299 protein-coding genes, 3 tRNA genes and 2 pseudogenes are annotated in these 340,315 nt (G+C 71.7%); 133 read left to right on the top strand and 171 right to left on the bottom strand.

The window, feature by feature from the left end:
- Nucleotides 1-109 precede the first annotated feature (109 nt).
- The 4 genes from LL648_RS14775 to LL648_RS14790 all read left to right on the top strand — a co-directional run bounded on the left by LL648_RS14775 (nucleotide 110) and on the right by LL648_RS14790 (nucleotide 2,253).
- Entirely contained in the window at nucleotides 110-898 is a 789-nt protein-coding gene (locus LL648_RS14775; protein WP_232663391.1) for a transposase family protein, read from the top strand.
- A tRNA-Lys gene (locus LL648_RS14780) sits at nucleotides 851-943 on the top strand. Before LL648_RS14775 ends, LL648_RS14780 begins: the two co-directional genes overlap by 48 nt.
- 122 nt (nucleotides 944-1,065) lie before the next feature.
- Nucleotides 1,066-1,626 carry a hypothetical protein gene (locus tag LL648_RS14785; protein WP_232663117.1) on the top strand — a complete coding sequence of 187 codons (561 nt, stop codon included), beginning with the start codon at nucleotides 1,066-1,068 and terminating at the stop codon, nucleotides 1,624-1,626.
- Between the two features lie 234 nt (nucleotides 1,627-1,860).
- On the top strand, nucleotides 1,861-2,253 hold the full coding sequence (locus LL648_RS14790; protein ID WP_308190323.1) for an IS5 family transposase: 393 nt from the start codon (nucleotides 1,861-1,863) through the stop codon (nucleotides 2,251-2,253).
- A 484-nt stretch (nucleotides 2,254-2,737) separates the two neighbouring features.
- On the opposite strand, the gene LL648_RS14795 is transcribed toward LL648_RS14790, so the two are convergent.
- The 6 genes and pseudogenes from LL648_RS14795 to LL648_RS14815 all read right to left on the bottom strand — a co-directional run bounded on the left by LL648_RS14795 (nucleotide 2,738) and on the right by LL648_RS14815 (nucleotide 7,910).
- Nucleotides 2,738-3,580 carry an SAM-dependent methyltransferase gene (locus tag LL648_RS14795; RefSeq protein ID WP_232663118.1) on the bottom strand — a complete coding sequence of 281 codons (843 nt, stop codon included), beginning with the start codon at nucleotides 3,578-3,580 and terminating at the stop codon, nucleotides 2,738-2,740.
- A gap of 46 nt (nucleotides 3,581-3,626) precedes the next feature.
- Nucleotides 3,627-4,511 (bottom strand): helix-turn-helix domain-containing protein, encoded by an 885-nt coding sequence (locus LL648_RS14800; protein WP_232663119.1) that lies wholly within the window; start codon nucleotides 4,509-4,511, stop codon nucleotides 3,627-3,629.
- Between the two features lie 368 nt (nucleotides 4,512-4,879).
- Complete coding sequence (locus tag LL648_RS14805; protein WP_232663120.1) at nucleotides 4,880-5,131, bottom strand: DUF397 domain-containing protein; 252 nt, start codon at nucleotides 5,129-5,131, stop codon at nucleotides 4,880-4,882.
- A 393-nt stretch (nucleotides 5,132-5,524) separates the two neighbouring features.
- Nucleotides 5,525-6,025 (bottom strand): annotated as a pseudogene (locus LL648_RS45755) (hypothetical protein); the annotation flags it as partial.
- 663 nt (nucleotides 6,026-6,688) lie between these two features.
- On the bottom strand, nucleotides 6,689-6,985 hold the full coding sequence (locus tag LL648_RS14810) for a hypothetical protein (RefSeq protein WP_232663121.1): 297 nt from the start codon (nucleotides 6,983-6,985) through the stop codon (nucleotides 6,689-6,691).
- Nucleotides 6,986-7,211: 226 nt separating this feature from the next.
- Nucleotides 7,212-7,910, bottom strand: coding sequence for a flavin reductase family protein (locus LL648_RS14815; protein ID WP_232663122.1), 699 nt, complete (start codon nucleotides 7,908-7,910; stop codon nucleotides 7,212-7,214).
- Nucleotides 7,911-8,025: 115 nt separating this feature from the next.
- Between LL648_RS14815 and LL648_RS14820 the strand changes: the two genes are divergently transcribed.
- Nucleotides 8,026-8,670: an ArsR/SmtB family transcription factor gene (locus tag LL648_RS14820; RefSeq protein ID WP_232663392.1), complete on the top strand. Its 645-nt coding sequence runs from the start codon at nucleotides 8,026-8,028 to the stop codon at nucleotides 8,668-8,670.
- A gap of 338 nt (nucleotides 8,671-9,008) precedes the next feature.
- Here LL648_RS14820 and LL648_RS14825 read toward each other — a convergent pair whose 3' ends face one another.
- A complete protein-coding gene (locus LL648_RS14825) occupies nucleotides 9,009-9,599 on the bottom strand; it encodes a dihydrofolate reductase family protein (RefSeq protein ID WP_232663123.1) in 591 nt (196 codons plus the stop codon).
- A 259-nt stretch (nucleotides 9,600-9,858) separates the two neighbouring features.
- On the opposite strand from LL648_RS14825, the gene LL648_RS14830 reads away from it, so the two are divergent.
- From LL648_RS14830 to LL648_RS14850, 5 genes are all read left to right on the top strand, one after another.
- Complete coding sequence (locus LL648_RS14830) at nucleotides 9,859-10,818, top strand: hypothetical protein (protein ID WP_232663124.1); 960 nt, start codon at nucleotides 9,859-9,861, stop codon at nucleotides 10,816-10,818.
- On the top strand, nucleotides 10,815-11,945 hold the full coding sequence (locus LL648_RS14835; RefSeq protein ID WP_232663125.1) for a sensor histidine kinase: 1,131 nt from the start codon (nucleotides 10,815-10,817) through the stop codon (nucleotides 11,943-11,945). Before LL648_RS14830 ends, LL648_RS14835 begins: the two co-directional genes overlap by 4 nt.
- The gene (locus LL648_RS14840; protein WP_232663126.1) at nucleotides 11,942-12,547 is read left to right on the top strand and encodes a response regulator transcription factor; all 606 of its coding nucleotides are present in this window, start codon (nucleotides 11,942-11,944) and stop codon (nucleotides 12,545-12,547) included. Before LL648_RS14835 ends, LL648_RS14840 begins: the two co-directional genes overlap by 4 nt.
- 253 nt (nucleotides 12,548-12,800) lie before the next feature.
- Complete coding sequence (locus LL648_RS14845) at nucleotides 12,801-13,280, top strand: DUF3558 domain-containing protein (RefSeq protein WP_232663127.1); 480 nt, start codon at nucleotides 12,801-12,803, stop codon at nucleotides 13,278-13,280.
- A 345-nt stretch (nucleotides 13,281-13,625) separates the two neighbouring features.
- Entirely contained in the window at nucleotides 13,626-14,045 is a 420-nt protein-coding gene (locus LL648_RS14850; protein WP_232663128.1) for a PH domain-containing protein, read from the top strand.
- Between the two features lie 19 nt (nucleotides 14,046-14,064).
- Here the strand turns inward: LL648_RS14850 and LL648_RS14855 are convergent, their stop codons facing one another.
- Nucleotides 14,065-14,520, bottom strand: a complete 456-nt coding sequence (locus tag LL648_RS14855; RefSeq protein ID WP_232663129.1) for a hypothetical protein — start codon at nucleotides 14,518-14,520, stop codon at nucleotides 14,065-14,067.
- Nucleotides 14,521-15,078: 558 nt separating this feature from the next.
- On the opposite strand from LL648_RS14855, the gene LL648_RS14860 reads away from it, so the two are divergent.
- The 4 genes from LL648_RS14860 (at nucleotide 15,079) to LL648_RS14875 (ending at nucleotide 21,046) form a co-directional block, all read left to right on the top strand.
- Nucleotides 15,079-15,225, top strand: a complete 147-nt coding sequence (locus LL648_RS14860; protein ID WP_232663130.1) for a hypothetical protein — start codon at nucleotides 15,079-15,081, stop codon at nucleotides 15,223-15,225.
- Nucleotides 15,226-15,324: 99 nt separating this feature from the next.
- Complete coding sequence (locus tag LL648_RS14865) at nucleotides 15,325-17,022, top strand: hypothetical protein (RefSeq protein WP_232663131.1); 1,698 nt, start codon at nucleotides 15,325-15,327, stop codon at nucleotides 17,020-17,022.
- Nucleotides 17,019-19,148, top strand: coding sequence for a WD40 repeat domain-containing serine/threonine protein kinase (locus tag LL648_RS14870; protein ID WP_232663132.1), 2,130 nt, complete (start codon nucleotides 17,019-17,021; stop codon nucleotides 19,146-19,148). The genes LL648_RS14865 and LL648_RS14870 overlap by 4 nt, the downstream gene beginning before the upstream one ends.
- Nucleotides 19,145-21,046, top strand: coding sequence for a serine/threonine-protein kinase (locus tag LL648_RS14875; RefSeq protein WP_232663133.1), 1,902 nt, complete (start codon nucleotides 19,145-19,147; stop codon nucleotides 21,044-21,046). The genes LL648_RS14870 and LL648_RS14875 overlap by 4 nt, the downstream gene beginning before the upstream one ends.
- Before the next feature lie 699 nt (nucleotides 21,047-21,745).
- On the opposite strand, the gene LL648_RS14880 is transcribed toward LL648_RS14875, so the two are convergent.
- Nucleotides 21,746-22,090 (bottom strand): hypothetical protein, encoded by a 345-nt coding sequence (locus LL648_RS14880; protein ID WP_232663134.1) that lies wholly within the window; start codon nucleotides 22,088-22,090, stop codon nucleotides 21,746-21,748.
- A 2-nt stretch (nucleotides 22,091-22,092) separates the two neighbouring features.
- Between LL648_RS14880 and LL648_RS14885 the strand changes: the two genes are divergently transcribed.
- A complete protein-coding gene (locus tag LL648_RS14885; RefSeq protein ID WP_232663135.1) occupies nucleotides 22,093-22,272 on the top strand; it encodes a hypothetical protein in 180 nt (59 codons plus the stop codon).
- A 619-nt stretch (nucleotides 22,273-22,891) separates the two neighbouring features.
- Here the strand turns inward: LL648_RS14885 and LL648_RS14890 are convergent.
- The 3 genes from LL648_RS14890 to LL648_RS14900 all read right to left on the bottom strand — a co-directional run bounded on the left by LL648_RS14890 (nucleotide 22,892) and on the right by LL648_RS14900 (nucleotide 25,346).
- A complete protein-coding gene (locus LL648_RS14890; protein WP_232663136.1) occupies nucleotides 22,892-23,629 on the bottom strand; it encodes a DUF899 family protein in 738 nt (245 codons plus the stop codon).
- A gap of 281 nt (nucleotides 23,630-23,910) precedes the next feature.
- Nucleotides 23,911-24,771, bottom strand: coding sequence for an RNA polymerase sigma factor SigJ (gene sigJ / locus LL648_RS14895; protein WP_232663137.1), 861 nt, complete (start codon nucleotides 24,769-24,771; stop codon nucleotides 23,911-23,913).
- Nucleotides 24,768-25,346 carry a carboxymuconolactone decarboxylase family protein gene (locus tag LL648_RS14900; protein WP_232663138.1) on the bottom strand — a complete coding sequence of 193 codons (579 nt, stop codon included), beginning with the start codon at nucleotides 25,344-25,346 and terminating at the stop codon, nucleotides 24,768-24,770. Before LL648_RS14900 ends, sigJ begins: the two co-directional genes overlap by 4 nt.
- Nucleotides 25,347-26,065: 719 nt before the next feature.
- Between LL648_RS14900 and lanKC the strand changes: the two genes are divergently transcribed.
- The 14 genes from lanKC (at nucleotide 26,066) to LL648_RS14945 (ending at nucleotide 39,454) form a co-directional block, all read left to right on the top strand.
- Nucleotides 26,066-28,657 (top strand): class III lanthionine synthetase LanKC, encoded by a 2,592-nt coding sequence (gene lanKC / locus LL648_RS14905; protein WP_255685578.1) that lies wholly within the window; start codon nucleotides 26,066-26,068, stop codon nucleotides 28,655-28,657.
- Nucleotides 28,658-28,854: 197 nt separating this feature from the next.
- Nucleotides 28,855-28,989 (top strand): hypothetical protein, encoded by a 135-nt coding sequence (locus tag LL648_RS44040; protein WP_255685540.1) that lies wholly within the window; start codon nucleotides 28,855-28,857, stop codon nucleotides 28,987-28,989.
- Nucleotides 28,990-28,992: 3 nt separating this feature from the next.
- The gene (locus LL648_RS44045; protein WP_255685542.1) at nucleotides 28,993-29,118 is read left to right on the top strand and encodes a hypothetical protein; all 126 of its coding nucleotides are present in this window, start codon (nucleotides 28,993-28,995) and stop codon (nucleotides 29,116-29,118) included.
- A gap of 13 nt (nucleotides 29,119-29,131) precedes the next feature.
- Nucleotides 29,132-29,263 (top strand): hypothetical protein, encoded by a 132-nt coding sequence (locus LL648_RS44050; RefSeq protein WP_255685544.1) that lies wholly within the window; start codon nucleotides 29,132-29,134, stop codon nucleotides 29,261-29,263.
- Nucleotides 29,264-29,296: 33 nt separating this feature from the next.
- Nucleotides 29,297-29,428 carry a hypothetical protein gene (locus tag LL648_RS44055; RefSeq protein WP_255685546.1) on the top strand — a complete coding sequence of 44 codons (132 nt, stop codon included), beginning with the start codon at nucleotides 29,297-29,299 and terminating at the stop codon, nucleotides 29,426-29,428.
- 57 nt (nucleotides 29,429-29,485) lie between these two features.
- On the top strand, nucleotides 29,486-29,623 hold the full coding sequence (locus LL648_RS45760; RefSeq protein ID WP_374112044.1) for a SapB/AmfS family lanthipeptide: 138 nt from the start codon (nucleotides 29,486-29,488) through the stop codon (nucleotides 29,621-29,623).
- A 247-nt stretch (nucleotides 29,624-29,870) separates the two neighbouring features.
- Nucleotides 29,871-30,008, top strand: a complete 138-nt coding sequence (locus tag LL648_RS14910) for a SapB/AmfS family lanthipeptide (RefSeq protein ID WP_232663140.1) — start codon at nucleotides 29,871-29,873, stop codon at nucleotides 30,006-30,008.
- Nucleotides 30,009-30,086: 78 nt separating this feature from the next.
- Complete coding sequence (locus LL648_RS14915) at nucleotides 30,087-31,808, top strand: ABC transporter transmembrane domain-containing protein (protein WP_232663141.1); 1,722 nt, start codon at nucleotides 30,087-30,089, stop codon at nucleotides 31,806-31,808.
- Nucleotides 31,805-33,556 carry an ATP-binding cassette domain-containing protein gene (locus tag LL648_RS14920; protein WP_232663142.1) on the top strand — a complete coding sequence of 584 codons (1,752 nt, stop codon included), beginning with the start codon at nucleotides 31,805-31,807 and terminating at the stop codon, nucleotides 33,554-33,556. Before LL648_RS14915 ends, LL648_RS14920 begins: the two co-directional genes overlap by 4 nt.
- Nucleotides 33,543-34,181: a DUF1707 SHOCT-like domain-containing protein gene (locus tag LL648_RS14925; protein ID WP_232663143.1), complete on the top strand. Its 639-nt coding sequence runs from the start codon at nucleotides 33,543-33,545 to the stop codon at nucleotides 34,179-34,181. The genes LL648_RS14920 and LL648_RS14925 overlap by 14 nt, the downstream gene beginning before the upstream one ends.
- 6 nt (nucleotides 34,182-34,187) lie before the next feature.
- Nucleotides 34,188-35,495, top strand: a complete 1,308-nt coding sequence (locus tag LL648_RS14930; RefSeq protein WP_232663144.1) for a M16 family metallopeptidase — start codon at nucleotides 34,188-34,190, stop codon at nucleotides 35,493-35,495.
- Nucleotides 35,492-36,844: a M16 family metallopeptidase gene (locus tag LL648_RS14935; RefSeq protein WP_232663145.1), complete on the top strand. Its 1,353-nt coding sequence runs from the start codon at nucleotides 35,492-35,494 to the stop codon at nucleotides 36,842-36,844. The genes LL648_RS14930 and LL648_RS14935 overlap by 4 nt, the downstream gene beginning before the upstream one ends.
- Before the next feature lie 437 nt (nucleotides 36,845-37,281).
- The gene (locus LL648_RS14940; protein ID WP_232663146.1) at nucleotides 37,282-38,400 is read left to right on the top strand and encodes a BTAD domain-containing putative transcriptional regulator; all 1,119 of its coding nucleotides are present in this window, start codon (nucleotides 37,282-37,284) and stop codon (nucleotides 38,398-38,400) included.
- Between the two features lie 292 nt (nucleotides 38,401-38,692).
- Complete coding sequence (locus LL648_RS14945; RefSeq protein WP_232663147.1) at nucleotides 38,693-39,454, top strand: AfsR/SARP family transcriptional regulator; 762 nt, start codon at nucleotides 38,693-38,695, stop codon at nucleotides 39,452-39,454.
- A gap of 591 nt (nucleotides 39,455-40,045) precedes the next feature.
- On the opposite strand, the gene LL648_RS14950 is transcribed toward LL648_RS14945, so the two are convergent.
- Entirely contained in the window at nucleotides 40,046-41,200 is a 1,155-nt protein-coding gene (locus tag LL648_RS14950; protein ID WP_232663148.1) for an epoxide hydrolase family protein, read from the bottom strand.
- 89 nt (nucleotides 41,201-41,289) lie between these two features.
- On the opposite strand from LL648_RS14950, the gene LL648_RS14955 reads away from it, so the two are divergent.
- Complete coding sequence (locus LL648_RS14955; protein ID WP_232663149.1) at nucleotides 41,290-41,865, top strand: CGNR zinc finger domain-containing protein; 576 nt, start codon at nucleotides 41,290-41,292, stop codon at nucleotides 41,863-41,865.
- Between the two features lie 3 nt (nucleotides 41,866-41,868).
- Here the strand turns inward: LL648_RS14955 and LL648_RS45210 are convergent, their stop codons facing one another.
- From LL648_RS45210 to LL648_RS14980, 5 genes are all read right to left on the bottom strand, one after another.
- Complete coding sequence (locus LL648_RS45210) at nucleotides 41,869-43,563, bottom strand: acetylserotonin O-methyltransferase (protein WP_232663150.1); 1,695 nt, start codon at nucleotides 43,561-43,563, stop codon at nucleotides 41,869-41,871.
- A 182-nt stretch (nucleotides 43,564-43,745) separates the two neighbouring features.
- On the bottom strand, nucleotides 43,746-44,090 hold the full coding sequence (locus tag LL648_RS14965) for a VOC family protein (RefSeq protein ID WP_232663151.1): 345 nt from the start codon (nucleotides 44,088-44,090) through the stop codon (nucleotides 43,746-43,748).
- A 63-nt stretch (nucleotides 44,091-44,153) separates the two neighbouring features.
- The gene (locus LL648_RS14970; protein ID WP_232663152.1) at nucleotides 44,154-49,169 is read right to left on the bottom strand and encodes a DNA repair ATPase; all 5,016 of its coding nucleotides are present in this window, start codon (nucleotides 49,167-49,169) and stop codon (nucleotides 44,154-44,156) included.
- A gap of 8 nt (nucleotides 49,170-49,177) precedes the next feature.
- A complete protein-coding gene (locus LL648_RS14975; RefSeq protein ID WP_232663153.1) occupies nucleotides 49,178-51,199 on the bottom strand; it encodes a flotillin family protein in 2,022 nt (673 codons plus the stop codon).
- 31 nt (nucleotides 51,200-51,230) lie between these two features.
- Complete coding sequence (locus tag LL648_RS14980; protein WP_232663154.1) at nucleotides 51,231-51,875, bottom strand: hypothetical protein; 645 nt, start codon at nucleotides 51,873-51,875, stop codon at nucleotides 51,231-51,233.
- A 206-nt stretch (nucleotides 51,876-52,081) separates the two neighbouring features.
- On the opposite strand from LL648_RS14980, the gene LL648_RS14985 reads away from it, so the two are divergent.
- The gene (locus tag LL648_RS14985; RefSeq protein ID WP_232663155.1) at nucleotides 52,082-52,999 is read left to right on the top strand and encodes a hypothetical protein; all 918 of its coding nucleotides are present in this window, start codon (nucleotides 52,082-52,084) and stop codon (nucleotides 52,997-52,999) included.
- Here LL648_RS14985 and LL648_RS14990 read toward each other — a convergent pair.
- Nucleotides 52,957-53,436 carry a nuclear transport factor 2 family protein gene (locus tag LL648_RS14990; RefSeq protein WP_232663156.1) on the bottom strand — a complete coding sequence of 160 codons (480 nt, stop codon included), beginning with the start codon at nucleotides 53,434-53,436 and terminating at the stop codon, nucleotides 52,957-52,959. The two genes, LL648_RS14985 and LL648_RS14990, sit on opposite strands and share 43 nt — an antisense overlap.
- A 104-nt stretch (nucleotides 53,437-53,540) precedes the next feature.
- On the opposite strand from LL648_RS14990, the gene LL648_RS14995 reads away from it, so the two are divergent.
- Entirely contained in the window at nucleotides 53,541-54,017 is a 477-nt protein-coding gene (locus LL648_RS14995; RefSeq protein ID WP_232663157.1) for a MarR family winged helix-turn-helix transcriptional regulator, read from the top strand.
- Here the strand turns inward: LL648_RS14995 and LL648_RS15000 are convergent.
- Both LL648_RS15000 and LL648_RS15005 read right to left on the bottom strand, forming a co-directional pair.
- Complete coding sequence (locus LL648_RS15000) at nucleotides 54,014-54,355, bottom strand: hypothetical protein (protein WP_232663158.1); 342 nt, start codon at nucleotides 54,353-54,355, stop codon at nucleotides 54,014-54,016. The genes LL648_RS14995 and LL648_RS15000 overlap by 4 nt on opposite strands.
- Nucleotides 54,356-54,574: 219 nt before the next feature.
- Nucleotides 54,575-55,345, bottom strand: a complete 771-nt coding sequence (locus LL648_RS15005; RefSeq protein WP_232663159.1) for a TetR/AcrR family transcriptional regulator — start codon at nucleotides 55,343-55,345, stop codon at nucleotides 54,575-54,577.
- Nucleotides 55,346-55,408: 63 nt separating this feature from the next.
- Between LL648_RS15005 and LL648_RS15010 the strand changes: the two genes are divergently transcribed.
- From LL648_RS15010 to LL648_RS15020, 3 genes are read left to right on the top strand one after another with little or no spacing between them, the layout of a single operon-like run.
- On the top strand, nucleotides 55,409-56,842 hold the full coding sequence (locus LL648_RS15010; protein WP_232663160.1) for an MFS transporter: 1,434 nt from the start codon (nucleotides 55,409-55,411) through the stop codon (nucleotides 56,840-56,842).
- Entirely contained in the window at nucleotides 56,839-58,569 is a 1,731-nt protein-coding gene (locus LL648_RS15015) for an ABC transporter ATP-binding protein (protein ID WP_232663161.1), read from the top strand. The genes LL648_RS15010 and LL648_RS15015 overlap by 4 nt, the downstream gene beginning before the upstream one ends.
- On the top strand, nucleotides 58,566-60,281 hold the full coding sequence (locus tag LL648_RS15020; RefSeq protein WP_232663162.1) for an ABC transporter ATP-binding protein: 1,716 nt from the start codon (nucleotides 58,566-58,568) through the stop codon (nucleotides 60,279-60,281). The genes LL648_RS15015 and LL648_RS15020 overlap by 4 nt, the downstream gene beginning before the upstream one ends.
- Nucleotides 60,282-60,406: 125 nt before the next feature.
- On the opposite strand, the gene LL648_RS15025 is transcribed toward LL648_RS15020, so the two are convergent.
- Nucleotides 60,407-61,891, bottom strand: coding sequence for a S1 family peptidase (locus tag LL648_RS15025; protein WP_232663163.1), 1,485 nt, complete (start codon nucleotides 61,889-61,891; stop codon nucleotides 60,407-60,409).
- Nucleotides 61,892-61,970: 79 nt separating this feature from the next.
- Here LL648_RS15025 and LL648_RS15030 point away from each other — a divergent pair, with 79 nt between their 5' ends.
- Nucleotides 61,971-62,708, top strand: a complete 738-nt coding sequence (locus tag LL648_RS15030; protein ID WP_232663164.1) for an SDR family NAD(P)-dependent oxidoreductase — start codon at nucleotides 61,971-61,973, stop codon at nucleotides 62,706-62,708.
- 9 nt (nucleotides 62,709-62,717) lie between these two features.
- Here LL648_RS15030 and LL648_RS15035 read toward each other — a convergent pair whose 3' ends face one another.
- The gene (locus tag LL648_RS15035) at nucleotides 62,718-63,212 is read right to left on the bottom strand and encodes a DUF1059 domain-containing protein (RefSeq protein WP_232663165.1); all 495 of its coding nucleotides are present in this window, start codon (nucleotides 63,210-63,212) and stop codon (nucleotides 62,718-62,720) included.
- Between the two features lie 126 nt (nucleotides 63,213-63,338).
- Between LL648_RS15035 and LL648_RS15040 the strand changes: the two genes are divergently transcribed.
- Complete coding sequence (locus LL648_RS15040; RefSeq protein WP_232663166.1) at nucleotides 63,339-63,680, top strand: YybH family protein; 342 nt, start codon at nucleotides 63,339-63,341, stop codon at nucleotides 63,678-63,680.
- On the opposite strand, the gene LL648_RS15045 is transcribed toward LL648_RS15040, so the two are convergent.
- The 7 genes from LL648_RS15045 to LL648_RS15075 form a co-directional block, all read right to left on the bottom strand.
- Nucleotides 63,673-64,320: a TetR/AcrR family transcriptional regulator gene (locus LL648_RS15045; protein ID WP_232663167.1), complete on the bottom strand. Its 648-nt coding sequence runs from the start codon at nucleotides 64,318-64,320 to the stop codon at nucleotides 63,673-63,675. The genes LL648_RS15040 and LL648_RS15045 overlap by 8 nt on opposite strands.
- Nucleotides 64,321-64,460: 140 nt before the next feature.
- Nucleotides 64,461-65,216, bottom strand: a complete 756-nt coding sequence (locus LL648_RS15050; RefSeq protein WP_232663168.1) for an isocitrate lyase/PEP mutase family protein — start codon at nucleotides 65,214-65,216, stop codon at nucleotides 64,461-64,463.
- Nucleotides 65,209-66,651, bottom strand: coding sequence for an MFS transporter (locus LL648_RS15055; RefSeq protein WP_232663169.1), 1,443 nt, complete (start codon nucleotides 66,649-66,651; stop codon nucleotides 65,209-65,211). Before LL648_RS15055 ends, LL648_RS15050 begins: the two co-directional genes overlap by 8 nt.
- Before the next feature lie 41 nt (nucleotides 66,652-66,692).
- Nucleotides 66,693-67,709 carry a sigma-70 family RNA polymerase sigma factor gene (locus LL648_RS15060; protein ID WP_374112045.1) on the bottom strand — a complete coding sequence of 339 codons (1,017 nt, stop codon included), beginning with the start codon at nucleotides 67,707-67,709 and terminating at the stop codon, nucleotides 66,693-66,695.
- A gap of 82 nt (nucleotides 67,710-67,791) precedes the next feature.
- Entirely contained in the window at nucleotides 67,792-73,107 is a 5,316-nt protein-coding gene (locus tag LL648_RS15065; protein WP_232663170.1) for a non-ribosomal peptide synthetase/MFS transporter, read from the bottom strand.
- 98 nt (nucleotides 73,108-73,205) lie between these two features.
- Complete coding sequence (locus tag LL648_RS15070; protein ID WP_232663171.1) at nucleotides 73,206-76,310, bottom strand: non-ribosomal peptide synthetase; 3,105 nt, start codon at nucleotides 76,308-76,310, stop codon at nucleotides 73,206-73,208.
- A gap of 11 nt (nucleotides 76,311-76,321) precedes the next feature.
- The gene (locus LL648_RS15075) at nucleotides 76,322-79,288 is read right to left on the bottom strand and encodes a non-ribosomal peptide synthetase (protein WP_232663172.1); all 2,967 of its coding nucleotides are present in this window, start codon (nucleotides 79,286-79,288) and stop codon (nucleotides 76,322-76,324) included.
- A gap of 193 nt (nucleotides 79,289-79,481) precedes the next feature.
- On the opposite strand from LL648_RS15075, the gene LL648_RS15080 reads away from it, so the two are divergent.
- Nucleotides 79,482-82,526, top strand: a complete 3,045-nt coding sequence (locus LL648_RS15080; RefSeq protein WP_232663173.1) for a class I adenylate-forming enzyme family protein — start codon at nucleotides 79,482-79,484, stop codon at nucleotides 82,524-82,526.
- A 125-nt stretch (nucleotides 82,527-82,651) separates the two neighbouring features.
- Here LL648_RS15080 and LL648_RS15085 read toward each other — a convergent pair whose 3' ends face one another.
- Nucleotides 82,652-83,053: a nuclear transport factor 2 family protein gene (locus tag LL648_RS15085; RefSeq protein WP_232663174.1), complete on the bottom strand. Its 402-nt coding sequence runs from the start codon at nucleotides 83,051-83,053 to the stop codon at nucleotides 82,652-82,654.
- 119 nt (nucleotides 83,054-83,172) lie between these two features.
- A complete protein-coding gene (locus LL648_RS15090; RefSeq protein ID WP_232663175.1) occupies nucleotides 83,173-84,432 on the bottom strand; it encodes an HNH endonuclease signature motif containing protein in 1,260 nt (419 codons plus the stop codon).
- Nucleotides 84,433-85,021: 589 nt separating this feature from the next.
- Here LL648_RS15090 and LL648_RS15095 point away from each other — a divergent pair.
- Nucleotides 85,022-85,888 (top strand): alpha/beta fold hydrolase, encoded by an 867-nt coding sequence (locus LL648_RS15095; RefSeq protein ID WP_232663176.1) that lies wholly within the window; start codon nucleotides 85,022-85,024, stop codon nucleotides 85,886-85,888.
- A 69-nt stretch (nucleotides 85,889-85,957) separates the two neighbouring features.
- On the opposite strand, the gene LL648_RS45215 is transcribed toward LL648_RS15095, so the two are convergent.
- On the bottom strand, nucleotides 85,958-87,493 hold the full coding sequence (locus LL648_RS45215) for an OmpA family protein (RefSeq protein ID WP_232663177.1): 1,536 nt from the start codon (nucleotides 87,491-87,493) through the stop codon (nucleotides 85,958-85,960).
- Nucleotides 87,494-87,575: 82 nt separating this feature from the next.
- Entirely contained in the window at nucleotides 87,576-88,844 is a 1,269-nt protein-coding gene (locus LL648_RS15105; RefSeq protein WP_232663178.1) for an MFS transporter, read from the bottom strand.
- Between the two features lie 124 nt (nucleotides 88,845-88,968).
- On the opposite strand from LL648_RS15105, the gene LL648_RS15110 reads away from it, so the two are divergent.
- A complete protein-coding gene (locus tag LL648_RS15110) occupies nucleotides 88,969-90,096 on the top strand; it encodes a hypothetical protein (RefSeq protein ID WP_232663179.1) in 1,128 nt (375 codons plus the stop codon).
- 210 nt (nucleotides 90,097-90,306) lie between these two features.
- A complete protein-coding gene (locus tag LL648_RS15115; RefSeq protein ID WP_232663180.1) occupies nucleotides 90,307-90,453 on the top strand; it encodes a hypothetical protein in 147 nt (48 codons plus the stop codon).
- Nucleotides 90,454-90,459: 6 nt separating this feature from the next.
- Here LL648_RS15115 and LL648_RS15120 read toward each other — a convergent pair whose 3' ends face one another.
- From LL648_RS15120 to LL648_RS15130, 3 genes are all read right to left on the bottom strand, one after another.
- A complete protein-coding gene (locus LL648_RS15120; protein WP_232663181.1) occupies nucleotides 90,460-91,473 on the bottom strand; it encodes a TerC/Alx family metal homeostasis membrane protein in 1,014 nt (337 codons plus the stop codon).
- Between the two features lie 174 nt (nucleotides 91,474-91,647).
- The gene (locus LL648_RS15125; RefSeq protein WP_374112046.1) at nucleotides 91,648-92,505 is read right to left on the bottom strand and encodes an SCO6745 family protein; all 858 of its coding nucleotides are present in this window, start codon (nucleotides 92,503-92,505) and stop codon (nucleotides 91,648-91,650) included.
- A gap of 29 nt (nucleotides 92,506-92,534) precedes the next feature.
- Nucleotides 92,535-93,632 (bottom strand): App1 family protein, encoded by a 1,098-nt coding sequence (locus LL648_RS15130; RefSeq protein WP_232663182.1) that lies wholly within the window; start codon nucleotides 93,630-93,632, stop codon nucleotides 92,535-92,537.
- A gap of 82 nt (nucleotides 93,633-93,714) precedes the next feature.
- Between LL648_RS15130 and LL648_RS15135 the strand changes: the two genes are divergently transcribed.
- Together LL648_RS15135 and LL648_RS15140 are read left to right on the top strand one after the other, a co-directional pair.
- Nucleotides 93,715-94,380: an HAD hydrolase-like protein gene (locus LL648_RS15135; protein ID WP_232663183.1), complete on the top strand. Its 666-nt coding sequence runs from the start codon at nucleotides 93,715-93,717 to the stop codon at nucleotides 94,378-94,380.
- Between the two features lie 42 nt (nucleotides 94,381-94,422).
- Nucleotides 94,423-95,250, top strand: coding sequence for an alpha/beta fold hydrolase (locus LL648_RS15140; protein ID WP_232663184.1), 828 nt, complete (start codon nucleotides 94,423-94,425; stop codon nucleotides 95,248-95,250).
- 365 nt (nucleotides 95,251-95,615) lie between these two features.
- On the opposite strand, the gene LL648_RS15145 is transcribed toward LL648_RS15140, so the two are convergent.
- The 6 genes from LL648_RS15145 to LL648_RS15170 all read right to left on the bottom strand — a co-directional run bounded on the left by LL648_RS15145 (nucleotide 95,616) and on the right by LL648_RS15170 (nucleotide 101,509).
- Complete coding sequence (locus tag LL648_RS15145) at nucleotides 95,616-96,095, bottom strand: cupin domain-containing protein (RefSeq protein ID WP_232663185.1); 480 nt, start codon at nucleotides 96,093-96,095, stop codon at nucleotides 95,616-95,618.
- 129 nt (nucleotides 96,096-96,224) lie between these two features.
- The gene (locus tag LL648_RS15150; protein WP_232663186.1) at nucleotides 96,225-97,214 is read right to left on the bottom strand and encodes an ABC transporter substrate-binding protein; all 990 of its coding nucleotides are present in this window, start codon (nucleotides 97,212-97,214) and stop codon (nucleotides 96,225-96,227) included.
- A gap of 29 nt (nucleotides 97,215-97,243) precedes the next feature.
- Entirely contained in the window at nucleotides 97,244-98,245 is a 1,002-nt protein-coding gene (locus LL648_RS15155; RefSeq protein WP_232663187.1) for an ABC transporter permease, read from the bottom strand.
- The gene (locus tag LL648_RS15160; RefSeq protein ID WP_232663188.1) at nucleotides 98,242-99,018 is read right to left on the bottom strand and encodes an ATP-binding cassette domain-containing protein; all 777 of its coding nucleotides are present in this window, start codon (nucleotides 99,016-99,018) and stop codon (nucleotides 98,242-98,244) included. Before LL648_RS15160 ends, LL648_RS15155 begins: the two co-directional genes overlap by 4 nt.
- Nucleotides 99,019-99,202: 184 nt before the next feature.
- Entirely contained in the window at nucleotides 99,203-100,714 is a 1,512-nt protein-coding gene (glpK, locus tag LL648_RS15165; RefSeq protein ID WP_232663395.1) for a glycerol kinase GlpK, read from the bottom strand.
- A 30-nt stretch (nucleotides 100,715-100,744) separates the two neighbouring features.
- Complete coding sequence (locus LL648_RS15170; RefSeq protein ID WP_232663189.1) at nucleotides 100,745-101,509, bottom strand: IclR family transcriptional regulator; 765 nt, start codon at nucleotides 101,507-101,509, stop codon at nucleotides 100,745-100,747.
- Between the two features lie 143 nt (nucleotides 101,510-101,652).
- On the opposite strand from LL648_RS15170, the gene LL648_RS15175 reads away from it, so the two are divergent.
- From LL648_RS15175 to LL648_RS15190, 4 genes are read left to right on the top strand one after another with little or no spacing between them, the layout of a single operon-like run.
- Nucleotides 101,653-102,465, top strand: coding sequence for an MIP/aquaporin family protein (locus LL648_RS15175; protein ID WP_232663190.1), 813 nt, complete (start codon nucleotides 101,653-101,655; stop codon nucleotides 102,463-102,465).
- Nucleotides 102,466-102,487: 22 nt separating this feature from the next.
- Nucleotides 102,488-104,005, top strand: coding sequence for a glycerol kinase GlpK (gene glpK, locus LL648_RS15180; protein ID WP_232663191.1), 1,518 nt, complete (start codon nucleotides 102,488-102,490; stop codon nucleotides 104,003-104,005).
- A 37-nt stretch (nucleotides 104,006-104,042) separates the two neighbouring features.
- On the top strand, nucleotides 104,043-105,752 hold the full coding sequence (locus LL648_RS15185; protein WP_374112047.1) for a glycerol-3-phosphate dehydrogenase/oxidase: 1,710 nt from the start codon (nucleotides 104,043-104,045) through the stop codon (nucleotides 105,750-105,752).
- 24 nt (nucleotides 105,753-105,776) lie between these two features.
- Nucleotides 105,777-106,778, top strand: coding sequence for a threonine ammonia-lyase (locus LL648_RS15190; RefSeq protein ID WP_232663192.1), 1,002 nt, complete (start codon nucleotides 105,777-105,779; stop codon nucleotides 106,776-106,778).
- Here LL648_RS15190 and LL648_RS15195 read toward each other — a convergent pair.
- Complete coding sequence (locus tag LL648_RS15195) at nucleotides 106,762-107,931, bottom strand: hypothetical protein (protein WP_232663193.1); 1,170 nt, start codon at nucleotides 107,929-107,931, stop codon at nucleotides 106,762-106,764. The two genes, LL648_RS15190 and LL648_RS15195, sit on opposite strands and share 17 nt — an antisense overlap.
- A gap of 103 nt (nucleotides 107,932-108,034) precedes the next feature.
- Here LL648_RS15195 and LL648_RS15200 point away from each other — a divergent pair, with 103 nt between their 5' ends.
- From LL648_RS15200 to LL648_RS15210, 3 genes are read left to right on the top strand one after another with little or no spacing between them, the layout of a single operon-like run.
- Nucleotides 108,035-109,087: an FAD-dependent oxidoreductase gene (locus LL648_RS15200; RefSeq protein ID WP_232663194.1), complete on the top strand. Its 1,053-nt coding sequence runs from the start codon at nucleotides 108,035-108,037 to the stop codon at nucleotides 109,085-109,087.
- 33 nt (nucleotides 109,088-109,120) lie between these two features.
- Nucleotides 109,121-109,798 (top strand): hypothetical protein, encoded by a 678-nt coding sequence (locus LL648_RS15205; protein ID WP_232663195.1) that lies wholly within the window; start codon nucleotides 109,121-109,123, stop codon nucleotides 109,796-109,798.
- A 3-nt stretch (nucleotides 109,799-109,801) separates the two neighbouring features.
- Nucleotides 109,802-110,632 carry an alpha/beta fold hydrolase gene (locus tag LL648_RS15210; protein ID WP_232663196.1) on the top strand — a complete coding sequence of 277 codons (831 nt, stop codon included), beginning with the start codon at nucleotides 109,802-109,804 and terminating at the stop codon, nucleotides 110,630-110,632.
- Here LL648_RS15210 and LL648_RS15215 read toward each other — a convergent pair.
- Nucleotides 110,615-112,135, bottom strand: a complete 1,521-nt coding sequence (locus LL648_RS15215; RefSeq protein WP_232663197.1) for an AMP-binding protein — start codon at nucleotides 112,133-112,135, stop codon at nucleotides 110,615-110,617. The genes LL648_RS15210 and LL648_RS15215 overlap by 18 nt on opposite strands.
- A 262-nt stretch (nucleotides 112,136-112,397) precedes the next feature.
- On the opposite strand from LL648_RS15215, the gene LL648_RS15220 reads away from it, so the two are divergent.
- Entirely contained in the window at nucleotides 112,398-112,832 is a 435-nt protein-coding gene (locus LL648_RS15220) for a Uma2 family endonuclease (RefSeq protein WP_232663198.1), read from the top strand.
- Nucleotides 112,833-112,841: 9 nt separating this feature from the next.
- Nucleotides 112,842-114,299: a flavin-containing monooxygenase gene (locus LL648_RS15225; RefSeq protein WP_232663199.1), complete on the top strand. Its 1,458-nt coding sequence runs from the start codon at nucleotides 112,842-112,844 to the stop codon at nucleotides 114,297-114,299.
- Between the two features lie 41 nt (nucleotides 114,300-114,340).
- On the opposite strand, the gene LL648_RS15230 is transcribed toward LL648_RS15225, so the two are convergent.
- Entirely contained in the window at nucleotides 114,341-115,948 is a 1,608-nt protein-coding gene (locus tag LL648_RS15230; protein WP_232663200.1) for a carboxylesterase/lipase family protein, read from the bottom strand.
- 68 nt (nucleotides 115,949-116,016) lie between these two features.
- Here LL648_RS15230 and LL648_RS45220 point away from each other — a divergent pair, with 68 nt between their 5' ends.
- Nucleotides 116,017-116,610, top strand: coding sequence for a TetR/AcrR family transcriptional regulator (locus LL648_RS45220; RefSeq protein WP_232663201.1), 594 nt, complete (start codon nucleotides 116,017-116,019; stop codon nucleotides 116,608-116,610).
- 70 nt (nucleotides 116,611-116,680) lie between these two features.
- Here the strand turns inward: LL648_RS45220 and LL648_RS15240 are convergent, their stop codons facing one another.
- From LL648_RS15240 to LL648_RS15300, 13 genes are all read right to left on the bottom strand, one after another.
- On the bottom strand, nucleotides 116,681-117,055 hold the full coding sequence (locus tag LL648_RS15240) for a YccF domain-containing protein (RefSeq protein ID WP_232663202.1): 375 nt from the start codon (nucleotides 117,053-117,055) through the stop codon (nucleotides 116,681-116,683).
- Between the two features lie 66 nt (nucleotides 117,056-117,121).
- Nucleotides 117,122-119,071: a beta-mannosidase gene (locus LL648_RS15245; protein ID WP_232663203.1), complete on the bottom strand. Its 1,950-nt coding sequence runs from the start codon at nucleotides 119,069-119,071 to the stop codon at nucleotides 117,122-117,124.
- A 28-nt stretch (nucleotides 119,072-119,099) separates the two neighbouring features.
- A complete protein-coding gene (locus LL648_RS15250) occupies nucleotides 119,100-119,939 on the bottom strand; it encodes a carbohydrate ABC transporter permease (RefSeq protein ID WP_232663204.1) in 840 nt (279 codons plus the stop codon).
- Nucleotides 119,932-120,900: a carbohydrate ABC transporter permease gene (locus LL648_RS15255; RefSeq protein WP_232663205.1), complete on the bottom strand. Its 969-nt coding sequence runs from the start codon at nucleotides 120,898-120,900 to the stop codon at nucleotides 119,932-119,934. The genes LL648_RS15250 and LL648_RS15255 overlap by 8 nt, the downstream gene beginning before the upstream one ends.
- On the bottom strand, nucleotides 120,900-122,228 hold the full coding sequence (locus tag LL648_RS15260) for an ABC transporter substrate-binding protein (RefSeq protein ID WP_232663206.1): 1,329 nt from the start codon (nucleotides 122,226-122,228) through the stop codon (nucleotides 120,900-120,902). The genes LL648_RS15255 and LL648_RS15260 overlap by 1 nt, the downstream gene beginning before the upstream one ends.
- Before the next feature lie 104 nt (nucleotides 122,229-122,332).
- On the bottom strand, nucleotides 122,333-123,337 hold the full coding sequence (locus tag LL648_RS15265; protein ID WP_232663207.1) for a LacI family DNA-binding transcriptional regulator: 1,005 nt from the start codon (nucleotides 123,335-123,337) through the stop codon (nucleotides 122,333-122,335).
- A 55-nt stretch (nucleotides 123,338-123,392) separates the two neighbouring features.
- Entirely contained in the window at nucleotides 123,393-124,871 is a 1,479-nt protein-coding gene (gene gndA, locus LL648_RS15270; protein ID WP_232663208.1) for an NADP-dependent phosphogluconate dehydrogenase, read from the bottom strand.
- Between the two features lie 123 nt (nucleotides 124,872-124,994).
- A complete protein-coding gene (locus LL648_RS15275; protein WP_308190328.1) occupies nucleotides 124,995-125,822 on the bottom strand; it encodes a TIGR03560 family F420-dependent LLM class oxidoreductase in 828 nt (275 codons plus the stop codon).
- A gap of 97 nt (nucleotides 125,823-125,919) precedes the next feature.
- Complete coding sequence (locus LL648_RS15280) at nucleotides 125,920-126,294, bottom strand: DoxX family protein (protein WP_232663209.1); 375 nt, start codon at nucleotides 126,292-126,294, stop codon at nucleotides 125,920-125,922.
- Nucleotides 126,295-126,373: 79 nt separating this feature from the next.
- Entirely contained in the window at nucleotides 126,374-127,168 is a 795-nt protein-coding gene (locus LL648_RS15285; RefSeq protein ID WP_232663210.1) for an SCO1664 family protein, read from the bottom strand.
- Between the two features lie 12 nt (nucleotides 127,169-127,180).
- On the bottom strand, nucleotides 127,181-127,747 hold the full coding sequence (locus tag LL648_RS15290; protein ID WP_232663211.1) for a DUF3090 domain-containing protein: 567 nt from the start codon (nucleotides 127,745-127,747) through the stop codon (nucleotides 127,181-127,183).
- Between the two features lie 50 nt (nucleotides 127,748-127,797).
- Nucleotides 127,798-128,502: a histidine phosphatase family protein gene (locus LL648_RS15295; RefSeq protein WP_232663212.1), complete on the bottom strand. Its 705-nt coding sequence runs from the start codon at nucleotides 128,500-128,502 to the stop codon at nucleotides 127,798-127,800.
- An 11-nt stretch (nucleotides 128,503-128,513) separates the two neighbouring features.
- A complete protein-coding gene (locus tag LL648_RS15300; RefSeq protein ID WP_232663213.1) occupies nucleotides 128,514-129,068 on the bottom strand; it encodes a TetR/AcrR family transcriptional regulator in 555 nt (184 codons plus the stop codon).
- Nucleotides 129,069-129,141: 73 nt separating this feature from the next.
- Between LL648_RS15300 and LL648_RS15305 the strand changes: the two genes are divergently transcribed.
- Complete coding sequence (locus LL648_RS15305; RefSeq protein ID WP_232663214.1) at nucleotides 129,142-130,041, top strand: oxidoreductase; 900 nt, start codon at nucleotides 129,142-129,144, stop codon at nucleotides 130,039-130,041.
- Between the two features lies 1 nt (nucleotide 130,042).
- Here the strand turns inward: LL648_RS15305 and LL648_RS15310 are convergent, their stop codons facing one another.
- Nucleotides 130,043-130,864 carry an undecaprenyl-diphosphate phosphatase gene (locus LL648_RS15310; RefSeq protein ID WP_232663215.1) on the bottom strand — a complete coding sequence of 274 codons (822 nt, stop codon included), beginning with the start codon at nucleotides 130,862-130,864 and terminating at the stop codon, nucleotides 130,043-130,045.
- A gap of 52 nt (nucleotides 130,865-130,916) precedes the next feature.
- Between LL648_RS15310 and LL648_RS15315 the strand changes: the two genes are divergently transcribed.
- Both LL648_RS15315 and LL648_RS15320 read left to right on the top strand, forming a co-directional pair.
- Entirely contained in the window at nucleotides 130,917-131,861 is a 945-nt protein-coding gene (locus LL648_RS15315) for an aldo/keto reductase (protein ID WP_232663216.1), read from the top strand.
- Nucleotides 131,862-131,966: 105 nt separating this feature from the next.
- Nucleotides 131,967-132,215: a DUF5703 family protein gene (locus LL648_RS15320; protein ID WP_232663217.1), complete on the top strand. Its 249-nt coding sequence runs from the start codon at nucleotides 131,967-131,969 to the stop codon at nucleotides 132,213-132,215.
- An 80-nt stretch (nucleotides 132,216-132,295) separates the two neighbouring features.
- Here LL648_RS15320 and LL648_RS15325 read toward each other — a convergent pair whose 3' ends face one another.
- Nucleotides 132,296-133,066 carry an SDR family oxidoreductase gene (locus LL648_RS15325; RefSeq protein ID WP_232663218.1) on the bottom strand — a complete coding sequence of 257 codons (771 nt, stop codon included), beginning with the start codon at nucleotides 133,064-133,066 and terminating at the stop codon, nucleotides 132,296-132,298.
- Nucleotides 133,066-134,370 carry a M20/M25/M40 family metallo-hydrolase gene (locus LL648_RS15330; protein ID WP_232663397.1) on the bottom strand — a complete coding sequence of 435 codons (1,305 nt, stop codon included), beginning with the start codon at nucleotides 134,368-134,370 and terminating at the stop codon, nucleotides 133,066-133,068. Before LL648_RS15330 ends, LL648_RS15325 begins: the two co-directional genes overlap by 1 nt.
- Nucleotides 134,371-134,520: 150 nt before the next feature.
- On the opposite strand from LL648_RS15330, the gene LL648_RS15335 reads away from it, so the two are divergent.
- Nucleotides 134,521-134,605, top strand: a tRNA-Leu gene (locus LL648_RS15335).
- 429 nt (nucleotides 134,606-135,034) lie between these two features.
- Nucleotides 135,035-135,289, top strand: a complete 255-nt coding sequence (locus tag LL648_RS15340; protein ID WP_232663219.1) for a hypothetical protein — start codon at nucleotides 135,035-135,037, stop codon at nucleotides 135,287-135,289.
- 1 nt (nucleotide 135,290) lies between these two features.
- Here the strand turns inward: LL648_RS15340 and LL648_RS15345 are convergent, their stop codons facing one another.
- From LL648_RS15345 to LL648_RS15360, 4 genes are read right to left on the bottom strand one after another with little or no spacing between them, the layout of a single operon-like run.
- On the bottom strand, nucleotides 135,291-136,244 hold the full coding sequence (locus LL648_RS15345; protein WP_232663220.1) for a LysR family transcriptional regulator: 954 nt from the start codon (nucleotides 136,242-136,244) through the stop codon (nucleotides 135,291-135,293).
- A 21-nt stretch (nucleotides 136,245-136,265) separates the two neighbouring features.
- Nucleotides 136,266-138,749, bottom strand: coding sequence for an FtsX-like permease family protein (locus LL648_RS15350; RefSeq protein WP_232663221.1), 2,484 nt, complete (start codon nucleotides 138,747-138,749; stop codon nucleotides 136,266-136,268).
- Nucleotides 138,746-139,504 (bottom strand): ABC transporter ATP-binding protein, encoded by a 759-nt coding sequence (locus tag LL648_RS15355; RefSeq protein ID WP_232663222.1) that lies wholly within the window; start codon nucleotides 139,502-139,504, stop codon nucleotides 138,746-138,748. The genes LL648_RS15350 and LL648_RS15355 overlap by 4 nt, the downstream gene beginning before the upstream one ends.
- On the bottom strand, nucleotides 139,501-139,704 hold the full coding sequence (locus LL648_RS15360) for a hypothetical protein (RefSeq protein WP_232663223.1): 204 nt from the start codon (nucleotides 139,702-139,704) through the stop codon (nucleotides 139,501-139,503). Before LL648_RS15360 ends, LL648_RS15355 begins: the two co-directional genes overlap by 4 nt.
- Nucleotides 139,705-139,789: 85 nt before the next feature.
- Here LL648_RS15360 and LL648_RS15365 point away from each other — a divergent pair, with 85 nt between their 5' ends.
- Entirely contained in the window at nucleotides 139,790-140,557 is a 768-nt protein-coding gene (locus LL648_RS15365; protein WP_232663224.1) for a TetR/AcrR family transcriptional regulator, read from the top strand.
- A gap of 50 nt (nucleotides 140,558-140,607) precedes the next feature.
- On the opposite strand, the gene LL648_RS15370 is transcribed toward LL648_RS15365, so the two are convergent.
- Complete coding sequence (locus tag LL648_RS15370; RefSeq protein ID WP_232663225.1) at nucleotides 140,608-141,918, bottom strand: APC family permease; 1,311 nt, start codon at nucleotides 141,916-141,918, stop codon at nucleotides 140,608-140,610.
- A gap of 114 nt (nucleotides 141,919-142,032) precedes the next feature.
- On the opposite strand from LL648_RS15370, the gene LL648_RS15375 reads away from it, so the two are divergent.
- Nucleotides 142,033-142,560, top strand: coding sequence for an Lrp/AsnC family transcriptional regulator (locus LL648_RS15375; protein ID WP_255685562.1), 528 nt, complete (start codon nucleotides 142,033-142,035; stop codon nucleotides 142,558-142,560).
- A 32-nt stretch (nucleotides 142,561-142,592) separates the two neighbouring features.
- Here the strand turns inward: LL648_RS15375 and LL648_RS15380 are convergent, their stop codons facing one another.
- A complete protein-coding gene (locus LL648_RS15380) occupies nucleotides 142,593-143,420 on the bottom strand; it encodes an LLM class F420-dependent oxidoreductase (protein ID WP_232663398.1) in 828 nt (275 codons plus the stop codon).
- 421 nt (nucleotides 143,421-143,841) lie between these two features.
- On the opposite strand from LL648_RS15380, the gene LL648_RS15385 reads away from it, so the two are divergent.
- Entirely contained in the window at nucleotides 143,842-144,216 is a 375-nt protein-coding gene (locus LL648_RS15385) for a tautomerase family protein (RefSeq protein ID WP_232663227.1), read from the top strand.
- A gap of 63 nt (nucleotides 144,217-144,279) precedes the next feature.
- On the opposite strand, the gene LL648_RS15390 is transcribed toward LL648_RS15385, so the two are convergent.
- The 13 genes from LL648_RS15390 to LL648_RS15450 form a co-directional block, all read right to left on the bottom strand.
- A complete protein-coding gene (locus LL648_RS15390) occupies nucleotides 144,280-149,757 on the bottom strand; it encodes a non-ribosomal peptide synthetase/MFS transporter (RefSeq protein ID WP_232663228.1) in 5,478 nt (1,825 codons plus the stop codon).
- Nucleotides 149,754-150,821 carry a 2-oxo acid dehydrogenase subunit E2 gene (locus LL648_RS15395; protein WP_232663229.1) on the bottom strand — a complete coding sequence of 356 codons (1,068 nt, stop codon included), beginning with the start codon at nucleotides 150,819-150,821 and terminating at the stop codon, nucleotides 149,754-149,756. The genes LL648_RS15390 and LL648_RS15395 overlap by 4 nt, the downstream gene beginning before the upstream one ends.
- On the bottom strand, nucleotides 150,814-151,833 hold the full coding sequence (locus LL648_RS15400) for an alpha-ketoacid dehydrogenase subunit beta (protein WP_232663230.1): 1,020 nt from the start codon (nucleotides 151,831-151,833) through the stop codon (nucleotides 150,814-150,816). Before LL648_RS15400 ends, LL648_RS15395 begins: the two co-directional genes overlap by 8 nt.
- On the bottom strand, nucleotides 151,821-152,735 hold the full coding sequence (locus LL648_RS15405) for a thiamine pyrophosphate-dependent dehydrogenase E1 component subunit alpha (protein ID WP_232663231.1): 915 nt from the start codon (nucleotides 152,733-152,735) through the stop codon (nucleotides 151,821-151,823). Before LL648_RS15405 ends, LL648_RS15400 begins: the two co-directional genes overlap by 13 nt.
- A complete protein-coding gene (locus LL648_RS15410) occupies nucleotides 152,732-153,988 on the bottom strand; it encodes a glycosyltransferase (protein WP_232663232.1) in 1,257 nt (418 codons plus the stop codon). Before LL648_RS15410 ends, LL648_RS15405 begins: the two co-directional genes overlap by 4 nt.
- Nucleotides 153,985-155,229, bottom strand: a complete 1,245-nt coding sequence (locus LL648_RS15415; RefSeq protein ID WP_232663233.1) for a glycosyltransferase — start codon at nucleotides 155,227-155,229, stop codon at nucleotides 153,985-153,987. The genes LL648_RS15410 and LL648_RS15415 overlap by 4 nt, the downstream gene beginning before the upstream one ends.
- Before the next feature lie 2 nt (nucleotides 155,230-155,231).
- Nucleotides 155,232-155,573, bottom strand: coding sequence for a phosphopantetheine-binding protein (locus tag LL648_RS15420; protein WP_232663234.1), 342 nt, complete (start codon nucleotides 155,571-155,573; stop codon nucleotides 155,232-155,234).
- Nucleotides 155,574-155,908: 335 nt separating this feature from the next.
- Entirely contained in the window at nucleotides 155,909-157,360 is a 1,452-nt protein-coding gene (locus tag LL648_RS15425) for a GH1 family beta-glucosidase (RefSeq protein WP_232663235.1), read from the bottom strand.
- Between the two features lie 24 nt (nucleotides 157,361-157,384).
- Nucleotides 157,385-158,281, bottom strand: coding sequence for a carbohydrate ABC transporter permease (locus LL648_RS15430; protein WP_232663236.1), 897 nt, complete (start codon nucleotides 158,279-158,281; stop codon nucleotides 157,385-157,387).
- On the bottom strand, nucleotides 158,278-159,243 hold the full coding sequence (locus tag LL648_RS15435) for a carbohydrate ABC transporter permease (RefSeq protein ID WP_232663237.1): 966 nt from the start codon (nucleotides 159,241-159,243) through the stop codon (nucleotides 158,278-158,280). Before LL648_RS15435 ends, LL648_RS15430 begins: the two co-directional genes overlap by 4 nt.
- 2 nt (nucleotides 159,244-159,245) lie before the next feature.
- Entirely contained in the window at nucleotides 159,246-160,550 is a 1,305-nt protein-coding gene (locus tag LL648_RS15440; RefSeq protein ID WP_232663238.1) for an ABC transporter substrate-binding protein, read from the bottom strand.
- 188 nt (nucleotides 160,551-160,738) lie between these two features.
- The gene (locus LL648_RS15445; RefSeq protein WP_232663239.1) at nucleotides 160,739-161,761 is read right to left on the bottom strand and encodes a LacI family DNA-binding transcriptional regulator; all 1,023 of its coding nucleotides are present in this window, start codon (nucleotides 161,759-161,761) and stop codon (nucleotides 160,739-160,741) included.
- Nucleotides 161,762-162,036: 275 nt separating this feature from the next.
- Nucleotides 162,037-162,903, bottom strand: a complete 867-nt coding sequence (locus LL648_RS15450; protein WP_232663240.1) for an LLM class flavin-dependent oxidoreductase — start codon at nucleotides 162,901-162,903, stop codon at nucleotides 162,037-162,039.
- Between the two features lie 352 nt (nucleotides 162,904-163,255).
- On the opposite strand from LL648_RS15450, the gene LL648_RS15455 reads away from it, so the two are divergent.
- Nucleotides 163,256-164,155 (top strand): aminoglycoside phosphotransferase family protein, encoded by a 900-nt coding sequence (locus tag LL648_RS15455; RefSeq protein WP_232663241.1) that lies wholly within the window; start codon nucleotides 163,256-163,258, stop codon nucleotides 164,153-164,155.
- Nucleotides 164,156-164,169: 14 nt separating this feature from the next.
- Here the strand turns inward: LL648_RS15455 and LL648_RS15460 are convergent, their stop codons facing one another.
- A complete protein-coding gene (locus LL648_RS15460) occupies nucleotides 164,170-164,580 on the bottom strand; it encodes a histidinol dehydrogenase (protein ID WP_308190330.1) in 411 nt (136 codons plus the stop codon).
- A 34-nt stretch (nucleotides 164,581-164,614) separates the two neighbouring features.
- Between LL648_RS15460 and LL648_RS15465 the strand changes: the two genes are divergently transcribed.
- Nucleotides 164,615-165,340: an alpha/beta fold hydrolase gene (locus LL648_RS15465; RefSeq protein WP_232663243.1), complete on the top strand. Its 726-nt coding sequence runs from the start codon at nucleotides 164,615-164,617 to the stop codon at nucleotides 165,338-165,340.
- On the opposite strand, the gene LL648_RS15470 is transcribed toward LL648_RS15465, so the two are convergent.
- Nucleotides 165,305-168,019 (bottom strand): helix-turn-helix transcriptional regulator, encoded by a 2,715-nt coding sequence (locus LL648_RS15470; RefSeq protein ID WP_232663244.1) that lies wholly within the window; start codon nucleotides 168,017-168,019, stop codon nucleotides 165,305-165,307. The genes LL648_RS15465 and LL648_RS15470 overlap by 36 nt on opposite strands.
- A 132-nt stretch (nucleotides 168,020-168,151) precedes the next feature.
- Here LL648_RS15470 and LL648_RS15475 point away from each other — a divergent pair, with 132 nt between their 5' ends.
- The 5 genes from LL648_RS15475 (at nucleotide 168,152) to LL648_RS15495 (ending at nucleotide 172,645) form a co-directional block, all read left to right on the top strand.
- Complete coding sequence (locus tag LL648_RS15475) at nucleotides 168,152-168,661, top strand: VOC family protein (RefSeq protein WP_232663245.1); 510 nt, start codon at nucleotides 168,152-168,154, stop codon at nucleotides 168,659-168,661.
- A gap of 45 nt (nucleotides 168,662-168,706) precedes the next feature.
- The gene (locus LL648_RS15480; protein WP_232663246.1) at nucleotides 168,707-169,012 is read left to right on the top strand and encodes a hypothetical protein; all 306 of its coding nucleotides are present in this window, start codon (nucleotides 168,707-168,709) and stop codon (nucleotides 169,010-169,012) included.
- Between the two features lie 196 nt (nucleotides 169,013-169,208).
- Nucleotides 169,209-170,267: a winged helix DNA-binding domain-containing protein gene (locus tag LL648_RS15485; protein WP_232663247.1), complete on the top strand. Its 1,059-nt coding sequence runs from the start codon at nucleotides 169,209-169,211 to the stop codon at nucleotides 170,265-170,267.
- Nucleotides 170,268-170,561: 294 nt separating this feature from the next.
- A complete protein-coding gene (locus tag LL648_RS15490) occupies nucleotides 170,562-172,148 on the top strand; it encodes an aldehyde dehydrogenase family protein (protein WP_232663248.1) in 1,587 nt (528 codons plus the stop codon).
- Nucleotides 172,145-172,645 carry a type II toxin-antitoxin system RatA family toxin gene (locus LL648_RS15495; RefSeq protein WP_232663249.1) on the top strand — a complete coding sequence of 167 codons (501 nt, stop codon included), beginning with the start codon at nucleotides 172,145-172,147 and terminating at the stop codon, nucleotides 172,643-172,645. The genes LL648_RS15490 and LL648_RS15495 overlap by 4 nt, the downstream gene beginning before the upstream one ends.
- Before the next feature lie 5 nt (nucleotides 172,646-172,650).
- Here LL648_RS15495 and LL648_RS15500 read toward each other — a convergent pair whose 3' ends face one another.
- On the bottom strand, nucleotides 172,651-173,427 hold the full coding sequence (locus tag LL648_RS15500; protein ID WP_232663250.1) for an AfsR/SARP family transcriptional regulator: 777 nt from the start codon (nucleotides 173,425-173,427) through the stop codon (nucleotides 172,651-172,653).
- Between the two features lie 282 nt (nucleotides 173,428-173,709).
- On the opposite strand from LL648_RS15500, the gene LL648_RS15505 reads away from it, so the two are divergent.
- Nucleotides 173,710-174,315: a response regulator transcription factor gene (locus tag LL648_RS15505; RefSeq protein WP_232663251.1), complete on the top strand. Its 606-nt coding sequence runs from the start codon at nucleotides 173,710-173,712 to the stop codon at nucleotides 174,313-174,315.
- A 318-nt stretch (nucleotides 174,316-174,633) separates the two neighbouring features.
- Nucleotides 174,634-175,524 carry a helix-turn-helix transcriptional regulator gene (locus LL648_RS15510; protein WP_232663252.1) on the top strand — a complete coding sequence of 297 codons (891 nt, stop codon included), beginning with the start codon at nucleotides 174,634-174,636 and terminating at the stop codon, nucleotides 175,522-175,524.
- A 12-nt stretch (nucleotides 175,525-175,536) separates the two neighbouring features.
- On the opposite strand, the gene LL648_RS15515 is transcribed toward LL648_RS15510, so the two are convergent.
- Complete coding sequence (locus LL648_RS15515; protein WP_232663253.1) at nucleotides 175,537-176,136, bottom strand: DinB family protein; 600 nt, start codon at nucleotides 176,134-176,136, stop codon at nucleotides 175,537-175,539.
- Between the two features lie 167 nt (nucleotides 176,137-176,303).
- Here LL648_RS15515 and LL648_RS15520 point away from each other — a divergent pair, with 167 nt between their 5' ends.
- Genes LL648_RS15520 through LL648_RS15535 form a run of 4 tightly spaced genes read left to right on the top strand, consistent with a single transcriptional unit; the run spans nucleotide 176,304 to nucleotide 180,899 of the window.
- Complete coding sequence (locus LL648_RS15520) at nucleotides 176,304-177,626, top strand: phenylacetate--CoA ligase family protein (protein WP_232663254.1); 1,323 nt, start codon at nucleotides 176,304-176,306, stop codon at nucleotides 177,624-177,626.
- Nucleotides 177,626-177,826, top strand: a complete 201-nt coding sequence (locus LL648_RS15525) for a hypothetical protein (RefSeq protein WP_232663255.1) — start codon at nucleotides 177,626-177,628, stop codon at nucleotides 177,824-177,826. Before LL648_RS15520 ends, LL648_RS15525 begins: the two co-directional genes overlap by 1 nt.
- Before the next feature lies 1 nt (nucleotide 177,827).
- Nucleotides 177,828-180,113: a bifunctional salicylyl-CoA 5-hydroxylase/oxidoreductase gene (locus LL648_RS15530; RefSeq protein ID WP_232663256.1), complete on the top strand. Its 2,286-nt coding sequence runs from the start codon at nucleotides 177,828-177,830 to the stop codon at nucleotides 180,111-180,113.
- A 45-nt stretch (nucleotides 180,114-180,158) separates the two neighbouring features.
- Complete coding sequence (locus tag LL648_RS15535) at nucleotides 180,159-180,899, top strand: hypothetical protein (protein WP_232663257.1); 741 nt, start codon at nucleotides 180,159-180,161, stop codon at nucleotides 180,897-180,899.
- Between the two features lie 173 nt (nucleotides 180,900-181,072).
- Here LL648_RS15535 and LL648_RS15540 read toward each other — a convergent pair whose 3' ends face one another.
- From LL648_RS15540 to LL648_RS15560, 5 genes are all read right to left on the bottom strand, one after another.
- On the bottom strand, nucleotides 181,073-183,043 hold the full coding sequence (locus LL648_RS15540; protein ID WP_232663258.1) for a sensor histidine kinase: 1,971 nt from the start codon (nucleotides 183,041-183,043) through the stop codon (nucleotides 181,073-181,075).
- A gap of 106 nt (nucleotides 183,044-183,149) precedes the next feature.
- Nucleotides 183,150-183,371, bottom strand: coding sequence for a hypothetical protein (locus LL648_RS15545; protein WP_232663259.1), 222 nt, complete (start codon nucleotides 183,369-183,371; stop codon nucleotides 183,150-183,152).
- Nucleotides 183,365-183,781: a hypothetical protein gene (locus tag LL648_RS15550; RefSeq protein WP_232663260.1), complete on the bottom strand. Its 417-nt coding sequence runs from the start codon at nucleotides 183,779-183,781 to the stop codon at nucleotides 183,365-183,367. Before LL648_RS15550 ends, LL648_RS15545 begins: the two co-directional genes overlap by 7 nt.
- 25 nt (nucleotides 183,782-183,806) lie before the next feature.
- Entirely contained in the window at nucleotides 183,807-186,056 is a 2,250-nt protein-coding gene (locus LL648_RS15555) for a TOMM precursor leader peptide-binding protein (RefSeq protein ID WP_232663261.1), read from the bottom strand.
- Nucleotides 186,056-186,211, bottom strand: a complete 156-nt coding sequence (locus tag LL648_RS15560) for a hypothetical protein (RefSeq protein WP_232663262.1) — start codon at nucleotides 186,209-186,211, stop codon at nucleotides 186,056-186,058. The genes LL648_RS15555 and LL648_RS15560 overlap by 1 nt, the downstream gene beginning before the upstream one ends.
- Before the next feature lie 359 nt (nucleotides 186,212-186,570).
- Between LL648_RS15560 and LL648_RS15565 the strand changes: the two genes are divergently transcribed.
- Nucleotides 186,571-187,569: an ATP-binding cassette domain-containing protein gene (locus LL648_RS15565; protein WP_232663263.1), complete on the top strand. Its 999-nt coding sequence runs from the start codon at nucleotides 186,571-186,573 to the stop codon at nucleotides 187,567-187,569.
- Entirely contained in the window at nucleotides 187,566-188,375 is an 810-nt protein-coding gene (locus LL648_RS15570; protein WP_232663264.1) for an ABC transporter permease, read from the top strand. The genes LL648_RS15565 and LL648_RS15570 overlap by 4 nt, the downstream gene beginning before the upstream one ends.
- A gap of 295 nt (nucleotides 188,376-188,670) precedes the next feature.
- Here LL648_RS15570 and LL648_RS15575 read toward each other — a convergent pair whose 3' ends face one another.
- The 3 genes from LL648_RS15575 to LL648_RS15585 are packed head-to-tail and all read right to left on the bottom strand — an operon-like array spanning nucleotide 188,671 to nucleotide 190,332.
- Nucleotides 188,671-189,267, bottom strand: coding sequence for a DUF7711 family protein (locus tag LL648_RS15575; RefSeq protein ID WP_232663265.1), 597 nt, complete (start codon nucleotides 189,265-189,267; stop codon nucleotides 188,671-188,673).
- Nucleotides 189,268-189,290: 23 nt separating this feature from the next.
- Nucleotides 189,291-189,977 carry a DUF6882 domain-containing protein gene (locus LL648_RS15580; protein WP_232663266.1) on the bottom strand — a complete coding sequence of 229 codons (687 nt, stop codon included), beginning with the start codon at nucleotides 189,975-189,977 and terminating at the stop codon, nucleotides 189,291-189,293.
- Nucleotides 189,961-190,332: a winged helix-turn-helix transcriptional regulator gene (locus LL648_RS15585; protein WP_232663267.1), complete on the bottom strand. Its 372-nt coding sequence runs from the start codon at nucleotides 190,330-190,332 to the stop codon at nucleotides 189,961-189,963. Before LL648_RS15585 ends, LL648_RS15580 begins: the two co-directional genes overlap by 17 nt.
- A gap of 71 nt (nucleotides 190,333-190,403) precedes the next feature.
- On the opposite strand from LL648_RS15585, the gene LL648_RS15590 reads away from it, so the two are divergent.
- Nucleotides 190,404-191,054: an NAD(P)-dependent oxidoreductase gene (locus LL648_RS15590; RefSeq protein ID WP_232663268.1), complete on the top strand. Its 651-nt coding sequence runs from the start codon at nucleotides 190,404-190,406 to the stop codon at nucleotides 191,052-191,054.
- A 118-nt stretch (nucleotides 191,055-191,172) separates the two neighbouring features.
- Here LL648_RS15590 and dapA read toward each other — a convergent pair whose 3' ends face one another.
- The gene (gene dapA, locus LL648_RS15595; RefSeq protein WP_232663269.1) at nucleotides 191,173-192,042 is read right to left on the bottom strand and encodes a 4-hydroxy-tetrahydrodipicolinate synthase; all 870 of its coding nucleotides are present in this window, start codon (nucleotides 192,040-192,042) and stop codon (nucleotides 191,173-191,175) included.
- Between the two features lie 71 nt (nucleotides 192,043-192,113).
- Here dapA and LL648_RS15600 point away from each other — a divergent pair, with 71 nt between their 5' ends.
- The 6 genes from LL648_RS15600 (at nucleotide 192,114) to LL648_RS15625 (ending at nucleotide 198,466) form a co-directional block, all read left to right on the top strand.
- On the top strand, nucleotides 192,114-193,022 hold the full coding sequence (locus LL648_RS15600) for a LysR family transcriptional regulator (protein ID WP_232663270.1): 909 nt from the start codon (nucleotides 192,114-192,116) through the stop codon (nucleotides 193,020-193,022).
- 184 nt (nucleotides 193,023-193,206) lie between these two features.
- Nucleotides 193,207-194,451, top strand: a complete 1,245-nt coding sequence (locus tag LL648_RS15605) for an LCP family protein (RefSeq protein ID WP_232663271.1) — start codon at nucleotides 193,207-193,209, stop codon at nucleotides 194,449-194,451.
- A gap of 30 nt (nucleotides 194,452-194,481) precedes the next feature.
- Entirely contained in the window at nucleotides 194,482-196,575 is a 2,094-nt protein-coding gene (locus LL648_RS15610) for a S9 family peptidase (protein ID WP_232663272.1), read from the top strand.
- Between the two features lie 59 nt (nucleotides 196,576-196,634).
- Nucleotides 196,635-197,009 (top strand): FKBP-type peptidyl-prolyl cis-trans isomerase, encoded by a 375-nt coding sequence (locus LL648_RS15615; protein ID WP_232663273.1) that lies wholly within the window; start codon nucleotides 196,635-196,637, stop codon nucleotides 197,007-197,009.
- Nucleotides 197,006-197,497: a metallophosphoesterase family protein gene (locus LL648_RS15620; RefSeq protein WP_232663399.1), complete on the top strand. Its 492-nt coding sequence runs from the start codon at nucleotides 197,006-197,008 to the stop codon at nucleotides 197,495-197,497. Before LL648_RS15615 ends, LL648_RS15620 begins: the two co-directional genes overlap by 4 nt.
- Before the next feature lie 9 nt (nucleotides 197,498-197,506).
- Nucleotides 197,507-198,466: a DNA polymerase domain-containing protein gene (locus LL648_RS15625; protein ID WP_232663274.1), complete on the top strand. Its 960-nt coding sequence runs from the start codon at nucleotides 197,507-197,509 to the stop codon at nucleotides 198,464-198,466.
- 6 nt (nucleotides 198,467-198,472) lie between these two features.
- Here the strand turns inward: LL648_RS15625 and LL648_RS15630 are convergent, their stop codons facing one another.
- On the bottom strand, nucleotides 198,473-198,865 hold the full coding sequence (locus LL648_RS15630; protein ID WP_232663275.1) for a cupin domain-containing protein: 393 nt from the start codon (nucleotides 198,863-198,865) through the stop codon (nucleotides 198,473-198,475).
- A gap of 51 nt (nucleotides 198,866-198,916) precedes the next feature.
- On the opposite strand from LL648_RS15630, the gene LL648_RS15635 reads away from it, so the two are divergent.
- The 3 genes from LL648_RS15635 to LL648_RS15645 all read left to right on the top strand — a co-directional run bounded on the left by LL648_RS15635 (nucleotide 198,917) and on the right by LL648_RS15645 (nucleotide 203,014).
- Nucleotides 198,917-199,219 (top strand): antibiotic biosynthesis monooxygenase family protein, encoded by a 303-nt coding sequence (locus tag LL648_RS15635; RefSeq protein ID WP_232663276.1) that lies wholly within the window; start codon nucleotides 198,917-198,919, stop codon nucleotides 199,217-199,219.
- Between the two features lie 163 nt (nucleotides 199,220-199,382).
- Nucleotides 199,383-202,127 carry an alpha/beta fold hydrolase gene (locus LL648_RS15640; RefSeq protein WP_374112048.1) on the top strand — a complete coding sequence of 915 codons (2,745 nt, stop codon included), beginning with the start codon at nucleotides 199,383-199,385 and terminating at the stop codon, nucleotides 202,125-202,127.
- Entirely contained in the window at nucleotides 202,124-203,014 is an 891-nt protein-coding gene (locus LL648_RS15645) for an ABC transporter permease (protein WP_374112049.1), read from the top strand. The genes LL648_RS15640 and LL648_RS15645 overlap by 4 nt, the downstream gene beginning before the upstream one ends.
- Nucleotides 203,015-203,283: 269 nt before the next feature.
- Here LL648_RS15645 and LL648_RS15650 read toward each other — a convergent pair whose 3' ends face one another.
- On the bottom strand, nucleotides 203,284-203,844 hold the full coding sequence (locus tag LL648_RS15650) for an RNA 2'-phosphotransferase (RefSeq protein ID WP_232663277.1): 561 nt from the start codon (nucleotides 203,842-203,844) through the stop codon (nucleotides 203,284-203,286).
- 14 nt (nucleotides 203,845-203,858) lie between these two features.
- A complete protein-coding gene (locus tag LL648_RS15655) occupies nucleotides 203,859-204,776 on the bottom strand; it encodes an EamA family transporter (RefSeq protein WP_232663278.1) in 918 nt (305 codons plus the stop codon).
- A 71-nt stretch (nucleotides 204,777-204,847) separates the two neighbouring features.
- Here LL648_RS15655 and LL648_RS15660 point away from each other — a divergent pair, with 71 nt between their 5' ends.
- Nucleotides 204,848-205,753, top strand: coding sequence for a LysR family transcriptional regulator (locus LL648_RS15660; RefSeq protein ID WP_232663279.1), 906 nt, complete (start codon nucleotides 204,848-204,850; stop codon nucleotides 205,751-205,753).
- Between the two features lie 18 nt (nucleotides 205,754-205,771).
- On the opposite strand, the gene LL648_RS15665 is transcribed toward LL648_RS15660, so the two are convergent.
- The 3 genes from LL648_RS15665 to uvrB all read right to left on the bottom strand — a co-directional run bounded on the left by LL648_RS15665 (nucleotide 205,772) and on the right by uvrB (nucleotide 209,957).
- Entirely contained in the window at nucleotides 205,772-206,110 is a 339-nt protein-coding gene (locus LL648_RS15665) for an MmcQ/YjbR family DNA-binding protein (protein ID WP_232663280.1), read from the bottom strand.
- On the bottom strand, nucleotides 206,092-207,384 hold the full coding sequence (locus LL648_RS15670; RefSeq protein WP_232663281.1) for a glycosyltransferase 87 family protein: 1,293 nt from the start codon (nucleotides 207,382-207,384) through the stop codon (nucleotides 206,092-206,094). The genes LL648_RS15665 and LL648_RS15670 overlap by 19 nt, the downstream gene beginning before the upstream one ends.
- A 389-nt stretch (nucleotides 207,385-207,773) precedes the next feature.
- A complete protein-coding gene (gene uvrB, locus LL648_RS15675) occupies nucleotides 207,774-209,957 on the bottom strand; it encodes an excinuclease ABC subunit UvrB (protein ID WP_308190329.1) in 2,184 nt (727 codons plus the stop codon).
- A gap of 62 nt (nucleotides 209,958-210,019) precedes the next feature.
- Here uvrB and LL648_RS15680 point away from each other — a divergent pair, with 62 nt between their 5' ends.
- A complete protein-coding gene (locus tag LL648_RS15680; RefSeq protein ID WP_374112050.1) occupies nucleotides 210,020-210,529 on the top strand; it encodes a DUF402 domain-containing protein in 510 nt (169 codons plus the stop codon).
- 67 nt (nucleotides 210,530-210,596) lie between these two features.
- Here LL648_RS15680 and LL648_RS15685 read toward each other — a convergent pair whose 3' ends face one another.
- From LL648_RS15685 to rpsA, 5 genes are all read right to left on the bottom strand, one after another.
- Entirely contained in the window at nucleotides 210,597-211,229 is a 633-nt protein-coding gene (locus LL648_RS15685) for a hypothetical protein (RefSeq protein WP_232663282.1), read from the bottom strand.
- Nucleotides 211,230-211,246: 17 nt separating this feature from the next.
- Nucleotides 211,247-212,035, bottom strand: a complete 789-nt coding sequence (locus tag LL648_RS15690; RefSeq protein WP_232663283.1) for an RNA polymerase sigma factor — start codon at nucleotides 212,033-212,035, stop codon at nucleotides 211,247-211,249.
- Between the two features lie 130 nt (nucleotides 212,036-212,165).
- The gene (gene coaE, locus LL648_RS15695) at nucleotides 212,166-213,362 is read right to left on the bottom strand and encodes a dephospho-CoA kinase (protein WP_232663284.1); all 1,197 of its coding nucleotides are present in this window, start codon (nucleotides 213,360-213,362) and stop codon (nucleotides 212,166-212,168) included.
- Between the two features lie 130 nt (nucleotides 213,363-213,492).
- Complete coding sequence (locus tag LL648_RS15700) at nucleotides 213,493-214,170, bottom strand: hypothetical protein (RefSeq protein WP_232663285.1); 678 nt, start codon at nucleotides 214,168-214,170, stop codon at nucleotides 213,493-213,495.
- Between the two features lie 174 nt (nucleotides 214,171-214,344).
- A complete protein-coding gene (gene rpsA / locus LL648_RS15705; RefSeq protein ID WP_232663286.1) occupies nucleotides 214,345-215,823 on the bottom strand; it encodes a 30S ribosomal protein S1 in 1,479 nt (492 codons plus the stop codon).
- Between the two features lie 232 nt (nucleotides 215,824-216,055).
- Between rpsA and LL648_RS15710 the strand changes: the two genes are divergently transcribed.
- A complete protein-coding gene (locus LL648_RS15710) occupies nucleotides 216,056-216,874 on the top strand; it encodes a class I SAM-dependent methyltransferase (protein ID WP_232663287.1) in 819 nt (272 codons plus the stop codon).
- A gap of 171 nt (nucleotides 216,875-217,045) precedes the next feature.
- Nucleotides 217,046-217,462: a hotdog fold thioesterase gene (locus LL648_RS15715; RefSeq protein WP_232663288.1), complete on the top strand. Its 417-nt coding sequence runs from the start codon at nucleotides 217,046-217,048 to the stop codon at nucleotides 217,460-217,462.
- 12 nt (nucleotides 217,463-217,474) lie between these two features.
- Here LL648_RS15715 and LL648_RS15720 read toward each other — a convergent pair whose 3' ends face one another.
- The 9 genes from LL648_RS15720 to LL648_RS15760 all read right to left on the bottom strand — a co-directional run bounded on the left by LL648_RS15720 (nucleotide 217,475) and on the right by LL648_RS15760 (nucleotide 228,473).
- Nucleotides 217,475-219,637 (bottom strand): bifunctional serine/threonine-protein kinase/ABC transporter substrate-binding protein, encoded by a 2,163-nt coding sequence (locus LL648_RS15720; protein ID WP_232663289.1) that lies wholly within the window; start codon nucleotides 219,635-219,637, stop codon nucleotides 217,475-217,477.
- A gap of 56 nt (nucleotides 219,638-219,693) precedes the next feature.
- Nucleotides 219,694-220,935, bottom strand: a complete 1,242-nt coding sequence (locus LL648_RS15725; protein WP_232663290.1) for a branched-chain amino acid ABC transporter substrate-binding protein — start codon at nucleotides 220,933-220,935, stop codon at nucleotides 219,694-219,696.
- Entirely contained in the window at nucleotides 220,893-221,867 is a 975-nt protein-coding gene (locus tag LL648_RS15730) for a serine/threonine-protein kinase (RefSeq protein ID WP_232663404.1), read from the bottom strand. The genes LL648_RS15725 and LL648_RS15730 overlap by 43 nt, the downstream gene beginning before the upstream one ends.
- Nucleotides 221,868-221,967: 100 nt before the next feature.
- Complete coding sequence (locus LL648_RS15735; protein ID WP_232663291.1) at nucleotides 221,968-222,690, bottom strand: ABC transporter ATP-binding protein; 723 nt, start codon at nucleotides 222,688-222,690, stop codon at nucleotides 221,968-221,970.
- Entirely contained in the window at nucleotides 222,687-223,544 is an 858-nt protein-coding gene (locus tag LL648_RS15740; protein WP_232663292.1) for an ABC transporter ATP-binding protein, read from the bottom strand. The genes LL648_RS15735 and LL648_RS15740 overlap by 4 nt, the downstream gene beginning before the upstream one ends.
- 50 nt (nucleotides 223,545-223,594) lie before the next feature.
- On the bottom strand, nucleotides 223,595-225,364 hold the full coding sequence (locus LL648_RS15745) for a branched-chain amino acid ABC transporter permease (protein ID WP_232663293.1): 1,770 nt from the start codon (nucleotides 225,362-225,364) through the stop codon (nucleotides 223,595-223,597).
- Nucleotides 225,361-226,293, bottom strand: a complete 933-nt coding sequence (locus tag LL648_RS15750) for a branched-chain amino acid ABC transporter permease (RefSeq protein WP_232663294.1) — start codon at nucleotides 226,291-226,293, stop codon at nucleotides 225,361-225,363. Before LL648_RS15750 ends, LL648_RS15745 begins: the two co-directional genes overlap by 4 nt.
- 76 nt (nucleotides 226,294-226,369) lie before the next feature.
- Nucleotides 226,370-227,608: a branched-chain amino acid ABC transporter substrate-binding protein gene (locus tag LL648_RS15755; protein WP_232663295.1), complete on the bottom strand. Its 1,239-nt coding sequence runs from the start codon at nucleotides 227,606-227,608 to the stop codon at nucleotides 226,370-226,372.
- Nucleotides 227,609-227,837: 229 nt separating this feature from the next.
- Complete coding sequence (locus LL648_RS15760) at nucleotides 227,838-228,473, bottom strand: ANTAR domain-containing response regulator (protein ID WP_374112051.1); 636 nt, start codon at nucleotides 228,471-228,473, stop codon at nucleotides 227,838-227,840.
- Between the two features lie 232 nt (nucleotides 228,474-228,705).
- Between LL648_RS15760 and LL648_RS15765 the strand changes: the two genes are divergently transcribed.
- The 3 genes from LL648_RS15765 to LL648_RS15775 all read left to right on the top strand — a co-directional run bounded on the left by LL648_RS15765 (nucleotide 228,706) and on the right by LL648_RS15775 (nucleotide 233,705).
- Nucleotides 228,706-228,782 (top strand) — tRNA-Leu (locus LL648_RS15765).
- A 361-nt stretch (nucleotides 228,783-229,143) separates the two neighbouring features.
- Nucleotides 229,144-230,940 (top strand): HSP90 family protein, encoded by a 1,797-nt coding sequence (locus LL648_RS15770; RefSeq protein ID WP_232663296.1) that lies wholly within the window; start codon nucleotides 229,144-229,146, stop codon nucleotides 230,938-230,940.
- A complete protein-coding gene (locus LL648_RS15775) occupies nucleotides 230,937-233,705 on the top strand; it encodes a hypothetical protein (RefSeq protein WP_232663297.1) in 2,769 nt (922 codons plus the stop codon). The genes LL648_RS15770 and LL648_RS15775 overlap by 4 nt, the downstream gene beginning before the upstream one ends.
- A 63-nt stretch (nucleotides 233,706-233,768) precedes the next feature.
- Here LL648_RS15775 and LL648_RS15780 read toward each other — a convergent pair whose 3' ends face one another.
- The gene (locus LL648_RS15780; protein WP_232663298.1) at nucleotides 233,769-235,124 is read right to left on the bottom strand and encodes an aminotransferase-like domain-containing protein; all 1,356 of its coding nucleotides are present in this window, start codon (nucleotides 235,122-235,124) and stop codon (nucleotides 233,769-233,771) included.
- A 50-nt stretch (nucleotides 235,125-235,174) separates the two neighbouring features.
- On the opposite strand from LL648_RS15780, the gene LL648_RS15785 reads away from it, so the two are divergent.
- The 5 genes from LL648_RS15785 to LL648_RS15805 all read left to right on the top strand — a co-directional run bounded on the left by LL648_RS15785 (nucleotide 235,175) and on the right by LL648_RS15805 (nucleotide 242,336).
- A complete protein-coding gene (locus LL648_RS15785; RefSeq protein WP_232663299.1) occupies nucleotides 235,175-236,665 on the top strand; it encodes a CoA-acylating methylmalonate-semialdehyde dehydrogenase in 1,491 nt (496 codons plus the stop codon).
- Nucleotides 236,665-238,035: an aspartate aminotransferase family protein gene (locus tag LL648_RS15790; RefSeq protein ID WP_232663300.1), complete on the top strand. Its 1,371-nt coding sequence runs from the start codon at nucleotides 236,665-236,667 to the stop codon at nucleotides 238,033-238,035. The genes LL648_RS15785 and LL648_RS15790 overlap by 1 nt, the downstream gene beginning before the upstream one ends.
- A gap of 10 nt (nucleotides 238,036-238,045) precedes the next feature.
- Nucleotides 238,046-239,353 (top strand): MFS transporter, encoded by a 1,308-nt coding sequence (locus LL648_RS15795; RefSeq protein ID WP_232663301.1) that lies wholly within the window; start codon nucleotides 238,046-238,048, stop codon nucleotides 239,351-239,353.
- A 116-nt stretch (nucleotides 239,354-239,469) separates the two neighbouring features.
- A complete protein-coding gene (locus tag LL648_RS15800) occupies nucleotides 239,470-240,771 on the top strand; it encodes an MFS transporter (protein WP_308190333.1) in 1,302 nt (433 codons plus the stop codon).
- On the top strand, nucleotides 240,768-242,336 hold the full coding sequence (locus LL648_RS15805; RefSeq protein ID WP_232663303.1) for an amidohydrolase: 1,569 nt from the start codon (nucleotides 240,768-240,770) through the stop codon (nucleotides 242,334-242,336). The genes LL648_RS15800 and LL648_RS15805 overlap by 4 nt, the downstream gene beginning before the upstream one ends.
- A gap of 147 nt (nucleotides 242,337-242,483) precedes the next feature.
- Here LL648_RS15805 and LL648_RS15810 read toward each other — a convergent pair whose 3' ends face one another.
- Nucleotides 242,484-243,623 (bottom strand): dipeptidase, encoded by a 1,140-nt coding sequence (locus LL648_RS15810; protein WP_232663304.1) that lies wholly within the window; start codon nucleotides 243,621-243,623, stop codon nucleotides 242,484-242,486.
- 45 nt (nucleotides 243,624-243,668) lie between these two features.
- Here LL648_RS15810 and LL648_RS15815 point away from each other — a divergent pair, with 45 nt between their 5' ends.
- On the top strand, nucleotides 243,669-244,148 hold the full coding sequence (locus tag LL648_RS15815) for a DUF309 domain-containing protein (protein ID WP_232663305.1): 480 nt from the start codon (nucleotides 243,669-243,671) through the stop codon (nucleotides 244,146-244,148).
- 227 nt (nucleotides 244,149-244,375) lie between these two features.
- Here LL648_RS15815 and LL648_RS15820 read toward each other — a convergent pair whose 3' ends face one another.
- Nucleotides 244,376-245,923, bottom strand: coding sequence for a UDP-N-acetylglucosamine 1-carboxyvinyltransferase (locus LL648_RS15820; protein WP_232663306.1), 1,548 nt, complete (start codon nucleotides 245,921-245,923; stop codon nucleotides 244,376-244,378).
- Between the two features lie 96 nt (nucleotides 245,924-246,019).
- Here LL648_RS15820 and LL648_RS15825 point away from each other — a divergent pair, with 96 nt between their 5' ends.
- The gene (locus tag LL648_RS15825) at nucleotides 246,020-247,144 is read left to right on the top strand and encodes a GNAT family N-acetyltransferase (protein ID WP_232663307.1); all 1,125 of its coding nucleotides are present in this window, start codon (nucleotides 246,020-246,022) and stop codon (nucleotides 247,142-247,144) included.
- A gap of 18 nt (nucleotides 247,145-247,162) precedes the next feature.
- Here the strand turns inward: LL648_RS15825 and LL648_RS15830 are convergent, their stop codons facing one another.
- From LL648_RS15830 to LL648_RS15865, 8 genes are all read right to left on the bottom strand, one after another.
- Nucleotides 247,163-248,290, bottom strand: coding sequence for an ABC transporter substrate-binding protein (locus tag LL648_RS15830; RefSeq protein WP_232663308.1), 1,128 nt, complete (start codon nucleotides 248,288-248,290; stop codon nucleotides 247,163-247,165).
- Nucleotides 248,287-249,048, bottom strand: coding sequence for an ABC transporter permease (locus tag LL648_RS15835; protein ID WP_232663309.1), 762 nt, complete (start codon nucleotides 249,046-249,048; stop codon nucleotides 248,287-248,289). The genes LL648_RS15830 and LL648_RS15835 overlap by 4 nt, the downstream gene beginning before the upstream one ends.
- A 68-nt stretch (nucleotides 249,049-249,116) precedes the next feature.
- Nucleotides 249,117-249,911: an ABC transporter ATP-binding protein gene (locus LL648_RS15840; protein WP_232663310.1), complete on the bottom strand. Its 795-nt coding sequence runs from the start codon at nucleotides 249,909-249,911 to the stop codon at nucleotides 249,117-249,119.
- Nucleotides 249,908-250,777 carry an ABC transporter permease subunit gene (locus LL648_RS15845; protein WP_232663311.1) on the bottom strand — a complete coding sequence of 290 codons (870 nt, stop codon included), beginning with the start codon at nucleotides 250,775-250,777 and terminating at the stop codon, nucleotides 249,908-249,910. Before LL648_RS15845 ends, LL648_RS15840 begins: the two co-directional genes overlap by 4 nt.
- 110 nt (nucleotides 250,778-250,887) lie before the next feature.
- Nucleotides 250,888-251,625: an SDR family NAD(P)-dependent oxidoreductase gene (locus LL648_RS15850; RefSeq protein WP_232663312.1), complete on the bottom strand. Its 738-nt coding sequence runs from the start codon at nucleotides 251,623-251,625 to the stop codon at nucleotides 250,888-250,890.
- Between the two features lie 93 nt (nucleotides 251,626-251,718).
- Nucleotides 251,719-252,633 (bottom strand): hypothetical protein, encoded by a 915-nt coding sequence (locus tag LL648_RS15855; RefSeq protein WP_232663313.1) that lies wholly within the window; start codon nucleotides 252,631-252,633, stop codon nucleotides 251,719-251,721.
- Nucleotides 252,630-253,493: an ATP-binding cassette domain-containing protein gene (locus LL648_RS15860; protein WP_232663314.1), complete on the bottom strand. Its 864-nt coding sequence runs from the start codon at nucleotides 253,491-253,493 to the stop codon at nucleotides 252,630-252,632. The genes LL648_RS15855 and LL648_RS15860 overlap by 4 nt, the downstream gene beginning before the upstream one ends.
- Complete coding sequence (locus tag LL648_RS15865; RefSeq protein ID WP_232663315.1) at nucleotides 253,490-253,885, bottom strand: GntR family transcriptional regulator; 396 nt, start codon at nucleotides 253,883-253,885, stop codon at nucleotides 253,490-253,492. The genes LL648_RS15860 and LL648_RS15865 overlap by 4 nt, the downstream gene beginning before the upstream one ends.
- Nucleotides 253,886-253,962: 77 nt before the next feature.
- Here LL648_RS15865 and LL648_RS15870 point away from each other — a divergent pair, with 77 nt between their 5' ends.
- On the top strand, nucleotides 253,963-257,013 hold the full coding sequence (locus LL648_RS15870) for an ATP-binding protein (protein ID WP_232663316.1): 3,051 nt from the start codon (nucleotides 253,963-253,965) through the stop codon (nucleotides 257,011-257,013).
- A gap of 69 nt (nucleotides 257,014-257,082) precedes the next feature.
- On the opposite strand, the gene LL648_RS15875 is transcribed toward LL648_RS15870, so the two are convergent.
- On the bottom strand, nucleotides 257,083-257,895 hold the full coding sequence (locus LL648_RS15875; protein WP_232663317.1) for an NAD(P)H-binding protein: 813 nt from the start codon (nucleotides 257,893-257,895) through the stop codon (nucleotides 257,083-257,085).
- A gap of 149 nt (nucleotides 257,896-258,044) precedes the next feature.
- Here LL648_RS15875 and LL648_RS15880 point away from each other — a divergent pair, with 149 nt between their 5' ends.
- Nucleotides 258,045-259,274, top strand: coding sequence for a cytochrome P450 (locus LL648_RS15880; RefSeq protein WP_232663318.1), 1,230 nt, complete (start codon nucleotides 258,045-258,047; stop codon nucleotides 259,272-259,274).
- A 177-nt stretch (nucleotides 259,275-259,451) separates the two neighbouring features.
- On the opposite strand, the gene LL648_RS15885 is transcribed toward LL648_RS15880, so the two are convergent.
- The gene (locus LL648_RS15885; RefSeq protein WP_232663319.1) at nucleotides 259,452-260,327 is read right to left on the bottom strand and encodes a sigma-70 family RNA polymerase sigma factor; all 876 of its coding nucleotides are present in this window, start codon (nucleotides 260,325-260,327) and stop codon (nucleotides 259,452-259,454) included.
- A gap of 172 nt (nucleotides 260,328-260,499) precedes the next feature.
- Here LL648_RS15885 and LL648_RS15890 point away from each other — a divergent pair, with 172 nt between their 5' ends.
- The 5 genes from LL648_RS15890 (at nucleotide 260,500) to LL648_RS15910 (ending at nucleotide 265,044) form a co-directional block, all read left to right on the top strand.
- Nucleotides 260,500-261,591: an amidohydrolase family protein gene (locus tag LL648_RS15890; protein ID WP_232663320.1), complete on the top strand. Its 1,092-nt coding sequence runs from the start codon at nucleotides 260,500-260,502 to the stop codon at nucleotides 261,589-261,591.
- Between the two features lie 174 nt (nucleotides 261,592-261,765).
- Nucleotides 261,766-262,380, top strand: coding sequence for a TetR/AcrR family transcriptional regulator (locus tag LL648_RS15895; RefSeq protein ID WP_232663321.1), 615 nt, complete (start codon nucleotides 261,766-261,768; stop codon nucleotides 262,378-262,380).
- Between the two features lie 82 nt (nucleotides 262,381-262,462).
- On the top strand, nucleotides 262,463-262,978 hold the full coding sequence (locus tag LL648_RS15900) for a DUF1772 domain-containing protein (protein ID WP_232663322.1): 516 nt from the start codon (nucleotides 262,463-262,465) through the stop codon (nucleotides 262,976-262,978).
- Between the two features lie 43 nt (nucleotides 262,979-263,021).
- Nucleotides 263,022-263,843, top strand: coding sequence for a shikimate dehydrogenase (locus LL648_RS15905; protein ID WP_232663323.1), 822 nt, complete (start codon nucleotides 263,022-263,024; stop codon nucleotides 263,841-263,843).
- 73 nt (nucleotides 263,844-263,916) lie between these two features.
- Entirely contained in the window at nucleotides 263,917-265,044 is a 1,128-nt protein-coding gene (locus tag LL648_RS15910; protein WP_232663324.1) for a hypothetical protein, read from the top strand.
- On the opposite strand, the gene LL648_RS15915 is transcribed toward LL648_RS15910, so the two are convergent.
- A complete protein-coding gene (locus LL648_RS15915; protein WP_232663325.1) occupies nucleotides 265,000-265,581 on the bottom strand; it encodes a class I SAM-dependent methyltransferase in 582 nt (193 codons plus the stop codon). The two genes, LL648_RS15910 and LL648_RS15915, sit on opposite strands and share 45 nt — an antisense overlap.
- A gap of 52 nt (nucleotides 265,582-265,633) precedes the next feature.
- Here LL648_RS15915 and LL648_RS15920 point away from each other — a divergent pair, with 52 nt between their 5' ends.
- Complete coding sequence (locus LL648_RS15920) at nucleotides 265,634-266,356, top strand: DsbA family oxidoreductase (protein WP_232663326.1); 723 nt, start codon at nucleotides 265,634-265,636, stop codon at nucleotides 266,354-266,356.
- 97 nt (nucleotides 266,357-266,453) lie between these two features.
- Here the strand turns inward: LL648_RS15920 and LL648_RS15925 are convergent, their stop codons facing one another.
- From LL648_RS15925 to LL648_RS15935, 3 genes are read right to left on the bottom strand one after another with little or no spacing between them, the layout of a single operon-like run.
- Complete coding sequence (locus LL648_RS15925) at nucleotides 266,454-266,954, bottom strand: hypothetical protein (RefSeq protein ID WP_232663327.1); 501 nt, start codon at nucleotides 266,952-266,954, stop codon at nucleotides 266,454-266,456.
- 15 nt (nucleotides 266,955-266,969) lie between these two features.
- The gene (gene ilvD / locus LL648_RS15930; RefSeq protein WP_232663328.1) at nucleotides 266,970-268,658 is read right to left on the bottom strand and encodes a dihydroxy-acid dehydratase; all 1,689 of its coding nucleotides are present in this window, start codon (nucleotides 268,656-268,658) and stop codon (nucleotides 266,970-266,972) included.
- A complete protein-coding gene (locus LL648_RS15935; RefSeq protein ID WP_232663329.1) occupies nucleotides 268,655-269,989 on the bottom strand; it encodes an MFS transporter in 1,335 nt (444 codons plus the stop codon). Before LL648_RS15935 ends, ilvD begins: the two co-directional genes overlap by 4 nt.
- A gap of 204 nt (nucleotides 269,990-270,193) precedes the next feature.
- On the opposite strand from LL648_RS15935, the gene LL648_RS15940 reads away from it, so the two are divergent.
- From LL648_RS15940 to LL648_RS15960, 5 genes are all read left to right on the top strand, one after another.
- A complete protein-coding gene (locus LL648_RS15940; protein ID WP_232663330.1) occupies nucleotides 270,194-271,276 on the top strand; it encodes a M48 family metallopeptidase in 1,083 nt (360 codons plus the stop codon).
- 218 nt (nucleotides 271,277-271,494) lie between these two features.
- The gene (locus tag LL648_RS15945) at nucleotides 271,495-272,358 is read left to right on the top strand and encodes an amidohydrolase family protein (RefSeq protein ID WP_232663331.1); all 864 of its coding nucleotides are present in this window, start codon (nucleotides 271,495-271,497) and stop codon (nucleotides 272,356-272,358) included.
- A gap of 1 nt (nucleotide 272,359) precedes the next feature.
- Complete coding sequence (locus tag LL648_RS15950; RefSeq protein WP_232663332.1) at nucleotides 272,360-273,517, top strand: MSMEG_0568 family radical SAM protein; 1,158 nt, start codon at nucleotides 272,360-272,362, stop codon at nucleotides 273,515-273,517.
- A 92-nt stretch (nucleotides 273,518-273,609) separates the two neighbouring features.
- Nucleotides 273,610-275,025: a DUF1116 domain-containing protein gene (locus tag LL648_RS15955; RefSeq protein WP_232663333.1), complete on the top strand. Its 1,416-nt coding sequence runs from the start codon at nucleotides 273,610-273,612 to the stop codon at nucleotides 275,023-275,025.
- Between the two features lie 92 nt (nucleotides 275,026-275,117).
- On the top strand, nucleotides 275,118-278,312 hold the full coding sequence (locus LL648_RS15960) for an ATP-binding protein (protein WP_232663334.1): 3,195 nt from the start codon (nucleotides 275,118-275,120) through the stop codon (nucleotides 278,310-278,312).
- A gap of 82 nt (nucleotides 278,313-278,394) precedes the next feature.
- On the opposite strand, the gene LL648_RS15965 is transcribed toward LL648_RS15960, so the two are convergent.
- The 9 genes from LL648_RS15965 to LL648_RS16005 form a co-directional block, all read right to left on the bottom strand.
- Nucleotides 278,395-278,940 carry a hypothetical protein gene (locus LL648_RS15965; RefSeq protein ID WP_232663335.1) on the bottom strand — a complete coding sequence of 182 codons (546 nt, stop codon included), beginning with the start codon at nucleotides 278,938-278,940 and terminating at the stop codon, nucleotides 278,395-278,397.
- Between the two features lie 10 nt (nucleotides 278,941-278,950).
- Nucleotides 278,951-279,220 (bottom strand): hypothetical protein, encoded by a 270-nt coding sequence (locus LL648_RS15970; RefSeq protein WP_232663336.1) that lies wholly within the window; start codon nucleotides 279,218-279,220, stop codon nucleotides 278,951-278,953.
- Nucleotides 279,221-279,225: 5 nt separating this feature from the next.
- The gene (locus LL648_RS15975; RefSeq protein WP_232663337.1) at nucleotides 279,226-280,572 is read right to left on the bottom strand and encodes an FAD-dependent oxidoreductase; all 1,347 of its coding nucleotides are present in this window, start codon (nucleotides 280,570-280,572) and stop codon (nucleotides 279,226-279,228) included.
- A 66-nt stretch (nucleotides 280,573-280,638) separates the two neighbouring features.
- Nucleotides 280,639-282,132, bottom strand: a complete 1,494-nt coding sequence (locus LL648_RS15980) for an argininosuccinate lyase (protein ID WP_232663338.1) — start codon at nucleotides 282,130-282,132, stop codon at nucleotides 280,639-280,641.
- Nucleotides 282,129-283,181 carry a 1-aminocyclopropane-1-carboxylate deaminase/D-cysteine desulfhydrase gene (locus LL648_RS15985; protein WP_374112052.1) on the bottom strand — a complete coding sequence of 351 codons (1,053 nt, stop codon included), beginning with the start codon at nucleotides 283,179-283,181 and terminating at the stop codon, nucleotides 282,129-282,131. Before LL648_RS15985 ends, LL648_RS15980 begins: the two co-directional genes overlap by 4 nt.
- On the bottom strand, nucleotides 283,178-284,509 hold the full coding sequence (locus LL648_RS15990) for a class-II fumarase/aspartase family protein (RefSeq protein ID WP_232663340.1): 1,332 nt from the start codon (nucleotides 284,507-284,509) through the stop codon (nucleotides 283,178-283,180). The genes LL648_RS15985 and LL648_RS15990 overlap by 4 nt, the downstream gene beginning before the upstream one ends.
- The gene (locus LL648_RS15995; protein WP_232663341.1) at nucleotides 284,494-285,399 is read right to left on the bottom strand and encodes a DUF7714 family protein; all 906 of its coding nucleotides are present in this window, start codon (nucleotides 285,397-285,399) and stop codon (nucleotides 284,494-284,496) included. Before LL648_RS15995 ends, LL648_RS15990 begins: the two co-directional genes overlap by 16 nt.
- Nucleotides 285,396-286,172 (bottom strand): phosphosulfolactate synthase, encoded by a 777-nt coding sequence (locus LL648_RS16000; RefSeq protein ID WP_232663342.1) that lies wholly within the window; start codon nucleotides 286,170-286,172, stop codon nucleotides 285,396-285,398. The genes LL648_RS15995 and LL648_RS16000 overlap by 4 nt, the downstream gene beginning before the upstream one ends.
- A 25-nt stretch (nucleotides 286,173-286,197) precedes the next feature.
- The gene (locus tag LL648_RS16005) at nucleotides 286,198-286,413 is read right to left on the bottom strand and encodes a hypothetical protein (protein WP_232663343.1); all 216 of its coding nucleotides are present in this window, start codon (nucleotides 286,411-286,413) and stop codon (nucleotides 286,198-286,200) included.
- A 257-nt stretch (nucleotides 286,414-286,670) separates the two neighbouring features.
- On the opposite strand from LL648_RS16005, the gene LL648_RS16010 reads away from it, so the two are divergent.
- Complete coding sequence (locus LL648_RS16010) at nucleotides 286,671-287,072, top strand: OsmC family protein (protein WP_232663344.1); 402 nt, start codon at nucleotides 286,671-286,673, stop codon at nucleotides 287,070-287,072.
- Nucleotides 287,073-287,243: 171 nt separating this feature from the next.
- On the opposite strand, the gene LL648_RS16015 is transcribed toward LL648_RS16010, so the two are convergent.
- The 8 genes from LL648_RS16015 to LL648_RS16050 form a co-directional block, all read right to left on the bottom strand.
- Nucleotides 287,244-288,365 carry an MSMEG_0565 family glycosyltransferase gene (locus LL648_RS16015; protein ID WP_232663345.1) on the bottom strand — a complete coding sequence of 374 codons (1,122 nt, stop codon included), beginning with the start codon at nucleotides 288,363-288,365 and terminating at the stop codon, nucleotides 287,244-287,246.
- Nucleotides 288,366-288,387: 22 nt separating this feature from the next.
- A complete protein-coding gene (locus LL648_RS16020) occupies nucleotides 288,388-289,932 on the bottom strand; it encodes a protein FdrA (protein WP_232663346.1) in 1,545 nt (514 codons plus the stop codon).
- Between the two features lie 3 nt (nucleotides 289,933-289,935).
- Nucleotides 289,936-290,925: a carbamate kinase gene (locus LL648_RS16025; protein ID WP_232663347.1), complete on the bottom strand. Its 990-nt coding sequence runs from the start codon at nucleotides 290,923-290,925 to the stop codon at nucleotides 289,936-289,938.
- Nucleotides 290,922-291,362 (bottom strand): MSMEG_0567/Sll0786 family nitrogen starvation N-acetyltransferase, encoded by a 441-nt coding sequence (locus LL648_RS16030; protein WP_232663348.1) that lies wholly within the window; start codon nucleotides 291,360-291,362, stop codon nucleotides 290,922-290,924. The genes LL648_RS16025 and LL648_RS16030 overlap by 4 nt, the downstream gene beginning before the upstream one ends.
- Before the next feature lie 57 nt (nucleotides 291,363-291,419).
- Nucleotides 291,420-291,905: an MSMEG_0572/Sll0783 family nitrogen starvation response protein gene (locus LL648_RS16035; RefSeq protein ID WP_232663349.1), complete on the bottom strand. Its 486-nt coding sequence runs from the start codon at nucleotides 291,903-291,905 to the stop codon at nucleotides 291,420-291,422.
- Between the two features lie 69 nt (nucleotides 291,906-291,974).
- On the bottom strand, nucleotides 291,975-292,928 hold the full coding sequence (locus LL648_RS16040) for an AIR synthase related protein (protein ID WP_232663350.1): 954 nt from the start codon (nucleotides 292,926-292,928) through the stop codon (nucleotides 291,975-291,977).
- On the bottom strand, nucleotides 292,925-293,530 hold the full coding sequence (locus LL648_RS16045) for a helix-turn-helix domain-containing protein (protein ID WP_232663351.1): 606 nt from the start codon (nucleotides 293,528-293,530) through the stop codon (nucleotides 292,925-292,927). Before LL648_RS16045 ends, LL648_RS16040 begins: the two co-directional genes overlap by 4 nt.
- A 361-nt stretch (nucleotides 293,531-293,891) precedes the next feature.
- A complete protein-coding gene (locus LL648_RS16050) occupies nucleotides 293,892-295,613 on the bottom strand; it encodes a DEAD/DEAH box helicase (RefSeq protein WP_232663352.1) in 1,722 nt (573 codons plus the stop codon).
- Between the two features lie 187 nt (nucleotides 295,614-295,800).
- On the opposite strand from LL648_RS16050, the gene LL648_RS16055 reads away from it, so the two are divergent.
- Nucleotides 295,801-296,487, top strand: a complete 687-nt coding sequence (locus tag LL648_RS16055; RefSeq protein WP_232663353.1) for an HAD family hydrolase — start codon at nucleotides 295,801-295,803, stop codon at nucleotides 296,485-296,487.
- Between the two features lie 219 nt (nucleotides 296,488-296,706).
- On the opposite strand, the gene LL648_RS16060 is transcribed toward LL648_RS16055, so the two are convergent.
- Both LL648_RS16060 and LL648_RS16065 read right to left on the bottom strand, forming a co-directional pair.
- On the bottom strand, nucleotides 296,707-297,168 hold the full coding sequence (locus LL648_RS16060) for a YcxB family protein (RefSeq protein WP_232663354.1): 462 nt from the start codon (nucleotides 297,166-297,168) through the stop codon (nucleotides 296,707-296,709).
- 29 nt (nucleotides 297,169-297,197) lie between these two features.
- Entirely contained in the window at nucleotides 297,198-299,702 is a 2,505-nt protein-coding gene (locus LL648_RS16065; protein WP_232663355.1) for a Tex family protein, read from the bottom strand.
- A 108-nt stretch (nucleotides 299,703-299,810) separates the two neighbouring features.
- On the opposite strand from LL648_RS16065, the gene LL648_RS16070 reads away from it, so the two are divergent.
- Nucleotides 299,811-301,715, top strand: coding sequence for a primary-amine oxidase (locus LL648_RS16070; RefSeq protein WP_232663356.1), 1,905 nt, complete (start codon nucleotides 299,811-299,813; stop codon nucleotides 301,713-301,715).
- 148 nt (nucleotides 301,716-301,863) lie between these two features.
- Here LL648_RS16070 and LL648_RS16075 read toward each other — a convergent pair whose 3' ends face one another.
- From LL648_RS16075 to LL648_RS16095, 5 genes are all read right to left on the bottom strand, one after another.
- Nucleotides 301,864-302,724: an SDR family oxidoreductase gene (locus tag LL648_RS16075; RefSeq protein ID WP_232663357.1), complete on the bottom strand. Its 861-nt coding sequence runs from the start codon at nucleotides 302,722-302,724 to the stop codon at nucleotides 301,864-301,866.
- Nucleotides 302,721-303,125 (bottom strand): hypothetical protein, encoded by a 405-nt coding sequence (locus LL648_RS16080; protein WP_232663358.1) that lies wholly within the window; start codon nucleotides 303,123-303,125, stop codon nucleotides 302,721-302,723. Before LL648_RS16080 ends, LL648_RS16075 begins: the two co-directional genes overlap by 4 nt.
- On the bottom strand, nucleotides 303,122-303,550 hold the full coding sequence (locus LL648_RS16085; protein WP_232663359.1) for an SgcJ/EcaC family oxidoreductase: 429 nt from the start codon (nucleotides 303,548-303,550) through the stop codon (nucleotides 303,122-303,124). Before LL648_RS16085 ends, LL648_RS16080 begins: the two co-directional genes overlap by 4 nt.
- A gap of 135 nt (nucleotides 303,551-303,685) precedes the next feature.
- Nucleotides 303,686-304,297 (bottom strand): PadR family transcriptional regulator, encoded by a 612-nt coding sequence (locus LL648_RS16090; RefSeq protein ID WP_232663360.1) that lies wholly within the window; start codon nucleotides 304,295-304,297, stop codon nucleotides 303,686-303,688.
- A gap of 41 nt (nucleotides 304,298-304,338) precedes the next feature.
- Entirely contained in the window at nucleotides 304,339-305,217 is an 879-nt protein-coding gene (locus LL648_RS16095) for a LysR family transcriptional regulator (RefSeq protein ID WP_232663361.1), read from the bottom strand.
- Nucleotides 305,218-305,307: 90 nt separating this feature from the next.
- Here LL648_RS16095 and LL648_RS16100 point away from each other — a divergent pair, with 90 nt between their 5' ends.
- The gene (locus tag LL648_RS16100; protein ID WP_232663406.1) at nucleotides 305,308-305,991 is read left to right on the top strand and encodes a CTP synthase C-terminal region-related (seleno)protein; all 684 of its coding nucleotides are present in this window, start codon (nucleotides 305,308-305,310) and stop codon (nucleotides 305,989-305,991) included.
- Between the two features lie 444 nt (nucleotides 305,992-306,435).
- Here LL648_RS16100 and LL648_RS44080 read toward each other — a convergent pair.
- The 3 genes and pseudogenes from LL648_RS44080 to LL648_RS16115 form a co-directional block, all read right to left on the bottom strand.
- Nucleotides 306,436-306,600: pseudogene (locus LL648_RS44080) on the bottom strand (FAS1-like dehydratase domain-containing protein); the annotation flags it as partial.
- Nucleotides 306,601-306,966: 366 nt separating this feature from the next.
- On the bottom strand, nucleotides 306,967-308,163 hold the full coding sequence (locus tag LL648_RS16110; protein ID WP_232663407.1) for a class I SAM-dependent RNA methyltransferase: 1,197 nt from the start codon (nucleotides 308,161-308,163) through the stop codon (nucleotides 306,967-306,969).
- A gap of 14 nt (nucleotides 308,164-308,177) precedes the next feature.
- Entirely contained in the window at nucleotides 308,178-310,217 is a 2,040-nt protein-coding gene (locus LL648_RS16115; RefSeq protein WP_232663362.1) for an APC family permease, read from the bottom strand.
- A gap of 103 nt (nucleotides 310,218-310,320) precedes the next feature.
- Here LL648_RS16115 and LL648_RS16120 point away from each other — a divergent pair, with 103 nt between their 5' ends.
- The gene (locus LL648_RS16120) at nucleotides 310,321-310,983 is read left to right on the top strand and encodes a potassium channel family protein (RefSeq protein ID WP_232663363.1); all 663 of its coding nucleotides are present in this window, start codon (nucleotides 310,321-310,323) and stop codon (nucleotides 310,981-310,983) included.
- Between the two features lie 3 nt (nucleotides 310,984-310,986).
- The gene (locus LL648_RS16125) at nucleotides 310,987-311,643 is read left to right on the top strand and encodes a potassium channel family protein (protein WP_232663364.1); all 657 of its coding nucleotides are present in this window, start codon (nucleotides 310,987-310,989) and stop codon (nucleotides 311,641-311,643) included.
- An 88-nt stretch (nucleotides 311,644-311,731) separates the two neighbouring features.
- On the opposite strand, the gene LL648_RS16130 is transcribed toward LL648_RS16125, so the two are convergent.
- Nucleotides 311,732-312,379: a DUF3159 domain-containing protein gene (locus tag LL648_RS16130; protein WP_232663365.1), complete on the bottom strand. Its 648-nt coding sequence runs from the start codon at nucleotides 312,377-312,379 to the stop codon at nucleotides 311,732-311,734.
- Complete coding sequence (locus tag LL648_RS16135) at nucleotides 312,376-312,753, bottom strand: OB-fold nucleic acid binding domain-containing protein (protein ID WP_232663366.1); 378 nt, start codon at nucleotides 312,751-312,753, stop codon at nucleotides 312,376-312,378. Before LL648_RS16135 ends, LL648_RS16130 begins: the two co-directional genes overlap by 4 nt.
- A gap of 208 nt (nucleotides 312,754-312,961) precedes the next feature.
- Between LL648_RS16135 and LL648_RS16140 the strand changes: the two genes are divergently transcribed.
- Entirely contained in the window at nucleotides 312,962-313,618 is a 657-nt protein-coding gene (locus tag LL648_RS16140; RefSeq protein WP_232663367.1) for an alpha/beta hydrolase, read from the top strand.
- A 6-nt stretch (nucleotides 313,619-313,624) separates the two neighbouring features.
- Here the strand turns inward: LL648_RS16140 and LL648_RS16145 are convergent, their stop codons facing one another.
- Nucleotides 313,625-316,486 (bottom strand): DUF3710 domain-containing protein, encoded by a 2,862-nt coding sequence (locus LL648_RS16145; protein WP_232663368.1) that lies wholly within the window; start codon nucleotides 316,484-316,486, stop codon nucleotides 313,625-313,627.
- Complete coding sequence (gene dut / locus LL648_RS16150; RefSeq protein ID WP_232663408.1) at nucleotides 316,486-316,959, bottom strand: dUTP diphosphatase; 474 nt, start codon at nucleotides 316,957-316,959, stop codon at nucleotides 316,486-316,488. Before dut ends, LL648_RS16145 begins: the two co-directional genes overlap by 1 nt.
- Before the next feature lie 89 nt (nucleotides 316,960-317,048).
- On the opposite strand from dut, the gene LL648_RS16155 reads away from it, so the two are divergent.
- Entirely contained in the window at nucleotides 317,049-317,528 is a 480-nt protein-coding gene (locus LL648_RS16155) for a DUF3093 domain-containing protein (protein WP_232663369.1), read from the top strand.
- A 188-nt stretch (nucleotides 317,529-317,716) separates the two neighbouring features.
- Here LL648_RS16155 and LL648_RS16160 read toward each other — a convergent pair whose 3' ends face one another.
- Nucleotides 317,717-318,019 carry a DUF4193 domain-containing protein gene (locus LL648_RS16160; RefSeq protein WP_232663370.1) on the bottom strand — a complete coding sequence of 101 codons (303 nt, stop codon included), beginning with the start codon at nucleotides 318,017-318,019 and terminating at the stop codon, nucleotides 317,717-317,719.
- A gap of 242 nt (nucleotides 318,020-318,261) precedes the next feature.
- On the opposite strand from LL648_RS16160, the gene LL648_RS45225 reads away from it, so the two are divergent.
- Both LL648_RS45225 and cei read left to right on the top strand, forming a co-directional pair.
- Nucleotides 318,262-319,359: a phosphotransferase family protein gene (locus LL648_RS45225; protein ID WP_232663371.1), complete on the top strand. Its 1,098-nt coding sequence runs from the start codon at nucleotides 318,262-318,264 to the stop codon at nucleotides 319,357-319,359.
- Nucleotides 319,356-320,024: an envelope integrity protein Cei gene (gene cei / locus LL648_RS16170; RefSeq protein WP_232663372.1), complete on the top strand. Its 669-nt coding sequence runs from the start codon at nucleotides 319,356-319,358 to the stop codon at nucleotides 320,022-320,024. Before LL648_RS45225 ends, cei begins: the two co-directional genes overlap by 4 nt.
- Nucleotides 320,025-320,247: 223 nt before the next feature.
- Here cei and LL648_RS16175 read toward each other — a convergent pair whose 3' ends face one another.
- Entirely contained in the window at nucleotides 320,248-321,114 is an 867-nt protein-coding gene (locus tag LL648_RS16175) for an inositol monophosphatase family protein (RefSeq protein WP_232663373.1), read from the bottom strand.
- A 75-nt stretch (nucleotides 321,115-321,189) separates the two neighbouring features.
- Here LL648_RS16175 and LL648_RS16180 point away from each other — a divergent pair, with 75 nt between their 5' ends.
- The 4 genes from LL648_RS16180 (at nucleotide 321,190) to LL648_RS16195 (ending at nucleotide 324,362) form a co-directional block, all read left to right on the top strand.
- Nucleotides 321,190-321,348 carry a hypothetical protein gene (locus LL648_RS16180; protein WP_232663374.1) on the top strand — a complete coding sequence of 53 codons (159 nt, stop codon included), beginning with the start codon at nucleotides 321,190-321,192 and terminating at the stop codon, nucleotides 321,346-321,348.
- Between the two features lie 246 nt (nucleotides 321,349-321,594).
- Nucleotides 321,595-323,013: an RNA polymerase sigma factor gene (locus LL648_RS16185; RefSeq protein WP_232663375.1), complete on the top strand. Its 1,419-nt coding sequence runs from the start codon at nucleotides 321,595-321,597 to the stop codon at nucleotides 323,011-323,013.
- 129 nt (nucleotides 323,014-323,142) lie between these two features.
- The gene (locus LL648_RS16190) at nucleotides 323,143-323,862 is read left to right on the top strand and encodes a DUF1345 domain-containing protein (protein WP_232663376.1); all 720 of its coding nucleotides are present in this window, start codon (nucleotides 323,143-323,145) and stop codon (nucleotides 323,860-323,862) included.
- A 38-nt stretch (nucleotides 323,863-323,900) separates the two neighbouring features.
- Nucleotides 323,901-324,362, top strand: coding sequence for an SRPBCC family protein (locus LL648_RS16195; RefSeq protein WP_232663377.1), 462 nt, complete (start codon nucleotides 323,901-323,903; stop codon nucleotides 324,360-324,362).
- Between the two features lie 100 nt (nucleotides 324,363-324,462).
- On the opposite strand, the gene LL648_RS16200 is transcribed toward LL648_RS16195, so the two are convergent.
- Nucleotides 324,463-325,212, bottom strand: coding sequence for a sugar phosphate isomerase/epimerase family protein (locus LL648_RS16200; protein ID WP_232663378.1), 750 nt, complete (start codon nucleotides 325,210-325,212; stop codon nucleotides 324,463-324,465).
- Nucleotides 325,213-325,321: 109 nt separating this feature from the next.
- Between LL648_RS16200 and LL648_RS16205 the strand changes: the two genes are divergently transcribed.
- From LL648_RS16205 to LL648_RS16215, 3 genes are read left to right on the top strand one after another with little or no spacing between them, the layout of a single operon-like run.
- Nucleotides 325,322-325,903 (top strand): TetR/AcrR family transcriptional regulator, encoded by a 582-nt coding sequence (locus LL648_RS16205; RefSeq protein ID WP_232663379.1) that lies wholly within the window; start codon nucleotides 325,322-325,324, stop codon nucleotides 325,901-325,903.
- Nucleotides 325,900-327,075: an MFS transporter gene (locus LL648_RS16210; RefSeq protein WP_232663380.1), complete on the top strand. Its 1,176-nt coding sequence runs from the start codon at nucleotides 325,900-325,902 to the stop codon at nucleotides 327,073-327,075. The genes LL648_RS16205 and LL648_RS16210 overlap by 4 nt, the downstream gene beginning before the upstream one ends.
- A 57-nt stretch (nucleotides 327,076-327,132) precedes the next feature.
- Nucleotides 327,133-327,852 (top strand): SIMPL domain-containing protein, encoded by a 720-nt coding sequence (locus tag LL648_RS16215; RefSeq protein WP_232663381.1) that lies wholly within the window; start codon nucleotides 327,133-327,135, stop codon nucleotides 327,850-327,852.
- A gap of 132 nt (nucleotides 327,853-327,984) precedes the next feature.
- Here LL648_RS16215 and LL648_RS16220 read toward each other — a convergent pair whose 3' ends face one another.
- The 4 genes from LL648_RS16220 to mftD all read right to left on the bottom strand — a co-directional run bounded on the left by LL648_RS16220 (nucleotide 327,985) and on the right by mftD (nucleotide 334,301).
- Nucleotides 327,985-331,197 (bottom strand): bifunctional cytochrome P450/NADPH--P450 reductase, encoded by a 3,213-nt coding sequence (locus LL648_RS16220; protein ID WP_232663382.1) that lies wholly within the window; start codon nucleotides 331,195-331,197, stop codon nucleotides 327,985-327,987.
- Nucleotides 331,194-331,772 carry a TetR/AcrR family transcriptional regulator gene (locus LL648_RS16225; RefSeq protein WP_232663383.1) on the bottom strand — a complete coding sequence of 193 codons (579 nt, stop codon included), beginning with the start codon at nucleotides 331,770-331,772 and terminating at the stop codon, nucleotides 331,194-331,196. The genes LL648_RS16220 and LL648_RS16225 overlap by 4 nt, the downstream gene beginning before the upstream one ends.
- 67 nt (nucleotides 331,773-331,839) lie before the next feature.
- Nucleotides 331,840-332,484, bottom strand: a complete 645-nt coding sequence (locus LL648_RS16230) for a hypothetical protein (RefSeq protein ID WP_232663384.1) — start codon at nucleotides 332,482-332,484, stop codon at nucleotides 331,840-331,842.
- Nucleotides 332,485-333,128: 644 nt separating this feature from the next.
- Nucleotides 333,129-334,301 (bottom strand): pre-mycofactocin synthase MftD, encoded by a 1,173-nt coding sequence (gene mftD / locus LL648_RS16235; RefSeq protein ID WP_232663385.1) that lies wholly within the window; start codon nucleotides 334,299-334,301, stop codon nucleotides 333,129-333,131.
- 100 nt (nucleotides 334,302-334,401) lie between these two features.
- On the opposite strand from mftD, the gene LL648_RS45230 reads away from it, so the two are divergent.
- Entirely contained in the window at nucleotides 334,402-336,567 is a 2,166-nt protein-coding gene (locus tag LL648_RS45230; RefSeq protein ID WP_232663386.1) for an FUSC family protein, read from the top strand.
- A gap of 14 nt (nucleotides 336,568-336,581) precedes the next feature.
- Here LL648_RS45230 and LL648_RS16245 read toward each other — a convergent pair whose 3' ends face one another.
- Nucleotides 336,582-336,995: a RidA family protein gene (locus LL648_RS16245; RefSeq protein ID WP_232663387.1), complete on the bottom strand. Its 414-nt coding sequence runs from the start codon at nucleotides 336,993-336,995 to the stop codon at nucleotides 336,582-336,584.
- 56 nt (nucleotides 336,996-337,051) lie between these two features.
- Here LL648_RS16245 and LL648_RS16250 point away from each other — a divergent pair, with 56 nt between their 5' ends.
- Both LL648_RS16250 and LL648_RS16255 read left to right on the top strand, forming a co-directional pair.
- Nucleotides 337,052-337,963 (top strand): LysR family transcriptional regulator, encoded by a 912-nt coding sequence (locus LL648_RS16250; protein WP_232663388.1) that lies wholly within the window; start codon nucleotides 337,052-337,054, stop codon nucleotides 337,961-337,963.
- 43 nt (nucleotides 337,964-338,006) lie between these two features.
- A complete protein-coding gene (locus tag LL648_RS16255) occupies nucleotides 338,007-339,074 on the top strand; it encodes a tartrate dehydrogenase (RefSeq protein WP_232663389.1) in 1,068 nt (355 codons plus the stop codon).
- A 223-nt stretch (nucleotides 339,075-339,297) separates the two neighbouring features.
- On the opposite strand, the gene LL648_RS16260 is transcribed toward LL648_RS16255, so the two are convergent.
- Nucleotides 339,298-340,104, bottom strand: a complete 807-nt coding sequence (locus LL648_RS16260) for an SDR family NAD(P)-dependent oxidoreductase (protein ID WP_232663390.1) — start codon at nucleotides 340,102-340,104, stop codon at nucleotides 339,298-339,300.
- Nucleotides 340,105-340,315: the final 211 nt, after the last annotated feature.

Raw genomic sequence — 340,315 nt, forward strand, 5'->3', positions numbered from 1 at the left:
CACCACACTCAACCGGCCTCTACCACCACCGATCTCGCGCGTTCGTGGCACACAAGCTCCTGGTAGACGGGCGATTGTCTAGATCAACTCGCCGTACCAGGAGCTTCGGGTGTCTTCCTACCCTGCGGGGTTGTCGGTGTCCAACCGCGCCCTCATCATGTTGTCCGACGCGCTACGCCACCGCCGAGGGCAAGTGGGCACGAGATGGCGACGCCTCACTACTGGTGAGCAGGCCAGACTGGTCCTCGCGCACCTGCGCAAGGGTGAAACCTACGCCGATCTGGCCACCGGGTTCGCCATCGGCACCACGACGGCGTTCCGCTACATCCGCGAGGCGCTCGATGTCCTCGCCGCGCTGGCCCCGACCCTGAATCAGGCGATCGCAGTCGCCACGGCCAAAGCGTTCGTGATCCTCGACGGGACACTGCTGCGCATCGACCGAGTCGGGATAAGCTCAGGTCGGGACCGGCCCTACTACTCGGGCAAGCACAAGTGCCACGGCGTGAACGTGCAGGTTCTTGCCGATCCTGTCGGCCGGCTGATCTGGGCTTCGCCCGCGCTACCCAGTGCCCGCCATGACATGGGCGCCGCGCGCGAACACGGCCTGATCGACGCGCTGCACGCCGCCGGTGTTCGGGTTATCGCTGACAACGGCTACCGCGGGTCGGGGTCCACGGTCCCGCAGCGGCGCCGGCCTGCCGATCCCGAGACCGGTCAACGCCGGCGGCTCTCTCGCAACCAGAAAGCCGTGAACTCCGCGCACGCTCGTCAACGCGGTCCCGGCGAGCGCCCCAACGCCCAGCTCAAGAACTGGAAGATCCTCCGAAAGATCCGTTGCTGCCCACGGAAAGCGACCGTCCTGGTCAAGGCAGTCCTCGTCCTCATCCACGCCAGCTGACCCTTAACCAGCGGGTTCGGGGTTCGAGTCCCTGACGGCGCACCACCCACGTAGGCCCTGACCAGCGGAAACTGGTCGGGGCCTACGTGTTTTGGCGTCTACAGTGGTCTGTTGTGTGCTCCATGTGTGCTCCGGAGTGCAGAGCACTGATCAACTAGCGCCCGGGTGTGACGTTCACCGCGGGCGCATCGATCACATCCACCATCACCGACGCCGTCGATTCCAGACCCGGGAACACCCCCGATCCGCCGGCCCCCTGCCACGACACCGACCACAGCGCCGTCGCCGACACCCGGAACCCGCCCGGCGCCGAGACCGACCGGAACACATGCCCACAATCCGGCGACGCGGCCTCCGGCGGCGTCGCCGTCGAATACGGCGTCCCCGGCCCCGCACACAGCACCGACGCGCCGTCACCCAGCGATCACGTCACCGACACCGGCGTCGCGGTCGCGGTCACCGCAGCACCCGGGACGCTTACTGTCTTCGACACCGGCACCCAGCCCGTGTGGTCGATCCACAACCACGTCGGTAACCCGACCAACTGCCGCCCCACCGGCGACAAACCCACCGCCACCCGCGGCAGCATCAGCTGGTCCCGCGCCGCGGCGGCCAGCTCTTGCGGAGTCGGCGAAGCAACACCGCCACTCGCGGCAGCTACGGGATCCTGCGCCAGCCACTCCCGCCCGCCCGGCACACAGGTCCGCAGCACCAACCACCAACCCTGATTCGGATGCCACGGCCGCACCGCCGGTTTCGCCGGCGCCGATCGCGACGACGGCCTCTGCTCGAACCGATCAGGACTCGGGTCCGACGGCGGTATACCTGGCGGGTCGGTCAGCGGGTCGATCTCCTCCGCGCGGGCTCGTGCCCATCGCAGCCATACGTCATCCTCGGCCGTTCCAGACGCGACTAGGTGTGTCCTGTAAGGGTTCTGATCTGCGGTCGGTGATCATGACCGGGTGGTGGGACGCGGCGAGCTGACGGACAAGGCCTGTGCTCGGATCGAGCCGCTGCTGCCACCGGTCAAGAGCGGCGGGCGTCGCTGGCGTGATCACCGCCAGGTGATCAACGCAATCCTGTGGAAGCTACGCACCGGCGCGCCCTGGCGGGACCTGCCCGAGCGCTACGGACCCTGGAAGACCGCGCACGAACGGCTGCGGATCTGGACCGCCGACGGCACCTGGGAACGCATCCTTGACCAAGTGGTCGTCAAGGACGACTCCGTCGGAAACGTGGAGTGGACCTTCAGCATCGACTCCAGCAACGTCCGAGCCCACCAGCCAGACGAGACACCGGTTCGCGCAACAGCCGGCAGGACCTCCAGTAGGGCCGCCCGAGTCACGCTGCGCTGATCGAGCACGGCGTCGAACGGCATCAGCAGGTTGCGGTCCAGGTTGGCCAGGCTCGCGATCGACACGGACATCGGCGTGGACAGGAGTGAGCAGACCGTCGACCTCGTCCGCGCCGCCGGCGGGCGAATGACGAGCACCCACCCAGGTTCCGCGGCAAGATCACCTACTCCGCTGGGACATGGGAACAGGTCGATCGACCCTTCGAGATCGCCTGTGTCGACACCGACAGCGATACCAGCGACGCCTTCCGCCAGGGCGGGCCTGCAGGAATACCGCCGGCATGGCGCGCAGGCGGCGGTCCGGGTCGTCGGCCAGCGCGGCCAGCGCGTCGACGTAGCCGTCGCACAGTTGCCGCTGCAGCGGCTCGCCTCCTCGTGCCCCGAAGAGCGCAGCAGCGCGAGCAGTCGCTCCTCGCCGGCCGCAGGCCCTCCCTCGGTGACGCAGGCATCACCGAACGGCAGCAGCGCACCGGCTGAAGATCAGGCTAAGGCTTGCGTCCGATTCCTCCGGCGAGCATGGCGTGGGCCGGGTTGTCCGGGTCGGGGAAATCGAGGCCTGCCCGCCACGTGTTGGCGGGTACGAAGCCCGGCTCGACCAAGTCGAGACCCTCGAAGTAGCGGAGCTGCTCAGGATACGTGGGGAAGGTTCTGGAGCCCATGTGGAACTGCTCGAAGATGGCGTTGAGCTCAGGCGCGCGCGGGTCATCGCCGGGGTCGGAGCAGCCGCAATGCATGAGGTAGCCGCCCGAGGGAAGCTGAGCGCGGAGCCGGGCCGCTACTCCCACGGGGTCCTCGTGCGGTTCGAGATGCATCATGACCCCGCCCAGTAGGATCGCGAAGGGCTCGCTCGTGTCGATGAGCCGGTGCACCTCAGGCTGTTCGAAGATCGCATCGGGGTCGCGCAGGTCCGCAGTGATGACAGTTGTGTTGTCAGATTTACTGAGTAGCGCCCGCCCATACGCCAACACGATCGGGTCTTTGTCCACGTAAACCACACGGACGTTCGGGTTGAGCTGTTCAGCGACCTCGTGCACGTTGCCCGTGGCCGGCAGGCCGGACCCGATATCGATGAACTGCCTGATCCCGGCCTCGCCCACCAGGTACTGCACCGCTCGGCGCACGAAGGCTCGATTCGCCAGGGCGAGTAGCGGAGTCTCCGGAACTGCCTGGATCATGGCGTTGCAGGCGATGCGATCGACGTCGTAGTGGTGCTTGCCGCCGAGCAAGTAGTCGTACACCCGGGAAATCGCCGGCGTTTCCGTGTCGATGACTGCATCAGCTGGCGGCGCCGATGCCGTGCTGGCGAGCTGCTCCGCTGGTTCCGTCACTGCTTCTCCCCTTCGTGCACATGGTTGGTTGGATCGCCGGACCGTGTCAGAGCGAGTCACGAATGGACGCAATCCGTGCGGCGGACTGCTGAGGGGTCAAGGCCCCCGCGGCCAACCGGTCGATGATCTTGAGGTAAATATCCGCGTCGGCGCGTTTGTCGAGGTAGAGCGCACTGGTGAGTTGTTCGAGATAGACGATGTCGGGCAGGTCCTTCTCGGTGAAACGCAGCAAGGTGAAGGGGCCCCCGGTCGCTGCGGCGTCGCTCCGTTCGAACGGCACGACCTGCAACGTGACGTTAGGTCGCTGGGTGGCCTTGAGTAGGTAGTCGAGCTGGTCGCGCATGACCTGCTGACCGCCCAGCCTTCTGCGAAGTACCGCCTCATCGACCACTGCCCAGTAGTCGGGAGGTTCTGGGACATCGAGCAACTTCTGGCGCTGCATCCGCAGGGCAACGCGCCGCTCGACCTCGCTGGCGGTGGCTGCCTGACCGAGCTGGATCACGGCCCGGGCGTAAGCCTCGGATTGCAGCAAGCCAGGGACGAACTGCACCTCATAGCAACGGATGATTACAGCTGCCTGCTCCAACCCGACGTAGGTCACGAACCAGTCCGGCATGGCGTCGTTGTAGGGATGCCACCAGCCCGGACTGTTGGCGCGCTCAGCAAGGGTCAGAAGCGCTTGCCGGGCCGATTCCTCGGTAATTCCGTAGGCTGTGAGGAGGTCGCTGACATCGCGATGCCTGAACCCGGATCTACCTGCCTCGAGCCGACTCATCTTGGCTTCCGAGCCGCGGATGGCGTCGGCGGCGGCCGTACGGCTGAGCCCAACGGCTTCGCGCAGTCGACGCAGCTCGCTCCCGACCATGATGCGCAAGACCGTCGGACCTCGCTGGTCGGGCGGTTCGTTAGGGTGGCCCGCGTTCACGTTCACCCTCCTCCGCTCCTCACGCCACCCGCGACTTCATCGTCCGACGTGCAGCATAGAGCCCAGCCCTGCCTTCCGGGCAAGTCTATGATCTCCGGCTTGAGCACGCCTGAACCTGTGGTCGATCGGGCCTCCCGCAGCGATCGACCGAGGCTTTCCGCGGCCTGCCGCAGTGGGCCCTGCCTCTGCCTTTGCCGATCAGGACCACATTGAGGTAAGGACCTGACCCGGGTGGGCGGCCCCACATCTGATGGTCAAGCTGCAGATGCTCATCCCTTGCTGCAACACTGAATCCCCGACGTTCGACCACCGCGGATGACCCCAAGCCTGGCTGAGGGTGAGTCCGACCGGCATAGCTGGTCTCATCGTGGGCCTTAGTGGCTCCCCCCGGCCATGTCGTCGAACTCGCCGCCCTTCATGCCGAGCATGAACGCCACGAACTCCTGCCTGCTGTAGATCAGCACGGGCCCCTCCGGGTCTCGCGAGTGGCGCATCGCGACGCGCCCCCCGGACAGCGGCGCGAGCTCCACGCACGCAGCGTTGGGGTTGCTGTGCTGGCTCTTACGCCAACGAGGTGTTGTCGGGCCCGTCGACGGGCCCGAGGACGGGCCAGCGAGATCGCGCATGTCATCCGCCTTCCAGTGCACTGCGCGCGTCGGCCCATGACCTTCAGGGTCCACCCGCGTCGCAGTTGCATTTGCAATTGCATTTAACCTTGCATGTGCAAGGTGCACAGGGCAAGCTATGGGTGTGACCTCCCTCCCCGCGTCGGCAGCCGTGGAACGCGATACTCGCTGGCGGGCACAGAGGGTGCTCCCGGCGACGATGCCCAGCCGCTTCACCCGAGCGGTGCAGACCCCGCTCGCTCAAGCCCGCCTGTCGCCGAGGACCTGCCGCAAGACCCCAGACCCTGCGGTCTTGCCGCGGATGGCTCCCGAGCTCACCACTACGGCCGGACCGATGATCGCGGCGTTGCGCAACTGGCTCGGGAGGGGTTGCACCGGGCGCCATCGGAGGCGTCACGGCCACAGCGCGGCGATCCAGCTTCGGCCTGGGCGATGAACCGCACCGGGGATTCGGTCGTCGCGTTCATCGCCGACCAGCCCGGCGGGGCGGATCGGCTTCTGGCCCGCCACGTTCCTGACGATGCCGGCCGCTGCCGCGAGTGCATCGTGCCCCGTACAGGAACCCCCGGCGTACCGTGGCCCTGCCTGATCCATTGGTTCGCGTCCGCCGCAGCTGACGTTGTCGGACGTCGCCAGGCCAGCGCAGTGGCGCTGTCCACAACTGCCTGAGCTTTCCCGAAGCCGCCGGCGTCCGATTCGCCTTTCCGCGGCGAGCGCGCGAAGGTTCGGCCCGTACACCGCCGCCGCACCGACCCCGCCCGGAGCACCCGCGCGGGTGCGGTGCCCACACCGGCAGCGCAGACGCGCCAGCCGGTGCTCAACCACCCGCACGGTGACCGGCTCGATGTCGTAGACCTGCCGGCGGACCACACCGTCGCAGACGGCATCCGAGAGTCCAGCGCCACAACTGTCGACGGCGCGCTGAGACTTGCCCGGCCATCAGCGCCCGGCTGCCTACCGGGCTTGCGAGCACCGCGACGACGGGCGGCCCGGTTGGGCACCACCGGCCCATCGGTCGAGGCGGCTGCGAGGAGTTTCCGAGCTGCGGCCCAACTGTCGCTCCAACTCCGCGACCCGCACCGTCAACCTCTCGATCACCGGGGCCTGCAGGGCGACCAGCACGAGCAACTTCTCGCGTGACAGCTCCGGCCCGGACACCAGTACGGTCAGCGGATCGGGCTGACCTGCGGATATGGAGAATCCCCTGCTGAGCATGGTGCAGTACGACGCACCTCAGCGCCGTCCAGACCCGCTTGGCGCCATGCCATGCTCCATATTTGCTCCACCCGAGCCAGTCAATGCCCTCGCAGGACGGGAGCCCGCGACGCTAGCCGCACTTGAGTTGATCTGCAATTAAGGATGGTTACGGGGTCCGAGGTTCCTGCAGGTCGATCAGTGCTAACCGATTATTCGTCGGAGTCTCCTCAAGGCGGGATCGTACCCTGGGATGGTGATCCGTTCATCGCTCGCGTCTGCCATCGGCGGCTGGTCGGTGCCGCCCCCAAGCAGCCTGACGACGCACGCCTCACCCGTCGCATGAGGCAGTGGCCCTGCGGTTCAGCGCGGAGGCGGGGAGACGAGGTCGAGGAACTCGTCGAACTGGTTGACCTTCTCATCGAGCCTGCCGTCCAGGCGGATCGAGCTTCGTAGGGAGCGCGTGATGACCTCGCGTGGAATATCGAGTTCTCGTTCGGCGCGGCCGATGAGGGCGCCGAACAGGTTCGTGACCCGCGATGGCCGGTGCCCGATGAATCGGCCCAGCATCCCGCCGGTCTGGCGGTCGAAGTAGACCTGCCACGCCGAAAATGTGTGCTCGATGCGTGCTCGGCAGCACCGAACACCGACGACATTCACCGACACGAGACAACACCCGGCCCAGGCCGATCATGGACCTGACCAGCAGGAACGACACCAGACAGCATCCGCCGCCACCGGCCGACACAAGATCAAGCGGGCTCTTGACCAGCGGGTTCGGGGTTCGAGTCCCTGACGGCGCACCACCCACGAAGGCCCTGATCAGCCGAAGCTGATCAGGGCCTTCGTGTTGTGGCGTCCACAGTGGCCTGTTGTGGCCGCCGCACTAGCGCCCGGGCGTGACGTTCACCGCGGGCGCATCGATCACATCCACCACGCTCCGTCGTCCGACGACCACGTCACCGACATCGGCTGTCGCGGTCGCCGTCGCCGACCTCGGCGTCGTGGCGCGGAACGTGCGGCCCAATTCTTCGCCGGATCCAACGTAGTGCCGAAAAACATAAAAAAGTGGTGACCACTCGGCGACCCGAACGTGGCGCCGGTCGGGCGCGGCGAGTTCTGGATGCACATGTACCCGCAGCACCGCCGCCTCGACGAGGCTTGCGTCGCCCGTGTTGAGCGGCCGCGCGTCCAGCACGCGGGCTTCGACCTGAATCGGGCACTCGCTCACCCGGTCTGCTTTCACCAGCTCACTCGCAACAGGGGTGAGGCCGGCAGCGCCGAACTTGTCCGGTTCGAACCGAAACCGCGCGACCTTGGCTGCCGGCACGGGCGATCTGCCAGTCAACGGCGCTAGCCGCTCCACCTGCGGCCACAGCGAAGCGCTGGCGTAGTTGAGCACGCAGTCCGGACGTTGTGTCAGGTTCTGGAACGTCTGCCCCTCGGAGCCGAGTCCTAGAACCGCGGTACGACCGAGTACCCACGCTGACGACATCGGTGCCACGTTCGTGGATCCGTCGGGGTTCACACTGGAAAGAAGGACGACGGGAGTTCCGGGATAGAGCACGGGTGGATCGATCACCATAACGACAGATTGCCCGATCGAAACTTCGGTGGCCGCCGATAGGTCGTCGATCTAGGGTCGAGCGGTGAGGCTTGCCGAGGTCGCCGCCGTGCTGGCCGACAGGAGTCGGGCGACGATGTGCGTTGCGCTGCTCGACGGTAGAGCGTGGACCGTGTCCGAGCTGGCCGGCGTCGCTCAGGTGGCGCACTCCACGGCGAGTGAACACGTTCAGACTCTCGTCGCGGCGGGTTTCGTCCGCGCTCTCAAACAAGGCAGGCACCGCTATGTCCGCCTCGCCGACAGTGACATCGCCGAACTGATCGAACGGCTCGCGAGCCACGCGGGTCCAGAATCGCCACGGGGACTACGCGCGAGCGTCCGCGATCGTCGGTTGGCTCAAGCCCGGACGTGCTACGACCACCTGGCCGGTCGGTTGGGCGTCGCCTTGCGTGACGGCATGATCGCCCAGGGCCTGATCAGCGAACGCGACGGCCTGGTCGTCACCGCCCTCGGTCGCAACACGCTGGCCGATCTCGGCATTGAACCGGTCAACTCCCGCCGCACCCTGCTCCGCGACTGTCTCGACTGGACCGAACGACGCCAGCACCTGGCCGGTGCGCTTCCAGCCGCCATCCTCCACCGTGCACTGACGGCAGGATGGCTGACGCGCGGTGGAGACCGCGCGATCACTGTGCACGAAGAAGCCTGGCGCCCTCTGGAGCGGCTCGGCCTGCGAGCCGTTGATGCTGGCAGCCAGGCCTCGCACGGTGGAGTCCGCTGATGTGGTGTGTGACGGCTGGCGGGTGATCTTCTGCTGGGTCGGGCGCTGAGCGCCGGGCTGGTGTCGGTGGAGCTCAACTTCTCGGCTGCGCGACCAGCGGCCGCCCGAAGCACCGGGCGAGCAGCACCGCGGCGTCGCCGAACCCCGACGCCCGAACCCGACACACAGCCCCCGTCCACACCCGGCGCGGGGGCTGTGCGCCAGCGACGCCCGTCGTCGACGAAGTGATCAGCGACCTGCACCCGCACACACGGCAGGCGCAGCTCGAGCCGCGCACAGCTGGATCCGGCGCGAAAGGAGCGGGGGAATCCGCTCGCACGGATCCTCCGTCGGACAGGTCACGCGCGGTCGTAAAGCACGCAGAGTGCGCCGCTCTCCGTTGGGGTGACCGAGCTCATGCGCCAGGAGGTGGCGTCCGGGCCGTCCTGGAACAGGCTGCGGCCGCCGCCGATCAGCTCGGGGCACAACGTGACCGAGAGGCGGTCGAGCTCGCCTGCCTCGAGGAGGTTCTGGATGACGCTCGTGCTGGCGAGCACGATTATGTCGCCACCCTCCTGCTGGCGCAGCTCCTTCACCTCGGTTGCGGGGTCGGTCGCGGCGATGCGCGAGTTCGACCAGGTGGTCTCCTGCAACGTGGTCGAGAAGACGACCTTCTCGACCGCGGTGAGCCACCGGGAGAACTCGCGGTCCTTCGGGTCGGCGTCGGGGTTGTCGGCCACGGCCGGCCAGAAGCCGCCGAAGCCCTCGTAGTTGTTGCGGCCCAGCAGGACGGTGGTCGCCGGCCTGGTCACGCGCAGCATGTGGTCGCGGGCCCCGTCGGTGAGGTTGTGGGGCACGATCCAGCTCATGTCGTACGGGCCGCCACGGCCGGCGACGCGGCCGTCCAGCGACAGCGAGATGTTGCCGACGACTGTGCGAGTTGTGGTCACGGTGTCTCTCCTCGATCTTCGCCGGTCGTTCCGGCGCCCCACAAGACTCGCGGCGATGACCGATCACCCGACAGATCGGGAAGTGGGCAGTCGGGAAGGACAATTGTCCTGGGCAACTGAGGAGATCTGTGCCTACCGGTGGGCTCCCGCGACCGGGCACGCTCGCCGCATGACGGCAGTGCTCAGCGGACCGCGGGTGCGGCCGGGCGAGCTACCGTACGGCCCTCTGGAATGGAGTCGGAGGCCGAGATTGGTCGTTGTGTCGCGCTCGAGCCGCACGGCGCTGGTCGTCCCGTTCGCGCCGGTGGCGGCGACGCTCGCCATCGTCGCCGCGCAGTGGGCGTTCACGTTCATGACGGCCGTCGACCCCGTGGTCCCCGCGGTCCTGCTCGCGGGGTTCCTGCCGCCACACCTGCACCACCTCTGGGCTGCGGCGCACGGCCGGCGACCGGGGGCAGCCGGCTCGACGCTGGCCGTCATGGCGCTGATCTACATCGCGGGCGTGCTCGTGGCCGGTCCGGCGTGGTATCTCATGGGAGCCCAGCTCCTCGCGTCCGTGCTGATCGTGCTGCGGCCACCGTGGTCGGTCCTCGCCGGAACCGCGATCGTGGTGGGGGCGGTGTGGTTGTACGTCGTGTTCGACCCGGCTCCCACGCCCGGGTGGTTCACCATCGCGATCGTCGATCGCGCGGGAGTGACCCTCGTTCTGGCCTGGTTCGCCGGGGCGCTGCACCAGCTGCGCGCGGCGCGCGCGGAGCTGGCCGCACAGGCCGTGCTGCGCGAGCGGCTGCGCATCGACGACGATCTTGCCGGCACGGTCGGCGCAGAGCTGCGGGGCATCGCCGTAGGTGCCACGGCGTTGCGCGACGAGGATCCCGTCACGGTGGAGCGGGAGCTGCGTTCGCTCGTCGAGGGTTCGCGGCGCACGCTCGCGGCCGCACGCCGGATGATCCGCGCGTACCAGCGGGTTCCGCTGCGGGCCGAGCTGGACACGGCGGTCGCGCTGCTGGAGGCCGCCGGCATCCCGACCAGGTTGACGGTGCCACGCGGCGACCTGGTCTCCGACGAGCTGGCCCGCGCCCTGCGGTCCGCGGTCGACCGGTTGCTGCACGACGACACGGCGCGGTCGGCGGCGATCACCGTGACCATGGATGGCGGTCGCCTCCGGCTCACCGTTGCCGCGAACGGCACCCCGCTGCTCGCGACGGAGATCGCATGAACGCCGCACGCGTGACCCCGGACTACCCGCACTGGATCGTGCGCAGGGCGCCGTGGTTCCTGCTCGCGCTGCACCTGCCGGTCGTGGTGCTGGGGCCGGTCATGGTGATCACCGGTGACAACCGGCCGCCGTCGACGGGATCGGTCGTCTTCGCCGTGCTGGGCGGCGCGGCCCTGGCGGTCCTGCATCTGCGGCACGTGTTCGCCGCAGCCCGGGACACCCGGCCCGCCGGCTGGCCCGTGACACTGGCCGCGCAGGCCGTGCTCGCCATCGCGCCGCACTGGTGGCTGGGCGAGAACTGGACCGCCCCGTTGATCACCATCGGCACCGCGGCGATGTTGCTGCTGCCAGGACGGCGGGGCCGCGCTGCGGGCTTCGCCGTGCCGGTGGTGATCGGACTGGTGAACGAGTGGGCACTCGTCAAGCACAACAGCGCGGTCGACCAGATCGTCTACTACGCCTACATGCTGGTTGTTTCCTCGGTGTTCATCCTCGCCCTCTACGGCACGGTCCGGCTCATCCGGCTGCTCAACGAGCTGCACGAAACCAGGACGGAGCTGGCGCGGTCGGCCGTCGAGCGGGAACGGGTGCGTGTGTCGCGCGACCTGCACGACCTGCTCGGGCAGAGCCTGTCGGCGATCTCGCTCAAGGGCGACCTCGCCGTGCGGCTTCTGCCCATCGACACCGCCGCCGCCCACACCGAGATCGCCGCCGTGGCGCAGACGGCCCGGACCGCGCTGCACGACATGTACGCGATCACCCGCGACGAGCACGCCGTGACGCTGGGGGACGAGGTCTCCGCGGCAGCGGCGTTGCTGGCCGCGGCCGGCATCGAGACCGAGGTCGTCGGCACGGCGACTCCGCACCCGGTGCTGGCGTGGGCGGTCCGCGAGGGCACCACGAACCTGTTGCGGCACAGCGACGCCACCCGCTGCACGATCACGCTGGGGCCCGGCACGGTCGAGATGATCAACGACGGCGTGCGGTCACAGCAGCTCGGGAACGGCAGCGGCATAGCGGGATTGCGCGCCCGGGCAGCGGCTGCGGGCGGAACCGTCACCGTCGACGTCCACGACCACGAGTTCGCACTGCGGGTGTCCGTGCCCGCCCCCGAGGGAGAAAAATGATCCAGGTCCTGGTCGCCGAGGACATGCACCTGATCCGAGGCGCGCTGGTGGCGCTGCTGTCCCTGGAGGAGGACATGCAGGTGGTCGCCCAGCTCGACAGGGGCGACGAGATCGTGTCCACTGCCATCCGCACGAGGCCGGACGTCGCGGTCGTCGACATCGACCTGCCCGGCATGGACGGCCTCACCGCCTCGGCCGCCCTGCACGAGGCGGTGCCGGACTGCCGGACCCTCGTTCTGACGGGGCTGGGCCAACCCGGACTCCTGCTGCGTGCACTGCAGGCCCACGTGCGGGGATTCATCATCAAGGACGCACCTGCCGACGCCCTCGCCGCCGGGGTGCGGCGGGTGCACGCCGGTGAGCGGGTGATCGACCCAGACCTGATCGCGGCCGCGCTCGAAACCGGTACCTCACCGCTCACTGCGCGCGAGTCCGATGTGCTGCGGGAGGCGGAGAGCGGGCTGCCGACCGACCAGATCGCCGCCCGCCTCGCCCTGTCCGGCACCACCGTCCGCAACTACCTGTCCAACGCGATCAGCAAGGTGGGCGGGCACAACCGCATCGACGCGGCCCGGATCGCCCGCAACGCAGGCTGGCTGTGACACGTACCGCCGACCGGCTCGTCTCGGTCAGCGTGGACGTGCGGCGGAGCGGTGCGGACGCGTTGGCGATCCGATCACGGATCGCGTTCGGCCGCGGCGGATCGACCGGGGAACACTGCGGTCGCGGCGAAGATCGGGGGCGACCGGGCTGGGAGTTCGTCCAGTCACCGCCCGGCGCGGTCGATGGAGGATTCGCGCATCCACGCCGAGGTCTACCAGTATTCGCTCGCCGGGTAGTAGATAGGCTTCGACCGTGGCTCGATCTTGGTTGCGGAGCGGTGCCGCGTGGCGGTTGGCCGGAGCGGCAGCCCTCCTGGTGATGGTCGCGGGCTGCTCCTCCGGCCGTGCGGACAAGCTCCTCGTCCTCGACGGCTCGAAGGTCTGCGACGTGTTCACCCCAGCGCAGATCCTCGAGTACGGCGTGGGCAGCGTGTCCAACGAGGCCAACAACACCGGGCCGGAGAACGCGTACAGCAGCTGCGTGTGGCAGTCCATCTCGTCCGTCAATGGAACCCGCGGGCTGACCGTCTCCTTCGACAACATGCAGCTCAACGACTGGGTCGGCGACAAGAACGAGACCGAGCCCGTCTCCGGCTACCGGGCGAGCCTCGCCAGCGACATCATGTCGATCGCTTCCGGCCCGGACTTCGGCGTGCTGACCATCGACTCCCGCGGAGCCAAGAAGCCGATCCGGGAGATCGCCGAAGCCGCCGTCGCCCGGCTCGAGAAGTAGCCGCCGCACGACTGCGGCGTTGAGCTGCAGCGGTACAGCCATCAGCGCTGAGCCGTGAAGTGACTGGTGCCGCGTGGTCACGCCGAACGATCGCCGCAAGAGGTGCTGATGAGTGGTCTGCGTACCGCCATACGTACCTCCTCGGTAGCCGGCCGGCGGACTTCGGGTGGATATTGATGACCCTGATCTGCCCACCCGACCCAGCAAAGGTGTCATTACGTGAAAGCAGGTTCGCCGATGACAGCGTGGCGACCCATCCCAAAGCGGGACGAGTTTGGATCTGTAATGTCATGGGCTATGTGCGCCGCTGCCGCGTTATTCCCGACCGTGGCTGGCGTCCAATTCGTGCAGTCGTTGCTGACGGAGCCGGCCGGCGGCCGAGGCGGGACCATTCTGGCGTTCGTGGGAGTGTTGGCTTTTACCGGAACGTGGATGACGCTGGTCTGGCGAGTTGGCCATGTGGGCCTCGAAGTCTCTTCGATCGGACTGCGGGCACGTACCGTATTTCGGACACGAACCATCCCGTGGGCGGCAGTGGCCGATATCGAGAGCGCAGTGACCGCCTACCGCTCCGGACGTCAGGGTATATGGATCGTCCTGAAATCGTGGGATGCCGTTGCGACTCCGCTGGTACTTGCCAACGAGAAGTGGGTCCTACCGCGCTCGATCGACCCGGGTGAAAGATACCTTCAGTTCCTTCCACCGGATGCCTACGCAGGCGCACTGGCCGAGTTGAAGGACCTTCATCGCCGACATCTGACCTGATCCCTGCGCCGACGGACCGTCATCCGACGCCGTCTCCCCTCCCGTAGTCACCACCGCAGGCGATGGACTTCAGAGCATCGTCACCGAGGCAGATCCACACCAGGCCCGCGCCGCCGGGGCGATCGGCCGGAACGTCCAGCACGAACTTGTGCACACCCTCGGCGCACTTCAGGCTGGTACTCCTCTTGCCCAGGCCGTAGTCGTTGTCGTCGGTGTAGGTCGTTGCCGAGACCCGGCGACAACCGCTGCCGGGCGCGATGCGCAACTCACCCTCGAGATGCACACCCCGGCCGTACCACGTGATCGTCCCTCTCGCCCACGTCGCGCCGTGTACGGGACCGGCCTCACCGCCCGATTTCGGCTTGACGGTGGGGCCGAAGTAGCTCACCGGATAGTCGGCGGCGGACGCCGGCGCGGCAACCAGAACCAGACCGGTGAGGACGACGGCCAGGCACGCCGCAGCCTTCTTCAACATCGACAAGCGGATCCCTCCGGAGTTCACCCGCTCGGGTGCGGGCCGGCTGGATCATCGACGGATGATCACGCTCGGCACCAGGTCAGCGGAGAGGCAAGTCAACCGGCAACTACGACGCCGCGTGCCGAGCCTGCGGCATACCCGCTCCGCCGGCGACGTCCGCCGGGACCGTGAACTCAATGGAGGGTCCAGACCTTCGCCGGCTGCTCACGCTGGGAGCCACATTCGGTGATTCACCTCACTGAATGCAGCGTTGACCCGCCGATGCCTGGGGGAACTGAACCGGGAAACACGGTCGAGATCTCGGTGTGCACAGGGGAACTGTCGGGCCGAGCGAGTTGGCAGGGCCATGCGGCGGAACAGATGAGACTGTTCAGTGCCATGTAGCCGTGATAGCGTCCGCCCATTGCGACTCGGATGGACTAGTGGCATGGTGCGGCAGTCGCATCGCGGCCGAGCCAACAGATGGCCGTCATCGGTGGAATGCGGTAGTGGTCGGCGCGTGGTCCGACACTTCGGTCGGCGGTTTTTGACACGGTTTCGTGAGGGGATATGAGCATGAATGAGCGTGTGCGAAGCCTGGCTTCGGTGAATATTTTCGGAAAACTCGACGCGTCCAACAAGGGCGGCGCCCCATATGTCAAGGTGGAGCTGCTCAGCTATGAAGGCAAAACACTCGCAACGAAGAACGTGTACGGGCAATAGATGCAGGGTACGGCTCCCCCATCGCCGGAGTCCATGCACCCGCACAGCCGCCGCATAGCCTGCCCCGCCATGAGCACTTCGACGAACGCAGGCTGACCCGTGTCGCATCCACCCGATCTCGGCCCGTACCGGCTCCTCGGGCTGCTCTCTACGAGCGAGCGCGCGCAGGTCTTCCGCGCGACCGACCGGCGCCATGACGACCGGGTGGTCGCGCTCAAGGTCTTCTCGCCGGTGCTCAGCGCCGATGCGGAGTTCTGCGAGCGGTTCCGGCGCGACGCGGCGGCGTTGAGCGCGCTGCGCGAGCCGCATGTCGTGCCCGTGCACACCTACGGCGAGCTCGACGGTGCGTTGTTCCTGGACATGCGCCTGGTCAGCGGTGCAACGCTGGCCGAGCTGCGCGCGGCGGGCCGGCTGGCGCCGGCCCGTGCTGCCGCGGTCAGCGGGCAGATCTCCGGCGCGCTGGCCGCCATCGCCGCGGGCGGCCTCGGCCCGCGCGCCGTCGATCCCGCCGAGGTGCTGGTGTCGGGCGGGCCCGGGCGCGAGTTCGTGCAGCTCGTCGGGCTCGGGCTGGGCCGCGCGCCGGCAACGGCGCCGCTCACCGTCGCGGAGCTGGTCGGACCGGGCTCAGCCGGCCGATCGACGTGGCGGCGGCGGTGGCGGTGGATCGCCGCGGCCGCGGTCACGGCACTCGTGCTGGGGGTCGTGACGACCGTCGCGGTCCGGGCACAGGATCGGCCGATGCCACCGCCGGGGGCGCTCACCGCGCTGAGCGACTCCGCCGGACTCGCGGCGGCCGCCGGCGTGGTGGTCGACGGCCGCCCGCTCGCCGTGGGCGTCCTGGCGGACGGGCGGCTGCGCACCTGGGACCTGACGAGGGGCGACCTCGCCGGACCCGACATCGCAGGCTCCGGCGGTCAGGCCGAAGCCGCCGTCGTCGACGGCATGCCAGTGGTGGTGTCACGGGACGCCGACCAGACCGTCCGGGTCCACCGGATCCCGGACGGCCTTGCGATCGGCGACCCTGTCGGGGACCCGACGGCCGTCCAGACGGGCTCGCAGGCGCGCGCTGCCGTGCCTGCCGACCTCGACGGTCGCCCCGTCGCCGTGTTCGTAGAGCCGACCGACCCTGCGAACTACCGCAAGAAGAGCTTCGACCTCGGCCACCAGGTGCGGGCGCTCACCGATGGTGCGGCGATCGGGCCGCTGGTCAGCGTGCCCGGTGCGTCGCTGTCCGCCCGCCCGGTGACGGCCGTGCTCGATGGTCGACCGGTGGTCGTCACGACCTCCGACGAGAGCAACGGCGACCTCATCGGGGCCAACGAGTACCGCGTCCTGCGCGTCTACGACATGGCCACCGGGGCGCCCGTCGGCGCACCGCTGCTGCTGCCGGCCGGCATCGTCGAGCTGCGTGCAACGACGCGGTCCGGCCGCCCCGTTGCGGTGCTCGGCTGCACCGACAACTCCGTCCGCGTCGTGGACCTGTCGACCGCGACGGTGGCCGCCACGCTGACCGGGCACACGTCCGCCGTCCGGCAGGTGCTGGTCGTCGATCTCGGGGCGCGCACCGTCGTGATGGCCGAGGCAGGCGGGTCCACCACGTCGGAGCTTCGCTTTTGGGACCTGGAGAGCGGGCAGCCGATCGGGCCGGTGCTGCGCGACCACCCGCTGGCAGGGCTGCTCACCGCGCTCCGCCACGGGGACCGCACGCTGCTGCTCGGCACCACCGCACCGGGCGTCCAGCCGGGCACCGCGGCGGTGTGGAGCCTCGAAGACCTGCTGGGCGAGGGAGGATCATGATCGGCCGGTTCGGTCCGTACATGTTGGAGGCCGAGCTGGGCCGTGTCGGCATGGGAGAGGTGTTCCGGGCCCGCGACGAGGAGCACGATGGGCGGGTGGTGGCGGTGAAGCTGCTCCCGGCCGGGCTCTCCGCCGACGCGCAGTACCGGGCCCGGTTCCGCCGCGAGGCCGAGCAGGCCGCGCGGATGAGCGAACCGCACACCGCCGTGATCCACCGCTACGGCGAGATCGACGGACGGCTCTTCCTGGACATGGCGCTGGCTCCCGGGCGCGACCTCGCGTCGGTGCTGGAAGCGGGCCCGCTGGCGCCGGCGGTCGCGGTGGAGGTCGTCGAGCAGGCCGCCGCCGCTCTCGACGCTGCGCACGCGTTCGGCCTCGTGCACCGCGACGTCAAGCCGGCGAACCTCCTGCTGGACGAGCGGCCGGACCGGCCGCCGTTCGTGACACTGATCGACTTCGGCATCGCGGCCGCCGTCGACCCGGGCAGCCGTACCGCGCTCACCCGCACCGGGACGGTGATCGGCAGCCTCGCCTACATGGCCCCGGAGCGGTTCCACGCCGAACCGGCCGGTCCGCCGGCCGATGTCTACGCGCTGGCCTGTGTGCTGCACGAGCTGCTGACCGGCGAGCCTCCGTTCGGCTCCGGACCGCTCGAACTGGTCATGGCGGCCCATTTGCACCACTCCCCACCTGCTCCGAGCCGCACCCGTGGCGGGATCCCGATGGGTCTCGACGCCGTGGTCGCGCACGGGATGGCGAAGGTGGCGGGGCAGCGCTTCCCGAGCGCGGGGGAACTCGCCGCGGCCGCTAGAGCGGCGCTCGCCTCAGCACCGAGCCCAGGCCCGGCAGCCGGCTCGCCAGCTGCGCGCAACCGCCCGGCGCCGACGCTCGCCGACACCGCCGCGCCGGTCCCGGTGCCCACGCACGTCGACGCTCCGAGGGCTGATCCGCGTCCCGGCGCCGACCGGACCGCGACCCTGCGGCGCCTGCTGCCGGTGGGGGTCGGCCTGGCGGCGGGGGCGATCGCGCTGGTCGTGGCGCTGCTGCTCGGCCTGGTCCCGCCGATCGGGCGGCCGAGCGCACTGCCGGCGGCCGCGCCGCTGCCGGCCGAACCGGCGCAGGCACAACCGACCGGCGGCGCGCTCGCGGAGCGCACCTTCCCGGGCTTCGGGGATCAAGCCCCCGAGGTGTCGTGGCTCGATTCGGTGCCGGTGATGGTGACGCAACACCAGGGGATCGAGGTGCGGGATCTCGTGACGGGAGCGCGGATCGGCGCGGCGGTCGAGACGTACGCCAACGCCGCGGCCGCGATCCGCCACGGTGACAGGACGCTGCTGGTGACAGCGGACGGGAACGGCTCCGTCATGCGGGTGTGGGATCTCGCGACCGGTGCGGCGCAACCGACCGTCCTGTCCGGGCACGCCGCGGCGGTGTCTGCGATCGTCATCGCGCCCGCCGACGGCCGCGACGTCGTCGCATCGCTGTCCTACGACCACACCGTGCGCCGCTGGGACCTCGCGACCGGCGCGCCGATCGGTGAGCCGATGCAGATGGACGCGGCTGGCGTCGGGTGGCCCGACGAGCTGCAGGTCCTGGCCTCGGGTGGACGGCCGGTGGTTGTCGCGAGCGGGGGCCTCGGCGCGCGGCCCTATGCGTGGGACCTCGGGACGGGCGCTCGCGTGAACGTCCCGTTGCCGGCGGCGTTGCCGGCCGTCGGGGTGGAGGTCGGTTCCGTCGGCGGCCGCCCGGTTGAGCTCGTCGACGCGGACGCGCTCGACGGGGACTACCGCACGCCGAACAGCCAGCAACGGCTGCGGCTGCTCGACATGACCAGCGGCGCGACGATCGCCGGATCGACCAGGTCGCTCCCCTCGGAATTCCGGTACTCCACGCCGGTCGCCGTTGTCGAGGTCGGCGGGCGAACACTGGGCGTCATGACGGAGGGACCGACGATTCGCTTGTACGACCTGCAGACCGGAGCCGCGGTCGGGGACCCGCTCACCGGCCACGAGGAGAAGGCGCTGACGGTCAAGACGTTCACGGTCGACAACCGGGTCTTCCTCTTGTCCCGCAGCGTCGATCGCAGCGTCCGGCTATGGGACCTCACCGCGCGGGTGGGGCGATGACCGCCGAACCCGCCACGGCCCAGCGGATCGGGCCCTACCAGCTGATCGGCCGGATCGGGGCCGGTGCGATGGGCGAGGTCCACCGGGCCGTCGACACCGCCCACGGCGGCCGGCTGGTGGCGCTCAAGCTGCTTCCGCCGCAGGTGACCGACGACCCCGAGCGGCGCGCCCGGTTCGAGCGGGAGTCGCACATCGTCGCTTCACTCACCGAGCCCCACGTCATCGACGTGCACAGCTACGGAACCGTCGACGGCCGGCCCTATCTCGACATGCGCCTGGTCGACGGGCCCGACCTCGCCGCGCACCTCGCGACGACCGGTCCGTTGCCGCCCGAGCACGCCGTCGCCATCGTCGAGCAGGTGGCGGCGGCGCTCGACGCCGCGCATGCCGCAGGATTGGTGCACAACGACGTCAAGCCGTCGAACGTGCTGCTGCACCGGCCGGTGCCAGGGCAGATCCCGAGCGTCGTGCTGGCCGACTTCGGCATCGCCGGCGACGCCGGTGGCCTCGGCACCGTGGAGTACCTCGCCCCGGAGCGGTGGCAGGGCCGGGCCGGGGACCAGCGGGTCGACGTGTACGCGCTGGCCTGCTTGCTGCACGAGCTGCTCACCGGCTTCCGCGCGTTCCCAGGCGCGGAGTTCGCCGCGCAGCTGCACGGGCACCTGATGCTGTCCCCGCCGCGTCCCTCGGCAATGCGGCCGGGGGTGCCGGGGTCGCTCGACGCGGTTGTCGCGGCCGGGATGGCCAAGCATCCGGGGCAGCGCGTGCCATCGGCCGGGCAGCTCGCCGGGATGGCCCGCGCCGCGATCACCCCGGCCCGTGGCATCAGCCGCCGCGGTCTGCTGACCGGGATCGGCGCCGGGATCGTCGTGCTGGGCGGCGGGCTGGCCGTGGCAGCCTCCGCCCGCGCCGGCGGCAGCGCGTCCCCCGGAGGTGCGGCGCCGGCCCGGATCACCCCCGATCGGGCGCTCGGCATCCGCAGTTTCGAATACTCCCCGTTCAGCCTCGGCGTCGTCGGAGGCCGCCCGCTGGCTGTGATCGTCGAGAGCAACTCCGTCGACGACCCCACCTCGCGCGCGTGGGACCTGCTCGACGACCGCGAGGTCCGCCCGGGCGGGGTGCTCACCGGCACGTTCCTCGCCCACAACGTGGCGCTCGCCGAGGTCGATGGCCGGGGGCTGCTCTGCTGCTGCACCGGCACGGCGACGTCCGTCGACCGCAGCAAGGTTGATGTGCTCGATCTGCTCACCAGCAAGACGCTCGGCTCCATACCGGTGCCCGGCGCGTCGACGGTCGTGTTCTCCGTGGGCCTGGACCGGCCGGCGCTGTTCGTCCTGGATCGGGGCGACGTGGTGACGCGCCTGAACCTGTCGCCGCTGGAGGTGGTGGCGACGTCAGCGCCGATCGACGGGACCGGGATCCTCGCGGAAATGCAGGCGGTCGTTCTCGACGGAACGCCGGCGCTCCTGGTCCAGTCGCCGGCCGTCGGCATGGTGGCGCTCGACGCCGAGACGCTCACGCCCATGGCGACCTGGACGTGGCGCGCGACCACCGCCCTCACCGTGAACGGGCAGACCTGCGGCGTCGGGTTCACCACCCAACTCGCCGTGTCACCGGCTGGGGAGCAGCCACGCCTGTTCGATGCGCCGAACCCCAGCGGCGACATCGTCGCCGTCGAGGTCGGCGGCCGGGGGATCGCCGTGCTCGGCCAACGGTCCGGCGACATCCTGCTCTACGACATCGTCACCGGTGGCCGCCTCGACGTCGTGCTCAGCGGGCACCAGGCCCGGATCACCCAACTCGGCGTGATCGCCAGCGGCGACCGTCCACTGCTGGTGTCGGCCGCCGCAGACAACACGATCCGGGTCTGGGACCTCGCCGTTCACGTCCCGTCATGACGCCGGCGGTCGAGGACGAGCGGGCCGGGCGTTGGGTGTCGACAACGACGTTTTGGCTGTTGTTAGCGTTCACAAACCGCCAGAACGTCGTTGTCGACGATCGTCATGAACGGCGACGGCCAGCCATACGAGTTCACGCAAGGCTGATGGCGCAGGCGTCGGCACCGAACCCGAAGACCGCGGTTTTGCCAACACCGCCAAGGAACCGTCTCCGGCCACCGCGCCGGAAAAGCAGATCCGACCGGTCAACGACAATTGCATTCCGTACGCACCGGACGACAGAGGAAGTCGTAGTACACGCGACGAAATCTAGTGGGATCACTTTGACATTTCTGAGTGTAAAGACACTCGGAAGGCGGGTCACAGATTCTGGCCTGAGCTTCGACCTTCGGGACGAACACAACCAGCAATTGATCCGCCAGCAGCGTAGCGATGCGCATCATCACAACCTTCCGTGAGTCAGTAAGGCAAGAGGAAGTACCACTCTGAACCTACACACGGCACGACCAATCTCCCTTGATCCGCTGACCTGGGAAAAGGGCCTCTCTAGGCGGTATTCTCGGCCAGGCGCGCAGTGCCTTGTCGGCTTGCGGGCGAGCTCTGCCCGAAGCCGGCTGCGACCGCGTCGAGCGCATCGATTTCCCCGACGCCCCACCCACACCCGACTGGTGGGCTTCCGCTGACGCAGGCAGGCAGGCGTCAGCCGCCGGGGAGGGGACGATCGATCACGGTGAAGCCCGGCAGGACCAGGCCGCCGTGCTCACCACCCAGCAACAGGAGGATTTCCCCGTCGCGGTCCGCACCCCAGCCGTGGCCGATCGCGTACTCGACGACGAGCCGCACGTCGCGTGGAGCAACAACCTTCAGGCTGTACTGCTTCGGTGCCAGGTCGACCTGCAGCGTTCGGGCACGTGTCGCCGAGATACGCCACACGCGGAGTCGAATGCAACGCTGCCAGTCCTCGCCGGATCGGACGTGCCGGATCCGAGCCGTCCAGGCGAACTGTTCAGAGCCGAGCGTCAATCTGCGTAGGCGGTCCTTCACCAGTGACCACCGCCCGACAGCGCACCGTCACGCATGCCGTCGAGCACTCCGCTCCGCTGCGACTGCGCCGACCGCCTCAGCAGCTGGTCGACGGCGGGCGCGAACGGCTTGCCGCCGATCCGCTGGCGAACCACCCGAGCGAGACGACCACGCCGGTCGACGCCAGTGCCGCCGAGAACTGACGACTGCGCAGGATCGCCACAGCGTACCCGGACCGGATCCGCGGGCACCCGACCCGCGGTGGAGAAGGCCACCCCAAAACACCGTCCCAATTATCCCCAGGAAGGCAGCTGCGAGCCAGGGTCGATCGTGCACGTAGGCGAGACATTCCGCGGATGTCCCGTGGGATGTCCTGGCGCCAATGCAGCACCCCCGCGACGATCAGCAAGACACCGACAGGAATCGCGAGCACGCCGGCTACGAACATCCTCAGCGTTGATCCTCCGATCTCGCACTCGGTAGACACGGCCTTCCGGTGGCCAACGGCCTCCACGGTCGCCGTTCACGTGATCGATTCGACCGCAGCCGCCGACCCCATCGTGCGGCCATCAGGAAGCGCTGCGTAACGACTCGCTCCACGCTGCTCGATCTCCTCGCCGCACGGTCGGCCCATCCAGCCGACCCTCCAGCAACGAGAGGTCACCATGCGGATCCACGTCGCCGCCGCCACGCTCGCTGGCTCGCTCCTGTTCGCCGGATGCTCGGGCGGCCCCGCGCCGAGCGACAACGCGAGCAGTGCCCCGGTTGCCGCTCCGGCGACAGCAGTGCGGCGCACCGGGGTCCTTGCTGCGCTGCTGGTTCTCAGGTCAGCTCGTCGGAGCGGCCGGCCTCGATGCGCGACCACTGGGCAATGGGCCGCCCGTTCGCAGTCCAGACCCCGGGGCCGGCGTCGCCCCAGGGCCGGGGCCAGCCGTCGGGTGAGTCCTCCCAGGTTTCCTGGCGGCCGTGGACGGTCATGTCCAGCAGCCCGTGAGTTGGTGCCATGATCTCGACGCCGCGACCGCCGGTGTAGTACGTCTCGAACACCCGTGCGCCGTCGCGGACGTAGCAGACGAGGTGGTGGCTCTGCCAGTCACGACCTTCCAGCAGCTGCGCCACGGTCTTCTCGACGGAGTACCACGGCATCTCCAGGCCCATGAAGTCCCGGTAGCGGATGCTCGCCTCGAAAGGACCCTTGCACAGCACGGCGTAGGTGGCGTCGCGGGAATGGATGTAGGACAGCTCGCGGACCTGGCTGTTGAAGAACGTGCAACCCTCGCACTGCTCCGCGGCGGACAGGCCGGGCCACCAGGCGTGGTAGTACGCGATGAGCTGCGAGCGGCCCTCGAAGGCGTCGAGGATCGTGACCGGCCCCTCGGCGCCGATCAGCTCGATGGTGGCGTCGATCTCCACCATCGGCAGCCGCCGCCGCGCGGCCGCGATCGCATCGCCTTCGCGGGTGTGCGTCTTCTCCCGCACGAGCAACGCCTCCCGCGCCTGCTGCCAGGTCTTCCGGTCGACCACCGGCGGGAGCGCCGGACCGGGTGCTCGGTCGTTCATGATCTCCTCCACTTGTCTTGTTGCCTTGGCCCACCGACGAACGAGCCGTAAGAGATTCGACGTCGCGGGGATTGCGTTCGCGTGGCCGTGGCCGGTGCGGCCGTGAGCCGCAGCTGGTTTGACTTGTCGATGTCCGTGGTCGCGGTCGCCGCCGGACACCGATGCTGGTCACGATGGCCTCCTGCAAGTGTTCCTGCTGGTGTCGACGCTAGGGCCAGCGCGTCGCCGGCGAATCGGCGAAATCGCCGGTCGTCACCAGCGGCTGCGGCCGGCCTCGGGGATCACCTGGCGAGGTCGGCCTGCTGGTCCAGCCGTGTCAGCTTCAGCGGATTCCGGACCAAATAGATGTCGGTGATCCGGCCCTCCACCACCACGACGCTCACCGCAGCGGGCTCGCCGGCCACTTCGATCCGAGCCGCAACCGCACCGTTGAGCCACGTGACCGCCGACACGAGGGCGGATCGGCTCGCACGGGCCAGAACCGCCGTCACCGCTTCCGCCCCGTGCACGGGGGCCAGCACGGCGCCCGCGAGCCCGCCACCGTCGGCGATCATGACCACGTCCGGTGCCATGACCTCCATCAGGTCCTGCAGTCGACCTGTGCCCAGTGCGGCCAGGAAGCGATCCATCACGGCTCGCTGTTCCGACGCACTGACCTGCACCCGGGGTCGACGAGCCATGACGTGGCCGCGGGCCCGCCGCGCGATCTGGCGCACCGAAGCCGGAGACTTGCCCACGGCCTCGGCGATGTCACCGTGCGGCATGTCGAATACCTCGCGGAGCACGAACACCGCCCGTTCCACCGGCGCGAGCGTTTCCAGCACTGTCAGCACCGCCATCGAGACGCTTTCCGCGAGCTGCACGTCCTCCGCAACATCCGGGCTGGTCAGCAGCGGTTCCGGCAGCCACTCGCCGACATAGTCCTCCCGGATGCGGGACAGCGTTCGCCGGCGGTTGAGTGCCTGCCGGGTGACGATCCGCACGAGATACGCGCGCGGATCGTGTACCCGCGACCGATCGACGTCCGCCCACCGCAGCCACGAATCCTGCAGCACGTCGTCCGCGTCGGTCGCCGAGCCGAGCATCTCGTAGGCGACCGTGAACAGCAGGCTGCGATGGGCGACGAATGGATCGGGTGTCATGCCCCGGACGCCGCAACGGCGGTATCGGAACGCTCGGCCAGCGGAATCTCGCAGCTGGCGGAATAACCCTGCGAAGTGATTCCGTGCGCCGTATTGGCCCGGCTCGCCATGTTGGCGAAGGCGATGAACGTGGTCAGCTCGACCAACGCCGCCGCACCGAGCTGCTCCAGCAGGCTCGCCGACATCTCGTCGGCGACGGTCGTCGGAGTGTTGGTCATCGCCTCGGCGTACTCCAGGACCGCCCGCTCCAGCGGGTCGAACACGTCCGTATGACGCCAGTTCGGCACCTGGCTGGCCTTGGTCAGATCGAGGTTCTGGTTCAGTGCCAGGAAGTAGTTGATGTCCAGGCACCAGCTGCAGCCGATCTGCGCCGCGACGGCCATGTGCGCGAACGTCTTGAGGCCCGCGTCGCACGCGGCCCACGCGGCCACCTTCGTCGCGTACTCCGAGTTGGCATCCGCCACAGGTGGGCTGTTGTACGACACCGCGATCGGCTCGGGTACGGACCCGAGCTGGTTGATCAGAGCGTCCCTGAGCTCGGCGGGGAGCTCTGCCTTCGGGATGCGTACCGCCATGCTGTCCTCCTGCGCGCTTCATCCGGTCATCCATGAGACACCGCGGAGCCCACGAATGTGACACCCGAGGCCGACGGCCGACGGGCACCTCAGGGGTTGCACGCGGTGCGTGACCGAGGATGGACGGTCACCCGTGACATTCGTGGAGACCGGATCCAAGTAGGTTTCGTGACCTGGTTCTCCCAGGGCCAGGGTTCGGGGTTCGAGTCCCTGACAGCGCGCCACCCACGAAGGCCCTGGCCAGCGGAAGCTGGTCAGGGCCTTCGCGCTTCGCGTCCACAGTGGTCCGGTGCGTGCTCCGGGCTCGGCCTCATCAGGCTCGGCGGCCCGCGCACAGGTTCATGGCCCGTGCATGGGTTCGGCGTCTACCGTCATCCGACGCCGTGTCCCCTCCCGTAGTCACCCCCGCAGGCGATGGACTTCAGAGCATCGTCACCGAGGCAGATCCACACCAGGCCCGCGCCGCCGGGGCGATCGGCGCCGGCGTCGACGTGCTTCTTTTCTGCCGGCAAACTGCCGCTCATCCCGCCTCCCCCACCACCGCGGTATCCCTTTGCCCAGGTAGATGCAACACCGGCGCGGGCGCCGTTCAGTGACAGCGAACGCTGGCCACAGCCCGGCTAGATTCGTTCGTGTTCGGATTTTCAACTGCCGATTCCGGGGCTACTCGGCGCACTTCGAGGATCAGCCACGTTCAGTTGGAGGCAGCACTCATGGACATGCGCTATCAAGACTTCTGTATGGCGGATCCGCTGTTCTACGAGCCGATCCGGGAGAATCACGGCGGAGTGCAGAGCCTGCTCACCGGCCGCGAGATACCAGCGGGTTGGATGGTTGCCGAGCAATCCGATTGGACGATGCTCGCGCCGGCGCAGGCCGAGATTCCGGCCCAGGGTTGGAAGATCCACGTCAGCGCCAAGCCCGACAATGCGGACGCCGTGCTCGACGTCGTGTGGGAATACTGCGTCCTGCGCCACATCCCGTTCAAGTTCGTGCCGAGCAAGGCCAAGGTCGTCGCGCGGAACTCGAAGTACGCCGACCGCAGTGGCAGCGGCAAGTTCGTGACGATCTACCCGGCCGGCAACGGACAGCTGCAACAGATCGTCGCCGACCTGCAGGAATCGCTCAGCGACCAGGACGGTCCCTACATCCTCAGCGACCTCCGCATCGGCCGTGGGCCGGTGTTCGTTCGTTATGGCGCCTTCGTCCCCCGCTTTCTGCGGACCGCCAACGGCGAGCCGGTGCACGCCATCGAAGGTCCGGACGGCACGCTCGAGGAGGACCGTCGCGAGCCCGCGTTCGCTCCGCCGGCGTGGGTGCAGACGCCGGAGTTCCTGGCTCCCCATCTCGCCGCGCGGGACAGCGACGAGGGCATCGACTTCCCTTTCACGATCGTCGAACCGCTGCATTTCTCCAACGGCGGCGGCATTTACAAGGCCATCGACAACCGCACCGATCAGGAAGTCATCCTCCGCGAAGGTCGGCCGTTCGCCGGGCTCGACGCCGCATCGCGCGACGCGGTCGAACGCGTCGGTCGAGAAGGCGAGATACTGCAACTGCTGACCGGTCTTCCCTGCGTCCCCGCCTTGTACGACCAGTTCACGTGTTGGGAGCACGCCTTCCTCGTCGAGGAGTTCATCCCGGGCAAGACGTTCGGCAAGGAAACGGTGCAGCGTTATCCGCTGATCCACCCGGACGCCGGCGAAGAGGTCATCGCGGAGTACACGACCTGGGCGCTGGCGACGTTGGACAAGATCCGCGCCGGGCTCGACCTCATCCACGAACGCGGTGTCGTGTTCGGTGACCTGCACCCGCACAACGTGCTGGTCCGGCCGGACGGCGAGGTGTGCTTCGTCGACTTCGAGATCAGCACGACCGACGTGACCGAGATGGTCGGCATGGGCGCCGCGGGATACATGGCGCCCTTGGACGTGACGGGGTTCGCGCGCGACGAGTACGCCATGGCGTGCATGCGGATGACCGCGTTCTTCCCGCTCAACGCGATCCTCCCGCTGGATCCCGGCAAGATCACCGACGTCGTGCGGGCGATCGGGGAACGGTTCCCGGTGCCGGAGGAGTTCCTGGCCACGATCCTGCGCGAGCTCGACCTGCCGGTCACCGCCCCCGTGCAGCCGGCCGAGCGGAGGGAGGCCGCGGCGCTGGTCGAGGCGCTCGACGCCGGCGAGGACGTCGTGGACCGGCTTTGCGAGTCCATCGCGGCGGGGATACTCGCCAGCGCTTCACCCGAGCGCACCGACCGGCTGTACCCGGCTGACATCAACGTCTTCCTCGAAGACCCGCTCAGCCTGGCCTGGGGTGCGGCAGGGGTCATGCACGCGCTGCACACGAGCGGTTTCGACGTGCCGGAAGAACACGTCGACTGGCTGTTGCAGGCGGTGGGTCGCGCCGGGCCCGATCATCCGATCGGCCTCTACAACGGCCTGCACGGGGTTGCTTACGCGTTGGAGCAGCTGGGCAGGCGGGATGCGGCGCTCGACGTGCTGGACCGCGTCCTCGACAGGCCGCTCGACCACCTCCCGACGGGCCTGCAGGGCGGTCTGGCCGGCATCGGCATGAACCTGCTGCATTTCTCGACCGTGACCGGCCGGAGCGACCTGACCGACACCATGGACAAGGTCGTGGACCGGCTCGCCGACATCGTGGAACGGCCGAGCGCGGTCGCCAACACGAGCCGGCAGAACGGCCTGATGCGAGGTGCGTCCGGACGGGCGCTGCTGTTCACCCGGCTCTTCGAGCACAGCGGTGACCAGCGGTTCCTCGACCTGGCCCGGCGCGAAATCGATCGCGACCTCGACGAATGCGTCGACGTGGCGGACGGCACCCTGCAGATGGACGAGGGCTTCCGGGTGATGCCTTACTTGGCGACCGGCAGCGCGGGGGTCGCCGTGGCGGCGGCGGAGTTCCTGAAGCACGAGCACGTCGAGCGCTTCGACAGCGCGATCGACCGCATCGGCCTCGCCGCCCAACCCGAGTTCGTGATCTGCCCGGGGCTCTTCAACGGCCGCTCGGGGCTGATCGGGCTGCTGACCCAGCTGAGGAGCTCAGGCGCCCGCCCGGCCGAGCGGCTCGACCCGATCATCGCGCGACTCGTGCGCAGGCTGGCGTGGCACGCCGTCTCGTACAAGGGGCACGTGGCATTCCCCGGGGAGCCGCTGCTGCGGCTCTCGATGGACGTCGCGACCGGCTCCGCGGGGGTGCTGATGGCGCTTCGCGCCAGCCAGGGATCTGCGCTCGCCCTGCCGGGGCTCGCACCGGCCGTCCGGCCGGAGCGCGCCGTTCTCGCCGGGTGACCTGGGACCACCGCACGAATCGGAACCAACGAAGGAGGTGAACGAATGAAGCTCATCCTGGAAATGCAGGCGATGCGTGACACGCCGGCTGCGGCCGACCTGAAGATCAGTGTCTTCAGCGTGGCTTTCTGCCCGAGCTCGGCGAGCATCTTCGCTTGTTGAGCCTCCAGCCCCATCAACACGAAAGGATGAAAAGGATGCGGACCGTACTCGACCTGCAATCCGACACGCGTCTCGCGGCAAACGGAAGCGACATGCTCAGCGCGTTCAGTCTCAGCTTCTGCGGGAGCACCGCGAGCCTCGTGCTGTGCCACGCCGACGAGAAGGAGTGAGGAATGAACAGCATCCTCAAGCTGCAAGAGCTCGACAACCGGGCCTCGGAGCGGACCATCAGCACCGCGACGATCATCTTCTGCGCCAGCGGGGCCAGCTTGGTCCTGTGCGCCCGACCGGCCGAGTGAGCGGGGCGGCCAGATGAACAAGGTACTCGACCTGCAGTCCCTGCAGTCCGGGTCGGGCGCCCGGCCCGAGTGGAGCGCGATCAGCATCGTCGGCTGCATCAGCTCGATCTCGACGTCGCTCTGCCTGGTACCCGTCTTCGACTGACACATCCAGCTCGTCCCTAGATAGGAGAACTCCATGAAGCAGTTGCTCGATCTCCAGACGCGCCGGATGTCGGCCGTCGAGCCCATGATCAGCGCGTTCAGCGTGGCCCTGTGCGGAAGCACGCTCAGCCTGATCCCCACGCTCTGCGCCAAGGACGGCGACTGATCCGGTGTCGCCGGCTCCAGCGCCTGCCGCATCGATCTCGAAAGGAGGTGAATCGTTGTGAACCAGATCCTTCAGCTCCAGACCATGGACTCCGCGCCTCGCGCGGCCGGTGGTCCTGACAACCCTTTCAGCACCTTCAGCCTCACGGTTGTCTGCCTGACGAGCACGATCAGCATCGTGGCCTGCGTTCCGTAAGTAGGAAAGTACCGGATCGCTGTGCGATGACCCAGGCTCCCGTCATTACACAGCGGTCCGGTATCACGAGAACAAGGAAGGAACGTAGTGATGACCCGCATTCTGCGTCTGCAGGGGATGTCGAGCGAGACGTCGAGCACTCCGGCCGCAGCCGCGTCGCTGCACAGCCTCTTGTGCCTGCCGAGCGTTTTGAGCTTCGTGTTGTGCTGACCGATCCGACCCACTACGAGCTCGAGGAGGTGAACAAATGCGTCGGATCCTGATGCTGCAGGACATGGCACCGAGCGGGATGCACGTCAACGGCGGCGACCAGCCCGTCAGCACGGTGAGCCTCGGCCCGCCCTGCGTGCACAGCGCCCTCAGCCTGTCGTTCTGCCTGCCCTAGGCCAGGCCCGCACGTCGGTGTGGCGTGGCCTGTCGTTGCGGCCACGCCACACCGTTTCACCGGTTCAGGAAGTAGGTCGTGGTGCGCGAGAACAAGCAGGCCGGACGGCTGGTGCGCAGGTCCGTCGCCGCCGGGCGGTGGTACACCGTGGCGACGGCGGCGGCCAGCGTCATCGGCGGGCTGCTCGCCTTCGCACTGCCGGGTGCGCTGGCCGCGGCCGTGGACGGCGCCGTGCGTGGGAGCGTCGGGACGGCCGCCGTCGTCGGGCTGGCGCTGCTGCTCGTCGGGCTGGTCGTGACCGAGGTGGGCGGGCAGTACACCGCGACGCTCGGCGCCGCCGCGATCACGCTCTCGCTGCGCCGTCGCCTGCTCACCCACCTCGTGCGCGCAGGCGTCGCGGCGACAGCGCGGTTCCATACCGGCGACGCGGTCAGCCGCATCACCGCGAACGCGGGTGAGGTGGCGGGCGGGCTCGCTGCGATGACGGCCGTGCTCTCCATGACGATCGCGGCCGCGGGTGGGGTGGTGGGGCTGTTCCTGCTCAACCCGTGGACGGTGTTGGTGGTCGGGTGCGCGGTTGCGGCGGGCTGGGTGGTGGCGCGTCGTTTCGTCGCCGACACGACGTCGCTGATGACCGGCTACCTGACCGCGCACGGGACGATCGCAACGGGCGCGGTCGGTGCGCTGAGCGGCATCCGCACGATCCGCAGCGCGGGCGCCGTCGACCGCGAGGTCCGTCGGGTGCTCGCGCCCGTCACGATCCTGTCCACGAACGGAACCCGGTTCTGGATCGCGCAGGGCCGGGTGAGCTGGCAGCTGGCGCTGCTGATGCCAGCCGTCGAGTTCGGGGTGCTCGCGATCGTCGGCATGGACGTCGCGAGCGGCCGGCTCGGCCCGGGTGCGCTGCTCGCAGCCGCGGGTTACGCGGCGATGGCGCTCGGCGTGCTCGGCCAGGCGCAGGTCGCCGCCATGCTGGTGCGGGCGCGAGCGGGTGCGCACCGGATGCTCGACGTGCTCGACCTGCCCGCGATGGCAGCCGGTGAACAACAAGCCGGCGCGGGCCCAGGCACCGTGGTGGTCAGCGGGGTCACCGTGCTCGACGGCGGGCGGACCGTGCTCGACGGGGTCGACCTCATCGTTCCCGGTGGCAGCTCGTTGGCCGTCGTCGGCGCCGCGGACTCCGGCAAGTCGGCTCTCGCGGCGGTGGTCGGCCGCGTGGTGGACCCCGGAGCGGGGGTCGTCTCCATCGACGGGGCGGACCTGCGCGATGTCGCCGACGACGCGCTGGCGGACCTGGTGTGCACGGCGTTCGAACGCCCGAACCTGATCGGCGCCTCGATCGCCGACGCGCTGCGGTTCGGGTCCGGCACCGTCACCGACGCCGACATGTCACGCGGGGCGTGCGCCGCACGGGCCGACGAGTTCGTCCGCAGGCTGCCCAGCGGCTACGCGACGGCGCTGCTCGACGCACCGCTGTCCGGTGGGGAGCTGCAGCGCCTCGGCCTGGCGAGGGCGTTCGCCCGGCCGGCCAGGGTGCTGGTGCTCGACGACGCGATGTCGAGCCTCGACACGGTGACCGAGGTGCACGTCAGCCGCGCGGTGACCGAAGGCAGAGCGGGCCGGACCACGGTCGTCGTCGGGTACCGCGCGGGCACCGCCGCACGGTGCGACCGGGTGGCATGGCTGGAGCGCGGGCGGATCCGACGCGTTGCTCCCCACATCGAGCTGTGGTCGGACCCCGACTACCGGGCGCTGTTCACCGCATCGGCCTTCACCGCATCGGCAGGGCCGAGCGCATGACCGGCCCGGACGTGCTCCCGCGGGGTGCGACCCGCCGCGTTCTGACCGACCAGCTGCGTGGACGGCGCACGGTCTTCGTCCGGATCGCGGGGTGGTCGGTCCTGGAGGCGTTGCCCGCGCTGACCACCGGTGTTGCGCTGGCGAACGCGATCGACGAGGGCTTCGGCCGGAACCGGCCGCTCGTCGGGTTCGCCCACCTGGCGCTGCTCGCGGTCGCGTACGTGGTCTCCGGCCAGGCCACCCGGCGGATCTACCCGCTCATCGGCGCGGTGGTGGAACCCGTCCGCGACGGGTTGGTGGAGCGGGTCGTCACGGGGATGCTCGTCCGCGCGGGATCCGGACGCGCGGTTGTCGACGCGTCCGCGGTGAGCCGCATGACCCAGCAGGTCGAGACCGTCCGCGACGTGCTGGCGGGGCTCCTGCTCATCGCGCGCCGCACGGTCTTCGGCGTCGTCGCGGCCGTCATCGGGCTGGCCGCGCTGGGCAGCTCGCTGCTGGCCCCGGTGCTGCCGCCGCTCGGTGCGGCGCTGGTGATCTTCGCCATGCTCGTGCCTGCCCAGCTGCGCCGCCAGCGCGCGCAGGTGATGTGCGACGAGCAGGTCGCCGGCACGACCGGCCAGATGATCACCGGCCTGCGCGACGTCGTCGCGTTCCGCGCGCAGCACCACGTCATCGCACTCGGCGACCGCACGTTCGCCCAGCAGCTGTCGGCCGTGCGTGCGCTGGCGGGAACGACCGCGGCCCGCACGGCCACCGTCGCCGTCGGCGCCTACCTGCCGGTCGTGCTGCTCCTGCTCGCGACCCCGAGCCTGCTGCAGCAAGGGGTGACCGCGGGTGCGGTCGTCGGGGCGATCACCTACGTGATCAGGACGCTCGAACCCACGCTCAGATCGCTCACGCTCACCATCGGTGGCTCGGCGCTGCGGATGGCGGTCGCGCTGCGCCGGATCGCCGAGATGTCCGTCGTGTCCGGATCGCCGCCCGCACCACCCGTCGTGGCGCCGGCGCCGGCCGGCGTCGACATCCACCTGCGGGACGTGACGTTCCGGTACGGACCGGACGTCGAACCGGTCCTGCAGGGGTTGGACCTGCGGATCGGCGCAGGCAGCCACTGGGCGGTCGTCGGGCCGAGCGGCATCGGCAAGTCCACGCTGGCCGGGCTGCTCGGCGGGCTCGAGGAGCCCCAGCACGGCGAGGTGCTGCTCGGTGGTTCGCCGCTGGCCCGCCACCACCGCCTGGTCACGCTCGTGCCGCAGGAGTCCTACGTCTTCGCCGGATCCCTGCGGGACAACCTCTGCTACCTCCGCCCGGACGCCGCAGAGGCGGACCTGCATCGCGTGGTGCACGAGCTCGACGCGGGCCCGCTCGTCGCGCGCTGCGGGGGGTACGACGCCCAGCTGATGCCGGGCGCGCTCGACGCCGCCGAGCGGCAGCTGATCGCGCTCGTGCGGGCGCACCTCTCGACCGCGCCGGTGATCGTGCTCGACGAGGCGACCTGCCATCTCGACCCGACCGCGGAAGCCGCGGTCGAGCGGGTGTTCGCGGCGCGGGAGGGCACGCTCGTCGTGATCGCGCACCGGATGAGCTCCGCGCGGCGGGCGGACCACGTCCTGCTGATGGACGGTGATGTGGTCGCCGCCGGGACCCACCAGTCGCTGCTGGCGAGCTCGGTGACCTACGCCGAGCTCGTCGGCTGGTGGGAGAACCGGCCGTCGCAACGGGAGGATGTCGCCCGTGCCAGCGTCTGACTCCCCATCGTCCCAGCCGTCCCGGCCGATCCGGGCCGGCGACGCGGAGCGCGAGGACACCGCCCGCCAACTGCACGACGCGTTCGTCGAGGGCCGGTTGACGGTCGACGAGTTCTCCGAGCGGATGCGGATCGCGGCAGGCGCGCTGCACCGGGGCGATCTCGCGGACCTGCTGGCCGATCTGCCCGGCACCGAGCTGCTGGCGCTCGACGCTCCGCGCTCGACCGAGGTGGCGACCGGCCGCGGTTCCGACGTCGCCATGGGGGCGGGCTGGCTGGTGCCCTCGACGGTGGTCGTGCAACGGCTGATCGGTGACACCGTTCTCGACCTCGCCGCGGCCAGGCTCACCAGGGTGCTGACGCACGTGCGCGTCGACGTGCGGGTCGGCAACCTGCTGATGATCGTCGCGCCGGACACCGGTGTGGACACGGCCGGTCTGCGGGTCCGCGTCGGAGGGGTGCGCCACCAGCGCGGTTCGGGCTCGACCGCGCAGGTCCACCACATCGTCGTCACCGGCCAGGTGGGCGCGGGGATCGTGCGGGTGATGCGCCCCGATGCGGTCTTCGCCCGGCTGCACCGGCGCACATCCGGCAGGCGCACCTCTGGCCGGCGAACCACCGATTGAACGGAGATGGATGTGCTGTCCGGAGCGCTCGAGGCCGATGTGCCGACCGGGGTGGAGCGAGCAACGCTGGCCAACGGGCTGAGGGTCGTGGTCCTGCCCGGCCCGCCGTCTTCCGCGGTCGGGCTCGCACTCCACTACGACGTCGGGACGCGCAACGAGGTGCCGAGCCGCACGGGGTTCGCGCACCTGTTCGAGCACCTGATGTTCCAGGGCACCGAACGGGTCGGCCAGCGTGAGTTCGCCTACGCCGTGGAGTCGGCCGGCGGCAGCTACAACGGGAGCACCGCGTCCGACTACACGAGCTACCACGTCGTCATGCCGGCCAGCGGGCTGGAACGGGGGCTGTTCCTGCTCGCCGACCAGATGGCCGGCCCGATGCTGACCGAGCAGAACCTGGCCAACCAGATCGACGTGGTGAAGGAAGAGGTGCTCGGCAAGATCCTCGACGTGCCGCTCGGCGGCTTCCCCACGTTCGAGATGCCGGGCGCCCTGTTCTCCAGTTTCCCCAATGCGCACAACGGTTTCGGCTCGTTCGGGGATCTCGACGCCGCGACGCTCGCGGATGCGGCGCAGTTCTTCGAAACCCACTACGCACCGGCCAACGCCGTTCTGTGCATCGCCGGCGCGGCGGACCGTGGCAGGGCGTTCGGATTGGCCGAGCGCCATTTCGGCCCGCTACCGGCGCGACCGGCACCGCAGCGGCCCGATCTCGACGAACCACGCCCGGCGGCGGAACGCCGGGTCGTCCGGACCGATCGGCGCTCGCCGGTGGACGCGGTCGGGGTCGGCTGGCGCGTCCCCGACCCGGCCGATCTCGCCGAGTACCTGCCGTACGTGCTGCTCGCGGACATGCTCGGGGACGGCCCGACGTCGCGCCTGCACCGGCGGCTCGTCGAGTCGTCCGGGGCCGCCATCCATGTCGGCTGCCGGACCGAGCTGCTGGGGGGCACGTTCATGACCCGCCACCCCTCCGCGTTCGTCGTCGACGCGTTGGTCGCCTCCGGATCCCGGCCCGACGACGTGGTGGCGCTGATCGAGGACGAGCTCACCCGGATCGCCGAGGAGGGCTGCTCCGACGGCGAGCTCGCCCGGCTGATCAGGTGGGGCACGGTCAAGAACCTCTCCCAGCAGGGGTCGCCGCTGGAGCTGGCGTTCTCGGCCGCGGGCCACGAGATCGTGCACGGCAGGGCGGAGCTGGGATCCGAGCTGCCGTGGTTGCTCGAGGGCGTATCGGGAGAGGACCTCCGGGTTGCCGCGGCGTCGTTGGCCGCTCGGCGCGACGCCACCGTGGTGATCGAGGGGAGCAAATCGTGAACGCCGACCTGCTGGTGCCGCCGCTGGAGAGCGAGGCGGAGCTGCCGGGGATCGTGACCGCGACACACCGGACCGGGTACGGGCTCACGGTGCTCGCGTGCCAGATGCGATCGCCGTTGACGCAGGTCAGGCTGCGGGTGCCGTGGGCCGACCTGGACGCGGACGAGTTCGCCACGGCGACCGTGCTCGGCCGGACGCTGCTCGCGGGAACCTTCACCCGCAGTGGTCGGCGACTCGCGGAGGACCTGCAGACGCTCGGGGCAAAGGTCGAGGTCGCCGTCGAGGGCGAACACCTGCTCGTCGCGGCAGCGTGCGTCCCGTCCGGGCTCGACGAGCTGCTGGCGACCCTCGCCGAGGTGCTCTCGTCAGCGGCGCACCCGGCCACCGACGTGCTGCGCGAGCGGCGCCACCTGGCCTACGAGGTGGACGTCGCGATGGCGCGACCGGACACCGCAGCCCATGTCGTGGCCTTGCGCCACCGGTTCGGCGGAGATCCCTACTCCAACGTGCTGGCCGCGCCCGAGGCGCTGCGCGAGGTGACGGCGCCGCACCTGCACACGCTCCAGCGGGAACGGCTCGCGTGGACCCGCGCGAGCCTCGTCGTGCTCTGCTCCGCACCCAGCGAAGCCACCCTCGACGTCGCGCTGCGCCACTTCGAGGAGCTCCCGGTCGCCGGGGCGGCACAGCGGTCGACCCCGCTCGTGAGCGAGGCAGCACCCGCGGCGCTGCTCGTGCCGCGCGAAGGGGCCATGCAGGCCACGTTGGTCGTGATGACCCGCGCGGTGCGTCGGCCGGACCCGCTGTACGCCGCAGCCGAGCTGGCCAACCTCGGGTTCGGCGGGTACTTCTCGTCGCGCCTGGTGTCGGTGCTCCGCGAGGAGAGGGGCTATTCCTACGCCCCGTCGAGCCGGCTGGTGTCGGTGCCGCGGGCCGCGTACACGCTGACGACGGCATCGGTGTCGGCCGCTGTTGCCGCGGACGCTCTGGAGGTCGTGCTCGAGGAGTTCGGACGGCTCCGATCGGCCCCGTTCGACCGCGCCGAGCTGGCGGCCGTGCGGGCGTTCGCGGTGGGCAGCATGGCCATGCGGTTCGCCCGCAGCAGCGCGCTGGCTCCCGAGCTCTCGGCGGTCCTGGCAGAGTGCCTGCCACCGCAATGGCTGGCGGAGCACTACGCGAGGTTGCGGGAGGCGACGCCCGACCAGCTCCGGGATGTGGTCGACACCGTGCTCGACCCCGCCGGAACGACCGTCGTGGTGGCGGGTGACCCCGATGTCATCGGTTCGCGGCTGCACGCGACGCAGCCCGTGGTGACGGTGCCTACCTCGACGAGCAGGAACCGGTGGCCGTGATGCCGCAACGAGCGGCAAGAATCTTCAAGATCCTGTCAACCTGACGGACCCCCCTGCGCAACTAACAGTCACTCACGCGGCTAGGCGTGGGGTGGGGTCGTGGCGGGGGCCAGGTGGACGAGCAGCGCGATTCGTACGGTCCGGCTCGGGTGCGGTTGCAGCCCACCGTGCCCTGCGTACCGCCGCTCGCACGGGTCTGCCTACCGTCGCGGTCGAAAACGTATTCGCCGGCTCGGCCGAAAACGTCGGAGCAGATCGGAGAATTCGTTTCCGAATCGACCGACTAACCATTCCTGAAAGAAGTCGCCAACCGACCTCGGCGGAGACCGCGAGGTCGGGATCGACGATGCCAGAAAGGCACTACCAGTTCCGGTTTCAGATCTCAAGGTTTTCTCAAGATCGGCTGTGAGTCGTTCTGCACTCGCCGGTCGGTAGCTATGCTGCTGATGCTGCCAGTCGCGGATCACCACCTGTCGTCATTCTTGAAATCGCTGGTGAGATCGCGCCGTGCTCAAGATCGACAGCTTCGGGGGAGGCTTCACGTGAACGGTAGAAGCAGCTGGCTCGGTGAGCTCGTTCGAGGTCGCAGGCGCGATCTGGATCTGCAGCAAGCGGTATTGGCCGATCGGGCCGGGCTGTCGCTGAGAGGTCTGCGCGACATCGAGGCGGGGCGCGTGAGCCGCCCCCGGGCGGAATCGATGCGACGGCTGGCGGAGGCGCTCATGCTGCAGCCCGATCAATTCGTCGAAGCGGTGGATGACGCACTTCTCCCGACCGGCGCCGAACTTCGCATCACGGCACTCGGCCCATTGTTGGTCCGATTCGGCGACGTGGATGCGCGGATCGGGTCCGAGCACCAGCGTCTGCTGCTGGGGTTGCTGGTGCTGAACGCGAACCACGTCGTCTCGCTCGACGAGATCGTCGAGCACCTGTGGACCCAGGGTCCGCCGACCACGTATCGAGCAATGCTCCAGACCCACCTCGCGCGACTTCGTCGGCTGCTGGGCGGTCCCGCCGGCGAGGTACGCATCACGTGGGCGGGGTCCGGGTACGTGCTGGAGGCCGGACCGGCGCAACTCGACGTGTTGGAGTTCGACGAGCGCGTCCTCAACGGGACGGCCGCGTGGCTCGCAGGCAACCGCGGCCGGGCGATGAGCGAGCTCGGCAGCGCGCTCGACCTGTGGCACGGGCCGGCGATCGCCGGTGTCGGCGGCCTGCTCGACAACCACCCGTCGGCCATCGCGTTGAGCCGTCGACGTGCGGCGATCTGCGTGACATACGCCGAGGTGGCCATGGCTGCGGGCGACCACCGGGAGGCAGCGCGTCGGTTGCGCGCCGTGGCGCACGCGGACCCCTTCGACGAGGTGGTGCACGAGCTGCTGATGCGCGCACTCGCCGGTGCGGGGCGCCGGGCGGAGGCTCTTGCCGTGTTCACGGACCTGCGCGACCAGATGGTGGAGCAGCTCGGCATCGAGCCTGGTGAGCAGCTGCGACAGGCCTACATGGACGTGCTGGCCGACACCGGCCCGCACAGGTCGGTCGCCATCGCGTCGTAGCAGCGCCGGCCGCATTCCCGGCAACGGATCGCGCGTCCGTGAACGTGTCAGACGACGTATCGGTTCACCCGTTGAGACCAGCGTTTCGCCGTGGTGTCGTGCGTCACATACTGGTAGACAGAGATCGACGGGTACTCCGGATGGCCGCATCAGTGCACGACTACATGGAGTGGCTGTCCGAATCTGTGGCTCGACATCGGGGGGTGCCATGGTCTGTCGAACATTTCGGGACGGTCCTCGTCGACGGTTGCGCCACGGTCCCGGTGCTCGGACCGAGCACTAGGACGATGGGATGGAGTTCCGACTTCTGGGTCCCGTCGAAGTGGCCACGAAGGAAACGGTTTCCGGTGCGCTCGAACCCAAGCCCAGGACTCTGCTTGCGTTGCTGATGTGCAACGCCGGGGTCAGCGTGTCGGTGGGCGACATCACTATGTCGGTGTGGGGAGAGTGGGCGCCGGCCAGCCGACAGTCCGTCTATGTCTGTGTCTCGCAATTGCGCAGAATGCTGGGGCAGGTGGCCGGTGATGCCCACATTGCGCGACAGATGTTGTTGCGATCCGCCGGCGGCTACGCCCTCGATGTGGACAGGACGGCGGTGGACCTGTTCGTCGTCGAAGACATCGTGGCGCGCGGCCGGTCGTTCGCCAGATCCGGCGAGCTGGAGGCGAGCGTGGCGGCGTTCAGCGAGGCACTGTCCCTGTGGCGCGGCACCGCACTGGGCGGGACACAGGGCGATTGGGCGGCGGGCAAGCGCACCTCGCTGGAGAACTTCCGCTTGACCGTGCTGGAGGAGCGGATCGAGTCCCAGCTGGCGATGGGGCGAAGCCACGAGCTCCTGGACGAGCTGACAGCGCTCGTCGATGGCGCTCCACTGCGCGAACGGTTGCGCGGGCAGTTGATGATCGCCCTCGGTCAGGTCGGGCGGCGGGTGGAGGCATTGGACCGCTATCACGACGGCCGGCGCCTGCTCGGCCGGTCCGGCGTCGGTCCCGGCGCCGCGCTGCGCGCGGTGTACCAGCGGCTGCTGGAGATGGATCCGACGGCTTCGGGATGAGGTAGGCGGCCACCCGCGCACGTGGCGCCGCACTGTTAGGGTCTGGTCGGCCATCTGACCAAACCCTGCTCCCCCGGCATGGAGAGATATGAGAATCGTCGCAGCAGCCGCCGACCACCTGCTCCAGAGGTTCGTGCCCGTCGCCTCCGCCGCGGCAGCAGAGTGCACGTGGGGCCCCTGGAACCCCCGAGTGTGCTACTGCTCGGGAGGCAAGAGCTACTACCAGTCCTGCCGGACCTGCTTCACCGGCACAGAGCTCCGGATGCAATGCACGCCGTGCAAAACGGATGGCTCGCCCTGCATGTGACAGCAACCCATCAGCCGGCGGCCAGCACCGCAGCTGTTGATCGTGATCATGTCTCGGGTCGGGTTCTGCAGTGTCGACAACGACGTTTTGGCTGTTGTTAGCGCTCACAAACCGCCAGAACGTCGTTGTCGACGGTCTTCCCGGCGGTGCGCGGGTGACGGGCACGCCGGTTGGGTGACCTCGCAGACCTCGTGGTGTCCTCGCAGAGGTTGTGCGGTCTGCGACGACACAGCTGGGTCTGCGCGGTGCGAGAATCCGTCCTTAGACGGCAGGAAATACGCTCTTCACCCAACCCGGCGGCCTAGCACGGCCGCAAGGCCATCCTGCAGGTCCTTGACGAAGTAGCCGGGCACTTCCAGCGACGGGAAGTGTCCCCCGGCCTCAGGGGCCTGCCAACGGACGATCTGCCGGTACCGCTGCTGCGCCCAAGGACGCGGGCACTTCTCGATGTCGCGGGGATAGATGCTGATGGCGGCCGGGACGTCGACCCGGAGGTCGGGGTCGAGGGAGTTGTGGCTCTCGTAGTAGATGCGGGCTGCCGATGCACCGCTCCGCGTCAGCCAGTACAGGGTGACGTCGTCGAGGATCCGGTCCCTGGAGATCGTCTCGAACGGGCTGTCCTCGGTGTCGGTCCACTCGGCGAACTTGTCGAGGATCCAGGCGAGGAGCCCGACCGGTGAGTCGACGAGCGAGTACCCGATGGTCTGCGGCCGGGTCGCCTGCTGCTTCGCGTACGCCTCGCGGTGGCGCCAGAAATGGCGGGTCTGCTCGGTCCACTCGCGCTCGGCCGGCGTCAGCCCGTCCGTCGACAACCCGGGCGGCGCCTGCGCCAACGTCGTGTGGATGCCGAGGACGTGCGCCGGGAACCTGCTCCCGAGGATCGTGGTGATCACACCTCCCCAGTCGCCGCCGTGGGCCACGAACCTGCCGTAGCCGAGCTCGCCCATCAGCTCCACCCACGCAGCCGCGATCTTCTCGGTTCCCCACCCGGTGGTCGCCGGCTTGTCGCTGTAGCCGAAGCCCGGCAACGACGGGACCACCACGTGGAACGCCGGCGCGTCGGCGTCCTCCGGATCCGCCAGCTCGTCGACGACGTCGACGAACTCCGCGACGCTGCCCGGCCAACCGTGCGTCAAGATCAGCGGAGTCGCGTCCGCGCGCGCCGATCGGCGGTGCAGGAAGTGGATCCCCAAACCGTCGATGGTCGTGCGGAACTGGCCGATCTCGTCGAGGCGCGCTTCGAACGTCCGCCAGTCGTACCCGGTGCGCCAGTGGTCCACGAGATCGACGAGGTCGGCGAGCGGGACGCCCTGATCCCATCGGCGCGGGTCGGGCGCAGCGCGGTGAACCGTTTCGGCTTCCGGTAGCCGCGCGGCGTCCAGTCGTGCGCGCAGATCGTCGAGTTCGGAGTCGGTTGCGTGGGCTTCGAATGCCTGCATGTCGCTGGTCGCCTCCCTGTGGTTGTGGAACCAGCTAAGACGGTTCTAACAGGCGTCGCTGCCGGTGCGCAACCTGCTAAGGTGGTTCCGTGCACGTCAAGCCACCCGACTTCCGGCTCGGCAGCGTGCTGGCGACCAGCTTCACCGCGACTCTCACGGAGCGCCGTGGCGACGCCGTGGAGCGCATCCCCACGCCGCAGCGGCTCGTCGACTGGCTGGCGGTGAGCGGCCTCGCCGTCGAGTCCTGCACCACCGCCCAGCTCGAACTCGCTCGGGAGCTGCGGGAGGCGATCCACGCAGCCGCGACAGCAGCCGCGACCCACAACCCGCTCCCTGCGACCGCTGTCCAGGTCATCAACGACCGCAGCGCTCAGGGTGGAGCCGCCGCCGTCCTGACGCCCGAGAACACCCGGCAATGGCTGCTCAGCTCGGCATCCCCCGTGGAAGACGCGCTAGGTGTGATCGCCGCCGACGCGATCAGCATCATCGCGGGGGAACGCGACGGAAAGCTGGCCCTCTGTGCGTCGCCGACCTGCCGGGCCGCCTTCTTCGACACCAGTCAGAGCCGCAGCCGCAAGTGGTGCGACATGAACACGTGCGGGAACCGGCAGAAGAAGGCGCGCTTCAACGCCAACCAGCGCAGAACTCGCAGCGCAGCGCCGTAGCGATCAAGCCTTGACCGCGCGCAGCGCCACAGCTTCCAGCGCCAGCTCTTTCCGGTCGACGAGGTCGAAGCCCGCCTCCGCGAGCAGCGCGCGGTAGTGGCTCTCCGTGCGCTCCCGACCGCCGACGTTGCAGAGCATGTGGACGTCCCACGCGGCAGCGAGCGAATCGGAGTCGTCCTCGGGCAGCAGTCGCTCCACGACGAGCAAGGTGGCGTGCGCGGGCATCGACTCCGCGCACCTGCGCAGGATTGTCAGGCAGGTGGTGTCGTCCCAGTCGTGCAGCACACGGGAGAGGACGTAGACGTCGCCGCCGGGCGGCACCGTCTCGGTGAAGTCGCCCGCGACCAGCGTGCACCGGTCCGCGCAGCCGGCGTCGTCCGTCGTGGACCGCGCCGCGTCGAGGACGTGCTCGCGTTCGAGCAGGACCCCCCGCAGGTGCGGGTGCGCCTGAAGGATCTTGCCCAGCAGCACACCGTTGCCGCCCGCGACGTCGACGACAACCCGCGCCGCCGAGAAGTCGAGCGCCGTGGCCAGCTCGCCGAACATCGCCGCGCTCGCCGCCATGCCCCGGTCGAACATGTCGGCCCGCTCCGGGTCGGCCGCGAAGTACGGGAAGTGGTGCGCGCCGAAGACCCGTTCGAACGACTCCCGACCGGTGCGCACGGCCTCGTCGAGCCGACCGAACGACTCGTAGAACGCTCCGCCGTAGAGCAGCGCCAGCGGGTGCAGCGAGCCGGCGACGTCACTGCGCAGCAGCGCCCCGATTTCGGTGAGCCCGAATCCTGGCCCCGACCTGCGGACGACGCCGAGGGTCGCCAGGTAGCGCAGCAGCCGCGCGAGGCTGTCCGCATCGGCGCCGGTGGCGAGGGCGAGCCGATCGACCGTGCCGACGCCAGCCGCGAGGCGGTCCGGCAGCCGCAGCTCGGCGGCAACCTTGATCGCCTGGGTCGCCCACGCGCCGGTCATCAGCCGCAGCAGCTGCTCCGGCGCTCGTTGCGGGCGCCCGACGTGCTCGGCCAGCGCCTCGGGGAAGTGCCCCCGGCTGATCAGCTCGAGCCTGCGGTGCGCCGGATCGGCCCCGGACGCCCCGCGGAAATACAGGACGGTCGCATCCTCGTGGACGTTGTAACCGCCGCCGTCCACGCTCATCCGGCCGCGCCGGGTCAGCAGGTGGCTCAACCCGTCGAGCACCACGGAATCGGGTTCGACGACCTCCAGCGCGAGGTGCGACTCGTGGTTCTCCGCCTGCTCGTCCACCGCGATCCACGCCAGCTCCGGCGGGGTGATCAGGGCGAAGATCTCGATCGAGCACGGCCTGCCGTTGCGGTCGCGCACCGCGGCGTGCGCGATCACCACGTCGAGGTCGGCGAGCCCGTACCGCTCGCACAACCGGCCGCGCACGACGACGCTCGGGTTCACGCGTTCGATCCGGAGACCGAGTGCCGCGACGCCCTCGTGCAGCTCCCCGATCGAACCGGGGAACACCAGCAGCGCGGCGTGGTTCAACCGGCTGTGCGCAGCGAGCGACGCCCGCTCGGTAGGGCTGAGCGCGGGCAGTGCTGCGGCGACGACCGAACCGGTGTCGTTCGTGCTGATCAGTTCGACGGCGGCGCGCACGCGTGCGGCGTCGGCGGCTGACAGGCCGGCGCTGCCGGTGGACGTAGGGTCGGGTGCGATGCCGGTGGATGTGACGTTCACGAACGCTCCCTGGGATCCGGAGGCGCACGTGGTCGCGGCGGCGCCGCCGCGGATCCTTGCATTCTTGCAAGCTTTCAGCAATCAGCTCTCTTACCAGTCAACGCAGCGTGATTCGATGAAAACTCTGAGTGTCTGGAATATAACTGAACAGACGCCCTACCATCGGATAGGTTTCGATACCGTCATATCGTCGGAGCCTCCGCGAGCGAGAGGCTGTTCCCGTCCGGGTCGAGCACGACGACGTGCCGGACGCCGTTTCCGTAGGTCTCGACCGGTTCATGGCCGATGCCGTTCGCGGCCAGGCGGGCCAGGATCCCGTCGAGGTCGGTCACGCCCAGCGTGATCATGGCCCGCCCGACCGCTTCCGCTCGCACGTCCCGGTCGTCCACGACGACCCACGCGTTCTCACCGACCTGCCAGAGGTACTCGTCACCGATGACCTCGTCCGCCCGTTTGCCGAAGAACGCCTCGAACCACACCACCGCCGCGGCCCGGTTGCTCACTGCCATCACGCTGTACAGATCCACGTCCACCCACTCCTCTCGGCCATCTCGGACGTTTCGACGTCCTCCCCGGACGGAACTCATCGGTCAAGCACGCGGCTCGCTGAGCCGGGCCGCGGCGTCGGAGATCGCATCCTGCACCGCGGCCACCCGATCGGCGAGCAGGCCGACGGCGCCGACCGCACGTCCGACCGGGTCGTCGCCGCTCCCCCCGAGCGCCGCGGCGCGCAGGAACCCGGCTTTGACCTCGTCCCACCGCTGCGCCTGCTCCGGGGTCAGCCGCCCGCGGAGCTCGGCCAGCTTCAACAGGTTCGCCTCCGCGTCGGAGGTCAGGGTCTGCGCCTCGCCGCGGTAGTGGTCGTCGACGAGCGCGTCCAGCTCGGCGTCGTTCATCACCGGGACGATGCGGGCGGCCAGCTTGTTCATGTTCCGGTAGGAGCCCTGCAGCCGGAACGGCGGCTCGGTGCGGGAGGAGTCGGCCTGCGCGGCCGAGGCGATGTAGGCCTCGTTGACGGTGAGGACGATCCGCTGCACTCGCCGCAGCTTCCGCAGGACCGCGAGCACCTGCTGCAGCTCGACGGCCGAGAGCGGGTGCGCGAGCTGGTCGGGCCGTGCGCCCGGGTCGTCGTCCGCCATCCGGACGAGCAGCTCGACGTCGTGACGATCGGCGCTGGACAGCGGTGCCAGCACGGGGTTCGAGGTCAGAGCGTTCTCCACGTAGCTGAGCGCGAACAGCTCGTCCTTCCCCGAGAGCACGTCGCCGAGGTTCCACACGTCGGCCCGGTTGGCCAGCATGTCGGGGATCCGGAACCGGTGGCCGTGCTCTGTGTAGGGGTTGCCGGCCATGCACACCGCGAAGCGCTTGCCACGCAGGTCGTAGGTCCGGGTGCCACCGCCCCACACCCCCTCCATCCGTCGCTGCGCGTCGCACAGCGAGATGAACTTCTGCAGCAGCTCCGGCGAGGTGTGCTGGATGTCGTCGAGGTAGAGAAGCACGTTGTTGCCCATCTCGAGCGCGAAGGAGATCTTCTCGACCTCCTGGCGCGCGGTCGCGTTCGGCGCCTCGGCGGGGTCGAGCGAGGTCACCCCGTGCCCCAGGGCGGGGCCGTTGACCTTGACGAACACCATGCCGAGCCGGTTGGCGACGTACTCCATCAGCGTCGTCTTGCCGTAGCCGGGCGGTGAGATGAGCAGCAGCAGACCCATCTGATCGGTGCGCTTGTCCGCACCGGCCGCACCGAGTTGTTTGGCGAGGTTGTCGCCGATCAGCGGCAGGTACACCTCATCGAGGAGCTTGTTGCGGACGAACGCGCTCATCACGCTCGGGGTGAGCTCGTTGAGCCGCAGCTCGCGGCGCCGCTCCCGCACGAGCTCGCTGCGCTGCCGGACGTACTCGCGGAAGGCCGGGACCTGCTCCCCGCGGAACCGGCGAACCCTTGTGAGCAGCTCGTCGAGGCGGACGGGCAGGGTGCGTCCGGTGATCGTCGGGTGCGTTCCGAGCATCCCGGTGACCGTCACGGACAGCGCAGCCGACGAGTCGTGGCGCGGTAGGTCGGTGCCGCAGAGCTCGATCGCGATCGCTTCGGGCACATCGGCCGCGACGTCGGCGGGGATGCGGTCGGCCGCTTTCGCCGCGAACGCGGTGAGCCAGGCCGTGACCAGCTGGTGTCGCGCGGCCAGGTCGCCGTCGAGGCCGCGGAGATCCGCGTCGAAGTCGGTCGAGCCGGGGCCTGCCAGCGCGCGTCGGAACCGATCGAGCAGGGTGCGGGCCCCGGCACCGGTCACGAAGCCCACTGGTGTGCACGCCAGCTCCTCGAACAGGTATTCGCCGGCGAGCGCCGAGTCGACGGCGAGCTGGCCCAGCCCGACGCCGCGGAGGAAGTCGCCGATGCCCGCGGCGAGCTCGTTCCCCATCGCGCCGACCGCATCCGACATCCCGAAGGTGATGCGGGCCCTGGCCAGTGAGCCCGCTCTCGTCGTCCACGCCGCGCGCGCCGCGGCGTCGGCGCCGAACACCCAGAACAGCTGGGCAGCAGCACGGGCACCCGGCGGGTAGCGCAGCAACCCGGCTCCCGCGTGCAGACGCAACAGCGCGTCCAGGATCAGCGCAGCGTCGTGGTCGTGCACGCCGCGCTGGTAGCCCTCGTCGTAGCGCTGCGCGGCGGCCGCGCGGACAGCCGTGAGCAGACCGTTCTCCACGACGGCCGCCTCGTGCAGCGCGTCGAGCGGGCCGGCCTCCAGCATCGACGCCGCGAGGAACTCGGCTCGGTACACGCCGGCCGACTCGGAGACGAGGTGCTGGTCCCAGAGGTGCCGAGTGGACTGGAACGCCCCGTCCCGCACCGGTTCGCGGTAGTCCGTGCCGGTGATCGTGAACGCCATCTCGAGCGCGCCACCGGTCGTGTGCGGCACCACCGTGAGGTCGACCGGCTGGGTGCTGACCGCGAACCGGTGGCGGCCGAGCCGGATCGTGTCGCCCGCATCGCCGTAGAGGTCGATGCGGTCGCGCAGCGCGCGCCCGGCCTCCTGGCGAGCCGCCTTGACCCGGCCCTCCAGCTCCTCGGCCCGGACCTGGTCGCCGATCTCGCGCAGCTCGCCGGCGAGGCCGCGCAGCTTCGCCACCATCGGGTCGGCGGCGAAGTAGCTGTTCACCTCGTCGACGGAGGCCAGCCCGGCGATCCGTCGCGTCACGCTGGCGAGGATCCGATCCGCTGAATCGACCAGCCGGTCGGCGCGGCGGATCCGTTCGTCCTGCAACGCCTGCTTGCGCGCGGAGAACGCCTCGTAGAAGTCGGTGCGCCGCTCGGCGAGCTGCACGACGAAGTCGTCGAACTCGGCGAACCGCGATTCCAGATTCTCCACCTGCAGCAGCAGCCTGGCCAGCTGCTCGTCGCAGGCCGCCGGCGTGTCCGACGCCGCGATCGCACCCGTGACGGCCTGCCCGAGCAGGGCGATCTCGGCCGCGAACTCGGCCCGGCCCTCCGTCGCCAGCAGCTCGCGGCGGCGGCCGTCGAGGGTCGCGCGCGCCCGGTTGACCCCACCCAGGACCTCGCCGACGCGCTCCAGGATCTGGGTGCGCACGGTCGCATCGGCGATGTCGAGCGAGCCGATCACCTCCATGACGACCTGCAGCCCGTCGGCCTGCCTGGTCAGGCGCTCGCCGACAGGGCTGGCCTCCGCCACCGTCCGGATGGCCGCCGACGCGGAGATCAGCTCGTCGAGCTCGTCGTGGTAGGCCGCGAACGCATCGTGGGTGCGCAGGAACTCGACGGCCCGCCGCGCGGTCGCGCTCAGCTCCGTCTCCAGCTCGGTGACGAGCTGGTCGACCCGGTCGAGGTCGACGTAGCGCCGCCCGCGCAGGGTGATCAGCTGCCCCTGCGCCGCCCGAAGCTGCGCGAGCTGCGTGACCCAGCCCTGCGCGGTGCGCGGCGCTTCGCTGCGGCTGTGCCGCACCAGCACGGACAGCTGCGTGGTCGCCTCGTCGACCGCCGACGCGGCCTGCTCCGTGAGCGACTGCACCCCGGCGAACTCGTCGAGCACCGCCTCCGCGGTGGAGCGCAGGTCGGCCAGCGGCGTGCGCAGGTCGCCCAGCTCCGCGTCACCGAGCCAGTGGTACCCGTCGAAGATCCGCTGACAGGCCGCGATGATGCCCTCGAACACAGCGGCGGACGGCGCCATCTCCTCGACCATCCTGGCCACCGAGAGGCAGTCCGAGATGCCGCGGACGAGGTCGGCGTTGCCGACGCGGTGCAGCGGGCCGGTGCCGCTCGGTTGCCGTGCCGCGTAGGTGTCCGACAGGTACGGCGTCTGCCACACCTGCATCGGGTGCACCCTCGTCGGCTCCTCGGAGGCCGCCCGGAAGACGACCAGCGTGCCGTCGTCGAACAGCGAGTAGCCATGGCACGGGATCGGGGTCGCGACCTCTTTCCGGATCACGTTGTAGGGCAGCATCAGCGTCCGGCCCTCGGCGCGGTCGCGGAACACGTACAGCACGTCCTCGCCGTTGCCCGAGCGGATGACCTGCTCGAACTCCATGCCGCTCGCGTCGGCGTGGAACGTTTTCGCCGCACCGGTCACCAGGTAGTAGCCGCCGGGGAAGATGATGCCCTGGTCGTCCGGGAGCCGCTGGCACGCCCGCTCGATCCCGTCGAGCCTCGTCACCTCCTTGGTCCTGGTGTTGAACACGATGTGCCGCCATCGCGTCTCGTTGTACGGCTGGATCCGCAGCAGCAGCAACGGGCCGAGCCTCGCGTAGAGGACGGTGGCGTCGGCGAGGTTCTGCAGCGGCTCGTCGACCGGCTCGCTGTAGATGCCCTTGCCGGTCTCCGTGTTGTTCTCGATCTTCAGAGTGAGGTCGCCGTTGATGGTCTCGACGAACAGCTCGTCCTCGATCGAGATGTGCGGATGGCGGCCGAGGACGTGGTCGTCACGGGTCGTCGCGACCCATTCGAAGTCGTGTGCGGCCGGGTAGACGTGGTCACGCTCACCGCGGTTGTCGATGTAGGAGACCGCGCCGCCCGGGTCCACCTGCCAGCGCAGCACCCGGTCGTCCTCGGTGCGCCCGCTCGTCTGGAAGACCGCGAGCAGCTTGTCGCCGACCCGCCGCAGCTGACGCAACCGGGCGTCGCGGTAGTACCGGTACAGCTCCGCGAAGTCGCGCCGGAACCCCTCGTCGCGCAGCAGCCCTGGCAGCTCGGCACCGCCGCTGTCGTCGAACCGGAACGTGTTGCCGTCGCGGACGAACGTGTGCAGCGAGAAGACGTCGTCGACGGTCGTCTCCGGCTTCAACCCGATGAACACGTTGAACCCGAAGAGCATCACCCCGTCGGCGTGCCCGCCCGCGTCGGAGGCGAACACCACGTCGCGGGGAACGCAGTTGTTCTCGGTGCGGATCCGCTCGGTCCCGATCAGCCGCAGCTCGGTGCTGCCGAACGTCGCCAGCCGCTCGGCGTTCACCGCCTCCGACCGCCGCTTCAGGACCGCGGCCTGCGCCGCCAGCCGGCTGCGGAGCACCTCGTAGGTGCCGGCATCCAGCGCCGCCGCATCCGGTTGACGCGACGGCGCCGGCGACGACAGCGCGGTGGTCGTGCCCGTACTCGTCACCGGGCTGGTCACTGGGCGGGCTGGACGAACTCGACCGGCAGCGAGCCCACCGGCAGGTCGGCGATGCCCTGCTTCTTCGCCGTGTCGAGCAGGTGCCGGAGCGCGCCGATGTTCGGTCCACCCGACTTGATCATCTGGAGCAGCGCGGCCGAGAGCGTCATGTTCTTCACGTCCTCGGTGTCCAGCGACCCGAGCACGCGGGTGATGTCGTCGGTGAAACTCGCTGAGCCGTTCAGCCACGGGGCGGCGAGCGCCTGCGCAACCTGCGAGTTGTCCACGAACCCGTCAACGGCCTTGCCTAGCGAGATGGACCCGATCAGCCGGTCGAAGAACGCCGTGTCGCCGCCGACGATATCGATGTCGGCCGCTTCGAGCCCGGCGGAGAGCACCGCGGCCTGCGCCTCGGCGACCACCCGCTGCGCGTCGATGCCGGCCAGCCGCAGCTCCTTCTCCATCTCCAACCGCAAGCGGTACTCCTCGTGGCCGCGCGACGCGTCGTCGAGCGCGGCCATCGCGGCCGCCTTCTCGACCAGGCCCTCGGCCTCACCCTTCAACCGCTCCCGCACGGCATCCGCAGCGACCAGCGCCTTCTCCCGCTCGACGGCCGCCTCCGCGCGACCGACCTTCTCGACCGCCTCCGCGCTGCGCTCGCGCACCTGAACGTCGGCGAGCCCCGCGGCGGCGGCCTCGGCCTGCCGCCCCTCGGCGAGCCGGATCTTCGCGCGGGTGTCGAGCTCGGCCGCCTGCTGTCGGGCCTCGGCCAGCAGCAGCTCCTCGCGGGCCTTGAACTTGGCGGCGGCCTCTGCCGCCTCTGCCGCCTTGATGTCCTTGACCAGGCCTTCCTGTGCTTCGGCCTCCGCCTGGATGACGATCGACTGGCGCTTGCGCTCCGCCTCCTCGACGGTGCGCAGCCGCTTGATGTTCTCCTCCTGCTCGGCGACCGTCTTCTCCACCATGATCCGCTCACGGGTCGCCTCGACGACGGCCCGCCGCTCGGTCTCGAGCTCCCGGTCCTTGGAGATGCGCGACAGCCCCGTCTCCCGCTCCATGGCGATCACTTCGAGCAGGCGGTCCTTCTCGATGCGCTCGGTCTCGATGGCGATGACCCGTTCGCGGTTCTTCTCCGCGACCGCGATCTCCCGGTTCCGGTTCTCGTTCTGGATCGAGAGCTGCTCGTCGGTGCGCAGGTGCGCGCTCTGTGCCTTCAGCCGCTCCTCGGCCTGCACCTTGGCCGTCTCGGCCTCCTCCCGCGCCCGCACGGTGTCGACCTCGCGGCGCTGCTTGCTCTCGGCGTCGGCCCTGCGGCGTTCCAGCTCGAGGATCGCCTCCCGCGCGTCGACGTCCTGGCGGGTGATCTCCTTCTCCTCGTTGCGCTGGAACTCGTTGGTGCGCACGTGCTCGATCGCGGTCAGCTCGGTGATCTTGCGGATGCCCTGCGCGTCGAGGATGTTCGCCGGGTCGAGCTGCGCCATCGGGGTCTGCTCGAGGTAGTCGATCGCGGCGTCCTCGAGGCTGTACCCGTTCAGGTCGGTCCCGATCACCCGGATGATCCGGTCGCGGAACTCGTCGCGCTTCGTGTAGAGGTCGATGAACTCCAGCTGCTTCCCGACGGTCTTGAGCGCCTCGGAGAACTTCGCGTTGAACAGCACCTGCAGGGTGCTCTCGTCACTGGCCCGTGCGGTACCGATCGCCTGCGCGACCTTGATGACGTCCTCGACGGTCTTGTTGACACGGACGAAGAAGGTGATCCGGATATCGGCGCGGATGTTGTCCCGGCAGATCAAGCCGTCTTTGCCGGTTCGGCCGATCTCGATCGTCTTCACCGAGATGTCCATCGTCTCGGCCTTGTGCAGCACCGGCAGCACGATCGCCCCGGTGAACGTGACGTTCACGTTCTTCACCTTGGAGATGATGAGCGCCTTGCCCTGCTCGACCTTGCGGAACAACCGACTGATCATGAACAGCGTGCCGACCAGCACGACCAGCAGCACGCCGATCAGCACGATCAGCCCCGTCGATATCGTATTCATTCGGTACCCCCCTCAGGTCCGGCCGAACGGCTCAGACCGGATGCGCTTTCGCGGCGCCCCCGGCGCCGGTGATCGGGACGATCCAGAAGAACTCGCCGTCCTCGTCGTAGGAATAGATCGCGGCGAGGCTGCCGGCCGCGAAGGAGTCGGCGCCGGTCTGGCGGACCTGGACGATCGCGGTGGAACCGTCGGCCGCGGTGACCTCGGCCTGGCCGAAGTCGACGTCGACCCGGCCGGTGCGGATCACGCAGACGCGACCGACGAAGTCGGCCCGCGATGCGGGCCTGCCCTCTGCGAACACCCGCCGCAGCGGCCGCACCGCCAGCACCGTGCCCAGCCACCCGACGAGCACGGCGACCACCAGCGTGCCGACCCCCGCCGCGATCTTCGTTGCGTCGGTCGTGATGCCGTCGACCAGCGACGAAGCCGCCAGGCTCGCGAACCACGACAGCGCGACGAACACCGAGGCCGAAATCGTGGCGGGAATGCCGCCGAGCCCCAGGCTCGACAGCAGTCCGCCGAGCCCTGCCGCATCCGTCTCCAGCGCATCGGTTTCCAATGCGTCCGCATCGGTTCCGCCCAACGCGACGACCAACCAGAACCCGACCACGAGCACCAACGGCACACCGAACACGACGGTCGGGAAGCCGAAAGCGGTCGAGAGGAATTCCTGCATGGTCTGAACGGCTCTCCGATGGAGTTGCGGTGACGGCGACGGGACGAATCTCGCACGATCACTCCGGGAGGGGTCCCGACCAGGTGTGCTCCGCATTCACGACGAGCGCACAGCGCCATTCACGTTGATCGGGACCCACTATGAGGACGGTCACATTCGACTCCGATCGACCATCCGGAACCGCTGCCGCGCGGGTCATAGCGGACATGGACGATCCTTCGACCGGTAGGCGGGCAGCGGCCACATCACTCGCAGCGACGTACGCCGCCGTCGCGGCAGCGCTACTCGCCGGCGGGATCGCCCTGTTCCGAGCGGGCGAGGTCCGAGGCTTCGACGCCGTCGTGGTGGTCGGGCTGCTCGGGTTCGGCGCGCTCCGGCTCGGATTCGCCGCTGTCGGGACGTGGCGGGATCGCGAGTACGCCACCGACAACGCGGTGGGGGCCTTCTGGACGGGATGCTGGATCAGCGCGCTCGTCGGCGGGACGCTTCTGGTGCGGCATGTCGCCGTGCCCGTCGTCGATGGGAAGGGGATCGAGGGCGTCGCCGTCACCGGGACCGTGCTGTTCGGGGTCCTCTCCCTCGCGTGCCTGGGGCTCGCCCTGCTGGCGCTCCGGTTCGACGCCGGGCACCCGGTCGCCCGAACCCACCCCAAGCCCGAGCCCAAGCCCCGACCCCGGCCCCAACCCCGGGCCCGAGCCGGAACGGTTGATCCACGCCCGATCGACCCGGACCGTGGCCGGACACCCAGCGGCGCGATGCTCGCGCTGGCTGCGTCGTCCGACCTCGGCGCCTTCCGGTCGGCCACCCCTTCGCTCCACCGCGACTTCAGATGGCTCTCGGTGTTCGCGCTCGTCCTCGTCGCCGCGGCCGTCGCGGACGCCGTCGAAGGGGTCACGGCGGCAGTGGGTGACGTGCCCCCTTCGACGTGGCTGCGGGTGGCCGGCACGGCCGCGGTCGCGCTGGCAGCGGTGGTGGCCACTGTCTGGATCTGGCGTTCCACGCAGCGCTGGTCGGTCTTCCAGTTCGAGCGGGGGCGTATCGTCCGCACCTCCAGCGGACGCCTCGAGGTCGAGCCGGACGGTCAGCCGCCGGCAGCCACTCGCGCTCCGGCCGGCACCGGCTGAGTGCTCCAGATGCGGTTCACCTCGATCGAGTCGAGGCGCCAGCCCTGGTCGCCCCGGACGGCGCCGAAGCGATAGCGCTCGCCGAGCGTGAGCCGCCCGTCCGGTACGTCCTGGTCGTTGAGCGTGAGCCGCGAGTCCGGACCTTCGACCTCCGGGACGAACGTGACGATCAGGTTCGCGCCGGCCACCGCGCGGTCGCCGTCCAGGTCGACCAGCACGTCGCTGATGACGTGCTGGGTGCGCACCGTGTGGTTGCGGCGGGCCTGCGCGAGCACAGCGTCGATGCCGGCGGCGGCACCGCCAGGGGTTCGCACGGTGACGTCGGGCGCGAGGACGGCGTGCACCTCGCCGAATTCCTTGCTGTCGAGCATCAGGCCGAGCCGGGTGATCAGGTCCGCGATGGCGAGCCGGTCGCCGATCTGCTGGAGCAGGGTCATCACGAATCCTCAATTCGTTGAGAGAGCCAACGTTGGCTTGCCCAATGTAAGCACGATCGTTGGACACGTCAACGTTGGACGCCCCACATGTAGGGTGCGCTGCGATGGACGAATCGGGAGCGAGATCCGACTACGACCCGCCGGGTCGGCTGACGAGGCTGCCGAGCTGGCTCGTGGGGCAGGTCGCCGCGGCAGCCGGGCGGCTCGTCGCCGATGCGCTCGCAGCCGAAGGCCTTCGCAGGCAGCACTTCGCCGTGATCAGCGCGCTCGCCGAGCGCGGCGCCTCGAGCCAGGCGTCGCTGGGGCGGCGACTGCTCATCGACCGCAGCGACATGCACGCGCTGCTGGGCGACCTCGACGAGCGTGGACTCGTGGCGCGCGTGCGCGACGAGCAGGACCGCCGCCGGATGCTCGTCGAACTGACCTCCGAGGGCACCGCGCTCCTGACGAACCTCGATACCAGGATCGATGCCGCGCAGGACGCCCTCATGGCGCCGCTTTCGACCGAGGAGCGCAACACGCTCCAGGAGCTGCTCACGCGGGTGCTCGACCACCACCCGAGGCACGGTTCGAGCCGCTAGAACGACCGTCCCCACGCCGCACGGGTGGGCACGGCGATGCCAGGAAAGTGGCTGATCCGAAAAGGAGGTCGGGGACGGGCGGCTGGGTGGGCTGGTTCGAGGGTGACGTTGTCGGTGAAGTGCCCGGTGAACGCCTCTTCCAGGACGGTGATCTCAGGGCGCATCCGGCCGCGGGCCAGCTGTGCGAGCACCTTGGGGTTGCGCTGACCACTGATCAGCGCGCGCATCATCTCCCGGCCTGATACTCCGAAGATGTCGCTGGCCACGACCGAGAGTTTGATCTGGGCGTCTTCGAGCAGCTTCTCGGCTCGCTGTTTCTCCGCCGTCCGCGTCGTCATGAGATCTACTCGATAGCGGGTGGCGGCACGAAGCTGGCGCGCAGCATCTGCCGCTCGGCGAGCTTGCACAGCCATACGACGTCGAGTCTGTCGAGGTCGGCCGCATTGGGGTCGGGCGGGCTGCACGAAACGGCTCATCGAGCGCCACATGGAACCCTGTGACTGGTCTACAACGTTGCACGTCCGCCACAAGGTTCCATGTCGCGGACGGTGGCCGGGTCAGCGCGCACCCGCGTTCTCCGCCGCCGCCTGCGCGAACAGCCCGTCGACGAGCGCCCGCAGCCCCTGTGGGTAGGAGTTGCGCGCAGAGATGGGGCCCCACTCGTCGCCGATGGCCGCCAGGTGCGGTTGCTGGGCCGGGTCGAGGGCGTTCATGGACGGGTCGGGGCTGCTGAAGATGGTGTCGCGGCCGGCGGGCCGGCTGCCGTCCGCGCGACGGCGGCCCGAGTTGGCCCGGACCAGGATCTCGCCGACGGTGTAGAACCAGAAGCTGCGGAAGAGGACGACGGCCTGTTCCTGCGTGCAGCCGCCCTCGATCGCCGCGGCCACGATCGTCTCGACCAGCCAGAGCGCCGAATCGCCGACGCGGCTGAGGAAGCCGTCGGTGGTGAGTACCTCGGCCGCCCACGGCCAGGCTGCGAGGGCGTCGTGCACCGCGACGCCCACGACGACGATGCGGTCGCGCGGGTCGGCGGGCAGCTGGGGGCGCGGGATCTGGTCGGTGAGGTCGTTGATCAGCTGGACGAGCAGGTCCTCGCGGTCGCGCACGTGGTGGTAGATCGTCATCGCCCCGACGCCGACCTCGGACGCCAGCCGGCGGATGGTCAGCTTCTCCCACCCGTCCCGGTCGATGATCCGGCGGGCCGCCTCGAGGATCTCCGCGCGGGACGTCCGCGGCGGCCGGCCGGTGCGGCCGGGCTGCGCTGGCGGATCGGGCGCTGGCGGATCGGGCGCTGCCGGAGCAGCGGGTGAGGTGTTGGCGCGGGACACCACCTCATCGTCCCCCAACGATCGCGCTCGACAAGCGGGCGGTCGCGGCGCTACTTTTCATACATGTACCAAAACTCCGCACCGCGGCCGGGGCAGACGCTCGCCGTGGTGGCTGTCGTGCAGTTCATGGTGTCGCTGGACCTGTCGGTCGTGAACGTCGGACTTCCCGAGATCGCGGCCGGCCTCGGCTTCAGCGCGGCCGGCCTGACCTGGGTGATCCACGCCTACGCCCTCACCTTCGGCGGGCTGCTCCTGCTCGGCGGCAAGGCCGCCGACCGCTACGGCCGCAAGCGCGTGCTGCTGCTCGGGCTCGGGCTGTTCGGGCTCGCATCGCTCCTCGGCGGCTTCGCCACCGATCCTGCCCAGCTGATCGCCGCACGCGCCGCGCAAGGCGTCGGCGCGGCGATGCTGGCCCCGGCCGCGCTGGCCCTGCTCGCCTCGACGTTCCCGAGCGGCAAGGCCCGCGTGAAGGCCTTCGGCATCTGGAGCGCGACGAACGCCGCCGGTGGCGCGTTCGGCGTGCTGGTCGGCGGCCTGCTGACCCAGTACGCCGGCTGGCGCTGGGTGATGTTCGTGAGCGTGCCGATGGCCGCCGTTGCGCTGGCGCTGGCCTGGCGTGGCGTGGCGGACACCGCTCCCCCGGTCCGCGACGGCCGCCCCGACGTCCTCGGCGCCGTGCTGGCCACGGCCGGCATGACGTTGCTGGTGTTCGGAGTCGTGCGCACCGACCAGTACGGCTGGGCGTCGCCGATCACCGTCACGACGCTGGCCGTCGCTGTGGGGCTCTTGGCCGCGTTCGTCCTCGTCGAGCGGGGCACCACCCGCGACCCGCTCGTGCGGCTCGGGCTGCTCGCGAACCGGTCCGTCCTCGGCGCGAACCTCTTCAACCTGCTGGTCGGCGCCGCCATGGCCTCGGCGTTCTACTTCGTCTCCCTCTACCTGCAGCGGGTGGTGGGCGCCGGGCCCGCGCTGGCCGGGGTGCAGCTGCTCCCGTTCGCGTTCGGTGTCATCGCCGGCGCCGTGATCGCCGTGAAGCTCGGCTACCGGGTGGCGCCGCGGACGCTGCTGGCCGCGGGCGGGCTGCTGACCGCGACGGGGTTCGCCTGGTTCGGCCTGATCGGCCCCGATGGCACGTTCGTCGCCGACGTGCTGGCGCCCTCGATCATCGCCAGCGTCGGGTTCGGGCTCTGCCTCGGCCCGCTCGTGTCCGTCGCCACCACGGGCGTCGCCGCCCACGAGAGCGGCACGGCGTCGGGCCTGCTCAACAGCACCCGCCAGATCGGCGCCTCGCTCGGCCTCGCCGCGCTGGGTACCGCGGCCGCACACCGCGCCGGACCTGCAGCGACCGTCGAAAGCCTGAGCGCCGGCTACGCGCTCGGGCTGAGCCTCTGCGCGGCGCTGCTGCTGGCCGCCGTCGTGGTCGCGCTGACCGTCCTGCGCCGCGCGGACGTGCCGGCATCGCTCGAACCGAGCGCGCCAGGACGGAGCGGCACGTGAACGCGTTGCTGCGCGCCCACCTCGGGAGCTTCACCGCTGTTGTGGTCCTGCAGGTGATCGGTGCCGTTGCCGGGCTGCCGCCGCTGCTGGCCGTCGTCGAGCTGGGACGCACCCTGCTCTCGCCCGACCCGGTCGACCACGGCCGGATCTGGACCGTCGTGATCGTGGGCGCGATCGGCCTGCTCGTCCGGCTGCTGTTCACGGCGACGGCCGCCGGGATCGGGCACGTCCTCGACAGCACGGTGCAGCTGTCGTTCCGCAGGCAGCTGGCCGCGCAGCTCGGTCGGGTCCCGCTCGGCTGGTTCTCCCGACGCAGGACGGGCGAGCTGGCGAAGGTGGTCGGCGAGGACGTCAGCGCCGTGCACCCGTTCATCGCCCACGCCCCCGGCGAGCTCGTCTCCGCGTTCGTCGTGCCGGTGGTGTCGCTGGGCTACCTGCTCACCGTCGACTGGCGCCTCACGTTGATCACGCTGATCCCGGTGGTGCTGGCGGTGGCGCACGTCCCGTTGCTGATGACCCCGCGCCGCACGCGCGAGCAGCAGGACTTCGACGCGGCGATGGGCCGGATCGCGAGCTCCGTCGTCGAGTTCGTGCAGGGCATCGCGGTGGTCAAGGCGTTCGGCGGGGCGGGGCGGGCGCACCGCAGGTTCATCACCGCCGCCGACGAGTTCCTCGACACCTTCTACCGGTGGGTGCGTGGCGTCTCTGCCATCGCCGCCGGGATGCAGCTGGCGCTGGCGCCGCCCTTCGTGCTGCTGGTGGTGCTGATCGGCGGTGCGGCGCTCATCACGTCCGGCGGCATGGCACCGGCCGACCTGCTGCCGTTCCTGCTGCTCGGGCTCGGCCTGACGGCTCCGGTGGCGGCGCTCGGCCACGGCTTCGACGACCTGCAGGCCGCCGGACGCGCGGTCGGGCGCATCCAGGACGTCCTGGCGGTCCCGGCGCTGCCGGAACCCGCGCATCCGGTCGCGCCACGGGGGCACCGGGTGGAGCTGCGCGGCGTCCGGTTCGGCTACGAAGCCGACCACGAGGTGCTCAGGGGGATCGACCTGGTGCTGGAGCCGGGAACGGTCACCGCGGTCGTCGGTCCCTCGGGCAGCGGCAAGTCGACGCTGGTCCAGCTGCTGCCGCGGTTCTTCGACCCCACCCACGGCTCGGTCGTGCTCGGCGGCGTCGACGTCCGTGAGATCAGCGCGGGCGACCTCTACGACGCGGTCTCGTTCGTCTTCCAGGACGTCCGCCTGCTGCGCGCGTCGGTGGCCGACAACATCGCGCTGGCCGTGCCGCACGCCGAGCCCGACGACGTGGTCCGCACCGCCCGGCTGGCGAACATCCACGACCGGATCCTCGAGCTGCCCCGCGGGTACGACACGGTGCTCGGCGACGACGTCAAGCTCTCCGGCGGCGAGGCGCAGCGGATCGCGATCGCCCGTGCGCTGCTCGCCGCCACCCCCGTCCTGGTGCTCGACGAGGCGACCGCCTTCGCCGACCCGCACACCGAGCTGGCGGTGCGCCAGGCGCTGTCGACGCTGCAGGGCGACCGCGCTGATCGGACGGTGCTGGTCATCGCCCACCGCATGGAGACGGTCGTCGACGCCGACACCGTCGTGGTGCTGGAGAACGGGTCGGTCGTCGAGAGCGGCCGGCCGGCCGAGCTGCTCGCCCGGAACGGGGCGTTCGCCGCCTTCTGGCGGTCCAACCAAGCGATCGGAGCCGATCCCCGATGATCCGCATGCTGCTGCGCGTGCTGGGCCACGAGTACGCCGCGCCGATGCGGCGCACGGTGGCGTTGATGACCGTGACCGCGATCGCCGAGGGGCTGTCGTACGCCCTTCTGGTGCCCGTCCTGCGTGCGTTGTTCGGGAGCGCGCCGGCCGACGCCTGGCCGTGGCTCGTGGCGTTCGGGGCGGCGGTCGCGGGCTACGCGGTGCTGCGTTACGTCAGCGACCTGGCCGGCATGCGGGTCGGGACGACGCTGCTGCGCGGCATGTACCACCGGCTCGGCGATCACCTGGCCAGGCTGCCCATCGGCTGGTACACCGCCGGTCGGGTCGGCGAGGTGTCGGTGCTGGCCAGCCGCGGGCTGCTGGCGGCGATGGGCGTCGCGGCGCACCTGCTGGCCCCGTTCGTCGCGGCGCTCGTGACGCCGCTGACGATCGTCGCGGTGATGCTCGCGTTCAACTGGCAGATGGGGCTGGCGGCGTTGCTCGCCGCGCCGGTCGTCGCCGTGATCCAGGTCCGGACCGCACGCTCGACGGCGGCGGTCGACGCGGAAAGGCACCGGCGCGACCACGAGGCCACCGGCCGGGTCATCGAGTTCCTGCAGGCCCAGCCGGTGCTGCGGGCCGGCGGGCGCGCCGGCGAGCGCTTCGGGCTGCTCGACGACTCCCTGCAGGAGGTCGCGCGCGCGTCGCGCCGGCAGGTCGTCGCGGCGATCCCCGGCGCGCTGGGGCTGACGCTCACGGTGCAGGCCGCCTTCACCGGGCTGCTCGTGCTGGGCACGTACCTCGCGCTCGGCGGGACAATCGGTGTTGCGGAGACGTTGACGATCCTGGTGCTGGCCGCCCGCTGCGCCGACCCGCTGCTGTCGCTCTCGGACATCGGAGGCAAGCTGCGCGGCGCGAACTCCGAGCTGGTCAGGCTCGACGCGGTGCTGCGCACCGAGCCGCTGCCGGAGGCCGTCGACCCCGTCACACCACTCGGCAACGGCCTGGAGTTCGAGTCGGTCACCTTCCGCCACGGCGACCGCACGGTGTTCGACGGCGTCTCGCTCTCCGTGCCGGACGGGCAGCGGCTCGCCGTCGTCGGGCCGTCGGGTGCCGGCAAGAGCACGCTGCTGCAGCTGCTCGCGCGGTTCTACGACGTCGACGCCGGCGCGGTGCGGGTCGGCGGGGTGGACGTGCGCGTGATCAGCACCGAGGAACTCATGTCGCGGATGTCCATCGTGTTCCAGGACGTCTACCTGTTCGACGCGACGATCGAGGAGAACGTCCGCCTCGGCCGTCCGAGCGCCACCGACACCGAGGTGCGGGCGGCGGCGACCGCGGCACGGCTGGACGAGGTGGTCGCGCGGCTGCCCGGCGGGTGGACGACGAACGTCGGCGAGGGCGGCGCGCTGCTCTCGGGCGGCGAGCGGCAGCGGGTCTCGATCGCGCGGGCGCTGCTGAAGGACGCGCCCATCGTGCTGCTGGACGAGGTGACGTCCGCGCTCGACCCGGTGAACGAGGCCGCTGTGCACGACGGCATCGAGCGGCTGATGGCCGGCCGGACCGTCGTGATGGTGGCGCACCGGATGCGGACCGTCCGGCGGGCGGACCAGGTCGCCTTCGTCGACGGAGGTCGGGTCGTGGAGGCCGGCAGCCACGACGAGCTGCTGCGCCGCGGCGGCCGCTACGCCGAGTTCTGGGAGCTCTCGATGGCGACGGTGACTGGGGATTGACGCAACCTCCCCCGCCGGGGCCGGCACGCACGTGCGTTCCGCACGCGAGGGCAGGAAAGCCACTTTCCGGCCCTCACAGGGCAGGAAAGTGGCTTTCCTGCCCTTCCCAGTGCGCCCCGCAACGGTCAGCGTGGCTTCCCGCACCGCAGGCAGATCGCCGACGCCGCGTCGAGGGTCGCTTCGCATGCGGTGCACCGTGCCGGCTCCTGCCGCACGACGGGCAGCGTGGTGACCGGCCCGGGCATCGGGCCTGGTTGCGGGCCGGCCTGCATCGGTATGGGGATGGGCATGGACGGGGGCGGCCCCGGATACGGTCCCGGGAACGGCCCTGGGAACGGCCCCGGCAACGGTCCGGCCTGCATCGGCGGCGGGCCGTAGCCCGGCCGGATCGGGTACGTCATGGCGCCGGCGGTCGCTCTGCGGCGCCGCGACCGGCCGACCGCGATCACGACAACGGCCGTCATGCCTCCGGCGACGCTCATCGCTGCCAGGACCAGCACCGGACCGGGCCCGAGCCACCACGATCCGCCGGCCGGCGGGGTGTCGCCGTTCGCGAGGTGGCGCCTCGCCGCATTCGTGAAAGGCACGGCGTAGGTGGACTGCAGGGCGTCCGGTGACAGGGTTGCGAACCGGTCGAGGGCGCTCCGGTAGCGACCGCTGAAGTAGTCGTCGAGCGCCGCCCGGTAGATCGCGTCGTCAGGCCCCGGCTCGTTGCGGACGCCGTGCCTCGCGAGCAGGGCGCCGAGGGTCGTGCTCGGCGCGATGAAGTTGATCCCCGCCGCGCCGTCCTCCCGCAAGAACGACCCGATCCCGACGACCCGGCCTTCGAGGGTGATCGTCGGGCCACCGCTCATCCCACGGAACAACATGGCCGTCGACTCGTAGAAGGGCTGGCCCTGCACGGTCCTGCGCGCGCTGATCTGCCCGTCGGTGATCGTCGGCTCCGGGGCCACGACGGTGGGATCCGGCTCGCTGATCCCGGGATAGCCGAGGCTCAGCACCGGCACACCGGGGCGGACGTCGTCGTCGGTCCCCAGTTCGAGAACGGGCAGCCCCGGCTGGTCGATCTTGAGCAACGCCACGTCACCCGCCCGGATCGGGACCACCTCGACCACCTCCGCCGGCACGCTGGGCGAGCTTCGACCCAACTCCACCGTCACCCGGGTCTGCATGATCTCCGAGGTCCACCCGGCCGCCTCGCGTTCGATCGCCTCCTCCGAGAGCTCCCGACCGTTGCCCAGGACCGCCGTCGCCAGCCAGAAGTGGACCAGCACGGACTGCAGGGCCGCGGGATCGCCCCGGTCGACGCAGTGCCCGGCCGTGCCGAGGTAGCCGTCGGCACCCACCCCGAACGCGGTGCACTGGTAGTTCGCGGTGATCGGGCGACCGCCGTTGACGGCGACGCCGGCCGGGTCGGTGACCCGGCCGGTGACCTCGACACCGATCCGCACCACGGCGGGCCGCACGATCGCAGCGGCCCGCTCGCTCGTCGACACGGCCGGCGTGGCGGCCGTGAGGGCCGGTGCCGAGCCGCAGCCCGCCAGTCCGAGGAGCGCGGCGACGCCGACCCCACAGGCCACCCCACGCCCGAACATGCTGCGGATCCACATTTCCGTTCCCCCCTCGACCGGTGCGAAGGGGAGCACGGTCGGTCGGGGAGGGGTCCCCGCGCATTGGGATCATCGACCGATGAAGTCGCAACGCCCCGTCGCACTGGTGACCGGCTCGACCTCCGGCATCGGCGAAGCAATCGCCCGCCGGCTCGCCGCCGACGGAACCGCCGTCGTAGTGCATTCGCGCAGCAGCCGGGACGAAGGTCTCCGCTTGGCCGAGGAGCTCGACGGCACCTACGTGCAGGCCGACCTCGCCGACGAGTCGGCAACGGAAGGCCTGGTCCAGCACGCGCTGGACGCCTACGGACGGTTGGACGTGCTGGTCAACAACGCCGGGATCAGCTGGCCGATCCCGCATGCCGACCTGGCCGCCGCAACGCCCGCCGACTGGCGCCGGCTGCTCGAGGTCAACCTGATCGCACCGTGGATCCTCTGCACGGCAGCGCGGCCCGCCCTCCGCACGTCGCCGGCACCCGGCGGCGGGAACATCGTCAACATCACCAGCTGGGCGGGGGTCCGTCCCAAAGGCGCGTCGATCCCCTACGCCGCGACGAAGGCGGCGCTCAACCACGTCACTGCGCTGCTCGCCGCGGCCCTCGGACCGGACGTCAGGGTCAACGCGATCGCGCCGGGGCTGGTCGACACGCCGCTGACCCGCGACTGGGACGACGCCCGCACCCGCTGGAACGAGACGTCGCCGATGCGCCGCCCGGCCCGCCCCGACGACGTCGCCGACCTCGTCGCCGGGGTGCTGGGCAGCCACTACCTCACCGGCGAGGTGATCGTCCTCGCCGGGGGCATGAACCTCCTCTAGCGGCGCGCCTCACCAGCGGCGGACCGAGTGGACGTCGAGGTCGGTGAACTCGGCGTCGCCCTCGGCCAGCTCGGCGAGCTTGGCCGCGAACGCGCTGGTGGCGGGGTGCTTCGAGTTGGTCATGGCCGACTCGTAGTCGGGGAAGGCGACCACCTCGACATACCGGCCCGGGTCGTTGCGGTCGGCGCCGACGGCACCCCACTGCGCGGTGCGGTCCGCCCCGATGGCCGCGGCCCACTCGTCACCGAGCGCCTCCATCTCGTCGGCGTGCTGCGTCCGGAACGCGATGAGCTGCAGGAAGGTGCCCGGCTCCAGCGTGGCATCGGCGTCCTCGGTCAGCATCGAGCGCAGCCCGTCGCGCAGCGCCTCGTCGTCGGTGTGCCCGTGCACGTCGACGGCGTGGGCGGCCGCGGCGCGCAGCACCTCCTCGGGCTCCCCGACGATCACCAGCGAACAACCCGACTCGCTGGGCATGGTGCGGCAGTCCATCTTCATCCTGGTCATGGCGGACTCCTCAACGGGGGTTTGGAGCTTCGAGAAGCCCACCACGGTACTCAGGATGTGACCTGCGTCATACCGCCCAACAGAGCACGCCCGGATCCTGTCGGTCCCCGCTGGTAGACAGCTCGCGTGGAGAAGGCGGGCGAACCGGAGGACCTGAGCCGGCTCTTCATCGAGCGGGTCAACACGCACGACGTCGACGGGCTGGTCGAGCTGTACGAACCCGATGCCGTACTGGCCACGCCCGATGGCGGCACCGCGCGTGGCGCCGCGGAGATCCGCGCGTTCTATGCGGCGCTGATCAGCACGAAGCCGGTGTTCAGCGCCGGGCGGCAGTGGCCGGCGCTGAGGGTGGGCGACATCGCGCTGACGTCGTCACGCTTGCCCGGCGGAGGGGCGACGGCGGAGATCGCACGATGTCAGCCCGACGGGTCCTGGCGCTGGTTGGCCGACCGGCCGAGCGTTACTTAGCCAGCAAGCCGGCCAGGATCCGACGCAGCGCACCGGGGAGCGGGTCGCCGCCGTCGGGCGCCAGATCCAGCGCCGCGAGATGCGGATGCTTGCCCGCGGCCGCGACATGGGCGATGTACCGAGCGCTGCGGAGCATGTCGGCCGGCGACGCCTCGGCCTGCGCCGCCGCTGCGACCACGGAGTTGAGCATCGCCATCGCGACCATCTTGTCGCCGTCGGCGGCGGGGTGGTCGGCGAGGACGGCGAGGAAGTGCTCGGTCACGTCGATGCCGTTCGGACCGACCACCGGCCTGGTGAGCACCAGCTCGGCCAGCCAGGGGTGGCGGCGGAAGATCTCGCGGGCCTGCAGCCCGTGCGCGACGAGGTCGGAGAGCCAGTCGCCCGACGGCTCGCCGAGCTGGAACTCGGCGTAGACGTGGTCGGCCATCAGGTCGAGCAGGTCGTCGCGGTTGTCGACGTACCGGTACAGCGAGCCGGCCCCGGTGCCGAGCTCGGCGGCCACGTGGCGCATCGACACGCCGGCGAGCCCGTCGCGGTCGGCCAGCCGCACCGCGGCCTCGGTGATCTCGGCGCGGCTGCGGCTCGGCGGCCGCCCGACGCCGGAGACCTCGGGCCGCATCCAGATCAGCTCCGGCTCCATGCGCCTCCCTCGTTCGCGAACATCGTATGCGATGCAGGCCGGGAGGCGCGTCGGGTCGTCCACCCCAACTTCCCCACCGTTTTGGGTGGATGCGCGCCGAAAACGCGCGCATGTGCCCAGAACGGTGGGGAAGTTGTCGTTCAGGTGCGGAGCTTCTGGACCGCGGACGCGAAGTCCGCCAGCGCCGTCCGGTAGAAGCGCGGGCCGTACGACACCCGAGCCACCCCGATCTCGCGGAGCGTGGCGAGGTCGAGCTCGTTGCCGGTGTTCCCGTTGACGGGGCCGGGCAGCTCGGCGACAAGAGCGGTGATGTCGCTCTTGCGGCCAACGCCGATCGGGTAGATGCAGGCGGCGCCGGCCTCGCGGTAGAGCCGGCCCCGGCGGACCGCTTCCGCCACGCGGTCCGCCTCGTCGACGCGCCCGGGCAGGAAGGTGTCGACCCGGGCGTTGATCACGATCGGGACGCCCGCGTCGTCGGCCGCCGCGCGGACGTCGGCGAGCCACTGGGCGTGCGGTTCCGCGTCGAGGAGCCCGCCTGCGGAGTGGTCGGTGTCCTCCAGGTTGCAGCCGACCACGCCGATCTCCAGCAACCGGTCGACCAGCTCGCGCGGCTGCATGCCGTAGCCGCCTTCGGCGTCGACGGTCACCGGCACCGAGACGGCACCCGCGACCCGTCCCGCCGCGGCGAACATCTCCTGCCACGGCGCGCCCTGGCCGTCGGGGAAGCCGAGCATCTGCGAGACGGCGGCACTGGCCGTCGCAACCGCGGGGAAGCCCGCATCGGCCACGACCGCCGCGCTCGCCGCGTCCCACACGTTGGGCAGCACCAGCATCTCGCCGGTGTGCAGCTCGCGGAGCCGCTCGGCCTGCGCCTTCAGATCCGTCACATCAGCCATCGATGGCCTCCAGGTTGGGTTGTTGTGCGATCGGAGGGGCGTGGTCCGGCGGCGGTGCGGCAGGCCGCCGGCTCGGCATGCCGAGCGCAACGATCATGCCGACGACCGCGATCACCGCGACCGTACCCATCGCCGCGGTGAAGCCCGTCGTGAACTCCGCGACCGAGCTGTACCCGCCGAGACCGGCGAAGACGGCGACCGACACGGCGACGCCGAAGACACCGCCCAGGATCCGCAGCATCATGAACGCGCCCGACGCCTGCCCGACCTCCGCCGGCCGCACGGCCCCGACCACCGCCTTCTGCGCCGCCGGCATGGCCATGGTCAGGCCCACGCCGCCGACGATCAGCCCCGGCAGCAGGTCGAGGTAGCCGGTGCCGGTGCTGTGCTCACCCTGGCTGGTCACGAGCGCGATCCAGCCCATGCCGACGGCCTGGAGCAGGAGCCCGCCGACGACGAACGTCCGCTCGCCGAACCGGTCGACCAGCCGGCCGGAGATCGGCGCGCACACCATCAGCGTCGCCGTCCACGGCATCAGCAGCAGCCCGGCGCCGAGCGGGCCCTGCCCGAGCACGGTCTGGAAGTACTGCGCGAGGAAGAACAGCGTGCCGTACAGCGAGGCGAACACGCAGAAGTTGGCCGGGTTCGCCGTCGCGAAGGCCCGCAGCGCGAAGAACCGCATCGGCAGCATCGGCGTCGCCGTCCGCCGTTCCCAGCCGACGAACGCCACCACCAGCGCGGCACCGAGCACGAGCGCGCCCAGCACCTCGGCGCTGCCCCAGCCGGCCGCGCCGCCCCGGACGAGACCCCACACGATGCCGAACGCACCGGCGGTCACGAGCAGCACTCCGCCGAGGTCGAAGCGGGTGTTCGGACCGACGCTCTCCGCGATCCGGCGAGCAGCGAGCAGCATCGCGACGACCCCGATCGGCAGGTTCAGCCAGAAGATCCACTGCCAGGCCAGCCCGTCGGCGATCGCACCACCGATGAACGGGCCGCTGAACGTCGCCAGCCCGGTGAGACCCAGGTACAGCCCCATCGCCCGGCCCCGCTGCTGCGGCGGGAACGCCGCGCTGAGCAGGGTGAGCGAGAGCGGCAGCACCAGAGCCGCGCCGGCACCTTGCACCGCGCGGGCCGCGATCAGCACCCCGATCGTCGGGGAGAGCGCGCAGGCCACCGACGCGACCGTGAAGACGGCGAGCCCGGCGCCGAACATCCGGCGCCGCCCGAACCGGTCGCCGAGCGCGGCACCGGTCAGCAGCAGCACCGCGAACGTCAGGCTGTAGGCGTTGACGGTCCATTCGAGGGACTCGACTGATGCCGCCAGATCGTGCCTGATCGTCGTCAGCGTGGTGGTCACGACGAGGGCGTCCAGCGACATCATGAAAGACGCGAGCGACGCGAGCCCCAGCACCCATTTCTGGGCATGCGTCATCGGCTCGACCTTATGGTTCACGAAATCTCCAGGTCAGACGTTCAGTCGCGCAGCGAGCGCGGGAAACCGAAGCTGCTCAGCAGCGAGTTGTCGAGGAAGCGCGTCAGCGTGCTGATCCGGTCGCCTTCCAAGGTCAGCACGATCACGCCGTGCGCGTGCAGGATCGGCGTCCGCGGGTCGCGCAGGTAACAGCCGAACGCCGGCTGCCCGTTCGCCCGGGTCGGCACCAGCACGTGCCGGAAGCAGCCGCGCATGGCGACGGTCTCCAGGAAGTGCCGGACGTCGTCGACGCCGTGGTATTCCAGCGGCAGCGGCGGCATCGTCAGCCACGCGTCGTCGGTCAGCATGGCGACGACCCCGTCGATGTCGCCCGCTTCGAAGGCGCGGACGAACCCGTCGACGACACGCCGCTCCTGCGGCGAGTTCGGCAACGGCGCCCGCTCCCGGTCGGCGGGCGGGAGCTCGCGCGCCAGCGTGCTCCGCGCGCGGGTCAGCGCGCTGTTCACTGCGTTCTCGGTCGCGCCGATCATCGACGCGACCTCGGCGGCGCGGAAGCCCAGCACGTCGCGCAGCACCAGCACGACCCGCTGCCGCGCCGGCAGCTGCTGCAACGCCGTGAGGAACGCCAGCGACACCGACTCCCTCGACTCGTAGCGCGCCTCCGGCCCGGGCACGTCGTCGACGAGCTCGTCGAGCAGCACGTCGGGGTACGGCTCGAGCCAGCTCGGTTCGGCCCTGCGGCGCGTCGGCTCCGGCAACGGGACCTCCGATCGGTAGGCCGCCAGCTGCTCCGGCGGCCGCCGGGAGCCTCCCCGCAGCGCGTTGAGGCAGCGGTTGGTGGCGATCCGGTAGAGCCAGGTACGCACCGACGCGCGCTCCTCGTAGCCGCCGATCCCCCGCCACGCCGCCAGCAACGTCTCCTGCAGCACGTCCTCGGCGTCCTGCACCGAGCCGAGGATGCGGTAGCAGTGCACCTGCAACTCACGCCGGTACGGCTCGACGAGCAGACGGAACGCCTCGCCATCCCCTGCGCGCGCCGCGGCAAGCATCTCCAGCATGGCGTCTCCTCTCTCTCGAAAGATTTGACACCGCCCGACCGCAAAACTGGTCGCTCTGCCGCCGAATTCGCACCTCACACCATCAGCTGTGTGGCGTCGACCTGCCTTCCAGCGCCGCGAGCCCCACCAGATCGTCCGCCACCGCGTCCGGCACCGTCTCGTCGAACCACCGCAGCCGGCTGCGCCGCAGCGTCACCACGACGAGCACCGCGATGCACAACGCGAAGGCGACGTAGAGCAACCCGATGCCCCGCCCCTCCCCCACGCCGATCACCGCACCGACGCTCGACGCCAACACCCCGTCCGGCGCCAGCAGCGGCTCCGCCACCGCCGCCCCGTACGGCGCGACCAGCCCGAACCCGATCGGCAGCGTCGACCACGCGATCATCGTGTTGAGCGAGAAGACGCGCCCGTGGAACCGTTGTGGCACCTTGGTCTGCACGATCGTCGCGTAGGTGCCGTTGAGCAGCGAGAGCGAGAGCGCCATCCCGAACGCGCCGGCCGCGATCACCCAAAGTTCTGCGCGCAGGCCGGTGACCAGGCAGAACGCCGAGAGCACCAGCGTCGCGAGCAGCACCCCTCGCATCCGCCGCCGTGCCGGCCCGCCCCACACCGTCATCGTGAGCCCGCCCACCGCGAACCCGGCGCCCGAGAGGAACGAGACGACGGCGACGTCGTCGAGCGTCCCGAACGAGAGCACCAGCGGCGATATCATCAAGAACAGCGGCGAGAGGAAGATGTTCAGCACCGCGAAGAACACCAGCATCGCGCGGAAGTCGGGGTTGCCCCAGCTCAGCCGGAACCCGTGGGCGATCTCGGCGAGCACCGACTCCTTGCGCCGCCACGCCATGGTCCGCGGGAACCGCACGAACGCGACGACGGCGATCGCAAACGCGTAGCTCACGACGTCGATGATCAGGATGCCCGCAAGCCCGATCACCGCCATCAACCCGACGGCCACCAGCGGCACGATCAGCTGCGCGGTCCCGCCGACGAGCTGCACCACACCGTTGGCGTGCCCGAGGTAGCGCTTCGGGACGAGCTGCGCCGTTGCCGACGAGTACGCCACCCGCTGGAACGTCAGCGCGACCGACAGCGCGGCGAGCAGCGGGTAGATGTGCCAGATCTGCAGGTTGCCCGTCCACAGCAGCACCCCCAGCACGAGCTGCGTGCCGCCGGCGGCGACGTCACCGCAGAGGATCACGGTGCGCCGGTCGGAGCGGTCGACTATCGCGCCCACGAGCGGCGCCACCAGCAGGCCCGGTACCAGCCCGATCACGGCGAACAGCGCGAACTGGGCGAGCGAGCCGGTGGTCAGGTAGATCCAGATCGGGATCGCGAACTCGGTCAGCGCCGAACCGGTCATGGAGATCAGCTGGCCGGCCGCGACCGCGAGGAAGCGGCGCATGCTCGGGTCCGCCCGTCGTTGCGCGGGGGTGCTGCTCCCGGTCGAGCTGCCGACGAACCGCCAGCCGGCGCCGCCCAGCTCCGCGGTCGCTCCCAAGCGCAGCGCCACGTGCGTGCTCGTGATGATCTCCGCAAGCTCGGCGGCGCGGTACTTCTGGAAATAGTGCCCGGCCTCCTCGATCACGACAGCCGCCGTCGTGTCGGTGAGGTGGTGCCACTCGCGGAAGCGTTCCTCGTAGAACTCCGACGACGGGTCGCGCTCGCCCGCGACGCTGATCACCGGCGCCCGCAACCGCGCGGCGCCGTTCTCGTACAGGCCGGTGAAGTACTCCTCGGCCGCCTCGGTGTCGCGGCGCGTGTTGCGGACGATCTGCCGCGCCTGCGCCGGGTCCAGGTCGCCCATCGAGAGGCCCATCGACGTGAGCCAGTTCGCGTAGTTCCGGTCGTTGCGCAGGTAGTCCATCCCGGCCAGCCGGGCCAGCGCGGCAACGCCACCGCGCCCTGGCCGGGCGAACGGGAAGATCGCCCCGATGTAGACGGCCTCCGGCGCCCGGCCGGCGGCCTCCAGCCGGGTCGCGATCTCCACGGCCATCGCCGACCCGACGCCGCAGTGCCCGTAGATCACCACCGGCCCGGCGATCCGCTCCTGGATCTCCTCGACGCACCGCGCCGCGACGACCTCCAGCGGCTGCTGCTCCTCGTCGATGCCGACGTCGTGCCCGGGGATGGCGAGCGACCACAACGCGTGTGTGGCCGGCAGCGCGTCGGCGAGCGGCTGGTAGACCATCGCGCTCCCGCCGCCGTACGGCACGCAGACGAAGGTCAGCTCCGGCTCACCCCGCGCCGGCGTGAGCCGGTGCAGCACACCCCGCGGCCCGCGCTCCGATCCGTCGACGTGCGCCGCCAACTCCCGCACGGTCGGGTGCGTGAACAGGTCCATCACCGCCACCGGCGCCGCGCCCTCCGGCAGCAGCCTGCGCAGCCGGGCGACAACCTTGATCGCCAGCAGCGAGTGCCCGCCGGCGTCGAAGAAGTTGTCGTCGACGCCGACCGGCCGCTCCAGCACGTGCTCCCAGGCCTCGACGAGCAGGCGTTCGGTCGCCGTGCTCGGCGTGGTCCGCCCTGACGCAGGCGCCTGCTCGGGCGCCGGCAGGCGCGCGCGGTCGACCTTGCCGTTGGCGGTCAGCGGCAACCGTTCCAGCACGACGAACCGCGACGGCACCATGTACGCCGGCAGGGCCGCAGCGAGATGCGCGCGCAGCCGCACCGGGTCCGGGCCGCACCCCGACGCCACGACGTAACCCACGAGCGTGGCCGCATTGCCGCTGCCGTGCGTCGCGACGACGCACTCCTCGACGTCGTGATGCCGCTGCAGGTGCGCCTCGATCTCACCCAGCTCGATGCGGTAGCCGCGGATCTTCACCTGCGCGTCGACCCGCCCGAGGAACTCGATCAGGCCACCGTCGTGGTACCTGCCGAGATCGCCCGTGCGGTAGAGCCGCTCGCCGGTCCGCGGGTGCACGACGAACGACGCGGCCGTCCGCTCGGGGTCGTTCCAGTAGCCGCGCGCGACGCCGTCGCCGCCGATGTGCAGCTCGCCGGGCACGCCGACGGGCACCTCGCACATGCCGGTGTCGAGCACGTGGAACGTCTGGTTGGCCAGCGGCCGGCCGTACGGGACGGACGGCATCTCGTGCTCGATCTGGTCGATCTGGTCGATCTGGTGCACGATCGACCAGATCGAGCCCTCGGTCGCCCCGCCCATGCTGATGATCTCTGCGGCGGGCGCGAGCGCGCGGATGCGGGCCGGCAGCGTCGGCGGGATCCAGTCGCCCGACATCATCACCAGCCGCAACGACGTCAGGTCGGTGCCCTCGTGTTCGGCGTGCTCGACGAGCAGCTCGGCGAGCGCGGGCACCGAGTTCCAGACGGTGATGCGCTCCTGCGCCACCGTCCGCGCCCACGCGGCCGGGTCCTTGCCCTCCGACGGCGCCCCGAGCACGAGCGTCCCGCCGGCCGCGAGCGTGCCGTACACGTCCCAGACGGAGAGGTCGAAGCTCAGCGCCGAGAGCGCGAGCACGCGGTCGGCGGGCCCGACGCCGAACCGGCTGTTCACATCGCGGACGGTGTTCAAGGCCATCCGGTGCTCGATCATCACGCCTTTCGGCGTGCCGGTGGAGCCGGACGTGAAGATCACGTACGCCAGGTCGTCCGGATGGGAACCGGCCGCCGGCGCTCGCGACCCGGTCTGCCCATACACCGGCACCGAGGTCGCCCCGACCGGCCGCTCCAGCCACGGCTGCACGACCGCGACGGCGCACCCCCCGCGCTCGATCAGCTCCGCCCGCCGCTGCGCCGGGAGATCGGCGTCGACCGGCAGGTACGCCGCCCCCGCCTTGCCGATCGCCAGCACGGCGACGACCTGCTCCCAACCCCGTTCCATAACGACCGCCACCAGATCCCCGTGCCGCACCCCCGACGCCACGAGCTGCGCGGCGAGGTGCTCCGCACGCCGGTCGACCTCGGCGTAGGTGAGCTGCCCGCCGGGGAACCGGAGCGCAACCGCGTCGGGCGTGCGGACGGCCTGCTCCTCGACGGGCCGGTGCAGCAACGCCGGTGGGCCGAGATCAAGAGCGGTGTCGTTCCAGGCCATCCGATCCGCGTGCTCGGCAGGCGTGAGCACCTCGATCGAAGAGACCGGCCGGCCGGGCTCGGCGACGGCCCCGGCCACCAGAGCCGTCAGGTGCTCACCGAGCCGCACGATCGACGCTTCGGTGAAGAGCGCGGTGTTGAAGATGAACTGGAAGCCGCCGTCGCCGCCAGTGTACAGCTCCAGGTCGAACCGGGTGGCCCACACCGACGGCCCGAAGTCCGCCACGTCGAGCCGCCCCGGCGCACCTGTGCCCGACCGGTAGTTCTGCATCGCGAAGACAACCTGGAAGAGCGGGGTGCGGGACACCTCCCGCGGCACGTTCAGCTCCGCGACCAGCCGCTCGAACGGCAGGTCCTGGTGCGCGTACGCGTCGACGGCCGAGTCGCGGACGCGGTGCAGCAGCTGCGTGAACGACGGGTCGCCCGCCAGGTCGACGCGCATCGTCAGCATCGTGGTGAAGCAGCCGACCAGCCCGTCCAGCTCGGGAACGGGACGCCCGGCGGTCGGCGACCCGATCGTGACGTCGTGCTGCCGCGCCCGCCTCCCCAGCAGGGCGGCGAACGCGGCCAGCAGCACCATGTACGGCGTGGCGCCGTGCTCCGCCGCCAGCCGCTCGACGCCCGCGACGACCGCCGCCGGCATGGTGAACCGGTGCGTCGCACCCTCGTGCGTCGGCTCCGGCGGGCGCGGACGGTCGGTGGGCAGTTCCAGCGGCGCCACCCCGACGAGCCGCTCCCGCCAGAAGTCGACGTCGCGCTCGGCGTCCTGCGCACGCTGCCAGCCGGCGTAGTCGCGGTAGCGCACGGGCAGCTCCCGCATCATCCCGCCGGACAGCGCGGTGAGGATCTCCCCGACCAGCAGCCCGACCGACCAGCCGTCGGCCGCGATGTGGTGCACGGCAAGCGCGAGCACGTGATCGTCCGGTGCGATGCGGACGAGCAACGCGCGGGCAACCGGACCCACCGCAAGATCGAAAGGCGCCGCGAGGAACGCGGTGACCAGCTCACGGGCGCCCTCGACGTCCGGCGCCTCAGCGGTGTCGAGCGGGACGGCGCCGTCGACGACCAGCGCCGGCGTCCCGTCGGCAGCGGCCGGGAAGCGCGAACGCAGGGGCTCGTGCCGCGCCGCCACCTGCGCCAGCGCGGCCTCCAACGCGGTGGGGTCGAGCGGTCCGCGCAGCCTGCGTGCGACCGGGATCGTGTAGGCCGGGCTGCCGGGCAGGTACTGGTCCATGAACCAGAGCCGCTCCTGGGCGAACGACAGCGGCGCCGGCTCGCCGTCCGGCAGCGACGGGATCGTCGTCGCAACGGTACGGCGACGCAGCCGACGGGTGAGCAACGCGCCCCGCGCACCCGTTCCGATGGCAGATGCTCCGGTCGCAGTCGCTCCGGTCGCAGTCGCTCCGGTCGCAGTCGCTCCGGTCGCAGTCGCTCCGGTCACTGCGCGTCCTCACGTTCGAGCAGCGCCATGGCCTGCTCGTCGCTCAGTCCGGCAAGCTCGGCCACGATCGCCTCCTCGACGGCCACTGCCAGGTCGGCGACGGTGCGGCAGCGGAACAGCGTGCGGATCGGCAGGTCGACGTCCGCCGTGGCGCGCAGCCGGGCGGCCACCCGCAGCGCGAGCAGCGAGTGCCCGCCGAGCGCGAAGAAGTCGTCGTGGGCGCCGATGCGGTCGGCGTCGAGCAGCTCGGCCCAGATGTCCGCGACCAGCTTCTCCGCGTCGGTGCGCGGCGGGACGTCACTGGTCCCCGCGGCCGGGCCCGGCGCCGGCAGCGCGGCCCGGTCCAGCTTGCCGGCCGGGGTGAGCGGCAGCTCCGCCAGCGTGACCCACCGGGTCGGGACCATGTGCGGCGGCAGCTCGCGGGCCGCGTGCTGCCGCAGGTCGGGCGCGACGCCCACGGCGTAGGCGACGAGCTCGTCCCCGCTGCCCACAACAGCGACCTGACGCACCCCCGGATGCGTGGCCAGAGCGTGCTCGACCTCGCCGGGCTCGATCCGGAACCCGCGCACCTTCACCTGGTCGTCGAGTCGGCCGAGGAACTCCAGCTCCCCGTCGGCGCGCAGCCGGGCGCGGTCGCCGGTCCGGAACATGCGGGCGCCCGGCGGGCCCCACGGGTCGGGCACGAACCGCTCTTCGGTGAGGTCGGGCCGGCCCAGGTAGCCGCGCGCCACGCCGGCACCACCGAGGTGCAGCTCCCCCGCGACGCCGATCGGCGCCGGCCGTCCGTGCTCGTCGAGCACCCGCGCGGTCGAGCCGGGCAGCGGGCGCCCGATCGTCGGGGAGGCGCGGCCGTCCAGCTCCGCGGCCGTCACGATGATCGTCGCCTCGGTCGGGCCGTAGGTGTTGACGAGCCGGACCCGGTCGCCGAACCGGTCCGTCCACTTCCGCACGGCCGCGTCGCTGACCTGCTCCCCGCCGAGGATCACCAGCCGCAACGCCGCCGGCCACGCGACCTCGTCGAGGTCCTCGACGAGCCGGTGCCAGAACGCCGTCGGCAGGTCGAGCACGGTGGTGCGGCGCCCGGCCGGGGTGGCCAGGAACGCCGGCAGCGACCGCCCGCCGTCGGGCAGCATCACCACGGTCGCGCCCGCGGCCAGCGCCGGGAAGATCTCCTCGGCGTGCGCGTCGACGGTTGTCGTCGCGAACTGGACCACCCGGTCGCCCGGCCCCAGCCCGTACGCCGAGCGCATCCACTCGACCCGGGCGGCGAGCGCGGCGTGCTCGACGACCACCCCCTTCGGTGTGCCAGTGCTGCCCGAGGTGTGGATGACGTACGCGGTGCCCGCGGGGTCGCACATGCAGGCCCGCATCGGCGCGACCGGCGACGCGGCCTCGACGGCGACCAGCACGCTGGCGGGGAACGCACCGGCGTGCGCCGCGGAGGTGATCACCGCGGCCGAGTCCCTGACCAGCAGCTCCCGCCGTTGCGCCGGGTGCTCCGGGTCGAGCGGGACGTACCCGGCGCCGGCCCGCCAGACGGCGAGCAGCGCCGCAACCAGGTCGACGGTCCGGTCGAGGCACACCGCCACGAGGTCCCCGGCGCCGACACCCAGCGCGGCGAGCCGGGCGGCCAGCTCGCCAACCCGTCCGTCCAGCTCGGCGTAGGTCAGCGTGGCCTCGCCGGCCTCGACGGCGGCCAGGTCCGGGGTGCTGCGCGCCTGCTCGGTGATCAGCTCCGGCACCGGACGGCCGGACGTCCACGGCGGGTTCGGCGCGTCGAGCGCCGACTGCTCCGCGGGTTCCAGCATCCGCAGGTCCCCCAGCCGCGCGTCGGGCTGTGCGACGACGTCCGCCAGCAGCACCCGGAAGCGTCCGGCGAACCGGGCCGCCGTTGCGGCGTCGAAGAGGTCGGTGTCGTAGGTCAGGATCACGCTCGCGCCGGTGCCCTTGGGCCCCTGGTAGACGTCCATCGCGAGGTCGACCTTCGCGAACCGGACGCCGGCGTCGACCATCTCGACCCGCAGCCCGCCGAGCTCGGGCTGCGTGGTCCCGGTCCGCATGTACATGAGCATCGCCTGCGCCACCGCGCGGTCGCGCGGGATCGGCAGCTGCTCGAACGGGACGTCCTGGTGCGTTAGCGCCTCCAGGACGCTCCGCCGGGTCTTTGTGAGCAGCTGGCGGAACGCCGGCTCGCCGCTCAGGTCGCCGCGCAGCAGCACCAGCCCGGTGAAGTAGCCGACGAGCCCTTCGACGTCCGCGGTGTCGCGCCCGATCACCGGGCTCGCGACAACCACGTCGTGCTGCCCGCTGTGCCGCGCGAGCAGTAGCTGGAACGCGGCGACCAGCACGATGAACATCGACGCCCGCTCCGAACGGGCGAGCTTCTCCAGCGCGTCGACCAGCTCGGGCGGCAGCTCGACGGATGTCTGCGCGCCTCGCCCGCTGCGCAGCGCCGGCCGCGGGCGGTCGGTCGGCAGGTCGAGCACCGGGGTGTCCTCGACCATCCGCTTCCAGAACTCGACCCGCTCCGGGCTCGGCGTCGCGTCGAGCCCGCGCCGCGCGTGCTCCGCGTAGGTGATCGGCAGCGGGGCGAGCGCGATCGCATCACCGCTGATCAGCGCCGTGTAGGCGAGGTTCAGCTCGCGGAAGAGCACCTCGACCGACCAGCCGTCGGAGACGATGTGGTGCATCACGATGCAGAACACGTGGTCGTCGACGCCGAGCCGCACGAGCGTCAGCCGCAGGACGGGCCCGGCGGCGAGGTCGAACGGCCGGTTGGCCCGCTCGACCACCACCAGCTCGGCGGCCGCGACGGGATCGGGCGCCGCGGAGACGTCAACCTGTTCGAGCGGGACCGCGCCGGCCGTCACCGTGAAGCCGGCATCGCTGAACCGGCTGCGCAGCACGTCGTGCCGCTCGACGAGGTGGTCCAGCGCCGCGGCGAACGCGGGCCCGTCGAGCGGGCCGCGGATGCGGGCGGCGACCGGCATGCTGAACGACCCGTCGGCCGGGTCGAGCAGGTGCAGGAACCACAGGCGCTGCTGGCCGCGGGTCATCGGGTGCAGCGTCATCGGGTGCAGGGTCATCGGGTGCAGGGTCATCGGGTGCAGGGTCATGCGCCGGAGCCCGTCAGGTCCGCGACGACGGCGGCGATCCCGCGAACGGTCGGCTCGTCGAAGTAGGCGTAGAGCGGCACGTCGACGCCGAGGCGGTCCCTGATCCGGGCCGAGATGCGGGTCATCGTGATCGAGTGGCCGCCGAGGTCGAAGAGGTCCTCGGTGTCGCCGATCGTGGGGAGGTCGAGCACCTCGCACCAGATCTCGCGGACGGCCTCCAGCTCACCGGCGGCTGCAGGCACATCGACCTCGGGCGTCGCGGCGGCGGGCAGCGCGGCCCGGTCGAGCTTGCCGTTCGGGGTGGTCGGCAGCTCGGCCAGCCCGACGAACGCATCCGGCACCAGGTACGCCGGGAGCGCAGCTGCGAGCGCCCGTCGCAGGTGTCCGGGGTCGGCGGGGCCGACGTGGTAAGCGACCAGGCGACCGTCCCGCACCGCCGCGGCCGCCCTCGTGACGCCGGGCACGGCGAGCAGGCGGGCCTCGACCTCGGCCAGCTCGATCCGGTGCCCACGCAGCTTGACCTGGTCGTCGAGCCGGCCGAGGAACTCCATCCGGCCGTCGCCGCGCAGGCGCACCCGGTCGCCGGTGAGGTACATCCTGCCCTCGCGGAACGGGTCGGGCACGAACCGTTCGCGGTCCAGCTCCGGGCGGCGGAGGTAGCCGCGGGCCAGGCCGGCGCCTGCGATGTAGAGGTCGCCGGGGATGCCGACGGGGACCGGTTCGAGCCGCGCGTCCAGCACGTACGTCCGCGTGTTCGCGATGGGCCGGCCGATGGTGACCCCGTCGTCGGCGTCGCGGACCTCGTCGGCGGTCGACCAGATCGTGGTCTCGGTCGGACCGTAGACGTTGACCAGCCGCTGCACCCGTGGCCGCAGCCGGGCCGCCAGCGCTGTGGTGAGCGCTTCGCCGCCGGTCAGCGCGGTGACGTCGGGTGCGTCGAAGCCGGCGTCGAGCAGCATCGCCCAGCCGGTCGGGGTGGCCTGCACATGGGTGATGTCGTGCCGCTCGACCAGCTCGCGCAGCGCCGCTCCGTCATGTGCTGGGCGCTCGCCGGCGACCACCACGCGGCCGCCGGTGACGAGCGGGAGGAACAGCTCCAACGCGGAGATGTCGAACGACAGCGAGGTGTGCGCGAGCCACGTGTGCTCCGCGGTCGCGCCGAGCAGGTCGCGCATGGCGTGCAGCAGGTTCGTCAACGAGCGGTGCTCGATCTGGACGCCCTTGGGCCGGCCGGTCGAGCCCGAGGTGTAGATGACGTACGCCAGCGCGTCCGGCGGCGGCGGATCGAGCTGCACCGGGCCGCCGCCGGGATCGGCGAGATCGGCGTCGGAGAGCTGCACGGCCAGCTGCGCGTCGTCCGCGATGAACGCGAGGCGCTCCGGAGGGTGGTCCGGGTCGAGCGGGACGTACGCGGCGCCGGCCTTGAGGATGCCGAGCAGCCCGACGAGCAGCCGTTCGGTCCGCCGAGCCCGAACGCCGACGATCGTCCCCGGGTTCACACCTTCCCGCCGCAACCTCGCGGCGAAACGCCCGGCTGCGGCGTCCAGCACCCCGTACGTCAGGTGCTGCTCTCCGTGCACGACCGCGACGGCGTCCGGTGTACGTGCCGCCTGCTCCGCGACCAGCTCGGGAAGTGTCGTCGCCGGGTAGGGCACGTCGGTGTCGTTCGACGCGACCAGCAGCCGGTTCCGTTCCTCCCGCGTGTGCAGCGGCAACGCGGCCAGCGTGGTGTCCGGTGCGGTCGCGATGTGGTCGAGCAGCGTCAACCAGTGCTTCGCGATGCTCTGCGCACCGTCGTGGGCGACGGCGCCGGTCGGGTACTGGAGCATCACGCCGAGGCCGTCGGGCCCGTCGACGAGGTGGATCCGCAGCGCGCCGCGGGCGGTGTGGTTGAACAGCACCCAGCCCACCTCGGCGCGCACGCCGGGGAACCGCGGCGGCGCGATCCGACGCCGGTACGTCAGCGAGATCGGCGCCAGCGCAACACCCGGCGGCACGGCCGCACCCGCGCGGCCCAGCGGGACGTCGCGCACCCGGTACAGCTCGCGCAACGCCGCACGGACAGTGAGTGCGAACTCCGCGAAGGGCGTCTCCCCGTCGGGGGCGGTGCTGAACGGCAGCTCGTTGACGTGCACGCCGATGCGGTGCTGGTCGGCGGCGCCGCGGGTGCCGAGATCCAGGGCGGTGGCCGGTGTGGTGTTGCCGTAGCGGTGCAGCAATGCGTGCACCGAGGCGACAACCAGCTCGAACCGGCTCACGCCGATCCGGTCGGCGGTGCGGCCCAGCCGCTCGCGGGCGGGCTCGGGCAGCCGGAACTGGACCGCGGCGCCCGGCTGCACGCCGTGCACGGGACCGGTGAGCGCGGGCAGGACGACGTCGGGCCCGACCGACGGGCGCTCGGCCCAGTAGCTGCGGGCGGCCGGCAGCGCGGCGTCGATCCGCTCCTCCTCGGCCCGCGACGTCCCGTCCGGCAGCTCGGGTAGTTGCGGCTCGCCGCCCTCGACCTGCGCGCGGTAGAACGCGGCGAGATCGGCGACGAACAGGTCGGTGGACTGTCCGTCGAACACGAGGTGGTGCGCGACGACCAGCAGCCGGTGCGTCCGGGGCCCGAGGGCCTGCAGCACGAGCCGGCACAGCGGCCCGGTGGCCAGGTCGAACGGCGCTGTGATGTGGCCGCGCGGGTCGCCGCCCTGCTCGACCACCAGCGCGGGTTCGACCAGCGCCGGCACGAGGTGCGGCGCGCCGGCCCGGTCCTCCACGGCGCTGCGCAGCACCGCGTGCCGGGTCAGCACCGCCTCGCACGCCTTGCGCAGCGCCGGCACGTCCAGGTCGCCGTCGAACCGCACCTCGAACGGCATGTGGTGGACGGCGCCGAGATCGGCGAACCGTTCGTTGAACCAGATCCCGCCCTGCACCGCCGAGGCCGGACTCGCCGGGTGCGCAACCGCTGGAGCTACGGACATGAACACGTCCTGTCACGGTCATGGGAGTCCCGGCGAGGTGAGCGCCCCCCGGCACCGCCGTTCAGACTGAGACTTGCACGATCGAGTTACCCAATCTGCCGCATGCTGGTCGCAATCTGCAACGCTCTGCTAGTTCTTTTCAGCATCTTGTCAAGATCTGTCCGAGATCGTTGCACCTGTGCGGAGTTCGACGATGACTCGCAGTAATCAGCAGACGCTCCCCGAACTCCTTTCCGCCCGGGCCGAGCAGCAGCCGGGACGTGCCGCGCTGCGCGTCGAGGACGGCGGCGAGCTGACCTTCGCCGAGTGGGAGCGGCGGGCGACGGCAGCGGCCGACGGTTTGGCGAGGGCCGTTCCCGCAGGCAGCAGGATCGGGCTGGCCTACACCGGCGCGGGCTGGATCGAGTTCGCCGTCGCGTTCCTCGCGGTGCTCAAGGCTGGTCTCGTCGCTGTGCCGCTCTCTGCGCGGCAGCCGCCTGCTGTGCTGGCCGAGCTGCTCGCAGACTGCGACGCCCGGCTGCTCCTGCACGTCGCCGGTCACGAACCGCGCGATACCGGCGTCCCGACCGCCGTGCTCGCGGACGTCGAGACGGACCAGCCCGGGCTGATAGCGCCGCCGGCACCCGATGCACCAGCCCAGATCCTCTACACGTCCGGGACGACCGGGCGGCAGAAGGGCGTGCTGGCCGACCACGCCAACCTGGCGTTCGGGCACCGCCCGCACCCGCGGCACCGGCTGTTCGCGCACTCCGAGCACGCGCTGCACGCATTCCCGATCGGCACGAACGCCGGGCAGATGATGATGGTTCACACCCTCACGGCCCACCCGACGACGATCGCGCTCGCGCGGTTCGACGCCGAGCGGTTCTGCTCGGCGATCGCCGAGCACGGCGTCGGCACGGTGTTCGTCGTGCCGACGATGGCGGTCGACCTGCTCCGGTCGGGCGCGGCGGACCGCCATGACCTCTCCAGCGTGCAGCTGCTCAGCTCGTCGGCGGACACCCTGCCGGCCGCGGTGGCAGCCGAGCTCGCCGGCGTCTTCCCGAAGGCGACGATCGTCAACGTCTATACGTCGACGGAGGCGGTGCCCGCCCAGACGGCCATGATCGTCGACATCGCTCGGCCGGGCTCCGTCGGACGACCTACCGCCGCGGGCGATCTCCGGATCACCGACGCCGACGGCGCCGTGGTCGCCCCGGGTGAGGTCGGGCAGGTGTGGCTGCGCGCGCCGGCGCCGCAGCGGTCGTACCTCGGCGACCCGGCGACGAACAGCGCGGTGTTCCGGCAGGGCTGGACGCGCATGGGTGACAACGGCTACCTCGACGCCGACGGCTACCTGCACCTGGTCGGGCGCGATTCCGACGTGATCAAGTCGGGCGGTCTGAAGGTCTCCACGAGCCGAGTGGAAGCGGCGCTGCTCGAGCACCCGGCCGTCGTCGAGGCGGCGGTCGCGGGGGTGCCGCACGACGTGCTGGGCTCGAGGACCGCTGCCGCCGTTGTGCTCCGACTCGACGCAGACCCGCCCGACCTGCGCAAACATCTCGCCGGCCGGCTCGCGCCGCACGAGATCCCGACGCGGCTGCGGGTGGTCGACGCGCTCCCCCGCACCGAGCTCGGCAAGGTGGCGCGCCCGGCGTTGCGCGAGCTGCTGGCGACCGTCGAGCGGGCGCCGTTCACGCCCCCGCGGACCCCCACCGAGTCGTCGCTCGCGACCATCTGGACCACCGTGCTGTCGCGCGGCCGCAACGGGACCCGCCAGATCGGGGTGGACGACGACTTCTTCGAGCTGGGCGGCGACTCGCTGGCCGCGGCCCAGCTGGCGGCCCGCGCGGCCGCCGTGTTCGGCGTCGAGGCCCCGCCCGCGTTCGCGTTCGACCGGCCGGTGCTCGCCGAGCAGGCTGCCTGGCTCGATGCGGCGCCGCGGGCAGCTGTCCCGGCGCTGCCGCCGCCGGCAGGCGGGCTCTCCGGTGTGCAGGAGCACTGGTGGCGGTGGATCCACGCGACCGACCCGCCGCGCCAGATGCCGTCGGTGCACGTCGGGATCCGGGTGCGGGAGCCGCTCGACCTGGCTGTGCTCGCCGCGGCGTTGAGCGAGGTCGTCCGGCGGCACGAGAGCCTGCGCACGCGGTTCACCGGCGCCGACGGCACGCCCGTCGTCGACCCGCCGTGGACGGTCCCGATCGAGGAGCACGCGGCGGCCGAACCCGACGTCGACACGATCGCTACGGAGGTCGTGCGCGCGCCGTTCGACCTCGCGAGCGGGCGGCTGCTGCGGGCTGCGGTGATCCGGACCGCGCCGGCCGACCAGGTGCTCGTGATCGCCGTCCACCACCTCGTCTTCGACGGGTGGTCGGCCGGGGTGCTGCTGCGGGAGCTGGCCGTGCTCTATTCGGCGAAACGCGCCGGCGCCCGGTCGCCGCTGGCAGAGCCGGCCGCGCAGTTCGCCGATCTCGTGGCTTGGGAACGCGAGCAGTGGGAGTCGTCGCAGGACTACTGGAGCAAGCGGCTGGACGGCGCGCCGCGGGCGCTTCCGCGGCTGCCGGGCCGGCGCGGCGGGGTCACGATGTGCCGCGACGACCAGGTCGTGTTCGACGTCCCCGATGCGCTGCGGGCCGGCCTCGGCACGCTGGCCGCGGGGTGCGGCGCGACGATCCCGATGACGTTGCACGCCGGATGGTCGGCGACGCTCGCACGGTGGTCCGGCGCGACCGAGCTGGTGATGGCGACACCGGTGACGGGTCGGACGCGGCCGGAGTTCGAGACGATCGTCGGCTGCGTCTTCCGCTGGGTGCTGCTGCGGGTGTCGTTCGCCGACGATCCGGACGTCGCAACGCACGTGGCGAGGGTGCGCGACGAGACGATCGCCGCGGGCAGCCACCAGTTCCACGACTTCACGCGGCTGCACGAGCGGGTGCCGTACCCGGCGTACTTCCGCTTCGAGAGCTGGGGACATCCCGCCCATCTCCCGGGGGTCGACTCGGCGGAGTTCCCAGTCGCGGCCGGCGCGAACATGGCGTGGCCACTGGCGCCCGGCGACCCCGACCTGCATCCGCCGGAGCTGCTGGTCGAGGAGGCCGCCGACGGCGACCTGCGGGTGTCGGTGATCTTCAACCGGTTCGCCTACGAGCGGGCGGACATGTCCGAACTGGCCGAGCTGTACCGGTCGACCCTCACCGGCATGAGCAACAGACGGTCGGTGGCGTGGTCCAGGGTTGCCACATGGCCGTTGAACTCGTGAACCCCGACGGACTGCCGAAGCCCGCAGCTGGGCGAGGGCGTCGGACGCGCGGCGGCGAAGCTCGGCGTCGCCGCACTGGGCGAGCCCGACCTCCTGGTGGAGGTCGAGGCGACGGCCGCGCTCGACTAACCCCGGGCGGTGGGATCCATGATCCCGGTGGCCTGCGAGTATCGACACCGCCACTGCCCGTCGTCGGCGCGGATGTAGATGTCGAGGTACTGGCACTCGTGGGTGGGGACGTCGGCGCCGTCGATGCGTAGGGCGATCAGGCAGCGGTAACGCAGCACGGCGAGGGTCTCGGAGGCCATGACATCGATCTCGGAGGTCGTGTCGAGCTGGCTGTAGACCAGCTGGCCGCTGGTCAGACGCCGCAGGTACTCAGCCTTGTCCCAGACTGTTCCCGTCGGGTTGCACAGCTGGTAGGCGGGATCGTGCAGCGCGTCGAATCTGGCTGTATCGACGGTGAGAAGCGCATCGACTCGCTGCTTTTCCAACTGCGCGAGGTGGCTTGTGAGACTGTCGGACATGCACGTCCCTCCGGTGTCTTCAGGTGATCAAGAGTAGTGCTTCTCCCCCGCCTCGGCCTGGACACGGCAGGCGCGAAGATCCTGCTGGACCTGGCCCCGACGGGCGCGCTGGGCGGCAACTAGTGGAGAAGCGCCCTCGTCGGCCTTCGTCGAGGGAATTGATCCGGATCGACATACCTGGGCGGGATGAATTCGGGAATCCCGTCGACCATCCGGACGATCCATTCAGTGGCATGTATTTCCCTGTGATGCATCCGGCACAACATGACCAGATTGTTGATCTCGGTCTGCCCACCGTTCTGCCATTCGACGACATGATGGATATCGCACCAACTCGCCGGGCGGCCACATCGTGCGCATCCGCGGTCACGGGCAGCGACCGCTCGTCGCATTCCGTCAGGAATCACTCGGGAGAGGCGGCCGATGTCGAGTGGCTGACTGTCGCTGTTCATGACGATCGGGATGACGGCGGCATTGCAGGCAAGCTGGCGCAAGTCCTTAGTGGCGATAGCACCGCCGAAGTCGAGAATCGCGGTCCGGACTCGGGTTTCCAGCTCGGTGAGCGGGATGTGCACGTTGAGGTGCGGCCGGTGCCCGCCGGACTGTGGGACGTCGCCGTGGTCGAGGACGTAGCCGCAGACGTCGGCCAACGCTTCGGCCTGGCGCTGCTTGCTGCCGCGCTGATCGTCCGCCCCGGCTGGCTTAGACTTCGCGTCGATCAGGGTGGCGATGGTGGCGAACAGGACCGGATTGTCGAACCGCCCCTTGATCACGCCGCCGGGCCGGTCGGGGTGCGGGGTGATGGTGAGCTCGTTGACCTCGGCCTCCGGCCGGTCTTCGGGTTCGGGTCCGTCCTGGTCCAGGCCGCGCACGACGTCCATCCCGAACTTGAAGACTTCTGACGGCCGGTTGAGCAGGGCGTACTCCACGACCCGCTGCTCGACCTCATCGCACATGGCGGGGCTGAGTCGGGACGCTTCACCGGACTCCAGCACCTTCCGGATCACATCGACGTGCCCCAGCCCGATCGTCGCGTCCGCGAACGCCGCCGCGCAGATCGGCATCCGGGGCTCCAGGACGGTGCCGGTCAAGCCCACCTGCGGGCACAGGTTCTGCGCGGCGTTCACGTACTGGCGGGCCGTGCCCCAGTCGATGTTCCAGGAGTCCGCGAGAGCACCGATCGGCGCCCGGTAGCCGAGCGACCCGAACCCACCCTCCCGCAGGAAATCGGCGACGAACTGAACCCGCGCCCGGTCGATCTCCCGGACCACTCGTTCCATATCCCGCGACGCAAGAAACCTATCGGGGAACGTTCCGGTGGCAGTCTCGACCTGTAACTCGGCGATACCGTCGAGTGTGGTGTCGAGCCCTCGGGACATGACTCCATTTTAGTCGGATTGAAGGTCATCGGCCAGTCCAATTTCGACTCCGCACCCCTGGGTAAAGCGTCGACAACGACGTTATGGCTGTTTGTGAGCGCTAACAACAGCCAAAACGTCGTTGTCGACGCCCAAGGCCGGGCCTGCGCCGAAGGCGTGCCCGCCACCCACAGGTGAGGCAGGAGTGCCATCCCGGAGACTTGCCCGCCCGGCGAGGGCGCCCTTAAGAACGCGACGACCAAGCCCGACAGAACCACCGCGAAACCACCCCGCCACGAACCCACCCAACGAACCACGTCGAGAACCGACCCCACCCGCCCAAATGCGCGACTCACCGCTCCGAAACGCGAGACTCACCCGCCGAAACGTGGGACTCGCCCACCGAGACGCGGGACTCGCCGTGCCGAAGACGTCGACTCACCGTGCCGAAAGTGTCGACTCACCGTCCCAGAACGCGCGACTCACCCACCCGCCCACCCCGACTCGCGCACCACGCGGCCCCGACTCGCGCATCGGTTCACCCCCTCTCCCCCGCTCCGGCACCGTTGGGCCACCCCGGTCGGCGGCCGGATCTGGCACCCTTCCCGCCATGACGACGCTGACGCTGGTGACCCCCGAGGCCGACCTGGTCTACGACGTCCACGGGCCGGCGCCCGAGCCGGGCGGGCCGGCGCCGCTGTTCCTGATCGGGCAGCCGATGGACGCCAGCGGCTTCACCGCGCTGGTGTCGAACCTCCCCGACCGCACGGTGATCACGTACGACCCGCGTGGGCTCGGGCGCAGCGCCCGCAAGGACGGCAGGGTCGATCAGGTGCCCGAGGTGCAGGCCGGCGACGTGCACGCGATCATCCAGGCGCTCGGGGTCGGGCCGGTCGAGATGTTCGCCAGCAGCGGCGGGGCGGTCACCGCGCTCGCGCTCGTCGCGGCGTACCCGGACGACCTCACGACGTTGGTGGCGCACGAGCCGCCGCTCGTCTTCCTCCTTCCCGACGCGGAGGGCGCCGACCGCGCACGTGCCGCGTTCCGCGACGCGTACCTGGCGAAGGGGTGGGGCGCCGGGATGGCGTCGTTCATGGCCATGACCCAGTGGCAGGGCGAGTTCACAGAGGAGTACTTCGCGCAGCCCGCGCCCGACCCCGCCGCGTTCGGGATGCCCGTGGAGGACAACGGCTCGCGCGACGACCCGCTGCTCTCCGACCGGTCGTGGGCGGTGTCCGGCTACCGGCCCGACACCGCCGCGATCCTGGCCGCGCCCACCCGCGTCGTGATCGCCGTGGGTGAGGAGTCGACCGGCGTGTTCACCGGCCGCACCTCCCTCGCGGCGGCGGCGCTGCTCGGCCAGGAGGCGACGGTGTTCCCGAGCCACCACGGCGGCTTCCTCGGCGGCGAGTTCGGTTACGCGGGCCAGCCGGAGGCGTTCGCCCGCAGGCTGCGGGAGGTGCTAGGAGCGCCCTGACAACTGGGACCTACTGCGCGCGACGGCCCCAGTCGTTCAGGACCCTCCCAGCCGCCGACTGACCCCGGGTCACCGCCGGACCAGCGGCGCCGGGATGCGGGTGCCCAGGCCGCCGACACCGACGTTCACCGACGTCTCCGCCGGCCCCGGCGCGATGAACAGCGCCCACTGGTGGACCTTGCCGCCCGGCGGGATCTTGTCGTTGCCGAGGTACGTGGCATTCAGGTATCCGATGGTGGTCAGGTCCCACCACGCCGGCTCGAACCCGCACGTCGGGTACCAGCGGCCGGCGCCGTCGAGCAGCGTCAGCTCGCCACCGTTGTCCTCCCGCTCGCCGACCCGCGCCGTGTCGGCGAGGTAGCCGACTGCAACGTCCTCGGCGCCGGTGTTGCTCAGCTCCACCTGCGCCAGGGCGAACCCGGCGCGGATCGCGACGCTCTGCACAGTGGCGACGAGCCCCTGCCCCTCCAGCTTGGTGTTGACCGGTTGGGTGGGGGTCCCGGTGGTGTCCGGCTGCGCCGCCAGCCGCGCGACGGTGAGCTCCACGCGGCGGTTCTGCGCGCGGCCATCCGGGTCGTCGGAGCCGTCGGGCTTGTTGTTCTGCGCTATGGGGCTCTTCTCGCCCGCGCCCTCCGTCTGCAGGGTGAAGCCGGAGACGAGTTCCGCGGCCAGCGCCTCCTTGACCGCAGCCGCCCGCTTCTCCGAGAGCGCCTGGTTGGAAGCGTCGTCGCCGATGGCGTCGGTGTGCCCGGTGATCGTCACGGTGGCCGGCGGTGATCCGATCCGGCCCGCGACGACACCGAGGGTCGCGGCCGCCCCGGGTGAGAGCTTCGCGCTCCCGAAGTCGAAGAGCGAGTCGGTGCGCAGCTGCACCTGCGACTCGGTCTCCTTCAGCGGTGCCCGCTCGATCGAGCTGCACAGCACCGGCGCGACCCGGGAGGTGCGCGACTCCGGCGTGCTGCTGCCGTGCAGGACGGGGTCGTCGCGCAGCGCGGGCGAGCCGATCGGCTGCACGGGCAGCTCGACCGGCTGGAAGATGTCGGTCAGCACCATCATCGACGTGGTCTCGGGCGGCGGTGCGGGGAACACGATCGACACCGTCGCCTCGGCGCCGGGAGCGATGTCCTCGATCGACGACATGCTGATCCGTTCGTGGTCGGGGAACGTGTCGGGGATCTGCACGGCGTTCTGACCGGAGTGCGCCGGCGCGTATCCGGTGCCACGTGGCAGGTCGACCAGCGTGACGATCACGTGCGTGTGCGGGTCGAGCCCCAATCCGAGCGGGCTCAGGACGTCACCGGTGTTGTTGGCCAGCTCGAACTGCAGCGCCACGTCCTCTTCCGACGACCGGACGAGCCGCATGTCGCGGGCCTCGATCTGCAAGGTCGAGGAGATCGACGGCACGCCGCCTCCGGGAGCGACGGGGGCCGGTGCCGCCGCGGCGCCGGACGGTGCCGACGTCGACGCCGGGGTCGACGAGTCGGCGGCGGGGCGCGGCTGGCCGACGATCCCGGCACATGCCGAAGTCGCCAGCAGCAGCGCCGCGGTCGCGCCGGCCACGGCCACGCGGCGCGTCGCTGCGGGCATCGGGATCACATCTCTCACGGTCGGTCCTCCTCGTGCGTGCGGCCGACCCTCCCGCGAGCGAGTTGCACGCGGATAACACGCCGATCTCATCGCCCAGATCTCATCGCACAGAAGTGATCCGGTAGACCAGCACCGCGCCGAGCACCATCACCGCAGCAGCGACGAGGTACAGCACCGGGTAGCCGAAGCTCGTCACCACCGGCACCGCCACCACCGGGGCCAGCACCTGCGGGAGGGAGCTGGCGACGTTGAGCAGCCCGAGGTGCCCCGCCCGCTCCCCCGAGCTGGGCAGCACCTGCGTGAGCAGCGCGAGGTCGACGGAGGTGTAGGCGCCGAACCCGATGCCGAGCACGGCGCCGGCGACGAGCACGGCGACCCACGACGTCCACCCGGCGATCAGGAACCCGGCAACCGCCATCACGAGCCCACCGCCGCAGACGAAGACCCGGCGCTTGCCGACGCGGTCCGACCACACCCCGGCCAGCACGACCGAGGCCAGCAGCGCCACGAGGTACACGAGCGTGACCGTCAGCAGGGCGACGTTCGGCTGCGGCAGCCGCAGCACGTCCTTCAGGTAGAAGAACAGGTAGAGCAGGGCGATCGCGTTGCCCATGTTGATCAGGAATCGGGTCAACCAGGCCCACCCGAAGTCGGGGTGCGCCACCGGGTTCACCCAGAATCCCGCGACGAACGAGCGCAGGTCCCACGTCGGGCGCGGGATGTCGAGCGGCGCCCGTTCGCGGCTGACCACGAGGTGCGGCGCCACGGCCAGCAGCACCACGACCGCGCAGGCCACGTACCCGAGCGCGACGCCGTGCGCGCCGATCTCGCCTGCAGCCGTCCCGATGCCGGTGCCGATCGCGATCCCGAGGATCAGCGCGAGGCCGAGGTACCCCGCGGCCGTTCCGCGCTGCCGGGCCGGCACCTGGTCGGGGATGACGGCGCTGAGGCCGGCGTAGGACGCGTTGAGCATCGTCTGCACACCGCACCAGCCGATGATCATGACCAGCACCGTCGGTGCCGCCGCCAGCACACAGAGCGCCACCGCGCCGCCGGCCGCGCCGATCACGATCCACGGCGCCCTGCGGCCGAACCGCGAGCGGCTGCGGTCGGAGATCACGCCGAACAGCGGGTTCGCCACCAGCGAGAAGAACGCACCGACGCCCAGCACGAGCCCCAGCGTCGCCTCCTTGCCGCCGGGGGCGAGCTGCTCGGCCTGCAGCGGCAGCAGGAGCTGGATGGGCCCCGACAGCCCGACGAAGATCCCGACCCAGGCCAGGAGGAACCGCGCGATCCAGCCGGTCGAGACCTGCTGCTCCGGTTCGGCCGGCGCGGGGGACGGGATGCCCGCAGGCGTTCGGTCGGCCACTGCAGCAGTCTGCCCCGATCGGACGCAAAACACGTACACCGCCTCACCCGCGCCCGGCTTGATCCGGGAGTATCGGTGCACGATGAAGGCACTGAAACCCCTAGAGGAAGACCCACGACGTCTTGTGCTCGAGAGGGCGGCCGTCCTGCTCGCGCCCGTGTGGGTGTACCTGGCGGTTCGCGCCACGGGCGTGCTGGCGCTGGCGATCATGGCGGTGGCCGATCGCTCCGACGTGCTCAGCGAGCTGACCGCGTGGGACGGCGGGTGGCTGCTGGCGATCGCGCAGTACGGCTACGCGGGCGTGCCCGACGACATGCTCGACGCGTTCGGCAATCACACGCCGACGACCCCGCTCGGGTTCTTCCCCGGCTATCCCGGCGCGGTCGCCGCCGTCGGCCTGCTGACCGGCGGCAACCTCGTCGCCGCCGGGCTGGTCGTCAGCGTGGCCGCCGGCATCGCGGCCGCCTTCGCGCTGGCGACGCTCGGCGAGATCGTGCCCGGCGGGTCGCGGCGCGCCGGCCTCCTGCTCGTCGCGCTGTTCGCGGCCATGCCGATGGGCGTCGTCCTCTCGATGACCTACACGGAGGCGCTGTTCTGCGCGTTCGCGGCGTGGGCGCTGGTCGGTGTGGTGCGCCGGCAGTGGCTGCTGGCCGGGTTGTGCACGGCGGGCGCCGGGCTGGTGCGCCCGACCGCGAGCGCGCTGATCGCCGCCGTCGGGCTTGCCGCGCTCGTCGCCGTGATCACGCGCAAGGACGGGTGGCGACCGTGGGCGGGTGGCGCGCTGGCGGCGTCGGGCATGCTCGGCTACCTCGCGTACGTCGGGGTGCAGTCGGGTGTGTGGAACGGCTGGTTCGTGATCCAGCGGACCGGGTGGGGCTGGTACGTCGACGGCGGCGGCTCCACCGCCGAGTTCGTCGCCGACATGCTGGTCAACGGCGAGACGATCTTCGACGTCGCGGTGCTCACCACGCTGCTGGCCGGCGTCGCGCTCTTCGTCGTCGCCGTGCGGATGCGGCTGCCGTGGCCGTTGCTCGTCTACGGCGGGCTCGTGCTCGTCATGGTCTGGGGCAGCGAGGGGCTCACCTACGCGAAGGTGCGGCTCATGGTGCCGGCGTTCGTGCTGCTCCTTCCCGTCGCGATCGGGTTGGCGAAACGGCGACCGGGCACGGCCCTCGCCGTCACGATCTCCGTCGTGGTGGCGTCGGCATGGTTCGGCGGCTACGCACTGACGATCTGGAGATACGGGATCTGAGGGCCGGAACCACCTCGGATACGGTCTCCCGATGGGTGATAGCAGCGGTCGCGTCGGCCGGTATGTCCGGATGGTGGCGATGCCGGGCCAGGGTGACGCGCTGGCCACGACCCTGCTGCGGGTCGCCGACGCGCTGCGCGACAGCCCCGGCTGCGAGCTCTACCTGATCAACGCGGCCGCCGACGAGCCGGACACCGTCTGGGTCACAGAGTGTGGACCGACGCCGAGGCGTCGGATCGTGCGCTCGGCGGCGAGCTGGGCGAGCTCGGCATCGGCGACGTGCTCGCCCTGCTGGCCGGCCCGCCGGAGCTCGTCGACCTCACCCCGCTCGGCGGCGCCGGCCTCGGCGCGCGCTGACCCTCGTCAGCTTTCCGCCTGCTCCTTCTTCTCCACCGACTTGTGCGCGGTCAGCGAGCCGGCGTGGGCCTTCGCGGTCGGGTCGCCCTTGGTCTTGACGAGGCTCGCGACCGTCACGATCACCAGCACACCGATGATCACGCCGAGGCTGACCGGCGTCGAGATCTCGGGCACCACAGCACTGATGTCGACGTGCGCCCAGTGCAGGATCAGCTTGACCCCGATGAACGCGAGGATGATCGCCAGCCCGGTCGAGAGGTACACCAGCCGATCGAGCAGGCCCTTGACCAGGAAGAACAGCGCACGAAGCCCGAGCAGGGCGAAGGCGTTGGCGACGAAGACGATGTAGGCCTCGCTGGTCACGCCGAACACCGCGGGGATCGAGTCGAGCGCGAACAGCAGGTCGATGCTGCCGATCGCGAGCAGCACGATGAACATCGGCGTCAGCATCCGGCGGCCGTCGATCTTCGTGACGATGCGGCCGCCGACGTACTCCTCGGTGATCGGCAGGATCCGCCGGGCGGTGCGCACGACGGCGTTGTCCTCGACGTCGGGATCCTCGTCGCGGTGGCGGAACAGCTGCACGGCCGTGTAGACGAGCAGCAGCCCGAACAGCAGGAACATGAACGAGAAGAGCGAGAGCAGCGCGGCGCCGAGCGCGATGAAGATCGCGCGGAGGATCAGGGCGAGCACGATCCCGTAGGTCAGAACCTTGTGCTGGTGCTCGTCGGGCACGGCGAACGTCGTCATGATGATCACGAAGACGAACAGGTTGTCGACCGAGAGGCTCTTCTCGACGATGTACCCGGCGAAGTACTGGGTGCCGAAGTCGCCGCCGTGGGCCATCGCGAACCAGACCCCGAACGCGATCGCCACAGCCACGTAGAACACCGACCACAGCGTGGCTTCACGGAACCCGACCTTGTGCGGCCGCGCCGCGGCGAGGATCAGATCCAGTGCGAGCAGCCCGACGACCAACCCGATCGTCACCGCCCATGTGAGCCCGCTGATCTCCAGCACCCGATTCCTCCACTCAGTCCATTACGAATCCTTTACCAAACGGGCCGGCCCCGCGACGAGTTCCCGGAGTGACCACCCCACCGTCGCGCACTAGTCGCACACCCGCCGCACACGATGCCTGGAAAGCCACTTTCCCGGCGTCAGGCGCCCGGAAAGTGGCTTTCCAGGCACCCGTTAGCGGGACCTCGCGAAGACGCCGTCCGGGAAGGCACCTGCCGCGACCACCTGGCGCGCGAGCCCGCGCCCGAGCTCGCCCAGCCGCGCGGTCGCGTCCGCGCCGATCGTCCGGTACGGGCCGGCGCCCAGCCGGTTCGTGTCGTCCTCGATCCGGGCGCGCAGCGCGGCACCGTCGGCGGTGAGCGCGCCGTCGGCGTCGAGGATGCCGCGCTCGCGCAGCCGCGCGACCGCGGCCGCCCATTCCTCGTCCGACCAGCCGCGGCTCTTCTTCGCGAACGGCGTGACGAAGCCGTTGCCCGTCGCCGTGTAGCTGACCAGCGCCTCCAGCCCGTCGAGCTCGGCATCGAGCAGGAGCAAGACGTGCCCGTCGCCGCGATGCTCGCGCAGGATGGTGATCGCGTGCCAGAGCACCGTGCGCGGCTCGACGGGCCACTCCAGGTCGAGGTGCCCCGCCGCCAGCGCGCGCCCCTGCACCGTGCACGCCTCGGCGGCCTTGCGGGCGATCTCCGCGGCCTCGGCGACCTCCGGCGACTCGAGCCCGTCGGCGCCGAGCATGCGGCGCAGCGTCGCGTCGACGGCGGCGTACCGGGCCGCTGTGATCGTCGCCGGGTCGGCCAGCTCCCAGGCCGCCGGAATGCTGCGGGCGACGAGGCCGGGGTGGAAGTTGTAGAACGTCGCCGTCACGACCGAAGGCCCGACCGCGCCCATCGGGGCCGAGCGGCTCGCGAAGTACGGCATGCGCCCGCGTTTGAGCCCGATCGCGGTGAGGTGCTCCTCCGTCTCCGGCGCGAAGTAGCTCATCGCGTGAAGGGGTTCGAGAACGCGGGCGACGCGGCCGGCAGCTGCTGTATCCACCGGCCGGACGGTACCTCCAGCGCGGAGGTTCAGCTGATCTCCGCAACGGCATCCGGGTGCAGCAGCCCGATCGTCGCCGCGTGCGCCGCGATCTGCGTGCTGTCGTCGACCGCGAGCATCGGCACACCGGCGGCCGAGACCTCGGCCGCGAGCGCGTCGACCTCCAGCACCCTGCTGCGCAGCGCGTGCCGGGTGCGCCGGATGTAGACGGCGGTGATCCGGTCGGGGTGCTCCCGCGCGAGCGTCGCGTAGATCTCGGGGTCGGCCTGCCCGGAGTCGCCGATCAGCACCAGCGAGAGCCGCGGGTGCTCGCCGAGCAACCGGCGCACGACGCCGAGCTTGTGCTCCTGCGCGCCGATCCGGAAGAGCCCGCTCTTCGACGGCCCCCAGTCGGTGAGCAGCAGCGGCCCCAGCGGGAACCGGCGCAGCGCGATGAACTCCAACAGCATCTCGTGCAGGTTCCACGGGCTGGTGGAGAGATAGAAGACCGGCCGCGGCGGGCCGGCGGCCTCCACCAGCGCCCGGTAGAGCGCGGCGGCGCCGGGCAGCGGCGTGCGGTCGCGGGTCTCGGTGAGCAGTGTCGCTCGGATGAACTCCATGCCCCGGCTGATGCCGGTCTCCAGGATCGTGTCGTCGACGTCGCTGACGATCCCGATCTCCGACTCCGGGTCGACCACGAGCACCTGCGCCGACGCCCGCGCCCCGTCCTTGAGCTCCAGCGGCACCTCGTGCCACCCCGGCGTGATCACGTCGACGTCCAGCACTGCGTCGAGGTAGCCGTCGCGGTCGGTGCGCACCCGCCGCGGCCCCAGCGGCTCCCCCACCTGCACCATCGCGCCCGGCACCTCGACGGTCAGGAACCGCGCGATGCTCGAGCGCAGGATCGCCCGGCGCGAGCGCCGGGTCGGCTTGGCCGCACTCGGGATGCCGACGGCAGGCGCGGCCACCTCCGGTCGCCCGTAGACGACCCGCGCGCCGACCCGCACCTTGCGCGTGGTGCCGTGCCCGATGAACGGCACGACCATCGGGTGGTGGCGGCCGCGGACCCGCAACGCGAGCAGCACGCCCTCCTGGACGATGTCCTCGACGATCATCGCCGCTCTGACGAGAACCTTCCGCAGCTGCACGCGCACCACGTCGTGTGGGTACAGCACCGCGCGCCGCGGCGCCACAGCGGGCCCCCGATACGCACGAACGTAGGCTCCCTCCGTGCGCACAGCCCTCCTCGACCTCGACGGCACGCTCGTCGACTCCGCCGCCCTGATCACGGAGCACCTCTCGGCCGCGCTCGCGTCCGTCGGGAGGCCGGTGCCGGCCGCCGACCTCCGCTCGTTCGTCGGCCCGCCCTTCGAGACCGCCCTGCCGGCGCTCGGGCTGACCGGGGAGCAGACGGCGGCCGTGGTGACGGCGTACCGCGCCTCGTACGACAAGGTCGCCGCCACGCAGACGCCGCTCTACCCGCGGGTCCCCGAGCTGCTGCAAGGCCTCGCCGACGCAGGCATCCAGCTGGCGGTCGCGACCTCCAAGCCGGAGCGGCTCGCCCGTGCGATCGCCGCCGGGGTCGGCATCGCGGGCCGGTTCGCACTGGTCGGCGGCGCCGACCACGTCGGCGGGCGGGTCGGGAAGGCGGCCGTTGTCGGGTCGGTGCTGGAGCGGCTGGCCGTCGACCCGACGCGCGAGCCCGTCGTCATGGTCGGCGACCGCCACCACGACGTCGACGGCGCCGCGGAGCACGGCATCCCGACCGTCGCGGTGACCTGGGGTTACGCCGAGCCGGGCGAGCTGCATGGCGCGGCGAAGGTCGTCGGCGACGTCGACGAGCTGCTCGACGTGCTGACCTCCGGCGCGGTGTGGTCGGTGCCGCCGCCGGCCTGAACTATCAGCATTCTGTCAGCGCGCCGTGCGCATGCTGGCGGCATGACCATCTCCGCTGCCCGCACCAACCCCGGTACCGCCGTCGCCGCCGATGGCACCCGGATCGCCTACCAGCGCATCGGCGAGGGACCGCCCGTCGTCGTGCTACCCGGCGCTTTGAACCACGGCGAGGCGTGGCGGGACGTCGCTGAGCAGCTTGCGGCCGAGTACACGTTCCTGCTCGTCGACCGGCGGTTCTACCCCCCGAGCGGGGCCGGGCCGACCCCGTCGTCGTTCACGGCGGAGACCGCGGACGTCCGGGCGATGATCGAGGCGGCCGGCGAGCCGGTGCACCTGTTCGGCCACTCCTACGGCGGGCTGCTCGCCCTGCACGCGGCGCTCGCCGACCCGTCGGGTATCCGGTCGTTGCTGCTGTACGAGCCGCCGGTGCTGGCGGGCGGACCGCACGTCGCCCCTGTGCTGCAACGGTTCCGCGAGCAGCTCGACGGCGGGAACCCCCTCGGGGCACTCATGATTTTCCTCACCGAGATCGTGAAGGTCGACCCCGCGGAGCTCGGCAACATGATCGGCGATGACGGGCCGCCGCCGACGACCGAAGAGGTCGCCGGGTTCGTCGACCCGCTCCTGCACGACATCGAGTCGCTGAGCGGGATGCCGACCGACCCGACGCACTGGTCGCCGATCGAGCTGCCCGTGCTGCTCATGGCCGGCGGGCGGAGCTGGGGCAGCGTGCAGGCGAGCACGGCGGCGATCCGCGCGGCGCTGCCGGGCGCCGAGGTCGTGACGTGGCCGGAGCAGACGCACTTCGCCAACATGCTGGTGCCCGACGAGGTGGCGGCGACCCTCCGCGAGTACCTGCGGAAGCACTAGGCCGCGAAGTTCCCCAGGTGCCGGGAGCGCCCGGAGGTTGGGGGGCGGCGCGCACTCAGTCATGAGAAGGCGTGAATGACGGTGAGTTGACCACGTCCGAGGGCTCCCTGTCGCAGCCGCCGGGTCGGACGTCTTGAACGAACGGCACTCTCGTCCAATAGGTGTGGACGAAAGTGCCGTTCGTTCACCACGTGCCCGTGGCTTTCCTGCCCCAACCCCGGGGTGAGCTGCGCGAACGGCACTTTCGGACGATAGGTTGGCCTGAAAGTGCCGTTCGCGCGCATCCCGGCGCTCGCAGGACGCGCCCAGCCCATGGTGATCCACGGTGGTGCGTCGCGCACGCATCCTGCTCTCGGGGACGCGGCTCAGCGGCGCACGACCTTCGCCACCACCGAGAGCAGCGCGAACAGTGGCCCCTGCAGCGCGGGCGGCGGTTTGACGAACCGCACCTCCGCGGTGTGGGCGCGGGCGACGGGCGCGAAGTCGAGCAACGTGCCACCGCGCCCGACGGCGGCGTCCATCCCGGCGTAGAACCCTTCCGTGCCCAGCGCCGGGCGGGTCTGCCAGATCGCGCGCGCACCGCCGTCCAGTGCGGTCATCGCGTGCACGGTGCCGCGCGGGATCTCCAGCACCTCCCCTGCGGCGACCACCCGCTCCTCGGTGCCGACCAGCACCCGGAGGCTGCCCTCGAGGATCTCGAAACGCTCGTCCTGCGCGGGGTGGAAGTGCGCGGGCGGCAACGCCCCGCCCTTCGCCCAGACGGACTCGACCTCGAGCAGCTCGGCGTCCGCGACCCTGACGGTGAGCGTCTGGTGCGGGGAAAGCCGGTACGTGGCGCCGGTCACCGGCACACGATCACACGGTGAGGGGCGCAGGACAACGTCCCTCACCCCGAACTTCCCCACCGTTTTGCCTATTTGCACACCCCGGAAGGCGTGCAGGTTGGCAAAACGGTGGGGAAGTTGGGGCTGCGGTCAGCACTCCGTCTTGTAGAAGTACTGCTCCTTCTGCGTCATGTCGGCCTGGGTCAGCGCCACGAGGTCCGTCTGGATCTCGCGGGTGACGGCCTTGCCCTCGATCGCGGCGACGGCCTGCTGCACGCCCTGCTTGCCGATCGTGGCCGGGTCCTGTGCGATGAGCGCGGCGACCTCGCCCGCCTTCAGGTCCTCGACCTGGTTGGGGCTGGCGTCGAAGCCGACGAGCTTGACCTGCTCGGTCTTGCCGGCGTTGCGCAGACCGGTCGCGGCACCCTCACCGGAGTTGAGGTTGGTCGCGAAGATCGCAGTCAGGTCGGGGTCGCTGGAGAGCTTCGCCGAGACCTTCTGCGCGGCAACGGACGGCTCGTTGTCGGTGTACTCCTGCCCGAGCGACGTGATGCCGGGGAACTTCTTGATCTCCTCCTCGAAGCCCTTCGCGCGCGCGTCGGTCGTCGAGGTGCCGGCCTTGGTGTTCAGCACGAGCACCTTGCCCTTCTCCCCGATCAGCTTCGCGACGGTCTGCGCGGCGAGTCGCCCGCCCTGCTCGTTGTTCGACGAGACGGTCGAGAGCGCCACCCCGGTGTCCTGCAGCCGCGTGTCGACCTCGACGACCTTGATCCCGGCGTCCTTCAGCTGCGTCATCGGGTTGGCCAGCGCGACGTCGTCGGTCGGCGCGATCAGCACGCCCGCCGGCTTCGTGGCGAGCACACCGGTGACGATCGGCGTCTGCAGTGCCGCCTCGAACTTGTCGGGCGCCTGCGTGTCGATCTGGTAGCCCAGCGCCGCGGCCTCCTGCTGCGCGCCGCACTGCATCGAGATGTAGAACGGCTCGGCCTTGACGCCGGGGATGAGCACGAGGTTCTTGTTCGCCGGGGCGGCGCCGGTGCCACCTCCGTTGCCGCTGCCGATCGTCCCGCCGCCGCAGCCGGCGAGCACGGCCGCCAGCGTCACGGCGCCCACGACACCCCAGACCCGCTTGCCCGTCATCGTGCCTCCCCATCGAGTAGATCCGGCGGTCAGCGTTCCCGCGACCGCCGTCGCACCTGGTCGAACCACACCGCGGCCACCAGCACGCCGCTGATCGCCACCGGCTGCCAGAACTGCTGCACGCCGACGATCACGAACCCCTTGGTCAGCACGGCCGGGATGAACACCCCGATGACCGTGCCGAACACCGTCCCGATGCCGCCGAACAGGCTGGTCCCGCCCAGCACGACGGCCGCGATCGCGTTGAGGTTGTCGGTCGAGTGGCCGCCGATCGTCGTCGTGCCGAAGTAGGCGAGCGACATGAACCCGGCCAGCCCCGCCAGCAGTCCGACGCCCGTGTAGACGCGGATCAGGTGCCCGCTGACGGGGATGCCGGCGCGCCGCGCGGCCTCCGCGTTCGACCCGACCGCAAACGTGCGCCTGCCGAATCTCGTCGTGTGCAGGAGCCAGCCGCCGAGCAGGGTCACGAGCGCCGCCAGCGCGACCATGTGCGGGATCTGCGCCGTCTGGCCGAAGCCGAGGCCGTCGCGCAGGATCTTCGGCACCGTGCGGACGTCGACACCGTCGGTGGTGAGCTGTGCGGCGCCGAGCGCGGCACCGAACGACCCGAGCGTCACGATCAGCGGCGGCAGCTTCGCCTTCGCGATCAGCAGGCCGTTGACCAGCCCCCATGCCGAGCCCGCGACGAGGGCGGCGAGCAGTCCCAGCAGGACGATGCCGACGCCCGCGCCGGACGCGTTGCTGCCGGGGCTGAGGCCCTCCATCACCTTGGCCCCGATGACGCCGGCGAACACCAGCACCGAGCCGACCGAGAGGTCGATGCCCGCCGTGATGATCACGAACGTCATCCCGACCGCCAACACGAGCAGCACCGACGCCTCGATCAGCAGCGTCTGCAGCGTGAACAGGGTCGGGAAGGCGTCCGGCCGCAGCAGGCTGAACAGCACGCAGAGCACGACCAGCACGAGGCCGATCCAGAATGTCGACGCGCCGAGCAGGCGCTGCCGCAGTGGTCGACGCTCGTCGTTCACCGGTCGTCCTCCTGCGTGAGCGCGCCGGTCATCGCGCCGACGAGCTGTTCGAGCGTCACCTCGGCCGCGGCGAACCGGGCCACCCGCGCGCCCATCCGCAGCACCTCGATCCGGTCGGCGACCGCCAGCACCTCCGGCATGTTGTGGCTGATCAGCACGACCGCGACGCCGTCGTCCCGGACCGCCCTGATCACGTCGAGGACCCGCTCGCGCTGCACGACGCCGAGCGCGGCCGTCGGCTCGTCGAGGAAGACCACCCGGCTCGCCCACACCACCGAGCGGGCCACCGCAACACTCTGCCGCTGCCCGCCGGAGAGCGAGCCGATCGGGACGTCGAGGCTCTGCAACGTCACTCCCAGCCGGGCGAAGTGCTCGGCGGCCTGCGTCCGCATGGTCGCCTTGTCCAGCATGCCCAGCGCGCCGAGCAGGCCGGGGCGGCGCAGCTCCCGGCCGAGGAAGAGGTTGGCCGCGGGATCGAGGTCGGGCGCGACGGCGAGGTCCTGGTAGGCGGTCTCGATGCCCAGCTGACGGGCGGCCGTCGGGGAGTCGAGCACCACCGGTCGCCCGTCGATCAGGATCTCGCCGGAGTCCGGGCGCTCGACCCCGGAGAGGCACTTCACGAGCGTCGACTTGCCGGCGCCGTTGTCGCCGATCAGCGCGACGACCTCGCCGGCCGCGATGTCGAACGACGCACCGCGCAACGCCTGCACCGAGCCGTAGCTCTTGCGCAGCTCACGCGCCCGCAGCAAAGGCTCCGCGACCGATCCGGACACGTCGTCGTCCCCCTGATCTTTCCGGCCCCTGATCTTCCGGCGTCCGCGCACACTAACCCCGCGCGGGCGCCGTGCAAGGTCACGAACGCGTGACGCCGACGACGCCCACCACCCGAACTTCACCACCGTTTTGCCAACCTGCACACCGTTTGCCTGTGCAGGTTGGCAAAACGGTGGGGACCTTCTACGAGTCGTCGGGTTTCTGCACCCAGCCGTAGCTGCGGTTGACGGCGCGGCCCCAGTTGTCGTGCTCCCGCCGGCGCAGCGCGGCGTCCATCGCCGGCTCCCAGGCGGCCGCGCGGTGCCAGTTGGAGCGCAGCACCTCCACGTCCGACCAGTACCCGACGGCGAGCCCGGCCGCGTAGGCCGCGCCGAGCGACACCGCCTCCGACCCGAGCGGCCGCTCCACCGGCACGTCCAGCACGTCGGCGACGAACTGCATGAGCAGGTGGTTCGCCGTCATCCCGCCGTCGACCTTCAACCGCGTGACGGGCACCCCCGAATCGGCGTTCATCGCGTCGACGACCTCGCGGGTCTGCCAGCCGGTCGCCTCCAGCACCGCGCGGGCGAGGTGGCCGCGGTTGATGAACGACGTCAGCCCGACCATCACGCCGCGCGCGTCCGGGTGCCAGCGCGGCGAGTACAGGCCCGAGAACGCCGGCACGATGTAGCAGCCGCCGTTGTCGGGGACGGTGCTGGCGAGCGTCTCGATCTGCGCGGCCGTGCCGATCATGCCGAGCGAGTCGCGGAACCACTGCACCAGTGAGCCGGTCATCGCGATCGCGCCCTCCAGCGCGTAGACGGGCTTCTCGCCGAACAGGTAGCCGACGGTCGGGATCAGCCCGTGCGTCGACTCGGCCAGCCGGTGGCCCGTGTTCATCAGCAGGAACGCACCTGTGCCGTAGGTGCACTTGACCTCGCCGGAGGCGAAGCACGCCTGCCCGACCAGCGCCGCCTGCTGGTCGCCGAGCGCGCCCGCGACCGGGACGCCGGGCAGCACCGCCGTGCACGTGCCGTAGACCTCCGCGTTGGGGCGGATCTCCGGGAGCATGCTGCGCGGGACGTCGAGCACGTCGAGCAGCACGTCGGACCACTCAAGCGTGCGGATGTCCATCAGCATCGTGCGGCTGGCGTTGGTGACGTCGGTGACGTGCCGGCCGCCGTCGGGGCCACCGGTGAGCCACCAGATCAGCCAGCTCTCCATCGTCCCGAAGAGCACGTCGCCGGCCTCGGCGCCGGCGCGCGCTCCCGGGACGTGGTCGAGCAGCCAGCGCAGGCGCGGGCCGGCGAAGTACGTGGCGGGCGGGAGCCCGCAGAGCGCGGTGACGGTCTCGGCCACGCCGGCGTCGACGAGCCGGGCGACGATCCCGTCGGTGCGCGTGTCCTGCCAGGTGATCGCCCTGGCCAGCGGGGTGCCGGTGTGCCGGTTCCAGATCACGGTCGTCTCGCGCTGGTTGGCGATGCCCAGCCCGACGAGGCTCGACGGCTCCAGCCCCGCGCTGCGCAGGGCGGCAGGCACGATCCGGGTGACGTTGCGCCAGATCTCCGCGGCGTCGTGCTCCGCCCGCCCCGGCGCCGGGTAGTGCTGCCGGTGCTCCCGCTGCGCCACGGCCAGCATCCGGCCGGCGCGGTTGAACAGCAGGCAGCGCGTCGACGTCGTGCCCTGGTCGATCGCGGCGACCACCCGCTCACCCACCACGGCCGGTCCCCCGTCCCGTTTCGCGTGTCACGGTGTGCTCGCCAGCACCGCAGAGATCTCCCGCGACGCGCCGAGCAGCTGCTCGGCCAGCTTGGGCCGCAGCTCACCGCCCAACCCGAAGAGCTCCTCCACGGGCCCGGCCACCCCGATCGCGCCGACCACCACCCCGCCGCTCGCGCGCAGCGGCGCCGCCGCGCCGCCCGTCCCCGCCTCGAACTCGCCGGCGTCGCTGGCCCATCCGCGGTGCCGGGCGGTGGCGAGGTGGGCGTCGAGCGCCGCGACGGTGACGCACGTGCGGCCGGTCCAGCGGTGCAGGTCGAGGTCGCGCGTGCGCGGGGTCGCGACGGGCGCGAAGGCGAGCAGGCACTTGCCCAGCGCGGTGGCGTGCAACGGCATCTCCGCACCCGTCCTGATCCGCTGCGGCGTGCCGTCGGGACGGAACACGTGGTGCACGAGCCGCACCGCGGTGAACGACACAACCCCGAGCTGAACCGCGAGCCCGCTGCTGCCGGCCAGCGAATCGGCCCAGTTCATCGACGCCGCGCGCAGGTCGTGCGGGTCCCAACCGCCGCGGCCGAGCTCCTGCAGGCCCGCGCCGAGCAGGTACCGGGCCGAGTCGACGTCCTGGTCGACGAAACCGACGTCGCGCAGCGTCCGGATGATCCCGTGCGCGGTCGGTCGGGGCAGGTCGAGCGCAGCGGCCAGCTCGTTCAGCCCGAGCGGCCGGTCGGTGCTGCCGAGCAGCCGCAGCACAGCTGCCGCCCGTTCGATCGACTGGATGGGTCCCGGCACGCGTGCGAGCCTACGACGATGCCTGTGATGTTCGTCCGGATGGCGGTTCGACAATGCCGAACACGGACCGTTGACCCACCGCGAGCGGGTTCCTAGCGTCCCCGTCACCCGCTACCCGGGCGGGATCCCATGGGAGGGCTTCGATGGCGAAGAACTCGTACGTCGGGGAGCTGCTTGCCGAGTTCCTCGGCACGATGATCCTCATTTTGTTCGGCGTCGGCGTGGTGGCGCAGGTGGTGACCACCCCGACCGGCGGCCTCGGCGACCACGACTCGATCGCGTGGGCGTGGGGCATCGGCGTGACGCTCGGCGTCTACGTCGCCGCGCGCCTCTCCGGCGCGCACCTGAACCCGGCCGTGACGATCGCGCTGGCCGCGTTCAAGGGCTTCGCATGGCGCAAAGTGCTGCCGTACTCCCTGGCCCAAACGGCGGGCGCGTTCGTGGCCGCCGCGATCGTCCGGTTCGTCTACGCCGACCTGATCTTCAAGGTCGACCCCGACCACACGATCAAGACCCAGGGCATCTTCTCGACGCTGCCGGGCAACGGCGCGGACGGCGTCACGATCACCACGGCGTTCTTCGACCAGATCGTCGGCACCGCGATCCTCGTCTTCGTGATCTTCGCGCTCACAACCGCGATGAACAACCCGCCGATGGCGAACCTCGGCCCGGTCGTCGTCGGCCTGCTCGTCGTCGGCATCGGCATGGCGTGGGGCGCGAACGCGGGCTACGCGATCAACCCGGCCCGTGACTTCGGCCCCCGACTGCTGACGCTCGTCACGGGGTACCAGGACGCGCTGTTCGACCAGAACGGGACGTTGTACTTCTGGCTACCGATCGTCGCCCCGATCATCGGCGGCCTGATCGGCGGCGCGCTGTTCAAGTACACGATCGAGAGCTACCTGCCCGTCGATCCCGAGCCGGTGACCGTGTCCGAACCCGACAAGACCGCCTGATCCCCGAGGAAGAGGAACCACCATGGCCGAATTCGTCGGAGCCGTCGACCAGGGCACGACCAGCACCCGATTCATGATCTTCGACCACTCGGGCAACGAGGTGGGCCGCCACCAGCTCGAGCACGAGCAGATCCTCCCGCAGGCCGGCTGGGTCGAGCACGACCCCGTCGAGATCTGGGAGCGCACGTCGTCCGTCCTGCAGTCGGCGCTCAACAAGACCGGGCTCTCCGCGAGCGACCTCGTCGCGCTGGGCATCACCAACCAGCGCGAGACCGCCGTCGTCTGGGACAAGCGCACCGGACGTCCGCTCTACAACGCGATCGTCTGGCAGGACACCCGCACCGACCGGATCGCCTCCGCGCTGGAGCGTGAAGGCAAGGGCGACGTGATCCGGCAGAAGGCCGGCCTGCCGCCCGCCACGTACTTCTCCGGCGGCAAGATCCAGTGGATCCTCGAGAACGTGGAGGGCGCCCGCGAAGCCGCCGAGAGCGGCAACGCGATCTTCGGGAACACCGACACCTGGCTGCTGTGGAACCTCACCGGCGGCAAGGACGGCGGCGTGCACGTCACCGACCCGACCAACGCCAGCCGCACGATGCTGATGAACCTCGAGACCCTCGACTGGGACGACGAGCTGCTCGGGTTCTTCAACATCCCCCGCTCGATGCTGCCCGAGATCAAGCCGAGCTCGTCGCCCGACCCGTACGGGCTCACGCTCGCGAACGGGCCGCTGGGCGGCGAGGTGCGGATCACCGGCGACCTCGGCGACCAGCAGGCCGCCACCGTCGGACAGGTGTGCTTCGCCCCCGGCGAGGCGAAGAACACCTACGGCACGGGCAACTTCATGCTGCTCAACACCGGCACCGAGCTGGTGCGTTCGAAGGCGGGCCTGCTCACGACCGTCTGCTACAAGTTCGGCGACTCCGCGCCCGTCTACGCGCTGGAGGGCTCGATCGCCGTCACGGGCTCGGCCGTGCAGTGGCTGCGCGACCAGCTCGGGATCATCTCGGGCGCGTCGCAGAGCGAGGCGCTGGCCCGTCAGGTGGAGGACAACGGCGGGGTGTACTTCGTGCCGGCGTTCTCGGGGCTCTTCGCGCCGTACTGGCGGTCCGACGCGCGCGGCGCGATCGTCGGGCTCTCGCGCTTCAACACCAACGCGCACCTGGCCAGGGCGACGCTGGAGGCGATCTGCTACCAGAGCCGCGACGTCGCGGAGGCCATGGAGAAGGACTCCGGAGTGGTGCTGGAGGTGCTCAAGGTCGACGGCGGCGTGACCGCCAACGAGCTGTGCATGCAGATCCAGGCCGACGTGCTCGGCGTGCCGGTGAGCCGGCCCGTCGTCGCGGAGACCACCGCGCTCGGCGCGGCCTACGCGGCCGGGCTCGCCGTCGGGTTCTGGAAGAACACCGACGAGCTGCGCGCCAACTGGAACGAGTCGAAGCGCTGGTCGCCCCAGTGGAGTGACGAGCAGCGCACGACCGGGTACGAGCGCTGGAAGAAGGCCGTGACCCGGACGTTGGACTGGGTGGACGTCGACTAGAAGTTCTTTCCGACAAGGCACTACGAGAGGAACGAACATGAGATCGGTCGCGCTTTCCCCGCAGGCCCGTGAGGCCGCCCTGGAGGCGATGGCGTCGACCGAACTCGACGTGCTCGTCGTCGGCGGCGGTGTCGTGGGCAGCGGTGCTGCCCTCGACGCCGCCACCCGCGGCCTGACCGTCGGGCTCGTCGAGGCCCGCGACTTCGCCTCGGGGACGTCGAGCAGGTCGAGCAAGCTCATCCACGGCGGGCTGCGTTACCTCGAGATGCTCGACTTCCGGCTGGTCGCCGAGGCACTGCAGGAGCGCGGGCTGCTGATCCAGACGCTCGCGCCGCACCTCGTCCGGCCCGTGCCGTTCATCTACCCGCTCAAGCACCACGTGTGGGAGCGGTTCTACGCCGGGGCGGGTGTTGCGCTGTACGACTCGCTCGGGCTGCTCTCGGGACGCTCGCGCGGCGTCCCGCACCACCGCCACCTCACCCGCCGCGGCGCCCGCCGGATCGTGCCGTCGCTTCGCAAGGACGCGCTGGTCGGCGCGCTGCAGTACTACGACGCGCAGGTCGACGACGCGCGCCACACGATGTTCATCGCCCGCACCGCGGCGTCGTACGGCGCACACGTTGCGTCCCGCGCGCGGGTCACCGGCCTGCTCCGGGAGGGCGAGCGGGTGACCGGCGCGGAGGTGCACGACCTGGAGTCCGGCCGGACGATCAAGGTGCGCGCCAAGCAGGTCGTCAACGCGACCGGCGTGTGGACCGACGAGACCCAGGGCCTGGTCGGCGAGCGTGGGCAGTTCAACGTGCGGGCCAGCAAGGGCATCCACCTCGTGGTGCCGCGCGACCGGATCCGCGGCGACTCCGGGCTGATCCTGCGCACCGAGAAGTCGGTGCTCTTCGTCATCCCGTGGGGTCGGCACTGGATCATCGGGACCACCGACACCGACTGGAAGCTCGGCCTCGCGCACCCCGCCGCCAGCGCCGCCGACATCGACTACCTGCTCGATCACGTCAACGAGGTGCTGGAGCAGCCGCTCACGCACGCCGACGTCGAGGGCGTGTACGCCGGGCTGCGACCGCTGCTCTCCGGCGAGTCGGAGTCGACGTCGAAGCTCTCGCGCGAGCACGCCGTCGCGCACACGGTGCCCGGGCTGGTGGTCGTCGCCGGCGGGAAGTACACGACCTACCGGGTGATGGCGAAGGACGCCGTCGACGCCGCGGTGCACGCGCTCGACCAGAAGGTGCCGCCGTCGGTCACGGAGAAGGTGCCGCTGCTGGGCGCGGAGGGCTTCTCCGCGCTCAAGAACGCGCGCTATCAGCTGGCGGCGCGCTACGGGCTGCACGTCGCCCGGATCGAGCACCTGCTCAGCCGGTACGGCTCGTTGATCGACGAGGTGCTGGAGCTGGTCGCGGACGACCCGAAGCTGGGCGAGCCGCTCGCGGGGGCGTCGGACTACCTGCGCGCGGAGGTCGTCTACGCCGCGTCGCACGAGGGCGCGCGGCACCTCGACGACCTGCTGGCCCGCCGCACCCGCATCTCGATCGAGACGTTCGACCGCGGCGTACGGGCGTGCGAGGAGGCCGCGGAGCTGATGGCGGGCGTGCTGGACTGGAGCGGCGCGCAGGTGGAGCGGGAGGTCGAGCACTACCGCAAGCGCGTCGAGGCCGAGCGCGAGAGCCAGCGGATGCCCGACGACGAGACCGCTGACTCCGCCCGCATGGGCGCCCCGGAGGTCGTCCCGCTCGTGTAGCGCAAACCGGGTTAGCGTGGAGTCGTGAGCGACCTGATCGGTATCGACGACATCACCGCCGCGGCGGAGCGGATCGCCGGCAACGTCCTGCGCACCCCGACCGTGGCGAGCCCCGGCCTCTCGGCCAACCTGGGCGTCCCCGTGGCGCTGAAGCTGGAGCTGTTGCAGCGCAGCGGTTCCTTCAAACCGCGCGGCGTCTTCAACAAGATCCTCGGGCTCTCGGCGGCCGAGCGCGACGCCGGTGTGGTCGCCGTCAGCGGCGGCAACCACGGCATCGCGCTCGCCGACGTCGCCGGCTCGCTCGGCGTGGCCGCGACGGTCGTGATGCCTGAGTCGGCGCCCGCGAGCTCCGTCGCGTCCGCGCGCGAGTCGGGTGCCGACGTGCGGATCACCCCCGACATGCCAACGGCGTTCGCGCTGATGGACGAGCTGGTGGCGGGCGGGCGGACGCTCGTGCACCCCTTCGACGACCGCGTGGTCGTCGCGGGGCAGGCCACGGTGGGTCTGGAGTTCGCGCAGGACGCGCCTGACGTCACCGACGTGCTGGTCAGCATCGGCGGCGGCGGTCTGATCGCCGGTGTCGCGGTGGCGATGAAGGCGCTCGTGCCAGGTGTCCGGGTGTGGGGCGTCGAGACCGAAGGTGCCGATGCGATGAAGCTCGCGCTCGCCGCGTCCTCCCCCGTATCGATCACGCCGACGTCGATCGCCAGCACGCTGTGCGCACCGTTCGTCACACCGCTCACGCTCGCGCACGTCCAGGCGCTGGTCGAGGACGTGATCGTCGTTCCTGACGCCGACGCCGTGCGCGGCACCCTCACCCTCGCCGAGGAGGCCAAGGTGTGGACCGAGCCGGCCGCCGGCTGCCTCGTCCCGGCCGCGCACCAGGTGCTCGACCGGGTCGCCCCCGACGCCCGGCTCGGGCTCGTGATCTGCGGCGGCAACGTCGGGACCGGTGACATCGCCGGCTGGGCCGAGCGGTTCGCGGCCACCCCGTACCCCACGCGGGCGGCTACCGCGCGGCGCTGAACCGGTCGATCAGCGCACGGAAGCCCGGGTCGCACTGGACCTCGATCCGGGCTCCGCTGCGGTCGATCCGCACCGGCCGCAGGTCGGGCCGGTGCGCCAGCTGCACGGCGTCGCCGGGAGCGGCACGTTCCCGCGCGGAGGCCTGCCACCAGTACAGCTGCGTGCTGATCGGCTTGTGCCCATCGGCGACGAGCCGGTCGGCGATCTCCTGGAGGATCGGGACGGCATGCAGCAGGTCGGTGCGCCCGATGGGATGCACCAGCACCACCTCCGGCAGCGGGAAGGCGACCACAGCGCCGTCGAACCACTGTCCGTCGAGGTAGCGGGTGAGCACGTGCGCGTGCGCTGCCATGTACGGGTGCTCGCCACCGATGTGCAGCAGGCGGACGCCGAACGGATCCATCCAGGTGGACGTGAAGTCCTGCGCCAGGGTGTTGGTGATGGCGAGGCGGAACAGCTCGGCCTCCCGACCGCTGTCCGAACCGGCGCGTGGGAGCGGCATCACCGCATCGGGCAGGTCGACCGCGACGGTCTCCCACAGCCCGGCAGCGAGCTCGCGCGCGACCGTGCCGCCGCGCACCGGCTCGACCAGCACGTCCTCCGCGTACACCCGAAGGCGCAGATCGGTGTCGCGAGGGTCGGTCATCGCGGCGACCGGGTGCGCGGCGCGGCGGGCCTCCTCGGCGGCGTGCGCGGCGACGACGTGCGCCGGCGCCCCGTCGACCGCGATGCGGTACCGCGAGATGTCCGTGACGGCCTCCGAGCCGTCGGCGAGCTGGATCTTGATCCGGCGGGGATCCACGAACGACGCTGCGAGCCCAGCCTCGTGGAACGCGGCCGACAGCGCGTGTCCGGCCACGTCGTCGTCCGGGAGCGGGTAGTGCGTCCCGATCAGGATCCCGCTGCGGCGCATCCCGCGGATGTAGCCGCGGACGACGCCCTCCGCGAAGTCGCGCAGCTCCGCGGACGGCCCTGGAGGCGCGTCCCTGAGCATCGGCGCGAGCTGCAGCGGGAGCGGGCGCTGCACCCCGGGGACCGCAATCAGCAGCTCCGCCCGGCCCGGCCGCACCGACACCCCGGCCTGGGTGAACGCCGCCAGCATCGCCTCGGCCAGCGGTGCGGCATCAACCCGTTTCCTCTTGCGTCCGAACATGTTCCCCCCTTTGGAAATAACACTTACCAGAAAAGTGTGCCATTCGGGTTTGGCGCAGCTCACAGCGAGGACGAAAGGGCCACTCCCGGGCGTTGCACGTGACATGCGCAGCGACGTGGTGGTCATCGGGGCCGGTCAGGCGGGGCTCTCCGCCGCTTACGGGCTGCGCAAGGCCGGCCTGGACTTCGTCGTCCTCGACGCGGAAGAGGGGCCGGGCGGTGCGTGGAGGCATCGCTGGCCGACGTTGCGCGTAGACGATGCCCACCGCATCCACGACCTACCGGGCCTCGGTTTCCACCCATCCGACCCGACCCGGCCGGCCGCTCAGGTCGTCCCCGAGTACTTCGCCGACTACGAGCGCGAGTTCGGCATCGACGTACTGCGGCCGGTCCGCGTCTCGGTGGTCCGCGATGCGGCGCCGGAACTGGTCGTCGAGTCGGACGCCGGCGAGTGGACGACACGCGCGCTCATCAACGCGACCGGCACGTGGACCCGCCCCTTCCGCCCGCGCTATCCCGGGGACACCACGTTCCGCGGCCGCCAGCTGCACACCGTCGAGTACCGGGGGCCGGCCGAGTTCGCCGGCAAGCGGGTGGTGGTCGTCGGCGGTGGCACGTCGGCGGTGCAGCTGCTGATCGAGATCGCGGGGGTCGCCGCGGCCACCCGATGGGTCACCCGCCGCCCGCCGCTCTTCCACGACGGGCCGTTCGGCGACGAGGCCGGCCGGGCCGCCGTCGCGCTCGTCGAAGAGCGGGTGCGCGCCGGGCTGCCGCCGCTGAGCGTCGTCGGCGTGACCGGCCTCGGCCGCACCCCGGCCGTCATCGCCGCCCAGGAGGCCGGGATCCTCGACCGGCACCCCATGTTCGAGCGGATCACCCCCGACGGTGTGACCTGGGCGGACGGCACGACCTTCGCCGCCGACGTGATCCTTTGGGCGACGGGGTGGCGCGCCGCGCTCGGCCACCTCACGCCGCTCGGGCTGCGCGGACCGGGCGGTGGCATCGCGATGGACGGCACGCGCGTGCGCGCAGATCCGCGCATCCATCTCGTTGGGTACGGCCCGAGCGCGAGCACGATCGGTGCGAACCGGGCCGGCCGCGCTGCGGCGCACGAGATCACCCGACTCCTAAGAGCGAAGACGCCGGCCGTCGCATAGCTCACCGGCCACATTGCCCTACCGTCCCCCTTCATGACGTCCCCCTCCGCCGCGCCGGCGTGGCGCCGCCCCACCCGCGGTGAGCACCGCTGGCCCGCGGCGCTCGCCGTCGCCGTGGCGATCGTGCTGCAGATGCTGCTGCCCGACGCGGTGGCGCCAGGGCCCTGGTGGCTCCTGCCGGGAATCGAGCTGTTGCTGCTGGCCACGCTCTTCGTCGCCAACCCGTTCCGGGTCGGCGCCGAGTCGACCGTCCTGCGGGTACTGGGCATCGGGCTGGCCGCGACGGTCGGGATCGCTGCGGCGTGGTCGGTGGTGAGCCTCGTGGCCGCGCTCATCGGCGGCCGGTTCGGCGGCGACGCAGCGACGCTGCTCTCGACCGGCGCCTCGATCTGGATCACGAACATCATCGCGTCGGCGCTGCTCTTCTGGGAGTTCGACCGGGGCGGGCCGGCCGCTCGCGCTCGGGGCGGCGACGGCCATCCCGACTTCCTGTTCGTCCAGATGCAGGTGCCGGAGGTGGCCGACCCGGAATGGGAGCCGACGTTCGCCGACTACCTCTACTTGTCGTTCACCAACTCGACCGCGTTCAGCCCGACCGACACCATGCCGCTCTCCCGATGGGCGAAGATGACGATGATGTTCGAGTCGGTGGTCTCGCTCGCGACCGTTGCACTGGTCGTAGCGCGGGCCGTGAACGTGCTGGGGAGTTGACACGTGGATCTCGAGTTGGACGACGGCAGGGTGCTGCGCTACCACGACGGCGGTGACGAGAGCGGCGGCGAAGGCGGACTCACTTTGTTCTGGCTGCACCCGACCCCGCAGACCGGCGTGCCGCTCCCGCCGCTGCTCGAAGCCTGTGCGGCGCGGGGCATGCGGCTGGTGTCCTACGCCCGGCCCGGGTACGGGGGTTCGACTCGCGTGCCTGGCCGTGGCGTCGCGTCGGCGGCCGTCGACGTCCAGCGGATCGCCGACGAGCTTGGCCTCGCCCGGTTCGCGGTGATGGGCGGCTCCGGCGGCGGCTCGCACGCACTGGCCTGTGCGTCGCTGCTGCCCGACCGCGTGATCGGTGCCGTCGATCTGGCCGGGCCGGCGCCCTACACCGACGACTACGACTGGTACGCGGGCATGGTCGACAGCAGTGCGCTGCGCGCGGCTGCGCAAGGCCTCGATGCCCGCGAGCGCCATGCCGAGACCGCGGAGTTCGTCGAGGAGAGCTTCACCGCGGCGGACCGGGCCGTGCTCGGTCCGGACGGCCGCTGGGCCTCGCTCGGGGCAGACGCGCAGAAGGCCGGCGCGGAAGGCCCGCACGGGCAGGTCGACGACGACATGGCCTTCGCCACGCCGTGGGGGTTCGACGTCGGGACGATCGAGGTGCCCGTCCTCGTCGTGCACGGCGGGCAGGACCGGATCATCCCGCCGGCCCACTCCGAGTGGATCGTGCGCACCTGCCGCACCGCCGAGCACTGGGTCCGGCAGAACGACGGCCACATCTCGGTCATGGACGCGGCTCCCGTCGCGATGGACTGGCTACGAGCGCTCGCGTAGGACCCGTTTCAGCAGCTTGCCGGCCTCGGTGCGCGGCAGCTCGTCGAGCACCTCCCACGAGCGCGGCCGCTTGTAGCCGGCAAGGTGCTGCGCGACGTGCACCTCGACCGCGGCGATGTCGATCTCCTGGCCGGGCCGCGCCACCAGCACCGCGTGGACGGTCTGCCCCCACTCCTCCGACGGCAGCCCGTAGACCGCGGCGTCGAGCACGTCGGGGTGGGCGTGCAGCACCGCCTCGACCTCGGCGGGGTAGACGTTCATCCCGCCGGTGATCACGAGGTCGCCGCCGCGGTCGCGGATGTAGAGGTAGCCCTCCTCGTCGAGGTGCGCGACATCGCCGACAGACTTCCAGCCCTCCTCGTCGGCGACAGGCTCGGCCCTGCCGTGGTAGCCGACGAACGTCGATGCCGAGCGGACCTGCAGCGTGCCGGGCTCGCCCGGCGGCAGCGGGGTGCCGTCGGCACCGACCACCCGCAGCTCGACGCCGGTCACCGCGCGCCCGCAGGAGCCCGGCTTGCGCAGCTGGTCCTCGGGAGGCAGCACGGCGTCGACGCCCAGCTCGGTGGATCCGTACACCTCGAACAGGAACCCGTCGCCGAGCTTCTCGATGATCTCCTGCTTGAGCGCGTACGGCACAGGCGCCGCGTTGGCGACGAGCGAGCGCATCGACGAGAGGTCGGCCCGCGCGAGCTCGTCGGCCGGCAGCGCGACGATCCGCTTGAGCGGGGTCGGCGCGGTGAACGTGTTGGTCACCCGGTACGTGCGCACCAGCTCGAGCCAGCGGGAAGCGTCGAAGCGACGCATCAGGACGACCGTGCCGCCGAGCACGTGGTTCAGCCCGGCCCACGCGAGCGGGCCCGAGTGGTAGAGCGGGCCTGTTGTGACGTGCACCTCCTCCCCCATGACCAGCCGCAACGTCGCGACCAGCGCGGCTGTGGTCGCTGGATCTTGTTTGGCGCGCACGGCGCCCTTCGGCTTCCCCGTCGTGCCCGACGTGTAGATCATCGAGCCGCCGCCGGTGGTGGGCACGCCCACCGGCTCCGGCGAACCTGCCGCGATCATGTCGGCCATCGACCGTGCCCCGGCGAACGGCTCGCCGGCGAAAACAACCACCTCCTTCACGTCAGGCAGCTCGTCGCGCACCGCCGCGACGCGCTCGGAGTACTCGGCGTCGACGAGCACCACCGAAGCACCGCTGTCGGCGATCACGTACCGCATCTCGTCGGCGGTGAACCGGTACGCCAGCGGCACCGCGACCAGCCCAGCCTTGCGCGCGGCGTTCAGGATCGTGATGACCTCGACGCTGTTGGGCCCGCACCAGACGACCCGGTCGCCCGCACGCAGCCCGATGCCACGCAGCGCGTCAGCGAGGCGGTTGGCCCGCTCCTCCAGTTCGGCGTAGGTCAACACCCGGCCGCTGTCGGGGTCGATCACAGCCGGCTTCTCGGGCATGGCCTGCGCGTAGACGGTCAGGTGGTCGGGATCCTGCGCGACGGTGGGCACGCAGCCACTCTTGCCGATCCGAACGCCGTTCCGGAAGTCCCGGCTCCCAGACATGCCACGACGTTGCGGTCTCTCCGATGTGGGCGCCGCGTGCCACATTCCTCACATGAGCACCCTCCCAGTTGGCCACCTTTCGGTACCGCTCACGGCAGCGGCATACGCAGCGCTCCCGGACGACGGCGTGCACGGATTCGAGCTTCAGGAAGGCGCGCTCGTGATGACCTCGAAGCCTCCGCCCAAGCATCAAGGCTGCATGGGCTAGTTGCTCATCCGACTCGACGCGTGCTCGTCGGAATACCTCAAGGTGCTCCCCGGCGTCGATGTCGACCTGAGACTTGTGGCGTCAGACCGACCGGGCACTGTCCGGGCGCCCGACCTCATCGTCGTCAACTGCGCGTCGTACGAGCGCACCTGCACAGATGGCGGGTTGCTGCCCGCCGACGATGTCGTCCTCGCGGTGGAGATCCTCTCGCCGAGCTCCCGTCGCACCGACTCGACGATCAAGCACGACGAGTACTCCGACGCCGGTATCCCGCACTACTGGATCGTCGACATCGACGGCCGCACCACCCTCACCGCCTGCCACCTGGCCGGCGAGTTCGGCTACGTCGACGCCCCCCCATCACGGGCACCTTCACCACCTCTGATCCCTTCCCCATCACACTGGATCTCGACAAGCTGGTCTGATCAGCGTTGAGTGGCACGGGTGGTCAGCGCTGATCCGAAGATCGTTGTCGTCGGGGCCGGGTTCGGCGGGGTAGCCGCCACCATCGAGCTGCAGAAACACGGGTTCTCGGACATCACCGTCCTCGACGCGGCACCCGAGCTGGGCGGCACGTGGCTGCACAACACCTATCCCGGCGCGGCCTGCGACGTGCCGAGCCACCTGTATTCATTCTCGTTCGCCCAGCGCCGCGACTGGACCCGACTGTGCTCGCCGCAGGCCGAGATCCTCGACTACCTGCGCACGGTGGCCCGCGACTACGGCGTGGACCGCAGGGTCGTGCCGAACACCGAGGTGACCGGCTGCACGTGGGACGACTCCACGCAGCGGTGGACCGTCTCGACCGCTGGCGGGCACACCATCGACGCCAACGCGGTTGTCATCGCGACGGGCCAGCTGAACCGACCCGCCTACCCGCGCATCGAGGGCGCCGACACCTTCGCGGGCCACACGTTCCACTCCGCACGTTGGGACCACGGCTACGACCTCCGCGGCAAACGCGTGGCCGTGGTCGGCTCCGGGGCGAGCGCGGTGCAGTTCGTGCCTGAGATCGCGCCGATCGTCGAGCGCCTCACCGTCTTCCAGCGCACCGGCAACTGGTTCCTGCCGCGCGAGAACCGGCCCTACCCGGCGGCGTTCCGGGAAGCCGTCCGCCGGGTGCCGGGCCTCCAGACGGCACGCCGCAGGTTCATCTACCAGTACGGCGAGCTGCTCACCGCGATGATCCGCAACCCGCGCAGCCTCGGCCGGCTCGGACACTCCCAGTCGTCGCGGTTCATGCGTTCCCAACTGACCGACCCCGAGCTGAGGGAGAAGGTCTGGCCGGACTACACGTTCGGCTGCAAACGGGTGCTGTTCAGCTCGGCCTTCCTGCCAGCGCTGCAGCGCGACAACGTCGAGCTGATCACCGACGCGATCAGCCGCATGACGCCCTCCGGCATCGTCACCGCCGACGGCCGCGAGCACGACGTCGACTGCGTCGTCTACGCGACCGGCTTCGCGACCACCGGATTCATGTTCCCTATGAAGGTCGTGGGCGCCGGCGGGCGGTCCCTCGACGACGTGTGGGCCGACGGTCCGCGCGCCCACCTGGGCATCTCGGTGCCCGGATTCCCTTCGCTGTTCGTGATGTACGGGCCGAACACCAACACCTCCGGCGGCTCGATCATCGTCTACCTCGAAGCGCAGGCCCGGTACCTGCGACAGGCCTTGCAGGAGGTCCGGCGCCGCGGAGCTACCGCGATCGACGTCCGACCGGACGTCGAGGCGGCCGGCGACCGGCAGCTGCAGGGCCGGTTCGCCGGCACGGCGTGGATGCAGTGCAACTCCTGGTACCGCGACCGCTCGGGGCGGATCGTCACCAACTGGCCCGGCTACATGCGCGAGTACGAGAAAGCGACGCGCACCCTCGACCCGACGCAGTACCGGTTGATCGAGTGAGCAGTGGCGATCGGCACGGTCCGCCAGGCGGGTCGCGTGCCTCATCGTGATCCCGCAGTACCGTGGAGCGCACGCCAGAAGGCGAGCCGGTGCTCCGTGGAGTAGGCGGCGGCACCGATCCCGCCGGCGCCGGGCGCCAGCGACTGCACGTGCCGCGCGGCCCCGTACTCCGGCCAGCCCGGCGGGCCGGGACCGTTCGGATCACCGGTGTGCGCGAACCGCGCCCAGTAGCCGACCATTTCGGCGGCCAGGCGACGCTGGTCGTCGGTGAACGCCGCCTCGACCCCGCCGATGTCGAACAGGTACACGACATCGGAACCGTGGTAGGCGCCGTACGGGAACGCCTTCTCGACCATCCCCTCGTACAGCGGGGCCTCCCGGTCGGCGAACTCGAACCCGTACGTCGGCACCCGTGCGGAGAATGCGTCAAGCGCCTGTTCGGTCGTGTAGGCCCAGGTGCGGTCGGTGTGGATCTGCGCGTAGCTCGGACCGTTGTCGCCCTCGACGGGCGGGTACTCCGCGGCCACCGCAGCGGCATCGGCGCCGAACTCCTCGGCGAGCAGTTCGCGGTACGCGTCGGGGGGCAGCGGCGAAGGCACCTCCCCGGTGATCGACGACCGGGCCTCGTCGCGGGTGGTGCCGACCATGACGGGCACGTGGTGGAACCGGCCATCGCGCAACGCCATCGCCGGGTCTTCGGGCAGGACGCTGCTGCCGTAGGACGGGGAGAACCCGTACATCCGCTCCGCCAGCTCGGCAGTGGACTTCCCTCGCAGGCACGGGAGCACCTCCGCCGGCACGCCGCAGCCGAGCTCTGCCGCGGTCGCGGTGCTCGTGGCCTCGACGGCGGCCGGTGGCTCGTACGGCGTGTAGCCCCGCCCCTCTGCCGGATACGGCGGCCATTCGACCAAGCAGGTGCCGCTCTGCATGACGGCCTTGTGGAACAACCCGGCCGCGCTCGGCGAGGTGAGGTGGCCGCAGGTGCTCATGGACCCGGCCGACTCCCCCGCCAACGTGACGTTGCCGGGGTCGCCACCGAAGGACCTGATGTTGTCGCGGACCCAGCGCAGCGCGGTCTGCTGGTCGTGCAGCCCGAACGCCCCGGCGTCGGGCAGGCCCGGCAGCCGGAGGAACCCGAAGATCCCCAGCCGGTAGCTGGGCGTCACCACGACGACGTCGCCCGCCCCGGCGAGCCGCCCGGCGTGGTACTCGGCCGCGTTGCCCTGGTAGAAGCCGCCGCCGTAGAGCCACACCACCACCGGCGCCGGCTTGTCCGGCCGCGCGGACGACGGCGCGGTGACGTTGAGGTAGAGGCAATCCTCCGACTGCGGGCCCGGGATCGGGTCGTGCGGCGACTGGATGCACATCGGAGCAGGCGTGCGCGCATCCCGCGGCTCGCGCCACGGCTCGACGGGCTGCGGCGCCTGCCATCGCGCCTCCCCGATCGGTGGCGCGGCGAACGGGATCCCCTGGAACGTCCGTAAACCTGCGGCCTCGGTGCCGCGGACGGGACCCGACCTCGTGGACACGACCGGATCCTCGGCGACGGGTGCCGCCCGGGCCCCGCATCCGACCACGCATCCGGCCAGTGCCAGCACCGCGACGCCGACCGCCGCCAGCGTCCAACCCCGCACTCCCCGACCCACCATGACCGCCTCCAACCTTTGGCACGACTGTATTAATACTCACGCTAGCACAGTCGTGCTAGCGTCGCCACGTGTTCAAAGTCGTGGATCCGGTCGAACGTCGCGAGCAGATCGCGGAGGGCGTCTGGCGGGTGATCCGCCGGGACGGGCTGGCCAGCGCGTCCGTGCGCAACGTGGCCGCCGAGGCGGGGCTGTCACAGGGCTCGCTGCGCCACTTCTTCGGCAGCCAGTCCGAGCTGCTGGTGTTCTCGCTACGCCTGGCCGGCGAGCGGACCCGGGCCCGGATGCAGGCGGCCGCGGAGACGGCGGGCGGGGGTCGCGACCTCGTCGAGGCGGTCGTCGAGGCGATGGTGCCGGTCGACCACGACCGGCGGATCGAGACCGAGGTCTGGCTCGCCTTCCTCGGCGCCGCACTGAGCGACCCCGCGTTGCGCGCGCTCAACGACGAGATCTTCGACGGGATGCGGCAGATGTTCGCCGACGTGCTCGACGAGCTGGTCGAGTCAGGGCACGCCCGCCCCGGCATCGACCTGTCCTACGAGGCGGACCGCCTGTACGCGATCGTCGACGGCCTCGCGCTGCACGCCATCGTCCGACCGGAGGTCGTCACACCCGAGCGGCTGCGCTCCACGCTCACCCGGCACCTCGACGAGCTCTGCCGCTAGTTGATCGGCATGCCCCGGCGAGATGGGCGGCATCGTCGATCAAGCAGCGATGCGGCCCATCTCGCACCCGCTAGCGGATCTCCACGATCTCCTTGCCCAGCGGCACGAGCGACACCGGCAGCAGCTTGAAGTTGGCGATGCCCAGCGGGATGCCGATGATCGTGATGCACAGCGCCACCCCGGTGACGAGGTGCCCGAGCGCCAGCCACCAGCCGGCGACCACGATCCAGATCAGGTTGCCGATCGTCGAGGGCGCACCGGCACCCCGCCGGTCGACGAGCTCGCGACCGAACGGCCACAGCGCGAAGCTCGCCATCCGGAACGAGGCCAGCCCGAACGGGATCGTGATGATCAGCACGCAGCAGATCACGCCGGCGATCGCGTAGCCGACCGCCATCCAGAACCCGCACAGCACGAGCCAGATCAGGTTCAGCAGCGTCTTCATGACTCCAGTCTGGCCCCGCCGGGAGCGCGTCCACCTCAGGGAAGTCCCGGATACCAGCGCCAGCGGCTACTCCCGCAGCTCGACCACCCGCACCCCGTACGGATCGACCCGCAGCTCGTCGACCGGCTCGTCCGCACCGAGCGGCACGAGCCGCGACGCGCTCCGGGGGCGGACCGTCAACTCCTCGGGGTGCTGGCTGACGATCCACCCGAACCGGCGGCCGTCGGCGTGCACCATCGTGTCGGTGAAGACGCGCGGGTCGTCGACGACGAGCTCGCGCCGCACCCCGGCCTCGACGGCGAGCGCGTCGTAGATCCGGTGCGTGTCCTCGGGGTTGACGTGCGCCCGGACCGCCGCCATGTACTCCAACGGGTACGTGGCGAGCACGGTCTGCCCGGCGCCGGTGGCGTGGCGCAGCAGCGCGGGCCGGTCGTGCGCGTCGACCGCGACGACCGTCGCCCCCTTCGGCACGACGGGCAGGTAGGCGCGGCTGTGCTCGTTGCCGCCGACGGCGAAGCGCAGCACCTCACCCGCCGCGATCGAGCCGAACGACTGGGTGAACCGCAGCTCGACCGTCTCGTCGACGATCGGGTGCACCAGCCCGTAGGACAGCTCGTGCTCCACCCCGAACATCTCGTTGAACCCTGCGTGCCAGAAGGCCCGGTGCAGGTTCTCCTCGCCGGAGCAGAACGACAGGTAGACCGTCGCGCCCGCCGCGGCGAGCCCGCCGAGCCGTTGCCACGTCGGGGCCAGCAGCTGCCGCACGCACGGCAGGAGGTAGAGCGCGGCGCCCTCGTCGATGCCGTCCTCCTCCCTGGTCAGGGCGACCGGAAGGCTCGCCTCGCGCGCCGCGACGTAGCCCTGCCGCAAGGTCCGCTCCGCGAAGCTGCGGTCGGCGGCAGTGGCGATGGGATACCCGCGTTCCAGGTAGCTGGTGACGACGAGCGCGGCCTCGGTGTCCGTCCGGTCGAGGCCCGCGAAGTCGACGTCGTCGAGCACGTCGGCGAACTGCTTCAGTTCGAGCAGGGGCGCCTTCGGCTCACCGGTGTTGGTGGTGATGCCGAAGTGCATCTCGAACGGGTGGTGGCGGTACGGGTCCTGCTCGGCGAGGTTGTCGTAGTCGGTGTTGTTCCACGCGATCCAGCCGGTCGCGCCCGCGAGCAGCGAGTTGTGCAGCTGCTGGCGGTAGTAGTGGCCCTGCTCCGGCACCGAGACGAACGCGGTGGACAGCCCGAACTCCTCCAGCACCACGGGCTTGCCCGCCACGGCCGCCAGCTCGCAGTGGAACGCCGAGGACAGGTGCTGGCGCACCCGATCGGTCTCCATGCGGTAGGTGTGCGGTCCGACGAAGTCGACCAGCTCGGCGGTCTCGCGCAACGAGAAACCGTTGTCGACGCCGGTGACCTCGATGCCCCACGCGCCGTCGCCCAGCGAGACCGGCTGGGTGCCGCCGCCGGCGCGCACCGCCTGCACCATCAGCGTCGCCCAGCTGGTGACGTCGGACGTGGGCGCCTGCGGCTCGCCGCGGCGCCGCCCGTAGATCGGCATCTCGTTGCTGATCAACCAGCCGGCCACGGCGGGGTGCTCGTGCAGCGCGCGCACCGCCCGCTCGACGAACCAGGCCTGCCTGCTCACCAGCCACACGTCGGCGTAGAGGTCGCGCTGGAGGCCGCCGCGCCACGCCGGGTCCCAGTTCTCCCCGGACATGTGCCCGACGATGAACGTCGGGATCGAGGACATCCCGTGCTCGGTGTGGGCGTCGAGGAAGTCCCGGTAGTGCACGACCAGCGCCTCGTCGATGCGGTCCGGCTCGGGGTGGAAGTCGGGCCAGTAGAAGAACGAACGGGTCTGGCGCAGCCCGTGCTCGGCGAGCACGCGCAGCTCGTCGCGGACGACCGCGGCGTCGTAGCTGCGCCACATCAGCGGCCCACCCGTGCGGGACCAGAAGTTCGCGCCGAGCCAGACGGACGGTTGCCCGTCGACGGTCAGCTTGGGCGAGGGACGGCGGATCGGCACGCTGTTCCTTTCATTCTTGACGGCGCGGTCATTTGACGGCGCCGGCGGTGAGGCCCTGCACGAGGTAGCGCTGCATCAAGAGGAAGCCGGCCACGATCGGCACGCTCACGACGACCGATGCGGCCATGATCTGGTTCCAGTACACGGCGATCTGGGTCGTGAACTCGGCGAACCCGACGGCGAGCGTCTTCGAGGCGCTGTCGGTGAGCACCGAGGCGAAAAGGGCCTCGCTCCACGAGGTCATGAACGCGTAGATGCCGACGGCGACGATCCCCGGTCGCGCGGCGGGGAGCACGATCGACCACAGCACCCTCGTCGGGCTCGCCCCGTCCACGAGACCTGCCTCATCGAGGTCGCGCGGGATCGAATTGAAGTAGCCCACGAGCATCCAGATCGAGAACGGCAGCGTGAGCGTCAGGTAGGTGATGATCAGCCCCGACAGGTTCCCGTTCAGCTTCAGGCCGGTGAGCTGCCCGATGTTGACGTAGATCAGGTAGAGCGGGAGCAGGAAGAGGATCCCGGGGAACATCTGCGTCGAGAGCACCGCCATGCGGAAGAGCTCCCGCCCGCGGAAGGTGTAGCGGCTGATCGCGTATGCGGCGAGCACGGCGAGCGCCACCGAGAACACGCTGGAGCACGTCGCGACGATCAAGCTGTTCACGAAGTACCGCGCGAGCGGCACGGTCGACCAGACGTCGACGAAAGCCTGGAACGTGATCGTCGACGGGATCCAGTGGAAGACGTTCTGCACGTCGCCGAGCGGCTTCACGGCCGTCGAGACGATCACGTACAGCGGGGTCACCGTGAAGACCATCAGCCCGGCGAGGCCGATGAACCGGATGGTCCGGAACGTGCGCGACTCATGCATTGCGGGCCCTCCGCGACGTCACGGCGATGTACAAGGACGTGACGACCAGCAGGAACACCAGCAGCGTCACCGACATCGCGGAGCCGAGGCCGAAGTTCCACGTGATGAACGAGCTCTGGTAGACGTGCACCGAGACGAGGTCGGCGCTCGCCGGGGTCGATCCGGCGAAGAGCGTGAACGGCACGTTGAAGTCGTTGAACGTCCAGAGGAAGAGCACGAGCACCAGCACCTGGTTGACCGGCCGCAGCATCGGCAGTGTGAGCCCCGTGAACTGCTGCCACCGGTTCGCACCGTCCACCTCGGCGGCCTCGTACACCTCCGTCGGGATCGACTGCAGGCCCGCCATCAGCGTCAGCAGCGCGAACGGCCACAGCCGCCAGATCCCGATCAACGCCATGCTGATGAAGGCGTTGTCGCCGAGCAGCCAGAACGTGTTGCCGTCGCCGAGGCCGGTGCCGGCGAGCACGTGGTTCACGAGCCCGCTGTCGTGGTCGAGCATGAACTTCCAGACGATCACCGCGGTGAACACCGGCAGCGCGTACGGGATCAGGAAGAACGTGCGCAGCAGCGATCGTCCGCGCACCGAGCTCTGCAGCAGCGTCGCGCCGAAGATCCCGAACAGCCAGCTCACGCTCACCACGACAGCGCTGTAGGCGAGCGTGATGCCGACCGAACGCAGCAGGTCGAGCCCGATCTCGCTCTGCAGGTCGAAGGCGATCCGGTAGTTCGCCAACCCCGCGAACGGGGCCTGCAACCATCGGCGCAGGTAGAACTGGTTCAGCTGCAGGAAGCTGATCGAGACCCCGGTCAGCATCGGGATGACGTGCACGAGCAGCTCGAACAGCAGCGCCGGGCCGATGAGCAGGTACGGCAGCACGCGCCGGCTCGGCGACCAGCCGCGGCGCCGTCCCGTGCGGGGCACCGCCGGCACGGCCGGTCGGGTGCCGACGGGCGTCACCATCAGCCCGTGCCGCCCAGCTTCTGCTGCGCGCCCGCCAGCGCGGCCTGGACCTCGGCCTGCGTCACCGGCTTGCCGCCCGCGATCTGCGCCAGCATCTCCTTGACCGCCGAGCCGACGGTCGTCTCGAACTGGCTCTCGTTGGGGACCATCGGCATCGGCGCGGAGGTCGTGGCCAGCTCCTCGAGGAAGATCTTCGTCTTCGCACCCTGGAAGGCGGGATCGGCCGCGGCGTCCTTGGTGACCGGCAGCGACCCGAACTCCTGGTTGAGCTTGACCTGCTCGGCGGGGCTGGTGAGGAACTCGATGAGCTTCAGCGCGCCGTCGGTGTTCTTGTCCTTGAACGCGGCGATGTTGATCCCGGCGACGTGGCTGTTGACCCGCTCCCCGCCGGCCGGGAGCGGGTCGTTGATCGGCATCGGCGCCACACCGTAGTCGCCTTCGGCCATCCCACCTGCGGCGATCGCGGCCGTCGTGTTGGTCTGGGCGATCATCATCGCCGCCTTGCCGGACGTGAAGTCGGCCACGGCGTCCGCCGTCCTCGCGTGCTCCGCGGAGCTCGGCACGGCGACCTTCTCGGTGCCGAGCAGCGCGATGTACTGCTCGATCGCGGCGACGTTCTGCGGTGTAGCGAACGTGGGCCGTCCCGAGGCGTCGAAGAACGAGCCGCCGTGCTGCTTGCCGAGGATGAACGCGAAGTGCGCACCCTCGGTGTAGCTCGCGCCGGCCAGCGAGATGCCGTACGTGCCCGCAGCGGGGTCGGTCAGCTTCTTCGCCGCGGCCAGGAAATCGCTCCAGCTCGCGGGCGGCGAGGTGATCCCGGCGGCCTCGAACGCCTTCTTGTTGTAGAAGAGCCCGTAGGACAGGCCGTAGATCGGGACCGAGGTCGGCGTGATGCCGGCGGCGCCGGTCGAGCTCATGCTGGTGGCGAGGAACTTGTCGCCACCACCGACCTTCGCGAGCGTGGCGTCGTCGAAGTCGACGAACGCGCCGGTGGCCTGCAGCGACGCCGACCACGTGTTGCCGATGTTCACGACGTCCGGCCCGTCGCCCGAGGTGGTGGCCGTGGTGATGCGGTCGAGCAGGTGCTGCCAGTCGATCACCTCGAGGTTGACCTTGATGCCCGTCTGCCGGGTGAACGCCTCCAGCTCCGGGGTGAGGATCTCCTTGTCCCGCTGGACCGTCGGACCCTGGTTGCTCGCCCAGTACGTGATCGTCATGGGATCGCCGCCGCTCGGACCGGACGAGCACGCCGCCAGACCTGCGGCGACCAGTACTGCAGCAAGCGTCGCGGTGAACTTCCTGAACTTGCCGAACGTCCTGAAGCGCACTGTCGACTCCTTCGTCGTCGTGCATCTGATGAACCGGTTAAGCGTGTCGGCATATTAACCGGTTCATCACCCGTTCGGGAACCCCTGTGGACGCCGAGGAGCGGCTACGCGGTGCTTTCGCGCTCCGTCAGGTGCGCCGGGCTCAACCACCGGTCCTCGACGGGCCCGCCGCCGATGCGGGCGAGCAGCAGCTCGGCGGCCGCACTGCCCTCCTCGACCACGTCGTGGGTGAACGCGGTGACGGTCGGGCGGACCAGCTGACAGAGCGACGAGTCGTCCCAGGCGAGCACGGCGACGTCGCCCGGCACCGCAACACCCGAACCGGTGAGCTCCGCGACGGAAGCCACGGCCATCACGTCGTTGTCGTAGACGATCGCCGTCGGAGGCCGCTCGGACGCCAGCAGCTCGCGGGTTGCCGCTACCCCCGACTCCGCCGTGAAATCTGCGTCCGCCTGCGGCTGCTCCTCCCCGAGCAGCTCGCGAGTGAGCTCGGCGAACGCGGTGCTGCGCCGTGCGATGTGCTCCAGCCGGCCCGGGCCGCGGACACGGCCGATCCGGCGGTGCCCCTTCGCGTGCAGCAGCGCGAGCGCGCGGCGCATCATGCCCTCGGGGTCGGGCCGTGTGCTGGCGATGCCGCGGTACTGCCGCTGCGCCCCGATGATCACCGCGGGCGCGCCGGTGGAGCGCACCCACGCCGGTCGGGGATCGTCCCTGCGGAGATCGATCAGGAGCATCCCGTCGACCTTCCGGCTGGCCCACCAGCTGCGGTACAGCTCCAGCTCACCGGTCGTGTCGGGCAGGATCGTCAGCAGCAGCGCGACCCCGCGCGCAGCGAGCGTGCGTTCGATCCCGGCGACCATCCGCATGAAGAACGGCTCGGTGGCGACGAGCTCCGGCGAGCGCACCGCGATCAGCCCGACGGCGTCGGCACGGGAGCTCGACAGCGCCCGCGCCGCGCTGCTCGGCACCCAACCCAGCTCGTCGGCGATCGTGAGGATGCGCGCCCGCGTCTCCGGTGAGACTCCGGGCTTGCCGTTGAGCGCGTACGACACCGCAGGCTTGGACACGCCGGCGGCTTCGGCGATGTCGCGGATGGTCGGGCGGGCCAACGGTCACCTCACGAGGAACGGTGCTTGACCGCTTCAACCTAGCGACCTGCACCGATCATGCGTCGGTGCGGACCTCCGTGCCGTCCTGCGCCCACCGGGTGTGGAAGCTTCCTTCCGCGTCGATGCGCTTGTAGGTGTGCGCGCCGAAGAAGTCGCGCAGCCCTTGGATGAGGTTCGCGGGGCCGCGTTCGCGCCGGTAGGCGTCGTAGTACGAGAGCGAGCTGGCGAACGCCGGGATCGCGACGCCCTGCTCGGTCGCCGTGATCACCACCCGGCGCCACGCGTCCTGCGCGTTGGCGACGGCCTCGGTGAAGTACGGCACCATCAGCAGGTTCTCGATGTCGCTCCCCTCACCCACCCCGCCGGCTGCCGTCCCCCGATGCTCTTCGTACGCGTCGCGGATGCGGTTGAGGAACTGCGCCCTGATGATGCAGCCCCCGCGCCAGATCGTCGCCATCGCGCCGAGGTCGAGGTTCCAGTCGTTCGCCTGCGACGCCGCACGCATCTGCGCGAAGCCCTGCGCGTACGCGACGACCTTGCTCGCGTAGAGCGCCTGGCGGATGTCCTCGACGAGATCGGTCCGGTTCTCCGCCGCGCTCGGGTTCGGCCCGGCCAGCACGGTCGAGGCCGCCTTGCGCTCCGACCGCAGCGCGGAGAGCCCGCGGGCGAAGACCGCCTCGGTGATCCCGGTGAGCGGGACGCCCAGGTCCAGCGCGTCGATCGCCGTCCAGGTGCCGGTGCCCTTCTGCCCGGCCTGGTCGAGGATGACGTCCACGAGCGGGCCGCCGGTGCGCTCGTCGGTCTTGGCGAGCACCTTCGCGGTGATCTCGATGAGGAACGACTCCAGGTCGCCGGTGTTCCACTCCTCGAAGATCGCCGCGATGGCCGGCGCGTCGAGCCCCGCGACATGCGTGAGCAGGTCGTACGCCTCGGCGATGAGCTGGATGTCGGCGTACTCGATGCCGTTGTGCACCATCTTGACGTAGTGCCCGGCGCCGTCGGGTCCGACGTGGACGCAGCACGGCGTGCCGTCGACGACGGCGGCGATGCTGGTCAGCACCTCTTCGACCTCGGCGTACGCCGCGGGGTCACCGCCGGGCATGATGCTCGGCCCGAGCAGCGCGCCCTCCTCGCCGCCCGAGACGCCGATGCCCATGAACCGCAGCCCGTTGGCCGCGCACTCCTCGGTGCGGCGCTTGGTGTCGGGGAAGTGCGAGTTGCCGGCGTCGATGATGATGTCGCCCTCGTCGAGCAGCGGCGTCAGGTCGGAGATCACGCCGTCGACCGGGGCGCCGGCCTTGACCATCACGATGATGCGGCGCGGTCGCTCCAGCGCGGCGACGAAGTCCTCCAGCGACTCGGCGCCGTGGAACGTCCCCTCATCGCCGTAGGCCTCGACGAACTCCTTCGTGCGGGCCGCCGTGCGGTTGTGCACAGCGACCGGCACGCCGCGGCGCGCGATGTTGCGGGCGAGGTTCGCCCCCATCACCGCAAGCCCGGTGACCCCGATGCGGCTCTGCGCTGGCTCGGTCATGGTTCTCCCTCGCTGGTCGCCCTGCGCGGGCGACGTTACCGACCCGGGCTCAGCGCGCGCATCCGACCGTCCAGAACAGAGATGATCAGAACTCCTTCGCGGCAGGAATGATCTCCCTGCCGATCAGCTCCAGCCGCGCCGGGTCCCAGACCTGGGCACCCAGCCGTGGGCCTCGCTCACGCCGAGCTTCCCGAGGCCCTGCAGCTGCTCGATCAGCGCGTCGACCTTCTCGCCCTTCTCGCCGGTGTCGAGCTGCACCATGACGGTCTTCTCGATGTCGTCGTAGTCGCGCCCGACGTCGGCGCAGTGCGCGCGCAGCACGTCGAGCTTGCCCGGCAGCTCCGGCCCGGCGAAGAGGTTGCAGGCCTGCGCGTACTGCGCGACGAGGCGCAACGTCTTCTTCTCGCCGCCACCACCGATGAGGATCGGCGGCGTGCGCAGCGGCTGCGGCGCGTTCAGCGTGCGCTCGAGGTGGTAGTGCTTGCCCTCGTACGGCTCGTTGCGCTCGCTCCACATCTGCTGGCAGATCTGGAGGCTCTCCTCGAGCCGCTCGAAACGCTCGGCGGTCGAGGGGAACGGGAGGCCGAGCCCGCGCGCCTCATCGCCGTTCCACGCGGCCCCGATGCCGAGCCAAGCCCGGCCCTTCGAGAGCACGTCCAGCGTCGATACGAGCTTGGCCAGCATCCCCGGCTCGCGGTAGCTGACGGCCGTCACCCACGCGAGCAGCTCGACCTTCGACGTGCGCGCGGCGAGGTAGCCGAGCGTCGTGTAGGCCTCCAGCATGTCGTGCTCCGGCGGGCCGAGCACGCCGATCTGCCACAGGTGGTCCATCACGCTGACCCGCGCGATCCCGACCTCCTCGGCCTCCGTGACGATCCTCGTCAGATCGTCGGCGAGCCCGGCCCGGCCGTTCGGGAACGTGAAGTCGGCGATGTGCAGTCCGATGTCCATGCGATCAACGCTAGGCGCGTATCCGGTTCGTCGCCGGCTGTGAGGGTGGGCCTGATGGTCCCTGGGTGAACAGCGCAGACGGTGCTACAACAGAGCCCTACACAACGTAGGCGTACGACCCGAAGCGCAGGACGGCGACGGCGAGCGCCAGGATCCCGAGCACCAACGGCGGCACGATCGTCTCCTTGCGCCGCACGTGCGTGGCCACGGCCAGCACCGAGACCACAAGCAGTCCGACAGCGGCGAGCGGGGTCAGCACGGGCAGGATCCCGGTGACCCAGGGCAGGATCAGCCCGATCGCGCCGATCACCTCGACCACGCCGATCCCCTTCACCCCGGCGTCGGAGTAGTCGTCGGCCCAGCCCATGCCCGCCGAGACGAGCGCCGGCTTCGGGCGGACGAGCTTCGCGACCCCGGCCGCGAAGTAGACCAGCGCGAGCAGGCCTTGCAGCACCCAAACGACGATCCCCACGAGAACCTCCGGACTGAGTGTTGAATCCTCAACAATCTATCCGACGACTCATCCTCACAACAGACGATCGTGGCCTTCTTCAGAATGCGGGCCACGGGATGGCGGGCCCGTAGCCGGACGGCTCGGGGAACTTGCCCTCGGCGAGCAACGCGTCGACCCGGGCGACCAGCGTGCGCGTCTCACGGCGGGTGATGTGCTCGCCGAGCGTGTCGATTAGCCCGCCGTCGAGGCCCGCACGCAGCTTCTCGAGCGCCTCGACGGCGTCGTCGGGCAGCGGCTGTCCGATCCAGCCCCACAGCACTGTGCGCAGCTTGTCCTCGACGTGCAGGGTCAGCCCGTGGTCGACGCCGTACAGGTGCCCGTCGGTGCCGGCGAGCACGTGCCCGCCCTTGCGGTCGGCGTTGTTCACGACGATGTCGAACGCCGCCATCCGGCGCAGCTCCGGCGTGTCGGCGTGGACGAGCACCGCGGGTTCGCCGCGGTCGCCGCGCGCCCGCAGCACCCCGATCCAACCCGGCGGCACCTTCCTCGGCGAGCAGACGTCCACCAGCTCGCGCTCGTCGTCGGTGTCGACCCAGACCTGCACCATGCCCGGCCCGAACGGGCCGTCACGCAGCACCGTCGGCGGCACGACGTCGAACCCGGCGGCCTCCGAGATCAGGAACGTCGCGACCTCACGGCCGGCGAGCGTGCCGTCGGGGAAGTCCCAGAGCGGCCGCTCACCGCGGATCGGCTTGTAGACGCACTGCGCCTCCAGCCCGTCGGCGCTGATCGTGCCGAAGAGGGTGGCGTTGGAGGCGTCCACCAGACGCCCGGTGACGTCGATGCGGCCACGCCGCAGCAGTCCCGGCACGGCCGGGTCGCGAGGGTCCACGAACGTTCTGTCTCAGTCCGCAGCCGGGGACCTCTGGTGGTACCCGTTCAGGCGCGCGCAGATGTGGCCCTCCGGGTCGAGCGGCTCCGCGCACAGCGGGCACGGCGGGCGGCCGGCGGAGACGACCCGCTCGGCGCGGTCGGCGAACGCCTTCGCCTGCAACGGGGAGAGGAACACCCGCAGGGCGTCGGGGCCCTCCTCGGTGTCGTCGAGCACAACCGACTCGTCGACCTCCTCCTCCGTCACCGCGAGCAGCTCGACGACGATCGAGCGCGAATCGGCGTCCCAGCCCAGACCCATCGTGCCAACGCGGAACTCCTCCTCGAGCGGGACGGCGAGCGGGTCGAGGTCGGTGCGGGCCGGCTCGTCGGCGTCGTCGGCACCGAAGCGACGCACCACCTCCTGCAGCAGCGCGCTGATGCGCTCGGCGAGCACCGAGACCTGCTGTTTCTCCAGCAGGACGCTGATCGTGCGGGCCTGCTCGATCGCCTGCAGGTAGAACGACCGGTCGCCGGGCTCGCCGACGGTCCCGGCGACGAATCGCTCGGGCTGGCGGAAGACATGGATGACGCGTGACATGGCACTTCGAGGGTATGCCAACCGCGCCCATCAGGCACGTTTCTTCCCGGTTACGCGTTCGTCGACCCGCCCACCACGGCGTCCGAACTGCGGGCCGCAGGCTTGCGACGTCGCTTGGGCTTGGGCGGTATGAGCCCCGACACATCGCCCGCGAGGTCGTTCACCCGCGCCACGAACGGCCGGGTCTCGGTGTAGTGCACGACGCTGATCGAGCTGGTGTCGACCATGATCCGTTGGAAGTTGTCGAGGTGCGTGGCCAGCGCGTCGGCCAGCACCGCCTTGATCACGTCGCCGTGCGTGCAGGCCAGCCAGACCGCCTGCGGACCGTGTTCCGCGGCGATCCGCGCGGAGTGCGCACGGACGGCACCGACCGCGCGGGCCTGCATGCCGGCGAGGCCTTCTCCGCCGGGGAAGACCGCGGCGGACGGGTGCGCCTGCACGACCCGCCACAGAGCCTCCTTGGACAGGGTCTTGAGCGAGCCGCCCGTCCACGAGCCGTAGTCGACCTCGGCCAGCTCCGGCTCCGTGACGGGGGTCAGGCCGCGGTCCTTCGCGAGCGGCGCGACGGTCTGCTCGCAGCGCAGCATGGGTGAGCAGACGATCTCGGCGATCGGGACACCCGCCAGCCGCTCGACGATCTTGTCGGCCTGGCCGCGCCCGACCTCGTCCAGCTCGACGCCCGGCGTGCGACCGGCGAGCACGCCGGACACGTTGGCCGAGGAGCGGCCGTGGCGCAGCAGGATCAGGGTGGTCACGACGACCGAGACTACGGGGCCAGCCCGGCGATCACGATCTCGATGAACCGGGATCGCATTGCCGACGGCATCTCGGCACCGGGGATGCTGGTGAGCAGCATCACGATGTCGGCGAACGTCAGGTCGGGCCGGACGGCGCCCGCGGCGATCGCGCGTTCCAGCAATTTCACGAACGCGGCCGTCGCCCGACCCATCGGCGAGTCCGGGGTCGCCGTCGTCAGCTCGGCCTCGGCGTCGAGGCGGCCCGCAGCCGACTTGAGCGCCTTGTCGGTGGCCTGCCGTTCGGCGGCGGTGCGGAACAGCGCGGCAAGCTCCGGACCGGGCGGAGCGCCCGCATCGATCTTGCGCAGCGACTCCTCCGCCATGGCCGCGACCTGCTCGACCGAGTCGTCCACGACCGCTGAGACCAGATCCTCCTTCGCGGGGAAGTGCCGGTAGAGGGTGCCGACGGCCACCCCGGCGAGCTTGGCGATGTCCTCCATCGTCGCGTCGGCGCCCGTCGTGGCGACGAGCTCCCGGGCGGCAACGAGTATCCGGCTCCGGTTGCGCTGTGCGTCGGCTCTCACCCACACATCATGAACCTGCATTCACGTTATGGCTAAGATGAAGGAACATTCACCTTCTGCCGAGGAGTGCGCCATGAGTTGGACGACCGCCGACATCCCCGACCAGACCGGCCGCCGCGCCGTCGTCACGGGATCGAACGCAGGGCTCGGACTGGAGATCGCCGCCGAGCTGGCGGCGCACGGTGCGGCCGTCGTGCTGGCCTGCCGCAACCCCGAGAAGGCCACCGCAGCGGCGGCGACGATCCGGGGCCGGACGCCCGGCGCCGAGATCGAGGTCCGCGCGCTCGACCTGGCCGATCTCGACAGCGTCGCCGCGTTCGCCGACGGCTTCGACAGCAGGCTCGACCTGCTCGTCAACAACGCCGGACTGATGGCGGTCGACGAGTCGCGGACCGCGCAGGGCTTCGAGACCCAGTTCGGGGTGAACCACCTCGGGCACTTCGCGCTGACCGCACGACTGCTGCCGCACCTGCTCGCCACGCCGGGCTCACGGGTCGGCTCGATGTCGAGCATGGGGCACCGCGGCGCCCGCGGCAGCGCCGACCCGAAACTGGAACGGTCCTACGACCGCTCGCAGTCGTACTTCCACAGCAAGCTGGCGAACCTGCTGTTCACCGCCGAGCTGCAGCGCAGGCTCGCCGTTGCCGACGCCGACACGATCGCCGTCGCCGCGCATCCCGGTGGCTCGAACACGGATCTGGGCACGGAGGGATCCGCCCTGACCAACTGGTTGGCCCGACGGCTCGTCCCGTACATCGCGCAGAGCCCGGCACTGGGCGCGCGGCCGATGCTGCGCGCGCTCACCGACCCCGCGGTGCGCGGCGGCGAGCACTACGGCCCGCGGTTCGTATACAGGGGCGCGACGCCCGTGCTGGAGACGCCGAGCCGGGCCGCGCGCGACGCCGAGGCCGCCCGCCGCCTGTGGGATCTCTCGGAGGAGATGACCGGGCTCACGCCGGCGTTCACGAGGTGACTCAGGTAGCGGCGACCCAGCCCAGGCTCAGCGCCACAAGCAGCACGATGCCGAGCGCGACCCGGTACCAGACGAACACGTAGACGCTGTGCTTCTCGACGTAGCGCAGCAGCCACGCGATCGAGGCGTAGCCGACGGCGAACGCGATGACCGTCGCCACCGCCATCTGGACGCCGCTGGGCCCGTCGCCCGCGAAGACGTCGGGGATCTGGAAGATGCCCGACGCCACGACGGCGGGGATGGCGAGCAGGAACGAGTAGCGCACGGCAGCCGTGCGGGTGAACCCGAGGAACAGGCCCGCGGTGATCGTCCCGCCCGAGCGGGAGACGCCGGGGATCAGCGCCATCGCCTGTGCGAGGCCGAGGATGATCCCGTCGGCGACCTTCATGCGGCGCAGCTCGATGCGCTGCTCGCCGACCTTCTCCGCGAGGCCGAGCAGCAGGCCGAAGCCGATCAGCGTGCAGGCGATCAGCCAGAGGTTGCGGGCGGCGGTCTGGATCTGGTCCTCGAACAGGAGCCCGAGCACGCCGATCGGGATCGTCCCGATGATCACCAGCCAGGCCAGCCGGTAGTCCGGCTCCTTGCGGACCTCGGCATCGAACATGCCGCGGACCCAGGTCACCAGCAGGCCCCAGATGTCCCGCGCGAAGAAGATGATCACGGCTAGCTCGGTGCCCAGCTGCGTCACCGCCGTGAACGCCGCACCCGCGTCGCGGCCGAAGAAGACCTCCGACACGATCCGCAGGTGGGCCGACGACGAGATCGGGAGGAACTCCGTCAAACCTTGGACGAGACCGAGTACGAGGACTTCGAGCCAACTCACGAGCGCGGACCGTACCGGGGGTACCTGAGAGCCCAGCCTTAGGCTCTCTCATGTGCGGCGAAGACGGGTCGGTTCGAGCGGGCTTGAGGTGTCGAGGATCGGACTCGGGACGATGACCTGGGGGGCCGATACCGAAACCGAGGACGCGACGGCCCAGCTCACGGCGTTCGTCGACGCCGGCGGCACGCTCGTCGAGACCTCCGACGGCTACGGCGACGGCGCCGCGCAGTCGGTGCTCGGCGAGGTGCTGGCGCAGAGCGTGCCGCGCGACGACGTCGTGATCGCCGGGCGCGGCACGATGCCGGGCGGGCCGCTCGGCGACGGACCGGCGCGCGGGGCGCTGCTCTCCGGGCTCGACGCCGCCCTGGACCGGCTCGGCACCGATCACATCGACCTGTGGCAGCTGCCGGCGTTCGACGCGACCGTCCCGCTGGAGGAGACGCTCTCCGCCGTCCAGATCGCGGTGATGTCGGGCAAGGCGCGCTACGCGGGTCTCGTCGCGCCGAAGGGCTGGGAGCTGGCCACCGTCGCCGAGCGCGGCAAGGCGTTGGGCAGCATCACCGTCCCGGTGTCCGCGCAGGTCGAGTACTCGCTGATCTCCCGCGACGTCGAGCAGGAGCTGCTGCCCGCGGCCGCCCACCACGGCATCGGCCTGCTCGCGTGGGCCCCACTCGGGCGCGGCGTGCTGACCGGCAAGTACGTCGACGGCACCCCGGCCGACTCGCGTGCGGCCTCGGCCAACCTCGCCTCCTACGTCGAGGCGCGGCGCAACGAACGCTCGTCGCGGATCGTGCAGGCCGTGCTGACCGCGGCCGACGGGCTGGGCACCTCACCGCTCGCCGTCGCGCTGGCGTGGGTGCGCGACCGGCCCGGCGTCGCGGCCGCGATCGTCGGCGCTCGCGACGCCGCCCAGCTCGCCGCCTCGGTCGCCACGGAGGCCGTCACGCTGCCCTTGGAGATCCGCGCGGCGCTGGACGACGTCAGCCGAGGTGGCTGAGCCGGCTGGCACGACCACTGAACCGGGCATATGGTGTGGGGATTCCACCCACCGTTCACCGGCGTGTGGAGCGCAATATCCCTGGAGCTGGCGGGAGGTGAGCCGGTGGCACGCAGCAGCCCGACCGGCACGATCGACGGGGACGCCGGGGAGGGGAATCTCGGGGACTGGGAGTACCGGCCGCTCCAGCTCCCCGGGGACGTCTCCCGCATGACAGCAGCGGTGCGGCTGGCCATCCAGGCGGAGTTCGGCGGCTGGGAGCTCTCCCGCGTCCGGCTCTACCCCGGCGGCGTCCGCAAGGTGTGGCTGCGCCGCCGACGCACCAACCGGATGCTCCCGGAGCTGTCGGGCTGAGCACCAGTCAGTCGGCCGGCGCCTGGCGACATGGGCGGCGTCGTTGATCAAAAAGCGAAACCGCCCATCTCACGCTCGATCTAGTGGTCGGCCCAGGACACGTCCGGTGGGGGCTGGCTGCCCTTCGGGCCGGGTACGCCCCGGAACCCGTACGGTGCCGGCTCGCGCCCGGGCTGTACGTACCAGCACTCCCCCGGCTCACCCCTGTCCAGGATCGCCTCGACGGCGTCGGCCACGTCGTCCGCGCGCAGGAGCGGGAAGCCCTCGAATCGGTCCTTCGCGCCTGCGATAAGCGGGGTGTCGGCGAACCCGGGGCAGACGGCGTTCACGGTGATGTTGTCGCCGGCGAGCATCGGGCCGGCCGCGCGCACGTACCCGACGACGGCGTGCTTCGTCGCCGTGTAGAGCGCGTCGCCGGGCATGCCGGTGAGGCCCGCGAGCGACGCCGTCGCGATGATGTTGCCGCCGCCCGCCCTGCGCAGTGCCGGGACGGCCGCGGTCAGGCCGAAGACGACGTGGTCGACGTTGACGCCCATGATGCGCCGGTAGCCGGCGAGGTCGAGGTTCTCGATCCCCGACTGGCCGCCCGTGATCCCCGCGTTGAGGAAGACGATGTTCAGGCGCCCGAACGCGTCCTCGGCGATGTCGACGGCCATGGCCATCGCGTCGGGCTGGGCCACGTCACCGGGCAGCGCGAGCCCGCCGACCTCGTCGGCAAGCGCGCGCGCCTTCTCCACGTCCCGGTCGGCGACGCCCACAACGGCCCCGGCGGCGGCCAGCCTGCGGACCGTCGCCTCACCGATTCCTGATGCGCCGCCCGTGACCAGCGCGGCTTTGCCCTTCAGGTCCATCAACAGCTCCTCAGGAATCGGGCGAGAACGCGGGCACCGAACTTGAGCGCGTCGACCGGCACCCGTTCGTCGATGCCGTGGAAGAGCGACGCGAAGTCGAGGTCCGGTGGGAGCCGCAGCGGCGCGAAGCCGTAGCAGATCATGCCGAGGTCGGAGAACGCCTTGGCGTCCGTCCCGCCGGAGAGCATGTAGGGCACGGTCACCGCGCCCGGGTCCTCCTCGCGCAGCGCGGCCGCCATGGCGTCGGTGAGCGGCCCCTCGAACGGCATCTCCAGCGCGGGCAGGTTCGAGATCCACTCGCGGGTGACGTCCGGCCCGAGCAGCTCGTCGACCTCACGGAGGAACGCCTCCTCGCGGCCGGGCAGCACGCGACAGTCCACGACGGCCTCCGCGGAGGAGGGGATGACGTTGGCCTTGTAGCCGGCCGAGAGCATCGTCGGGTTCGCGGTGTCGCGCACGGTCGCGCCGACGATCCGGGAGAGCGACCCGAGCTTCGCCAGCGACCCCTCCAGGTCGTCCTCCGGGAACTCCAGCCCGGTGAGCTCAGCCATCTGCGTCAGGAACGCTCGCACCGTGTCGGTGAGGGTGAGCGGGAACGTGTGGTTGCCCAGCCGCGCGACCGCCTCCGCAACCTTCGTCACCGCGTTGTCGTCGTGCAGGAACGACCCGTGGCCCGGCTTGCCGCGGGCCCGCAGCCGCATCCACGCAATGCCCTTCTCGGCCGACTCGATCAGGTAGACACGCTTGTCCTCGGCGAGCGTCAACGAGAACCCACCGACCTCCCCGACGGCCTCCGTGCACCCTTCGAAGAGGTCCGGCCGGTGCTCGGCGAGCCAGCCGGACCCGTAGTGGCCGCCGGCCTCCTCGTCGGCGAGGAACGCGAACACGATGTCGCGCGGCGGCACCACCCCGTCGCGCTTGAACTGGCGGGCGACCGCGATCGTCATCGCGACCATGTCCTTCATGTCGACGGCGCCGCGCCCCCACACGTACCCGTCCTGCACGGCACCGGAGAACGGGTGCACCGACCACTCGCTCGGCTCGGCCGGGACGACGTCGAGGTGCCCGTGCACGAGCAGGGCACCACGGCTCGGGTCGGCCCCCTTCAAGCGACAGAACACGTTGTCCCTGCGTGGAGCCCCGGACTCGACCGTCTCGACCTCGTACCCGACCTCCGCGAGCTTCGCCGCGACGTACTCCGCCGCCTCCCGCTCCCCCGTGACCGTCGCGGGATCACCGGTGTTGGTCGTGTCGATCCGGATGAGCTCGGACGTGAGGTCGACGACCTCGTCCTCTGCCGCCATGCCCCGTGGGGTCCCGTCGCTGGTCACGCCGATCTTCCTACCACCCGCGGGCCGCGCGCACCGCCGCCGAGCACGAACACCCGGGTGCCGTACGGCGCTCCGGACAGGTGGGCTATCCTTTCCGAGCCGCGGTGGTGAGCCGCGGAGCAAGTCCGAGTGGCGGAATGGCAGACGCGCTAGCTTGAGGTGCTAGTGCCCTTTAACGGGCGTGGGGGTTCAAGTCCCCCCTCGGACACACACCAAAACCCCAACGAATGCGCGTCGACCTCGATGTCGGCGCGCATCGTCCGTTCTGCGGCCGGTAGGTCAGGTTCAGGCAGACGTCAGCCCGGTTCTGCGGGGCGGCTCGGCGCAGAGCCGGGTGGACAGCGCCTAGCACACCAACGATGCCGCGGATGTCGTCCTTGCTCAGCCGAAGGGCCACCCGGACGTTGCGCACCCGCGCCTGGGCGGATGCCCGCTCGGCGTGGACCTGGCGAATCCACTCGGCCACCACAGCAGGTTCGATGCCGGCCTCCGGCGCAGATTGGCACCCGAGCCACCCCGGCCGCCGCGCAGGTGGGTAGACGGGTTCCACCGGGCGGAAGGTGGCAGTTGCGGCACCCGCCGCCCGCGGACCACCGATGTTTGACTGAGCCGGTCGAACAAGCTCCGGAGGGCACCGATGCTTCCTCGTTCCTTCGAGATCGCCATGGCGCTGGACCGCGCTCTGGGCGACCCCGCTGACGCGGCGAACCCGTTCTCGTACGCAGCGTGTGCGACCGCGGACGCCGACGCCAGCATTCCGGCCGGCGCGTGCATGGTGCTCGACGAACTCGGTGTCCCGCAGCACCACGTCCCCGTTGAGCATGGTGGTCGCCTCCCCCACTACGAGCAGCAGGTGGTCCCTCCGGCCGGCATCGAACCGACGCAGGTGTAGCTCATCCCCGACCTTCGCCGCGGCGCAGCGAACGTGCCACGTCGACGAACGCCCGGATGCCGTCGTCCTCGGTCGACGTCCGCCACACCGGCACCAGCACACCGGGCGGCATGCCGGCGATACGAACAGCGACCAGCCCCGGGCAGGGCACGCGGTCCAGGACCGACGCCACCGTGAAGTGCAGCCCCTTCCCCGCGAGCACCAGCGGGTAGACATCGGTGATTTCGACCTCGGATCGTCCGATCAGGCCGGCCAGGTCCTCGGCGGTGTAGTCGAGCCGTCGACCCGTGGGGGTGACCTGCGGTGCCCACGCCTCACGAAAGGCGGAGGCCGCGGGCAGACCGGGGTCGAGCAGCCTGCGGCCGACCAGATCGTCCAGCCCGATCGAGTCCCGACCGGCCAGCGGATCGCCGGCCGGCACGAGCACCGCCCGCGGATCCTCCTCGATGACAGCACCGACCGTGAGCCCCGGGCTGCTGAGGTGGTGCCCGCCGCCCCCTGGGCACCACATCAGCGCAAGGTCCATCGTGTCGTCCAGCATGAGTGATTCGAGCGGGTTGGCGGCAACGACTCCGCGCGAGTTGAACACCACGGTGCTGCCGGGGTGTGCCGACTCGAACGCACCGAGCAGCTCGGCGACGAACGCGAGCCCGATCGCCGACGAGTACCCCACGTGCAGCCTCCGCCCGGTGCCGCTCGCAAGGGTTCGGCACGCGCGCAGCGTGTCGCCCGCCTCGTTGTGGATGATCTCGGCACCTTCCTGGAACCGCCGCCCGAGCTGAGTGAGCCGCACCTCCCTGCTCGAGCGTTCGAACAACGGCCCACCCACCTCGCGTTCGAGCGCCCGGATCAGCTGGCTGACCCGGCCCTGGCTCAGGTGCAGCCGCTGTGCAGTCCGCCCGAAATGCAGTTCCTCGGCCAGCACGAGGAAGACGGCGATGTCACGCAGCTCCACACGCGTCCCGATCGTGGCCGATCATCCGGGTAGCGCGATCGTGTCGATGGGGCGGTGTCGCATGGCGAGCCGGGCCGTGAGCAGCGTCGCCGGCCACACGATGGCCAGTGCGGCCACAGCAACGGCCAGGAAGATCCAGACGGGACCGGAGGGGATGCCTGCTCCGACTGCGACTGCGGTGGGCACGACGCTGCACAGCGCGATCACGGTGCCGAGCGCGACGGCGGCGATCGCGATGATGCCGCTCTCGATCACCAGCATGCCCATGACCTGGCGACGGGTCGCGCCGGCGAGGCGTTGCACAGCGAGCTCCCTGCGCCGCGAAAGCACCGCCACCGCCAGCGTGTTGACCGACGCGATCGCCGCATAGGCGAACGCCAGGAACGCGAGCAGGTAGTTGATCCAGGCTTCGACGTCGAGCGCGCTCTGCACACCGGCGGCCAGCAGGCCGGTGTCGCCCACCGTCGCGCCGGGCAAGCGCCGGCCGATCTCGTCGCCGAGCGCGGTGGCGTCGGTGTCGGGAGCGGCGCGCACGAGGAACTGCGAGGCCGCTCCGGTCGTGGTGTGCGGTGCGAGCAACGCCGCCGGCACCACGACGCTCTCCTGGCTCACCGGCGCATCCAGCAGCGCGACGACGGTGACCTCGGCCCGCGCACCATCTCCGAGCAGCAGCCCCACTCGCTCCCCGACGGTGATGCCGAGCGCCTCGGCCCGTGCCTGCGGAAGCGCCACGGTGTTGCCGGTCAGGTCGGCGATCGAGCCCGTGACCACGGGGACCGCGAAAGTTCCGCTCTCCTGGTCGGCGTTCGCGGCGTCGATCCCGACCAGCGGTGCAGGGTCGCTACCGCGACCGTCGTAGGGCTGCTCGATCCAGCCCTTGCTGGTGATCAGCGGGGTGGCGCCGGCCACGCCGGGGATCTCGCGGACCTGCGCGAGCTGCTCGGCGGTGCTGCCGGCGGGCGCGGCGACGACCAGGTCGGCCGTGAACTGCGCAACGTACGCGGACGCGACCGCGTCGTTGCGGGTGGTCTGGGCGTAGCTGTTGCCCAGCGCGATGGCGACGGCCAGCGTGACCGGTGTCAGCACGGAAGCGAACATCATCGCTCGCGAGCGCGTGTTGACGATCGCCAGGTGGTTGCTCAGGCCGGCGATCCGACCCAGCAACGCAGCGGCCATCACGATGAGCTCGGGACCGCGCAGGCCCACCGCGATCGCGCCGGTGAGCAGCGCCGGGCCGCCGACGGCCGATGCGGTCGCGGGGTCGAGGAACATCGTGGTGCCCGCCAGCACGACGGTCGCGGCGGCGAACGCCAGCGCGAGCTGTCCGCGCAGCGGGCCGGTCGAGACCGCCGGGATCGCCGCCTCCCCCAGCGCCGCGATCGGACGCGTCGCACCAGCCGCCCGCGCGGCGATCGCCGCCGCGACCCACGGCACCACCAGCGCGAGCAACGCCCCGGCCGCGAACGGGACGAGGCCCTGGTGGAACTGCAGCACTGCCGGCACGACACCACGCGCAGCGGTGACCGAGAAGATCCACGAGCCCAGCAGTGCGCCGAGCGGGACACCCGCGAGCGCGGCGAGGACGGACACGGTCATCGTCTCGGCCACAACCATCCGCGACACCTGCCGCGGCGTGGCACCCGCAGCGCGCAACAGCGCGAGCTCGCGGTGGCGCTGGCGCACCGACAGCCCGACCGTGGCCGAGACGACCAGCGCCATCACCACGACCACCATGCCCCCGAAGATCGCCGAGAGCAGGATCAGCGGCAGGAACGCCGCGTCGATACCCGCGAACTCCGCACGACCGCGCTCGGCGCCGGTGCGGACCGCAAGATCCGCGGGCAACGCGGCGGCGACGTCCGCGACCGCCACACCGGGCTCGGGGAAGACCCCGATCGCGTCCACCGCGCCGGGGGTGGGCGCCCACCGAGCCGCATCGGCGTCGAACGCGAGGAGGACGGGTTCCGAGACCGGGCCGGCCGCGATGCCCACCAGCGTGAACGTGCGCGGCGCGCCGGCCACGGTGATCTCGACACCGGCACCGGGCACCGCGCCCAGCCGCGCCGCCGACCCCGCGTCGAGCACGACGTCGCCGCTTCGCCGTGGCTCGGTGCCGGCGTGCAGGTCGAACGGCGCGAGCGCCGCCGACGCCCACCCGTGCGCCGTGAGTGGATCACCCGCGAGCGCGGCGGGGAACGACACGTCGGGCACCGCCCGCGCGACCCCGGGGCTCGCCGCGATCTCGGCGAGCCGATCCGCGGCGACCCGCGGACGCTCTGCGTAGGGGACGGTCTCCGACTCCTCGTCGGGCAACGCGAACCCGATCGGACCAGTGACGACGACAGGGGCCCCCGCGTACCGCTGCGGCGGTGCGTCGAGCCGCAAGGCCGTCTCGAACAACCCGCCACACGCGACCAGCAGCGCGCAGCCCAGCAGCACCGCAACGAACGTGGCAGCGAATCCGGCAGCGCGGAATCGCAACCCGGCCAGCACGATCTTGATCATCTCGACCTCGCCGCCGTTCCCACAGCCGCCAACCGGGCCGCGACGACATCTGCCGAGGGCCGGTCGAGCCGCGTCACGATCTGCCCGTCGACCAGGAACAGCACGGTGTCGGCGTGCGACGCCGCGACCGGGTCGTGGGTGACCATGACCACCGCCTGTCCACCGCTCGCGACCTCGCGCAACAGCGCGAGCACGTCGAGCGCGGTACGGCTGTCCAACGCACCGGTCGGCTCATCGGCGAACAGCACATCGGCCCGGCTCGCCAGCGCCCTGGCGATCGCCACCCGCTGCTGCTGACCACCGGACAGCTCACCGGGCCGGTGCCCGACCCGTCCGGACAACCCGACCCGGTCGATCACCTGATCCACCCAGTGCCGGTCGACTGCGCGCCCGGCGAGCGTGGCCGGCAGAACGACGTTCTCCCGGACGTTCAGCGCGGGCATGAGGTTGAACGACTGGAACACGAACGCCACGTGGTCGCGGCGCAGCACCGTCAGCGCCGTCTCGTCCATCCCGGCCAGTGGTGTGCCGACCAGCGAGACCGTGCCCCCCGTCGGCTCGTCCAGTCCCGCGGCACAGTGCAGCAGCGAGCTCTTGCCCGACCCGGAAGGGCCCATCACCGCGGTGAAGCTGCCGGCCGGGAAGTCGACGGTGACGCCCGCGAGCGCGGTGACGGCCCCCGACCCGCTCCCGTAGGTCTTGCGCACCCCGTCGAGCCGGACGGGTGCCAATGCGGTGCCGGCGCCCGCCCTCATGCCGACTTCTCCGAGCCCGTCACCAGGTGCACGACACCGACGATCACGCCGCCGACGCCGACCGTCCACAGGAACCATGGCTCGACGAATCCCCCGCCGAGGATGCCGATCATCGCCCAGATCACGAACTGGATCAGGCTCACCGCCACCCACACCGCCACCGCGACCCGTCGCGCCGACCACTCCACCGAACTCGACATCCCGCTCTCTCCCCTCGCTCACCTGATCAACCGAAAATTAGTGTAAGGCATGAACAGTTCATGGGTCTACCGGTATTGTGTGGCCATGGCACAGTCGCCCTCGACCACCGACCTCCCACCCGGGCTCGCCCTCGCCTGGGGCGTGCAACCCGCGCCCCGCCGCGGCCCGAAGCCCGCGCACTCCGTCGAAGGGATCGTCGCCACGGCGATGGAACTCGCCGACGAGAGCGGCTACGCGGCCGTGTCGATGCCGAAGATCGCCAGCCGGCTCGGCATCACCGCCAACGCCCTCTACCGCTACCTCGCCTCCAAGGAGGAGCTGGTGGTGCTGCTCGCCGACACCGGCTGGGGTCCGCCGGACGTGCCGACGCAGCCGAGCAGCTGGCAGGAGGGCGTGACCTCATGGGTGCGCGCATTCGTCGCGCGCACCCGCATCCACCCCTGGCTGCTCGACCTCCCCGTCCGCGGAGCACCCCTCACGCCCAACCTGCTGGGCTGGCTGGAGGCGCTGCTCGACGCACTCGCCGAAACCGGCCTGCCCGCTGCCGACCTGCTCGGCTGCGCCACCCTGCTCGACGGCTACGCCCGCAGCACCGCGAACCTCGCCCGCGACCTCCACGCCATGTCCCCCTCGCCGACCGAAGGAGCCGCCGTCGCAGCGTTCCTCGAACCGCTGCTGCGGGCCCGCGGCTCCGACGTCGTCGCCGACCTGCTGGGAGGCGCAGCGCCCTACGCCGAGGCGACGTTCGACGACGGCGATGTGGAGTTCGGACTGCAACGCATCCTCGACGGCATCACGACGCTGATCCAGAAGCGGACCGGAGGCGGTGCGGATCGCCGAGCTGGTACGTGATCCGTCGTGTCGGGTCTCGACAGGAACGGCCGCGACGAGCAGCTCCGATGTCACCGGGCTACACCGGCGGCGGACTGGGCGCCCGCGTCCACGTCCGCGCCGGCGACCGGATCGGCCGGATCGACCTTTTCGCGGCGACGGCGGTAGAGGACCGCCGCCACCCCGAGCACGAGCGGAACCAGCAGGAACCATTCGGAGAAGACCAGCACCACGGCCATGACGACGGCCGCCAACACCGCGCCGAACCACACAGGACGCCCGGTGGGCAACAAGCGCGCACCGGCGACCAGTCCCGCAACCGTGACCGCGATGAAACAGGCGGACGCGCCGAGCATGACCGAGCCGAGGGACGCGCCGGTAGCCAGGGCGAGGACCGAAACGGCCGCGGAGAGCACGCCGAGAACGGCGAGGCTGCGGCGAGGCACCTCGCCGGGCGCGTTCCCCTTCGCCATCCAGCTCGGCAGCGCGCCGTCACGAGCCAGTGCTGCGCCGAGGCGGCTCGCGCCTGCCAGGTAGACGGTCATCGTGCCGAGCGCGAGCAGGGCGGCGACGGTCGCGGTGACGGCCGAGGCTGCACCACCCACGCCCGCCTGGAGCAACAGGCTCAGCGGAGCGGGGCTGTCGGCCAGCTGCGGACCGAGCACCAGCACCGAGGTCAACGAAATCCCGATGTAGAGGATCGCGACGACGGCGAGCGTCAGCGCGGTGACCCGGCGCAGGTCGCGGGCCGGATCGCGGAACTCGCCCGACAGGTGGGTCACGGCCTCCCAACCGGCGAACGAGAAGAACAGCAGGCTCGCGGCACCACCCACCGACCAGAAGCCGTGCGGCGCGAACGGGGTCAGGTTCTCCGGGCGCACCGACGGCAGCGCAGCCACGCAGGCGATCAGCAGCAGCAGGGCCAGAACGGCGACGAGCACGAGCTGCACCCGACCGGAGATCGTGAGCCCGACAGCGTTGCCGGTGAAGGCGAGGCCGAGCAGCACGACCGCGATCAGCAGCGCCAGGGTCTGGCCGCCACCCAGGGCATCCGCCACGTAGCGACCACCGACGAACGCCGTCGCGGGCGCGCCGGCCGGCAGGGCGAAGTAGAACCAGTACCCGACGACGGCTGACGCGCGTGGCCCGAACGCCTTCGCGACGAATGTCGCCACGCCGCCCCCGTCGGGGTAGCGACCACCGAGGGCTGCGAAGGTGGTGGCCACCGGAACGCAGAACAGCAGCAGCAGCGCCCACGCCAGCACCGAGGCGGGACCAGCCTCCTTGGCCGCCAGCGACGGTAACGCCAGGATGCCTGCACCGAGGATGGCGCCCACGTAGATCGCAGTGCCTTGCCCGATGCCGATACGCGCGGAACTCACTCTCGACTCCTCCTGGGTACCCCGAGGCCCGACGGCGCACCAGCATGCGCCCAACCTAGGCATCTCAGGTGGTTGATAGGATGCACCTTAGATGAATAGACCCTAAGGAGTAAAATGCCTCAGGATCAAAGGTGGATCGGGGACTCTCGTCAGGATGGCGCATTCGACGAGGTCGACCGGTTGCTCCTCGGCCTGCTTCAGGAGTCCGGGCGGATGACGTTGGCCGAACTGGGCCGCCGCGTCGGCCTGAGCTCACCGAGCGTGTCGGAGCGCCTTCGTCGGCTGGAGGAAGGCGGGGCGATCTTGGGCTACTCGGCCGTGGTGAACCCGGCGGCGCTCGGCTACCGGCTCAACGCCTTCGTCCGGCTCGCGCCCGCCATCCGCAGCGCGGAGCGCGCACCGATGAGCCGCATCCTGGACCGGCCGGAGGTGTTGGAGGCCCACCACGTCGTCGGGGACGACTGCTGGATCTTCAAGGTCGTCGTCCGCGATACGACGCACCTGGAGCACCTGCTGGCGGACTTCTCCGACGTCGGCTCGACAACGACCTCGATCGTGCTGTCCTCACCGGTCCGGCACCGCTCCGTGCTGCCCTACGAGCCACCGGACCCGGGTCCATCCGACGATCCGTCGGACCACTGACGACCCTCGTTCCCGAACCTTCGGTGAAGGGATCAGGCCGGAGCCCGGGCGCTGTCCTCGGCGGTCCGACCGGGCCCGCCCAGTCCGTCCCGCCACGCCACCCACGCACGGACCGTGGAGAAGTCGAAGTCGGGTCCGTGCACCTCCAGGGTGAACGTGGTGACCCCCTGTTCCAGCAGGGCGACCCCGTTCACCTCGGGCTCGCCGTGCACGCCTGCCGACAGCTCGATCTCGCCGGGGTCGCGGCCGATCTCCGCGCAGCGCTCGACCAGTACCTGTTTCTTGCGGGCGAACTCCGCGCCGGAGGAGAACCAGTGCCAGATGTCCGCGTGCTCGGCCACCAACCGCAACATCTTCTGCTCGCCGCCACCGCCGATCAGCACCGGGATCTTGCGGACCGGCTGCGGGTTCAGCTTGGCGAACCGGTGCTCGAGCCTGGGCAGCGCCTCGGCCAGCGCACCGACCCTGCTGCCGGGGGTGCCGAACTCGTAGCCGTACTCGGCGAAGTCCCGTTCCATCGCGCCCGCGCCGATTCCCAAGATCAGCCTGCCGCCGCTGATGTGGTCGATGGTGCGCGCCATGTCCGCGACCAGGTCCGGGTTGCGGAAGCCGATGGAGGTCACCATCGGTCCCAGCTGCACCCGCGAGGTCAGCTCGGCCCACGCGGCGAGCATCGTCCAGCACTCGAAGTGCTTTCCGTGCTCGTCGCCGGAGATCGGCAGGAAGTGGTCCCAGTTGAAGACGATGTCCACGCCGATGTCCTCGGCCTGCACCGCGGCGCGGCGGATGGCCGAGTAGTCGACGTGTTGCGGGGCGATCTGCACACCGATCTGAACCGGGCGGGAGCTCACAGGGTCGATCACGGACTGCACAGTGTCCTCCTGTCGATCTTTCAGCGGCAAGCCTGACCGTCCGGAGGAACCCCGACAAGCACCAACACCCAATGCTGCAATTGCCCCGGTTAATCATTGCGCCACGAGCCGAACCCGGCTTCGACGGGACACGGCGACCCACGCATTCGAAGATCATGGAATCGAGTTGGCGGATGCCCGATGCCGACCGAGGGTGGGCGAGTCGATGCAAGATCGGAAAGGAACTCCCACGCAGACATGCTCCACCCGCCGCCCGAGCACGGGTGGCAGTTGGCATGCTCGATCGCGGCCACGACCCTACGCAGTGGCCGCTCGAAGGTCCTGACTGCTGCTCCGCCAGACCGCAACCTGACAGGGGATTCCCATGCCGTTCGTCCGGATCACGTTGAGTACCGACCGTCCCGAACCGATGCGTGCAGCCGTAGGCGAAGGCGTGCGCCGCGCACTGGTCAGCGCCATCGGTGTTCCCCCGGACGATCGCTTCCAGATCATCGACGCGCAACCGGCCACCGCCTTCCACGTCGACCGCCACTTCCTCGACGGTGACCGGCGCGATCCGGTGGTCGTGGAGATCACGCTCACCAGCGGGCGGACCCGGGACATGAAGCTCGCGCTCTACCAGACGATCGTGGCGAACCTGTCCGAAGTCGGCGTACGACCGGACGACGTGATCATCCTGCTGCAGGAGTCCGAGCGGGAGGACTGGTCCCTCGGCGGCGGGAAGATGCAGCTGCTCGACGAGGACCTGATCCGCAAGTACGGCTGGTCACCACCGAAGGCGTGATCCCGACTCGCCCTGCGGAAACAGCCGGATGCAGCCCCATCAGGTCGGCGGGGACCAGCCGGATCAGCTCGGTCTCGTCATGAGCCGGTCCTTCGTCGCATCAGGTGCGCGCTCCCCGACCGGGCGCCGCTCCACCGCGGCGATCCGGCCGGCAAGGTCCTCGAGACCGACCAGATCGTCCGGGGCGGCGTCGGGAGTATCGCGGTCGAAGCGGGCCAGCGGGCGGTGCCGGAGGGCCAGGAGGGTCCAGCCGGCGATGGCGAGCCCGCACATCAGGTAGAGCAGACCGATACCGCGGGCCTCGGTGGTGCCCAGCAGCGGCCCCAGCGCGGGCGCCAGCGGGGCGACCACGACGAACCCCAGCGGCTGGGTGGACATCGCAATGGCCTGGTTGACCGCCAGCACCCGGGCGTGGAAGCGGTGCGGGACCTTGGTGTGGATCACGGTCATCCAGATGCCGTCCACGACCGCCATGGTCAGGCACATGCCGAACACGCCGACCGCGATGACGGGCAGCGACGGGCGCAGCCCGGTCAGCGCGCAGAACGCGGCGAAGGACAGCGTGCACAGCAGCATCCCGGTCATCCGGCGATGGCGAGGCCCGCCCCACAGCGCCATCGCCGCGCCCCCGACCGTCGCGCCGATCCCGGCGATCATGGCGATCCAGCCCGCGTCGCCCAGGTCGCCGACGGACAGGGCCAGTGGCGAGATCAGCACGAACACCGCGCCGAGCAGGACGTTCAGCACGAAGAAGTAGCCCACCATGGCGCGCAGGCCCGGCCGCACCCACAGGTAGGAGAAGCCGTGCCGGATCTCGGTGAGCAGGTCCTCGCGCGGCCGCCACGGCAGCGTCGAGGGGAAGCGGACCAGCAGCAGGACGGCGGTCGCGGCGATGTAGGACAGCACGTCCAGCAGCAGGAGCGCGGTCAATCCGAACGCGGCCATGAGCGCGACCGCGAACACCGGCACCAGGAACCGGGCGACACCCATCGTGAACTGGACGACGCCGTTGGCGTGGCCCATGTACTGCTTGGGGATGAGCTGTGGCACCGCCGAGCCGTAGGCGAGCCGCTGGGCGGTGAGCGCGACCGACAGGGCAGCCAGCAGCAGGTAGAGGCTGACCGAGCCGAGATCGCCCGTGACGACCAGCTGGGTCAGCAGCACCGCCTGGATCGTCCCGGCGGCGATCCCGCTCGCGAGCAGCGCGCGCCGCCGGTCGCCGCGGTCGACCAGCGCCCCGATCACCGGGGCCGCGATCAGTCCCGGCAGCAGCGCGACCAGCGCGAACAACGTGAACCTCGCCAGCGACCCGGTCTGCAGGTAGACCCACAACGGGATCGCGTACTCGGTGAGCGCCGTCCCGATCATCGAGATCATCTGTCCGGCGGCCACCGTCAGGAACCGGCCCATGCTCGGCGGGACGGCGGCTGCGGTGGCTGTGGCAGCGGTGGCGGTGGCGGTGGCGGTGGCGGTGGCGGTGGCGGCGGCTTGCGGTGCCGCGCCGACGGCGGCCTCGACCCACCACGTGTCGTCGGGCCGCCGCTCCCGCGGAGCGCGGTGGACGGTAGTGATGATCTCGGCGAGCTCGGCCGCGCGGAACTTGAGGAAGTAGTGCCCGGCCTCGTCGATGACGACCAGACCGGTCGCGGAGGTCAGGAAGCCCCACTCGCGGTAGCGCTCGCGGTAGAACTCCGTGCCGGGGTCCCGCTCGCCCACCACGCAGATGACGGGTGCGGTCAGCGGCTCCACCCGCGCCCTGTTCGACTCCGTCATCAGGCGGGTGAAGTACTCCTCGGACAGCTCGCCGTCGCGGCGCATGGTCCGCACCATGAACCGGCGCTGCTCGCCGTCGACGGCGCCGACGTCGGCCCCGGTGGCCTGCAGCCAGTTGGCGTAGACGGTGTCGCTGCGCAGCCGCTCGATCCGCAGCGCCCGGTACAGCGGGCCCAGGATCTTCCCGTCCGGCCGTGCGAACGGGAACACCCCGCCCAGGTAGACCGCCTCCACCGGGCGACCTTCGACCTGCAGGGTGCGGGCGATCTCGCAGGTGAGGGCGGCGCCCGGCCCGCAGTGCCCGTACAGGACCAGTGGGCCGGTGACGGTCGCGAGGATCTCGGTGACGCACCGCCGCGCGACTGTCTCGATCGACTGCCCGTCCTCCTGCAGGGCCAGCTCGTGGCCGGGCACCGCGACGGCCAGGAGCGCGTGCCCGTCGGGAAGCGCATCGGCCAGCGGCTGGAACACCACGGCGCTGGCCCCGCCGTAGGGGACGCAGACGTAGGTGAGCGTCGGCGGCGCCCCGCTGCGGCGGGTCAGCTCGTGCAGCAGCGGGCGGTCCTCGGCGGGCGCGGTGGCCGCGGCGAGCCGGGCCATCGCCCGGACCGTCGGCTCGCGGAACAGCTCGACGACGGTCACGGGCCGCGGCAGCGCAGTGCGCAGCCGCGCGACGATCTGGGTCGCGAGCAGCGAATGCCCGCCCAGGTCGAAGAAGTCGTCGAGCGCCCCGACCCGGTCCACCTGCAGCACCGCGGCCCATACCCGCGCGATCGTCTCCTCGAGCGGCCCGTCCGGGGCGACGAAGGCATCGGCGGGACGGTCGTCGGCCGGCTCGGGCAGCCGGGTCCGGTCGACCTTGCCGTGCGCCTGCAACGGCAACCGGTCGAGCCACACGAACCGGCCGGGCACCATGTACTCGGGCAGCCGCTCGGCCAGCTCCGCGCGCAGCTGCGCCGCCGGGGTGGTCCCCGCGGTGCCCTCCAAGTAGGCGACGAGCCGGTCCCCGCGCACCACCACAACGGCCCGCGACACCCCGACGCACCCGCCCAGCGCCGCCTCGACCTCGCCCAGCTCGACCCGGTAGCCCCGGATCTTGACCTGGTGGTCGCGGCGGCCGAGGAACTCCACGTTCCCGTCCGGCAGGAACCGGCCCAGGTCCCCCGTCCGGTACACGCGGTCGTCGGGGGCCAGCGGCGCGGGGACGAACCGCTCGGCGGTCAGCTCCGGCCGGCCCAGGTAGCCGCGGGCCAACCGGTCCCCGCCGATGCAGATCTCGCCGACGGTGCCGGGCGGCACCGGCCGCAGGTCCTCGTCCAGCAGGTGGATGCGCGCTCCGGGCAGCGGTCGTCCGATGGGGCTGGTCGCACCGGCCTCCCCGTCGTCGGTGACCCGCCAGGTGGTGACGCCGACGGTCGCCTCGGTCGGCCCGTAGTGGTTGTGGACCGCGCAGGTCCCGAGCTTGGTCCCGATCTGGGCGAGCCCGCGCACCCATGCGGTCGTCGAGGCCTCGCCGCCCAGGATCAGTGCCCGGCGCGGCAGGAGCGCCGCCGCACCGACGTCGTCGGCGAGCGCGGCCAGGTGCGACGGCGTGAGCTTGAGGTAGTCCAGGCCCGGCCCGGCCAGCACCGCGGCGAGCTCGGCGCCCGACGCCCTGCGCGGGATCATCCGCACCCGGCCGCCGGTGGCCAGCGCGAGGTAGAAGGTGGTGATGCCGAAGTCGAAGCTGAGCGACTGCATCAGCCCGAACGTCGCGCCCGGGACGATCTCCAGCCGCTGCCGTACGCCGTCGAGGTAGTTGAGGACCTGGCGGTGTGCGATCGCGACGCCCTTCGGCCGGCCCGTGGAGCCGGACGTGTAGACGACGTAGGCGAGGTCGTCGCCGGTCGCGGTCTCCGGCAGCGGCGTGGCGGGCTCGTCCCCCCACGGGTCGGTGTCCAGGCACACGATGCGGCCCGGGTACCCCGCGAACCTGGGCCGCATCGTGGACGTCGTGATCAGGATCGGCGCGCCGGAGTCGGCCAGCAGCCACTCCAGCCGCTGGTCGGGGGCCTCTGGATCGAGCGGCAGGTAGGGCGTGCCCGCCTTCAGCACGCCGAACAGCGCGACCGCGGTCCGCGCCGACTGCTCCAGGCAGATCGCCACGGGCCGGTCCGGTTCCGTCGCGGAACGGCGCAGGTGGCGGGCCAGCCGGGTGGAGTCGGCGGCGAGGTCGCCGTAGGTGAGGGTGGTGCCCTCGTAGATCACGGCCGGGGCGTCGGGGTCGTGGCCGTCGACGACCCGGTGCAGCAGCGGCCACGGGGGCTCGACGGTGCCGGTGGCGTTCCACCCCGCCAGCTGTTCCCGGTCGGTGCCGGTGAGCAGGTCGTGGGCGGCCAGCGGCGTGTCCGGGGCCGCCGCGATCGACTCCAGCAGCAGCCGGAACAGGGCGCCGAGCTGCTCGACGACGGGGGCGGTGAACCGGTCGTTCCGGTAGCGGAAGCAGAGCTCGTACTCGTCGGGCAGCTCCCGCACGATCAGGGCCAGGTCGAACGCGGCCTCGTCCAGGGGCCTGCCCCACCGCTCGGTGGCGAGGTCCGCAGGCCAGTCCTGCCGCTCGGCGTGCGCCTGCTGCCAGATCACCGCGCTCTGGAACAGCGCGGCCATCCGGTCGCCGCGCCCGGTGTCCAGCGCGGAGGTCAGCTCGTCGAACGGCACCTCGTTGGCCATGGCCGTCGCGAGCGCGGAACGGACCCGCGCGGTGGCGTCGCGGAATGGCAGGGTGCGGTCCAACTCGGTGCGCAGCGGCAGCAGGTTGATGAAGCAGCCGATCAGCGGTTCCAGCTCGGTGCGCCCGCGCCCGCCGGTCACCGTGCCCACGGTGACCGAACGGTCGCCGGTCAGCCGGGCCAGCAGCGCTTGGTAGGCGGCCAGGAACGCGACGTACGGGGTGGTCCGCGCGGTCCCGGCCCGCTGCACCGCCAGGGCCAGCTCCGCCGGGATCGTGAACACCACCTCACCGCTCCCGGTGGCGCCCGGCGCGGGGCTGCCGGGGTGCAGAACCGTCGGCGGCTCGGCCAGCAGCTCCCTCCAGTGGGCCAGGCGTTCCCGCAGCGCGTCCGGGCCGAGCCGCGAGCGCGACCAGGCCGCGTAGTCGGCGTACTGGATCGGCAGCTCGGGCAGCTCGGCGACAGAGTCACCAACGGCCCCGCGGTAGGCGGCCGCCAGCTCGGCGACGGCGTTGTCGACCGACCAGCCGTCGGTGATCGCGTGGTGCCACACCAGCATGAGCCGGTGCTCGTCGGCCCCGAGCCGGTACAGGTGTGCCCGGAACAGCGGGGCGTGCGCCAGGTCGAACCGCTCCCCCGCCGCGCGGCGAGCCAGCGCGGCGGCTTGCGCCTCGGCGTGATCTGCACCGTCGTCGGTCCCGGCCAGGTCGACGACCGTGAACGGGGTGTCCAGCTCGGGCAGGACCTGCTGGCAGGGTTCGCCGTCGACGTCCACCAGGACGGTCCGCAGCACCTCGTGCCGCGACACCAGGGTCGCGACCGCCGTCCGCAACGCCTCGGTGTGCAGCGGCCCGCGCAGGCACAGGCCGGCGGTGACGTTGGCGACGCTCTCCGGGTCGACCTGCGCGGCGAGCCACATCCGGCGCTGCTCGAACGAGCACAGCAGCGGGCCGCCGTCGCGCGGGACGCGTGCGATGCCCGCGGCCTTGCGGGCCCGCAGCCGCGCCAGCGCCGCCCGCTGCTCGGGCGACAGGTCGCGCAGGTTGCTCACCGTGGTCATGAAGGGGTCTCCGCTTCCAGCGCTGACCGCAGCGCGGCGAGGAACCGCAGCGCGTCCCGGCCCGTGACGAGCCGGTGGTCGTAGGCGAGGCCGAGCGTCGCGACCGTCCGCTGGACGACGGTCCCGTCCTCGGCCAGTGCCAGTTCCGGCCGCGGCGCGCACAGCGACACCGCGCACGCGTGGCCGGGGAAGACGATCGGGACGGCGACGACGGCGTCCGTGTCGGTGTTGAGCGCCAGCAGGATGGTCGAGCCGGCGAGGTCGTCGGTGGTGAACGTGCCCCGCATCGCGGTCATCCGCAGCCGCATCGCCGCCGCGGAGATCTCCGCGAGGGTGCGCGTGCCCGCGTCCCTGACGACCGGTGTGTACAGCCCCGAGCCGAGGTCGATGGTGATGCCGACGTGCGGGTCGCGCGGCCGGATCTCCTGCCCGTCGAGCTCGGCGAACATCTCGGGGAACTCCCCGTGCGCCCGGCCGATCGCCTGGATGAGCAGTTCGGGCAGGCCCACCAGGGTCCGCAGCTCCCGCGTCAGGCGTTTCGCGCGGTCCAGGGCCGGCCCGACCTCGACGGTGACCGCGGTGAAGGCAGCGGGGATCGTCTGCCAGGAACGGGTGACGGTGGCGGCCATGCCGCGCCGGACCGGCGTCAGCGTCCGGGCCGGCGGTCCGACGTGCAGCAGTGCTTCGACGTCCGCCCGGCGGATCAGGGCGATCCCCAGCGCGCCCACCTGCTCCTCGGTGATGCCATGCGCGTCCATCAGCTCCCGCGCGGGCGCGGTGATGGTCGGACCGGCCTCCGCCGGCTCGCGCTCCGCCGCGACCGGCTCGGATCCCGGATCGCCGATCCGGCCGATGACCTGGCCCGGCAGGCAGGTGGCGCCGGCGGGCAGGAGCCTGCGCAGCACCCCGCCGTCCTCGCTCACCACGTCCTCGACGGCCTTGGAGGTCTCGACCATCACCACCGCTTCGCCGGGCGCGACCTCCGCGCCGTCCTCGGCCAGCCAGCCGGCGATGACGTACTCGCTGTCGTTGGTGTTGAGCTTGGGGATCGTGATGTCAGCCAAGGAACGTCTCCTCGAGAGCCTGGCGGAGGTCGGTGTCCTGGACGAGGACGGCGTGTTCCAGGTGCGCGGCCGAGGGCACGACGCTGTCGGCGGCGTGGACGAGCGTCACCGGGCGGCGCAGCTGACCCCACATCCGCTGGTGGAGCTGGTGGGCGACCTCGGCGCCCCAGGTGCCGCCGCCGGAGCCGTCCTCGGCGACGACCACCGCGCGGACACCGCCGAGCAGGTCGCGGACGGCGTCGCCGTCGAACGGGTAGAGCCGGCGCGGGACCAGCAGCAGGCAGGAGATCTCCTGTTCCAGCAGCAGCGACCGCATCGCCGCCAGCGCGCGGTGGACCATCCCGCCCGGGGCGATCAGCGCGACGTCGCAGCCCGTCGGATCGCCGACCCCGACCCCGACCCCGACGCGGGTGATTTCACCGACCCGGTCGTAGCGGAACAGCCCGTCGATCGTGCCCCCGGTGAACATCTGCCGGGTGTAGAGGATCTTGTCCTCGAACAGGACGCACGGCTCCTCCCGTCCGAGCATGGTGGCGAACAGGTCCCGGTGGTCGTCGAACGGCGACATCTCGTACAGCGCCAGGCCGGGCACCCCGACCAGGTGCTTCTGCAGGCTCTGGCTGTGGGTGGGGCCGTAGCCGCGCCCGCCGCCGGTGGGGCACCGCACGACCATCGGCATGGGGACCGGCCGGCCGTACATCGAGACCGACTTGGCCGCGAAGTTGACGATCTGGTCGAACGCGAGGGTCACGAAGTCGGAGAACATGATCTCGACGATCGCCCGGTCGCCCGCCAGTGCGAGGCCGGCCGCCACGCCGACGATCCCGCTCTCGCTGAGCGGTGTCGTCAGCACCTGGCCGGGGAACCGCGTCGACAACCCCCTGGTGACCTTGAACGCGCCGCCGTAAGGATCGAGGACGTCCTCGCCCAGCAGGTAGAGGGCGGGATCGTCGCCCAGCGCGTCGTGCAGCGCGGCGTTGACGCTCTCGGCCACGCGCATCAGGGCCGCCATCCCGAGAGCGGACGGGACAGGACCTCTTCGGCGATGTCGTCGACGAACCGCCGGGCCCGCTCGTCCAGGTCGGGACGGGCAGCCGCCAGCGGCGCGTACCAGTCGTGCTCGGCGGCCCGGCGCAGTTCCTCCGCCGGCCGGGTGTCGTCCCCCTTGCTGTGCGGGCCGAGCCGGTGGACGTCGACCTCCAGCACGTGCGGCCCGGCCCCGGCCCGCACGGCCGCCAGCAAGGGCGCGGCCTCCGCCCGCAGGCCGGCCACGTCGGCGGTCCCGGTGAGGTGGTGGGCGGCGCCGAACGCGGCGGCGCGCCCGGCGATCGTCCCGGCCAGCTCCATGCTCGTCGGCGTGGACTGGGCGATCCCGTTGTTCTCGGTCACCACCAGCAGCGGAAGCCGCCACAGGCACGCCATGTTGAGCGCCTCGTAGACCGAGCCCTCGCCCCAGGTGCCGTCGCCGACGAACGCGACGGCCACCGCCCCGGGCTCGGACCGCGCGAGGTGCAGCGCGGTGCCCACGGCGACCGGCAGGCTCTGCCCCTGCACGCCGGTCGACAAGTACCGCCCGTTCAGCAGGTGCTGGCTGCCGCCGACCCCGCCGCAGACCGCGCCCTCGCGGCCCGTGATCTCGGCGAGCAGCCCCGCCGGGTCCCGGCGCAACGCCAGGTAGTGGCCGTGGCCGCGGTGGTTGCTGAACACGAAGTCGGCCTCGGTCAGCAGCGGGGCCAGCGCCACCGGGACGTGCTCCTGCCCCAGGCAGGTGTGCGTCGTCCCGTTCAGGAGGCCGCGGTCGAACAGGTCGAGCAGCTTGGACTCGAAGTGCCGGATCACCAGCAGGAGACCGGCGTCGTCGGTGAGCAGGTCCTCGCGGACGGCGTGCCCCGACGCGGATACGGACAACGTCATGGCAGGCGCTCCTTCGTGAGCAGGTGGGCGAGTGCGGCCAGCCGGTGCCGGTCGGTGGGCAGCCGCGACCGGGCCGGCGGACCCTGCGCAGAGACGGGCTGCAGACCGGCCAGGTAGGTCTCGAGCCGGGATCGGTCGAGAGCGGCCACGAACGCCGTCGACGTGGTCCTGGACCGCTCGGCCAGCTCGGCGTAGTGCGCGGGATCGGTCAGCAGCGACGTCAGCGCCGCCAGCCACGGCCCGAGGTCCTGCTCGGGCAGCAGCGGCTCGGGACGGCCGCCGACGGCGGAGTACCGGCTGATCCGGCGGACCGGCAGCAGGTAGGGCACCCCGAGCTTCGCCTCGCGCAGCCCTTCGGTGTCGGCCGCCAACACGGGGATGCCGCGCAGCATCGGTTCCACGGCGGTGTACCCGAACGTCTCGTCCCACAGCGAGGGCACCACCACGACCTTGGTGCGGGCCCAGATCGCGTCCACGTCGTCGCTGGCGCCGGCCAGCTCGACGTTGGGGCGCCGGGCGAGTTCGGCCAGCTCGGCCGCGCTCGTCCCCCAGGTCGGTACGGCCAGGAACGGGGTGTCGGGCAGCGCGTCGGCCAGCGCCAGGAAGATCGGCAGGCCCTTGTACCCGCACGGGTTGATCATCGTGACGTGCCCGCCCCGGTGCCGGGGATGCGGGCCCGGCCCGTACACGTGCGGCTGGATCACGGTCGCGTCGATCCCGCCCCACGCACGCAGGTACCGCTGCGCGGTCGCGCTCACCGCCACTACCCCGGCGCAACGGCCCACCAGCCGCGTCCCGGTCACGCTCGGGTAGAACGCCCGGGGCCCGAACGGGAGCTGCTGGAGGGTGTGCGCCAGGTACACCACACGACCAGGGGTCGCCTGCTGCGCGACCCCCAGCATGAGCAGGCCGGGATCGTCGGACGGGACGAGCGTCCAGTCCGGCGCGAACTCCTCGGCGACCCGGCGGGCGAGCCCGGCCAGCCCTGACGGCGCCAGGGCGAGGTGCACCAGCACCCCGTTGAGCCGCACCACCACCGCCTGCGGCGACACCGACTCGGGCACCGCTCCCCGGCCGGCCAGATCGTGCAGCAGCTCGTCGACGCTGGTGCGGCCCAGCTCGCCCGTCAGCGGGGCGACGACCCGGCAGTCGTGGCCCCGGGCGGCCAGGTCCTGCAGCAGGATCCGGTTGGACTTGGTGGCGCCGCCGTGCGTGCGGTGCCAGAACATGTTCTGCGCGAGCAGGATCCTCATCGGCGCGCCTCCAGCAGCCGCAGGAGCGCCGCCCGCCTGGCGGGCCGGCGTAGTGGCTGCCGGTCGGCGAGGGCCGGGCCGCGCACCGCGCGGGCCGCCGGGGCGGCCAGCAACTCCTCCACAGCCGTCGCCGCGCCGCCCAGGCCGTCGCCGCCCTCGGGCCGGCTGCCGGCCCGAGCCCCGGTGAGCAGCTCCGCCACCGCGTCCGGATCCCATGCCTCGACCGGCAGCCACTGCGCCAGCCCGAGAGCGGCCAGCCGGCCTGCGTTGTCCGGGCGGTCCACGCCGTGCGCGAGGACCACCTGGGGGGTGCCAGCGGTCAGGGCGCGGGCCAGCGTGCCGATGCCGCCGTGGTGCAGCACCACTCCGACCTGCGGCAGCACCGAGTGGAAGGGCAGGGCGGGCACCCAGCGCATCCGGTCGGGCAGCCGCTCCGGCACCAGGTCGCGATGCCTGACGACGAGCAAGGCAGGCCGATCGGCCCGGCGGCAGGCTGCCACCGCGACCTCGTAGAACCGCGGGTGCATCATCCGGCCGGTACCGCCGCTCACCAGCACCGGTCGCTCGGCGAGCAGCGCGGCGATCGACGGGTCGAGAGGGCGCGGCTGGTCGTCGGCGAGCGGGAAGCCGGTAAGCCGGACCCGCGCCGGCGACCGGACGCCGGCCCGGTCGAACCACTCGGGCCACAGCCCCACCTCGAGGTCCGCCACGGCCTCGTGCGCGGCCCAGTCCCGGCCGAGCCCGGCCGCTTCCGCCACCTCCGCGAGACCGGCCCGGAGCATCGTGGCGTACAGGAGCCGGGCCCCTTCCTCGGCCATCAGCTGCACCGGCGACACCGCGACCCACGCGGAAGGCGCCCCCAGCCGCGCTGCCGCCATCAGGACCGAGACGGCCGACGAGTGCCGCCCGATCAGCACCGTGCGCCCCGGAACGTGCCGCTCCACCAGCGCCCGGTACTCCATCAGCGTCTGGGCGAACAAGCCGTTGCGCCGGTAGAACTCCAGCCACCGGCCGGGCGCCCGGCCGGCCAGCAGGCGCGCGGTGTCGGCGAGCTGCTGCTCGTACTCCTCCTCCGTGTCGATGGCGACGAACTCCAGCCCGGCCCGGCCGACCAGCTCCGCGTACGGGGCGTGGGTCAGGACGGTGACCTCGTGGCCCCGGCCGGCCAGCTGCCGGCCCAGCCCGATGAACGGGAGGACGTCGCCGTCCGTCCCGTGGCTGACCAGCAGCATGGTTGCCATGGTCAGGCGCTCCCCCGGTCGGTCAGCAGCGCCTGGACCTGTTCGTCGCTCATCCCGTCGAGCTCCTCCAGCAGCGCGGCCAGCTCCTCGTCGGCGACGGTCGACAACAGCGCCTCGTCGATCGCGCGGGCGGCCAACGCCACCGTCAGGTCCTCGGAGAACAGCATCTCGACCGGCAGCTCGACCCCGAAGGTCTCCTGCACCCGTGCGATGAACTGCAGCAAGGTCAGGGACTGGCCGCCGAGCTCGAAGAAGTCCGCGTGCGGCCCGCCGGGTTCGGTGCCCAGCAGCTCCGCCCACATCCCGATCACCGTGTGCTCGGTGGGAGTCGGCGCGTCTTCCATGACACCTCCGCAGTGAGAGCGCTCTCAACGCGAGCGCGGCGATCCGGGACGGCGATCACCGGATTCGGTGCTCGACACAGCTCGGAATGGTGAAGTCAGTCATCACATTAAGTGACCACTGGCCACCCGGGCAATCATGTCGATCACATTTGAAGAACATTGCCGAAACCTGGGTCGTGGCATTCCGTAGAACGCGCGACAAATGCTCGTTCCGGCCTATCAGTGGCCGGAACGAGCAGGAATCGGTGCAATTCTTCGGTCGACCCTTCGAACCGACAGAATCGTGCCCCGGTCACGACGCAGACCTTGCAGGTGACTCGGCGGCGCCGGATGGTTCACGAGCTCTCGCGCTCCACCTCCCCGGACCGGGCCACACCGGCGTAGAAGCGGGCACTGGCCTTGGGGGTGCGACGCTGGGTCGCGTAGTCGACGGCGACGATGCCGAAGCGCTTCGAGTACCCGTAGGACCACTCGAAGTTGTCCAGCAGCGACCACACGTAGTAGCCGGTCACCCGCGCCCCGCCGGCCAGGGCATCGTGCACAGCGGCGAGGTGCCCGCGCAGGTAGGCGATGCGGTCGAGGTCGACGACGTACCCGTCAGGACCCGGCTCGTCCGGGAAGGCGGCACCGTTCTCGGTCACCATCAGCTCGATGCCGGGGCGCTCGTCGGCCACGCGCAGGAGCAGCTCGGTGAGCCCGCGCGGGTCGACGGTCCACCCCATGGCGGTGCGGTCCACGCCGTGCTGGACGGGGAACTCGACGTCGTCGCACGCGACCCACGGCCGTGCGCCGGTCTCGTCGTGGCCGTCGGCGTTCTCCCTCGGGCGCTCGCGCGTCCAGTGCCGCACGTGGGTGGGCGTGTAGTAGTTGACGCCGATGGCGTCGACCGGCGCGGAGATCACCTCGAGGTCGCCGGGCAGCACGAACGACCAGTCGGACACCCCCGCGGTGTCGTCGAGGACGTCGGCCGGGTAGCGGCCGTGCAGGATCGGGTCGAGGAACACCCGGTTCTGCAGCCCGTCGACGCGGCGCGCGGCGTCGGCGTCGCCGTCGGAATCGGTCTCGGGGCGCACCCAGGCCAGGTTGAGGGTGACGCTCAGGTGCGCGTGCCGGACGATCTCGCGGATCGCCGTGACCGCTCGCCCGTGCGCCAGGTTGAGGTGGTGCACGGCAGCGAGCGCGGCGGCGTGGTCGGTCCGGCCGGGGGCGTGCGCTCCGCTGCCGTAGCCGAGGTAGGCCGAGCAGTACGGCTCGTTGAGCGTGGTGAACCGGGTGACGCGGTCGCCGAGGGCTGCCGCGACGACGGTGGCGTACTCGGCGAACCGGTCGGCGGTGGCGCGGTGCGCCCAGCCGCCGGCGTCCTCCAGCGCCTGCGGCAGGTCCCAGTGGTAGAGCGTGACGGTGGGCGCGATACCGGCGGCGAGCAGCTCGTCGACCAGCGCGGAGTAGAACGCCAGGCCGGCCTCGTTGACCGGGCCGAGCTCCTCGGCAGTGACCTGCGGGGTGATCCGCGACCACGCCACCGAGAAGCGGTACGCCGTCAGGCCGAGGTCGGCCATGATCGCGACATCTTCGCGGAAGCGGTGGTAGTGGTCGACGGCGACGTCGCCGGTGTCGCCACCCAGGACCTTTCCGGGGGTGCGGGAGAAGGTGTCCCAGATCGTCGGGGTGCGGCCGTCCTCGGCCGCAGCCCCCTCGATCTGGTAGGCGGCGGTGGCCGCGCCCCACACGAACCCCTCCGGGAACCGCAGGGTCTCGGTGAGCTGGGCAGGCTGGATGGCGGTCATGGTGCCTTTCGACGATGACGAGGGTCAGGCCTTGACGGCGCCGGCGATGATCCCGCCGACGATCTGGCGGCCGAGCAGGAGGAACACGACCACCACGGGCAGGGTTCCGACGAGCGTGCCGGCCATGATCACGCCGGTGTCGGGCACGTAACCGGTGCCGAGGTTGCCCAGCGCGACCTGCACGGTCGGGTTGGCCGAGTCGAGGGTGATGACGGGCCAGAAGAAGTCGTTCCAGGCCGTCATGAACGTCAGCATCCCGAGCACGGCCATGCCGGGCCGCGCCACGGGCAGCACGATGCTCCAGTAGGTGCGCAACGTGGTGGCGCCGTCGACCTTCGCGGCGTCGAGCAGCTCGTCGGGGAGTGCCTGGACGAGGTACTGGCGCATGAAGAAGACCCCGAACGCCGCCACCAGCGACGGCAGGATCACCGAGGCCAGGGTGCCGGCGAGGCCGAGGCCCACCATCAGGCTGTAGAGCGGCACGACGCCGAGGCTCGGCGGGATCATCATCGTGCCCACCGCCAGGGCGAACAGCTGTGACCGGCCGCGGAAGCGCAGCTTCGCGAAGGCGAACCCGGCCAGCGTGCACAGCAGCACCGTGCTGATCGTGATCACGCCGGCGACGATGAACGAGTTGGTCAGCGCGAGCGGCAGGTCCTGCTGGGCCAGCGCCTTGCCGATGTTGCTCCACAGCAGCGGGCCAGGAGTGATCGGCGGCGGCGACTGCGCCATCTCCGACATGGGTCGGCTCGCCGCGACGATCATGTAGTAGAAGGGCAGGACGAAGACCAGCGCCGTCAGGGTCAGCATGCCGTAGGTCCAGCGGCCGGCCGACGTGCCGGCGCCGCCCCCACCACTGCCGTTGCCACTGCTGCGGCGCGGCCGGACGACCGGTGGCGTGATACCCGCTGCCGCGGTCATGCAGCACGCTCCCGGCGCCGGGCGAGCCACGTGTTGAGCAGCACCAGCACGAGGATGAGGGCGAAGGTCACCCAGGCCACGGTCGCGGCCCGGCCGAGCTGCCCGAACGTCCAGCCCTGCTGGTACATGAACAGACCGAGCGTCTGGTACTGCCCCAGCGCGCCGCCGGTCGGCTGCCCGCCGCCGAAGATCAGCGGTTCACCGAACACCTGGCTCGCTCCGATCGTGGAGACGACGATCGTGAACAGGATGGTCGGACGCAGCCCGGGCAGGGTGACGTGGCGGAACTGCTGCCACTTGTTCGCGCCGTCCAGGGCGGCGGCCTCGTAGAGGTCCTGGGAGATCGACTGCATCCCGGCGAGGTAGATCAGTGCGTTGTAGCCCGTCCACCGCCATGTGATGATCACCGACAGGGCGATCTGCGCCGTCCAGTCGCCGTTGCGCCAGTCGACCGCGTCGATCCCGACCATTCCGAGCAGCCAGTTGACGGCCCCGGCGTCGCGGCCGAACAGCTGCCCGAACACGAGCGTCGCGGCCGCGACCGACGTCGCGTACGGCATGATCATCGAGACCCGGAAGAACATGCGGCCGCGCAGCTTGTAGTTGAGCATGTGCGCGAGCCCGAGCGCGATCATCAGCTGCGGCACCGTGGACAGGATCCCGATCGTGATGGTCTTCCAGAGGGAGTTCCAGAACTGCGGGTTCGAGAAGAGCCAGGCGTAGTTGTCGAAGGCGACCCACGACATCGAGCTGCCGAGCCGGTAGCGGTGCAGGCTGATCCATCCCGTGTAGATCAGCGGGAAGAGCCCGAAAGCGGCGAACACCAGGAAGAACGGCGCGACGTAGACGTACGGGGCCGTGCGGCCCTCGAGCGCGTAGAGGCGGGAGCGCCACGGGGGCCGACCCGGAACACCGGGTTCCGGGTCGGCCACCCGTGTCGAGCGGTGCAGCGAGAGCGTCACGCTCAGCCGACCTGCTGGGTGACGGCGGCCATGCTCTTCGTCCACGCGTCGGCGGGAGCGACCCCGTTGGCCTCGACCGAGAGCAGCGAGTCGCTGAAGACCTTCTTGATCACCCCGTCGTTCGGGCCGAGGATCTGCACCGGCGCGGACGTCGACGAGTCGGAGTAGATCTTCCCGATCGGCGCGCCGCTGAAGAACTTGTCGGTGGCGCCACTTACCTGCGTGATCGCGTCCTTCGTGGAGGGGAAGTTGCCGACCGCGTTGAAGATGCGGACCTGCTGCGCGGGCGCGGTGAGCCAGGTGATCAGCTCGGCGGCTTCCTTCTTGTGCTGGCTGGACGCGGGGATGCCCAGGTACGAGCCGCCCCAGTTGCCGCCCTTGCCGCCGGGCAGCGTCGTGACGTTCCACTTGCCGGAGCCGGCGTCGCCCGCCTTGCCCTTGATGTAGCCGATCATCCAGGAAGGGCAGGCGATCGTGGCGAACGTGCCGGACCCGAAGCCCGCGTCCCACCCGGGGTCGACGAACTGCTCGAGGCGGGCGGTGAGCCCGGCCTGCCCGGCGCCGGCCGCGATGTCGAACGCCGACTTCACCGCCGGGTTCGTGCTGACGACCAGCTCGCCCGACTCGTCGTAGTAGATCTTCTGCTCGGTGGAGATGATGGCGTTGTAGAGGCCGCTCGCGGAGTCGTGCCACGCGCTGTTCGCGGGGGCCGCGGCCTTGTACTTCGCGCCCAGCGCGAGGAAGTCCGGCCACGAGGCCATCTGGGCGGCGAGCGCGGCCGGCTCGGTGGGGAGGCCGGCCTGGCCGAGCAGGTCGCTGCGGTAGCAGATGCCCATCGGGCCGATGTCGGTGCCGAGGCCCAGCACCGCGCCGGACTTCGTGGTGGCGGCCTTCTCCTTCCAGTCGACGTACCCGCCCACCGCGGCGCCGGCCGGGGTCTCGCGCAGGTCGGTCCACAGCTCGGGCTGGTTCGTGACGACGTCGGAGATGCGGGCGACCTCGATGCCCTGCACGTCGGAGGCCTTGCCGGCGGTCAGCCGGGTCTGCAGCGCCGGCCAGTACTTGTCGTCGCTCTGCGTCGACTCGTACTTGATGGTGACGCCGGGGTGGGCCTTCTCGTACTCCGCGAACAGCCCGTTCTCCTGGTAGCCGAACGTGCCGAACAGGCCCACCGTCAGCTCGACCGGACCTCCGGCAGCGGCGGGTCCGCCGGCGGACCCGCCGCAAGCTGAGACGGCCAGTACCACGCTCGTGGCGAGCGCAGCGAGCGCCACGGTTCGACGCCCGCGCGGGGATGGGATGTGCATCTTTGCCTCCGGTGACGCGGCGCCATGAGAGCGCTCTCACGATCGAGTGAAAGAGTGGCCGGACCCACATGGTCAAGTCAAGAGAGCGCTCTCACGGCTTTTCAATTCGGGCTGCATCTCGGCCGATCGGCAGCGCGTCGCCCGCCGCTGCAGGAAGCTGCACGCCGGGGCCGGCCACGACCTACCGGTCAGGCGCTCTCACGTGCCACCAGCTCTGCCGGGATCAGCACGGGGTCGAGCACCGTGCCGTCCTCGATGGTCCGCAGCAGCCGCTGGGCCAAGGTCGCCCCCATGTCCACGACCGGTTGGCGGATGGTCGTGAGTCCCGGCCGCACCGTCGCCGCCAGTGGGGAGTCGTCGAACCCGACGACCGCGACATCTTCGGGGATCGAGCGGCCGGCGTCGGTGATCGCCTGGAACGCGCCCAGCGCCATCAGGTCACTCGCAGCGAACACGCCGTCGATGTCGGGCCGGGTCGCGAGCAGCTCGGTCATCGCGGCGCGCCCGCTCTCCATCGAGAAGTCACCCTCCACCACGAGACCCGACCGGCCTCGGACGGCGAGCTCACCCAGGAACCCCGACTCCCGATCCAACGCGGCGGTCATGTCCCGCGGACCGGTGATCGTCGCCAACCGCGTGCGCCCGCCATCAGCGAGCCGGGCCGCCGCGAGCCGGCCGCCACCGACGTTGTCGCTGGACACGTAGCTGACGCCGGCCACCGGCACCAGCGGGCGACCCATGAGGATCACCGGGATCCCGGCGGCCTGCAGCGCGCGGGGAAGCGGGTGGTCGCCGTGCAGCGACGCCAGGATGGCACCGTCGAGGTGGCCGGCACGGGCGAACCGCTCGAACTTCCGCCTGTCCGCGTCGAGGTGCACGATCGAGAAGACCAGCTGCACGTCCAGCTTCGCCACCGCGGCGTGCGCGCCGCGCAGAGCCAGTGAGAAGTGCGGGTCGTTGAAGAACCGCTCCTCGGGCTCCGCGACGACGAACGCGATCAGACCGCTGCGCTGCGTCATCAGCGCGCGCGCCGCGCGGTTGGTCACATAACCCAGCTCGTCGGCGGCGCGCAGCACCGCCTCCCGCGTGCGCTCGGTGACGTTCGACGCTCCCGACAGCACGCGCCCCGCGGTCGCCCGGGACACGCCCGCCACCGACGCCACCGACTCCAGCGTCGGCGCGGACCGGACCACCGGTCGGGGATCAGCCATACGCCGATGATGCCAGTCGAAGGCCGACCAGCCGTCCGGCTCGGGCGAGGTCCCGCACCCCGGGCTGGAGTCGGCCTGCGCTGCGATCTGTACCCACCAACCGGCGGTCCACGACGCCACCGCCGGCCCACCGCCACCCAGAACCAGGGCGCGGTTCGGCTGGAACCCGGAACCTGGCGATCGCTGATGCTGGTTCACGAACTCAACCTCCACCTCTGTCCGGCATGGTCGAGAGTTGAACCGATCGACCACCTGCGCGTGACCGCCGCTCGTGCCTACCGTCCAGCCAGCTCGGCGACGACCGGCGCGAGGGCACCGGCGACGTCGGCCCCGAAGACGAAGTAGGAGAAGCCGATTTCTTCGCGTCGCCGTTGGATCTCCTCGGCAGCGGCCGAGGGATCACTGGACAGGAACGCCAGCGAGTCCGCGGCCCGGACGGCAGCAGGATCGGTGTCGGGTCCGGCCATGAATGCGGCGACCGAGTCGCCGACCACGGGTACGTGCAACGCAAGTTCCACGTCGCGACGGTTGTCGAAGCGTTGAACCCGTTGCATCGACGCCGACCGCGTCTCGATCTGCGGCATCACGAAGGTCACCGTGTCGGCGAGCTCAGCGGCGAGCGCTCCTGCCTTGGGGCCGCCCACGGCCATGACCACCGGTGTGTGCAGGTCCGGGCCGTCGAGGTCCCGCAGGGCCGCGACGATCTCACGCACCTGGCTGGACCGTTGGCTCGTCGGGGTCACCGCCAGGCCCAGCTCACGAAGTTGGTCGGCGATGCCGGGCCGACCAGTGCCGATTCCCATCTCGAAACGGCCTTCAGTGAGCACGGACAGCGAGTGCGCCTCCCACGCGGTGATCCACGCAGGTCGAACGGGGGATGCGTACACCCAGGTCCCCACTCGCACGCCGGTGATCGTTGCCGCCACGGCGAGCGCCGGCCCAGGGGCCGGTTGCCACTGCGGCACGTCGGGCATCAAGATCGTCGAGTAACCGCTGTCGGCCAGACCACAGACCTGATCACGCCAAGTCGGCACGTCGATGGTGATCGGCGCAAGGGCTCCGAAACGCAATGGCCTGATCTCGCGTGCCGAGTCACCTGTCATGGCGAGGCCCTCTCCTTCACTTGGCCCTGGCGGCGTCACCGGCGGGATCGGCTGCGCGGATGGCTATCGGTCAGACGCTAGGGAGATCGCGGTTCAGGCGAATCCGCATCGATATCAGTACTGCCCGACAGCGAGCGGGACTCGGCCAGCAGGGCCGCGTGCGTGCCCGGATCGCAGTGCGCGATGGACTGCGGTGACACGCCGCCCTCATCACCGCGGCCACCCCGCAGCTGAACCTGCGCCTGCTCAACGACATGCGTGCCTGGCTGGCCGACGCCGCGGGACTGGGCGACCGCCACTACATCGCAGTGCTGTCCCACATCACCACGACGCGATGAAAGCTGCGCAAATCGCAGCGCGCGTCCGAGTCTCAGGGGGTACAACGACACGGATGACACTCGACGTTCCCGATGGGGTCCGGCGCAAGGCGCTTGCCGACGGGCACGCGGCATGGCTCGACGGTCTGCCGTCGGTCCTGGACTCCTTGGCCCAGGACTGGTCGCTGGCGATCGGCGCGACGATGCGCGGGGGACACGCCGCTTTGGTCGTCGAAGCCACGCTCGCCGACGGAGCCCCGGCCGTCCTCAAGGTCGGGGTCCCCGGACATCGACGCCGGCTCGGCTTCGAAGCGGCCGTGCTCGATCTCGATGCGGGGACGAGCTGCGCACGTCTGATCCGCCGCGATTTCACCCGAGACGCGCTCCTGCTCGAACGGCTCGGCCCGGCGATGTACGAGGTGATCATGGACCCTCGCTCGCAGCACGACATGCTGTGCGACACCGTCGCTCGACTCTGGCGCCCACTCGACGACAACGTCGACCTGCCGACCGGCGCCGACTTCGCGCGCCGGATGCAGGACGTCATTCCCCAGCTCTGGGAGGAGCTGGACCGACCGTGTTCGGCTGCGGCGATCGACGACGCCGTCGGATGCGCCGACCGCCGCGAGCGCGCCCACCACCACCGGACGTCGGTTCTCGTGCACGGCGACGTTCACGAGGCGAACGCGCTCCAGGCAGAAGATGGCACGTTCAAGCTGATCGATCCCGACGGCCTATGGGCGGAACCCGCATGTGACCTCGGGACCATCATCCGTTGCACCCCCGACGGCGGCGACGACCTCCGGGCCAGAACGGAACGGCTCGCCGCTCGAACCGGTGTCGACGCCACCGCGATCTGGGAGTGGGGAACCGTCCACCGCGTGATCAGCGGGCTGAACAGCGTGCGGATCGGCTTCCAGCCCTTTGGGAACCTTCTTCTTGCCGAGGCGGATCGCCGTACGCAGGCCGGCTGACGCTGCCGGCTCCGTCATGCACGCCGGGCTGTGACCGATGCGGCATGCGCGGGAAAGCCCTCGTGCTCCGCCAACGCCTCGATGTGCGGTGCGAGCTCCCAGAAGATGTCCTCATCGAGGGTCGCCGTCGCGATCCTCGTGAGGAAGGTGTGGACGGTGTCGCCGCTGACCGCCCGCGCGAAGCCGGTGGTGGGCAGGGTCGCCGTCGTGCCGATCACGAGGTTCGACGCCGCCGATGTGCTCCACTGCCCGAGCAGCACGGTGCCGGCGTGCCGGACCAGCGGAAGCCACCCCTCCGGATCGGCGACTGCCAGCTGTGGGGCACGCGGCGGCTTACATGAACGCTGCTGCGGCCATCCATGCCATGCGTGCAGAGCTGGTGTAGTGGTACGGACAAGACGCCGAAACCTGGTCGTGCTGCCGATCCGCCGTGCCCACGGGCCGCCCTAGCGTCGAGACATGCCCGAATCGCGCGTACCGCACCTCGTGGTCGTACGGCCGCCCGCGGCGATCCTCGGCCGGATGATCACGGACGTACTGCCGGGCCGCCGCGTGATCGTGCCTCGCGACCCGGGCGGCCCGGACCTCGACGCGGCGGTCGCCGACACCGTCGGCAACGCGCGGGCCGTGGCCGAGCCACCGTGGGACGTCGTCGGAGAATCGGTGGGCGCCCTGTTGGCTGCGGCGATCGCCGCGCGCCGGCAGCTCGCGGTGCGCAGGCTCGTCCTCATCGGCGGGTGGGCCAGCTCGTCGGGGCCGGCGGCTCGGTTCGCCGCCGACCTCCGCCGCGACCTCCTGGCCACCGATCCCGATCTCGTGGGCCGGTTGACGGTGCTGCTCGGGTTCAGCCCGCCGGCGTTGGGAGCGCTCGGGGAAGGAGGGATCGTGCACGTGCTCGCCGAACAGGACGAACCGACTCCCCTCGCGTCCGGCGCTCCGCTGGACATCACCGCGTTGCTGCCGCACGTCGTGGCGCCGACCCTCGTGATCGGGTTCGCCCAGGACCAGCTCGTGCCCGTCGATGGGGCCCGGACGCTGCACGCCGGCATCCGCGGCAGCCGGTACGTCGAGCTCCCCGGCGGGCACTACGACTGGCTGCTCGAACCCGACCGGCTGCTCGGGACGGTCGCGCGGTTCCTCGACGACCCGCTACTCGAAGGTCATCGTCCGCAGGTCGGCCCGTGAGGTGACCTGCAGTTTCGGGTAGGCGTTCGACAGGTGGTAGCCGATGGTGCGCGGACTCAGGAACAGCTGCGTGCCGATGTCCCGGTTGGACAGACCCTGCGCAGCGAGCCGCACGACCTGCAGCTCCTGCGGCGTGAGCCGGCCCGTCTTGGGAACGACGCCTTCGCGCTCACCCAAGAACTGGCCGGCGGCGCGCAGCTCCGAGCGGGCCCGATCGAGCCACACCTGCGCACCGAGCCGCTCGAACGTCTCGGCCGCCGAGCTGAGAACGGGACGGGCGTCACCACGTCGACGGGCGCGGCGCAACCACTCGCCGTACACGAGCTCGGTCCGGGCCTGCTCGAACGGCCGTCCGCCACGACGGTGCAGGTCGAGGGCTTGTCGATAGGCACGTTCCGCCTCGACGCCGCCGGTCAGCAGCGCCGCGCACCGCAGCGCGACGGCACATGCCCACGGCTGCCCGGAGTGCTCCGCCCACGCGGTGAAGAACGCGTGCGCGTCATCGGCTTCGCGATGACGGCCGAGCCGCGCCGCGGCTTCGACGACGTCCGGGATGGTGAAGAGCGTGTACGTCCGGTTCGCCCCGGCGACGATCGTGTCGCGACGGTTCATGATCGGCTCGTAGTGGCCCAGGCCGACGTCGAGCAGGGTGAGCGAGCAGGCGGAGAGGATCGCGTCGAGCGGGCGCGACGGCTCCATCCCGGCGAGCGCATCGCGGCAGGCCGACTCGTCACCCCGGACGGCGGCAAGATCGGCGTTGATGTTGTGCAGCAGCACGACGCTCATCGCCTGCCCCGTGTCGGCGGCGATCCGCAGCCCCTCACGCACGCTCGCCAGCGCAAGATGATGCTGGCCGCGGTGGCGCTGCGACCTCGCGAGCACCGTCAAGGCGAGTGGGAGGACCCCGGCGGCGCCTCGGTCCCGGCAGTCCTGCACGACCCTCTCGGCGATCGCGATCGCCGCCTCGTCGTCGCCGAGCAGCTCGTGCCACCAGTGCGCGATGGGTGATTCGCGCAGGCGCAGCAGGTCGACCCGGTTCACCAGTCCGCGCAGCGCGGCCACTCCCGCGGCGATCTCGCCTGCCGTCTCGGCACCCAGCCCGAGCACGGCGGCGGCGTACCCCTTCGCGACCCCGTCGTCCGCAGCGAGCTTCGCCGACTCCGCGATGAGGGCCAGGTCCGCGGTCAGCAACGCGGTGTCCATCGAGCGCATCAGCAGGTAGTCGGCTCTGTCCGGCGCCACAGCGGCGACCGAGACGGCCGCGTCGACCAGCATCCGGTGGGACGCGGCGACATGCAGCTGCTCGTCCGCCAGCGTGGCACCGATCCCCGCTGCCGCGGCACGATCAACGGGGTCGTCGAGCGTGGCCGCCGCCTCTGCCGCGAGCGCCGCACCCTTCTCCAGCATCCCGGCGTCCGTCGCGGCGGTCGCGGCGGCGAGCAGTCGACGGCTGCGGCGCCCCGGGTCCGCGCTGAGCGAGGCGGCCCGCTCGTAGGCTGCCGCGACGGCCGCGAACCCACCAACGGCCCTGGCGCGCTCCGCGCTGAGCTCCAACGCTGCCGCGATCGATTCGTCGGGCCCGGTGCTCGAAGCGGCCAGGTGCCAGGCTCGTCGATCGGCGACGGACGCGCCCGCAACCTCGCCGAGGGTGTCGGCCAGCGCCCTGTGGACCGCTATTCGACGCCCCAGCGCAGCCTGTTGGTAGGCCGCGGCGCGGATCAGCGGGTGCCGGAACTCGAGCCGCCCGTCGACGTGTCGAAGCAGGTCGGCCTGCTCGGCGAGCTGCAGGTCGTCGACCCCCGCACCGAGCCCGGCCGCCGCCCCGAGCACGATCGACACCTCACCCGTCTCCTCGGCGGCGGCGACCAGCACCACGGTCTGCGTGCGCTCCGGGAGCCCGGCGATCTGCGCGGCGAAGCTCTGCTGCACACGGCCGTGGACGCCCGGGGCGCCGAGACCGGCCTGCGCGGCGCGACCGTCGCGGCGCGCGGCCGCCAGCTCGATGAGAGCAAGTGGGTTGCCCTGCGCCTCCCGCAGGACGCGCGCCCGCACATGATGCGGGAGATCCGTGGCGTGCTCGGCCAGCAGATCAGCGGCCGCCGCACCACCGATCCCGGTCAGCTCGAGCTCGGGCAAGCCGTGCGTGGGGAACACCGGTGCGTGCGGGTCGCGCACCCCGAAGATCATGACGACCGGCTCGACCTCCAACCGCCGCGCGGCGAACAGGAGCGCCTCCGCCGAAGCGCGGTCGAGCCAGTGCGCGTCGTCGACCAGGCAGATCACGGGTCGCTCATCGGCCAGGTCGGACAAGAGCGTCAGCACGGCCAGCCCGACGAGGAACCGATCACCCTGCCCGGAGGGACCCAGGCCCAACGCGCCTCTGAGCGCCTCGGCCTGGTGCGCCGGAAGCGCTCCGAAGCGGTCGCCGTACCGGCCGATCAGCTGGTGCAACCCCGCGAACGGCAGCTCGCTCTCGGTCTCGACCCCGCTGCCGCGCAGCACGACGGCGTCGCCGGCCGGTGCGGCACGCTCCAACAGGACCGATTTGCCGATCCCGGCCTCGCCCCTCAGCACCAGTACCCCGCCGCGCCCGGACCTGGCAGCCGAGACGAGCGAATCGACCACGGCCAGTTCCCGCGCCCGCCCGTGGATCACACCCGCTTCGGGGCTCAGCGCCATAACCGCAGCATACGGCGGTGCGTCGGCGCGAAACGGAAGCCGGTCAGCTCCCCTACCAACCGTATCCAGGTCGCCCGATACTGGTAACGCGACCGATCCGCACACCCGGCGACGCTTCCTACGGTTCTCCCCATGAGCACCGTCACCCCTGTCCCGGACGGGTACACCACCGTCACCCCGTGGATCATCTCCGCCGACACCGGCGCGATGATCGATTACCTGGTCGCGGCGTTCGACGCCGAAGAGATCGCCCGTGTCGTCGGCGACGACGGCATCGTCGGCCATGCCGAGGCCCGCATCGGCAACGCCATGGTCATGCTGTTCGACTCCCGGCCCGACTGGCCACCGACGCCGACGTTCCTGCGCCTCTACGTCCCCGACGCGCACGAAACGCACCGCCGGGCCGTCGCGGCCGGTGGAACGTCGATCACCGACGTCACGCACCTCGCCTTCGGTGACCTCGTCGGCCGGATCCGGGACCCGTTCGGCAACCTCTGGTGGATCCAGACCCGGGTCGAGGAGGTCCCGGAACAGGAGGTCTGGGAGCGCTTCAGCCAGCCCAAGTGGATCGCCGCGATGAACTACGTGACGAGCGCGCAGCTCACCGTGCCCAGCGACCCCGCGCTCAAGCCCGCGACGTGAATGCCGCACCACGACGCCGCGGCATCGCGAAGACCGTTCTGCTTCTTGCCGCGCTCCTCCTACCGGCCGCTTGCGGGACGGTCGCGCCTCACCACCCCGTCGAACCTGCCGACCGGGTTCTTACCGGAAGGCGTCGATACCCGGACCGGAACGCTGCTGGCCGAATACCGGCTCGCCCCACCCGATGCCGCGGGCCAGGCGGGCGGGTACATCGACGACGTCGTGCTCACGCCCGAGGGTGCGTGGTTCACCGACGCCCGCAGGCACCAGCTCTACGAGGTTCCCCGCACACCGACCGACGCCCCGGCAGCGGTGGTCATCAGGTGCCGCGTGCCCCAGTTCGCCAGATAGAGGAAAGCGTCGTAGTACCGCTCCATCAGGCGCTGCGGATCCCCGCGGAAATCGCCCCAGTGGTACTTCGTTCACGAACGAGATCGGGGTGATGTGGGCCAACGATGCGAATCAGGCCGACACAGCAAGGCCGGACAAGTACCGACCGCCGCGCGGGCTACGGTGTCGTCATGTGCGCCCGGGGGACCGAGCTTCTGTGACCGTCCTCGACGACCGCGCCCTCAACCGCGCCACGCTCGCTCGCCAGCTGCTGCTCGACCGGGCCGAGCTGCCGGCCCTGCAGGCGATCGAGCACCTCGCCGGCATGCAGGCGCAGGAGCCGCTCGAACCGTACGTCGGGCTGTGGTCGCGGCTGGCCGGGTTCGCGCCGGCCGAGCTGGCCGCGCTGATGGAGGACCGGCAGGTGGTGCGCACGCACCTGCAGCGGCGCACTGTCCACCTCGTCACGGCGGCCGACTGCCTGGAGCTGCGGACGCTGTTCCAGCCGATGCTCGTCCAGCGGATGCTCGGGATCCTGCGGAGCCAGCTCGCCGACGTCGACCTCGTCGAGCTCGCCGCGGCCGGGCGGCCGCACTTCCACGCCGAGGCGCTGCAGCTGCCCGAGGTCGGGCGGCGGGTCGGCAAGCATTGGCCCGACGTCGAGGCCCGCGTGCTGGGCGGTGCGCTCGTGAGCCTCCTCGCGCTGGTGCAGGTGCCGCCGCGTGGGGTGTGGGGCCACCCGAAGGCGCCCTCGGCGTTGACGACCGTCGAGGCGTGGCTCGGCCGGGAGATCGATCCCGAGCCCGCCGACGCGGGCGAGCTGGTGCTGCGCTACCTGCGCGCCTACGGGCCGGCGGCAACCGCGGACGTGCGCTCGTGGTCGGGGTTGACCGGGCTTCCCGCCGCCATCAAGAAGATCCGCCCGCAGGTGCGCACCTTCCGCGACAAGCGCGGCCGCGAGCTGCTCGACGTGGTCGACGGGCCGCTCCCCGACCCGGACACCCCGGCGCCACCGCGGTTCCTCCCCGCCTTCGACAACGCCGTGCTCGGCTACGACGACCGCTCCCGGATCATCGACGACGAGCACCGCGGCATGTCGATCCACGGCATCCGGTTCGTCCTGGTCGACGGGCGGGTGGCCGCCACGTGGACGGACTCCGCCGACGGCATCACCGTCACCCCGCTCCGCAGGCTCACCGCGGCCGAGGAGGCCGAGGTGCGCGAGGAGGGGCAGCGGCTCGCCGAGTTCCTCGGCGGGGGCACGGTCCAGCTCTAGCGCCCCGACCGAGCCGGGATGCGTGCTATCCGCACGCGAGGGCAGGAAAGCCACTTTCCGGCCCTCACAGGGCAGGAAAGTGGCTTTCCTGTCCTCCCCGGGGCCCCACCCTCCCCCGCGCACCCAGGGTGACCACGGCAGTGCCGGGAAAGTGGCTTTCCCGGCAACCTGTGCGTTGCACACGCGTTGACTGTGGATTGGGTTGATAAGCAAGCATTATCCCCGACGGGTTGTTCCGGGCCGCCGGCGTGAATACGCTCGACCCATGCCAATGGTGCAACCCGAGGGGCAGACGTGAAGTTCGGGGTATATGCGGCCTACGTCGGCGGGAACCACGTCGTCGACGGTGACGAGCTCGTCCACACGGTGACGGCCCGGTCCGTCATCGAGGACACGTTCGCGAGCCTGCGGCTCAAGCAGGACCTGGACCGCGGTGACAGCCACGGCGCTGACCTGGACGAACGCGTCATCGGGGCGTGCGCCGTCGCCGGACAACAGACCGCGGAGCTGGCGCTGGAGGCGGCTGCCAAGGCCGCTCCGGAGTGGCGCCGGGTCCCGATGCGCCGCCGTCTCGAGATCGGGCGACGCATCGCGGAGCGCTTTCTGGAGCACCGCGAGCCACTGGTCGAGATCCTCGTCGCCGAGGGAATGCCGCGGGCCGCCGCCGACGGAATGGTGCTCGGGATCCCGTTTACGAGTTGGAGCCGGGAAACGCTCGAATGGTGCGCGGAGCAATTCGAGTTCCGCCGCCACGACGGGCGCCGCGAAATGATCCTGCGCCGCCTCCCCGACGGCGTCGTCTGCATCAACCCGCCGCAGAACGCCGCGATGGTGAACGCGTTGAACGGGCTCACCACGCTGATCGCCGGCAATACGGCCGTGGTCCGGGCCCCGCGCGGGGTCGCGCTGAGCTGCATGTACGTGATGCACGAGGTCATCGCACCGGTGCTGGAGGAGGCAGGCGCGCCGCCGGGGACGCTCAACGCCTACTGCGGGCCGCTGGTGCTGGACCAGTGGCTGGCCAGCGAGCACGTCGACGACGTCCTCTACTTCGGCGGCAGCAGCAGAGGGCTGGCGTTCGAGCAGAGCTGCGTCGCCGCCGGCAAGAAGCCGATCCTGGAGCTGGCCGGCAACGACTGCTGCGTCGTGTGGCACGACGCCGATCTGGACGCCGCGGTCGAGACCGTGAGCAGCTTCTTCATGAACTCGGGCCAGATCTGCAACGTGCCCAACCAGGTGGTCGTGCACCCGGCGATCGCCGACGAGTTCCTCGACCGGCTGGTCGCGGTCGCGGCCGCGATCCGCCCCGGCTACCCCGACGAGCCCGACACCGTGCTCACCCCGGTGCTCGGCGTCGACTGGTTCTACGGATGCCTCAACGAGGCCGTCGCCAAGGGCGCGACCCTCGTGCACGGGGGCCGCCGCCTCGAGGTCGACGGCACGCCGTCCGACACCGGCTTCTACCTCGAGCCCTGCATCGTCCGGGTCGACGGGCTGCACGACGCCCGATCGCTCTCGGTCGTGCGCGACGAGACGTTCTTCCCGCTGCTCCCGGTGATCGTGCCCGACGTCCCCGCGAACGACGAGGCCCTGCTTCGGGACGTCCTGCAGTTCGTCAACACGAATGCCTACGGCCTGCGCAACTCGTTCTGGTCGACCAACCCGGCGACCATCGACCGGTTCCTCGACGACGCCACCAACGGCGGCACCATCAAGATCAACGACGCGCACAGCGGCTTCCTCCCGTTCCTGCCGAACCAGGGCGGTCCCGGCCTCACCGGCGGGGCGTTCGGCGAGGCCAGCCATCCCATGCTGCGCACCACCCGGCTGCAGGCCGTCAGCGTCGTCCGTCCCCGACCCGCCGAGGAGCACCCGTCATGACGTCGCGCGTCCTGAAGGCCACCGCGCGGGCGACCGCCGCGGAGATCATCGAGAGCATCGGTCGCTGGTCCTGCTCGTCCCGGGTGGGGGACGTCCTCACCGTCTCCCACCCCGACGAGGGGCACAGCCGGCACGAGCTCGCCTTCCGCGGCGGCGCTGTGCGATGGGTGCAGCGCAACACCCGACCGCGGCCGGGGATGATCGGGTTCGAGCAGGTCGACGGCGATTTCCAGCACCTGCGCGGGTCGTGGACCTGCGCCGACGGCCCCGACGGCTGCACGGTCGTGTTCGAGGTGACCTTCAGCACCGCCGTCCCGCACCTCGCCGGGGCGATCGACTCCGCCGCGGGACGGACGCTGGTCCGCAGCGCGCTCGCGATCCTCGCCACGATCGCCGGCCCGGTCCGGATGACGGAGGGCGAGCGCTCCCTCCACGACCCGCTGCCGGGTCGGTCCACGAAACCCGGTGCAGCAGAGGTCGTCCCAGCAGCGGCATGACGCTGTCAGGCGGCCGAACGCGCTGCGCCCGCCGCCAACCGCGTCGTGTCGGCGCTCAGGATCGCCTGCCGGAGATCCCGCAGGTCCGCAGACGGCGCCGCGCCCAGCTCCGCAGCCAACGTGTCGCGCAGCGTCGCGAACGACTCCAGCGCCTCGCACTGCCTGCCGCACCGGTACAGGGCGATCATCCGCTGGGCGTGCAGGCCCTCGTTGAAGGGGTGCATGGCGGTCAGCATCGCGAGCTCGCCGAGCAGCTGCGCGTGCCGGCCAGTGCGCATGTCGATGTCGATGCGCGACTCGAGGGTGGCGAGCCGCACGGACTCGAGCCGGGTGACCTCGACGCCGAGCAACCTGCCGGTCCGGACGTCGACGAGCGCGGGGCCGCGCCAGACGTCGAGGGCTTCGCGGAACAGCCGGCCGGCGACCTCGGGCCGGCCCGCGACCTCGGCCACCCGACCCGCACGGGCCAGCCGCTCGAACTCGTGGACGTCGACCGCCTCCGCGTCGACCGCGAGGCAGTACCCGCCGAACCGCGTGACGAGCACCTGCGCCGCGCCCTCGCCGATCGACCTGCGGAGGTGCCGCACGTAGGTCTGGACGACGGTGCGCGCCGTGCGGGGCGGGTGATCTCCCCACAGCTCGTCGATCAGTGACTCGACCGGCACGACCGCTCCGGCCCGGAGCGCGAGCAGGGCGAAGACCCGTCGTGGCATGAACGCCGCTGGCAGCACCGAACGGCCGTCGACGGTGGCCTCCAGGGGCCCGAGAACCTTGATGTGCATCGTGGCTCGTGACCTGGTCCGCACCGCTGTGCCTCCTTCGGCTCGGCTGGTTCGCACGCATCCGGGGCCACCGCAGCGGCGCCCGGAATCCGAGGTGCCCTCGTATCAGTTCTCATTCCTGCTCAGGAGGATCATCGGCCGCGCATGCTCGCGGTACCACTTTCGGATTGCGCAGCCGGGTTTCTGCCAATTGACGGCAAAGCGTGTCCTTCGATGGCCGCCCCGCGGCCACGGCAGTAGGCTGGGTCGCGACCGTGCTGCATGCAGGGCCGGGGGGTCTTGATGATCAAGGTGCTGTTGGCGGAAGACATGCACATGCTGCGTGGCGCCCTCGTCGCACTCCTGAACCTCGAGCCCGACATCGAGGTCGTGGCCGAGCTCGCCTCGGGCGACGGCGTCATGGCCGCGGCCCAGAGCCTCCACCCCGACGTCGCGGTGCTGGACATCGACCTGCCCGGCAAGGACGGCCTGACGCTCGCCGCAGAGCTGCACGACGAGTTGCCCTCGTGCCGGACTTTGATCCTCACCAATCTCGGCCGGCCAGCCATGGTGCGCCGCGCGCTGGACGCCAAGGTCAACGGCTTCCTGCTCAAGGACGCGCCGTCCGAGCGCCTGGCCAACGCGGTCCGGCAGGTGGCCGCCGGCCGCCGGGTGATCGACAACGACCTCGCGCTGGCCGCGTGGGACAGCGAGAAGTGCCCGCTGGGCGCCCGCGAGCTCGAGACCCTGCAGCTCGTCGCACAAGGGCTGGGGGCGGACGACATCGCCGCCAAGCTGTTCCTCTCGCCCGGGACCGTGCGCAACTACCTCACCAACGCGGTGACGAAGGTCAACGCGCGCAACCGCGTCGACGCGATCCGAATCGCCCGCGAGTCGGGCTGGATGTAACCGCCCGTCCCCACCCGTTCGCTCGATCGTGGCTGGCCCGCGCGCTCAGACCGATCTCGTCGGCCAGATCCCACACGCACACCCGGTCGCGACCTGAATTCCTCATCTCCGAGTCACACGGTGTGCACGTCCGGACGGGTGTCGCGAACACTCCCGGGTGAACCCGCCGATCTGTGAATCTTCTTCCGTCGACGTCGAGGACAGACCCGCTCGACGCACTGGACAGGAACCACTTCCCGGTCGACTGGAGAAGTCAGGATGACTACCTCGTACGCACCGACGGAGACTCCGCGACCGCCGGTTCACCTGCTCGCCCCGATGGCAGAACCGATGTCGCACCCGGCGGTCCGAACGGCCGTCGAAATCATGTACGAGGAGTATTACGAACCGATCACGCTCGCTTATCTGTCGCGCCGGGTCTTCATCAGCCCGTTCCATTTCTCCCGGTTGTTCTCCCGGGTCACCGGGGCCACGCCGGGGCGGTTCCTCACCGCGGTGCGCCTGTTCGAAGCGAAGCGGCTGCTGCTCGACTCCGACCTGACGGTGTCGGACGTCGTCTGCGCCGTCGGGTACTCCAGCGTCGGCACGTTCACCACCCGGTTCACCAGGGCGGTCGGCATGACGCCGTCGCAGTACCGGGATCCGCGGATGCGCGACCAGCTCGTCGCAATCTCGCCGCACTACCACCGGCTGCCGTCGCTCGCCGTGCTGCGCGAGTCGACGCTGCGGGAGTCGACCTTGCGCGAGTCGGCGCTGCGGCACGCGCTGCGCACCGGTTCGAGGAGCGGGCGGGCCACCTTGTCCGCCCGGATCGAGCTGCCGCACGGGGTGTCCGCGGCGAACGTCCTGGTCTGCGCATTCGCCGACGACATCCCGCAGCGCGCGCCGGTGGCCTTCGGCGGCCTCACGGGGCAGTCCGGGACGGCGACCGTCGAGCTGCGGGGGGTGCCCACCGGGCAGTGGCGGGTGCACGTCGCCGCGGAGCATCGCGGACCGCAGGGCAACTCGGTGCTGACCGTCGGAGCGATCCAGCGCGCGGCCACGGTCGTCGACGACGAGACGATCGTGCTGCGCATGCGCACCCGGGCGATCCGGCCCACGGACCCACCGATCGCCGTCACGCTGTCCAGCCGCTCGGGATCGCTCACCCCGAGCGGGCCGCAGGCCGCCCTGAGCGCGATCCCCGTGCGCCGATTGACTGCGGTCTGAGCGTCAGGCCGGTCAGGCGGGCGCCAGAAGGGTGTCCGGCTTCGGCTGGTAGGGCTGGAAGAAGTCGTTGGCGGGCGCGCCGGCCAGGGTGAGCACCAGCGTCGGCACCGAAACGCCGTCGATCTGCTCGCGGATGATGTCGGCGTGCCCCGCGTGGCGGGCGAACTCCTCGATCATGTGCACCAGGTAGTACCGGGCGTGGATCGGCCTGGCGTCGAAGATCCCGTGCCACGGCATTGGCGGCGACACGGTGTCGCGGCCCGGGTCGGTCGCGGCCACCAGGGCCATCACCTCGGCCCGCACCCGGTCGAACTCCTCGATGGTCGCGGCCACCGTCTCGTCGTCGCGCACGGCGAAGCTGTCGGTGAACGCGGCGTACGCCGCCCCGTCCATCGGCCGCTCGGTGACCTCCGTCCGCAGCCGCACCGACCCTCCCCGCATGACGTATGTGGCGTGCTTGATGATCCCGCCGACCGACAACGCACTGCGGCACGGCGTCTCGCGGGCCTGCTCCTCGGTCAAGCCGAACGCGGCGGCACGAATGGCCGTGAGCTGCTGGTCGATGTAGTTGACGAGGCCGGTGACCTCGTCGTGCTGGGCGGGTTCGTACATGAGTGCCGTCCTCCGGGTTCGATGTGTGGGCACCACTCTGCCGCGCCTGGGAGCGCAGCAAGACGTCCCCCTCCTGGTGTCACAGCAACTCATAAGACGTGACGGCATCCGCAGCGGCGGACGATTTGTTTCGGTGACTTGTTTCGGTGACTACCGACGGAGGCGCGATGAGCGGGCTGCAGTTCTGGAACCCGAAGACCGAGCGGCTGCCGCGCGACGAGCTGCGCGGCCTGCAATTGGCCAAGCTGCGCCGCCTGGCCGAATGGGCCCAGGTTCGCAGTCCGCACTACCGGCGGACGTTCGCCGCGGCCGGGTTCCGCCCCGAGCAGCTGCGCACATGGGCCGACATCGACCGCATCCCGTTCCTCACCCGCGACGAATGGATGCACAGCCAGGAGCAGCACCCGCCCTACGGCGATCTCCCGGTGGTGGGGCCCGAGTCCGCGATCCGCGTGCACACCACCAGCGGCACCTCCGGGCGCATGCCGCTGCGAGCGCTGGACGGCCGCAAGGACTGGGCCTGGACCGCCGAGATGTGGTGCTACGCACTCTGGGCGGCGGGTGTGCGGCCGCACGACGTCGGCTACGTGGCGTTCGGGTACGGCTCGTTCATCGGCTTCTGGGGCCTGCACAACGGGCTGGAGCGGCTCGGTGCGCTGACCGTTCCCGGCGGGGCGCAGACCACCGCGAACCGGGTCAAGCAGATCGTCGACTTCGGCGCCACCGTCGTCGCCTCCACCCCGACCTACGCGCTGCGCCTCGCCGCGGAGGCCGAGGCCGCGGGCGTCGACCTGCGCGGCGGCCCGGTGCACACGCTGATCCTGACCGGCGAGCCCGCGGGGTCGATCCCGGAGACGAAGGCGATCATCGAGGAGCGCTGGGGAGCGAAGGCCCTCGACACCGCCGGCATGACCGAGGTGTCGACGGTGATCATGTTCGAGCCGGCCGAGCAGCCCGGCGGCTGCCACATCATCGAAGACCACTTCATCGAGCAGGTGATCGATCCGGAGACCGGCCGGGAGGTCGGCTACGGCGAGCGCGGCGAGCGCATCTGCACCTCGTTCGGGCGCAGCACCACGCCGCTGCTGCGCTACCGCACCGCCGACCTGGTGGTGAAGGTGCCGAGTCCGACCGAACGCACCTGGGACCTCTACCAGGGCGGCATCATCGGCCGCGTCGACGACATGAAGCTGGTGCGCGGCACCAACGTCTACCCCCGCGCCATCGAGTCCATCGTGCGCGGGTTCGACGGCATCGAGGAGTTCCAGGTGCGCATCGAGCGCATCGGCGAACGCGACGAGATCACCCTCGCCCTGGAGCCCGTCGCGACGATGGGCGACGGGCCGTGGACGCAGCTCGCCGACGCCGTCCGCGCCGACCTGGCCGGGGCGCACGAGGGCCTGCGCTTCCACATCGAGCGCGCCGCCCCCGACGCGCTGCCCCGCTTCGAGCTCAAGGCCAAGCGCCTGACCGACCTGAGGAGCGCGTGATGGCGACCGACCTGCTGGGGCGAGCCACCACTGCCGAGGAGGACGCGGTGCTGGCCGTCTACGACCAGCTGCGGGCGCTGGTCGCGACCGACCTCCCGCCGTGCACCGCCGCCGGACTGCGTGCCGCGCTGGCGGACGTCGCGACCGTGGTCACCGACCTGGGGCTGAGGTTCGAGCACCTGCTCGACGAGGGGGTCTGACGTGCGCATCGCCACCGTCGGCGGCGGGCCGGGCGGGCTGTTCAGCGCGATCCTGCTGAAGAAGTCCGACCCCGCCCGCGAGATCACCGTCTACGAGCGCAACGCCGCCGACGACACGTTCGGCTTCGGCGTCGTCTTCTCCCAGGAGACCCTCGACAACATCGCCGCCGCCGACCCCGCGTCGTTCGGCCGCATCGAGGCCGAGTTCCGCTGCTGGAGCGCCGTCGACATCGACTTCCTCGGCGTCCGCGAACGCTCCGACGGCCACGCGTACGCCGCTCTGGAACGCAAGCGGCTCCTCGCGATCCTCGGTGAGCGTGCCGACGAGCTGGGCGTCGACGTCCGCTACCGCACCGAGGCCCCCGACCTCACGGTCTTGAAGGGCGAAAACGACCTGGTCATCGCCTCGGACGGGGCGAACTCGCTCGTGCGCACCGAGCTGGCCCACCGGTTCGGCCCGAGCCTCGACCGCCGATCCGCCAAGTACATCTGGCTCGGCACCACCCTCGCCGTCGACTGCTTCAGGTTCTTCTTCGTCGAGACCGAGTTCGGTCTGATCTGGGCGCACGTCTACCCGTTCGACGCCGAGCGCGCCACGTTCATCGTCGAGACCGACGAGCGGACCTGGCGCCGCGCCGGCCTCGACGCGTTCGCCGCCGTTCCCCGTGGACCGGGGCAGAACGACGAGGCCACGATCGCCTTCTGCGAGCGCATCTTCGCCGAGCACCTCGACGGGCACGCCCTGATCGGCAACAACTCCGGCTGGCTCAACTTCGCGGTGATCCGCAACGACAGCTGGTCGGCCGACAACGTCGCGCTCGTCGGCGACGCCGCCCACACCGCCCACTTCTCCATCGGCTCGGGCACCAAGCTGGCGCTGGAGGACGCGATCAGCCTCGCGACGTCCGTCGATCGCGAGCCCGGCGTCGACGCCGCGCTCAAGGCCTACGCCGAGGACCGGCAGCCCGTCGTCGCGTCGCTGCAACGCGCCGCCCAGACCAGCTTGGAGTGGTTCGAAGGCGCCGCCCGCTACCGCCACCTGCCGCCGGAGCAGTTCGTGTTCCAGCTGCTCACCCGCAGCCAGCGGGTCACCTACGACAACCTCCGGCTGCGCGACGCCGAATACGTCGCCCGCCTGGACCGCTGGCTCACCGACCGCACGCGCTCGACGGGACTGCCCGTCGCCGACGGCACCCCGCCGATGTTCCACCCCTACAAGCTGCGCGGCATGGAGCTGGCCAACCGGATCGTCGTCTCCCCGATGGCGCAGTACTCCGCCGCCGACGGCATGCCCACCGAGTGGCACCTCGTCCACCTCGGCGGGCGCGCGGTCGGCGGCGCCGGGCTCGTCATGACCGAGATGACCTGCACCTCCCCCGACGCCCGGATCACCACCGGCTGCCCCGGCATCTGGACCGACGCCCAGGCCGCCGCATGGGCGCGCGTCGTCGACTTCGTGCACGCGAACAGCCACGCGAAGATCGGGATGCAGCTCGGGCACGCCGGCCGCAAGGGCTCCACCAAGGTCATGTGGGAAGGCATCGACGACCCGCTCGACGACGAGGGCGGCTGGGAGATCATCGGCCCCTCACCGATCCCGTACCGCACCGACAGCGCCGTACCCCGGGAGATGACGCAGGACGACGTCGACGCCGTGATCGCCGATCACGTCGCTGCCGCCCGGCGCGCGGCCACCGCGGGGTTCGACCTGCTGGAGCTGCACTTCGCGCACGGCTACCTGGTGTCGAGCTTCCTCTCGCCGCTGTCCAACCACCGCACCGACCGCTATGGCGGCGACCTGGCCGGACGCGCCCGATTCGCGTGCGAGCTGCTCGCGGCGGTGCGGGCGACGTGGCCGGACGACCGCCCGATCAGCGTGCGGATCAGCGCCACCGACTGGGTCGACGGCGGCTTCACCGGCGACGACGCCGTTGCCCTCGCCCGGCTGCTGGCAGCGCACGGCGCCGACATCATCGACGTCTCCACCGGCCAGACCAGCACCGATGCCGACCCCACGTACGGGCGGCTGTACCAGACCCCGTTCGCCGACAGGATCCGCCAGGAGACCGGGATCCCGACGATGACGGTCGGCGCGATCGCGTCGGTCGAGGACGCCAACACGATCATCGCCGGCGGCCGCGCCGACCTCTGCTGCCTCGCCCGCCCGCACCTCGTCGACCCCTACTGGACGCTCAACGCCGCGCTGGACCAGGGCTTCGACGGGCACCCGGTGCCGGTGCAGTACCGCGCGGGGCTGGGCGCGCGGCGGCGGGCACAGGTGCCCTGACGGTGAATTCGGAGGCCTGCTCAGTGGCGGCCTAACATGATCGGGATGGAGTTCGAGGACGGTCCGACCGGCTACCCGGGCTTCCGGGTCGATCGCCCGCCGCGGCTGCGGGCGCTCCCGATCACGCTTCGGCGGATCGGCCGGGCCAAGATGACCGGGATCCGGTTCTTCAGCGCGACCGTCCGTGGCGAGTCGTTCCTGTTCGAGCCGTGGCTCGTGACCTTCGTCGAGGAGCGCGACCGGATGCGGTGCGTCGGCGTGTACCGGACCGACGACGAGTCACCCGACGACGACCCGGCCGAGCCGTGGCTGTGCGTGCGCCGATCGGTCTGGGAGCGCGATGCCGACATCGACCGGGCCGAGCAGGCCGACGACCTGCGCTCATACCTCGCCGCCGGGCCCCAGATCGTGGACCGGTTCCTCCTGACCAACCGGATCCGGCACCCGCACGTCGCCGAGGTGACGGACGCGGCGATCTCCGCGCTCGCCGACGGGGTGTCCGTCGAGCCCGTCCGGCGGCCCGACAGCGAGTGGCAGTACGTGGAGGTGGATCTGGCCGACGACCGCTCGATGGCCAGCATCGCCTACAGCCCCATCGTGACGCGCAGCGATGTCCTCGAGTCGGTCCTCTCCACGTGGCTGCCGGCCGTCGAGGACCTGGCCGACGGGGACGGGCTGGCCCCGGACGGGCCGCTGCGGATCAGCATCGAGCGCTCCGTCCCCGAGCTGGTGAACGCCCAGCTGTGGGTGCAGGGCCGCCGGACGGATCGCCCGGAAGGCACCTGACGGTCTGGGCACGCGAGGGCACCTGCCGGCGTCGACCATGATCACCCGCTGGGTGCACGAACCGACCAAAATGGGTCGTTCACGCGCCCAGACGGTGATCATGAGCCCGTCCCCGCGGCCCGCCGACCTTTCCGCGAGCCGGGAGACCGGGCCCACGACTCACTCGGCGCGCGCTAGTTGGCCGCCGGAGCGTCGTCGTCGGGCGACATCGTCCACGTGCGCATCTGCCCGTCCCGCCGGCGGACGTCCGGGCCGGTCTCGGCCGGCACGCTCGCCCGCAGCCGGTACACAGGCCCTTCCGCGACGGCGACGAGCAAGCCACCCAGCGCCTCGACCCGGTCGGTGACGCTGCGCAGGCCGGTGCCGCTCGCGGCGTCCTGGCGAACGTGGGGCGGCTCCTCGGCGCCGTCGTTGACGATCTCCAGGGTGGCCCGGCCCCCGGCGTGGCGCAGCGAGATCTCGCACCACTGCGCGGAGCTGTGCCGCAGCACGTTGGTGGCGCCCTCGCGCAGGACGGTGGCGAGCACGGTGCCCGGCGCCCCGGTCGGCGAGCTGCCCTCGCGCACCAGGCGGACCCGGACCTCGGCGGAGCGCAGCGCCGCCTCGACCGCGAGGCACTCCTGTTCGATGGAGAGCTCTCGCTCCCCGCCGATCAGGGAGCGGACCTCCGCGAGCGAGCGCCGCGCAGTCACGAGCACGTCGTGCAGCTCGTCGCGCGCCCGATCCGGGGCCTGCTCCAGCAGCCGGCCGGTGAGGTCGCACTTCAGCGTGATCGCCGAGAGCCCGAGGCCGAGCAGGTCGTGCACGTCGCGGGCGAAGCGGACCCGTTCCTGGTCGACCGCCGCCGAGCGGAGCTGCTCGCGCTTCCCCTCGATCTCCAGCACGAGGCGGTCGATGGTGCCCAGGCCGTAGACGATCGCGGTCACCAGCACGAAGCCGATGCCGGCATAGGTCACCGCCGCACCCAGCTCGTCGGACGGCACATGGGACGCGAGCAGGACGGTGCTCACCCCCAGCAGCACCGACGTCGCGGCGCCCACCGCCGAGAAGCCGAACATGACCAGCACCGCACCCGCGGCGAGGTTGCTCCCTGCCGCCGCAGGCAGGACCGGAGACAGCAGGCTGGGCAGGAAGACCAGTGCCGACATCAGCAGGAGCAGCCCGAAGCGGGTGCGCAGCCGGTACTGCACGCTCCGCCGGCACGCCACCAGGACCAGCACGGCCAGGAGCACCCGGGCGGCGGAGAACACCAGCACCGGCAACGGCTCGGCGGTGGCGGCGGCGAACGCGATCGCCACGACCGTGAAGTCGGCCAGGACGATCACCAGCGCCGTGCGCCCGACGCGTGGCGCCAGCTCGCTCGCGGGCGGCAGCGCCGGCGGGTCGCCCCCGTCGTCGAGGTCCTGGCGGATCACCATCACCGTCCGCACGCTGGCGAGGGCACTCCGGGAGAGCGCCAACAACGTCGCCAGCTCTGCACGTGCCTCCGCCGGGCGCTGGTCGATCAGCCGGGCCACGAGCGCGCCGCGCATGGCGATCTCGGAAAGGCAATGGCCGAGGACGTCGTGGACGTCGCGCGCGCTGCGCACCCGTTCGCGGGCGACGGCGGTGCGGCGCAGCTGCTCACGGGCCGCGTGCGCGTCGTGCACCAGCCGGACCAGCACCGTCAGCCCGTAGACCGCGATCCCCCCGGTCACCGTGGACGTGACCGCGTAGACCAGCACGGCACCGCTGCCGTAGTCGGCGAACGGGCTGTCGGTCAGGCTGAGTGCGCTGATCGCCACCACGACCAGCACGAACACCGGCAGGCCGGCGGCAAGAGGCAGCACGATAAGGGCACTGCCGGCCAGCAACCCGGGGAAGCCGTACCAGATCGGCCCGAACTCGAGGATCGGCCCGAACACGAGCACGGCCTGGGCGGCGAGGGCCACCAGGCTCCAGGGCGGGCTGGGCCGCAGGTCGGGCCGGCTCAGGTAGCCCAGCTGCAGCGCGAGCAGTGCCACGACGATCACGCCGCCGAACAACGCCTCGCTGAAACTGCTGGTCGCGACGACGACACCGGCGATGGCCAGCCCGCCGTAGCCTGCGACCACAACCGCGAGCACCACTGTCGCCAGCGGCCGCGGCAGCAGGCGTGGCTCCACCAATGCAGCACGAAGACGTTGTGCCAACCCGTACCCCCCGGTCAGGGTCGCGTGCCGCGGGGCGGCACTCGCCGTCACCCTAACAGGTGAGGGGCATCACCGTGGGTCATCCGGTCGTTCCGGGCATTACGGTCGCAACAAATTCGGCCACACCCACCTCTACCGGCCGTTGAAGGCCCAACGCCTCGTCGTCGCCAGGGGCGCCGGCCGGCACGATGTGCGTGTTCGGCCCCATCGTCCGGGCCACCCGGTGCACCGCCTGCACGAGCGCACCGCCGGACAGGATCCATGACAGCCGCGCCGTGCGAGCGGTGACCGTGATCAGCAACGGCGGCCGCGTCCCGGCGCCTGGGCGCTGCGCGAGAGCAGCTCGCCCAACTCCCCGATCGTCCGTTCACCGGCCGGACGGCCCGGGGTGCCCGACCAACCCGACACCGGATCGTCGAACGGGCCGTGCGCCGGTCGAGGCAACAGGTACGTCACCGGGCCCCTATGGGCACCGCCACGGGGCGTGGGGACCCGACGGCGGCGGATCCGCGATCGACGCCGCCGCCGGGTTCGTCGTGCCGAGTGGCCTGCCTCGGATGTGCTGGAGGAAGTGCAGTTCGTGCCAGGCGAGCGCGGGTCGTCGTCCTCGACGAACCGACCGTCGGGGCCGGCGACCAGTGCGGCGCCGGCCGCGACGAGCGACCAGAAGCGCACGGTGGCCGCCGCGGGTTCGTTCGATCCGGCATCCATCCGGCCACCCCCGATCGGTCGGTCGTCACATGAACAGCGGCAGCGGGTTGAGCTGGTCGTGCGGGGTGGGCCGGCTCAGCTGCCCGGTCCGCACCGGCACGTCGAACAGCCGGCCCGGGCCGTAGCGCGACCAGAACGAGCGCAGGCCCGGCACCACGACCTTGACCACGGGCAGCCCGACGTCCGGCCTGGTCTGGTCGAGGACAAGTACGTCGTACCCCCGCTCGGCGAGCCGCTCCACCAGCTGCTCGACGTCCTCACGCAGGTCGGGCTGCCTGGGGAACGGGCGGGCCGGCGACGCCACCGCCGGGTGCGGCCGCAGGTAGGGCTGGTTCGCCAGCGTCGCGGTGGTGATCCATCGGTGCCAGTCGGGGTCGTCGGCCGGTCCCGACGCCGATGCGTCGGTGGACAGCGACTGGTTGAGCTCGGTCACCGCCCGGCGCGCGGCGACAGCCGGGTCCAGGTGCGCACCGAAGCCCAGCAGGATGCGCTCATCCCGCTGCCCGTAGCGGCGCGAGACCGCGGCCATCGTGGGCACCCCGAGATCGGAGGTCACGTCGAGCACCCACAGCTCGCGACCGATCCCGGCGTGGTGGGTGACCTGCGCGGCCAGCAGTGGATCACCCAGCCCGCCGAGGTCGACGGCACCGACGCGCAGCCGGTTGTACCACCAGATCGCCACGGCGTCCCGTTCCACGAGCTCGAGCAGCCCCTGCAGGACGGCGTCCTCGCGGCAGGTCCCGGCCGCGCACCCGTTGGAGTCGGCGTACAGCGACGCCGGCCCCGGCGCCCCGTAATACAGCATTGCCGTCGGCAGCAGCCGCCGCCGCCCGTCGGCGAGCGACCACAGCGGCGTCCAGTCCAGCTCGACCTCCGGGTCGAACGGGGGTGGCACCTGGTTGAAGGCGGAGTGCCGCGGGTTCCAGTCGGCGCGGCCGGCGAACTGCCGATCGTCGAACAGCAGGCAGGTGCGGGGGTCGACGGCAGGCCGACCCAGCGACCGCAGGCTTCCGCGCACCCGCCGCTCGTCGCCCTGCCAGGTGCCGCTGTAGCGCTCGACGGCCTCGCACAACGCGCCGACCTCGGCGTCCTGCGCGCACAGGCCCTTGCCGCCATTGACCGCGCGCACCCCGGCGCGCAGGGCCGTCAGGCCGTCCGTGCTGCGGGCGAGGTTGGCCCCGGATCGGTAGGCGTGCGCGAAGCCCGGCGCTCGCGGGTCCGGCACGACCCGCTTGACGATCCCGGTCACCGGGCTCACCAGGTGCCCGAACTCGGCCAGCGTCTCGGCCGGGGTCCGCGCGCGGTCCCCGCCACCGCTTCCGTCCACCTTCGGCGCTGATCGCAGCCGGAACGGCCGCGCCACCTGCTCGGCGACCACGTTCGGATCCCCGCAAGCCGGGCACTGCGGGCGGGGCGCCAGCGGGTGTCGCTCGCCGCTCAGGTCGTGGCTGTCGAGCACCCACACCGCCTCCTGGCCGGCGTAGCGCTCGCCGCCGAGCCACTTGGTCGCCTCCAGCGCGACCAGGTGCGCGACGGCGCCGGCCAGCGGCGGGACCGAGGACGGGGGACGCCGGGCCGGCTCGTCGTGGCCCAGCACGCGCTGCACGACCAGCTCGGCCCGCCGGTGGATCCGCAGCCGATCGGCCAGGCAGTGCCAGCACGCCCCGCCCGGCCGGAACACCGGGCCGATCCACACCCGGGTGCCCACCGCCTTGGTCAGCAGCCATGGGCGACCCGAGGCGCGGTGCGCGGCGTCGATCCCGGCCAGGCGCGGATCCAGGTAGTCCTCGGTCAGCACGACACCCAGCTCGGCGTTGGACGGGCCGGCCGACCCGCCGGGGTCCGGGCACACGGTCAGCCCGGCTCCGGCCAGCGCTGCCCGCACGAAGCCCGGGTCCATCGCGTCGCCGAGCACCGTCAACGACACGGGTCCGGTCGGCGCCGCCGTGGTGTAGTCGACCCCGCACGCGTCCCACCAGGCCAGCGCTCGCTCGTCGACGTCCGCCGCGGCCGGCGTCCCGTACTCGACGAGCCCCGCGTCGACCAGTTGTCGCAGCATCCCCGATACCTGCTCGGGCGCCAGCCCGCCGGGGCAGGCCGCCTGCACCGCGGCGAGGTCGGTCCGGCCGTCGAGCATCGCCGCCAGCTCCGCGACCGGAGCGCCCTGCAGCGCGGACACCCCGTCCTCGCTGAACAGGAACACCCCGGTTGCCCCGATCTCGGCGCGCAGATGCCGACGGAACCGGGGGACCAGGGTGTTTCCCGACGTGGTCATCAGGATGCAGGAATGATTATGGTGCCGCCGGACCAAGTGACCATGTGGTCGTCCGAATCGGTCCAGTTGTCGAACGACTCGATCACGAGCCGGGAAAACGATTCGCCCTCGCGGACGCCACTCGAACGGTCCTGAGCGATGACTCCGAGTTCCATGACGGCCTCCGGTGATTGGTCTGTCGGTGTGGCCCCAATGGTGATCGGCAGACCCTGGACACCGGTACGCCGCAGGTCACGAGTCCGACGATGCGTTTTTCCCTACCCGAATATGACGTGCGTCACTACCGATCGTGGAGGGCGTTCCGCACGCTCAGTAGCGGGCCGGATGAGAAACGCACATGGCATCGATGACCGCGGCACTTCATCGAGTCCCCCCAGCTCCTCGACCATATGCACCTACGGGCGCTACGCCGACCGGCGGGCCGGGTCGGCGATCTTCACCGATCTGTCAGCGGGCCCCGACATGACCGCCCTGACACGACACCGCCCCGACATGACAACGGAGGTATCCATTCATGGAGCACGCAATTCGGGTCCAAGGCCTGACGAAGCGATACGGCGACAACTTCGCCCTCGACGGGCTGAACCTCGAGGTGCGTTCCGGCACCGTGCTCGGCCTGCTCGGACCGAACGGCGCAGGCAAGACGACCACCGTGCGGGTGCTGGCCACACTGCTGCGGCCCGACGCCGGCCAGGCCACCGTGTGCGGCCTCGACGTGGTCCGCCGGGCCAACGACGTCCGCAAGCTCATCGGCCTGACCGGGCAGTACGCCGCCGTCGACGAGACCCTCACCGGTACCGAGAACCTGCTCTTCATCGGCCGGCTGCTCGGCCGGTCCCGCGCCGAGTCGCGGGCCCGCGCACGTGAGCTGCTCGCCGACTTCGACCTCGCCGACGCCGCCGACCGCCCGGCCAAGACCTACTCCGGAGGCATGCGGCGGCGGCTCGACATCGCCGCGAGCCTCGTCACCCGTCCCCAGGTGCTGTTCCTCGACGAACCCACCACCGGCCTGGACCCGCGCGCCCGACTCGACCTGTGGGCCACCGTCCGCGGTCTCGTCGCCGACGGGGTTACCGTGCTGCTCACCACGCAGTACCTCGACGAAGCCGATGCCCTCGCGAACGAGATCGCCGTCGTCGACCACGGCCGGGTCATCGCCCACGGCACCCCGGACGAGGTCAAGGCCACCACCAGCGCGCAGAGCCTGATCGTGAAGCCGAGTCTGGCCAGCGACATCCCGCTCGTGGCTTCGCTCATCGCGTCCATCACCGGCGCCACACCCGAGGTGGACGACTCGACCGTCACCGCCCCGGTGACCGGATCGACGATCCTGCCCAGCGCCGTGCGCCAGTTCGAGGAGCGCGGCATCACGATCAACGAGCTCTCCCTGCGCAGCGCCACCCTCGACGAGGTCTTCCTGTCCCTCACCGGCCGCTCCGCGCGCGAGCGCGACGCGGCGGGGACGGCGGAGACGGTCGACTCGCCCGACACGACGAAGGAGATCGCCGCATGACCGCGACGACGATCGCGCCCAACCCATCGGTCGCGTCCATCAACAACCCGCTCGCCGGAGTGAGCCAGTCGATGACGCTGGCCTGGCGCGCCCTCGTGCGCATCAAGCACGACCCGAGCGAGCTCATCGGCATGAGCATCCAGCCGACCATCTTCACCGTCATGTTCGCGCTGGTCTTCGGCGGCGCGATCGACGGCGACATCGCCACCTACGTGCAGTTCCTCATCCCCGGCATCCTCGTCGGGACCATGCTGTTCACCAGCATGGGCGTCGGGCACGGCATCAACGCCGACCTCAAGAAGGGCGTCTACGACCGGTTGCAGTCGCTGCCGATCGCACGGTGGGCCCCGCTGGCCGGGCGTGTCTTCGCCGACCAGGCGAAGCAGCTGTGGGCCATCGTCATCGCCGTTGTGGTCGGCCTGGTGATGGGCTTCCGGTTCGTCAACGGCATCGGCGGGATGCTCGCCGCCACCGCGCTCATCCTGGTCTTCGCCGCGGCGTTCGCCTGGATCGCGATCCTGCTCGGGATCCTCTCCAAGGAACCCGAGCAGCTCGACGTCTTCGGGTTCACCGTCCTGCTGCCGCTCAGCTTCGCCAGCGGCGTCTACTCCCCCACCGACGCCATGCCGGGCTGGCTGCAGTGGTTCGCCGACTACAACCCCGCCGGGATGCTCCTGAACGCCTGCCGCGGCCTCATCACCGGCGGCCCGGTCGCCGGGGCCGTCATCGGCACGCTCATCTGGTCCGTCGCGATCGTGGCGGTCTTCGCACCGCTCTCCGTCCGCGCGCTGCGTCGACGCACCTGACGACCACTCCACGAACCGCGGTGTCGCGGCGACCAACCCCCGGTCGCTGCGGCACCGCACTCGCGCGCCTTCGGCGCGGTGCTGCAGACGTCAGCGAGGGTGGGCGGTCCACACGCGAGGGCCGGGGCGCGGACGCCGCGCTGGCCGACTTGCGGGTGCTGATCGCTCTCACGGCAGCCCTCACCACCCGCAACTCACGAAGGCGCGCCTGGAAAGCCACTTTCCCGGCGCCTGGGGCTGGGAAGGTGGCTTTCCAGGCAACACGTGCGGGACGCACTCATCCCGGCCCGGTCGGCTACGTCCCCTGCACCGCGTCGAGCACGTCGAGGTAGCCCTCGCACGTGAGCCAGAGGCGGTCGGCGGCCGACGTCTGGGAGCCGCGGCCCCACCGCCGCTCGTCGTAGGCCTTCGTGTTGCGCCGCAGCGCCTGCAGGCACACCGCCAGCTCGTCGTCGATCCGCGCCCGCCGCTCCTCCGCGGTGGGCGCCTGCTGCCGGAAGGGCTCGGCCCGTGCGTTGGTGAGCGCGTCGAGCACCTTCTCGTCGACGCCGGCCTCGATGTCCCACACGAGCGCCGGCCGCTCGACCTCGTGGTTCCAGACGGGCGCGTGCATCGAGCGCCAGCAGACGCGCACGGGGTTCTTGTTGGTGCGTGTGGCGTTCATCCAGTGCTCCGCGCCCTGCGGTTCGGCGAGCCAGGGCAGGTCCTCGACCGGCAGGTCGACGACCAGCGCCGCCTGCACCTGGTCCAGGTCCCGCTGCTCGCCCAGGAGCTCGCCGAACGCCCAGACCTGCCGCACCCGCAGCGGGAAGATCGACTCCGGTTTGCCGGCCATGTCGCCGCACTGCTCGGCGAGCGACCGCAGGTGGTGCACCGCACGCGTCCACTTCACGCCGCGATTCTCGCGCAGCGGAGTCAGCCCATGCTCGGGCCCGTCCACGCGAGCCTGTTGCCGTTGTAGTGCAGCGACATCCCGCCGGTGGCGAACCGCAGCGTCAGCCCGCCGGGGATCTGCGACCACCAGCCGCCGAGCGCGTCGACGTAGCTCGCCGCGACCTCCGTCTGGTCGACGTCGGGGAAGTACTCGGCGACGAGCGTCAGCACCTGCTCGACCAGCGCGGGCTCGGGCTCGGCCGGCGCGGGGATCGCCGGGTCCTCCGTCAGCACGTAGAACCCGCCGCCGTGGTGCATCCGGAAGCCATTGGCCCCCTTCGCCCCGAGCACGCCCATCGCGACCAGCGTGATCCGCTTCGCGGCCTCGTCGAGGTCGTCCCACTCCCCGATCGGGACGCCGCCGGTGGTGAACTCGGGGACGTCGTGCTGGATGCCGTACATCCGCAGCCGCCACGAGGCGTCCTTCGTCCATGGCCAGCGCTCGAGCGAGCTGTCGGCCCAGCACCACGCGAGCACGCCGTGGTCGGGCAGCGTCGTGCCGAGCGGCGACATCGGCAGCGTCCGGTCGCCGACGCTGAACGTCCTCGCTTCGAGGTCGTACGCCCAGTTCGCGGCCTCCACCTCGGCGGCGAACACGAGCGACTGGTGGAACGCGAAAGCGGCGTGCCGTACGGCGAGCTCCTCGAACTGCTTACTGAAACGAGGCATGACCAGATTCTGCACGGGCTTGCTCGACGGCCGCCGCGTGGGCCCGCGTCCATGCGCAGGCGGCCTCGATCGGCCCGAACAGGGTGTGTCCCAGCGGTGTCAACGCGTACTCGACGTGCGGCGGGTTCTCGTCGAAGACGGTCCGCTCCACCATGCCGTCGCGCTCCATGGCCCGCAGCGACGCCGTCAGCACCTTCGCGCTGACCTGGTGCAGCGGCACCCGCAGCTCACCGAACCGGCGCGGGCCGCCCTGCAGGCACACGAGGATCTTCGCCGTCCACTTGTCGCCCACCCTGATCGGCGGCTTCGCCGTGCCGCAGCCGTCGAACATGGCGGGGTCGAGGGGCTCGCGCACACGACGAGCGTACGGCCGGTGGCGCTGGTTACGTTGCGGAAACCGGCCCCTCGGCTCCTACCGTCCGCTCCATGAGCAGCATCATCGTCTTCGGGGCGGGTGGCAGAGCAGGACGGCGAGCGGTCGCGGAGGCCGTCGCGCGCGGGCACGACGTGACCGCGGTGGTCCGGGCGGGGCACGAGGACCTCGCCGCGAACGGAGTGCGGCGGGTGACCGCCGACGTGACCGACGCGGCGGCCGTGGCGAAGGCGGCGGCCGGGCACGACGCCGCGATCACCGCGGCGACGCGGCTGGACGTCCCGGCGGTCGACTTCTACACAGCCGCGACGACAGCGCTGGTCGACGGCCTCACGGCGGCCGGCGTGCGCAGGCTCGTGCTGGTGGGGATCGGCTCGGTGCTGGAGGTCGAGCCGGGGCTCGCGTTCCACGACGCGCCCGGCTACCCGGCCGAGTACCGGCCGTTCTCGATTGGGCACGTCGCGCAGCTCGACGTGCTCGCGGGCGCGCCGGCCGAGCTGGACTGGCTCGTGCTCGCCCCACCGCCCACGATGCTCGACGCGGAGGCGCCGCGCACGGGCCGCTACCGCACCGGCGGCACCGCCGTCCTCCCGACGCAGCCCGACCGCTCCACGCTCTTCTCCTACGCCGACCTCGCCGTCGCGCTGCTGGACGAGATCGAGACACCCCGGCACCACCGCGCGCTGGTCGCGGTCGACCACTAGCGCCGAGGCCAGGCCCTGGGGTTGCCTGGAAAGCCACTTTCCCGGCGCCAGGTGCTGGGAAAGTGGCTTTCCAGGCACAACCTCGGCCACCCACCCCACCCGCCAGAACGTGACTCCGCTACGGGATGCGAGCCAGCGCCGCTTCCACCGCGGCCGGCGTGGCCGGGAGCAGCGGCAGCCGGACGTCGGCGGTCGGGATGCGGCCCTGGGCGTGCAGGACGCCCTTGATCACGCTCGGGTTCGGTTCGGCGAAGAGCGCGGCGGCGAGCGCGGCCAGCGGGGCGGCAGCGGCCCGTGCCGCGAGGGCATCGCCGCGGCGCCACGCGCCGACCATGGCCGCCCAGCGGTCCGTGGCGACGTGCGCGGAGGCGAGGATCCCGCCCGCGGCGCCGAGCGCGAGCAGCGGGCCGGCCATCACGTCGTCGCCGGCGAGCACCACGAAGTCCGGCGGCGGGTCGGCGAGCAGCACGACGGTGTCGGCGTCGAGGGCGGCGGTGGCCTGCTTCATCCCGACCACGCCGGGGATCGTGGCGAGCTCGCGCAGCGTCGCGCCGTCGACGGCGAGCCCGGTGCGGTGCGGCACGTTGTAGACCAGCAGGGGCAACGAGCTCGCCGCGGCCAGCTGCGTGAAGTGCGCGGCCACCCCGGCCGCGCTCGGCCGGGTGTAGGGCGGGACGGGCACCAGCGCCGCCGTCACACCGGGGACCCCGGCGAGGTCCCGCAGCGCGTCGACGCCCGCACGCGTGTTGTTGCCGCCCACGCCGACGAGGAGTGGCCGCCCGGCCGCGACCCGCGCGCAGGCGGTGATCACGGCCCGGCGCTCCACGGCGTCGAGCGTCGCGGGCTCGCCGGTCGTGCCGAGCGCGACGAGGCCGTCGGCGCCGTTGTCGAGGACGTCGCCGGCGAGCTTCTCGAGCGCGGCGACGTCCACCGCTCCGGTCGGGCCGAACGGGGTGACCAGTGGCACGAACAGTCCGCGGGGGCTCATACGCCGAACCCTGGAGGTCACGACCCAGCAGGTCCAGTTCACGTTTCTGTCGGTTCTCGTAAGCTCGACTGATGCTCGACGTCCGCCGTCTGCGGCTGCTGCGGGAGCTGCACCATCGCGGCACGATCGCCGCCGTGGCCGAAGCGCTGGCCTTCACCCCGTCCGCGGTGTCGCAGCAGCTGGCCACGCTGGAACGCGAGGCCGGCGTCACGCTGCTGGAACGCACCGGGCGGCGGGTGACGCTCACCCCGGCGGCCCGCGGCCTGGTCGGGCACGCCGAGGCCGTGCTCGAGCGGCTGGAGCAGGCCGCGGCCGAGCTCGCGGCGGCCCGCGCGGTCGCCGGGCCGCTGCGGGTCGGGACGTTCCCCACCGCAGCGCGCCGGATCGTCCCGGCCGCGCTCGCCGCGCTGGGCGCCGATCATCCCGAGCTGGTCGCCTCGGTGTGGGAGATCGATCCCGCCCAGGTCGCGTCGGCGCTGCGCGGCGGCGATCTCGACGTCGCACTGGTGCACTCCTACGACGGCGTGCCCGACCCGCCGGTGGACGGCGTCGCGACCGAACCGCTCTTCGCGGAGCCGATGTACCTCGCTGCGCCACGCGGATGGACGTCCACCAGCACCCCGGAACCGCTCGCGCGCTGGCGGGACGTCCCGTGGATCGTCGCCCCGCCCACCACCCGCTGCGGCTCGATGACGGCAGGCGCCTGCCGCGCCGCCGGCTTCACGCCGCAGGTGCGGCACGTCGTCGACGACTTCGCCACCGCGGTCGCGCTGGTCGGTGTCGGGCACGGGGTGGCGATGGTGCCCGAGCTGGGCATCGACGGCCCGCACCCGGAGGTCACGTTCACGCCGCTGCCGATGCGCCGCCACACCTCGGCCGCGTACCGCCGCGGCGCGGCGGGCCACCCCGCGATCGCCGCGTTCATCGCCGCAGTACGCGCGGCGGCGGGAGGGCAGGAAAGCCACTTTCCGGCCCTGTGAGGGCAGGAAAGTGGCTTTGCTGCCCTCCCCGTCCGCCCGTTGGGACCTGCACCGCTGGGCCGTTCGGCCCACCCCGAGCCCGCACTGAGCCCTTGGGATGACAGGACCGCCTGGTCCGCCTAAAGTGGATCTCCGGCCGGTCGCTCGGGGGCAGGCGGTCTCTGAGCGGTCACCGGGAGTCGGATTGAGCACCAGCAAGCGTCGGCGTGGGCTGCGCGTGGCCGGCCGGACGGCTGTCGCGTTGGCGTCGGCGGCCACCCTGTTCGCCACCGGCTTCGGCTGGACCTTGCAGCAGCGCATCGACAACTCCCGCGTCACGAGCGACGCCGTCACCAGCTCGCGTCCCGTCCGGCTCGGTGAGGCGTTCACGGCGCTGCTCGTCGGTCTCGACGCGCGCACCGACGCCGCCGGCAACCCGCTGCCGCAGGCCACGCTCGACGCCATGCACGCGGGCCCCGACGAGGGCCAGCTGCACACCGACACGATCATCCTGCTGCACGTGCCCGCCGAGCCGGGTGCGGCGGCGGTCGCGGTCTCGATCCCGCGCGACTCGTTCGTCGAGATCGCCGGCAGCCGGGAGAAACACAAGATCAACTCGGCGTACCGGCGCGGGATGCAGGACGTCGAGCGGGCCCTGTCCGCGCAGGGATTCAGCGGTGCCGACCTGGAGCGCCGCGCCAGGGAGGGCGGCCGGCGCACGCTCGTCGCCACCGTCGAGGCGCTCACCGGCGAGAGCATCGACCACTTCGCCGAGATCAACCTCGCCGGTTTCCTCGAGCTGACCGACTCGCTCGGCGGCGTGCCCGTCTGCCTCAACGAACCGGCCCGCGACTCCTACTCCGGGCTCGACCTGCCCGCGGGCGAGCAGACCGTGCGCGGCGCGAGCGCGCTCGCCTTCGTCCGCCAGCGCCACGGCCTCGAGGGCGGCGACCTCGACCGGATCGCCCGCCAGCAGGCGTTCGCCGCAGGCCTCGCGCAGCGCCTCCGCTCGACGGGCGTGCTCACCGACCCGTCGCGCCTGGCCGGGCTGGTCGACCTCGCCACCCGCTTCGTCGTGCTCGACCGCGGCTGGGACCTCGACGAGGCCGTCACGCAGTTCAGCCGGCTCGCCGTCGACGAGCTGACCTTCCGCACCATCCCCACCGGGCGCCCCGACCTGGAGACACCCGTCGACGGCGTCGCCGTGGAGATCGACACCGACACGGTGAAGGAGTTCGTGCAGTCGGTCGTGCGCGGCACCCCGGTTGCGGGTACCGCGACCAGCGCCCCACCGACAGCAGGACCGACAGCAGGGCCGACGACAGGACCGTCCGCCCCCACGAGCGCTCCCCCGACGGCTGATCCGGCCGCCGCTCCCACGACGACGGCCGTCCCCACGACCACGGCGGAACGGGTGATCACCGCCGCCGGTGTGCCCTGCGTCGACTAGCCGGCGGCGCACCGACGAGACTGGTCGACCGTGACCGACAGCTTCCCCCGCCGGCAGGCCCGCACGAGGCGGTTCACGCTCGGCGCACCCCGAGGTGTCAGCGTGTCCCCCGACGGCGGGCGGGTGGTGTTCCTGCGCAGCCGGGGCGGCACCGACCCCGTCACGTGCCTGTGGACGCTCGATCTCGGGTCCGGCGAGGAGCGGCTGGTCGTCGACCCGCTCGAGCTCGGCGCCGACGAGACCGACCTCCCGCCGGAGGAGCGTGCGCGGCGCGAGCGGGCCCGCGAGCAGGCCGGCGGGGTGGTCGCCTACGCCACCGACCGCCCGGTGACGATGGCCGCGTTCGCGCTCGCCGGCCAGCTCTACGTCACCGAGTTCGCAGCCGGTTTCAGCCCGCGGCTGGTCGAGACGCCGCCCGGGGTGGTCGACCCGCGGCCCGACCCGCACGGGCGCCGCATCGCGTTCGTCTGCGACGGCACCCTGTACATCCACGAGATCGGGGCGCGGAGCACCTCCGCGCTCGTCGAGCCGGAGCACGACGGCGTCACCTACGGCCTAGCCGACTTCATCGCGGCCGAGGAGATGGACCGCATGCGCGGGTACTGGTGGTCGCCCGACGGCGACGCCCTGCTCGTGGCGCGGGTGGACGACTCGCCGGTGCAGCGCTGGCACATCGCCGACCCCGCCAACCCCGACCGCACGCCCACGGTCGTCGGCTACCCCGCTGCCGGCACCACGAACGCGCTCGTGACCTGCGAGATCGTCGCGCTGGACGGCACCCGGACACCGGTGCGGTGGGACACCGAACGCGACGAGTACCTCGTGCAGGCCGTCTGGGGCGCGCACGCGCTGATGATCGTCGTCCAGCCGCGCGACCAGCGTGCGCTGCGGATCCTGGCGGTCGACCCGGCCACCGGCGCGACGACGCCGCTGCGCGAGATCACCGACGACGACTGGGTCGACATCGTGCCCGGCGTGCCGGCGCACACCGCGTCGGGCGCGCTAGTCACGATCGAGGGCAGCGCCGACACGCACCGCCTCGTCGTCGACGGCGAGCCGGTGACCCCACCGGGCATGCAGGTCCGCGGGGTCGTCGACATCGAGGGCGAGACGGTGCTGCTGCGCGCGAGCACCGATCCCGCGTCGGTGACGCTGTGGGCGTGGAGCCGCGACGGGCTCACCGAGATCACGCCGGGCCCCGGCCTGTTCACCGGGCGCCGCACCGCCGGCACGCTCGTCGTCACCCGGCAGGACCTGGAGTCCGAGGGCACCGTGACCACGGTCAGGCGGGCGGGCGGCGCCGAATTGACGGTCACGTCGCTGGCGGATCCACCGGGGCTGACCCCGCGGCCGGTGCTGCGCAGGGTGACCGACCGCGCGCTGCCGACCGCGCTGCTCCTGCCGTCGTGGCACGAGCCCGGCACGAAGCTCCCGGTGCTGATGGACCCCTACGGCGGGCCGCACGCCCAGCGGGTGGTCGCGTCGAGCGCCGCGCACCTGGCCAGCCAGTGGTTCGCCGAGCAGGGCTTCGCGGTGGTCGTCGTCGACGGGCGCGGCACACCGGGCGGGCTCGCGTTCGAGCGGGCCGTCCACGGCGACCTCGCCACGCCGGTGCTGGACGACCAGGTCGACGCCCTGCACGCGCTCGCGGCGGAGCACCCCGAGCTGGACCTCGGTCGGGTCGCGATCCGCGGCTGGTCGTTCGGCGGCTACCTCGCCGCGCTCGCCGTGCTGCGCAGGCCCGACGTGTTCCACGCCGCCGTCGCCGGCGCGCCCGTCACCGACTGGCGCCTCTACGACACCCACTACACCGAGCGCTACCTCGGCCACCCCGACCAGCAGCCCGACGCGTACACGCGGTCGTCGCTGCTCGACGACGCCGCGAAGCTGACCCGCCCGCTGCTGCTCGTGCACGGGCTCGCCGACGACAACGTCGTGGCCGCGCACACGCTGCGGCTCTCGTCGGCGTTGCTGGCGGCCGGGCGGCCGCACACCGTGCTGCCGCTCTCCGGGGTCACGCACATGACCCCGCAGGAGGTCGTCGCGGAGAACCTGCTGCTCCTGCAGGTGCGGTTCCTGAAAGACGCCCTCGGCATGTCCACAGGGGCCACTGAGCCGACCTGAGCCGACCTGACCCCCACCTGACCCGGCCGGACCGGATCGGTACTGGCAGGCTGTGCGCCATGGCTCTGCAGCGACCCGAGATCGACCCCATCGACGGCCCGGCCCCGGCCGACCTCGTCGTCGACGACATCACCACCGGCGACGGCCAGGAAGCCACGCCGGGCAGGACCGTCGAGGTGCATTACGTCGGCGTCGCGCACTCCACGGGCGAGGAGTTCGACGCGTCCTGGAACCGCAACTCGACGTTCCGCTTCAACCTCGGCGCCGGCCAGGTCATCGGCGGCTGGGACCAGGGTGTTTCCGGGATGAAGGTCGGCGGCCGCCGCCGTCTCGTCATCCCGCCGCACCTCGGTTACGGCAACCGCGGAGCCGGCGCGAAGATCAAGCCGGGCGAGACGCTGATCTTCGTCGTCGACCTCGTGGGCGTCTCCTGAAGCTCCTGATCATCTCCGACACGCACCTGCCGGTGCGGGCGAAGGACCTGCCCGCACCGGTCTGGGCGGCCGTCGACGCCGCCGACGTCGTCGTGCACGCTGGCGACTGGGTGTCGCTCGACGCGCTCGACGCGTTGGAGGCCAGGGCCGCGCGCCTGGTGGGCGTCTATGGCAACAACGACGGCCCGGCGCTGCGTGCGCGGCTGCCCGAGGTGGCGCGCGTCGAGCTGGACGGCATCCGGATGGCGGTCGTGCACGAGACCGGCGCCGCGACCGGCCGGGAACGTCGCTGCGCGCTCGCCTACCCCGAGACGGACGTGCTCGTCTTCGGCCACAGCCACATCCCGTGGGACACCACGGCGCACACCGGGCTGCGGCTGCTCAACCCCGGCTCGCCGACCGACCGGCGCCGTCAGCCGAAGCACACCTACCTGACGGCGGAGACCCGCGACGGCGCGCTCGTCGACGTGCGCTTCCACGAGCTGTAGGAAGAGCACATGCCACGGACCCCGCCGGAGACCCGCGACGGCGTCGAGCTGACCAACCTCGACGGCCCGCTGTTCGACGGCGCCGACGCGACCAAACGCGACCTCGTCGACTACCTCGACGCCGTGCGCGACCGGATCCTGCCCGAGCTGCGCGACCGCCCGCTCTCGGTGCTGCGCGTGCGCCCCGGCCAGGAGCCGTTCATGCAGAAGAACGTGCCCAAGTACGCGCCCGAGTGGATCGCGACGATCGGGGTGTGGGCGGAGGCGTCCAAGCGCGAGGTGCACTACGCGCTGTGCAACGACCGGCGCACGCTCCTGTGGTTCGCGAACCAGCGCGCGATCGAGTACCACCCCACCCTGTTCCGCGAGAGCTTCGACCGCCCGACGTACGTGGTGCTCGACCTCGACCCGCCGGCCGGTGACGACTTCGCGCACGTCGTGAGCGCGGCGCGGCTCGTCCGGCAGGCCCTCGACGACTCCGGCCTGCACGGCGTGGTGAAGACCAGCGGCGCGAAGGGCCTGCACATCATGGTGCCGCTCGCGGACGGCACCGGGTTCGACGACGCCGCCGCGGCGACCCGCGCGATCGCCGCCCGCGCCGAGCGGATCGACCCGTCGATCGCGACGACCGCGTACATCAAGGACGAGCGCGAGGGGAAGGTGTTCCTCGATTCCACGCGCTCCGGCGGCGCGACCGTCGCCGCCGCCTACAGCCCGCGGATCCGGCCCGGCACCCCCGTCTCGTTCCCCGTCGACTGGGACGACCTCGGCGACGTCACACCAGCCGACTTCACCGTCCGCACCGCCCTCGGGCTGCTCGGCGACGGCGACCCGTGGCGCGAACGCATGCCGAAGCCGCAGCAGCTGCCGGCCGACCTGCTCGCCGAGGGTCACGACATCCCCGTCGCCAGGGTCGTCGCCATGCACGAGGGCAAGCGCCGCAAACGCGCCCAGGAGAAGGAGGGCTAGCGGCCTCTAGGAGGTCGGGGGCTCGTCCTGGCCGGACTCCTCGGCCGCGTCGGCCTCCTCCTTGGTGTGGTGGACGGCGCCGTCGGCGTGGTCCGGCGGGCCGTAGACGGTGTAGAGCACCAGCGGGTTGGGGCCGGTGTTCACGAAGTTGTGCTGCGTGCCGGCGGGGACGACGACCAGGTCACCGGCCTCGACCGGCTTCGTCTCGCCGCCGACCCTGGCCTCGCCGGTGCCGCTGACGAAGGTCAGGATCTGGTCGATGCCCTCGTGCACCTCGTCGCCGATCTCGCCGTCCGGCGGGATCGTCATGATGACCAGCTGGGTGTGCTCGCCGGTCCACAAAACCCTGCGGAAGTCGTCGCTCTTCTCCGCGACGTTCGCGATCGTGAAGTGCTCCATGTGGACATGGTGCCCCGAAGCGGCGCCCGCTATGCGTGCGAGGATCACCACATGGTGCTGGAGATCGCTGACTTCACGATTCTCGATGATTCCGCCGACGGGTTCGCCGACGCCGTGCGCGACGGCATCCGGTACGTGTCGGACACACCGGGGTTCCGCAACGCCCGCCTCACCCGCAGCGCCGAGACACCCACCCGGTTCGTGCTGCTGATCGAGTGGGACAGCATCGAGGCGCACACCGTCGGGTTCCGGGAGTCGGAGAACTTCCAGCGGTGGCGCTCGATCGTCGGCCCGCACTTCGACGGCCCGCCGCGGGTGGAGCACTTCAACGAGGTCGTCACCTACAACCGGTAGAACATCCCCACCGTTTTGTGCACTTGCGCACCGAAAAGGCGCGCAAGTGCACAAAACGGTGGGGAACTTCGGTGGCCGGGTGTGCGCGCGGGCCTTGAGAGGCGCTGAGAGGGCGCTGAGGACGGCGGTACAGGTGGGTCTTCGGGTCGCATAACGTCGACACGTGAAGCTGATCCGGCGGGCTCTCGGGCTCGCGCTGGTCGCGACCGCCGTGGTCGCGGCTCCTGCTGCCGCTGCGCCGGCAACGTCCACGCCGCCCGCTCCGCCGGCCCCTGAGGCCGGGGTGCTGGTGCAGCGCATCGACGTGCCCGGCGACGTGAGCCTCGACACCACCCTCTACCTCCCGGCACGCACGCCGGCGCCGGCCGTCCTCGTCGCGCACGGGTTCGGCGGCAGCAAGACGTCGGTCGACGCCGACGCGCGCGACCTCGCCGCGCGCGGGTTCGTCGCGCTCGCGTGGTCGGCACGTGGGTTCGGGGAGAGCACCGGGCAGATCGCGCTCGACGCGCCCGACGCGGAGGTCGCCGACGCGCGAGCGCTCGTGGACTGGCTCGCCGCCCGCCCCGAGGTCGCCCTCGACGGCCCGGGAGACCCGCGGGTGGGCGTCACCGGCGGCTCGTACGGCGGCGCGCTGTCGTTGCTGCTCGCGGGGTACGACCGGCGGGTCGACGCGCTCGCTCCCGTGATCACGTGGAACGACCTCGGACAGGCGCTCTTCCCCAACGCCGCAGCTACCGGGGCCCTCCCGGCCGACACGCCGGCGCGCGGCGCGTTCGGCCCCGACGGCGTGTTCAAGCGCGGCTGGGCGGGCGTCCTCCTCTCGGCCGGCATGGACCGGCGCCCGATCGACGGGCCGGCAAGCGCCCCCACAACATGCGGCCGGTTCGTCCCCGAAGTGTGCGCGTCCAACACCGAGTCCGCCGTGACCGGGCGGCTCTCACCCGTGACGGCCGAGCTGCTGCGCCGCTCCTCCCCCGTCACCGTCACCGACCGGATCACCGCGCCGACCCTGCTGGTCCAGGGCGAGCGCGACACCCTCTTCGGGCTCGACCAGTCCGACGCCAACGCCCGCCAGATCGCCGCGGCCGGCGGCACGGTGAAGCAGCTCTGGTACGCGGGCGGCCACGACGGCGGCGCGCCCGACGCGGCCGTGCGCGCGGCGATCGGCGACTGGTTCGACTTCCACCTCGCCGGAAAGGGCTCCGACCCCGGCACCGGGTTCGGGTACGTCGTGGAGAGCGGAGTGCGGTCGTCGGCGACGGTCCCGACCAGCCGGACCGTCGTCGCCGCGGGCTACCCCGGCTTGGCGGGCGCCGCACCGACGGCTGTGGAACGGCTCCCGCTCGACGGCGAGCCGCAGTCGGTGCTGAACCCCGCCGGCGGCAGCCCCGCCGCGGTGACGTCGCTGCCCGGGTTCGGCAGCGCGCTCGGATCGGCCGCCGGGCGGCTCTCCGCCGTCGCCGGTGATCTGCCCGGCCAGTCGGCGCAGTTCAGGACCGCGCCGGCGGCAGAGCCGCTGCTGGTGGCCGGCGCGCCGCGGGTGGAGCTGACGATCGCGCGCGGGCCCGATCAGCCTGCGCCTGCCGAGGCGGTCCTGTTCGGCCGGCTCTACGAGGTCGGCCCGGACGGGCAACGGCAGCTGCTGGGCGGTGCCGTCGCTCCGATGCGGGTCGCGGTGCCGGCCGATGGCTCGCCGGCCCGCGTCACCGTCACGCTGCCCGGTGTGGTCGCGCCGATCGAGTCGGGCAACCGGCTCGTGGTGTCGATCGCCACCACCGACCAGGGCTTCCTCGGCAGCACCGAACCCGCGGTCTGGCAGATCGCCGCTGGTGGGGAGCTCACGGTCCCGGCCGTGCCCGGGGAGGCCGTCGCGGCGAACACCGTGCCGCTCGTCCCGCTGGTCGGCATCGGGCTCGTCCTTGCGCTGGTGCTCGCCGCGTGGCTGGTCGCCCGGTTGCGGCGACGTCCGACGGTTTCCGATACCTCCGACGACGTCCCGCTCCGGATCCGCGACCTCGCGAAGACGTACAAGGGCGGGTTCAGCGCGGTGAAGGACGTCTCGTTCGACGTCGAGCGCGGCATGGTGCTGGGGTTGCTCGGCCCCAACGGCGCCGGGAAGACCACCGTCCTGCGCATGCTCATGGGCCTGATCTCGCCGACCGCCGGGACGATCACGGCCTTCGGGCAGCCGGTGGCGCCCGGGGCGCCGGTGCTGGCCCGGATCGGGGCGTTCGTCGAGGGCCCCGGCTTCCTCCCGCACCTGTCGGGTGCGGACAACCTCCGGCTGTACTGGGCCGCGACCGGCCGTCCCGCGTCGGAGTCGCGCCTGGGTGAGGCGCTGGAGATCGCCGGGCTCGGGCCGTCGCTCGGGCGCCGCGTCGGCACGTACAGCCAGGGCATGAAGCAGCGGCTCGCGATCGCGCAGGCGATGCTGGGCCTGCCGGAGCTGCTCGTGCTCGACGAACCCACCAACGGGCTCGACCCGCCGCAGATCCACGCGATGCGCGAGGTGCTGCACCGGTACGCGGCGGGCGGGCGCACGGTGCTGATCTCCAGCCACCTGCTCGCCGAGGTGGAGCAGACCTGCTCGCACGTCGTCGTCATGCATCAGGGCCGGGTGGTCGCGGACGGCACCGTCGACGACGTCATCGCAGGTGGCGGCGCCGCGACGTTCACAGTGGATGCCCCGGAGCGGGCCGCCGAGGTGCTCGGCGCGCTGGCCGGCGTGCACGCGGTGTCCGTCGAGGGCGGCGCTGTGCACGCCGAGCTCAACGGGACTCCGCGCGCGTCGGCGGTGCGGGCGCTGGTGGCGGCGGGCGTCGACGTCGCGGCCGCGGGGCCGCGGCGGCGGCTCGAGGACGCGTTCCTGCAGTTGGTCGGCGAGGACGCCGGGAAGGACACGGCATGACCGACATCCCGTCGACCCGCATGGGGCACGTCGGCGAGCTCGCCGGTGGGGGCGCCGCGGCGCCGTTCCGGCCGGAGCGGACGCTGCCGTTCGGGGTTGAGCTGCGCCGCCAGCTCTGGCGGCGCCGGACGCAGGTGGCGTTCGCGCTGGTCGCGCTGCTGCCGGTGATCCTCTGGGTGGCGTTCTCGCTCGCCCCGGCCGGGCCGCCGACCGGCTCGCTGACCCTCGTCGACCTCGCCAAGGGCAGCGCCGGCAACTTCGCGGTGTTCACGCTGTTCTCCGCGGGCTCGTTCCTGCTGGTGGTGCTCGTGGCGCTGTTCTTCGGCGACACGGTGGCGTCGGAGGCGTCGTGGTCGAGCCTGCGCTACCTGCTCGCCGCGCCCGTGCCGCGCGCCCGGTTGCTGCGGCAGAAGGCGCTGGTCTCGGGTGTGTTGTCGCTGGCGGCGCTGCTGTTGCTGCCGGCGGTGGCGCTGGTCGTCGGCGGGCTGGCGTACGGGACGGACGACCTGGTCAGCCCGACCGGCGAGTCGCTGCCGTTCTGGACGAGCGCGGGGCGGGTGATGCTCGCCGCCGTGTACCTCTGCGTGCAGCTGACCTGGGTCGCGGCGCTCGCAATGCTGCTCTCGGTGAGCACCGACGCGCCGCTGGGCGCGGTCGGTGGCGCGGTGATGGTGTCGATCGTGTCGCAGATCCTCGACCAGATCACCGCGCTGGAGGGCCTCCGCGACTACCTGCCCAGCCACTTCTCCACCGCCTGGGCCGGGCTGCTCGCCGACCAGATCAACTGGGAGAACATGACGAAGGGCGCGTTCTCGGCCGTCGTCTACGCGTCCGTACTCGGCGGGCTCGCCGTCTGGCGCTTCGGCCGCAAGGACATCACCAGCTGACGGGCGAGTCGCGCGATCCAGAGCGGCGAGTCGCGCGATCCGGAGCGGTGAGTCGACACCATTGGCACGGTGAGTCGACACCTTTGGCACGGTGAGTCGCCACTTTTGGCACGGCGAGTCGCCACTTCAGGCACGGCGAGTCGCCACTTCAGGCACGGCGAGTTGACCGTCCTGGCTCTCGGGAGCGTCCCGAGAGTGGCGACTCACCGTGCTGGAACGCGCGACTCACCGTGCCGGAAGTGACGACTCACCGTGCTGGAAGTGTCGACTCACCGTGCTGCAGGTGGCGACTCATCCGTGGTCAGGTAGGGCGGGGGGACGGTCGACGTGAGCCACACGCCGTTCGCGCTGACGCGGAACACGTGGCCGTCGCGGTGCATCGCCGCCGCGTCCACCTGCAGGACGACGGGTTTGCCGCGGCGGGCGCCGACCCGCTGGGCCGTCTCGACGGTTGCCGAGAGGTGCACGTCGTGGCGGGCCATCGGGCGCAGCCCCTCCCGCTGGATCGCGTCGAGGAAGCGTGCGACCGTCCCGTGGTAGAGCACGGCCGGTGGCTCGGTGGCCGGGAGGTCGAGCTCGACGGCGACGCTGTGGCCCTGGTTGGCGCGGATGCGGTCGCCGTCGATGATGAACCGCTGCTTGTCGTTGCCGGCCACGACGTGGTCGAGATCGGCGCGGGAGATCCTGCGGCCGTGGGCGGCCAGCGCGGCGAGGAGGGTGTCGATCCGCACCCACCCCGCGGGATCGAGCGTGATCCCGATCTTCTCCGGGGCGTGGCGCAGGTGCAGCGAGAGGCGTTTCGAAATTCTGATCAGTGTCTTGTCATCCATGTTCGCGGGACAGCTTACGGCGCTCCGGCCGTCGCCGGAACCACGGCAGCGGTCGGGACGGGTGGCGTGACCGGTCGCGGTGTGCCCAGCAGCACCCCGCCGACGATGACGGCTGCCGACACCAGTTCCACAACGCTCGGGCGCTCGCCCAGCAGGAGCGCGGCGAGCCCGATTCCCACGACCGGCACGAGCAGCGAGTACGGCGCGACCACCCCGGCCGGGTAGCGGCGCATGAGCGCCGTCCAGATACCGCCGCCGACGATCGTCGCGAGCACCGCGATGTAGGCGACCGCGAGCACGCCGGGCAGACCGTCGACGGTCACCGCGGCAGGCAGGGCGTCCCACCCGGCGGCCGGGCCCTCAGTCGCCCACGACATCGCCAACAGCGGGATCGGCGGGATCACCGACATCCACAGCGTCAGGTGCAGCGGGTTCGGCGGGGCGGCGAGCCGGCTGGAGATGTTGCCGAACGCCCACCCCAGCGCCCCGACCAGCGTCAGCAGCACCGGTAGCAACGCGGCGGTCTGCGCTCGCGCGACGGCGATCGCCACCAGCCCCGCGATGGCCAGCGCGATCCCGAGCCCTTGGCGGGGCGACAGCCGTTCGCGCAGCAGCACCGCGCCGAGCAGCACCGTGAACGGCGCCGACGACTGCAGCACGAGCGACGCGAGGCCCGTCGGCATCCCGTTGTCCATCGCGATGAACAGGAAGACGAACTGGATGGTGCCGAACCCGATCCCGTAGCCCAGCAGCCAGCGCAGCGGCACCTGCGGGCGCGGGATGAACAGGATCGTCGGGAGGGCGATCACGGCGAAGCGCAGCGAGGCGAGGAACAGCGGCGGGAAGTGGTCGAGGCCGACGTGGATCGCGATGAAGTTGCCGCCCCAGAGGACGGCGACGAACGCGGCGAGAAGGCGATCACGGGAGCTCACGACTCAACGTTGCGCTATGGCAACAACAAAGACCAGCGAAAAGAAATGAAACGTCTGTTTAGACTGGCTTCATGGATGTCGGACGGCTGAGAGTGCTGCGCGAGCTGGCCGACCGCGGCTCCGTCACCGCAGTCGCAGCCGCGCTCTCGTTCACGCCGTCGGCCATATCCCAGCAGCTCAAGGCGCTCTCCGCGGAGGTCGGGATGCCCCTGACCGAGCCGTCGGGGCGCGGGGTGCGGCTCACCGACGCCGGCCGCGTCCTCGCCGCGGAGGCCGAAGCCGTGCTGGCGGCGCTCGCGAAGGCCGACGCCACGTTGGAGCAGCTGCGCACCGTGCCGCGGGGCCAGGTGCGGATGGCGATCTTCCAGTCGGGCGCCCGCATGATGCTCGCCGGCGTGCTCACGCGGCTGGCCGGCGTCGAGGGCGTCGAGCTGCTCTGCCGCGACATCGACATGACCCCGGAGGACGTGCCAGCGCTCGCCGCCGAGCACGACGTGGTCGTCAGCCATCGCGACGAGCACGGCCCGCCGCTCTCGACGGCGCGGTGGCGGGTGGTGCCGCTGCTGCGCGAGCCGTTCGACGTCGTCCTGCCGCCGGCGCACCCGCTCGCCGCGAGCGAGCAGATCGCGTTCGCCGATCTCACCGACGAGGCTTGGATCAGCGTGAAGGTCGGTTTCCCGGTCGACGACCTGCTGCGCTCGCTCGCGGTGCAGACCGGCACGACGCCGCGGGTGGTGCAGCGGATCAACGACTTCTCCGTCACAGAGGAGCTCGTCGCCGGCGGGCACGGCATCGCGTTGCTGCCGCGCTACTCGACCGACGACCGCGGCGGGCGGCGGATCGTCCGGCGCACCCTCGCGGGGGTGCGGGCCGCCCGGCTGGTGGAGGTCGTGATGCGCACGAGCGCGGCCGAACGCCCGGCCGTGCAGGCCGTGCTCGCCGCACTCCAGGCCGAGGCGGCCGCCCTCACGGCGTGACCCCGTCCGTCCAGGGGATCAGGCCGGCCGGAGGCGCTTCGGCAGCTTGGCCACGACGGCGTCGTAGGACGCGTCGACGAGCTCACGCAGCTCGTCGTCGGGGATGGCGCCGTCGAGCGTGATGCTGTTCCAGCCGTGCCGGCCGATGTAGGCCATCACGGTGACCGTCTCCGGGTAGCGCAGCCGCAGCTCACCGGCCTCGTCGGAGTCGTGGCCGCACTTCAGGCCGACGCCGTTGCCGCCGAGGAAGGCGAAGATCTTGCCGCCCACCTTGGCGACCAGGTCGCCCTCCCACGGCTCGTCGGGGACGGAGCCCGGCTTCGCCATGCAGTAGTCGATCAGCTCGTCGTGCTCCACGCGCTGCTCCTCGTCCGCCACGACAACCCCAGCATGAGGAAGACCAGCACCGTGAACCAGACGTACGTGCTGCCGATGATCTGCTGGCTCGCGGTCCAGCCGAGCTCCGACTGACCCGCCCGCGGCAGGCCCAACCGGTGCGGCGCGACAACGAAGATCGCAGCCGCCAGCACGGTCGCGGCCGTCCACACCGCCGAGCGGGCGCGCCACGCCGTGACCCCGGCGACCAGCAGCGCCGGCGCGACCCACACCCAGTGGTGCGACCACGACGTCGGCGAGACGAGCAACCCGAATCCGGCGGTTGCGATGAGCGCCAGCGGGGCCGGTGCGCGCCGGATCACCGGGAACACGACGGCGAGCAGCGCCAGCGACAGCACGAACCACAGGACGGTACGGGTGGGCCCCTCGAAGCCCATCCGGACCAGCACGGCCTGAAATGTCTGGTTGGTGAAGAACGGTGAGCCGCTGACCCCGCCGGACGGGTTGTCGAGCCAGAACGCGAGCGACGCGGTCGGCGCCATGAGGAAGCCGAGGAGCGTGGCGACGGCCCCGGAGATCGCGGCGACGAGGGCGGCGCGGTAGTCGCGGCGCAGCAGGAAGTACAGGACGAACACCGCGGGGGTCAGCTTGATCGCGGCCGCGATGCCGATGAGCATCCCGCGGGGCCACTTCGGCCGCGCGACGAGGATGTCGAGCGCGACCAGTGCCATGAGCACGAGGTTGATCTGGCCGAACTCGATGGTCTGCAGCACCGGCTCCAGGCCGAACGGCAGGTTCTCCGGCGGGTTGTCGAAGTTGATCGCGGCGCCGGGCGTGACGAACAGGGCCAGCGGCAGCACCACCGACGTGACCGAGAGCGCGCCGGCCCGCCCGCCCGACGGCCACAGCCGCAGCGCAGTGACGAACAGGGTGGCGCCGAGCGCCAGCACCGAGACCGCCAGCAGGGCGATCCACGAGACCGTCCACGGCACGACGGCAAGCGGCACCATGAGCATCGCCGCGAACGGCGGGTAGATGAACGGCAGCGCGATGTGGCCCGACGTCGAGGGCAGCGGCCCGTACATGTCGCCGCCGTTGAGCCACGCCTGCACGCCGAAGCGGTAGACCTCGAGGTCGATGTGGCGGCCGCCGGTGTGCACGATCAGCCCGGCCAGCACCAGCAACAGCAACGGAACCGTGATCGGCAAGACCCGCTGCGGCGCCTTCAGCTGCTGCAGCAGCCAGCTCTGCACCTGCGTACCACTGGCCGACGGGCCCGTCATGGTCACGGTCACGCCCTCCGTCCGGCAGCCCACTCTCCGCCACGGTATCTCGCGCGGCCGCGCACGTCAGAGACGGGGCGCGCGATACCGCCTGTTCGCGGGCCGTGGAGATCAACTGGCGAGCTGCTTCGCCCAGCACGGCGGGCGGCCTCTGGCTCGTCCACAGCGTTTGCCGGCATCAGCCTCCCAGGTCGCCGTGGCTTCGTCGGGGTCGCCGTCGATGTCTCCCTTAGACGAAAATTTCGCCGGATCCGTTCCACCGTTCGCCGATCCGGTGGAACCTCGTCGACGGACGAGCCGTCGGGGTCTCGCGCGCACCAACGGTACCGGCCGCAAGGCACCGTGCGGGTCCGATTCGGCCACCCCGGCCGACGGCCGGTTGGCGCATCGCCGGGCCCGCGTCAGCGGATCCCGGCGGCGTCCATCCCCCGCAGCTCCTTCTTGAGGTCCTGGATCTCGTCGCGGAGGCGGGCGGCCAGCTCGAACTGGAGGTCGCGGGCGGCGGCGAGCATCTGGTCGGAGAGCTGCTGCACGAGGTCGGCGAGCTCCGCCCTCGGCATCTTCGACGTGTCGCGGCCCGAGTAGACGCCGGAGCTCGCGCTCGCGCGGCCCGGCTCCCCCGCGGCGCGCTTGCCGCGGGACTGGTTGCGGCCGGACCCGCCGACCGGCACCTCGGTGTCCTCCGCCTCGCGGTAGACCTGGTCGAGGATGTCGGCGATCTTCTTCCGCAGCGGTTGCGGGTCGACGCCCTTCTCGGTGTTGTATGCGACCTGCTTGGCCCGGCGCCGGTCGGTCTCGTCGATCGCGTGCTGCATCGAATCGGTGACCTTGTCGGCGTACATGTGCACCTCGCCGGAGACGTTGCGGGCGGCGCGCCCGATCGTCTGGATCAGTGAGGTGCCCGAGCGCAGGAAGCCTTCCTTGTCGGCGTCGAGGATCGCGACGAGCGACACCTCGGGCAGGTCGAGGCCCTCGCGGAGCAGGTTGATGCCGACGAGCACGTCGTACTCGCCGAGGCGCAGCTGCCGCAGCAGCTCCACCCGGCGAAGTGTGTCGACCTCGGAGTGCAGGTAGCGCACCCTGATGCCCAGCTCCAGGAGGTAGTCGGTGAGGTCTTCCGCCATCTTCTTGGTGAGCGTGGTGACGAGCACGCGCTCGTCGCGCTCGCTGCGCTCCCTGATCTCGTGCACGAGGTCGTCGATCTGCCCCTTGGTGGGCTTCACGACGACCTTCGGGTCGACGAGGCCGGTGGGGCGGATGACCTGCTCGACGAACTCGCCGCCGGTGCGCTGCATCTCGTAGGGCCCCGGGGTGGCGGAGAGGTAGATCGTCTGCCCGATGCGGTCGGCGAACTCCTCCCACGTGAGCGGGCGGTTGTCGACCGCGGAGGGCAGCCGGAAGCCGAACTCGACGAGGTTGCGCTTGCGGGACATGTCGCCCTCGTACATGCCGCCGATCTGCGGGACGGTCTGGTGCGACTCGTCGATGACGAGCAGGAAGTCGTCGGGGAAGTAGTCGATCAGGGTGGCCGGCGCGGTGCCGGGGCCGCGGCCGTCGATGTGGCGCGAGTAGTTCTCGATGCCGGAGCAGAAGCCGACCTGGCGGATCATCTCGATGTCGTACTGGGTGCGCATCCGCAGCCGCTGGGCCTCGAGCATCTTGCCCTGGCGCTCGAGCTCGGCGAGGCGCTCCTCCAGCTCCTTCTCGATGTCGTGCACCGCGCGCTCCATCCGCTCCGGCCCCGCGACGTAGTGCGTGGCCGGGAAGATGCGCAGCTCCTCGACCTGCCGGACGACGTCGCCGGTGAGCGGGTGCAGGTAGTAGAGCGACTCGATCTCGTCGCCGAAGAACTCGATGCGGATCGCGAGCTCCTCGTAGGCCGGGATGATCTCCACGGTGTCGCCGCGCACCCGGAACGTGCCGCGGGTGAACGAGAGGTCGTTGCGGGTGTACTGGACGTCGACGAGGGCGCGCAGCAGCTGGTCGCGCTCGACGGCGCCACCGACCTCCAGCTTGATCGACCGGTCGAGGTAGGACTGCGGGGTGCCGAGGCCGTAGATGCACGACACCGACGCCACGACGACGACGTCGCGCCTCGACAGCAGGTTCTGCGTGGCGGAGTGGCGCAGCCGCTCGACGTCCTCGTTGATCGAGGAGTCCTTCTCGATGTAGGTGTCGGTCTGCGCGATGTACGCCTCGGGCTGGTAGTAGTCGTAGTACGAGACGAAGTACTCGACCGCGTTGTGGGGCAGCATCTCGCGCAGCTCGTTGGCCAGCTGCGCCGCGAGCGTCTTGTTGGGCGCCATCACGAGCGTGGGGCGCTGCAGCCGCTCGATCAGCCACGCCGTGGTGGCCGACTTGCCCGTGCCGGTGGCGCCGAGCAGCACGACGTCCTGCTCGCCGCTGCGGACGCGCCGCTCCAGCTCCTCGATGGCCGCGGGCTGGTCGCCGGCCGGCTGGTACTCGCTGACCACCTCGAACCGGCCGCCCGTGCGGGGGATCTCCCCGACCGGCCGGAACTCGGAGTGCGCAACCGGGACGTCCTGCTTTGCCGCGCTGCCCGGTACCTCTGTCGCAAATGCCACGACCCCAGGGTACGAGCCCGCACCGACAACTTCTGAACCGACGATCTGCGAGGATCGGACAGGTGCATCCACCGAAGATCCACATCTTCGATGTCCCTGCTCACGTCCACATCGACACCAAGGGGAACCGGCGGGCCGTCGACGAGTACCGCGAGACCGCGTTCGGGCTCTACATGAGCCGGGCGGTGGTCGACCGGCCGACCGCCCACTGGATCGAGTCGTGGCTGCTGCCCGACCTGGGGCTGTGCGTGACGGACTGGTGGTGGAACCCCGATCACGTCCGCAACCAGGACTTCTACCTCGACGTCTGCGACATCGTGCGCGAGGGCGACCGCTGGACGGTGACCGACCACTACCTGGATCTGGTGGTGCGGGTCGGCAGCGACTCGGTGGTGCTCGACGTGGACGAGTTCATCGCCGCCGTCTCGCTCGGGCTGTTGGAGCCCGCGGCTGCGGAACGGGCGATGCAGCGGGCGTACCGGGCGGTGGACGGGCTGGCGGCGCACGGCCACGACCTGCACCGCTGGCTCGGCGGGCTGGACATCACGCTGAGCTGGAAGCCGAGGGGCTGAAACGCCGCAGCGGGCGCCCCCTCGTGGGGACACCCGCTGCGATGGCGATGGTGCTGCGTGCTGGTGCTCAGACCCGCATGGACCGGCCGGGACGCACCGACGTCGGGTCGCCCGAGGCCGACGTGGACGTGATCGTCGGGTCGGTCGTGGGCGGCGCGGATGCCGACGTGGTGGTCGGCTCCGGGTCCTCGGTCGGGGTCGGCTTCGTCGTCTTGGTCGGCTTCGTCGGCTTGGTGGTCGGCTCGGGATCCGGGTCCGGCCCACCCTCGTCGATCGTCGTGCGCGGCGGCCGGGTCGGCTCCGGCTCCGGCTCGGGCGCCGGCGGCTGGTTGATCACAACCGGCGGGGCCTTCTTCGTCGTCGGCACCGGCTTCTTGGCGACCGGCGCGGGGTTGACGGGCGGCGGCACGTTGAAGACGTCCGGTGCGCTCGTCCCGTCCGACGACGGCTCCGTGGTGGTCGTCGTCGGAGGTGCGGCGACGGCGGGCGCGTCGGTGATGCCCGTGGGCGTCGCCGGCGGCGGCGAGCTCGCCTGCGCCACGGCGGTGACCCCGCCCAGCGCGCCGACGGTGAACACGGCAGCCGCGGCGGCCGTGCTGGCCCGGTTGACGTTGCCTGCGCGGCGAATGACGCTGTCGACCGGCGGCAGCGTCACCGCCGCGGCGAGCTCGTCGTCCATGCGACGGAACTCGTCGGTCATCCGATCGAACGTGTCGATCACCTGTTGTCCCCCTTGTTGTCGTACAGCTGATCGTCGTCGGGTCGCTCCGGGGAGATCCCCAGAACCGCCGGCAGAACGTCGGCGAGCCCTTCGGTCACGACACCGCGCCCCTTCGCGAGCCGTGCCTCGACAGCTGTGGGCGAGATCTGCTCGACGGCGGCGATCTCCGCGACCGACGAACCTGCCATGTGGAACAGAACGACCGAGCGCCGTTCCGATGCCGACAACCTGCCCAACGCGGCGAGCAGTGATCGGGTACGCGGGTCGACGCCCTCGCCGATCTTCCGCGAGCGCCCGAACCCGAGCTTGCTCATGAGCCGGCGCCAGCTGCGCATCGTGGATCGGACCGCGACGTGGCGGACCCACGCTGCGGGATCCGGCAGGTTGCCGACCTCGGCCCAGTTGCGCCACGCGCGGGAGTAGGCCTCCTGCACGACGTCGTGCGCCTCACCGGGGTCGAGCGTGATCGCGTAGAGCTGCGCGACGAGGCGCTGGTAGTTGGCCTCGAGGTGGGCGCCGAAGTCGACGCGGAGCTGGGCCTGCGACGCGGCCGGACCGTCCTGCTCGAACTGGGCCTGGTACATCGAGCCCGAGGCGTCGTCTTGCAGGTACTCACCCTGTGCGTACTCACCATGGGCGTAATCACCCTGCGCGTAGTCACCCTGGTCGTAATCGCCACGGTGGTCGGCGGGGTGATCGGCAGGGTAGTCGTAGTCGTCACGCGGGTACTCCTCATCCCGCGCGAAGCCATCAGGCCCCGATCGACTATCGATCAGCGCGCTCACCCTTTCGTCCTCCGCTCATTCGCCTGGCACCATCGCAGCGCGCCCTACCGCTCGTCCATCACTCGAACGTGGAAGGGCTTCCTTCGTCCATCGCGGCGCCGCAGCGGTGCGTTACGGGCGTGTCGTCCGTTCAGTCCAACGACGGGCGCCACCCCGAGGATGCGGCCCAAATGTCCGCTCGCGACGACGCAGCGTCGAACCAGGGCTCCTTCACCTCGACGTAGCCGTCGGCGTCCGGGTCGTTCCGGTGCAGCGCCTGCGCCTTGCGCTTCACGTCGAGGTACTCCGCGCGCGCACCGGCGTCGGCGCGCAGCCAGTCCCTGAAGAGCAGCGCATACCGCCATCCGGGCGAGTCCACCTCCCTGACGTGCAGGTTCACCCTGCGACCGGGGTCGGCGGAGGTGTGGAACCGCTTCGGCCACACCGGCGTACCGGGCGGCTTCGGGTTGTCGTAGGTGATGTCGGCCCGCCAGGGGAAGCCGGCGTCCTGGAGCGCGTCGCGCACGGCGTCGGCGTCCGCGAGCGAGGCGACCCCGAGCTGGAGGTCGATCACGTCCTTCGCCGGGAGGCCGGGTATGGCGGTGGAGCCGGTGTGGGCGACGCCACGTCCGAGCGACCCCGCCGCCACCGCGACCCGCGCGGCGATTCGCGCGCCGATGTTCGCCCATTCGGGGTCGGCGTCGACGAGCACCGGGGCACCGCCGGTCACGGGACGGCGCCGGCGCAGGTTCTCCTCGAACGGCACCAGTCGCTTCGACCAGAGCTCCTCGACGGTCGCGAGCAGCTCCTCGGGGGTGGTCGTGTTCTCCAGCCAGACGTCCGCCGCGGCCTTCCGCTCGGCGTCGCTCGCCTGCGCCGCGATGCGGGCCCTCGCGTCCGCATCCGGCATCCCGCGCCGCTCGACGAGCCTGCGCACCCGCTCCTCCTCGTCGGCGTGCACGACGACGACGATCGGGAAGAACGGCGCCATCCGGTTCTCGACGAGCAACGGGATGTCCTGCAGGACCACGGCGTCGGCGGGCGCAGCGGCGATCAGCTCCTCGGACCGCTGCCGGACCCGCGGGTGGATGATCGCGTTGAGGCGCTGCCTCGACTCGGAGTCGGCGAACGCGACGGCGGCCAGCGCGGGCCGGTCGAGCCCGCCGTCCGGCCCGATCACCCGCTCGCCGAAGGTGGCCGCGATCTCGGCGAGGCCGTCGGTGCCGACCGCGACCACCTCGCGGGCCAGCACGTCGGAGTCGACGAGCACCGCGCCGAGCTCCACGAGCCGGCGCGCGACCGTCGACTTGCCTGATCCGATCCCGCCCGTCAGTCCCACCCGAAGCACGCTCGCAACGCTACGCGGCGGGTGCGTGCGTTCCGCACGCGTGGGCAGGAAAGCCACTTTCCTGCCCTGTGAGGGCCGGAAAGTGGCTTTCCTGCCCACCCCAGGACCAGCGACCGATCGGGAGGAGGGGCTAGAAGGCTGGTGCCGCGGCGTTGGCGGGCTGTTTCGGCATCGCGACGGCCCCGGCCTCGGCGAGCGTCGGGAGCGCGCGCAGGGCGAGGTCGAAGAGCACGTCGGCGCGGGACTTCCCGCCGGGCAGCGGTCGTTGCGGCAGGGTCAGCGTGAGGGTTCCCGCTCCGTGCACGACGGCCAGGATGGACTCCTCGCGGCGCTCGATGAGCTCGGCGTTCGCGGCCCCGATCGGCTGGCGCCGGTGGTCGCCGTCCTCGGCCGCCGTGTTGATCCCCCATTGCTTCTCGGCTGCCGCCGGGTCGGCGTACGCCGCGAGGTTGATCTTCACCAGCAGGCCCTTGGCGGGGCTCTTGGGACGCCCGGTGTAGGCGCACTCGAGCCGTTCGGTGCGCCCTACGCTCGGCGCGGGAACGCCCACCGTCGTCTTGACGTCGACGCTTTCCAACGGGAGCCCGAAGAGGGCGCCCATGTCGTTCGACGTGAAGACGCGGGTGCAGTCGTCGGGGACGAGACCGTCGTCAGGGGCGTTCGCCGCGGCCCCCGGCGCGTCGGACGAGGGGAACGTCGGCAACGCCGGTCCCGGCTCGCCCTGGCCACCGCACGCGGCGCTCAGCAGCAGAAGGCAGGCGGCGACACCCCCGCAGACGGCATGCCTGAACCCGGTGCCCCCGCGCATGACGTCCACGGTATTCCGAACGCACCGGAAGTGCCTTTCGACGCGCCCTGTCGGCGACCGAACGGTGCCGATCTGTGACCGGTCGGTGGACGGCCGCACCCCGGACGCGGGACGGCCCCGGTGACCGTGTGGTCACCGGGGCCGCCTCGTGGTGCTGGGTGCTGCTCGGCGCGATCAGGCTCCGCCGGAGAGCTTCTCCCGCAGCGCCGCGAGCTGCTCGTCGCTGGCGAGCGAGCCGCCCGACTCCGCGGGGGCGCCGCCGCCGGGCGTCGAGGAGTAGCTGGTGCCGGTGGCACCCTCGACGGCCGCCTCGGCCTCCGCCTCCGCAGCCTTCTTGAGCTGCGTGATGTGCTGCTCGAAGCGGGTGTGCGCCTCCGCGTACTGGCGCTCCCACTCCTCGCGCTGGGCCTCGAAGCCCTCCTGCCAGTCGCCGGTCTCGACGTCGAAGCCCTCGGGGTAGATGTAGTTCCCCTGGTCGTCGTACTCGGCCGCCATGCCGTAGCGGGTGGGGTCGAACTCGGTGTCGACCGTCATGCCCTCGTTGGCCTGCTTCAGCGACAGCGAGATGCGGCGCCGGTCGAGATCGATGTCGATGACCTTGACCATTGCGTCGTCGCCGACCTGCACGACCTGCTCCGGGATCTCCACGTGGCGCTCGGCCAGCTCGGAGATGTGCACCAGGCCCTCGATGCCCTCCTCGACGCGGACGAACGCGCCGAAGGGAACGAGCTTGGTGACCTTGCCCGGCACGATCTGGCCGATCGCGTGGGTGCGGGCGTACAGGCGCCACGGGTCTTCCTGCGTCGCCTTGAGCGACAGGGAGACGCGCTCGCGGTCGAGGTCGACGTCGAGGACCTCGACGGTGACCTCCTGGCCGACCTCGACGACCTCGCTGGGGTGGTCGATGTGCTTCCAGGACAGCTCGGAGACGTGCACCAGGCCGTCGACGCCACCGAGGTCGACGAACGCACCGAAGTTGACCACCGAGGACACGACGCCCTTGCGCACCTGGCCGCGGGCCAGCTGGTTGAGGAACTCGCTGCGGACCTCGGACTGGGTCTGCTCCAGCCACGCGCGGCGGGACAGGACCACGTTGTTGCGGTTCTTGTCCAGCTCGATGATCTTGGCCTCGATCTTGCGGCCGACGTAGGGCTGCAGGTCGCGGACGCGACGCATCTCGACCAGCGAGGCGGGCAGGAAGCCGCGCAGGCCGATGTCCAGGATCAGGCCGCCCTTGACGACCTCGATGACCGTGCCCTCGACGGGCTCGTCGGCCTCCTTGAGGGCCTCGATCGTGCCCCAGGCGCGCTCGTACTGCGCGCGCTTCTTGGACAGGATCAGGCGGCCTTCCTTGTCCTCCTTCTGGAGGACGAGGGCCTCTACGTGCTCCCCGACCGACACGACCTCAGCAGGGTCGACATCGTGCTTGATCGAGAGTTCCCGAGAGGGGATGACACCCTCGGTCTTGTAGCCGATGTCGAGCAGGACCTCGTCACGGTCGACCTTGACGATGGTGCCCTCGACGATGTCGCCATCGTTGAAGTACTTGATCGTCTGGTCGATGGCGGCGAGGAAGTCCTCCTCCGACCCGATGTCGTTGACGGCGACCTGCGGGGTCGAGTGGGTCGGGGCGGCGGTGGTGTCGGTGGACATGTAGTGGGGTGCTCCGGTGATGGATGGTTTGGTGGTGCTTGCCTGGTGGTGTGTGTCTCGTGACGTGGTGCTGTCACCCTTGCTCGTGGATCATGAAAGGTGGTCGGGCGAAGCGCGCGATGAGAACCCGCGACGTTGACCACAATGCGATTACCATGCTACGCGGGCACGGATCACCAGGGCAACGCGGGTACCCCCGGCTCAGCTGCCGATATGCCGCCACGATGGCACCGTGAGCGCTGAGGAGCAACTGGGCACCGCCGGAGTGGCGCGACGCGACGTCGGGACGGCCGAGTCGCAGCGCGCCAGCCGCATGTGGTGGGACGCCGATGCCGACGACTACCTGGCAGAACACGGCCGCGACATCGGCGACTCCGACTTCGTCTGGTGCCCGGAAGGGCTGCGCGAATCCGACGCGCGACTGCTCGGCGACGTCGAGGGCGCGCAGGTGCTCGAGGTGGGTTGCGGCTCGGCGCCGTGCGCGCGCTGGCTCGCCGCGCAGGGCGCCCGTCCGGTGGCGCTGGACCTCTCCGGTGCCATGCTCCGCCACGCCGCCGCGCTCGGGATCACCACCGGGATCCCGGTGCCACTGGTGCAGGCCGGCGCCGAGCGGCTGCCGTTCGGCGACGCCGTGTTCGACGTCGCGTGCTCCGCGTTCGGCGCCGTCCCGTTCGTCGCCGAGCCGCTGCGGGTGATGAGAGAGGTGCACCGGGTGCTGCGGCCGGGCGGGCGGTGGGTGTTCGCGGTGAACCACCCGATGCGCTGGATGTTCTCCGACGACCCCGGCCCCGCCGGGCTCACCGTGCAGCAGTCGTACTTCGACCGCACCCCGTACGTCGAGGTCGACGGCACCGGCACCGCCACCTACGTCGAGCACCACCGCACGCTCGGCGACCGGGTCCGTGACGTCGTCGCGGCCGGGCTGGTGCTGGAGGACGTGGTGGAGCCGGAGTGGCCGGAGGGCCGCGAGCGGATCTGGGGCCAGTGGTCGCCGCTGCGCGGTGCGCTGTTCCCCGGCACAGCGATCTTCGCCTGCCGCAAGCCGGGCTAGGAGCGCCCTGAACAACTGGGACCTACTGCGCGGCGGCCCCAGTCGTTCAGGACCCTCCTAGGGCCACGGTCTGGGCGCCGAACTTCCCCACCGTTTTGCCGACCTGCACACCGTTTCGGGGGTGCGAGTAGGCAAAACGGTGGGGAAGTCCGCGGCGGTTAGGGTCTGCGGGTGCCGATCGATCCCGCTGACCTGATCACGCCCGACACCCCGGAGCAGCTCGCCGACCGGATGGGCATCGAGCTGCTGAAGCTCTCGCACGACGAGGTGGTCGGCCGGATGCCGGTCGCGGGCAACCGGCAGCCGTTCGGGCTGCTGCACGGCGGGGCGAGCGCGGTGCTCGCGGAGACGCTCGGATCGACGATGTCGGCGCTGCACGCGCTGCCCGAACGGTTCCCCGTGGGGCTCGAACTGGCCTGCACGCACCACCGATCGGCGACGGAGGGGTTCGTCACCGGTGTCGCCCGCCCCCTGCACGTCGGTCGCACGACGTCGACGACCGAGATCGTGATCACCGACGAGCAGGGGCGCCGCACCTGCACCGCGAAGCTCACGTGCCTCCACCGCGACACCAAGCCCGAGGTCTGAGATCGGTTCGGGTCAGTTCGGGATGAGCGCGACCTCGCTGTAGAACCCGTCGTTGCGCAGCCGGAAGACCATGAGCTGCCGGTCCCGGAGATCACCGAACTCGTCGAAGGCGACGCGACCCGACGCCCCGAGCAGATCTGTCTTCTGCACGGCCTCGACGAGCTCCGCCCGCCGGTGCGGTCCCCACCCGCCGGTCGAGAGCACCTTCGCCAGCGCCGCGATCAGCGCGTTCGTCGCGTCGTAGCTGTAGATGTCGTAATCAGAGATCGGCTCTCCGAAGCCTTCGTCCGCGTACGCCTGGAGGAACGCCACGGAGCGTTCGGGGTACGTCTCCGCGCGCGGGTACGTGCCGAGATCGTCGGGGCGACCGCCGAGGGCGATGAACCGGTCGCTGACGATGCCCTCGCCGCCCATCAGGGGCGCCTTCACCCCCGCAGCTCCGAGCTGCTTCGACAGCGGGCCCGCCTCCGTCTCCGGCCCACCGAAGTACACGAGTTCCGGGCCGGCTGCCGCGATGGCGGCGACGAGGGCCGAGAAGTCGGTGGTCCCCCGCTGGATCCGCTCCCGCATGACGATGGTCGCGCCGTTGCGGGTGACCCGGTCGGCGAACGTGGACGCCAGCCGCGAGCCGAAGGCCTCGCCGTCGTCGACGACCGCGACGGACTTCACCATCATGAAGTCCGCTGCGTACTGGCCTGCGGCCAGGCCCTGGTCGCTGTCGCGGGCGCCCACCCTGAAGTAGTTCCGGTAGGGCCGCTGCGGAGTCGCGCCCCCGCCCCTGGTCATCTCGTCCGGCCCGCTGCTGGGTGACAGGTGCACGATGCCCGCCGGGTTCAGCACACCTTGCACAGCGCGACCGGTGAACGAGTCCAGCGCCCCGATGACGCCGACGACACCGGTCTGCACGAGCGTGGTCGCCGCGGCCGCTGCCCGGCCCTCGTCCGACGTGTCGTCCATCGGGTTGAGCCGCAGGTCGTAGCCCGGAACGCGACAGGTCCGGTTCGCCTGCCGGACGGCGAGCTCCGCGGCCTGCCGCGTGCCCACGCCCCAGTTGACGAGTTCGCCGGACAACGGTCCGACGAAGCCGATGCTCAGTTCCCCCTTGCTGGTGTCGCACGGCTCGGTCGGTTCGGACGAGGGGGCAGCCGCCGGCGCCGCTCCGTCGTTCGAATCGGTCACGCCGGGCCGGTTCACGATGACGAGCGTCGTGACGAGCACGGCGGCCAGCACGAGGGCAGTTGCGACGAGCAGTCCTCGGCGCGACCGGCGCGAGGGCGGGACAGGCGGCGGTTGCCATGGCGGCGCGGGCGTCCTGATGGGCTCCGCGCTGCGGACCGCGACGGGCCCTGCCATCAGCGAGCTCAGCTCCTGCACCGCCGCGGTCGCGGGCGGGCGTCGCGCGGGGTCGGGGTCGAGCATCCGCATCATCGGGCCGGTCAGCGGCCCGGAGCGGACCGGCGGCTCGATCTTGCCCTCTGCCGTCCTGCGCAGCAGGAGCAGCAGGTTCCCGTCGACGAGCTGACCGAACGGCGCGCCGCCCTCGACCGCGGTGTAGAGGGTCGCCCCCAATCCGAAAACGTCGGACGCCGCCGTCGCATCCTCACCGTTGGCCACCTCCGGCGCGAGGTAGGTCGGGGTGCCGACGAGCATCCCGGACGCGGTGAGCGACAGGTCGCCGACCACCCGGGAGATCCCGAAATCCGTCAACTTCACCTCACCCGTCCCGCCCAGCAGCACGTTCGCCGGCTTCACGTCGCGGTGCACGATCCCGCCGGCGTGCGCAGCCGCGAGCGCGGCGGCCACCCCCGTGCCGATCCGGGCGACCTCGAACGGATCCAGCGTGCGCCGCTCCTTCAGCACGTCGTCGAGGCTGCGGGAGGGCACATACTCCAGCACCAGCCACGGCTCGCCGTCCTCGACGATCACGTCGAAGATCGAGACGACGTTCGGGTGGTGCAACCGCGCCGCCGCCCGGGCCTCCCGCATCACCCGCGACCGCGTCCCCTCCGCCGCCGCCGGTTCGAGCGCGAACAACCGCACCTGCTTCAACGCCACGGTGCGCCCGAGCAGCTCGTCGACAGCGACGTACACCGTGCCCATCCCGCCGGCACCGATCCGCTCACCCAGGCGGTACCGGCCGGCGACCCTGCGGCCAGCGCCCGAAATGCCCCCCATTTCGTTCACCCGGGCATCCCATCACCGAACGGTGGGGACCCCTCCCCCTGGGTGCCTCAACGAGGAGACAGCGCCGCTCGGGGGACGAACGCGGCCGCCTCGACCACGTAGATCGTGACGGCCTGGTTGCGGACGTCGCCGAACTCGTCGAAGGCCAGCGGACCCGTCGCGCCCGGTTGGTCGGTCCGCTGCACCTCGTCGACGAGCTCGGCACGACGGTGCGCGGACCAGTCGCCGCTGGCGAGCACCCGATGCAGCGCTGCGACCAGCACCTGCGCCGCGTCGTACCCGTACGGGCCGTGGGACGTGGGCGGGCCGAGCCCGGTGGCCGCGTAGGCGGCGAGGAACGGGGCCGCCCCGGGCAGCATCGCGACGGGCACCCGTGGGCTCGTGACCAGGTCGCCCTCCCGGCCGCCGAGCGCGACGAACTCCTTGTCGGCGACGAGGTGTCCGCCCATCACCGGCGGCGCCACCCCGGCGGGGCCGAGCTGTGCCGACAGCGGCCCCGCGGTCGCCGAGTCGCCGCCGCAGAACACGAGGTCGGGCCGCGACTCGGCGATCTTCGCGATCAGCGGGCTGTAGTCGCGGGCGTCGGGCGCGACCTGCTCGCGCGCGACGATGCCCGCACCCAGCTCGGCGGCGCGGTCGGCGAACGACGAGACCAGCTGCGTGCCGTAGCCGCTGCCGTCGTGCACGACCGCGATGGACCGCTTCCCGAGGTCGATCACGGCGTGCTCGGCGGCGACCGTGGCCTGGCGGGTGTCGGTCGCGCTCAGCCGGAAGTAGCCGCGGTACGGGCGGCGCGGCACCTGCCCGTCGCCGCGGGTCAGGTCGTCGGCGCGGTTGCTCGGCGAGATCTGGACGATGTCGAGCGGCCCGAGCACGGACTGGGCGACCCGCCCGGTGTCCGACTCGAAGGTCCCGATCACACCGACGAGCGCCGGCTGGGCCGCGAGGTTCTTCGCCGCGGAGTGCGCCTTCGCCGGCGTCGACGTGTCGTCGGCCACGGTGAGGGTGAGCCGGTAGCCGGGGATCCGGCACGCCGCGTTCGCCTCGTCGACGGCCAGTTGGACCGCGTTGCGGATCCCGGTGCCTTCGGCCGCACGCGGCCCCGTCAGCGGCATGATCAGCCCGATGGTCAGCTCGCCCTTGCCCGTCTCACACGGCACTGCAGGGGCGAGCGCGGACGGGATCGTGGCGCCGGGTGCGGCCGGCTCCTCGGCGGCCCACGCCCCGCCGAGGATCACGGCGGTCGTCAGCAGGGCGGCGACGAGCGCCACCGACAGCCCGACGAGCACTCCGCGGCGGCGCCGGCGGCGCCCTGCCTGACGCCCGGCCGACGGGCGCCGGACCGGACGGGGGCGGCCGGGATCGGGCCGGCCAGCACCTCCGTCGGCGCGTCCTGCCGCTCGACCAGCTCGGAGAGCGCCTCGACGGCCGCGGCGGCCGAGAACCGTTTCGCCGGGTCCGTCTCCAGGAGCCTCGCCAGCGGCCCACCCAGTGGCCCGGCCCGCACCGCGGGGTGCACAGCGCCGCGGGCCACCCGGCCGAGCAGCCCCGGCAGGCCGGTCTCGTCGACGGTGCCGAACGGCGGCGCGCCCTCGACGGCCTTGTACAGCGTCGCGCCGAGCGCGAACACGTCCGACGCCGCGCCGGCGGCGATCCCGCGCGCCACCTCGGGAGCGAGGTAGGCGGGGGTGCCGACCAGCGCGTCGGACGAGACCATCGAGCCGTCGCCGGCCACGCGTGCGATGCCGAAGTCGGTCAGCTTCGCCACGCCGTCGTCGCCGATCAGGACGTTCGCGGGCTTGACGTCGCGGTGCACGATGTCGACCGCGTGCGCCGCGGCGAGCGCCGCGGCGATGTCCCTGCCGACCCGGGCCGCGGTGAGCGGGTCGAGCAGGCCGTCCTCGACCAGCACGCGGTCGAGGGTTCGGGAGGGCACGTACTCCAGCACGAGCCAAGGTTCGTCACGCTCGACGACGACGTCGAAGATCGAGACGACGTTGGGGTGGTGCAGGCGGGCGGCCGCCTGGCCCTCCAGCATCACGCGTCGACGGGCCTGCGCGGCGCCCACCGGACCGAGCCCGGTGAGCCGGAGCTGCTTCACCGCAACGGTGCGCTCCAGCAGCTCGTCGGTCGCGCGGAAGACGACACCCATGCCGCCGGCGCCGATCGGCGCGACCACGCGATAGCGGCCCGCGAGCACACGCCCGACGGGACCCGGCATGCCGTCCACCGGGCCAACTCTGCCATGCCCGGATCAACGGAAAAGACGCCCTGACCTGGGCTTCATTGACCAGGTCAGGGCGTCCCACCGTCTCCTTCGGTCAGCTCGCGACACCCTCGCCGAGGTAGGCCTCCTGCACGCGATGATCCGCGAGCAGCTCGTGCCCCGTGCCCGACAGCGTCGTCCGGCCGAGGTCGATCACGTAGGCGTGATCGGAGAGGGCGAGCGCGGCCAGCGCGTTCTGCTCGACGAGAAGCACCGTGGTGCCCTCGCTCTGCAGCTCGCGGACCGTGGAGAAGATCTTCTGGGTCATGATCGGCGAGAGCCCCATGGACGGCTCGTCGAGCATGAGCAGCTTCGGGCGCGACATGAGCGCCCGCCCGATCGCGAGCATCTGCTGCTCGCCACCGGAGAACAGGCCCGCCTTGTTGCGCCGCCGCTCCCCCAGCACCGGGAACAGGTCGTAGACGCGGTCGATGTCCTCGCGGATCCCGGCCTCGTCCGTGCGGGTGTAGGCGCCGAGGCGGAGGTTCTCCTCGACGGTCATCCGCGCGAACAACCTGCGCCCCTCGGGGCTGTGCGCGACGCCCAACCCGAGGATCTCGTGCGCCGGCAGCTGGTGGATCGGCTTGCCGTTGAGCAGCACCTCACCCGACACCGGGCGCAGCAGCCCCGAGATCGTGCGCAACGTGGTGGTCTTGCCCGCCCCGTTGCTCCCGATCAGGCTGACGATCTGGCCCTGCTCGACGGTGAAGGTGACACCCCGAACGGCCTGGATGGCGCCGTAGGCGACGGTCAGGTCGCGAACTTCCAGGAACGTCATCGGTGGTTCTCCCCTTCGTCCTCCGCGGCGTGGATCTGGGCGTCGACCTCGTCGGGCGGAGCACCCAGGTACGCCTCGACGACACGGGGGTCGCCACGCACCTCGTCCGGGCTGCCCTCGACGAGCAGCTCGCCCTGCACCAGCACCAGCACCCGGTCGCAGAGGGTGAAGATGAACTTCGTGTCGTGCTCGATGACGACGACCGAGATCCCGAGGTCGCGGATCGCGAAGATCAGCTGTCGGGTGGCCTCGGTCTCCTGCGCGTTCATCCCGGCCGTCGGCTCGTCGAGCAGCAGCACCGCCGGGTCGGTCGCCAGGGCCCTGGCGATCTCGAGGCGGCGCTGGTCGCCGTAGGGCAGGTTGCGCGCCAGCTCGCCGGCGAACTGGCTGAGCCCGACGAACGCCAGCAGCTTCTCGGTGCGCTCGGCCGCTTCGGCCTCGCTGCGCCGGAAGCTCGGCCCGTGCAGGAGCGACGACAGCGGGCTCTGCTTCATCCGCACGTGCCGTCCGACCATCACGTTCTCCGCCGCGGTCATGCTCGGGAAGAGTCGGATGTTCTGGAACGTGCGGGCGACACCCTGCTCGGTCACCCGGGCCGGGTCCTGCGGCATCGGGTTGCCGCGCAGGGAGACCGCCCCGGACGTGGGCGCGTAGAGCCCGGTCAGGCAGTTGAACAGGGTGGTCTTGCCGGCCCCGTTCGGCCCGATCAGGCCGATGATCTCGCCCTCGCTCAGGCCGAACGAGACGTCGTTGAGCGCGCGGAGACCGCCGAACTGCATCGTCACGCCGGACGCCTGCAGGATCGTCGAGCCGCTCGCGGAGCCGCCCGCGACCATGGGGATCGCCGTCGTCACGTCGCTCTCGTTCCCCGTGCCGTTCATGTCGGGCCTCGCGTGCCGCCCGCTCATGTGGCCGCCGCCTTCACCGTCGTGCCGCCTGCCGGACCGTCATCGGGATGGTCCGGTGGCGCCTCGCTCTCCGGTGCGAGCTCCGCCCTGCGGTGCGCGTCGGGCACGAGACCCTGCGGCCGGAACCGCATGATCAGCACGAGCGCGAGACCGAAGAGAAGCAGCCGGTAGTCGGCGAACTCCCGCAGCTTCTCCGGCAGCACGAACAGGACGGAGGCGCCGAGCACCGCACCCGGGATCGTGCCCATGCCACCGAGGATGACCGCGGCGAGCAGGGTGACCGACTCCAGGAACCGGAAGCTCTCGTACGACGCCGTGCCCAGCTTGTGCGCGAAGAACGCGCCCGCGAACCCGGCCAGCATGGCGCCGATGAGGAACGCCAGGATCTTGATCGGGCCGGTGCGGATGCCCATCGCGCGAGCGGCGTCCTCGTCCTCGCGGATCGCGATCCAGGCCCGGCCCAGCCGCGAGTTCTTGAGGTTGCCGAACACCCACATGACCGCCGCGACGATCAGGACGATCAGGACGTAGTACAGGACACCGGACGGCAGGTTCAACGCACCGATGGTGACCGACTCGTTGAAGCCCTTGCCGAACAGCTCGACCGGCGGGATGTTCGGGATCGAGTTGGACCCGCCCGTCAGCCCGCCGATGTTGTTCTGCGCGCTGCGCACGAAGATCTCACCGAACGCAAGCGTCACGATCGCGAGGTAGTCGCCGCGCACCCGCAGCGTCGGCGACCCGACCACCGCGCCGAAGCAACCCGCGACCACCGCGGCGATCACCAGCACCAGCGGGAACGGCAGCTCGATCCCGACCACGGACGCCGCTGCGCCCGACAGGTTCGCCGCGACGAACGCGCCGATGCCGAGGAACGCGACGTAGCCGAGGTCGAGCAGGCCGGCCAGCCCGACGACGATGTTCAGCCCGATCGCGGTGGCGGCGTAGACGCCGATGTTGGCCGCGACCGTCATCCAGTACTCGGTGCCGGCCGACGTCAGCGGCAGCGCGAGCGCCGCCAGCAGCAGCACGATCACGCTGTAGATCCGGTGCCGCTCGGACATCCGCGCGATCCAGCCCAGCAGGCCGGAGGCGTGGAGACCGGCGATCGCGCCACCGACCGCGCCGAGGAACGACAGGAAGACCGCACCCGAGAACGGGTTGGCCGCGCCGCCCTGGCCACCGCTGGTGAGCACCGCCGCGACCAGCAGCAGCACGATCGCGTAGGCGACGAGCAGGATCAGCCACTCGACCACCCGGCCGAGCTTCAGGTCCCAGTGGGTGGGCGGGTCGATGCCGCCCGCCGTCGCGCCGACCACGAGCACCACACCGCCGACGAGCGCGACGAACGCGCCGAACGCGGCCGTGCCGTCCGACGCCGTGATGGCGCCGAAGCCGCCGCCCTCGACGGTGATGTAGAGCCCGTTGACGATGCTGATGGCGATGACGCCCCAGCCGAACCCGCGCACGATCCGGCCCTTGGCCGCCACGGGTACCAACGCGACCACGATGGACGCGAGGCCGAGCAGCACCAGGTGCAGCCGGAACCCGCTCACCCCGAACGGCTCGCTGAAGAACTCCAGCGTGGCGCCCTCGGGGTAGGGCCCGTCGTTGAGCACGAACGTCGCCCACGGCAGGAATGCGCCGACGAGCGTCAGCACACCGCCCACGATCCGCAGCACGCTGGTGTACGGGGCGAGCGCCGCAAGCCTGCCGCGCGGCGGTTCCGCGAGCGCCTGCGACGGCGCCTTCTCGATCGTCGTCATGCCCGCACCCTCTCGGTCTCGCCGAAGAAGCCCTGCGGCCGGAAGACCAGCACCACGATGAGCACGACGAAGATCCACACGTAGTCGTACGCGCTGCCACCTGGCATGTACTGGCCGGCCAACGACTTGATCAGGCCGATCGCGAGCCCGCCGACGACGGCACCGCGGATGTTGCCGATGCCGCCGAGCACGGCGGCAGTGAAGGCGAAGATGCCGTTCTGGAAGCCGATGTCGATGTTGATGTTGGTGTAGAAGCCGCCGTACAGCACTCCGCCGATGCCGGCGAGCAACGCGCCGAGCGCGAAGGTGAGCACGATGACGCGGTCGGGGTTGATCCCCATCAGCCGCGCGACGTCCCGGTCCTGGGACGTTGCGCGCATCGCCCGGCCCATCCGCGAGCGCTCGACGAACATGTTGAGCGCGTAGGCCAGCACGAGCGCGACGACGACGAGCAGGATGCCGGAGTACTTGATCGGGACGACGCCGTCGCCGACCGAGATCGTCCAGGTGCCGGGGATGAAGATGTTCGGGAACGGGATCGCCGCGGTCGCGCCCGGGTAGAACACCCGGATGACCTCCTGCAGCGCGATCGAGACACCCAGCGAGGTGATCAGCGGGGCGAGCTTCGGTGCGTTGCGCAGAGGTCGGTAGGCGAACCGCTCCATCGCGACGGCGACCCCGACCGAGACGACGGCGCCGGCGATCAGCAGCAGCGGCAACGCGAAGTACCACTGCTGCTGGATGAAGGTGGGGAGCAAGTACGTGAACATCGCCAGCGCCCCGTAGGCGCCGACCATGAAGACCTCGCCGTGGGCGAAGTTGATGAGCTGGATGATCCCGTAGACCATCGTGTAGCCCAGTGCGATCAACCCGATCAGGGAGCCCAGCACCAGACCGTTGACTATCTGCGATAGCAGCGTGGACAGCAAGTGGGTGGTCCTTCCACGAGCGCTGGGGGCGAGGTGTTCCCCCGCCCCCAGCCTTGTGTGTCGTTCGTGATGAAGGTCAGCCCTCGAAGCTGCCGGTGGTTCCCTCGACGGGCTCGAACTTGTCCGTCTTGACCTCGTACACCGTCAGCACCTTGTTGGTGGTGTCGCCGTACTGGTCGAACGCGATCGGACCGCCCGCACCCTGCGTGTTGGTGGCCTGGACCGCCTTGACGATCTCGGCCCGGGTGGCGTCGGAGTAGGCGCCGCTGCCGAGCGCCTTCGCCGTCGCCTGGATGATCACGTTGGTCGCGTCGTAGGTGAACGCGCCGTACGCGCTGTAGCCCTCCGCGTAGTTGCCCGCCTTGTAGTCGGCGATGAACTGAGTCGCGCTGGGCAGCTTCTCCGCCGGGGCGCCGACGTTGGTGGCGAGGTCGCCGGGCTTGCCGCCGAGCGAGACGAACTTGGCATCCACGATGCCGTCGCCGCCCATCACCGGGATGTCGAGGCCGTTCTCCTTGAGCTGCTTCGACAGCGGGCCGGCGACCGGGTACTCACCGCCGTAGTAGACGGCGTCCGGGTTGAGGCCACGGATCTTGGTGATGACACCGGCGAAGTCGGTGTCCTTCTCGCCGACCTTCTCCTGCGCGACGACGGTCGCGCCGAGCTTCGTGGCCTGCTTGGCGAACTCGGCCGCGAGGCCCGCGCCGTACGACTTGCCGTCGTCGATCACCGCGATGTTCTTCTTGCCGGCCTTCTGTACCAGGTAGTTCGCCGCGAACGGGCCCTGGATGAGGTCGGTGGTGGCCACCCGGAAGTAGCTGTCGACAACGCGCTTCGGCGCGTTGATCGGGTCGGCACCCAGCGTCAGGCCGGGACCGGTGTTCGCCGGGGAGATCTGCACGATCTTCTTCGCGGCGAACGTCGGCTGCACGACCTGCGACGTCGAGGTGTTGAGCGTCCCGACGACGCCGATGACGTTGGCGTCGGAGGCGAGCTTGGTGGCCGCCTGACCCGCGATCTGCGGGTTCGCCTGGTCGTCCTCGGCCTGGAAGACCAGCTTGTAGCCCGGCACGGTGCACTTGGCGTTGGCCTGGTCCACAGCGAGGTCGGCCGAGTTGCGCATGCCGAGGCCGAGCTCGGACAGGCCGCCCGACAAGGGCGCCACCATGCCGATGGTCAGTGTGCCCTTGCTGGTGTCACATGACGCCGCGCCGCCACCGGATCCCGGCGCCTCTTCGCGGTTCGTTCCGCACGCCGTGAGCCCGAGAGCTCCGGCGAGAATCGCGGCGGTGACGATCGTCCGCCTCCGAGTCATGCTGTAGTCCTTCCCATACCGCGTTTCCCGGGGGTGCCCGATCACGCCCGAACCCTCTCGCCTGTCGAGAGCGTGGCGGACGTTAGGCGACACTGCGCGGTTGCGTCACCATCCGGCACCGCCTCTTTACCGGACCGCAACCCGGGAACTGCGCTTCGTGATCGAACCGACAGCGCAGGGTGAGAAAAACGGCATGGACCGTTCGTGATGCTCAGCACTTCTCAAGACGTCAGGACTTCGGCGCGGCCAACCCGTCGACGACCGCCTCCGCGACGGCCTTCATCGTCGTGCGCCGATCCATCGCGGTGCGCTGGATCCAGCGGAACGCGTCGGGCTCGGTCATGTTCTGCCGCGACATGAGCAGGCCCTTCGCCCGGTCGACGACCTTGCGGGTCTCCAACCGGTCGGTCAGCGTCGCGACCTCGTCCTCGAGCGCGCGCTTCTCGGCGAACCGGGAGACGGCCAGCTCGATCGCGGGCACGAGCTCGTGGCGGGCGAACGGCTTCACCAGGTAGGCCATCGCGCCGGCGTCACGAGCCTGCTCGATCAGCTCCCGCTGGCTGAAGGCGGTGAGCACGACGACGGGGGCGATGCGCTCGCCGACGATCGTCGTCGCCGCGGTGATGCCGTCGACCTTCGGCATCTTGACGTCCATGATCACGAGGTCGGGCTGCAGCGAACGGGCGAGCTCGATGGCCTGCTCGCCGTCGCCGGCCTCGCCCGCGACGACGTAACCCTCCTCGGTCAACATCTCGGTGAGGTCGAGACGGATGAGCGCCTCGTCCTCGACGACCAGCACCCGCAGCCCGGCGGCTGTCGCGCCCTCGCTCGCGTTCGTGCTCTCCTCGGAAACCTGCTGGGTCACCGGGCTTCTCCTTACACCGGACGGTTGGAACCGGAAGGATTCAGAATAGCGGGCCCCGGGGACCCGTCAGTGTGATCTCAGTGGACTGTGTGGCGCCTGGTACGGGCCGCCACGCTGCGACTACACGCAGTTCCGAAAGGTCACGACCGGGTGTTGGGACGCCCATGGGTGGGCATGACAGACCGGCCCTCCCCCTCCCGATATGCTCCGACGACCACCAGGCCACCAGCAGGCCCCCGTAGCCCAATCGGCAGAGGCAGCGGACTCAAAATCCGTCCAGTGTGCGTTCGAGTCGCACCGGGGGCACCACATCGGCAGAGGTGTGCCCGCGGAGTGCGCGGGCCGTCATGTGGTGCTTGCGCCCTCTGGGGGCCGAGCCCCCAGACCCCCAGCCGGCGGGCTCCGCCCCCGGACCCCCGGTTCGGGCTCGGGCTTCGCCCATCGCCTCTCAGCCCCTGGCCCTCGTCCCTCGGCCTTCGCTTCGCTTCTCTCGCCCTCCTCGCCCTCCTCGCCCCCTCTCGCCGGTGCCGGGGGAATGCGTCGACAACGACATTCTGGTCGTTTGTTAGCGCTCACAACAGCCAGAACGTCGTTGTCGACGGGCGTCGGCTGATACCCCGGGACCACTCCCCCCGCGCTTGTCTAGGCTGCGGCCGGGGGGGACAAAGACATGGAAAGCGCGTTTCGGGTCGACCTGCGCGGTGTGGTCGACATCCTGAGCCATCACCTGTACTCGAGCCCGCGGGTGTACGTCCGCGAGCTGCTGCAGAACGCCGTCGACGCGATCACGGCGCGACAGCGCGACGACGCCGGGGCGCCCGCGGGCATCACGATCACGACCGGCCCGCGGACGCTGACGATCACCGACTCCGGCAACGGGCTCACCGAGGCGCAGGTGCACGAGCTGCTCGCGACGATCGGGCGCAGCTCCAAGCGCGACGACCTCGGCTACGCGCGCCACGAGTTCCTCGGCCAGTTCGGCATCGGGCTGCTCTCGGCGTTCCTCGTCGCCGACGGGATCGCGGTCACCACCCGATCCGTCACGGGCGCGCCGGCCGTGCTGTGGACGGCCCGTTCCGACGGCACGTACTCGGTCGCGCCGGCGGAGCGCGCCGAGCCGGGCACCACGGTCACGCTGACCGCGCGGCCCGGCGCCGACTCCTGGTTCGACCCGCGCACCGTCGCCGACCTGGCCCGGTCGTTCGGGTCGATGCTGCCGTTCCCGGTGACGGTCGACGGAGTGCCGGTCACCGGGCCGCTGCCGTGGGCCGACGACGAGCGCACCGCCGGGCAGCGGCGCGCCGACCTCGTCGGGTACGCGCAGGACGTGCTCGGGTTCACGCCGTTCGACGTGATCGAGCTGGCCGTCCCCGGCGCCGGGCTCACCGGTGTCGCCTACGTCCTGCCGTTCGCCGCGAACCCGGGCAAGCAGGCCCCGCACCGCGTCTACCTCAAGCGGATGCTGCTCGCCGAGAACGCCCGCGGGCTGCTGCCCGACTGGTCGTTCTTCGTGCAGTGCGTCGTCGACAGCTCCGAGCTGCGCCCCACCGCGAGCCGCGAAGGCCTTTACGAGGACGACCAGCTCGACGCGACCCGCGACGCGCTGGGCGCGCAGCTCTCGGGCTGGCTGGCCGGGCTGGCCCGCACCAACCCCGAACGCCTGCGCCGGTTCCTCGACATCCACCACATCGGGGTGAAGGCGCTCGCGCTGCACGACGACGAGATGCTCGCGCTGGTCGACCAGTGGTGGCCGATGGAGACGAACGTCGGGCGGATGACGCTCGCCGACTTCCGCGCCAACCACGGCACGGTGCGCTACGCGGCGACGGTCGAGGAGTTCCGGCAGCTCTCCGCCGTCGCGGCCGCGCAGGACCTCGCCGTAGTCAACGGCGGCTACACGTTCGACGGCGAGCTGATCGAGCGGCTCGGGCGGCTCGACCGCTCCGAGGGCGCCGAGGGCGCGGATCCGGTCCGGGTGGAGCGGATGGATCCGAGCGCGATCGCCGACCGGTTCGCCGCGCTCGACCCGGCCGTCGAGCTGGCCTGCCGCCCGTTCGTGCTCGCCGCGCAGACGACCGTCGACCGGCTGGGCTGCGAGGTCCAGCTGCGCTCGTTCGAACCGGCCGCACTGCCCGTCCTGTACCTGCTGGACCGCTCGGCGGCCTTCCAGCAGGAGCTGCGGGCCACCCGGGAACGCGCCGACGACCTGTGGGCCGGTGTGCTCTCGGCGTTCGACAAGCCGTACGAGGACCGGCCGCAGCTGGTGTTCAACCACAACAACCCGTTGGTGCGCCGCGTCGTCGGGTTGAGCGACCCGGGGCTGGTCGAGCTCGTCGTCGAGGCCCTCTACGGGCACGCGTTGCTGCTGGGCCAGCACCCGCTGCGCCCGGCCGACATGTCGTTGCTGAACACCGCCTTCCTCGGCCTCGTGGAGCGGGCGCTGCCGGAGGGGAGCCGGGACCGATGACGACACCAGCGACACCGCCGACACCGACGACGGAGACCGAGGACGAGCTGTGGGACCGGCTGCAGCGCACCCACGAGCTGCCGTACGGCCGGTCCCAGATCGCCGCGCGCGAGCAGCTGGTCGTGGCTGCCGACCGGCTCGGCGTGCCGCTCCTGCGTTACGCGACACGCCTGCGGGCCGTCTCGGCCTACCACCTGGGCGGCGAGCCGGCGAAGGCGTTCGTGCCGTTCTCGTGGTGCCTCTCCGTCCGCGACGCGGGTGAGGTGGACGACCGGTTCGACCACTCGCTGATGTGGGCGTTCAAGTGGATCGTCGCCTCGACGATGAAGTTCCCGCAGATCCCGCTCGACCGCACCCGGGCCGTGCTCGACGACATGGAGCGCCGCTACCGGCTGGCCGGCCACACCATGGGCCCGGTCCACCAGCTGCGCGCCGCGCTGGCCGCGCACCTGGGTGACCGCGACGGCGCGAGCGAGCAGCTGCGGCTGTGGCGGGCCGCGCCGAACGGGGAGATGTCCGACTGCGCCGGCTGCGAACCCAGCGACATCGCGCAGCTGCTCGACTGGCTCGGTCAACCGGAAGAGGCGGTCGCGGCGGGGCACCCGGCCGTGCTCGGCGAGCTCAGCTGCGTCAGCCAGCCGCAGTCGATCCTGACCTCGCTGCTCGTGCCCTACCTGCGCCTCGGCATGCTGGAGGAGGCGGCGCAGGCGCACCGGCGGGCGTACCGCGCGTTGCGCACCGAGCCGGGTGAGATGGCGCTGATCGCCGACCACCTCGTGTTCTGCACGCTCTCGAACAACCCGGCCCGCGGGGTCGAGCTCGTCGAGCGGCACCTCGGCGAGCTGGCGGATCCGCCGTCGCCGAAGGCGGAGATGGTGTTCAGCGCTGCGGCGGCGCGGGTGCTCGACTCCATCGCGTTGGCGCAGCCGGACACGACTGTCCGGCGCGAGAGCGGGGACGTCCCGGTGTCCGAGCTCCGCGACGAGCTCGCCGCGAGGGCACGCCGAGTGGCCGCGGCCTTCGACGCGCGCAACGGGACGGGCCAGCAGAGCACGCTCGTCGAGGCGATGCTGGTCGCGGAACCGCTGGTGACCGGCTTGGCACTGTCCGGGCCGGTGCGCAGGGCGCCCGCACCGCAGACCGTCCCCGAGATCGAGCCCGAGCCCCTACCGGAGACGGCCGCCGAGCTGGCGGCGCGGGCGGATCACTTCTGGAGCATCGGTGAGCACGCGCTGATGCTGGAGGCGTGGAGCCGCTTCGATGAGGTGTGTCCCGAGCCGGAGGGCCTGCTGCGCGCGCAGTGGCTCCAGTTCCAGGCGATACACGCCGACGACCCGCAGAGCGTCGAGAGCATGATGCGGATGTCGGCGATGATCTACTTCACCGAAGGGCGGGACGACGAGGCACATCGGGTGCTCGGCAGGCTGGCCACCGCGCTCTGCGCGCAAGAGCGCACCGACGAGGCGCTCGCGATGGCGCGTGAGGCCGCCGACCGGCTGACCGCGATGGGCGCGCCCGCGGCCCGACTCCCGCTGGCACGGGTGCTCGCGCAGGTGGGCGACCGCGAGGGGGCACGGCGCGAGGTCGCAGCAGCGCTCGCCGACCCGGCGACGACCGGGCACTGGGCCGCTGCCCTGCACGAGCTCGAGGCGCAGCTGTTGATGGCGAAGCCCGAATCCGAGTCCGATCCCCAGCCCGACCTGGACGCGGCTTTGCGCAGCGCCGAGCGGGCGCTCGCGGGGTTCCGTGCCGAAGGCGCCACCGGTCGCGTCCGCGGCATGCTCCTCCTGATCGCGGAGGTGCGCACGAACCAGGAGGGGCCCGCCGCCGGTTACGCGGTGCTGAAGACGGTCGAGCTGCCCGCCGACCCCGCTGAACGCGGCCACCTCCAGGACGTGCGCGGGAAGCTGGCGCTGCAGCTCGGCGAATCAGAGATCGCGATGGGGCACCTCGTCTCCGCGGTCGCGGACCTCACGGCAGCGGGTGTGACCACGCACGCGTCGTACACGAAGGTCGAGCTCGCCCTCGCGGCGCTGCAGTCGGGCGCGTACGCCGACAGCGCGGACGCCGCGGAGGAGGCGGTGGCCGAGCTCACCGAGCACGGCGACGGCGACGAGGCGGCGCGAGCCCGCAGCCTCCTGGCGTACGCCTGCTACGAGCTGCGTGAACACGGTCAGGCGCTCCTGCACCACGAGGCCGTCGCGCAGCACTGCATCCACGGAGGCCTCGCCTACGGGCTCGGGCGGGCGCGCGAGTCGCAGGCCGAGATCCTCGACCAGCTCGATCGCGACGCCGAGGCCGCCGTCCGGTTCGCCGAGGCCGCCGCCGCGTTCGACGAGGCGGACGAGCCGCTGCGGGCAGCGCAGAACCGCAGGCTGTCGGCCCTGTCGTGGAACTGGGCCGGCGACGTCGAGCAGGCCACCGCTGCGCTCGCCCACGCCGACGAGCGGGCGGCCGCGATGGATGTCGCCGAGCACGGCGTCGCGTGGCAGCGCGCGCTGCTCGCCTACGACGGAGCGCGCATCCTGGCGAACTCCGGCGCGACCGAGGAGGCCATCGTCCGGGTCGGGCCGGCGGCCGCGGCGTTCCACGCGGTCGACAACGAAGATGCCGCGGTGGCCGCAACCGCGCTGCACGGCCGACTGCTCCTCGATTCCGGCCGCTCCGACGAGGCCCGGCCGATCCTGGAGGCGGCGCTGACCGCGCTGCCGGCCGGCGACACGGAACGCCGGCAGCAGCTGGAAGAGCTCCTCCGCACGATGTGACCGTCGACAACGACGTTCTGGCTGTTGTTAGCGCTCACAACAGCCGAAAGGTCGTTGTCGACGTCAGCGGGCGCGCCAGCCACCGGTGCGGGCGGCGGCGGCCAGCTGGGCACCGACCTCGGCGGGCCGCTCGGCGACCAGCCCGACCGTCACCCTGATGTGGTCGGACTCCGCCGGGACCAGCGTGAACGGGCCACCGGGCGTCACCCCGACGCCCTGGCTCGCCAGCCGGACGATCGCAGCTGCCTCGTCGAGCACCGGCACCCAGATGTTGATCCCGTCGGTGCCGCCGACGACGACCCGGTGGCGGGCCAGCTCGGCGACGACGGCCGCGCGCCTGCGGGCGTACTCCGCGCGGGCCGCGGCAACCGCGGCGACCGCGGTCGGGTCGGTGAGCAGGCCGTGCAGGATCCGCTGCAGCAGCCTGCTGCTCCAGCCCTGGCCCTGCTGCCTTCGCGCGACGATCGGCCCGATGACGTCGGGCGGGCCGCTCATCGCGGCGAGGCGCAGGTCGGGGCCGTGCGACTTGGAGAAGCTGCGGATGTGCGCGGTCTGCTCCGGCAGCGCCCGCGCGAGGCTGACCGGCGGCGACACCGCCGTCGACCCGGCCGAGTCGTCCTCGACGACGAGCGTCCCGGTGCCGGCGAGCAGCCCGGCCAGCACCTCGGCCCGCTCGGGCGTCGTGGAGATCCCGGTCGGGTTCTGCGCGCGCGGCTGCAGGACGACGGCGGCGAGCGGCGCCCGCAGCGCCTCGCGCAGCGCGTCCGGTTCGACGCCGTCGGCGTCCATCGGCAGCGGGACGAGCTGCGCGCCGACCGCCTCCAGCAGATCGACCAGTGGCGGGAAGCACGGGTTCTCGACCGCCACCCGGTCGCCGAACCGCAGCACCGTGCGCGCGACGAGGTCGAGCGCGTCCATCGCGCCGTCGACCACAACGAGTTCACCGACCGGGTGGGGCCAGTCCGCGCGCAGCACCTCCTGCAGCTCGGGGAGCACGGGCTCGTCCAGGTAGTTGCCAGGGATGCCGGCGGTGAGCGGCCCGGCCAGCACGCCGTCGAGGCGCGGGAGCAGCGCCGGGTCTGGCACGCCGGTGGAGAGGTCGAGCGCGAACTCCGTCTTGTGCGTCCCTTCCAGCGCCCGGCGGTAGCGCCCGGCCGGCGCGGCCGCGGTGTCGGCGACGGTGGTGCCGCGCCGCCCGTCGGTGCGGATCGTCCCGGACCGGGCGAGCAGCGCCCACCCGGCGCTCACGGTCGTCGGCGAGAGGTGCAGCTGCGCGGCGACCTGCCGGATGGGCGGCAGCTTCGCGCCGGGCACGAGCCGGCCGTCGCGGATCGCGCCGCCGACGGCGTTGGCGAGCCCGCGCGCGGTCGGTTGCTCCAGCCGCTCCTCGATCGCCGAAAGATCACCGAACTTTGCCACAGCACAATCAAAGCATTGTTCCGCCTCGAAGTGGCACTTACCGTCTCGGTATGACGAGGCGCATCCCGCACTGGATTGACGGCCGCGAGACGCCCGGTACCTCCGGCCGCTTCTCCCCCGTGTTCAACCCGGCGACCGGCGAGCAGACCGCGGAGGTCGCGCTCGCGAGCACCGACGAGGTCGGCGCGGCCGTCGCGAAGGCGAAGGTCGCGGCGCGGGAGTGGCGCCACTCGTCGCTCTCCAAGCGCAGCGCCGTGCTGTTCCGCTTCCGCGAGCTGCTGCACGACCGCTCCGACGAGCTCGCGGCGATCATCACCGCCGAGCACGGCAAGGTGCTATCGGATGCCGGCGGCGAGATCGCCCGCGGGCTGGAGAACGTGGAGTTCGCCACCGGCGCCCCGCAGCTGCTCAAGGGCGGCTTCTCCGAGCAGGCCGCGACCGGCGTCGACGTCTACAACATCCGCCAGCCGCTCGGGGTGGTCGCCGGCATCACGCCGTTCAACTTCCCGGCGATGGTGCCGCTGTGGATGTGCGCGACGGCGATCGCCTGCGGCAACGCGTTCGTGCTCAAGCCGAGCGAGAAGGATCCGTCGGCGTCGCTGTTCCTCGCCGAGCTGTGGAAGGAAGCGGGCCTGCCCGACGGCGTGTTCACCGTGCTGCAGGGCGACAAGGAGGCCGTCGACGCGCTGCTCACGCACCCGGACGTCGCCGCGGTCAGCTTCGTCGGCTCCACGCCGATCGCCCGCTACATCTATGAGACCGGCACCGCCAACGGCAAGCGCGTGCAGGCGCTCGGCGGGGCGAAGAACCACGCGCTCGTGCTGCCCGACGCCGACGTCGAGATGGCCGCCGACGCGGTCGTCTCCGCCGCGTACGGGGCCGCCGGCGAGCGGTGCATGGCGCTCTCGGTGACCGTCGCCGTCGGCGACGTCGCCCAGCCGCTCGTCGACGCCATCGCGGCCCGCCTGCCGAAGCTCGTGATCGGCGACGGCACGACACCTGGCACCGACATGGGCCCGCTGATCACCCGCGAGCACCGCGACAAGGTCGCCGGCTACATCGGCGCCGGTGAGCAGGCCGGCGCGACGCTCGTCGTGGACGGGCGCGAGGCCGACGTCCCGGCCGACGGGTTCTTCCTCGGCACCACGCTGATCGACAACGTCACGCCCGAGATGACGGTGTACACCGACGAGATCTTCGGCCCGGTGCTCTCCGTGGTGCGCGTCGACACGTACGAGGAGGGCCTGGAGCTGATCAACGCGAACCCGTTCGCGAACGGCACCGCGATCTTCACGCGCGACGGCGGCGCGGCCCGGCAGTTCCAGTTCGACGTCGAGGTCGGCATGGTCGGCATCAACGTGCCGATCCCGGTGCCGGTCGCCTACTACTCGTTCGGCGGGTGGAAGGCCTCCCTCTTCGGCGACACGCACATGTACGGACCGGAGGGCATCTCCTTCTACACGCGCGGCAAGGTCGTGACCTCGCGCTGGCCCGACCCGGCGACGTCGAGCGTCGACCTGGGCTTCCCGCGGACCCGTTGATGACCGCCCTCAGCGAACGGCTCGTGAGCGACACCCGCCGCTCCGACACCCGCCGCGACGACCGCGCCCACGTCTTCCACTCCTGGTCGGCGCAGGCGCTGATCGACCCGATGCCGATCGAGCGGGCCGCCGGCTCCTACTTCTGGGACGACACCGGCAAGCGCTACCTGGACTTCTCCTCGCAGCTGGTGAACGTCAACATCGGCTACCAGCACCCGCGGCTGGTCGCGGCCATCGAGGAGCAGGCCGCGAAGCTGTGCACGGTCGCGCCGGGGTTCGCGAACGACGCCCGCTCCGAGGCGGCCCGGATGATCGCCGAGGTCGCCCCCGGCGACCTGGACATGGTGTTCTTCACCAACGGCGGCGCCGAGGCCAACGAGAACGCCGTGCGGATGGCCCGGCTGCACACCGGACGGCACAAGGTGATGTCCGCCTACCGCAGCTACCACGGGGCGACTGCGGGCGCGATCGCACTGACCGGCGACCCGCGGCGCTGGGCGTCCGAGCCGGGCACGACGGGCGTCGTGCGCTACTGGGGGCCGTACGCCTACCGCTCGGCGTTCCACGCGGCCGATGAGCGTGAGGAGGGCGAGCGGGCGCTCGCGCACCTGCGCGACACGCTCATGGTCGAGGGCGCGCACACCGTCGCCGCGATCATCCTGGAGACGGTCGTCGGCACCAACGGCGTGCTCGTCCCGCCGGACGGGTACCTCGCGGGTGTGCGCGCGCTGTGCGACGAGTTCGGCATCGTGCTCATCGCCGACGAGGTGATGTCCGGGTTCGGTCGGTGCGGCGAGTGGTTCGCGGTCGACCACTGGGGGGTGGTGCCCGACCTGATCACGTTCGCGAAGGGCGTCAACTCCGGGTACGTGCCGCTGGGCGGCGTGGTGATCTCCCGCCGCATCGCCGACACGTTCGCCGAACGCCCCTACCCCGGCGGGCTGACGTACTCCGGGCACCCGCTCGCGTGCGCGACGGCGGTCGCGTCGATGCAGGTCTTCCGCGACGAAGGCGTGCTGGAGCACGCCCGTCGCCTCGGCGAGGACGTGATCGGGCCCGAGCTGCGCGCCCTCGCGCAACGGCACCCGTCGGTCGGTGAGGTGCGTGGGCTCGGCGTGATGTGGGCGCTGGAGCTGGTGCGCGACCGCGCCACCCGCGAGCCACTGGTGCCGTTCAACGCGTCGGGTGCGGCGGCCGAGCCGATGGCCCGATTCGGCGCCGCGTGCAAGGAGCGCGGCCTGTGGCCGTTCCTGCACTTCAACCGCACCCACGTGGTGCCGCCCTGCACGACGAGCGCCGACGAGATCCGCGAAGGTGTGGCCGTGCTCGACGCCGCGCTGGACGTCGCCGACGGCTACTACACCGGCTGAGGGAGCTCGCATGACGACGAAGGTCGCAGCTCAGGGCACAACACCGGGGCGGGTCGCGTTCGCGAGCTTCGTCGGCACGACGGTCGAGTGGTACGACTACTTCATCTTCGGCACGGCCAGCCTTCTGGTGCTGAACACGCAGTTCTTCCCGAACCTCGACCCGACGGCCGCGACGCTCGCGGCGCTGGCGACGTTCTCGGTCGCCTTCATCGCGCGCCCGCTCGGCAGCATCGTGTTCGGACACTTCGGCGACCGGGTCGGGCGCAAGACGATGCTCGTCTACTCGCTGCTGGGCATGGGGGCCGCGACCGTGCTCGTCGGGTGCGTGCCGAACTTCGCCACGATCGGCGTCGCCGCACCGGCGATCCTCGTCCTGCTGCGGTTCCTGCAGGGCTTCGCCGTCGGCGGCGAGTGGGGCGGCGCGGCGCTGATGGCGCTGGAGCACGCTCCGTCCCGGCGCAGGGCGTTCTTCGCCAGCTGGTCGCAGGCGGGTGTGCCGGCCGGGATCGTGCTGGCCAGCGGGGCGTTCTACCTGGTCCAGCTGATGCCGGACGAGCAGTTCCAGAGCTGGGGTTGGCGGCTGCCGTTCTTCGCCTCCGCCGCGCTGATCGGGATCGGCATGTACATCCGGCTGCGGATCACCGAGTCGCCGGAGTTCGAGGCCGCGCGCGCCCTTGACGCGACAGAGCCGGCCGAGACCCGCGTGCCGATCCTCGACGTGCTCCGCTCGCACCTCGGCCCGGTGTTCATCGGCGCGCTGTCGATCGCGGGCGGCAACACCGTCTTCTACCTCGCGACCGTCTACTGGCTCACCCACGGCCCCCGTGACCTCGGGTTCGACCGCGGCACCATCCTGCTCATGACGATGCTGGCGGCGGCGATCGACGTCGTCGCCATGCCGTTGATCGCGGTGCTCGCCGACCGCATCGGGCGCCGGACGCTCCTGCAGCTGGGCGCGGTGATCGGGATCGTGATCGGGGTGCCGATGTTCGCGCTGTTCCAGACCGGGACGGCGTGGGGGATCTTCCTGGCCGCCGTGCTCGCGCTGCCCATCGGGCACGCCTTCTCCAGTGCGGTGATCACCAGCTTCATCCCCGGGCTGTTCGAGACGCGGGTGCGCTACACGGGCGCCGGGTTGTCCTACCAGCTCAGCGGCATCATCGCGTCCGCGCCGGCGCCGTTCGTCGCGACGTACGTCTACGCGCAGACCGGCAGCAGCCTCGCCGTCGGCGCGTACCTCTCGGTGGTGTCGGTGATCGCACTGATCGCGATCTCGTTGGGGCCGCGGACGCCGCTCGACCGGGAGGTCGCCGGGTGACCTCGGCCCGGATGGGCCACAGTGTGCACGCGCACCCCGCGGCAGCCGGCGGGAGCGCGGACGGCACGGGCTGAGCTCGATCGGGGGGCACGGATGAGGCCAGGAACGACTCCGGGATTCGCGCCGGGCATGCCGGCGGCGCCGCCCATGCACCGACCGAATCCGGTGTTGGCGGCTTTGCCAGCTTCGCCGCGACGACCGTCGTGTGGTTCGACTTCTACCTCTACGGCACGGCCGCCGCGCTCGTGTTCGCCCAGCTGTTCTTCCCGGCGACGTCATCGTCGGCGAGCAGCTTGGCCTCGATCGCCGCGCTCTCGGTGACGCTCGTCGCCCGCCCGCTGGGCAGCATCGTCTTCGGCGTTGCCGGTGATCTCGGCGGACGCAAGCTGATGCTGGTCAGCGCGCTGTTGACCATGACACTGGCCACCGTCCTCATCGGCGCACTACCGGGGCACGGGACACTCGGCGAGACGGCCACGATCCTGCTGATCACACTGCGGTTCCTGCAGGGCTTCGCCATCGGCGGCATGTGGGCAGGGGCGGCGACGCTGGCGCTCGAGCACGCCCCACCGCGCTGGAGGGCGTTCTGCGCGAGCTGGGCGCATGCCGGCGCCCCGGCCGCGTCGGTGCTCGCGTCGCTCACCTTCCTCCCCCTGGCGACGGCCCTGCCCGATGAGGAGTTGCTGGGCTGGGGATGGCGGGTCCCCTTCCTCGCCTCCGGCGGGATGGCGCTCGTCGCGCTCGTGGTGCTGCTGCTGGTCAAGGAGCCGCCCACGACGGTCGTGGCGCGGCGGACCCGGCCGGCGCGGCGGAGCGCACCGATCATCGAGGTGCTCACCCGCTACTTCCCACGTGTGCTCGTCGGCACGCTCGCGGTCGCTGCCGGCGGCACGCTGCTGTTCGTGGGCAATACCTTCCTGTTCGTCTCCGGGTCGGGCGATCGCGAGGGCACGCTGGCCGCGACGATGCTGGCCAGCGGACTCACGGTGCTCACCATCCCGCTGGTGGCGCTGCTGGCCGATCTTGTCGGACACCGGTTGATGATGCAGATCGGTGCGGGCGTGACCGCGCTGGTGGCGGTGCCGATCCTCCTGCTCGCGCAGCTCGGGACACCCGTGGGAACGTTGCTCGCCGCTCTCCTCGCGCTCCCGATCGGCTACGCGTTCGCGTCGGCCGCGCTCGCGAGCTGGCTCCCCGGCCTCTTCGAGACCGGCGTCCGGGCCACCGGCGCAGGGATGACCTTCCAGCTCGGCGCCTGCATCACCTTCCCGCTGCCGTACCTGGCGACGAGCATCCTCTCGGCCACGGGGAGCGGCCTCCTCGTGGGTGCCTTGATCGCCGTCATCGCAGTGCTCTCGCTGGTCGCGGTGTCGCTGCTGCCCCGGAGTCCGATGGAGATGGAGGCACGTCTCAGATGAGGATCTTCACCGGCCCGCGGGTGCTGCCGCTCGACGGCACCTCGCCGGAAGCGCTGGCCGTCGACGGGGAGTGGATCACCGCCACCGGTTCGCGCGCCGAGCTGCGCGAGCGGTTCCCCGAGGCGGAGTGGGTCGACCTGGACGGCGCGCTGCTCGTCCCCGGGTTCAACGACGCGCACTGCCACACGTCGCAGGCGGCGCTCGCACGAGTCCGGGTCGACGTCGCCGGCGCCGGATCGCGGGAGGACGTGCGCGCGGCGCTGGCCGAGCGGGCAGCCGCCACGCCGGCCGGTGAGTGGGTGGTCGGGCAGGGCATCAACGAGGCGAAGGTGCCCGGCGTCGACCGCGACCTGCTCGACGCGGCGTCGCGCGAGCACCCGATCGTCGTCGTCCAGTACACGTTCCACCGAGCCGTCGCGAACAGCAGGGCGCTGGAGCTGCTCGGCTACCGCGACACCACCGACGCGCCGCCCGGCGGCGAGCTGCCGGCCGGGCCCGACGGGCGCCTGACGGGGTGGCTGATCGAGCGGGCCTGGCTGGACCCGTGGCTACCCGGCACGCAGCAGGCGTCCATCGCGCCGGGCGGGGAGGCGTCGGCCCAGGTAGCGGCGCTGCGAGCGGTGAACGACGAGCTGCACCAGGTGGGCATCACGTCCTACTGCGACGCGATCGTGACGCCGCTGGAGCAGCAGATGTACGCCGCCGCGCACGCCGACGGGATGCTCACACCACGAGTCAGCATGCTGCTCTGGCACACGTACTTCGACGCCGCAGCATGGCCTGCGACGCAGCCCGACCCAACCCGCCTGCAGCTGGCCGGGGTCAAGCTGATGCTCGACGGTGCGTTCTCCGGCGGCACCTGCCTGTGCCGTCACCCGTACGGCGGCGGGCAGACCGGGCTGCAGGTGCTCGGCGACGACGACTTCGTCGCGACCGTCCGGGCCGCCGACGCCGCGGGCGCCCGCGTGGCCGTGCACGCCAACGGCGACCTCGCCATCGCGAAGGTCATGGACGTCTACGAGTCGCTGCCCGCGCGGCCCGGGCGGCCAAACCACCGGATCGAGCACTGCAGCATCGTCGACGACACGCTGGTCGCGCGGATCGCAGCCGCCGGGGTGACGCCGGTGCCGTTCGGGCCGTTCATCGCGCTGTTCGGGGAGAAGGTCACCGACCTCTACGGGCCGGAGCGGATCGCCATGGCGTGCGCGCACCGCTCGTTCCTCGACGCGGGTGTGCCGGTCGGCGGCTCGTCCGACTTCCCGATCGTGCCGATCAACCCGCTGCTCGCCGTGCAGAGCCTCGTGACGCGAACGACGGCAGCGGGGCTGGTCGTCGGCGCGGGCCAGCGGCTCGACATCATCGACGCCCTGCGCGTCTACACGTCGGGCTCGGCGCACGCGACCGGCGAGGCCGCGATCAAGGGCACGCTGGCGGCGGGCAAGCTCGCCGACTTCACCGTCCTCGACGCGGACATCACCGACACCACCGCCGTCGACCCGGGCGACATCGCCGCCGTCGGCGTCCGCTCCACCTGGGTCGGCGGCCACCAGGTCTGGGCAGCCTGAACCTCCCCACCGTTTTGCCTACCTACATACGCAAAACGGCGTGCAGGTTGGCAAAACGGTGGGCACCTCGGCCGGACTTCCCCACCGTTTTGGGTGGATGCGCGCGCTGTGGGCGCGCAGGTGCACAAAACGGTGGGGAAGTTCGGGTCAGGTTGGGGTGTCCGAGGCGCGCAGGACGCGCAGGGCGTTGCGGCCCGCGAGCTTCGCGCAGTCGTCCTCGCTCCAGCCGCGCTCCAGCAGCGCGGTGAACAGCGCCGGGTAGCGCGAGACGTCCTCCAGGCCCACGGGAAGGGCGTCGACGCCGTCGTAGTCGCCGCCGATGCCGATGTGGTCGATCCCCGCGACCTCACGCGCGTGCTCGACGTGCGCGACGACGTCGTCGAGCGTCGCCGTCGGCCGCGGCGGGCCGTCCCAGTTCGCGAGGAACTCCGGGCGGGACGGGTGGTCGCGCGGGTCCCGGCCCGCGGCCAGCATCGCGTCCTTCAACCCCAGCTCCCACTGCGCGACCGCGGACGAGACGAACGACGGCACGAACGTCACCATGCACACCCCGCCGTTCGCGGGGAGCGACTCGAGCACGTCGTCGGGGACGTTGCGCGGGTGGTCGGTCACCGCGCGGCACGAGGAGTGCGTGAACATCACCGGTGACGTGCTGGTGGCGATCGCGTCGCGCATCGTCGTCGGGGCGACGTGCGAGAGGTCGACGAGCATCCCGATGCGGTTCATCTCGCGCACGACCTCGTGGCCGAAGTCGGTCAGCCCGCCGTGCACGGCCTCGTCGGTCGCGGAGTCGGCCCAGTCGGTGTTGTCGTTGTGCGTGAGCGTCATGTACCGGACGCCCAGCCTGCGCAGCGAGCGCAGCGTGCCGAGGGAGTTGCCGATGCAGTGCCCGCCCTCGGCGCCCAGCAGCGATGCCACCCGGCCCTGTGCGAACGCCGACTCCGCGGCGTCGGCCGTCAGCGCCAGCCCCAGGTCGTCGGGATAGCGCTCGGTCATCAGGTGCACCAGCTCGACCTGCTCGAACACCGCCGTGACCGCGCCCGCGGTGTCGAGCGAGCTGGGCACGTACACCGACCAGAACTGCGCCCCGACCTGGCCCTTCCGCAACCGGGGGATGTCGGTGTGCAGGTCGGGGGCGCCCGCGGTCAGGTCGGCACTCGCCAACGCGCTCGTCGGGTCGGGGCCTGCGAGGTTGCGCAGTGCCCACGGGAGGTCGTTGTGGCCATCGACGAGCGGGACGGCCGCGAGCACGGCCTCCGCCCTTTCCGCCGCGGTGAGGTGATCCATCCCTGCATCCTCGCCCCAATCGGCCGCCCGTGGCACCGTAGTGAGGTGGCGCAGCAGCAACGTGACCGAGATCCCGCAGGTCGAGCGCGCAACTCCCGTCCACGGGATGCGGCGGGGCGCCCGCTCCCCCGCGGCGCGGCCGGCGTCGAGCGGGTGCCCGAGGACCTCGTGCTCCCCGCCGACGAGGCGGTCACCGAGGCCCAGCGCCTGCTCGACGCTGGTCTCCCGTTCCAGGCCCACGAGGTGCTCGAAGGCGCGTGGAAGGCCGCACCCGAGGTGGAACGGGCGTGCTGGCGCGCGATGGCGCAGCTGGCCGTCGGGCTCACGCACGCCCAGCGCGGCAACGCCCGCGGCGCCGTCGCGCTGCTGGATCGTGCCGCCGACGGGCTGCGCCGCTGGGCGGGCACCTATCCGGCAGGAGTGGACGGCCTCGGGCTGGCCGCCACGGCCGACCGGCTGGCCCGCGAGTTCGAGAGCACGGGCATCGCCGCGCTCCCGGACGAGCCGGTGCACCTGCGCGGCTAGGAGCGCCCTGAACGACTGGGACCTACTGCGCGACGCCCAGGCGGCGCCCTCGCGGCGTTGCGCGAATACGTCGATACAACAGCGGTATCGCCGTATCCGCGCGCCTTGCGAGGACACCACCTGGACACCGCTCGCTACGGCCCCAGTCGTTCAGGACCCTCCTCGGCGTCGACAACGACGTAATGGCTCTTGTGAGCGCCTAACAACCAGAACGTCGTTGTCGACGGTCACAGGTCGCGGAAGGTTTCGATGCGCGCGCCTAGCTGGTTGAGCCGCTCCGCCAGCTGCTCGTACCCGCGGTTGATCACGTAGACGTTGCGCAGCACCGACGTGCCCTTCGCCGCGAGCATCGCCAGCAGCACCACCACGGCGGGGCGCAGCGCGGGTGGGCAGATCACCTCGGCGCCGGACCAGCGCGTCGGGCCCTGCACGAGCACGCGGTGCGGGTCGAGCAGCGCGACGTCGGCGCCGAGCTTCGTCAGCTCCGTGAGGTAGAGGGCGCGGTTCTCGTAGACCCAGTCGTGGATCAGCGTCGAGCCCGACGCGGTGGCCCCGATCAGCGCGAAGAACGGCAGGTTGTCGATGTTGAGGCCGGGGAACGGCATCGGGTGCACCTTGTCCCGCGGGGCCCGCAGCACGCTGGGCCGCACCGTCAGGTCGACGAGGCGGGTGCGCCCGTTGACGGCCGGGTACTCCGGGCCGCGGTCGTGGTCGAGCCCCATCTCCTCCAGCAGCGCCAGCTCGATCTCCAGGAACTCCACCGGCACCCGCTGGATCGTCACCTCGGAGTTCGTCACGATCGCCGCGGTGAGCAGGCTCATCGCCTCGATCGGATCCTCCGACGGCGCGTAGTCGACGTTGCCGTGCAGGTCGGGGACGCCGTGCACGGTCAGGGTGGTCGTGCCGATCCCGTCGATGCGCACGCCCAGCTTCTCCAGGAAGAAGCACAGGTCCTGCACCATGTAGTTCGGACTGGCGTTGCGGATCACCGTGGCGCCGTCGCAGCGGGCGGCGGCCAGCAGCGCGTTCTCGGTGACGGTGTCGCCGCGCTCGGTCAGGACGATCGGCCGTGTCGGGCGCACCGAACGGTCGACGACCGCGTGGTAGCGCCCGTCGGTCGCCTTCACCTCGAGCCCGAACGGGCGCAGCGCCGTCATGTGCGGCTCGACGGTGCGCGTGCCCAGCGCGCAGCCGCCCGCGTACGGCAGCTCGAACGTCTCCTGTGAGTGCAAGAGCGGCCCGAGGAACATGATGATGCTGCGGGTGCGGCGCGCGGCGTCGATGTCCATCGACGCGAGGTCGAGCTTGGCCGGCGTGACGATCTCCAGGTCGTTGTCGGCGTTCAGCCATCGGGCGCGCACCCCGACACTGGTGAGCACCTCGAGGATCCGGTTGACCTCCTCGATGCGCGCGACCTTGCGCAGCACCGTCGTCCCGGTGGTGAGCAGCGAGGCGCACAGCAGCGCGACTCCGGCGTTCTTGCTGGTCTTGACGCTGACGCTGCCGGAGAGGCGGCTGCCGCCGACCACCCGCAGGTGCATCGGTCCCGAGTGGCCGAGCGAGACGATCTCGGAGTCGAGCGCGGCGCCGATCCGCGTGAGCATCTCCATGCTGAGGTTCTGGTTGCCCTGCTCGATCCGGTTGATCGCGCTCTGGCTCGTCCCGACGGCGTCCGCGAGCTGGGCCTGCGTCCAGCGGTGGTGCTTGCGCGCGTCGCGGACGAGGCCGCCGATGCGGCGCAGCGACTCGGTGAGCTGTTCGGCGTTCTCAACCATGGGACGGCACGATATCTCATATGTGACGTTGAGCAATCCAGCGGGGCTCGCGGGCAATCCGCTCGACGGCCCCTCCACGAGCCGAGAACATGAGCCATGGCCAGCGTTCCCTCCCTCACCGACGGCGTCGTCACCCTGCGCGCCCACCGGCCCGACGACGTCGACGACATGTTCGTGATGGGCTCCGACGCGGAGACGATCCGGTGGACGACCGTCCCCGTGCCGTTCCACCGCGACGACGCCCTGAAGTGGGTGACCGAGATCGCCCCCGCCGCGTGGCGCGACGGCACCGCGTACATGTGGGCGGTCGAGGCCGAGTCGGGCGGACGCCCGCGATTCGCCGGCAACGTCGACGTCCGGCTGGGCCCGCCGCCGGACATCGGCTACGCGATGGCGCCGTGGGCCCGCGGGCGCGGGCCGATGACCAGGGCGGTCAAGCTCGCCACCACGTGGGCGTTCGAGCAGGGTGTGCCGATCGTGCACTGGTCGACGCACGACGGGAACCTCGCGTCATGGCGGGTGGCGCACGCGTGCGGCTTCACCTTCCACGGCTCGCGCCCGCTCTCCGAACCGCAGCGCGGTGAGCTGCGCGACAGCTGGTACGCGTCGCTGCGCCCCGGCGACCCGCAGGAGCCGCGCACGACGTGGCGGCGCCCGCCGGTGCTCAAGGGCAAACGCGTGGTGCTGCGCGAGCAGACGCTCGCCGACATCCCGCGGATCGTCGAGGCGTGCTCCGACCCGCGCACCCGCCACTGGCTCACCGCGCTCCCCTCTCCCTACACGACGACCTCGGCGCGCGACTTCGTCATCGGCTGCCGGCTCGACGAGTCGCTCGGCAAGCGCGTCTCGTGGGCCGTCGCCGACCCCGACGACGACCGGCAGCTCGCCAACATCGCCGTGTTCAACCTCGACGCCCCGTTCTCACAGGGGTCGGGTGAGGTCGGCTACTGGGCGCACCCGGACGCGCGCGGTCGTGGCGTCATCGGCGAGGCCGTCGAGCTGGTGCTCGCGCACGCCTTCACGCCCGTCGCTGAGGGCGGTCTCGGGCTGCGGCGGCTGCAGCTGGGTGCGTCGTGGGGGAACACGGCCAGCCGGCACGTCGCCGAGCGCGCCGGCTTCACCCTCACCGGCCGGACCCGTCAGGAGGGCCCGGTCGGCGCGGGTGAGCTCGACGACGGAGCCTGGTACGACCTGCTCGCCGAGGAGTGGAAGGCCCGCTGACGGACGTGATCGGGCTGCCTACTTGCCGCCTTCGGTCAGCGTCACCTGCTTCGGCTGGTAGCCGCTGCCGACGACGTCGACGTTCTGCGTCTTGAGCAGCTCCAGCGCACGCTGGACGTAGGTGTTGTCGCGGGCCTGCGCGTCGGGCTCCTTGGTGAGCACGGTCTGGCCGTCGGCGTTCACCGCGGTGCGCGCGATCTGCACGGTTCGCGTCCACGCCGCGTCGTCGATCACGCCCGCGCCGGCCGGGGCCGGCCAGATCAGCTTGTTGACCTCGTTGACCTGCCACAGCTGGTGGCTCGAACCGAGCGTCGAGCCGGCCTTGACGACGATGTCGCGGCACGACTCCGGGTTGTCGCGGCAGTACGCCCAGCCCTTGAGCGAAGCGGCGATGAACTTCGTCGTCGTCTCCTGGTAGGCGGGGTCGGAGAGGCGCTCGGTGTTGGCCCAGATCGCGTCCTGGAGCATGGCGGTGCCTTGGGCGTTCCAGTCGATGATCGTGAAGTCGGACGGCTGGTACAGCTTGCCCGTGGCCGGGTTCGGCGCCTCCAGCACCTGCGCGTACTCGTTGTAGGACATCGCCTGCGCCGCGTCGATCTCACCGGAGAGCAGCGCCTGCATGTCGAACTGCTGCTGCACGAGCGTCACGTCGCTCGCCGGCTTCAGCCCGGCCGACGTCATGCCGGCGAACAGCTCGAACTCGTTGCCGAAGCCCCAGTTGCCGACCTTCTTGCCGGCGAGGTCGGCGGCCTTGCTGATGCCCTTGTTCGCGAACGACACCTGGTAGGTGCCCGAGCGCTGGAACACCTGCGCAACATCGGTGATCCCCGCGCCCTGCTCTCGCGAGGCGAGCGCCTTCGGCACCCACGCGATGGCGTAGTCGGCCTGCCCTTGCGCCAGCACCGTCTGCGGGACGATGTCGACGCCACCCTCCTTGATCTCCACGTCGAGCCCCTGCTCGCGGTAGAAACCCTGGTCGCGCGCGGCGAAGTAGCCAGCGAACTGGCCCTGGGTGAACCACTGCAGCTGCAGCACCACCTTCTGCGACCCGCCGGCACCGGACGAGCTGTCCGTGCCGGGCGCCGTCGTGGAGCAGGCCACCGTCGCGAGTGCGACCGCCAATACGCACAGCAACCGTCGTTTCACGGGGTCCTCCGGAGGGTCCGTCGGGTCACGAGGCGCTCGGCGAGCAGCCCCGCGAAGTGGAACAGCAGCCCCAGCACGATCGAGGCGGCGACGAAGGCCCACGCACGCGCGTAGGCGGTGTTGGCGGCGGCCGAGGAGATCCGGCTGCCCAACCCGTTCTGCAAGCCGCCGAAGTACTCGGCGACGACCGCGGCGATCACGGCGGCGGGCGCGGCCAGCCGCAGGCCCGTCATGATGTGCGGGATCGCGCCGGGCAGCCGGACGAACCGGGCGTGCTGCCACGGCGTCGCCGCCAGCGCCGTCATGAGCTCGGCGTGCACGGGCTGCACCTGCCGCAGCCCGCGTGCGGTCGCGATGAACACCGGAACGATCACCACCAGCATAACGACGAGCCGGCGCGGGATCTCCGTCGTCGAACCGAACATCGTGGTGAACACCGGCGCCAGCGCGACGATCGGCACGGCGCTCGCGGCCGCGACGACGGGCGTCGTCAGGTCGCTGAGCAGCCGCGAGCTCGCCGCGAGCAGCGCGAGCACCACCCCGAGCACGAACCCCGCGACCAGCCCGACCAGCGCGTTCAGCCCGGTGGCCCACGAGGTCGAGAGCAGCACGGCGGGCTGGGCGACGATTTGCGCGCCGATCGCGCTGGGCGTCGGCAGGATGAACGCCGGCACCCCCGCCACGCGCACCACGACCTCCCACAGCGCCAGCGCCCCGACGCCGAACACCACGGGCGGCAACCACCCGAACTTGCCCACCGTTTTGCCAACCTGCACGCCCGAATCGCCGTGCAGGTTGGCAAAACGGTGGGGAACTTTGGACGTGGTCATGCTTCGTGCCCCTTGCGCAGCGCCTCGCGGACGGCGGTGATCGCGGCGAAGAACGCGCTCGACTCGCGGACGTCCTCGACGTCGTCGGGGTCGAGCTCGGCGGCCTTGCCGACGGCGGGTCGGCGGCCGGTGACGATCTCGGTGATCCGGCCGGGCCGCGGCGACATGACGACCACCCGGTCGGAGAGCACGACCGCCTCCGGGATCGAGTGGGTCACGAAGAGCACCGCCGCGCCGGTCTCGCCGGCGATGCGCAGCAGCTCGGCCTGCATCCGCTCGCGGGTCATCTCGTCCAGGGCGCCGAACGGCTCGTCCATCAGCAGCAGCCGCGGGCTCGGCGCGAGCGCACGGGCGATCGCAACGCGCTGCTGCATCCCGCCGGAGAGCTGGCTGGGCCGCGATCCGGCGAAGTCGGCGAGCCCGACCAGCTCCAGCAGCTCCGCCGCGCGGGCCTGCCGCTGCGGCTTCGCCATCCCGTGCACGTGCAGCGGCAGCTCGACGTTCTCCGCGACCGTGCGCCATTCCAGGAGCCCGGCCTGCTGGAACGCGATGCCGTACTCCTGGTCGACGCGGGCCTGCCGCGGCGGCTTCCCGCCGACCGTCACCGTGCCGGCCGACGGCTGCTCCAGGTCGGCCACCACTCGCAGCAGCGTCGACTTGCCGCAGCCCGACGGCCCGATCAGCGAGACGAACTCGCCGCCGCCGATCGTCAGCTCGATCCCGGAGAGCGCGTTGACCTCCCCGAAGTCCTTGTCGACGCCCACCAGCTCGACAGCAGAAGTGCCCTTCACCGCACGCTCCCCCGGTACCGCCGCAGTCCCACGTCGAGCAGCCCGACCACCGCCGCGACGACCAAGCCGAGCACGACCGCGCCGAGGATCGCCGCGTACGTGCGCGACGGGTCGGCCGTCGCGGACTGCGCGTACTCGATGATCAACCGGCCGATGCCGCCGCGGGTGCCGGTCGAGATCTCCGCGACGATCGCGCCGACCACGGCCGCCGCCGCTGCCAGCCGCACCGCGGGCACCACGTACGGCACCGAGGCCGGCATCCGCAGCCGCAGCAGCGTCGTCCACCAGCCGGCGGCCATCGCCCTGAACAGCTCCAGATCGGCCCGGGCCGGCGAGCCGAGCCCGCGCAGCACGCCCACCGCGATCGGGAAGAACGCCAGGTAGGACGAGATCACCATGACGCTCGCCCACGGCTGCCACGACCATCCGAAGATCGCGATCTTGCCGCCCCACCCGGCGACGAGCGGGGCGATCGCGATCAGCGGCACCGTCTGCGAGGCCACGACGTACGGCAGCGTCGCCCGCTCCACCAGCGCGAACCGCTGCATCACCAGTGCCAGCAGCGCGCCGAGCACCCCGCCGAGCGCGAGCCCGCCCACCGCGAGCACCAGCGTGAACGCCGCGCCGGCGAGCACCGCGAGCCACACGGGGCGGGCGACGGCGGCGCCGGCGACCTCCGGCTCGGCGAGGCGCGCGAGCACGGTCCACACGTGCGGCATCGCGGCGTCGTCGGTGCGGGGCAGCAACCGGATGTCACCGACGGTGACGCCGGCGGCGGGCAGCACCAGCTTGGTGATCTCCCACAGCGCGCCGAGCAGCACGAACGCGGCAACGGCCGTGACCACGGTGCGCGTTCGGTTCCTCATCGGGATGCGGGCTCCTGATCTCGGGTCGGGAACGTGAGTCTGCGAGAAGTCGATGACGCTAGCGTCACGAACGCGTTCCCAGAAGGGCCTCGTTCACCCAGCGCTTGCCGTTATCGGGGCATGCGGCGCCACAACGCCCTCGGCGCGTGCCGCAGCACCGCGAAGATCGGCTGCAGCAGCGCCGGCACCCACACCTCACCGCGGCCCGCGCGCAACGCGGCGACGGTGGCGTCGGCGACCTGGTCGGGAGTGGAGGAGAACGGCGCCGGCTGCATCCCGTCGGTCATCCTGCCGATCACAAAACCGGGCCGGACCAGCAACAACCGCACTCCGCTGCCGTGCAGCGCATCGGCGAGCCCGCTCGCGAACCCGTCGAGCCCCGCCTTCGCCGAGCCGTAGACGTAGTTGGCGCGCCGCACCCGCGCACCCGCCACCGACGAGTAGACGACGAGCTTGCCGCCGCCCTGGGTGCGCATCCGGTTCGCGAGGTGGGTGAGGATCGAGACGTGCGCCACGTAGTCGGTGTGCACGATCGCCACCGCATGATCGGGATCGCGCTCCGCGCGCGCCTGCTCGCCGAGGATCCCGAACGCGACCACCACGACGTCGAGCCGTCCGTGCCGGCCGATGAGGTCGTCGAGCAGGGGGGCGTGTGCCGCGAGGTCGTCGGCGTCGAACTCCACCCGCTCGACGCCGGCCGCGCCCGCGTCGCGCAGCACCTTCTCCTCATCGTCGAGCTCGGCGCTGCGCCGCGCGGCCAGCACCACCGTCGCGCCCTCGGCGAGGCGGCGCGCCACCGCCACGCCGATCTCGCTGCGTCCACCCAGCACCAGCACCGTCCGCGTCACCCGCGCAGCCTGGCACAGCACTGACGGTGCTCTAGGAGCCCGTGCCGGCACGGCCCCCGACAGCCCGTGCCGGCACGGTCTCCCCCGGCCGGGTTACACCGGCACGTCCTTGCGCAGCCGCATCGCCGACACGACGAGGACCGCGGCCGACAGCAGCAGGAGGATGGTCGACTCGATCGCCTGGAACGCCCAGTAGCGGTCGTCGGGCTGGAAGGTCACCTGCTCCTCGGTGATGCCGATCTGGGCGAGGCAGGTCCGGCTGTCGTGCGTTTCGTAGCAGCCCCTGAGCGTTCGGAACGCCTCCTCCAGACCGATCTCCGCACCCGATCCGTCGACGTACGAGGTGTTCAGCTGCAGGCCGCCGACGACCTCGACCCCGCCGATCGGCCCACGCACCACCATCGGCGGGAGGTAATCAACCCTGAGGTAGCCGGCGAGCACGATCATCACCGCCGCGTAGCCGACGACGGTGATCACAACCGCGGCCAGCGCGCTGCGGGTCAGCAGGCCGGCAGCAGCGGCCAGAGCAAACGCGAAGAGGGTGTAGGCGAGCGGCACGATCCCGGAGACCCCGAACTTCGCGGGCGACAGCACGGATTCGCCCGCGTCGACGTCCAGTGGAGCGAATGCCCAGCTCGCCACCGCGCTCAGCACCGCGGCGGCGATGAGCACGACGCCGCAACCGATCAGCACACCGGACGTCCACCAGCGCCGCCGGCTCACGCCGTGCGTCAGCACGAAGAGGTGCGTCTGCTGCTCGACATCGCGGCTGAACAGGCCCGCGCCGGTCAGGAGGCCGAGCAGCAACGGCGTGATCAGCAGGAACGAATGGCCGAACCCCCAGAACGGCCCGAAGCGCGTCATGCCGAGCGCGATGAAGTCGTCGGTCGGCTCGGGCGCGGCGAGGTACGCCTGCCGCCCCGACGTGAGCACGACGACCCACACCAGCACCACCGCGACGACGAGCAGGAAGGCGACCCGCTGCCGCCGCCAGACGAGCCAGGTCATGCCGCACCCCCGTCGTTCGCGTCCTGCAGATATGCCATGACCAGGTCCTCCAACCCGGGCCGAGCGCTCGCGAGACCCGAGGTGGACTTGGCGGGCGGGCTCGGCAGCGCGGCGGCGCGCACGAGCGCCGTCGTCTGCCGGCCGGCGGTCGACGCGAGCACGACGGCCTCGGCGGGGATCCCCGCTCCGCCGGCCGGCCCGGTGAGCAGCCGGTGCTGGTCGAGCAGCGCGTCGACGGGCCCCGCGACCCGCACCCGGCCGCCGCGGAGCAGGACGAGGTGGTCGCACGCCTCCTCGACGTCGGCGATCACGTGCGACGACATCAGCACCGTCGTGCCGGCCCCGCTCGCCTCGGCGAGCACCATGCCCATCACCTGCCGGCGCGCGAGCGGGTCGAGCTCCGCGAGCGGCTCGTCGAGCAGGAGCAGGTCGGGACGGCGGCCCAGCGCGAGCGCCACCGCAACCCGCGCCCGCTCACCCGGGGTCAGCCGCCCGACCCGCCGCTCGGTGTCGATCCCGGCCTCGTCCACCAGCCGCGAGGCATAGGCCCCGTCCCACCGCTCCGCGGCTTCGAGCCGCCCGGTGAGCCGCAGCATCTCCGCCACCCGGAACGTCCGGTAGAGCGCCTTGCTCTGCGCCAGGAAGCCCACCGAGCCCGTGACCTCGGCCGTGCCCGCCGTCGGCCGCAGCAGCCCCGCCGCGATCATCAGCAGCGTGGTCTTGCCGGCGCCGTTCGGCCCGACCAGCGCCGCCGTCCGCCCCGCGGGCAGCTCGAAGGAGCAGTCGCGCAACGCCCAGCGGGCGCCATACCGCTTCCCGAGCCGGTCGGCTCGCACGGCAACCCCCGTGCCGTCGGTCATGTGCGGTCCCCTCCGAAGGTCTTGTCGGCGATGTCGCCGAGAAGAGCGTCGACGTCCTCGCGGCCCAGGCCTGCAGAAGCGGCCCGTCGCATCCAGCTCTCCAGCTCGGCCCGCAGCTCCTGGGTCGCCGCCGAGTCGGGCAGCGCGAGGGTGCGCACGACGAACGTGCCCAGCCCCGCGCGCGCCTCGACGAGCCCGTCGCGCTCCAGCTCGCGGTACGCCTTGAGCACGGTGTTCGGGTTGATCGCGGTCCGCTCGACGACGGTCTTCGCCGTCGGGAGCTGATCGCCCACCCGCAGGGTCCCGAGCCGCAGCGCCTGTTTGGCCTGCGTGACGAGCTGCAGGTAGGTCGGCACCCCCGACCGCCGTTCGACCCTGAACTCCACGTCCATCCTCAAAGCACTAAGTAGTTAGTGGAATAGTGGATTGCATCGAGCCTCACGTCAAGCGCGTAGGTCAAGATGGGCCGGTGCAGCCGGAGGCGATCATCGGGCGGGACCGCCCGGCACGTGCGCTGCGCGACCACGTCGAGCGCACGGTGATCAGCCACGGTGGGCTCGTGCTCGTCGCGGGCGAGGCCGGCATCGGCAAGAGCACGCTCGTCGCCGACGCCGCGGCGCACGCCGCTCGTGCGGGCGCGATGGTGCTCACCGGCGCCTGCTGGGACGGGCCGGGCGCGCCGGGGCTGTGGCCGTGGGTGCAGGTGGTGCGCGCGCTGCGCCGCACAGCGCCTCCGGAAACGTGGACGGCGTGCGCCGAGGCCGCGGGCCCGCTCCTGCCCGTGGTGCTCGGGGAGCCGGGGGCGATCGCCGAGCACAACACGTTCGCGGTGTTCGACGCCGGAACGACGCTGCTGGTCACCGCGGCGCGGCAGCAGCCGGTGGTCGTCGTGATCGAGGACTTGCACTGGGCCGACCCGGCGTCGCTGCGCCTGCTGGAGTTCACGGCCCGCCACACGTGGTTCGAGCGGCTGCTCGTCATCGGCACCTACCGGGACGACGAGATGGACGCGCCCGTCGCACCAACCACCTTGACGCTGACCGGCCTCGACCCAGCAGGCGTCGCCGCGCTGATCTCCCGGACCACCGGGAGCGTCCCGCCGGACGAGCTGGTCGTCGAGATCCACCGCCGCACCGGCGGCAACCCGTTCTTCGTCGAGCAGACGGCCCGGCTCTGGCAGGGCGGCGGCGCGCTCACGGAAGTCCCGGCCGGCGTCGGCGCCGTGCTCCGGCACCGTCTCGCCCGCCTGCCCGACGCGGTCGTCGACCTGCTCGGCACAGCCGCGCTGCTCGGGCACGAGTTCGCGGCGCCGCTGCTCGCCGCGGCGGCCTGCGTGCCGGCGCCGCAGGTCGCGACGCTGCTCGGGCAGGCCGTGACGGCCCGGCTCGTCGTCCAGCTCGACGCCGACCGGTACCGGTTCGCCCACGACATCGTGCGCGAGACCCTGACCGTCCCGGACGCCGCGCAACGGCACGCCGCGGTCGTCCGCGCGATCACGACCGGCGCCGCGCAGGCCGACGACCTCAGCGCCACCGAACGTGCGCGGCACGCCTATCTCGGCGCCGCAGCGCTGCCAACAGGCGAAGCGGTCGACCACGTCCTGCTGGCCGCTCGGGACGCCGCCGCGCGGCTCGTCCCCGAGGAGGCCGCCGGGCACCGCCGCCGCGCTCTCGAACTGCTCGGCGACGATCCGCCGCGCCGGGCGGCAGTGCTGCTCGACCTCGCAGCCGAGCTCGTCCTCGCAGGTCAGGACGTCGAGGGTCGGCGGATGGTGGACGAGGCCGTCACGATCGGGCGGGCGCTGGGCGATCCCGGGCTGCTCGCCCGCATCGCGCTGGACGTCCAGTCGCTGGGCATCGAGGGACCGTGGGTCGAGGCGATCCAGGAGGCGCACCGCAGGGTCGTCGGGACGGTTGCGGCGCCCGCGGCGATGGCCGGCGCCGCCGGACCCCTCGACGGCGCAGCGCAGCAGCTGAGCGTCCGAGCGGCGCGGCGGGCGCGCGACGCCAACGACGACCCCGCGCTGGCGCACAGCCTGATGAGCCGGATCGGCGCGATCTGGGGTCTCGGCACGGCGGCGGAGCGGGTGGCGATCACCGACGAGCTGGCCGCCGTCGCCGCGCGCACCGCCGACCCCGGCCTCGAACTGGAGGCGCTCTCGTGGCGCATCGGGGCGCTCGTCGAGCTGGGCGATCCGGGTTACCTCGCCGCGCACCGGACGTTCACGGCGAAGGCCGAGCGCAGCGGGCTCGCCCGGTTCCGGCACGAGGCAGCTGGGAGCGAGGCGATGGTCGCGACGCTCACCGGCCGGTTCGACGACGCCCGCGCGGCCGTCGACACGATCGTCGACCACGGCGACCGGCCCGGCATCGGCGGTGCGGAGACCCTTCAGGTGTTGCGGTGGGCCGTCGCGCTGCTGCAAGGCAGGTTCGACGAGGTGGACGCCCTCCTGGAGGGTATGCAGGCCGCCGGGCAGCGCGGCGTCGAGCTGATGCGCGCCACGTCGGCCGTGCAGCGCGGCGACGCCGACCACGCGCGCCGCCACCTCGCGGAGGTCATCGCCTCGGGCACCGAGCACCTGCGCTGGGTGGCGCCGCTGTGGCTGCGCTTCCAGGCGCAGGCGGCCGCGCTCACCGGCGATCCGCAGCTGTGCGCGACCGCCCGCGCAGCGCTCGTGCCCTTCGCCGACCAGTGGGCGTTGACCGCGACGCTCGTCGTCGACGGGCCGGTCGGGCACTGGATCGCCGTGCTCGACGCCGCGCTGGGCCGGTGGGACGACGCCGTCGCCGGGTTCACCGCCGCGCACGGCACGGCCGAGCGGATGCGGGCGCGGCCGTGGTCGGTGCTGGCACGCCACGGGCTCGCCGGCGCGCTGCGTTCCCGAGCGGCGCCCGGCGACGTCGAACGTGCGGAGGCGTTCGACGCCACCGCGGAGCGCGACGCTGCCGGGATCGGCATGCAGATCGTCACCGCCGCGGCCGAGCGCGACACCTTCCGCCGCGACGGCTCCGTCTGGACGCTGACGTTCGCCGGGCGCACCGTCCGGCTCCCCGACGCCAAGGGGCTGCGCGACCTGCACGTCCTGCTCGGCGTGCCGGGCACGCCGGTCCCCGCGGTCCGCCTGCTCGATCCGGCCGGCGGCGCCGTGGCGATCGCCGTCGGCAGCTCCGGCGGCGACCCCGTGCTCGACGCCGCCGCCCTCGCGGCCTACCGCCGCCGGCTCACCGAGCTCGACGCCGCTCTGGACGCCGAGACACAACCCGCGCGGGCGGACGCTCTCGACCGTGAGCGGCAGGCGCTGCTGGACGAGCTGCAGGCCGCGACGGGTCTCGGCGGCCGCCCGCGCCGCCTCGGCGACAGCGCCGAACGGGCCCGGAAGGCCGTCACCAACCGGATCCGCGACGCGCTGCGCCGGATCGGGGAGCTGCACCCCGAGCTGGCCGCGCACCTGCGCGCGACGGTGTCGACCGGAACGACCTGCGTCTACACCCCGCCGCACCCACGCAGCTGGCGCCGCTGACCGTCGACAACGACGTTTTGGCTATTGTTAGCGCTCACAAACAGCCAGAACGTCGTTGTCGACGGCTCCTCAGGGCCGGAACGCGTCCGCGTGCCCGTCCACCCACTGCGCGAAGGTGCGGGCCGGCCGGCCCGTCACCTCCTGCACGGTCGGGAGGACGGTGCCGCCCTCCGCGGGCGGCGCGACGCCCAGCAGCAGCGCGAACTCGATGTACTCCTCGTCGGCGCCCGCCGCCTCCATCTGCACGCGCAGCTGCTCCCCGGTCAGCTGCACGAACCGCAGCTCCCGCCCGATGCCCGCGCCGAGGATCCGCACCTGCTCCTCCGGGGTGATCGCGGCCGGCCCGGTGATCGTGTAGGCCGCGCCGGCGTGCCCGTCCTCCAGCAGCGCGCGCACGCCCACCGCGGCGATGTCGGCCTCGTGGACGACGGCGCCCGGGAGGTTCCCGAACACCTCGACCACACCCTGCTCCCGGACCGACGGCGCCCACGCCAGCGCGTTGGCCATGAACCCGACGGGCCGCAGGTGGGTCCAGCCGATGTCACCAGCCCGCAGCGCCGCCTCCACCCCGCCCTCGTAGAAGCTGCCGAGCACGGAGATCCGCCGGACACCGGCCCGTCCGGCCAGCTCGACGATCTCCGGCCCGGTCTGCAGGTCGGCGTCGCCGCCGAACGTGATCAGGTGCATCGCCGTGACGCCGTCGAGTGCCGGGGCCAGCGTCTCCGGGACGGTGAGGTCGCCGAACGCGACCTCCACCCCGTCCGGGACACGGGCGGCTGCCGGGTTCCGGGTGAGGGCACGCACCTTCTCCCCCGCCTCCGCCAGCTGCCGCACGATCTCGCTGCCCACCGTGCCCGTCGCGCCTGCCACCAGGATCGTCATGTGCTCTCTCCCTGTTCCGTGACCCGCCGGCCGGGCCTCACCACTGAGGCGCTAGCCGGGATCTAGCACCCGCCAGACCGATCCGAGTTTTGCTACGCTGAACATCACTGTTCGCAAATGAACAGATCAGTCCACACCTCGGGGGAGTCATGTCGGACATCAACCGCACCGCGGCGAACTGGATCGGGCGCGTCACGATGCACGGCCTCGCCGCGACCGGCGACCTGCTCGCGAAGCTGAACCAGCCGATCGCCGACCCGTGGCCGGTGTACGAGGCGATCCGCGATCGCGGCGCCGTCTACCGCAGCCGCATCGGCTACGCCGTGACGTCGCACGAACTGTGCAAGCGGGTCCTGCGCGGACCCGAGTTCGGCATGGTCGACAGCGAGGGCAACGTGCCCGGCTCGCCGGAGCAGATCGGCGCGGCACCGTCGCTCCTCGACCTCGACCCTCCCGACCACAGCCGCCTGCGCAGGCTGGTGGCGCCCGCGTTCCGGCCCAAGCTGATCGCGGGCTACCGGCCGCGGATCGAGCAGGTGGCGCACCGCCTGCTCGACGGCGTCGACCACCACGGTCCGTTCGACCTGGTCCGCGACTTCGCGACCCCGCTGCCGATCACCGTGATCAGCGAGCTGCTGGGCATCCCCGAGGACCGCAGGGGCGCGTTCGCGGAGTACGGCGCCCTCGTCGGCGAGACCCTCGGCGGCCTCCCGACCGGCCGGCAACGCAAGCGCCTCGCGATCGCCGACGCCGCGCTCACGGCGCTGTTCGTCGAGCTGATGGAGCGCAGGCGGGCCGAGCCGGGCGAGGACGTGATCAGCGTGCTCGTCAACGCCGTCGACGGCGAGCGGATGAGCGCCGACGAGCTCGTCTCGACGTGCGGGCTGCTGCTGGTCGCGGGATTCGAGACGACGGTCAACCTCATCGGCAACGGGGTGTTCCAGCTGCTCACCGACCGCGATCAGTGGGAGCTGCTGCGCGCAAACCCGGCGCTGGCCGCCGGGGCGGTTGAGGAGACGCTGCGGTTCGCCCCTCCCGTGCCGGTCACCGGTCGGACCTGCCAGTCGGCGACCGAGATCGCCGGCACCCCGATCCCCCGCGACGCCGTCGTGTTCGCGGTGCTGGCGGCGGCGAACCGCGACGAGTCGGTCTACCCCGAGCCGCATACGTTCGACATCACCCGCGACGGCGGGCCGGAGCACTTCGCGTTCTCCAGCGGCATCCACTACTGCCTCGGCGCGCAGCTCGCGCGGATCGAGGGCGAGATCGCGCTGCGGGTCCTCACCGAACGGATGCCGGGGCTCACGCTGGCCGGGCGACCGCGGCTGCGCAACTCCGCCGCGATCCGCGGCTACCTGCACCTGCCCACCGCCGCGTGATCGGCGCCTGGGAGGGTCCTGAACGACTGGGGCCGTAGCGAGCGGCGTCCAGGTGGTGTCATCGCAAGGCGCGCGGATTCGGCGATACCGCTGTTGTACCGACGTATCCGCGCAACGCCGCGAGGGCGCGGCCTGGGCGCCGCGCAGTAGGTTCCAGGCGTTCAGGGCGCTCCTAGCTCAGCGCGCCGTCCCGAGCTTCTCCGGGTTGGTGATCGAGTAGATCCCGGTCACGAGGTCATCGGTGCTCAAATCGAGCACGAACAGCGCCAGCGGCCGGCCGACCGAGAAGAGCACCGCCGAAGCGTCGGCGTTGGCCCGCCGGAAGCGGACGTCCAGGTCATCGGGGAGGTGCGGAGCCAGCCCGACCAGCAGCCGCGCGATCCGCGCGCGCCCACGCACCGGCTCCAGGCTCGTCGCAGGGCCCTTGCCACCCCCGTCGGTCCATAGCACGACGTCGGGCGCCAGCACCGCGAGCAGCTCCTCGACGTCCCCGCCGAGCGCGGCATCGAGGAACCGCTCGGTCACCTCCCGCTGCAGCCGCGGATCGGGCCGGTACCGCGGCCGGCGCGCCTGGATGTGCGAGCGCGCGCGATGGGCCAGCTGACGCACCGCGGCCGGGCGCCGGTCGATCATCTCCCCGATCTCGGCGTGCCCGAAGCCGAAGACGTCGTGCAGCACGAACACGGCGCGTTCGAGCGGGGAGAGCGTCTCCAGGACGACGAGCAGCGCCATCGACGCCGCCTCGGTCCGCTCCGCGCGCTCGGCGCCGCCGTCCGCGTCGTCGGTGACCACCGGCTCGGGCAGCCATTGCCCGACGTAGGTCTCCCGGCGCCGGTCGACCACGGCCCGTCGCGCGAGCGCCCGGTGCACCGCGATCCGCACGAGGTAGGCGCGCGCGTTCTCGATGGGTTCCGCGCCGGCGCGCCCGGTCCACGCCAGCCACGTCTCCTGCAGCACGTCCTCGGTGTCCGCGACGCTCCCGAGCATGTTGTAGACCAGCCCGAACAGCAGCTCGCGGTGGTCGAGGAAGGCGTCGGTCCCGGCGTCGTCCATGATCGTCCCTCCATCGCTGTACACGGGTGAGAGCAGATCGGCGGCGGGGATGTGACATCCCGGCCTCGATGTGTGACCCACGCCTCGCGATGTCACGTTCGCCCCACCGCCGCCCCTCTTGTGGGTGCCGGGCGGGAGCTGCCCGCCCCGGCGGACGAACGGAGGCGACGACATGCGCACCTTGATCCGCAACGTACGGCTGTTCGACGGCGAGCGGGTCGTCCCCGACGCCGACGTGCTCGTCGACGGCGACCGGATCGCCGAGCCGGACGGTGACCCGGCCGACGTCGAGATCGACGCGACCGGCCGCACCCTCCTGCCGGGCCTGATCGACGCGCACACGCACGTCTTCGCGGGCAGCCTCGAACAAGCGCTCGTCAACGGCGTCACCACCCAGCTCGACATGTTCTGCCTCCCCGCGAACCTGGCCGTCCAGCGCAAGCTGGCCGCCGAACGCGCCGACGTCGCCGACATCCGCAGCGCCGGCACGCTCGCCACCGCCCCCGGCGGGCATCCCGGACAGCTCATGGAGTCGCTCGACGGGTCGGCGTTCGGGGACGCGGTCGGCGCATTCGACTCCGTTGCCGGCCTGCACGACGTCGAGCGGTTCGTCGACGCGCGGGTGGCCGAGGAGGTCGACTACCTCAAGATCGTCATCGACCGCGGGCACACCGCCGACCGGACGCTGCCGACGCTGAGCGCCGAGATCGTCACGGCGCTCGTCGGGGCCGCGCACGAGCGTGGCCTGCACACGATCGCGCACGCCATCACCGCGGAGGAGGCCGCGGTCGCGCTGGACGCCGGGATCGACGCGCTCGCGCACGTCTGGCGCGACGCCGCGCCGGGTGACGACGTGAGCGCCGAGCTGGCCGGCTGGGCGGCCCAGCGTGAGGTCGCGGTGGTGACGACGCTCGTGTACTTCGAGACGATCGGCGGGCTGGAGGGCGCCACCCAGGCGGTGCGGGAGCTGCACGGCGCCGGGGCGCAGCTGGTCGCCGGGACCGACGCCAACCCGTACGCGCCCGCCCACGGGTTGGGCATGCACCGCGAGCTCCAGCTGCTGGCGCAGGCCGGGCTGACCGAGCTGGAGGCGCTCGCCGCGGCCACGAGCGTGCCGGCGCGCTGCTTCGGGTTGCCCGACCGCGGCCGGATCGCGCCGGGCCTGCGGGCCGACCTCCTGCTCGTCGACGGCGATCCCACCAACGACATCAACGCCATCAGCTCGATCGTCGACGTGTGGCGCGGCGGCGTGCGGCGACGCTAGGCGGACACCCGGCGTACCTGCGAGCAGGATGCGTGCGCAACGCACACGTCGCCGGGAAAGCCACTTTCCCAGCGCCACAGGCCGGGAAAGTGGCTTTCCCGGCACACCCGACCCACCCTGGTCCGGCGTTCACCGACAGGTGGCCGCCCACGGTGCCGTTTGTACGATGGGCCGATGGCGGAGGTGGCCCGGCCGCGTGGGCGTCCGAGCACCGGCGTCCGCGAGGCGGTGCTGGCCGCGACCGAGGCGATCCTCGCCGAGGTCGGCGTCGCCCGGCTGTCGACGACGGAGATCGCCAAGCGGGCCGGGGTGGCCGAGTCGAGCATCTTCTACCACTTCCGGGACCGGCTCGGCCTGCTCGAAGCGGTCGTCCAGAAGCACCTTCCGATGTACAAAGACGTCTCGGCCGACATGTACCGACGTGCGGGCGAGGGCACCGTGCGAGGCAACCTGGTCGATCTGCTGACCAGCCTGGAAGGCTTCTACGAGCGGATCGCCCCGATCTACGCGGCCGTGCAGGCCGACGGCGACCTGCGGGCGCGGTTCGCCGAGCGCGGCGGCGAGGGGGAGATCGGTCCGCACCGCGGGCTGATCCCGATCGTGCGCTACCTGGAGAGGGAACGCGAGCTCGGCAGGGTGCGCGCGGACCTCGACCTGGAGTCGACGGCGTTGATCCTCGTCGGGGTGGCCTACCAGCGCGCGGTGCTGGGGTCGCTGGCCGGCCGAGGACGGGTCGAAGGCCTGCCCGCCGTCGTCGACACGCTGCTGCCCAGCCTGCTGCCCGCCTGACTGAGAAACCCTTGAGACGCACCCGGCCCGCCCGCGGTAGCTTTACTGAGTCAACACTCAGTAAATACGGAAGGTGGTCGTGATGGACCGATTCGCCAGTGCAGTCACACCGGTCAGGGCACTGACGGTGCTGTCGACCGGGCTGCTCGCCGGCGCGTTCGGCTATGGAGCGGTGAATGTCGCCCAGACCTTCAAGGCCGTCCCGCTGGACGTCCGGCTGACCTTCCACGTCGAGCTGATGAAGATGAACGCCGTGGTCATGCAGGTTTTGATGGTGCTGGCGGCAGTCAGCCCGATCGTGCTCGCCGTGCTGACCCGCGGCACGCAACGGCTCCTCGCGGCCGGCGCGGGCGTGCTGGTCGTGACGTCCTACCTGGTCACGATGTTCGGCAACGTCCCGATCAACGGCCAGATCAGGGAGTGGGTGGCGGGCACCATCGCCGCGGACCACGCGGCGATCCTGGAGCGCTGGGAGACGTTCCACGCCGTCCGGACCTCGACCGCGCTGCTCGCCTTCCTCACGATCATCACGCTGGTCACGGTGGTCCTCGAGCCGGCGCGGCGGGCGGTCGCCGCGCCGGCCGCCGCTGCAGCATGACGGGAGTCGCCACCGCCCCGATGCCGGTGGCCATACTGGCCCGATGCTCGCCGCGGTACTCGGATCCCCCGTCGCCCACTCGCTCTCGCCGGTGCTGCACACGGTCGCGTACCGGGCGCTCGGGCTCGACGGTTGGAGCTACACCGCGCACGAGTGCGACGAGAACGGGCTGGCCGGGTTCGTCGAGGCGCTCGGCCCGGAATGGGCCGGACTGTCGTTGACGATGCCGCTCAAGCGGGTCGCGCTGGACGTCGCCACCGACGTCACCCCGCTCGCCGCGGCGATCGGCGCGGCCAACACCCTCGTCCTGCGCGACGGGCGGCGCACGGCGCACAACACCGACGTCGCGGGGATCGTGCAGGCGCTGCGGGAGGCCGGCTTCGTCCGCGGCGACCGGGCGGTCGTGCTCGGCGCGGGCGGCACCGCGCAGGCGGCGCTCGCCGCGCTGCGGGAGCTGGGGGTCGGCGAGGTCGAGGTGCTGGTGCGGTCGGTGGCCAGGGCCGGCGAGCTGCTGGCCGCAGCGGTTCGGCTCGGCGTCGAGCCCGCCGTCCACGAGACGCTCGCCGACCCGGCCCGCACGTCGGCTGCCGTCCACGGCGCCGACGTCGTGATCTCCACGCTCCCCGCGGGCGGGGCCGACCACCTCACCGGTGCTGGTCAAGGCAGCGTCGTGTTCGACGTGGTCTACGCGCCGTGGCCGACCCCGTTCGCCGCGAACGCGGCCGCCATGGGGGCCCGCGTGGTCAGCGGGCTCGACATGCTGCTCCACCAGGCCGTCGCACAGGTGCAGCTGATGACCGGGCGGCCCGGGCCGCTGGAGCCGATGCGTGCGGCGCTGCACGCCGCGGCTGCGGCCCGCACCTGATCCAGCCACACCTGATCCGGCCACACCTGATCCCCCGGGGCCGGGCCGCCGGCCGGCTGCGAGGATTCCCAGCATGTCGGGGGGAAACGGGTTCGTCGGTGCCATGCGTCACGAGCAGACGTCGCTGGTGGCCGCGATCCTGCTGTGGATCACGACCGCGTTCGCACTGCCGGGGAGCTTCGGGGCGTTCTCGACGTGGATCTCGAGCTACGCGGGCGGCGGCCCCGGCTCGCCCGCCCCGTACACCAACACCACCACCGTCACCGGGTGGACCGTCTTCACCGAACCGTCGACGACCGACCGGCCCACGTTCGCCACCGCCGCCGTCGGCATCCCGTTCACCGTAGGGGCCGCGCTCGCGGCGGTGGCGTGCCTTCTGCTTCTGCTGGCCCGCGGCCGGGCCGGGGATCCCCTGCGGATCCGGTTGCTCGGCATGTTCGCGGCAGCGCTCGTCGCCGGAACCGTGGTGATGGTCGTGGCCGACCAGGGCACGCAGCTGCTGAACCACATCATCCGGGAGGCCGGCACCGGCGAGTCGTCGTTCTCGACCGATCTCGTGCTCGGCACCGGCTTCTGGCTGGTGGTGGCCGCCGCCGCGATGGGGGTCAGCGCGATCGGGCTGCTCGCCGTGCCCGCCCCTCCACCAGCGGCTCCGGTACGACCCGTCCGGCTCGCCGCGGTGCCGCTCGTGCTGCTCGCGGGCCTGACCATCGCCGGCAGCCTGCTCCCGCAGGTGATCCGGGAGCTCGGGGAGAGCAACGACCGCGTCACGGTCGTCGTGAACAGCTGGGCGACGGCGGAGCTGGACTCGCGAGGGGCGCTGGTGCCGACGGAGGACATCTTCCCGCCCTACTGGCTGGCAGCCGTCCTGGGCGCGCTGATCGTCATGATCGCGGCCGGTCTCGCGTTCGGCTCCCGACCCGTCGGCGCCCGGATGCTCGGCGTCGTCGGCTCCGGTGTGACCTTGGGGTACTGCTCGTTCGAGCTGCTCTCGACCGTGGCCAGCGCCGTCCACCTGGCTTTCCGGAACGAAGGGGCGGAGGACCCGGAGATCTACACCATCGCCGCGGGCACCTGGGTGCTCGTCGCGGTGGCCGTCATCGCGGTCGCGACGACGGTGCTGCTCATCGTGTCGAGCCGCCCGCCCCGGCCGGTCTCAGCGGGCGCCCCGGTGCACGGATACGGCGTACGGACCGCCTGAGTACGGCTCGCGGTCCCAGGTCGCGAAGCGGGCTTCCAGGGCGAGCCCCGCCGCGTCGCACCAGCCGTCGTAGTCGGCGAGCTCCGGCCAGCCGGGCTGCAACGTGAACCCGGCGACCAGCACCCCGCCCGCCACCAGGTGACGGGCGCACGCCGCCACCGCGGCGGCCCGGTCGGCCGGCGCCACGTACGGCACGACGTTGCCGGCCAGCACCACCACGTCGAACCGGTCGGGGACGTCGAGCGCGGCCAGGTCGGCGTGCACCCACCGCAGCTCGGGCGCCTTGGCGGCGGCCGCCGCGACCATGTCGGGGTCGGCGTCGACGCCCAGCACCGCGACCCCGCGCGCCGCCAGCTCGACGGCGACCCGGCCCGTCCCGCAGCCGGCGTCGAGCACCGAGGCGGGCGCGAACGACATCACCAGGTCGGCCTCGCCGTGCGGGTTGTGCCCGGCCGCTGCCATGCGCCGCCAGCGCTCGTCGTACGCGTCGAGGTCGACCTCGGTGCGCCAGCGCGACCAGTCATCGGGGTAGCTCACGACGCGCCACGCTACGGGAACAGACCACCGACACCGCTGGTTGAACGCTCACATGAAGGTGGAGATCTGGTCCGACGTCGTCTGCCCGTGGTGCGCGATCGGGAAGCGCCGGTTCGAGTCGGCGCTGGCGCAGTTCCCGCACCGCGACGACGTCGACGTGCGGTGGCGCAGCTTCGAGCTCGACCCGACCGCGCCGCGGGAACGCACCGGTGATCTCGCCGAGCACCTCTCGTCGAAGTACGGCGTCTCGCTCGAGCAGGCCACCACCATGAACCGGCAGATGACCGAACGGGCCGCGGAGGACGGCTGGGACTTCCACTTCGAGCACGCCAAGCCCGGCAACACGTTCGACGCGCACCGGCTGCTGCACCTCGCCGCCGACCGCGGCACCCAGGACGCCGTGAAGGAGCGGCTCTTCGCCGCCTACCTCGAAGAGGGCGAGCGCATCGGCGAGCCGGAGACGCTCGTCCGGATCGCCGCAGCCGCCGGCCTCGACGAGTCGGAGGCCCGAGAGGTGCTCTCCGGCGACCGGTACGCCGACGAGGTCAGGGCCGACGAGCGGCAGGCCCGCGCATACGGCATCAACGGTGTGCCGTTCTTCGTGATCGACGAGAAGTACGGCGTGAGCGGCGCCCAACCCGCCGACGCCCTCCTGGAGGTGCTGGAGACGGCCTGGCGCGAGGCGAACCCGCTGCAGGTGCTCACCCCGGCGGTCGGCGCCAAGGGCGATGGAACGGGCGGCGAGGCCTGCGCGGACGGCAGCTGCGCGATCTGACCCGAACTTCCCCACCGTTTTGGGTGGATGCGCGCCGAAAACGCGCGCATGTGCCCAAAACGGTGGGGAAGTTGGGGCTGCTTCAGTGTGGATTGCTTCAGTGTGGGGCGGGCGCTCCGACCAGGTTCCCCAGCCACGCGACGTCGCCGTCGCCGTAGGTCGCGACGACCCCGGCGAGCAGCCACACCAGCGACGGCAGGAAGTCGCCGCGCAGCGCCTTGCGGTAGCCCATGATCTCCGGCGCGCGGGTCTCGTCGAGCAGCACGGCCGACGTGTAGCGGGCACGTGCGGCGTAGCGGTGGCCCAGCGTGCCGTCCACCCAGGCGAGCACACGCTCGACCCGGTCGTCCTCGTCGATCAGCTGCTCGCGCACGACGCTGAGCCAGCGGACGAGGATCAGCGTCACCATGAGCTCGGTGGTGCGCCCCTCCTCGTCGGTGCGCACCTGCAGACCCAGCTCGAGCAGCCGCTCGACCCGGGCGCGCCCGGGTTCGGGCGACGACTCGGCAACGGTCTCCCCGACGGCGGCGATCAACCGCTCCGCGAGCATCGCGGCGGCGGCCATCTCGGCCGGTACCCGGGTGGTCCCGCGTGACATGCCGGGAAGGATAGGTCAGCCGCAGACGGCCCCTTGCGCCGCGGAGCCCACGAGCTTGGCGTACTTGCCGAGCACCCCGGTGCGCAAGGTCGGCGCGGGCGGTGACCAGCCCTCCCGGCGCGCCGCCAGCTCGGCCTCGTCGACCAGCAGATCGAGCGTGCGTGCATCCATGTCCAGCACGATCGGGTCGCCGTCGCGGACGAACGCGATGGGCCCGCCGTCGACGGCCTCCGGTGCGACGTGCCCGACGCACAGCCCGGTGGTGGCGCCGGAGAACCGGCCGTCGGTGAGCAGCAGCACCTCCTTGCCGAGCCCGGCGCCCTTGATCGCGCCGGTGACGGCGAGCATCTCGCGCATCCCCGGCCCACCCTTCGGCCCCTCGTACCGGATCACGACGACATCGCCGCTGCTCAGCGTGCCGTTCGAAACGGCGTCCATGGCGCCCTGCTCGCCGTCGAACACCCGCGCGGTGCCCTCGAACCGCGCGGAGTCGAACCCGGCGCTCTTGACGACCGCGCCGTCGGGCGCGAGCGACCCGCGCAGGATCGTCAGGCCGCCGGTGGGGTGGATCGGGTTGTCCAGCGCGCGCAGGATCTCCCCGTCGAGGTCGGGCGGGTCGATCGCGGCGAGGTTCTCCGCGACCGTCGAACCGGTGACGGTCAGCGCGTCGCCGTGCAGCAGCCCCGCCTCCAGCAGGGCCTTCATGACGACCGGGACGCCGCCGACGCGGTCGACCGTCGACATGACGTGCGCCCCGAACGGCTTCACGTCGGCGAGGTGCGGCACACGGTCGCCGATGCGGTTGAAGTCGTCGAGCTCCAGCGGCACGCCCGCCTCCCACGCGATGGCGAGCAGGTGCAGCACCGCGTTCGTCGAGCCGCCGAACGCCATGACCACGGCGATCGCGTTCTCGAACGCCTCGCGCGTCAGGATCTGCCGGGCGGTGATGCCCTTGTCCAGCATCCCGACGACGGCCTCGCCGGACGCGCGCGCGATGCCGTCGCGGCGCCGGTCGACCGCGGGCGGGCTCGCCGAGCCGGGCAGCGCCATGCCGAGGGCCTCCGCGGCCGACGCCATCGTGTTGGCCGTGTACATGCCGCCGCAGGCGCCCTCGCCGGGGCAGATCGCCCGCTCGATGGCGTCGACCTCCTCGCGTGTGATCAGCCCGCGGGCGCACGCGCCGACCGCCTCGAACGCGTCGGCGATCGTCACCTCCCGCTCCCCCACGTAGCCCGGCATGATCGAGCCGGCGTAGAGGAACACGGCGGCGAGGTCGAGCCGGGCCGCGGCCATCAGCATGCCGGGCAGGCTCTTGTCGCAGCCGGCGAGCAGCACCGTGCCGTCGAGCCGCTCCGCCTGCACGACGGTCTCGACGGAGTCGGCGATGACCTCCCTGCTGACCAGCGACCAGTGCATCCCGACGTGCCCCATCGAGATGCCGTCGGAGACCGAGATCGTGCCGAACTCCATCGGGAACCCGCCGGCCCGGTGCACGCCCTCCTTCGCGGCGATCCCCAGCCGCTGCAGCGACAGGTTGCACGGGGTGATCTCGTTCCAGCTCGACGCGATGCCGATCTGCGGTTTGCGGAAGTCCTCGTCACGCATCCCGACGGCGCGCAGCATCCCGCGCGCGGCCGCCCGCTCCAGCCCGTCGGTGACCTCGTGGCTGCGTGGCTTCAGAGTGCGTGGCTCCAGACTGCTCATGAATCCGAGACGGTAACCCCTTCTCGCACTTCACGCCTGCGCGCCACGAGCATCACCGCGACACCGGCCATCACCAGCATCGCGGCGACGACGAAGAAGCCGGCCGTGTGCGTGCCGGTGCCGTCCTTCAACGCCCCGATCAGCGCGGGGCCCGCGAAGCCGCCGAGGTTGCCGAACGAGTTGATCAACGCGATGCCCGCCGCGGCGCCGAAGCCGGTGAGGAACACGCTGGGCAGCGTCCAGAACACCGGGATGGACCCCCAGATGCCGGCCGCGCAGATCGACATCGCCGCGATCATCAGGAACGGCGATCCGAGGAACAGCGCGACGGCCACCGCCGCAGCGCCGACGAACACCGGGATCGCGACGTGCAGCCGCCGCTCGCCGGTGCGGTCGGAGTGCCGCGAGTTGAGGATCATGAACAGCGCGGCGACGGCGTACGGGATGGCCGTGATCAGGCCCACCTGGATGATCGAGTACTCCGTCCCGAACTGCTTGCCCATGTCCTTGATCACCGTCGGCAGGAAGAACTGGAAGACGTAGCTGCCGAAGACGATGCCGAAGTAGACGAGCGCCAGCCCGAGCACCCGCGGGTCGGCGAGGCCGGCGCGGATGCCCGTCTCGTGCTGCACCTGCGCGGAGTCCTCCGCGGCGATCCGCGCCTCCAGGGCCTGCTGCTCCGCCGGCGCGAGCCACGCGGCTTTGCTGGGCCGGTCGGCCAGCAGGACCAGCACCAGTACGCCGACCAGCACCGACGGGATGCCCTCGACGAAGAACATGAACCGCCAGCCGGCGTCGAAGCCCCACGCGCCGTCGCCGTTGGCGATCAGCAGCGTCGAGATCGGGCCGCCGATCACGGACGAGACCGGCACGGCGACGAAGAACAGCGCGACCATCTTCGCGCGCGTCACCCGCGGGAACCAGTACGTCAGGTACAGGATGATGCCCGGGAAGAAGCCGGCCTCGGCGATCCCGAGCAGGATCCGCATGACGTAGAACCAGGCCTCGTTCTGCACGAACGCCATGCCGGAGGCGATGATCCCCCACGTGATCATGATCCGGGCGATCCAGACCCTGGCTCCGACCTTGTGCAGGATGATGTTGCTCGGCACCTCGAAGAAGAAGTAGGCGACGAAGAACAGCCCGGCGCCGAGCCCGTACGCGGCCGCGGAGAGCCCGAGGTCGGCGTTCATGGTCAGCTGGGCGAAGCTGACGTTCGTGCGGTCTATGTAGTTGAGCAGGTAACACAGTCCGAGGAACGGCACGAGCCGCCACATCGCGCGGCGCACGGCTCCCGCAACCAGAACGTCCTCGGTCTTCGCGTCCGCCATGTGCTCCCCCTCGAGCTGGTGAAGGTACATCCCTACCTGCACGGCCAGGCTGTAACAAGACCAACTTCTCATCGGTTCGCGAGATACGCACAAATCGGACTGTGAAGTCGTGAAATGGGCCGTGACCCGCGTCACACCTTCCCAACGAGCGGGTCGGCAACGACGTCGTCACCACCGAAGCGATCACGAGGTGGGGGGACGAAGATGACCGAGGCGACACCTGTGCCACGACCGTCGACGCGCGTGCGGTTCCCGGGCATCAGCCCGCGCGCGTACGAGCACCCGGCCGACCGGGGCGCGCTCGCCGCGCTGCGCGCGCTGCCGGGGATCGGCGCGGTGCTCAAGACCGTCGCGGGGATGTGGAGCGAGCGGGCCGAGCGGCTGCTGGTGCTCGCATCCGCGGTGCGGGTGGGCCCGAAGCAGTACCCGCGGCTCGACGAGCTGCGCAACGACTGCGTCGCGACGCTCGACCTGGACACGACACCGGAGATGTTCGTCGTCCGCTCACCCCTGACCAACGCCTACACCATCGGCATCGACCGCCCGTTCATCGTGCTCACCACGGGACTGGTCGAGTCGCTCGACGACGAGGGCCTGCGGTTCGTCATCGGCCACGAGGTCGGGCACGTCCTGTCCGAGCACGCCGTCCTGCGGACGCTGCTCTACCGGCTGATCCGGCTGCAGGCCGCCGTCACCGGGATCCCGATCGGCTCGCTCGGGCTGCGCGCCGTCATCGCGGCGCTGATGGAGTGGTTCCGCAAGGCCGAGCTGACCTGCGACCGCGCCGGGCTGCTCTGCAGCCAGGACCCGGCGGCCGCGCTGCGCGTCGCGATCTTCATGGCGGGCGGACCCTGCGGCAACGGCCTCGACATCCCGACGTTCCTCGAGCAGGCGAAGGAGTACGAGGAGGTCGACGACATCCGCGACAGCATCCTCAAGCTGCTCAGCGTCGAGGAGATGAGCCACCCGTTCGCCGTCGTCCGCGCGGCGCAGCTGCAGCGCTGGGCCGCCTCGGAGGAGTACCGGGCAATCCTCGCCGGCACCTACCAGCGCCGCGCCGACGACGCCCCGGCCGCGACCATGATGGACGACTTCCGCTCCGCCGCCCGCTCCTACCGCGACTCCTTCTCCGCCTCGACCGACCCGCTCGTCACCGTCCTCAACGACGTCGGCACCACCGTCGCCGATGCCGCCGGCTCGATCTTCGACCGGTTCCGGGGCAACGGGGGCAACGGGGGCGGCAACGCGAACGGCGGCGACAAGAAGGGCGACGGCGCCGACAGCTAGGACCAAGCGCGCCGGCGCTCCCGGGGAGGGCAGGAAAGCCACTTTCAGGCCCTGTGAGGGCAGGAAAGTGGCTTTCCTGCCCTCGCGTGCGGAACGCACGCATCCCGGCCCTCGGCCGCCCCGCCGGTGTGATCGGGACGGGTTGCTTGGCCCACTTCCGTTCGGTTACCTTCACTATAGGAGACGGACGTCTACTATTAGCCGTGAAGGGGAGCCTCGTGGCAGCCACCGAGAAGGTCCGGGGTCGCGTCGTCGACGCGCACAGCCACATCGGGACGATGGACGCGTGGGCGTTCTACAACCTGAAGGAGCCCGTCAAACCCACGGTCTACGAGTTCGCCGGCGCAAAGGACTACCTCGGCCACCTGGACGGCGTCGGCGTCGAGCGCGGGCTCGTCCTGCCCAACTACGGCATCCCCGTGCAAGGCCAGGCGTTCTCGCTGAACGATCTTGTGCTCGACGCCGTCACCAGCCAGGACAGGCTGGTCGGCGGGCTGTGGGTGTCGATCCTCCCGCAGAACAAGGAGCTGACGCTCGCCGCGCTGCAGCACGCGGGTGAGCGCGGGATCGTCGCCCTGAAGACGACGTTCCTGCTGGGCGGCAACCCCGACCCGAACACGTGGGACGACGACACCCGCGAGCTCGCCGAGGCGTGCTTCGCCGCGGCCGAGGAGCACGACCTCGTCTTCCACTTCCACACCAGCGCCGGCGGGGCGTCCGACATCAACAACTTCGTGCCACTGGTCGAGAAGTACGGCAAGCGGGTCAAGATCTACCTCGTCCACTTCGGCGGCGGGGTGAGCGGCCACATCAAGCTCGTCCCGCAGTTCCTCGACTGGGTCGAGCAGGGGTTCAAGGTCTACTGCGACACCACGTGGACGATCGGGTTCGGCGCGCGCTGGCTGATGACCGAGATCGAGAAGCGCGGCGTCGGCGAGGACCGTGTGCTGTTCGCCTCCGACGAGCCCTGGAGCGACTTCTGGGGCGAGTACTGGAAGATCAACGGCGCGCCCGTGAGCGACGAGCTCAAACAGCGGATCCTCTACCGCAACTACGAGCAGCTCTACGGCGAGAAGGCCTGACATGACGGAACTGCTCAGCCGTCCGGCCGGGACCGGCGCGATCGCCGCGCTGATCATGGATCTGCAGAGCCTCGGCCTGCGGATCGAGACCCGGCTGGAAACCTCCCGCACCGGCGGGGCCGGTCCGACCGACTCGGGGATGCTGTGGATCGAGGGCGTCCCGGTGACGGTGCCGCCCAGCACCACGTCCCCGTACTCGCTGCGGGCCGAGGACGGCGGGCAGGGCATCTACCGCGACGGCGTCAAGCTCGCCTCCGTCGGCGGGACGGCCCGTCCCCGCTTCTACGACCTCACCACGGCCGACGGGATCCCGTACCACCAGATCGCGCTGCTGCACCTCGACTCGCTCGCCTCGACCGTCGTGCAGGCGTGCAACTACTGGGGCAACTCCGACCAGTGCGGCTTCTGCGGCATCGGCATCTCGCTCGCGGCGGGCGCGACGATCGCGCGCAAGACACCGGAGATGCTCGCCGAGGTGGCCGTCGCGGCGAAGGAGCTCGACGGCGCCGTCGACGCGACGCTGACCACCGGCTCGTCGGTGGCGCCCGACCGGGGCGCGCTGTACGTCGCGAAGTGCGGGCAGGCGGTGAAGGAGGCCGCGGGCCTGCCGGTCGAGGTGCAGTTCGAGCCGCCGCGCCAGCTCTCGACGATCGACGAGGTGCACGGGATGGGGGTCGACGCCGTCGGCATCCACATCGAGTCGTTCGACCCGGCCGTGCTCGCGCGGGTGGCGCCCGGCAAGTTCCGCACCGGCATCGAGACGTACTTCCGGACCTGGGAGTACGCGGTCGAGCGGTTCGGGGAGGGCCGGGTCTCGACCTACGTGATCCTGGGCATGGGCGAGGACCCCGAGGTGACGATCGCCGGCTGCAAGCGGGCCGTCGACATGGGCGTCTACCCGTTCGTCGTGCCACTGCGGCCTGTCGCGGGCTCGCTCATGGCGGACGTCCCGGCACCGTCGCGGGAGTACACCGAGCCGATCTACCGCAAGGTCGCGGGCTTCCTGGCCGACCGCGGGCTGGGCGCCGACACGGCGGTCGCGGGCTGCGCCCGCTGCCAGGCCTGCTCGTCGCTCAACCTGGTGCAGCGCGAGACCGGCCGGCCCCCCGGCGGTCGCCCGGAGCTGCCGCTGCTGCAGATCGCCCGCCGCCCCGCCTGACAACTTCCCCACCGTTTTGCCTACTTGCACACCCAAAAGGGCGTGCAGGTCGGCAAAACGGTGGGGAACTTCCCACGACACGGAGGTTCCCGATGGCGCGGTCCGCGCTCACCGACGACGTCGAGGTGGTCAACGTCGGGCTGCCGATGTTCGCCGACGCGGTCCGCGCGCAGGGCCGCCCGGTCCGGCACGTCGACTGGCGCATCCCCGCCGACGGCGACCTCGACGCCGTGCGCGCGCTGACCGTCCTGCACGGCGACTCCGCCGCGGCGGTCGACGAGGCCAACGCCGAGGTGGTCCGCCGTCTCGACCAGGGCGTCCCGACGCTGGTCGGTGTGGTGCCTGCGGGCACCGTCGTGCCGGGTCTGCACGAGCGCATGATCCTGCACAGCGGGCCGCCGCTGCCCTACGCCGAGCACTGCGACCCGCTGCGCCGCTCGATGCGCGCCGCCGTCGTCGCCGAGGACTGGGCGCCCGACGTCGAGGAAGCGGAGCGGCTGCTGGCCGCCGACGACGTCCTGATCGACGCCGCCAACCACCACGACACCGTCGTCCCGATGGCCACCGCGATCGGCCCGTCGCAGCCCGTGCTGGTCGTGGAGAACCGCGAGGGCGGCACGCGCGCGTTCTCCCCGGTCAACCAGGGCCCCGGCGACGTCGCGTGGTTCGGCCGCGACACCGGCGCCGCGATCGCAAGGCTGCGGCTGCTCGCGGAGACCGTCGGGCCCGCGATCGGCCGGATCCTCGACAGCGCCGGCGGCCTCGACGTGCTGGCGCTCGCCGCGCAGGGCATCGCGATGGGCGACGACCTGCACATGCGCACCCAGAGCGCCACCAACCTGCTCGCCCGCACCTGGCTGCCGCACATCGCGGCCCTGCCGGACGACCAGCGGGTGCCGTTCGCGGAGTACCTCGCCGGCAACCACCTGTTCTTCCTCAACGTCGCCATGGCCGCCGCGAAGTCGCTGCAGCTGTGGGCGGAGCAGGTGCCGGGGTCGAGCATCGTGACGACGATGTCCCGCAACGGCACGACGTTCGGGATCAAGCTCGCCGGCTCGCCCGAGTGGTTCATCACCGAGGCGCCCCCGGTCGGCGAGGCGCTGTACTACTCGGGCCACGGCCCGGAGACGAGCGCGCGCGACATCGGCGACAGCGCGGTGCTGGAGCTGACCGGCATGGGCGGGCCCGCGGCGGGCGGCTCGCCCGCCGTGGCCGCGTTCCTCGGCGGCACGATGGCCGACGCCGCCGCGGCGACCGAGGGGTTCGCCGCCATCACCGCCGGCACCAGCACCCGGTTCACGCTCCCGCCGATGGGCTTCCGCGGCACCCCGCTCGGGGTCGACGTGCGCAAGGTCGTCGAGCTGGGCATCACGCCGAAGGTGACCACCGGGATCCTGCACGTCGACGCCGGCACCGGGCAGGTCGGGGCGGGGGTCGCGACGGCGCCGCTCGCGTGCTTCACGGCCGCGTTGCATGATCTCGCGGGAAGGCAGGCTCGTACACTATAGTCACCGAGCATGCTGCATGGTGACCACCTGGCCTGCGGCTGTCCGATCGCGGAATCGCTGGCCAGCGGCCCGTCCACAGGTAGAATCCGACCATGAGCCCAGCCCCTGTGCGGCTGAGGCTGCTGGGCCCTTTCACCGTCAGCGGAGATCTCACGGCACCGGTGCCGACCGGAAAGGCCCAACGGCTGCTGGCCGTTCTCGCGGCAAGGCGCGGCGAGCTCGTTCCCGTCAGCGCCATCGTCGACGCGCTGTGGGACACCAGCGCCCCCGACCGCGCCGACCGCAACATCGCCGCGCTCATATCCCGGATCCGGCGGGTGCTCGGCAAGGACCGCATCGAGGGCACCGCGGCCGCCTACCGGCTCGTCCCCGGCGTCGACGTCGACCTGCTCGAGGCCACCGAGCTGGTGCAGACCGCGGAGGACGAGCTGCGTCACGACCGGTTCGCGCTCGCCTCCACCAGCGCCGAGCAGGCCACGAAGCTGCTCGACGCCGACGTCGCCATGGCCGGTGAGCACGAGGACCCGTGGGTGCTGGCGCTGCGCGGCGACGTCGCGGCGCTGCTGCGCAGGGCCCGGATCTGCTGGAGCGCCGCCGCCGTCGAGCTGGGCAGCTTCGACGTGGCCGTCGAAGTCGCGGGCAGTGCGCTGCGCGCCGACCCATTCGACGAGGAGGCGTGCCGCACCGTCATGCTCGCCCACCAGCAGAGCGGGCGGTCCGGCTCGGCGCTGATGGTCTACCGATCGTTGCGGGTCGCGATGTCCGAGCAGCTGGGCACCGATCCCTCACCGGCGACGCAGGCGCTGTTCCTCTCGATCCTGCGCTCGGAGAGCCCGGCCGGTGCCGGGCACGCGGGCCGGATCGGGCCGACCGGCGACGCCCGCGCCGGCTCCCCGCTGATCGGCCGCAACACCGAGCTCGCCCACCTCGACACGCTCTGGGCGGCGGCCACCACCGGCCGGCCGTTGCTCGCCGTCGTCACCGGCGAGGCCGGGATCGGGAAGAGCGCGCTGGTCGGCACGTTCGCGGCCGGGCCGCGGCGCACCGGGGCCGCGGTGCTGACCGTCGGCTGCTTCGAGGCCGAACGATCGCTCTACCTGCAGCCGCTGGTCGAGGCCGTGCGCGCGGTGGTGAACCGGCTCGACGCGGCCGAGGTGCGCGAGCTCGCCGGCACCCGCCTCGGCACGCTCGCCGCGCTGCTGCCCGAGCTCACCGACATCGTCGGGCCCGTCCCGTACGAGCGGGCCGGGCGCGAGCTGGAGCACCGCCGCAGCCTCGACGCGCTGGTCGGCTTCTTCGACCGCCTCAGCAGCCGCCAGCCGTTGCTGCTGGTGGTGGAGGACGCCCAGCACGCCGGCCAGTCGACGATCGAGGCGCTGCACCTGCTGGTCGGGCACTGGACGGGCAGCCGCGCGATGGTCGTCGTCACCGAGCGCACGTCGGAGGACGAGCCGGTGACGGCCGCGCTGCGCGGGATGGCCGAGCACATCGACCTCGGCCCGCTCTCCGAGGCCGACACCACCCTGCTCGTGCGCCGCTCCGGGCTGGCGTACGACCCCGCGCAGCTCTACCGCTGGACGGGCGGCTCGCCGCTGTTCCTCACCGAGCTGCTGCGCCACCCGTCGCGGCTGCGGTCGAGCGGCGCGCTCGCCGTCCCGACCTCACTGCAGGAGGCGGTCGCCGCGCGCATCTCGCACGCCGGGGAGGAGACCGCGCTGCTGCTCGCGCTGGGCGCGGTGCTGGGTGTGACGTTCGCGCTCGACGAGGTCGCCGCGCTGGGCGGCCTCGACGTCGAGCAGTCGGCGCGGACGGCGGGCCGGGCGTTGCGGGCGGGGCTGCTGGTGGCCCAGGGCGACCAATTCCGGTTCTCCAACGACATCGTGCGCGAGGTCGCCTACGCGTCGGCGCCGAAGCCGGTGCGGGTCAGCCGGCACCGGCGGGCCGCGCGGCTGCTGGAGGCCCGGCCGGAGGCGGCAGCACGGCACCTCGCCGCGGCAGGCGACGGTGACGCGGCAGCGCGGGCGTGGATGGTCGCGGCGCACGCGGCGCACCTCACGTTCGCGAACGTCGAGTCGGGGCAGCTGCTCGACCAGGCCGTCGGCGCCGCCGCAACACCCGAGGTGAGCGCGCAGGCGCTGGTCCGGCGCGGGCAGGCGCGCTGCGACCTGGGCCGGTACGACGACGCCCGCGCCGACCACGTCGCCGCGCTGGACATCGCACGCGAGCTCGGCGACCAGGAGCTCGAGGCGCGCGTGCTGGAGCAGCTCGGCTGGACCGCCCTCTACGCGCGCGACGCGATGAGCGCCGTCGACCTCGCCGAGCGGGCCACGGAGCTGGCGGCGTCCGCGGCGGCGGCGCCCGGCGCCCTGCCCAGTGCCGCGCTGCTACTGGGCCGCGTCCGGCACTGGGACGGCGACTACGCCGGCGCGGACGCCGCGTACGAGCAGGTGCTCGCGGGCGCCGGCGCGGCCGATCCCGGCGAGACGACGACGGCGCTCGCGCTCGCGTACCGGGGCGCGTTGCTGCAGCACCAGGACCGGTTCGCGGAGGCGAAGGCCACGCTCTCGCGGGCCGCTGTGCTCTGCCGGCGCACCGGGCAGTTCCGACCGCTGCTGCAGACGTTGTTCTTCACCGCGCTCGCCCGCGGCGACACCGGCGACCTCGCCGGCGCGCTGAAGGCGCTCACCTACGCGCGCAAGCTGATCGACGCCGACAACGTCTCCTTCTACCGCGCCGGCATCGAGACCACGACGTCGTGGCTGTGGCAGGAGCTGGGACAGGTCGAGCGGGCGCGCGAGCACGCCGAGGCCGCCGTCGAGCTGGCCCACCGCGGCGGCGGGGCGCTGGAGCTGGAGCAGGAGCTGCACGCGCTGCTCGCCGTCGCCGACTGCGACCTGCTGCTCGGGCGCCCCGACGACGCCGCCGCGGCGGTCGAGGCGGCCGCGCCGATGCTGGAGCGCTCGCTGCCGTTCCGCCCGCGCGCGGCGATGCGGTTGATGGAGATGCGGGCCCGCTGGGAGCCCGAGCAGTCCGAGGCGCTTCTGGTGCAGGCCCGCACGTTCTCCTCGACCAAGTACGAGGCGCTGGCGCTGCACGGGCTCGGGCACATCGAGGAGGCCGCGCGGATCGCCGCGTCCACCGGTTCCGACCTGCTCGTCGGGCAGCTGGGCAACGTCGAGGAGCGCAAGGCGGCGACCGACCGGATCGCCCGCTCCCTGCCGCCTGCGCTGCGCGCCGGCTTCGTCCGCACGGGCCGCCTCTGCCTCCCCACGGTCCGCACCCGCTGAACACGCGTCCAAGGTCCCCACCGTTTTGCCAACCTGCACGGCCTTTCGGGTGTGCAGGTTGGCAAAACGGTGGGGAAGTTCGTCAGGCGTCCTGGACCTCGTGGACGGCGGCGAGCCAGGTGGCGCGGTCGGTGAAGGTGCGGGCCCCGCCCGGGACGACGAGCAGGCCGTACGGCTCGTCGCGCGCCCAGGGGTCGACGGTCGCCTCGACGACCACGCCGGTGTCGACGTGCTGGACGACCCGGCGGCCCTCCGACAGCTCGGCGGGATCGGACGGGCCTTCCAGCACCGCCCACACCGTCCCGTCACGGCGAGCCAGGCGCATCGCTTCCTCGCGCCGCCGCGAAGAGGCGTCGGCGGCGAGCTCGCGGTCGCGCATCCCGCAGGCGACGGCCACGAGCAGGTCGACCGGGATCGGGACCCCGCGCGGGCACGCCGCAGCGAGCAGCTCGTTCGGCGCCGCTTCCAGCTCGACCAGCTCGTCGGGCCCCGCACCGCGCCGGCGCAGCTCGCAGAGCACGGCCTGCACGGCCGCGATCCCCCGCCGGTACGCGCCCGCGTCGGTGAGCAGCGTCGGGTAGAGCCGGTCCTCCGCGGCGCGCCAGCGCGCCCTCGCCACCATGATCACGTCGGCCTCCTCATACGGCGGGACCCTGCGTCCGCGGCGGCGGTGCCCAGCTCTTGCGGTGGCTGCCGGGCATCGAGCGCATGATCCGGCTGCGCACCTGCCACGGCAGCACCGCGTAGAGCGGCGCGAACACCCGCCGCCAGAACAGCTCCTTGAGCCCCTTGGGCGGCAGCGGCGCCGGCGACCCGTTGCGCTTCGCGAGCCGCTCGTGCGCCGCGACCAGCAGGTAGTGCTCGGAGTTGCTGCGCAGCCACCCGAAGAAGCCCTTCGGCTCGGACACGTGCCTCAGCCCTTCGCGGCGGCGGCGACGCCGTTGGTCGCCGCGACGACGATCGGTTCGTTGAGCGCCCCGATGGCGGGCGAGTACACGTTCTCCATGGTCGAGAGATCGTGCATGGTCATGCCGAAGCGGATGGCCTGCGCGAGGAAGTCGGCCCGCTCCTTGATCCCCTCACCGCCACCGACCATCTGCGCGCCGATCAGCCGCAGCGTCCCCGGCTCCGCGAGCAGCTTGACCTTCACCTTCTTGACGCCCGGGTAGTACCGCGCCCGGGAGATCCCCTCCGCGACGCCGAGCACGTAGGGGATCCCGAGCGCGGTGGCGGTGGTCTCGCCGAACGACGCCCCGCCGATCACCCACTTGCCCGCCGGCGTGCCCCACGGCACGTACACCGCGCGGTAGGCCCGGTCGCCGCCGCCCGCGTTCGTCCCCGCCGCCTTGCCCTGCGCGTAGGCGTGCGAACCGGTGAGCCCCTGCAGCGGCGTGCGGGTGAGCCCGTGCGGGATCTCGCAGACGTCGCCGGCCGCCCACACGTTCGGCGCGGAGGTCTTCATGTGGTCGTCGACGATGATCCCGCCGGTCGAGCCGAGCTTCAGCCCGGCAGCGGTGGCGAGCCGGTTGTTCGGCGTCTTGTGCGTCGCCACGACGACCAGCTCGGCAGCGATGTCGCCGTCGGATGTGGAAACCCCGCGGACCTGGCCGTTCCCGTCGTCGAGGAACGCCTTCAGCGTCGTGTTGAAGTGCAGGTGGACGCCCATCTCGCGCCACGACTCCTGCACCGGCTCCATGATGTCGGCGTCGGCCATCGTCGCCAGCGCGTACGGGTTGGGGTCGATCAGGTGGGTCTCGACGCCGCGGTGCGCGAGCGCGGTGACCATCTCCAGCGCGAGCGGGCTTGCCTCCACGACGACGGCGCGCTTCGTCTCGGCGATGACCTTGTCCCACTCCATCGCCTTGCGGATGTTCTTGACGTAGTACAGCCCGCCCAGCTCGCTGCCGGGCACACCTGGATCGGCGTACTCGAAGCCGGTCGCGATGATCAGGTTGTCGTAGGTGATCACGCCCTCGCCGCCGACGGTGACCGTGCGGCCGTCGGTGTCGATCGACGTCACCTCGGTCTCGTAGTGCACGTCGATGCCGGCGTCGACGTAGGCCTGCTTGCCGGCCAGGAAGAGCCGTTCGAAGTCGGGGATCTCGCCGCCGTGCACGTAAGGGATGCCGCACGGGCTGTAGGCGACGTCCTCGAACTGCGTGTAGACGACCACCTCGGCCGACGGGTCGGCAGCCTTGACCCCGCCTGCGGAGCCGAGGCCGGCCGCTCCCCCTCCGATGATCACTGTCTTGCGGGGCACGGGCAGCCTCCACGCTCGTCGCGTACACTATCCGACACGCATTTTTACCATACGCGGATCGCTGAGTCAGCCTGCCGACGAGCGCGCCGTTGCCAGCAGCGCCTGCTCGGCGCGGTCGAACGCGGCTACCTTCGTGCCGGCCCGCTCCTGCAGCTCCGCGACGATCCCGCGCAGCTGGGCGGTCATGCCGTGCAGCGCGGCCGGGGCGGCGCCGCCCTCGGCCGTGCGGGAGAGCACGATCCGCCACGGGTCGAGCACCTCGGAGAGATCGACCCCGGCCAACCCCCACGACGTGCCGACGTGCGCGAGCGCCGCCTCGTCGATCATGGCGCCGGTGATCTCGGCGCCGGGGACGCCCGCGCGCGCCGCCGCTCGCACGGTGTTGCCGACCACGACGTACGCCGTCCGGTAGTCGACTCCGAGCCGCTCCACGAGGTGCTCGGCGAGATCGGTCGCCTGCGTGTAGCCGCGGTCCAGCTCCTCGCGCATCCGGACCGGGTTGACCCGCAGCGTGCGCACCACCCCCGTCATGAGCCGGGTGATCGTCAGCGCCAGCTCGAGCGCCCGCGGTACCTCGCCGTAGGCGAAGATCAGGTTGTCGCTGCGGGCCGACGGGCTCTTCGTCACGGCGAGGAAGCCGGTGAGGCGCCCGATCAGCACCCCGGACGCGCCGCGCACGATGGCCAGCGCGTACGGGTTGCGCTTGTTGGGCATGAGGATCGACGAGCGGGTGAAGGAGTCGTCGAGGTCGACGAAGTCGAACTCGCTCGACGAGAAGATCTCCAGGTCCTCCGCGAGCTTCGACATGTTGGAGAGCAGGCTCGCCGCCGTCGCCAGGATGTGCACGAGCCCGTCGACCTGCCACATCGCGTCCCGTGTGTGCGGGATGACCCCGTCGAAACCCAACGCGGCCGCGATCGGATCGCGGTCCTCCAGCAGGCGCGTGCCGTTGACGCAACCCGCGCCGCCGGGGCTGCAGTCGACCCAGTCGAGCTCGTCGAGCAGCCGCCGCCCGTCGCGCACCGCGGGGTAGGCGAAGGAGAGCAGGTAGTGCCCGAACGTCGAGGGTTGCGCCTGCTGCAAGTAGGTCTGGTCGGGCAGGAGGGTCTCGGCGTGCTCGCCGGCGCGCGCTGCGGTCTCGGCGGCGAAGCGCGCGGTCTCGGCGACCAGATCGGCGAGCTGGCGGCGCAGGTGCAGCCGCAGCGCCACCCGCGCGGCCTCGCGGCGGGGACGACCGGCGTGCAGCCAGCCGGCGACATCGCCGATGCGGGAGACGAAGTAGCGCTCGCGCGAGTTGTACGGCTCGCCGTTGGCCGGGTCGTACGGGAAGTCGTCCGCAGCGACCTCACTGACCTCCAGCAGGAGCGCGAGCAGCTCCTTGCGCGCCTCGTCGGGGACGATGCGGCGGCGGCCGAGGTCGAGCACGTGCGCGATGTCGGCGAGGTTGAGGCCGTGGTGCAGGAAGCTCGCGTCGGCGTTCTCCAGCGCGAAGCCGGATTCGATCAGCTCGGCGGCCGGGCCGCCCTGCGGGAAGCCCTCGGGGCGGGTGCGGCGGGTCACGGTGCGCCTTTCGTGATCGATCCGATGGCGGGGAGCACGGCGCCGGTGTGCCAGTAGAGGACCGGGCCGTTGCCCAGCCGTTCGGCTGCGGCGGCGAACGCCTCCGCCCCGTAGGTCTCGTCGAGCAGCAGGCCCTCGGCGTGCAGCGCGAGCCGGGCCCGCTCGCGCTCGTGCGGGGTGGCCGAGCCGAAGCCGGGACCGCGGGCGTCGACGATCTCCGGGACCAGCGGTGGCGGGCCGCCCAGCAGCTCGGCGCACTCTCGCGCGAGTTGCCGGACCCGCGCGGCGATCGCGGCGGGCGGGCGGCTGACGGAGACCCCGAGCACCGGCACGTCCAGCCCGGCGGCTGGCAGCCCGGCCAGCAGGCCCGCGAGACTGCCACCCGACCCGACGGGCAGCACGATCAGCGCGGGCGGCTCGTCGAGTTGGGCCGCGAGCTGGCCCGCCAGCTCCGCGGCCGCCATGGCGAACCCGACCGCGCCCAGCGCCGTCGAGCCGCCTCGCGGGACGGCGAACGGGCGACGTCCGGCAGCGCGCAGCGCCGCCGCCCGCTCCTCGACGAGCCGGTCGACGGCCTCGCGGTCGGTGTCGCCGGTGGGGACGAGCGTTGCGCCCGCGGCGGCGGCCAGCACCAGATTGGGCGCACCGGCCGGATCACCCCAGACCACCAGCTCGCACTCCAGCCCGGCCGCGCGCGCCGCCATCGCCGCCGCGGGGCAGAAGTTGGAGCCGGGCCCGCCGCCCGTCACGAACACGTCCGCGCCGTGGTCGAGCGCGGCGCCGACGAGGAACTCCAGCGGCCGCACCTTGTTGCCGGCGACACCGAAGCCGATCAGGTCGTCCCGCTTGAGCAGCAGCGGGCCGGCGCCCAGCGCCGCTTCGAGGCGGCGTGCCCGGTGCAACGGGGTGGGCAGCAGCGCCAGCGGGAACCTCGGGAGCCCCGCGGGCGCGGGGAGGGCAGGAAAGCCACTTTCCGGCCCTGTGGGGGCCTGAACGTGGCTTTCCTGCCCTCCCCCAGCCGCGCCCGTGGCTGGACCCGTCCCGCTCACGGCGTGCGACCGGCTCTGGCGAGGACCTCGTCGACCATCGCCGCCGCGGCGGCGACCGCGGGTCCCGACGCCCAGCCGCGGACCTCCGCCGCCGTGGCCAGGCCGCGGGCGTCCAGCGCGACGGCCGGGTCGGCGCCCTCCTCGCGCAGCACCTCGTGCATCACCTGCTGCGCGCGGTGCTTCCCGATCCGTTCCGACAGCCGGGCGAGCACCCGTTCCGAGGAGAGGCCGGCGCCGAACCGCTCGACGGTCGCCGCCATCGCCTCCGGGTACACCTCCAGCCCTTCGACGAGACCACGGCCCAGCCGCAGCGCCGCGCCGGTGAGCTGGCAGACCTCCGGCAGCGCGACCCACTCCGCCTTCCACGGGCGCCCGTCCCGCTCGTGGCCGGCGACCAGCCCCTCGACCAGCACCGCTGCCGACGAGCGGGCGAGCCGCGCGAGCGTGTCGAGGTGCTCGGCGCTCTCCGGGTTGCGCTTGTGCGGCATCGTGATCGAGCTGACCGCCCCGGCGGGCGCAGGCTCGGCCAGCTCGCCGATCTCGGGGCGGGCCAGCTCGTACACCTCCGAGCCGATCCGGCCGAGCGTGCCGCACACCATCGCCAGCACCGAGCCGAACTCCGCCACCCGGTCGCGCGAGGTGAGCCACGAGATCCCCGGGTCGGCGAGCCCCAGCTCGGCGCAGAAGCGCGCCCGCAATGCAGGGCCGTCCGCGCCGAAGAACGCCAGCGCCCCGACGGCACCGGCAAGCTGCCCGGTCGCCCACCGCGGCGCACCTTCGGCCAGCCGGTCGAGGTGCCGACCCGCCTCGTCGGCCCAGGTCGCGACCTTGAAGCCGAACGTGATCGGCGCGCCGGGCTGCCCGTGCGTCCGCCCGACCATGACGGTGTCGCGGTGCTTCGCGGCGAGGTCCAGCAGCCTTTCCCGGATCGCGCCCAGCTCGCGCGCCGCGTGCGCGCCGACGTCGCGCATCACGAGGCCGAACCAGGTGTCGGTGACGTCCTGCACGGTCGCGCCGACGTAGACGTGCTCGCGGACCTCCTCGGGCAGCACCTGCTGCAGCCCGCGGATCAGCCCGAGCGTCGAGTGCGCGGTGCGGCGGGTCTCGGCGGCGACGAAGTCGAGGTCCAGCGCGTCGGCGCGGGCCCGTTCCGTGATCGCCCGGGCGGCTGCCTCGGGGACGATGCCGAGCGCCGCCTGCGCCCTGGCGAGCGCGGCGAGCACGTCGAGCCAGGTCTGGAGCATCGCGCGTTCCTCGAACACCGCGTCGAGTTCCGGGGTGCCCCACAGGTGCCCGTACAGCGCCGACGAGCTCAGCCGGGTGCCCACGCCGGCTCCTCCTGCGCGGCGAGGCGGGTCAGGGCCTCGCGGACGTGGTCGAGCGAGGAACCCCACGGCACCGCGACCCAGCCGGCGCCGGCCTCGACGTGCTCCTCCTGCAGGCAGCACTTCGTGAGCAGCCGCTCCCCCGGCGCCGGCGGGCGGCGCTTGGGGCAGAAGTCGACGGTCGGGGCGTCGGCGCCGTAGAAGTGGCGGTGGATCTGCTGCGAGCGCGTGCAGCCGAGCAGCGTCCACGCGGCGCGGGGCGGGTGCTCGTCGAGGTAGGACACCTGCGCGCCGGGCACCTCGCCACCGGAGCCGCGGCACGGCAGCAGGTAGTGCTCGCTCGGGCGCTCGGCAGCCAGCGCGGCGAGGTCGGTCAGCTCGCCCACCAGCTCGATCGGCGGCAGGTCGTCGGCGACCGCGAGCACGCGGCGGGCCTGGTCGAGCAGCTTCGCGGGCTCCGGCGGCACCACCTCGCGGACGACGACCCGCAGCGGCGCCGGCTCCACGATCACGTTGACGTGCGCGTACCGGCCCTGCACCGCGACGGCCCGCTTCCCCGGCGCGCGGTCGAGCGCGGCCCTGGCCAGCTCCGACGGGATCGCCGTGTCGACCTCGGGAGCGACGACGTACTCGCACTCGGCCGGGCCGGCGAGCAGCTCGACCCTGGTGATCGCCGAGAACAAAGCCGTCTCCGAGGCCCGCTCGACGTGCAGCAACGCGGTCTCGCCGCCGGAGCGGGCCACCACGAACCGGGTGCGCCGGTACGCCTCGCGTCCCAGGAAGTGCTCCTTCAGCCCGACCTCGTCGAGCGGGACCTCGGGCGGGAGCGCCGCGACCGAAACCCCGCGGTAGCGGTTCGGGACGAAGTTCCGGCCGGTGCGCGGCCCGGTCACGCCAGGCCTTCACGCTCGCGGCGGTCGACGGCTGCGGTGTCCGAGCGCAACCCGAGCCGGAGCGTCTCGACCGACAGGACGTCGCCGAGCGCAACGTTGCCCAGGTTGACCGAAGGGCCGAAGCGCCGGATGAACCACGCCTGCTGCCCCGCCTGGGGCGCCTCGAACACAACCCGCTCGACGCCGACCGCCGCAGCCACCGCCTCCACGACGTCCGGCCGTACCCGGCCCGACGCGTCGAACGTCCCGACCGTGCCACTCTGCCGGCCCTCCGTCACCACCAGGCTCGCCCCGGCCTCCAGATCGGCCCGGCACTCCGCCGGCCAGTGCCGGGCGGCCAGCTGCTCCCCCGGCGCCTTCGTCCCGACCTCGGCGAGCACGGTGAAGTCGGCCGCGGCTCGCCGGATCAGCTCGTGCTTGTCCCGCAAGCCCATCGCGACCGTCCCCCGCGAGACCTCGACGTGCGTGAAGCCGACCTCCCGCGCCCACTCGAGGCACTGCTCGGCCCGGTCCTGCGCCCACGCGATCTCCAGCAACGTGCCGCCGAGGCAGGACGCGATGTCGTTCGCGGCGAGCAGCTGCAGCTTCGAGACCAGCGTCGGGTCGACGTACGCGGTGCCCCACCCGACCTTCCAGATGTCGACGTGCGCCGCCACCGAGTCGAGGACGTCCGCCGTCGCGAGCCGGCCGGCGCCGGGGTCGATGACGTGCGTCAGCCCGGCGCGGCGCGGCTTCGCCTCGCGGTCGGGCAGGTCGAGGAACGCTGGCTTCACGACGTCTACTATCCGATACGTGCGTTCAGTCGCGGACGAGCGTCATGACCCTCGCCATGGCGGGCCGTGGCGGTTCGGGGGCTATCTCGATCGCGCGCCCGACGATGTCCAGCGCGAGGCTGAACACGCGCTCCGCGCGGTCCCGGTCGGCCCAGTCGTGCGCGTCGGCGAACGTCGCCCACGCGGACGGGCCGAGCACGGGATGGTCGCTGTAGTCGAGCTCGTGCCACGTCACCGCCATCTCGAGGAGCGCAAGCACTTCCTCGCCGTCGACGTCGACGCGCAGGAGCCGATCATGATGAGCTGCATGCGTGGGACCGGTGGGACAGGTTCGGCAACACGACGTACGGACATGAGCTGCGGTCATCGCGACTCCCCGGGCGCGGAGGTGCTCTTGTGCGGAGCACCGTCCCGCATCCCGGTTGCACAGCTGTTGCACCACGTGACGCCACGATGACGTTGCGCAGATGACATATCGCCGAATAGGGAGCACCGACGATGGCCACCGAACGCAGTGTGCAGGCCAGATGGGACGGTGGCCTGCGGGCCGTCGTCACCGCGGGCGAGTTCGAGCTCATCGTCGACGAGCCCACGAGCGTCGCCGGCGGCACCGGCAAGGGCCCGCAGCCCACCGAGGTGTTCCTGGCCTCGATCGCCTCGTGCTTCACGATCTCGATGGCGTTCATGGCGGCGAAGCGCGGCATCGAGCTCTCCGGCCTGAACGTCGAAGCCACCGGCACCTACGACGGGCCCCGGTTCTCCGCGGTCCGCGTCGCCGTCACGACGACCACCCCGCAAGGTGAGGACCTCCGCAAGCTCATGGCCGCGGCGGAGCGGGTCTGCTACGTCACCCGCACCCTCACCACGCAACCGGAGATCACCTTCACCACCGAGCAGTGAGCCGCCACGTAGAAGGTCCCCACCGTTTTGCCAACCTGCAGACCCCAGGAGGCGTGCAGGTTGGCAAAACGGTGGGCAAGTCCGGGTGGCACCGCCGCAATCTCCCCACCGTTTTGGGTGGATGCGCGCCGATTCGGCGCGCATGTGCCCAAAACGGTGGGGAAGTTGGCGTCACAGGCCGGCGTAGATCTCCTCGTGCCGCCGGGCACTCGCATCCCAGGTGAACCGCGGCACCGTCGCCGCGCCGCCCGCCACCAACCGCGCGCGCAGTTCGGGCTCCTGCACGACCCGGCGCATCGCCTCCGCCAGCGCGGCGGGGTCGGCGACGGTGGGCAGCAGGGCGTTCTCACCGTCGACGAGGTACTCGCCGAACACCGGCAGGTCGGACGCGACGACGGGCAGGCCCGCGCCCATCGCCTCCAGCACGACGAGCCCCCAGCCCTCCTTCACCGACGGGAAGGAGAGGGCGTCCGCGGCGTGGTACCAGCCGGCGAGCTCGGTGTCGTCGACGGTGCCGAGCAGCACGACGTCCGTGCCCAGCGTCAGGCCGAGCCCCGGCAGCGAGCCGAGCGCGGCGTCCCGGTAGGCGGTGTAGTCCTGGTAGGAGTGCCCGCCGACGACGGCGAGCAGCACCGGGAGGCCTTCGGCACGCAGCCGCGACAGCGCCCGGAACGCGTGCACGCTGCCCTTGCGCGGCTCCACGCCGCCCACGGCGAGGAACAGGAACATGTTGTTCGCGCCGATCTTCGAGCGCAGCCGCGCGATCTCGGCGGGCGGCGGTTCGGGGAACCGGCCGGGGTCCACCCCGTTGGGCACCACCCGCGCGGTCCGGCCGTACTCCGTGCGCAGGATCTCCCGCCACTGCTCGCTCACCACGAGCACCTCGTCGGGCTCGACGATCGCCGCGCGCTGGCACTCCACGAGCGCTCGGGTGGTGAAGTCGTCGACGTGGTGCACGGTCCGCACGACGATCACGCCGGCCCCGGCGTCCCGCACCCGCGCGGCGGCGCGCGCGGCGATGCAGTCCTGGGTGTGCAGGACGTCGAACTCTCCCGCCATCCCGACCAATCCCGACGCGAGCGTGTCGATGGAAAGGAACACCCGCTCGTCGAGCGTCGTCCCGGCCTTCGTCGGGCCGGGCAGGACGGTGTGCGGCACGCGGGTCGGCCGGAACAGCCCCTCCGCCGGGTCCCCGAGCGCGAGCAGGTGGACGTCGACGCCCCGCGCGTGCAGCGCCTCCGCGAGGCTGAGCGTGTGCACCAACCCGCCCCGCGGCTTGGTCGAGTGCGACACCAGCGCAACCCTCATAGGGCCCTCATAGGGCGGTCGCAGCCAGCTCCGGCGTCCTGGTCGCGAGCGCCGCGGCCACCAGCGACGCACGCGCAGCCGTCGGTGGCACCAGGCAGCCGGCGTCGAGGAACGCCTTGCGCTGCTTCTCGAAGCCCTGCGGGTCGCCCTCCGTGCCGAGCACGTGCACGACGACCTGCGGCCCGCCACCCTCCCCGCCGCCTTCGATGATCTCGCGGCAGACGGGCGCGAGATCGGCGGACGGATCGGCGTGGGCCCCGTAGCCGAGCACGACGTCCAGGACGATCGCCGCCACCTCCGGGTCGGCACCCTGCTCGCGCAGCAGCCCGATCCGCGCCTCCGGATCGATCATCGGGTGCGGCCGGCCCTTCGTGTACTCCTCCTCGCCGAGGTCGAGGCAGACGTGCGCGCCGTCGGGCGCCGGGAGCGCGAGCTCCGCGGAGAGCGGGGTGTTCGAGTACACCCGCCCCAGCACGTCGCCGAGCAGCACGAGCGACTCGTAGCAGAGCGTCCCGCCCGAGAAGAGACCCCTGACCAGCGTCCGCCGGGCAGGCAGCGCCGCGCAGCGCTCCTTCACCAGCGCCACCAGCTCGTCGGTGACGTCAGGCGCAGCGCCGAACGCCGCGGCCGCGGCGAGCGCGCCGGCCTCGAGCGTCCGCGTCACCGTCACACCCTCGGGCACCGGCAGGTCACCCACCCCGATCAAGGCCGCGACCAGCGGTTTCCCCTTCGCTGCCGCGAGCACCTCGGCGGCGACGCCGGCGTCGGGCGGTTTCGATACGAGCAGGATCGCCTCGGTCGCGTCGTCGGCGACCAGCTCCCGGATCGCCGCGAGGGCCATCCGCCCGCCGACCGCGGCCGACAGGTCGCGCCCGCCCAGCCCGATGACCTGCGTGACCCCGACGCCCCACCGGTCGAGCAGGCACGCGACCTCCTGCGCCCCGGTACCGGCCGCGGCCACCACCCCGACCGGGCCCGGCCGCACGACATTGGCGAACCCGAGGCAGGTCCGCCCGAGCATCGCCGTCCCAGCCCCCGGCCCCATCACCAGCCGGCCGAGCCGGGAGGCCCGGTCCTTCAGCTCCACCTCGGCGTCGACCGGGACGTTGTCGCTGAACAACAGCACGTCCAGGCCCGCGGAGAGAGCCTTGTGCGCCTCCAGCGCGGCGTAGTCGCCAGGCACGGAGATCACCGCGACGGTCGAGCCCGGCTGCAGCGCCAGCGCCTCGCCGAGCGTGCGCGGCAGCCGCTCCGCCGCGCCCTCCTGCTCGCCACCGCGCTCGGCGAACATCGCGGTCTCCCCCGCGGAGCGCGCGCCCTCGACGGCGTCCGGCGACTCCGCCCGGATCGCGACGAACAGGTCGTTCGCCCCCGAGTCCGCGAGCTCGTCGAGGTCGAAGCCCTCCGCCGCGAGCGTGTCGAGGTTCGCCGGGGTGGCCATCGCCGCGGCCGCCCATTCGACGCCGTCGGCGGCGACGAGCGCGCGGGTGCCGGAGAGCTGGGTGATCGAGTCGACGTAGGTGTCGCGGTAGAGCGTGACGTCGTGGATCACCGGTCAGGCCCCGATCCGCGCATCGAGCGGGCGGGGTGCGGCGACGATCCGGGTGCCCGTCCCGCTGGGCCCGAGCGACGTGCCGGCCAGGGCGGCGTTGGTGATCACGGCGGTGCGCCCGCCGGCGCGCAGGAACTGGATCGCCGCGCGCACCTTCGGCCCCATGCTGCCCTCCGGGAACTGCCCGTCGTCGGCGTGCGCCTGCGCCTCGTCGACGCTCATCACCTCGATCGGGCGCTCGTGCTCGGTCCCGTGGTCGAGCGCCACCCGGGCGACGTCCGTGACCAGCACCAACGCCTCCGCACCGAGCGCCGTCGCGAGCCGCTGCGCCGCGATGTCCTTGTCGATCACCGCGTCCACCCCGCGGTAGGCACCGCCATCGACGACGACCGGGACTCCCCCACCGCCCGCGGCGATCACGATCTGCCCCCGCTCGACCAGCGCCGTCACCGCCTCCAGCTCGACGATCTCGCGCGGCTGCGGCGACGGGACGAGCCTGCGGTAGCCGCGGCCCGCGTCCTCCGCGACCACCCAGCCCAGCTCGTCGGAACGCTGCTTCGCCTCGTCGGCGCTCATGAACGGCCCGACCGGCTTGGTCGGGCGGGCGAACGCCGGGTCGGACTCGTCGACGACGACGTGCGTGATCACCGTGACGATCCCCGGCAGCTGCCCGCCGCCCGCCTCGTGCAGCGCGAGCGTCACCACGGAGCCGAGCTGGCCCTCCGTCATGGCGTCGAGCAGGTACATCGGCATCCGCGGCACGCGGTGCGCGGCCTCGTCCTGCTGGATCGCGAGGTTGCCCACCTGCGGCCCGTTGCCGTGCACGAGCACAACCCGCCAGCCCGCGGCGTGCAGCTCGCAGACGGCGTCGGCCATGCCGCGCGCGTTGGCGAGCTGCTCGTCGCTGGTGCCGGCCTGGCCGGCTCTGGTGATCGCGTTGCCGCCGAGCGCTACGACGGCCGTTCGAACCTGAGCGCCCATCGTCGCGGTCAAGACGCACCCAACTGGATGTCCATCAGCAGGTGCGGCAACCCCACGTACAGCTCGGGCTCGCCGAGCTGCCGCCATCCGAGCCTCCTGAAGAAGGCACCGTTGGCCGGCTGGACGTGCGCGAGCATGCGGTGCCCGCCGAGCGCGCCCGCGGTGGCGACGGCGAAGCGCACCAGCGGACCGCCCAGCAGCTTCGCCCGGAACGGCGGCAGGACGGCCAACCGGTCGCCCTGCCACACGCCCCCTTCAAGCGGGAACAGCCGCACCGTCCCCGCGGGGACGCCGTCGACCAAGCCCAGTACGTGCACGGTCGAGCCGGACTCGTCGTGGACGTCGCGGTCGGACCGGTCGAAGACGTGCTGCTCGGCGACGAACACCGCATGCCGGATGCCGTGGTGCACGCCGAGGTCGGCGGCACCGGTGGCGATCCGGCACTCCACGCGGTGGGCCGTTCCAGCCCGTGCCGTTCCGGTACCGACGGTCGTCGTCAACGTCGGTCAGAGCGTCCAGGTCTGCATCACCAGCGCGCCCTCGCGACGGGCGGTGAGGTTCGCGTCGAGGACGTCGAGCGGGTGCATCGGCTTGACGCCTTCGATGAGGTCGGTCTCGCGCATGCCGTAGAGGGCGGCCATCGCGAAGCGGCAGGCGTAGACCTTGCCGCCTTCCTTCATGAACGTCTGGAGCTGGTTGTTGTAGGCGAGGTGGCCGGGGAAGGCCTCCGAGCCGACCGTCGGGAACCCGCGGGTCGCCGAGGCCATCAGCACGCCGGGCCCGTAGAGCACGAGGCTCGTGTCGAAGCCCTTCCGGTTGATGCGCGTGCAGGTCAGCATGTTGACCAGGCCGACGGAGCCCTCGAAGGGCACCGTGTGCATGAAGATGTAGGCCTTCTCGCCCTCGTTGGCCTGGATGTCGTCGAACAACTTCTCGTCGTAGTCGACGATCGCGTCGCCGGCGTGTGCCCGCTCTCCGACAATCTGAGCCACAGTCTCTCTCCTTCGACGCGCGTTTACTATCGGATATGCGCGTTCATCATACGTAAGGAGGGAAGACTGTCAACGACGCCGGAGACCGGTCACCCGGACATCCGCGAGGCGCAGGACGTTCGCCCGTTCGGCCCCCGCCCTCACCGCCAGCTCACCGCTGCCGTCGAGCGTTCCGACAGGCGCGGCAGCCAGTTCGCGAGACTCGAACGCGGCGACGCACTCCGTCACCCGGCCGGTCGGCACGCAGAGCAGGAACCCGAAGCTCGGGAAGCAGTTGAGCCATCGCGTCAGCGGCACGCCGGCCGGCGCCGGCAGCACGTCGAGATCGACCGTGACACCGAGGTCGCCGTGTTCGAGCAGCATCGCGAGCGAGCCGAGCAGCCCGGCCATGCTGATGTCCTTCGCGGCCACGCACACCCCGGCCGCAGCCAGCTCGGCGAGCAGCCGCACGTCACCGGCGCAGCGGTCGCCGCGTGACTTGAAGGCGGGGAAGTACGGGAAGTCGGGGCGCATCTCCCCGTCGAGCGCCGCCGCGACGACGAGCGACTGGCCGGGTGCCGCGCGGATCACCGAGAGCGGGACGGGCGCGTGCCCGACCCCGAACGCCGAGACGGCCGGCGGGCCGTCGTGGATCGTGAGGTGCCCGCCGATGACGGGCACGTCGTAGAGCAGCGACGCCTCGCGCATGCCAGCCAGCACGGTGCGCGCCACATCGGGGGTCGCCACGACCGTGTCGACGATGCCGAGGGGCACCGCACCCATCGCGGCCATGTCGTTGACGTTGGTCAGCACCGCCGCGAACCCCGCGGCGTGCGGGTCGGCCGCGACGAACGGCGGGAAGATCGCCTCACCGCAGCCGACGACCTTCGTGCCGCCCGCGTCGACGACCGCGCCGTCGTCGCCTGGCCCTCCCAGCCAGTCCGACGCCCCCAGCACGTCGCTGACCAGCCCGATCTCGGCCTTCGAGCGCAGACCGGGATTGGCGAGGACGGACGCGACGATCTCGTCGAGCCCCTCGCTCATCCGGGGACCGTGAACCAGACGGCCGTCGTCGGGGTGTCGGTGCTGTTGCGCCACGTGTGCGGGCGGTCGGCCGGGTAGTGCAGGACGTCGCCCGCGGCGACGTCGTAGCGCTCGCCGCTGATCTCGACCTGCAGGGTGCCGTCGAGGACCATCAGGATCTCCTCGCCCGCGCGCAGCGAACGGCTGCTGCCGCTGCCACCACCGGGCTCGACCACGGCTGCGACGCCGGAGGCGCGCAGCCGCTCGGTCGGGGAGGCGAGCACCTGCGCGGTGACGCGCTCGGCCGCCGGCGTCCAGTCGCCGGGAGCGGGCCGCCGTTCACCGGCCTTGACGTGCGACGCGATCGGGGCGGTAGCAGCGCCGTCGTCGACGAAGTGGCCGATCGGGCGGCCGAGCGCCGCGGCGAGCTTGAGCAGGGTCGTGATGGTCGGGACCATGTCGCCGCGCTCGACCTTGTGGATCGCGGCCGCCGAGACCCCCGACCGCGCGGCGAGCTGCTGCAACGACAACCCGAGCGCGCCCCGCCCGTCGCGGATCTTGGGCCCGATCGCGTCGACGATGGGCTCCCACGAACCGCCGGCAGCCGACTCCTGTGGCAGCATCACGACCTCCTCACGTGCAGCATCATAAACACGCTTCGCCTATCGTGGACAACCGGAGGACGGATCGCCCGCGCAGGCAGCCGGCGGTTGCAGGAAGTGCGCCGCAACCCTCGGCGCGGGGAGGGCAGGAAAGCCACTTTGCTGCCCTGTGAGGGCCGGAAAGTGGCTTTGCTGCCCTCGCGTGCGAATCGCACGCATCCTGCTCGGGCCCCGGCCTCGGTTGTTCCGGTGCCGACCCGCCTCCCGGGCCGTCAGGAAAGCCACTTTCATGCAACGTGGTTGCATGAAAGTGGCTTTGCTGACCTTCCACACGCTGCTCACGCAGCCGACGTGACCCGGCGTGCAGTCTGGTCCGGGTCGGTCAGTCGCGCCGGCCCCGGCCCGCGCCGGCGGCCGCGAAGCCGCGGTCGCGGCGCACGTTCGCGCGCCGACCCTTCAACGTGGTGCTGCCGCGGAGGCTGCGCAGCACGTCGTCGGCGGCATGCTCGGGGATCTCCACGAGCGCGTGGCGCTCGTGGATCTGGATCGCGCCGATGTCGCGGCCCGACAGGTTCGACTCGTTCGCGAGCGCGCCGACGATGTCCTGCGGGCGCACCCCGCCGGCCCGGCCGGCGTTGACGAACAGCCTGGTCATGCCGGTCTTCGGCGGCCGGGTACCAGCGGCGCCACCGCGGCCCCGAGCCTCGCGCGGGCCGCTTGCGCGACCCGGTGTGACGACCGGGATGTCGTCGCCATCGTCCGGGGTGCCGGCGACGGCCTGCATCAGCTGGACGGCGGCCGTGGCGACATCGAGCAGGTCGTGCTCGGCTGCGAGGCCGGCGAGCATGCCGCGGACGTCGTCGGCGTCGGTGCCGCTGAGCAGCTGCTCCTCGAGCGCGGCGCGGGTGCGCTCGAGGCGGGCAGCCCGCAGGTCGGCTGCGGTCGGGACGGGCGCGAACTCGATCGGCTGCCCGGTGAGCCGCTCGACGGCACGCAGCGCGTGGACCTTCGACGGCGGGACGAGCGTGATCGCGACGCCCTCGCGCCCGGCGCGGCCCACGCGGCCGATCCGGTGCACGTAGGCCTCGGAGCTCTGGGGGACGTCGTGGTTGACGACGTGCGTGAGCAGGTCGATGTCGAGGCCGCGAGCGGCGACGTCGGTCGCGACGAGCAGCTCGGTGCGGCCGCTGCGCAGCCGCTCGACCACGCGGGTGCGGTGTTCCTGGTCCATGCCGCCGTGCAGCGCCTCGGCACGCAGGCCGCGGGCGGTCAGCGTTTCGGTGACGGCGTCGACGTCGAGGCGGGTGCGGCAGAACACGATCGCGGCCGTGGGCCGCTCCGCCTCCAGCACACGCCCGAGGGCCGCGGTGGTGTGGGTGCGCGGCACGAGGTACGCGGTCTGGCGCACCTTCGGCGCCTCACCCTCGGCAACCGCCTCGCGGCGGATCCGGACGGTGATCGGCTCGCGGAGGTACTTCTGCGCGAGCACCTCGATCCGGCGCGGCATGGTGGCGCTGAACAGCACCGCCTGCCGGGTGTCCGGAGTGGCGTCGAGGAGGGTCTCGATGTCCTCGACGAAGCCCATGTCGAGCATCTCGTCGGCCTCGTCGAGCACAACGGTCTCGAGCGCGTCGAGGCGCAGCGCGCCGCGGTTCATCAGGTCGATCGCGCGACCCGGCGTGGCGACGACGACGTCGACGCCCTGCTGCAGCGCCTTCCACTGCGGGCCGACGGGCGCGCCGCCGTAAACGGTGAGCACGCGGGCACCGAGCCGCGCGCCGTAGCGGGTGACGGCCTCGGCGACCTGCAGCGCGAGCTCGCGGGTCGGGGTCAGCACGAGGCCGAACGGGGCGTCGCCACGCGAGCGCTCGGGGCGCAGCTCGGCGAGGCGCTCCAGCATGGGCAGCGCGAAGGCAGCCGTCTTGCCGGTGCCGGTCGCGGCCTGCCCGAGCAGGTCGTGGCCTTCGATGAGGGGCCCGATGGCCTGCGCCTGGATCGGGCTGGGTGCGGTGTAGCCGAGTTCCTCGACGGCGGCGAGGAGCTCGGGGCGGAGCGGGAGATCGGAGAAAGCGGGCAGGTCGAGCACGTGCTCGTTCAGGGTCAACTCACGTCTTTCGTCGCAGCGGGCGGGGCACGGTCGCGTGCCCCGCGGGCGAGCCCGCGTGGCCCTCTGCACGAGTTCTGCCTGGCCGGTGCGGTCTCAAACAGTGTCAACGCACTGTCGGCTCCACATACTCCCAGGTGACGCGGCTCACCCGGGCCCCGGGGGGCGCATGCGGCACGATCGGGACGTGCAGCGCCTCGTGATGTGGGACGTCGACCTCACCCTGATCGCGGCCGGTGGTGTCGGTGTGGAGGCGTACGGCACGGCGTTCACGGCCGTCACCGGGGTCCCGTGGACCGGGGTGTTCGCCGCGGCGGGCACGACCGACCTGGAGATGACCCCGCTGCTGTTCGCCCAGCACGGGATCGCCGAGGCGACGCCGCACCTGGAGGCGTTCTTCACCGCCTACGCCGCGGAGTTCGCCGCGCAGAGCCACCGGGTGCCGGCCGAGGGGCGGCTGCTGCCCGGCGTCGAGCAGGTGCTGGCGGCGCTGCACGCGCGGCCCGACGTGGTGCAGACGCTGGTCACCGGCAACATCGCCGCGGTCGGGATCGGCAAGGTCGCGGCGTTCGGCCTGGACCGCTACCTCGACACCGTGGTCGGCGGCTACGGCGACGACGACGCCGTGCGCGCCACGCTCGTGCGCCGCAGCCGCGAGCGCGCGGAGATCGCGTACGGGCCGTTCGACGAGGTGCTCGTGGTCGGCGACACCGTCCGCGACGTGGCAGCGGCGCTGGGCGCAGGCGTGACAGCCGTAGCGGTCGCGACCGGGCACACTCCCGCGGCCGAGCTCGAAGCGGCCGGGGCGCACCACGTGCTCCCCGACCTCGGCGACGTCGACGGGGTGGTGGCGCTGCTCACGGGCGAGGCCTGACCGGCCGGGGGTTGAGCCGGCGCCCCACCTACCCGCCGCCATGTGTGGCGCAAGCGAGGGCAGCAAAGCCACTTTCCGGCCCTCACAGGGCAGCAAAGTGGCTTTCCTGCCCTGCCCCTCCCCCAGGTGAGCTGCGCGGTCACAGTCACGCACCTCCGTCCGCAGGGCGCCCACTCTCCCCGAGCACCCAGGGCGGGTCAGTGGCTCCAGCGCCACCCCTCACACCAGCTGCTGCCGCTGCTGCAGGAACGCCCGCAGCACGGCGTCCTGCCCCGGCGCCATCAGCTGCTTCGGGACGATCACGACCTGGATCCGCGCCAGGTGCAGGATGAACTCGGACGCGGTCTCGCGGGCCTCGCCGAACCTCTCCCAGCTCACGTCGCCGCGCATGCCCGGCTCGATGGTCGTGACGCCGCTGTCGGCGAGCACGACGGTCGACGGGCCGTTGACCCGGGCGGCGATGTCGCGGTTGGACCGCTTGGCCAGCAGCGGCGCGAACAGCAGGGCGCCACCGGCGCACACCAGCCCGACACCGTAGGTGACAGCGCTCGCGAAGAGCAGCCACACCCCGAGCAGCACCACCACGGCCGCGCCGATGCGCATCCACAGGAACGTCCTGGCGTTCACGCTGCGGACGACGCGGTCGTACCGCGTCGGGTCCGGTGGGACCTCGATGACCATGTGCACGATGCAACCCCCCGTTGCTGCCGCTACCGCTTCTTGTCCCCCGTGAGCCCGGCACGGCGCAACGCGTCGGCCATCGCGCTGTTGCCGAGCCCGCCGCCCGAGCCACCCGAGCCGCCGGAGCCGCCGGGACGCCCGCCGCGGCTGTCACCACGGCGGTCGCCGCCACCGCGCTGACCACCCTGACCGCCCTGACCGCCACCCCGCTTGTCACCGCGCCTGTCACCACCCCGGTCACGGCCCTTCTGCCCGTCGCGCTGGCCGTCGCGCTGCCCGTCCCGCTGGCCGCCGCCACGCTGCTGGTCGCCGCGCGGCTTGCCGCCCGCGCCGGGCTCGTCGTCGAGGCGCAGGGTCAGCGAGATCCGCTTGCGGGCCTCGTCGACCTCCAGCACCTTGACGCGCACGACGTCGCCGGACTTCACGACCTCCCGCGGGTCGCTCACGAACGTCTTCGACATCGCGGAGACGTGCACGAGCCCGTCCTGGTGCACGCCGATGTCGACGAACGCGCCGAAGGCGGCGACGTTGGTGACCTGGCCCTCCAGCAGCATTCCTGGCCTCAGGTCGGAGATCTTGTGCACGCCCTCCGCGAAGGTCGCGGTGCGGAATGCGGGGCGCGGGTCGCGGCCGGGCTTCTCCAGCTCGGTGAGGATGTCGGTGACCGTCGGCAGCCCGAACTGCTCGGTGACGAACTGCTTGGGCTGCAGCGACTTGAGCTTCGGCGCGTTCCCGATGAGCGTGGCGATGTCGGTCTTGGCGGCGCCGAGGATCTTGCGGACCACCGGGTAGGCCTCGGGGTGCACACCCGAGACGTCGAGCGGGTCGTCGCCGCCGCGGATGCGCAGGAAGCCGGCGCACTGCTCGAACGCCTTCGGGCCGAGGCGCGGCACGTCGGCGAGCGCGGTGCGTGTGCGGAACGGCCCGTTGGCGTCGCGGTGCGCGACGATCTGCGACGCGAGGCCCTCCGTGATGCCGGAGACGCGGCGCAGCAGCGGCGCCGAGGCCGTGTTGACGTCGACGCCGACGGCGTTCACGCAGTCCTCGACGACGGCGTCGAGGGAGCGGGAGAGCGCCGACTCGGCGAGGTCGTGCTGGTACTGGCCGACGCCGATCGACTTGGGGTCGATCTTGACCAGCTCGGCCAGCGGGTCCTGCAGCCGCCGCGCGATCGACACCGCGCCGCGCAGGGAGACGTCCAGCTCGGGCAGCTCCGCCGACGCGTAAGCCGATGCCGAGTACACCGAGGCGCCGGCCTCGCTGACCATCACCGGTGTCAGCTTGAGCGCGGGGTTGCGGGCGGCCAGCTCGCGCGCGAGCTTGTCGGTCTCGCGCGACGCCGTGCCGTTGCCGATCGCGACCAGCTCGACGTCGTGCGCGGCGGCGAGCTTCGTGAGCGTGGCCAGTGACGCGTCCCAGGCCCGGCGGGGTTCGTGCGGGTAGATCGTGTCGGTGGCGACGACCTTGCCGGTGGCGTCGACGACCGCGACCTTGACACCGGTGCGCAGCCCCGGGTCGAGCCCCATCGTGGCGCGGCTGCCGGCGGGCGCGGCGAGCAGGAGGTCGCGCAGGTTCGACGCGAACACCCCGATCGCGCCCTCCTCGGCGGCGGCGCGCAGCCGGACCCGGATGTCGATGCCGAGCCGCACGAGGATCCGGGTGCGCCACGCCCAGCGCACGACCTCGGCGAGCCACTTGTCGGCCGCGCGGCCCTTGTCGGCGATGCCGAACGCCGCCGCGATGGTGCGCTCGAACTCGGTCACGGCCCCCGGCTCGGGCGTCGCGGTGCTGTCCTCGGAGGGTTCGAGCGCGATGTCGAGCACCTCCTCCTTCTCCCCGCGGAACGCCGCGAGGATCCGGTGCGACGGGAGCTTCGTGAACGGCTCGGAGAAGTCGAAGTAGTCGGCGAACTTCGCCCCCTCGGTCTCCTTGCCCTCCCGGACCTTCGTGACGAGCCGGCCCTTCGTCCACACCCGCTCGCGCAGCCCGCCGATCAGGTCGGCGTCCTCGGCGAACCGCTCGACGAGGATCGCCCGCGCGCCCTCCAGCGCCGCCGCGACGTCCGCGACCTGCTCGTTCAGGAACCCGGCCGCAACGGTCGAGGGGTCCTGCTCGGGGTCGGTGAGCAGGGTGTCGGCCAGCGGCTCCAGCCCCGCCTCGCGCGCGACCATCGCCTTGGTGCGCCGCTTGGGCTTGAACGGCAGGTAGATGTCCTCCAGCCGGGCCTTCGACTCGGCCGCCCGGATCCGCTCCTCGAGCGCCTCGTCGAGCTTGCCCTGCTTGCGGATCTCCTCCAGCACGGCGCTGCGGCGCTCCTCCAGCTCGCGCAGGTAGCCGAGGCGCTCCTCCAGCGTGCGCAGCTGCGCGTCGTCCAGCGTGCCGGTCGCCTCCTTGCGGTAGCGGGCGATGAACGGCACCGTCGCGCCGCCGTCGAGCAGCTCGACGGCCGCGGCGACCTGGTTGGGGCGGACGCCGAGCTCGTCGGCGATGCGCTGCTGGACGGACTGCTGCGTGCTGGGCGGCGTGCTTGTCACAGGTACATCGTCCCGGGCCGCCCCAACGGCATTTCCAAGGGGTCGGCGTCCGGAAAGTGCCTTTCCGACCCCTTGTGCTGAACAGGGTAAGGGCGGTACGCCGGTTGCATGACCGCCGTCGAGGACCCCGTCACCACCACCCACCCGCTCGACCCGCTCTCGGCCCACGAGATCACCGCGGCGGCGGCCGTGCTGCGCGAGGCGAAGCAGCTGGAGCCCAGCACCCGCTTCGTTTTCGTCGCGCTGCACGAGCCGCCGAAGGAGCAGGTGCTGGCGGGCGGCGCGGCGCTGCCGCGGCAGGCGCACGTCGTCGCCTACGACCGGGCGGCGAAGGCGACCTACGAGGCGGTCGTCGACATCGGTGCACGCACGGTCGTGTCGTGGGCCCGCGTCGACGGCGTCCAGCCGCCGATGATGCTCGAGGAGTTCATGTCGTGCGAGGCGCTGGTGCAGGCCGATCCGCGCTGGCAGGAGGCGATGCGCAGGCGCGGCGTCGAGGACTTCTCGCTGACGATGGTCGACCCGTGGGCGTCCAGCTGGACCGGGCCCGAGGACGACCCGTCGCGGCGGCGGCTCGCGCGGCCGCTCACGTTCGTGCGCGCCGAGCCGGGCGAGAACGGGTACGCGCGGCCGGTCGAGGGCCTGATCGTGGAGGTCGACCTCGATGCGGGTGAGGTCGTCGACGTGATCGACCACGGCGTCGTGCCGTTGCCGACGGAACCGGGCAACTACGCGCCGCCGTGGGCGCAGGAGCGCCGCGACGGCGTCCGGCCGATCGAGATCACCCAGCCCGAGGGGCCCAGCTTCACCGTCGACGGCCACGCCGTGCGCTGGCAGAGCTGGGAGCTGCGGATCGGGTTCACCCCGCGCGAGGGGCTCGTGCTGCACCAGGTCGCCTACGCGGGCCGGCCGGTGCTCTACCGGGCCTCGCTCGCGGAGATGTACGTGCCCTACGGCGACCCGGCGCCGACCCACCGGTTCAAGAACGTGTTCGACCAGGGCGAGTACGGCGTCGGGTGGCTCGCGAACCCGCTGACGCTCGGCTGCGACTGCGTCGGGCACATCCACTACTTCGACGGCGTCGTCAACGACAACGACGGCGGCGCCGTCACCATCCCGAACGCCGTGTGCATGCACGAGGAGGACGCCGGGATTGGGTGGAAGCACACCGACTTCCGCACCGGCGCCGTCGAGGTGCGCCGCCGGCGGCGGCTGGTGATCTCCACGATCGTCACGGTCGGGAACTACGAGTACGGCTACTTCTGGCACCTGCACACCGACGGGACGATCGAGTACGAGGTCAAGCTCACGGGCATCATCTCCACCGGCGCCGTCGCGCCCGGGATGGAGCCCGAGCACGGCACGCTCGTCGCGCCCGGCCTGTACGGGCCCAACCACCAGCACTTCTTCTGCGTGCGGCTGGACATGTCCGTCGACGGCACCGAGAACACTGTCGTCGAGGTCGACTCGGCACCGAGCCCGGCCGGCCCGGACAACCCGCACGGCAACGCGTGGCGTACCCACCGGACCGTGCTGGTCAGCGAGGCGGTCGCGCAGCGCGACACCGACGTCCGGCGGGCGCGGTACTGGTCGATCGAGAGCGCGACCCGCACGTCCGCGCTGGGCCGGCCCACCGCGTACGCCCTGATGCCGGGCGCGAGCGTGCCGCCGATGTACGCGCCGGAAGCGTTGTTCGCCCGGCGGGCGGGGTTCACCGACCACCAGCTGTGGGTCACCGCGCACGACCCGGCGCAGCGGTTCGCGGCCGGCGACTACCCCAACCAGAGCCCCGGCGGGGACGGCCTGCCCGCCTACGTGACGGGTGATCGTCCGCTGGAGGGCGCGGACGTCGTGGTTTGGTACACGTTCGGCGCCCACCACGTCGTGCGGCCGGAGGACTGGCCGGTGATGCCGGTCAGCACCGTGGGCTTCACCCTCCGCCCGCACGGGTTCTTCGACCGCAACCCGGCCCTCGACATGCCCCCGGGCGAGACCGACTGCACGACAGGCTGACGAACTTCCCCACCGTTTTGCCTACTTGCACACGCAAAACGGCGTGCAGGTTGGCAAAACGGTGGGGACCTCGGCCGGACTTCCCCACCGTTTTGGGTGGATGCGCGCCGCCAGGGCGCGCATGTGCCCAAAACGGTGGGGAAGTTGGTTACGTGAACGCCGCTGCGTGGGCGGTCGCCCAGTCCTCGAACGTGCGGGGTGCGCGGCCTGTGACGTCGCGGACGGTGGGCCACAGCCAGTCCTGCGCCCCGCCGCCCTTGGCGCGGGCCTGCCGCAGCAGGTCCAGCACCGCCTCGACGACGACCGGCGGTAGGTACCCGCTCATCCGCTCGATGTACTCCGCCTCCGGGACGTCCTCGACGACGATCTCGCGCCCGAGCACGCCGGCCAGCGTCGCGGCACGCTGCCGCGGGCTGGTGTACTCCCCGCCGCTGAGATCGAGCACCCGGCCGGCGAGACCGGGTTCCCGCAGCGCGACGGCCGCGACGGAGGCGATGTCGGCCGGGTCGATCGGCGCGCCCGGCTCGTCGGAGAAGGGGATGCGCACGACCCCACCCGCGCGCAGCTGTTGCGCCCACTCCAGCGCGTTCGACATGAACTCGCCGGGCCGCAGCACGGTCGCCGCCAGCCCCGCCGCGGCGACCGCGGCCTCGGCCGCGATGTGCCAGCCCGCGATCATGTTGGTCGGATCACCGGCTGCCGACGCCGACGAGAGCGCCACCACCCGCTCGACACCTGCGCCGGCCAGCAGCTCCGCGGCGGGCCCGGCGCCGCCGGACGGGCCACGGGTGGCGTCGAGGAACAGGAACACGCCTCGCACGCCCTGGGCGGCCGCGGCGACACCGTCGCCGGTCGCCAGATCGCCGCCGGCGATCTCGACCCCGCCCGGCAGCACCTGTGCCGCCCGCTCGGGGTCGCGGGTGAACGCCCGCACGGTCTCCCCCGCGTCGAGCAGCTGCGCCACCAGCTCACCGCCGACGCGCCCGGTCGCGCTCGTCACGAGGATCATGCGTGCACCGCCTCGGTCGCCTTGAGCGCGAGGTCGTCGGTACCGCGCTGCAGGGCCGCGCGGTAGCCGATGAAGAGCCGGTTCGCGAGCGCCGGCGCCCACCACCCCTGGTTCGCGATGTTGAAGACGCGATGCACGAGGCGTACCTCGACCCCGATCTGCTCGGCCGTGTACTCGCCGCGGTACCACCATCCACCCTGCATGCCGACGCGGCCGCGGCCCTGCCACGCGCTCGGACCGGCGCCCGGCCCCGATCCCAGCGGCCCCAATCCCAGCGACCCTGCGCCCCAGCCCAGCTCGCGCACGAGCCAGCCGCTGTCGATGAGTGCCTCCAGCTCCTCGACGCTCGCCCGCACCGGCGCAGACACCTCGAAGAGCAGTCGCGGCTCGCGGCCGCTCACGACCGCGCCTCCGTCGACCGCCGGGTGTTCTGAAAGGCCGCGACCCGCCACTCCCCGCCGTCCTCGACCAGCACGAACGTCACCACCGACTCGCGGTCGGCCGGCAGCCCGGCCGAGCCGGCGAGCTCGACGCCGCCACCGGACAGGACGTGCGCGACGCCGGGCCGGAGGAACCGGATCTTGTGGTCGGTGCCCGCCACCTCGCCGGGCTGTCCCAGGCCGACCATCCGCGAGCCGCGCAGCGGCCCCTCGAACAACCAGCGGTGGACGTCCCCGATCGCCGTGCGGTTGTGCATGACGTCGCCGCTGAAGGTGACGTACGTGGCGTCTTCCGTGAACTCCGCGGCGTACGCCGCCGCGTCCCCCGCGTTCCACGCTTCGCCGATCCTGGCGAGCGTCTCTTCGATCCTGACTTCTTCGGACATGCTTCTTCCCTTCGATGAGCACGGCCGTCCGGCGCAGTAGGCTCATCGGTGCAGTTCCGAGCCGTGCCGCGCGACCGTGGTCGGGTGTTTGCGGTTCCGGTCCGGGTGCGGCGGGCCAACGCCGCCCCGGGCCACCTACTTCTCTGTCGAGATCGCTTGTGCTGCCTCCTCCGCAAGCTCCCGCGGGTCGGCCGGCCAGCCCAGCCCACCTGATTCCAGCTCGGCGACGAGATCGGCCACCCAGTCGCGTTCAGACGCGGCGCGGTTGAACTCGAACTCCGCCTCCAGCATCAGCACGCGCGGTATCGGGATCCCCTCGATCGCCTCCCGCAACTCGACGCAGCGCGCGGCGAGAGTGTCGTGCCGGGCGCGCAAGGCCGCTGCGGCGTCGTCGGGCCGCAGGCACCCGATGAACGACAGCGCCGCCACCAGCAGCGTCGCATCGGGGTCGGGGGTGCGCAGCAGCCTGCGGATCCGCTCGGCGACCTCCGCGCGGCCCTCGTCGGTGACGGCGTAGACGATCCGCTCGGGCCGGGTGCCGTCGCGGACGGTGCCGTCGACGACGATCAGCCCGTCGCGCAGCAGCCGCTCGACGGAGTGGTACATGCTCCGCGGCAGCCCGGTGACGAAGTCCTTGCGCGTGTCGATCATGAGCCGGTGCATCTCGTAGGTGTGCCGCGGGCCGGTGAGCAGCAACGCGAGCACGGTGAGACCGGGCAGATCCCGATCGGCTCGACGCAACGGCATGGTGTTCCTCCCTGATGCAAGATGCACTATGGCAGCTTGCACTAAGCGTTGGCAAGCAGCTCCGCGACGGCGCCCACGGCGCCACCGACCGCCGGCCCGTGCAGCACCTCGACCCGGTGCACGACCCGTGGCTCCCGCAGCTCCAGCCCCACCGCGGCAGCGCCGGCGAGCGCCTGTGCCGGGACGGCGACGAGACCGCACCCGGCAGCTGCCAGCGCGAGCACTCCACGCACGTCGGTGCCCTCGACCCGCAGCGCCGCCCGGAACGCGCCGGTGCCGCACACGGCGCGCAACCGGTCGAGCTCGACGGCCGCGTCCGGAGCGTCGATCCACCGCGCGTCGGCCAGGTCCGCGAGCCGCACGCCGCGCCGAGCCGCGAGCGGGTGCCGCTGCGGGACCGCCACCACCAGCGGCTGCTCCGCGACCGCCACTCGCGCGAGCGGACCGGTGGACTCCAGCGGGAGCGGGTCGCTCGGCGCCGCGATGCCGTCGACGAGCCCGATGTCCACCACACCCGTCGCAACCGCCGCGACGGCGGCGGCCCGGCCCAGCGCCTGGATGGTGATCTGCGTGGCGGGCCGGACCCCCGCTATCGACGCGACGACCGGCTCGACCATCGCGAGCGCGGACGCGGCGATCCGCACCCTTCCCGCCGCGGACGCGCTGAGCCGGGCGACATCGGCGCGGGCGGCCGCGAGCCGGAGCAGCAGCGGTCCCGCGTGTTCCAGCAGCCGCTCGCCGGCCGGCGTCGGCACCACCGGTCGCCTGCGGAGCAGCTCCGTCCCGAGATCCGCCTCCAGCGCCGCGACGTGCTGCGACACCGCCGACTGCGTGTAGCCCAGCTCCCGCGCCGCGCCCGAGAACGAGCCCAGCCGGGCGACCGCGGTGAACGTGCGAAGCAGGTGCGGATCCACCTGCATCAGTATCTCTGATCGGGCGTGCACAGATCATCGTTGGTGCTTCTCGCCGTGAGCACGCACGCTGGGGCCGTGATCCCACGACTCGCGCTGGTGGGCGACCGGTCCCCCGCCGTCCGCTCACACGTCCGCATCCCTGCGCTCCTGGACGCGCTCGCCGAGCGCGACGAGCTGGTGCTCGACGCCTACTGGGTCCCGACGGACGACGCGGCGGAGCCCGGTGCCGTCGACGGCTTCGACGCCGTGTGGACCGTTCCCGGCAGCCCTTACCGCAACGAGGCCGGCGCGCTCGCCGCCATCCGGACCGCGCGCGAGCGGCACATCCCGTTCCTGGGCACGTGCGGGGGCTTCCAGCACGCCGTGCTGGAGTTCGCGCGCACGGTCTGCGGGCTCGACGTCGACCACGCCGAGAACACCCCCGGCTCCACCCGCGCGGTGATCGTCCCACTGGCGTGCTCGCTGGCCGGGCACGAGCGGGCGGTGCGGTTCGCCGCCGGCAGCCGCGTCGCGGAGGTGATCGGCGCGGACCGGACCGTGGAGAGCTACGTCTGCTCCTACGGGCCGGACCCCGCCTACCTGGACACCCTGCGCCGGCACGGCATGGTGTTCACCGGCCACGACGACGAAGGCGAGGTGCGCGTGCTCGAGCTGCCCGAGCACCCGTTCTTCCTGGCCACCCTGTTCCAGCCCGAGCTGGCCGGCGACGGGACGCGCCCGCACCCGCTCGTCGTCGCGTTCGCCCGCGCGGCCGCGGAGCACGCACTCACGCGTACGTGATCTCTCCCGTGACGGCAGCCGCCCGGCCCGCCACTCCTGCCCGACCTCGCCGTTGCCAGCAGTTCCGACGGCCTCGACGGCGGCGCCGGCGAAGACGGGGCTGCGCAGCCGGTAGGCGAACGAGCGCACGGCCCGGTCCGGCGCGAACCGGCGCGGCAGCTCCAGCAGCAGCAACGCGAGCAGCGGGCCGTGCACGACCAGCCCCGGGTAGCCCTCGACGGCGGTGACGTACGGGTGGTCGTAGTGGATGCGGTGGGTGTTGTAGGTCAGCGCGCTGAACCGGAACAGCATGGCCGCGTCGGGCTCGACCCGCACCCGCCACGCGGGCTCCGCCACCTGCTCGCCGTCCTCGGCGGGTCCGGCGAGCGCCAGCGCGCGCCGTTCCCCGGCCGGCTGGCTGCGGTAGGCAAAGTCCTGTTCCTCGACGATCGCGACGGCCCCGTCGCGGAGGTACTCGTGGCGGACGGTCACGAAGACCATCTCGCCGCTGCGCCCGGTCTTCGGCGTCGCCGCCACCAGCGTCGACCGTCGGGTGACCTGGTCGTCGAACCGCAGCGGCTCGGCGAAGCGGACCCGCCCGCCGGCGAACATGCGACGCCGGTCGGGCATCGGCGGCTGGAACGGACCGGCGGTGGGGTGCCCGTCATCGCCGAGCTCGGCCTGCGCGGGGTGGTCGAGCAGGTGGAACCAGTGCCACAGCGGCGGCAGCTCGTCCGACCGGTCCGCCGGCGCCGGCTCGTCCAGCAGCGCGGCGAAGGCCCCCGCCGGCCACGGGTCGATCCGCCCGGCGACGGTGACCGGCTCGGGACGCCATCCGCTCAGCTCCACACCGCCATCATGGCGAGCCCGACGGCCGCCGGGCGGGCTGGGTGTCTGAAGGGCAGGAAAGCCACTTTCCTGCCCTCACAGGGCCTGAAAGTGGCTTTCCTGCCCTCACGCGCGCAACGCACGCATCTCGACCTGCGCCGGCGCCGGTCAGGTGGCCGGGACGAACAGCGCGATCGACTCGAAGTGGTGGGTCATCGGGAACGCGTCGAAGGCCCGCAGCCGCTCCATCCGGTAGCCGCGCTGCGCGAGGAGCCCGACGTCACGCGCCAGCGCCGCCGGGTCGCACGCCACGTACACCAGCCGCTGCGGCCCGGCCGCGCACAGCGCGTCGACCAGTTCCCGGCCCAGCCCACGCCGCGGCGGGTCGGCCACGATCACGTCGGGCTCCGCGCCGAGCCCGGTGATCTCCCGCTCGACCCGCCCGACCAGCCACCCGACCTGCGGGAGGTCGGCGAGCGCCGCCCGGCCGTCGGCGACGGCCGCACCCGACGACTCGACCACGGTGACCGCGCCGTCGCGCCCGACCTGCCCGGCCAGCACCGACGCGAAGAGCCCCACGCCGCCGTAGAGGTCCCACGCGGTGCCGCCGCGCGGTGCCGCCGCCCATTCCCGCACCACCCCGGCGAGCGTCTCGGCCAGCGCCGGGTGCACCTGCCAGAACACCCCGGGCGAGAGCAGCCACTCCCGGCCGGCCGCGCGCTGCACCGCAGGCCCGCCGGAGCCGTCGACGTGCACGACCCCGTCGGCGTCGGTGACGACGTCCACCTCGGTGCCCGGCACGAAACCGCTGTCCAGCACGTCGTGCAGGGAGTCGGGCGGGGCAAGCGGGCAGTCGGCGACGGCCAGCACGTCATGGCTGCGGTGCGCCCGCAGCCCGGCCCGGCCCTCCTCGTCGACGGCCAGCCGCACCCGGCTGCGCCAGCCGAGCGGCCCGCCCGGCAGCTCCTCGACGACGACGTCGAGCTCGATCCCGGCGAGCCTGCGCAGCTGCTCGGCCAGCACCGCCGCCTTCAGCGCACGCTGCTCGGCGGGTTCGACGTGCTGCAGGTCGCAGCCGCCGCACCCGCCCGCGCGGGCCCACGTGCACGGCGCCGACACCCGCGTCGGCGCCGGTTCCAGCACCGCGACGGTGTCGGCGCGGCAGAACCCGCCGCCCTTGTCCTCGTCGACGACGGCCCGCACCCGCTCCCCCGGCAACGCGTGCCGGACGAACACCACCCGGCCGTCGTGCCGCGCGACGCAGTGCCCGCCGTGCGCGACGGGCCCGACCTCCAGCTCCAGCACGCGGTCGGTCCACCGGGGTTGGGGCGCGGTCACCGCCGGCGGCGTCGTCGGCGCTGCCATCGCTGGTTCCTCCGTCATCGCTGCTTCACCGGTGGCGGCTTGGCCGGCTGGGTGCCGTCCTCGCCGGGGAGTTGCTCGTACCCGCGCCGCCACGACCCGGGCGGGCTCTCCGGCCGGCGCGTGGCCACCCGCTCCGAGGACGCCAGCTGCCACGGCACGCTCGTCACCATCACCCCCGGCTGGAACAGCAGCCTGCCCTTCAGCCGCAGCGCGCTCTGGTTGTGCAGGATCTGCTCCCACCAGCGCCCCACCACGTACTCGGGGATGAACACGGTGACGACGTCACGCGGGTTGTTCGTCCTGATCCGCTTGACGTAGTCGAGCACCGGCTTGGTGATCTCGCGGTAGGGCGACTCGACGACCTTCAGCGGCACCGGGAGCTTTCGCCGTTCCCAATCGCGCACGAGCCTGCGGGTATCGGCCTCGTCGACGTTGACCGTCACGGCCTCGAGCACGTCGGGCCGGGTCGCCCTGGCGTACGCGACGGCGCGCAGGGTCGGCTTGTGCAGCGTCGAGACCAGCACGATCGCGTGGTTGCGCGAGGGCAGCACGCCGTCGACCTCGCCGGCGACCAGCTCGGCGGCCACCCGGTCGTAGTGGCGGCGGATGGCCTGCATGAGCACGTAGAAGAACACCATGCCCGCGATCGCGATCCACGCGCCGCGGGTGAACTTGGTGATCAGCACGATGACCAGCACGATCCCGGTCATCGCCGCACCGAACGCGTTGATCGCCTGCGAGCGGCGCATGCGCTGGCGGGTCGGCTGGTCGGTCTCCGTCGCGAGCAGGCGCGCCCAGTGCCGAAGCATGCCGGCCTGGCTCAGCGTGAACGAGGTGAACACGCCCACGGTGTAGAGCGCGATGAGCCGCGTGACGTCGGCCTGGAAGCCGACGACCAGCACGATCGCCACGCCGGCCAGCACCAGGATGCCGTTGGAGAACGCGAGGCGGTCGCCGCGGGTGTGCAGCTGCCTGGGCAGGTAGCGGTCCTGCGACAGGATCGAGCCCAGCACCGGGAAGCCGTTGTAGGCGGTGTTCGCGGCCAGCACGAGGATCAGCGCCGTGAAGACGACGACGAAGAAGAAGCCGGGACGGAAGTCCTGGAACACGACGTCGGCGAGCTGCGCGACGAGCGTCTGCTGGATGTAGCCCTCGGGTGCGCCGACGATCTGCGTGTCGGGGAACTCCGCGACCTTCGCGCCGGTCATCAAAGCGAGCGCGATGATCCCGGAGAACATCACCACCGAGATCGTGCCCAGCATCAGCAGCGTCGTCGCGGCGTTGCGCGACTTGGGCTTGCGAAACGCCGGCACCCCGTTGCTGATCGCCTCGACGCCCGTCAGCGCCGCCGCGCCCTGGGTGAACGAGCGCAGCACCAGCAGCACCAGCGCCATGCCGGTGAACGCGTCGCCCTCGGCGAGCAGCTGGACGTCGGCGCTGACCGCACGCAGCTCGTCGCCGAAGACGAGGATCCGGGTGAACCCCCAGATGATCATCGCCCCGATCCCGACGATGAACGCGTACGTGGGGATCGCGAACGCGACCCCCGACTCCTTGATCCCGCGCAGGTTCACCGCCGTCAGGACGAGGATCGCCACCACCGCGAACTGCACCTTGTGCTCGGCGACGTACGGGATCAGCGCCCCGATGTTCGCCGCCGCCGACGAGATCGACACCGCGACGGTGAGCGTGTAGTCGACCAGCAGCGCGCTCGCGACGGTCAGGCCGGCCTTGCGCCCCAGGTTGACCGTCGCGACCTCGTAGTCACCGCCGCCCGACGGGTAGGCGTGGACGTTCTGCCGGTAGCTGGTGACCACCGTCATGAGCACGATCACGACCGCCAGGCCGACCCACGGCGAGAACGCGTAGGCCGCAACACCGGCGGCCGACAGGGTCAGGAAGATCTCCTCCGGGGCGTATGCCACTGAGGACATCGCGTCGGAGGCGAAGACGGGCAGCGCCACACGCTTCGGGAGCAGCGTGTGGGAGAGGCGGTCGCTGCGCTGCGGCCGCCCGACGAGTATGCGTTTGACCGCAACGCCGAGCTTGGACACTGCGGCAGCCTATGCGGTGCTGCCAGGCTCGACGCGATAGCGTTCCCTCGTGCGTTGCAGCAGGTGAGCGCATGCTGGAACCGTCTTGCTGGGAAGGGCCGTCGTGTACGTCGTGATCATGGGGTGCGGCCGGGTCGGTTCCGCGCTCTCATCGGGCTTGGAACGGCTGGGGCACGACGTCGCCGTCATCGACAAGGAGCCGCAGGCGTTCCGCAGGCTCAGCCCGGACTTCCGCGGCAAGCAGGTCATCGGGCAGGGATTCCACCGCGAGGTCCTCATCGAGGCGGGCGTCGAGCAGGCGCAGGCGTTCGCCGCCGTGTCCAGCGGTGACAACTCCAACATCATCGCCGCGAGGGTGGCCCGCGAGACCTTCGGCATCGATCGGGTCGTCGCCCGCATCTACGACGCCAAGCGCGCCGCGGTCTACGAGCGGCTCGGCATCCCCACCGTCGCGACCGTGCCGTGGAGCACCGACCGGCTCATGCGGATGCTGCTGCCCGACGGTGTGGCCTCGGCGTGGCGGGAGCCGACCGGCACCGTCGCGATTCTGGCGCTGCCCGTCCACGAGGAGTGGTCCGGCCACCCGGTCCGCGAGCTGGAGACCGCGACGGGCGCCCGCGTGGCGTTCATCGTGCGTTTCGGCACCGGGGTGCTGCCGAAGCCGGACACCGCCGTCCAGGCCGAGGACACGATCTACGTCGCGGCGCTCTCCGGCACCGTCAGCGATGTCACCGCAGCAGCGGCCGCGCCGCCGCAGGAGGGCTGACCCATGCGGGTCGCGATCGCCGGTGCCGGCGCCGTAGGGCGCTCCATCGCGCTGGAGCTGGTGGAGAGCAAACACCAGGTCATGCTCATCGAGCGGGAGCTCAGCCAGATCGAGCCGGAGGCCGTCGAGCAGGCGGAGTGGGTGCACGCCGACGCGTGTGAGCTCGCCTCGCTCGAGGAGGCCGGGCTGGAGAGCTGCGACGTCGTCATCGCCGCCACCGGCGACGACAAGGTGAACCTCGTCGTCTCGCTGCTGGCGAAGACCGAGTTCGCGGTGCGCAGGGTCGTCGCGCGGGTGAACGACCCCCGCAACGAGTGGCTCTTCGACGAGAACTGGGGCGTCGACGTCGCCGTCTCCACCCCGCGGCTGCTCGCCGCGCTGGTGGAGGAGGCCGTCGCGGTCGGCGACCTCGTGCGACTGCTCACGTTCCGGCAGGGCCAGGCCAACCTCGTGGAGATCACGCTGCCGGCCGAGACCGACCTCGCCGGCCGGCCCGTCCGCTCCCTGCGGCTGCCGACAGACTCCGCGCTGGTCGTCATCCTGCGCGGCGGCCGGGTGATCGTCCCGCAGCCCGACGACGGCCTCGAACCCGGCGACGAGCTGCTCTTCGTCGCGACCTCGGCCGCGGAAGAGGACATCCGGGCGGCGCTGGGCTTCTAGCCACCGAAGTTCCCCACCGTTTTGGGTGGATGCGCGCCGAAAAGGCGCGCATGTGCCCGAAACGGTGGGGAAGTTGGGGTGGCTTCGGTCAGGCGGGCTGGGGCGGGTCGCCGGCGCGGGCGCGGCGGACGGCGAGGATCGTGCCCAGGAGCGCGACGCCGACCAGCGGGTAGCCCATGGCGAGCCGGGCGATGCCGAGCCAGGTCTCCTCGTCGGCGTTGTAGAGCAGGCCCTGCACGACGACGCGGGCGACGAAGACGAGCGTCCACAGCGCGGTGGCCCACATGTAGGCGCGCAGCAGGCGCGGATCCTGCCGCCACGACTGGCCGTCGCCGTTGATGCCGTGCCAGATCACGCCGGCCAGCGGCCAGCGCACGATCAGCGAGACGAGGAACGCGAGGCCCAGCGAGGCGCTGAAGAGCAGCCCCGGCAGGTAGAAGCCGCGGGCCTCGCCGGTGCGGTAGGCGATGAACGCGGCGACGCCGACCCCGAGCAGACCGGAGACGGCCGGCTGCAGCGCCTGCTTGCGCACGATCCGGTAGACGGCGATCAGCACGCCGGCCGCGATCGCGGCGATCAGCGCCACCTGCAACCCGAACAGGACGTTCGAGACGACGAAGACGACCACCGGGATGGTCGAGGCGACGATGCCGGTGACGCCGCCCATCTGCTCCATCAGAGTCGGGAACTCCCGCTCCGGACGAGCCTGGCCCTGCTGGGGTACGGGTTCGCTCACTGCGCCTGACATATCTCGTAGTACGGGTTGTAGAGCACCTTGCGACCGTCACGCAGGGCGAGCCGGCCGCGCGCACGCATGGTGCGCCCCGGCTCGATGCCGGGGATGCGGCGACGCCCCATCCAGATCAGCGTGACTCCCTCGGTGCCGTCGAACAGCTCGGCCTCCAGCGAAGCCGCAGCGCTCTGTGGACCGTACTCGACGCTGCGTAGCCTTCCGAACACGGTCACCTCTTGACCGCAGGCGCACTCCGCGGCGCGCTGCGCGCCTTGCTGCTCGGCGTCCTCGGAGAGGTCATCGGCGTCGAGAACGTCAACGTCGCTCGTCAGCTTGCGCAACATGCGACGGAACGCGTTGCCTTCGGTGCCGCCCATCTATCCCCCGGTTGCTGTCAGCGCCCACGGTGGGACCGCTACCTTCCCCAATGTAACCCGCAGGAAACATGCTCCGCTGGCTCTGACCGGGCTGGACCGGCCCCGTCGAGCCCCACGCGGGCAATCGAGCGCCGAACGGTCGGTCGAGGCGTGCCCGGCGCCACAACGAGCGCTGGTACTGCCCGGTTCCGCCTCCGACGACGACTTCGTGCGCAGGGCGTTCGGGCCTCCGCTGGAAGCGCTCGGGATCGAGCTGATCGCCCCGGCTCCGCGCCGCGGCGCGGACGTCGTCGCCGGGTACCGCGCGGCGCTCGACGCCGTCGTCGAGGCGCCGGAGCCGGTGCTGGTCGGCGGGATCTCGCTCGGTGCGCACGTGGCCGCGAGTTGGGCCGCGACACAGCCGGCGGGCGGTCCGGTGTGCGGGCTGCTGCTGGCGCTGCCGGCGTGGAGCGGCCCGTCCGGCGCCGCACCGGCCGCACTCGCGGCGCTGGCGACCGCGGCGCAGGTCAGGGCCGGCGGGGTGGCCGCCGCGCTCGCAGCGGCACGGGCCGGCTCACCGCCGTGGCTCGCTGCCGAGCTGGGCAGGGCGTGGCCGCGCTACGGCGACGGGCTCGCGTCCGCGCTGGAGGCCGCCGCGGCCGAACCGGGCCCGGACCCGGCCACGCTGCGGACGGTGACCCTGCCCGTCGGGATCGCCGGCCTCGTCGACGACCCGGTGCACCCGCTCGCCGAGGCGCAGCGGTGGCAGCGCCTGATGCCCCGTGCGGAGCTGCTGACAGCGTCGCTGACGGCGTTCGGTGCCGACCCCGCGGTGATCGGACGGGCTGCCGTCCTCGGCTGGCTCCGTGCCTCCTACGGCGATTAGCCGAGGTCAGTAGCGCCCGCGGTAGGGGTCGCGCTCGTCGACGACCGGTTGCGGGCCCGTCGGCGGTGCCCCCGATCCGCCGGCGGCGTCGCCGGGGGTGACGTGCGCCGGCGACGGCCCGGTCTCGGCCGAACGCCCGTACGAGCCCGCTTCTTGCGGGACCACCCGGTCGTAGCGGAACTCGGCGTCGGCCGAGTAGTCCCGCGCGTAGGGGTTGGATCCGCCGGCCTCGGTGTCGTACGCGCCGAAGGGGTCGTAGCTGCGCTCGACGATCTCGTAGCCGTGCGCGTCGACGCGGTACGAACGGCTGGCGTCCCAGCCGGCATCGACACCCGGATCGGCGCCCGGCTCCGGCTCGCCGAGCAGCTCGCTCACCGACACCCACTCGTACTCGTCGATGCCCGACCACACCGGTGGTGCGTGCCCGTTGACCGGCTGGGGCTGGGGCTCTGGGGCGGGCTGGGGCTCTGGGGCGGGCTGGGGCGGCGGCCCGAGGTCCTCGGGCTGCCAGTGGTGTTCCGCGGTGTCCTCGTTGCCAGGCGTAGGCGAGCCGGCAGGGATGTCGTACCCCGAGGAGTCGTAGACGGGGATGGGGCCGGTGTCGCCGCTGCGGCCGGTGCTCGGGAGCGGCTCGCTGCGCCGCGGCTCGACGACGGAACGCCAGTCGTAGCTGCCAGGGGGCACGTCCCCGAGGAAGGCGGAGATCGGGAACGGGCCCGTCGGGTCGACCGGCGACGCATCCCCGGCGGCAGCGGGGGCGACGGGCGCGATCGGGTCGGTCGCCACAGCATCGGGAGCGAGGGGCTCCGGCTCCGGCGCGGGCGGGAGATCCGGCCACAGCTCCCGCGCCGAGGGCAGCTCCGCGAGGAGGTCGCGGATCGCCGGATCGACGTCATCGACGGACGGGGGCGCGGGCTCCGGCTCGGGCTCCGGGTCCGGCTCGAGCGGCAAGTCGTAGCGCGCCAGCAGCTCGGCGAAGTCGTCGAGGTGCGAGCGCTCCTCGGCGAACAGGTGCTCGAACTGCGCGGTCACAGGACCTTCCGCCACCGGCTCCTCGGCAGGCTCCTCGACCGGTTCGGCGGCAGGCTCGACCTGCAGACCCCCGACCGGCAGACCGTCGACCTCGTCCCGACGGGTGAGCCGCCCCGCCGCGTTGTCGTACCAGGAGGCGAGGAAGTCGGCGAAGTCGTCGCGACCCGTCGCCATCGGCAGCTCGTCGAGCGTGCCGCGCAGGGCCGGCGCCTCCGGCTCCTCGTACCGGGACTCGTACGAGGGCTCGTACGGGCGCCGATCGCGTGGCTGCTCGACCGCGAGCGGCTCCGTGGCCGCCTCCGGCAGGGGCGCGACCTCATCCTCGATCGGCTCGCGCAGCCGCCGCCGGCCGCCTCGCGGCTCCTCCACGACCTGCTCGGGCTCTGCATAGTCCTGCTGGGCGTACTCCGGCTGCGCGTACTCCTGCTGCGCGTACTCCTCCTGCGGGGTGGCCTCGAAAGCAGCCGTCGGCGGGGCGTCGACCACCGGCGGGAAGCGGTGGTGGCGGCGCCCGTACCGGGCCTCGAACGCGTCGTTCGGCGGGCGGCCACCGTCTTCGGCATCGGCGATCGACCACGACGACGTCGGGACCGAGCCGTCGTCCTCGAAATCGCCCTCCTCGAAGTCGCCGTCCGCCTCGAATTCGCCATCGTTCTCGAACTCAGTGGTCTCCTGCGTCGTGTCCTGCGTGCCCCGCATGACCTCGGCGCTCGACCAGAACTCCGTCGGCGGCTCGACGACGTCGCCGCGGCCGGCCCGGGCGCCTTCCCGGTCGTCGTCCTCGTACCGGTCGGCGTAGCCGTCCTGGTGGTACCCGTCGTCGGCGTAGCCGTCCTCGACGTACTGGTCGTCGGTGTACTCGTCCTCGTACTCGTCCTCTGCGTAGTCGTCCTCTGCGTACTCGTCCTCGGCGTACTCGTCCTCGGCGTAGCCGTCCTCGGCGTAGCCGTCCTTGACGTACTCGTCCTCGGCGTACTCGTCGACGTACCCGTCGTCCGCCGGCGCCGGAGCGGACACCGGCAACGCCCGCGTCTCCAGGGCTTCCACCGGGGCGTGAGCGGTTCCGTTGACGGCGCCGTTGGTCGAGCCGTTCGTCGAGCCGTTGACGGGGCGCTGGGCGTTCCCGTTGACCTTGCCGTTCGCCGGTGCCGCCTCGTCCTCGGCCGGGGCCAGGTGCGACGGCAGCACCAGCGGCAAAACGGTCCGCACCGGGTAGGGCGACTTGCCGCGCACGACGATGGTGCCGCGCAGCATCCGGCGCAGCTCGAGGTCGAGCGCGGCGGACGCGGCGGTCGGGCCGGTCGCGACGCCGTAGAGCATCCAGCGGGGCCCGTCGACCCCGACGAACACCGATGTCGCGGCGCCCGTGGTGGCGTGCAGCTCGCGCCCCCACTCGCCGGAGAACGACCGCACCCGCGCGCCGCCTTCGCGCAGCGACGCGTCGATCTCCTTGGCCAGCTCGGGCCACAGCTTCGACGACTTCGGCGCCGCCAGCGCGCTCAGCGAGAGCCGTCCCTCGCTCATGGAGACGTGCACGGCCTGCATGCGGCCGTTGGCCGTCGGCTCGACGGCGACGCTGCCGGAGGACGGCACCGGGACCATCACCGCGCCGAAGTCGACGATGCCCGTCGCGTCGGTGGCCTCCGGGTCGATCTCGCCGATGTCGTACGGGCCGCGGTAGTGCGGGTCGCTCTCGTCGTACTCCCCGCCGTACTCACCGCCGTACTCGTCGGCGTACGGCTCGGCGTAGGCGTCGTCAGCTTCGTCGTGCCGGACGCGTGGGCGTTCGACGGTGCGCAGCTGTCCGGAGCGCTCGCCGGGCCGTCGGCCCGCCACTACTGCGGCTCCCCCGCCGCGAGCCGGGCATGGCCACCGGTCGACCCGTGACCTCCTGCACCGCGCTCGGACGCCGGCAGCTCGGCGACCTCGACGAACCGGACCTGCTCGACCCGCTGCACGATCAGTTGGGCGATCCGGTCACCGCGCCGGAGGTGCAGCTCGGCGCGCGGGTCGAGATTGATGAGGCAGACGCGTATCTCGCCGCGGTATCCGGCGTCGACGGTGCCGGGGGCGTTGACGATCGACAGCCCGGTGCGCGCGGCGAGCCCGGAACGGGGGTGCACGAAGCCCGCGTAACCGAACGGGAGCGCGATGGCCACACCCGTGCCGACCAGCGCCCTTTCCCCGGGCGGCAGGACGACGTCCGCGGTGCAGTGCAGGTCGACGCCCGCATCGCCGTGGCGGGCGTATGCGGGCACAGGCAGACCAGGGTCGAGCCGGGTGAGGAGAACCTCGACCGCACCCCCCATCGCGGCTGCGCTGGACGGTGCGGTGGACGGCTCGTACGGGGGAGCATCGACGGGGCCGGACACGACGGGCGAGGCTACCCTCGTCTTTCGTGAACGAACATCCGTCGAGCACCCCACCTGCGACGTCCGGCGGCTCCGGGTTCGACGAGCGGTTGTCCGTGCCGTGGTGGTGGTACGTGCCGGCCGTCTTCGTCGCGGCGCTGCTCGGCGCGGAAATCCACCTCGGTTACCCCGGTATCCGCTCGTGGATCGGCTACGCCGTGCTGGTGCCGGTGGCGGTCGGGGTGCTGTTCTGGCTGGGGCGCGTGCGGGTCCGCGTCGGCGCCGGGGAGCTGCGCGTGGGCGAGGCCACACTCGCGCTGCGGCACGTGGGCCGCGTCGAGGTGGTGCAGAAGGCCGACAAGCAGATCGCGCTCGGCCCGGAGCTCGACCCTGCGGCGTTCCTGCTGCACCGCAGCTGGGTCGGTCCGCTCGTGCGGGTCGAGGTGACCGACCCGGAGGACCCGACGCCCTACTGGATCTTCAGCGTGCGGGACCCCGAGCGGCTGTTGGCCGCGCTCGGCCGCTGAGCCGGGAGATGCGTGCGTTCCGCACGCGTGGGCAGCAAAGCCACTTTCCGGCCCTCACAGGGCAGGAAAGTGGCTTTCCTGCCCTCCCCAGGGCCACGGGGGCGAACGCTCAGGAGCCCCGGGCCGGGTGCACCGGTCCGGGGCTGCGTTTCAGTTTGCGGAGATCACGTTGTGGTCGAGGCGCGAGCTCAGGCGGCGCAGTCGCGGCAGATGTACTGGTTGCCGTTGGTCTCGGCGAGCCTGCTGCGGTGGTGCACCAGGAAGCAGCTGGCGCACGTGAACTCGTCGGCCTGCTTGGGGAGGACCTTGACGGTCAGCTCCTCACCCGACAGGTCCGCCCCCGGCAGCTCGAAGCTCTCCGCCGTGTCGGTCTCGTCGACATCGACCACGGACGACTGTGCCTCGTTGCGACGAGCCTTGAGCTCGTCGAGCGAGTCCTCTGCCAGGTCGTCGGTCTCGTTGCGCCGTGGCGCGTCGTAGTCGGTTGCCATGGTTCCCACCCTCTTGAAGTGCGCACTTCTCATTCGTCGTGCCGCTGGACAACGTCACAGCACCGGAGTTTGTGCCCGGCATCCGAGTGATGCGGGTCTCAGTCACTTGCCCTCGGATCCGCTGTCTGGGATCGGCTGTCCAGCAGCCCCCCGGGGCGCAGAGGTTAGCTCAGGCACGCGCGCGGCGCGCCCCTCCCCCTGTGACACGACCGTGCACATTTTCCGTGTCCTAAGGTCCCCCTGTGCCCGCCACCACTGACCCCGCGCGCGAGGGTGCCGTCCCCGGAGCGGATCCGCGAGCCGTCGGGGCGTGGCTCGCCGCCGAGCTCGACGATCCGCGCTGGGTGCGGTGCCGGCTGACGCCGATCGGTGCGGGGCGCTCCAACCTGACCTATCGCGTCGACAGCGACGCCGGCGCCGTCGTGCTGCGCAGGCCGCCGGTCGGGCAGGTGGCTGCCACGGCGCACGACATGGGCCGGGAGCGCAGGGTCATCTCCGCGCTGGCCGGGACGGCCGTCCCGGTCCCGGCGGTGCTCGCCTCGAGCGACGGCGGCGCGCCCGTCGACGCGCCCTGCTTCGTGATGCAGCTCGTCGAGGGGGTCGTTCCCGTCGACCTGGAGCTGCCGGGCGGCTGGGCACCGCAGGAGCGCGACCGGGAACGGGCCGGCGAGGCACTGGTGGACGTGCTGGCGGCGCTGCACGCGGTCGACCCCGCCGCCGTCGGGCTCGCCGACTTCGGCCGCCCCGACGGGTTCATGGAGCGTCAGGTGCGGCGCTGGGTCACGCAGTGGGAGCAGGCGCAGTCGGTAGGGATCGACATCGCGCCCGACACAGTGGCCGAACTCACGCGGCTCGCGGGCGCGCTGGCCGTCGACGTGCCGGCCGCGCAGCGGGCGACGATCGTGCACGGCGACTACCGCATCGACAACTGCCTCTTCGACGCCACCGACGCCGGGCGCATCCTGGCCGTGCTCGACTGGGAGCTCTCCACGCTCGGCGACCCGATGGCGGATCTGGGCCTGCTGCTCGTCTACTGGCGCCAGTCCGACGAGCACCCCGTGTGGAAGGCCGCGCACGCTGTGCCGGGGCCGACCGCGCAGCCCGGCTTCCCCACCCGCGCGCGCGTCGCGGAGCTGTACGCGCACCGCACCGGCCTCGACCTCGGCCCGCTGCACTGGTACGTCGCCTTCGGCGCGTTCAAGCTCGCCGTCGTGCTGGCGGGGATACTGGCGCGGGTGAAGGCCGGCATGGTGCCGGCAACGATGGCGGCCGGACTCGAGGGCAGCGCGCAGCCGCTCGTCGCGCTCGGCCACCACGTTCTCAGCGAGGGCCTGGAGTGACGACTGTGCGCAACCGCCCCTACCAGCGCCGCCGGAAGGGCCCCATCATCGTCACGGTCTCCGTGCTGGCCGCGATCGCACTCGCGACCTGGACGACCGTGCTGGTCAGCGGTTCCAGCGCTGCGGGCGCCGCTGCCTGTCCCGCGGCGGCGCAGGGCCCCGGCCCCGGCGAGGTGCTCGCCGGCGACGCGCTGAACGGCACGCAGCCGGTGGCTCCGTCGTCGGTGCGGGTGCGGGTCTCCAACGGGGGCGGCCAGCGCGGCCAGGCCCTCCTCGTGGCCGCGCAGCTGGCCGAGCTCGGGTTCGGCGAGTACGCCGAGGCCATCAACGACCCGTTCTACCCCGACGGCGAGATGGAGTGCGTCGCGCAGCTCCGCTTCGGCGCGTCCGGTTCGGCCGGGGCGAGCACCCTCTCGTTGCTGCTGCCCTGCGCCGAGCTCGTGCGCGACGGGCGCGGCGACGACACCGTCGACGTCGCGATCGGCACCGCCTTCGGCGACCTGAACCCGAGCCGCCCGGTGCGCCAGGTGCTCGAGCAGCTCGCCGCGCCCGCGGCCGGCAACGACGGGGCCGGCAACGCCGACCCGCAGGGCGGCGATCCGGCCGCCCAACCCGCGGCCGTCGACCCCGCGGCGTTGGAGAAGGCCCGCGAAGGCCGCTGCTGACCGTGCGCAACGCGTGCGTTCCGCACACGTTGCCTGGAAAGCCACCTTCAGGGCGCCGGGTGCCGGGAAAGCCACTTTCCCGGCAACCCCAGGGGCCGGGCGCGCCCGGCCGCGCCGGTTCCGCACGCGAGGGCAGCAAAGCCACTTTCCGGCCCTCACAGGGCAGGAAAGTGGCTTTCCTGCCCTCCCCAGGCACCCCCCGGGGGGTTTGCTCTCGGGTCGGTCAGACGTCGGCTGCGCCGTTCCGGCGGGCGAGGTCGTGGAGCTCCGCGGCTATCGCTGGGGTCGCGGCGAACAGCGCGTCGGCGCCGAGGCCGTCGTCCGGCGGGGTGCTGCCGGGGGCGCCGGGCACGCGGACCGTCGCGCCCGCTTCCGCCGCGATCAGCGCGGCGGCGGCCCAGTCCCACCAGTTGCAGCCGTGCTCGATGTAGGCGTCGGTCCAGCCGGCGGCGACGGCGCAGAGGTCGAGCGAGGCCGATCCGGTGCGGCGCACGTCACGCACGTGCGTGAGCAGCGCGCCCACCATGGCGGCCTGGCGGGCCCTGCGCTCCACGCGGTAGGAGAAGCCGGTCCCGAGCAGCGACAGCGCGACGTCCGTCGCGCCGGACACCGCGAGCGGCACGCCGTCGAGGGTCGCCCCGTGGCCGGCCGCGGCGCTCCACAACCGCCGGGACGACGGCTCGACGACCGCACCTGCCAGCGACACCCCGTCGCGCACCGCGGCGACCGAGATCGCGTACCAGGGCAGCCCGTAGAGGAAGTTCACGGTGCCGTCGATCGGGTCGACCACCCACGCGACACCCGGCCCTTCGACGACGCCGCCGTGCTCCTCGCCCAGGACGGTGTCGCCGGGGCGCAGCTGCGCGAGCCGATCGCGCAGGAGCGTCTCCAGCGCGTGGTCGGACGCCGTGACGACGTCGGTCGGCGTGCTCTTGGTGGCGACGCCCTCGCCGGGCACGCCGTCGTCCCAGGGGCGCGGCAGGGCGCGCAGGTGCTCGGCGGCCTCGAGCGCCACCTGCTCGGCGACCGCCCTCAGCCGCTGCGGCTCGTCGTCGGCCGGCACGCTCACCGGTAGCTGTTCGGCTTGCACATCAGGCCATTCTGCCCGTGCCGGGCGATGCCTTAGAGTGCGCCCACTCGTGATCTTGGTGAGACAGGGACAGGCATGGCGATCGGGATGCTGGGGCGGTTGGCGGTCGCGGTGCTCGCGACGGTGGTCGTGGTGACGGCGACGTTGGTGGCGCGACCGGAGCCGACCCGCTCGGTCGGCTCGGTGCCCTCGACCGTCCCAGCGGTCGCGCCCCGCGCCCACCTGGGGGGATAGTGGTCGCGAGCGGCCAGCAGCTCCCCCGGGGGAGCACTGTGGACGAGGCGCGGGAACTCCGATGTGACGCGCGGGGGCGCCATGGGGCGTACGGATCCGCACACGCAGTTACAATGGATCGGTACCCCGCACCGTGACCGCCTCCGATGCCGGCGATCCGCGGGTTGCTCGAACCGATCTCGATCCCGTCAGCCGGATGATTCGCGTCCCGGTTCACGGCAGAGCGAACCGTAGCGAGAGGGCCTAGTGGCAGCCGCAGACTCCGCAAGCCGCACCGATACGTCCGTCGACCCGACGGCCGTCGCACCTGCTCGTCGTCCCCGTTCGCGGGCGGCGGCGGGTACTGCGACGAAGACCGCCACCAAGGCGTCGCGCCCTCGGGCGGGTGCCGCCGCCAAGAAGGACGGCGCGCCCGCAACGAAGAAGGCGGCCGGTGGCGCCGACGAACCCGAGCTCGACGGCGACGCCGAGCTCGACGGTGCCCCTGAGGTCACCGACCTCGAAGAAGTCGATGTCGACCTGGAAGCCGATCTCGTCGGCGACGACACCGCCGCCGTCGAGATCGCGGACGACGACGATGACGACGATGACGATGACGACGAAGAGGTCGCCAACACCGGCGCCAACCGTCGCAACCCCGCACAGCGCGAGCGCTCCTCCACTCCGCAGAAGTCCGGCGACTTCGTGTGGGACGAGGAGGAGTCCGAGGCGCTGCGCCAGGCGCGCAAGGACGCCGAGCTCACCGCCTCGGCCGACTCCGTCCGCGCCTACCTGAAGCAGATCGGCAAGGTCGCGCTGCTCAACGCGGAGGAGGAGGTCGAGCTCGCCAAGCGGATCGAGGCCGGCCTCTACGCCGCCGAGCGGATGCGCCGTTCGATCGACGCCGGCGAGAAGGTCTCCCCGCAGCTGCGGCGCGACCTGCGCTGGATCGTCCGCGACGGCGAGCGCGCCAAGAACCACCTGCTCGAGGCGAACCTGCGGCTCGTGGTCTCGCTCGCGAAGCGCTACACCGGCCGCGGCATGGCGTTCCTGGACCTGATCCAGGAGGGCAACCTCGGTCTGATCCGCGCCGTCGAGAAGTTCGACTACACCAAGGGCTACAAGTTCTCGACGTACGCCACGTGGTGGATCCGGCAGGCGATCACCCGCGCGATGGCCGACCAGGCCCGCACCATCCGCATCCCGGTGCACATGGTCGAGGTCATCAACAAGCTCGGGCGCATCCAGCGTGAGCTGCTCCAGGACCTGGGCCGCGAGCCCACCCCGGAGGAGCTCGCCAAGGAGATGGACATCACCCCGGAGAAGGTGCTGGAGATCCAGCAGTACGCCCGGGAGCCCATCTCGCTCGACCAGACCATCGGCGACGAGGGCGACAGCCAGCTCGGCGACTTCATCGAGGACTCCGAGGCCGTCGTCGCGGTCGACGCCGTGAGCTTCACGCTGCTGCAGGACCAGCTGCAGTCGGTGCTCGCGACGCTGTCCGAGCGCGAGGCGGGTGTCGTGCGGCTGCGGTTCGGCCTCACCGACGGCCAGCCGCGGACGCTCGACGAGATCGGCCAGGTCTACGGGGTCACCCGGGAGCGGATCCGGCAGATCGAGTCGAAGACGATGTCGAAGCTGCGCCACCCGTCGCGGTCGCAGGTGCTGCGCGACTACCTCGACTGACACACGGCTTCACGGGAAGGGCCTCCGAGCTGCTGCTCGGGGGCCCTTTCCGCGTTCCGTTCACCGGATGTGCTGATCGCCGGGGCGAGTTCGCGGCGGGTGCCCGGCCCGCGGCATACGATCTTGCCCGTGTCCGTACCCGCCGACACCGTCGCGAAGGGCGGCTCGTGGTCGACCCGGGCCATCGACGTGCTCCTGCTCGTCGTCGCGGCGGTCATGTTCGTCGACCTGCGGGTCAACCTGGATATCGACGACCCCGTCTACCGGGTCACGGCGTTGCTGTGGATCGTGCTCGCCGGCATGTTCATCGCGGTGCGGCTGCTGCGCATGCGCCGGGCCCGTCGTGGCGACCCGCACTGGGCCCGGCGGCTCCAGGACGTCCGGCTCGGCCACCTGGTGGTGGGCACCACCGCGTTGACGGTCGTCAACGCGATCACGCTGCTGCTCGCCTACACCGGCGACGCGGGCGAGCGGGCCGTCGCCGACCTCGTCGCGCAGGGCGGCGACCCGGATCTGATGGTCGAGCTCGTCACGATCTACTCGGCGTCGGCGCTGCTGCTCATCGTCCTCGCGTGGGCGGTGCCGCACCTCAGCTACGCCGAGCGCTACGCGCGGCTGTGGGTGCTCGGCCGAGCCCGTGGGGTGACGCACTTCGAGTTCCCCGGCACCGCCACGCCGACGCTGACCGAGTTCGTCTACGTCGCGGTCACGGTCGGTGTTGCGTTCGCGACCTCCGACGTCAGCGCCACGACGTCGGAGGCCCGCTCGAAGATGATCTTCCACGGGCTGCTGTCGTTCCTGTACAACGCCGTCATCGTCGCGGCGACCGTCGGAGTCCTGACTAGCTGAGGTGCCGCTGAGCCGGCATTCGGGAGGACACTGGAGCCATGGCGGTCGACGTCTACACCACGATCATCATCGAGCGGCCGGCCGACGCCGTCGCCGCGTACGCGGCCGACCCGGACAACGCGCCGAGCTGGTACGTGAACATCGACTCCGTGGAGTGGGAGACGCGGCGACCGCTGGCCGTCGGCTCCCGCCTGCGGTTCGTCGCCCGGTTCCTCGGCCGCACCCTCGCCTACACGTACGAGGTCAGCGCGTACACGCCGGGGAAGCTGCTGGTCATGCGCACGGCGCAGGGCCCGTTCCCGATGGAGACCACCTACACGTGGGCGGCCGCCGGCAAGTCGACGCGGATGTCGCTGCGCAACCGGGGCATCCCCGCCGGCTTCGCCCGGTTGGGCGCGCCGGCGATCGCGATCGCGATGCGGGTGGCGAACCGCAAGGACCTCGCCCGGCTGCGCCGGATCATGCTGAAGCGGATCGTGCCGGACGCCTCCCAGAGGTAGCCGCCGGACCCGAACTTCCCCACCGTTTTGTGCACTTGCACGCCTGCAGGGCGCGCAGGTGCACAAAACGGTGGGGAGATTGGCGACGGCTGCGCGAGCGCTACTGCGCCTGCTTCTGATGCAGGTAGGCGAGTGAGCGGGCGACCCCGTCGAACTCGTCGCCCGCGTACTCGTCGAACTCGACGACTCCCAGCTCCGCGGCCCCCGCCGCGTCCAGGACGGCGTCGACGGCGATCTCACCCTCGCCCAGCGGCACCTGGTCCTTCTTGACCTCGCCCGTCACGGGGCCGTCCTTGATGTGGATCAGGCGGGCCCGGTCGCCGAGCCGCCGCAGCAGCGCGGCGGGGTCCTGCCCGCCGACGGCGGCCCAGAAGGTGTCGACCTCCAGCACGACGTCGGGTTCGAGCGCGGCGACGAGGTGCTCCAGCGCCGTGACCCCGTCGATGACGGACGCGAGCTCCCAGGCGTGGTTGTGGTAGCCGACCCGCAGGTTGCGGGGGCGGGCCGCCGCGGCGATCTCGTTGAGCGCCTCGGCGGTCCGCCGGATCGAGTCGAGGGTCTGCCACTCCTCGGCGGGCACCATCGGCTCGACGACGGTGGTCATCCCGAGCCGTTGCGCCGCGTCGAAGATCTCTTCCCGGTCCCTGCCGAGCAGCCGGTTGTGCCCCGACGGCGCAGCGAGGCCGGCAGCGCGCAGCGCCGGTTCCAGCGCGTCGACGTGCTCGACGAAGCCGTACGGCTCGACGTTGGTGAACCCGATGTCCGCCAGCCGTTGCAGCGTGGCGGCCGGGTCAGCGGTGAACGCCTCGCGCACCGAGTAGACCTGGACGGAGATGGCGGTCGCAGACATGCAGCCCCTGTCGGTTGAGTGATCAGACATCGGAGCAATCGTACGAGGCTCTCGACAGATGCCTAGCACTTGCTTGCTTTTCATACATGCGTGCATGTATGAATGTTGCGTGCGACGGACCGCTGAAGACACCGCAGCCACCCGAGCCGCCCTGCTCGACGCCGCCCTCTTCACCTTCGCCGAGCAGGGCGTCGCCGAGGCGACGCTCGCCGGCATCGCCGGCTCGGCCGGCCTCACCCGCGGCGCCGTCTACCACCACTTCGCCGACAAGAACGCACTGCTCGGAGCCGTGCTCGAGCAGATGTGGGACACCGTCGCCACGCCTGTCTGGGCCGCGCTCGACGACCCTGCCCGCCCGCTCCGCGCCCGGCTGCAGACGTTCGCCGTCGGCTGGCTCACCGCACTGCACACCGATCGCCGGTTCACCGCGCTCATGGCCGTCTCCATGCAGGCGGGGCTGCCCAACGATCCCGAGAAGAAGAAGGCGGCCGGATTCCACGAGTGGCGCGCGCGGCTCGTCGCCGACCTGACCCCGGCCGCTGCCGACCTCGCGGTCGATCCCCCTACCGCGGCGGAGCACCTGTTGGCCTGGCTCAGCGGCACCGCGCTGCTGGCCGGCCATGATCCCGCCCTCGTTCCCCGCGCCGACGCCACGAGTGTCGCGCCCCTGCTCGAAGGACTTCTCCGATGACCTCTCCCCCGCCGGCCGGCGCAACCCGGCCCGGCGCCGCGGTCGGCGTCGTGTCGCTGGCGCTCGGCGTCGACATGTTCCTGTACGGCGCGCTGGTGCCGCTGCTGCCGACGCTGCCGGCCGTGGCGGGCTCGCCGGGTGCGGCCGGGCTGCTGTTCGCGGCCTACGCGCTCGCGATGCTCGCCTCCATCCCGCTGGTCGGACGATGGGTGGACCGTTCCGGCCCACGCTCCCCGATGCTCGCGGGGATGCTCGGGCTCGCCGCCGCCACCGCGCTGTTCACCGCTGCCGTCGAGATGCCCGGCGTCGCCGGGCTCGCCGTGCTGATGGCCGCGCGCGCCGCGCAAGGAGTCGCCGCGGGGGTCAGCTGGACGTCGGGCCTCGCGCTGATCGCCGCGACCCATCCGCCCGAGCGGCGCGGCACGGTGATGGGATTTGCGCTCTCCGCACTCGGTATCGGGGTGCTCCTCGGTCCTGCGGCGTCCGGCCTGCTCACCGACTCGTTCGGGCCGCGCGCACCGTTCGTGCTGGTCGCGGTGCTGGCGGTGCTCGACGCCGTCGCCCGGATCGTCTGGATCAAGCCGGTGGCGTCGATCGCCCGACCGACGCCGCTGCGGGAGGTCGCCCGCGGCCCGCGCGCGGGGCTGCTGATCGGGCTCACCGCGCTCGGCGCGGCGGCGATCGCCTTCGCCGAGCCCGTGCTGCCGCTGCACCTCGCCGGTCTCGGCATGAACGCCACCGGTATCGGGTTGGTGTTCGGCGGCGCCGCCCTCGCCGGCGGCCTGATCGCGCCGCTCGCCGGCATGATCACCGACCGGTTCGGCCCGACGCGGGTCGCCGCCGTCGGCACGCTCGTCGCCGCGGCCGGGTTCTGGCTCTGCGGCCTGCCCGCGGCACCCGTCTCGATCGCGGGTGTGGTCGTGGTCGGGCTCGGCGCGCAGCTCGTGCTCGCACCGACGCTGGTGCTGATCGGCACGCTGGCCGAGCACACCCAACCGCCCGCGTACGGGGCCGCGTACGCGCTCTACAACCTCGCCTACACCGTGGGGCTCGCGCTCGCCCCGCTCGCGGCGGGCACCGCCGCGACGCTCGCCGGGGTCGGCCCGACGACGGTCGTGGCCGCCGCCGTCGCCGCGATCGTGGCCCTGCGGTTGATCACCACCAGGCGGTGACCAACGAAATCCGCGCCCCCTCCGTCCTTACGGCAGAACGTACGAACGGAGACCACGATGAAGCGTCTACTGTCCACCGGCCTGGCCGTCACGATCGGCGCGCTGCTGCTCGCCGGCTGCGCGGGCCCGCAGCCCGCCGCGACGGGCGGCCCGGCGCCGACCCCCGGCATCAACGCGCGCGGGGTGGGGACGGCGAAGGGCGCACCCGACATCGTCACCGTCGACCTCGGGGTGTCGACGAGGGCGCCGAGCGCGCAGGCCGCGCTCGGCGCGAACAACGAGCGGGCCGCCGCGCTGATCGCGACCCTGAAGAACAGCGGCGTCGCCGAGGCCGACATCCGCACCAGCCAGCTCTCGGTCAACCCCACCTACGCCGACGGCGGGCGGATCAACGGCTACGAGGTCAACAACTCCGTCACCGCGACGCTGCGCGACATCGCCGCCGCCGGACGGCTGATCGACGCTGCCGGTGAGGCGGCCGGGGACGCCGTGCGCGTCAACAGCCTCCAGTTCTCCATCGACGACGACAGCGCGCTGCGCACCCAGGCCCGTGCCGACGCCGTGCGGCAGGCACAGGCGCAGGCCAAGCAGATGGCCGAGGCAGCGGGCGTGCGGACCGGCGTGATCCTCTCGATCAACGAGGTCGTCACGCCCACACCGGGCCCGTACTGGGAGGTCAACGCCGGCGCCGCAGACCAGAAGGCGGCGGTGCCGCTGCAGCCCGGGACGCAGGAGCTGACGGTCACCGTCGACGTGGTGTACGCGATCGACCAGTGACGCCGCGCACTGGGCGCGCGGGACGTCAGGAAAGCCACTTTCATGCAACCACGTTGCATGAAAGTGGCTTTCCTGACCCACCCCGGGCCCGGCCCGGGCCTCGGCCCAGACGCCGGCCCCTGGCCTGAGCGGCTACGCGAACACGTCGGCGACGTACCGGGCGCGGGTGCGTTCCATCTCCGTCATCCACGCCTCCGCCTCCGCCGCGGTGGCGCCGGTGTGCTCGGCGTAGATCCGCTTGCACGTCTCGTACACGGCGGGCGCCATGTACTGGCCGTCGCCGCAGACGAAGAACACCGGGTCCCGGTCCATCAGCGCGACGACGTCGGCACGGTCGGCCCACAACCGGTCCTGGACGAACGTCACGCCGTCGCGCGGGACCGCCGAGTACGCCGGCCGCACGTCGACGACACCCCGCTCGGCCCAGGCCGCCAGCTCGTCGCGGTACAGGTGGTCTACGTCGGGGTGGTCGCAGCCGAAGAACAGCAGCGCGGGCGCCGGCCGCACGCCCTCCTGCTCGGCGCGCATCGCCCGGTCCTGCAGGAACCCGCGGAACGGGGCCAACCCGGAGCCGGCGCACACCATGACGATCGGGGTGTCGAGCGACTCCGGCGGGTGGAACGCCACGTTCGACGGCCGGACGGTCACCGCGACCTTCGTGCCCGGCCGCACCCCCGCCAGGTACGTCGACGCCGCGCCGAAGTAGCGCCCGGCACCCGACAGCGCCGGGGCGTCGACGACGGCCACGGTGAGCGTCGCGACCTCGGGGTTCCACCGCGGCGACGACGAGATCGAGTACTGCCTGGGCGTCAGCGGTGTGAGCATCTGCAGGAACGCCGCGAACGGCAGCTGGCACGGACGGTGGCGTTCGAGCAGGTCGAGCACGGTGACCCGGCGCTCCACCACCTCGGCGGCATGCCGGGCGGGGTCGGCCGCGAGCGCCGCCAGCGCCTTCTCGTCGGGCGGGCACGGTGTCGCGGCGGCGAGCTGCTCGATCTGGCGGCGCGTCGCGGGCTGCGACAGCTCGACGAAGCTCGAGAGCAGCTCCGCCGCCGTCACCGGTTCGTCGGCCGGCAGGAACGTCGGCGCGCCTCCGGTGCGCAGCACCACCTGCGCGTCGGGGGCGAGCCCGAAGCGGCTCAGTGCCCGCGCGACGACGTCCGGCGGGTTGAGCGGCAGCACGGCGAGGTAGTCGCCGGCGCGGTAGGTCGCCCCGGCCGGGAGCGCGATCTCGACGTGCCGCTTCGAGCGGGCGTTCGGCGCCGCCATGTCGACCAGCTCGCGGTTGGCGAGCACGGTGCCCAGCTGCAGCTGGTTCTGCCGCAGCAGCGGGTCGCGGGTGGCCCCGACGAACTCGACCTCCAGGCTCGGCGCCGGTGCCGGCGCGGCCGTGTCCTGCCCGAACGCCGCCCCGACCGGGCCCCAGAAGCCCGCGTACCAGTCCTCGAAGTCGCCGAAGAAGTCGCCGCGCGCGTTCGCCTCGCCGCGCTCGACCAGCCGCTGCCCACCCGCGGCCGCCAGCGCGGCGTCGACGGCTTTGGGGATCGCCTGGTAGGTCCGCGCCCAGTCTTTGTTGCCGCAGCCGAACACCACGAACCGCACCCCGTCGAGCGCGCCGGCGGGCAGGTCGCGCACCCACGGGAGGAACGCGCGCGCGTTGTCCGGCGGCTGGCCCTCGTAGGAGGACGTGACGACCACAACCGCGCCCTCGGTTGGCAGCTCACCGGTCGCGCTGTCGAGCGTCCCGACCGCGACCTGGTAGCCGCGTGCGGTCGCGTCGTTGGCGATCCGCTGCGCGAACGCCTCCGCGGTGCCGGCGTTGGAGCCGTAGAGCACCCGCATCGGGGTGCCGTGCGCGTCGGCGGTGACGGCGGCTGCCGGCTGCCCTGACCGCTCGCTGGTCGACCCCGTGCCCATCGACGCCGTGCCGACCGACGGGACGATCGTCGTGTCGCGGCGGCGCGCGTACATGTGCAGCCCCGCCGGCTTGATCGTCAGGGTCTGCTGGATCTCGAGGTCGTAATCGGGGTCGACGGGCGCGATGTCGAAGCGCTGCAGCAGCATCGCGAGGAACAGCGTGGCCTCCTGCAGCGCGAACCCGCGTCCGATGCAGGAGCGCTGCCCGTTGCCGAACGGCTTCCACGCGTTGGGCGGCAGCTGCTGGGCGCGCTCGAACGCGAACCGCTCGGGGTCGAACGCCTCCGGGTCGGGCCCCCACACGGTCGGGTCGCGGTGCAGCCCAGGGATCACCACGAGCATCGTCTGGTCGCGGCGCACCTCGTAGCGCCCGCCGAGCGTCGTCACCTCGTCGCGCGGCTGGATCGAGAACGCCGGCGCGGTCGGCCAGAGCCGCAGCGACTCCTTGAACACCTGGTCGAGGTAGGTCAGCTTGGCCAGGTGCTCGAACCGCGGCTGCTCGTTGCCGAGCACCTCGTCGACCTGCGCCCGCGCCTTGGCCAGCACCTCGGGGTGGCGCATCAGCTCGTACAGGGTGAAGGTGAGCAGCCCGCTGGTGGTCTCGTGCCCCGCGATCAGGAACGTGACGAGCTGGTAGCGCACGTTCTCGGCCGAGAGCCGCTCCCCGGTCTGCGGGTCGGTCGCGGTGAGCATCGTGTCGAGGATGTCGTGCTGGCCGTCCGGCAGCGGGTTGCGGCGGCGTTCCTCGATGAGCCGGTCGGCCACGTCGTGCATGAGCTGCTTGTCGGCCTCGTAGCGCTGGTGGGTGCGCCGCATCAGCATGTCCTGCATCGGCAGCCGCTGGGCCCGCTCGCCCGACTCGACCAGCGCCCGGACCATCGCACCGACGAACGGGTGCATGTCCTCGGAGTAGAAGCTGTTGAAGCGGTAGCTGAACGAGCACAGCGCGATCGTGTCGAGCGTGAGCCTCGTCGTGTTGTCGGCGACGTCGATCTCGTGGGTCGAGCCCTGGCGCTCCCACTTGAGCAGCAGCTGCTCGGAAATATCGAGCATCCCGTCGAACATGTCGCGCAGCGCGGCCGGCCCGAACGCCGGCATGAGGATGCGGTGCGCCGCGCCCCACGCCGGCTCGTCGGTGTCGGAGGTGAACAGCCCGTCGCCCGCGAAGTCGCGGACGTTGCGCAGTGGCAGCGACAGCTGCTTGTCGAAGCGGCGCTCGTCGCACAGCTCGTCGACCAGCTCCTGCGAGGTGACGATGAGCAGGTCGCGGCCGGGCACCCGCAGCTTGAAGATCGGCCCGTACTCGCGGGCCATCTCCACGAACTTGAAGATGCCCTTCTCGCTGTCGAGGTCGCGCAGGTTGCCCAGCAACGGCAGTGGCTTCGGTTGCGGGATCGGGACGAGCGAGCGCGAAGGCGCGATGGTCATGACCACTCCTCGGAGCGAGTTGTGAGCGCGGGGGCGCCGAGCACCCCGGCGGCGAGTTCGACCACGAGCGGCACCAGTCGCGACGGTGGGATCTGGATGGCCTTGTGGCAGTGCGCGAGCACGGCATCGACGATCAGCTTGAGCGCGAGCATCCCGCGCATCCGGTGCTCGTCGTCGGCCCCGGTGAGCCCCAGCGCGGCGTGCACGCGATCGACCTGCGCGTACAGCTCGTCCCGCGCGGGCTGGTCGGACGCCAGCTTGATCGAGGCGATGATCAGGCTGGTGAGTCCGGGCCTGGCGAGCGCCGACTCGGCGACGGCCCGCAGCACCCCGACCGGATCGCCTGCGGCGACCGTGCCGAGCAGATCGTCGACGGACCGGCGGGCGGCCTCGACCGCCGTCTCGTAGATCACCTGCTTGCTGGAGAACCGGTGCAGCAGGCCGGTCTTGGAGTACCCGACGGCGTCGGCGAGCAGCTGCACGGACGTCCGGTCGTAGCCGTGGATGGCGAACGTCTCCGCCGCGGCGTCGAGGATCGCTCGGTCGATCTGCTCGCTCGTCTGCCGGAGAACCATGTCGCCACCTCGTGTTGGACCGATATGGTCCAGCCTGGACCGGATCGGTCCGGAGCGCAAGGTACTCTCAGCCAACCCACAGGCGGGCGGTCCGCAGCTGCGTCGCGAGCAGCACGCAACCGACCCCGGCCAGCACGCCGTGCGCGATCCGCAGCTCCGGCGTGCCGAAGAATTGCGGCAGGAACAGCGCGAACGCGGCCGCGAACGGGACCGCCGACCAGCGCGAGAGCACACCGGAGCGCCACACGGCGACGCCGGCCAGCACCGCGGCCACGGCGATCAGCACCAGGCCGACGCCGAACAGCGTGACCTGGGCCGAGCCGAAGCGGATGGCGTCGACCAGCGCGAGCAGACCGGTGTCGCCGGTCTCGAGCACCCGCTGCCCGATGGCGTTCAGCGCGAACGTCTCGGCGCCGTAGTAGGGCAGCACCATGCCGATCCCGATCCACATGGTCACGAACGCGGCGCCGGCGAGCCGCCCCCCGATCGCGGTGCGCAGCGCGAGCAGCCCCAGCGGGAGGAGGACGAACCCCGCGACCGCGGAGAGGTGCGCGACGACCCACGCCGCCGACGCGAAGGCGGGCGCGCCGTCCAGCAGAACGGTGTCGCCGTAAGGCCGCAGCACCGGGTAGACCACGAACAGCAGCCCGGCGACCAGCAGCGCAATCGAACCGCCTCGCACGCCCGTCCCGACCTTCGTGTCGATCGCCATGAGATCCTCCACTCTCTTTGCGAGAGCGGTGCTCTCGATATGGAGCACCATTCCAGAGAGCGGCGCTCCGCGCAAGAGCAGTGCTCTCGCGCTGGCTGGACGCGGGCGCAGGGCGGTCGTGCACAGGTTGGCGCCTCCGTGCACAGGTTCCACCCTGCGCACGGGGAGGTGAACCTGTGCACGAGCGACCTCACGGCCGGGCCCGGGTCGTGGTGGTTGAGTGTGCTGAGGGCTGCCGAAGACGTTCGCGATGGCGGGATGGGTGCGGGATGCATACGTTGCCGGGAAAGCCACCTTCCCAGCGCCACAGGCCGGGAAAGTGGCTTTCCCGGCGCGCCCCGGCCACGCGCGCGGCATGACCGCGCAGACCTGGGTGTGTCCTCGCAGGGATGGGCGCGCCGGCGCAGATGTCGCCCGCGCGGCTTGCCGAGCTGCACCTGAGCAGGCGGGCCTGACCCAGGACTACCGTCCTACGCTGCAGCGCATGCAGAAAGTGCGCATGTAGGTGAGCCTGGATTCCCGCGTCGCTGCACGTGTCCGGCAGGTGCCGTCCACACGCAAGGGCAGCAAAGCCACTTTCCGGCCCTCACAGGGCAGGAAAGTGGCTTTCCTGCCCTCCCCGGACACCCCCGCTACCGCCACCGTCACAGCTCCCGCGTGAACCCGGCCGGCACGATGACGTCCTCGGGGACGAGATCGTGCACGGACGACCGCCCGAGGCCGAGCAGCGCCTCGTCGATCCCGCTGCGCAGGATCTGGAGGACGTTGGTGACGCCGGCCTCGCCGTTGGCCGCCATCCCCCACAGGTATGCCCTGCCGATCATGACCGCCTTGGCGCCGAGCGCGAGCGCCTTCACGACGTCGCCGCCGCGGCGGATGCCGCCGTCGAGCAGCACCTCGACCTGGTCGCCGACGGCGTCGACGACGGCCGGCAGCGCCCTGATCGACGCGGGGGTGCCGTCGAGATTGTTGCCGCCGTGGTTGGAGACGGAGATCGCGGTGGCGCCGGCGTCGACGGCCCGGCGGGCGTCGTCCGGGTGCATGATCCCCTTCACCATGAACGGGCCGCCCCATTCCTTGCGGAGCCAGGCGACGTCGTCCCAGGTCGGCAGGGGTGTCTGCATCCACTCGCCGTAGGCGCCGAAGAAGGTCGGCGCCGGCTCCCCCGGCCCGGCAAGGTTGGGGGTGGTGAGGTCGGGCAGGCCGCCGCCGCGCAACCAGTCGAGGACGTACCGCGGCCGCAGCGCGCCTTCGGGGGCGAACCTCAGCATCGCGCGCAGGTCGAGCTTCTCCGGGATCGGCGGGCTGCCCCAGTCGCGGCGCGTGGCGAAGGTCCAGTCCAGCGTGACGATCAGCCCGGTCGCGCCGGCCGCGCGGGCCCGCTCCACGCGCTGCAGGATGCGCTCGCGGGTGCCCACCCAGTACATCTGGAACAGCGTCTTCGGGTTGGCGGCGACCACCTGCTCGATCGGCTTGCTCGCGAACGAGCTCAGCCCCATCGCGATGCCGGCAGCGGCGGCCGCGCGCGCGACGGCGACCTCGCCGTCGGGGGTCACCGCCTGCACCCCGGTCGGCGAGATCAGCACAGGCATCGAGACGTCCTGGCCGAGCACCGTCGTCGACTGGTCGCGCGTCTGCGGCAGGTCGGCGATGTGCGGGCGGAAGCCGAGCTCGCCGAACGCAGCGACGTTGTCGTCGAGGGTGATCCCCTGCTCGGAGCCGGCGACGAGCGCCATGTACACCGATCTCGGCAGCCGCCGTCGCGCCCTGCGCTGTGCCTCGGCAACGGTCTCGAACCACGTCCTCGTGCTCGCCATAGGCGGAGCATAGTGCGAACCGCGCTATTTTGACACCGAGTGCCGCAATTCGACGGGAGTTCCCCCGGCCGGTCGGTGAGGTCGGTGCCAGACTGGTGGCGTGCGGCTCCCGTCCTGGTTCACCGAGCTGCGCACCGTCCTGACCGGCCTCGACCCCGGGTACGTCCGGCTGCGGCTCGCCGGGATCGCGGTGTCGTCGATGGCGCTGGCCGTGCTCGCGATGTCCGGCGTGAGCGCGCTCGTCGGTGCGCCGGTGACGGTCGTGCTGATCTCGGCCGTGCTGGCGATGGTCAGCAACATCGCCGTGAACGAGCCCGAGCTCGCCCGCCTGCGGGTCACGACGGCGCTGATGGTGCTGCCCGCCGCGTGCGCCGTCGCCGCAGGCACGCTGCTCGCGCCGACGCGGATCGTCGCCGACGCGGTCTTCGTCGCGATCATGATCGGCGCGGTGTACGTGCGCCGCTACGGCCCGCGCGGCAACGCACTCGGCATGGCGGCGTTCATGGGCTACTTCTTCACGCAGTTCCTGCAGGCGGCCGTCGCGCAGCTGCCGTTGCTGCTGGTGGCGGCCGCGATCGGGCCGGGCGCGACGTTGCTGCTGCGCGGGTTCCTGCTCGCCGAACGGCCCGAGCGCACGCTCGCGCGCCTCACCCGCGCGTTCCGGGCGCACGTGCACGCGCTCGTCGAGGCCGTGGTCGACCTGCTCGACGCCGAGCCGGAGGACGTCGACGACGAGCTCGTGTCCATCCGGAAGCGACGGACCCGGCTCAACGAGACCGCGCTGCTCGTCGCCGACCGGCTCGAACAGATGCGCGCCGAAGGCGCCGAGCCCGACGACGGGCTCGAACTGCAGATCCTCGACGCCGAGCTGGCCACCGAGCGGCTCTCCGTCGCCGCGCGCCGGCTCGTGCAGAGCGAACCGCCGCCGGGGCCGGAGGTGCGCAGGCCGCTCCTGGCCGGGTTGCACGCGCTCGGCGCAGCGTCCGCAACCGGCACACCTGACGGCCGGGTGGCGATGCTGCTGACCAGCGCGCGACGCAGCGTCGGACCGATGGTCGTCGACACCGAGGGGCTCGGCGACCGCGCGCAGCGGGTGGCTTTCGCGATCACCCGGCTGGCCGACGCCCTGGGCAGCGCCACCGGCACACCGCGACCGCACGGCGAGGGCGCCGACCTCCCCCACGAGGCCGCGTCCACCCCAGAGAAGGACATCGAGAAGGACGAGAAGCCCGCCGGTCTGGAGCTGGCCACCCGGCAGGCCGTCCAGGTCGGGGTGGCCACGAGCTGCGCGATCGTGCTCGGCGAGCTCGTCTCCCCCGCGCGCTGGTACTGGGCGGTCATCGCCGCGTTCATCGTCTTCGCCGGCACCACCAGCTGCGGCGACGTGCTGACCCGGGGCTCGCAGCGGATCATCGGGACGATCGGCGGGGTCGTCGCGGGGATGGGGCTGGCGCTGCTGGTCAGCGGCAACGCCGTGCTCTCGCTGGTGCTGATGGCCGTCTGCGCGTTCTTCGCGCTCTACACGGTGCGGGTGTCGCAGGCGCTGATGGCGTTCTGGATCACCGCGGTGCTCGCGCTGCTGTACGGACTCATCGGCCAGTTCAGCGTCGAGACGCTGGTGGTGCGGGTCGTCGAGACCGCCATCGGGGCGGCGATGGGGATGCTCGCCGGCTACCTCGTGCTCCCGAAGGGCACGCGGGAGGCGTTCGGCGAGGCCCTGGAGACCGTGGTCGAGGGCATCGACGCCGTGCTCGCCGCGGCGGTCGAGCGGATCCTCGGCCGGCCCGCCGCCGACCCCGTCGAGCTCGCGCGCGACATGGACGACGCCCTCGGCGTGCTGCGGCTGCGCGCGAAGCCCCTCGACAACCCGTTGCCGCGGCGGCGCGGCCGCTCCAGCTACCAACGGGCCCTGCGGGTGCTGACCGGCGTCGACCACTACACGCGGCGGCTCGCCCGGCTGTCGGACTCCGCGGGCGACCCGTCGTGGGAGGCGCTGGAGCCGGCGGCGCAGCGGGTCCGCGACAACCTCGCCGCCCTGCGCGACCTGCTCCTGCACCGGCCCCAGGACGGCACGGCCGGCGAGATCGTCTCGGCGGAGGAGCTGGTGGACGCGGCGGAGGCGCACGCCGCACGCACCGACGACCCCCGGCTGCGGGCCGAGCTGCTCACGGTCGCCCGCATGTTCCGCCGCATCGAGCAGGCCGTCGGGAACTTCGCCACCGACCTCGGGATGCCGGAGCAACCGGGCGTGACGCCGGTGCGTTGAGCGCCGCCGGGCCGTCAGCCTTGCCCGTCCGGCACCGCCGCCACCGCCTCCACCTCGACGGCCAGCTCGGGGCGGGCGAGCGCGGTGACCACAACCAGCGAGTGGGTGGGCACGTCGCCGTCCGGGAACCAGCGGTCGAACGCCTCACGCAGCCCGACGCGGACGCCGTCGAGGTGCTCGACCCCGGCCACCATGGTGAACAGCTTCACCAGCTGCCCCGGACCCCCGCCCGCGGCCGCGAGCAGCCGCTCGATGTTCGCCAACGCCAGCCGGGTCTGGTCGGTGGCGTCCGCGCCGAGCGTCCCGTCGGGCGCCATGCCGACCTGCCCCGCGACGAACAGGATCTTGTGGTCGGCCGGCGCCGCGGCGAGGTGGTTGTAGGTGCCGAGCGGCGGCGCGACGGCATCGGGACTCCAGCGTCGGATCATGCGCGCACGGTAGCCCGCCGCATCCGGTAGGTTCCGCCTATCGATCAGGAGGAACCGTGGACGCCCGCCAGCTGGAGTACTTCCTCGCGATCGTCGACAACGGCGGGTTCGGCCGGGCGGCGAAGCAGCTGCTGATCGCGCAGCCGTCGCTCTCGCAGGCGATGGCCGGGCTCGAACGCGAGCTGGGCGTCGCGCTCTTCCACCGCATCGGGCGCGGAGTGACGGTCAGCGAGGCCGGCCGCGAGCTCGTCGGCCCGGCCCGGCAGGTGCTGCGCGACCTGCAGGCCGCACACGCGACGGTGGAGTCGCTGAAGGGTCTGCTGCGCGGGCGGGTCGAGGTGGCCACCATGCCGTCGCCCGCCATCTCCCCGCTCAGCACGCTGACCAGGCTGTTCACCGAGCAGCACCCGGGCGTCACGGTCAGCACGCAGGCCGCGTTCACCACGGACGAGGTGGTCGGGATGGTCCGCGGCGGCACCTGCGAGCTGGGGCTGGCCGGTTCGGCGGCACCCTTGCGACACCCGGGGATCGACGTGCTCGCGGTCGAGGAGCAGAGCCACGTGCTCGTCGGCGCCGCCGAGCGCCCGTTCCCCGAGGGCGACCCGGTGCAGTCGGCGGCGCTCGCGGGCGCACGGCTGATCGTCTCGCAGCCGGGCAGCCTCATGCGCCGGATCGCCGACGACATCGCCGCCGACGGGATCCCGATCACGATCGCTGTGGAGGTCGCGCACCGGACGTCGATCCTCGCGCTGGTGCTGGAGGGGGTCGGGCTCGCGGTGCTGCCCTCGGCGTGGGCGCCGCTGGCCCGCCGGGCCGGTGCCCGCGTGGCGGCGATCGACATCCCCGTCCGGCTGCACATCTCGCTGATCAGCAGGGCCGCGCCGCTCACGCCCGCCGCAGCGGCGTTCCTGGCCGTCACCCGCTCCTATGCAGGGGACATAGGCGGGACCTATCGACAGGATCGGTAGCCGGTCTTGGACGCGACGGCGGCCGAGCGGCTTGGATCCGACCATGCCCGCTACGCGCACGTTCCGCATCGCCGCCATCCCCGGTGACGGCGTCGGCGCCGAGGTCGTTGCTGCCGGACGCGCGGTGCTCGACACGCTCGCGGGCGACGACGTCACGTTCGCCTGGACCGAGTTCCCGTGGGGCAGCGCCTTCCACGAGCGCACCGGCCGCATGATGGACGAGGACGGGCTGGAGACCCTCGCCGGCTTCGACGCGATCTACTTCGGCGCCGTCGGCTGGCCGAGCGTGCCCGACCACGTCAGCCTGTGGGGGCTGCGGCTGCGCATCTGCCAGGGGTTCGACCAGTGGGCGAACGTGCGTCCCGTGCACTTCCACCCCGGGGTGCGCAGCCCGTTGCGCGCCGCGGACGACACGGATCTCGGCTGGGTCGTGGTGCGGGAGAACAGCGAAGGCGAGTACGCGGGGCTCGGCGGGCGCAACCTCGCCGCACGCGGCCCCGGCAACGAGGTGGCCGTGCAGTCGGCGCTGTTCACCGAGGTCGGCATCGAGCGGATCATGCGGTTCGCGTTCGACCTCGCCCGCACCCGGACGCGACGCAAGCTCTCCAGCGTCACCAAGAGCAACGCCCAGCAATACGGGATGGTGCTGTGGGACGAGGTGTTCGCCCGCGTCGCTGCCGAGTACCCCGACGTCGAGACCGAGAGCGTGCTCGTCGACGCGATGGCCGCGAAGTTCGTGCTGCGCCCCGACGACCTCTCCGTCGTCGTGGCGAGCAACCTCCACGCCGACATCCTCTCCGACCTCGGCAGCGCGCTCGCCGGCAGCCTCGGCCTCGCCGCGAGCGCGAACCTCAATCCGGAACGCCGCTACCCCAGCATGTTCGAGCCCGTGCACGGCTCGGCGCCCGACATCGCGGGCCAGGGGCTCGCCAACCCGCTCGGCGCGATCGGCAGCGCCGCGCTGATGCTCGACCACCTCGGGCTGCCCGACCGCGCGGCCCGGCTGCGCAAGGCGATCGACGCGACCACCGCCGCCGGCGTGCGCACCCGCGACGTCGGCGGCACGGCGACCACCGAGCAGGTCACCGCCGCGGTGATCGACAACTTGTAGAGACGCGCGTGCCGGCCGGCCCCACGAGGACGGCGTGGTCGGCATCGCGGTGGGGCGTGCGGGGGGAGTCCGCGCCCCACGTCGGGAACGGCGGTACGGCTGGCCGAGCCACCCCGGGCAGCCGCACTTCCGTTCCCGACAACCCGGCGAACTTCCCCACCGTTTTGCCAACCTGCGCGCCGAATTGCGTGTGCAAGTAGGCAAAACGGTGGGGAAGTTGGGGCTAGATCTCCTTGAGGAAGCCGCCGTCGACGGCGAACTCGGCGCCGGTGGTGCTGGCCGAGCGGGGCGAGGCGAGCAGCGCGATGACGTCGGCCACCTCCTGCGGGTCGACGAGCCGCCCGGTCGTCAGCTTCATCATCGAGGGCGCGAGCGTCTCCAGGACGGCCGTGCGGTCGGAGCCCGCCTGCGCCGCGATGATGTCCGCCGCGCCGCCGTCCTCGGTCCACCACGCGGTGCGGACCGGGCCGGGTGAGACGGTGTTGACCCGGATCCCGGACGGCCCGAACTCCTCGGCGAGCGCCTTGGACACGTTGTTCAGCGCCGCCTTCGCCGACGAGTAGTCGACGTTCATCGGCGCGGGCTGGCGCGCGACGCCGGACGAGACGTTCACGATCGCCCCGCCGCCGCGCTCCAGCATCGCCGGGATCGCCGCCCGCACCGCGCGGACCACCGCAAACAGGTTGAACTCGTACATGAGCGCCCAGTCCGCGTCGTCAGGGGTCAGGAAGCCGAACCGCGGCAGCGACACCCCGGGCGGCGGGCCGCCGGCGTTGTTGACCAGCACGTCGAGACCGCCGAACACCTCGACGGCCCGCTCGACCATCCGGGCCGGCGCGGCGGGGTCGGTCAGGTCGGCCGCGTGGTGCAGGAGGTTCGGGCCGGCCAGCGCGTCGAGCTCCGGGGAGAGCTTGCGCGAGACGGCGACCACCGACGCACCCTCCTCGAGGAACGTCCGGGTGGTCGCGAGACCGATCCCCTTCGACGCGCCGGTGACGACGACGATGCGGCCGGTGAGCTGCAGATCCATGAGTCCACTTCCCGTGAGGCGACGAGCGGCGTTCCCGCTCCTACCTCGGAACCCCAACCTCACCCACGGGGTTGCAATCGGCGGGCCAGGGAGGGCAGCAAAGCCACTTTCCTGCCCTGTGGAGCCTGTTGCGATTTGTTTTGATCGCTGGGGGTCGTGTGGCAGTGCTGTGAGGACGGGGCGGCGGGGAGAGGCCGGAGGCCTCGCTCCG

The sequence above is a fragment of the Pseudonocardia sp. TRM90224 genome (genome assembly GCF_021245725.1).
Lineage (GTDB): Bacteria > Actinomycetota > Actinomycetes > Mycobacteriales > Pseudonocardiaceae > Pseudonocardia.

Bases quoted from the DNA above. Each gene is read 5' to 3' on its own strand.
- LL648_RS14805 (WP_232663120.1), bottom strand. From the start codon at position 5,131: ATGCGCGATCTCGCTGGCCCGTCCTCGGGCCCGTCGACGGGCCCGACA.
- LL648_RS14815 (WP_232663122.1), bottom strand. From the start codon at position 7,910: ATGGTGATCGATCCACCCGTGCTCTATCCCGGAACTCCCGTCGTCCTT.
- LL648_RS14820 (WP_232663392.1), top strand. From the start codon at position 8,026: ATGTGCGTTGCGCTGCTCGACGGTAGAGCGTGGACCGTGTCCGAGCTG.
- LL648_RS14835 (WP_232663125.1), top strand. From the start codon at position 10,815: ATGAACGCCGCACGCGTGACCCCGGACTACCCGCACTGGATCGTGCGC.
- LL648_RS14840 (WP_232663126.1), top strand. From the start codon at position 11,942: ATGATCCAGGTCCTGGTCGCCGAGGACATGCACCTGATCCGAGGCGCG.
- LL648_RS14855 (WP_232663129.1), bottom strand. From the start codon at position 14,520: ATGTTGAAGAAGGCTGCGGCGTGCCTGGCCGTCGTCCTCACCGGTCTG.
- LL648_RS14860 (WP_232663130.1), top strand. From the start codon at position 15,079: ATGAATGAGCGTGTGCGAAGCCTGGCTTCGGTGAATATTTTCGGAAAA.
- LL648_RS14870 (WP_232663132.1), top strand. From the start codon at position 17,019: ATGATCGGCCGGTTCGGTCCGTACATGTTGGAGGCCGAGCTGGGCCGT.
- LL648_RS14875 (WP_232663133.1), top strand. From the start codon at position 19,145: ATGACCGCCGAACCCGCCACGGCCCAGCGGATCGGGCCCTACCAGCTG.
- LL648_RS14890 (WP_232663136.1), bottom strand. From the start codon at position 23,629: ATGAACGACCGAGCACCCGGTCCGGCGCTCCCGCCGGTGGTCGACCGG.
- sigJ (WP_232663137.1), bottom strand. From the start codon at position 24,771: ATGACACCCGATCCATTCGTCGCCCATCGCAGCCTGCTGTTCACGGTC.
- LL648_RS14900 (WP_232663138.1), bottom strand. From the start codon at position 25,346: ATGGCGGTACGCATCCCGAAGGCAGAGCTCCCCGCCGAGCTCAGGGAC.
- lanKC (WP_255685578.1), top strand. From the start codon at position 26,066: ATGCGCTATCAAGACTTCTGTATGGCGGATCCGCTGTTCTACGAGCCG.
- LL648_RS44040 (WP_255685540.1), top strand. From the start codon at position 28,855: ATGCGGACCGTACTCGACCTGCAATCCGACACGCGTCTCGCGGCAAAC.
- LL648_RS44045 (WP_255685542.1), top strand. From the start codon at position 28,993: ATGAACAGCATCCTCAAGCTGCAAGAGCTCGACAACCGGGCCTCGGAG.
- LL648_RS44050 (WP_255685544.1), top strand. From the start codon at position 29,132: ATGAACAAGGTACTCGACCTGCAGTCCCTGCAGTCCGGGTCGGGCGCC.
- LL648_RS44055 (WP_255685546.1), top strand. From the start codon at position 29,297: ATGAAGCAGTTGCTCGATCTCCAGACGCGCCGGATGTCGGCCGTCGAG.
- LL648_RS14910 (WP_232663140.1), top strand. From the start codon at position 29,871: ATGCGTCGGATCCTGATGCTGCAGGACATGGCACCGAGCGGGATGCAC.
- LL648_RS14920 (WP_232663142.1), top strand. From the start codon at position 31,805: ATGACCGGCCCGGACGTGCTCCCGCGGGGTGCGACCCGCCGCGTTCTG.
- LL648_RS14930 (WP_232663144.1), top strand. From the start codon at position 34,188: ATGGATGTGCTGTCCGGAGCGCTCGAGGCCGATGTGCCGACCGGGGTG.
- LL648_RS14940 (WP_232663146.1), top strand. From the start codon at position 37,282: ATGCTGCTGATGCTGCCAGTCGCGGATCACCACCTGTCGTCATTCTTG.
- LL648_RS14945 (WP_232663147.1), top strand. From the start codon at position 38,693: ATGGAGTTCCGACTTCTGGGTCCCGTCGAAGTGGCCACGAAGGAAACG.
- LL648_RS14950 (WP_232663148.1), bottom strand. From the start codon at position 41,200: ATGCAGGCATTCGAAGCCCACGCAACCGACTCCGAACTCGACGATCTG.
- LL648_RS14975 (WP_232663153.1), bottom strand. From the start codon at position 51,199: ATGAATACGATATCGACGGGGCTGATCGTGCTGATCGGCGTGCTGCTG.
- LL648_RS14980 (WP_232663154.1), bottom strand. From the start codon at position 51,875: ATGCAGGAATTCCTCTCGACCGCTTTCGGCTTCCCGACCGTCGTGTTC.
- LL648_RS14985 (WP_232663155.1), top strand. From the start codon at position 52,082: ATGGACGATCCTTCGACCGGTAGGCGGGCAGCGGCCACATCACTCGCA.
- LL648_RS14990 (WP_232663156.1), bottom strand. From the start codon at position 53,436: ATGACCCTGCTCCAGCAGATCGGCGACCGGCTCGCCATCGCGGACCTG.
- LL648_RS14995 (WP_232663157.1), top strand. From the start codon at position 53,541: ATGGACGAATCGGGAGCGAGATCCGACTACGACCCGCCGGGTCGGCTG.
- LL648_RS15000 (WP_232663158.1), bottom strand. From the start codon at position 54,355: ATGACGACGCGGACGGCGGAGAAACAGCGAGCCGAGAAGCTGCTCGAA.
- LL648_RS15010 (WP_232663160.1), top strand. From the start codon at position 55,409: ATGTACCAAAACTCCGCACCGCGGCCGGGGCAGACGCTCGCCGTGGTG.
- LL648_RS15020 (WP_232663162.1), top strand. From the start codon at position 58,566: ATGATCCGCATGCTGCTGCGCGTGCTGGGCCACGAGTACGCCGCGCCG.
- LL648_RS15025 (WP_232663163.1), bottom strand. From the start codon at position 61,891: ATGTGGATCCGCAGCATGTTCGGGCGTGGGGTGGCCTGTGGGGTCGGC.
- LL648_RS15030 (WP_232663164.1), top strand. From the start codon at position 61,971: ATGAAGTCGCAACGCCCCGTCGCACTGGTGACCGGCTCGACCTCCGGC.
- LL648_RS15035 (WP_232663165.1), bottom strand. From the start codon at position 63,212: ATGACCAGGATGAAGATGGACTGCCGCACCATGCCCAGCGAGTCGGGT.
- LL648_RS15045 (WP_232663167.1), bottom strand. From the start codon at position 64,320: ATGGAGCCGGAGCTGATCTGGATGCGGCCCGAGGTCTCCGGCGTCGGG.
- LL648_RS15050 (WP_232663168.1), bottom strand. From the start codon at position 65,216: ATGGCTGATGTGACGGATCTGAAGGCGCAGGCCGAGCGGCTCCGCGAG.
- LL648_RS15055 (WP_232663169.1), bottom strand. From the start codon at position 66,651: ATGACGCATGCCCAGAAATGGGTGCTGGGGCTCGCGTCGCTCGCGTCT.
- LL648_RS15060 (WP_374112045.1), bottom strand. From the start codon at position 67,709: ATGCTGGAGATGCTTGCCGCGGCGCGCGCAGGGGATGGCGAGGCGTTC.
- LL648_RS15070 (WP_232663171.1), bottom strand. From the start codon at position 76,310: ATGACCCTGCACCCGATGACCCTGCACCCGATGACGCTGCACCCGATG.
- LL648_RS15075 (WP_232663172.1), bottom strand. From the start codon at position 79,288: ATGTCCGTAGCTCCAGCGGTTGCGCACCCGGCGAGTCCGGCCTCGGCG.
- LL648_RS15080 (WP_232663173.1), top strand. From the start codon at position 79,482: ATGACTCGCAGTAATCAGCAGACGCTCCCCGAACTCCTTTCCGCCCGG.
- LL648_RS15085 (WP_232663174.1), bottom strand. From the start codon at position 83,053: ATGTCCGACAGTCTCACAAGCCACCTCGCGCAGTTGGAAAAGCAGCGA.
- LL648_RS15090 (WP_232663175.1), bottom strand. From the start codon at position 84,432: ATGTCCCGAGGGCTCGACACCACACTCGACGGTATCGCCGAGTTACAG.
- LL648_RS15095 (WP_232663176.1), top strand. From the start codon at position 85,022: ATGACGACGCTGACGCTGGTGACCCCCGAGGCCGACCTGGTCTACGAC.
- LL648_RS15140 (WP_232663184.1), top strand. From the start codon at position 94,423: ATGACCATCTCCGCTGCCCGCACCAACCCCGGTACCGCCGTCGCCGCC.
- LL648_RS15150 (WP_232663186.1), bottom strand. From the start codon at position 97,214: ATGACGGGCAAGCGGGTCTGGGGTGTCGTGGGCGCCGTGACGCTGGCG.
- LL648_RS15175 (WP_232663190.1), top strand. From the start codon at position 101,653: ATGGCGAAGAACTCGTACGTCGGGGAGCTGCTTGCCGAGTTCCTCGGC.
- glpK (WP_232663191.1), top strand. From the start codon at position 102,488: ATGGCCGAATTCGTCGGAGCCGTCGACCAGGGCACGACCAGCACCCGA.
- LL648_RS15185 (WP_374112047.1), top strand. From the start codon at position 104,043: ATGAGATCGGTCGCGCTTTCCCCGCAGGCCCGTGAGGCCGCCCTGGAG.
- LL648_RS15195 (WP_232663193.1), bottom strand. From the start codon at position 107,931: ATGTTCGGACGCAAGAGGAAACGGGTTGATGCCGCACCGCTGGCCGAG.
- LL648_RS15200 (WP_232663194.1), top strand. From the start codon at position 108,035: ATGCGCAGCGACGTGGTGGTCATCGGGGCCGGTCAGGCGGGGCTCTCC.
- LL648_RS15205 (WP_232663195.1), top strand. From the start codon at position 109,121: ATGACGTCCCCCTCCGCCGCGCCGGCGTGGCGCCGCCCCACCCGCGGT.
- LL648_RS15230 (WP_232663200.1), bottom strand. From the start codon at position 115,948: ATGGTGGGTCGGGGAGTGCGGGGTTGGACGCTGGCGGCGGTCGGCGTC.
- LL648_RS15240 (WP_232663202.1), bottom strand. From the start codon at position 117,055: ATGAAGACGCTGCTGAACCTGATCTGGCTCGTGCTGTGCGGGTTCTGG.
- LL648_RS15250 (WP_232663204.1), bottom strand. From the start codon at position 119,939: ATGCATGAGTCGCGCACGTTCCGGACCATCCGGTTCATCGGCCTCGCC.
- LL648_RS15255 (WP_232663205.1), bottom strand. From the start codon at position 120,900: ATGGTGACGCCCGTCGGCACCCGACCGGCCGTGCCGGCGGTGCCCCGC.
- gndA (WP_232663208.1), bottom strand. From the start codon at position 124,871: ATGACCGAGCCAGCGCAGAGCCGCATCGGGGTCACCGGGCTTGCGGTG.
- LL648_RS15275 (WP_308190328.1), bottom strand. From the start codon at position 125,822: ATGGACATCGGACTGCACATCGCCGACTTCACGTTCCCGAACGGCCGG.
- LL648_RS15290 (WP_232663211.1), bottom strand. From the start codon at position 127,747: ATGTCACGCGTCATCCATGTCTTCCGCCAGCCCGAGCGATTCGTCGCC.
- LL648_RS15305 (WP_232663214.1), top strand. From the start codon at position 129,142: ATGAGTTGGACGACCGCCGACATCCCCGACCAGACCGGCCGCCGCGCC.
- LL648_RS15325 (WP_232663218.1), bottom strand. From the start codon at position 133,066: ATGGACCTGAAGGGCAAAGCCGCGCTGGTCACGGGCGGCGCATCAGGA.
- LL648_RS15330 (WP_232663397.1), bottom strand. From the start codon at position 134,370: ATGGCGGCAGAGGACGAGGTCGTCGACCTCACGTCCGAGCTCATCCGG.
- LL648_RS15340 (WP_232663219.1), top strand. From the start codon at position 135,035: ATGCTTCCTCGTTCCTTCGAGATCGCCATGGCGCTGGACCGCGCTCTG.
- LL648_RS15350 (WP_232663221.1), bottom strand. From the start codon at position 138,749: ATGATCAAGATCGTGCTGGCCGGGTTGCGATTCCGCGCTGCCGGATTC.
- LL648_RS15355 (WP_232663222.1), bottom strand. From the start codon at position 139,504: ATGAGGGCGGGCGCCGGCACCGCATTGGCACCCGTCCGGCTCGACGGG.
- LL648_RS15360 (WP_232663223.1), bottom strand. From the start codon at position 139,704: ATGTCGAGTTCGGTGGAGTGGTCGGCGCGACGGGTCGCGGTGGCGGTG.
- LL648_RS15365 (WP_232663224.1), top strand. From the start codon at position 139,790: ATGGCACAGTCGCCCTCGACCACCGACCTCCCACCCGGGCTCGCCCTC.
- LL648_RS15375 (WP_255685562.1), top strand. From the start codon at position 142,033: ATGCCTCAGGATCAAAGGTGGATCGGGGACTCTCGTCAGGATGGCGCA.
- LL648_RS15385 (WP_232663227.1), top strand. From the start codon at position 143,842: ATGCGTGCAGCCGTAGGCGAAGGCGTGCGCCGCGCACTGGTCAGCGCC.
- LL648_RS15390 (WP_232663228.1), bottom strand. From the start codon at position 149,757: ATGACCACGGTGAGCAACCTGCGCGACCTGTCGCCCGAGCAGCGGGCG.
- LL648_RS15400 (WP_232663230.1), bottom strand. From the start codon at position 151,833: ATGGCGGCCCTGATGCGCGTGGCCGAGAGCGTCAACGCCGCGCTGCAC.
- LL648_RS15405 (WP_232663231.1), bottom strand. From the start codon at position 152,735: ATGACGTTGTCCGTATCCGCGTCGGGGCACGCCGTCCGCGAGGACCTG.
- LL648_RS15410 (WP_232663232.1), bottom strand. From the start codon at position 153,988: ATGAGGATCCTGCTCGCGCAGAACATGTTCTGGCACCGCACGCACGGC.
- LL648_RS15415 (WP_232663233.1), bottom strand. From the start codon at position 155,229: ATGGCAACCATGCTGCTGGTCAGCCACGGGACGGACGGCGACGTCCTC.
- LL648_RS15420 (WP_232663234.1), bottom strand. From the start codon at position 155,573: ATGGAAGACGCGCCGACTCCCACCGAGCACACGGTGATCGGGATGTGG.
- LL648_RS15425 (WP_232663235.1), bottom strand. From the start codon at position 157,360: ATGACCGCCATCCAGCCTGCCCAGCTCACCGAGACCCTGCGGTTCCCG.
- LL648_RS15430 (WP_232663236.1), bottom strand. From the start codon at position 158,281: ATGACCGCGGCAGCGGGTATCACGCCACCGGTCGTCCGGCCGCGCCGC.
- LL648_RS15440 (WP_232663238.1), bottom strand. From the start codon at position 160,550: ATGCACATCCCATCCCCGCGCGGGCGTCGAACCGTGGCGCTCGCTGCG.
- LL648_RS15445 (WP_232663239.1), bottom strand. From the start codon at position 161,761: ATGGCTGATCCCCGACCGGTGGTCCGGTCCGCGCCGACGCTGGAGTCG.
- LL648_RS15455 (WP_232663241.1), top strand. From the start codon at position 163,256: ATGACACTCGACGTTCCCGATGGGGTCCGGCGCAAGGCGCTTGCCGAC.
- LL648_RS15465 (WP_232663243.1), top strand. From the start codon at position 164,615: ATGCCCGAATCGCGCGTACCGCACCTCGTGGTCGTACGGCCGCCCGCG.
- LL648_RS15470 (WP_232663244.1), bottom strand. From the start codon at position 168,019: ATGGCGCTGAGCCCCGAAGCGGGTGTGATCCACGGGCGGGCGCGGGAA.
- LL648_RS15475 (WP_232663245.1), top strand. From the start codon at position 168,152: ATGAGCACCGTCACCCCTGTCCCGGACGGGTACACCACCGTCACCCCG.
- LL648_RS15495 (WP_232663249.1), top strand. From the start codon at position 172,145: ATGACGTCGCGCGTCCTGAAGGCCACCGCGCGGGCGACCGCCGCGGAG.
- LL648_RS15500 (WP_232663250.1), bottom strand. From the start codon at position 173,427: ATGCACATCAAGGTTCTCGGGCCCCTGGAGGCCACCGTCGACGGCCGT.
- LL648_RS15505 (WP_232663251.1), top strand. From the start codon at position 173,710: ATGATCAAGGTGCTGTTGGCGGAAGACATGCACATGCTGCGTGGCGCC.
- LL648_RS15510 (WP_232663252.1), top strand. From the start codon at position 174,634: ATGGCAGAACCGATGTCGCACCCGGCGGTCCGAACGGCCGTCGAAATC.
- LL648_RS15515 (WP_232663253.1), bottom strand. From the start codon at position 176,136: ATGTACGAACCCGCCCAGCACGACGAGGTCACCGGCCTCGTCAACTAC.
- LL648_RS15520 (WP_232663254.1), top strand. From the start codon at position 176,304: ATGAGCGGGCTGCAGTTCTGGAACCCGAAGACCGAGCGGCTGCCGCGC.
- LL648_RS15525 (WP_232663255.1), top strand. From the start codon at position 177,626: ATGGCGACCGACCTGCTGGGGCGAGCCACCACTGCCGAGGAGGACGCG.
- LL648_RS15535 (WP_232663257.1), top strand. From the start codon at position 180,159: ATGGAGTTCGAGGACGGTCCGACCGGCTACCCGGGCTTCCGGGTCGAT.
- LL648_RS15550 (WP_232663260.1), bottom strand. From the start codon at position 183,781: ATGGATGCCGGATCGAACGAACCCGCGGCGGCCACCGTGCGCTTCTGG.
- LL648_RS15555 (WP_232663261.1), bottom strand. From the start codon at position 186,056: ATGACCACGTCGGGAAACACCCTGGTCCCCCGGTTCCGTCGGCATCTG.
- LL648_RS15560 (WP_232663262.1), bottom strand. From the start codon at position 186,211: ATGGAACTCGGAGTCATCGCTCAGGACCGTTCGAGTGGCGTCCGCGAG.
- LL648_RS15565 (WP_232663263.1), top strand. From the start codon at position 186,571: ATGGAGCACGCAATTCGGGTCCAAGGCCTGACGAAGCGATACGGCGAC.
- LL648_RS15570 (WP_232663264.1), top strand. From the start codon at position 187,566: ATGACCGCGACGACGATCGCGCCCAACCCATCGGTCGCGTCCATCAAC.
- LL648_RS15580 (WP_232663266.1), bottom strand. From the start codon at position 189,977: ATGCCTCGTTTCAGTAAGCAGTTCGAGGAGCTCGCCGTACGGCACGCC.
- LL648_RS15590 (WP_232663268.1), top strand. From the start codon at position 190,404: ATGAGCAGCATCATCGTCTTCGGGGCGGGTGGCAGAGCAGGACGGCGA.
- dapA (WP_232663269.1), bottom strand. From the start codon at position 192,042: ATGAGCCCCCGCGGACTGTTCGTGCCACTGGTCACCCCGTTCGGCCCG.
- LL648_RS15600 (WP_232663270.1), top strand. From the start codon at position 192,114: ATGCTCGACGTCCGCCGTCTGCGGCTGCTGCGGGAGCTGCACCATCGC.
- LL648_RS15615 (WP_232663273.1), top strand. From the start codon at position 196,635: ATGGCTCTGCAGCGACCCGAGATCGACCCCATCGACGGCCCGGCCCCG.
- LL648_RS15625 (WP_232663274.1), top strand. From the start codon at position 197,507: ATGCCACGGACCCCGCCGGAGACCCGCGACGGCGTCGAGCTGACCAAC.
- LL648_RS15630 (WP_232663275.1), bottom strand. From the start codon at position 198,865: ATGGAGCACTTCACGATCGCGAACGTCGCGGAGAAGAGCGACGACTTC.
- LL648_RS15635 (WP_232663276.1), top strand. From the start codon at position 198,917: ATGGTGCTGGAGATCGCTGACTTCACGATTCTCGATGATTCCGCCGAC.
- LL648_RS15645 (WP_374112049.1), top strand. From the start codon at position 202,124: ATGACCGACATCCCGTCGACCCGCATGGGGCACGTCGGCGAGCTCGCC.
- LL648_RS15650 (WP_232663277.1), bottom strand. From the start codon at position 203,844: ATGGATGACAAGACACTGATCAGAATTTCGAAACGCCTCTCGCTGCAC.
- LL648_RS15660 (WP_232663279.1), top strand. From the start codon at position 204,848: ATGGATGTCGGACGGCTGAGAGTGCTGCGCGAGCTGGCCGACCGCGGC.
- LL648_RS15685 (WP_232663282.1), bottom strand. From the start codon at position 211,229: ATGACCGACGAGTTCCGTCGCATGGACGACGAGCTCGCCGCGGCGGTG.
- LL648_RS15700 (WP_232663285.1), bottom strand. From the start codon at position 214,170: ATGCGCGGGGGCACCGGGTTCAGGCATGCCGTCTGCGGGGGTGTCGCC.
- rpsA (WP_232663286.1), bottom strand. From the start codon at position 215,823: ATGTCCACCGACACCACCGCCGCCCCGACCCACTCGACCCCGCAGGTC.
- LL648_RS15720 (WP_232663289.1), bottom strand. From the start codon at position 219,637: ATGGGGGGCATTTCGGGCGCTGGCCGCAGGGTCGCCGGCCGGTACCGC.
- LL648_RS15730 (WP_232663404.1), bottom strand. From the start codon at position 221,867: ATGCCGGGTCCCGTCGGGCGTGTGCTCGCGGGCCGCTATCGCGTGGTC.
- LL648_RS15735 (WP_232663291.1), bottom strand. From the start codon at position 222,690: ATGACGTTCCTGGAAGTTCGCGACCTGACCGTCGCCTACGGCGCCATC.
- LL648_RS15745 (WP_232663293.1), bottom strand. From the start codon at position 225,364: ATGACGACGATCGAGAAGGCGCCGTCGCAGGCGCTCGCGGAACCGCCG.
- LL648_RS15755 (WP_232663295.1), bottom strand. From the start codon at position 227,608: ATGACTCGGAGGCGGACGATCGTCACCGCCGCGATTCTCGCCGGAGCT.
- LL648_RS15770 (WP_232663296.1), top strand. From the start codon at position 229,144: ATGGAAAGCGCGTTTCGGGTCGACCTGCGCGGTGTGGTCGACATCCTG.
- LL648_RS15775 (WP_232663297.1), top strand. From the start codon at position 230,937: ATGACGACACCAGCGACACCGCCGACACCGACGACGGAGACCGAGGAC.
- LL648_RS15785 (WP_232663299.1), top strand. From the start codon at position 235,175: ATGACGAGGCGCATCCCGCACTGGATTGACGGCCGCGAGACGCCCGGT.
- LL648_RS15790 (WP_232663300.1), top strand. From the start codon at position 236,665: ATGACCGCCCTCAGCGAACGGCTCGTGAGCGACACCCGCCGCTCCGAC.
- LL648_RS15795 (WP_232663301.1), top strand. From the start codon at position 238,046: ATGACGACGAAGGTCGCAGCTCAGGGCACAACACCGGGGCGGGTCGCG.
- LL648_RS15805 (WP_232663303.1), top strand. From the start codon at position 240,768: ATGAGGATCTTCACCGGCCCGCGGGTGCTGCCGCTCGACGGCACCTCG.
- LL648_RS15810 (WP_232663304.1), bottom strand. From the start codon at position 243,623: ATGGATCACCTCACCGCGGCGGAAAGGGCGGAGGCCGTGCTCGCGGCC.
- LL648_RS15820 (WP_232663306.1), bottom strand. From the start codon at position 245,923: ATGGTTGAGAACGCCGAACAGCTCACCGAGTCGCTGCGCCGCATCGGC.
- LL648_RS15825 (WP_232663307.1), top strand. From the start codon at position 246,020: ATGGCCAGCGTTCCCTCCCTCACCGACGGCGTCGTCACCCTGCGCGCC.
- LL648_RS15845 (WP_232663311.1), bottom strand. From the start codon at position 250,777: ATGAGGAACCGAACGCGCACCGTGGTCACGGCCGTTGCCGCGTTCGTG.
- LL648_RS15855 (WP_232663313.1), bottom strand. From the start codon at position 252,633: ATGACCTGGCTCGTCTGGCGGCGGCAGCGGGTCGCCTTCCTGCTCGTC.
- LL648_RS15860 (WP_232663314.1), bottom strand. From the start codon at position 253,493: ATGACCGACGGCACGGGGGTTGCCGTGCGAGCCGACCGGCTCGGGAAG.
- LL648_RS15865 (WP_232663315.1), bottom strand. From the start codon at position 253,885: ATGGACGTGGAGTTCAGGGTCGAACGGCGGTCGGGGGTGCCGACCTAC.
- LL648_RS15875 (WP_232663317.1), bottom strand. From the start codon at position 257,895: ATGACGATCCTGGTGGCAGGCGCGACGGGCACGGTGGGCAGCGAGATC.
- LL648_RS15880 (WP_232663318.1), top strand. From the start codon at position 258,045: ATGTCGGACATCAACCGCACCGCGGCGAACTGGATCGGGCGCGTCACG.
- LL648_RS15885 (WP_232663319.1), bottom strand. From the start codon at position 260,327: ATGGACGACGCCGGGACCGACGCCTTCCTCGACCACCGCGAGCTGCTG.
- LL648_RS15890 (WP_232663320.1), top strand. From the start codon at position 260,500: ATGCGCACCTTGATCCGCAACGTACGGCTGTTCGACGGCGAGCGGGTC.
- LL648_RS15895 (WP_232663321.1), top strand. From the start codon at position 261,766: ATGGCGGAGGTGGCCCGGCCGCGTGGGCGTCCGAGCACCGGCGTCCGC.
- LL648_RS15900 (WP_232663322.1), top strand. From the start codon at position 262,463: ATGGACCGATTCGCCAGTGCAGTCACACCGGTCAGGGCACTGACGGTG.
- LL648_RS15905 (WP_232663323.1), top strand. From the start codon at position 263,022: ATGCTCGCCGCGGTACTCGGATCCCCCGTCGCCCACTCGCTCTCGCCG.
- LL648_RS15910 (WP_232663324.1), top strand. From the start codon at position 263,917: ATGTCGGGGGGAAACGGGTTCGTCGGTGCCATGCGTCACGAGCAGACG.
- LL648_RS15920 (WP_232663326.1), top strand. From the start codon at position 265,634: ATGAAGGTGGAGATCTGGTCCGACGTCGTCTGCCCGTGGTGCGCGATC.
- LL648_RS15925 (WP_232663327.1), bottom strand. From the start codon at position 266,954: ATGTCACGCGGGACCACCCGGGTACCGGCCGAGATGGCCGCCGCCGCG.
- ilvD (WP_232663328.1), bottom strand. From the start codon at position 268,658: ATGAGCAGTCTGGAGCCACGCACTCTGAAGCCACGCAGCCACGAGGTC.
- LL648_RS15935 (WP_232663329.1), bottom strand. From the start codon at position 269,989: ATGGCGGACGCGAAGACCGAGGACGTTCTGGTTGCGGGAGCCGTGCGC.
- LL648_RS15940 (WP_232663330.1), top strand. From the start codon at position 270,194: ATGACCGAGGCGACACCTGTGCCACGACCGTCGACGCGCGTGCGGTTC.
- LL648_RS15950 (WP_232663332.1), top strand. From the start codon at position 272,360: ATGACGGAACTGCTCAGCCGTCCGGCCGGGACCGGCGCGATCGCCGCG.
- LL648_RS15955 (WP_232663333.1), top strand. From the start codon at position 273,610: ATGGCGCGGTCCGCGCTCACCGACGACGTCGAGGTGGTCAACGTCGGG.
- LL648_RS15960 (WP_232663334.1), top strand. From the start codon at position 275,118: ATGAGCCCAGCCCCTGTGCGGCTGAGGCTGCTGGGCCCTTTCACCGTC.
- LL648_RS16005 (WP_232663343.1), bottom strand. From the start codon at position 286,413: ATGGCGGTGACGTGGCACGAGCTCGACTACAGCGACCATCCCGTGCTC.
- LL648_RS16010 (WP_232663344.1), top strand. From the start codon at position 286,671: ATGGCCACCGAACGCAGTGTGCAGGCCAGATGGGACGGTGGCCTGCGG.
- LL648_RS16040 (WP_232663350.1), bottom strand. From the start codon at position 292,928: ATGAGCGAGGGGCTCGACGAGATCGTCGCGTCCGTCCTCGCCAATCCC.
- LL648_RS16045 (WP_232663351.1), bottom strand. From the start codon at position 293,530: ATGCTGCCACAGGAGTCGGCTGCCGGCGGTTCGTGGGAGCCCATCGTC.
- LL648_RS16060 (WP_232663354.1), bottom strand. From the start codon at position 297,168: ATGGTCATCGAGGTCCCACCGGACCCGACGCGGTACGACCGCGTCGTC.
- LL648_RS16070 (WP_232663356.1), top strand. From the start codon at position 299,811: ATGACCGCCGTCGAGGACCCCGTCACCACCACCCACCCGCTCGACCCG.
- LL648_RS16075 (WP_232663357.1), bottom strand. From the start codon at position 302,724: ATGATCCTCGTGACGAGCGCGACCGGGCGCGTCGGCGGTGAGCTGGTG.
- LL648_RS16085 (WP_232663359.1), bottom strand. From the start codon at position 303,550: ATGTCCGAAGAAGTCAGGATCGAAGAGACGCTCGCCAGGATCGGCGAA.
- LL648_RS16090 (WP_232663360.1), bottom strand. From the start codon at position 304,297: ATGCCGTTGCGTCGAGCCGATCGGGATCTGCCCGGTCTCACCGTGCTC.
- LL648_RS16095 (WP_232663361.1), bottom strand. From the start codon at position 305,217: ATGCAGGTGGATCCGCACCTGCTTCGCACGTTCACCGCGGTCGCCCGG.
- LL648_RS16110 (WP_232663407.1), bottom strand. From the start codon at position 308,163: ATGGCAGCGCCGACGACGCCGCCGGCGGTGACCGCGCCCCAACCCCGG.
- LL648_RS16125 (WP_232663364.1), top strand. From the start codon at position 310,987: ATGCGGGTCGCGATCGCCGGTGCCGGCGCCGTAGGGCGCTCCATCGCG.
- LL648_RS16135 (WP_232663366.1), bottom strand. From the start codon at position 312,753: ATGGGCGGCACCGAAGGCAACGCGTTCCGTCGCATGTTGCGCAAGCTG.
- dut (WP_232663408.1), bottom strand. From the start codon at position 316,959: ATGGGGGGTGCGGTCGAGGTTCTCCTCACCCGGCTCGACCCTGGTCTG.
- LL648_RS16160 (WP_232663370.1), bottom strand. From the start codon at position 318,019: ATGGCAACCGACTACGACGCGCCACGGCGCAACGAGACCGACGACCTG.
- LL648_RS16180 (WP_232663374.1), top strand. From the start codon at position 321,190: ATGGCGATCGGGATGCTGGGGCGGTTGGCGGTCGCGGTGCTCGCGACG.
- LL648_RS16195 (WP_232663377.1), top strand. From the start codon at position 323,901: ATGGCGGTCGACGTCTACACCACGATCATCATCGAGCGGCCGGCCGAC.
- LL648_RS16200 (WP_232663378.1), bottom strand. From the start codon at position 325,212: ATGTCTGCGACCGCCATCTCCGTCCAGGTCTACTCGGTGCGCGAGGCG.
- LL648_RS16210 (WP_232663380.1), top strand. From the start codon at position 325,900: ATGACCTCTCCCCCGCCGGCCGGCGCAACCCGGCCCGGCGCCGCGGTC.
- LL648_RS16215 (WP_232663381.1), top strand. From the start codon at position 327,133: ATGAAGCGTCTACTGTCCACCGGCCTGGCCGTCACGATCGGCGCGCTG.
- LL648_RS16220 (WP_232663382.1), bottom strand. From the start codon at position 331,197: ATGACCATCGCGCCTTCGCGCTCGCTCGTCCCGATCCCGCAACCGAAG.
- LL648_RS16225 (WP_232663383.1), bottom strand. From the start codon at position 331,772: ATGGTTCTCCGGCAGACGAGCGAGCAGATCGACCGAGCGATCCTCGAC.
- LL648_RS16230 (WP_232663384.1), bottom strand. From the start codon at position 332,484: ATGGCGATCGACACGAAGGTCGGGACGGGCGTGCGAGGCGGTTCGATT.
- mftD (WP_232663385.1), bottom strand. From the start codon at position 334,301: ATGGCGAGCACGAGGACGTGGTTCGAGACCGTTGCCGAGGCACAGCGC.
- LL648_RS16245 (WP_232663387.1), bottom strand. From the start codon at position 336,995: ATGATCCGACGCTGGAGTCCCGATGCCGTCGCGCCGCCGCTCGGCACC.
- LL648_RS16255 (WP_232663389.1), top strand. From the start codon at position 338,007: ATGCCCGCTACGCGCACGTTCCGCATCGCCGCCATCCCCGGTGACGGC.
- LL648_RS16260 (WP_232663390.1), bottom strand. From the start codon at position 340,104: ATGGATCTGCAGCTCACCGGCCGCATCGTCGTCGTCACCGGCGCGTCG.